Annotated in this window: 339 protein-coding genes, 4 tRNA genes, 1 other RNA gene, 3 pseudogenes and 2 other annotated features; of the genes and pseudogenes, 66 read left to right on the forward strand and 281 right to left on the reverse strand. The window is 35.7% G+C overall.

All coding sequences use genetic code 11. The features are described 5' to 3' along the window. The first annotated feature begins 191 nt into the window (after positions 1–191). From K7I92_RS00005 to K7I92_RS00080, 16 genes are all read left to right on the forward strand, one after another. A tRNA-Arg gene (locus K7I92_RS00005) sits at positions 192–265 on the forward strand. A gap of 48 nt (positions 266–313) precedes the next feature. After that, positions 314–1,003 (forward strand): hypothetical protein, encoded by a 690-nt coding sequence (locus tag K7I92_RS00010; protein ID WP_220281569.1) that lies wholly within the window; start codon positions 314–316, stop codon positions 1,001–1,003. 115 nt (positions 1,004–1,118) lie between these two features. Then, entirely contained in the window at positions 1,119–2,456 is a 1,338-nt protein-coding gene (gene tig / locus K7I92_RS00015) for a trigger factor (RefSeq protein WP_220281570.1), read from the forward strand. A gap of 43 nt (positions 2,457–2,499) precedes the next feature. After that, complete coding sequence (gene lon / locus K7I92_RS00020) at positions 2,500–4,809, forward strand: endopeptidase La (protein ID WP_220281571.1); 2,310 nt, start codon at positions 2,500–2,502, stop codon at positions 4,807–4,809. Position 4,810: 1 nt separating this feature from the next. Further along, positions 4,811–5,398, forward strand: a complete 588-nt coding sequence (gene yihA, locus K7I92_RS00025) for a ribosome biogenesis GTP-binding protein YihA/YsxC (protein WP_220281572.1) — start codon at positions 4,811–4,813, stop codon at positions 5,396–5,398. A 51-nt stretch (positions 5,399–5,449) separates the two neighbouring features. Next, positions 5,450–6,526, forward strand: coding sequence for a glycosyltransferase (locus K7I92_RS00030; RefSeq protein ID WP_220281573.1), 1,077 nt, complete (start codon positions 5,450–5,452; stop codon positions 6,524–6,526). Next, positions 6,513–7,424 carry a UDP-N-acetylmuramate dehydrogenase gene (murB, locus tag K7I92_RS00035; RefSeq protein WP_220281574.1) on the forward strand — a complete coding sequence of 304 codons (912 nt, stop codon included), beginning with the start codon at positions 6,513–6,515 and terminating at the stop codon, positions 7,422–7,424. Before K7I92_RS00030 ends, murB begins: the two co-directional genes overlap by 14 nt. After that, the gene (locus tag K7I92_RS00040; protein WP_220281575.1) at positions 7,403–8,419 is read left to right on the forward strand and encodes a cell division protein FtsQ/DivIB; all 1,017 of its coding nucleotides are present in this window, start codon (positions 7,403–7,405) and stop codon (positions 8,417–8,419) included. Before murB ends, K7I92_RS00040 begins: the two co-directional genes overlap by 22 nt. A gap of 49 nt (positions 8,420–8,468) precedes the next feature. Next, positions 8,469–8,828, forward strand: a complete 360-nt coding sequence (locus tag K7I92_RS00045; protein ID WP_203245703.1) for an Asp23/Gls24 family envelope stress response protein — start codon at positions 8,469–8,471, stop codon at positions 8,826–8,828. Between the two features lie 9 nt (positions 8,829–8,837). Next, a complete protein-coding gene (locus K7I92_RS00050; RefSeq protein ID WP_220281576.1) occupies positions 8,838–10,448 on the forward strand; it encodes a DAK2 domain-containing protein in 1,611 nt (536 codons plus the stop codon). A 43-nt stretch (positions 10,449–10,491) separates the two neighbouring features. Next, positions 10,492–12,495 (forward strand): ATP-dependent DNA helicase RecG, encoded by a 2,004-nt coding sequence (locus K7I92_RS00055; protein ID WP_220281577.1) that lies wholly within the window; start codon positions 10,492–10,494, stop codon positions 12,493–12,495. Then, complete coding sequence (gene rnc / locus K7I92_RS00060) at positions 12,482–13,162, forward strand: ribonuclease III (protein WP_203245700.1); 681 nt, start codon at positions 12,482–12,484, stop codon at positions 13,160–13,162. Before K7I92_RS00055 ends, rnc begins: the two co-directional genes overlap by 14 nt. An 8-nt stretch (positions 13,163–13,170) precedes the next feature. Next, the gene (locus K7I92_RS00065; protein WP_220281578.1) at positions 13,171–14,619 is read left to right on the forward strand and encodes a helicase HerA-like domain-containing protein; all 1,449 of its coding nucleotides are present in this window, start codon (positions 13,171–13,173) and stop codon (positions 14,617–14,619) included. Positions 14,620–14,628: 9 nt separating this feature from the next. Next, entirely contained in the window at positions 14,629–18,957 is a 4,329-nt protein-coding gene (locus K7I92_RS00070; RefSeq protein WP_220281579.1) for a PolC-type DNA polymerase III, read from the forward strand. A 254-nt stretch (positions 18,958–19,211) separates the two neighbouring features. Beyond that, entirely contained in the window at positions 19,212–20,969 is a 1,758-nt protein-coding gene (gene thrS, locus K7I92_RS00075; protein WP_220281580.1) for a threonine--tRNA ligase, read from the forward strand. A 60-nt stretch (positions 20,970–21,029) separates the two neighbouring features. Continuing rightward, positions 21,030–21,506: a hypothetical protein gene (locus tag K7I92_RS00080; RefSeq protein WP_220281581.1), complete on the forward strand. Its 477-nt coding sequence runs from the start codon at positions 21,030–21,032 to the stop codon at positions 21,504–21,506. 70 nt (positions 21,507–21,576) lie between these two features. Here K7I92_RS00080 and K7I92_RS00085 read toward each other — a convergent pair whose 3' ends face one another. Next, a complete protein-coding gene (locus K7I92_RS00085; RefSeq protein ID WP_203245695.1) occupies positions 21,577–23,256 on the reverse strand; it encodes a proline--tRNA ligase in 1,680 nt (559 codons plus the stop codon). 94 nt (positions 23,257–23,350) lie between these two features. Here K7I92_RS00085 and K7I92_RS00090 point away from each other — a divergent pair, with 94 nt between their 5' ends. The 9 genes from K7I92_RS00090 to K7I92_RS00130 all read left to right on the forward strand — a co-directional run bounded on the left by K7I92_RS00090 (position 23,351) and on the right by K7I92_RS00130 (position 33,289). After that, positions 23,351–24,856 (forward strand): IMP dehydrogenase, encoded by a 1,506-nt coding sequence (locus tag K7I92_RS00090; protein ID WP_220281582.1) that lies wholly within the window; start codon positions 23,351–23,353, stop codon positions 24,854–24,856. A 77-nt stretch (positions 24,857–24,933) separates the two neighbouring features. Next, positions 24,934–25,308: a transcription antitermination protein NusB gene (locus K7I92_RS00095; protein WP_203245693.1), complete on the forward strand. Its 375-nt coding sequence runs from the start codon at positions 24,934–24,936 to the stop codon at positions 25,306–25,308. Continuing rightward, entirely contained in the window at positions 25,305–26,702 is a 1,398-nt protein-coding gene (gene xseA / locus K7I92_RS00100) for an exodeoxyribonuclease VII large subunit (protein ID WP_220281583.1), read from the forward strand. Before K7I92_RS00095 ends, xseA begins: the two co-directional genes overlap by 4 nt. Then, positions 26,690–26,893, forward strand: a complete 204-nt coding sequence (xseB, locus tag K7I92_RS00105) for an exodeoxyribonuclease VII small subunit (protein WP_203245691.1) — start codon at positions 26,690–26,692, stop codon at positions 26,891–26,893. Before xseA ends, xseB begins: the two co-directional genes overlap by 13 nt. Beyond that, positions 26,890–27,723: a polyprenyl synthetase family protein gene (locus K7I92_RS00110; RefSeq protein WP_220281584.1), complete on the forward strand. Its 834-nt coding sequence runs from the start codon at positions 26,890–26,892 to the stop codon at positions 27,721–27,723. The genes xseB and K7I92_RS00110 overlap by 4 nt, the downstream gene beginning before the upstream one ends. Positions 27,724–27,733: 10 nt before the next feature. Next, a complete protein-coding gene (gene dxs / locus K7I92_RS00115) occupies positions 27,734–29,593 on the forward strand; it encodes a 1-deoxy-D-xylulose-5-phosphate synthase (protein WP_220281585.1) in 1,860 nt (619 codons plus the stop codon). A gap of 3 nt (positions 29,594–29,596) precedes the next feature. Continuing rightward, positions 29,597–31,222: a DNA repair protein RecN gene (gene recN, locus K7I92_RS00120; RefSeq protein ID WP_220281586.1), complete on the forward strand. Its 1,626-nt coding sequence runs from the start codon at positions 29,597–29,599 to the stop codon at positions 31,220–31,222. After that, on the forward strand, positions 31,215–32,399 hold the full coding sequence (locus tag K7I92_RS00125) for a DNA polymerase IV (protein WP_220281587.1): 1,185 nt from the start codon (positions 31,215–31,217) through the stop codon (positions 32,397–32,399). The genes recN and K7I92_RS00125 overlap by 8 nt, the downstream gene beginning before the upstream one ends. Continuing rightward, on the forward strand, positions 32,396–33,289 hold the full coding sequence (locus tag K7I92_RS00130; protein WP_220281588.1) for a tyrosine-type recombinase/integrase: 894 nt from the start codon (positions 32,396–32,398) through the stop codon (positions 33,287–33,289). The genes K7I92_RS00125 and K7I92_RS00130 overlap by 4 nt, the downstream gene beginning before the upstream one ends. A gap of 128 nt (positions 33,290–33,417) precedes the next feature. Here the strand turns inward: K7I92_RS00130 and K7I92_RS00135 are convergent, their stop codons facing one another. The 45 genes from K7I92_RS00135 to spx form a co-directional block, all read right to left on the reverse strand. Next, a complete protein-coding gene (locus tag K7I92_RS00135; protein WP_220281589.1) occupies positions 33,418–34,080 on the reverse strand; it encodes a hypothetical protein in 663 nt (220 codons plus the stop codon). Next, positions 34,077–34,301: a hypothetical protein gene (locus tag K7I92_RS00140; protein ID WP_203245684.1), complete on the reverse strand. Its 225-nt coding sequence runs from the start codon at positions 34,299–34,301 to the stop codon at positions 34,077–34,079. The genes K7I92_RS00135 and K7I92_RS00140 overlap by 4 nt, the downstream gene beginning before the upstream one ends. A gap of 228 nt (positions 34,302–34,529) precedes the next feature. Further along, the gene (locus K7I92_RS00145) at positions 34,530–35,483 is read right to left on the reverse strand and encodes a serine hydrolase (RefSeq protein WP_220281590.1); all 954 of its coding nucleotides are present in this window, start codon (positions 35,481–35,483) and stop codon (positions 34,530–34,532) included. Between the two features lie 50 nt (positions 35,484–35,533). Continuing rightward, the gene (locus K7I92_RS00150) at positions 35,534–37,246 is read right to left on the reverse strand and encodes a hypothetical protein (RefSeq protein WP_220281591.1); all 1,713 of its coding nucleotides are present in this window, start codon (positions 37,244–37,246) and stop codon (positions 35,534–35,536) included. A gap of 41 nt (positions 37,247–37,287) precedes the next feature. Then, positions 37,288–38,013 carry a B3/4 domain-containing protein gene (locus K7I92_RS00155; protein ID WP_220281592.1) on the reverse strand — a complete coding sequence of 242 codons (726 nt, stop codon included), beginning with the start codon at positions 38,011–38,013 and terminating at the stop codon, positions 37,288–37,290. A 25-nt stretch (positions 38,014–38,038) separates the two neighbouring features. Next, positions 38,039–38,875: a DegV family protein gene (locus K7I92_RS00160; protein ID WP_220281593.1), complete on the reverse strand. Its 837-nt coding sequence runs from the start codon at positions 38,873–38,875 to the stop codon at positions 38,039–38,041. A gap of 56 nt (positions 38,876–38,931) precedes the next feature. Further along, positions 38,932–39,609 (reverse strand): B3/4 domain-containing protein, encoded by a 678-nt coding sequence (locus K7I92_RS00165; protein ID WP_220281594.1) that lies wholly within the window; start codon positions 39,607–39,609, stop codon positions 38,932–38,934. Further along, entirely contained in the window at positions 39,606–40,073 is a 468-nt protein-coding gene (locus K7I92_RS00170) for a pyridoxamine 5'-phosphate oxidase family protein (protein WP_203245678.1), read from the reverse strand. The genes K7I92_RS00165 and K7I92_RS00170 overlap by 4 nt, the downstream gene beginning before the upstream one ends. 33 nt (positions 40,074–40,106) lie before the next feature. After that, the gene (locus K7I92_RS07590) at positions 40,107–42,578 is read right to left on the reverse strand and encodes a glucosaminidase domain-containing protein (protein WP_220281595.1); all 2,472 of its coding nucleotides are present in this window, start codon (positions 42,576–42,578) and stop codon (positions 40,107–40,109) included. 15 nt (positions 42,579–42,593) lie between these two features. Next, positions 42,594–43,187 carry a hypothetical protein gene (locus K7I92_RS00180; RefSeq protein ID WP_220281596.1) on the reverse strand — a complete coding sequence of 198 codons (594 nt, stop codon included), beginning with the start codon at positions 43,185–43,187 and terminating at the stop codon, positions 42,594–42,596. Between the two features lie 49 nt (positions 43,188–43,236). Beyond that, positions 43,237–43,536: a Dabb family protein gene (locus K7I92_RS00185; protein WP_220281597.1), complete on the reverse strand. Its 300-nt coding sequence runs from the start codon at positions 43,534–43,536 to the stop codon at positions 43,237–43,239. Position 43,537: 1 nt separating this feature from the next. After that, complete coding sequence (locus K7I92_RS00190) at positions 43,538–44,092, reverse strand: GNAT family N-acetyltransferase (protein ID WP_203245674.1); 555 nt, start codon at positions 44,090–44,092, stop codon at positions 43,538–43,540. Next, positions 44,089–46,584: a translation factor GTPase family protein gene (locus tag K7I92_RS00195; protein WP_220281598.1), complete on the reverse strand. Its 2,496-nt coding sequence runs from the start codon at positions 46,582–46,584 to the stop codon at positions 44,089–44,091. The genes K7I92_RS00190 and K7I92_RS00195 overlap by 4 nt, the downstream gene beginning before the upstream one ends. A 14-nt stretch (positions 46,585–46,598) precedes the next feature. Continuing rightward, the gene (locus tag K7I92_RS00200; protein ID WP_220281599.1) at positions 46,599–47,906 is read right to left on the reverse strand and encodes a DEAD/DEAH box helicase; all 1,308 of its coding nucleotides are present in this window, start codon (positions 47,904–47,906) and stop codon (positions 46,599–46,601) included. A gap of 92 nt (positions 47,907–47,998) precedes the next feature. After that, the gene (locus K7I92_RS00205) at positions 47,999–49,591 is read right to left on the reverse strand and encodes a putative ABC exporter domain-containing protein (protein WP_203245671.1); all 1,593 of its coding nucleotides are present in this window, start codon (positions 49,589–49,591) and stop codon (positions 47,999–48,001) included. After that, positions 49,575–50,303: an ABC transporter ATP-binding protein gene (locus K7I92_RS00210; protein WP_220281600.1), complete on the reverse strand. Its 729-nt coding sequence runs from the start codon at positions 50,301–50,303 to the stop codon at positions 49,575–49,577. The genes K7I92_RS00205 and K7I92_RS00210 overlap by 17 nt, the downstream gene beginning before the upstream one ends. An 82-nt stretch (positions 50,304–50,385) precedes the next feature. Further along, positions 50,386–51,336 (reverse strand): bifunctional oligoribonuclease/PAP phosphatase NrnA, encoded by a 951-nt coding sequence (locus K7I92_RS00215; protein ID WP_220281601.1) that lies wholly within the window; start codon positions 51,334–51,336, stop codon positions 50,386–50,388. 2 nt (positions 51,337–51,338) lie between these two features. Then, positions 51,339–52,535, reverse strand: coding sequence for an acetate kinase (locus K7I92_RS00220; protein WP_220281602.1), 1,197 nt, complete (start codon positions 52,533–52,535; stop codon positions 51,339–51,341). 13 nt (positions 52,536–52,548) lie between these two features. After that, entirely contained in the window at positions 52,549–52,854 is a 306-nt protein-coding gene (locus tag K7I92_RS00225) for a hypothetical protein (protein ID WP_220281603.1), read from the reverse strand. Then, positions 52,844–53,815: a signal recognition particle-docking protein FtsY gene (ftsY, locus tag K7I92_RS00230; RefSeq protein WP_220281604.1), complete on the reverse strand. Its 972-nt coding sequence runs from the start codon at positions 53,813–53,815 to the stop codon at positions 52,844–52,846. Before ftsY ends, K7I92_RS00225 begins: the two co-directional genes overlap by 11 nt. After that, positions 53,812–56,745, reverse strand: a complete 2,934-nt coding sequence (locus tag K7I92_RS00235) for an AAA family ATPase (protein WP_220281605.1) — start codon at positions 56,743–56,745, stop codon at positions 53,812–53,814. Before K7I92_RS00235 ends, ftsY begins: the two co-directional genes overlap by 4 nt. A 175-nt stretch (positions 56,746–56,920) precedes the next feature. Then, positions 56,921–57,124, reverse strand: coding sequence for a hypothetical protein (locus K7I92_RS00240; protein ID WP_220281606.1), 204 nt, complete (start codon positions 57,122–57,124; stop codon positions 56,921–56,923). Positions 57,125–57,155: 31 nt separating this feature from the next. Beyond that, positions 57,156–57,329, reverse strand: a complete 174-nt coding sequence (locus K7I92_RS00245) for a transposon-encoded TnpW family protein (protein WP_203245663.1) — start codon at positions 57,327–57,329, stop codon at positions 57,156–57,158. A gap of 577 nt (positions 57,330–57,906) precedes the next feature. Next, positions 57,907–59,028 carry a hypothetical protein gene (locus K7I92_RS00250; protein WP_220281607.1) on the reverse strand — a complete coding sequence of 374 codons (1,122 nt, stop codon included), beginning with the start codon at positions 59,026–59,028 and terminating at the stop codon, positions 57,907–57,909. 70 nt (positions 59,029–59,098) lie between these two features. Then, a complete protein-coding gene (locus K7I92_RS00255) occupies positions 59,099–59,989 on the reverse strand; it encodes a hypothetical protein (protein ID WP_220281608.1) in 891 nt (296 codons plus the stop codon). 422 nt (positions 59,990–60,411) lie between these two features. Continuing rightward, on the reverse strand, positions 60,412–61,119 hold the full coding sequence (locus K7I92_RS00260) for a hypothetical protein (RefSeq protein WP_220281609.1): 708 nt from the start codon (positions 61,117–61,119) through the stop codon (positions 60,412–60,414). Further along, entirely contained in the window at positions 61,119–61,343 is a 225-nt protein-coding gene (locus K7I92_RS00265; RefSeq protein ID WP_203245659.1) for a helix-turn-helix transcriptional regulator, read from the reverse strand. The genes K7I92_RS00260 and K7I92_RS00265 overlap by 1 nt, the downstream gene beginning before the upstream one ends. A 105-nt stretch (positions 61,344–61,448) precedes the next feature. Next, complete coding sequence (locus tag K7I92_RS00270; protein ID WP_220281610.1) at positions 61,449–61,718, reverse strand: single-stranded DNA-binding protein; 270 nt, start codon at positions 61,716–61,718, stop codon at positions 61,449–61,451. A gap of 271 nt (positions 61,719–61,989) precedes the next feature. Then, positions 61,990–62,367 (reverse strand): large conductance mechanosensitive channel protein MscL, encoded by a 378-nt coding sequence (gene mscL, locus K7I92_RS00275; RefSeq protein ID WP_203245657.1) that lies wholly within the window; start codon positions 62,365–62,367, stop codon positions 61,990–61,992. Beyond that, the gene (locus K7I92_RS00280; protein WP_220281611.1) at positions 62,342–64,498 is read right to left on the reverse strand and encodes a U32 family peptidase; all 2,157 of its coding nucleotides are present in this window, start codon (positions 64,496–64,498) and stop codon (positions 62,342–62,344) included. Before K7I92_RS00280 ends, mscL begins: the two co-directional genes overlap by 26 nt. Beyond that, the gene (locus K7I92_RS00285) at positions 64,492–65,682 is read right to left on the reverse strand and encodes an L-serine ammonia-lyase, iron-sulfur-dependent, subunit alpha (RefSeq protein ID WP_220281612.1); all 1,191 of its coding nucleotides are present in this window, start codon (positions 65,680–65,682) and stop codon (positions 64,492–64,494) included. The genes K7I92_RS00280 and K7I92_RS00285 overlap by 7 nt, the downstream gene beginning before the upstream one ends. Further along, positions 65,669–66,670: a DNA polymerase III subunit delta gene (gene holA, locus K7I92_RS00290; RefSeq protein WP_220281613.1), complete on the reverse strand. Its 1,002-nt coding sequence runs from the start codon at positions 66,668–66,670 to the stop codon at positions 65,669–65,671. Before holA ends, K7I92_RS00285 begins: the two co-directional genes overlap by 14 nt. Next, positions 66,663–68,306, reverse strand: a complete 1,644-nt coding sequence (locus tag K7I92_RS00295; protein ID WP_220281614.1) for a hypothetical protein — start codon at positions 68,304–68,306, stop codon at positions 66,663–66,665. The genes holA and K7I92_RS00295 overlap by 8 nt, the downstream gene beginning before the upstream one ends. Further along, complete coding sequence (locus tag K7I92_RS00300; RefSeq protein ID WP_220281615.1) at positions 68,275–68,730, reverse strand: ComEA family DNA-binding protein; 456 nt, start codon at positions 68,728–68,730, stop codon at positions 68,275–68,277. Before K7I92_RS00300 ends, K7I92_RS00295 begins: the two co-directional genes overlap by 32 nt. 44 nt (positions 68,731–68,774) lie before the next feature. Further along, a complete protein-coding gene (gene greA / locus K7I92_RS00305) occupies positions 68,775–69,248 on the reverse strand; it encodes a transcription elongation factor GreA (protein ID WP_203245652.1) in 474 nt (157 codons plus the stop codon). A gap of 23 nt (positions 69,249–69,271) precedes the next feature. Then, positions 69,272–69,904 (reverse strand): uridine kinase, encoded by a 633-nt coding sequence (udk, locus tag K7I92_RS00310; protein WP_203245651.1) that lies wholly within the window; start codon positions 69,902–69,904, stop codon positions 69,272–69,274. Then, a complete protein-coding gene (locus K7I92_RS00315) occupies positions 69,901–70,362 on the reverse strand; it encodes an 8-oxo-dGTP diphosphatase (protein WP_220281616.1) in 462 nt (153 codons plus the stop codon). The genes udk and K7I92_RS00315 overlap by 4 nt, the downstream gene beginning before the upstream one ends. Further along, on the reverse strand, positions 70,359–71,426 hold the full coding sequence (gene mltG / locus K7I92_RS00320) for an endolytic transglycosylase MltG (RefSeq protein WP_203245649.1): 1,068 nt from the start codon (positions 71,424–71,426) through the stop codon (positions 70,359–70,361). Before mltG ends, K7I92_RS00315 begins: the two co-directional genes overlap by 4 nt. Next, positions 71,423–71,665 (reverse strand): DUF1292 domain-containing protein, encoded by a 243-nt coding sequence (locus K7I92_RS00325; RefSeq protein WP_203245648.1) that lies wholly within the window; start codon positions 71,663–71,665, stop codon positions 71,423–71,425. The genes mltG and K7I92_RS00325 overlap by 4 nt, the downstream gene beginning before the upstream one ends. Before the next feature lie 2 nt (positions 71,666–71,667). Continuing rightward, the gene (gene ruvX / locus K7I92_RS00330; protein WP_203245647.1) at positions 71,668–72,090 is read right to left on the reverse strand and encodes a Holliday junction resolvase RuvX; all 423 of its coding nucleotides are present in this window, start codon (positions 72,088–72,090) and stop codon (positions 71,668–71,670) included. Next, positions 72,087–72,359 (reverse strand): IreB family regulatory phosphoprotein, encoded by a 273-nt coding sequence (locus K7I92_RS00335; RefSeq protein ID WP_006627435.1) that lies wholly within the window; start codon positions 72,357–72,359, stop codon positions 72,087–72,089. The genes ruvX and K7I92_RS00335 overlap by 4 nt, the downstream gene beginning before the upstream one ends. A gap of 59 nt (positions 72,360–72,418) precedes the next feature. Next, on the reverse strand, positions 72,419–75,046 hold the full coding sequence (gene alaS, locus K7I92_RS00340) for an alanine--tRNA ligase (protein WP_220281617.1): 2,628 nt from the start codon (positions 75,044–75,046) through the stop codon (positions 72,419–72,421). A 241-nt stretch (positions 75,047–75,287) separates the two neighbouring features. After that, entirely contained in the window at positions 75,288–77,471 is a 2,184-nt protein-coding gene (locus tag K7I92_RS00345) for an ATP-dependent RecD-like DNA helicase (protein WP_220281618.1), read from the reverse strand. Then, entirely contained in the window at positions 77,464–78,612 is a 1,149-nt protein-coding gene (mnmA, locus tag K7I92_RS00350) for a tRNA 2-thiouridine(34) synthase MnmA (protein ID WP_220281619.1), read from the reverse strand. Before mnmA ends, K7I92_RS00345 begins: the two co-directional genes overlap by 8 nt. 36 nt (positions 78,613–78,648) lie before the next feature. Next, positions 78,649–79,095 carry a transcriptional regulator Spx gene (spx, locus tag K7I92_RS00355; RefSeq protein WP_203245643.1) on the reverse strand — a complete coding sequence of 149 codons (447 nt, stop codon included), beginning with the start codon at positions 79,093–79,095 and terminating at the stop codon, positions 78,649–78,651. A 94-nt stretch (positions 79,096–79,189) separates the two neighbouring features. On the opposite strand from spx, the gene trpS reads away from it, so the two are divergent. Further along, entirely contained in the window at positions 79,190–80,188 is a 999-nt protein-coding gene (gene trpS / locus K7I92_RS00360) for a tryptophan--tRNA ligase (RefSeq protein WP_220281620.1), read from the forward strand. An 87-nt stretch (positions 80,189–80,275) separates the two neighbouring features. On the opposite strand, the gene K7I92_RS00365 is transcribed toward trpS, so the two are convergent. The 6 genes from K7I92_RS00365 to K7I92_RS00390 all read right to left on the reverse strand — a co-directional run bounded on the left by K7I92_RS00365 (position 80,276) and on the right by K7I92_RS00390 (position 83,713). Next, the gene (locus tag K7I92_RS00365; protein ID WP_220281621.1) at positions 80,276–81,154 is read right to left on the reverse strand and encodes a YitT family protein; all 879 of its coding nucleotides are present in this window, start codon (positions 81,152–81,154) and stop codon (positions 80,276–80,278) included. Positions 81,155–81,195: 41 nt separating this feature from the next. Further along, positions 81,196–81,654 carry a RidA family protein gene (locus K7I92_RS00370; protein ID WP_220281622.1) on the reverse strand — a complete coding sequence of 153 codons (459 nt, stop codon included), beginning with the start codon at positions 81,652–81,654 and terminating at the stop codon, positions 81,196–81,198. A gap of 147 nt (positions 81,655–81,801) precedes the next feature. After that, the gene (locus K7I92_RS00375; protein ID WP_203245639.1) at positions 81,802–82,317 is read right to left on the reverse strand and encodes a tRNA (cytidine(34)-2'-O)-methyltransferase; all 516 of its coding nucleotides are present in this window, start codon (positions 82,315–82,317) and stop codon (positions 81,802–81,804) included. Continuing rightward, positions 82,314–82,997, reverse strand: coding sequence for a TIGR01906 family membrane protein (locus K7I92_RS00380; protein ID WP_203245638.1), 684 nt, complete (start codon positions 82,995–82,997; stop codon positions 82,314–82,316). The genes K7I92_RS00375 and K7I92_RS00380 overlap by 4 nt, the downstream gene beginning before the upstream one ends. Further along, positions 82,984–83,577 carry an RdgB/HAM1 family non-canonical purine NTP pyrophosphatase gene (gene rdgB / locus K7I92_RS00385; protein ID WP_203245637.1) on the reverse strand — a complete coding sequence of 198 codons (594 nt, stop codon included), beginning with the start codon at positions 83,575–83,577 and terminating at the stop codon, positions 82,984–82,986. The genes K7I92_RS00380 and rdgB overlap by 14 nt, the downstream gene beginning before the upstream one ends. Positions 83,578–83,641: 64 nt before the next feature. Continuing rightward, positions 83,642–83,713, reverse strand: a tRNA-Gln gene (locus K7I92_RS00390). Between the two features lie 85 nt (positions 83,714–83,798). Here K7I92_RS00390 and gltX point away from each other — a divergent pair. Then, on the forward strand, positions 83,799–85,250 hold the full coding sequence (gene gltX, locus K7I92_RS00395) for a glutamate--tRNA ligase (RefSeq protein WP_203245636.1): 1,452 nt from the start codon (positions 83,799–83,801) through the stop codon (positions 85,248–85,250). Between the two features lie 87 nt (positions 85,251–85,337). Here the strand turns inward: gltX and K7I92_RS00400 are convergent, their stop codons facing one another. From K7I92_RS00400 to K7I92_RS00485, 18 genes are all read right to left on the reverse strand, one after another. Beyond that, a complete protein-coding gene (locus tag K7I92_RS00400; protein WP_203245635.1) occupies positions 85,338–85,973 on the reverse strand; it encodes a deoxynucleoside kinase in 636 nt (211 codons plus the stop codon). Positions 85,974–86,073: 100 nt separating this feature from the next. Beyond that, positions 86,074–88,326, reverse strand: coding sequence for a C69 family dipeptidase (locus tag K7I92_RS00405; protein ID WP_220281623.1), 2,253 nt, complete (start codon positions 88,324–88,326; stop codon positions 86,074–86,076). Between the two features lie 150 nt (positions 88,327–88,476). Beyond that, positions 88,477–89,748, reverse strand: a complete 1,272-nt coding sequence (locus K7I92_RS00410) for a peptidoglycan bridge formation glycyltransferase FemA/FemB family protein (protein WP_220281624.1) — start codon at positions 89,746–89,748, stop codon at positions 88,477–88,479. After that, on the reverse strand, positions 89,745–90,977 hold the full coding sequence (locus K7I92_RS00415; protein WP_220281625.1) for a peptidoglycan bridge formation glycyltransferase FemA/FemB family protein: 1,233 nt from the start codon (positions 90,975–90,977) through the stop codon (positions 89,745–89,747). Before K7I92_RS00415 ends, K7I92_RS00410 begins: the two co-directional genes overlap by 4 nt. A gap of 88 nt (positions 90,978–91,065) precedes the next feature. Then, a tRNA-Glu gene (locus K7I92_RS00420) sits at positions 91,066–91,139 on the reverse strand. 25 nt (positions 91,140–91,164) lie between these two features. Next, entirely contained in the window at positions 91,165–91,515 is a 351-nt protein-coding gene (gene rplT / locus K7I92_RS00425) for a 50S ribosomal protein L20 (protein WP_203245631.1), read from the reverse strand. A gap of 15 nt (positions 91,516–91,530) precedes the next feature. Further along, the gene (rpmI, locus tag K7I92_RS00430) at positions 91,531–91,752 is read right to left on the reverse strand and encodes a 50S ribosomal protein L35 (protein ID WP_203245630.1); all 222 of its coding nucleotides are present in this window, start codon (positions 91,750–91,752) and stop codon (positions 91,531–91,533) included. Between the two features lie 12 nt (positions 91,753–91,764). Beyond that, positions 91,765–92,319, reverse strand: coding sequence for a translation initiation factor IF-3 (gene infC / locus K7I92_RS00435; RefSeq protein WP_203245629.1), 555 nt, complete (start codon positions 92,317–92,319; stop codon positions 91,765–91,767). A 183-nt stretch (positions 92,320–92,502) separates the two neighbouring features. Beyond that, positions 92,503–92,826: an Asp23/Gls24 family envelope stress response protein gene (locus K7I92_RS00440; RefSeq protein WP_220281626.1), complete on the reverse strand. Its 324-nt coding sequence runs from the start codon at positions 92,824–92,826 to the stop codon at positions 92,503–92,505. Between the two features lie 39 nt (positions 92,827–92,865). Beyond that, on the reverse strand, positions 92,866–94,203 hold the full coding sequence (locus tag K7I92_RS00445) for a hypothetical protein (protein ID WP_220281627.1): 1,338 nt from the start codon (positions 94,201–94,203) through the stop codon (positions 92,866–92,868). A gap of 8 nt (positions 94,204–94,211) precedes the next feature. Next, entirely contained in the window at positions 94,212–95,525 is a 1,314-nt protein-coding gene (locus K7I92_RS00450; protein WP_220281628.1) for an RsmB/NOP family class I SAM-dependent RNA methyltransferase, read from the reverse strand. After that, entirely contained in the window at positions 95,516–96,433 is a 918-nt protein-coding gene (gene ribF, locus K7I92_RS00455; RefSeq protein WP_220281629.1) for a riboflavin biosynthesis protein RibF, read from the reverse strand. The genes K7I92_RS00450 and ribF overlap by 10 nt, the downstream gene beginning before the upstream one ends. Next, positions 96,433–97,275 carry a tRNA pseudouridine(55) synthase TruB gene (gene truB, locus K7I92_RS00460; RefSeq protein ID WP_220281630.1) on the reverse strand — a complete coding sequence of 281 codons (843 nt, stop codon included), beginning with the start codon at positions 97,273–97,275 and terminating at the stop codon, positions 96,433–96,435. Before truB ends, ribF begins: the two co-directional genes overlap by 1 nt. A gap of 16 nt (positions 97,276–97,291) precedes the next feature. Beyond that, a complete protein-coding gene (locus K7I92_RS00465; RefSeq protein ID WP_203245623.1) occupies positions 97,292–97,534 on the reverse strand; it encodes a hypothetical protein in 243 nt (80 codons plus the stop codon). Continuing rightward, positions 97,492–100,068: an FtsK/SpoIIIE domain-containing protein gene (locus tag K7I92_RS00470; protein WP_220281631.1), complete on the reverse strand. Its 2,577-nt coding sequence runs from the start codon at positions 100,066–100,068 to the stop codon at positions 97,492–97,494. The genes K7I92_RS00465 and K7I92_RS00470 overlap by 43 nt, the downstream gene beginning before the upstream one ends. A gap of 41 nt (positions 100,069–100,109) precedes the next feature. Beyond that, entirely contained in the window at positions 100,110–102,083 is a 1,974-nt protein-coding gene (locus K7I92_RS00475; protein ID WP_220281632.1) for a hypothetical protein, read from the reverse strand. After that, positions 102,067–102,363, reverse strand: a complete 297-nt coding sequence (locus K7I92_RS00480; RefSeq protein WP_203245620.1) for a WXG100 family type VII secretion target — start codon at positions 102,361–102,363, stop codon at positions 102,067–102,069. The genes K7I92_RS00475 and K7I92_RS00480 overlap by 17 nt, the downstream gene beginning before the upstream one ends. 9 nt (positions 102,364–102,372) lie before the next feature. Next, positions 102,373–102,666: a WXG100 family type VII secretion target gene (locus K7I92_RS00485; protein ID WP_203245619.1), complete on the reverse strand. Its 294-nt coding sequence runs from the start codon at positions 102,664–102,666 to the stop codon at positions 102,373–102,375. Positions 102,667–102,853: 187 nt separating this feature from the next. Here K7I92_RS00485 and K7I92_RS07595 point away from each other — a divergent pair, with 187 nt between their 5' ends. Next, positions 102,854–103,042: an IS3 family transposase gene (locus K7I92_RS07595; RefSeq protein WP_220281633.1), complete on the forward strand. Its 189-nt coding sequence runs from the start codon at positions 102,854–102,856 to the stop codon at positions 103,040–103,042. A gap of 179 nt (positions 103,043–103,221) precedes the next feature. Here K7I92_RS07595 and K7I92_RS00495 read toward each other — a convergent pair whose 3' ends face one another. From K7I92_RS00495 to fmt, 22 genes are all read right to left on the reverse strand, one after another. Beyond that, positions 103,222–104,928, reverse strand: coding sequence for a Cna B-type domain-containing protein (locus tag K7I92_RS00495; protein ID WP_220281634.1), 1,707 nt, complete (start codon positions 104,926–104,928; stop codon positions 103,222–103,224). A gap of 381 nt (positions 104,929–105,309) precedes the next feature. After that, positions 105,310–105,663: a 30S ribosome-binding factor RbfA gene (gene rbfA, locus K7I92_RS00500; protein WP_220281635.1), complete on the reverse strand. Its 354-nt coding sequence runs from the start codon at positions 105,661–105,663 to the stop codon at positions 105,310–105,312. Between the two features lie 2 nt (positions 105,664–105,665). Next, a complete protein-coding gene (infB, locus tag K7I92_RS00505) occupies positions 105,666–107,516 on the reverse strand; it encodes a translation initiation factor IF-2 (RefSeq protein ID WP_203245615.1) in 1,851 nt (616 codons plus the stop codon). A gap of 29 nt (positions 107,517–107,545) precedes the next feature. Continuing rightward, positions 107,546–107,800: an RNase P modulator RnpM gene (rnpM, locus tag K7I92_RS00510; RefSeq protein WP_203245774.1), complete on the reverse strand. Its 255-nt coding sequence runs from the start codon at positions 107,798–107,800 to the stop codon at positions 107,546–107,548. A gap of 5 nt (positions 107,801–107,805) precedes the next feature. Beyond that, positions 107,806–109,530: a transcription termination factor NusA gene (nusA, locus tag K7I92_RS00515; protein WP_220281637.1), complete on the reverse strand. Its 1,725-nt coding sequence runs from the start codon at positions 109,528–109,530 to the stop codon at positions 107,806–107,808. 9 nt (positions 109,531–109,539) lie between these two features. After that, the gene (rimP, locus tag K7I92_RS00520) at positions 109,540–109,992 is read right to left on the reverse strand and encodes a ribosome maturation factor RimP (RefSeq protein WP_203245613.1); all 453 of its coding nucleotides are present in this window, start codon (positions 109,990–109,992) and stop codon (positions 109,540–109,542) included. A 339-nt stretch (positions 109,993–110,331) separates the two neighbouring features. After that, positions 110,332–110,631: an SPASM domain-containing protein gene (locus K7I92_RS07600; protein WP_220281792.1), complete on the reverse strand. Its 300-nt coding sequence runs from the start codon at positions 110,629–110,631 to the stop codon at positions 110,332–110,334. Between the two features lie 85 nt (positions 110,632–110,716). After that, positions 110,717–111,967 carry a tyrosine--tRNA ligase gene (tyrS, locus tag K7I92_RS00530; protein WP_220281638.1) on the reverse strand — a complete coding sequence of 417 codons (1,251 nt, stop codon included), beginning with the start codon at positions 111,965–111,967 and terminating at the stop codon, positions 110,717–110,719. A 38-nt stretch (positions 111,968–112,005) separates the two neighbouring features. Further along, positions 112,006–112,206, reverse strand: a binding site (T-box leader). A gap of 35 nt (positions 112,207–112,241) precedes the next feature. Then, on the reverse strand, positions 112,242–113,240 hold the full coding sequence (locus K7I92_RS00535; protein WP_203245610.1) for a LacI family DNA-binding transcriptional regulator: 999 nt from the start codon (positions 113,238–113,240) through the stop codon (positions 112,242–112,244). Positions 113,241–113,249: 9 nt separating this feature from the next. Continuing rightward, positions 113,250–113,789, reverse strand: a complete 540-nt coding sequence (locus K7I92_RS00540) for a hypothetical protein (RefSeq protein WP_203245609.1) — start codon at positions 113,787–113,789, stop codon at positions 113,250–113,252. Then, positions 113,779–114,111, reverse strand: coding sequence for a hypothetical protein (locus K7I92_RS00545; protein ID WP_203245608.1), 333 nt, complete (start codon positions 114,109–114,111; stop codon positions 113,779–113,781). Before K7I92_RS00545 ends, K7I92_RS00540 begins: the two co-directional genes overlap by 11 nt. 182 nt (positions 114,112–114,293) lie before the next feature. After that, the gene (locus K7I92_RS00550) at positions 114,294–115,013 is read right to left on the reverse strand and encodes a hypothetical protein (protein ID WP_203245607.1); all 720 of its coding nucleotides are present in this window, start codon (positions 115,011–115,013) and stop codon (positions 114,294–114,296) included. Between the two features lie 66 nt (positions 115,014–115,079). Beyond that, the gene (locus K7I92_RS00555) at positions 115,080–115,709 is read right to left on the reverse strand and encodes a hypothetical protein (protein WP_220281639.1); all 630 of its coding nucleotides are present in this window, start codon (positions 115,707–115,709) and stop codon (positions 115,080–115,082) included. A 4-nt stretch (positions 115,710–115,713) separates the two neighbouring features. Then, on the reverse strand, positions 115,714–116,370 hold the full coding sequence (gene trmB, locus K7I92_RS00560) for a tRNA (guanosine(46)-N7)-methyltransferase TrmB (protein WP_220281640.1): 657 nt from the start codon (positions 116,368–116,370) through the stop codon (positions 115,714–115,716). A gap of 26 nt (positions 116,371–116,396) precedes the next feature. Next, positions 116,397–118,598, reverse strand: coding sequence for a polyribonucleotide nucleotidyltransferase (pnp, locus tag K7I92_RS00565; protein WP_220281641.1), 2,202 nt, complete (start codon positions 118,596–118,598; stop codon positions 116,397–116,399). Positions 118,599–118,693: 95 nt separating this feature from the next. Then, positions 118,694–119,332 carry a GIY-YIG nuclease family protein gene (locus K7I92_RS07405; protein WP_220281642.1) on the reverse strand — a complete coding sequence of 213 codons (639 nt, stop codon included), beginning with the start codon at positions 119,330–119,332 and terminating at the stop codon, positions 118,694–118,696. Further along, complete coding sequence (locus K7I92_RS00580) at positions 119,329–122,745, reverse strand: FtsX-like permease family protein (RefSeq protein ID WP_220281643.1); 3,417 nt, start codon at positions 122,743–122,745, stop codon at positions 119,329–119,331. The genes K7I92_RS07405 and K7I92_RS00580 overlap by 4 nt, the downstream gene beginning before the upstream one ends. Then, positions 122,739–123,440 carry an ABC transporter ATP-binding protein gene (locus K7I92_RS00585; RefSeq protein WP_220281644.1) on the reverse strand — a complete coding sequence of 234 codons (702 nt, stop codon included), beginning with the start codon at positions 123,438–123,440 and terminating at the stop codon, positions 122,739–122,741. Before K7I92_RS00585 ends, K7I92_RS00580 begins: the two co-directional genes overlap by 7 nt. Before the next feature lie 65 nt (positions 123,441–123,505). Next, on the reverse strand, positions 123,506–123,772 hold the full coding sequence (rpsO, locus tag K7I92_RS00590; RefSeq protein ID WP_203245601.1) for a 30S ribosomal protein S15: 267 nt from the start codon (positions 123,770–123,772) through the stop codon (positions 123,506–123,508). Positions 123,773–123,868: 96 nt separating this feature from the next. Continuing rightward, positions 123,869–124,963 carry a radical SAM family heme chaperone HemW gene (gene hemW, locus K7I92_RS00595; protein ID WP_220281645.1) on the reverse strand — a complete coding sequence of 365 codons (1,095 nt, stop codon included), beginning with the start codon at positions 124,961–124,963 and terminating at the stop codon, positions 123,869–123,871. Continuing rightward, positions 124,950–126,755 carry a translation elongation factor 4 gene (lepA, locus tag K7I92_RS00600; protein WP_203245600.1) on the reverse strand — a complete coding sequence of 602 codons (1,806 nt, stop codon included), beginning with the start codon at positions 126,753–126,755 and terminating at the stop codon, positions 124,950–124,952. The genes hemW and lepA overlap by 14 nt, the downstream gene beginning before the upstream one ends. 7 nt (positions 126,756–126,762) lie before the next feature. Beyond that, the gene (fmt, locus tag K7I92_RS00605; protein ID WP_203245599.1) at positions 126,763–127,692 is read right to left on the reverse strand and encodes a methionyl-tRNA formyltransferase; all 930 of its coding nucleotides are present in this window, start codon (positions 127,690–127,692) and stop codon (positions 126,763–126,765) included. A gap of 116 nt (positions 127,693–127,808) precedes the next feature. Here fmt and rpsT point away from each other — a divergent pair, with 116 nt between their 5' ends. Next, positions 127,809–128,069, forward strand: a complete 261-nt coding sequence (gene rpsT / locus K7I92_RS00610; protein ID WP_203245598.1) for a 30S ribosomal protein S20 — start codon at positions 127,809–127,811, stop codon at positions 128,067–128,069. Positions 128,070–128,450: 381 nt separating this feature from the next. On the opposite strand, the gene ppdK is transcribed toward rpsT, so the two are convergent. Continuing rightward, positions 128,451–131,093 (reverse strand): pyruvate, phosphate dikinase, encoded by a 2,643-nt coding sequence (ppdK, locus tag K7I92_RS00615; RefSeq protein ID WP_220281646.1) that lies wholly within the window; start codon positions 131,091–131,093, stop codon positions 128,451–128,453. Positions 131,094–131,223: 130 nt separating this feature from the next. Then, a complete protein-coding gene (locus K7I92_RS00620) occupies positions 131,224–133,839 on the reverse strand; it encodes a valine--tRNA ligase (RefSeq protein ID WP_220281647.1) in 2,616 nt (871 codons plus the stop codon). 34 nt (positions 133,840–133,873) lie between these two features. Next, positions 133,874–134,067 (reverse strand) — a binding site (T-box leader). Positions 134,068–134,359: 292 nt separating this feature from the next. On the opposite strand from K7I92_RS00620, the pseudogene K7I92_RS07410 reads away from it, so the two are divergent. Further along, a pseudogene (locus K7I92_RS07410) lies at positions 134,360–134,591 on the forward strand (IS481 family transposase); the annotation flags it as partial. Positions 134,592–134,686: 95 nt separating this feature from the next. On the opposite strand, the gene K7I92_RS00625 reads toward K7I92_RS07410, so the two are convergent. Further along, the gene (locus K7I92_RS00625) at positions 134,687–136,429 is read right to left on the reverse strand and encodes an ABC transporter ATP-binding protein (protein WP_220281648.1); all 1,743 of its coding nucleotides are present in this window, start codon (positions 136,427–136,429) and stop codon (positions 134,687–134,689) included. 427 nt (positions 136,430–136,856) lie between these two features. Here K7I92_RS00625 and K7I92_RS07415 point away from each other — a divergent pair. Next, a pseudogene (locus K7I92_RS07415) lies at positions 136,857–137,088 on the forward strand (IS481 family transposase); the annotation flags it as partial. A gap of 70 nt (positions 137,089–137,158) precedes the next feature. On the opposite strand, the gene K7I92_RS00630 reads toward K7I92_RS07415, so the two are convergent. The 12 genes from K7I92_RS00630 to K7I92_RS00685 all read right to left on the reverse strand — a co-directional run bounded on the left by K7I92_RS00630 (position 137,159) and on the right by K7I92_RS00685 (position 146,787). Further along, on the reverse strand, positions 137,159–137,425 hold the full coding sequence (locus K7I92_RS00630) for a hypothetical protein (RefSeq protein ID WP_220281649.1): 267 nt from the start codon (positions 137,423–137,425) through the stop codon (positions 137,159–137,161). Next, positions 137,422–138,435 (reverse strand): Holliday junction branch migration DNA helicase RuvB, encoded by a 1,014-nt coding sequence (gene ruvB / locus K7I92_RS00635; RefSeq protein WP_220281650.1) that lies wholly within the window; start codon positions 138,433–138,435, stop codon positions 137,422–137,424. The genes K7I92_RS00630 and ruvB overlap by 4 nt, the downstream gene beginning before the upstream one ends. A gap of 12 nt (positions 138,436–138,447) precedes the next feature. Then, the gene (gene ruvA / locus K7I92_RS00640; protein ID WP_203245591.1) at positions 138,448–139,026 is read right to left on the reverse strand and encodes a Holliday junction branch migration protein RuvA; all 579 of its coding nucleotides are present in this window, start codon (positions 139,024–139,026) and stop codon (positions 138,448–138,450) included. 62 nt (positions 139,027–139,088) lie between these two features. Then, positions 139,089–140,363 carry a GTPase ObgE gene (gene obgE / locus K7I92_RS00645; RefSeq protein ID WP_203245590.1) on the reverse strand — a complete coding sequence of 425 codons (1,275 nt, stop codon included), beginning with the start codon at positions 140,361–140,363 and terminating at the stop codon, positions 139,089–139,091. Between the two features lie 51 nt (positions 140,364–140,414). Continuing rightward, a complete protein-coding gene (gene rpmA / locus K7I92_RS00650) occupies positions 140,415–140,708 on the reverse strand; it encodes a 50S ribosomal protein L27 (protein ID WP_203245589.1) in 294 nt (97 codons plus the stop codon). After that, positions 140,705–141,019, reverse strand: coding sequence for a ribosomal-processing cysteine protease Prp (locus K7I92_RS00655; protein ID WP_203245588.1), 315 nt, complete (start codon positions 141,017–141,019; stop codon positions 140,705–140,707). The genes rpmA and K7I92_RS00655 overlap by 4 nt, the downstream gene beginning before the upstream one ends. Continuing rightward, positions 141,019–141,330 (reverse strand): 50S ribosomal protein L21, encoded by a 312-nt coding sequence (gene rplU, locus K7I92_RS00660; protein ID WP_203245771.1) that lies wholly within the window; start codon positions 141,328–141,330, stop codon positions 141,019–141,021. Before rplU ends, K7I92_RS00655 begins: the two co-directional genes overlap by 1 nt. A gap of 205 nt (positions 141,331–141,535) precedes the next feature. After that, the gene (gene trxB, locus K7I92_RS00665) at positions 141,536–142,444 is read right to left on the reverse strand and encodes a thioredoxin-disulfide reductase (protein WP_220281651.1); all 909 of its coding nucleotides are present in this window, start codon (positions 142,442–142,444) and stop codon (positions 141,536–141,538) included. Positions 142,445–142,523: 79 nt separating this feature from the next. Next, positions 142,524–142,760, reverse strand: a complete 237-nt coding sequence (locus K7I92_RS00670; protein WP_203245586.1) for a hypothetical protein — start codon at positions 142,758–142,760, stop codon at positions 142,524–142,526. Beyond that, positions 142,757–143,944, reverse strand: coding sequence for a tRNA uracil 4-sulfurtransferase ThiI (gene thiI, locus K7I92_RS00675; protein WP_220281652.1), 1,188 nt, complete (start codon positions 143,942–143,944; stop codon positions 142,757–142,759). Before thiI ends, K7I92_RS00670 begins: the two co-directional genes overlap by 4 nt. Then, positions 143,931–145,064, reverse strand: a complete 1,134-nt coding sequence (locus tag K7I92_RS00680) for a cysteine desulfurase family protein (RefSeq protein WP_203245584.1) — start codon at positions 145,062–145,064, stop codon at positions 143,931–143,933. The genes thiI and K7I92_RS00680 overlap by 14 nt, the downstream gene beginning before the upstream one ends. Beyond that, a complete protein-coding gene (locus K7I92_RS00685; RefSeq protein ID WP_220281653.1) occupies positions 145,057–146,787 on the reverse strand; it encodes a septation ring formation regulator EzrA in 1,731 nt (576 codons plus the stop codon). Before K7I92_RS00685 ends, K7I92_RS00680 begins: the two co-directional genes overlap by 8 nt. A 239-nt stretch (positions 146,788–147,026) precedes the next feature. On the opposite strand from K7I92_RS00685, the gene rpsD reads away from it, so the two are divergent. Beyond that, positions 147,027–147,629 carry a 30S ribosomal protein S4 gene (gene rpsD, locus K7I92_RS00690; protein ID WP_203245582.1) on the forward strand — a complete coding sequence of 201 codons (603 nt, stop codon included), beginning with the start codon at positions 147,027–147,029 and terminating at the stop codon, positions 147,627–147,629. Between the two features lie 204 nt (positions 147,630–147,833). Here the strand turns inward: rpsD and K7I92_RS00695 are convergent, their stop codons facing one another. From K7I92_RS00695 to K7I92_RS00705, 3 genes are all read right to left on the reverse strand, one after another. Beyond that, positions 147,834–149,081, reverse strand: a complete 1,248-nt coding sequence (locus K7I92_RS00695) for a serine dehydratase subunit alpha family protein (protein WP_220281654.1) — start codon at positions 149,079–149,081, stop codon at positions 147,834–147,836. A gap of 118 nt (positions 149,082–149,199) precedes the next feature. Then, positions 149,200–149,760 (reverse strand): guanylate kinase, encoded by a 561-nt coding sequence (gene gmk / locus K7I92_RS00700; RefSeq protein ID WP_203245580.1) that lies wholly within the window; start codon positions 149,758–149,760, stop codon positions 149,200–149,202. A gap of 79 nt (positions 149,761–149,839) precedes the next feature. After that, entirely contained in the window at positions 149,840–153,181 is a 3,342-nt protein-coding gene (locus K7I92_RS00705) for an ATP-binding cassette domain-containing protein (RefSeq protein WP_220281655.1), read from the reverse strand. Positions 153,182–153,302: 121 nt separating this feature from the next. On the opposite strand from K7I92_RS00705, the gene K7I92_RS00710 reads away from it, so the two are divergent. Next, complete coding sequence (locus tag K7I92_RS00710) at positions 153,303–154,943, forward strand: NFACT family protein (RefSeq protein ID WP_220281656.1); 1,641 nt, start codon at positions 153,303–153,305, stop codon at positions 154,941–154,943. Here K7I92_RS00710 and K7I92_RS00715 read toward each other — a convergent pair. From K7I92_RS00715 to pepF, 5 genes are all read right to left on the reverse strand, one after another. After that, complete coding sequence (locus K7I92_RS00715) at positions 154,918–155,643, reverse strand: pseudouridine synthase (protein ID WP_220281657.1); 726 nt, start codon at positions 155,641–155,643, stop codon at positions 154,918–154,920. The two genes, K7I92_RS00710 and K7I92_RS00715, sit on opposite strands and share 26 nt — an antisense overlap. Before the next feature lie 10 nt (positions 155,644–155,653). Next, positions 155,654–155,914, reverse strand: a complete 261-nt coding sequence (locus tag K7I92_RS00720) for a ParB/RepB/Spo0J family partition protein (protein ID WP_203245576.1) — start codon at positions 155,912–155,914, stop codon at positions 155,654–155,656. Positions 155,915–155,950: 36 nt separating this feature from the next. Beyond that, a complete protein-coding gene (locus K7I92_RS00725) occupies positions 155,951–156,493 on the reverse strand; it encodes a glutathione peroxidase (protein ID WP_203245575.1) in 543 nt (180 codons plus the stop codon). Between the two features lie 44 nt (positions 156,494–156,537). Then, positions 156,538–157,611 carry an AI-2E family transporter gene (locus tag K7I92_RS00730; RefSeq protein WP_220281658.1) on the reverse strand — a complete coding sequence of 358 codons (1,074 nt, stop codon included), beginning with the start codon at positions 157,609–157,611 and terminating at the stop codon, positions 156,538–156,540. A gap of 105 nt (positions 157,612–157,716) precedes the next feature. Then, positions 157,717–159,498, reverse strand: a complete 1,782-nt coding sequence (gene pepF / locus K7I92_RS00735) for an oligoendopeptidase F (RefSeq protein ID WP_220281659.1) — start codon at positions 159,496–159,498, stop codon at positions 157,717–157,719. A gap of 94 nt (positions 159,499–159,592) precedes the next feature. On the opposite strand from pepF, the gene K7I92_RS00740 reads away from it, so the two are divergent. Next, the gene (locus K7I92_RS00740) at positions 159,593–161,083 is read left to right on the forward strand and encodes a DUF1846 domain-containing protein (RefSeq protein ID WP_220281660.1); all 1,491 of its coding nucleotides are present in this window, start codon (positions 159,593–159,595) and stop codon (positions 161,081–161,083) included. 85 nt (positions 161,084–161,168) lie between these two features. Here the strand turns inward: K7I92_RS00740 and K7I92_RS00745 are convergent, their stop codons facing one another. The 4 genes from K7I92_RS00745 to K7I92_RS00760 form a co-directional block, all read right to left on the reverse strand. Next, positions 161,169–162,500: an MATE family efflux transporter gene (locus K7I92_RS00745; protein WP_220281661.1), complete on the reverse strand. Its 1,332-nt coding sequence runs from the start codon at positions 162,498–162,500 to the stop codon at positions 161,169–161,171. After that, positions 162,500–163,069: a thymidine kinase gene (locus K7I92_RS00750; protein ID WP_220281662.1), complete on the reverse strand. Its 570-nt coding sequence runs from the start codon at positions 163,067–163,069 to the stop codon at positions 162,500–162,502. The genes K7I92_RS00745 and K7I92_RS00750 overlap by 1 nt, the downstream gene beginning before the upstream one ends. Before the next feature lie 83 nt (positions 163,070–163,152). Then, positions 163,153–164,316, reverse strand: coding sequence for an iron-containing alcohol dehydrogenase (locus K7I92_RS00755; protein WP_220281663.1), 1,164 nt, complete (start codon positions 164,314–164,316; stop codon positions 163,153–163,155). A 19-nt stretch (positions 164,317–164,335) separates the two neighbouring features. Further along, a complete protein-coding gene (locus tag K7I92_RS00760; RefSeq protein WP_220281664.1) occupies positions 164,336–164,869 on the reverse strand; it encodes a DNA-3-methyladenine glycosylase I in 534 nt (177 codons plus the stop codon). 91 nt (positions 164,870–164,960) lie between these two features. Between K7I92_RS00760 and K7I92_RS00765 the strand changes: the two genes are divergently transcribed. Both K7I92_RS00765 and K7I92_RS00770 read left to right on the forward strand, forming a co-directional pair. Beyond that, positions 164,961–165,338, forward strand: a complete 378-nt coding sequence (locus tag K7I92_RS00765; RefSeq protein ID WP_220281665.1) for a class Ib ribonucleoside-diphosphate reductase assembly flavoprotein NrdI — start codon at positions 164,961–164,963, stop codon at positions 165,336–165,338. Positions 165,339–165,458: 120 nt separating this feature from the next. Further along, positions 165,459–166,985, forward strand: coding sequence for an LCP family protein (locus K7I92_RS00770; RefSeq protein WP_220281666.1), 1,527 nt, complete (start codon positions 165,459–165,461; stop codon positions 166,983–166,985). 59 nt (positions 166,986–167,044) lie between these two features. On the opposite strand, the gene K7I92_RS00775 is transcribed toward K7I92_RS00770, so the two are convergent. Genes K7I92_RS00775 through K7I92_RS00785 form a run of 3 tightly spaced genes read right to left on the reverse strand, consistent with a single transcriptional unit; the run spans position 167,045 to position 170,595 of the window. Then, on the reverse strand, positions 167,045–168,163 hold the full coding sequence (locus K7I92_RS00775; RefSeq protein WP_220281667.1) for an acyltransferase: 1,119 nt from the start codon (positions 168,161–168,163) through the stop codon (positions 167,045–167,047). Positions 168,164–168,183: 20 nt separating this feature from the next. Further along, the gene (locus tag K7I92_RS00780; protein ID WP_220281668.1) at positions 168,184–169,509 is read right to left on the reverse strand and encodes a Gfo/Idh/MocA family oxidoreductase; all 1,326 of its coding nucleotides are present in this window, start codon (positions 169,507–169,509) and stop codon (positions 168,184–168,186) included. Positions 169,510–169,521: 12 nt separating this feature from the next. Then, positions 169,522–170,595, reverse strand: a complete 1,074-nt coding sequence (locus K7I92_RS00785; protein WP_220281669.1) for an alanine--glyoxylate aminotransferase family protein — start codon at positions 170,593–170,595, stop codon at positions 169,522–169,524. 373 nt (positions 170,596–170,968) lie between these two features. Between K7I92_RS00785 and K7I92_RS00790 the strand changes: the two genes are divergently transcribed. After that, entirely contained in the window at positions 170,969–171,952 is a 984-nt protein-coding gene (locus K7I92_RS00790) for an acyltransferase family protein (protein ID WP_220281670.1), read from the forward strand. Positions 171,953–171,988: 36 nt separating this feature from the next. Here K7I92_RS00790 and K7I92_RS07605 read toward each other — a convergent pair whose 3' ends face one another. The 16 genes from K7I92_RS07605 to K7I92_RS00870 all read right to left on the reverse strand — a co-directional run bounded on the left by K7I92_RS07605 (position 171,989) and on the right by K7I92_RS00870 (position 188,366). Continuing rightward, on the reverse strand, positions 171,989–173,401 hold the full coding sequence (locus K7I92_RS07605) for an O-antigen ligase family protein (protein WP_220281671.1): 1,413 nt from the start codon (positions 173,399–173,401) through the stop codon (positions 171,989–171,991). A gap of 24 nt (positions 173,402–173,425) precedes the next feature. Then, positions 173,426–174,958 (reverse strand): lipopolysaccharide biosynthesis protein, encoded by a 1,533-nt coding sequence (locus K7I92_RS00800; RefSeq protein ID WP_203245561.1) that lies wholly within the window; start codon positions 174,956–174,958, stop codon positions 173,426–173,428. Between the two features lie 3 nt (positions 174,959–174,961). After that, positions 174,962–175,960, reverse strand: a complete 999-nt coding sequence (locus tag K7I92_RS00805) for a Stealth CR1 domain-containing protein (protein WP_220281672.1) — start codon at positions 175,958–175,960, stop codon at positions 174,962–174,964. Next, on the reverse strand, positions 175,960–176,922 hold the full coding sequence (locus K7I92_RS00810; protein WP_220281673.1) for a phosphorylcholine transferase LicD: 963 nt from the start codon (positions 176,920–176,922) through the stop codon (positions 175,960–175,962). The genes K7I92_RS00805 and K7I92_RS00810 overlap by 1 nt, the downstream gene beginning before the upstream one ends. A 1-nt stretch (position 176,923) precedes the next feature. Then, a complete protein-coding gene (locus tag K7I92_RS00815) occupies positions 176,924–177,802 on the reverse strand; it encodes a phosphorylcholine transferase LicD (protein ID WP_220281674.1) in 879 nt (292 codons plus the stop codon). A 56-nt stretch (positions 177,803–177,858) separates the two neighbouring features. After that, the gene (locus tag K7I92_RS00820; protein WP_203245557.1) at positions 177,859–179,691 is read right to left on the reverse strand and encodes a nucleoside-diphosphate sugar epimerase/dehydratase; all 1,833 of its coding nucleotides are present in this window, start codon (positions 179,689–179,691) and stop codon (positions 177,859–177,861) included. Between the two features lie 63 nt (positions 179,692–179,754). Then, complete coding sequence (locus K7I92_RS00825) at positions 179,755–180,435, reverse strand: sugar transferase (RefSeq protein ID WP_370541416.1); 681 nt, start codon at positions 180,433–180,435, stop codon at positions 179,755–179,757. 20 nt (positions 180,436–180,455) lie between these two features. Further along, positions 180,456–181,688, reverse strand: coding sequence for a DegT/DnrJ/EryC1/StrS aminotransferase family protein (locus tag K7I92_RS00830; RefSeq protein WP_203245555.1), 1,233 nt, complete (start codon positions 181,686–181,688; stop codon positions 180,456–180,458). A gap of 70 nt (positions 181,689–181,758) precedes the next feature. Further along, entirely contained in the window at positions 181,759–182,457 is a 699-nt protein-coding gene (locus K7I92_RS00835) for a PrsW family glutamic-type intramembrane protease (RefSeq protein WP_203245554.1), read from the reverse strand. Positions 182,458–182,577: 120 nt separating this feature from the next. Further along, positions 182,578–182,784 carry an ATP-binding cassette domain-containing protein gene (locus tag K7I92_RS00840; protein WP_203245553.1) on the reverse strand — a complete coding sequence of 69 codons (207 nt, stop codon included), beginning with the start codon at positions 182,782–182,784 and terminating at the stop codon, positions 182,578–182,580. Then, complete coding sequence (locus K7I92_RS00845) at positions 182,744–182,998, reverse strand: SPASM domain-containing protein (protein WP_203245552.1); 255 nt, start codon at positions 182,996–182,998, stop codon at positions 182,744–182,746. Before K7I92_RS00845 ends, K7I92_RS00840 begins: the two co-directional genes overlap by 41 nt. A gap of 41 nt (positions 182,999–183,039) precedes the next feature. Next, positions 183,040–183,669 carry an HAD family hydrolase gene (locus K7I92_RS00850; protein ID WP_203245551.1) on the reverse strand — a complete coding sequence of 210 codons (630 nt, stop codon included), beginning with the start codon at positions 183,667–183,669 and terminating at the stop codon, positions 183,040–183,042. Positions 183,670–183,714: 45 nt separating this feature from the next. Continuing rightward, a complete protein-coding gene (gene murC / locus K7I92_RS00855) occupies positions 183,715–185,094 on the reverse strand; it encodes a UDP-N-acetylmuramate--L-alanine ligase (RefSeq protein ID WP_203245550.1) in 1,380 nt (459 codons plus the stop codon). A gap of 155 nt (positions 185,095–185,249) precedes the next feature. Beyond that, on the reverse strand, positions 185,250–186,137 hold the full coding sequence (locus K7I92_RS00860; RefSeq protein ID WP_203245549.1) for a fructose bisphosphate aldolase: 888 nt from the start codon (positions 186,135–186,137) through the stop codon (positions 185,250–185,252). A 157-nt stretch (positions 186,138–186,294) separates the two neighbouring features. Continuing rightward, on the reverse strand, positions 186,295–187,464 hold the full coding sequence (locus K7I92_RS00865) for an iron-containing alcohol dehydrogenase (protein ID WP_220281675.1): 1,170 nt from the start codon (positions 187,462–187,464) through the stop codon (positions 186,295–186,297). Beyond that, positions 187,461–188,366, reverse strand: a complete 906-nt coding sequence (locus tag K7I92_RS00870; RefSeq protein WP_220281676.1) for a TIGR01212 family radical SAM protein — start codon at positions 188,364–188,366, stop codon at positions 187,461–187,463. Before K7I92_RS00870 ends, K7I92_RS00865 begins: the two co-directional genes overlap by 4 nt. A gap of 51 nt (positions 188,367–188,417) precedes the next feature. Here K7I92_RS00870 and K7I92_RS00875 point away from each other — a divergent pair, with 51 nt between their 5' ends. Next, the gene (locus K7I92_RS00875; protein ID WP_220281677.1) at positions 188,418–188,639 is read left to right on the forward strand and encodes a hypothetical protein; all 222 of its coding nucleotides are present in this window, start codon (positions 188,418–188,420) and stop codon (positions 188,637–188,639) included. A 169-nt stretch (positions 188,640–188,808) separates the two neighbouring features. Here the strand turns inward: K7I92_RS00875 and K7I92_RS00880 are convergent, their stop codons facing one another. After that, a complete protein-coding gene (locus K7I92_RS00880; RefSeq protein WP_220281678.1) occupies positions 188,809–190,542 on the reverse strand; it encodes an ABC transporter ATP-binding protein in 1,734 nt (577 codons plus the stop codon). Beyond that, the gene (locus tag K7I92_RS00885; protein WP_220281679.1) at positions 190,539–192,296 is read right to left on the reverse strand and encodes an ABC transporter ATP-binding protein; all 1,758 of its coding nucleotides are present in this window, start codon (positions 192,294–192,296) and stop codon (positions 190,539–190,541) included. The genes K7I92_RS00880 and K7I92_RS00885 overlap by 4 nt, the downstream gene beginning before the upstream one ends. 865 nt (positions 192,297–193,161) lie before the next feature. On the opposite strand from K7I92_RS00885, the gene K7I92_RS00890 reads away from it, so the two are divergent. Genes K7I92_RS00890 through K7I92_RS00905 form a run of 4 tightly spaced genes read left to right on the forward strand, consistent with a single transcriptional unit; the run spans position 193,162 to position 195,456 of the window. Next, positions 193,162–193,356 (forward strand): hypothetical protein, encoded by a 195-nt coding sequence (locus tag K7I92_RS00890; RefSeq protein WP_220281680.1) that lies wholly within the window; start codon positions 193,162–193,164, stop codon positions 193,354–193,356. 49 nt (positions 193,357–193,405) lie between these two features. Further along, positions 193,406–194,188 carry a hypothetical protein gene (locus K7I92_RS00895; protein ID WP_203245542.1) on the forward strand — a complete coding sequence of 261 codons (783 nt, stop codon included), beginning with the start codon at positions 193,406–193,408 and terminating at the stop codon, positions 194,186–194,188. Then, positions 194,189–194,827, forward strand: a complete 639-nt coding sequence (locus tag K7I92_RS00900; protein ID WP_220281681.1) for a hypothetical protein — start codon at positions 194,189–194,191, stop codon at positions 194,825–194,827. It begins immediately after the preceding gene. Continuing rightward, the gene (locus tag K7I92_RS00905; protein ID WP_203245540.1) at positions 194,824–195,456 is read left to right on the forward strand and encodes an ATP-binding cassette domain-containing protein; all 633 of its coding nucleotides are present in this window, start codon (positions 194,824–194,826) and stop codon (positions 195,454–195,456) included. Before K7I92_RS00900 ends, K7I92_RS00905 begins: the two co-directional genes overlap by 4 nt. A 570-nt stretch (positions 195,457–196,026) precedes the next feature. Here the strand turns inward: K7I92_RS00905 and K7I92_RS00910 are convergent. The 14 genes from K7I92_RS00910 to hrcA form a co-directional block, all read right to left on the reverse strand. Beyond that, positions 196,027–196,611 carry a DUF3267 domain-containing protein gene (locus tag K7I92_RS00910; RefSeq protein WP_203245539.1) on the reverse strand — a complete coding sequence of 195 codons (585 nt, stop codon included), beginning with the start codon at positions 196,609–196,611 and terminating at the stop codon, positions 196,027–196,029. Positions 196,612–197,322: 711 nt separating this feature from the next. Further along, positions 197,323–198,153, reverse strand: coding sequence for a lanthionine synthetase LanC family protein (locus K7I92_RS00915; protein WP_220281682.1), 831 nt, complete (start codon positions 198,151–198,153; stop codon positions 197,323–197,325). Positions 198,154–198,446: 293 nt separating this feature from the next. Beyond that, a complete protein-coding gene (locus K7I92_RS00920; protein ID WP_220281683.1) occupies positions 198,447–199,727 on the reverse strand; it encodes a uracil-xanthine permease family protein in 1,281 nt (426 codons plus the stop codon). 151 nt (positions 199,728–199,878) lie between these two features. Continuing rightward, positions 199,879–201,807, reverse strand: coding sequence for an NAD(+) synthase (locus K7I92_RS00925; protein WP_220281684.1), 1,929 nt, complete (start codon positions 201,805–201,807; stop codon positions 199,879–199,881). Continuing rightward, positions 201,804–202,409, reverse strand: a complete 606-nt coding sequence (locus tag K7I92_RS00930; protein WP_220281685.1) for a hypothetical protein — start codon at positions 202,407–202,409, stop codon at positions 201,804–201,806. Before K7I92_RS00930 ends, K7I92_RS00925 begins: the two co-directional genes overlap by 4 nt. Further along, complete coding sequence (locus K7I92_RS00935; protein ID WP_203245529.1) at positions 202,406–203,926, reverse strand: nicotinate phosphoribosyltransferase; 1,521 nt, start codon at positions 203,924–203,926, stop codon at positions 202,406–202,408. The genes K7I92_RS00930 and K7I92_RS00935 overlap by 4 nt, the downstream gene beginning before the upstream one ends. Continuing rightward, complete coding sequence (locus K7I92_RS00940) at positions 203,923–204,450, reverse strand: cysteine hydrolase family protein (protein ID WP_220281686.1); 528 nt, start codon at positions 204,448–204,450, stop codon at positions 203,923–203,925. Before K7I92_RS00940 ends, K7I92_RS00935 begins: the two co-directional genes overlap by 4 nt. Further along, positions 204,447–205,298, reverse strand: a complete 852-nt coding sequence (locus K7I92_RS00945; protein ID WP_220281687.1) for an NUDIX hydrolase — start codon at positions 205,296–205,298, stop codon at positions 204,447–204,449. Before K7I92_RS00945 ends, K7I92_RS00940 begins: the two co-directional genes overlap by 4 nt. A gap of 77 nt (positions 205,299–205,375) precedes the next feature. Next, the gene (locus tag K7I92_RS00950; RefSeq protein ID WP_203245526.1) at positions 205,376–205,873 is read right to left on the reverse strand and encodes a DUF5673 domain-containing protein; all 498 of its coding nucleotides are present in this window, start codon (positions 205,871–205,873) and stop codon (positions 205,376–205,378) included. Between the two features lie 57 nt (positions 205,874–205,930). Then, on the reverse strand, positions 205,931–208,480 hold the full coding sequence (locus K7I92_RS00955) for an ATP-dependent Clp protease ATP-binding subunit (RefSeq protein ID WP_203245525.1): 2,550 nt from the start codon (positions 208,478–208,480) through the stop codon (positions 205,931–205,933). A 12-nt stretch (positions 208,481–208,492) separates the two neighbouring features. After that, entirely contained in the window at positions 208,493–209,629 is a 1,137-nt protein-coding gene (gene dnaJ, locus K7I92_RS00960; RefSeq protein WP_203245524.1) for a molecular chaperone DnaJ, read from the reverse strand. A 48-nt stretch (positions 209,630–209,677) separates the two neighbouring features. Then, positions 209,678–211,498, reverse strand: a complete 1,821-nt coding sequence (dnaK, locus tag K7I92_RS00965; protein ID WP_203245523.1) for a molecular chaperone DnaK — start codon at positions 211,496–211,498, stop codon at positions 209,678–209,680. A gap of 13 nt (positions 211,499–211,511) precedes the next feature. After that, on the reverse strand, positions 211,512–212,051 hold the full coding sequence (gene grpE, locus K7I92_RS00970) for a nucleotide exchange factor GrpE (protein WP_220281689.1): 540 nt from the start codon (positions 212,049–212,051) through the stop codon (positions 211,512–211,514). Continuing rightward, entirely contained in the window at positions 212,044–213,069 is a 1,026-nt protein-coding gene (hrcA, locus tag K7I92_RS00975; protein ID WP_220281690.1) for a heat-inducible transcriptional repressor HrcA, read from the reverse strand. The genes grpE and hrcA overlap by 8 nt, the downstream gene beginning before the upstream one ends. 163 nt (positions 213,070–213,232) lie before the next feature. Between hrcA and K7I92_RS00980 the strand changes: the two genes are divergently transcribed. Further along, positions 213,233–213,883: an HAD family phosphatase gene (locus tag K7I92_RS00980; protein ID WP_203245520.1), complete on the forward strand. Its 651-nt coding sequence runs from the start codon at positions 213,233–213,235 to the stop codon at positions 213,881–213,883. A gap of 75 nt (positions 213,884–213,958) precedes the next feature. Here the strand turns inward: K7I92_RS00980 and K7I92_RS07610 are convergent. The 8 genes and pseudogenes from K7I92_RS07610 to K7I92_RS01015 all read right to left on the reverse strand — a co-directional run. After that, a pseudogene (locus K7I92_RS07610) lies at positions 213,959–214,277 on the reverse strand (IS30 family transposase); the annotation flags it as partial. Between the two features lie 215 nt (positions 214,278–214,492). Next, positions 214,493–215,395 (reverse strand): ATP-binding cassette domain-containing protein, encoded by a 903-nt coding sequence (locus K7I92_RS00985; RefSeq protein WP_220281691.1) that lies wholly within the window; start codon positions 215,393–215,395, stop codon positions 214,493–214,495. Between the two features lie 67 nt (positions 215,396–215,462). After that, entirely contained in the window at positions 215,463–216,230 is a 768-nt protein-coding gene (locus K7I92_RS00990) for an ABC-2 family transporter protein (protein WP_220281692.1), read from the reverse strand. A gap of 2 nt (positions 216,231–216,232) precedes the next feature. After that, positions 216,233–216,967, reverse strand: coding sequence for a hypothetical protein (locus tag K7I92_RS00995; protein WP_220281693.1), 735 nt, complete (start codon positions 216,965–216,967; stop codon positions 216,233–216,235). Positions 216,968–217,475: 508 nt separating this feature from the next. Continuing rightward, complete coding sequence (locus K7I92_RS01000; protein WP_220281694.1) at positions 217,476–218,438, reverse strand: Gfo/Idh/MocA family protein; 963 nt, start codon at positions 218,436–218,438, stop codon at positions 217,476–217,478. Continuing rightward, positions 218,438–218,941, reverse strand: coding sequence for a pantetheine-phosphate adenylyltransferase (gene coaD / locus K7I92_RS01005; RefSeq protein WP_220281695.1), 504 nt, complete (start codon positions 218,939–218,941; stop codon positions 218,438–218,440). The genes K7I92_RS01000 and coaD overlap by 1 nt, the downstream gene beginning before the upstream one ends. After that, positions 218,938–219,486, reverse strand: coding sequence for a 16S rRNA (guanine(966)-N(2))-methyltransferase RsmD (gene rsmD, locus K7I92_RS01010; RefSeq protein ID WP_220281697.1), 549 nt, complete (start codon positions 219,484–219,486; stop codon positions 218,938–218,940). Before rsmD ends, coaD begins: the two co-directional genes overlap by 4 nt. Continuing rightward, positions 219,483–220,679 carry an FtsW/RodA/SpoVE family cell cycle protein gene (locus K7I92_RS01015; RefSeq protein ID WP_220281699.1) on the reverse strand — a complete coding sequence of 399 codons (1,197 nt, stop codon included), beginning with the start codon at positions 220,677–220,679 and terminating at the stop codon, positions 219,483–219,485. The genes rsmD and K7I92_RS01015 overlap by 4 nt, the downstream gene beginning before the upstream one ends. A gap of 82 nt (positions 220,680–220,761) precedes the next feature. Here K7I92_RS01015 and def point away from each other — a divergent pair, with 82 nt between their 5' ends. Then, on the forward strand, positions 220,762–221,328 hold the full coding sequence (gene def, locus K7I92_RS01020; protein WP_220281701.1) for a peptide deformylase: 567 nt from the start codon (positions 220,762–220,764) through the stop codon (positions 221,326–221,328). Between the two features lie 15 nt (positions 221,329–221,343). Next, positions 221,344–223,176 (forward strand): ribonuclease J1, encoded by a 1,833-nt coding sequence (rnjA, locus tag K7I92_RS01025; RefSeq protein WP_203245509.1) that lies wholly within the window; start codon positions 221,344–221,346, stop codon positions 223,174–223,176. Between the two features lie 247 nt (positions 223,177–223,423). On the opposite strand, the gene K7I92_RS01030 is transcribed toward rnjA, so the two are convergent. The 3 genes from K7I92_RS01030 to K7I92_RS01040 are packed head-to-tail and all read right to left on the reverse strand — an operon-like array spanning position 223,424 to position 226,296. Further along, positions 223,424–225,859, reverse strand: coding sequence for a ferrous iron transporter B (locus tag K7I92_RS01030; RefSeq protein ID WP_220281703.1), 2,436 nt, complete (start codon positions 225,857–225,859; stop codon positions 223,424–223,426). After that, positions 225,856–226,077 carry a ferrous iron transport protein A gene (locus K7I92_RS01035; RefSeq protein WP_203245507.1) on the reverse strand — a complete coding sequence of 74 codons (222 nt, stop codon included), beginning with the start codon at positions 226,075–226,077 and terminating at the stop codon, positions 225,856–225,858. Before K7I92_RS01035 ends, K7I92_RS01030 begins: the two co-directional genes overlap by 4 nt. Positions 226,078–226,086: 9 nt before the next feature. Then, positions 226,087–226,296: a FeoA family protein gene (locus K7I92_RS01040; protein ID WP_220281704.1), complete on the reverse strand. Its 210-nt coding sequence runs from the start codon at positions 226,294–226,296 to the stop codon at positions 226,087–226,089. Between the two features lie 148 nt (positions 226,297–226,444). On the opposite strand from K7I92_RS01040, the gene K7I92_RS01045 reads away from it, so the two are divergent. Next, complete coding sequence (locus K7I92_RS01045; RefSeq protein ID WP_220281706.1) at positions 226,445–227,329, forward strand: DegV family protein; 885 nt, start codon at positions 226,445–226,447, stop codon at positions 227,327–227,329. A gap of 12 nt (positions 227,330–227,341) precedes the next feature. On the opposite strand, the gene K7I92_RS01050 is transcribed toward K7I92_RS01045, so the two are convergent. The 20 genes from K7I92_RS01050 to K7I92_RS01145 all read right to left on the reverse strand — a co-directional run bounded on the left by K7I92_RS01050 (position 227,342) and on the right by K7I92_RS01145 (position 255,224). After that, complete coding sequence (locus K7I92_RS01050; protein ID WP_220281707.1) at positions 227,342–229,072, reverse strand: glycerophosphodiester phosphodiesterase; 1,731 nt, start codon at positions 229,070–229,072, stop codon at positions 227,342–227,344. Between the two features lie 152 nt (positions 229,073–229,224). Then, entirely contained in the window at positions 229,225–231,126 is a 1,902-nt protein-coding gene (locus K7I92_RS01055) for a glycoside hydrolase family 13 protein (protein WP_220281709.1), read from the reverse strand. Between the two features lie 5 nt (positions 231,127–231,131). Next, positions 231,132–232,673: a glycogen synthase GlgA gene (glgA, locus tag K7I92_RS01060; RefSeq protein WP_255594266.1), complete on the reverse strand. Its 1,542-nt coding sequence runs from the start codon at positions 232,671–232,673 to the stop codon at positions 231,132–231,134. A gap of 5 nt (positions 232,674–232,678) precedes the next feature. Then, on the reverse strand, positions 232,679–233,773 hold the full coding sequence (gene glgD / locus K7I92_RS01065) for a glucose-1-phosphate adenylyltransferase subunit GlgD (protein ID WP_203245503.1): 1,095 nt from the start codon (positions 233,771–233,773) through the stop codon (positions 232,679–232,681). 11 nt (positions 233,774–233,784) lie between these two features. Further along, a complete protein-coding gene (locus K7I92_RS01070; RefSeq protein WP_203245502.1) occupies positions 233,785–234,918 on the reverse strand; it encodes a glucose-1-phosphate adenylyltransferase in 1,134 nt (377 codons plus the stop codon). Positions 234,919–234,943: 25 nt separating this feature from the next. Beyond that, positions 234,944–237,340: a glycogen/starch/alpha-glucan phosphorylase gene (locus K7I92_RS01075; RefSeq protein WP_220281710.1), complete on the reverse strand. Its 2,397-nt coding sequence runs from the start codon at positions 237,338–237,340 to the stop codon at positions 234,944–234,946. Between the two features lie 20 nt (positions 237,341–237,360). Continuing rightward, positions 237,361–239,271: a 1,4-alpha-glucan branching protein GlgB gene (gene glgB / locus K7I92_RS01080; protein ID WP_220281711.1), complete on the reverse strand. Its 1,911-nt coding sequence runs from the start codon at positions 239,269–239,271 to the stop codon at positions 237,361–237,363. A 272-nt stretch (positions 239,272–239,543) separates the two neighbouring features. Then, positions 239,544–239,753 carry a circular bacteriocin, circularin A/uberolysin family gene (locus K7I92_RS01085; protein WP_220281712.1) on the reverse strand — a complete coding sequence of 70 codons (210 nt, stop codon included), beginning with the start codon at positions 239,751–239,753 and terminating at the stop codon, positions 239,544–239,546. An 11-nt stretch (positions 239,754–239,764) separates the two neighbouring features. Continuing rightward, positions 239,765–239,962 (reverse strand): hypothetical protein, encoded by a 198-nt coding sequence (locus K7I92_RS01090; RefSeq protein ID WP_220281713.1) that lies wholly within the window; start codon positions 239,960–239,962, stop codon positions 239,765–239,767. 7 nt (positions 239,963–239,969) lie between these two features. After that, on the reverse strand, positions 239,970–241,046 hold the full coding sequence (locus K7I92_RS01095) for a hypothetical protein (protein WP_220281714.1): 1,077 nt from the start codon (positions 241,044–241,046) through the stop codon (positions 239,970–239,972). Positions 241,047–241,305: 259 nt separating this feature from the next. Then, positions 241,306–243,288: an AlwI family type II restriction endonuclease gene (locus K7I92_RS01100; RefSeq protein ID WP_220281715.1), complete on the reverse strand. Its 1,983-nt coding sequence runs from the start codon at positions 243,286–243,288 to the stop codon at positions 241,306–241,308. Next, positions 243,289–245,457: a Dam family site-specific DNA-(adenine-N6)-methyltransferase gene (locus K7I92_RS01105; protein ID WP_220281716.1), complete on the reverse strand. Its 2,169-nt coding sequence runs from the start codon at positions 245,455–245,457 to the stop codon at positions 243,289–243,291. Positions 245,458–245,804: 347 nt separating this feature from the next. After that, entirely contained in the window at positions 245,805–247,298 is a 1,494-nt protein-coding gene (locus tag K7I92_RS01110) for a carboxypeptidase M32 (RefSeq protein WP_203245491.1), read from the reverse strand. Further along, a complete protein-coding gene (locus K7I92_RS01115; RefSeq protein WP_220281717.1) occupies positions 247,291–248,568 on the reverse strand; it encodes a metallopeptidase TldD-related protein in 1,278 nt (425 codons plus the stop codon). Before K7I92_RS01115 ends, K7I92_RS01110 begins: the two co-directional genes overlap by 8 nt. Further along, positions 248,568–250,001: a TldD/PmbA family protein gene (locus tag K7I92_RS01120; protein WP_220281718.1), complete on the reverse strand. Its 1,434-nt coding sequence runs from the start codon at positions 249,999–250,001 to the stop codon at positions 248,568–248,570. Before K7I92_RS01120 ends, K7I92_RS01115 begins: the two co-directional genes overlap by 1 nt. 72 nt (positions 250,002–250,073) lie before the next feature. Continuing rightward, on the reverse strand, positions 250,074–250,280 hold the full coding sequence (locus K7I92_RS01125; RefSeq protein WP_220281719.1) for a manganese efflux pump: 207 nt from the start codon (positions 250,278–250,280) through the stop codon (positions 250,074–250,076). 59 nt (positions 250,281–250,339) lie between these two features. Further along, complete coding sequence (locus tag K7I92_RS01130; protein ID WP_203245487.1) at positions 250,340–251,281, reverse strand: ABC transporter permease; 942 nt, start codon at positions 251,279–251,281, stop codon at positions 250,340–250,342. Then, on the reverse strand, positions 251,278–252,393 hold the full coding sequence (locus tag K7I92_RS01135; RefSeq protein ID WP_203245486.1) for an ABC transporter permease: 1,116 nt from the start codon (positions 252,391–252,393) through the stop codon (positions 251,278–251,280). Before K7I92_RS01135 ends, K7I92_RS01130 begins: the two co-directional genes overlap by 4 nt. Beyond that, on the reverse strand, positions 252,383–253,906 hold the full coding sequence (locus K7I92_RS01140) for an ABC transporter ATP-binding protein (protein ID WP_203245766.1): 1,524 nt from the start codon (positions 253,904–253,906) through the stop codon (positions 252,383–252,385). Before K7I92_RS01140 ends, K7I92_RS01135 begins: the two co-directional genes overlap by 11 nt. A gap of 118 nt (positions 253,907–254,024) precedes the next feature. Further along, positions 254,025–255,224, reverse strand: a complete 1,200-nt coding sequence (locus K7I92_RS01145; RefSeq protein WP_220281720.1) for a BMP family protein — start codon at positions 255,222–255,224, stop codon at positions 254,025–254,027. Positions 255,225–255,366: 142 nt separating this feature from the next. On the opposite strand from K7I92_RS01145, the gene rlmD reads away from it, so the two are divergent. Beyond that, positions 255,367–256,683, forward strand: coding sequence for a 23S rRNA (uracil(1939)-C(5))-methyltransferase RlmD (rlmD, locus tag K7I92_RS01150; RefSeq protein ID WP_220281721.1), 1,317 nt, complete (start codon positions 255,367–255,369; stop codon positions 256,681–256,683). A gap of 211 nt (positions 256,684–256,894) precedes the next feature. Next, entirely contained in the window at positions 256,895–257,248 is a 354-nt protein-coding gene (locus tag K7I92_RS01155) for a MerR family transcriptional regulator (RefSeq protein ID WP_203245483.1), read from the forward strand. Positions 257,249–257,404: 156 nt separating this feature from the next. On the opposite strand, the gene K7I92_RS01160 is transcribed toward K7I92_RS01155, so the two are convergent. Together K7I92_RS01160 and K7I92_RS01165 are read right to left on the reverse strand one after the other, a co-directional pair. Continuing rightward, positions 257,405–258,058 (reverse strand): VOC family protein, encoded by a 654-nt coding sequence (locus K7I92_RS01160; RefSeq protein ID WP_203245482.1) that lies wholly within the window; start codon positions 258,056–258,058, stop codon positions 257,405–257,407. Positions 258,059–258,125: 67 nt separating this feature from the next. Further along, the gene (locus tag K7I92_RS01165) at positions 258,126–258,275 is read right to left on the reverse strand and encodes a hypothetical protein (RefSeq protein WP_203245481.1); all 150 of its coding nucleotides are present in this window, start codon (positions 258,273–258,275) and stop codon (positions 258,126–258,128) included. 206 nt (positions 258,276–258,481) lie between these two features. Here K7I92_RS01165 and K7I92_RS01170 point away from each other — a divergent pair, with 206 nt between their 5' ends. Further along, on the forward strand, positions 258,482–258,643 hold the full coding sequence (locus tag K7I92_RS01170) for a hypothetical protein (RefSeq protein WP_203244948.1): 162 nt from the start codon (positions 258,482–258,484) through the stop codon (positions 258,641–258,643). 173 nt (positions 258,644–258,816) lie between these two features. Here the strand turns inward: K7I92_RS01170 and K7I92_RS01175 are convergent, their stop codons facing one another. The 6 genes from K7I92_RS01175 to K7I92_RS01200 form a co-directional block, all read right to left on the reverse strand. Further along, positions 258,817–262,515, reverse strand: coding sequence for a family 20 glycosylhydrolase (locus K7I92_RS01175; protein WP_220281722.1), 3,699 nt, complete (start codon positions 262,513–262,515; stop codon positions 258,817–258,819). Between the two features lie 279 nt (positions 262,516–262,794). Continuing rightward, positions 262,795–263,580, reverse strand: a complete 786-nt coding sequence (locus K7I92_RS01180) for a dimethylarginine dimethylaminohydrolase family protein (protein WP_203245479.1) — start codon at positions 263,578–263,580, stop codon at positions 262,795–262,797. Then, on the reverse strand, positions 263,574–264,668 hold the full coding sequence (locus tag K7I92_RS01185; protein ID WP_220281724.1) for an alanine racemase: 1,095 nt from the start codon (positions 264,666–264,668) through the stop codon (positions 263,574–263,576). The genes K7I92_RS01180 and K7I92_RS01185 overlap by 7 nt, the downstream gene beginning before the upstream one ends. Positions 264,669–264,685: 17 nt before the next feature. Next, complete coding sequence (locus K7I92_RS01190; protein WP_220281725.1) at positions 264,686–266,125, reverse strand: amino acid permease; 1,440 nt, start codon at positions 266,123–266,125, stop codon at positions 264,686–264,688. 75 nt (positions 266,126–266,200) lie between these two features. Beyond that, positions 266,201–266,983 carry a dimethylarginine dimethylaminohydrolase family protein gene (locus K7I92_RS01195; RefSeq protein ID WP_220281726.1) on the reverse strand — a complete coding sequence of 261 codons (783 nt, stop codon included), beginning with the start codon at positions 266,981–266,983 and terminating at the stop codon, positions 266,201–266,203. Positions 266,984–267,139: 156 nt separating this feature from the next. After that, positions 267,140–267,454 (reverse strand): hypothetical protein, encoded by a 315-nt coding sequence (locus K7I92_RS01200; RefSeq protein WP_203245475.1) that lies wholly within the window; start codon positions 267,452–267,454, stop codon positions 267,140–267,142. Positions 267,455–267,531: 77 nt separating this feature from the next. Between K7I92_RS01200 and K7I92_RS01205 the strand changes: the two genes are divergently transcribed. Next, positions 267,532–268,305 carry a putative RNA methyltransferase gene (locus K7I92_RS01205; RefSeq protein WP_203245474.1) on the forward strand — a complete coding sequence of 258 codons (774 nt, stop codon included), beginning with the start codon at positions 267,532–267,534 and terminating at the stop codon, positions 268,303–268,305. On the opposite strand, the gene K7I92_RS01210 is transcribed toward K7I92_RS01205, so the two are convergent. Continuing rightward, positions 268,302–268,736, reverse strand: coding sequence for a helix-turn-helix domain-containing protein (locus K7I92_RS01210; protein ID WP_203245473.1), 435 nt, complete (start codon positions 268,734–268,736; stop codon positions 268,302–268,304). The genes K7I92_RS01205 and K7I92_RS01210 overlap by 4 nt on opposite strands. A gap of 144 nt (positions 268,737–268,880) precedes the next feature. Here K7I92_RS01210 and htpG point away from each other — a divergent pair, with 144 nt between their 5' ends. Next, on the forward strand, positions 268,881–270,758 hold the full coding sequence (gene htpG / locus K7I92_RS01215; protein ID WP_203245472.1) for a molecular chaperone HtpG: 1,878 nt from the start codon (positions 268,881–268,883) through the stop codon (positions 270,756–270,758). A gap of 123 nt (positions 270,759–270,881) precedes the next feature. Here htpG and K7I92_RS01220 read toward each other — a convergent pair whose 3' ends face one another. Further along, entirely contained in the window at positions 270,882–271,334 is a 453-nt protein-coding gene (locus K7I92_RS01220; RefSeq protein WP_220281727.1) for a hypothetical protein, read from the reverse strand. A gap of 85 nt (positions 271,335–271,419) precedes the next feature. Between K7I92_RS01220 and K7I92_RS01225 the strand changes: the two genes are divergently transcribed. Continuing rightward, on the forward strand, positions 271,420–272,397 hold the full coding sequence (locus K7I92_RS01225) for a YafY family protein (RefSeq protein WP_220281728.1): 978 nt from the start codon (positions 271,420–271,422) through the stop codon (positions 272,395–272,397). A gap of 5 nt (positions 272,398–272,402) precedes the next feature. Here K7I92_RS01225 and K7I92_RS01230 read toward each other — a convergent pair whose 3' ends face one another. After that, positions 272,403–273,020: a YitT family protein gene (locus K7I92_RS01230; RefSeq protein ID WP_203245469.1), complete on the reverse strand. Its 618-nt coding sequence runs from the start codon at positions 273,018–273,020 to the stop codon at positions 272,403–272,405. Between the two features lie 135 nt (positions 273,021–273,155). On the opposite strand from K7I92_RS01230, the gene K7I92_RS01235 reads away from it, so the two are divergent. Beyond that, positions 273,156–273,243 (forward strand) — tRNA-Ser (locus tag K7I92_RS01235). A gap of 176 nt (positions 273,244–273,419) precedes the next feature. Here the strand turns inward: K7I92_RS01235 and pyk are convergent. From pyk to pyrH, 18 genes are all read right to left on the reverse strand, one after another. Then, the gene (gene pyk / locus K7I92_RS01240; RefSeq protein WP_222150633.1) at positions 273,420–274,856 is read right to left on the reverse strand and encodes a pyruvate kinase; all 1,437 of its coding nucleotides are present in this window, start codon (positions 274,854–274,856) and stop codon (positions 273,420–273,422) included. 11 nt (positions 274,857–274,867) lie between these two features. After that, positions 274,868–275,830 carry a 6-phosphofructokinase gene (pfkA, locus tag K7I92_RS01245; RefSeq protein ID WP_203245467.1) on the reverse strand — a complete coding sequence of 321 codons (963 nt, stop codon included), beginning with the start codon at positions 275,828–275,830 and terminating at the stop codon, positions 274,868–274,870. A gap of 38 nt (positions 275,831–275,868) precedes the next feature. After that, positions 275,869–276,786 carry an ATP-binding protein gene (locus K7I92_RS01250; RefSeq protein WP_220281730.1) on the reverse strand — a complete coding sequence of 306 codons (918 nt, stop codon included), beginning with the start codon at positions 276,784–276,786 and terminating at the stop codon, positions 275,869–275,871. Next, a complete protein-coding gene (locus tag K7I92_RS01255) occupies positions 276,786–277,913 on the reverse strand; it encodes a hypothetical protein (protein ID WP_203245465.1) in 1,128 nt (375 codons plus the stop codon). Before K7I92_RS01255 ends, K7I92_RS01250 begins: the two co-directional genes overlap by 1 nt. After that, complete coding sequence (gene coaE / locus K7I92_RS01260; RefSeq protein WP_220281731.1) at positions 277,885–278,502, reverse strand: dephospho-CoA kinase; 618 nt, start codon at positions 278,500–278,502, stop codon at positions 277,885–277,887. Before coaE ends, K7I92_RS01255 begins: the two co-directional genes overlap by 29 nt. Next, a complete protein-coding gene (mutM, locus tag K7I92_RS01265) occupies positions 278,499–279,305 on the reverse strand; it encodes a bifunctional DNA-formamidopyrimidine glycosylase/DNA-(apurinic or apyrimidinic site) lyase (protein ID WP_220281732.1) in 807 nt (268 codons plus the stop codon). The genes coaE and mutM overlap by 4 nt, the downstream gene beginning before the upstream one ends. Next, positions 279,305–281,893, reverse strand: coding sequence for a DNA polymerase I (polA, locus tag K7I92_RS01270; protein WP_220281733.1), 2,589 nt, complete (start codon positions 281,891–281,893; stop codon positions 279,305–279,307). The genes mutM and polA overlap by 1 nt, the downstream gene beginning before the upstream one ends. Before the next feature lie 7 nt (positions 281,894–281,900). Continuing rightward, positions 281,901–282,896 carry a metal ABC transporter solute-binding protein, Zn/Mn family gene (locus K7I92_RS01275; protein WP_203245461.1) on the reverse strand — a complete coding sequence of 332 codons (996 nt, stop codon included), beginning with the start codon at positions 282,894–282,896 and terminating at the stop codon, positions 281,901–281,903. A gap of 1 nt (position 282,897) precedes the next feature. Further along, positions 282,898–283,977, reverse strand: coding sequence for an AI-2E family transporter (locus K7I92_RS01280; RefSeq protein ID WP_203245460.1), 1,080 nt, complete (start codon positions 283,975–283,977; stop codon positions 282,898–282,900). 21 nt (positions 283,978–283,998) lie between these two features. Next, positions 283,999–284,670, reverse strand: coding sequence for a DNA repair protein RadC (radC, locus tag K7I92_RS01285; protein WP_203245459.1), 672 nt, complete (start codon positions 284,668–284,670; stop codon positions 283,999–284,001). A 39-nt stretch (positions 284,671–284,709) separates the two neighbouring features. After that, a complete protein-coding gene (gene pepI, locus K7I92_RS01290; RefSeq protein WP_220281734.1) occupies positions 284,710–285,579 on the reverse strand; it encodes a proline iminopeptidase in 870 nt (289 codons plus the stop codon). Between the two features lie 316 nt (positions 285,580–285,895). Next, complete coding sequence (locus K7I92_RS01295) at positions 285,896–286,306, reverse strand: PTS sugar transporter subunit IIA (protein WP_203245456.1); 411 nt, start codon at positions 286,304–286,306, stop codon at positions 285,896–285,898. A gap of 12 nt (positions 286,307–286,318) precedes the next feature. Further along, the gene (rseP, locus tag K7I92_RS01300; protein WP_220281735.1) at positions 286,319–287,374 is read right to left on the reverse strand and encodes an RIP metalloprotease RseP; all 1,056 of its coding nucleotides are present in this window, start codon (positions 287,372–287,374) and stop codon (positions 286,319–286,321) included. Then, positions 287,374–288,522, reverse strand: a complete 1,149-nt coding sequence (dxr, locus tag K7I92_RS01305; RefSeq protein WP_220281736.1) for a 1-deoxy-D-xylulose-5-phosphate reductoisomerase — start codon at positions 288,520–288,522, stop codon at positions 287,374–287,376. Before dxr ends, rseP begins: the two co-directional genes overlap by 1 nt. Further along, the gene (locus K7I92_RS01310) at positions 288,522–289,313 is read right to left on the reverse strand and encodes a phosphatidate cytidylyltransferase (protein WP_203245453.1); all 792 of its coding nucleotides are present in this window, start codon (positions 289,311–289,313) and stop codon (positions 288,522–288,524) included. The genes dxr and K7I92_RS01310 overlap by 1 nt, the downstream gene beginning before the upstream one ends. Then, positions 289,310–290,008, reverse strand: a complete 699-nt coding sequence (gene uppS / locus K7I92_RS01315) for a polyprenyl diphosphate synthase (RefSeq protein ID WP_220281737.1) — start codon at positions 290,006–290,008, stop codon at positions 289,310–289,312. Before uppS ends, K7I92_RS01310 begins: the two co-directional genes overlap by 4 nt. Positions 290,009–290,124: 116 nt before the next feature. Continuing rightward, positions 290,125–290,673 carry a ribosome recycling factor gene (gene frr, locus K7I92_RS01320; protein ID WP_203245451.1) on the reverse strand — a complete coding sequence of 183 codons (549 nt, stop codon included), beginning with the start codon at positions 290,671–290,673 and terminating at the stop codon, positions 290,125–290,127. Beyond that, the gene (pyrH, locus tag K7I92_RS01325; protein WP_203245765.1) at positions 290,673–291,386 is read right to left on the reverse strand and encodes a UMP kinase; all 714 of its coding nucleotides are present in this window, start codon (positions 291,384–291,386) and stop codon (positions 290,673–290,675) included. Before pyrH ends, frr begins: the two co-directional genes overlap by 1 nt. Before the next feature lie 83 nt (positions 291,387–291,469). Here pyrH and K7I92_RS01330 point away from each other — a divergent pair, with 83 nt between their 5' ends. Beyond that, entirely contained in the window at positions 291,470–292,321 is an 852-nt protein-coding gene (locus K7I92_RS01330) for a hypothetical protein (RefSeq protein ID WP_220281739.1), read from the forward strand. Between the two features lie 65 nt (positions 292,322–292,386). Here K7I92_RS01330 and tsf read toward each other — a convergent pair whose 3' ends face one another. From tsf to K7I92_RS01410, 16 genes are all read right to left on the reverse strand, one after another. Continuing rightward, positions 292,387–293,277: a translation elongation factor Ts gene (tsf, locus tag K7I92_RS01335; protein ID WP_220281741.1), complete on the reverse strand. Its 891-nt coding sequence runs from the start codon at positions 293,275–293,277 to the stop codon at positions 292,387–292,389. A gap of 2 nt (positions 293,278–293,279) precedes the next feature. Then, the gene (rpsB, locus tag K7I92_RS01340; protein WP_203245448.1) at positions 293,280–294,206 is read right to left on the reverse strand and encodes a 30S ribosomal protein S2; all 927 of its coding nucleotides are present in this window, start codon (positions 294,204–294,206) and stop codon (positions 293,280–293,282) included. Positions 294,207–294,398: 192 nt separating this feature from the next. Beyond that, positions 294,399–294,902, reverse strand: a complete 504-nt coding sequence (locus K7I92_RS01345; RefSeq protein WP_203245447.1) for a TetR/AcrR family transcriptional regulator — start codon at positions 294,900–294,902, stop codon at positions 294,399–294,401. Between the two features lie 106 nt (positions 294,903–295,008). Then, positions 295,009–295,767, reverse strand: coding sequence for a nucleoside phosphorylase (locus K7I92_RS01350; RefSeq protein ID WP_220281742.1), 759 nt, complete (start codon positions 295,765–295,767; stop codon positions 295,009–295,011). Continuing rightward, positions 295,764–295,973 (reverse strand): hypothetical protein, encoded by a 210-nt coding sequence (locus K7I92_RS01355; protein ID WP_203245445.1) that lies wholly within the window; start codon positions 295,971–295,973, stop codon positions 295,764–295,766. Before K7I92_RS01355 ends, K7I92_RS01350 begins: the two co-directional genes overlap by 4 nt. Next, the gene (locus K7I92_RS01360; RefSeq protein WP_203245444.1) at positions 295,970–296,419 is read right to left on the reverse strand and encodes a hypothetical protein; all 450 of its coding nucleotides are present in this window, start codon (positions 296,417–296,419) and stop codon (positions 295,970–295,972) included. Before K7I92_RS01360 ends, K7I92_RS01355 begins: the two co-directional genes overlap by 4 nt. Before the next feature lie 12 nt (positions 296,420–296,431). After that, the gene (xerA, locus tag K7I92_RS01365) at positions 296,432–297,325 is read right to left on the reverse strand and encodes a site-specific tyrosine recombinase/integron integrase (protein ID WP_220281743.1); all 894 of its coding nucleotides are present in this window, start codon (positions 297,323–297,325) and stop codon (positions 296,432–296,434) included. Beyond that, positions 297,315–298,613: a methylenetetrahydrofolate--tRNA-(uracil(54)-C(5))-methyltransferase (FADH(2)-oxidizing) TrmFO gene (gene trmFO / locus K7I92_RS01370; RefSeq protein ID WP_220281744.1), complete on the reverse strand. Its 1,299-nt coding sequence runs from the start codon at positions 298,611–298,613 to the stop codon at positions 297,315–297,317. Before trmFO ends, xerA begins: the two co-directional genes overlap by 11 nt. Next, positions 298,610–300,640, reverse strand: coding sequence for a type I DNA topoisomerase (gene topA, locus K7I92_RS01375; protein WP_220281745.1), 2,031 nt, complete (start codon positions 300,638–300,640; stop codon positions 298,610–298,612). The genes trmFO and topA overlap by 4 nt, the downstream gene beginning before the upstream one ends. An 11-nt stretch (positions 300,641–300,651) precedes the next feature. Beyond that, positions 300,652–301,377 (reverse strand): DNA-processing protein DprA, encoded by a 726-nt coding sequence (gene dprA / locus K7I92_RS01380; RefSeq protein WP_220281746.1) that lies wholly within the window; start codon positions 301,375–301,377, stop codon positions 300,652–300,654. Between the two features lie 35 nt (positions 301,378–301,412). Further along, complete coding sequence (locus tag K7I92_RS01385) at positions 301,413–302,015, reverse strand: ribonuclease HII (protein ID WP_220281747.1); 603 nt, start codon at positions 302,013–302,015, stop codon at positions 301,413–301,415. Beyond that, the gene (ylqF, locus tag K7I92_RS01390; protein WP_220281748.1) at positions 302,002–302,859 is read right to left on the reverse strand and encodes a ribosome biogenesis GTPase YlqF; all 858 of its coding nucleotides are present in this window, start codon (positions 302,857–302,859) and stop codon (positions 302,002–302,004) included. The genes K7I92_RS01385 and ylqF overlap by 14 nt, the downstream gene beginning before the upstream one ends. Continuing rightward, positions 302,853–303,410: a signal peptidase I gene (lepB, locus tag K7I92_RS01395; RefSeq protein WP_203245437.1), complete on the reverse strand. Its 558-nt coding sequence runs from the start codon at positions 303,408–303,410 to the stop codon at positions 302,853–302,855. The genes ylqF and lepB overlap by 7 nt, the downstream gene beginning before the upstream one ends. 67 nt (positions 303,411–303,477) lie before the next feature. Next, positions 303,478–303,828 carry a 50S ribosomal protein L19 gene (gene rplS / locus K7I92_RS01400; protein WP_220281749.1) on the reverse strand — a complete coding sequence of 117 codons (351 nt, stop codon included), beginning with the start codon at positions 303,826–303,828 and terminating at the stop codon, positions 303,478–303,480. Between the two features lie 114 nt (positions 303,829–303,942). After that, positions 303,943–304,722 (reverse strand): HAD-IIB family hydrolase, encoded by a 780-nt coding sequence (locus K7I92_RS01405; protein ID WP_220281750.1) that lies wholly within the window; start codon positions 304,720–304,722, stop codon positions 303,943–303,945. Continuing rightward, positions 304,719–305,417 (reverse strand): 2-phosphosulfolactate phosphatase, encoded by a 699-nt coding sequence (locus K7I92_RS01410; RefSeq protein WP_220281751.1) that lies wholly within the window; start codon positions 305,415–305,417, stop codon positions 304,719–304,721. Before K7I92_RS01410 ends, K7I92_RS01405 begins: the two co-directional genes overlap by 4 nt. Before the next feature lie 74 nt (positions 305,418–305,491). Between K7I92_RS01410 and K7I92_RS01415 the strand changes: the two genes are divergently transcribed. Then, on the forward strand, positions 305,492–305,959 hold the full coding sequence (locus K7I92_RS01415; protein WP_203245434.1) for a hypothetical protein: 468 nt from the start codon (positions 305,492–305,494) through the stop codon (positions 305,957–305,959). 5 nt (positions 305,960–305,964) lie between these two features. Here the strand turns inward: K7I92_RS01415 and K7I92_RS01420 are convergent, their stop codons facing one another. Both K7I92_RS01420 and K7I92_RS01425 read right to left on the reverse strand, forming a co-directional pair. Next, positions 305,965–306,234 (reverse strand): GNAT family N-acetyltransferase, encoded by a 270-nt coding sequence (locus K7I92_RS01420; protein ID WP_220281752.1) that lies wholly within the window; start codon positions 306,232–306,234, stop codon positions 305,965–305,967. Between the two features lie 7 nt (positions 306,235–306,241). Beyond that, entirely contained in the window at positions 306,242–306,895 is a 654-nt protein-coding gene (locus K7I92_RS01425; protein WP_203245432.1) for a hemolysin III family protein, read from the reverse strand. 101 nt (positions 306,896–306,996) lie between these two features. On the opposite strand from K7I92_RS01425, the gene K7I92_RS01430 reads away from it, so the two are divergent. Continuing rightward, complete coding sequence (locus K7I92_RS01430; protein ID WP_203245431.1) at positions 306,997–307,440, forward strand: DUF1836 domain-containing protein; 444 nt, start codon at positions 306,997–306,999, stop codon at positions 307,438–307,440. Here K7I92_RS01430 and trmD read toward each other — a convergent pair. The 17 genes from trmD to K7I92_RS01515 all read right to left on the reverse strand — a co-directional run bounded on the left by trmD (position 307,437) and on the right by K7I92_RS01515 (position 322,914). Further along, positions 307,437–308,120 (reverse strand): tRNA (guanosine(37)-N1)-methyltransferase TrmD, encoded by a 684-nt coding sequence (gene trmD, locus K7I92_RS01435; protein WP_203245430.1) that lies wholly within the window; start codon positions 308,118–308,120, stop codon positions 307,437–307,439. The two genes, K7I92_RS01430 and trmD, sit on opposite strands and share 4 nt — an antisense overlap. Then, positions 308,117–308,614, reverse strand: a complete 498-nt coding sequence (gene rimM / locus K7I92_RS01440) for a ribosome maturation factor RimM (RefSeq protein ID WP_203245429.1) — start codon at positions 308,612–308,614, stop codon at positions 308,117–308,119. The genes trmD and rimM overlap by 4 nt, the downstream gene beginning before the upstream one ends. 36 nt (positions 308,615–308,650) lie before the next feature. Further along, a complete protein-coding gene (locus tag K7I92_RS01445; protein WP_203245428.1) occupies positions 308,651–308,899 on the reverse strand; it encodes a KH domain-containing protein in 249 nt (82 codons plus the stop codon). 2 nt (positions 308,900–308,901) lie between these two features. Further along, positions 308,902–309,186 carry a 30S ribosomal protein S16 gene (gene rpsP, locus K7I92_RS01450; RefSeq protein ID WP_203245427.1) on the reverse strand — a complete coding sequence of 95 codons (285 nt, stop codon included), beginning with the start codon at positions 309,184–309,186 and terminating at the stop codon, positions 308,902–308,904. 74 nt (positions 309,187–309,260) lie between these two features. Further along, positions 309,261–310,661, reverse strand: coding sequence for a signal recognition particle protein (ffh, locus tag K7I92_RS01455; protein WP_220281753.1), 1,401 nt, complete (start codon positions 310,659–310,661; stop codon positions 309,261–309,263). Positions 310,662–310,696: 35 nt separating this feature from the next. Beyond that, positions 310,697–310,975: a hypothetical protein gene (locus K7I92_RS01460; RefSeq protein ID WP_203245425.1), complete on the reverse strand. Its 279-nt coding sequence runs from the start codon at positions 310,973–310,975 to the stop codon at positions 310,697–310,699. Between the two features lie 61 nt (positions 310,976–311,036). Continuing rightward, positions 311,037–311,246, reverse strand: coding sequence for a hypothetical protein (locus K7I92_RS01465; RefSeq protein WP_220281754.1), 210 nt, complete (start codon positions 311,244–311,246; stop codon positions 311,037–311,039). 96 nt (positions 311,247–311,342) lie between these two features. After that, positions 311,343–313,697, reverse strand: coding sequence for a DNA translocase FtsK (locus K7I92_RS07615; protein WP_220281755.1), 2,355 nt, complete (start codon positions 313,695–313,697; stop codon positions 311,343–311,345). 8 nt (positions 313,698–313,705) lie between these two features. Then, on the reverse strand, positions 313,706–315,379 hold the full coding sequence (locus K7I92_RS01475) for a ribonuclease J (protein WP_203245422.1): 1,674 nt from the start codon (positions 315,377–315,379) through the stop codon (positions 313,706–313,708). 48 nt (positions 315,380–315,427) lie between these two features. After that, a complete protein-coding gene (gene miaB / locus K7I92_RS01480; protein WP_220281756.1) occupies positions 315,428–316,870 on the reverse strand; it encodes a tRNA (N6-isopentenyl adenosine(37)-C2)-methylthiotransferase MiaB in 1,443 nt (480 codons plus the stop codon). 34 nt (positions 316,871–316,904) lie between these two features. Next, positions 316,905–318,500 carry a ribonuclease Y gene (rny, locus tag K7I92_RS01485; RefSeq protein WP_203245420.1) on the reverse strand — a complete coding sequence of 532 codons (1,596 nt, stop codon included), beginning with the start codon at positions 318,498–318,500 and terminating at the stop codon, positions 316,905–316,907. Between the two features lie 52 nt (positions 318,501–318,552). Beyond that, a complete protein-coding gene (locus K7I92_RS01490) occupies positions 318,553–318,990 on the reverse strand; it encodes a phosphatase PAP2 family protein (protein ID WP_220281757.1) in 438 nt (145 codons plus the stop codon). After that, positions 318,983–320,458, reverse strand: a complete 1,476-nt coding sequence (locus tag K7I92_RS01495; protein ID WP_220281758.1) for a UDP-N-acetylmuramoyl-L-alanyl-D-glutamate--2,6-diaminopimelate ligase — start codon at positions 320,456–320,458, stop codon at positions 318,983–318,985. The genes K7I92_RS01490 and K7I92_RS01495 overlap by 8 nt, the downstream gene beginning before the upstream one ends. A gap of 30 nt (positions 320,459–320,488) precedes the next feature. Further along, entirely contained in the window at positions 320,489–321,529 is a 1,041-nt protein-coding gene (gene recA, locus K7I92_RS01500; protein WP_203245417.1) for a recombinase RecA, read from the reverse strand. A 45-nt stretch (positions 321,530–321,574) separates the two neighbouring features. After that, positions 321,575–322,168, reverse strand: a complete 594-nt coding sequence (gene pgsA / locus K7I92_RS01505) for a CDP-diacylglycerol--glycerol-3-phosphate 3-phosphatidyltransferase (RefSeq protein WP_203245416.1) — start codon at positions 322,166–322,168, stop codon at positions 321,575–321,577. Positions 322,169–322,242: 74 nt separating this feature from the next. Continuing rightward, positions 322,243–322,577, reverse strand: an RNA gene (gene rnpB / locus K7I92_RS01510) — RNase P RNA component class B. A 10-nt stretch (positions 322,578–322,587) separates the two neighbouring features. Beyond that, positions 322,588–322,914 carry a DivIVA domain-containing protein gene (locus tag K7I92_RS01515; RefSeq protein ID WP_203245415.1) on the reverse strand — a complete coding sequence of 109 codons (327 nt, stop codon included), beginning with the start codon at positions 322,912–322,914 and terminating at the stop codon, positions 322,588–322,590. Between the two features lie 88 nt (positions 322,915–323,002). On the opposite strand from K7I92_RS01515, the gene recU reads away from it, so the two are divergent. From recU to K7I92_RS01530, 3 genes are all read left to right on the forward strand, one after another. Beyond that, positions 323,003–323,584: a Holliday junction resolvase RecU gene (gene recU, locus K7I92_RS01520; protein WP_304502891.1), complete on the forward strand. Its 582-nt coding sequence runs from the start codon at positions 323,003–323,005 to the stop codon at positions 323,582–323,584. Positions 323,585–323,589: 5 nt separating this feature from the next. Further along, the gene (locus K7I92_RS01525) at positions 323,590–326,265 is read left to right on the forward strand and encodes a transglycosylase domain-containing protein (RefSeq protein WP_220281760.1); all 2,676 of its coding nucleotides are present in this window, start codon (positions 323,590–323,592) and stop codon (positions 326,263–326,265) included. A gap of 113 nt (positions 326,266–326,378) precedes the next feature. Continuing rightward, entirely contained in the window at positions 326,379–326,516 is a 138-nt protein-coding gene (locus tag K7I92_RS01530; protein ID WP_203245412.1) for a hypothetical protein, read from the forward strand. Positions 326,517–326,602: 86 nt separating this feature from the next. On the opposite strand, the gene K7I92_RS01535 is transcribed toward K7I92_RS01530, so the two are convergent. The 10 genes from K7I92_RS01535 to parE are packed head-to-tail and all read right to left on the reverse strand — an operon-like array spanning position 326,603 to position 335,821. Then, positions 326,603–326,779 (reverse strand): hypothetical protein, encoded by a 177-nt coding sequence (locus tag K7I92_RS01535; protein ID WP_203245411.1) that lies wholly within the window; start codon positions 326,777–326,779, stop codon positions 326,603–326,605. Positions 326,780–326,838: 59 nt separating this feature from the next. Then, entirely contained in the window at positions 326,839–327,732 is an 894-nt protein-coding gene (locus tag K7I92_RS01540) for a DegV family protein (RefSeq protein WP_203245410.1), read from the reverse strand. Between the two features lie 56 nt (positions 327,733–327,788). Then, positions 327,789–328,430, reverse strand: coding sequence for an endonuclease III (nth, locus tag K7I92_RS01545; RefSeq protein ID WP_220281761.1), 642 nt, complete (start codon positions 328,428–328,430; stop codon positions 327,789–327,791). Further along, positions 328,427–328,957: a DnaD domain protein gene (locus K7I92_RS01550; protein WP_203245408.1), complete on the reverse strand. Its 531-nt coding sequence runs from the start codon at positions 328,955–328,957 to the stop codon at positions 328,427–328,429. The genes nth and K7I92_RS01550 overlap by 4 nt, the downstream gene beginning before the upstream one ends. 12 nt (positions 328,958–328,969) lie before the next feature. After that, entirely contained in the window at positions 328,970–329,314 is a 345-nt protein-coding gene (gene rsfS, locus K7I92_RS01555) for a ribosome silencing factor (RefSeq protein ID WP_203245407.1), read from the reverse strand. Beyond that, on the reverse strand, positions 329,265–330,083 hold the full coding sequence (gene yqeK / locus K7I92_RS01560; protein ID WP_220281762.1) for a bis(5'-nucleosyl)-tetraphosphatase (symmetrical) YqeK: 819 nt from the start codon (positions 330,081–330,083) through the stop codon (positions 329,265–329,267). The genes rsfS and yqeK overlap by 50 nt, the downstream gene beginning before the upstream one ends. Next, positions 330,080–330,373 carry a YhbY family RNA-binding protein gene (locus K7I92_RS01565; protein WP_203245405.1) on the reverse strand — a complete coding sequence of 98 codons (294 nt, stop codon included), beginning with the start codon at positions 330,371–330,373 and terminating at the stop codon, positions 330,080–330,082. Before K7I92_RS01565 ends, yqeK begins: the two co-directional genes overlap by 4 nt. Further along, the gene (locus K7I92_RS01570) at positions 330,370–331,416 is read right to left on the reverse strand and encodes a GTPase (protein ID WP_203245404.1); all 1,047 of its coding nucleotides are present in this window, start codon (positions 331,414–331,416) and stop codon (positions 330,370–330,372) included. The genes K7I92_RS01565 and K7I92_RS01570 overlap by 4 nt, the downstream gene beginning before the upstream one ends. Further along, complete coding sequence (parC, locus tag K7I92_RS01575; protein WP_220281763.1) at positions 331,413–333,905, reverse strand: DNA topoisomerase IV subunit A; 2,493 nt, start codon at positions 333,903–333,905, stop codon at positions 331,413–331,415. Before parC ends, K7I92_RS01570 begins: the two co-directional genes overlap by 4 nt. Continuing rightward, positions 333,905–335,821, reverse strand: coding sequence for a DNA topoisomerase IV subunit B (gene parE, locus K7I92_RS01580; RefSeq protein ID WP_203245402.1), 1,917 nt, complete (start codon positions 335,819–335,821; stop codon positions 333,905–333,907). The genes parC and parE overlap by 1 nt, the downstream gene beginning before the upstream one ends. Positions 335,822–335,922: 101 nt before the next feature. Here parE and plsY point away from each other — a divergent pair, with 101 nt between their 5' ends. Further along, complete coding sequence (gene plsY, locus K7I92_RS01585; RefSeq protein ID WP_220281764.1) at positions 335,923–336,528, forward strand: glycerol-3-phosphate 1-O-acyltransferase PlsY; 606 nt, start codon at positions 335,923–335,925, stop codon at positions 336,526–336,528. Between the two features lie 105 nt (positions 336,529–336,633). Beyond that, complete coding sequence (locus K7I92_RS01590; RefSeq protein ID WP_220281765.1) at positions 336,634–337,665, forward strand: NERD domain-containing protein; 1,032 nt, start codon at positions 336,634–336,636, stop codon at positions 337,663–337,665. Between the two features lie 16 nt (positions 337,666–337,681). On the opposite strand, the gene K7I92_RS01595 is transcribed toward K7I92_RS01590, so the two are convergent. The 6 genes from K7I92_RS01595 to uxuA form a co-directional block, all read right to left on the reverse strand. After that, the gene (locus K7I92_RS01595) at positions 337,682–338,212 is read right to left on the reverse strand and encodes a Gx transporter family protein (protein ID WP_220281766.1); all 531 of its coding nucleotides are present in this window, start codon (positions 338,210–338,212) and stop codon (positions 337,682–337,684) included. Then, positions 338,185–338,637: a NusG domain II-containing protein gene (locus K7I92_RS01600; protein ID WP_220281767.1), complete on the reverse strand. Its 453-nt coding sequence runs from the start codon at positions 338,635–338,637 to the stop codon at positions 338,185–338,187. Before K7I92_RS01600 ends, K7I92_RS01595 begins: the two co-directional genes overlap by 28 nt. A gap of 76 nt (positions 338,638–338,713) precedes the next feature. Next, a complete protein-coding gene (uxaC, locus tag K7I92_RS01605) occupies positions 338,714–340,108 on the reverse strand; it encodes a glucuronate isomerase (protein WP_220281768.1) in 1,395 nt (464 codons plus the stop codon). Next, complete coding sequence (locus K7I92_RS01610) at positions 340,105–340,308, reverse strand: hypothetical protein (RefSeq protein WP_220281770.1); 204 nt, start codon at positions 340,306–340,308, stop codon at positions 340,105–340,107. Before K7I92_RS01610 ends, uxaC begins: the two co-directional genes overlap by 4 nt. Beyond that, on the reverse strand, positions 340,292–341,911 hold the full coding sequence (locus K7I92_RS01615) for a mannitol dehydrogenase family protein (protein WP_220281771.1): 1,620 nt from the start codon (positions 341,909–341,911) through the stop codon (positions 340,292–340,294). The genes K7I92_RS01610 and K7I92_RS01615 overlap by 17 nt, the downstream gene beginning before the upstream one ends. Before the next feature lie 2 nt (positions 341,912–341,913). Further along, positions 341,914–342,981, reverse strand: a complete 1,068-nt coding sequence (gene uxuA / locus K7I92_RS01620) for a mannonate dehydratase (protein WP_220281772.1) — start codon at positions 342,979–342,981, stop codon at positions 341,914–341,916. Between the two features lie 109 nt (positions 342,982–343,090). Between uxuA and K7I92_RS01625 the strand changes: the two genes are divergently transcribed. Further along, positions 343,091–343,987 (forward strand): AraC family transcriptional regulator, encoded by an 897-nt coding sequence (locus tag K7I92_RS01625; RefSeq protein WP_203245394.1) that lies wholly within the window; start codon positions 343,091–343,093, stop codon positions 343,985–343,987. Between the two features lie 36 nt (positions 343,988–344,023). Here the strand turns inward: K7I92_RS01625 and uidA are convergent, their stop codons facing one another. From uidA to K7I92_RS01665, 8 genes are all read right to left on the reverse strand, one after another. Then, positions 344,024–345,814 carry a beta-glucuronidase gene (gene uidA, locus K7I92_RS01630; RefSeq protein WP_220281773.1) on the reverse strand — a complete coding sequence of 597 codons (1,791 nt, stop codon included), beginning with the start codon at positions 345,812–345,814 and terminating at the stop codon, positions 344,024–344,026. A 48-nt stretch (positions 345,815–345,862) separates the two neighbouring features. Beyond that, complete coding sequence (locus tag K7I92_RS01635; protein ID WP_220281774.1) at positions 345,863–347,149, reverse strand: PTS sugar transporter subunit IIC; 1,287 nt, start codon at positions 347,147–347,149, stop codon at positions 345,863–345,865. 228 nt (positions 347,150–347,377) lie between these two features. Further along, a complete protein-coding gene (locus tag K7I92_RS01640) occupies positions 347,378–349,525 on the reverse strand; it encodes an FAD-binding protein (protein ID WP_220281775.1) in 2,148 nt (715 codons plus the stop codon). 167 nt (positions 349,526–349,692) lie between these two features. Further along, entirely contained in the window at positions 349,693–352,848 is a 3,156-nt protein-coding gene (locus K7I92_RS01645) for a collagen binding domain-containing protein (protein ID WP_220281777.1), read from the reverse strand. Positions 352,849–352,913: 65 nt separating this feature from the next. Continuing rightward, complete coding sequence (locus K7I92_RS01650) at positions 352,914–354,176, reverse strand: histidine phosphatase family protein (protein ID WP_220281779.1); 1,263 nt, start codon at positions 354,174–354,176, stop codon at positions 352,914–352,916. A 46-nt stretch (positions 354,177–354,222) separates the two neighbouring features. After that, entirely contained in the window at positions 354,223–355,587 is a 1,365-nt protein-coding gene (locus K7I92_RS01655) for an aminopeptidase (RefSeq protein ID WP_203245389.1), read from the reverse strand. Next, on the reverse strand, positions 355,584–356,828 hold the full coding sequence (gene hflX / locus K7I92_RS01660; protein WP_220281781.1) for a GTPase HflX: 1,245 nt from the start codon (positions 356,826–356,828) through the stop codon (positions 355,584–355,586). Before hflX ends, K7I92_RS01655 begins: the two co-directional genes overlap by 4 nt. Beyond that, a complete protein-coding gene (locus tag K7I92_RS01665) occupies positions 356,825–357,667 on the reverse strand; it encodes a hypothetical protein (RefSeq protein ID WP_220281782.1) in 843 nt (280 codons plus the stop codon). Before K7I92_RS01665 ends, hflX begins: the two co-directional genes overlap by 4 nt. Before the next feature lie 83 nt (positions 357,668–357,750). Here K7I92_RS01665 and K7I92_RS01670 point away from each other — a divergent pair, with 83 nt between their 5' ends. Continuing rightward, positions 357,751–358,227 carry a nucleoside 2-deoxyribosyltransferase gene (locus tag K7I92_RS01670; RefSeq protein ID WP_220281783.1) on the forward strand — a complete coding sequence of 159 codons (477 nt, stop codon included), beginning with the start codon at positions 357,751–357,753 and terminating at the stop codon, positions 358,225–358,227. Here the strand turns inward: K7I92_RS01670 and K7I92_RS01675 are convergent. Genes K7I92_RS01675 through K7I92_RS01685 form a run of 3 tightly spaced genes read right to left on the reverse strand, consistent with a single transcriptional unit; the run spans position 358,217 to position 360,335 of the window. Continuing rightward, a complete protein-coding gene (locus tag K7I92_RS01675; RefSeq protein WP_220281784.1) occupies positions 358,217–358,888 on the reverse strand; it encodes a YitT family protein in 672 nt (223 codons plus the stop codon). The genes K7I92_RS01670 and K7I92_RS01675 overlap by 11 nt on opposite strands. Further along, positions 358,873–359,553 carry a hypothetical protein gene (locus tag K7I92_RS01680; RefSeq protein ID WP_220281785.1) on the reverse strand — a complete coding sequence of 227 codons (681 nt, stop codon included), beginning with the start codon at positions 359,551–359,553 and terminating at the stop codon, positions 358,873–358,875. Before K7I92_RS01680 ends, K7I92_RS01675 begins: the two co-directional genes overlap by 16 nt. A 2-nt stretch (positions 359,554–359,555) precedes the next feature. Then, positions 359,556–360,335, reverse strand: coding sequence for an enhanced serine sensitivity protein SseB C-terminal domain-containing protein (locus tag K7I92_RS01685; protein WP_203245383.1), 780 nt, complete (start codon positions 360,333–360,335; stop codon positions 359,556–359,558). Positions 360,336–360,480: 145 nt separating this feature from the next. Between K7I92_RS01685 and K7I92_RS01690 the strand changes: the two genes are divergently transcribed. The 3 genes from K7I92_RS01690 (at position 360,481) to K7I92_RS01700 (ending at position 364,413) form a co-directional block, all read left to right on the forward strand. Then, positions 360,481–361,680: a S1C family serine protease gene (locus tag K7I92_RS01690; RefSeq protein ID WP_203245381.1), complete on the forward strand. Its 1,200-nt coding sequence runs from the start codon at positions 360,481–360,483 to the stop codon at positions 361,678–361,680. A gap of 77 nt (positions 361,681–361,757) precedes the next feature. After that, a complete protein-coding gene (locus tag K7I92_RS01695) occupies positions 361,758–363,110 on the forward strand; it encodes an FtsW/RodA/SpoVE family cell cycle protein (RefSeq protein ID WP_220281788.1) in 1,353 nt (450 codons plus the stop codon). Continuing rightward, on the forward strand, positions 363,088–364,413 hold the full coding sequence (locus tag K7I92_RS01700) for a penicillin-binding transpeptidase domain-containing protein (RefSeq protein ID WP_220281789.1): 1,326 nt from the start codon (positions 363,088–363,090) through the stop codon (positions 364,411–364,413). The genes K7I92_RS01695 and K7I92_RS01700 overlap by 23 nt, the downstream gene beginning before the upstream one ends. Before the next feature lie 87 nt (positions 364,414–364,500). Here K7I92_RS01700 and K7I92_RS01705 read toward each other — a convergent pair whose 3' ends face one another. Genes K7I92_RS01705 through arcA form a run of 5 tightly spaced genes read right to left on the reverse strand, consistent with a single transcriptional unit; the run spans position 364,501 to position 370,543 of the window. Further along, complete coding sequence (locus K7I92_RS01705) at positions 364,501–365,781, reverse strand: AraC family transcriptional regulator (protein ID WP_220281790.1); 1,281 nt, start codon at positions 365,779–365,781, stop codon at positions 364,501–364,503. 60 nt (positions 365,782–365,841) lie between these two features. Next, on the reverse strand, positions 365,842–367,299 hold the full coding sequence (locus K7I92_RS01710) for a YfcC family protein (protein WP_203245377.1): 1,458 nt from the start codon (positions 367,297–367,299) through the stop codon (positions 365,842–365,844). Positions 367,300–367,339: 40 nt separating this feature from the next. Continuing rightward, a complete protein-coding gene (arcC, locus tag K7I92_RS01715) occupies positions 367,340–368,281 on the reverse strand; it encodes a carbamate kinase (RefSeq protein WP_203245376.1) in 942 nt (313 codons plus the stop codon). Position 368,282: 1 nt separating this feature from the next. Next, positions 368,283–369,275, reverse strand: a complete 993-nt coding sequence (gene argF, locus K7I92_RS01720) for an ornithine carbamoyltransferase (RefSeq protein WP_203245375.1) — start codon at positions 369,273–369,275, stop codon at positions 368,283–368,285. Between the two features lie 38 nt (positions 369,276–369,313). After that, positions 369,314–370,543 (reverse strand): arginine deiminase, encoded by a 1,230-nt coding sequence (arcA, locus tag K7I92_RS01725; RefSeq protein ID WP_220281791.1) that lies wholly within the window; start codon positions 370,541–370,543, stop codon positions 369,314–369,316. Positions 370,544–370,940: the final 397 nt, after the last annotated feature.

Consider the following 370,940-nt stretch of genomic DNA (forward strand, 5'->3'; position numbering starts at 1 on the left):
GTGTGTTTAAAAGTAGGATAAGCGTTTTAAAATAGCGTTAAAATCAGTTATTTATGAAAAAAGTTAGTTGAAAAATCGACTAACCAATTTTATAAAAATTTTTTCGCATTAAATCTTGACATTCTCACAATCCTACTTTTATAAAAATAGTTATTGAAAAGAGTTTTATCCTTTAGTATAATTACTATGCTGTCCTCGTAGCTCAGCTGGATAGAGCTCACGCCTTCTAAGCGTGTGGTCAAGAGTTCGAATCTCTTCGAGGACGTACTTAACCGCCGATATGTTAATCGACGGTTTCTTTTTTGGAGGAAAAATGAACTATTACGATGAAGTTTTAGAACAAATCCAAGAGGCAATTCATAAACAGGAATACGAAGAAGCCCAATTCTTAATCAGAAAAGAATTGAATATGCCTTATATTCCAATGGATGTCGAAAAAAAATTAGTAGTCTTAGAAAAAGAGGTAAAATCCCATCTTCATCAAGAAGATATTGAAATAAGTTTAGAGCGCTTATTAACTATGTTAAAAGGGAAGGCTGATTTTCAGATGCAAGCAGTCAATCAATTATTAAGTCGTAATCTACGTGATTTAATACCGGAATTAAAAAGCTTTTTAAAAAATAGTCCCAATGTAGAAGCGGCTTCATTATTAATCGAAGGATTAGCCAAGCAAGGTATTCGAGAAGAATTTCATTATGTTAAAGAAGGAGTTGAATATGTATTTTGGCCAGAAGAAATCATTCCCGTTTCTTTGAGTGCGGGTTTTCTGGAAGCAAGAAAATATCTAAAAATATGGCTAGAAAATAATCATCCTGATTTCTTAGAGCTATGTATGCATCAATTAATTCACGATTGTTACGTGTTTTTACCATTGCATTATAACCAAGAAGAAGGAAAGATTTTAGCCCTAAATACTTTAGAAACAATTTCCTCTTACATGGATGATGGAAAGCTTTATCAAGAAGTTCTCATTTTGGAAGAAAAAAATAGGCTCATGTCTTGACAGATACTGCACTTTTTAATAATCTATTAGCAGATTTCATAAAAGAGTGCTAAATCTACTCAAGTGCTTAAAAATTTGTTATACTGGACTAGCGAAAATGAAATAAGGAGAAATTATGACAAACTGGATATTAAAAGAAAAATCCACAGGGGATTTAAGTGTTGTGGTTGAAGGAGAAGTTTGGCAGAAAGCTATTAAGAAAGCTTTCAACAAATTAGTCAGCAATATTACCTTACCCGGCTTCCGTAAAGGACAAGCGCCTAAGGTCATGTTGGAAAAGAAAATTTCTGAAAATGAACGCTATTTAGAAGCCGTTCAATCCAATGCGAATGAATGGTTAAAAAAAGCTTTGGAAGAAACAAAATTAACACCAATTAGTCAACCACAATTGGATATCAAGTCAATGGATAGTGAAAAGGCTGAAGTGGTTTATACATTCGCTGTTCAACCGGAAGCAAAAGTTAAGTCTTACAAAGGCTTAGATTATCCATTAGAGGAAGTTAGCGTTTCGGAAAAGGAAATCAAAGCTGAATTAGATCGTATGCGTGAACAATACGCTGAACTGGAGATTAAAAAAGGTAAGGCCACGAAAGGTAATACTGTAAACATTGATTATGAAGGATTCAAGGATGGGCTTGCTTTTGAAGGTGGTAAGGCTGATAGCTATGATTTGGTTTTAGGTTCAGGTTCTTTCATTCCCGGCTTTGAAGATCAATTGATTGGCATGAAAGCCGGTGAAGAAAAGGATGTTGAACTAAGCTTCCCTGAAGATTATCATGTAGCGGATTTAGCCGGTGCTCCAGTTGTCTTCAAAGTAAAAGTTAATGAAGTGAAAGTCAAGAAGCTACCCGAAGTAAATGATGATTTTGCACAAGATATCAACGCCCCCGGAGTTGAAAATGTTGAACAATTGCATAAAATGATTGAAGATCGTCTAACAAGCTCAAAGAAGAGTGCGGCAGATGAAAAGGCTGAAACGGCTTTGATGGACGCTTTAATTTCAAATACAGAAGTTGAACTACCGGATATCATGGTGGATGATGAGGTTCAGAATCAAGTAAACCAGCTTACTCAACAAATTCAACAATATGGTATGTCTTTGACTTCTTATTTACAAATGATGGGTCAAACATCAGAGTCATTAAAAGAAGGTTATCGTGCAAATGCAACAAAGACGGTTACTTTACGTTTGGCTTTAGAAGCCGTCGCTAAAGCGGAAAACTTGACTCCAAGTGATGAAGAAATTGAAAAAGAATATGCAAGCATCGCTAGTCAATACAACATGGAAGTTGACCAAGTTAAAGCTATGATTTCAAAGGAAATGTTGAGTCGTGATGTTGTGAATAAGAAAGCGTATGATTTTGTGAAAGAAAATGCTAAGAAAGTTGCTCCTAAAACTAAAAAAGCAAGTTCAAAAGTAAAAAGCACAAAGAAGAGCGTAGAGAAGGAATAAGGTGCAACTAAGCGCCTTATTTTTCTAAGAAGAAGGAGGTTTTATGAAAAAATCTTTGATTCATGTTCCAGCGGTTTTTACTCGTGGTATTGTCTTATTTCCCCACAATAAAGTGGATATTGAAGTAGGTCGTGCCTTATCCATAAAATCCGTTGAAATAGCTAATGAGAAATTTGAAGGATTAATCTTTTTGGTGTGTCAAAAAGACATTATGATTGATGAACCAAGCCAAGAAGATGTTTATACAATGGGAACTTTAGCTAAAGTGACATCTGTTCGTCAAAAAGAGGGCTTTTTAAGAGTGACTTTCCAAGGTCTGGATCGAGCCGGCTTAACAGAGGTAAAGATGATGGATGGTTACCAAATGGCAGCCATTGAAATTCAACCTCTCGCTGCGAGTAGTGATGATGAAGAAGAAGTTCTTGTCCATAAACTTATGGATACAATCGGTCAATTACCACAATTGAGTGATTTATTTCCTGTATCTGCGATTGAACAAGTCAACACCGGCATTGCGGCAGATGAATTTACGGATTTATGTGGACAATTCTTTTTGTTTAAACCAGAATCTCGTCAATATTTATTGGAATTAGGTCATATTAACGATCGTCTATACTATTTATTAGAAGAAGTAAATAAGGCTTTAAAATATGGTGAAGTCGAACAATTTGTTAATGAGAAGGTGAAAGATCGCATTGATGACAATCAACGTGAATTTTATTTACGAGAAAAACTTAAAGCCATTCGTGAGGAATTGGGCGATGTTCCCAGTTCGGAAGATGATTCGGATAACTTTAGAGAAATGATTAATTCAAGACCATATCCCTCTTCAATTAAGAAGAAAGCCTTGGAAGAATTGCGACGTTATGAAATGATGCCGGCGGGGAGTGGGGAAACTTCTGTATCGCGAAACTACATTGAATGGCTTTTGAATGTACCTTGGTGGCAAGAAACAGAGGATTTAGAAGATTTGAAAGAAGTTCGTGCTTCCTTGGATGCCCGTCATTATGGTCTGGGAAAAGTTAAAGATCGAGTGATGGAATATTTAGCTGTCAAGAAGATGACGAACTCTTTGAAAGCACCAATTCTTTGTTTGGTTGGACCACCGGGAGTTGGTAAGACCTCTTTAGCCAAAAGTATTGCGGACGCCATGCATCGCAAGTTTGTTAAAATGTCGGTGGGTGGGGTGAAAGATGAAGCGGAAATTCGCGGTCATCGTCGTACTTATTTAGGTGCCATGCCAGGTCGTATTATTCAAGGTATGCGTAAAGCGGAATTCATCAATCCACTTTTCCTAATTGATGAAATTGATAAGCTAGGCGCTGATTACAAAGGTGATCCAAGTGATGCTTTACTGGAAGTCTTAGATCCTGAACAAAATGCTCAATTCTCTGATCATTATCTGGAAGAAGCTTATGATTTATCCAAAGTTATGTTCATTGCGACCGCTAATTATTTGGAAAACATTCCGGCTCCTTTAAGAGATCGTTTGGAAATCATTGAATTGCCATCGTATACCGAGGTGGATAAGGTGGAGATTGCTCGTCAACATTTAATTCCTTTACAGGTTAAAACGAATGGTTTAAAACCATCGCAATTTAAGCTCAAAGATAAAGAAATCTTATATCTCATTCGTCATTACACACGTGAAGCCGGTGTTCGTCAATTAGAGCGTTTGATAGGTAGCCTTTGTCGCAAAACAGTCTTGGAAATTTTAAATGAAAATAAGAAATCTTTAACCATGACGAAATCTAAAATTGAAATATGGCTTGGTAAACCAATCTTTGATTATGGTTCTAAAGAAAAGAAAAATGAAGTTGGTGTGGTAACCGGTCTGGCTTATACTCAATTTGGTGGCGATGTTTTACAAATTGAAGTTAACTTTTTTGCGGGTAAAGGTGGTTTAATCATTACTGGGCAATTAGGTGATGTTATGAAAGAGTCCGCCCATATCGCTTTAGACTATGTGAAAGCTCATGCAGATGAATTTAAGATCGATCCAAAGTTTTTTGAACAACACGATATTCATATTCATGTACCAGAAGGAGCTGTTCCAAAAGATGGACCAAGTGCCGGGATAACTTTAACAACCGCCTTAGTATCTGCCATTACAAATCGACCAGTGCGCAAAGATATTGCGATGACCGGGGAAGTGACTTTGCGGGGAAATGTTTTAGCGATTGGCGGTTTAAGAGAAAAATCTTTAGCGGCTCATCGAGTTGGTATTCATACTATTTTAATTCCGGAAAAGAATTTACGTGATTTAGAAGAAGTACCAGAACTGGTGAAGAAAGATATTACTTTTATTCCGGTGAAACAAGTGCATGATGTCTTAAAGGAAACTTTGGTGTAATATGCAGTATTTTGAAGCAAAGTGGCTAGCGAGCGCTGCGCACCAAGATCAATGGCCAGAGCATGATTTACCAGAAATTGTATTTGTTGGCAGGTCAAATGCCGGTAAAAGTTCATTAATCAATGCTTTAGTGAATCGTAATAGGCTAGCTTACACAGGGAAAACACCCGGTAAGACACGTTTGTTGAATTTCTTTGTTGTCAACAATCAATTTGTTTTTACAGATGCGCCGGGGTATGGCTATGCGGTTGGAAGTCGTCATTCTTTGATTGAATTTGGGATTTTAATGGAGCCTTATTTTGCAAAACGGGAGAATTTAAAGGCTGTGGTTTTGGTCTTGGATGCAAGAAGGAAGCCAAGCGAAGAAGATATTTCCATGGTTGAGTATGCAAAAACTAATCATTTAGCTATCTTAGTGGTTTGTACAAAGAAAGATAAGCTATCCTATGGTCAATTAAAGAACCAGCAGTTTGCGATTGCTAAAGAATTAAAATTAAACGCCAACTCTTTCTTAGCAGTGGATTCTCTTAAAAAACAAGGTATGGATGAAGTTTGGGATAAAATCAACGAAACATTATCTTTGAAATAGACAGGAAGCTGTCTATTTTTTTATGGTAGAATAATAGTTGAGGTGATTGTTATGAAATGGATGATTGTTGCGGGTGGAACCGCCGGTCACATTAATCCTGCTTTAGCTTTAGCGAAAGTAGCCAGGGAAAACAATCCTGATTTAGAGATTGTCTTTATGGGAAGTAAAGACCGTTTGGAAGCCAAGATGATTCCAGAGGCTAACTTTCCTTTTATACCTTTACATATTTCAAGCACATCGGGGAATATCGTTCATAAAATCAAAGGTTTAGCTTCTGTCTTTTTATCCATTCCCAAATGTAAAAAAATTCTGAAAAAAGAAAAACCGGATATTTGTTTAGGATTTGGGAACTACATTTCCGTTCCTGTTCTAATGGCGGCTCATCAGTCAGGTATTCCAATTTTTCTTCATGAACAAAACTCTTTTCCCGGTAAGGCTAATTTGTTCCTGGCTAAAAAAGCAACGATGATTGCGACTTGCTTTGAAGAAAATCAATTTCCAAAAGAAAAAACACGTTTATTAGGTAATCCTCAAGCTAGTCTATTAAAAGACTTTCAAGTGAATAAAAAGAAAGCTTTTGAAGCTTTTGGTTTGAAAGAAAGCTTACCACTTGTGACCATTATGCTAGGAAGTTTGGGTTCGTCTTCGGTTTCAAAAATTATTGATGAAGCGATTTCTTTCTTTCACGATGGCTACCAGGTTTTAATTAGCACTGGACAATCTAATGATTATGTATACAAACATTTAAGTAGTGAAAGGGTGAAGATTGTACCTTATTTTGATGGTAAAACTTATTTATCTTTATCAGATTTAGCCATTACAAGAGCGGGTGCTACAACACTTTCAGAATTAGAAGCTTTAGCGATTCCAAGTCTATTGATACCAAGTCCTTATGTGCCAAATAATCATCAAGAAATCAATGCGATGCGTTTGGTTCATCAAGGGGCCGCTATTTTATTACGAGAACCGGAATTAACTGCTGAGAAATTAGCGAAACAAATCAATCAATGTATGGAAGATAAGCAATTACTAAAGAACTTAAAAGATAAGGCATTGCTTGGACAAACAAAAGATTCGGCAGAAGAAATCATTGCTTGGATTAAGGAGGTTACACATGATAGACATTAAAGAACGGTTACAAACATACGCGAAAGTAGAGGTGGGAAAATGTTTTTCGGACTTAACGACGCTTCATATTGGTGGACCGGTTCAATATGTGATTTATCCGGATAACCTAATTGCTTTAGATGGTGTTTTACGTATCCTTAAACAATATGAAATACCTTATAAAATGGTTGGTAAAGGATCGAATCTATTAGCTTCTGATGAAGAATTTAAGGGGGCTGTTATTCGCTTTGACCGCTATTTTAATGAGTATTACATTGAAGGAAATGAAGTGGTTGCTTTGGCCGGCTGCTCAACAATTGCTTTAAGCAATGCTTGTATGAAAGCCGGTTTAAGTGGCTTGGAATTTTCCGGTGGTATTCCCGGCACGGTTGGGGGTAATGTATTCATGAATGCGGGAGCCTATAAAGAAAATGTGGCCGATGTTTTAAAAGAAGTACTTGTCTATGTGCATGGAGAATTTAGATGGCTAACAAAAGAAGAATGTGATTTATCTTACCGTCATTCTATTTTCAAAGATCATCGGGATTGGATTATCTTAGCTGCTCGTTATGTTCTTAAAAAGAAAGATGTAGAAGAAATTTCCAGTTTGATGAGTCAACGCAAAGAGCGTCGTCTATCCACTCAACCACTACAATATCCAAGTTGTGGATCTATTTTTAAAAATCCCGAAGGGTATTATTCTTGGCAACTTATCGATAACATTGGTTATCGAGGCAAGCGTGTAGGCGATGCCATGGTTTCTGAGAAACATTCTAACTTTATTATCAATATCGGACATGCTAAGGCAAATGATTATTTAGCGTTAATTCAAGATATACAACAAAAGGTGAAAAAGTCGTATCAAATTGACTTTATTCCGGAAGTGGAGATATTCAATTGGCAAGAAAAGAAAAAATAAACGTAGTCGAAAGCGTTCTAATCAGCAAGCGTAGAGCGAATAATCGTTTAAATTATCGTCGTAGTCAAAAAAAATTGATGAAATGGGCTATGGTATTCGGAGTATTATTTCTCTTATTGATTTATTTAGCTCTACCTTTTTCAAAAACACAAGGAGTTGAAGTGAAAGGAAATTACGCTTATAGCCGTGAAGAAATTCAAAATAAGGCAGGGGTACATCAAGGTAATATCTTTTATAGCAACTTACCATTTCTTGTGGAATATCGCTTGAAATCCAATCCTTGGATTGAACAAGCCAAGGTTTCTTTACAAGCCAATCAAACGGTTTCCATAATCATTCAAGAAAAGAAAAAGATAGCGTATTACAAGCAAAAGAAAGATACCTATGTTTTATTGGCAAGTGGGAAAAGTCAAAAACTAAAGAAAGAAGATCAGTCCATTTTAAAAACGATTCCTTATTTATCCGGCTTTGAAACGGATGAACAAAGAGGTCTGTTAGCTCGTTCTTTAAAAGGATTAAGCAACGATCAATTGGATGGTATCTCAGAAATTCATCAATATAGCCTAACCTATGATCCGGAGGGGATTAAATTTGTGATGCGCAATGGTGGCTATATGATTACCGGCTATGCAAGTGCCACTTTGGTGAAAGATTTTAACGCCATTTATCATCAGACCAAAAATAAAGCTCTCTGTATTTTTGCGATTGGTAAAGAAAATACGGCTTACTCTTCACTTTGTCCTTGGAAGAAGGAGAATCCTTCTTTGCAATATTGGAAGAATGATAAGGGTGAAACTTTAATTAATGCGAGCGGAGATAAAGTTATTCAACATTATTACAGTGAAGCCGGTAGTGGTAAACAAGCTAAGGCGGATAATGGACAAGCCATTAAAATTCCGGTGAATGAGCATGGTTATGAGATACCGGATAAAAGTTTTGACCGTCATTATGAAGCAGGTTACTACAAATCCGGTACCTTGAATATAAAGAAATAGTTTTGAAAGACATATTAAATTTTGATAGAATGGACGAGAGGTGAACAAGATGTCTGTTGAAAAGAACACAAATTATGGTAATATTTCCATTTCCGCTGAAGCAATTAGCTCTTTGGCCGGATCAGTCATTATGGAATCCTATGGTATTATCGGCATGGCTTCGCGTAAATTATTACGTGATGGTTGGGCGGAATTACTGCAAAAAGAAAATTATTCAAAAGGCGTGATTGTCAAACGGGAAGAAGGTGGTTTAGTCATTGATTTATATGTGATTATTGGCTATAACGTTCGTATCGCTTCAGTTGTACAAGAAGCGCAAAAGAAAGTGAAATACGAATTAGAAAAAGCCCTTAACGAAGAAATTGCATCTGTCAACGTCTTTGTGCAAGGGGTACACGTAATTGCTTAAGGAGATTTTATGAAGAACTTAAATGGTGAACAATTTCGAGTGTTACTCGAATCGGGGGCTAATGCCCTTTACAACCGTAAGGCTGAAGTCGACGCTATGAACGTATTCCCTGTGCCGGATGGAGATACAGGAACGAATATGTCTTTAACCATTCAAAACGGGATTGAAGAAGTAGATAAGAGTGGATCAACCGATTTATTCACAATTTCAAAGGTATTCTCACGTGGATTATTGATGGGCGCGCGTGGTAATTCAGGGGTTATTCTTTCCCAAATCTTTCGTGGTTTATCAAAATATGTAAAAGATAATGCTCTAACCACTTTATCCGCTAATGATTTTACCGAAGCTTTAATGGCTGGGGCTCGTTTAGCGTATAAGGCAGTGATGAAGCCGACAGAAGGTACAATTTTAACTGTTTTAAGAGAAAGTGCTGAATATGGTCAAATTTATATGGCTGAACATCCCAATGCAAGCGTGGAAGAGCTTATCGCTTATGTGGATGAAGAAGCACAAGCCTCTTTGCAAAGGACGCCGGAATTGTTGTCGGTATTAAAAGAAGCTGGTTGTATTGATTCAGGTGGTTTTGGGTACACCATTATTTTGGATGGTTTCGTAGCGGCCTTAAAAGGTGAACCGGTCGCTCGTCAAGATAAGCCAAGTCTAACCAACCAAGAAGAAATCTTATCCGGTTATCGTGTAGAAGTGATTTTGCCAATCAACGAAGAGGGTAAAGCCAAATATGATGAAGTACGTCTTCGTAAACAATTGTCCCAATTTGGTTCGGATATTGGGGTTTTTGATGGTGGTGATGAAATTTGTGTTTCTTTACGAACTATTGCTCCGGGGGAAGTTGTTTCCTTGATACAACGTTATGGTGAATTTAAGAAGGTGCAAGTCGAAGCCTTGAAAGAAGGATTAAAAGTTTCTTTGGTGGATGAATTCAATCAAGGTTCACAAGAAGAAAAGGAATACGGTATTATCTCGGTAGCGGCGGGCAGTGGTTTAGTGAAGTTATTCAAAGACTATCAAGTTGACTATGTGATTTCTGGTGGTCAAACGATGAACCCGGCAACCGAAGATTTCATCCATGCTATCAAAAAAGTGAATGCCCATAAGATTTTCATCTTGCCAAATAACTCCAATATTATCTTAGCCGCCAAGCAGGCTGCAGATGTAATAAAGGATAAGAAAGTGGTTGTGCTTGAAAGTAAGTCAATCTTGCAGGGTATTAGTGCTTGTCTAATCTTTAATCCAAATGAAAGTTTAAATGAAAATCAAAAAGCGATGCAAGAGGCGATTGCGAATGTCAAGAGTGGTTCCATTACCTATGCGGTAAAAGATACCAGTATGGATGGTAAAGAAATTCATGCTGGTGATTACATGGGTATCCATGATAAAGAAATTGTGTCTATTTCAAAAAATCGTTTAGAAAGTGTTTTAGGCTTATTAAAGAGCTTAATTGATGAGAAAAGTGAAATCGTAACCATTATCTGTGGAGAAGACGCAAATGAAGAAGAAACGAACCAAATCAAAGCTTTCTTAGATGAAAACTATGAAGTAGATGTGGATATTCAACAAGGTAATCAACCTGTCTATACATACTTAATTGGTATTGAGTAAGAAGCCCATCGGGTTTCTTGCTTTTTCGTTTATAATAATAGAGATGAAAGATTTAAATGAGATTAAATTAACCACAACACAACGTAAAATCAAAGAAGCTTTTAACTTTGAAAGTGTGGAAGATGTTCTAACAAACTATCCCATTCGATATGATTGCTATGAAGCTTTGCCATATAGCGAATGGAAAATTGGTGAAACCCTTCGCTTTGAAGCAATAACATTAGGAAAATCCCGTTCTTTTGGCTATGGAAAAAAAACAATTGTCCATTTTGAAGTCATGGTTGAGGGGCAAGTCATCGATGTTATTATTTTTAATCGTCCATGGGCTAAGACGTTGCCCGGTCAACATGTCATTACCATCTTTGGTAAATACAATGGTCATAATAAATTCACAGCTATAAACTATGATTTAAAGGCAATGAAAGACCATAAGCCGTTTGAACCAATTTATCGCAATAAAGCCGATTTTCAACAACGCTCTATTCATGCCTTTATGGAAAAGGTATTAAGTGAATGCTTGTTAGAACAAGAAGATACCATGCCGGCTACATTCATTGATAAATATCGCTTACTATCGCGTACACAAGCCTTACAATCCATTCATATGCCACCGAATAAGAGGGCTTTAAATCAAGCCATTCGTCGCTTAAAATACGAAGAATTCTTACGCTTTTTTGCCCATCTATATTTAAAAAATGAAGATACATATTGCGAGGAAAAACAGAAAAAAAATATCAAAAATGATTATATCCAATCTTTAATCCACCAAATCCCATTTGTTTTAACAAAAGATCAAGGGAAAGTTCTAAAAGAAATGATTCAAGATATGAAATCCACTAAGAAAATGAACCGTTTAATCCAAGGAGATGTTGGATCCGGTAAAACCGTAGTGGCTGGAATAAGTTTATTCGCTTGTGTTTCTTCCGGTTATCAAGCCGCTTTATTAGCCCCCACCGAAATTCTAGCGCGTCAACACTTTGAAAGCTTACAAGCTTTATTTCCAAAAGAAAAGAAAAAAATGACGCTTTTGTATAGTGGTTTAAATGCGAGTAAAAAAGAAAATATCCTAAATGATTTAAAAGAAGGAAACATTCAAATTGTCATCGGGACACATTCCTTATTACAATCAGGAGTTCACTTTCAAAACTTAGGTTTAGTGATTGTGGATGAACAACAGCGCTTTGGTGTCCAACAAAGAGAATTTTTAAAAGCTCAATCCGACGGTGTAGACTTCGCAGTTATGAGTGCCACTCCAATTCCTAGAACCTTAGCTTCCAGTTTATTGGGAGGAATGGATGTCTCGACTATTCAATCTATGCCTAAAGGAAGAAAAGCACCTATTACCAAACGAATTGAAGAAAACAGTTTTCGTTCTGTTTTAAAGGATATTCAATCTTTATTAGATAAGGGACATCAATTGTATGTGATTTGTGCCGCCGTGAATAAAAATGAGAATGGTTTTAAAGTACGCAATGTTTATGATACCCAGAAAAACCTTGCGAAGCTATTTCCAAACTATCAAGTGGGAATGATTCATGGGCAAATGAAATCCCAAGAAAAAGAGAAAGTCATGCAAGAATTTTATGATAATCAAACGCAAATCTTAGTTTCAACAACGGTGGTGGAAGTGGGCATGAATTGCGTCAATGCGACAGGCATGATTATCTATGATAGTGACCGTTTTGGTTTAAGCACCTTACATCAATTAAGAGGGCGTATTCAAAGAGGAAATAATCAAGGTTATTGTTGGCTATTGAGTGATAGCCAGGATGAATTAACGATTGAGCGTTTAGAAGTTTTAGTGAAGAGCTACGATGGCTTTTATATCTCCGAGGAGGATTTACGATTAAGAGGACCCGGTGATATACTTGGATTAAGACAATCGGGTTTACCAAGTTTTATCTTAGGTAATCTAATTGAAGATACAGCTTTTATTGATCAAGCAAAATTAGATGCCAAATCAATATTAGACCATCCTGAAACACAGGAGAATCAAACTTTTATCAATAGTCTTTTAAAAGAAAGGTTGAAACATGGATATTCATAATTTTTTAAAATCACAAGGGATTAACATTGAACGCTTCGAGCTTATTGAGCAAGCCTTAACTCATAGTTCTTACGCCAATGAACACGGTTTAAAAGACGATAATGAACGCTTAGAATTCATGGGAGATGCAGTCTTACAACTATGGTCATCGGCACAGATTTATCCTTTGAATTTAAGTGAAGGTCAAATGACACGTCTAAGAGCACAATTGGTATGTGAACCGGCCTTAGCAAACTATTCACGGCAACTTGGTTTAAACCAATACATTCGTCTAGGAAAAGGGGAAGAACGCTCTGGAGGTCGAGAAAAAGATGCTATTATTGCGGATGCCATGGAAGCTTTTTTAGGGGCTTTATTCTTAGATCAAGGAATGATGGCGGTGGATGTGATTTTAAGACAAGTTATCACACCACATTTAAAACAAGCTAAAGAAATTGTCCAAGCAGTACAACTGGATTATAAAACTCGTTTACAAGAAGTTATCCAAGCTGATTCAAGACGCTCTTTAGTGTATAATTTAGTCTCTGAAACAGGGCCAAGCAATGCTCCGACTTTTGTTATGAATGCGGTGGTCGACGGTTTGGTTTTAGGTACGGGTAGTGGTAATTCCAAAAAAGCGGCGGAACAGGCCGCCGCTAAAAATGCGTTTGAAAAATTAGCTAAATAGGAGGGTATATGGCACAAATTATTTTAGGAAAAGCGAATGGACAAGAGGTGGTTTTAGAAACCAAACGAATGAATCGCCATGGTTTGATTGCCGGAGCTAGTGGTTCCGGTAAAACCGTTACTGTAAAACATTTATTAGAAGAATGTTCACAACTAGGGATTCCAAGTATTGTTACAGATATTAAAGGGGATGTTTCCGGTTTAGCTAAAGCTGGTAATTTAGAAAAAGTAGCGAGCCGTATTCAAGAACTTGACCTAGAAAATTTTGAAGCCAAAGCCTATCCGGTGGAATTCATTGATGCTAATCGTGAATTAGGGATTCCTTTTCGCTTTGTTTTGGAAGATGTAGATCCATTATTATTAGCTAAGATTTTAGGTTTAAATGAAACTCAAGAAGGCATTTTGACCATTCTTTACTCGATTGCTCATGGGGAACAATTGGACTTAATTGATTTAGAAGATTTGAAGGCGATGTTGCAATATGTCTTAAATAATACGAAAGAATTCAGTATGAAATATGGTTTAATCACAAGCCAATCCATCTCCTCCATTCAGCGAAAAGTGCTTGCTTTTGAGAAACAGGGAGGTCAAAAGCTTTTTGGTTTACCGGATTTTGATGTACAAGATTTGTTGCAAACAAGAGATGGAAAAGGCTTAATTTCTATTCTTTCTTGTCAAAATTTATTTCTGAAACCAACTACCTATGCGACTTTAATGTGGATTTTATTAGACCGTTTATTCCAAAGTATGTCCGAGGTTGGTGATTTAGAGCAACCAAAATTAGTGGTTGTTATCGATGAAGCTCATCTATTATTCCAAGAAGCGAGTTCTTCTTTCTTGATGAAATTTGAACAGATGATTAAGTTAATTCGTTCCAAGGGAATTGGAGTTTATTTATGCTCACAATCCCCAAGTGATATTCCAAATGAAGTCTTAGGTCAACTTTCTAATCGTATTCAGCATACTTTAAGAGCTTATACACCCGTTGAAATTAAGAAGTTAAAGGGGGTTGCGGATTCTTTCCGTGCCAATCCTGATTTTGATAGCGAAGAAGTCTTACAACAATTAGCGATTGGGGAAGCTTTGGTTTCTTGTTTGCAAGAAGATGGCATACCTGCTATGGTGCAAAGAACATTAATTTATCCAATCCATAGTTCTTTAGATGGTATAGCTAAAGAAAGCATTCAAGAAAAAGTCCATTTGTCCCCTTGGCAAGAAAAATATGGTAGTGATTTAGATCCCGAAAGTGCTAATGAAAAGATTGCTGAGATATTACAAGCTCAACAAGATGAAAAACAGCAGTTACAAGAAGAAAAAGAAAGAGAAAAAGAAGCAAGAAGACAACCAACCGATTGGCAATCTCGTTTGATGCGCAAAGCGAGAAATCGTACTGAAAACGAACTCGTGAATGTAGCGATTCGTTCAGCTAAAAAACTATTGTCCGGCTTCTTTAAGTAAGAGGCTTTCATGAAGTTAATTGAATTACTTGATAAATTAAACTGTACATCCACTTCCACTTTGGAAAAAGTGGATGTTTTGTCTGTTCGTTTCTATAAACAAGACCAAAAGATTGAAATTGAATTAAAAGGGGAAGAACCTTGCAACTATGATTGTTTTCAAGAATTAGAAACAGAATTTTTACAACAAGTTGGCTTGCAACCAAATTTCTTTTTCCATTGGGAAAAGAATGAAATGAATGTTCTTCAGTTTGAAAGTTATGTTCGTCCTTTCTTTCAAAGAGAAAGTGACTTATTTGTATTTAATTCAGCTGAAATACAAATTTTCTCACAACAAAAATCCATTCAGTTTTCCTTTTTAAATCCACAATTGATTAAAAAAGGGGAAGAAGCGATTTCTTCCTTGTGTTCCATCCTAAATCAAATTGGTTTAGAAGATTATGGTATTTCCATTGTCCAACAAGAAGCTCCAACCGTTCTAACTGAAAAAACGGTTATTTTAGATCGCCCTATCCTAAAAGAAGAAAAGCTTGTCCCAGTGAAAAAAGTAATGTATAAATCTAAGAAAAGTAATGCCGAACTCATTCGTTTGGATGAAGACGTAAGTGAAACAGGGCAAATCTATTTTGAAGCTGAAGTCTTCCAAAGTGAAATCAAAGAATTAAGGGGTGGAAAACAACTTCAAACCTTATCAGTTTACGATGGTCATGGTGCTATTCATGTGAAACGCTTTAGTTCTGATCGTTTAAGCCTTGAACAGATGGAAGAAATCCATGTTGGCTCATATGTTCGTGTACAAGGAAGAATTAGTTATGATACTTTTGCGAAAGAAAATAGCTGTATAGCTAATTCCATTGAAATCATTGATCAACCAAAACAAATAGTTGATACAGCTGAAAAGAAAAGAATTGAATTTCATTCCCACACCAATTTTTCGGAAATGGATGGTGTTTGTTCACCTAAGGAAATGATTCAATACGCTTGGAATTTAGGTCATGAGGGAATTGTTTTAAGCGATCATGCGAATGTTCAATCCTTTGTGAAAGCCAAGCATTGTGTAGAAGATTTACATAAAAAAGATCCAAAGCGTTCTTTTAATGTTGGTTTTGGTTGCGAATTGAATTTAGTTGAAGATGATTTGTGCATTGTGCGAAATGCCAATGATGAAAAACTAGATGAAGCGACCTATGTGGTTTTTGACTTAGAAACCACCGGATTAAGTGCTAAGTATGACCACATGATTGAATTTGGGGCAGTTCGTATTAAAAATGGACTTCGTTTAGATTCTAAACAACTTTTTATTAAGCCTCCTATTTCCATTCCATCTTTTATTGAAAGAAAAACCAATATCTCTAATGAGATGGTAGAAAACGAAAAAAAATTCTCGGAAGTGGTGGATGAATTATTGGCTTATATTGGTGATGCGGTATTAGTAGCCCATAACGCTAGTTTTGACTATCCATTTTTTAATGAAGAGTTAAGACGATTGGGCAGGAAAGCATTAAATAATCCGGTGATTGATACTTTAGACTTAGCTCGTGCAATTTTGCCTGATCGTTCTCGTTTTGCTCTGGAATATATTTCCAATCACTATAAGCTAAATTATTCAAGAAGCGATGCGCACCGTGCCGATTACGATGCGAATATTTTAGCCGATGCTTTTGAACATTTGATTGTGGACGCAAAGCGCCAATTCCAAGTAGAAACGATTTGTGATTTACAAGAAAAAGTACATACAAAAAGTGATTTCAAACGTATGTTTTCTAAGCATGCGGTTGTGATTGCTAAAAATCAAGCCGGTTTAAAAGCCTTGTATGATTTAATTAGTATTTCTAATACGGAAACTTTAGCCGTTAAAACCAAAAATGAAGGATCAAATGCGATTGGTGAACCTCGTATCAAACGTTCAACTCTTCAAAAGTATCGGGAGAATTTATTGATTGGTTCAGCTTGTTTAAATGGCGAAGTTTTTGAGATGGCTTGTAATGGTGATGATAATCGTTTAAAAAAGACGATGGCTTTCTATGATTACATTGAACTACAACCATTAGCGAATTATTCTACTTCTTTAGAATTAGGTTCGATCATTAACTTAGCTCGTTTAAAAGACGTTCAAAGACGTATTATCTCTTGTGCAAAGGAATTAAATTTACCAATAATAGCAACATCGGATTGCCATTATTGTAAAAAAGAAGAAAAGATTTTTAGAGATATTTATATTACTGCCAAGGCTGTTGGCGGTGGTACGCATCCTTTATACATTCGTAACGAACAAATTCGTCGTCATCATTCAAATCCTGATCAACATCTTCGTTTAACCAATGAAATGATAGAAGAATTCTCTTGGTTGGAAGATGAACAATTGGTTCATGAAATGGTCGTTGATACACCAAAGAAATTATTTAAACAAATTGAAGAAATAGAGCCGGTTCCGAAAGGAACCTATCCCCCAATTATTGAAGGTTCTGATGATAAATTAAGAGAATTGTGTCAAAAAACAGTGATGGAACAATATGGCTTTGAAGGCAAAATTCCTGACCTTGTTCAACAACGCTTAGATAATGAGTTAGATAATATTATTCGCAATGGTTTTGGTGTGCATTATTACATCGCTTCCTTGTTAGTTATGAAGACCAATGAGGATGGCTATGTGGTTGGCTCTCGTGGTTCGGTTGGCTCTTCCTTTGCGGCAACAATGTCACATATCACCGAAGTCAATCCTTTACCACCACATTATTTATGCCCCAATTGTCATTACTCTGAATTTTTCCTAGATGGTAAAGTACTATCTGGCTTTGATTTAGAAGATCAAGTCTGTCCGCATTGTCATACAATCATGCGCGGTAATGGTCATAATATTCCATTCCAAACCTTCTTAGGCTTTAATGCGGATAAAACACCAGATATTGATTTAAACTTTTCGGATTTATACCAAGCCAAAGCCCATAACTTTATCAAAGATTATTTTGGTGAAGAACATGCTTTCCGTGCCGGTACGATTGGTACCGTTGCCGAAAAGACAGCCTTTGGTTATGTGAAGGGCTATGAAGAGGAGATGAATGTGCAATTTAGCTCTCCAATGAAAGAATATCTAGCCATGCATTGCCAAGATGTTAAGCGTACCACCGGTCAACATCCTGGTGGAATTGTGATTGTACCAAAAGACCATGTGGTTGAAGATTTCACACCAATCCAATACCCATCCAATCAACCGGGGCCATGGAAGACAACCCACTTTGAATACCATGATTATGGTGACCAAATCCTTAAGTTTGATATTTTAGGCCATGTTGATCCGACCTCCATGCGCTTACTGCAAGAAATTGCGACGGTGAAACCAATGGATATTCCAATGAATGATGCTGAAACATTATCATTATTCTATGAAGACAAAGCCTTGAAAGCCGATCCAAGAATTTATCATCAAGAAACCGGTGCTGTCGGTTTACCGGAATTTGGTACAGCTAACACCAGACGTGTTTTACAAGAAACAAAACCTCATACTTTCTCAGATTTAACCATTCTATCCGGTTTAACCCATGGAACAGACGTTTGGGCAGGAAATGCTGAAGAACGAGTGAAACAAGGGTTCCTTCTAAAAGATGTGATTGGCTGTCGTGATGATATTATGACTTACTTACTGGATAAGAAATTAGAACCATTAGATGCCTTTAAGATTATGGAAGGGGTTCGTAAAGGAAAGGGTTTAACCGAAGCGCAAGAAAAAACCATGCGTGAACATCAAGTGCCGGATTGGTACATTGATTCCTGTAAAAAGATTAAATATATGTTTCCAAAAGCACATGCGGTTGCTTATGTTATGATGGCGGTTCGTATTGCTTGGTATAAAGTGCATGAACCAATTAACTTTTATATTCAATATTTAACTTTGCGTTGTGATGCCTATGATATTGCCATTATGAGTAAAGGTTTAACGGCAGTAAGAATGGAAATGGAACGAATTAAGAAGTTAATGGATACTCGTGATCCCAGCTTATCTAATAAAGATAAGGCCTTATTTAACACACTTGAAATTTGTGAAGAAATGTATGCTCGTGGCTATTCGATTGAAAATGTCAATTTGTATGAATCATTAGCCACTCGTTTCAAGCAATCACCAAGCAATCCAAATGCAGTGATTCCACCATTTGTGGTCATAGATTCCTTAGGTGAATCAGTGGCAGAGAATATTGTTCAAGCTAGACAAGAAGGAGAATTCCTTTCTAAAGAAGATTTATTAGCAAGAACACATTTATCTAAGACCTTATTACAACGTTTTGAAAAGATGGGTATTATTCAAGATTTAAACGATACCAACCAATTATCCTTGTTTGATTGACAACGATTGGAAAGTTGTTACAATATAGGCAGTTGCAATGATCAAGACACGATTTGATGGTGAGGCTTGTAGAGAGTATCCTGGTTGCTGAAAAGGATAAGAAATCCCATGAAATTACTACTTGTGAGCAATCTATGAAAATAGATCGTTGGCTGCGTTAAAGCATTTGAGTGTTAGATTGTTATCTAACAATAAAGGTGGTACCGCGCTAGGCGTCCTTTAGGGATGCCTTTTTATTTGGAAAAGGAGAGAAGATGATAAATTTTAAAGAAAATCCAGAATTAGAAGTACTCAATCATTCTTGTGCACATTTATTAGCTCAAGCCGTGAAGCACTTGTACCCTCATGCTAAATTTTGGGTAGGACCAGTTGTAGAAGAGGGCTTCTACTATGACATTGATTTGGGCGATGATGTGATTCGTGATGAAGATATTGCTAAGATTGAAAAGGAAATGAAGAAATGTGCTAAGGAGAATAAACGCATTGTCCGTCATGAAATTAGTCGTGAAGAAGCTTTAGAACAATTCAAGGATGATCCCTATAAAGTAGACTTAATCAATCATATGCCGGAAGGTACCAATATTTCTATGTATAGTCAAGGCGACTTTACAGATTTGTGTCGTGGTCCACACGTTGAAAGCACAAAGCTACTAAAGAATTTTAAGCTATTAAAGCATTCCGGTGCTTATTGGAAAGGGGAGAAAAATAATAAGGTTTTACAGCGTATTTATGGAGTTTGTTTCCCAAATGCTGAAGAATTAGAAGCCTATTTACAAGTCTTAGAGGAAGCGAAAGAAAGAGATCATCGTAAGTTGGGAAAAGATTTAAAGATGTTCTTATTCTCAGAAACAGTTGGATCCGGTTTGCCAATGTGGCTGCCAAATGGTTTTACAGTAAGACGTTTACTGTCGGATTACATCATGAAAAAAGAGATTTCTTTAGGCTATGATCATGTTTTAACACCCTCAGTTGCTAGTACGAAGCTTTATGAAATATCCGGTCATTTGGCTCACTATAAAGAAGATATGTTCCCAATTATGGAAAGAGATGGTGATAGTTATGTGTTAAGACCAATGAACTGTCCTGAACATATGATTATTTATAAATCTAGCTTGCATTCTTATCGTGATTTACCTGTTCGTATTGCTGAGATTGCGCATGACTTCCGTTTGGAAGCCTCGGGTGCTTTAACGGGAATTGAGCGTTCTCGTTCTTTTACGCAAAATGATGCGCATATTTTCTTACGTTCGGATCAAATTGCTGATGAAATTAAAAATATTACGAAGTTAGTCTTAGATGTTTATAAGGACTTTGGTTTTAAAGACTACGCTTTCCGTTTGTCTTTGCGTGATCCAAGTAATACGGATAAGTATTTTGGTAATGATGAGTTATGGACCCGTTCAGAAAATGAATTAAGAGAAGTTTTAAAAGAAATGGCTGTTCCTTATTATGAAGCGGAAGGAGAAGCGGCTTTCTATGGTCCTAAGATTGATGTTCAAGTAAAATCGGCTTTAGGTCATGATGTAACCCTTAGTACCATTCAATTGGATTACCAATTACCCGAACGTTTTGAATTGGAATATGTAAATAAAGAGAACCAAAAGCTAAGACCCGTGGTTATTCATCGTGCTATCTTAGGCTCTTTAGACCGCTTTATTGCTTTCTTATTAGAAGAAACCAAAGGAGTTCTTCCTTTATGGCTTGCTCCATTGCAAGTGGTGGTTATCCCGGTGAATTCTGAAGCTCATGGTGACTATGCGGCTAGTGTTAACCAAGCTTTAAAAATACGTGGTATTCGTTCACATTTGGATGATCGTAATGAGAAGTTAGGTTATCGTATTCGTGAAGCACAAATGAATAAGATACCCGTTCAAATTGTTGTTGGTAATCGTGATATTGAAAATAAGAGTGTTACGGTTCGCAGCTATGGCTCCAAGGATGAAATAACGTATCCATTGGAAGCCTATTTGAACCAATTGATTGAACAAATTAAGCAAAAATCCAGAAATTAAATATTGACTAATAACCTAGATAATTTACAATTAAAGAAGTTGAAATTAAGGAGAAAGAAAATGAAGAAAATTATGAAATTAGTAGCTATTGTGGCTTTGTCAGTACTAGTAGCTGCTTGCGCTAATAACAATTCTAAAAAAGCCCCTGCAACAGAAAACGCAATGAAAGAATTTGCTAAAAACATGCAAGCTGAAGGGGCTACTGTTAAGATGGTTTATTGGCCAGTCAACGCAAAAGATTCTGTTCGTGTTACGTTGGATTCTAACAAGGACAAGGAATTCATTAAAAACATTGCAAAGGTAGTGGATGCTTTAGAAACAAAGACTGTTACTGAAAAACCGGTATTACCTCAAACCAGTGTTGTTGTCAGCTTTGAAGCGGATGTTAAGGATGTCACATACAATGTGTCTTTCTACAAAGAAGGCTATGCAACTTATAAGAATTTCAAAACAGGTGAGAAACAAATTCTTCAAGTATCAAATGATGTGATTACTTCAATGGATAAATTAGCGAAGGCTTATACACCAGCTAAGTAACATTAAAAAAAGCGGGAATGAAACTGCCCCATTGAAAATGGACAGTTCAAATTTCCGCTTTTTATTTGTTTTAATCTTTGAAGTAATCTAAAACAGAAGAAATAGCGATAAGTTGTTTTTCACAACCACGTTCTTTCATTTCTACTTGACCATCCACAATCGCTTTACCAACGGTAATTTGCGTTGGGATACCAATTAAATCCATATCCTTAAACTTAACCCCGGGTCTTTCATCACGATCATCTAATAAGACATCGATGCCGGCTTTTCGCAATGTTTCATATAGTTCATTCGCTACTTGGACTTGCCGGGTACTCTTCATTGAAATAATGGTGATGGAACAACGGTATGGAGCTAAATTCTTAGGCCAATTAATTCCATTTTCATCGAGGTTTTGTTCAGCAAGGGCAGCCATCACTCTTGCCGGACCGATTCCATAACAACCCATCCATACATAGTCCAATTGATTATTCGCATTCAAATATTGCAAATCCATTGCCTTGGAATACTTTGTACCAAGCTTAAAGGTATTACCGACTTCAATTCCTTTTTCAAAGTGAATGTTTCCTTGACCCATAGGACAAGCATCACCTTCTTGAAGTTGACGAAAATCACCATATTTACTGACTTCAAAATCACTTGGATTGACATGGATATAATGATACCCATCTTCGTTAGCTCCAAGCACAAAGTTTCTCAATAATTCAACTTCCTGATCTGCCAATATCTTAGCTTTTAAACCAATAGGACCTAAAGAACCGACAGGGCAGTGGAATAGTTGTTTGACCTTGTCTTCTGGTGCAAGCTCTAAAGATAGACAACCTAAAGCCATTTGTACCTTTGTTTCATTGACTTCACGATCCCCCCGAACTAAAACCACCACCAATTCACCATCAGCTTCATAGCATAACGTTTTCACTGTTCTTTTGGCATCTATTTTTAAGAAATGAACAACTTCTTCAATACTATGTTGCCCAAGTGTTTCTACTTTTTCAATGCTCTTCTTTTCTTCAGAAGAATTAAAGTCTTCCGGCAAACAAGCAGCAACTTCTAAATTGGCTGCATAAGATCCATCTTCATTTAAAGCTAAAATATCTTCCCCAATTGGACTAAGTGCTTGGAATTCTTCTGATAATAAACCACCCATAACACCTGTATTAGCTTTCACAATCACATAATTCAATCCCAAACGATTAAAGATATTCTTATACGCTTGAAATTGCTTGTTATAACTGATGTCCATACTAGCTTCATCCACATCAAAAGAGTAAGCATCTTTCATTTGGAATTCACGCACACGAATTAAACCATATCGAGGTCTAGGCTCATCACGGAATTTTGTTTGGATTTGATAAATAGAAAAGGGCATATCTTTATATGAACGAATTTTTAATTTCGCCGCATGCGCAAACAATTCTTCATGTGTTGGTCCTAAAACATAATTTTGCTTTTTACGATCCTTCAAAGAAAACATCGAGGAACCAAAGCCATCTCTTCTTCCCGAAGCAATATAAACCTCTTCTGGAATTAAAGCCGGCATCAATAATTCTTGACAACCAATGGCTGCCATTTCTTCTCGAATAATCTCTTTGATTTTATTAAAGACCTTTAAACCCATTGGTAAAATCATATAAACTCCAGTTGAGCTCTTCCTAATCATACCGGCTCGTACTAATAAATTGGAACTTTGGGAATCTTCGTCTTTCGCATTTTCTCTTAATGTAAAAAAGTAACTATTTTTTAAGCGCATATTTCACCTCTAATAGCCCATATTATAACAATAAAATAAGCATTGAAAAAGGCTTTAGAATGGGATATAATCGTTTTAATTTAAGGAGGCTCTCATGGCTAAATATTACACGGAACCATCCCACACCTTTAGTGAATATTTATTGATTCCAGGTTATACGGGAAAGGAGAATATTCCTAACAATGTCAGTCTTAAAACACCTTTAGTGCGTTATAAAAAAGGAGAAGAATGTTCATTGAATTTGAACATTCCAATGGTTTCAGCAGTCATGCAGTCGGTCAGTGATGATTGTTTAGCGATTGCCCTTGCTAAAGAAGGTGGTATTTCCTTCATTTTTGGTTCCCAATCCATCGCTTCCCAAGTGGCTATGGTTGAACGGGTTAAGAATTATAAAGCCGGTTTTGTGGTATCCGATGCGAATTTAACACCAAAGTCCACATTAAAGGAATTGTTGGTGCTTTTAGAAGAAACAGGTCATAGTACAATGCCGGTTACAGAAGATGGTACAAGCCATGGTAAACTCGTTGGTTTAGTGACTAGTCGTGATTATCGTTTATCTAGGATGGATGGATCAACACGCGTTGAAAACTTTATGACACCATTTGATAAGTTGGTGGTAGCGAAGAAGAATACAACTTTGTCCGAAGCTAATGATATTATTTGGGATCATAAATTAAATACCTTACCAATTGTCGATGAAAATCAATGCTTGTGTTATTTAGTCTTTCGGAAAGACTATGATTCTCATAAAGAAAATCCAGAAGAATTATTGGATGAAGAAAAGCGCTTATTAGTTGGAGCCGGTATTAATTCTCGTGATTATCAAGAAAGAGTACCTGCCTTAGTAAAAGCAGGGGTAGATGTATTAGTGATTGATTCTTCGGAAGGTTATTCTATCTGGCAAAGTGAAACGATTGCATGGATTAAGAAGGAATATGGTCATCAAGTCTATGTTGGAGCCGGTAATGTGGTTGATGGAGAAGGTTTCCGTTATTTAGCTGATGCTGGTGCTGACTTTGTGAAAATTGGCATTGGCGGTGGATCGATTTGTATCACACGTGAAACCAAAGGCATTGGTCGTGGTCAAGCGACAGCGGTTATTGAGGTAGCGAAAGCACGTGATGCTTACTTTGAAGAAAAAGGAATTTACGTACCAATTTGTTCGGATGGTGGTATTGTCTATGATTACCATATGACTTTAGCCCTAGCGATGGGGGCTGACTTTGTCATGCTAGGTCGTTACTTCTCCCGCTTTGAAGAAGCACCCGGACAAAAACTTGTTGTGAATGGGAACACAGTAAAAGAGTATTGGGGAGAAGGTTCTGCTCGTGCGCGTAACTGGGGGCGTTATGATTTAGGACAAGGAAAGAAGCTATCCTTTGAAGAAGGAGTGGATTCTTATGTACCATACGCCGGCTTATTAAAAGATAACGTAAACATGACAACGTTGAAAATAAAATCAACCATGTGTAATTGTGGCGCCTTAACCATTCCAGAATTACAAGAAAAAGCTAAAATTACCTTAGTTTCTTCCACTTCGATTGTTGAAGGAGGTGCCCACGATGTGCAGGTTAAAAATAGTGATAATTCTTATAAGTGAAAAGACTAGCCGGCTAGTCTTTTTAATTAGAGTGAATCCGTTTCTTATGATAAAATAGTAACAGGAGTTTTATAAATATGAGCCGTAGTGAACAAAGAGAAAAAGCTGTTTTATCCTTGTATGCGTATTTAAGTTTATCAAGAGATATTCATGGCATTATGGAAGATACGTTTGGTTCTTTGGATAAGGTAGATCCTTATTTTATTCGTGTTGTTGAAAATGCCCAGACGCATATGGAGGAGTATAAAATCTATCTTAATCGTGTTTTAAAAAAGTGGAGCTATGATCGTTTAGGTACCATTGAGAAAGCAATATTATTAGTCGGATGTGCTGAATTTGCCTTAAAAGAAGTGGCGGCAGCCATCATTATCGATGAGGCGGTTGAGCTGGCGAAAACCTATGGAGAAGCCGATAGTTATCGTCTGGTGAATAACGTATTAGATGTGATATGAGTGAGAATATTCATTCCGTCAGTGCGGTTTCCAAACGAATTAAAGCTCTTTTGGAAAGGGATGTTGCCTTACATAACTTTTTGATGGAAGGGGAAATATCCAATTTTCGGGCTTCAAAACATTGGTACTTTAGTTTAAAAGATGAACAGGCTTCTATCAATTGTGCTATTTGGAATTCAACGATTAGCCATATTAACTTTGTTCCTAAAAATGGTGATAAAGTGGTAGTAAAATGTAGCCTTGGAGTTTATGTGCCAAGTACTTCTATTACATTAACGATTACCGCCATGCGCAAACAAGGCATTGGTGATTTGATGCTGCAGCTAGAAGCTTTAAAAAAGAAATTAAGTGGGGAAGGCTTATTCAATCCGGAACATAAAAAACCACTTCCGAAATACCCCTTGGAAATTGGTATTATCACCGGAAAAGATACCGCCGGAAAAGCGGATATGGTTCGTACTTTAAATCTTCGTTGGTCAATGGCAAAACAGTTTTTTTATGAATGTCCCGTACAAAGTCAAAGTTCAATTCCTTTGATAGTAGAAGCCATTAAAAAGGCAGATCAGTCTAAGCATGATGTTCTAATTCTAGCAAGAGGAGGTGGTTCCTTTGAAGATTTATTTATCTTTAATGATGAACAACTAGTGCGTACTGTTTATGAAACGAAGACAGCGATTGTGACAGGTATTGGTCATGAAACCGATACAACCTTAGTGGATTATGTGGCCGACCTTAGAGCCAATACACCGACTGGGGCGGCGGAAGCGGTTACCCCCAATCAAGCTGAGATACACCAATCCTTAAGACATGTTTCTATGCGTTTGATACAAAGAATGCTAGCGTGTTTATCACTTATCCAAGAGAATTTAAACCATTTGAACAAGAATACCTATTTTCAAAATCCGGAGCTTTTAACAAGAGATAAAAGCTATCAATTGGATCAATACCTATTGCGCTTATCGAAACAAAAGGAAACCTTATTGGAAATAAGAAATCAATACAAACAATTGACACATCGCTTTGAGGCCTCTTTATTGCAACAATCTCGTTTCTATCAAAATCAAATTCAAGATTACCAAAATCGCATAAAACAAAATATTCAAGAACAAAGTTTGGAAAATAACCACAATCTAAAACAAAGAAAAGAAGAACTTAACAAAGCGATAAATCACTATTCTGCAATTCAAAATAAAGAGTATAGTCATCTCATTCAGCTATTAGATGCTTATTCACCCTTAAAGATTTTAGACCGTGGTTATTCAGTTGCCTTGAAAGAAGAAAGGGTAGTGCGTTCCATCCATGCTATAGAAGTTGGTGATAAGATTAAATTACGCTTTAGTGATGGTTTTATACAAACGCAGGTACAAACAAAGGAGAAAACATGGAAGAATTAAAATTTGAAGACGCAATGAAGCGCTTGGAAAAAATTGTAAAACAACTGGAGAGCAATGAAGCCCCATTGGAAGAAACAATTTCTTTATTTGAAGAAGGATTGAGTTTAGCCAAACAATGTGATCAACAATTGAAGAAGTTTGAAAAAAAAGTAACTGATATTGTAAAAGAAAATAAGGTGGACAGCGAATGAACTTCGAAAACTATCTTAAGGAAAGTTTGACTTTGTATGAAGATAGTCGATTAAAGGAAGCGATGGAATACGCATTGTTGGCAGGTGGAAAACGCATTCGTCCACAACTTATCTTTCATACTTTAAAAGCTTTTAATCGAAAAGAGGAGCTTGGTTGTGCTTATGCTTGTGCTTTGGAATACATTCATACCTATTCTTTAATTCATGATGATTTACCGGCTATGGATAACGATGTCTTAAGAAGAGGGAAAGCAACCGTTCATGTGGTCTATGGCGAAGATATAGCCATTTTAGCAGGGGATGCTTTACTAACCGAAGCTTTCTTTCAGTTAACAAGAAATTCTTTATCGGATAAACAAAATTTAAAAGCATTAGAAATCTTAAGCACACACGCCGGAGCGAACGGTATGGTTTTAGGGCAAGTCATGGATATGCGACCCGATCAATTGAATAATCGAGTCAATATTGAAACTATGTTGGAAAAAAAGACTGGTCGTTTATTAGAGGCCGCTTTGGCATTAGGAGCCATTGCTGCTAACCAATTCGAAAATCTAAAGATTTTTCAAGAGGCAGGTAAATGGATTGGTTTAGCTTTCCAAATTCAGGATGATCTATTCGATATTGAAAAAACAGCGGAAGAATTAGGTAAATCCAATTCAGATGAAGAAAATGATAAGCAAACTTTATTAAAATTGATTGGTCCAGCTTCAGCAAAAGAACTGGAAAAAACATATTACTATCGGGGGATAGAATGTTTGAAGTCCATTCCTAACTTGAATTCATCCATCTTAATGGAATATATTCAATCCATTCAAAAGCGCCAGTACTAGGAGAAATGTTATGAAGTTAGAGGGTATTAAAGATCCGTCATTCTTAAAAGATGCATCCATATCAGAATTAAACGAATTATCCAGTGATATTCGTCATTTTCTCGTGGATTCTCTTTCTAAAACAGGGGGTCATTTAGCGAGTAATTTAGGTGTAGTAGAGTTAAGCGTTGCTTTGCACAAAGTCTTTGATAGCCCTAAAGATAAAATTATATTTGATGTCGGTCATCAATCTTATGTTCACAAAATCTTAACCGGCAGAGGCAAAGATTTTTTAAGTCTCCGAAAGCACAAAGGTCTATCGGGCTTTCCAAAAAGAAAAGAGTCTATTCATGATGTTTGGGAATCCGGTCATTCTTCTACTTCCTTAAGCGCCGCTTTAGGTATGGCAATCGCAAGAGATATGAATCATGATGATTACCAGGTTATTGCTGTGATTGGTGACGCTGCGATTTCCTCGGGCATGGCTTTAGAAGCTTTGAATGAAATTGGTGAAGAGAAGCGGAAAATGATTGTTATCTTAAATGATAATGAAATGTCCATCTCAAAGAATGTAGGTGCTGTGAATTCTTCTCTAGCAAAGATGCGTACCTCAAAAGCCTATGGTGTTTTAAAATCTTCTATTAAAAATTCCATTCCCAAGAATAAAATTGGTAAATCACTTTATCATTCTTTAGCAGAAATCAAAAATAAAGTTCGTACCGGTTTAACAGATGGGGGTATTTTTGAAGAATTTGGTATTGATTACTTAGGTCCTGTTAATGGTCATCGCTATCGCGACTTATTACCAGCCTTAGAAATGGCAAAGAATCATCATGGTCCAATTGTCATCCATGTGCTAACGAAAAAAGGAAAGGGATACGAACCATGTGAAAATGATGAATCAGGGGCTTGGCATGGTGTAGGACCTTTTAATGCGCAAACAGGGGATTTTTTAAATAAAACAACCAAGGGTACTATTTCTAATGCTAACGTAGTTACGAATGCTTTAATTGAACTAGCAGAAAGAGATAAGGATATTGTTTGTATCTCACCCGCCATGGTGCATGGTTCATCCTTAGGATCTTTTTATGCAAAGTATCCAAAACGTTCGTTTGATACGGGGATTGCTGAAGAACATGCTGCTACTTTTGCGGCCGGTTTAGCTCTGAGTGGTAAAAAGCCATTCTTATGTATTTATTCTTCTTTCTTACAAAGAGCTTATGATCAAGTTCATCATGACATCGCAAGACAGGATGCTCGTGTGGTCATTGGTGTGGATCATGCCGGTTTGGTTGGTGGAGATGGTGAAACCCATCAAGGTATTTATGATGTGGCTTTCTTAAGAACCATTCCCAATATAATGATTACCCATGGAAAAGATGCCATTGAAACAAGGAATTTACTGTATACTGCTTTTCATCAGAACCATCCGTTTGTGATAAGATATCCAAAATCTTTGCAGTCAGATGAAGTGGAAGATATGAAAGCGATTGAAATCGGTTCTTGGGAAGTGATTTATGAACCAAAAAAAGTGATTGGAACCATCATTACTTATGGTGACGATGTCTATCGCTTTAAAGAAACCATCATCGCTAATCTTTTACCATATCGTTTGATCAATGCTCGTTTTCTTAATCCAATTGACATAAAAAAGATGGATCAACTGATTCAAGAACAATTACCTATTTATAGCTATGAATCGGATGTGAAAGAAGGGGGACTTAGTTCGGCAATTTTATCGTATTTAAATGAAAAAAATTCCAAACAAATATTGAGGAGATTTGGTCTTCCTAGTGAATATATAGAGCAGGGGGATCCCCAACAAATCAAGCGTGAATTAGGATTGGATATTCCTAGTGTTATTGAAACTATTTTAAAAGGAAATAGGTAGCCTATGTTAGAACATCTCTATATTCAAAACTTTATTTTAATTGACCGATTGGAGCTGGATTTTCCAATGGGTTTTTCAGCCATCACAGGTGAAACAGGAGCGGGTAAATCTATTTTCTTGGATGCATTGTCTTTATTACAAGGGCAAAAAGCTTCAAGCACTATGGTTTCCAAAGATAAAGCCATTATTGAAGCAAGCTTCTCCTTAGATTCAAAGAGTCCTATCGCTTCTTTTTTACAGGAAAATGGTTTTGATATAGAAGAAGATAGCTTCACCATTACCCGCGAAATAGCGGCGAGTGGGAAATCAAGTGCTAGGGTGAACCATCGTGTTGTCCCTTTGTCTTTTTTGCATACTCTTGTTGAAAGCCAACTGGACATTCATGGGCAAAAAGATTCAGCTTATCTTTTGCAAAAAACAAGACATCTTTATTTATTAGATGAATATGGTCGCCTTCACGCACAAAAAAAAGCCGTTAAAGAAGCCTATGAAAACTATAAGCAAGCCTTAAAAGAAAAAGAAGACTTTTTAAATACAAAACTGGGGGAAGAAGAATTAGACTTTTATCAATTCCAACTTCAAGAACTAGAAGAAGCGAATTTACAACAAGGGGAGGAAGAGAAACTAAAACAGCTTGAGAAACAAGCTAAAGAAATGAAGAAATCTGCTCAAGATTATCTTTCTCTATTTGAATATTATGATTCAGAAAGCTCCAATTCCCTTTATCAAACGATGAAACTGGTGGATGTATTAAAAGGGGTGGATGAAAGTCAAGAAAAGATTCATGAAGCTTATGAAACCCTAGTGGATGGTTTGGAAGAAATTCGTGATCAATTAAATCCTGACTTTTTCGATGAGGAAGAAATGAATCAAATAGAAGAACGCTTATTCTTAATTCAGCGTTTTAAGAGAAAGTATGGACCTCGCTTGGAAGATGTGCTTCATTATCAAAAAGACTTGGCTGAAAAATTAGCTAATTATAGTGAGCAAGAATTCCATTTAAAGAAATTGGATGAAAAGATAAATTTTTATTTTAAAGAATATTCTTCTAAAGCGAATCATCTTAGTGAAAAACGTCACCAAATAGCGAAATCCCTAGAGAAAGAAGTGCTTCAACAATTAAAAGATTTGGAGTTACCTTATGCTCAATTTGAAGTGTTATTTAAGGATATGGAAGGCAATTCAACCGGCATTGATGATGTAGAATTTTACGTGTCAATGAATAAGGGGGAAAAGTTATCGTCATTAACGAAAGTCGCAAGTGGTGGAGAATTATCGCGTTTTATGTTAGCACTAAAAATTATCTTTACTAAGTTACAAGGTATTCAAACGATTGTTTTTGATGAAATTGATACAGGGGTATCGGGACATGTCGCAACAGCGATTGGCGAAAAGATGGCTTTATTGTCGAAAGATTGTCAGGTATTTTCTGTTACTCATTTAGCTCAAGTGGCTTCTTTAGCTCATCATCAATTTTTAGTTTCCAAATCCGTTCATCAAGAAAAGACCACAACGAAGGTTCATCTTTTAAATCAAGAAGAAAGAGCGAGTGAACTAGCTTATCTATTCTCTGGTAATCGTAGTGAAAAAGCCATCGAAGCTGCTAAGGAACTATTAGAACATGTCTAGAGTATATTTTCATGTGGATTTAAATGCTTTCTTTGCGAGTGCGGAAGTTCTTCGAGATCCTAGTTTAAAGGGTAAGCCAATCGTTGTATCGGGTCAAACAAAACGTTCGGTTGTAACAACAGCTTCTTATGAAGCAAGAGTCTATGGCGTTCATTCTGCAATGCCCATTGTTTTAGCGAAGAAACTTTGTCCGGAATTAGAAATTGTGGAAGGGCATTATTCGTATTATCGTAATCTATCTAATGAGTTTATGGATATTGTTCATTCCTTTTCTCCTTATGTAGAGAAAGCTTCAATTGATGAATGTTACGTGGACATGACGGAAGCTATTCAAAAATATGAACATCCTTTAGATTTAGCGATTTTATTACAAAAAATGATTTATCAGAAAACCGGGCTAGGTTGTTCGATTGGTATCGGTCCAAATCTTTTTCTAGCGAAGATGGCAAGTGATATGAAAAAACCGATGGGAATAACGGTTTTGCGTATTCGTGATGTAAAGGAAAAGTTGTGGCCTTTAGATGTCAAGGAAATGCGTGGTATTGGCAGAAAGACTTTACCAAAGGTAACAGCATTAGGTATTCAAACTATCGGGGATTTGGCGAATTATAAGCCAATTGAAGACTTAGAAAAAATCTTTAAGAACGGAATACATTCGTTATTAGATAGATGTCATGGCATTGATCACACTGCTTTAGAACCGGATTGGCAAAGAAAATCCCTAGGTGTATCGGAAACCTTGCTGGAAGATGTAACGGATTATGAAGAATTAAGGGGTTTATTACGTTCTTTATCAAAAAAATTACACCATAACTTAGAAAAAGAGAAAAAGGTTGGTAAAGCACTTTCCATTCGTATCACTTATTATAACTTCCGTACAGTTTCCAGATCGTTACCGGTGAAACAGGGGATTTATTTGGAAACAGATATTTTTGAACATGCTTTACGCTTGTTTGATCAGTATTGGGAATATGAAGAACCGGTTCGTCTTTTAGGTATTACAATCACTGATTTTATGGATAAACAACAGTCCACTAAACAACTGAATTTATTTGAAATGGAAAAGAAAGATACTACCCAACAGATGATTGATGAAATCAATCGTCTTACATCTGTTCCTTTATTAAAAAGAGCTGATCAAGCTAAGAAAAAAGAAAAGGGGAAGGAAATGGTATGAAACTAGAACAAGCTTTCAAACAATTTCATCTTCACTTGGAAATTAACCAAGGGAAAAGTCCTAAGACCATTCAATCGTATGAAAATGATTTAAGACAATATATGGCTTATTTAAAAGAAAATCATATTCAAGATAGCAAGCAAGTAACACTTCAACTGGTACAAAGTTTCTTAACGAAACAATCAGCGATAAAATCTCCAAATTCGGTTGTTCATATGGCAACGAGTATTCGTAATTTTCATGAAGATATCGAATTTTCAACGGGAGAAGAAAATCCGGTTTCTCTAATTCAAGCTCATAAAGATGAGCAATATTTACCATCCTTTTTAAGTGTTGAGGAGGTAGAACGCTTACTAAATAGTTTTATGAGATCTGATCCTAGGCAGGATCTTAATCGAACTATCTTAGAGCTAATTTACGCTTGTGGATTACGCATTTCAGAATTATGTTCTTTAACAATAGCGCAAGTGCAATTGGAAACCGGAGTACTTCGTGTACTTGGTAAAGGGAATAAGGAAAGAATTATACCTATTCCTAGTCAAGTAGTGGCTGATTTAGATCATTATTTAAACACAATTCGACCTCTTTGGAACAAGAATAAAACCAATACATTCTTTATCAATCGTCTTGGTAATAAAATCACGCCAAGAAGCATGCAACTTCTTTTAAAGAGAAAAACAGTAGAATGCGGGTTTCAACAGGAAATTACACCACATAGTTTAAGGCATACTTATGCGACACACTTACTACAAGGTGGTGCTGATTTACGTATCATTCAAGAACTTCTGGGTCATTCAAACATCAAGACAACAGAGATTTATACACATGTTCAAAATAAACAATTATTTGATGCTTATCAAAACTTTCATCCTTTATCTAAGAAAAAGTAATCACTAATAAAATCGCATAACATACATTATGCGAAGTTCTGTTAATCTGAAACTTTGACAGTGCTTCGCATATTTAAGTAACTTAAAAACCGGAAAGTACATGACTCCCTGGTTTTATTTTTGAAATTCTAGGATTGGAATGCAACAGTTCTATGTTCATAAAAATAAGAATAATGGTTAGAAGAAACGGATTTACTAATTCCTCCTCTTATTTTAACTAATTTATGTAAACCAAACTCTCCTGAAGCGGAAGCACTAGTAGTTTGTGTAGCGTTCTCATAGAAATCACCATTTATCACATATTCAATTTGATAAGGACTTCTGAGCCACGCTCTTATATCGCCCGAAAATTGTTTCGATGTCCCTTTATAAGATCTTACTAACGTGACATAATACATAGACTTAATACCCCAATATTTTCCCCATTCGCTTGTATAGCAGTAAAAAGCCATGTGAGGATGATATACACCTTTTTTAACGGTCAAACCAACCGTCAATTCTCTAGTTGTATCAGAAGTAGTACTACTTTTTACTATCTGATTAATTTTATAGGCTTCTGGATATAAAGTTATAAATGCTTTTTCATAACTAATTCTTTTTTCACTAGAGAGTTTCCTAGCAGCCTCTTCTTTGGTCATTGGCTCACTTATTGATATGATAATATCATTATTATCGTCAAAATTTTTAGCCTTCTGTTCTTTCGGTTCTAATGCATTAACTTTCAAAAAACCTGAAATAACAAAGGACACAGTAATAAATGTCGAAATTATGTACAAAAAAACACGTTTCATTTTTTCTCCTCCCAAAAGTAAATTAATAATCCTTTAATAAAAATTAAAATTCCTACAATGACTATACAAATAGATAAAATTACGGGTGATACATAATTATTGATATCAATAAAATATATCACAGATAATAAATTAAGAAAATAACGAGTTATCCATAAAATTACTGGTAAAAATAGAATCAATACAATACCAACAATTGAATAAATTGTTGATTTCTTCATAAAAATCTCCTCCCTATAAACAATTAAAGTGTGTTTAAGTAGTTACTTAAACACCGTTCTTATACCGTGAAGGATTGTAAGTAAGCATAATTCCTTCCTCCTTACTAGTGATAAAATGACAACTTTGTTTATCTTATCTATATATTTAAAAAAACTACTATTTTCAATTATAGTCTAACACTTATAATTTATATTACAACTATTATAATTCAATTTTCATTATTTTCTTTATTTTGGTATTTTATTCATCAACTGCTTTATATCTAAGTATCTTTCCATATCACTCTCAGCATCTAAACCAATAATAAGATATTCTTTTTGTTTCTTTTTCAATAGAGTAATCATATTAAAATGATTACCTAACGAACCTGTTTTCATCCCCTTTACTCTTTTATCATAGAATTCTGAATTTGGATTTAAGAAAAGATTGGTGCTAAACCAGACTTGTTCTAACTTGTTTTTATGAGTGACGCTATAAGATTGACTAGATACAATGCTACGAATCCAATCCTTCTTTAATAGCTTTTCACTAACTTTTACTAAATCTTGAATATTCGTCCTAGCATTATAATCATAACCACTAGGATCAGATAAAGAAGTACTTAGAAATTGATTTTTCTTTAAATAATCTTGAAATCCTTTGCGAAAAGCTTCCATTCTTTGATAAATATTCTTGGCATTAGGGTTTAATTTCGCTCCTATTGCGTCTGCCAGTACATAAGAAGCATCATTACCGGATGGTACTAACATACCAGCCACAAGGTCTTGAAAACGGTAGTTCCTTAGTTTCAATTTAGCGATGGATGAACCTCGTTTAACCATTTTCAAAGCCTCTTTACGAACCTGGATAGCATCATTTATTTGAAAGAATTCTTGTGCATAATCTACTACAAATAGCTTAGCTAGACTAGCTGGAACATAGGATTTATAGCTATTTTTACTTATTATTTTCTTACCATCGGTTAAATCCATGACTAAGTAAGACGCAAAGCTACCATTGTTTTCAATGGTATTATTTTCTACAGTAGTGCTTGTAAGTCTTTCAAATAGACTTTGACTATGATAAAGAATAGCCTCCTTTTCACTAATGAAAAATAAACTCCCTGCTACTAGTACTAATAGTAACAATAATTTAAATACTCTTTTTTTATTTACTTTTCTCTTTTTCTTTGCCTTCTTCATACATAAAATCTAACAAAAAAATCCCTAAAAATCGACTGATTTTAGGGAAATTAAGAATTTCTTAAGACTGTCGCTTGTACAAAGGCAACAAGAGCTTTCGCCGCTTCATCAATACCATGGTCTCCTTTGTTTTCTAAACCAAGACAAGTGTAGATTTCACCAACTGGAATATTTTCTTCAAATAGTTTATCAAACATCTTATCAATCAATCGTCTCGTTTCCGTTTGTCTTTGCATTGGTCCAAAAGGATTAGCAAAGAATGTTGTTGATAAGCCTTTTTCTTGTGTTGTTCCTAGAGCAAAGCGTTTGCCTTCAATAAAGACTGTCTCGGCTTCTTCACGTGTTTTAAATAAGCGCATACCTCTTTCATCACTATAATTATTAGCATACAAGAAAACATCAATTGGATGGTCTTGCACAATCACTTCATAAGAAGATGCCGGAATAACAACTCTCGCATTCGCTTTTTCAGGATTAAAGAAAATCGAGCGTTCCATATCTTTATAAGCTGTTCCTTTATCCAAATCATCCAAACGGACAAAAGCACCAATTTCTGTACCTTGTCCATAGGGATGACCATCCTCACCAATATGAATAGTACCCATATCATCAAAGACAATCTCCTGATAATCAATTAAATCCGATGCCATTGTATTCAAAGCTTCCAATGTTTCCGACTTACCGGCCCCAGAATCACCCATAATCATAAGCCCTTTCTTTGTGCCGTCTTTTAGATAAAGATTAACCATAGCCCCATGTATTGGCAAGCTACCACGTGTTATCATCACTAAATTATGCAGTGTCAACATGGATTTCTTCGTATAGCCAAAGTAATCTATCACTAAATCATTAGAACACTTGCCAACCCAAATATCATTTTCTTGATCATGATAGAAAGTAGTATCTTTCTTGCCATCTGGATTACCGAATAAAAGAATAGCGTCCGGCTTTTTGGTCATTGTTTCTTGAGCATTCGCTAGCTCAAATAAGTTTGCACAAGCCACCGCAGAGCCTATAAAATCACGATGAAAATACGCATACACTAGAATTGTTCCAATCTTTGCAGGATAACATAACCATTCCTCGTCTCCTTTGATAAAATCTTTCATCGGATTGACAAATGTTTCTGTAAATACATTCGTTCTTTTATTGTGCTTTGGATGCAATATTAAAGGTGTACGAAGTAAGATTTGTGAGATAAAAGGAATACCTTGTAAAGCCTCATAGCCCTTTATGTTTTGCCAAGGATAATAGCTTAGTAACATGGAGGCATTCGTGCCAGCATGCAATTGCCGATAGACTTTATTCTTTGTTCCTTGGACTTTTTGTTGAATCTCCCGATAGAAATTTAAAACCAGCTTACTTTCTTTTTCATCAGCTTCAATAAAATTCTGAATTTGGAAACCTTCTTCATGATGAGTGTATAAAATTGAATAACGTTCTAAAGAACGCCAAAAGTGATAGCCCTCTTCAATTAAGTCTAATAATAATTTAGGCCGGTGAACGTATTCATCCTGTATTTCATCGACTTCACAAATCAATAATTGCTTTAAAGTTGATTTAATATGTGCCTTGATTAAAGAATGATTGGCTTTACCAAGATAAGCGTATAAATCCATGTGATGTTTCTGAAGATAGGATAAATAGTGATCTAAGAAACAATCAAAAGCCTCGGTTTCAAGCACTTCATGTTTATTTGTAATGTATTTCTTAGAATAATTAAGAATGATTGTATCTTTATGGTAGTAATAAGATTCTTTCATATAGAAACCTCCTGAAGAATTTTATAAAAAAGACTAGAAAGCTAGTCTTTTATGAACATTTCCGGATGTTCTTTATCAATAATGGCTTTATACATTGTTTCAGCACCAACATAGTATTGTAATAACTTTTCTAATTCATTCACCGCTTCTTCTAACTGGTGATAACGCTCCGGTTCAATGCATTCCATAGCAATGAATTCGGTTGTTGTATCATCTGTTACTTCTGTTCGTTGACCATCACGCCAATTCCAACAGCGACAAATCACCCCGGCTTCATCATAATAAGCAATCTCATTTTCTAAAGGTGGTTCTTGCTTATCGGAACCAATTGGTAAGAAGGATTCACCACCTTTCATTCTTCCAACATGAATATCACCAACCACTTTATCTATATCTTCCGCCCCGATTGGCAACGCATATTTTAATGAAATCGCGTTCGTAATATCTACCGTTGGAGCAATCGTACCAACTGGATTATCATGAAGAACACGCTTCAGTAAAGCCTCAATTGAACAGCGGGCTCCTTTTTTCGTTGGAAACTTAGAATAAGCTTCACGCCATACATGCACCACTGGATTTTCAGAAATCACATCACTTGGTAGATATTTCTTTGCCTCTCTATTGGCATGATCCAATAATTCTTTAATTTCTGTGGCGCTTTTTTCATCCAGTTGAATGCTTTCTTTAACATTTTTTACCGCCAATACCGCAATTTTAGCTTCTGGGAAAACTTCCCAAAAATTTGTGTCCGCAATAAACTTCTTCATAATCTTATTCTCCTTTATTAATTCTTTAATTTTTATCTTCGTAAGCAACCATTAAGCCCTGATCGGAAACATAGTAGGAACAAAGTATAGCGGTTGGATGAATCATCACTTCTGCCTTATCACTCACCTTTTCAATCAATTCTTTTAATTCCAAAGCTGCTTCTTCATTATTTGCGTGAGCAATATACACTTTACCGCCCGCAAAGCCAGCGTTAACCATTTCTTCTACAATCTTAAGTATGGAACGCTTTAAGCCTCTTAGTTTGTGTAATAGCTCTAAAGTACCTGTTTCAGAAGCTCGTCCAACAATGCGGACACCTAATAAGCCAGCTAACTTCGCGACAGTTGCTGAAACACGACCATTCCTTGCAAGATTATTTAAATCTTGAATATAGAATAATAAATGCGTATGCTTCATATATGTATTGATATGGTTACAAATTTCCGCAAAAGATAAGTTTTTTAAAATTAACTCTTTTAATTTATCAGCAATTAATATTAATTCAGGACCGGCCGATAAGGAATCAATGACCAGAATATTGGCTTCCGGATGTTCCTCTAGGTACATCTCTTTGGCTTGAATGCAAGCATTATGGCTGCCTGATAAAGCCCCCGTCATCGTAATCGCAAAGATACAATCTGCTCCATCAAAACAAGAAATCCATTCAAAAGTATTCGGACAAGAAGTACTTGTTTTTCCTTTCGTTGTTTTCATAACTTCACGAAAACGATTTAAATTCGCTTTTTCTGTATCAGCGAATTCCCCCTCCGCTGTGATGACCTTCAAGGGGACAGTTTGGTAATCCACACCATCCAAATGAAATAAATTTGAAGATGAATCCGAAACAATCCTATACATCATTATGATTCCTCCAATATCTATTATACGCACATTTGTTTTTAAAATAAAGAAAGGCGTTACTTCGCTTCAATGATGTCGATGGTAAACTCTAAGTCAGGCATACAAGAGCGAAGATCCTCTTCTAAGTTCTTTAATGCTTGTACTCTAGTTTCAACATCCGGAACACCATTACCTTGGACAATGAATAGCGCATTTTTGGTGTTATCATCAAATTTATAGTTTTCGCCATCTCGAACACCCATCCAAGCTAAAATACCCTTTGCATCTTTGTAGACATAATCTGTTTCCGCAACATGCTTTGGAGTGGATGAAATCGGATAGAACTCATCTTCTTTTTGACTTACTGTGAAAACCAATGGCTCTTGAATTTTATCCAAATCATGCCCGCCAATCGCAATAAAAGAATGAAGACTTTCAACATTATAAATATCAACGATGGTATTCACATGAGGCATTGTGCCACGGTGTTGAATATTGCGTACAAAGCTAGGAATAGTCGGGGGATTTTTCTTAATACTACGACCTGCCTTTTGCATCAAAGCAATGTAGCCTTGCACATTTGGATGATTAATAACATCATTGATATCCACTTCTAATGCCCATTTTTCAATTTTTTCTTCTTTCTCAAGAAAGGCTCTTGAAAATGGTGCATTTGGATTAACATTCTTCGCATAAGCAACCACAACAGCGGATACGCCTAACTCTTTCATACTTTGATCAACAATGATGTTCATTTTCTTCTTTTACCTGAAATCCTTTCAATCTCGATGGAATAGACAACTGTTGCCATCTCAGAGCGTTTTGCATAGGCTTGTCCGCTTTCTAAAAAATCAGGGGCATATTTACGCACCAAAGCCATCAATCCTATCATTTTTTCTTCTTTGTTTTCACAAAGCGTTGCCTTGCCGGAAACAATCACTGATTCATATTCGGTCGTGAATTTTTCACCAATGACTTTTGTATGACCAACAACGCATAAACTCACCAAATTATGAAAAGTTAAATTACTAATTTTATGACCGGTTCTCGCCCCATGAATCCAAATTCGATTATTTTCATAAGCATAACTGACCGGAACACCATAGGGATAGCCATCCTCACCAATTGTTGACAGAACAGCGTATTCTCCCTCATTTAATAATGAATAAGCCTCTTCTTTTGAAATTTCTCGATCTTTTCGACGCATTTTTTCAAACATAATTTCATCGAACCTTTCTGATTTTAAGCATTTTTAGTTTTTTGATTTTTGTAGCACACCATCTTTACCCAAATTGTATTTCTTCCCGTTGTACGTAAACCAACCGGTATCCATCTTACCATCTTTACCAAAATGATAGATTTTACCATTGATTTCAGCCCAGCCGGTTTCCATTCTTCCATCTGGGAAGAACCAATATAAATAATTGCCTAACTTCAACCAACCCGTCTCTGCTCTTCCGTCAGTATTGAACCAATAACGGTTGTCATCTATCGTCTTCCAACCAGGTTCTACTTTACCTTCTTTATTCAACCAATAGTTTTCACCATTCACCTTATTCCAACCATTTTTAAGAAGAACACCACTTGATTCAAAATAATACGTCTTTTTATCAATTTGGACATAACCAGTCACAACACGACCTTTTTCATCTAAATAATACTGATACCCATTGTATTGAAGCCAACCTATATCCATCTTACCGTCTTTTGCGAAATGGTATTTATGACCTGAAATTAAAGCCCAGCCGGTTTCCATTCTTCCATCTGGGAAGAACCAATATAAATGAGTACCAATCTTTCGCCATCCTGTTTCGGCATGTCCGTCTGGATTTAACCAATATTTACTGCCTTGAATGGTATTCCAACCATCCTTTTTCATAAAACCGTTTTCGTCAAAATAATAAATTTTATTTTCAATACGATGGAGACCTTTGACTCTATTACCACTCTTATCGAGGTAATATTTCTTACCATCCTTTTCAAACCAACCTGTGTCTAGCTTACCATCTGGTGCAAAGTGGTATTTTTCACCGGCAATAACAGCCCAGCCGGTTTCCATTCTTCCATCTGGGAAGAACCAATAGCGATAGCCATCAATCACTCGCCAGCCTGTTTCAGCTCTTCCATCTTCATTGAACCAATAACGGTTACCATAAAGATTTTTCCAACCACGATTATTGGATATTAAAGTTAAATCTGTTCTTTTCACATAAGCAACCATTTTATTCCAATCGTAGGCACGATCGCTATGATTGTTACGAGAAGTAATAACTTTAGAGCCATCGTGGTAATCGGTGGATTGGATTTTATAATAATCACCGCTGACACCCAATACAGTTACGACATGGTTATTGTAATAAGGACTACGATTATCCATACCATAGCCTGCTTTGTATAGAACATTCGCTTTCGCTTTAGGTTGATGGTACATATTCACATTCTTATTCTTTAACACAGCAAATTGACCATTATTATAATCTACTAAACCGGCATACTTATCAAAAGCATAAGCGACCGAAGCAATCGTTAAACCGTAGGTCGTACTTGAAGCATACTTCATTGTAATACCGGAGCCTTTATTACCAAAGTGTTCACCATGGTACACTGGTTCATTGGTACTAACATAATCTCTTATATTGTCACGGAAGGCCTGATTAATACTTTGTTCAACACTTCTATAGCCACTGGCGTTATTGGGATTAGAATCATAGGCTTTCCAACCAAAAAGGTTATTTTTCTTTCTAGCTATATAGCTAGTTCCATATCCCGATTCCACGCAAGCTTGCGCAAAGATCATCAGAGCATTCAAGCCAAAATGTTCTTGAGCACTCACAAAAGTTTTGCCCATATCCCATAATTTAGAAGACTTATTATAGCCTTGTTTCCCTAAGAAATCATTGTATTTAGAAGCAGGAATTTTAGATTTTGTACGTAAAGGTAAAAATTGATAATAATTATAATAAGTACCCGCTTTTTTCGTTAATTTCGTATCGTAATAATAATCAATATCATTGGCAGAATAGTATCTTATTCCCTCTTTCATCCAAGATGGAGCCAAACCAAAAGGCGCCCAAAAATATTGTTTCCCAACTTGATCAAAAGCCGTAAAATAAATTTCTTTACGACCATTGGTGCTACGAGCACTAAAATAAGGCGTTGTCTTATGAGTGGTTTTTCCATTCACATAAGATAGCGAGCCATTATCCATCCATGCCATGGGTACAAATTCTAAATAATGAATATCTGTGGTTCCTTTAAAACCGCTCATGGTTAAAAGAACATCCCCTCTACCTTTGTTGTAATTCAAGGTATCATGATAAAAAGCCATACGATTGGTACGAGCATAAGTGATGTTTCTGCCATTTTCCGCCATATATAAAGGCACAACAGTGCTACTATCGACATCGGTATACACAAGTCCTGAATTCATCGCCATAATCTTATTACCGGAATCCATACTGGCATGCCTTATCACCGCCTTATCCTTGTCGAGAGTTTTCATTTTCTTTTTTGCGACAACGAAGGACACATGACAACTAAGCTTTTCAAAATAACTTTTTTTATTGGCATCGACTTGTGCTAAAGCAACTTCAAATTCTGAACCGGAACAGTTCATTGGATAAGAAATCCCTACCGCATGAACCTGACTCACATGAATTGGTAATACACCAATAGCACAAAGAATAGCCAAAGAAATACAACTAATTTTTCTTTTAAATCTCACTCTTACTTCCTTTCTTTAAAACTCAACATTTAGTGTCAAAACTTCTTGATTGCTCAAAGTCAAGGAAAGTTGCCCCTTCCCCTTTTTCAAGGTACGTCCCGGATCTAAAGTGATAAAAAATAGAAATCCTTTATGAGCTTTACTTAAATCTTGCCCAACAATATTAGCAATCGTCTTCGTGTTCACATCCGCTCCTTCAGCCATATATTTTTCCTTATCAACGGTTGTCAAAGTCGCAGATACAATCTTTAATTTTGCTTCCTTCACTTCCTTCGCTTTTACTTCCAGTACAAAAACTCTAGCTGTTGAAGGTAGCTTCGCATCACTTCCATCTGCCAATACAGTATCCTTATCAATCTCCTTTAAGCCATGGACTTGAATACGATTTTCTTTCTTGTCTTGCACTTCTTGATTAGGTTTATCCTTATTCTCTTCTTCTTTTGGTTTTGAAGAATCCTCATAATCCGGCTTTGGTACAGCCGGCTTTTGAACTTCTTGAGACTCTGCTTTCTTCTGTTCCGGCTTATTCTTTTCCTTAAAGTAGAAAAGTGCCATTAGAATAGCCGCAAGTGCCACAATCACGATAATGAAAATATAAGATTTTTTCATGTTCGATTCCTCCCATTTAGCTTATTATACAGTATCCATCTAAAAACGGCTAATCAGCACTTAGTTCATAGTCAATACACGCTCGCTTATCTATGTATTCCATCAAAGACTCCTTTAAAGCCATATGTTCCGGATGAACTTGATATTGATTTAATTCATCCATCGATTGAAACACAAAATTAAGACATAAATCATAATTACTTGGATTGGCTTCGGGACTATTTAAATAAACATCTCCTTCATAAATCAAATCCAAATACAATAACTGCTGAGCCTTTATACGAGCCTCTTGAATTCTTTCTTGACTAGTTTCTTCTTTAAATTTAAACAGCACGATATGTTTTAACATTTTAACCTCCTTTTCTATTAATTAGTATATTCACTTCGTCTTTTTCAATCGTTGCGAATTTGGTCTTAAATTCACCAAAAGAATAATGCTTAAAACCACATTTTTCTTGAACACGACCAGATTGGATATTAGAAATAAAATGACCACAGAGAATAAATTCCACTTGACATTCTTTAAATAAATACCGAATTACTTCCTTTAAAGCCTCCGGCATCAATCCCTGTCCCCAATAGGTTTTTGATAGTACAAAACCAAGCTCACAGCCTATTCTATCCATAAATTCAGGAAAACGTTTCTCATCATACTCTTCAATTCCGATAGAACCAATGACTTTATTCTCATATTCTAAGGCAAAAGTCTTTTTATGGGCAATAAACCTTTCCAAAATACGTTGGCTTTCCTCTTTGTTTTTATGAGGCAACCATCCTGCCATTTGACCTACCCCATCCACGGAAGCATACGCATAGAAATCATCTAAATCTTCTTTTCGCCATGCTCGTAATTTTAAACGTTTTGTTTTTAATACCACCTTTGATATGTCCATAGGTACATTCATCGTTTCACCTCCAATTCCTCTTGTATTTGATGATGGATAAAATCAATTCGATTTTCTAATTCCCTTGCTGAAAGACGTTTTGCCCCACTTGCAAAAACTGAATTTTGAATCAAGGCATCAGAACTAGCAACCTCAAAATCAAATTCATGTTGATGTTCATACACGTATTTTTCGATATAAGCATCGGCACTTTGTGATTCCGCTGTATAAATAACACTCATTTTTCCTTTTTGGTACTGATTGCCAAGATTATTCTTAACCCGATAACCATCAAAAACTAAAAATAAAAGTTCTTTTGTATAAGCTTGGTAACTAGAAAGAATTTCAATGAGCTCTTCTCTTTTTAGCATGAAATCATCTTCATTTTGAAATCTTTGCCAAGCAAACAACATATTATATCCATCCACCATCAATACTTTTGGTCGATGTTCAATTTGTTTTGACTTTTCCTTCTTTTCTTGAATTTTTTTAGCCATCACTTTATGTTCATTACGGTTATTGGAATTTGTACGTGCCAAGATACGCTTTAAATCCTCTTCATGAATACAACTTTGTTTATGAACATAAGAAGATAGTGAGCTCTCCTTTTCAAGCTGAATATCCATCTTATCATCCGCTTCATTCCATTCTACGGTATAGCTTGTTCCATGTGCACAGAAAAGCGAAGAACTTGGATTTCTTAAATCAAGATTAGGCTTGTATTTTCTTTCTTGAATGACTTCTTCACTATTATGACAAATAGCATATCCGACCAAGACAAACTCATAGCGACCCAATCCCTTTGTGCTGGATAAAATATCCACTTGATAGTCTGCCATCGTTGAAACCGGTGCTTTCCCACAAACTCGCATCCATTCTTCATTTAAGCTTTCCACCTCTACTTTTGCAAAACGATTTTCTAAATCAAATAATACTTTGGATAAAAAGTTAGAAGGAATGCGAATTTCAAATTGCAAATAAGGTTCTAATAAAACACTCTCTGTTTTCATTAAGGCTTGACGAACAGCTCTTCTCGTTGCTTGACGAAAGTCACCACCCGTTGTGTGCTTTAAAGAACCTTTTCCAGCTAATAAAGTGATTTTCACATCCGTTAAAAGAGAATTCGTTAGTACACCATAAAAGTTCTTTTTTTCTAGTACACTTAGAATGGACTTTTGAAATTGAAGCGATAAAGTATCGGCTGGAATTTTATTCTCAATTTCAATTCCCGAACCTTTCTTTAAAGGGCTTAGTTCCAAATGAACTTCGGCATAATGACGCAAGGGTTCAAAATGGGAAGCCCCTTTTATGGACTTAGAAATGGTTTCTAAATAGACAATTCTACCTTGATCAAAGGATACTTCCACTTGGCATAATTCATCAATTCGCTTGGCTAACACTTCTTTTTGAAGCTTACCCATTAAATGAATTTGGATGTCCTTATTCTCTTCATCCATTTCGATATTTAAACTTGGATCTTCCAAAGACAAACGGTTTAAAGATTCTTTTAAGGCTAATAAATTCGTTCCTTTTGGATACAATAAACGATACGTCATACAAGCTTGTAGACTTGTCAAGCTTTGTTCCATTTCATAACCTAAACCCATACCAACATGGATATTTTCTAAACCCTTTAAAGTCACAAGCATACCAGCTTTCGCACACTCTATAGCGTCATACAAAGCCCCTTGATAAAGCCGAATTTGGTCAATCTTACCATAAGGCTCTAACTTTTCTTTCACATGGACTTCACCACCGGTTATCTTAACATGAGCTAAAAGACGACCATGAGTATCACTTGTTACCTTATAGACAATAGCCCCCAATGTCTCAGGATAGTTTTTCTCAATTGAAAGCTGCGCCAATAAATCCAATAATTCAAGAACACCGTCACCTTTCAAAGCTGAGCCAAACAGAGCCGGAAAAAAAGAACGATTTTGAAATTCTTCTTGGATGATTATTTCATCTAAAGAACCTTGTTTCTCATACGCATTTAAAAGTGCGTCACTGGCTAGGATAAGTTCCTCTTCTTTTTGACTAGATTTCCAATCCAAACAAGACGGACTTAACTCTTTTTGAATAGAAGTGTATATTTCTTCTTTTTTCAGATAAGAAATATCCATTTTATTCACAAAAAGAATGGTTGGAATATGGTGTTTCTTTAAGATATTCCAAATTGTTTTGCTGTGTGGTTGAACACCGTCTTGACCATTGATTAAAACAATCGCCATGTCCAATACCGATAAAGAACGTTCCATTTCACTAGCAAAATCTGTATGCCCCGGGGTATCCATTAAATAGAATGTACAGTCTCGATATGTAAAATACGCTTCTTTACTATAGATTGTAATGCCCCTTTCTCTTTCTTGATGGTCATAATCCAAGAAGGAATTTTTATAATCGACACGTCCTAATTTTTGAATGGTTTTCGTTTGAAAAAGTAAATTTTCAACTAAAGTTGTCTTACCAGCATCCACATGGGCTACTATTCCTAAAACTGTCTTTTTTCGCATAAGTTCATTATAAATCATTCACTTTCAAATTTAAAACGGTAAATCTTTTTTGCCTTTTTAGAAACTTCCTTTTGTGGAATTAAGTCTTCATGAAAACTCTTTTTCTTTTTATGATTCATTTTCATACTAGAAGGTTTCTTCGTTTCTGTATTTCTTTTTGCCTTTTTATTCAGATTTAGGCTTCTCTTCTTTTTTCTTTCCAGTGGTAGCGAATAAGAACTTTGTTTTAAAGGAATTTGGAATTGAATGTAGTCCTCAATGCTCGCTAATAAATTCAGCTCTTCTTTGCACACCAAAGAAATCGATACACCCTCTTTGTTAGCCCGACCCGTTCGACCAATGCGATGCACATAGTTTTCAATATCCTCCGGTAAATCAAAGTTAATCACATGTGTTATATCTTTAATATCAATTCCTCGCGCCGCCACATCGGTTGCTAAAAGAACTTTTACTTGATTGGTACGAAATCTTTGTAAAGCATTTAATCGTTGTCCTTGTGTTTTATTACCATGAATAGCCAAACAAGGAATCTCTTTTTCTTTTAAGTATTTTTCTAAACGGTCAGCACCTATTTTCGTTCTTGTAAAAACAATAACCTTCTTAGATAAAGCAGAACCCAGCAAATCTACTAAAACTTTTTTCTTACTTGCTTTTTCAGTGTAAATTAAATATTGGTCAATGGTTTCAGCAGTGAATTTTTCCGTTTCAATACGAACCTCTTTTGGATGATTTAAAATGTCCTTAGCTAAAACTTGAATTTCTTTTGGCATAGTGGCTGAAAATAAAGCCGTGGTTCTTTCCTTTGGAATTTGCTTCACGATTTTTCTGATATCAGTGATGAATCCCATATCCAACATTCGATCCGCTTCATCGAGAACAAAGAATTCCACTTGCTTTAAAGAAAATTTACCATGCTCTAAATAATCTAATAAACGACCGGGTGTCGCAATTAAGATATCACAACCACTGCGAAGTGCTTTCAATTGTGGACCAGATGGTACTCCTCCATATATGCAACAAGCTCTGAACCGCATATAGCGACCAAACTTTTTGATATTATCGAATATTTGTGAAGCTAGTTCTCTGGTTGGTGTTAAAATCAAAGCTCGAATCGTATGTTCTTTTTCTTCTGGTAAAGATTGTAAAATAGGTAGTGCAAAGGTTGCGGTTTTTCCTGTTCCAGTTTGTGCACAAGCAATTAAATCATAGCCTTCTAATAGAACTGGAATGGCTTTTTCTTGGATGGGACTAGGTTGTTCATAGTTAGCCTTTTTTAGTGAATCTAATAATGGTTGAATTAGATTTAATTCATTAAATGTCATTTATTACCTCAATTTTCTAACCTGTTAAGCATACTCTATTTATGCCAAAATAGATACTCTAAAGTCTCGCAAAAGAAAATTTCCCGTCTTTTTTATTCTTCCACATACTCCATATGATGAAAGGACAATGAAGAAAGATACATCATTATCAAGGTAAAAATAACAATCATCCCAAAGAAAATCATAAATAAAACATAAGCTGAAAAGATTGAACTTAGCTTATAGGTAATCCAGATAGGAATTGCATACATAATTCCTAATACAATCCATTCTATGTATCCTAGTAAAAAACCAATTGTTCCCAAACGATTCTTAAAAATAGTCGTCACCATTGTTGATACATACATACGATTGCCATTAATTAATAATCCAAAAATCACAATCATGAATAGGTAAGAAAAAGACAAATCTAAAATCCAAAGGCAAGGTATTGATAGCAATAATGCATCCACTGCCATTTTTAAATGATCCATTTTAGTCGCTTCCCACAACTTTTGAAAAGACCTAGCCGGTATGAGATACGTATAAGGATAGCGTAATTCTTGAATCCATTTCGATTGACCGTTAAAACCAAACGTCGATGAATAAATCAAAATTGCCGGAATCACAAACCAACGATATGGGAGTACATTCTTAACAAATTTCGGATCTTGGCGAAGATAAAAAATCAAAGCTGCTATTGCTAGATATAACAAGCTTCGGAAACTAAAGATAAAGAATTTTTTCTTTTTATATTCTAAAAGATGGCGATAAAAGATAGCCTTAGCTCCTTGTCCTTTGTATTGAACACCAGCTTTCTTTAAATTTTTTCCTTTCGTTACCAAGGGGAAACCGTCTTTTTGTTTCGCTTGTTGAACCTTTTTAGCTACTTCAGAAGCGTATTGTTCTGCCTTTTCATAATATTGGTCACTACATTTCATACGAATAGCTATCACGGTCAAGACGATAGCGGATAATACAAACAAAATAGCGGACATAATATTCGCAGTATTCACTTCCACGAAGATGAATTGAACAAAACCGAACTCCCACCCTATCAAAGGAATCCATTTCAACCAAGGACTTTGAATGACAGTATAAAAAGAAGCAAAACTAAAGCCCAAACGTTGGGTATATAAAAGGACCATTACTAAGCTCAAGACCAAAGCCACATACGTAGCTTTAGAAATCTTCTTTAAGTCTTCCTCTTTTAAGCGCTCATTTCCAAAACAAAGAATGATTAGTGATACATTGATCAAGGCAGAAAGGAAGAAATCACAAATTAAATACACTAAAAAACGAAGCCATTGTTCGGGATAAAGAAACATGCCCCCTATACCAATCACTAAAATTGTTAAATACCCCTGTAAAAAGGCTATCAAACCGTTCACAATCAAAATATCTTTTGGTCGAAATGGTCCTTGAAAAACAAATTGTGCATCTGCTTTGGAAAAAATCACCCCTTGTTTCTTTAGATAGGAAAGAACCGTTGGAACTGTTAAATAAAACCCCATCAACGAAACCATCAACATATAACGACTAGAACTGGTTAAACGCATCATTTTCACAAAGTTATTCATTCCATATAACCAAAAACCAAAGATAACAAGCATAAGGATGGTTAAAATAATATTACTTGGTTTAGAAAATGATTTCTTAAGGCGATTGATGAATAAACGAAATTTCAAATCAAAAAGTATTCTCATCGCTAGTCTCCTTTATTTCTGTACTTTCTTCAATAATTGAGAAGAATAAATTTTCAATATCCGAATCACTTTGAGCGTCTTTTTCAAACTCATGAATTACTTTCCCACGGTTCATGATGATTAACACATCCCAAATTTCTCTAATCATTTCCAACATATGGGTACTCAAAAGTATCGTTGCTCCTTGTTCTTTTAATTCTAAAATTACTTTTTTCAGTTCTTTGATGGCATGCGGATCTAACCCCACCATTGGCTCATCCAATAAAATCACCTTTGGTTGAATACATAAAGCACAAAGAATACTTGTTTTTTGCATCATACCTTTGGATAATTCCGAAGATAGTTTATCCAATTTATCACTCATTTCAAAACGTTCAACATAAGCGTTAATCTGTTCATCACTAATTGAGCTATGATAGGCATGACGAATGAAATCTAAATGTTCACGAACCGTTAATAATTCATATAAGTTTGGCATTTCCGGAACATACGCAAATAACTTCTTCGCCTCTAAACTTTTGGCAGGATGATTTTCAATAAAAATTTGACCATCATAATTAATTAAGCCGGCAATCGCCTTGATGGTTGTGGATTTACCAGCCCCATTTGGTCCTAATAAAACCGCCACTTTTCCACTAGAGACTTGAAAGGATACCTGGTCCACAGCAATTGTTTTTTTATAAGCTTTTCTTAAATTCTTTATCTCTAGCATAGAAATCTCCTTTTCTTAATGAATTTATTAGTATTATACCTGTTTTCTTCAAGAAACAAAAAAGCATTCACCATGGAATGCTCTAAAATAATTCTTGTAAATCACTTAATACACGAGAAATATCTTCTTTTGAAAGATTTTTAACACCACAAGCATTCTTATGACCACCACCTTGGTACTTATTCACAACCTCATTGATGGCTACTTGTTTGGAACGTAAAGACCCCGCGTATAAGCCGGTTTCTTTGTCATAAGTAAATAAAGCCCATATCCAAAATTCTTGAATGCCGGAAAAAGTATTCACTTTCGATCTAGCTTCACTTGCGGAAATATTCCATTCATCCAAATCCGCTTGTTCCAAAACCACGTAAGCAATATGATTTTTATACACTTCCATCTTAGATAACAAGAAGGATTTAAACTTCAAAGTCATTAAATCTTGATCAAATAAGCGTTGACTAATCTTAGCTGGTTCTAAATCTTGTTCCAACAAATAGCTGGCAGCTAATAAAGTATCCGCATCCGTGTAATTCGCTGTAAAGTTTAAACTGTCCGTTAGAATCCCCGTGTATAAATAAGTCGCTATTTCTTTGGTTAAAGGATATTCCTTAAGAGTATGGAATAATAGTGTTAATATCTGACAAGTGGCGGCACAGCCTTCTAAGATAATTTTCGTATTTCCATAATCATCAAGAATTAAATGATGGTCAATTTTTAAGATTTCTTTGGCTTTTAAAAAGCGTTGATCATCCACCCTTTCTTGGTTAGCCGTATCCACCACAATCGCTAAGGATTGTTCAATAACTTCATCCTCCACCACATCCAAAGCTGGAAAATCGAATTGGGTGCTGGTTTCAAAACCTAAAGCATACACTTTCTTTTCGGGAAAATAGGTTTTTAACCAAGTATATAAACCAAATTGAGAACCTAAGGCATCACAATCAGGATGCACATGACGAAAGATGCAAATAGAATTGTAGCTTTCAATCTTTTTGACTAAAACAAGTGAGTTTTTAAGATAAAATTCTTTCATAGCTATAAGCCCAATAAACGAACCGTATCTTTAGCAATGACTAATTCTTCATTCGTTGGCACAACATATACTTGCACTTTTGAATCCGGTTTTGAAATCAAACATTCTTTACCATGAATTTGACTATTCAATTCATAATCAATGGATAAGCCCATCCCTTCTTCTAAGCCTTTCAGAATTCTTTCACGGGTGTTGGCATCGTTTTCACCTAAACCGGCAGTGAATGCTATCGCATCCACATGACCTAGTTGCATATAATAACCGCCAATCACATTCACAGCGCGATTGGTATAAATATCCACCGTTAATTGCGCACGAGGATTCCCTTTTTCCACCGCCGCTTGAATATCACGGGCATCGGAGCTAATACCAGATACACCTAACATGCCTGACTTCTTATTTAAATACACATCCATTTCTTCCGGTGTGCAATTTAATTTCTTAGCCATATAGAAAACAACAGAAGGATCAAGATCCCCGGAACGAGTTCCCATCATAATACCACCAAGTGGTGTTAAACCCATAGAGGTATTCACACACTTACCATTTTTAATAGCTGTAATGGAAGCCCCATTACCTAAATGACAAGTAATCATATTCAATTGGTGCACATCTTCTCTCATTAATTCAGCTGTTCTCTGATTGACATATTGATGGGAAGTACCATGTGCTCCATAACGGCGAATTGCATACTTTTCATACCATTCGTATGGTGTCGCAAACATATACGATTCCGGTGTCATTGTTTGATGGAAAGCTGTATCAAAGACAAATACATGACCAATCTTTGGTAAAGCTTCTTTAAACGCCCTATAACAAACCAAGTGAGCCGGATTATGTAAAGGGGCTAAAACGCTTAGTTCATCTACCTTTTGTACCACATCTTCATCGACTACAGCTGATTGATTAAAGTAAGCACCACCTTGGACAATACGATGACCTGCTCCTTTGATTTCATCTAAGCTTGAAACAATCTTCTTTTCCACTAAAGCATTTAATAAAATGTCTACGGCTGCCTTATGATTTGGTAAAGCTAGCTCAAAGGCATCCTTTTGACCATTAAATTGAATGGCGAAAGCTCCCATTTTTTGTCCAATTCTTTCGGCTTGACCGGAAGCCAATACCTTTTCACTTGGCATGTCAATCAATTGGAACTTTAATGATGATGAGCCTGAATTTACTGAAATTACTTTTGTCATATATCCTCCTGTTTCAGTCTTCTAATTGTGCTAATTTTTCCCAAATTTTCGGATTGATTTGTTTTTTTATTTCTTGAAGGACTTGGTTTCTTTTCTCTTTTTTACGATACAAGCCCAAGACTTCTTCTAAACGATCTAGTTCTAAACGAATTCTTTTCAAACGATCATAAATAGCTGAACGAGAAACATCTTCTAATTCACTGATTTCTTGTAGTGATAGATCTTGACGATAATAGTATTGAACCATTTCTTGCTGGCTATCGCTTAAGAGTTCTTCATAGAAATCCAGCAATTGATTGTAGTATAACTTATCGGGCATCTTCTAGTCCTTTGGAAATACTGTATAGATACGACTGTAAATCAAATGGTCGTAAATCTTCTTGTTTCTCACCTAAGCCTAAATAAAGAACCGGTATATGCAATTGATGCTTAATGGCTAAGACAATACCACCCTTAGCAGTACCATCCATTTTTGTTAAAATAATACCGGTTAACTTTGTGCTTTCCGCAAAAATCTTAGCTTGAGATAAACCATTTTGACCGGTTGTCGCATCTAAGACTAGCCAAGTATTATGTGGCGCTCCCTCAATCTCATGACCGGCCACTTTATTCATTTTACTAAGCTCAGCCATTAAGTTTACTTTATTTTGTAGACGACCGGCCGTATCACATAAAAGAATATCCATCTGATTTTCCTTTGCATATCGACAACCATCCACAATCGTTGCACTTGGATCACCGTTTTCTTTGCCGGCAATCACTGGTATGGATAAACGATTTCCCCATTCCTGAAGCTGTTCAATTGCCCCCGCACGGAAAGTATCCGCTGCTGTAAAGGCTACTTTCTTACTTTGTTTCAGAAAAGAATAGCCTAGCTTAGCTGTTGTGGTTGTTTTACCAGAACCATTTACTCCTTCTAATAAGAAAACCGTTGGTCCATTTTCATTGAATTGAATTGGCTTATCTTCCACTTCTTCATAACACTCTTGCATCGTTTCAATTAAGAAATTCATCGCCCAATGAAATGTAATGGATGGGTATTCTTTACACTTAATCTTTAGTTGTTCACAAATGTAATCAGCGGTATGAATACCAACATCGGCTTCTAATAAAATAATCGTTAATTGTTCTAAAAAGGCATCATCTACCCCTTTGAAATGGTACTGCATTTCACCTAGCTTATTGCCAAAACTTTGATTGGATTTTTTAAAACCGGATAAATAAGTAGCTTGATCATCTTTCTTACGAAAAGTAGCTTTTAAACTATCTAAGAAACTCATTGTTCATCTCCTTTTGCGTTATCATCGCTAAAGTGCATCGCATCCACTAGGTTAACCTTTAATAAAGAAGAAACACCTTGTGCTTGCATTGTGACACCATATAGAATATCTGCCTTTTCCATAGTACCTGGACGATGTGTTACCACTAAGAATTGGCTCTTATCAACATAATGTGTTAAGTATTGAGCAAAACGAGATACGTTTGCGGGATCTAAAGCCGCTTCCACTTCATCTAAGATAACCAATGGAATGGGTTTTACCTTTAAAATCGCAAATAATACCGATAAAGCAATCAAACTCTTTTCACCCCCCGAAAATAACATATTATTATGCACTGTCTTTCCTGGTGGCTGAGCAAAGATTTCAATGCCTGTTCCTAATAAGTCATTGGGATCTTGTAGGCGCAAGAAAGCTTTACCACCACCATAGATAGCACTGAAGGTTTCACCAAAGGCTTCATTCACCTGTTCAAAGGTTTCTTGAAATTGTGACTTCATCACATCATCCATTTCATCTACTGCCTTTAACAATTGCGAAATAGAAGTTTCAATCTCTTGAATATGTTTTTCAAGGGTTTCATAACGCTCGTTTACTTCAGCATATTGCTCCGGAGCATCCATATTGATGTTACCAAGGGCTTCAATTTCTTGACAAAGTTGTTGCACTTCAGCTTCTTCTTGTTTGAAGTCTTGTACATCCACTTTCTTTTTTGCAAACTGGTAGGTCATCTTATATTCCGATGATAAGCGCTGTAAGTTGCTTTCTAATTTCGTCTCTTGTTTGGACTTTTCAATTTCTAAACGATGACTATCTTGTTGAACATCATTTAGTTCAGAACGCTTTTGACGTAGCTTCGCTTCTTTTCTTTCCAGTTGGTTTTCTGCTTGATAACGTTGTTCACGAAGAGCTTGAATCTTTTTCGTTACTTCATCACGAACTTGATAGGCTTTATTTAAATCAAAGATAAAGGAAGGTCCTTCTTCACTTTGCTTTTCTTGCTTACCTAAGCGTTCTAAATCTGCCCAGTATTTATCCATTCTCGCTTTCTTAGCTTCTACCACCGGCACTAAGGAAGCTAATGCTAGACGATTTTCTTCTAAAGTAGAAGCCGCTTTTCTTCGATTAGCTTCAGCTTTTTCATAGTTTCTTCGGGCAATTTCTTTCTTCGCTAATAAAGCATCTAGATTTGCTTGTAGAGTATTAAATTCTTTTTTGATGGTCATTAGATTTGTTTCTTGCTTCAAACGACCACCCGTCATTGAACCACCACGATGAATCACTTCACCATCTAAGGTCACAATCTTGTATTGGCGATGCACCAACGCCGAGATTTCATTTCCTTTTTCAAGATTCTCAACAACAAGAACATTCTGTAATAAAGCATCAATAACCGCTTGGTATTTTGAATCAATTGTCGCATAATCACTGGCTAAACCTAAGTAGCCCTCTTGGCTTTGAAGGATAGTTAAAGCTTCTTTCGATACATAACGTGCTTGACAAACGTTTAATGGTAAAAAAGTACAACGACCTGCTTGATTACGCTTTAAGAAATCAATCGCATGACGAGCAGATACCTCATTATTCGTTAAAACCTGATTAATAGCACCACCTAAGGCTGTTGAGATTGCTTCTTCATAATTTGGTATAACTTGGAGTAATTGCCCAATAACACCAATAATACCATCTAAGGAAGCTTGATGTTCAACTATCGTTTTTAAACCAGCATTATGGTTAAAAGGATTCTTTTGAAGTTGTTCTAAAACTTGTAAATGATTTTCTAATTTTTGGCAACGGAAAGAAGAAATGTCCAATTCATTTTTATAATCCAATAATTCCGTTGAAATGGAAGCTAATTGGCTTTGACTCAATTGAATAGCTTGTTCATACGCTCTTTGGCGACTTAAACGATCTTCATATTCTAATTTAGCATTTTGGTAAAGATGTTGTAGTTCTTGTTGCTGTTGTTCTAAATTACCAACTTCTAAAATATACTTACTCTTTTCTTCCCACTCACTCTTTCTTGCCTCTAGGGAAACGATAGAATTATTAGCGTTCATCAACCGGTCCTGCAACTGTTGAACACGGTGGTCCATTTCATGAATTTCTTTACGCCAAACTTGAATTTGACTTTCACCTACTTCAATATCGGTTTGGCAGACAGTTTTTTTGGTATTGCTATCAAAGAGTTGTTGATCCAAAGCTTCTAAATTTTCGTATAACTGACGAATAGAATTCACTAATACGGCTATCTCAATCTTTTGTAGACGTTCTTTTTTCTGGCGATAGAGTTCAGCTTTCTTGGCTTGGCGCTTCAATGGATTGACTTGTTTCTCAAGTTCCGCAAGAATGAAACGATTTTGTTCTAAATTTTGTTCACCGCGTTCTAAACGAGATAAGGTTTCTAGCTTTCTTTTCTTATATTTCGCAACTCCAGCCGCTTCTTCGAAAATACTTCTTCTTTCAAGGGGCTTACTTTCCGCAAAAGATAACACATTACCTTGCGAAATGATGGATAAAGAATCTTTTCCTAAACCTGTATCTAGGAACAAATCTACAATGTCCTTTAAACGCACTGGTCGACGATTGATTAAATAATTGGCTTCCCCACTTTCTCGATATAAACGACGAGTGACTTCCACCTCATTTTCTTGACGATTTAAAATATGATTTCGATTATCAAATACCAAAGTAACTTCAGCCAAATTAACCCTACGACGATTCGCAGAACCCGCAAATATAACATCATTCATCTTATCGCCACGCATACTTTTAGCACTTTGCTCACCTAAAACCCAACGAATCGCATCCGTGATATTCGATTTTCCACAACCATTCGGTCCAACAATTCCCGTAATAGAGTGGTCAAATTCAATAATGGTTTTATCCGCAAAAGATTTAAAGCCTTGCATCTCTACTCTTTTTAAGAACATGTAACTCTCCTACAATCTAAGTTATTATACCAAAATTCCTATATCTATGCTGAAGATATTGCGAATTTAAATGGTAAGTCTTCATTATTGGTAGGAATAAAAAGGAGGACTTCTATACTTTGGTATAAATAGTCCTTTGATGACAACAAGGAAAATCTTCCTTGTTGTATGGTCTTTATTTAATTTTTAATCTTGGTTGCTTAAAAATCTCCTGCTGTTTTCTTTTTCTAATACCCAACAGAACAAGTAAACTTCCTGAAACAAACATCAACCAAGCGTATAAGAACAGATTGGTTCTATCTTCTGTTTTTGGTACGGTTTTATTTGGTGGTGTTGGTGGAGCTTCTTTCTCGTTAGTGATGGTGAAACCGTCTTTCATGCTTCCTCTGTAACAACTTGTCAAGGACTTTCTAATCATTTTTATCGCCTTTTTGATGTTTTTCTCTCTCCATTTCTCTAAGCATTATGCGTTTTAATTTGTCTTGCATGGTTTCAGTAGCACTTTCATTAAAGTGAACGACAACCTCATAAGTTACTTTCCCAATCTTCTTTATCGTCTTTGTTCCTGTATTATTTTTTTGCATATCATCATTCCTTTCATTGCAATAAAAAAGCGATTAAAAAAAAGCGATTAAAATTTCTATTTCTTAATCGCCTTGTATCTTCAATATTTAATTTTATTCAGCTCGACAAACTGGGATTTGCATTAATCTGCTAATCAAGCCATATACTGTACAAGCTAATTACTTGCTGAAAATCTCACACTAAAAATATCCAGAAAGAAAATAACATGCATAAACATATTTCATTTATATCCCAGACTTTTGCAGCCACTTCTCAAGTTGTTCTATGGATATATCAGAGGATAGAATCAAGGTATCTTCATGATTTTTATCACCACATAGGAGAATACCTTTTTCTCTCTTAAAGAACATGCTCAACCACATAATAAAGTTAGCATAATCATAAATTCTGTTATTGAAATTAAAATATTCTATGGCAAAGGTAGTTCGCTTTCTATCCATTCTCAAGGTAAATCGATAGTGAGCTGAATAATTTTCCCAACAAATATCATAAGAAAATAACTTATTATTGCTTATTTCATTTCTTCTTTTTTAAGTAACGTTCAACTTCTGATACAACCACAATCAGAAATGCATATTATTGTTCCGATGTCAAAGTTACCTTTTTAACTCCTTCCCAATAGTTATATTTTTCAAAGCGAACCCTTATATTTTTGTATGAAACACCTTTCGTTCGTTCTTCGCTATTTTTCGGTGGAGAGATTTTAAGTGCCTTATATGGATCAATCCACTCTCTTCGTTTATCAAACTCAAGTTCAATCGAAGTACTACCAATAGATATTGTTTTTGAACCTGTTATATCAGCTTTTACTATTATTGCGTCGTATAGAGAACAAGGGGAACTTGTTAAGTTTTTTGCCTGCAACTTTATATTTACATCATGATAATTGTCTGTACTTTCAAAAGTATAAATATCGCTCATTTCTCCCGGTTTTAAAATGATTTTTTTAAGTTTTTTTGCATCGAAATCTTTAGGCTTTAACCCTTTATAAAGACAATCTTCAAATGTATCCCCTCCTAAAGAAAATGCACGCCCTGTACTTGCTTTAAAAACAAGACCTTTTGAACTTTGGCTTTGAGTTTTTATTTTAGAAGCAAGCTCATTATAAATTTCCTCATAAGACTTTATGGTTAATTTTCTATTTTTTGCTTTACAAATATCAAAATATTTAGTTTCGGATTCAACATCTCCCTTTAACGTGATTCCGCTAACGTTCAGCCTTATATCAAGCAAGCCGGTATCAACGATGATAGGATATTTTGCAGAAATAAAATCAATAAATTTTACCAATTTATCATAGGATATTTTTAATTCTTTAAGAGAGCTTACTTTTGTGCTATATATAAACTCCGGATCTAAATATTCAAGTTTATCTGTGCCTAAATCCTTTGATGCTTTGAATTTCTTGATTGCGTGTTCGCTAAAAACTTCATTAAAATCGCTCCATATATAGGGCGATGTAAAGGGTTGATGTGATACGGTCACCGTAAATTCAAGCTTCGGATATTGCTTGAGTTTCACAAGATAGTGATGTTTATGTTTAAAATCTTTTTGAATGGTGTAAGACTCTTTTCCATATACCTCATTAAGAAATTGCATGATTTTATTTTCATCTTCTTTTGTATGTGAACAGCCGGTTAACATCATCACAATAATTCCAATAATAACTAAACCAAAAGCTAAAATATATTTTTTCATCAATAATCACCTTAAAAATTGTTTTACAGATTCTAATTTATACCTCGTCTTTTCCAAACGCCTAATTCATCTATGAAAATGTTGCAATGATTCTTAAAATTTCAATATTCCCATTTTCATCGGTTTGAATATTTACATTTTGATGCGACCAAAATCCGGTTTTTGGCTTGCCATTGTAACTCAAGTTGTATTCACCAACCTTACTGTCTACGGTTGGATTTGCAGGCAAAATTGAAGCTCCTCCATTTAATAAAGAATCTAGCCATTTCTGAGATACTGATTCTAAGAGATTGATTTCATCGAATTTCATTACTAAATTCTCATCTTTTATGTTTTTGAAATGATCTTTGTCAATATAGATTTCTTTTACGGGTGACTTATTTGTCACTTTCCCACTCTTTGCAACGAAAGCCATTCTCATTATTTTATGATTACCTCTTGTATAAATATCGTAAAATTTTTCTTCTTTGACTCCATTGAGATATGGATTTTCTACATATTTAAGAATCAAACCGCTATCTTCTATTTCCTGATAACTTGTATGTCCTGCTGTAATTGTAGTATTGCCTATCTGTAACTTTGGAGATTTTGGTGGAAACCCAATAAGCATATAAGTAAATAATGAACCGAGCCATAAGGTAAAGATTAACAGGATTATGAAAATATCATGCTCCGGCTTTTTACGAATTTTTACTAAAGCAACCAGTGGCGGAGCTACTATCATGCGTGCCCATATTGGACCGATATCTACTTTTATCACGAAAATTAAACATAGAATAAAAACTAATAAGTATAACAGTTGTATAATTTTCGGTGCGGGTCTATCACTATACGAATCATATGCTGCAACATTAACACGCTTTAGATACGCAGCCTTAATCCAGCGATAGGATACAAATAGAATTGCTGTGAAGACAAGCCACATTCCTATTATTAAATACAGAAATACCCAATTAATCATATTAATCCCACACTCCTTTAAAAATTGAAATATAATATTTTTTTGTATTTTTTAACTTATCTTCCAACCTATCATTCCTTTTGATTTTTCTAAATAGAATACTAGTGTCTTTTCCATTTTTTCTTTCCATAATCGAAATGTACCCCTTACCATTATTTCTTCTTCATTGAATACAATGTACTTCTATATGTTTTATCTCACTTAGCGGAATGTTTCTTTTCCCAAAAAACAAGGCATTTTCTCTTAAATCTGTATTTAATATATTTATACTGAATAGAATTTCGAATGTCTGATTTTATCATAACCCTACTTCCTGCCTTTATTTCTTCTCATATTCTTTTAAACAGGCATAGCCTGTTAGTAATGTTATGGCAAACTAAATCACAAATAAATATGCTTTCTTCATTATCAAATTCCTTATTTTATAAATGAATTGCATTTGAAGGATTTTTCTTATACGCTGTGTCATGGAATAAATATGCTCCATACAGCTTATTTTGATGTTTAACCATGACTAACGGAAATACCGATGACTTTATTGCATATAGAATAGCCCAAACAATCAAAGCCTCAAGTTTTATGCTATTCAAATGATTAAACCAAAGTTCATAAAATATGAGTCCGTTCAGAATAACATTAAAAATAGTAGCTAAAGTAGCCGATACAATATTCGTTTTTAGGTAGGGATTATAAAATTTTGCTGCATATAATGCTAAAACAGAAATATTGTAAATACAAATCGGTTTATATTGCTTTCTATAAATAACAAGTGTTTTACGATGGTATAAATGTAAATTACCTATCGAACCACTAGCTTCATTAAGCCAAATATGACTGACTGCAACAATATCTTCCCAAGGCACAAGTAAATCTATTTTTCTTAAATAAATTCCTGTTTTACAGATATAAAATTTCCACTTTACAAATGAAAATATACCGATAATGATAACAGAAACTCCAACTACAATATATTTTAACCATTCTCTCTCTATAACTAAGAAGCCGTTAAAGAAATTGATATTGCCACCCATAGCATCTGATATTGCATATAATGTCATTATAGAAAATGAAAACAAAAATAATATATATCTATAATAAATACTGTGAAATTTTATTTTACCTTCATTCATTACACCTCTTCCTTTTCAACACATTCATCATCAAAAGAGAATACATCGTTAGGTGTACAGTCAAGTGCTTTGCATATTCTCTCTAAATTTTTAAGTGTTATCGGCTTATTTTTTCCCATCTGTGCCATAACATTAGTTGTTAAATTCGCCATTGCTATAACATCTGTTTTCTTTAAGCCTTTCTTTGCAAGTTGTATCCATAATGGTTTATAGTTTAGTGCCATATCAACCCTCTTTTCTTTACAAATACTATCGGCAATATTATACCATAATCATTGAGTACAATCAATATTTCATTGCTTGAAGTCTTAGTTTTAGATTTAGGATTGTCATTCCGTCCTTATCTTGCCATAAGCGCTTGATTCCTTGGCTCTTTCCTTGAAGTAGTCAAACACATGGATAAAATCGCCTTTCTTAAAGTCCCTTGCCATCTCACTTTTTTCACCATACACCGAGCATTTGGTGTATTCCTTACCACCTCCGTACTTCTTCACCAAAGTGAAGTTTGCTACTTGAACACTTTCTCCATCTTTTTCAAATTCTGAAAATTCAGCTTCCCTGACTAAATTTGCATTAATATTTATCATTTCTCTATCCATTAATTTCTTCTCCTTAATCTTTAAATTTCTAATAAAAAAGCAACTGAACTTTTAATTCAATCGCTAAATATCTTATATATTAAATTGTTTTGAGTGGGACTTCTTATCCTTACCATCTTTACCTCCCAATCGTTAGAATTTTGGTCTAACTTTTGGGGGTCACCTCAATAATTAGCTTCTTTTATTCGGATATTTTTGAAGGGAGGTTTACAGTATATTTTGCCCTTCCAATATCCACAATTAACTGTTTATGTGGTAGTTTTTATTCAATTTATTGTTTCTTTAATTGATTTAAGATTTCTTCCAATAATTGAGCCTCATCTGATTTCACAGCTGCACTTTCTTCTTCCTCAACTGGTTTCTTTAACTTATTAATAGCTTTTACCATCACAAATAAGACTAAAGCTAATAACACAAAGTTAATCACGGCTGATAAAAAAGCACCAATTCCTAAGTTGACAGGTCCCATTTGAATCACAACCTTGCCAAAATCGGCTTGGAATAAAATACCAATGATTGGATTAATAATGTTTTCAATAAATGACTTAATAATGGTTTGAAATGCGCCACCGATAATAACACCAATAGCCAAATCCATTACATTTCCTTTTAAGGCAAAATCTTTAAATTCGTTCATAAAGTTCTTCATACGCATCCTCCAAAATTTTATTTGCGTTATCTAGTTTCTCATTCATAATCAAATAACTGCCCTGCGCATATTGATTTGAAGCGTGGAAATTCTTAGGCTCATGAATGATTACCTGCTCATTAGTATAAGACAAATCATAAATATTGTCCTGCAAATCACTTAATTGTTTTATATTTTTTTCTTCAAAGCCATGCTTAATAATCATTAAGTCTCTTTTACCAAACACAAATTGATAGGTAAATGCTGTAAAGCCATAACGGTTTTCAAAATTTTGAATCATATCTCGAATTTGTAGTGGATTTAATTCACTTGATAAAATCAAGGCATCCACTCCCTTCAAGGATAAGAAATACGCCATCGCATAACTATTGCTAATATTAAGAGGCATTCCTGCAAGACAGTGTTTATTTTGACCATAGAAATCACCCGGTTCATTTAACACTTGGTTTTCATGGTCACTAGGTTCAAGTAAATATTCATCCACCACCGCTGTATAATCCTTTTTTTGTAAATAACGGGCTTTTACAGAAGAAACTGCACCACGAACCAATAAGCGTTCTCCTTGGTAATGCGGGTTATCCGGTTTGAATTGATAATTTTGTTTCCCAATGCGCTTATGAAAGGTGGAACGAATTTCATCTAACTTTTGAATCATCCTCCTTCTAAGCTCATTGATTTCTTTCATTGGTAAAAAGATTTTTTCTAACTCACAAGAAAAGTTGTCTAAGCGATAAGCAGAATTGGTTAATTGTCCGAATGCTTCTTTTAAACGTTCTTGACTTAGAGGTTGCTTTAAAGCTTTTTGGCACTTCATTTTTGTTGCTAATTGAAATTTATGAGTACCATCTTTCACTTGCATACACAAAAACTGATTCACCTTCGCCACTAAATGAATGGACAAAGAAACACGTCTTTCATGTTTCTCAATTAGGGAAGAAACTTCTTTCAATAAATACGAATTGCTTGTCAAGCGAACTTCATCATTTATCTTTGGCCAGCCTTCCGGACAATACACTTGAACAACTTCCCCTTTTTTAGCCTTATTGGTTAATAAATGTTTCTTATTCTCCATCTTATTGACCACAAAGCCAATGTCTTCTGGATACGATAAAATACGAATTCCATCTCCTTGATTTAAGTCTTCTTGCAAAATAATTTCAATAAAGTGACCATGAATAGCTTTCACTTTACCTAGTGGAATTCCTTGATGATTTGCTCGAACATGAGACATCCTTTCAAACGTTGAAGAATGGGCTAGATGCCCTCTTGAAAAACCACGGTTGAAGAGTTCTAATAGCTCTTTTTCTTTTGTCCTGGATAAATGATAACTTTGGTGATTGTAGTGAGCATCAATTGCTTCTCGAAAGGCTTTAGTAACTGTATAAACGTATTCCGCTTTCTTCATACGTCCTTCAATCTTCAAACTAGCAACACCCATTTCAATTAAATCGGGAACCAATTCAAGCGCATTTAAATCCTTGGGACTTAAAGCATACTCTCCTTCTTTGGAAAAGGATCCATCTTCTTTGTACTTCAAACGACAATTTTGGGCGCAAGCTCCTCGATTAGCAGAACGATTTTTCATTACTGAAGACATCAAACATTGTCCACTATACGCAATACAAATGGCACCATACACAAAAACTTCAATTTCAATATCTTCTTGGCACATCTTTTGAATGGTTTCTAAAGAGCTCTCACGCGCTGCCACAATACGCGAAGCACCTTGTTCCTTCATAAAGCGAACCCCGGCCACATTATGAACGTGCATTTGCGTGGAACAATGCAAATCTAAATCCGGATAAACTTCATGAATATAATGGTATAAACCTAAATCTTGTACCAAGATACCATCCACATCCGCATGGTATAACACATCTACTGCCTTTTGAACGCCTTTTAGTTCCGATTCATAAATAAGCGTATTCATCGTTACATACACCCGTACACTACGAATATGACAATACGCAATCACTTCGGCAATATTATCCAATGAAAAGTTTGGGGCAAAGGCTCTTGCGGAATAAGAAGACAAGCCAAGATACACCGCATCACAACCGCCTTCAATTGCTGCTATTAAACTTTCCATACTACCTGCCGGAGCCAATAATTCTATCTTCTTTTTTAACATTGCGAATCCTTATAAAATTTTGCCAGACCACCCTTTGATGTTTCCCGAAGTTGAATGTCCATAACACGTCCTGTTTCCTTCATTGTTTCAACAATCGTGTCAAAATTAATACGACCTTTCTTAATTTTTCTTAAAGTGGAAGCTAAGTGAACCGAATCCAAAACACGCAATATCCCTTGACTATTTCTTTCAATACAAGGAATCATCACATAGCCTTGCACCGGATCACAGGTCAAACCAAGGTGATGTTCCATACCAATTTCCGCCGCTGATTCAATCACTTCTAAATTTTCTTTACGAATCCAAGCCAACATAGCACAAGCCATGGATACGGCTGAACCAACTTCGGCTTGACATCCACCCATCGCCCCGGAAATTGTTGCGTTTTGTTTAATGACATTACCAAACACACCACCGACTGCTAAAGCTTTCGCTACCTCGGAAACAGTATAGCCTTTATCCACCACCAAATAGTAGGATAAAGCCGCAATAATTCCACAAGCACCCAAGGTCGGTGCTGTAACAACCGTTCTCATAGATGCATTTTCTTCATTGGCCGCATAAGCATAAGACATAATTTGCAGTCGCTCATCCCCTTTAGCTAATTCAAATAAATCCTTAGCACAACGAGCTAATTTTAGATTTCCAGGCAAAATCCCTTCGCTTTTTAAACCATTTGAAACACTATTCATCTCGGCTAAAATAACCTCTTCTAAATAACTTAGAATATCTGGTTCATACGATAAAACATAGTCCAACAAATCCCATTGTTTCTTCTCTAAAACAACTTTGATTTCATTAAAGTTGTTTTCTACATAAACTTCATCATTAAAATCAAAGTCTTTTTCTAAGACCTGAATACTTCCTCCACCCAGCGAAAAAACAGTCCATATATGTTCCAGCTCTTTTTTCTCATTAAAAGCCTTTAAATAAAAGCCATTTGGGAAATCCTCTTTCCATTCCAGCTTCCATTTAATTTCCACTTTACCTGGCAAAGTTTCTTGGATGATTAAATCCGTATTGTGTCCCTTTCCTGTTAAAGACAAAGAACCATATAATTCCACCTCATAGTAAGGATGCTCACCAAATTCTTGCACAAATAAACGACAAGCTCTTTCGGGAGCTAAGGTGTGTGATGAACTTGGTCCTCTTCCTATCTTATATAACTCTCTAATTGCTTGCATAGGTCCTTCCATTTCTAAGGATGAAATACTCAAATCCTTGTTTTGCGTCAATTTTTCCAATTTTGATTTCCTGATCTAAATCCGCTAATTCTTTTAAAAATTTTAAAAGTGACAAGGCCGAACAAGAAGAACAAGCTTCTAAGCCTTTTTGAATGGCATAGGGTTTTACTCGCAAGCGCGTAGCAATGGTCATTTCATCGTAACCAAGTTCTCTTAATTCCTTCATGTCATATAAATGACGCAATCTTGAAGCCAATAAAGCAATTTGAGCTTGCGTGTCTACGCCGGCTGCTTGAAATCGTTTTAAAATTTTCCAGGTTTTTTTGAAATCCCCCTCTAAAAAAACATTACCTAATGCATAAACATCCACTTCCGGTGAATAACTAACTAGTTCTTCAATATCCTTTAAATCATAACAATCTTTAGGAATAAGTTTTAGTTTTTCAACTGCTCTTTGTAAAAGAAGACTATCATTTTGAACTCGAAGAATGAGTTCATCAAAAGCTGCTTGATTAAGCGAAAGTTTTTCCTGTTGCAATCGTTGCTTTGCATAAGTTGGAAATTCCCATGGCTTTAAAGCGGTGAATGTTTTTTGTTCGATATTTTCTTTCTTCAGAAATTTCACTAATTTCTTTCGCGCATCCAAATTAACTTCATCCATATAGATAACAAGCACAATTTGTTCATTAGGATCTTTTAGGTACAAGACCATTTCTTTTTGAAAATAGTCTAAATCTTTCTCATTCCCTTTGGTTGTAGAAGTGGATAAAAAATAGGCATCTTTTAAAATGACCATTCTTTTTCCCATATCAAATAAACTTTGGCTAGCCAAGCTATGAAAGAAAAGTGGCATGGAAAAATTCTTGACTTTAGAAGCATCAAAAATCTCAATTTCACTTGTTTCAATTTCCTTTGTTTGCTTTAAAAAGGAAAGGTATTCTTCCTTTCGGTAACGATCATCGCCACTAATTAAGTACACACTATTCATCAGCACTCATTATAGCAAAATTCCCTTTTCCTGTTTGGATTTGTATACCAAATTTCCAAAAAAGAACACGCAGTCCTTTTTCTTCTTGCAAACTAAAATAAAGTTTATGATTTTCTTTTAAAAATTGTTCCTGACTAATTTTTAAAGATTTTGATAAAATAAGAATTTTCGCTTCGCTTCGATCCATTTTTTCTATAAAATTCTTCGCATTATCCAGAATCAAATACTTGGCTTTATATTTGGGTGTTTGATCGGAAAAGTTCCAAAGAAAATCCCCCATTTGAATCAGTTTCTTTCGACCATCTATCAAAACATAGTCTCTAAAAGGATACTTTTTTTGATAGTTTTCTAAAAAGTTATCTAAGCATTGACCGGCATGAACAATCTTTAGATGTTGACCATTTTGAAGCAAAAATAGTGGTAATCCTTGCCGGCTTACTAAAATAACTTGTCGGCTGAAATAAGGACTAATAAGGATAAAAATAGAACATAGAATTAAGAACATTGTTTTTCTTTTCAAGAAGAAAAATACCCCAATCAAAACCCACCACAAACAAGAAAAAGAATAGCCAATGCGCAGGTTATCTAAAAAGGTAAATGGGTGAAACAGAATTTGAATGCTATTAAAAAGAAAGGCTTGTTTTGTATATACATAAAACAAACAAATTAAATACAAAAAAGCCTGTATCTTTCGAAAGAATGAATAGCCAATGGTCATTAGAATTTGAAACGAGCCAAACACATACATGGAACATAAAAAACGAAGAAAAAAGGCATCTCTTTTCTTTAATCGCCATAAGAATTCACTTTGATAAAAAAGTGCTACTAAAATTCCCAATGAAAAGAACTCTTTTTGAAATAGAAGTAAACTACTATACAGCAATAAACCATATTGATTCGCTTTATCCCAATTCAGAAATGAAATGAAATGACATAAGATATGCAAAACAAGAATAGTTTGATAACTTAGGAAGATAAGAATTAGTGTATACAAAATGATTTCTAAGTATTTTCTTTGCGTACGGTCTAAATGATAACGAAAAAGAAATGAAATCATCTTCACCAAACCAATCCAAGCAAAGCCATGGAAAAAACCTTTTTGGTAATAACCCAATAAAATAGATTGTAAGAAATCCTTTTGTTTGAATGAAACCTCTTCTATTTTCTTTTCAATTTGAGCTAAATACCCCTTTCCTTGTCGAAGAAGACGGATTTCTTTTGGTTTTAAGCTATCTCTTTGTGTTAGCAAAGGTAAAGTCAATAAATCTTGATGATTACTTTTTTCAACCTTTCCTTCTATGGCATAAAGGCTACCCAACGGTTCTTGCAATGTTCTCTTAAGGATGATTTTTTGACCAAAACTATCCACCATCACTGATGAAGCTTCCCTTTTTTCAATCAATGTTAAATGATTTAACTGAATGGATACCTTTAAGAAACATGGTATTACTAGTAAAGGAAATATAAGAAAATAGTACCATTTTTTATACTTGAATAATAAATATAAAAGCGAAGACAAAAGCGCATAAATGCGATATTTCTCTGCACAAATATGGATTAAGATAGAAAATATAGCCACTTCTAAAAGACAGTCTTGAATAGCTTTATAAAGTAATTTGGCTTTGGAGTTCTTCATACTTTTTCTTACCAATTCCTTTGACTTTTTGTAAGTCATCCAGCTTTTGAAAAAGTCCATTTTCTTTCCGATAATCCAAAATTCTTTGTGCCATCTTTTTGCCTATGCCTTTTATTTTCATGAAATCGTTAAGACTGGCTGTATTTAAAGATACCTTAGTACTTTCTTTTGCATCTAAAAATAATACATCCCCTTCATGAAGGACTTGTTTAGGATTGTAATGGTGCTTTTGAAAATCAATCGGAACAAGCTTTACGATATCTTCAATAGTACTATTTGCTTGGATAACAAGTTCTTTCCGTTCCTGCTTTTCTGTCATAATTGTAATGCGAATATTTGTTTGATCAATTTCTTGAACATCTAAATAAGACTTTGGCCGGCATGAAGAAAGAAAACATAAAAAAACAATAAGCAGTCGTCTCATAGGAAACACCCCTCTTATCGTTTTACCAATCAATTTTAAAATCCTTACTTAACTGAAATAATAATTACCTTGTATGGCTTTGCGACATTCACTGAAACGGTATCACCCACCTTATGATCCAAGATAGCTTGGGCTAAAGGTGTTTCGTTAGATAGCTTACCATTTAAAGGATCCGCTTCTGTCGAACCGACAATCATATATTCATTCACTTCTTTGGTATCTAAAAATTCCAATTGAACCGTTGCCCCAATACGAACCGTTGTGGAATCTTTTGTTTTTGTGGTATCAATTAAGACATAGTTTTGTAAATTATTTTCTAATTCCGCAATACGAGATTCCACTTGCGCTTGCATTTCACGAGCTGCATCATAATCAGCGTTTTCACTTAAGTCCCCTTGCGCACGGGCTTCAGCTAATTCGGTTTTTACTTGTTCGCGAACAACGTGGACAAGATTATCATATTCATCTTGTAACTTTTTAAGACCTTCTTGAGTAACATAAATTTTATTTTCTGACATAAAATACTCCTTAATCCGTTAAATTATACCATCATTATATTGAGGATACTATCAATTTTTGTTGTAATCAAATCAATCGCAACCGTATTGCGACCACCCTCCGGAATAATCACATCCGCATAACGCTTACTTGGCTCCACAAATAAATTGTGCATTGAGCGAACGGTTGTCATGTATTGCGTCACGATGGAATCCAAAGAACGTCCTCTTTCTTTCACATCACGCACCAAGCGACGAATAAAGCGTACATCAGCATCCGTTTCAACAAAAATTTTAATGTCACAAAGTGAACGAAGTTTCTCTTCTTCTAAAACATACAATCCTTCTAAGACAATCACATCACAAGCCACAACCACTTCCGTTACCGAACTACGCGTATGATTCACGAAATCATAGGTAGGCTTTTCAATTGGTTTATGGTTTAATAATTCCTTCAATTGTTGAATCAAAAGCCCATTATCAAAAGCAAAGGGATGATCATAGTTCGTTTTCACTCTTTCTTCCATCGTTAAATGCGATTGGTCCTTATAATAATCATCTTGACGAATGGTTATAACTGATGTTCTTTCCTTAAAACGTTCTTGGATGGTTCTCGATATCGTTGTTTTTCCTGAGGCACTACCCCCCGCAATTCCAATAATGATCGGCTTACTCATACTAACTCCTTTACATCCGCCAATACGTCTTGTTCATCATACTTCATTACATAATGAAAGTAGGGACAATCATTTTCTACTATCTTAGGCAAGAAATAACGATCACCTGACCAAAGATTTAAAGCATCCATTTTTGAAATATCAATCCAATGCAGTTCACCCTCTAAACATTCTTTTTCAATACCATCAAATTCTTGACAAAGAAAAACATGAATTCTTTCTACATCCAAATATGGATACACAAAATCCAGGATTCCCATTGCTTTTAAAGAGCGAATTCGATAGCCTGTTTCTTCATAAACCTCTCGCATCGCACATTCTTCTATCGTTTCATAGACTTCCTTCTTACCACCAACACCAAGCCATTTACCGGCATTGAGATCTTTTTCTTTTTTATTTCTTAGTAACATCAAAATTTGTTTCTTAGATACCAAGTAAGTTACTGCACTTTCCCTCATGACTTTAGATTTAAATGTTCCTTCACATTCTTTTGGTGTTCTTCATAAGTCTTTGCATAATACACTTTACCTGTTTTCACATCATGCATAAAGAACAAATAATCTGTTTCTTGTGGATTTAAAGCTGCTTGAATCGCTACTTCTCCAGGATTATTGATTGGTCCTGGCGGTAGACCTCTATTTTTATAAGTATTATAAGGAGAATCCACATTGGAATTGACCTCACAAGCTTTCCAATCTCCCTTCGCTCTTTCCACATTCATGGCATAACATACACTAGAGGAAGAACCCAAAGGCATCTTTGCCTTCAAACGATTCAGAAAAATACCTGCAATCACTCTGCCTTCTTCTAATTTAGAGCCGGATTCATACTGAATAATCGAAGCTAAGGTATAAACTTCTGAAACCGATAGTGAGGATTTCTTAAATTCAGATTCATATTTCTGATAAATCTTCAAACTTTGATTTAATAAAGTTTTCGTTACCTTTTCAGCACTTGTGTTATGGTCAAACGAATAAGTCGCCGGGGATAAATAGCCTTCTAAAGAATAACGAATAGAAGCTTTGAAAATATCCTCGGTTAAAAAAGGATAGTCTCTTTGAATGGATTGAATCCAAACTTTATTCTTCCAAAGTTTCAATAAATCTTCTTCTTTTACATTGGTTTTCACTGCCACGGCTTTTGCAATATCCTTTGCCCAATAACCATCAATCACCGACACTTTACTTAAGCCGGATTGGGCTTTTTTAATATCGGATAAAGTGGTAATTAATGTTTTCAAATCCCAAGCTTTATCTACCTCAAATTGCCCTGCCTTAAAATTACCGATCTTATTGATTTTTGCATACAATTGCGCAAAATTTGCGTTGTGAATTAAACCTTGTTTCTCAAGATTTTGGAAAATGGTTTTTGAACGTGTGTTTGCTTCAATGATAAAAACTTGTTTGCTGGAAGCGGCACTCATTGGCTTTTGAACCATCCAAAAGCCATAACCACCATAAAGCCCGGCACCTAATATAAGTACAAGAACTAAAAAGGACAAAAATCGGAGAATTTTTTTCATTCTTCGTATTCCTCCTCACTAAAGGCTTGAATCACTTCTTCCATCATTTCCATATCCTCATCCGAAAGTGCAACTAATTCATTGTTTTCATCATAAAGATAGGCATAAACGGTACCATCTTGGTTATCCAAATCTTCAAATACCACATAGTCTTTCCCATCTTTTTGAACCGTAAATAAAATGTGAACTTCTTTTTCTCTTCCATCGTCTAGCTGTATCAGCATGCGATCTTCTTGCATGATTACCTCTTTCCATAGCGATCCAAATAATATTGAAGAATTTGTACCGCCGCTAACTGATCAATCTTCTTTTTTCTCTTCTTACGCGAAACATCGGCTTGTAAAAGAATTTCTTCGGCTTCAACCGTGGTAAAACGTTCATCCATTAAATGCACAGGTAAACCACATTCTGCCTCTAAAACTTCCTTAAACTCTTCTGACAACTTCGCTCTAGGACCTACATCCCCATTTAAAAGCAAGGGATAGCCCAATACAATTTCATCAGGCTTTTCTCTTTCAATTACCGCTAACACTTTATCCATGGCTTCATTATAATCTTCACTCTTAAAACGAATGGTTTCAACAGTATGGGCAATAAAACCGGTTTCTGAAGCACTAACACCACATGTAACACTGCCTAGATCTAATCCTAGGTATTTACTCACTTATTTTGTCCCTCTAAATAATAACGAACCAATTCCTCAATAATCTCATGACGCTCAATCGATTGAATGATGTTGCGAGCATTATTATGCGAAGAAATATAAGCAGGATCATTTGAAATTAAGAAACCGGCCATTTGGTTAATCGCATTATATCCTCTTTCTGTCAACGCTTTTTCAACGTGCTGAAGAACTTCCTTAATATTCTCACGACGCAACTCTTCCGCATTGAAACTAACAGTTTCTGTCAATTCACGATTTTTCTCATTCATAATGTACCCCTCCTATTCCCTTTTCATTCTATAACAATTTTATTTGATTTAAAAATAAATTATAGTGATTCACGGATACTTTTTAAAGCTAAATTCACTTTATCCACTTCTTTCCCACCGGCTTGGGCTAAATCCGGCTTACCGCCACCATTACCACCCGTCAATTGCGCCACTTTTTTCACAACATCACCAGCACAAACCCCTTTCGCAATTGCTGCCGGACTAGCCGCCGCCACAAAGACTACCTTATCATCCGTTGTATTCGCAATTAACACAAAACCATTCTCTAATTTATTTCTTAATAATACCGCATAATCTTTTAGTCCGGAATTATCTTGCCCCTGTAGCTCTAAGATTAAGACATTCAAGCCATGAATTTCTTCTTTTTTACTAAGAAGAGCTTCGCTTTCTACCTTCATCTTTTCTACTTTTAATTCTTTGATTTGACTTTGTAAGCTTGCGTTTTCTTCTAATAAGATATGAATGCGATCTTGTAAAGTATTCCATTTCTTTAATTTCAATAAAGAAGCACTTTCTTTCAAATAAGTTTCCATTTCTTTAAAATGATCGAAAGCTGCCTTTTTAGTTGTGGATGTAATGCGACGTACACCCGATCCGATACTTTCTTCACTTTCAATATGAAATAAACCTAATTCAGAAGTATTTTGAACATGCGTTCCACCACAAAATTCTTTCGAGAAATCCCCCATCGATACAACTCGCACAAAGTCACCATATTTCTCATCAAATAAAGCAGTCGCACCGGACTTCTTCGCATCCTCAATGGCTAAAACTTCCGTTGTAACTGGAATATTAGCCATGATTTGATCATTCACTAAATCTTCCACTTCTTTTAGTTGTTCCTCACTCATTTTTTCAAAATGGTTAAAGTCGAAACGAGCATAGCTTGGGCAATTATATGAACCAGCTTGCGCTACATGGTCCCCAAGTACCTTTTTTAAAGCCGCTTGTAATAAGTGTAAGGAAGAATGGTTTGCACGAGTTAATTCACGATTTTCATAATCATATTGACCATGAATTTTAAAACCTTCTTTTAATTCAACAGCTGTGTTCACATGATGTAAAAATTGACCATTAGGAGCCTTCTGTACATCCGTAACTTGAATATCTTGCCCATCATAAGACAAGATACCCGTATCAGCACATTGACCGCCACTTTCTGCATAGAAGACTGTTTCTTTAAGAACAACATCCCCTTCACCAAGTAAAGAAGAAACCCGTTCTCCATCCTTAAATAAAGCGATAATAGAGCTGTTCATCTCCTTTTGATCATAACCAACAAAATTACTTTCAGCTTCAAAGTTCAGTAAGTCTTCTGATTGACCATGCATAGATTGTTGCTCACCACGAGCTTTACGAGCACGTTCTTTTTGTGCTTTCATTTGTGCTTTAAATCCTTCTTCATCGACTACATAACCAGCTTCAGAAGAAATTTCCTTCGTTAATTCAAAAGGGAAACCGTAGGTATCGTACAATTGGAACACCACATCCCCTGGTAGTTTCTTTTCACTTTGGTGCTGGTTCATGGCGGATTGAAGAAGGTTTTCACCCATAGATAAAGTACGGTGGAAGGCTTCTTCTTCCATTTTCACAAGCTTTGAAATTAAATCAATCTTTTCAACAACATAAGGATAATAAGCTTCCATATTCTTTGCGACCACTTCAACCAATTGGTACATGAATGCACCTTCAATGCCAAGCTTCAAACCAAAACGAACAGCTCTTCTTAAAACTCTTCTTAAAATATATCCACGACCCTCATTAGAAAACATGGCTCCATCCGCAATCGCAAAGGTTACAGTACGGATATGGTCAGCTATTACACGATAAGCCATCTTCGCTTTTTCATCACTATAAGAAAACTTCGACAGCTTTTCAGTTGCCTGGATGATTGGTAAAAATAAATCCGTATCGAAGTTAGTTTCACCCTCTTGAATTAAAGCCACTAAACGTTCTAATCCCATACCCGTATCAATATTTTTTTGCGGTAGTTCAGGGTATTCACTTCTTGGCATTTCACCGGGATGGCAATCGTATTGTGAAAAGACAATATTCCAAACTTCAATATAACGGTCATTTTCTAAATCTTTAAAGAACAATTCTTCGCCTTTTCCCTCCGGATCGTACTTTTCTCCACGGTCATAGTATAATTCTGTATCGGGTCCACCAGGTCCACGACCAATTTCCCAGAAGTTATCATCGGTTTTACGAATATGGCTTGGTATCATGCCCACTTTAACCCAAGTATCGATTGCTTCTTGATCATCCGGATAAACCGTTACGTATAAACGTTCTGGTTCAAAGCCGATATAATCTTTGGATGTTAAAAATTGCCAAGCCCATGAGATTGCTTCTACCTTGAAATAATCACCAATTGAGAAATTACCTAACATTTCAAAGAAAGTATGATGACGAGCAGTCTTACCAACATTTTCAATGTCGTTTGTACGAATGGATTTTTGAGCATTGCAAATACGATGACTGGCCGGCTTCTTGCGACCATCAAAATAAGGCTTTAAAGCGGCGACACCGGCATTAATCCAAAGCAATGTTGGATCATCATGTGGCACTAAAGAAGCCCCCGGTTCAATCATACAACCCTTCGATGCGAAAAAATCTAAGAACAATTGACGTACTTCATTACCGGTTAGTTTTTTCTTTGACATATCTTTTCCTCCATAAAAAAAGTTCCCTATGACAGGAACGTCCAGCGCGGTACCATCCTGATTTACCACTTCTTAAAAAAGAAATAAGTACACTCTATAAGATCAATAACGCGATCAGCGGTATGTTTTCATACTCTAAGAGGTAGCTTTCCTAAGCCAATAGCGATGGGTTTCCAGCCTTTCCCACTCTCTATACGCCATTCTCTTCGTACTTATCCTCTATCTTTGATTTAGGATTATTCTACCATAAAAAAGAATTTTGTTGGGTTAATCTTTGCACTAAAGTTGTTTTTCGCACATTTTTTTCTTCTAAATAACTTCCTCTTTCAAATTCTTCACGAGAACCGAAGATATATAAATATTTTGAACTACGGGTGACGGCGGTATACAACAATCTCTTTCGTAGCATAATACGATGTTGAGCACAAATCGGCACAATAACCATCGGGTACTCTGAACCTTGGGATTTATGAATGGAGATACAATACGCTAAACTTAATTTATCTAAATTTTGATGAGAATATTCCACCACATGATCACCAAATAAGACAAATATTAAGGCTTGTTCCGGATGCTTTGGATCATCTATTTGAATTTCCTCAATAAAGCCAATATCACCATTATACACATCATCATCCGGCTGATTTTTTAATTGCATAACCTTATCTCCTTCACGGAATAAACGTTGCCCTTGTTGGACTTCTTTTTTATTCTCTTTGGCTGGATTAAATAGGTCTTGTAAAGACATATTTAAAGCATCAATGCCAGCGGTACCATGATACATTGGTGCAATCACTTGAATATCCTCTAAAGTCAAACCCTTTTCTAAAGCAGCTTGAATAACCGCTTGTATCTTAGGTCGTATTTCATGAATAGCACATTCTTCGAATTGCACATCTTGATGAAATTTTGTTAAGTCTAAGCTTTCTTGGCGAATAGCTAAGGCCAATTGAATGACTTCTGATCCTTCTTTTTGGCGATAAATATGGGTTAATTGACGATAACCAAACTGTTTAGAAACAATTAAATCTCTTAATAAAGAACCAGGGGCTACACTAGGTAACTGGTCTTCATCCCCAATCACACAAATCTTTTTCACCAATCCACAAGCCAACAAAATATGATAGAACAACCATTGATCCACCATAGAAAACTCATCAATAATCAATAAATCCGCTTGAATGGGATCTTCTTCATCCTTTTGAAATAAATTGGCTTCTAAATTCCATTGCAATAAAGAATGAATGGTCGTTGCCTTAACATCGCAAACTTCCGACAAATGTTTCGCCGCTCTTCCCGTTGGCGCACAACAAGCCACAACTTTAGCTGGATAAAGGCGTTTAAACAAATGCACAAAAGCACGAACTAAAGTTGTTTTACCTGTTCCTGGTCCACCTGTTAAAATCACAAAATCTTCTTGAAAGAAATGATGAATAGCTTGAATTTGCGTTTCATCGTAGATAATACCCAGCTCTTTTTGTAAAGCATGAATTTCTTTCTCCAAACGTTGCTTATCATAATCTTCTAAGCTTCCTACTGGAAATTGACTTAAAGCGTTCGCAATTCCGACCTCCGCTTCATATTGAGCTAAAGGATAAATTCGATTTTCTTCTTGAATCAATGAACCACGAAATAGAATTTGATTTAAAACCGATGAAAAAATTGTTTCATCCAAATGACTTAGATTCATAAAGTTGGCTAGTAATTCTTCATAGCTAACAAAGCTATTTCCACTATTCATCGTCATTTTATCAACCAAAGAAAGAATGTAAGCGTAAATCCTTCTCTCGTCTTTTTTATCAATATTTAGGTATTGACCAATTTTGTCTGCCATTTTAAAGCCAATGCCTTGAATATCTTCAACTAAACGATATGGATTTTCCATCACTTGATTAAAAGCCTCTTTACCATAGAAACGATGAATACTCAATAAATTAGCATGCCCAATGCCGGCAATGCTTAACAAAGGAATTAATTTTTCAAAACCCTCTTCTTCTTGTTGCAGGTTTTCAATAATAGAATTTTTCTGTTTCAATGTAAGCGATGGGACAAGATCTAAACAACTTTTATCTTCTTTAATCTTAGCGATGCAATCTAAACCCAAGGTTTCCACAATTCGCTTCGCTGTTTTTTTACCAATATAACGAAAATTTCCACCACTAAAGTAATGAATATAACTTTCTTCATCTTTTGGTGCTATTTTCTTAGCCTCTAGGCAAGCAAACTGTAGACCATATTTAGGATGATCTAAGTAAGTTCCTTTTAATGCATAAGACACTTCCTCATCAATCGAAGAAAAGTAGCCGGTAATTGTTAAAGTATCGTTTTCAATCTCATCATGAAACTTAGCAACGGTATAAAAATTCTCTTCGTTACGGAAGAGAATGTATTTGAATTTACCTTGCAACATCACATAATCACTCATGTCGGTATTGCTTTCCTTCTTGATTAACCTTAGCCATTAAATCTTGCCCATTTTGATAAACAATATCAATCTGTCCACCAGCAATCATAACATCCCCATCATAAAGCACAGCCTCTTGACCCGGGGTAACGGCTTCAACCCCTTGTGGATACTTTAATAAAACGCTTTGTTCATCTATTTTTTCAATCGTAACCGCTTGGTCTTGTTGACGATAACGGAATTTAGCGCTTCCCCGCAAAGGAAATTGACGATTCGCTAACCAATTCATCTTCGTTACCAAACAAGAATCGGATGTTAACCAATGACGATGTTCTTGGTCAACCACATAAAGTATGTTGGTTTCCACATTTTTACCGACTACAAAGAAGGGACCAATTCCACCAATATCCAAACCTTTTCTTTGCCCAATGGTGTAATAAAGAACACCTTTATGTTCACCCACCACTTTCTTTTCCACAATATTGACAATCTTACCGGACTTCATTGGTAAATAATTGCTTAAGAAAGCACGGAAATCCCTTTCACCAATAAAACAGATACCCGTACTATCTTTCTTTTTAGCAATGGATAAATCCAATTCAGTCGCAATGCGACGCACCTCTGTTTTTTCAACTTCAGCTAAAGGAAATAGCACATGATCCAACACTTCTCGATTGACTTCAGCCAAAAAATAGGATTGATCTTTATTACGATCATCTGCTTTTATTAAGACTCCATGACCATTTTCATGTCCTAATTTCACATAATGCCCTGTCGCGACTGTTTCAAATCCTTCTTGACGAGCAAATTTCATAAATTTCGCAAACTTGATATAACGATTACAAAGTATATCTGGATTGGGGGTTCTTCCTTTTTGGTATTCGCTGAGAAAAGTTTGGAAAACATCATCCCAATACTCTTTAATAAAATCAACACGCAATAAAGGTAATCCTAATTTATCCGCCACCGCTTTCGCATCCGCATAATCGGATTCTTGTGAACATACTGAATCATTTAAAGTGGGATTTCCGGCAAAATCACCATTCGCAACACTATCCCAATTACGCATAAAAGCACAAGTTACATCATGTCCTTGTTTCTGCAATAAATAAGCGGCGATGGCGGAATCCACCCCACCTGATAAACCAACCAATATTTTCATACGTCACCATTATAGCATTAAAAAACAAGCAAAACTTTAATTTGCTTGTTTGCGTAAATCTTCAAAACCATTTTGACAAAGCTTGTAGTTAGGACAATTTGGTCCGCAAGCTTCATTCGCAAATTCTCTGAGTTCTCTTGGCACAAAGACACCCATTTCTTCTTCATCATAACCTACTTGAAAACTATTTTCCGAGATGATAATCGGACGTTTTAAAACAGAAGGATTTTTCTTTATAAAGTGAACTAGTTCATCCACTGTCATCGCATCCAAATCCAAATTCATTTCTTGAATGACTTTAGAACGCTTAGAAATAATATCATCTGAGCCATTTTCAGAGCGCATTAATAAATGTTTAATTTCATTATCATTCAATAATGTTTTGAAAATATTTTTTTCTATAAAAGGTAAGTGATGTTCGTTCAGCCAAGATTTCACTTTTCGACAACTAGCACAGCCCGGCGATGTATAGACAACAATCATAATTTACCTCCTCGCGAAAAATATTATAGCATTATTTACCTCATTGAGAAATATCTTTCCTTGTGGCAAAATAGAGAAGAAATTGAGGTATTTTATGAAAAAAATGTTAAGTGGAATTAAGCCTACGGGACAATTACACCTAGGTAACTACATTGGTGCTCTGAAGAACTTTGTTCAGCTACAAGATGACTACGAAATGTTTGTGTTTATTGCGAATTTGCATTGCATCACCGTGCCCCAAGATCCAAAGATTTTAAAAAAGAATTTAAAAGATTGTATCTTATTATACTTGGCTTGTGGTCTTGACCCTAAAAAATCAACTATCTTCTTACAAACTGATGTGCCTGCCCACGCTCAACTTGGTTTTATTATGACCAGTAACACCTACCTTGGTGAATTAAATCGAATGACACAATTCAAGGATAAACAAGCCAAAGGAGAAACTTCTTTAACTGGTGGTATTTATACCTATCCCTCTTTAATGGCGGCGGATATCTTACTTTATGGAGCCGATTATGTACCAGTTGGTGAAGACCAAAAGCAACACGTCGAATTAACTCGTGATTTAGCGGAGAGAATGAATAATAAGTATGGTTGTGATTTCCAAATTCCCGAACCGGTTGTGCCGAAAACGGGTGCTCGGATTATGTCCTTACAAAATCCTAAGAAAAAGATGTCGAAATCAGATGATAGTGAAAAAGGCATTGTTTATTTGTTAGATAATCCAAAAGTGGCCCGCAAAAAGATTATGGCGGCCGTTACGGATATGGTAGCTAAAGTTCATTATGATCCAGAGAATCAACCCGGTATCTCTAACTTAATGCAAATATATTCTGCTTTAAACCATAATAAATCCATGGCTGATATTGAAAAGGAATTTGAAGGTAAAGGTTATAGCGATTTCAAGAAAGTCGTTGCTGACAGTGTTGTTTGTGAGTTGGAAAAAATTCAATCTAATTACAAACGTTTCGAAGCTGCGGGTCATGTGAATGAGATTTTAAAGGAAGGGGCTGAAAGAGCCAACCCTATTGCCAATAAGACCTTATGGAAGGTACAAAAAAGGATGGGTATGACCATCCAATTCAAAAAGTAGAACGACTTCCTATATATTATCCATAAAGTAGGTTTCTAAAATAGAAATCTACATTTCTTTTTATTAGCTTTCAATTCTAACTGCATATTATTCCACTGGTTGCTGGTAGAAATTACCAATGACTCTTTCCACTTCATAAACTGTCACAAAAGCCATAGGATCCACCTTTTTCACCGCCTGCACAATATTCGCCACTTGACTCTGATTCACCGTTAACATCAATAAATTATGTGTGCGTTTCTTATACACTCCCAAGACTTGAATTTGCGTAATACCATGGCGATAGAGCTTAAAAATTCTTTGGCTTACATCTTCGGGATAGTCAGTAATGATTTCCATTCGTGATAATTTATAACGAGAATACATCGTATTCACCACTTGTGTTGAAACAAATTGAAAGATAATCGAATATAAAGCTAAACTCCAGCCACTACGAATACCGGCAATCGCTAATACTAAGGCATTGATGATTAAAATATAATTCCAAGTAGGGCGATTTAAACGGGCACTTAAATCAATCGCAATGAAATCCGTCCCCCCACTTGACGCATTCGCATTCAATGCTATTCCGACTGAAAAACCATTGAGAATACCACCAAATACTGCAATCAATAATTGATCATTCGTAATGACATTGAAGTTTAAAAAGGTGGTGAAGAAAGAAGCTAATGAATACCATAAGAACGAAAAAAGAATAAACTTATGACCAATCCGTTTCCAAACTAAGATTGTCACAAGAATATTTAAACCAAAATAAACGAGTGCAAAGGGAATTTCAATTCCTATCCTATCGTAAATAATTTGGATAGCCAAACGAGCAATTCCGGCAAAGCCACTTGGGTATAAGTTCCCCCATTTCACAAAAGTTTGTAAGCCATAGGCATACAAGAATGCGGACACAATAATCATCAACACATTCCGAATATCTTTTTTCACAAAGTGAACTTTTAATGCTTTTAATTTCATGACAAATAAATTCTAACACAAATTAAAAAGCGGTAAACCGCTTAATGGATATTCCGAACAACTTCACAAACTGATTCCGAACATTCCGAGCAATCTTCATGGCTCATTAGGATTTCAATCGCCCTTGTATCCATCGCAAAGGCTTCTATTTGTACCAAAGCACCACATGGTAACGCCGAAACACCAAGCACCGTACGAGCCGGATATGGTTCTTTAAAATATCCTGCCATTTTTTTATCGACGACGTATAAATCTTCCATATTTACTAAATACACCCTTGTCGTTAAAATATAACGAGCCCCTAATCCCGCTTCTTTTAAAATCATATCCATGTTCTTAAGACATTGTTCCACTTGACTTTCAATATCTTTGGCTATCAAGCGGCCATTTTCATCCATTGGCAGCTGAGCAGCAATATAAATCGAATCCCCACTCTTAATAGCGGAAGAAGAGTTTTTACAAGCACATATTTTTTTCGGTTGAATACTTTCTTGAATCATAGTTACTCCTGTTCTCTTTTGCTTAACCAAAAGCAATGATGGATATTCTCTTATTCTTACCTTATTAGAATAACTAAATATAGAATAAAATGCGAAGAATATGATTATAAAAGGATTATCCCATTTTTGAAGAGGATAATCTTTCTACTATTTAAATTGGTTTAAAAAATCCGGTCCTTTAATCACTTCGGTATGACTTAAACCCGGGTAGCCTAATTGACGATTCACTTCATAGGCACATAAAGCCACGCAATTGCTTAGGTTCAGAGAACGTGCTTCTTGAACCATGGGAATGCGAATACAATACTCTTCATGACTGGCTAGAATTTCCTTTGGTATACCCGTACTCTCTTTGCCGAAGATTAAATAAATATCTTGTTCTTTTGGATAGAGGAAGGAATCTGGTGTGCGCTTACCATAGCGTGTCACATAATAGAATAAACCTTTACCCTCGTGTTCCTTCAAAAAAGCATCCCAATTCATGTATTTAACATAATCCACATTTTCGCTATAATCCATCCCTGCTCGTTTTAGATGTTTCTCATCCAGACGAAAACCAAGAGGTTCTATGAGACATAATTTCATATTCCAAGCTGCACAAGTGCGCATAATATTTCCGGTATTACCGGGAATTTCAGGTTCAAATAAAACAATATAAATCATATAAGCTTTCTCCTTAAGCGGTAAAAAGAATAGTACAACATTCCCCCAAACAATAAACTCAATAGCCCGAAGATTAAGATAATCCGCATTACCATGCTATAAAAGAAGCTCTCTGGAAACATATTAATCATTAAAGAAACATTGGGATCTAAAAGAAATAAATCATTATCAAAGAATAAATAATGAAAATTCATCCAAAAGTTATAAAAATCCGTGATGGCGTATAACACTATCACCACGATTAAGCTACCAAAACAAAGCCCTCCATAGCAAAAACTTTCCCATAAAAATGAACGTATTCCATCCTTATGTTTAAGAAACTCATAAAGAAATAGTCCCAACAAAAAGATAATACTCCCATGACGCACTAACATTGCTTTTTCATAAAGCTTCTTCACATCTAACATATGTTTGCTTTCTCTTTCATCAAAAACTTCTCTTTCTTGACCATTGACTTTCGCTTTAATAAGAATATTTTCCCGTTTGCCCTTGATATAATCCAATAAAACATGGGAAGCTTTCAGCAAATCTTCTTCACTCATTCCCATTACTTCCATGGTGTTTTCTTTACGATACGAAGAACGGAACAAGTTTTCATCAAAAGCAACGAAATCAATTACTGTTAGTAACAAAGCCAAAAAAAAGAAAAAACCCATTAAACTTGTTTTAAGCCATCTCATATTCAAACCATTCTTTAAGCTGACGAACCGCAATTCCTCTATGCGAAATCGCCGCTTTTTCTTCATCGCTCATTTCTGCTAAAGTTTTACCACTTTCTTTATCTAGCATAATTGGATCATAACCAAAGCCATGTTCCCCCTTTGCCTCAAAAGCTACTTCCACTTCGCATTCACCACGAAAGAAAATTGTTTCTTGATTTGGTCTAGCCAACGCCAAAACACAAACGTAACGAGCTAAACGGTTCTCTTCATTTCTCATTCTATCTAAAATTACTTGGTTTTTATAACGATAAGGCGTTAGTTCCCCCAACCAACGCGCTGAATAGACACCGGGTTGACCATCAAAGGCATCAATTTCTAAACCGGAGTCATCACTAATTACCATACAACCCAATAACTTAGAAGCGGTTTCTGCTTTAATACGAGCATTATCTTCAAAAGTAAAGCCATCTTCTTCAATTTCAGGAAAATCTTTGTAATCCAGTAAGCTTTTAACCAGGTAGCCCATTGGTTCTAACATTTGTTTGAATTCGTGGACTTTATTTTGGTTTTTCGTTGCAATAATAATTTCACTTTTCATATAAAAATCCTACCACATATTTAAGTAATTCAAAAAAGAAAATAAAAAGCGCCCTTTAGCGCAGCTGGGGTAGAGAGATTCGAACTCACGCATGACTGGTTCAGAGCCAGTTGCCTTACCGCTTGGCTATACCCCAATAACTGCTTTAAATTATAAAGTTTTTCTAGAAAAATACAACTATAAGGCTATAATAATAAAGATACAGTAATAAGGAGAAATACATGAGAAGAACAAGATTTGCGCCTAGTCCAACTGGCTATATGCATATTGGTAACTTAAGAACGGCGTTATATACCTACTTAATTGCTAAAAAAGATCCGGAGGGTGTCTTTATTCTTCGTATTGAAGATACAGACCAAGGTCGTTTAGTGGAAAAAGCGACGGACATCATTTACCAAACCCTTGAACAATGTCACTTGGAATACGATGAAGGACCAGATAAAGAAGGAAACTTTGGTCCTTATGTTCAATCAGAAAGAATGCGTTCTGGAATTTACCAAAAATATGCGAAAGAATTAATCCAACGTGGTGGAGCACATTATTGTTTCTGCGATGAAGAGATGATCAATACGCAAAAGGAGCTTCAAACAGCCCGTGGTGAAAGCTTTAAATACGATGATCCATGTAAATTATTATCCACAGAGGAATGTGAAAAGAGAATTGAAAATGGGGAGGCTTATGTGATTCGCCAAACCATTCCGACAACAGGTACAACTTCTTTTGATGATGAAGTCTTTGGTCATATTACTGTGGAGAATGAAACCTTAGATGAATCTATTTTATTAAAGTCCGATGGTTTCCCTACCTATAATTTTGCGAATATCATTGATGATCATACAATGAACATTACCCACGTGGTGCGTGGTATGGAATACTTAAGCTCAACTCCAAAATACAACCTCATCTACCAAGCCTTTGATTGGCATATTCCAAGCTATGTGCATTGTCCACCTGTTATGAAGGATGAAAAAACAAAGTTATCCAAACGTAATGGTGATGCCTCTTTCCAAGACTTAATGGAAAAAGGCTATTTACCAGAAGCAGTCTTAAATTACATTGCCTTGTTAGGTTGGGCTCCTGAAACGGATCAAGAGATTTATACATTAGACGAATTAGTAGAAGCCTTTAATGTAAAACATATTGGTACATCTGGGGCTATCTTTGATATCAATAAATTAACTTGGGTAAATGCACAATGGTTAAGAAATATGGATTTGGATCAATATAGCCAACTCATAGAACCATATATTGCACAAAGTGTTAAAGGAAACTTTGATTTCCATAAGATTGCTAAGATTTTACAAAACCGTGCAGAAACACTAGTTCAAATTCCTGAAATGGTGGATTTCTTTGACCAATTCCCTACTTATGAAAATGATTTATATACCAATAAAAAGATGAAAACCAATCCGGAAATAGCTCTTATTTCCTTAAAGGCCGCTTTACCAGTCTTAGAGGCTCAAAAGGATTGGAATGAACAAACTCTTCATGATAAACTCATGGAATTACCAGCTCAATTAGAAATGAAAAATGGGCAAGTTCTCTTCCCTCTTCGTTTGGCTATCTCCGGTAAACAATTTACACCAGGCGGTGCCATTGAGATTGCTGACATCTTAGGCAAAGAGGAAACGCTAAGAAGATTGCGTTTATCCATTGCTCAATTAGAAAACTAAAGCTATCACTTGATAGCTTTTTTAAATGAAGGAATTAAGCCAATGTTCCTATGATTAAGATGAAAAATAGAATTTTTCATTTCTATTTTATTTCGTCGTTGGTAAGTGATTGGTAATAGTATTCAAAACTTCTTGCCAATCTTTTTCATTTTCTAAAATATCGTATTGATCCACTTCAATCGCTATCTTAGCGGATTTATTGTAAGCTTTATACCAATCTTCGTAATGGGAAATTAAGTCTTTGTAGTAATCTTCTAAGCCATTTTCTTTGGTTGGTTGTTCATAATCCCTACCTCTTTTACGAATATTTTCAAAGATATATGCTGGTTTTGCACTTAGATACACCAATAAATCTGGAGCTTTCTTTGGTAGACTATCCAATTCTTCCATCATATTGTCCACTAAATCGCAATAAAGTTCATATTCTTCTTTGGTGATATTTCCTCTTTCATAATTGATAAAGGTAAACAAGCCATCTTCATAGATACTACGGTCTAAGACATTATTATCTTCATAAAAGGCTTCCTTAATCAATTTAAAGCGCTTATTTAAGAAAAAGATTTGTAGCGCAAAAGCGTAGCGTTTTAAATCCCGATAATATAGAGGCAATATTGGGTTATCTTCCACCGGTTCTTCAAATAAAGTCGTCCCTAAACTTTCAGCTAATTTTTGGGCATAAGTTGTCTTACCTACACCAATCATTCCAGCTAATACAATCATCATGTAACTCTCCTTATGTCTCCTACTTATACCATAATTCACTTGACTTAGGGACTGTTATGCCCATAAAAAAACCCCAATCTAAGATTGAGATTTCCACTTCTTAGTGAGAAGTACTATAACGTTCTTTTAGTGCGTAAGCTAATAAAGCCATGGCAGCTAAACCAACAACACCAAATTCAAATACTTTACTCTTATCCGCTGTTTCAGCTGATTGAGAAGCCTTCTTCTTATCACTTGGTTTAGGTGTTACCTGCGTTGTTTTCTTAACGAAATAATATGGTGAGAAATCATTGTGTTCAAATACAATTTCTTTTCCCTTCGTTGAATGGATGGTCTTCACTTCTTCAAGACTATTGTCTTGTTTACGGTGAAGAATATACACATCTTTCGCATTAAATTTTTCAAGTTTCAAATGAGCCTTTCTCATCTTACCATCTTTCGCTACTTTACCATCTGCACTAACGAAAGAAATATCATAAGCTTCATATTCTTCAGACTTATGGTTTTCTAACTTCGAATCAATCTTCCTAACAACCACCTCATACTTAGGTTCTTCCGGTTTTGGATTTTCTTTTTTATGAACCTTAATCGTTGCCTTAGAAGTCTTTGTTGTATAAGTCAAGCTACGGTTAATGACCTTTACAACTTGTTTGCTAGTGCCGTCATTGATTTCATATTCTTTGCCATCTTGGAATTGTCTTGAAGTTGCTTTTACTTCAACCGGCTTCTTTAAATCCTTAACTGGATTTCCATAATAATCTGTTAATGTTACTACATCACCCTTCTTATTAAGATGACCATCCACACGAACCTTCGCTGTACCGGCTGGAGCTTTTACTTGAACCACAGCACCTGTACGCTTATTGTAAGTTGTACTAGTGGTTTCTTTTGTGCTTAAGTATTTTTCATATTCAGCTTTAATCTCAGCATGAATTCTTTGTACAGCAACTAAGCCGTCTTTAGCATCACTTATATTTTCCTTCGTTGCCTGTTCAGCTGATTTAGGAGTTAAATCTGTCAATTCTAATAAGAATTGTTCAACAGCTTTAATTTCCGCATCAGCAATCTTAGAGAAATGGCTTAAGTCTGTTTCAGCCATATGCATAGCATCCGTTGCTAACCAATAAATAGAATTTTCATTGAATTCATTGTATTCAGTACTAGCTTGGGCAAGACCCTCTGTTTGATTTGGATGATAAGGAATATATGGAGAAAAACGAGGGCTACCTAAAGCTAACCACATGACCGAACGAAGAACATCATTCTTATTGTGATCCACTTGGAAAATATGACTTTCCATCGTGTTACGGTTACCAATTGGATAGTAAGCACCCTTTTGATCATTCGCTACTTTACCAATGTTTTCCAAACGATTTCTCGTTAAAGCCATAACATCCCTTAAATCAATGGACTTCTTATCAGCTGATTGTAAGAAATCATAAACCTTATCATTTTCTTTTACCATTGATTTAGGATTTAATGCTTTGATACCGGAGTAAACACGATAACGATTTCCATTAGAATATTCGCTTGGTCCATAAGACTTGGCCGCATCAATGATATTCTTTTCTTTATCACCAACGAATGTACCGGCCTTTTCAGCTGTACTAAACAAACCTTTTGAATAAATATAGTTACCCGTCTTATCGGTAATATAATTTTCTTTTTCTTCCCCCTTTTCAAGCTTAACTTTATTAATCCAGAAAGTATTAGGGAATACCGAATACTTATCACGAGGATACTTCATAGCCAAAAATTGATGACCGGAATAAACTTCCATGTACCAAAGTTCATCTTTGTCCGCAATAACAAAGGCATTGCCTTCAGCGGCACCATATTTGGCAACAATGTCAGCCATACGTTGAATACCATCTTTAGCACTATCCGCTTCCGCTAAAGTAACAGTCGTAATCAAAGCTTCAGTAATACCATTATCGACATAATTATCAACACTTAAAATCTTATCATTGGCACTTGCTGATACTGTCATATCAGCAATAACCCCTTTTTCGTTATAACCTGCTTCGTCGAATTCACCATATTCAGGTGTGGTATCACTTACAGATGTATACTGATACGAATCATGCGAGAATGTATGCTTGTAACCGGCTTGACAATCGGTGCCACAATCAATCTTAGTGCTGCCTTTCTTGTAAGTGCCAGCTTTATGTACCTTATAGGCTTTATTATGATCCACCTCTAAGTCTTCTGTACGACCAAAGATTGTCGTACCATCTTTTGTTAAGTCGCCGCCAACAATCACACCTGTACATGCGTTAGCAGTTAAAGCCGAAGGGAATGCTAACAAAATGGCGAGCGCAAAAGATCCCAATTTAAGAAATTTCTTTTTCATAATTTCCTCCCATGTATCAACTATATAGAATTAATGCCATGATCGCTATCCAAAAAAAGAAAAATAATTGTATTTTAGCATTAAAAATGATAATTTATTCACTCATTGCGAAAATTGTGAAAACTTTTCAATGAAAAAGATAGATACCGTCTACTTTTTATAACGCATGATAAAACGGGCATATCGTCGACGAAGCCCTCTTAAAACTCGATCATAAGCCTGCCAAAAACGATATTTTTTTGTCTGGAAAACGCAATCAAATTCCCCCACAAACTCTAAGAAATCTCCACCAAAACTCTTCTTGAAATTTTGTTGACCATACATAGGATCATTTGGATTACTGGTGCCTACAACCCCTTCAAAATCATAGCTTTTCGCTCCTTGATCATAGGCATCCTTCATGGCTGCCATATGCAAGGCAAAAGCCGCTCGAAAGTTCATCAGTGTTTTATTGGTGTACATGTACACATTCCATACTTTTTCAGCTTGTTGGATAATAAATTTAGCCCCTAAATAAACATCTTGATTGATATCTAATCCCGCTTCAACAATCTCTTGGATTTCATTTTCCAGGGCTTGAATGTGTTTGTTTTCGATTTCCACTTTATGCAAATCTTTAATTTCTAATATATGCTGGCGCGCTTCTTGTAACTGAGTCTCCAAAGAGAGTTTTGCTTGATGATAATTGGTTTTCACCACATAAAAACGAGCATACTCTTCATAAATATCCCAAAAACGTTCAAAATAAACTTCTTTTTTCGGTAAAAAGCCAAGCTTTTTCGCTAATTCTTGTTGGGCTTGTACCAAAATCCACAAGTCTTGTTTACTTCCTTTTCTTACTTCCACCAATCGTTCAGCATTTTTAGCTGTATAATTGGCTTGACGCTTGATGCTTTTTAAACAAGCTTTCCACTCCATATCCAAATCTTTGACATAGGTAAAACGAGACATCCAGTTTCCAGCATAGCCATAGTTATACCCCAAATGATGAAAGCCTTGCTCAATTAAAAATTGAGTGAACCATTCTTGATTAAAGCCCCCTTCTTTTAGGCGACCATCTTTTTCATGTTCCAAACGACAAACGTTGGGATCGATACGCAAGAAGCAAGAACCTTTTTTCTTAGCAAACTCTTTTAAATGTTCCAATAAAAAATAAAGTACATCCTTCTTTTCTAAATCCACATTAAAACCATATTGGCAATAAGAATATTGAATTGGTAAAGCTTTATATTTCTTATGCACCATCACCGCTGTCGCTAGTATATTTCCCTGATTGTCGCTCACCGCCAGTAAATCTCCATCTGTATACCCATTAAGCTTCGCTAAATCTATGAAATTTGATGTTTTCGAATAATGATTCAAGTTAGAATGAATCGCAAATTCATCAAATATTTTTCTATCCAAGGATTCTAAAAACTTCATTTGACTTGCCCTCTTCTTTTCGCTACCCATTGTCTAAATTTTGGATAAAGATGATCAAAAGCATAGTAAAGAACTGGGTTTAAAACCAAATTAAACTCCCCAATCAATTCTTCCACTTCCATGCCCCAATTGGATTTAAATATAGTTAAGCCATCGTCTAAACTTCCCTCAATACCACCAAAGGAGCAATACGGAATCTTTAAAACCAGACAATGCTGTAAAGCGGCGTTATATAAGGCATAGGAAGCGTAATACTTTAGATAATCCGGATGATTACCCATGTAAAACAATTCCATCACACCTTGATTATAAGCTCCTAATAAACCACAGATGACTACTTCATCTTTTCCTTCTTGCTGAAATCTTTCTCGTAAAGAAGAAATCGTTCTTTGTGTCTTATCCAATTCCGTTTGCAAGTTGTTTTTTTGCTTAAGACTTAGACCTTTTTCTGCCAGCTTATTTTTCAAATCGTTTTCTTTCTGTTCTAAACGAGTAATCTGGCGAGGGAAATGAATCGTCGCAATCATGCTGATAGAGCGATACCCATATACCTCCAGCATATGCCTAAAATACTCTTCATTTCGTAAGGCAATTTGTTTGCGTTTTTCCGTGTAATGCATACTTTGAGCTAATTCTTGGCTGAATTGAAGACCTTCATGAATTTCAACCCCTTTTTCTTGAGCTTGGCGGATGCATTTTCTTGTTTTGTAATTGAGTTTTTCGAAATAATTTTCACTCATGTGCTTGCAAGCATTAAACCGAGGTTGCGTGGTTTCTTCCATAAGAGTAGTATAGCCTTTATGTTGAATGCCTAACTTCTTTAGTAGAGCAATATAGTCTTCCAGTTGTCTTTCCGGTTTTTGTTCTCTTTGTTCATAAGGATAAGACCTTGAAATCAAATATGGATCAAAACGGATAGCGATGGCTTTTTTAATTTTCGCAAATTTCTTTAATTCTTGAAAATAGAAAGTCACTTGTTTTTCATTATGAACATCCAGAATAGGACCTCTAGGTAAATAAAATAATTGATAAGATCCAAATAAATGACGCATCAAAACTAAGCCCGTTCCAACTAATTTACCATCTTCATAAATCCCTGTAAAAAAAGGAATCCAGTTATTTTTAACATCCGCCCAACTGCTTTCTTGAAATAAATTATTTTGTGAAGAACGATGCACAAAGTCATCAAACTCTTGTTTATTAATATCACTACAAAACTGATAAGACATGAAACCTCTCCTTTTATAATCCTCTTTTATTATAATCTCTCAAGCTCTATATGTCATATAGAAAAAGACTCCCTGTGGAGCCTTGCAGTAGTGAGTACGGGATTCGAACCCGCACATCCCGCCTTGAGAGGGCGGTGTGTTAAACCATTTCACCAACTCACCATGGAAAAGAAGGAATTTCCTTCTCTTATAAAGCCTTCTTAGCCGCTTCAACTAACTTAGTAAAACCAGCTTCATCATGAATGGCAATTTCTGATAACATCTTTCTGTTAATCGAAATATTGGCAAGCTTTAAGCCGTGCATAAACTTAGAATATGATAAATCAAATGGACGAACAGCCGCATTGATACGAGCAATCCATAATTTACGCATTTCACGTTTAATTTGTTTACGATGGTTATAAGCATAGCGCAATGAACGCATGACTTGTTCATTAGCTGTTCTATAAAGCGCATGTTTACTACCAAAGTAACCTTTGGCTAACTTTAAGACTTTCTTTCTTCTATTTCTTGTTGGTGTTGATCCTTTTACTCTCATCGTTTAGCCCCCCTATTAACCTTGTAATAATTGCGATACGCGCTTAACATCTGATGCTGAAACAGTGGTATCCTTCGATAAATGTTTCTTTTGTTTATGCGTCTTATTAGCCGCAAAGTGACTAACGTAATTGTGTTGAACAGAAATCTTACCGGAACCAGTTACTTTCGAACGCTTAGCGAAAGTCTTTTTGGTTTTCATTTTGATTTTCTTTGGTTTTCTTGCTTTTGCTTTCATATTCTTTCTCCTTTACTTGCCCTTTTTATTTTTAGGCGAATACACAACGGATAATGTATTACCCTCTAATTTAGCTGGTTTTGATACATCCGCAATGTCAGAAATTTGCTGTGTAAATCGTTCAATAACTTCCCGACCAATTTCTTGGCGTGTAATCATACGACCACGGAAACGCATATCAATACGCACCTTCAGTCCATCTTCCAACCATTCACGAGATTTCTTTAATTTCGTTTCAAAGTCGTGTTGATCAATGACCGGTGATAGGCGCAAAGGCTTCACCTCCGTAACTGATTGATTTCGTTTGGCCTCACGCTTCTTCTTTAAATCTTCAAAATGGTAACGACCATAATCTAAGATTCGGGCAACAGGTGGATTCGCATTAGCCGATACTAGCAACAAGTCCAAATCTTGATCATACGCCACTTGCAAAGCGTCCCTTCTTGATAGAACTCCCATTTGTTCTCCATGCTGTCCAATGACCAAAAGTTCTTTATCTTTGATATCTTCATTTACAATATCATTGACTTCCGGTCTTCTATTTTTGTTATTCTTGATTTTTCCCAAGCAAACCTCCTATTCGATAATTAAAAAGCAGGTATCGAAGAAGTACCTGCTCTCATTTCAATAATCCAGTTATCTCATGACGGCATACCTACCCAAGTCCTAAGGACATCAGGTGAGAAGCGGCGCTCCTTCTTTCCGTTTCAATTACCTAATCATTTAACTAAATTTATAGCGTTTTGTCAACTAATTTTCAAAATTAGCCACTGTAATCATAATCTCTTTTGGTTTCAAACCCGTCATAAATTGAATATTTTCATAAGCTTTGTTTTGAACCAGCTCACAAGTCGCATTCACATTGGCACCAAACTTTAAGTTCATTTCAATAAAGACAGATAAAGCACCCTTTTCCACCTTAATCGTAATTGGTCTTTTCAAACGTGTACTAGGAATTACAACCGCATTTTCCACTTCTTGAATGGATAATTCCACAATGGACGCAATCACCGACTTATTGATTGCAATACGACCTAACTCATTATTCTTTTCTACCACAATATATTCAGCCATCTCAATTACCTCTTTAACTCTCTCTTATTCTATCATTTTTTAAATCTGCTGTGCAATTTCTTTCCTTAATTGCCTATCAAACCACAATAAGTCCCTCTTTTCTTGTATCATCATTTCTAATATATCTTGAAAAATACGACTAATCTTTAATAAATTTTCTTCGTAGTAACAACGAATATCATCAATTTCACACATAGCTTTCCCTAAAGAATGACGGATGCTTTGATTGATTTCTTCCGCTGTTTCACCATAAACACTAATCAGTTTTTCTTTTAACCATTGATCCTGCAATAATAAACGTTCAATCATCCGAATAGTTTCCACAAAGCAAGCAGTACTCTCCTCTTTTTGAATCGCAAATACCATTCGAAAGAATACATGCCAACGAAAATTCACATTCATTTCCTTAAATAAATACGGCACCATTTCTACCAAGAAACCATCTTCTAAATTCTTTGGTTCTTTCAATAAGAAAGCCTTCTTAAAATCAATATCACTCTGTTTCAATTCATCCAATCGTTCTAAATAATCCAACATTAAGAATTCCTTCTGTTCGCGTTGAATAAATTCCTGAATGAAAATCATTTGTGCAATCGTACTCGATGGCTTTTGAAAATCAGTACTAAAACCAAGCCCTTTTTCCATATTCTTTTTCACCAATTCATTTAATGACTTTGCCAAGAACAGTTTAAAATGGAGCTCATCCAGACCAAGTGAAGATACTTTCCCATGGAAAATCTCTGAATAAATCAATTCCAACTGATGATCCATGACCTCCAGATTATCTCTTATTGCCGCTAACATATTGCGATTAAATTGATCATGAACAATATAATCTGAATTCTTATAAATGACTTCATGCTCAATATCCGACCAAAACTGATGCACCATCGCTTTAATCTGAATTTCAAAACGAACCATCTCATCTTGGAGACGATAGTATCCATCAATCCGATAAATCGGACAACCATTCTTTTGCGATTGTGGTTGCGCTGTATCCAAATTTAAATAAATATTTCCACAATCTTTGGCTTGATAAAGACCATTATCACAAGGCAGAAATAAATGGAATAAATTCTCGAAAACCGAAACTTCATGACGAATAAAGCGAACCTGAATGGTTAAGCCAACCAAATCCGATACCTGTGATAAAGCCTCTTGACTACTTTCAAACTTTGAAAAGAATTCTTGACGAATCAATTTTTCTTTTAAACTCTCTTCTGACTTTAAGCGAGATGGGTAAGAAACTACCCCGTCACCTAAATCCACTTGTTCAAAGAAATCTTCCAAATGTTCTTTTATTTCAACATAAAGATTTCTTTTTTGTTTGTACAGAGCTAACACATCATCCACATACTGAAATAAAGCTAAATCCATTTTTCCTCCTAACGAGTTCGCCATGCTTTTGGATAAAGATTTTTTAACTGTTGCCCATCACTGCGACAACCACCAACAACTAAGCCCCTATAACATACTCCATAATAGCCCTTTGGCTTTAAAATAGCCAATGTGTCCCCATGAATATAATGCTGATATTGTTCCTCATTGATATCTATTTTTCTTTCTTTCTTTAAAGATGATGCCATAAAGAAATGATGATCAAAGATAAGTCGTTTATTTCTTATTTCTCCCACACAAACCATTTGACGAACAATTCTTAAGGATTGGCTATCTAAAAATAGCTCATTACCGGCATATAACTTCCCTTGAAATTCATGGAAATATCGATATGGTTGATGGAGAAGCTTGTTTACTTCTTCTTGATAAAAATGTTCGTTCTTGGTTGGAATGGTTTTCCAAATCCTTCTTGTTTCCATTCCTTTTTTATGTAATAAAGCCATAAAATGACCAGAACCTCCATCCATTGGAAATATCCTTCCGGTTTGTGGAAATGGTGAAAAACCAGGGCGACCAAAATTCACTTCAATAGGAATCAATTCCATATCCTCATGTTTCTTCAAAAAAGCTGCGATTTGATCCTCATTTTCTTCTTTCGCAAAAGTACAGGTGCTATACAATAAATTCCCACCTTTTCTTAAACAGATATAAGCGTTCTCCAGGATTTCTGCTTGTCGTTTTGCACAAAGAGAAATATTATCCAAAGACCATTCTTGCACACTACTTTCTTGTTTTAAGAATAAACCTTCACCTGAACAAGGCGCATCCACTAATATTTTATCAAAGCCGGAAGGAAATTCTTGCGCTAACAGCTTGGTATCACAATTTAAAACAATCGCATTTTGAAGTCCATGGCGAATGATATTTTCCAATAAAATCATAGCTCGTTTTGAAACATACTCATTACTCACTAATAATCCTTCTTGTTTTAAATATTCACCAATTTGTGTTGACTTTGAACCTGGAGCGGCACACATATCCAACACATACTCCCCTTTTTGAATATTCAATAAAGCAACCACCGATGAAGCCGAGGCTTCTTGCATATAAAAACCGCCATTTCTATAGCTTGCGATTTGAATAGGTTGAATACCCTCCTTCAAATACGCTCCATTTAAACAAAAAGGACTTCTCTTCAAAAGCCAATCTTGTACATCCAAAGGAAAATCATCCACCTTTAAAGAATTAAAACGAGCATGGCGATGATAAGGTTTCTGATATGCCTCTTTAAAAGCATCATATTCCTTACCCAGCATAGCTTGCATCCGTTTTAAGAATTCCTGTGGTAAATCTAGCCCCATTTTCTTATCACCTCAATTTGATCTTTCATTAATTGGTCCATCAGTTCTTCTGGTGAAGAAAAGTATTTTTCATCGCGTATAAAGCCAAGCCAATATACCCGTAGTTTTTGCCCATATAAATCCTCATCAAAGTCTAAAATATGAACCTCAAGAGATAAACGATTTTGGTATTGAATACTAGGATTATGACCTAAGTTCATCATACAGAGTTTCTTTTCACCATGAATAAAAACATAGCCTCCATACACCCCTTTTTTTGCTAGAATCAGTTCATCAGAATAAGCAATATTAGCAGTTGGGAAGTTTAATTGATGTCCCTTACGCAAACCATGAATTACTTTTCCTTGGCAACTATAGTCTCTTCCTAATAAACGATTGGCTTCTTCCATCTGACCATTCATAATAGCTTGACTAATACGGGTAGAACTAATTTTCCCTTTTTCATCCTCTATCTTGTCAATTTGAAAGATTGGATAAGAACAATGTTTCTGTAAAAAGGAATAATCTCCTTTACCTTGTTTTCCAAAATGAAAATCAAAGCCACATACCAAGCCTTTTAAATGGAGTTTCCCGAGAACTTGTTCAATAAATACCTCCGGTTCTAAAGATGCCATTTCTTTTGTGAAATCTAATAAAATAAATCTTTCAATTCCTAATTCTTCTACTAAGGACATGCGGTCTTCCATCGTTGTAATATGCTTTATTTCTTTCATGTCTTTAATGACTAGCCAAGGATCCGGTTCAAAAGAAATCATCGTTGGAATCGCTTTTTCTTTTTTGGCAAGTTCTATGGTTTTTTGAATTAAGGCTTGATGACCGACATGAATGCCATCAAAGTAGCCAATACAAGCGACCAATTTTTCTTCTATGTTTGTTTCTTTTGCAAGTGTTAAAAAATCTTTCTTCATTAAAACAAGCCTCTTAAACAATGATACCTACCCGATGCTTCTTTTTCATAGGCGGCTAATACTTCCTTCTGATAACACAATAAGACAATTTCTTCCTCACGATCCAATTCTATTTTCTTACCTTGTAAAATAGGCACCGGATTCTCCACCTCAATAAAAGGATAGGCTGGATTAGCGCAATCAAATAAAGAAATAGCCTTAGCATTTTCATCAAAATCCTCTAAAGGAATACTTTGGTCAAGGGATAAATGTTCAATGCCAATTCTTTGTAAAGAAGTCATAATCGCTAACTCACCTAACTTTTTCGCAAAGTCCACAATCAAAGTACGAATGTAAGTACCCGAAGATACAAGCGCATCCATTTCATACATATCATCCTTTAAATAACGAACAGAAAGCTGATTGATTTCTACTTTCACCGCTTCTCGTTCAATATCTTTTCCCACACGAGCGTATTCATAAAATTTTTTACCATGCAACTTTTTGGCTGAATACATCGGTGGTGTTTGAAAATAAGTTCCTTGCATACGAGTCGCTATTTCTTGTAGCTTAATATCACTGTATTTCTTCGCTTTTCTTTCTTCCATAATCGTTCCAAAAGCATCCTCTGTATCACTAGCTTTTCCTAATTCAAATTGAGCAATGTAGTGCTTATGATTTTTCACACAATAAGGAATACACTTTGTACACTTACCCGTTAAAACAATTAAAAGGCCACTGGCTTCTGGATCCAGTGTACCTGTATGACCAATTTTTTTCATCTGCAAAACCTTACGCATCTTCGTTATTACATCAAAGGAAGTCATGCCTTTCGGTTTGTTGATTAAATAGATGGCATCCATGAGGACATTATAGCATTTATTCAATTGACTGAAAGACTTCTAAATAAGGAAGCCGATTTCCCTTACAAAGTGTTTCTATCTTTTCATCTTCATCAATCCATTCCCCTTCTAACAAATCATAAAATAAATGATAGCTAGGGAACACTTCCTTTAAAGAACAATGACTTTGAACTTCAAACCAATGGTCTTCTAGTTTGATTTTTAAAATAATTCTTCTTAAAACAATAGGATTTTCTGAATTTTTTCTTGATATAGACATAGCGCCTCTGCTTTTCTTAAAGAATGAATGCGTTTCATTTGTTGGAAGTATTGACTTATTCGATCAAGAGTTAATGGTCCTTTATACAAAATAAAATGATTGTCTAATTCCGTTTGACTCATTTTTTCATGAATAGAACGAGCTTGAAATTTTCCTTTTCCAATTCGCTTTTCTAAGGTGAATATATCCTCTTGATTCGCATATAAAAATAGAATTGGTTTCTTTATTTCTTCTAATAAAATAGGTGTATAACGAGCCTGCTCATAATCATCTATGATTCCTAACATGGAAGAAGTTAGTAAATTAGAACTTGGTGGTTTTAACCAAATAGAGCGAAGATGATTTTCTTCTTTTTTCTTTTCAATTTCTTCCAATAAATATTCGCGCAAGCGCAATTGATTTTTACTCTTTGTTGGAATGGCTTGTAGCTGAAGGTCCAATTCCACTTTCTTTTCTTCTGGAGTAATAAAATCTTCTAAATAAGGACAATGACCTTGCTGATATTCTTCATCATAGTGAGCAATAAAATCTCCCGCTAGTTTTAGATCCTTTCTTCGATCTTCATGCAAAGTATCTAAACAATCTTGTTTATCGGTTACCTTCATACATATTCTCAAGCGCACATTTGCCCATATTTGTTCAGAAATAATACCGCTGGCCTTTTGGGTAATTAAAATAAAATGGATACCTAGGCTTCTACCAATTCTTGCTAATGTAATAAAAGGATTTAATTTATCCGGAAAGCGTTGTTTAAATTGAGCAAATTCATCAAAAACTAAGATGATTTCCGGCAAACATTCCCAATCTTCTTTTTGTAACGTTTGGTATTGACTTAAACTAGTGATTGGCTTTTGTAAGGAAACGCTCGCTTTTTGAAAAAGAGTCTCTCGATACCGACATTCTTGTTCTAAACCATATAAAGCTCTATCGAATTCATCTATATCTAAGTCACTAATGCTGGCATTAATATAGGGAATAGGCTTGCCCTTGTTCATAAGCGATTGCTTTAAACTTTCTCCTTTAAAATCAAACAAGAGGATTTGAAGCTGTTCTGGCGTGTTTTGACAAGCCATCTTTAATAACCAATACAAGACAAACTCACTTTTCCCGCTTCCCGTTGTACCTGTAATGATGGCATGAGGTCCCATCCCTGTTTCACTTAAGTCTAGGCAAACATTCTCACCCATGTCACAAGATAAGCCTTGTTTGGATAGACTTTGTTTTAAATCATGAACTTGGTAATCATTGGCTCTATATTCCTGTTTATTTTCTTCTATGAGATAATAGCTTCTTTTCTTAATTTCATCTTCAATCTGTATTTCTTGTTGGTTATACAGCAATCTTTTTTCATAAGGATAATGGAGCGATTGTGTGCTCAAAACAAAGTAAGTAGCTTGTTTGAAAGTGGTTAAAGGAATCATTGAAAAAAGAATGGATCCTGACTCTATTTCAAAATCATCATTTGTATAAAAATGTCGTTTCCCATGGTGGTAAAAAAGTGGAAGTTGCTGTAATTCTAAATGTTTCTCAAACCAATCCTTTGAAGCAATTAAATAAGCCGGTATATCCTTGGCTAGATATAAAGCATCCCATTTTTTTATCCATTGGATAAACATTTCTTCACTAGCCGAAAATAACACTTTCTGATTGGTGAAGTTTTCTATTTTTAAAGTTTCAATTTCCTTTTGAAAAGGACAATCCATGTTTTCATGATTGCTACCTAATCCTATCCAAAGAGATGGTGGATGTCTTAAACAAATAGAAGAAGTAAAGAAAGATTGGCTAATTCTTTCTTTATAAGTCTGAAATTGTTTAAAAAAAGATAGCCAACTTTCCTGAACACTTTTTTGATAGTCTAACATTTGCGTTTCTTTATTCTTCTTTTCTTGCTTATTTTCAGCGTAGCGATTCAATGGTTGCCATAAAATAATACTCACAAACATCATGACAGGCATTAAAAACACAAATAAAATTTCTTCTTGTGATTTTCCCTGTTCATACAAACGAAATGATTGTACGGATGCATTCATTAAAGTCGCAAAAGTCATCGTTAAACTAGGTCCCATTTGAAGTAATAAAGACCTCTTTGGGTAAGCAACAATGGCTGGCATAGGAATATGCTTTGGTTGTTCCAACTTCTCTAACTTAGGAAAATAAACTTCTCTTCTTATTCTTGTTTCCAGTTGAACCTTCTTTTCCGAAAGACTGGTATTCACCAACCAACCAAACGCATGCCATTCAAGATGATAGTGGTAATAATCCAAGCAATCCCCTTTTTTCCATATCTTATCCAATGACTCAATACTTCCATCAGCTTTTAATTCTAGGCTTGGAATACCTTTGGGAAGATCCTTTTCTAGTTTTAAGTCACAGGGCAGAATATAGCTATACGTTGATTCTTGTTCAATCCAAAGACTATATCGCTTATGACGGTATCTGAAATGAATCCATTGTTTTAACGGTAAAGCTTGTTTATCTAAATAAAAACCATCCTGATACACAATCTTTAGTTTATCCACGAAACATTCATTCAACACTATCCTTCTAACTCTTTTTTGATAACAAAGTAGTATTCTCATGAAACAACCATAATCGAAATATAGACGGTATGCTCTTGGTCTTTGGTTTGTATACGAATAGAGCTTGCCCCTTCTTGTAAGCCTTTAAAAAGCAAAAAATTATTTTCAATAATTTCAGGATGAACCACTTTTACCTCAACGTCTTTTAAAGAATAGCCACTCGGTAAATCAAGAAGTTCAACGGATACTACTTGTCCTTTTTTAACGGTATAGCTTAAACTTTCCAAGGCGAATCCATCTCGATAATGAATCGCTTCTTTATCTCTTGGTGGATTTAAGCGACAAGCCTCCAGACCATTCCCCTTTGCTTTAAAAATGGTGGCTTGTTTCTCATTTAGTAAAGGGAAATTCGCTTTCATACCCAATCGATTTAAAAAACTATTTTCTTGATTGAAGAAAACCTCCAACAGCCAATTCGCTGAATAATCTTTACAATAACGAATGCCTTCTTTTTGTTGAATTTGCTCGTCAAAAGGTCCTTCTAGCTCTTGCCCCTTGCGATAGCTATCGTAAAAAACAATTTTATCCTTCAAACGTCCTTGAATACCTGCTTTTAAACCTACATTTGCTAAGTCATAATGGGCTAAACGCAAAGCCAAGCTCACATTCGCAAGCACAGAAGCAGACGCATTGGATTGCAGATAATTTTGTTGACTGGAATTTGAAATCCAACGGATATGAGAATTACGAATTTGAAACCCCAAGAGGTTCATTTGTTGTAAAGAGAAGTGAAGATAACCCTGCATATCCAATTCTGCCACGAGAGATAAATGCACATTCAAACTAGGAAATTGAGGAATGGGGACTTGAATAGAACATAAAGGAATTCTGGCTTTCACAAAGTGCTCTTTTGGAATGAGATAGGATTGAATATCCCTTAAATTTAGATTGGGATTGAGCTGATAGCTTTTTTTATTTTCCTTTTCAATACCGGCTTTTTGATTGGATTGAAAGCGAAAACGAACATAAGCATCCGGTATCCTTAAGCCTCGAGAATGCCAATCGTATTTTAACGATAAACCACTAACATCCATTTGTACAAAAGCCTTTGCTTTTTTAGGAAGTTGTTTTTCAGCTCGTACATAAACACCTGATGAATCTAACCTTAGTTCCCCTTGATAACCAAAGATTTGAATGGGCTTAACATAAGAAGAGGACTTCAGTGCCATTGGCTGAAGTACCTCTGAAATCGGTTGAACACTTGCTTTTGACCAATCCACCTTCATTTCGCCTGAAAGGTCTATCTTTTCCGTGAATTCTAAAGGATTGATACTTTCTAAAAAGGCTTTTTTATCCGCTATTCTTTTAATACGATAATAGTTTTCTTTGTGTTTTAAAATCGTCCCTTTTTTGATAGAAGATTTTTGTCCTAGGTGGAATGACTTTTCTTTTTCATTGAATTGTGAGGAATTGATTTCTTGTACATCCATACCTTCTTTCCACTCCACTTTTCCTTGATTTGACTTCACTTCTTTATCATCTAAATAACGAACGACTTTCTTCAAAATTTCAATCGCTTTCTTTTTTTCTAAGACTTCTTGAGGATGAAATAGTTGATGCTTATCTACGTCCACAATCCCTAAAGAAACTGCTTTTTCAATGTGCTTTGGAAACTGAGATTTATCCTTATCTTTAATGCTTGGACTGGATAGCTCTTTCTTAGGTTCCCACAAGTTTACAAGGGTATACGCCAGCCATTCTTTCGTTAAGGATTTTTCTAAATCAAAATGGATTCCTTCTTCCACAATCTTCCAATCTACCGCAGTTTGAACTATCTCAAACTGCGGATGATTTTTTTGGATGTGAAGAAAATATGGTTTTTTTGTTTTAGTTGCTTCAATATGGGCTTCTTGTTGTAAGGCTTTTAACCAATTTCCTAATGAAATCGTATCTTTCGTTTCTTTTTTACAAGCAAATAGAGAAAGAGATAACAAGGCACATAAGACAATCTTTTTACACTTGCATACCATTCGCATTTCCTTTTAGACTAGCATCTAAACTCTCATAAGAACTCGTCGTCATTTCTAAGAATTGAATATAGGATTGAATTGTATCCCGCATTTCTAAAAAACGTTTTGAAAATAGTCGAAAGCGATTTTGAAATTCATCTGAAGCTTCGGATTCAAAACTATGCTGGACTAGAATCATTTTCTGTTTGATGGCTTCTAGGGTATCCATCATTTGTTGAGATTGTTGTTTGAGATGATCACAAGATTCACGAACATTCGCAATTGATATTTGTATAGCCATAAAACCCTCCTATCCTTTTAATCCTTGGACTTGTGATACTAAATCCTCTTGGACTTGACGATAGCTATGCGTGCTTTGTTTTAAAAATTGAATGTAGTCATTGAGGATAAGACCAATCTGTTGGATATCTTTGTGGTATTCCAATAAACGATTGGTAAAAGCCTCATTGTCTTTTCCTTGCCAAATATCCTTTAGATTTAATACCGTGTTCATCAATTGACCACTTTGATTTTGGTATTGTTCTAAAGCTTGTTGCAACTGATTGGCTTGCAATTCTAATTCTTCCGGTTCAACTTTAATCATAAAAACTCCTTTCTCTTTCTTATTCCCAAAAGAATCGAAACTCCATAAAAAAGAGGAATTTATTATACACTCTGTTTAGATAAGTAATTTTATTTATATCAAGGTAATGACTTTTTCCATTACCTTTGTGTTGTGATGGATTTATTTTCAAGGAAAATCATAGACTTGAGTATTTCTAAGCGCCATAATGGTAGCATTCTTTGGAAGATTGAAAAATGAGATGTATTATAGCTTTGAGAAAGACTATTCTTCCTTCTCAGAATTCTCAAAGGCTATTGATGAATATATAGATTATTATAATAACAAAAGAATTCAGGTAAAAACAAAATGGATGCCAGCTGTACAATACAGGACAGCATCCATGTGTTCCGCCTAGTTTATAAATATGTGTCCGGGATTCCGGGTACATATCAATGTACATATTCTGATTCGGTTTGTTGAGAATAAAAAAGGAGGACTTCTACACTCTGACATAAGAAGTCCTCTTGATATAACAGAAAAAACTTTCTATTATATGTTCTTTATTTAGTTTTTAAAGTTATCAAATAAATAAAATTATTTGTTTTCTTCTTTTCTATTCTTTTTTCTTAAAAGTCCAAGTAACAACCATGCAATTCCTGATAAACCTAAAAGACTTGCGTATAGAGTAAGATTAGAAGCATCGCCTGTCTTCGGTAATGGTTTATTCGGTTTATTAGGTTTTTTCGACGGGGTATTCGGAACTCTAATGTTAGTAACAACATATCCATTCTTACCACTTTTTGTAATCAAACTCTTGTATCCATTGCCGACAGGCTCTTCTTTTACAGTGTATTTTATCTTCTTTCCTGCCTTGTATTCATCAAGGTTTGTGAAAGTTCCTGTCCAGTTATCTGCCTTTGTCAAGGTTAATGTCCTAGCTGTTTCTTTGCCGTCTGCCAATAACTTGACAGTTATGCTGTCTGGTCTTACTCCGTCTTGGTCATTCTTATCTTCCCAAGCTTTTGTTACCTGAATGCTTGTCTTTCCGGGTGTATATGAGTTTGTAATATCATAACCATTAATCTTGACTGAATAACCTTCTACCACTTCCTCTGATACTGTATATGTAATCTTCTTTTTGTTTTCATATTCAGGCAGATTTTCCCAGGACCACTTCCAATTACCTTCGCTATCCTTTTCTATTATTTTACTGTCAGCCTTAACAACTTCACCGTCTCCAACTTTCTTCATTAAGTTGATAGTTATTTTTTCAGGTCTTTTGCCATCTTGGTTATTATTGTCATTCCAAGTTTTTGAACCTTCAACTTTTATACGATTATTGTTATAGATGTTGGTAAAGGTAAATCCATCAGTTACAGTTCCTTTAACATCAAAACTCCAATTACTGTTTGCATTCCATGGATTATCATCTTTATCCACTTCAGCTACTACATACTTTATTTCATTACCTCGGTCATCATACTTAGGCACCGTCCAAGTTACTTCATTTACACCTTCTACTTTTTGTTTATCTCCAACATTCTCATAGTTTCCATTAGTGTTTTTTCTGAGTTGGAAGTAGAGGTCTTTTCTATCACCGCCAAAGCCGTTGTCGACCCACACCTTCTTTGCATTTATAGTTGTCGTTTCCGCCTTTTTTAACATCATTGCAAGCCTTAACCATATCTTCATATTCTGAGACATATTTGGCGACTCAAATATAAAATAAAGATGGTAAGTCATAGCATATCGACTGCCGGGATTAAGTTTTACCTCATTGTCAGAAGCAAGAATTTCTCCAATATATGCAGGTTTTCCTCCGAGATTGATTTTTTTTGCCCCGGACTGATTTTTAATTTCTACTTTTTCAATGTTCTTTGTATTATCAGGAAAATCAAATCCTAATTTCAAATCCCTTCCATATATTTGGTTATAGTCATTATTTGTAAAATCGTCCTTATATACCATTGAAAATGTTTCAATGTTTTTTTGAACATAGTAAGGAACCTTAGTATCATTTACGATTTCCAATTTGCAAATTACATGATCTCCCGGCACAAGACCCGGTGCCATTTCTTGCCACATCTTTTCCGCCACATCATAATCGGCAACCCAATTGCCTGTTTCACTATCAAAATTTTTGTTATCTTTTATGATGTCGCTTACTTTCATAGTTATAGTTCCCGCATCATTTACTTCATCAGAAGCAAATACAGGTTTAACAGATATAAATAAGCCGAATAACATTATAAAAACTAATAAAAATGAAGTTAGTTTTTGTGTTTTTCCATCTTTTTTCATATATTATCTATCTCCTTCTTTGTTTATTGCTTCAACTTTTAGAAATGAACTCAGACTTTAAATATCAATAATGTTAGACTTTTATTTACAGGTAAAATCATATAAGTTAATTATAATCTGCTATCTGTCAAATAACTCTTTTGTTTATTGTACCATGAAGTTGTGATATTTTCATTAAGAAGAATTTTGGATCATTGTACAATTCTTTTTCTGAAGTTCTTTTGTCCAATACCATCCGGATTATCAATCCACTGACCGAATCGATACATTTCTACGGCATTTAGTTTAAAAGCATAATCATATTTCATACAAAAACCCCTTTCACTGGATTTGTCCGGTAAAAGGGGTACATATCATCTTGTCCAACTTTTGGGGTTCACTTCATTGTTCCCCTTCATGAATTTTCTTGATAATTTCATCGATATGGCGACCTTGTTCCTCTACTTTATCAATCGCAAAGATGAGTTCTGGGGTTCGACGAATATCTAAACGTTGACTCAATTCCGTACGAATAAAACCCTTCGCTCTATTCAATGCCTTTAAGCCCGCTTCTGCTCTTTCTTTTTTACCCAAGAAAGCCACATAAACGTAAGCGTAACTATGGTCATTAGAAACCGTAACATCGGTAATTGTCACAAAGCCAACATCCGGATCTTTTAGACTGAATTGAATGATATCCGAGATATTCTTATGGATAATTCCTTCCAATCGTTTCTGTTTGATACTAGTAGCCATAATTAAACCGTCACCTCAACTTCTTGGTCTTGATAGGCTTCAATCGTATCACCAACTTTAATATCATTATAATTTTCAATCGTAATACCACAATCAAATCCCGTCGCCACTTCTTTTACATCATCCTTAAAGCGCTTCAAAGAAGCTAATTGTCCTGTATAAATCACAATACCATCACGAATTAAACGTACTTTACAAGCCGATACTAGCTTACCATCGGTTACCATACATCCACCAATTGTACCCACTTTTGAAGCCTTATAGGTTTCACGAACTTCGGCTTGACCAATTACCACTTCTTCATAAACCGGTTCTAACATACCCTTCATCGCTAAGGTCATTTCTTCAGTTGCTTTATAGATAATATCATGCAAACGAATGGAAACACCGGACTCTTCCGCTTTCTTACGCACATTCGCATCTGGACGAACCGCAAAACCGATAATCATCGCATTCGACGCATTCGCTAACATAACATCCGATTCTGTAATCGAACCGGCGGTTGCACGAATCACATTGACCTTAACACCTTCCACTTCTAACTTTTCTAAGGAAGACTTCACAGCTTCAGCCGAACCTTGTACATCCGCCTTGACGATAACCGATATTTCTTTAATTTCACCAGCTTCAATTTGTTCTGAAAGATCTTCTAAACTCATAGCTGAAGTCTTACGACGATCGCTTTCTTGCTTACGACGCATACGACGTTCTGCCATCGCTCTCGCTTCTTTTTCATTTTCATAACTGCGGAAAATATCTCCTGCCTCCGGAACCGCATTTAAACCAATGATCTCAACCGGTCTGGATGGACCGGCTTTCTTTAAGACATGACCATCTTCATCCATCATACGACGTACTTTACCAAAGGCAGTACCAACTACAATTGGGTCTCCTTGATATAAGGTACCATTTTGAACCAGCAGGGTTGCTACAGATCCACGTCCCTTATCTAGTTTCGCTTCCACAACCGTACCTGTCGCAATGCGATTTGGATTAGCTTTTAATTCTAAGACATCCGCTACCGTTAAGATAGTTTCTAATAATTCTTCAATACCATCCCCCTTACGGGCTGAAGTATTTACGAAAATGGTATCACCACCCCATTCTTCCGGCATAATACCTAGTTCTGATAATTCATTCTTGACACGGTCTGGATTAGCGTCCGGTTTATCCATCTTATTCACCGCAATAATCATTGGCACATTCGCCGCTTTTGCATGGTCAATCGCTTCTCTTGTTTGAGGCATGACACCATCATCTGCCGCAACCACAATAACTGCCACATCGGTAATACCGGCTCCGCGCGCACGCATAGCTGTAAAAGCTTCATGACCTGGTGTATCTAAGAAAGTCAAAGGACGATTATTAACTTTAACTTGATAAGCACCAATCGCTTGGGTAATTCCACCAGCTTCTTTATCCGCTACCTTGGTTCGACGAATGGCGTCTAATAAAGTTGTTTTACCATGGTCAACATGACCCATAATGGTGATTACAGGTGGACGTGATTTCAAACTATCTGTGTCATCCTCTTCTTCATCCTCTAAACTAAATTCATCTTTTTCTTTCACTTTGGTCGCATCAATATCATAGCCAATACAAACCATTTGAACCATTTCATCATCCAAGGTAGAGTTAATCATAACCATCTTACCTTCTAAAAATAATGCCTTGATGATATCAGAAGCTTGTTTGCCAATCTTATCGGCTAATTCACCAACTGTAATTCCATCGGAGTAAGTGATTTCATGAACTTCTTCTTTCTTAGCGATTGGTTTTTCAGCACGATAATTCCTATTTTTCTTATTGTTGTGATGATTCTTCTTTGTGTTATTTCTCTTATTGACTGGCATAAACCCTCTCTTTCTATTTCACTATTTGATTATTGAACGGCTCTTAAAATCTCCTCATAAACATTTTCATCTATTTTCATTTTAAACGCTCTTTCTAATGCTTTATTTTTTTTGGCAAGCTCCACAATAGAAACTTCCTTTTTCAAATAAGCACCATGTCCATTTGCTCGACCGCTAAGATCCACATGGATTTCTCCCGTTGGTGTCCTTACAATTCTCAATAGCTCTTTTTTGGGGAATTGCTCCCCGGTAACTACGCATTTGCGTAAGGGAATTTTCTTCATCATGACTAGTTGTCATCCTCCTCGTCATAGTAATCTTCATATTCATCGTAATCGAAATCGTATTCTCTTTCTTCTTCAGCTCGTTGCTGAGCTTCGATTTCCGCCAATTCTTCTTCTGTGTAGATAGGAAGATTGTTTTGGGAAGCCAACTTCTTTTTAATTTGTTCTTCAAGTTCTTTATTGTTGATCTTGATTTCTTCTTCCTCGTTCTTCTTTTTCTTCCATTTCTTCTTCACTTCTTGCCTAGGAGCCTTATTGTCCACTAATTTTTCAAATACCGACACATAGGTTGCTTTATTCGCCAATTCTTCCAAGTTAGCGTGTTTGGCGGATTTCTTTTCTTCTTTCTTCACTTCAACCGGTTTTTCTTCCGCAATAGCCTTCTCTTCTACAACAACTTCTTCAATCTTTTCTTCTTCCTTGACTTCTGGACTTGTTTCTTCAACATGATCAACTTCTTCAACTAAGCCATCGTCCATCACTTCTTGCATTTCCTCCGGGAAAAATTCTTGTTCTAATTCTTCTGAATTTTCAGCCCTTAATTTTTCTAATGTTTCAAGACGCTTACTTTCTGCCAACTTAGCCGCTTCTAATTCTGCTTTGCGGATTTTTTCTAAGGCTTCTAACTGAATCTTTTCTTTACGTTCTTTAGCCTTTTCCATTAAAGCCTCATAGTTCACTCCATTCGCCTCTAATTCAGCACGTGTCTTAATATCAATCTTACGGTTGGTTAATTTAACTGCCAAACGAGCATTCTTACCACGCTTACCAATCGCTAAACTTAATTGATCTTCTGCTACGATAACAATCAAAGAACCATCTTCATTTGGAATAACCGCTTCAATTTCTGCTGGTGATAAAACGTTTTGAACTAAGGAAGTAATATCTTCACTCCATTCAAAGATATCCACTTTTTCACCCTTTAATTCCTTAATAATTTCTTGCACACGAGCTCCGCGAGGACCAATACAAGCCCCAATTGGATCGACTTCTGGATTATGGCTTAAGACAGCCATCTTCGTACGTTCACCAGCTTCTCGAGCAATGGCTTTAATTTCTACAATCCCTTGGAAAATTTCTGGAACTTCGGCTTCAAATAAGCGACGCACTAACATCGCATCTCCTCTCGAAACAAGCACTTGAGCACCTTTACTTTCCTTGTTGACTTCTGTAATAACCACCTTAATGCGTTGGTTTTCTTTTAGCCTCTCCCCCGGGATTTGTTCACCGGTTAACATCAAAGCAGTTGTCTTACCTAAATTCACCAAAGTGAACTTATCTTTAATACTTTCAATCGTACCAAAAACCATTTCATGTAATTGACCAATGTATTCGTTATAAACTGCTTCCTTTTCAGCTTCACGAATCTTTTGACGCATCACATTCTTCGCTAAAGTAGCTGCTGCACGAGACATGGTTTCTATTTCAACAGGACGACGAACCGTATCGCCAATTTGTGCATTTTTATCCAAAGTGCGTGCTTCCTCTACGCTCATTTCCAGCTCATCATCTTCCACATCTGTTACAACAACGTAGTTTTGAAACAAATCAATCGATTTCTTCTTTTCATTGATTTCCGCTACAACATCAATATCCGGCAATTCTTCATTCTTCTTATAAGCTTTCGCCATTGCTTCTTTTAAAGCATCTAAGATGACAGTTTGAGGAATATTTCTTTCCTCTTCCACATCCGTTAAAGCAATGAGTAATTTTTTATAATCTAATTTCATTTTATTCTCCTAAACCTTTACTGCATGGCGTATAAACGCAATATTTTTTTCATCTAATACAATTTTCTTTAAAACCGCTTTTTCACGATATTGAAGCATATATCCCTTTTCTGTTACGGATAAATAACCCTCAAGACTTTGGTGCTGATTAACCGCCTCTTTAAAATCCACATGAACATAGGTTTCTTTTTGAATGAGATGAATATCTTTGATTTCTCTTTCTGCACCCGGAGAACAAACCTCTAAGTTATACTCTTCAGGTATTGGATCTTTTTCATCTAAGATTTCTGAAATCCATTCGTTTGCTTTAGCACAAGCATCTAAATCCGTTTCACCTTGTAAGTTGTTGACACTAATTTGTAATGTCTTTTCATCGGAAATCCATTTTACTTCTTCCACTTCAAAGCCATGTTTTTGCAGAGCTGAGGATAGTAAAGCTTCGATTTCACTAATTTGTTTCATAAGCCTCCATACACAATAGAAGGAGTGCCGAAGCACTCCTTTTCTTTCTATGACTATAGTCTACCTGTTTTATTCCAAAATAGCAAGCCCTCTAATGGTCTGTTTCACCATAAACTCCAGTATTGTCAAACATATGTGACAAAAAACTATCTAATACTTAAGTAGCCTTATTAAAATAATTTTCAATCATTTCATTTGACGTCTTAAATCCAATACTATTCTTGCTATATCTTTGAAACAATTTGTATATTCCTTTTTTGCTTTTGAATCTTCTTCTACTGTAAAACAACTCATGTCGCATTTATAATAAAACTTACCCAATTAATTCCACCCATAAAATTAGCTCATCCTTTGATTACTATTAGATTTTGGGCAAAAGGGATCTATTGAATAATAATTTCCAGATATAACTTTTGCCCTAACATAACAAATCCCTTTTCCATATACGCATTCTTTAAATTTTTCACACGAATAGCACTCTGTATTTTTAAATAGTTCTCTATTTGGCTCAATTATATTCTTTAGATTAATTGAGTCCCAAATATCAAACAAACTGGATTTATATATGTTTCCGACTTTTAAGTCATTTCTAATAAGCCTTTCACAAATTCCAACAGTACCATCTGTAAAAACTACAATACCACTCTTCCCCCACTACAAGTTTGAATATCAGTGTAACGTTTGGATTGATTGAAAGAAATGGGTTTGAAATCAATTGGAGAATCTATTTAAATTCCACAATATAGTAGTTCTTCTTACCTTTTTTTAAAATCATAAATTCCTGATCAATCGCTTCCTCTTTGACCAAAATGCCATCAATCGCTTGAATTTTAATACCATTAATCGAAATAGAACCCTGTTGAATTAGTTGACGAGCATTCGATTTCGACTTACAAATTTCCGCTGCTACTAAAGCATCTAAGATACCAATACCACTATCCACTAATACCTTCTTAGCATCACTTAATCCCTCTTTTAATTCCGCCGAACTTAAAGTCATAAAATCACCTGAGAATAAAGTTTCTGAAATACGCAAAGCTTTCTCAAGACCTTCTTGTCCATGAACATAAGTTGTTAGTTCACTTGCTAAGGCTTTTTGTGCTTCTCTTCTTTCCGGTTCTGTTTCAACCAAGTGTGTCAAATGTTCAATTTCTTCTGGCGACTTTAGGCTTAATCGTTTCAGATAATCTACAATTGCATCATCTGGAGTATTCAGCCAGAATTGATAGAATTCATACGCATTCGTACGGCTTGGATCTAACCAAATATTCTTTCCTTCACTCTTACCAAACTTAGAACCATCACTTTTCGTGATTAGTGGTGAAGTAATTCCAAAGACCTCTGTATCATTGCCCTCTAGCTTCTTAATCAAATCCATGCCGGAAGTTAAATTACCCCATTGATCCGATCCACCAATTTGCACACGACAATTGTATTCCTTAAATAAATGATAGAAGTCAATGGCTTGTAAAATAGTGTAAGAAAATTCTAAGTAAGATAAGCCGGTGTTTACTCTTTTTTTAATTGTGTCTTTTTGTAACATATAAGCGATATTGAATTGCTTGCCAAAATCACGTAAAAAATCCAAGGTTGTCATCTTTTCCAACCAATCATTATTGTTTACCATCACGGCAGCGTTATCACCCTTAAAGTCAATAAACATTGCCAATTGGTGTTTAATACATTCCACATTGTGTAAAACATCCTCATGTCGCAATAATTTTCTTTCCGTTGTTGGACGTGGATCACCAATCATGCCAGTAAATCCCCCTGCTAAGGCTAGAACATGATGACCGGCCTTTTGGTAACGACGTAATAGCATAATCTGCTGTAAATGACCCACATGTAAAGAATCGGCTGTTGGATCAAAACCACAATAAACCGCTGTCGGCTTTTCTAATTGTTTCCGCAAAGCTTCTAAATCTGTGTAATCTTTAACTAATCCTCGCCATTGTAATTCTTCTAAAAAATTCATATTTTCTCCTTCTAGGGCATATAAAAAGCGCCCTTCATTCTAAGGACGCTATTGCGCGGTACCACCTTAGTTCATAGATTTATCTATGCCCTTAACTACCTTTAACGCAGGCTAACGATTTACCTTTTGAGATAAATAGCTCCAAGATGTATTCCCAATTCTTCCAAACAAGCTTTTTCACCGAACAAGCTCTCTCTACAATTCTTCCAAATGGTACTTCTTCTCTTCAACGCTTTTGGAGTATTTTAACAAAACCAAACAAGGTTTTCAATCTTTATTCTTTGGTTGATTGACGTGATGTAAATAAATAACTCAATTCAATCGAATCTTCACGATCTTCATTTTCATTTCTTTGTAGCATCTTGGTCATCATGCGCATAGATACAGCCCCTAAATCATAAGACGGAATCGAGAATGAGGATACCTGTGGACGCATAATAGTGTTGTATTTTGTATCTAAGATACAAACCACTTCCATATCCTCTGGGACTGAAATATTATTTTCTCTTGCAGCATTGATAATCGCCATAGCTTGTGAATCGCGATAGCCAATCATCAAATCATAACGATGATTCTTTAACCAATCCTTTAAAAAGCCATACGAAGTGCGGGTTCCGGCCGGTAAATTCAACTGACCATTAAATTCCTTACCCTTAGAAACAAAAGCCTTCTTTGCTCCTTGTAAGATATGCTGATATTGTTGTGGATTTTTGCGATCTTCTAAAATTGCAATATTCTCCTTACCTTCTTCAAGATACTTCATCACCAGTTCATAAATAGCTTTTTCAATATTTACATAAACTGAACATACATCTTTCGCTTCAATTTTGTTGCCAATCACAACGACAGGAATATTATAGCGATTTAAAGCAACCATATCACCGGCTCTTAATTTATCATTGAAAATAATCACCCCATCTACATGGGATTTAATAATATCTTCCACCACTGAATTCAAATCCGTAATACCATCTGTAATCGTATGCAACATAATGTTGTAATTGTAAATCTTAGCGACATCGATTAAACCGTTGATAATTTGACCAGTATACGTGAAAGAAGCTTCTGGAACAACCAAACCAATTGTTGTTGTTTTCTGTAGAGCTAAGCCTTGCGCAATCGCATTTGGCTTATAACCTAGCTTTTCAACCGCATTTTCAACCCTTTCACGCGTTGGTGCTTTCACCACATTTGAACCATTGATAACACGAGATACCGTTGCTAAGGACACATTCGCTTCACGAGCGACATCATAAATTGTTACACGTTTCATATTCAAACCCTATTTCTTATCATTTATTTCATCTTGGATTTTATGCCAAATTGTTTCGCCAACTTCTTTAACCTTTGTAAAAGTATCTTGAACAAAATCACTTTGGATGACTTCTCTTGATTTATCAAAAATGATTTTAGCGCCTTCTTCCACTTTAGGCAGAACCTTTTTTCCAAATTGTTCTTTACCCTCTTTTGCCTTAGCTGATAAAGTTTTCCATTGTTCACTCGATTGAACGTCATCCCAAGTATTCGATAATTTTTGACGACTTTTACGCGCATGTTCTTTGATGTAAGCTAGCGTCTTTTGGAATTGTTCATTGTCGGCTATCTTTTTTTCTAAGTCTTCGACTTTTTGAAACGTTTCTTCCTTTAATTCCTTTGTGTTTTGTTTCATTTCTTCAAACAAATTCACTTCCCTTGGAACATCATCTTCCTCGAAAGATTCTGCTTTTTCTTCCTCTAACTGCTGTAACTTCTTTTTTAGGTCTTCAACCGTTTTTTCGATGTTTTCAAAAGAATCATCATAGTTTTCATTCTTATTTGTCATTTAAATCTCCCTCCTCTTTTTTCTTTTTCAAATTGTCACTAACCGCTTTACTTGCTTTTGATACAGCTGAAGATACCTTATCATGAATAGAATCTAAGCTCTTAGAATACTTAACAGTTGTGTCCAAAGGAGCTTGTACTTTTTCAAGACTTTCATCCACCAACTTCATTGTCGGTTCTAATTGGTTCACTGTTTTATTGATGGATTCTAATAAGGTAATCAACCGCTTTAAAACCATACAGATAAATACCAAAACCACTACCCCTAAAACAGGTAGTAATTTTGCACATACTAGTTGTAAATCATTCAATAATGCATCCATATAGTCTACCTCTATTTAATATTATAAAGATATTTGTAAACACTTTCAATTAAATGTAATGAAAATCATTAAAACATTTTCAAAGATTCAATTAAAAAAGAGGATACTCTGAACTGAACCCCAAAAGTTGACCATCAAACTAACTTTTGGAGCTGTACTTCATCTCATCCTCTTTAAATACCTTAATGCTTCATCGTTTTTTTAATAACCGTTGTGGAATCTTCTGCATCTTCCAGCTCATCATCAAATAAATTTAATTGCGGAAAAACACCACTTTCACTATCATACATTGTATCCCCTGCCGATACTTTGCCATAAACCTTATCACGCTCATTTAAAATATCATCCAAGGAGAACTCAGGAATTTCATCATCGATTTGGGAATCATTTAATAACACACTCGAAGGTGTTTCCTTCACTTCTTCTTTAACATTGTGAATAGGATTATTTCCTTCACTACCCCACATTGGTGAAAGAATCGTTGTCACATTCTCCATATGCTTCTTCTTTTCTTTCTCATTTAGTTTTGAAGCAGTTGATTTCAAGGCATCAACATCCTTTTCATTTGCACCAAAAATAGGACTAATGACAGGTTGAAATTTGTAATCAAAAGATTTTGTTTCACTCACCTTACGACTTTCTTTTTTCATACGTTTTGCCGGTGCACTAGCTTTCTTATCATCAATTGTGATGTTAGGAAAAGATGGCTTTGGTGTTTCAACAATTTTTTCTTCTTCTACCGGAACAACCGGTGTTACCACTTTCTTTTCTTGAACTGGTGCGATTGGTTCCGCTATCTTTTCCACAACACTTGCTTTTTCTTCTTCCTTCTCAACCGTCTCATTTTCTAATTCTTCCGGTATTTCATCTTCAAATAATAAATTTTGTATCTTCTTAATCATAGAATTTTCAGCCCTTCCTATGTACTTTACTATTTTAGTCTATATTTAAAAAGTTGTAAAAGAAAATCAATCACCTTTATGCTCAACCATCTTCTTTTCACTTTCCTCTAAGTTATTGCTAAATAAATCTTCAATACGCCCTTCTTTTGCGACTTTCTTTTCAAAAAAAGGAATCGCATCGGCTATGTATTTTTTACGGTCAATCTTTACAAACTGTTCTTGCAAGGTCTTTTTATCCACCTGTAAACTTTGTGAAATCTGCACCATCGTCCTTACAATGGCAGCCATTTCAACCTTTTCACAAATACTTGTACCAATAAAAGCCGGGCTTTCATAAATCAAATAATACTTTTGATTTTCAAGCTTTTCATAAGAAACCAAATACATTTGTTTGTCCTGATGAACATCTATATATTCCCCTTTAAACTGCGGCTTCTTCAAGAATGGTTCTTTATAATCAAATAACACTGTTGAAAGATTAAAGGTCATTTGAAACTTTGTACCCTGATAATCCAGAACATAACTGTCCCCATTGCTTTCAAAACGTCCTATTGAACTTGGTATATAAAAGTGGTAGCTCTTTTGGAATACGTTACTGTTGGAACTTGTTAAAACCGGTATTTTTTGTTGCCGATGAATGTTTGAAGAACAGCCAAGCAAAACACAGGTCAGTAAAAATAAGAGTAGCTTTTTCATACTCTTATTCTAACTTATTTTTCTGCACAATACAGTGATAAATCGGCTGTCCTAAATCCATAAAACGTTGTTCGTATTCTGTAATCGCATCTTCTGGATGTTGATTTCTTCGATAGTCTACCGATACTTCTTTTAAAAGAAAGCCAGATTCATTGAAATACACCAAGCTGTCCTCAAATAAACCTTTATTATCCGTTTTCATAATGATTTCACCATCATCTTCCAAGATAACTTGGTAACGTTCTAAGAATTTTTGTGAGCTTAATCTTCTTTTATGTGTGTATTTTTTAGGCCAAGGATCCGAAAAATTTAAGTGTAAACTATGAATTTCCTTTGCTTCAAACCAATTTAGTACTTGATCCGCATCGCCTAGCACAAAAACTTTATTATTAAAAGAATTTGGATTTTCTTCATAACTATAACGAGCAGCCATCGCAATCGCCGCCACTTCTTTTTCAATTCCTACCCAAGCATCATTGGGGTATAAAGTTGCCATTTGATTTAAATAGGCGCCTTTTCCTGATCCTATTTCTAAATGTAGTTTTTGACTATGTAGTTTTTCTTTCCATTTTCCCTTTAAAGGGCTAGGATCTTGAAAAATTAAATCACCATGTTCTTCAATCCAAGGCATTGCCCATTTTTTTGTTCGCATTCTTGCCATAAATTCCCTCTTGATAAAAGAGAAGGTTAAACCTTCTCTTCTTCTTTCTTCTTTCTAAAGACGCGTGTTTCACCTTCTGATTTTTGTGATTTAAATGGCTTACGTTGTGGCTCAACATAACCATCTGGTTTTTCTAAAAGTTCCTTCGCTGAAACCTTCACTTTGCCAGCATCGTCTACTTGAATGACCTTGACTTGAATATGATCACCAACATGCACTTTATCTTTGATATTTTCAACCCGTTCCCAAGCTAATTGTGATACATGCAATAAAGCATCCACATTACCAAATAAGTTCACAAATGCAAAGCTTTCACGAACATCTGTAACCGTTGCTTCATAAACTTCACCAACTTTCGCTTCCTTGATTAAGTTTTCAATCATTTCTTTCGCTTTATTAATCATTTCACGGTTCATGTGGTAAATGACGCAAGATCCATCATCTTCAATATCAATCTTAACATCGTTACAAGTTGCGATAATCTTATCAATCATTTCGCCACCTTTACCAATAACGATACGAATCTTATCCTCAGGAATGATTAGACGATCCATCTTAGGCGCCCACTTCGATACATCCGCTCTTGGCTCACTAATACACGCTTCCATGTTGTCCAATATCTGCATACGACCTTTATAAGCTTGGGCTAAAGCTTCTCTTAAAATATCTTGTGAAATACCGGTTACTTTAATATCCATTTGTAATGCCGTGATTCCATCACGCGTACCAGCTACCTTAAAATCCATATCACCATAATGGTCTTCCATGCCTTGAATATCGGTTAATACTGAATACGTATCACCTACGGTGATAAGTCCCATCGCAACCCCGGCTACCATGGCTTTAATTGGTACACCAGCAGCCATTAAAGACATCGTACCCGCACAAATCGAAGCTTGTGAGGAAGAACCATTGGATTCCAATACCTCGGCTGATGTACGAATCGCATAAGGAAATTCTTCTTCGCTTGGTAAAACTTGAGCTAAGGCTCTTTCCCCTAAAGCACCATGACCAATTTCACGACGCCCCGGAGAACCCATACGACCAACTTCCCCAACTGAGAAGGGTGGGAAATTATATTGGTGCATAAATCTCTTTTCTTCTTCAATACCTAAATCATCCATCATTTGTGCATCACTTAAAGGTCCTAAAGTTGTAACCGAAAGAACTTGTGTTTCCCCACGGGTAAATAAAGCTGAACCATGGACTCTAGGCAATAAATCCACCTGACTGTCTAAAGGACGTAATTCATCTAAGGCACGACCATCAGGGCGCACTTTATCTTCGGAAATCAAGCGACGAACTTCATTAGCTTCAATCTCCACGCCATATTCATGGGCTTGTTTCATTGCTTTATTCTTATCCATCTCTGTTTCATAATCCCATTCAGAAACGGCTTGAACCATTTCTTCAATTAAGGAATCAATCGTTGAATAGCGTTCTAATTTTCCTTTGATTGAAACAGCTTCTTGAATATGCTTAGCACCATGTTCATCTATATAAGCTTTAATCTTTTGATCAATCTCATATAGAGTTACTTCCATCTTTTCCTTTGCACAAGCTGCGATAACTTCTTCTTGAATTTCACAAAGAATCTTAATTGCATCATGACCTGCTTGTAGGGCTGCTAACATTGTTTCTTCTGAAACTTCCTTTGCTCCTGCTTCAACCATATTGATGGCTTGTTTTGTACCGGCAACGGTTAGATGTAAATCCCCTTTCGCATTTTCTTCCATGCTTGGATTGATTAAAAATTCACCATTAACACGAACCACTTGCACACCTGCCACCGGTCCATTAAAAGGAATATCAGATACACATAAAGCTAAAGAAGAACCAAATAAGGATGCCATTTCACTACTTGCATCTGGATCATTGGATAAAACAGTATTAACAACTTGTACTTCATTACGGAAACCTTCCGCAAATAAAGGACGAATGGGACGGTCAATCAAACGTGCTGTTAAGGTCGCATGTTCACTTGGACGTCCTTCCCTTCTTAAGAAACCACCTGGTATCTTACCTGCCGCATACATTTTTTCTTGATATAAAACCGTTAGCGGAAAGAAATCTGTATCTTTCGCTTGCGAACTAGCGGTTGCGGTGGAAAGAATTGTCGTGTCATTATATCGAACAATGACAGCTCCACCAGCTTGTTTTGCGATTTCACCATTTTCTACGGTAATTGTCTTTCCAAAAAAAGACCAACTTTTCTTAAACTTTTCCATCTTTTCTCCACTTTTCAATTATAGTAATAGTACCACAAACCATAGCTGTTTTTTCATTCTTTCCATAAAAAATGTGTGCCGAAGCACACATTCTCTTATAAACTCTCTTTCCAAAGACCATGTAAATTGCAATACTCGTATACCGCTACCGGTTTTTCTTCACTATCAAATTCAACTTCCGGATTAGCACCAACGCCCAAATGAAATACTCTAAATCCATTCACAAATTCAACAACAATAGATTCAATCAAATGTTCCTCAGTCATAACGTGAGCTACTTCACCAACCTGAACTTTGTAGTGATTCCCATTCACTGTAACAACAGGCTGGTGTTTTTCAACTGCTCCCGATTGGCTGGCGGTGGTTAGTTCTACCATTCCGGCTGGGCAAGCACTTGCTTCAGAATTTAATTGAACCATCACCTTTCCACAATTTTCACATTTGTAAAACTTTAAATTTGACATACTTTTCCTCCTCTTTTCGTTTGTCCTTTGATACGATTGCACCAATTCTTCTTTTGCTTGGTGACTTAATCGTTTGATGTGCCATTCCCTGGACATTGCGTCTTGTTTGCTGGACAGTATTTCGCAATACACAATTCTTTTTGGTGGATGGCTTCGAGTGTATTTTGCACCTTTTCCTAAACAATGGGAAGTAAAACGCTTCTCAATATCCCTTGTCCATCCGGTATAAAAGCTACCATCCTCACATTCTAAGATATAAACATAATTCATTCTAAACTCTTTAAACTTTCTACCATATCAATACGATGAATATATTTACGCATCCATCTGGTTACCGCAAGACCAAACAAAGCGGTCCATAAGAACGCATACACAAAGCTTAACCAATGAATTTGAATTGGAAAGGTAATATTTTCTACCTGTATGGTTGTCATAATAGCTCGATGCAATAAGATACCAATTGGTAAACCAACCAATGAAGCCAGTGCAGTTAATAAAATATTTTCTTGGAAGACATAACGTTCTATCTCCCGCTTTCTAAAACCCAGTACTTTTAAGGTAGCAATTTCTCTTATTCTTTCAGAAATATTTAAACTAATTAGATTTTGTAAGACCACAAACGCCAGTAACATCGACGATGCAATCAACACCCAAACTATCGCATCCAATCCTAAAATCATTTGGTTAAAGTTTTCAATTTGCGGACGAAAGAATTCAATCTTTTTTACATCCATTCTTTGCAAGAGCTTCTTCTCCAAATCCGCTACTGAAACATTCTTTTTCACTTTCACAAAGGCACTATTTTCAACTACTTTTTCGTGGAAAATCTTTTCATAAGTAGCTGGATTCATCCAAATACCATGTTGCACATAATAAACCACAATCTTACGAATGGGTACTTCAAACTTTTTCCCAACCGCATTTTCAATAGTAACAACATCCCCTTCACGAGCTCCAAGCTGTTGAGCTACTTTTTCACTGATAATCAAGCCATCTTCTTGAAAAGATATTTTCTGCCTATGCAAATCTTCTAATTGATACAGTGTTTCTAAGTGTAATCCTGAATAAAGACTAGCACTTTTTTCTTTTCCTTTATAACTAATACTTGTATTAAAAGACAAACCTTCTTTTACGTATGCAATATCCGAATCTTTTTCTAAGTCTAACTTTAAAGTATTTACGTCATCCTTGGCCTCAACCACACCATCATAATGAAGAATTTTTTTGAATTGAAGATTCACTAAAGAAGTAATGGAATCACGAATACCAAAACCCATCACCATTAAAGCAGAACAGCCGGCAATACCAATAATGGACATAAAGAAGCGTTTCTTATAGCGAATGAGATTACGAAAGGTAACTTTATGTAAGAAACTAAGGCGTTTCCACAAACATGGAATTCTTTCTAATAAGATAGTTTTACCAATTTTTGGCGCTTTTGGTCGCATCAATGAGGCCGGCATTTCTTTCGTATCACGCTGTACCGCAAACCAAGTAGTTCCATACATCACCACAAAGAAACCGACAACGGTCCGAGTGATAAATAACCATGAAATTTCCATTTGTATCTTTGGAAGAATAAACATCATTTTCCAAGCTTCATAGATGATAAATGGGAAACTGGCCATACCAATTAAAACGCCCAAGATTAAGCCCAATCCGGTTGCCGATAATGAATAACAAGCATATTTTTGGAATAAACGTTTACGCTGATAGCCTAAAGCACGGAAAGTTCCTAATTCACTACGGTCTTCTTCCACTAGACGTGTCATAGTGGTTAAACACACTAGCATTGCTATAAGAATGAAAAACACCGGAAAAATACGCGCAATAGCTTTCATTTGGTCAACCGTATTTCTAAAAGTAATGGAAGCGTAATGACGGCAACGATCCACATAGATCCATTCTCCATCTTCCAAACGATTGATTTCTTTTTTGGCATCCACTAATTTATACTTCGCTTCTTTTAATTTTCTTTCTCCATCGACTAATTTTTCTTGGCTTTCTTTCCGGACTTCTTGGTATTTCTTCTTAGCTGATTGTAATTTCACATGCCCATCCTTCCACTGTACCTCTTTTTGCCGGAGGGTCTTTTTAGCTTGATTTAATTTCTTTCGAGCCAAATTGAATTGACTAGTGCCTTTTATTTTCTCTGCTTGGATGGTTTTAAAAGCTTGTTCTAACGTCTGTAAGCCGGTTTGTATTTTTTGGCTACCCTCTTTAATTTGTTCTAAACCAGACTCGATTTGTTTTAAGCCTTGTTCGATTTGACTTAATTTCTGCTTTAAATCCGCCTTTTTTTCACTAACTTTATTCCCGTTTAAAAACTTTAATTCATTTAAAATACGTTGCTTTTGTTGTAAAAGTTGTGCCAAATAAGCCTTTAAAGATGCCACATTTTGTTGAGTATCAAAACCATATTGGTCACTATGAATAGTCGGAATCGTCGCTACAATTGTTTCATCCGGATAGCTGGACCAAATAGCTTGTTCACTGGAAATAAGATGAATCAATTGTTCTAAGCCTTCCAATTGATTTAGGATTGGTTTTACTTGTTCTACTTGTCCTTTTTGTTTAATTAGCTCTTCATTTTGTTTGAGCAATGTTTCTTTTTGTTTGCATAAAGATTGAAGTTGTTTGCTTGAAAAAAATTTTTTAGCTTGAAGCTTTTGATAGGAAATTTGAATTTTTTCTTTCGTTTCTTTTTCCTTCTGTTTCAATGTCTCTTCTTGTTTTATTAAGTCATGTTTGGCATTATCCAATTGAACTTTGCCTTGATTAATCTCTTTTTCACTCTTCTCTAACTTTTCTTTCGCTTCATTAAGTTTTTGATTGACGGCTTGTTTCTTATCCTTGAATTTCATTTTTTCTTTTTGATAAGTATCTAAACCGGATTGATAGTCTTTTAAAGCACTCTCTTTAACACGGTTTCCTTCCTCTTTACCTAATTTCATTAGTTTTGGTTTTAAAGTTTCTTGAATTTTATCCAATTGGTTTTGGTAATCCTTAGAGAATTCATTCGTATCAAAATTCCCTTTAAAAATCAAATTTACTTCGCGATAACGGTCACTCTTAAACCCGTCTTCTTGTAGATAAAGATAAGTGGAGATTTCTTGATTTTGTAAAGTAGAATTTTCTTTCATTTGATTGAGGTATAAAGGTGTTTTCACCAAACCAACTACTTTGAATTGTTTCACCTTGAGAATAGTATCTTTCTTTTCAAGTCTTAAAGCATCCCCTAGTTTAAAACCGGGCATAATACTAGAACCCTTTTCAGCAAGTACCTCCTGATTATTTTCTGGCATACGACCTTCGACTAGTTCAAATTGATTGATACTCTTTTTAGGATTGTAGGAATGAATACGGGTAATTCTTGTTTCATGATTACTTAGTACTTGGGCATCCTCGAAATAAGAAGCTTCACTTTGCTTGATTTCTGCCTGTTTCGCTATTTTATCGACATCTTCTTGTTCAAAGCCATAATTCGAATAAATGGTCGCTTGTTTTAGCTTGTATCTTTGATTATAAGAAGAAACAGAATGTGCCATAATTCCTGCCGAAGAAGAAACTCCCACGAAAAAAGCCACCCCTATCGCCACAATCGCAACGAGGTTGATGTAGCGCCCTTTTGTTTTGAGAATTAAGCGACCTAATGATTTCCAAAAGGTTTTGGCTTTTACCATTCAATTTCCTCCACCGCTAATGGATGTTTATTTTCTGTATAAGATTGAATTAAACCATCTTTCACACGAATGACGACATCCGCCATTGGACAAATAGCTTGATTATGAGTAATGATAATCACTGTTTTATGAAATTGTCGGGACATGTCTTGAAGCAATTGAAGAATTTGTTTACCTGTTTTATCATCTAAGGCTCCCGTTGGTTCATCGCATAACAATAAATCGGGATTTTTAACAATCGCTCTGGCAATCGCAACACGTTGTTGTTCACCACCAGATAATTGAGCAGGAAAATGGGCTTTGCGATCTTTTAAACCAACCAAATCTAAGATTTCTTCCGGCTTTAAAGGATGATTGGATATTTCCGAAGCTAATTCAATGTTTTCTAAAGCGGTTAAATTTCCCACCAGATTATAAAACTGGAAAACAAAACCAACTTGTAAACGACGATAATTGGTTAAATCTTTTTCATTCATCTTGTGAATGGCTTGTCCACGAATATACACTTCCCCTGATGTGACGTAATCCATACCACCTAAAATATTCAATATGGTTGACTTACCAGCACCGCTATTACCAACAATAGCGGCCACTTGTCCTTCATCAATTGAGAAGTCAACACCAGCCAAGGCTGGTATCTGAACTTCACCCATAGTATAAGTTTTTTTAACCCCTTTTAACTCAATCATCTTCATACTCTCATTATAGGCTATTCATGAGCACAAAAAAACCGTAAAACACTTGTTTACGGTCCTTTACATTACTTTCTTAAACCTAACGCCTTAACTAAATCGCGGTAACGATTAATATCCTTCTTCTTTAAGTATTCCAACATATTCTTACGACGACCAACCATCTTCAATAGACCACGGTTTGAAGAATAGTCCTTCTTATTCACTTTCATGTGTTCTGTTAAAGAGTTGATTTGGTTTGTCAGCAAAGCCACTTGAACTTCAACAGAACCTGTATCGCCTTCTTTATGTCCGAATTCTTTTGTGATTTCAGCAATCTTTTCTTTGGATAACATTGTATGTTCCTCTTTCTTTCTTTTCCTTCTAAACCGAGTTTATCGTTGAGGAATCAGTAAACCCAGTCCAAAAGCTCATTCATAATAGCTTAAAGACTAAAGAAAATCAACTAATATTGACTGCAAAACAGGAAATCCTTGCTTGGTACAATGAATAAAAGCCTCTTCCATGATAAGATTACCATTATCGACATGTTTTTTAACAGCTTCCTTATAATACTCTAGTAGATTTTCCTTATAACAATCTTGCCAATGACGTAGATGAATTCCTTTTCTTAAACGCAAGCCCATCATAATTGATTCAAACATTTCATCTTCCTTGGATAAAGGAATACTTTTTTTGGCTAATGGATTTTTTAGATACGCTTTCAAGCTCCTTGGTTTATCATAGCGTTCATGATTTTCTTTTCCACTTGCTCCACAAGATAAGCCGATAAAATCTTCATATCGCCAATAGACTTGATTGTGTTTTGAGGGAAAGCCTTTCTTCGCGAAGCTCGCAATTTCATATTGTTCGTAGCCTTTGCTTGGTAAATAAGCGCATAGCCATTCATACATATCCGCTTCTAATTCTGCCTCAGCCGGTTTCAAACCTTTTCGAGCAAAAACTGTATTTGGCTCAATCGTCAAGGAGTAAAGAGATAAATGTGTCGGTTTTAAAGCAAGCGCGTCTTGAACGGATTGTTGCAACAATTCCATACTTTGATTTGGTAAAGAATACATTAAATCCAAAGAGAAATTCGTTATCCCAACTTCTTTTAGAAAAGCAATCGTTTCTTGCACTTTTGCATAATTGTGTTTTCGTCCCATCAATTTTAATAAAACTTCATTGGAGCTTTGAAAACCAATTGAAGCCCGATTCACTCCATGCTTAGCACATATTTTAGCTTTTTCTAAAGTCATCACTTCAGGGTTGATTTCAATCGTGTATTCTTCAACCCCTTGGCAATAGGGATCCAATAAAGTTAATAACTTTTTTAATTCCTCTTCCCTTAGACTAACCGGTGTTCCCCCACCTAGATAAAGCGTCTTTAAATCTTTAGGAATTGTCCTTGAAGCTATTTCTGTTTGTAGGGCTTCTAACCATTGATTAACGAGAGAAGATTGGTAACCAACATGAGCAAAATCACAATAAGCACAGATATGCGCACAAAACGGCACATGAATATATAGAGCTTTACTTGTCATCATCCATGGATAAGACAGCCATAAAAGCTTCTTGTGGTATTTCAACTGATCCCACTGCCTTCATTCTCTTTTTCCCTTCTTTTTGTTTCTCAAGAAGTTTCTTCTTACGAGAAATATCCCCACCATAACATTTCGCCAAGACATTCTTACGTAAGGCCTTAATATTAGTTCGAGCAATGACTTTCCCACCTATTGCTGCTTGAATTGGTATTTCAAATTGTTGTTGAGGAAGTAATTTCTTTAATTTGATTGCAATCGCATTTCCACGATTAAAGGCTGAATGACGATGAACAATCACCGATAAAGCATCCACAGCTTCATGATTTAATAAAATATCCATTTTCACTAAGTCTTCCGCACGATAACCAATGATTTCATAATCCAAAGAAGCGTAGCCTTTTGAACAAGATTTTAAACGATCAAAGAAATCGAAGATAATTTCTGATAGTGGTAATTCGTAATGAATTTCATTTCTACCGGTATCAATGATTTCCATGGTTTTATAAATACCTCGTTTATTTTGGCATAGTTCCATGACCACCCCAATATAAGTATCTGGAACCATAATCTTCGCTAAAACATAGGGTTCTTCAATGCGACTAATCCTAGATGGTTCAGGCATATGGGCTGGATTATCCACCACTACCATGGTGCCATCGGTTTGATAAACCTGATAAATAACCGAGGGAGAAGTCACAATTAAATCCAAATTGTATTCTCTTTCTAAGCGTTCTTGGACAACATCCATGTGAAGTAATCCTAAGAAACCACAACGGAAACCAAAACCTAACGCTTGAGAAGTTTCCGGCTCATACCGAAGTGAAGCATCATTGAGTTGTAATTTATCTAAAGCATCTTGTAAGTCACCATAGCGATCCGCATCGCTTGGATAAAGTCCACAATACACCATTGGATTCATCACTCGATAACCACTTAAAGCCATTTCAGCCGGTTGATTAATATGCGTAATCGTATCCCCCACATGAACATGTTGAATCGATTTAATAGAAGCTGTAATCCAACCGACATCACCACATTCCAACTTGTTGACCTTTACTTCTCTTGGGGTACGGATACCACATTCTAAGACTTCATATTCCGCCCCGGTTGCCATAAAGCGAATTTTATCGCCCACTTTAATTGACCCCTCTCGCACGCGAACTAAGGGGATAACACCTCGATAGGCATCATAGAAAGAATCAAACACTAGAGCTTGTAGTGGTTTATTCTTTTCTCCTTTGGGACTTGGAATATGTTCAACAATTTGTTCTAAAACTTGGTCAACATTCAAACCGGAACGTGCTGAAATTAAAGGAGCATTAGAACAATCTAAACCAATGATATCTTCAATTTCTTTCTTTGTTTTATCAGGGTCAGCGTTATTCATATCAACTTTATTGATGACAGGAAGAATCTCTAAATCATTATCTAAAGCTAGATAAGTGTTTGCCAGGGTTTGGGCTTGAACACCTTGAGTGCTATCCACAACCAAAACAGCCCCTTCACAAGCCGCTAGGGAGCGAGATACTTCATAACTAAAATCAACATGACCCGGGGTATCAATTAAGTTAAAGATATAATCTTCCCCATTTTTAGCTTCATATTTCAATTGGACAGCGTTTAGCTTAATGGTGATGCCTCTTTCTCTTTCCAACTCCATATCATCTAGTAGCCGGGATTTCATATCTCTTTGGGAAACGGTATCCGTCATTTCTAAGATACGATCAGCTAAAGTACTTTTCCCATGATCAATATGGGCAATAATACAAAAATTTCGAATTTTATTTTGATCCATATAACTCCTATTCAAAACAATGACCAATTAAAGAACGACCAAAACCATTCATAAATGATTTTGCGTCCATTGTTTTCTTTCCTTCCGGTTGTAATTCATAGACAACAAGATAGCCTCCTTGGCAAGCTATCTTTAGCCCTTTTCCTTCTAAGCCAACGACTTCACCGATTGTTTTTGTATGTTCACAAACTTCTTTTCGACAAGTGATAAATTTAATGCGTTTACCATCAATTAAGCCATAGGCAATTGGCCAATCGTATAAGGCACGGATGTGATTATACAGTTGATGAATGGCTTCTGTTTGAAAGTGAACCATCTCTTCTTCTTTCGTTAGATTAAGACCTAAGCTGACTTTATCTTCCTCTTGAACAATAGCTTTTAATTTTCCTTCAAAATACAAAGGTAAGTCTTCACGAATGATAACTTTTGCGATAGAAATTAAGCGTTGGTTTAATTCATAGAATCGTTCATCTTCGCCTACTTCAATCACACGTTGGGCATAAATATCCCCTGCATCCATTTTCTTAACCATCTTCATTAAGGAAACAGCCGTTTCTTTTTCCCCATTCATAATAGCGTGGTGAATTGGTGCTCCCCCACGATATTTTGGTAGTTGGGATGGATGGATATTTAAGCAACTGTATTTTGGATAATCGAGGATAGCCTGGGGAATAAATTGTCCATAAGCACAGGTTAAAATAAAATCAGGTTGATAGGATAGAACTTCTTCTACTGCCTCTTTTAATTTTTCGGGTTGTAAACAGGGGATATTATGTTCTAAAGCAAACTGATGCGTTGGGGTTGGTGTTAAAACTTTTTTACGACCAAGAAAATGATCGGGCTGGGAAACAATGGCTACAATATTATATTTTTCTTGATAGAGCGTTTCTAACATTTCTTTTGCGAATTCAGGTGTACCAAAAAATAGGATATTCATTAACAATCTCCCTTCTCAATGGCTCTATTCTATCATAGTTTTTAGGAGATAAATATTTGCAATTTAGTTATGCTTTTGGTATTATAGAACAGCTTATAAAGACAGGAGGTGTCATCGTGGCAAATATCAAATCGCAAAAGAAACGTGCTTTAACCAACCTTAAAAAACAACATGCTTTAGCTGGTGAAAAGACAGAATTAAAGACAGCTATTAAGAAAGTTTTAGTGGCTGTTGAAGCTAAGGATAAAGCAACAGCAACTGAAGCTTATAACATGGCGAATAAGTCTTTGGACAAAGCTCTTGTTTCTCATATTAAGAAGAAGAACTATGTTGCTCGTCAAAAGTCTCGTTTAGCTAAATTAGTTAATAGTCTTTAATTAGGAAAGCGATTCATCGCTTTTTTTATTTTTTCTCTGTTCAAAAATAAAATAATAAAAAATCCAGCTGCACCATCGCAGCTAGACTTCTTTATTTTTATGCTTTGTTATTTTACCGGCTCCCGTTAAGATACTGTACATGATGCTTGTGGAAATATATCATATCGACAGTTTCCCCCAAAAAAATTACACGGCGAGTTCAAATAAAAGTTTGCTGAAATCGTTGGTTTAGACCAACTGCACATCGTGTGCTATTAGACTTCAATGTGAAGTCTTTTTTTATGTTCTTTTATTTATTGATACTCATCTGTGTATTTTATGATAAACACTGATTAAATAAAAGAAGGGAAAGTTGAAAACAACTCCCCCTATCTTAATTATTTATTTCTTTTCAAGAATAGCGGCTTGTGCGGCGGCTAAACGAGCAATTGGGACACGATATGGTGAACAAGACACATAGGTTAAGCCAACTTTTTGGAAGAACTTAATGCTTGCCGGGTCACCACCATGTTCTCCACAAACACCTAAGTGAATATCCGGGCGAGTCGAACGACCTTTATCACAAGCCATTTGGATTAATTGACCAACACCCGTTTGATCCACGTGGGCAAATGGATCAAAGTCATAGACATGCTTATCGTAGTAATCATTCAAGAACTTACCGGCATCATCTCTTGAGAAACCAAAGGTCATCTGTGTTAAGTCATTCGTTCCAAAAGAGAAGAATTCCGCTGTTTTAGCTAATTGATCGGCTGTTAGAGCGGCACGAGGAATTTCAATCATTGTACCAACCTTATACTCTTGACTAACACCAGCTTCTTTAATCACTTCATCAAATGTACTACGAATAATATTCGCAACATAATCTAATTCCTTCTTTTCACCAACCAAAGGAATCATGACTTCCGGAACCAAATGGTATTCCGGATGACGTTTATTCACTGCTAAGGTAGCTTTCATAATAGCACGTGCCTGCATGCGACCAATTTCCGGATAAGTCACATCCAAACGACAACCACGGTGACCCATCATTGGATTAAATTCATGCAAGTTTGCGGAAGCCATAACAATTTCATCCACGGTAACGCCCAAGTCTTTAGCAACCTGTTCCGCTTCTTGTGCTGTCTTAGGCAAGAATTCATGAAGAGGTGGATCCAATAGACGAATCGTTACACTTCTTCCTTCCATAGCTTCGTAAATACCTTCAAAGTCAGCCTGTTGCATAGGTTCTAATAAAGCCAACGCTTTTTCTCTTTGTTCGTTATTAGTTGAAATACATAGTTCACGAATCGCATTAATTCTTTCTTGTGAGTTAAAGAACATATGTTCCGTACGAACTAAACCAACACCTTCAGCACCAAATTCAAGGGCTTTACGAGCATCTTCTGGCGTATCCGCATTGGTACGAACCTTCATTGTACGAGTTTCATCTGCCCAAGTCATAAATGTCTTAAAGTCACCTGAAATTGTTGCAGGAACGGTTTCAATACGACCACGATATACATTACCTGTAGAGCCATCCAATGAGATAACATCCCCTGTCTTATAAGTTTCACCACCAACAATGAAGGTTTCAGCTTCTTCATTAACTTGAATAGAACCGGCACCCGATACACAACAAGTACCCATACCACGAGCTACTACCGCAGCATGTGATGTCATACCACCACGTACCGTTAAAATCCCTTGTGATACATGCATGCCTTCAATATCTTCCGGGCTTGTTTCCAAACGAACCAAGATAACCTTACGACCTAAAGAAGCCTTATTCTTCGCATCTTCAGCCGTGAAAACCACTTCACCGCAAGCGGCTCCGGGAGAAGCCGCTAAGCCTTTCGCAATAATATCTCCAGACTTAGCCTGCAAAGTCTTTTGATCGAATTGAGGATGTAATAAATCATCCAATTGCTTTGGCTCAACCATTAGAAGTGCTTGCTCTTTTGTTACAAGACCTTCTGTTTCCATATCCACAGCCACCTTTAAAGCCGCCGCGGCTGTGCGCTTTGCGTTACGTGTTTGTAACATAAATAACTTACCATGTTCAATTGTAAATTCCATATCTTGCATATCATGGTAATGTTTCTCTAAACGACCGCAAATTTCAATGAAATCATTATAAGCATTCGGAATTGTCTTCGCCAATTCTTCGATTGGTTGAGGAGTACGAATACCAGCAACTACATCTTCTCCTTGGGCATTCATTAAAAATTCACCAAATAGCTTCTTTTCGCCGGTTGCCGGGTTTCTAGTAAAGGCAACCCCGGTACCACAATCGTTACCCATATTACCAAACACCATTTCCATCACATTGACAGCCGTACCCCAACTAGATGGAATATCATTCATACGACGATAATAAATCGCACGTTCATTATTCCAAGAACGGAAAACCGCTTCGACCGATCTTTCTAATTGAACATGCGGATTTTGAGGGAAGGTTTCATGTAAGTTTTCTTCATAGAAAACCTTGAAACGAGTTGTTAATTCCTTCATATCTTCGCCCGTTAAATCAATATCCAATTCAACACCGCGTTCTTCTTTCACTTCATCAATGATTTTTTCAAACTTCGACTTATCTAAGCCCATCACCACATCCGAGAACATTTGAATAAAACGACGATAAGAATCGTAAGCAAAACGTGTATTGCCTGATTTTTCTTCAATGACCTTCACCACTTCATCGTTAATCCCTAAATTTAAGATTGTATCCATCATCCCCGGCATTGAAGCACGAGCACCTGAACGAACCGAAACTAAAAGTGGATTTTCTTTGCTTCCTAATTTCTTACCCGTAACTTCTTCTAACCAAACAACGTTTCTCTTAATTTCATCTAAGATGGATTCATTAATTCTCTTCCCATCTTCATAATAAGCTGTACAAGCTTCTGTGGTAACCGTAAATCCTTCCGGCACCGGCATACCAAGGTTTCTCATTTCTGCTAGGTTAGCACCTTTGCCCCCTAACAAAGCACGCATGGAACCATTTCCTTCTTGGAATTGGTAGACGTATTTTTGATTTGTCATACAAGACCTCCAACTAACTAATAGAAATTTTATTATAACCGCTTACAATTCGCAATATTTAAACTTGAACTATCTTCATATTTACCAAAAAAACACCGGTTTCTTCCTAAAAGAGAGAATCACTCTCGCCTTACGCAACACTATTTTTCAACTCTTGTAAACGGGCTAAAACCACTTCGTATTGTTTTAAATACGTTTCCTGTTTTTGTTGCTCTATTTCTACCTTTTTCTTTGGTGCTTTTTGAACAAAGTTTGGATTCGATAACATAGCTTTACTACGCTTGATTTCCGCTTCTAAGCGTATCTTTTCCTTTTCTAGCTTCTCTCTTTCTTCTTTTGGATCACTTAATTCCTTCATTGCTAAAACCAATCTGCCTTCACGAAGGGTTTCAATGGATTGTTCATCATCAATTTCATCCACCCATTCACACTTTGTCATCGTTTGAATCATCGTCACAAAAGCAGCATTCTTTTCAACCTTTTTCCCGTCCAAATCCTTTAAACAGAAATGAAGAACTGTGCTTGGTTTCAAATCATGAATTGACTTCACTTCTCTTAAACGAGAAATTGTACTTAACACTCTTTCCATCGCTTCCATATCAAATTCAGGTACTGAAAGTACGACTGGCCAAGTTTCTAATTGAATGGATTCTAAATGCTTGGGAAGATTTAAATAAAGTTCTTCTGTCACAAATGGCATGTATGGGTGTAATAAACAAACAATCGCCTTTAACACATAAGCCAAAGTAGCTTCCGTCGCTAACTTAACCGCCTTATCTTCACTTCTTAAATTCGCCTTCGCTAATTCCAAATACCAGGAACAGAAATCACTCCAAACAAAACCATAAAGTTCATTACCGGCTAAACCAAATTCATATTTGTCCATATTCATGGTCACTTGTTCAATCGTCTTATTTAGCTTTGTTAAAATCCAAGTGTCAATAGAACTCAAAATCTTATTTTGTAAGCTTAAATCCTGACCTTCTTCTAAATTCATTAAAACAAAACGGGACGCATTCCAAATCTTATTGATAAAATTCCAAGCCGCTTCAACTTTTTCTGGAATATAACGCAAATCTTGTCCGGGGGTGGAATTCGTAGTTAAGAAATACCGAAGAGAATCAACACCATATTGATCAATAACTTCCATTGGATCAATTCCATTTCCTAAAGACTTCGACATCTTACGACCTTTGGCATCACGGATTAAACCATGTAACACAACATCTTTAAATGGTACTTGACCAGTGAAATGACGAGCTTGGAAAGCCATACGCGCTACCCAGAAGAAAATAATGTCATAACCAGTTCCCATCATACTAGTTGGATAATAGCGCTTAAAATCCTCTGTTTCTTCCGGCCAACCTAATGTGCCAAATGGCCACAAAGCACTTGAAAACCATGTGTCTAAGACATCTTCATCCTGAATCCAATTTTCAATGTCACTAGGTGCTTCTTCATTAACATAAAGTTCACCGGTTTCTTTATGATACCAAGCTGGAATACGATGTCCCCACCATAATTGACGTGAAATACACCAGTCCTCAATATTTTCCAACCAAGCATTAAAGGTCTTTTCAAAACGCGCTGGGTAGAAAGCCATCTTTTTTTCTCCATTAGCTTGTGTATCCAATACATCTTTAGCCAATGGTTTCATCTTGACAAACCACTGTTCACTCAAATAAGGTTCCACCACCGCATTGGTTCTTTCTGAATGACCGACCGCATGCACAAATTCCTCAATCTTGACCAAGTGACCGGTCTTTTCAATATCCGCTACCAACTGTTCCCGACATTCATAGCGATCCATACCAGCGTATTTACCTGCTTTTTCATTCATGGTTCCATCTGGATTCATGACTAAAATAGATTCTAAATGATGACGCTTACCAATCTCAAAGTCATTCGGATCATGAGCCGGTGTGCATTTCATTGCCCCCGTTCCAAATTCAATATCCACATATTCATCACCAATCACCGTAATAACATCTTGGTTAGCTGGATTGATACACTTTTTACCAATTAAATGTTGGTAGCGCTCATCCTTTGGATTCACCACCACACAAACATCACCAAACATGGTTTCCGGTCGTGTCGTTGCTACGGTGAAGCTTTCCTCACTATCAACCACATCATAAGAGAAATAATACATCTTCCCTATATCATCTTGGTAAACGACTTCGATATTACTTAGCGCTGTTTTCGCTTCTGGATCCCAGTTGATAATGCGCTTACCACGGTAAATCAAGCCTTCGTTATAAAGCTGTACAAAAACACGACGAACAGCCATATTTAAGCCTTCATCCATGGTAAATCTTTCTCTTGTATAATCTAAAGATAAGCCTAATTTAGCCCATTGGTCACGAATGGTAGCGGCGTATTCTTCCTTCCAAGCCCAGGCATATTCTAGGAATTTCTCACGACCGATATCATAGCGACTAACACCTTGGTTCTTTAAACGAGCATCTACTTTTGCTTGGGTTGCAATACCGGCATGATCCATACCCGGCAGATATAAAACATCATAGCCTTGCATACGTTTATAACGAGCAATCATATCTTGAATGGTATTATCAAAAGCATGACCAATGTGTAAAATACCTGTCACATTTGGGGGTGGAATAACAATCACAAAAGGATCTTTACTCTTATCTCCGGCCGTAAAATAACCTTTTTCCAACCATTGATTGTAACGACCATCTTCTACTTGATGATGATTGTATTTTGTATTTAATTGATTTTTCATACTTAGTCCTTTCCAAAATAAAAACGTCCTTTGCACAAAGGACGTCAAAAACAAACGTGGTACCACCTTATTTACTTCTTTTCTTCGATAACGGATTGCACCGATTTTTCTTACTAAGAGTTCAGAAAAATAGCTCAAGGACGACGACGCAAAGACTTGTGTCTTTTTCCAGCAATCAAAGACTCTCTATAACAAGCACCTTTCCTTATTTCCTATCACAGCCTTAAAAGTATTATAAGTAACTTTTGTTATGAATTCAATCATCTTTGGTTTAAATCATAGTTTAGCCTATAGCGTTACAACAGATGTGAGACCAAATAAAAGAAAAACAGAGAGATATCCTATATAATTTAATTAACCAAAAATTTAAAAGAAGGAAGGATACTCTCTATGAATACAATTACACCAAAAGCCCAAAGATATTTACCACATACTTTAGATACAAGATATCATGCCGCTAAAACTTATAGAAATGGATATTCCCTGTTCTTTATTTAGAGTATTAAGAAAGCTTGGATATTTTAAAGGTATGGCTACTAATTATTTTGGATATCAGCCCGAAATCATATAAATAGATAACGGATTTGAATTTACTCATTTTAAGGAATGATAATGAAAGATTTTATAAATGTTTATCTTTCTATAGTTACGATAATCTAAAACTTCAAATAAAAAGATATTTGTATAAATCTAATAGGCTTCCAATGCAGACTTTAAATTGGCTTAGTCCTATTGAAAAGCGAAATCTATGATTGGAGACTAGCCTCCAATCATAGATTAACATATGGGATATTTTTTTGTTTTTGGTATCACATCATTTACAAATGTACATATATAGCACATCTTTTTATTGATATCTTTTTGATTGTACACTATACATTTGGTAATATTTTCCTTTTTTATTTATCAGTTCTTGATGTTTTCCACTTTCAACAATTTTCCCATTTTCCATCACGAAAATCTTATCTAAATTTTTTATTGCCGATAGTCTATGAGCTATAATAATTGTCGTTGTTGAGATATTTTCTATCAGACTAATCATTTTTTCTTCTTTTATTGGATCCAATGCCGAGCTTGGTTCATCAAGTAAAAGAAGACCATAATTCTTCTTTAAAACTCTAGCTAATGCTAATATTTGCTTATTTCCCTCTGATAATACAATGCCATCTTCTTCAAATTCTTTAGTCAATATTTTTTCTGTTCTTTCTTTAAAGCAGAAAAAATCTAATAGTTGATTTACATTATTTTCTTCATCTCCATTTATATCTATATAGTCTTTAATACTTATTGCGTATATCATCGGTTTTTGTGATACATATCCGATAGACTTTCTAATTGTTTGAGTAGAATATTCTTTTATATTTTTATTGTTTATATATACATATCCAGCATTTAAATCATATAGTCGTAATAAAAGTTTGATTAATGTTGACTTTCCTGCGCCATTATCTCCTACTATCGCTACCTTTTCACCTTTATTCACTTCAAACTTATCAATATTAACTTTAAAATCACTTCCCGGATATTTAAAACTGATTTTCTCCATTTGAACTTCTATACTGCCTTCTATTAATTGATATCCTTCATTATTATTTTCAATGCTTGAGTCGTATTCAAAAAAGTTCTTTACTTGTTGTGCATAGCTAATTTCTTGAGAAATTTTTGCACTCCACCACCCAAATTCATTTAATGTAGATTTTAACGCATCTGATGATATTAATAATGTTGAAAAAATTGAAATATTAAACAGTTCTTTATTTATAATATTCTGAGCTATATATAGAGGAATTATAAAATTTATTCCAATTTTTGAAATTACAATAAGAGAATCTATTCCAAAAACGCTTTTTGCATATTTTTTATGTATTTTAATAGTATTTTTATATCCATCATTAAATATGCTTTCTAATTTACTATATATTCTGGATATTTTTATATCTTCAACTACTTCAGGATCAAAAAATAACCTTCTAATATAATCAATCTTTCTTCTGTGACGTACTCCATCAATATTTTTCTTTGCGGAAACTTTACTCCATACTATTTGTGCTGATGTGGCAAATAATGAAAATAGAATTACCAAAAAAATAATATAGGTTCCTTTTAAGGTTATGACAGCACCAAATAAAAATATTCTTATTATGCTACTTATACATTTAAATACATTTTCAAAGGCTTCTACAGATTTTTTAGAAAACTCTTCAGTGGTTAATTTATATGCATCTAAATAATTGGGATTATTAAAATTAGATTGATCTATTTGTAATACATTATTAAAGATATCTCTTTCAATTTTTTCAATAACCGCATTACTTTTCCAATCAAAATAAAAATCATGAATTCCTCTATTACATAAACTTAATGTTAACGATAATAATGCATATTTTATTGCTATTATAAATATTTCCATAAAAGTACTTTCAGTTTCTAAAGCTGCTAATACTTTTTCTGGAATTATGACTGCAAAATATTCTGATAAAGGCAAACAAATACATGTTCCAAAAAAACATAAAATAATTAATTTTTTTGCATACTTATACCAAGGATTTATCAGAATATTAAATAATTTAATTTTTTCTTTTAAATTCATCTTGATAAATATCCTTTTAGATTAGCAATTAGGTGCTTTCTTGCAATTTTTTCACATACATTATTCGTATAAATATTATCTTCAATCCCTTTTTTAAAACAACCATTTGTTTCCTCCTTTCTTGCCTAAAGAACTATTAATTTAAGTGTAACAAAAATTTCCCGAATTTCAATAACGAATTGAACATTATCACCTGTGTAGCGTTACAACAGATGTGAGACCAAATAAAAGAAAAACAGAGAGATATCCTATATAATTTAATTAACCAAAAATTTAAAAGAAGGAAGGATACTCTCTATGAATACAATTACACCAAAAGCCCAAAGATATTTACCACATACTTTAGATACAAGATATCATGCCGCTAAAACTTATAGAAATGGATATTCCCTGTTCTTTATTTAGAGTATTAAGAAAGCTTGGATATTTTAAAGGTATGGCTACTAATTATTTTGGATATCAGCCCGAAATCATATAAATAGATAACGGATTTGAATTTACTCATTTTAAGGAATGATAATGAAAGATTTTATAAATGTTTATCTTTCTATAGTTACGATAATCTAAAACTTCAAATAAAAAGATATTTGTATAAATCTAATAGGCTTCCAATGCAGACTTTAAATTGGCTTAGTCCTATTGAAAAGCGAAATCTATGATTGGAGGCTAGTCTCCAATCATAGATTAACATATATGGGATATTTTTTTTCGTTTTTGGTATCACATCATTTACAAATGTACATTTTGGTTTAAATCATAGTTTAGCCAGTTTTTAATCATTGGAATTCTTAAAATTCTCGGACAAAGATAAGCACTTAATATTAACCCAAAAACAGCTAAGAAAAGATTAAGCCATGGGCCAAAAGAAATAAACAATTCAAGAAACCAAATCAATAATGCAAATAGTGAGAAGGCAAGCACAAAGCTAAAGAAACTCGCAAATAAATAGCGTAGTTTCATCGACAACAAATACCACTTTTCTTCTTTTTTACTCATAAATCAAACAAGCTCCCTTGTTGACGAATATGTAAATGTTTATAAGCTTTTTCGGTAACCATACGACCTCTGGAAGTTCGATTTACAAAACCAATTTGAATTAAATAAGGTTCATACACATCTTCAAGAGTGGTGGTTTCCTCACTAATAGCATTAGCCAAGGCGTCTAAACCAACAGGACCACCATGGAAACGTTCGATAATGCCCTTTAAATAACGAATATCCACTTCATCTAAGCCCAAATCATCCACATGAAGGCGTTGTAAAGCATCCCTAGCGACTTCATAACTTAAATAGCCATGATTTAAGACTTGAGCAAAATCACGAATTCTTCTTAAAAGACGATTTGCAATACGAGGAGTTCCCCGTGAGCGTTTTGCGATTTCGATAACCGCTTGATCTTCAATTGAGGTATCCAACACTCTAGCTGTACGCGCCACAATCTTAGCTAATTGGTCCTGGCTGTAATATTCCAGCTTAGAAGTAATACCAAAACGGTCACGCAATGGTGAACTTAAATCTCCTGCCCGTGTGGTTGCTCCAACCAATGTGAACGGTGGTAAATCCAAGCGTAAACTGCGGGCTGAACCACTATCTCCACCAATCGTTACATCCAATACAAAATCTTCCATAGCGGGATAAAGGACTTCTTCCACCACTTTTGGTAAACGATGTATTTCATCAATAAATAAGACATCCCCCGGCTTTAAAACCGATAGAATAGAAGCCAAATCACCCGCCTTTGCAATACTAGGACCACTAGTCACTTTAATTTTAGAATGCATTTCATTGGCTAAGATATGAGCCAAGGTTGTTTTACCCAAACCTGGTGGACCATACAAAAGCACATGATCTAAAGATTCTTCTCTTTCCAAGGCGGCTTGAATATAGATTCGTAAATTTTCTTTTAAGCGATCTTGACCAATGTAATCATTAAGGCTGGTTGGACGAAGACTTTCTTCTTCCTGCTCCATAGCCAAACGCTCTGCTGTTACTAAGCGATCTTCCATCCTTTTCCCCTTCTAATGCGACGCAAAGAACTTCAATCCAAAACGAATGTATTCTTCCGTTGTCATGGATGCTTGTTCTAACATCTTATTCCCTACCAAATTTAAATCTCCACCTTTATAACCAAAATTCTTTAACGCTTCTAAAGCCTCTTGAATTTCTAATGGATAATTCATAGCTTTGGTGGAAGCAGTATCAACTGCTATTAATTTTCCTTGTAAATCAAGCACAATCTGACTAGCACTCTTAGCGCCAATGCCGGGTAGCTTCTTAAGTGCCGCAACATCACCCTTTGAAATGGCGGCGGTGATTAAATCATAGCCTGACTTTTGTAATAAAGTCATTGCCGTCTTTGGTCCTAGTCCCTTCACCGATATTAAGTTTAAAAATAATGATTTTTCTTCAGCTGTCGAAAAGCCATACAAACGCATATCATTTTCCGAAACAGACATGTATGTAAAAACCTGAACTTCTTCCCCCTGATGAACTTCTAAGCAATGTGGATAATAGATTAACCATCCTATCCCTTGACGATTGATGACAATATAATCATCACCTATTTCCGTAATCACACCCTGTATAAAAGCAATCATGTCACACCTCACAAGCTCGTATCTATCATACCACAAAAAGAAAATAGCACTGTATCTCCGTGCTATTCACTATATTCCATAATGTAGGTTCCAACAATGACGGAATCACCCTGTTTCGCACCAGCTTCTTTTAAAGCTTTATCCACACCCATTTTTTGCAAAGTAAGCGCAAATTGATAAACCTCTTCCGGCTTTTCAAAGTCAACACTATCCAATAAATGATCGACTTTCGCTGAATCCAAACGGAATTTACCATTGCCCATATTCACAATCGTAAAATCAGGTTTCTTAGGTTCAAAGCGATAAACCACTTCACCCTCAGCCGTTGGTGTTTCTTTCACATCCTCTAACTTACTTTCTTCAATCAAGTGCATCACTTCATATAAAACCGCTTCTAAACCCATATGGGTAATGGTGGATACTTCATACACTTTTAAATCTGGATAAGCTTTTTTAAATTCTTCTAAATGAAGACCAGCGTATTCATCATCCATCTTATTCGCAATCACAAGCTGTGGACGTTTCTTCAATCCCTCATCGTATTGGAATAATTCTTCGTTAATAATACGATAATCATCAATTGGATTACGTAATTCACCTGACATATCCACCACATGAATTAACACTCGACAGCGTTGAATATGGCGTAGGAATTCATGACCTAAACCTTTCCCGTCTTTTGCGCCTTCAATTAAGCCCGGCATATCCGCCAGAACAAAGCCGCGACCATCCGGCAAGGAGACAACACCAATATTTGGTTCAATGGTTGTAAATGGATAGTCGGCAATATCTGGTTGCGCATTGGTGACGACACTTAAGAAAGTACTCTTACCAACCGATGGATAACCAATTAAACCAGCGTCTGCCAATAAACGAAGCTCGGCCACAATTGTAAGGCTTTCACCAATTTCACCGGGTTGTGCAAATTCCGGAGCATCATTACGCGAAGTCGCAAAGTGCCTATTACCAAGACCGCCACGACCACCTTTTGCGATTAAAACTTTTTCCCCCGGTTCGGTTAAATCAGCCAACAAATCATGACTGGTCGCATTCCGAATCATCGTTCCTAAAGGAACTGATACAATCACATCATCGGCACTTTTACCATGCATCTTTTTCGTTAAACCAGGCATACCATTGCCTGCCTTAATAGACTTGGTGAAGCGAAGCTTCGTTAAGGTGGTTTCATTGGTGTCAACTTGGAAATAAATATCGCCCCCTTTACCACCATCACCACCAAATGGACCACCATTTGGATAATACTTTTCATGTCGCCAAGCAACCGCACCTTTACCACCATCACCGGCTTTCAAAGCTATTTTTACAACATCAATCATGCCAGCCTCCTTTCTTTAAAAAAGCCCCTGTTTTCAGGAGCCATAGTTTCATCAAGCAACTTGTGGATACACAGATACTTGCTTTTTATCACGACCTAGACGTTCGTATTTAACAATACCGGAGCAAGTGGCGAATAAAGTATCATCCCCACCACGCATAACATTCTTGCCCGGGTAAATTTTTGTACCACGTTGACGATAAATAATCGAACCGGCTGTAGCGAATTGTCCATCAGCCTTCTTAGCACCTAAACGACGACCGGCTGAGTCACGACCATTCTTTGTGGAAGATACCCCTTTCTTACTAGCAAAGAACTGAATATCTAATGTAAACTTAAGTTTCATTTGACTTTCTCCTTCTTAATTTGAATAAATCCTTGATTTTGATTACGAACTGTCTCACATTGAATATAAGCTGTTCGTAATATTGTATCTGTCACCATATCAGCATCTAAAATCTCAATATCAATTGCATTGTTACTAAGCGATAGCTTTTGTTGAGGTTTCATTTCTTCTAAAGCGTTTAATATTCCAAAAGCGATGCTGCTAATGGCGGCACAGACAAGATCCTTTCCCGGTTCATTACTATAAGCATGACCGGAGAAGTGTAAGCCGATGATATGACCATCAACTTCTTGAATCCGAATCTGAATCATTAGGCTTCAATGGATTCAACTAATAACTTTGTATAAGGTTGACGGTGACCTTGTTTACGACGAGTTGAGCCTTTCTTAGCCTTGTACTTGAAGATAATGACCTTCTTTTCTTTTCCTTGCTTTTCAATTGTGCAAGAAACCTTAGCCCCATTCACATAAGGAGAACCAATCTTTGTATCAGCATCAGAAACTAAAACAACCTTGTCTAAGACAACCTTGTCCCCGGCTTCACCAGCTAACTTTTCAACAAAGATAGATTGACCAACTTCAGCCTTGATTTGCTTTCCGCCTGTTTCGATAATTGCGTACAATTTACATACCTCCATTTCTTATCTTAAGACGCGCCATTAAGGGAGCTTACGCATTTGTTATAACCCTTTTCTGTGCGGTTACCGACTACTGTAGAGGCGATAACGTAAACATAATACAGAAAATAGTGCTTCTAGTCAACCGATTCCCACTAGTCAAAAGCCCCCTTTAAGTAAAAAGAACACACTTTCATGCGTTCTTTCGACATTATTTCAAGCTTAATAAATAATGATAAGCACTGGTTGCCGCATTCGCTCCATCACTGGCGGCTGTCGTTAATTGACGAAGACTTTTCACACGACAATCCCCTGCCGCAAAGATACCGGCATGGTTGGTATTACCAAACTCATCGGCTTGAATATAACCGGCCTCATCTAAGTCCACCACATTCTTAAACACTTCATTCAAAGGAATTTGACCGATCGCAATAAATAAAGCCGACACATCCAATTGACGAATACGACCTTCCTTATCCGTTACTTCAATGGATTGTAAATAATCTTCACCGTTTAGCTTTGTAACAGTAGAATTATAGACAAATTCAACATTCTTCTTTTCCATGATACGCTTGATTTCCGCCTGTTCAGCACGGAATTCATTACGACGATGGATTAAATAGACCTTCTCACACAAATCCGCTAAGTATTGAGCGTCTTCCAAAGCCACATTACCACCACCATTGACAGCTACGACTTTATTACGGAAGAAAGCTCCATCGCAAGTGGCACAATAGCTAATTCCTTTTCCGGTTAGTTTATCTTCATTCTTAATACCAATATGACGACGCACCAAGCCCGTTGCTAAAATAAGCGCTTTTGTTTTGTACTCATTCTTCGCTGTTTTTACAACCTTAATTTCACCTTCATCAATGACTTCCAATACTTTCTCATATTGTACCTTAGCGCCTAAATCCAAAGCCTGTTGATAAAGACCTGTCGCAAAATCAAAGCCGCTGATATGAGCAATCCCTGGATAATTTTCAATATCAGGCGTGTTCACGATTTGACCGCCATAGGTATTTCCTTCTAACACTAGGGCATTTAAACCGGCTCTTTGAGCGTAAATAGCGGCCGATAGACCAGCTGTCCCAGCTCCTACTATAATCATATCCTTCATACTTACTTCCTCTTTCCTTTCAAAATGTACCATTGTTCTTAGTATTCAACCAGTCAGATGCTCAAAAAAAAGCCTAAGATTACAATAATCTTAGAACTTTCTTATACGTTCTTTTTCTTGTGCTTGGTTCACAATTGCTTAACGTACTTAATCCAGCATAGATTTTAAGCTTTAAGTTTGTGGAATAAAAATCACACTTTTCCACTTTAATGGTTGTCTTATTGATTTCTTCTAAGAGTTTCTCTTCACTAAAGTCCTTACAGCCTTCTAAGTTAATACGAAATTCTTCTTTGATATCTTGCGTTTTACGACTCATAAGAAATCCTCCTTTTCTTCATCAGGATACACAATAGAACTAGAAGTCTTTTGCATAGCTTCTTCTAACAATTCTTGCCATGGAAATTTGTTTTCAAAGAATACTGACTTCTTAATCGTTGGTTTCGTTACTGGATTTTTGGGATTGAAAATTGTACAACAATCTTCATAAGGTAAAATAGATGTTTCATAAGTACCTAATTCACGTGCCAGCTTAATAATTTCCACTTTATCCATCGATACCAATGGTCTTAAAACCGGCATATGCACCACATCATTGATTGTTGCCATAGATTCTAAAGTTTGACTAGCCACTTGACCCAAACTTTCCCCTGTTCCAATCGCCAAACAATTATTTTCCTTTGCTAATCTTTCAGCCATGCGAAACATCATTCGACGCATCAATGTAATTGCATAGGGATCCTTAGCAGTTTTATAAATATCCAATTGTAAGTCCGTAAAAGGAACCACATGAACCTTCATTCCTCCTTGGTATTCTGAAACCATGGAAGCTAACTTTAATACTTTATTCTTAGCTGCTTCAGAGGTATATGGTGGCGAAGCAAAATGAATCGCTTCAATCTTTAAACCACGTTTGATTAATTGATAAGCCGCCACTGGCGAATCAATTCCTCCTGATAACATCATCATCACCTTACCATTGATACCGGCAGGATAGCCGCCAATACCGGCAATCTTATCATAGGTAATATATGTTTTTCCTTCATGAATTTCAACTTGAATGGCTAATTCAGGATGATGCACATCCACCTTTAAATCCGTTTCTTCTAAAATTTTAGCCGCCACTTTACGATTGATGGTATCGGAATGCTCAGGAAAATTCTTATCATGACGTTTGGTCATCATCTTAAAGCTTTTTTTATCACTTTCTTTAGCAAGTCTTAAACAAGTCGATGTAATATCTTCCATCGTTGAAGGAATTGCTTCAGTAAAAGAAAAGGATGAAATCCCAAATACCTTTTTTAATTGTGCCTTTACATATTCATGGTCAGCCCCATTTAAAGTGATATAAATGCGATCATAAGTCTTACGATAGTCTAATTGCGGAACTTTACGAAGCACATAAAGAATATTTTGGTACAAACGATTAATAAAATCCTTACGATTTTTTCCTTTGGTTGTTAATTCACCAAAACGAATTAAGACGGTATCATAATGAACCATATTGTTGAATAACCTCCTTATAGACCTTTAAAAATGTGTCTACCTCTTCTAGTGTATTATCACTATGAAAGGAAACACGAATAGAAGATAAAGCTATTTCCCTTCCCAAGCCCATAGCCATTAAAACATCGGATGGCTCTGTTGACTTAGAATCACAAGTACTCTTAGCGGAAACCATAAAACCTTTTTGGTTTAGAGCATTTTGCATCACTTCACTTGGTATTTTAGGATAAGAAAAATTCACAATATTCGCAATGGAATTAACTGGACTATTAATATAAACACCCGTCAATGCTTCTAACCCATGCACCATTCTTTCTTTTAAAGCTTGGATATGACCAAGGTTTTTCTTTTGGTCTTCTAAGTACAAACGGAGTGTTTTAGCGAGAACTAAATCGGCTAAAGCATTTGCTGTTCCCCCTCTTAAACCAAATTCCTGCTCACCGCCATTAATCAATGGTACAAAAGGAACATGTCTCTTTTTCACTAAAAGACCCGAGCCTTTTAAGCCATTCATCTTATGGGCTGACATTGAAGCTAAATCAATATATTTCATATTCAAATCAATCTTACCAATCGCTTGTGTTAAGTCCACATGAAAATAGGCATGGGAATGTTTCTTAACGAACTCACCCACTTCTTGAATGGGTTGAATAGAACCTACTTCATTGTTTACTGCCATGACAGAAACAATCGCTGTATCTTCTCTTAATGCTTTCTTCACATCTTCCAGTAAAATCACCGATTCTTTATTGACCGGTAAATAGGTCACTTCATAGCCGAAAACATCAGCCATTTGTTTCACAGCATTACGAATAGAAGAGTGCTCAATAGAAGTGGTTAAAATGTGTTTCTTTTCCTTTCCGGCAAAACACACTCCCTTAATGGCGGCACTATTGGCTTCGGAAGCACCAGAGGTAAAGATAATCTCTTGCGTTTCCACTTGCAATAAAGAAGCGATGACCGCTCTTGCTTTTTCAAGCTTCAAGTGCATCGCTACTCCCTCATCGTAAAGAGCTTCACTATTCACATAGTTTTTTTCTAATAAACTTATATAGGTTTTTAGCACTTCCGTATTTAAATTAGTGGTGCTGGCACTATCAAAATCCACCCTACGCATCTAAAGCACGACTCTTCTTCATCATTGATTCATAGCTACCCGGCACAATCTTTTCCATGGTTGAAATTGCTTTATGCAAAGCGGCTGTATATTCTCCATTACGATAATCCAACTCTTCACAGCTTAAGTCAGAATCAATATCCGCATAAGTGGAGCGGTAACGGTTTCCATAAACAATAGTATCTTCAACCATTTGTGCCGTTCCTAAGACATTACTTAATTCTCTAAATAATTTGTAAACAAAAGGAACAGCTTCTTGAAGGGTTGAATTGATTAAATCCAACTTCAATGGTTTTTCTGCTAATAAATCATTCATGCGATGGAAGTAATCGTAAGCAAGATTCACATCTTCTTCATACTTTTCAGAAATTACAGGCAACTTCGCTTTTCTTAGCTTGAGTTGCACGATGGACATCGTGACTTGTAACTTCATAAGTTGCTCTCTAGCACGAGCTTCATCACCGGTTGCGGCTTCTAAATCTTCCTTCATCACTTTAAAAGACATATAAGATTCATTTAAATCATCCATTAATTTACGCAAACTATTCAAAACATCCGTCGCTGGTGTTTGTTGGTTTTTAACGGTATCAATTACGGATGGCATGGTTTCAACAAGCTTCGTAAACTTCTCATTTTCAGTATCTAACTTAGACTTCATTTCTTCCATTCCAAAGCGATCTGATACTTTTTCATATTGATCGAATACAAAGGCTGAAGTCTTTTCCACTTCATCACGCAAAGACAAAGAATCCTTCGTCAATAAATTCACTTCTTCAAAGGCTTTCCCTTCTTTTTTAACCGCTGTATCCATTTGTTTAATACGCGTCATCATGTCATCCAAATGTTCACGAACCCCATCCACTGAACCACTCTTCAATAAACGCAAGTTTTCTTTTAAAGATTCCGTCATCGCTTTTAAATTCGTTTCAATTTCTAAATGTTTTAAGTACACCCCGCGATTGCGTTGATGAAGGTAATCTTTTTGTAGTGTTTCAGCCAACTTAGGAATGGTGCCTTGTCCATCATGCACTAAGCTTGGCATTTGTTCTAAGCTACGGTCTAAATCTTGCATACTGATTTTAATACGAAATAACTCTTTGTTCGCTTTATCGAAATCCGCATTAAACATCCATTCTTCAAATGTACTGAACATTTTTTCTGTATCGGATAATTTCTGTTCAACCATTGGCCAGGCAAATGACAAGCGATTAGCGATTTCCATAGCCTGAGCTTTCATGGCTCTAAAGCGATTTTTAAGTGCCGTAACTTCTTGACGTTGAGCCGTTTCTTTGGCTAAGAAACCATCTAAGCTATGTTCCACTTCTTTGATGTCTACTTCTAGTGTTTGTAGTTCATCACGCAAAGTCGCAATGGATTTCTTCATACCATTTAGATGATTGGTTTGGATATTTTCATCCATGATTTTCAAATTTTCTTCAAAATTATTAATAGCACTTGTTACTTTATTGAAGCGTTCACCAGCTTCTTCCACTTGTGGTTTAATTTCTTCATTCGCATTTGCGACATTGATGACTTTATTCATCTTCAAAGAGATTGGTATCATACGAACGGATTCAAAGCGTACTTTTAGTTCATTTAATTCTCTTTGAAAATGACGACCACGAATTGCCGCCCAGATTAACCACACAAAAGCAAGTACCACTACAACGGCGACGGCTATAATAAATCGGATATCCGAAATAAAACTTGTAATTTGATTCATAAAGGACCACCCTCCTAATGCCATTTTATTTTAGCATAATTTCTTTAATTGACGAGATAGACTTTGAATGCTATTATTCCTAGGTAAAACTTTGCAGCAGATAGAGTTTTTTAGTGTGCGTTTGAAGTTATTATTCCCTTAGTAACCGGCTGCTTGTGTGAAAAGGCTTATTCAAACACCCCTAGGATTGATCTATCCCTATGGCGAGTTTTCAGCCAAACAATAGGAGGAAAAATAGTATGGCACGTTACACAGGTCCTGTATGGAAGAAAGCTAGACGTTTAAGCTTTTCAATTTTAGAAACAGGGGAAGAATTAAAGAAGAGAACGTATGCTCCGGGACAACATGGTCCTACAAAGCGTATCAAATTATCTGGTTATGGAACACAGTTACGTGAGAAACAAAGAATTAGAAATATGTACGGTTTAAACGAACGTCAATTCCATAACTTATTTGTAAAAGCATCTAAGATGGATGGCATGGCTGGTGTAAACTTCTTAGTATTACTTGAAAGCCGTTTAGACAACGTTGTTTATCGTATGGGCTTTGCTCGCACGCGTAAAGCAGCTCGTCAATTAGTCAACCATGGTCATATCTTAGTAGATGGCAAAAAGTTAAATATCCCTTCTGCTTTAGTCAAACCTGGTCAAGAGATTTCCTTGAAGGAAAAGAGCTTAAACTTAGTTGTTATTAAAGAAGCTCTTGAATCTCAAATCAACCCACCGGCTTTCGTGGAAGTAGATAAAGACAATAAAAAAGGTAAGTTCGTTCGTCTTCCGGATCGCAATGAATTAAGCCAAGAAATCAACGAAGCATTAGTTGTCGAATACTACAACCGTTAATCAACATCTTAAGAAGTCACTTTGGTGACTTCTTTTTAGGTGTATAAGCACTTAAAAATACCACATAAACAAGCTTCAAAACTTCCAATAAAAATAATCGGTATGCAAACTAACCTGAATAAAAAGACAGGAAAGTAACGCTTAATCTTTAGCGTTTAATTTAACCCGTCTTTTCATAATCTTAAGAATTCTTAAGATGAATTTCTATTCCAACATCATCTTTAAAATTTCTAAATCGGTTTGCTTCATACCAACTTTACCTAGATGACCAATGGCTTGAATGGTTTGTTCCACATTCTCTTTCATAAGACCTTCGCCAACTTTAAAATTTTTTTGACGTAGAGCCATTTGAAAACCTGTATAACCAGCATCAACAGCAGACGCAATCTTAGCTGCACAAGATGGCTTCGCTCCATCACATACCATTCCCGAAACAATCATCAAAGAATTTGATATTGTATCCGAAACCAATTGTTCATCTTGGCTCTCTAAGAAAGCCAAGGCGGCTCCTGCCGCCACCCCCGCCGAAGTAACACCACAAAAAGCAGATAAACGACCAATATAGCGCTTGATATGAAGAGCAACCAAATTAGATATCAATAAAGAACGAACCAATAATTCATGCGATTTATTCTTTTCTTCGGCATAAATAATCACTGGTAAAGAGCAAGTGATACCTTGATTCCCCGAACCGGCGTTAATCACCACCGGTAAAGGGCAACCGCTCATACGAGCATCTGAACCGGCTGCCGCATAGGCTTTTACTTTTGCTCGAAGACCTTCTCCCTCATTTAAAAGTAATTTACCTACCTCAACGCCCCAATTTCCTTTTAAGCCTTCTTTTGAGATTTCTTGATTTAAAGCAATCTGTTTATCAATCATCTCTTGGACTTCTTCAAAGGGAACTGTTTTTGCGTATTGAACAATCGAATGAATAGATAATTCTTCCAAACATTGATCCTGTTTGTCTTCCACTAATTTTCCTTGATAAAGAAATTGACCATTTTTCATAATACGGAAGAAATTGCTGTGTTTATTTTGAATTTCAACCAAACAATCATTCCCTTGATGATCCTTAAGCCATATTTCAATGTCTAAATTTTCAGCACCTTCTTTCAGTTCTACTTTGATTTTCTTAGCCTTTAAAATTTCTTTCGCTTTTTCAATGTCCTTATCGTTTACTTTCGATAAAACCTCTAAGTTCTTACTAGCATCACCGGCAATCAAGCCAATTGCTGTCGCAGCTTCCACTCCTTTTAAACCATCGGTATTTGGAACGGTTACCCCTTTTACATTTTTTATAATATTTCCCGAACAGCGAATGATTGTTTCCGATGGATAACAACCTAAGACCTTTCGTGCTTTAGCACTAGCTAAGGCTATTGCGATTGGTTCCGTACAACCTAAAGCACAAACCAATTCCTTTTTTAATAATTGCGTAAATGGATTCATACATCACCTATCATTTCTTTTCAGATTAACTATAGCAAACATCCCGCAGCTCTTCTAAACAAAATCATAATTTAATGTTGTATGAATTAACATTTTAAAAAGAGGATTTCTCCTCTTTTTACATATGCCTTTTAATAATCATACGGATAATATCAGCCGCCAACTGTGGATCATCGTTACAAACCACATACTTGTACATACCAATCAAATCCATTTCACGAGATGCTTTCGCTAAGCGTTCTTGAACAATTTCTTCAGGTTCTGTATTACGACCACGAATTCTCTTTTCAAGATCTTCCATGCTAGGCGGTACGATAAAAATCGTTAATGCATCTTCTACCTTCTTTTGAACCTGTTGACAACCTTGAACCTCGATTTCCAAGATGACATTTTTCCCTTCATTTCGTAACTTTTCAACTTGTGCCAATGAAGTACCATAATAATTACCAACAAATTCAGCTGACTCTAGTAATTCGCCCGCTTTTTGTGCCCTTTCAAAATCAGCCCGTGATACAAAGTGATAATTCACTCCATCCACTTCGCCGGGTCTTTGTTTCCGCGTTGTCAAAGAAACCGAATAGGATAAGTTCAACTCGGCATCATGAATAAACTCTTTAAGAACAGTTCCCTTACCAACACCGGAAGGACCAGATAAAACAATCAATAAACCCTTGGCCATAAATACATCTCCCTTTTTAATAACTGTATTACAAAATAAGGTGTTCTGCAATCCGTTTTATTAGAATTTATCGCTATTTTTATTCCGAACGAAGCGCCGTTACCGGATCTGACTTAGCAGCTTTTCTAGCTGGGAATAAACCACTTAAAATCGTCAAGAAAACCGATAAAGCAATTAAGATAACCATGGCTTTAACCGGTAAAGAAGCATTAATATTCGTTCCGCCAGACAAATAATGAATGAGTTGATTAATTGGAATTTGAAGCAATAAAGCTACGCCTACCCCAATCAAGCCGGCCAATAAACCGGTAATAAAAGTTTCCGCATTAAATACTTGTGAAATATTATGCTTTGAAGAACCGATTGCTCTTAAAATACCAATTTCCTTCTTTCGTTCAAGAACAGAAATAAAAGTGATTACCCCAATCATAATCGAAGACACGATTAAAGATATTGCCACAAACGCAATCAACACATAAGAAATCACATCCACAATGTTTGTAACGGAACTCATTAAAGTACCCACCAAATCGGTATACGTAATGACTTTACTTTCTTGTTTATTTGCCCTTTGATCAAAATTATAGCGATTGATGATAGACTTAATCTCATTCTTAGCGTTAAAATCCTTTGGATAAAGAACGATTTCATTGGGATCATTTTCATCCGCATAACCAAGTTTCCTTAAGTTATCTTCATAGCTTGAATTTTTTTGATTCAACATCGTCGCAAACATACTCTTTAATTGCTCAGGATTACTATTGATTTGAAACGCTTGGGAAAAAGCCTTTGGATTAAAACGGAAAGCTGACTTCATTTGACTAGTCAATTGGCGCATCACCTTAGCCATAATTTGACCAGTATTTTTACTCATTTCCTGACCAACAGCTTGACCAATTTGACTTTGTAAGTCTTGAAGATTAACTTGCTTAGAAAGCTCAATCATTAATTTAGCTTGTCCTTTTGAACCACTTAGATACTTTTCTAAATTCTTTGTGATTAAAGCAATATCTTTCTTATGATTTATTTGAATATAGGATTGATAATTTGTTCCAAGGGCTTTTAATAAATCTTGGATTTGAGCATCGGATAATTGGAAAGAAGCCATCGCTTCTTTTAAGCTTTGATTGATGCGATCTTGACCATGATTTTGAACATACTTCATAAACCCTTGCATCATTTCCGCCTGATTGGCTGGAAGATGATTGTGCAAGGAAGTGATATATTCTTGCAACAATGTGTTATACAAACCAGTCATTTTTGTTTGAACCGCTTTTAAAGCCGAACTATCTTGATATTGTTTCTGAAGATACTTTTGAATGGTCTGTCTTGCTTCTAAGGAAGTTAAATAAGCTTGTAAATCCGTTAAGGCTGTCTGACTATCCGGATATTGCTTGAAATAATCTTCCATAATATTTTTTGATAAAGAAACTAAATCCACCTTCGATGTATCCAAGTGAATTTTGGAAAGAATAGCTTGTACATCCATTTTTGAAACATTCATATCCGACAAATTCAAGCCATCTAGCTTCATTGCACTTGGATTAACTTGAAAAGCCGATTGTAGCTTTTCCGGGTTTAGCTTAAATAAAGACTTCATATCAAACGAAGGTTTATTCTCTTCACCAAAAGCCTTACCGGTAAAAATATTCGTTCTCTTATCCGCCAACTGCGCTTGAACCACCTTCGATTGCTTAGCTTCTTGTATTAATTCACTCACTAAACTAGCCGGATAATTTAAGCCTTGTGATAAAACTGTGGTATCTTCATTTTTCTTGGGTTGAACAACCCCAACCACCTTTAAATCCTTTGCTTGACTTAAAAGCTTTTTTAAATAACCCTTATCATCCGAATGATCCGACCAAGACTTTAAAGTTTCATCGAAAGTATACACAGAACTTGGTGCCACTACTTTTAGCTTCTTATGCAAAACCTTCTCATAAGAATAGAAAAAGTTTCCTTCATTTATTTTTACTTCTTCACCTCGAGTAAACTTTTTAAACATCTCATTCAGTTCTGCATAGTCTTTTAATCCTAAAGAATAACTCGTTAAATCCGTCATTGTACCATTTGCGCTTAAAACAAGCACTAATTCATGTGAATTCGTCGGCCATTTACCAGCCTTTAATTCGTAAGCATCCTTGTACAATTTTTCATTTTCTGGTAGTGAGTGAAAGGAATTATTAGACATAGAGGATGGCACAAAGGTAGACGCATACGGATTTTGATTTGAAAAACCGGAGGGATTCACTCGCTGACCATTTTCTTGATAGATATAAGGTGTCACATTAAAGTGGTATTCAATCGCATTTGTATAATCAGATAAATGATTTGGATTGGTTTCTAAATATGATTTAAAAGATTTCAAATCATTTGCGGCAACCTTCGCGAACATATTCGAAATTGTTTTGCTTTCTTTCACCCCTTCTTGTTTCGTGGCAGGACTTTTAGAAGAGTTTGATTCGCTTATAAAAGAAGATAAATTAATTCCCTGTTTTGTGATTTCAAGTGGGTATTGAGATAAGGTTTTTTCTTCGGTATCTTTGATGTATTGGTTGACGCCATTCGAAATAGCCATAATTAAAGCAATGCCAATAATACCAATCGAACCCGCAAAAGCAACTAAAATCGTTCTTGCTTTTTTGGTTAGTAAATTATGAAAACTAAGGGATAAAGCGGTCAAAAAGGACATCGAGGCTTTTCCTAAGTTTTTATGCACAGTTGGCTGATCCGATGCACTTGGCGTATAAGGATTGGTATCGGAAAGAATAATCCCATCCTTTAAATTCACAATACGAGTGGCGTATTTCTGCGCTAACTCTGGATTATGTGTCACCATAACAACCAAACGATCCTTTGCGACCTCTTTTAATAAGTCCATAACTTGAAAAGAAGTTTCAGAATCTAAGGCTCCAGTTGGTTCATCGGCTAATAAAATGGCTGGATCATTCACCAAAGCACGCGCTATCGCTACTCTTTGCATCTGCCCACCAGACATTTGGTTTGGTTTCTTATGCGCTTGGGCTTCTAAACCAACTTTCTTTAAAGCATCTAAAGCTCTTTGTTTACGTTCAGCTCCAGAAATGCCGGAAATAGTTAAGGCAATTTCAACATTGGCTAAAACTGATTGATGAGGAATTAAGTTATAAGCTTGAAAAACAAAGCCGATGGTATGGTTACGATAACTATCCCAATCTCGATCTTTGTATTTTTTAGTGGAAATGCCATTGATAATTAAATCTCCTGTATCATAACTATCCAAACCACCAACAATATTTAAAAGTGTGGTCTTACCTGAACCGGAAGGACCGAGGATTGCCACAAATTCATTATCTCTTAAATTTAAGGACACTTGATTCAACGCATTTTGAACCAAATCACCTGTCTTATATTGTTTGGATATATCTTTTATCTGTAACATAAAACACCCTCTTTTTTTAATGCTACAAGTGTAACATGATTTAAACGAAGTCAAAAGCTAGATACATCCTTCTCAACAAGAAATTCCCTTGTGTTAAAATAGTAATCAGTGAGGTTTTCTTATGGCAGTTGATGGCATCTTATTACACAAAATGATTCCCCTTTTAGAAGCGAATTTACCCCTTCGTATTCAAAAAATTTGGAATCTGTCTAATACCGAACTATTGTTTCAAGTACATGGAAAGAATGCTAAGAAACAATTGCTCATTAGCACTCATTCTTCATACAATCGCATTCAATTCACCAATAGGAAATTCTCTACTCCGGAAGAACCAATTTCTTTTGTGATGTTATTGCGAAAATACATAGAAGGTAGCACCATTGAAAGCATTGAACAAGTCGGATTAGACCGTTGGTTAATTATGAACATTCGGGCTAATAATCATTTAGGAGATATTGTTCATTACCAATTTGTGATTGAACTCATGGGCAAATACGCTAACTGTATCCTCGTTTCTCCAGAAGGAAAAATTCTAGATGCCTTAAAACGTATCCCGCCTTTCGCTAATCAAGTTCGAACAATTCAACCAGGTGCTTGGTTTATTCCTTGTGAAGCTCAGAAAAAAAAGAATCCTTTTCAAGATTTTCAATTTGATGCAGATAAGAATTTAACCACTCAATTTGCCGGTTTTTCCCCTCTTTTAAGCAAAGAAATCGAATACCGCCTGGACCATGGACAACATTTTTCTGCCATTATGCAAGAAATTGAAATGTCCAACTCTCTTTATTTTTCAAACGATCATAACCCCAACCATTTTCATACCATTGCTTTAAACCATCTTGGCACCAACAAAGAGCTTTCTTTGGAAGAAGGCTTGGATTATCTTTACAAAGACCTTGAAGAACAAGATCGCATCAAACAATTGGTTGGTGATGTCATGAAGTTTATTCAAAAAGAAAGAAAACATCAAGAAAGAAAATTACCTCGTTTACAAGAAGAATACCAAGAAGCCTTGGATTGTAATCGTTATCGCATCTATGGAGATTTACTCTACGCTCATCAAGAAGAGGTTGAAAAAGGGCTAAATTCCATTTCTTTACGAAGCTATGAAAACAATGAAATAATTACCATTCCTTTAGATCCCGAACTTGATTGTAAGAGTAATGCTCGTAAGATGTTCCGGCTTTATAACAAACGTAAAAAAGGTCAATCTTATCTTCAAGAACAAATTCAAAAAACCATCTTAGAACGTGATTATTTCTTATCCCTTGAAGAACAATTGTCTTATGCAAATGTGGAATCCGCTCGTCAAATTCAAGAACAACTCATTAAACAAGGCTATTTAAAACGTAAAAATAGGAAAAACCAAAAGAAAAAGAAAGACCGAAAGCTAGCCATTCATAGCCTTGTTTCAAAAACCGGACTAGGCATTCGATTTGGTAAGAATAGCTTTCAAAATGAAGAAGTTACTTGGCATAGTCCCAAATCATTCACTTGGCTTCATGCCCAAGATTACCATGGCGCTCATGTGGTGATTGAAAGTGAATCTCCGGATGAAGAAACACTTCGTTTGGCAGCGAATATTGCTGCGTATTTCTCTTCCGGTCGCTATTCCTCTTCTGTTCCTGTCAGTTATTGTTTGATTAAAGAACTTAAAAAAATACCTGGCGCCAAACCGGGTATGGTACAACTAGGCTCTTATAAAACCATTTATATTGATCCAAACGAAGAAGAACTTAACGCTTACAAGCTGCTAAATTAAGCAGCTTTTTTACTTCAAAGCTCTTTAGACGACGATATTCTCCTTGTCTTAAATTCCCCAAATCCAAGAAAGAATAAGCAATTCTTTTTAAGGTATGAATATCCAAGCCAAAGTAAGCCATCATTCTTCTAATTTCGCGATTACGACCTTCCTGAATCGTTAAATGAATGCGTGTCTTATTCGTTTTACGACTTCGGGAAAGAACTTCTACTTTAGCTGGTAAGGTAATACCATCTTCTAATGGAACACCGGCCTTTAATTTCGCTAACATACTATCCTCTAAATAACCATCTACGAAAACTTCATAGGTTTTCTCCATCTGATTTCTAGGATGCATCATTGCATTCGCAAATTCACCATCATTTGTTACTAATAATAAACCCGTTGTTTCATAATCCAAACGACCGACCGGAAAAATACGTTGTTTCACATTTGGAAAACAATCCATAATCGTCGCTCTTTTCAAATCATCATGAACCGTACTAATCATTTTCTTCGGTTTATTCAAAAGAAAATAAACCCTTTCTTCTTTTTGAATACTTTGTCCATTAACGATAATTTCATCCTCAGCAGAAACTTGAAGCCCCATTTCCCGAACAACTTTACCATTTACTTTCACTTTTCCTTGAGCAATTAATTCTTCCGCTTTTCTTCTTGATGCGATGCCGGCTTGAGCAATGACTTTCTGTAATCGTTGCATATTCCTCCTTTTAGTGATGATTTTGTGTATGACCCCAAAATCCACTTCCTGCTTTCTTAAAGTTATTTTCAATACAAACCATCGCTTCTTTTTTTCCTAATTCTTGTAAACAAGTTAAGCGTTGATGCCCATCTAAACAAAGATAACCCTCATCCACTTCCTTCACTCGAACCGGAATTGCCATTCCTCTTTGTTCAATCGACTTCTTCAATATTTCATTTGGTTTATCTTGAAATACAATCTCTTTTAATAAGACTTTCTTCGTTATCATACTATAAGTATAAAAGAAAAAATCCTCCTTGGAGGATTAAAGTAAAGTTTCGATAGCTTGGGATACTTTTTTCATACTCGTAGTTGGCTCAAAACGTTCTACCACACGACCATCTCGGTCTACTAAAAACTTCGTAAAATTCCATTTAATATCCGTTGTTTCTTTGTAGTCAGGATGAAGTTTCTTTAACATCGTTGCCATAGCTAAAGCCTTAGGACCTTTACCAAAACCGGCAAAGCCCTTTTGACTCTTTAAATAAGTAAATAAGGGTAACTCATCTTCACCATTCACATCGGACTTGTGAAATTGATCAAAGCTTGTGTTGTATTTTAGAGTACAGAATTCATGCACTTCATCATCATTGCCCGGTGTTTGACCTGCAAATTGATTGCAAGGCACATCAATAATTTCTAAACCTCTCTCATGAAAAGACGTATACATTTCCTGCAAATCCTTGTATTGAGGGGTAAAACCGCAACCGGTTGCTGTATTTACAATCAACAACACCTTGCCTTTATATTGTTCAAGAGAAACCTGTTCTCCTTGACGATTTTCTAATGTGTAATCATAAATGCTCATAGCAAATTCCTCCATCTATTTATATTGTATACAATATTATTTGATTATTCAAGCTTTTCTTTCTTCAATTCTTCCTGTAAAACCTGATATGCAGTAGAAGCTAGTGGTATTCCTACTAACATACCCATAATGCCGAATAAAGATCCCATAATAACCACGGTTGTAAATACCCAAATGGCCGGTAAACCAATCCTAGCTCCCACAACCTTTGGATAAATAAAGTTACTTTCAATCTGCTGTAGTATCAACAAGTAAATAATAAAGAAAAGCGCCAGAATTGGTTTGACAGTAAAAACCATAAATACCCCAATAGCACCACCAATATAAGCACCAATGATTGGAATAATATTGATAAAACCAACAAGAATACCAACCGACAAAGCGTATGGAAAACGGAATAAAAGCATACCTAAGGCACATAAAGTTGAAAGAATAAAGGCTTCCATCAACTGACCAACGATGAAATTACGGCAATTTCGGTGCAATATACCATACGCATACTTTAACTTTGAAATCCAATCCGGTTTTAAGAAATGGTGCACAATCTTGGCTATTTCACTCTTCAAATAATCCTTATTCACCAATAAATAAATCGAGAAAATCAAAGCAATCAAACCATCCGATAAAATCGTCACCAAGGAATTCACAACGCTTAAAGTGCCACTCGCTAAATTCAAAACATTGGTTTGCACAAACTTTACAATATTTTCTATATAGTTTTGCCAATTTACCTTTTGAATTTGTTCAACAACCAAAGGGGCGTATTTTTTTAACTGTTCATTTTCACCAAGGCTTTGAATCGCACTTGGTAAGTTCTTCACTAAAGCACCAATAGAGTTATATAATTCCGGAATCATCACAAATAAAAGAGCGACCATGACGAGTAGGATTAGCACATAAGCTAATCCTAAAGCCAATCCTTTTCCGATTTTCTTCTTTCTTAAAAAGCTATAAACAATATTCACCAAATACGCTAATACTGCCCCTATTAGTAAGGAGTGAAACGCTGATAGAAAATGCACAAGTGATTGAAAAATCCAATCCATCTTTAATAAGAGGATGGCTAATATAAAAATTAAGAGAATACTTTGGTTAACTGGATTGTTTTTTAATTTCATAATTTCTTCTTTCTTTTCTTAAAAAATAGACTGAATTTAAACGAAAGTCAAACCAATTCCCATTAAAAAATACCTTAATGTTTCCATTAAGGTATCTCCAAAACACTAAAGCTTTTCAACAATTTTCTCCGCTTCTTCAACGATGCTCTTAAACTTCTCTAAAGCCAAACGAATCGGTTCTCTTGTGTTTAAATCAACACCACCAATCTTGAGGGCTTCTAAAGGATACACCGAGGAGCCAACGCTTAAGAAATGACGATAATTATCCCTATCTTCTTGACTACCTAAACGAAGCTTTTCAGAAATCGCAATGGCTGAGCTATAGCCTGTCGCATATACATAGACATAGAAAGGACGATAGAAATGAGGAATACGTGACCATTCATACTTCACTTCTGGATCCATCACCAATTCATCACCGAAGTATTCCTTCACTAATCCTTCATATAAATCATTGAGGTATTCAGTCGTTAAAGCTTGACCTTGTTCACGGTGAGCATGCGCTTCTTTTTCAAATTCCGCAAACATTGTTTGACGATAAATCGTTCCCTTAAATCCTTCTAAGTATTGGTTTAATAAATGAAGACGCTTTTTTAAATCCGTTTCTTTGTCCAAAAGCTGTTCAATCAATAAGTTCTCATTTACCGTTGAAGCCACTTCCGCAATAAACAAGGAATAATTCGCATAAGGTTGTTCTTGCGTATGACTTGTGAAATACGTGTGCATAGAATGACCCATTTCATGTGCAATCGTACTAACCGAATCCAAAGTCTTCGAGAAGTTGGTTAGAATAAATGGATTGGAAGTTCTTGTTCCACTCGAGAAAGCCCCGGAATGTTTACCATCGTTTGGATATGCATCCATCCAGCGATCCTTAAAAGCTTGACGAACAATATCTTGATAATCCTTACCCAATGGCAAAACCGCTTCCACCACCATTTCTTTGGCTTGGTTTAAATCATATTGCATTTCCAACTCACTAAGCGGTGTGTATAAATCATAGTAATGCAATTCATCTAAGCCCAAAATTTTCTTACGTAAAGCCACATAGCGATACATCACCGGCATATATTCATGAATAGTCTCAATCAATTGGTCATACACCGTTTGAGGAATCGCATCATTGTATAAAGAAGCCTTTAAAGAGCTATCAAAATGACGTAATTTTGCGACCCCTGTTGCACTAGTCACACAAGTACTATATGTTTGCGCTAAGGTGTTATTAAATTGTTTGAACGACTTATAGAAAGAGCGGAAAGAATTCTCTCTTAACACACGGTCTGGGCTGGTTTGATAAAGAATATAATTAGATGCATTCAGTTCATGTAGATTTCCATCTTTATCTAAAATTGAATCAAACTTCATATCCGCATCCATCAATTTAGAACTGATTTGAGAAGAAGCACTTAATACCTCTTGTAAAGAAGCTAAAATACTTTCTTCCTTTTCACTTAACGTATGGGCTTTTTCACGAGCCATCTTCTCTAAAATAAAGTGGTATTTCTTTAAATCTTCATCCTTCATTAAGCTCTCCAATTCAGATTCACTTAACGATAACAATTCCGGTTGTACATAAGAAACCAAGCTAACCAGTTCCACATAAGCACCATAAGCACGTGCATACATATCGCTAGCTTTGGCTTGACGTGTATCTTCACTTTCTCTTAAAGAAGCGTAGGTAAAGACATTGTCCAACTTACCCTCTACTTCATAATATAAATCAAAATATTCTTTTAAAGAAGCCACTTCGTTTAAATGACCGGCGTATTTTCCTAAGCTCTTCATTTCTTTTTGGACTTCTTTTAAGGCAATTTCAAAGTCTTCATCACTGTTGAATAAAGTACTTAAATCCCATTTATCTTCTAAAGCTATCTCTTTTCGATCCATTGTTTTTTAAACATCCCTTCATTTTTAGATTATTCTACCATTTTTCCTTATTTTCATAAAGGGTAGTGCTATTATAAATGCTGGAGGATTTTTTATGTTTAAAAAGGCATTTGATTCAAAACAATACTTGCAGATACAAAAAGATAAGATTTTAGAACGCATTTCCACTTTTGATGGAAAATTGTACTTGGAGTTTGGAGGTAAAATGTTTGAAGATTTCCATGCTTCCAGGGTCTTACCTGGTTATGATCCCAATAATAAAATTCATTTATTAACTGAATTAAAAGACCAAGTGGAAATCATTATTGCCGTCAACGCAAACAATATTGCGAACAGTAAAGAAAGACAGGATTTGGGTATTCCTTATGATCAAGAGGTGTTTCGTTTGATCGATGCTTTCCGCTCCTTAGATTTATACCTAGGCTCTGTAGTCATCACTCGTTACCAAAATCAACCGGCAGCGGATGCCTTTCGTCATGCTTTGACTAGACATGGTATTCCTTCTTATTTACACCATCCCATCGATGGTTATCCAATGGAAGTCGAAAAGATTGTATCCAAAGAAGGTTTAGGTAAAAATGATTACATTCAAACCAGTCGTAATTTAATTGTCGTAACGGCTCCCGGTCCCGGTTCCGGCAAAATGGCAACCTGTATCTCACAGCTATACCACGATCACATGCATCATATTAAATCCGGTTATGCGAAATTTGAAACCTTCCCTGTTTGGAATTTACCTTTAGTTCACCCTGTCAATCGTGCTTATGAGGCTGCAACAGCTGACCTAGACGATGTTAATATGTTGGATCCCTATCACCTGGAAAGCTATGGTAAACAAGCTGTCAATTATAATCGTGATATTGAAATCTTTCCTGTTTTAAAACAATTATTTGTTAAAATACAAGGTTCTTGTCCCTATCAATCTCCTACGGATATGGGGGTCAATATGGTTGGTTTCTGTATTAGTGATGATGAGGCAGTAAAAGAAGCTTCAAAACAAGAAATCCTTCGTCGTTATTTCCAAATCTTAGTTGCGAAAGCACAAGGAAAAGTGTCCACCAATGCGGTTAATAAATTAGAATTACTTCTCAATCATATTGAAGCTCGTCCTGAGGATCGTATTGTTGTGGGGAAAGCTAGAGAAAAGGCAATTGAAACAGGTGCACCAGCCATGGCTTTGGAATTAAATGATGGGCGTATTGTCCTCGGGAAAACTTCTTCCTTATTTGGACCAAGTGCAGCCTTGATTATCAATGCTTTAAAATCTTTAGCGAAGATTGATGATGAAACACTTTTAATTCAACCTGAGTTTATTAAGCCAATTCAAAAATTAAAAACGGAGTATCTAGGTAACCATAATCCTCGTTTACACTCGGATGAATTATTGATGGCTCTCGTGATTATTTCCAAAGATAATAAAACCATCACCGAAGCTCTTGAACAATTAAGTCATCTAAAAGGATGCCAAGCGCATAGTACCGTTATCTTACCGGATGAAGATAATAATGTTTTTCGTAAATTAGGTGTTGATGTGACCTTTGATCCACAATACACACAAAAGAAGCTATATCACGGAAAAAAATAAAAGTGAGTTCAAGTTGAATTCACTTTTTAATTTTTGTTTCACATACAATTAGAACAATTAAATAAACGATACTCATAGAGACGGTTTAAATCCTTCCCTTTTTCCAAATACCACTGATATAAAAGAGAATAAAGAAAGAAGCAGTCAAACACCAAGAGATTGGATACACCAATAAAGTATCCAAAATTGAATGTCCCGGATAGAAAAGAATCCAAAGAATACGCACGCCAACAACACCAATCAACGATATAATCATTGGCACAAAAATCACATTCATCGCTCTTAAAGAAGCCGAATAGATTTCCAAGAAAGCCACCGCATTCCAGAATGGACCAACTAGCCACAATATCTGCATACCTACCTTTACCACCTCTGAATCTTGAGTAAATAAGCGATAAAATTGTTCACCAAATAAAATAGATACTATCGTAATATTAATCGAACCAAGTAGGAACATTCCTAAAGCAATACGAATTCCTTTTTTCACCCGTTCAAATTGTTTTGCGCCAAAGTTTTGACCAACAAAGGTCAAACAAGAAGCTCCCATGGCACCGGAAAAATTCCAAAAGAACATATCAATCTTACCAAAGGCTGTAAAAGAAGCGACAGAAACTGTCCCATAACTATTCACACTAGATTGAATGAATAAATTCGCAAAGGAATAAAGTGAGCCTTGAATAGCGGTTGGCAAACCAATACTAATAATGCGTTTAAACAGAACATAATCAAACTTCATCTGTTTTAAATCCAAGTAATACACCTCATCTTTATCGTGAAAGATGTACAGCGTTAAAGCACAGGTGACCGCTTGTGAAACAACCGTCGCTATCGCTGCTCCAGCTACACCAAGATGCACATAAATAACCAGAAAAATATCTAAAACAATATTTGTGATAGATGCCACCATCAAGAAATATAAAGGTCTTTTCGCATCACCAACCGCTCTTAAAATGCCTGCACCAGCGTTATAAATCATGGTGGGAATCAAGCCTAATAAATAAATACGTAGATAAATAAGAGCATCTTGCATCATTTCTTCTGGAACAGACAATAATTTCAGCATATCTTCTGAAAAAATGAGTCCTAATACCATGAGCACAATTCCTAACACAATATTCATAAGCATCGTCGTTGAAACTGTTAAATGCACCTTATCTTTCTCATTAGCACCAATAAATTGAGCGATAATGACTGTTGCTCCAGTACTTAAACCAACCACAAAACCAATGATTAAATTAATAATCATTGAAGTTGAGCCGCCAACGGCTCCTAAAGCAATCGTTCCAACAAAGTTACCCACTACCATTGCATCCACTGTGTTATACAGTTGTTGAAATAAATAACCTAGTAAAATTGGAAAGAAAAAAATTAAAATTTCTTTCCAAATGGAACCCTTTAACATGTTATGAGAACGCATTATTCGTCCTCTTTATGTAGCTTTCCTGCTAAGAAATGCTTACGGCATAAAGCAATATAATCATCATTTGCCCCTAATAGAACCTGTGAGCCTTCTCGCACAATACCATGTGCATTATAACGAGCATTGCAGGTTGCTTTATGACCACACCAACAAACCGTCTTGACCTCACTAATCGTATCCGCAAGCGCCATTAAACGAGCACTTCCTTCAAATAAATTCAATTGAAAATCCGTGCGCAAACCATAACACAACACCGGTACATTCAAATCATCCACCACATGTACTAAGAAATCAATTTCTTCCACACTCGCAAATTGAATTTCATCGACAATAATGGCATCATACTCCTTCAATTCTTCATTCATCTTACAAACTTCTGTCAGTAAAACACATTCTTTTTCTAAACCCATACGACTCTTAATCGTATGCTTACCATCACGAGTATCGATATTGGTTTTTGCTAACAATGCCTTTTGACCACGTTCACGATAATTGTATTCAGCCATTAACGCATTCGCTGTTTTCGAAGAACCCATCGCTCCATAATAAAAATATAACTTTGCCATAAAAACCTACTTTCTACTCATCAAAAGATAGCTTTATTGTACTGTTTTTAAAACGGGAAAAAAAGGAGAAAATTCTCCTTTCCTTAAAGACACATCTTAAAGATACATACCACATCTTCTTCACTTAAGCCAACAAAGCCGTCAAACCATGGATGTGTACAAGATTTCGCCATTTCTTCAAAATGTGTTTCATCAATACCTAACTCGCTTAAATGCATTGGAATTCCAACCGAAACAAAGAAATCATACAAGGCTTGAATACCTGCTTTCGCTAATTCTGTTTCATCTTTATTCTCTAAGCCCCAAACATTTTTCGCAAACTTCACCAGTCTTGGCGTAATACTTGAATCTTTTTCTAAGATATAACTTAACCAGCGCGGTGTTAAAATGGCTAAACCAACACCATGGGTAATATCGTAGAAAGCCGATAATTCATGCTCCATCGCATGACATGGCCAACCCGAAGATACTTTCCCATATTCTGGTATTCCCGAACAAGCAATCGATGAATTCCAAAATAAATTCGCTCTTGCTTCATAATTTGTCGGATCTTGTAAGACAATTGGTAAATTATGAATAACCGATTTTAAAATACCTTCTTCAATGGCTTCTGATAAGTCTGCATTCATTGTACGAGAAAAATAGCCTTCCATAATATGCGACATCATATCCGCCCCACCGGCAGCGCTTTGCTTGGCTGGCAAGGTAAATGTATAACATGGATCACAAATTGATACAGCTGGAAAAGTAAAAGTACGACCAATCTTTTTATGGATAGCCATATTACTAATGACTCCACCACTATCAAATTCCGAGCCGGTCGCCGCCATCGTCATAATAGCAACCAACGGTAAGGCTTTTTGACTACCATTTGACGCTAAGACCATTTGCCAATAATCATCACCATTGAAATAGGCTCCAACCGCAATAGCTTTGGAACAGTCTAAAACGCTACCACCACCCACAGATAAAATCACATCAATCTTTTCTTTCTTACAAATATCCGCTCCGCGAGCAACCGATTCCACACGTGGATTAGGCTCAATACCAGCGCATTCAAACACTTCAAAGCCGGCTTTAGTTAAAATTTCCAGAACTTCATCATATAGACCAACTCTTTTAATAGAACCACCACCATAAGTTAAAAGAACTCGTTTACCGAATGACTTTAAAGACTCTTCCAAATGCGAAATCATACCCTTACCAAAGTACAACTTTGTTGGTATATCGTGTACAAAGTTTTCCATATTTCCACCCCTTTCAATTTTATTTTAGCACACAGTCTTCTTCATGGTTATTGATGATACCGCCAGCTGATAAAAAAGAATAAATGGTTGTCGATCCGCAAAATTGAAAACCTCTTTCTTTTAAAGATTGGCTGACTAAATCACTAAGTTCATCATGACCAATAGAACCTTTATTATGATAAATACGTGGTTTTCCTTGGACAAAAGACCAGCAATACTGCACAAAATTCGCTTCCCCCATTTTTTTAATTAAAGTCGCATTATGAATAATTGCTCTTATTTTTCTTTCATAATGAATGACAAAGTTATCGTTTAATAAGCGCTTAACATCATTTTCACTATAAGAAGCTACTTTTTCAATATGAAAGTCATCAAAGGCCCTACGAATTCCTTCTCTTCTTTTTAAAATAGTTGACCGGCTTAAACCGGCTTGGAAAATTTCTAATGAAAGTATTTCAAATAATGAATCCGCTTGGAAACATGGTCTTCCCCATTCTTCATCATGATATTGTTTCATTAAATCACTTTCATTGGCCCATAAACATCGTTTCATAGACCTATTTTATCATTTTGAGCATATCTTTTGTTCCAAGAACTTTTCTTCTCTATAATAAAGTCACAAAATGTTAAAGGAGAAAAATAATATGTTACTAGTGTATGCAAGCCGTCAAGGCAAAACAGAAGCTTTAGTCAATGCTTTAAATGTTCCATCGACTCTTAAATTAGCGGATGGAAGTGAAACGGTAAATGAACCTTATGTATTGGTTACCTACTCTGATAAAGTGGGCGAAGTGCCTGCTGTTGTTGAAAAATTCTTATCCACAAATCATCGTTTATTAAAGGCTATTATTGCAACCGGTTCTATTGAACGTCATTATGAAACATTTGGTTATGCTGGGCTTAAGATTTCACAAGAGTACCATGTTCCTTTATTAGCGATAGTAAATGGTCGTGGAAGTGATGCAGATGAAATCAAGATTAAAGAAATGTTGACAACTTTAGAAACAAAACTAAGTCAATAAAATGATGGGGAGAAACGGTTGTTTCTCTTTTTTTAAAAATATGGAATTATCTTAATGAAAAATTAAATTCCAGCATTTTCTCATCTATGGTAGTATTAAGAGGATAAAAAGGAGTTTTATATGGTGAAAAAGAAAAATCACATTGATTTTCGAAGAGCAACTTGGATTTTATTATTGTTATGTTCCATTGTAGCTCTTATAGTATTAAAATTTTCCCCTTTCGTGCCATTTAGATGGTGGGTTATAGCTGTATTAATCGTTGCAATTCTCTTACTGTATCGCTTATTACTATCCACCACTAAAAAGCGCTATTGGTTTTCTAAAATTACGATTGGTTTAAACCTTATCTTCTCCGCTTGTTTGATTGTGGTATCGATTTTCTTACCATATATCAAAGGGAATATCGAAGGTATCTTCAAACGTGTTACTGAACAGAGCACCATGATTAATGTCTACGCCCTAACAAGCGAGTATAAATCTGCTCACAAAGATGTCTTTAAGGATACCAATTTCTACGACGATATATTAAATTATAAAGATAAAACTTTCTTATCTCAGACCAGCAGTTCTCTTGAGGACACAAAGGCCGGCTTAGAAGCTGTCCAGAAAAAAATTGGTACTATTAAATTGCTTGAAAAATCCTCTCCGGAAGAAGCGGCTGCGGCTTTATATAGTAACCAAGGTCAAGCCTTAGTGCTTTCAGAAAATGTTGCCAATCTTTTAGCAAGCAATGAGAAATACAAAACTTTCTTAAAAGACACAAAAGTTGTGTATAGCTTTAAAAAGACGGAAAAGCTTCCTGAAGTGAAACGTCGAACTTTACAAGATGGTACCTTCTCTCTCTATGTAGCAGGTAGTGATACCCGTAGTGGTAAGTTATCCTTAAAAGATCGTTTTGATGTCAACATGATTGTGACGGTTAATCCAAAGACACACCAAATCCTAATTACATCTATTCCCCGTGACTCTTTAGTGCCTAACCTTGCTTTAGGTGGTGGAAAGGATAAATTAACGCATCTAGGCGTTCAAGGTGTACAAAATACAACGAAATCTTTAAATCGTTGGTTAAATATGGAAATTGATAATTATGCGATTGTCAATTTCGTTACTTTCTCAAAAATTATTGATGCTTTAGGTGGTATTGATGTCGATAATCCATACAAGTTCGTAGCAACGAATGCGGGCGGCTATACTTATCCTAAGGGTAAGATTCATTTGAATGGTGCAGAAGCACTTGGTTATGTTCGTGAGCGTTATTCTTTAAAAGATGGTGACTTTGGTCGTGGAATGCACCAAACTTTGGTACTAAATGCGATTATCCGTAAGGTAAGTTCTCCATCTGCTATTACGAAGTTTCCTGCTCTTATGAACTCTTTATCCGGTTCTTTATTAACTGATGCTGATATTAATTATTTCTATCAATTAGGTTCTGAAACATTGGCGGCTGATAAAGCTTGGGATATTATCAACTATCGTATCACTGGCAGTGTTGGTATGTTTAAGACAGCTTCGATGCCTAGCACACCATTATCTTGTGTCTTTCCAAATTCAGAGCAAGTAGCCAAATTGAGGCAAATGATTCAAGATATGGAAAATAACAAAGTCATTCAAAATCCAGCTAAGAAAAATACATCTGTGAAACAATAGATAGAAAAGAAACTAATCTTGAGATTAGTTTCTTTTCTTATATTTTAGTATTTTTATCTTTATAACATTACCAGGTATTTCTTAGTCCAGGCTAATAAACTCAACAAACGAATGACCACAAGACTAACAAAAATAGGCACAAAGTGATAAATCAATAAATTGATATAGGCAAATGGAGTGATATCACCTAATTGAAAATGAATGGCTTCCATAACGATGATATGAATGAAATAAATTGCAAAAGATACCTTTGAAATATAAGCAATCATTTCCCATTGCTGTGCTGGATATTTGCTTTCAAGTCTACTGCCCCATCGACGTATAATTTCAAAGGAAAAGAGCGCTAAAAGCATAATATCGGAATCATAGTAGCCAAAATTATAATGCGAATCAACTTTTTCATAGCTAAACGTCAAAAAAATCGCTATAATCCAGAAAAAAATAGTCAGAAAATATAGCCAAAATCTTTTTAGTCGTTTCAAGAAACCCTTATAAATTAAATAACCAAATACTAGGTATGGAAAATAAATGGATAAAATATTACTGGTATCCATACCAATGCCCAGACCGGTTTCAAATCCTAACACTAAAAATACATGATTTACGTTTGGTAATAGATACCCATATAACAACAGCAAAGATATTGGTAAAAACATTGCCTTTACGGAAAATTTATGAATAAATATAGCCACCAAAGGAATGATTGTATAAATAGATAAAATCACTGGAATATACCAAATATTACCATAGGTATAAGTTGAATCAAATAATAATGTTCTTACCATCCAAATAAGCTGACTGGAAAATTTAGAAATTGGTTCATATCCTGGTACTTTAAATAGCACAATAATCCAGTACATAATCAAAATCCATAGCTCTGAAGTGATAAAAATCTTTAATAGATTGTGTTTATAAAAATAAAGCACATCTTCCCATGTTTCAAATTTTTTACTTAGTGTTAATGCTCCAGTAATCATTAGAAAAATAGGAACACCCAAACGACTTAAAACATATAAGACAACTCTAAAAATAGCCTCCAAACTAAAATTACCTAATAGAAAGCTTATAATTGAATTACTTATATGTAAAGTTCGATCAATCGAATGATTTAAGATAATGGAAAATATGGCGAAGCATCTCGCCATATCAAGCCATAAAATTCTTTTCTTACTCAACATAGAATTCATTTTATTTCTTTTTATTCTTGATAAAAATCATCTATCACACGCACAATCTCTTTACTAACAGGGAAATCAATAAAGCGATTTTGGGTTTTGGAAGAAATGGCTTTAATAAACGCTGAAAGTTCATAACGAATTCCCTCTCCATCCAGTTGATAGAAATAACGTTTATTCTTTTCTTGATCTTCATAACGAACTTCAAAGTAATCTGTCTTCCACCACGGTGCCGGCACATAGACATAACCCTTTGTTCCGGAAACAACCAATTCGCCTTCTGATTTAGCCCCAACCCCAACTTTAATATTCGCAACCGCCTTTGGATAATCAAAACTAATTCTTGTGAAAGAATCAAACTTCTTCTCTCGGTCGAAATAAAGGGATTTCCTATTTTTCTTTTCATAGTTAGTGCCTAATAGTTGGAAAACCGGTAATAAAGCCGTTGGTCCCCAAGCGCAAATACTATTCCAATTTTTTGCGACATAATCCTCTTTATTTTCAAACTTTGATAAGCTTGTACAAGTCGCATCTACCGATACAACATCACCAATTCTACCGGACTTCACAATCAACAAAAGACGATTGTAAGCTGTCGCATAGGCTGTCTTAATAGCATCCATGAGAATTAGTTTTTTCTCTTTAGCAAGAGCTTCTAATTCTTCTATTTCTTCCATACGCAAAGCCATCGGTGCTTCACATAAAACATGCTTACCAGCCAATAAAGCCTTCTTAACATGCTCATAATGTAACTCGGGTTTAGAAACAATATATAAAGCATCACAGCTATTTAATAGGCTGTCATAGTCATCAAACATTTGGACCGGTTCATCCCTCAATGTCTCTAAAGTCTGCCCCATGTTATAAATACCAGCCACCTCAGCTCCATTGACTACTAAGCTTTCTGTATAATACTTATGCAAAATATTGTGCGCACTACCACCCACAAAACCAAGGCGTACATTTCTATCCTTTTGGCGAATTTCCGTACTAGAAATACCTTTGGTACGATCCAAATAAACCACTTCACAATATTCTTTTAAATAATCAAAGTAGCCTACCCAATCTGACCCGACGGTAAATACATCAATTCCGAGGCGACGAATATCATCAATTTTTTGACCCTCGTATTCTTCAACAATGATTTCATCCGCTATACCAGTGGCTTTAACCGCTTCAATTCTTTCCATTAAAGACTGTTGCACATTTATCTTCCCACGAATTTTATCGAAACCATCTGAAGTAACGCCGACAACTAAATAATCGCCTAGTTCCTTCGCTCTTTCCAAAAGGCGAATATGACCAAAATGCAATAAATCATAAGTTCCATAAGTGATTACTTTTTTCATAATTCTCTCCGTTTAAATTAGATTTCGCCTTTGCATATCTGCTAAAGCGTTAATTAAAGTTGTATTATCTTCCTTTGTTAAAGCACCAATGTGACCAACACGGAACACAAGCTCTTTTAAAAGACCACCATTTGGACAAACCCATATTTGGTACTCATCTTTTAAGATTCTAAAAATATCACTAGCGTTAGCGGTGGTTGGTTTTAAGGCGGTTACCGCATTTGGTAAAGACTTTGATACAATTTCAAATGGGAAAGCCTTAATTTTTTCACGGAAATCTTCTGCCAAAGCGTGAATACGAGCAATTTCAGCTTCTACACCACCTGCCGCTTTGATGTCTTTTAAACGTTGATTTATTTGCAATAAAGTTCCAACCGCTGGTGTGAACGGTGTTTGACCACGTTCCCCATTGGATAAAGCCAGCTTTAAATCAAAGTATAAACTCTTGACTTCATTGACTTGAATTCTTTCAATTGCCTTTGGTGAACATACAATAACCGAAACACCGGGGGGACAAGCTAAAGCTTTTTGTGAACCGGTAATCAAACAATCCACCTCGTATTCCTGCATATTTAATGGATCACATAAGAATGAGCTGATGGAATCCACTATCAAAAATAAATGATTTCTCTTACAAAAATCAGAAATAAGTTTAATATCATACAACACCCCTGTCGATGTTTCATCAATGTTGACAAGAAAGGCTGTATAATCTTTGCCTTCATACTTATTCAAGTCTTCTTTTTGGATTCCAAGCCACTCAGTTGGAACAATTTCTGTGTAAGGAATTTCATGAATTTTACAAATATCCACAAATCGTTGACCAAAACTGCCGCCGTTAACGACCAATACTTTGTCCTTTTTCGTCAACATATTCATGACCGAAGCTTCCATGGAGGCTGTACCGGAGCCGGTTATGAATAACACACGAGCTTGGTCACCGGATTGCGTAAATTCTTTGACTAAAGCTTCATTTTCTAACATAACCTCTGAGAACTCAGGCGTCCTAAAGTAAGGAACATTTTGCGCTCCAATTGCACGAACCGCTTCACTTGATTGAACAGGTCCAACAGTAAAATTTAACATAATACTCTCCATTTCTTTTTATTAAACGGCTAATAGCAAAGTTTTAAGACCATTCAGGATAGTTTGTTATTAACGCTAAAATTATACCATATCTAAAAAATGGTCAATGTATATCTGTGATTTTTTTCAAATATTGGTTTGTAAAAATGACCATCGAATTTCACAATAAAAAAATATCTCCAGTATCATTCAATATCAAAAAAATCCTTGTTCTACCTGTTGTCTACCAACTAATTTTCCATTGGAATACACTCAAATAAATTAAAAATTCCTCGTCAAATCACCCCATAAAAAGTAGAATTCTAAGATATTTTCATTTAAATTATTTTAAGTAAGATGGTATAGTATATGAGTGTTTTATTGAGGTCAATTTATGGAAAAAAGAATTACTTTTTGGGATAATCTAAAATTCCTTTTAATTATATTTATGGTCATTGGTCATTTAGCCTATGAATTTACCGATATATCAAAAACAGCTCGTTTTCTTTACCTAAGTATCTATTCCTTTCATATGCCCCTATTTATATTTATATCGGGCTTATTTCATAAAAGTGATAAATTCAAACAGCATATTTTATTCTATATCAGTATTGGCTTTAGTCAAAAAATGTTCAATGTCCTTTTAGCCTTTCTTTTTCACGAAAGCATCCATTTTAAATTATTGAGTGATGGTGGTATTCCATGGTTTATGTTTGTCTTAGCTATTTATACCCTATTAGCCGAATTACTAAAAGATCAGAATCATACTTATCTCATTCTTGCTTTTGTCTGCTTAGCCTGTTTCATTACTTATGATTCTTCTATCAATGATTACTTATATTTATCAAGAACTATTGTTTTCTTTCCATTCTATTTACTTGGTGTTATTTGTCAGCCGGAGAAATGTTTAGTGATAAAACAAAAATTTTTCTTGCAAGGGAAAATCCTGACCTCTATTTTCTTGACCGTTATTTTATTCCTATTCTATTTCAAATTAAATAGCTTTTATCCATTCCGCTATCTATTTACCGGACGAGCTATTTCCCCTGAACAATTTAATGATTACAATCCTTTACACCGATTATTCTGTTATGGATTAACAATTTGTATGTCTTTATCCATCATGGCTCTTGTACCAATAAAACATCTTACCGGAATTAGTCATTGGGGTAGAAAAACCATTAACGTCCTTTTCTATCACTGGCCTTTAATTAAAATAATTGGTCATTTTATTTCCTTCAAACAACTATATCAACACCCTATTGGTATGGTTTCCTATTACCTAATAGCCATTTTAATTAGTATCCTTTTATCACAAAAAATCTTTGATTATCCAATCCTTTGGATTAGAAAACAAATCTTCACAACAAAAAAGTGATTTCCAACTGAAAATCACTTTTTAAAAGGATGCTTCTTAAACACTTTTCTTTGCGTTAACTAATTCTGGAATAAAACCATTCATAATCAAGCCGGCAAACATCCAAAAGAAGAAAGCTGGTGTATTTTCCATGAAGAAAATCCCTTGATCAAATATAGCTGAAATAAGTCCCGAGATAACGATCAAGAAAGAAAACACATACAAATCTTGCACATGCGTAATCCTTTTCACATATAAGAAGTTATCTTTGAAACTCAATAATAAAAAGGCAAGTAAAGAAAGAATGCCTATATAACCCGTACTAACAAATACCTTTAAATAGCCATTATGTGTATGATAAATCGCCCCTGCCGCAAACTTCTCAGGAAAATTCGTTTTTACATATTGAACAATGTATAAATTTGGTTGGTTTTTAGCTATGTATTTCATATAGTTACCGGGAGATAGACCAATCACGCCAAATTCTCGATAATTGTCTAAATAATCCTTCCAAATAGCCAAACGGTTATTAGAAAAATTGTCCTTTAAATCTTCATTCCGATCTAAAACATCCTTATCCGAAGGTTTGCTGTTATTCGTATTTAATAGCGAAGAAATCGTCGATAAACCATTCGAATATACCCTTATAGAATAATACACTCCTACCATAAAACAAGCACTCAAAACTAAGGCAATCACTGTCCTTTTGAAGTTTACTTTCTTAAAATGGCTTCGATACAATAAGAAAAAACCAATAAATGAACAAATCAACAATGAAAACTTGGCGCTTCTTGAACCGGATAAAATAATATGCACCACAAAAAGAACAGCCGGAATACTATACAACCATTTAAACTTTCTCTTCTTACGGAATTCATAGAGGGTTAAAATAAACAACATTAAAGAAATATAAGCCGCATGATTGATTGGATCAAAAATGCCAAATAAGCGATTTTGTAAGAAACCCTGTCTAGCAATAGAAACATCCTCTGCTAAAGGATTAATCACATAGGTATAACCAATATCCATAAAGAATTGAGCAATGGAAACCAAACAAGCAATACTCCAAATCAAAAACAATAGGTGTATATACATATCCATCGTTTTAATAAATTCTTCCTTCTCAATCCTTGCCGAAATCGAATAAAACAAAGAAAAACTAATCGTTGCCCAAGCAATAGAAAATAAATTATCTTTAATACCAAACTCTCTTGTCCGAACTGTCGCAATTAGAGCAATAAAAGAAATCAAATAGAGCAAATACACGTACTTGGCTTTAAAAACAGTTCTCTGAAGAAGAACATCCACAGCCAAAAGAAGTGCCCCAAATATACCTAGGTAACTTTGAAGATGATAGAAAGGTGTTTTTGTCAAAAAAGATAATACCGGTGAAATAATCATCAATGTAAAAACAACAATGGTTATCCAAATATAATGTAAAACAATTTTATCAAAGAATTCTTTTCTCACCTTTACCATCCCCCTCAAAGAAACCTACTTTTTTCTACTTAATGTTCGTAAAACAATACTCAACAAATGCTTGAACTCATTCGTTTTATAACTAAACCCAACCCAAATAATACCATAAATCACGATAGCTATCACGAAACGAAGTAAAATAGCCACCAAACCATAGTTTTTAACAAAGACTTCCGCTAATCCATAAGCGGCTGAACAAGCCACAATCGCTAACATAACATACAAGCCAATCTTCTTTAAATATCCCTTTAAGCCAAAGCTAAATTGGAAACCAAACAAAGCCCAAGCTTCCCAAGGAAAATAAACAAAGATAAACACAAAGATAGTTGGCCATAGAACCCCTGAAATATCATGGGTAATGGAAATCCAAAGAATACTACCAATTAAATTGATAACCAAGCCAACATATGGCTTTAACCAATCCTTTGTCCATAAACCGGCCGCATCACGATAGGTTAGCTGCATAATTCGAAACATCCAAGAAAAGAAATAAACAACAATCAAAATCATCAAATCATTTCTTAACAGATAATCTTTACCAACCCATAATACAATAAATGGTTGATACATACATAACATACAAGCAGCCGCCGCTCCAACAATCCCTAGCCAACCATAGCTTAGAGTAATAAATGTTTTATAGTTAGCTTCTTCACTGTCGGTGATTAACTTATTGCCAATACCGGCAATACTACCGTTGGTCACAATTTCAATTAAAGCATTCACTGCTGTTAAAATGTAGTAATAATTACTATATTTTGATAAAGTCGCTAAACCTAGGAAAGAAGAAATTAAGATACTATCAATACTTACCAAAACCGTACTTCCTACTTTGTGACCAAATAAAGTTAGAACTCGCTTTTTAATGACCCTCTTTGTTTCATCATCCACTTCCCCACGACAACTAATTTCAGGGAATTCTTTTCGTGCCATCCATAATATCGCTACATTATTGGGAATGACCATCATCAAATAAATACCCATATAAATGTAGTAATTTGGAATTAAAAATAAGAATAAAACCTGCAAAACATACATCACAATCGACTTAATCGAAGAAATCTTTAGGAAAATATCCTCTCTTTGATAGGCGGAGAAAATTGCTGTATTGTAGGAAAACATCAAGTAACCAAGAGAAGTCTCCAATAAATAAATAACAAATAAAACCTCTAGGTTCATACTCGATGGATAATCACCACTCACTAAATTCTTGACAAATGGAACCAGTGCTAAACCGGAAAATAAGATGACTAAACCCACATACTTATACACTTTCTTAAAATAGTTCAACAAGGCACAGAAGGTATCCATATCATCATTTACAACCGCTCGATACATCATAAATACCAAAGAAGAACTAAATCCCATATTAGCTAAGTTCAAAACACTTAGAATGGATGTAAACAAACTTCCTAAGCCATTGTATTCAGAACCTAGCCGGTAAATGATAATTGTCTTGACAACAAAGGATCCCAATATTGTTACAAGACGGTAAATCATCCCCCAAGATGCATTTCTTACTGTATTTTTTGCTCGATTTAATTTCATAGTTTACCTAATTTCAAATGAAGATGGATTTGGATAACGCTTTTGAAAAGCTCCATCAATGAACTTCTGTTCCAAGTCCATATCAAAATCACCCGGATCATCGTTAACACAAATCACTCTTTTACGTGGCTTTAAGATTGCCTCTTGGATGGTACCTGAATTTTGGTGACCAATCGTAAAATAATCAGAACTTGGCTTCATTGGTGAAAATTCTCCTGAAACCAATTGCCAATAACGGAATAAATATTGATTCACATCGGCTTTATTTCTAAATCTATGTTCACAGGTTTGTTTTAAATCCTCCGAATAAGTCTGCCACACTTCTTCAAATGTTTTCTTATTATAAGAAATAACAGAATGAAAATTACGGAAACCTGTAAAACAACTAAATGGAAGTAAATACAAATTATTTAATAATAAGTGACCATATTTAAAGTTCAACCACTTAGAACGATGCTTTGAAATCACTTCCTTTTTAGCAAATTTTTCATTTATCAAGGCCATCATGTTCAACATAATATATGGCATGAAATTTTCTCTAAGATTATTTTTTATCACGCCGAGAACCGCCGCATCCTTTGGTAAGCCATTATCGAAAAAGTCTTTCGGTTGACAAGGTAAATTCAAATACACATCATCGTTAAAATAGATAAAATGGTCAGCCAAATCAGGAATATGATGAAGATTTAACTCAATTACATGCGAACTAAAAGTTGGCAAGTATTCCTTTGGAATGAAATCTTCGTGTTTCACTAAATGAATTTTTTCATGATGAATATTTAACCATTGGGGATAATGACCAAAAGTTAAGAAATGAATTTTTCGGACCCATGGCGCATTTTCTTCAATAGCACGAAACCAATAACGAAAAGTATCCCATGCTCGATAGCGTGAAACATGATTATCGGATAACTTATCAGATGTATACTGATTGTGCACTTGAATCCAATTAGGATCACTTCCATCCACCCAAGGAATCACAATATCAATTGGACTATTCATTATAAGTCTCCTTTATAATAAATATCGTTATGTTCTTCCAAGTCCTTCTTTAAATCCATACTAAAGCCAACAGAATAGTGTTTCTCACGATCTGCCTCCGGTGGAATGGTCATATAATCGTTGTATTGATTTTTAAGATACGTATCATAATCATGAGGAATATTGATTTGCATATCCTCAAAAGTTGCTTTCACTGGTGGATAATATACTTCTTTTGGCATAATATGACCGAAATAATGCCCCATATCCGTCGGTACAGCCCATAAATTTGATGGTTTATGCCATTGAACATAACGATCAAAGGCATCCCCCCATTTCTTATACGAACGAAAAGAGAATAAAAAACCAATCACACAACGAATACGATAGTTGATTTTTCCTCCGCTTGTTTGGTAGAAAAATTGTTTCTTTTCCGGACTGCGATAATGATAGAACAAAGTGGATACTGCAATGTATTGCAAAAACATAGCAGAATAGCCCTTAAAGAAACGTGCTACTTTATTCATTGGTACAGCTTCAATCGGAAAAATATCAATGTGAACACCTTTTGGGAATGGTGTATTGTAGTCAAAGAAGCTTGCTTTTAAAGTGTTTTTCTTATAAATAGCAGAAATCATGCTTTCTAAATAATACTTGGAATTGGGAGAAGTCATCTCGTACTTATCCCCCATCTCTTCATCAAAAATTTCAATAAAGCGTTTCAAATCTTCATGGGGCATTAGAATATCCACATCATCATCCCAAGGAATAAAACCTTTATGACGAATGGCTCCTAAACAGGTTCCTCCTGCCGCCATATAACAAATACCATGTTTCTCACATACACGGTCAATATCTTTTAAAATTTCTAAAAAACAAGCTTGAAGTTGTTTCAATTCTTGTTCATTCACTTCATGCACGATGTCCACCGGTGGTGTACTTTGCATCGCTTTTCTGGTAGACAATGCATCTCTAATTCCCATGTCACTTCACCTCTTCTTTTTCAACACAATATTGTATACCCTTATACATCTTATAACTATTTTTCATATCATAGAACTTAATATTATGTCTCAATATTCGATCTTCTTCTTTTGGTGGTGTCATATAATCCCCATAAGAAACTTCCAGCCACTTCTTATAATCCTTCGGTACAGGCATCTGCACTCCTTCAAATAAAAGATGATCCGGATGCTCAAACCATTCCTTTGGAAAGCGTTGACGCATAATGGTTAAGCCCTCCACAAAAGAGGCGACTTGACCATTGCTCTTTTTACCAAGTGCCAACATTCTCTTTTCACATTTCTTCCAAATTCGATAACGATAATCAAAGGATTTCACCATAGACAAAGCCAACTTTGTCATGTTATACATAAACTTACTCTTATGAGCTGGTAAGCGTTGGAAATTGAAACACGCAAACATCATGGCATAAGGAATTTGTAAAAAGCGTTTAATTGGATTCGCCGCCACATCGTCCACTGGAATGACATCAATCATAATACCTTGGTGAATATCATTGTTTTCATTATGGTAATTGATAAAGGTTGTATTATTATCTTTAATTTCAATAACCGCATGATGAATATTCATTTTATCATTGGAACGAACGCATGAAAAACGATCCTTATCCGCATACTTTTCCCATAAAGATTCTAATTTTTCATAATCCTCTCTTAGCATGAACACATCCACATCATCATCCCAAGGTATCATTCCTTGATGGCGTACTGCTCCTAACAAAGTGCCACCTGCTAAGACAAACTTCAAACCGCGCTCTTCACAAAATTCTTTGAAATACATTAAAATACCAATTAACTTTTCTTGTATTTCTCTGATACCATATTCATTTTTTGTGTCCATCGCTCTTTCCTCCTCAAAAAAGAAATTTAAGCTTAAAACCAAGCTTAAACTTTCTTTTATTTCAATGGTGTAATCAAATCAATAATTGACTGATTTGTAAACTGATTTGTTTCTAATAAATTTTCTAACTTCGAAAGTTTATCGCTTACTAAATCCATGGATATATCCTCCGGTTGTGTGATAAAGATTAAATTGTTGTTCGTTTTCTTACATTTTTTCGGATCTAACAGTAATTCTTCATACAACTTTTCTCCCGGTCTTAAGCCGGTGAACACAATTTCTATATCCTCACCCGGCACATAGCCAGCCAATTCAATTAAATTCTTCGCTAAATCTAAAATCTTAACCGGTTTACCCATATCCAAGATAAAGATTTCACCTGTATTCGCAAAAGCACCCGCTTGTAGCACCAATTGAGCCGCCTCCGGTATTGTCATAAAATAACGGATGATATTTGGATCGGTAACGGTTACCGGACCACCATTTTCAATTTGTTTCTCAAATAAAGGAATAACGGAACCATTGGAACCTAATACATTACCAAAACGAACCGCGCATAACTTCGTAACACCATTGTCTTTATAACCTTGCACCAATAATTCGCACATACGTTTCGTTGCCCCCATGACATTGGTGGTACGAACTGCTTTATCCGTTGAAATCAAAACAAACTTTTCCACATTAGCCTTAATGGAAGCTTCAATTACATTCTTTGTTCCAAAGACATTGTTCTTAATGGCTTCTAATGGCGAATCTTCCACTAATGGTACATGTTTATGCGCCGCCGCATGAAATACAACATCCGGATGAACCTCTTGAAAGATTTCATCCATTCTCTTTTGATCACGAACGGAACCAATCAAACAAGTTAGTTTTGATTTATCAGGGTGGTATTTCATATTCAATTCCATTTGTAAATCATACATATTATTTTCATAAATATCGATTAACACTAAACGTTTTGGATTAAAAGTGAAGATTTGGCGCACCAACTCAGAACCAATTGAACCACCTGCACCAGTTACCACAACAATCTTCCCGGTTAAAAAAGTACCAATCGTTTCATTATTCAAATTTAATTCTCCACGCCCCAATAAATCATCCATCTTAATGTTACGAATAGAAGCTGTTTCCTTCTTTGCACCATCTTGGAAGGTAAAACCGACAATGCGTGTTCGTAATTTCAATTCATGGCACTTTTCAATCAATTTTTTCAAGTCTTCTTTTGTAATATTCTTAATCGCAATATAAGCCGTATCCACATTGTAATCAGAAATAATAGCTGGTAAATCATCATCGGTACCAAGCACCGATACGCCATTTAGAATCTGTTTCTTTTTCAAAGGATTGCGATCCACAAAGCCAACCACGCGAGAGTCATACCGATTTGAACTCATAATTTCTCGTAAAGCCATAACACCTGCTTGACCTGCCCCAAGGATCAAAGCACGATGATTTCTCTTTTGTAGACGAGCTGTGCGACGATACAAACGATACGCCATACGAACTCCAACCATTAAAAGAACTTGTAAAATAAGGGCAATCAATGGCAATGAGCGGAAATAGTCTTCAAAATTGATCGTAATGACAACTAAAAACCAACATATATTCCCGAATAAAGAAGCCATACCAACACGAATGACTTCGTCTAAAGAAATGTATTGCCATAAAGAACGATTTAGATGGAATATAAAGAAGGAAATCACATTTAAAATAACCGGAATAAGCATGAATTGCCATAATAAATCAAAAGCTGCTTGATAGCTTAAGCGACCCAAATCAGTACGAATAAAATAAGCCAATCCATAAGCCATAATTACTAAAACTGTATCAATAATCACTAAAGACACTTCTCTATATTTTTTTATCCAGTTTGTAATTTTGCTCATACGACACTTCCTTCTAATAAATCACTCTAATTATAAAGTTTTATTGATACAATGACAAATTCTTCACTTTATAACAGCCACAATCGTTTTTAATACTAATTGCAAATCTTTTAAGACGTGAAATTCTTTCAAATATTGAAGATTATACTTCATTTTCTTAGGTAGAATTTGTTTCACATAAGTTTCGTTTACATCAGTGCTATTTGCCAATAAAGTATCTTCATCCTTATAGGTAATACTTGCTTCACTAGTTACCCCGGCCGGCAACAACAACGTCGCTAACATTTCTGTTTCATATTGTTTCACATAGCGAGCCACTTCTGGTCTAGTTCCTACAAAAGACATATCGCCTAAGAAAATATCAATTAATTGTGGAATTTCATCCAAACGAAGTCCTCTTAATTTTGAACCTACTTTTGTGATTCGGCTATCATATAAGGTTGTGACCTGAACGTTGCCCTTATCTGCATCGGATACCATTGTCCGAAACTTGTGAATACGAAAGATACGACCATATTGTGTCACTCTTTCTTGACGAAATAGAATGGGACCTTTGGAATCCAATTTAATCCAAATGGAAAGAATTAGGAAAAGTGGTGATAACAATACTAACAAGACCAGTGAAAAAAGAATATCAAACAAACGCTTTAATATAAGACTAAATTGTTTCTGACATAAATATTCATAATAAGGTTTAATTTCTTCTTTTTGAAACTCAACCGGTAAATTGTCCCACTTTTTCAAAATCCCTAACATAATTCCCCTTATTTCAAATATTCGCTAACAATCTTTTTAACCCAATAAATGACATAGTCCTCATCTTCTTCGCTCATCAACGTATGATTTGGTAATGTGATTAGGTTGTGATAATAGTTATAGGCATTTGGATAATCTTTCATATCAAAACCCATATTCTTATACGCTGTCATCATTGGTAATGGCTTATAATGCACATTACAAGCAATTCCTTGTTCTCCTAAGCGTTCAATGATTTCTCTTCTTTCTGCATCATCAATACCTGGTATGCGAATGAGGTATAAATGACCGGTGGATGTGTATTCTTCACTATAATGCGGTACGACTTGAATCCCTAACGGTTTAAAAGCCGAATCATACTTTTCATTAGTAGCTCTTCTTTTTTTTAATAAATCGGGATAACGATCAAATTGTGCTAAGCCGACAGCCGCCAACAAATCCGTCATATTGCACTTAAACCAAGGACCAATAATATCGTATTCCCAAGAGCCTAGCTTACTCTTAGACAAAGCATCTTTATTTTGTCCATGCAAGGAAAGTAGTTGTAAACGCTTATAGATTTCTTCGTTGGAAACCCCTGGAATATCCTTCCAAGTTAAAGCCCCACCTTCAGCAGTAGTAAAGTTTTTAACCGCATGGAAAGAAAAAGCACTAAAGTCAGCGATGGAGCCAACCATCCTACCATGATAGCTTGAACCAAACGCATGCGCTGTATCCGCACAAATAGCGATACGACCAATCGCCTTTTGCAAATCATTCTTTGCTTGAAATAAATCTTTCTTACTTTCAACAATCTTAAACAAACGATCGTAATTACAAGGAACACCACATAAATCCACTGGAATAATGGCTTTCGTTTTGGTTGTGATGGATTTTTCCAAGGCATCGTAATCTATTAAATTACTATCTTTTTGACAATCCACTAACACAATCTTAGCACCCACATGATCAATAATAGAAGCAGATGCTGTATAGGTATAAGCACAAGTAATCACTTCATCTCCTTCACCAATACCTAAAAGACGTAAAGCCATTTCAGCACAAGCTGTCTGACTATTCAAACAAACCGCTTTTTCAACGCCAATCCATTCCGCAATTTTCTTTTCTAATAATTTCGTGCGAGGACCAGTTGTAATCCAACCGGACTTTAAAGCCGCAACCACTTCTTCCACTTCTTTATCACTAATGTCTGGTGGACTAAAAAGAATTTTTCTTGCTTCTAATGTTGCGTTATTTTCCATACCAGCCTCCAATTTTAAAATTTTTCTTCTTAATTATAATCTTTTTCTTATTTTTTTCTATTGCATACCATTAAATCCGTTTATCCATACGACTTCCTATTTGGATTAATAAGGAAGACGCACAATATAACACAATGATAAAAAGGTAAAACATATTCTTATAATAACGACTTCTCATCATTAAAGTACCATCGTATAAACCATGATAAATCACTGGCACAACAAGGGCTAAAATAAGATAAATATACTTGCGAACCATATAGCCCTTTTTCTCCATTATCTTAGCGTGACTATACATTAAACCCATTCCTATACCAAAACATAAATGCCCCGGTATTGAAAACAAGGCTCTTTCAAACGCTACCCTTAAACCCAATTGATAAACATATAAAACATTCTCGAAAGCCGCAAAACCTAACGAAACTGCCACTGCATACACAATTCCATCAAAACGATAATTAAAGTTTGAATCTCGCCAAGAGAATATCATCAAAAAGAGAAGCTTCATTCCTTCTTCAACCAAAGCAACCGCAAAAAATGCATAGTAAAAAGGATAATATAGATTTCTTTGTCTAACGAATAAAGATAGGATTACTTTTGGCCATTTACCCATATAAATAACCACCAAACCAGCTAATACTCCGGCAACTAATAATTTAAAAATAAGTTTCTTTGGTTCAGATTCTATTTTATCTATCCGATATACATAATTTAATAAGAGAAAGGCAGGAGCCAAAGCTGCTACCAACATAAAAATTCCACTATTCATACATCCATTCCTTTCCACTGCTAAGTATATTTACTATTCTCAGCTTGCATTCTTAAAAATACATCTTTATCAATGATAACCTCATAACTGCTTTCAACATAGTACTTTGTTGCAATTCCATTATTGGCTGCTCTTTTCTTTGATGACAGTTACCTGTCCCGTATCCGGTAAGATTAAGCCCATCATCATTTTTAATAGTATGCTTTTTCCACTACCATTCTCTCCACTAATGCAATATCCACCTGTAAAAAAAGAATAGGAAATTTCTTTTAAAACCGGCTGTTTATCAAACCTCTTGGAACAACGTTCTAATTTCAAATATTCCATTCGACAAGTTCCCCTTTTTTTCCAAATAGTTTCCCATCGCTAAAATCAATCTATCCATAGCAACGCTCAAATACTCTTTATTACATTCCTTTTTAGTGCCTTGGATAAAAGCATTATAGGCACAACCTCCATTGCATAAAAATAAATACGGACAATTTTCACATTCCATATCCACATCCTTTTCACACCATTGGCTTTGCATTAAGGTATCCATATATGGCTTTTTCCAAAAAAATCTTTGTTTAGTAGTACATTTCAAAACCACTCCAATAGACTATTTAAAACACGAGCGCCTGTTTTTTCTAAAACCGAAAAGGATTGGTGTCCTTGAGCAATTAAATAAATATTTTCAACGCCAATGGCTTTTGCGACTTCATAATCGTGGTCGGTATCTCCTAGATAGGTACAATTCTTAGGATTGATTTGTTGGCTTTGCATCCAATCCATAGCTCGTTGAACTTTGGAATTGGCTAAATGGTCTTGAATACCAATCACATCATCAAAAAAACCATCAATCTTCAAATTTTTAACTTGTTTATCAAGTTCATTTTGTTGGGTAGCGGACAGGATGACCTGACGGTAGCCTTGACGTTGAAACTCTTTCGCTCTTTCTTGAAAGCCTAGGCATAAATCAATGGTTTGATAACCTTCATCAAAGCGCTTTTGGAATTCATGTGTAATTTGTTCGTAAGAAACCTTCGTCAAATCATAACCCATCTTTTGATAGTAATGAATCACGGGAAAACAAAAGTTTTCTTGGTATAGTTCTTTCGTTATATATGGTACTTGTAAGTTCCAATCCTTTGCCATTTGATTTTCAATATCAATGCATAATTGAACATCATCAATGATGGTGCCATTAAAATCCCATATCATGATTTTCATGTGTTTATTGTACTAAAAAGAAAAAAGAAAGTGAATGTTCACTTTCTAATTCTCTTGGACTAATTCTTCACCAATTTCGTAGACATTACCTGCCCCAAGCGTTAAACAAAGATCTCCCTTTTTTAAATTCTTTTTTAAATAATCTTTAATTTCTGTAAAGCTTCCTAAGCTTAAGGCATTACCACCTAAATCATGAATTCTTTTTGCTAATAAATCAGATGACATACTACCGTCATTAACTTCTCTTGCCGCATAGATAGGAGCTAGTAGTACTTGATCCACCTGACTTAAAACTTGAGCAAATTCTTCAAATAAGAACTTTGTACGACTATAAGTATGCGGTTGAAATACTATCACCAAATGGTCATGTGGATAATCTTTTGCCATATCTAAGGCCGCCTTGATTTCTTGCGGATGATGAGCATAATCATCAATGATTTCAATATCTTTATAAAAGCCTTTTTTTTCAAAACGACGGTCTGCACCATGAAAATTCTTCAACCCTTCTTTAATAGCTTCAAAACGGATGTCAAAGGAAAGCGCCACCGCTATGGCAGCTAACGCATTGGTGATATTGTGTTGACCACCAACTGATAGTTCAATTGAACCTAAATACTCTTCTTGCAAATAAACATCAAACTTATTTCCACCATGATTTAAATGTTGAATATTCTTCGTGTACAAATCGCCTTTGTACAAACCGAATTGAAGTACTTTACCCGGATAATCTTGAACAATTTCTTCTACGTTATCAATCGCGGAATGGATAACTACGACGCCATCCTTGGATGTTTTTAAAACAAACTGATGGAAAGAATTGCGAATATCTTGAATGTCCTTAAAAAAGTCTAAGTGGTCTTCTTCAATGTTTAAAATAATAGAAGCTAATGGTTTTAAAGCCAAAAAAGAATTGGTGTATTCACAGGCTTCTGCTAAAAAAACTTCACTATGCCCAATACGCACATTACCCTGTATCTTTTTAAAGTTAGCACCAATAGAAATAGTTGGATCCAATTCAGCCGCTAAGAAGATATAACTTAACATAGCCGTCGTAGTTGTTTTCCCATGAGTTCCCGCAACCGCAACTGAGTTATGATAGTGAGCCATAACCTCTGCTAATAAATCCTTTCGATTTAATAAAGGAATACCCAGTTTCATTGCTTGTTGATATTCTGGATTATCACTGTGAATAGCAGCTGTATAGACAACCACTTTATATTTATTTGTGATATTCTCCGCTTTTTGACCAATAAAAATAGTCGCACCCTCTTTTTCTAAGTGCTCTGTGTTCATGGAACCATGGGCATCCGAACCGGCAACTTCAAAGCCGCGGTCTATCAAAATATGAGCTAAACCGGACATAGATACCCCACCAATACCAATGAAATAAACCGATGTTGGTCGATCAAACTGAATCGTCTTCATAAGAAACCCTCTTTTTCCTTACTAGTTTAGCACAATCAATTCGTTTTATTTTTGAAATTCAAACACTTGTTTCAACATGTCTACCCTAGCTTTTGTATTGATTTTAGTTTGTTTATTATAAAAAGTCTCCACGATAGTGAAGACTTTCTTAGTTCTTATTTAATAGAAGCTTGATAGATTGAATTAGCGGATTGAGCTAATAAAGCATCAAACTCTTCATCCGTTTGTTGAGCAGATAAGCCTTCTACTAAAGCTCTTGAGAAAGAAGCAATTAAACCATGATTACGAGCCAATTTTTCATTCGCTACTTCACGCGAGTAACCACCTGATAAAGCAACCACACGAACCACATGCTTATCTTTCATAAGTTCTTCATAATAATTATCCACATCTGGAATAGTGAGTTTAAACATCACTTTCACATCAGCTTCTAATTGACTAAGTTCAGCCAATAAAGCTTTCTTTAAGTACTCCTCCGCCTTTGTCTTTTCCGGACAATGAATATCCACTTCCGGTTCAATGATTGGCACCAAGCCATACGAAGCCACTTTCTTAGCCACCTCAAATTGTTGAGAAACAACATCCTGAATACCCTTTTCATTCGCTTCCTTAATAACCGAGCGTTCTTTGGTACCAAAGATATGATATTTGACCGCTTTTTCTAACAATTCATCCAATGTCGGCATTGGTTTCATCAACTGAACGCCATTTTCTAACTCAGCTAAACCTTTATCAATCTTTAAAAAAGGAACAACCCCTTTATCTTCCCATAGATAATCAGCGGTGTATTTATGATTCACTTTTCTTTCCATGGTCATTTCAAATAAGATAGCACCAATCATTTTTTCACTGGTAAATGAAGCCGATGTAACAATTCTTGTTCGCATTTGGTGTACCAAATCAAACATTTCTTCTTCATTTTTCCAAGCATCTTCACTAAGTCCATACGCCTTCAATGCTTTTGGTGTGCTTCCTCCACTTTGATCCAAAGCAGCGATAAAGCCTAACCCGGACGACATTCTCTCTAACATTTCTGTATTCATAAATCCCTTTCAGAGTAACAATCTCTTACTACCTTTCTACTTTAGTTATATACCACTAACCCAAAATTTCAAGAAGATTGTTCATCAATCCAACAAATCCAGTTGATTAAGGGCATAGGCGATACTAAAATACCATCTATATCAAAGAATAAATACTTCATTTTCTTTCTCCTTGAATGGTATAAAGAACATCTTCAAAATCTTTTATTGTCCAAATCACCGGTACTGGATAGGTTGGATTGGTCTCCTTTTCCGCCCCTTTAGCTAAGAAAGGAATATCTTTCGTTTGAATTTCAGCTAAATGATTTGGAATATCCATCTTTTCATTCATGGAAGAAATCCAAGGAATAACCTCTTCCTTCTTTAAACCAATAGCAGAACCGATTTCTTGTAAAGAAGTTTGAATACCAGCCCCATATTTTTCTAGCACAATTGGTAAACAAACCGCATTGATATAACCATGTGGTAAATGGTATTTAGCCCCTATACCATGAGAAAGCGCATGAACAGAACCTACATAATTATTCGTAAAAGCAATCCCGGCTTTATAAGAGGCTTCCAGCATTTTCTCTCTTGCTTCTAAATCTTCTCCATTTCGATAAGAACGATATAAATAACGATGAATAAGAGCAATCGCTTCTAAGGCATAAGCTTTAGTTTTTTTATTATTGAAATAATTCATATAAGCTTCTATTGCATGGGTTAAAGCATCCATTCCACTATATGCCGTTAAAGAAGCTGGTAAAGATAGCAATAAAGCAGGATCTAAAACCACCACCTTAGGAATTAAGAAAAAATGATTTAAAGAACGTTTGCGCCCCATCTTTTCGTCTATAATGACAGCTCCAGCTGAAACCTCCGAACCACTACCCGCCGTCGTTGGTACGCAATACAATGGATCTAAATGGTACTTCAATTTTCCTTTCATCACATCCGTATACGATATTTCCGGATTTGAAACCTTCGCCAAAGCTACTTTAGAACAATCCATCACCGAGCCACCCCCAATAGCGATTAAAGCTTCCGCATGAATTTGTTTATAAAACTCCACTAATCCTTTCACATCTTCAAGACTAGGATCTGGATGCGTTTTATCATAAACCGCATATACAATTCCACAATTCTTTAAAGCCATCAAGAATGGTTCCAAGGTTTTTCGTTTGATAAAACCAGAAGTGGTGACCACCATTATCTTTTTCACTTTTAGCTTTGAGGCGAATCGAACTAACGTATTTTTTCCTTGGTATAGCTTCGGTAAGAACTTTAATTGCGTCTTTTGAATGGGACTAATAAGTGCTTGTTTCAAACGTATAAGATTTGTATTCATCGACTTGCCTTTCGTATCTCTTGTTGAATATAGTTTAACACATGCCTTTTATTCGCTGACCATTTCGGCTCGATTAAGTTTTTCTTATCCCCATCTCCGGTCATACGATGGATGACACAAGTTTCCGGTAGGATTTTCAAGCATTGAATTAAAACCGCTGTGTATTCTTCTAAACTAAAGATATGAAAAGGATGTTCTTCATATTCCAATGCCATTTGTGTTCCCTTTAAAAGATGAAGCCCATGGATTTTAATACCATCCAAACCAGGTTTTAAATCAGAAAGATAACGCATACTAGCATACATCATTTCTTCTGTTTCAAAAGGAAGTCCTACAATCATATGAACAATAACCGTCATTCCTATTTTCTTTAAATCCACATAGGCTTTTTCAAAAACATCTAAGGAATAACCACGATGAAACGCCTTTGCACTTTCCTCATGGATGGTCTGTAAACCAAGTTCTATCCAAACGGGTTTTATCTTATTTAAAGCTTCTAAACCTTCTAACATATCTTCTTGTAAGCAATCCGGTCTTGTTCCAATAGCCAAACAAACAATTTCTTCTTTTTCGATGGCTTCTTGAAATAAAGATAATAAACGTTTCGTATCCCCATAGGTATTCGTAAAAGATTGAAAGTAAGCTATATATTTCCATTTTTCTCTAGCAATGGATTTTGGAAATTTAGCTTCCACTTTCTTTTTAGCTTCTACGATTTGACTTGAAATATCTTTAGGACGGCTCGCAAATTCACCTGCTCCTCTTTCTGAACAAAAAGTACAACCACCATAGCCAATAAGTCCATCCCGATTGGGACAAGTACAACCGGTGCTTAAGGATAAACGATAGACTTTCGTACCAAACAATTCTTGACAATAATCCGACATTGTTTTCATTTTCATATTCCTATTATTCCTTAAAAGTCAGAAAAAGAGAATGCTATAATAGGGCAGATGGAAAAAAGTATTCGCTTTCAAGATAAGCTTAAAGACCAAATGATTAAAATTGCCATGATTAGTCTTGTTTTATTAGTACTGGTCTTTTATTGTTCGGCTTATATTTTTAACCAACACTCTAGCCATCAACGATTAAAAAATAATAATGATAAAATTGAAGAAAATTTTCGTCAGCTCTTTTTGACAATGGATTATTATCAGCTAAAATTTCTATCTTGAATTTACACTCTAAATGCAACAATTAAATAATGACTCATAGCCTTGGTATTACTTTACCAATCCTTCTTATCTTAAAAATAAGTGCAGATATCAGAGTTAATTACTCTCTAACAACTACACTTTTATAGTACTAAAATTGACTAAGAGTATTGCCTCTTAATCACTTAAATTATAATTTCCAACTAGCCGCTTGACTTCTTTCCTGAATAAAGCGTTGATAAATCCCCTCTTCGTTCATCAGAGATTTATGATTCCCATCTTGAACAACATGACCATGATCTAAAACAAGAATACGATCGGCTTGACGAACGGTTTTTAAACGATGTGCAATCATAATAATCGTTTTGTTTTTCGTTAACTCATGGATAGCTTGTACCAGAGATTTCTCGTTTTCCGGATCCACATTGGCGGTTGCTTCATCCAAAATAATGATTGGTGCATTCTTTAAAATAGCTCTTGCAATCGAAATACGTTGTTTCTCACCACCCGATAAAGAAGAACCACCTTCACCAATAATTGTATCGTAACCATTTGGTAAAGCCATAATAAACTCATGACAACAAGCACTCTTTGCGGCTTCAATCACCTTATCCATGGATACATCCGGCTGACCAAAACGAATATTATTCGCGATCGTATCATTGAACAAATACACATTTTGAAAAACAAAGCTAAAATTTTTCATTAAACTATCCAAACTATAGTCTTTGATATTTCGACCACCTAATAAAATTTCACCCTCTTGTACATCCCAGAAACGAGCTATTAAATGACATAAAGTTGTCTTGCCGGAACCGGATGGACCAACAATTGCTGTCGTTGTTTTCTCTTGAATTTTCAAATTCATATCTTGAATTAAATTTTCATCTTGATATGAAAAAGTAACGTGTTTTAATTCAATGGAATGATTTTCCGGCTCTATCTCTTCACCATCAATATCCATTCTCGGCATTGTTAAAATTTCACCGGCTTGATGAACACAATTTTCAATCACGCGCAATAAAGCCGAATAATTACCGGCCGTATCCAAATGTTCATAAATCATAAAAGACGCTACCAACATCAATAAAGTCATTGCTAAATCCATGGAACCGCTCAAATAAAACCAAATAGAAACCATACTTAGCACAACACCAATCCACTTAATCCAAAGGCTTTGAACCGCCATGAATGGAATAAAAGAATATTCCATTTTTGTATTCACTTGCACATTTTCAGCAATCAGTCGGTGCAACTCTTTCGCTTGCTTGCCGACCAACTGAAACTGTTTAACCTCTGCCATTCCTTGAACCTGTTCCAAAACCTTACTAACTAATTCTGAAGTATTATCCACTTTAGCTTTAGAGATTGCCTTTGAACTATTATTCATCCAATAATTCAAAAGAATATACAAACCAAAGCCGGTCACCAGAATCAATCCTATACGCCAATCAAAAACAAATATCGCAACTGTAATCCATGCCGTATTCAATAAACCACTTGAAACCAACATCACCGCTCTTGTCGCAACTTCTCCTAAATTTTCCATGGTATTGGTTGTGACTGAAGTGATTTCTCCTAAACTCTTTTTATTAAAGAAACCCATTGGAAAGTAACGCAAATGTTCCGCAATTTCAATACGCTTATCACAAGCAACACCATAACCGCCCTGTGTTTGCAGCACAGTGCTTTTGGCACGAACAAGAATCGCTCCAATCGTACCAACAACTAGAATAAGTACTACTTTTAAAATTAAAGTCATATCAATGGTATTCTGCACAATTCCTTGTAAAGAAAGTGAAATAGCACCAATCTTAAAAGATTCAAAAAAAGCCACCAGAACACTTAATAAAATTGAAGTATGGAATTTCTTGCGATTCTTTTCATCGCTAAAAGCGAAGAATTTACGAATAATAGAAATCATTTCACCACCTCCATTCCTTCATCTTTAACCGAAATATGCGCTTGCCACATAGATTGATATAAAGGACAAGAGTTCAGTAAATCTTCATGTTTTCCTTGTGCAATCACCTTTCCTTTTTCAATCATACAAATTTGATCCGCATCTTGAATTGTAGATAAACGATGGGCAATCACAATCAAAGTTTTATCTTTTACCAACCGGGCTACAGACTGTTGAATAATAGCCTCATTTTCCGGATCGGTATAGGCTGTTGCCTCATCTAAAATCACAATTGGTGTATTGGCTATCATCGTTCGAGCAATCGCAATTCTTTGTCTTTCACCACCAGATAAATGACCACCTGCCTCCCCTACAATCGTATCGTATCCATTTGGTAAAGCCATAATGAACTCATGGCAACCACTTTCTTTTGCTATTTTCTCTACTTCTTCATCACTCGCATCCGGTTTGCCCATACGAATATTTTCGCGGATACTTTGATTGAATAAATAATTATCTTGGGACACAAAGCTAACCAAGCGGTAATAATCCTTTAAAGGAATCTCTTGTCCATTCACCGAGCCAATCGAAATAGAGCCTTCTTTCACATCCCATAAAGCCGCAATCAATTTCGCAATAGTGGATTTCCCGGACCCGCTTGGACCAACGAAAGCAGTCAATTTCCCTTCCGGAATTTCTAAATCAATCCCATGTAGCACTTCCTTTTCTTGATAGGAAAAATGCACATTCTTTAAACTAATATGGTAATTATCCACACTTTGATTTAAAGATTCGGCATGGTTTTGAATTGGATTTTCTAAAATACCAACCACTTCACCTACAATCGTACGAATACGAGCCATGTCATCAGAATAAGACATCATTGTAATTAATGGTGTTAATAAACCCATCGATAAAAGAATAATAACAATGAAATGATAAGTGCTTAAAGAACCATTCATCACAAACCATAAACCAAACGGCAGCACAAATAATAAAGTGTTTGGTGCAACCGTTAAAGCTGTGCTTTGTTTATAACGATGTTTATTCATCCAATCCACATAACAAGAAGCTCCTTCTTTCGCTGCTACAACGAATTTCTCATAAGAGGTTTTGGATTTACCAAAGGCTTTAATCACCTCAATACCTTGAATATATTCCACCGCTGTATCGTTTAAAATCTTAGTTTTATCAATGGTATTCTTATAGTCCTCTTCATAACCATTCATCATCAACATATATGCAGTTATACCAATTGGTAATGGAATTAAAGCAATCAAAGCCATACGCCAATCCAAAAAAAACAAATACACAAAAATAAGAATTGGAATAACCATATTCCCACTCACTTCGGGAACAATATGAGCCAATGTTGTTTCAATGGAATCAATGCGCTCGACCATAATATTCTTTAATGTGCCTGAAGAATAGCTCTGCACTCTTCCCAATTCCATCTTGGATAAATGAAGGCTTACTGCTTCACGCATATTTCCTAAAACTTGAAAGGTTGCCCTATGAGAAAAAGTTGTGGATACTTTCTTTGCTAAAACACTAAGCAACCAAAGTAATGCTAAAACGAAACCCTCATGAAGATAGACTAACCAATCCATTTGTTTGGATAATAGTTGTTGTATCATTTGGGCAATCAATAAATATGGAATAATAGCTAAGGCAACGCCAAGTAGTGATAACACAATAGAAATCACATACGAAGATTGATATTCACCGGCAAACTCGTAAATCCAAGTTGCTGTGGATTTCTTTTTCTTTTTCATACTCCCTCCTTAAAGTTTGTTATAACTAACTAAATAGATTATATACCCTATTTTATTTTTGAACAAAAAAAGACGGGTCTTTGATACATTAAAATTATCATAGATGGATTTAAGCCATATATACAAAGGCTTTTTTTAGTATTTGATTTTCTTCCACAAGCTAAGCCATGCGTTTCTAAAGTTCTTTGACTTGTTTGGCTGTAAGAACTTCTCCACTGTCTGTTTCAACGAGGGTTCGTTTGAAATCCTCGTCGTAACGATTTCTTGTGAACATAAAGATACCTTCTTGTAGTGTATAAAATAACTGTATATCTATTCAGTTAATGTGTCTACTTTAATAAGTATAGTGCAATTTAAGTATAGAACAGACTATGAAATCATAACTGGAAAGACTTTAAAATCCATTATTAAAGAAAGCTAATAATATATACGCCTATTAGCTACAAAATCAAAAAGTTACCGAAACCCTTTGAATAAAGGACTTCCGTAACTTTTTACTTTCTTGAAAGTGTTAAAAATAAGGTTTTAGCATGTATTGTTCAAGATTTAAAGATAGGAGTAATCAAGTTCAGTTGTAGGTAAGTTTATGTTGATTTAATATGTATTTTTTGTGTAATATTATTGAGGGTGAAAGGCATTCAATATGGAGGGTGTTTGAATATGAAGATATTAAATAAAACTAAAAAAATATTTATGGCTAGTCTATGTGCTATTTTTTTTATTTGCAAGCAACGTTGAGGCAAAAACTATTGGGGCGTTTTCTAATTTTAGAATTACATATTTTGGTCAAAAGACAGGATATTTAAAAAAACAAAATAAAAGTTATTATGTTTTAAACTTGAAGCCGTGTGAAGATCTTGCACCGATGAGGGTTAAGCATGTTCTTTTGAATTCGAATGGTTCTGAAAGAAGTGGACAAAGTACATTAAGATGTGGTCAAAGAGCTACTTACAGCAACTGGGCTTCACCAGGATACATATATTCTTTGAAAATGGCTAGAGAAAATTGGTGGGACGGTTCAGCGGCTATCACAGGAAGTTGGTCTCCTGATTCTTATTAATTAATAAATTTTGCCTTTTATCTTCTTTTCTATTCAAATAAAAAAAACAATGAAATTATTAAGTAAAAAAAAGTTTATATTAATAGTGGTGCTTGTGTTTTTGTTTTTAATTTTTAAAGATACTATACATACAGCATTGTTTTTTGATATAAATAGTCCAGATTTGTTGAATTCTGATGGTGCTCAGATAAAACTTTACCTTTTAAAAGACAGCATTTCACTAGTAAATCTTAGATTTAATTTTATGTCATATGTATCATTCTTAATACCAATTCTGTTGATTATTCTTGGATATGATTATAAAGAAATTAAGAATAATCTTTTGAAGTATAATATTGGTAAGAATAAGGCATATAATAAGAAATTATTTTTCGGCAAAATGAAATTTGCTGTTTTTGCTTCATTAATAGTGTTATTTGCTTTTTCATTTGTAATGAGTGTGTCTATTTTTTTTAATGGATCTACCACCAATGTAGTAGATGAATTTGTATTTGACAACTCTAGTGTATTAAGTAAAATTTTTAATTCTGATTATGGTTTTTTACTATTTACTGTTTTGTCAGTTATGTTTTCAATTATTATTAATGGGTTTTTTTATTATATATTGATTGACTATATTGATTTTATAAAAGGAACATTACTTTTTATTAGTTTTATTTGGATAGGTTCGATGATATTATATAGGTTTTTACCTTTTTATTTAGTGCCTATGTCTTCGATAATGATAACTTCGTACGGAAACATATCAATTCCAAAAATGTTGTCTCCTTATATTTTTCATATCATGATTTTAGTATATATTCTTTCTTCCAGAAAATATGAGGTTAAGTAAATGAAAGTATTAAAAAGTATTACACTAATAATTTTTAAAATTTTAATTGTTTATCTTTTAGTTGACACTTTGGCTTTTAATGTTCAAGTTGATAGTTGGAATAATTTTGATATGGAACGATGGTTGAATCAGGCAATAAAAAGTATCTATGTTTATCCGCAAAATAGTGAAAAAATATTTGATATTATTAAGTTTCTTACAACAATTTCTATTTATTTTATAGTGGAAATGGATTCAATTATTAATATTTCCAATCTTACTTTAGGATTTAAAGAAGTTATTAAATACCATTCTGTTAGCAAGCTTGATTACATAAAAAAAGTAATAAAAATTCTTTTTAGCTTAAATTGGTGTGACTTATTATACTGGGGTGCTGTTTTTTTGATCCCTATTTATTCATTTGGAAAAGGTGTATTGGACACTAGTGCCATACTGAGTGTATTGTCTTTTATAGTTATAAACTATTTATTTAATAATTTTATAGCGTTATTAAGTAAGAATCCATTAATATGCATAATTCTATTTATAATAAAGCATTTAGTATACTCATTGTTTATAGGATATGAATATATTTTGATTGTATTGATTATAGTAATAATCGTTATAACATTTAATATAGAGGGAGGGGAATATATATGAATTTAGTTGTTCAAGATGCAAAAAAGAGTTTTGGTGATTTGCTTGTATTTAAGAATATTAATTTAACTTTTGAAACAGGTAAATTTTACTTAATAAAGGGGAGAAATGGTTCAGGAAAGACTGTCTTTTTAAAAACACTTTGTGGATATTATTCTTTAGATGATGGCAGCATTTATCAAGATGGAGTTCGTATTAGAGATAAAATCAACTACATAGAAAATGCAGGAATAGTTATTGAAAATCCTAAGTTTCTATCTCATTTAACATTAATTGAGAATTTAAGATTGTTAAAGACTATGTCCGATAAAGTAGATGAGCAAGCAATAAAAAAATGGATTGATTTTTATGATTTGACAGATTATAAGAATACAAAATATAAACACTGTTCTTTAGGGACAAAGCAAAAAATGTCTTTAATTCAAGCTTTTATTCATAACCCAAAGGTTTTAATATTGGACGAACCCTTTAATGCATTAGATACGCACAGTATAGAAAAAACACAAAAATATTTTAACGATATAAAACAAGATACAATCACAATTCTTAGTACTCATATTGATGATAATTTACGGTATATTTCAGATTATGAATTTATTTTTGATGATGAATTTCTTCTACAGACAACTTAATTTTGGTTTAACGACTATAATTAATTCAGGTATAAGATGTAATTTTAAGGCAAATCAGCAATGTTTTGAATAAATACCAAGGTGTATACATATATTGGTTCTGGTATTTATTTAAAGTCTATCTAATTAAGCTGGGTGCTATAGAAATTTAGAAGTGAATAGTTTGAAATAATTAAACGCATAGAGCAAGCAAGAAGTAAATAAAATTATAAAAGGTTAGACGATAGTTTTATATAGCTATTTGAATTAAGGACTTCCGTAACTTTTTACTTTCTTGAAAGTGTTAAAGACAGGGTCATATTCCAGATATAAAAAGCCGATGTAGTCCTAAGACCACACTGACCAAATATTTATCTCTCAACTTCTTTTGATACTTCTTAATTACATCAATGACCGATTCTTTTTTCTCATTCGTTTTATTCATACCAAGGTAGCTATCCATATTAGTTTTCAGATGCTCCAATTCCTCATACTGTGCCGATAATGAACTATGTTTCTTGGCAATCTCCTCTTACGAAACTTCATGGAGACTAAATTCCACTTCCCATCTCTGATGTGGAATTTACCTTCTCACTTCAGACCAGAGTTATTGACATAGAAGATTCCTTTACTAAAGCAAAAATAAGCATTACTGTTATATTTCAAAATTGAAATTAGCATTGTAATATCTGAATATGAACCAGCAACTACCAGTATGAACAAAAATGATATTATACTTGAAATCTTATATTTCAAAAACAAAGGTAAAATCAAGCTTAGAAATACAACAGGAAGGGTTATAACCACATTTGGTAATAATAATATTTTCACCACTTGCTTTTTACTAACCTTCTCTGTGCAATACGTCAATAATGAAGTTTGATAAACATAAATGCACTTTTCTTCTTCATTAGAATATGAAATACAGTGCAAGAGTTCATGACAATAAAACAAAGGAATTAAAATAAATAAACCGATGACATCAAAAATTATAGTTTCATATAAACTGAATTTTGCACTGTGTAACATACTATAAAAATTCAAAACACATGGTATGACAATTACGATAAGCGAGATAATTTTTTCTTTTAAATTAATTGATACTTTTGAATAATTTGTAGTATCTGTTTCTTTTAATTCATTATATGACTTAAGCCATCCACAAAATTTAATCATACAATCAACCCCTTTTAAAATTTTATGATAAAGTGAAAAAAAATTTAATTAGACAATGTACATTAAGAGCCAAGAAATCAGTTAAATATATTACGTTCAATTCTAGCGATACTTCTATTTATAATCAGTGAAATTCCTAATAAATCGCAATCAAAACTTATTTTATACAGTAAGATTATATTTCTCTGTATTTTTGTCTATTGCGTATCACATTAAAGTACTTCTTATCTTCAACTATATTCTAATTCATTACTTCTATTTGTCCATAGCCATTTAAGAATTATTATAAAGTGGTAGGTAAAAGAATATTGCAAACCTTGAAATGTTTCCTTGAGGATGAGCACAAGCAAGAATATAACGCAGGTTCATTCAGATAGAGAACAGCACAGATGCTTCATATCATAAATTATGAGAAGCACTTATCGACAGCAAGAAGAGTAACAAAAATGTTTATTTCTATATGATTCGAAAGAAGTTTACTTAAAGGGGGTAAAACGGATTTTGCCCAAGAAATTTCCGCATGCGAAGCTAAAAGTATGACAGGGGCATAGCCGCTGTACGAAAATTATCGCCGACACTCTGCATATTGCGAAATGTTAAAGAAAGAGATGTCACAGCGGTCGCTTTTGGATTCATCGGACGCGGATATTTTGACTGTTACCTATATGAGGAATCAATTATTCAATTTATGCTAACAATGAATTTGCGCCGTTATCCAGAAACTGTGGATGACAGTACTTCACTATTATCAAATGCTTCAATGCAATTAACATCCAATAGAAGAACGGATGGAAAATTATTATATTTTTTTGATAAGCACGCATAAATATATCCGGATTCTCCTAACATAAAAGATATGTCGCAACGGAAATTATAATTATCCCAGTTGATTACGTTCGGAGACAAAAGCGATGGTGTATGATAATTCACTTGCTTTAGTGACTGTTTGACTAGCTTATTATTTGCACAATCAATAACAGAGGCGATTCCATGACACAAGGTATAATTTTCCATTTTCTTTAAAGAATTACTGATTTCATTTAATACATGCTCATAATTTTGCTCGATTTTTCTTGAACCAATCAATAAAGAGATAACACAAAATAATCCAAATTGACCCGAACACCATTTATTATTATCTTTATTTAAATTAGAAGTAATTAAGGCAAGTTCTTTTTTTGCTTTTATCCTTACAGTTGCATTTTTCGATATAGATAAAACTTCTAATAATATTCCCAATTCACCATGTAATAATCCATATTCTGATTTCATAGTTCCTTCATCATTTAAATATTGTGATTCTAATTTATTCTCTAATTTATTCTTTATTTTCACAAGTTCTTCAGACAATTTACAATTATTCAAAAATCGAATAACACCCGAAAGACCCGAAAAATATGTTAAATCAACTATATCCTTTTTTTCTATAGAATTAAAAATATCAGTAATTATTTCTGAAAACCTATGGTAATGCATTATATTACCAGATATGACATATGCGTTGTATTCCAAATAAGCCAGTCCACCTATCCCTGTAAACATTCCAAAATCTTTTATATTACTATCAAATCTGTTTTAGTCATATTTTTATCTATCAGTAGTTTCCATAGTTTATTATAGCTAATCGCCATGTCGTCACCTTTATTTTTATAAAGATAATCTTTATAAAAATATACCGCATTCTTTCATGTTTTCCCAGAGAAAGAGCAAAAAATAATAACCATCCGTAAAACGAGTGATTTGTACTGAGGCTATACGCCTCTTTTTCTTTACCTGTGTGCTCAACAGGGCTCGTTACCTATAAAAAAGAGCATTTCATAAAGCCCTAAAACTTCTTATTTTCTCGCTAAAATAAAGTTTAATATAATACCCACAACCGCGGATAAAGCTGTTCCGCTCAAAGTCACAAAACTACCAATTGGCAAGATGGCTCCACCGATACCAATCACTAACATCGCCGAAGCAATAATTAAGTTTCTTTGTTCACTAAAATCAACTTGATGATCAATTAAAACACGTAAACCATTGGAAGCAATGACTCCATATAAAAGAATGGACATACCACCCAATACCGCATTTGGAATGGTTTGAATAACCGCCGATACCAATGGGAACATCGATAACACCATTGCTATACAAGCCGCTCCAACTGTCACATAAATCGAAGCTACCTTAGTCATACCGATAACCCCTGTGTTTTCACCATAAGTTGTATTGGCTGGTCCACCTAATAAAGCCGATACTGAAGTCGCAATACCATCCCCCATTAATGTTCGATCCAAACCGGGATCTTTCAAGAAATTTTTACCAACTATCTTAGAAAGAACGGTATGGTCACCAATGTGTTCAGAAATTGTCACTAAAACAACCGGTAAAACTGCAATCGTTTCTGGTCCAAAGTAGAAGTGCCATTGGTGAAAATGACCTAGTTGAAATGGCAATAAGAATTCCGGAAGAGCAACTAAACGCCCTGATTGAATCACTTGCTTAATAGGCGTAAAATCCACAATTCCAAAAGTAATCGCTACTACATAACCAATCACAATTCCACATAAGAAAGGAATAATTTTAAAGAAACCCTTTGCTTTTGTCGAAATCAAAGCCGTTATCACAAAAGTGATAAACGCAACCACCATCGCTCTAGGATTACCACCCTGTACCAAGCCGGCATTACGAATTGCCGAAGATGCTAAGCCTAATCCAATCACCGCAATCATTGGTCCAATCACAATTGGTGGTAATAATTTATCCACCCAATCTTTACCCACAAACTTAACAATCAAACCAACAACCACATAGATTAAACCGACTAAAAATAAGCCGGAAAGAGCCGCATCCTTAGCACCGCCCATGGCTTTAACTGCAATTTGTACAGCCGCAATATATGCAAAACTACTACCTAAGTAAACCGGTACCTTAAATTGTGTAATAATCGCATATAATACCGTACCTAACCCCGACGCAAATAAAGCTACAGAAACCGGAAAGCCCGTTAAAATAGGCACTAAAATCGTGGCTCCAAACATCGCAAAGACATGTTGAAAACTTAAGAAAAACCATTTTGATGCTTCCGGCTTATTCTTAACGTCCAAAATCATTCCATTACTTTCTTTCATTTATCCTCCTTTGGTCCTAAAAAAAGTGACCTTATCAGGCCACTATAAATGACATATTTCCATTTTCCTTACTGACCTCTCGTGTCAATTTAAAGGACCTTACCAGTACTTTAGCAGATTTCACTTCTTTTGACTAGATAGAAAGAAAAATTTATAAACAATTTAATTCCTTCAACCAAACTTCCCCACTTGCATCACTTGGCATGCGCCAATCCCCTCTTGGTGATAAGGAAATCGTGCCCACTTTTGGTCCGTCCGGTAAACAAGAACGCTTAAATTGTTGACTAAAGAAACGCTTTAAGAAACGCTCTAAAGCTAGCTTAATCTCCTTTTTACTTTGCGAAGGATAGGCTACCATCGCTAACGTAACTAACTTCTTTACACTACTTCCAAAACGAATCATGTGATATAAGAAGAAATCATTCAAATCATACTTACCAATTACTTCTTCTGTCTTTTGCACAATTTCACCATTTTGATTTGGGGTTAATTCTGGTGATATTGGTATATTCACAATCCTATGCAAGACATCCGATAAAGCTTTATTTTCCGTTTCTAAAGCATAGGATTCACATATGTACTTCACTAAAGTCTTGGGGATGGAACTATTTACCCCATACATCGACATATGGTCACCATTATACGTACACCAGCCTAAAGCCAGTTCTGAAAGATCACCGGTACCAATCACCAAGCCCTTCTCTTGATTGGCAATATCCATCAATAGATACGTACGCATTCTCGCTTGAGCATTTTCATAGGTTGTATCTCCTTCCCCTTGGTAACTAGTTGGATGACCAATGGCTTTTAAATGTTCCTGAACCATTTCTTGAATGGGAATTTCTCTTACTTCAATGTTTAAAGCTTCCATTAAATCTAAGGCATTTTGATAAGTATAATTAGTTGTATTACCATATGAAGGCATCGTTACACCAATCATTCTTAAGTCTGGATAAAGCTTCCTTGTTTCATGAAGAACCAAAAGAGCTAACGTGCTATCCAAACCACCTGAAACACCTATGACTGCTGTCTTTAAGCCGGTTGCTTTATAGCGTTGAAATAAAGCCCTTGACTGCATTTGCAAAACAGCACGACTTCTTTCTAAACGTTCCTTCTTTTCCCTTGGCACAAAGGGGAATGGATTCACATCATAGTGATTTTCATGCAAGAAAGAAACCATCTCCTCAACACTTTCTTCTACTTGTCCTAAATCCACTTCAATAGAAGGAAATAATAAACCATTTCCAAAGGTATTTAGACTACGACGACTTGCGATAATCTTATCCATGTCCACAATAGCTTCTAAGATAGTTCTTTTTAATGGCCAAATCATTTCTTTTAATAAATGACCTTCACCGGCAATCATACAATGACCAGAAAACACAAGGTCTGTACTGCTTTCTCCTAATCCACTTGAAGCATAAATATAAGCACAATGACCAATTGCACTTTGTTGAAGGACAAGATGACGGCGATACTTCGCTTTACCAATCATTTCATTGGAGGCGGATAAATTCACAATCACATTTGCGCCATTTTCGACCAAGGCATTAGATGGACGATTTACTACCCAAAGATCTTCACAAATTTCACAACCAATCTTAATTTCACCATCCTTTAACAAGTAATGTTTACCAAAGGCAACTTCTTCCTTTCCAATCATGATGAAATCACAATCCACATCCATTCCACTCGCAAACCAACGTAGTTCATAAAATTCATGATAATTCGGCAAAAAAGTTTTTGGAACTACTAATTTATATTCACCATCTTGAATAAAAACAGCTGTATTGTACAAACGATTCTCTTTCATTAAAGGAGCTCCCACCACCATGAGTTGTTGCGGATAACTTTGACTAAATACTCTTAATTCCTCTAAGCCGAAAATCACTTCTTTTAATAAACCATCTTGATGAAATAAATCTCCTAGACTATACCCCGTTAAACTAAGCTCGGGAAAGACCACCAGCTTCGCATCGGTTTCTTGTAAGGATTGCTTGATTTGACGAACATTCTCCATCACATTTCCTAAAGCTGTTTCCAAAGAAACACTCGCCATTTTTATAAAAGGATTTTTCATAACACCTCCTGTAATACCGCTAAGGAAAAAGGCAACACTTCTTCCAATTCTTTTCTGTGTTGATGTTGGTCTTGAAGCCAAAGACGCACCCGGCTGGAAGAAATAGTTTTTGACCAATTGGGACTTTTAATGATTGTTACATAAGGCATTAAAGCCATCAAGAAAGAAGAATTTTTCATTTCTTCTAAAACATTTTTTTCTCTTTCCAAGCAAACAATCCCAAATTCTTTGGCAATCTTATCGACATTCAACCAAGTACTTTCCATTTTTAAAAATTGATCGTCTCCCAATAGTAAAGCACAATCATAGCCTTTTTGTTTTAAGGCTTTAAGACTTTGATAAGTACGAGGTTGTTCTTCTTGTTCTAAATCATAGGTGGATATTTTCATCCATGGATGATTTTCTTGGCACTTTCTTAATAAAGCCAAACGTTGATTGGCACTTAAGGCATAATCTTTTCGTTGATCTTGTTCAATGTAATGACTTTGACTGGGTAAAAAGATAACACAGTCTCTTTTGGTTTGTTCTAAAGATAGTTTGGCTAACTCAATATGAGCTTTTGTGACTGGATTAAAGGCTCCGGCAAATAAGAGAGCTTTCATTTTCCTGCTTCCTTGTATAATTTTTCGTACAAATCAGCACGTAATTTAGCTAATTTAGGACTTAAATCCACATAATGGCGATGCGGTAACTCAGTTCTTAATTCTGATTCCCAAACACGATATTGAAGTTGTTCACGAATGTATTCTTTTTTAGCACGAATATCCGGTAAATCCAAGACTATTTCCCCTTGAATCATATGTGGAACTAAAATTCTTTCAATGTGAAATGGAGTGATACGAATGATCGGTTCTAATGCATCCGGATCTAAATTCACCACTTCAATTTCTTGACCATTCTCAAAAACTTCATCGTCTAAAGCAATGATGTCACATTGTCCCTTCCCCTCTTCATCAAATACTCGCCAAGCCATTAGTTTACCCGGAATAATGGCTTTTGAAGCTGAATCAGAGAATTTCATCTTTGGTGTGTAAGTTCCATCTTCATTCTTGATAGCAACCAACTTATAAACCCCACCAAAAACCGGATCTGTAGCAGAGGTAATCAACTTTTCACCAACCCCATAGGCATCAAACTTCGCTCCTTCATACAATTCCATATTTGACATTTTCTTTTCATCCAAAGAATTGGAAGCCACTAATTTAATATAGCTCTTACCAACCCCATCCAAAGCTTTTCTTAATTTCTTATAGCCACGGGCTAAATCGCCAGAATCAATACGTGCTGCTTTGACACGCTTATTTGGATCATTTGGATACTTCGCAATCATGGCATCATCCAACTTAATTAAGTTTGGCAGACCGGAATTAAAGATACTATAAGTATCCAGCAATAAGGACACATTATCTGGGTAAGTTTCAGCATAAGCCTCAAAGGCCTCGTATTCACTTGGAAAGAATTCCACATAAGAGTGAGCAATCGTTCCTACTGCCGGTACATCAGGACCATACTTCATTTCCGCCAAACAATTTGCTGTACCAATACAACCACCTAAGATAGAGGCATAAGCTCCATCATTACCGGCTGAAGCTCCTTGGGCACGTCTCGTACCAAATTCCATAACATTGCGTTCATGATTGGTGCTTAAACCTGTAATCTTAGTGGCTTTAGTGGTGATTAAACTATGAAAGTTCATGGTTTGAAGTAAATACGTTTCAATCAAAATAGCTCCCACCATATCGCATTCAATCCGTACCATTGGTACTTGTGGATAGCACACCGTTCCTTCTCGTAACATATACACATCGCCTTTCCAACGATATGTTTTTAAATAGTCACAGAATTCAGCACTCATTCCCTTGTAAAGTAGCCATTGAATATCTTGATTGTTGAAATGATAATTTTTTAAAAAGCGTAATAACTTATGTTGACCGGCTGAAATAGAATAGCCTAAGTCATCAGGATTTTCTCGGAAGAACATATCAAAGACCATAACAGTATCTTTATAGCCATGTAGGAACAATGAATTTGCCATTGAGAATTCATAAAAGTCAGTGACCATCGCTGGATTATCATAATCTTCATCCGGAATATATGCGTTTACTTGAATATTTGTCATAATGGGAACTCCTTTATTTCCACTTGATTTATTTTTAAGACCTCTAAACTTTTTTCTTTCAATAAGGGACTTGTGGCACTTGTCGCATTTTCATAAACAGAAATCGTACTTTCAGGCAAAGCGGTTTTCACTAAAATAGCGTTACTTAAAACACAAATATCGGTACAAATACCTATAAAATCCACTTCATCCGGTTGGCTTTTCTTTAACGCTTCTACCAATTCAAAACTACCAAATTGCCTTTTTTCAATTTTTATAAAAGACTTCTTATTTAATTCTTCAGCAATTGAAGCTTCTAATTGCCAACCGGGACTATCTTTTACGCAATGAAATACCGGTAAATGACGACCTTCATTACTGGATAAATACTGATTATCATGCGTATCCATTGTCACATAAATTTCATCATAAGGCTCTTGAATAATTCTTTTAGCAACCTTTAGAATTGCAACTGCTTCTTTTGTGCCCAAATTCCCTGTCACAAAATCCACTTGCATATCGACCACAACCAAACATCGTTTCATTTCAAGTTCCTCCCCCATTTCGTTAATGGATTGTATTGATATAATTTAACTCTTCTTCCTTTCTGGATTGCAAAACGTTGAATATCGGTCACATACTTACGTATATCTCGCCGGAAATTTGGTGTATCCACTTTCTTATGTAAAACAGCTTCATAAGCTAATTGGGCTGCTTTCAAACTGAAATTCTTTGGTAACAAGTGAAATAAAAGTCCATCACTCATCACCCGATCTTGTAAATAATCCATAGCTCGATTGATGGCTTTATAATGATCCCCTGCTAATTTAGTCTTGCTTAATAATGTAGAACTTGTTTGAATGTAATTTTCCTTTACCGTATCGCATATTTGGTAACGAATGGAAATATCTTCATATTCCAACATCAAGGTTGAAATTCTCTTTTCATCATCCACACTTTCCACTTTTTTTCTAATTTCAAACCAAGTCGTATTTAAGGCATCATCTGCCGCCATAGCTAAAGGGATAGAAGATGGTGGTACCATCGTTAAATATACGGTTGTAATAATTCGTGTTCGTGGATCCCGGTCTACTTTAGAAAAGGTATAAAGCTGTTCAAAGTAAATATTCTCTGACAAAGAGGTTTCTTCCTTGAGTTCCCTTAAAGCCGCCCCATCTAAATCTTCATTCATATCTAGAAAGCCGCCGGGCATTGCCCAATCATGAATAAAAGGATGGTTTCTTCGTTGAATTAAAAGGACTTTCAACTTTCCTTCATCCACGGTAAAAACAAGACAATCAGCTGTCTGACTGGCTTTTTCATAGTGCGAACTATCATAACGTTGGAGAAATTCTTCTAAGCTTTCTCCTTTCTCATTCAATATCTTTTTCATAGTCATTTTGACTATTTAATAATAGCCTATTCCCGAAAATAGTCAAGCACCAAAAAAGCTACTTTAGAAAGTAGCTCCTATTGTTTCTTTAGACGACGATATTTTTTCCCTATTTTCTCTTTTAATAATTGTTCTACTGCTTTCTGATTCTTTAAATCAAAGTTTACTTCACGTGTCAATTCTTCAAATTTACGCTTGCGATTTTCCTCTTGGATAATAAAGATAACCGTAAAACGCTTAGCTTGTTTATACACATCATAAGCCTTCACATCCTGATATGGATAGAAATAAGAGCCGGAAACGAAACCCTCATTCCCAACACCATCATGGCTGAAAAAGAAAATTAAGCAGGCAACTAAAGTAACTATATAACGAATAAGCAATAAGACAGAAAAACCGGCAAAAAATTCCAAACTGCTTAAAAGTGCAATTACCAATACTAAGGTACGAATGATGGTCCATTGTCTATCCTTTATTTTAACTTTAGAGGCACAACGAAAATTCAAATAACCCATATACACAGCCAAAAAACCGAAGACCGATACCATTGCCCATTGAAATGTATCATTATTCATAAGAAACCTCTTTCTAACTTCTGTTACTAATGTACCAAAAAAGAGTAGTTTTTGAAACTACCCTTGCAAATGAATTTGATAACCGGACACATCCGCATCTACGATAATTTTCTTTCCTTGTACATCTATATTCTCTAAAAGAACACGAGCCACTCTGGTTTCAATTTCTTTTTGAATATGACGCTTCATAGGTCTAGCTCCATATTCTTGATCCGTTCCTACCGCCACAATTCTTTCTTTTGCGGCATCCGTTACTTCTAATTGCACATCCTTATCCGCTAGACGAGCTTGTAGTTGGGATAAGAACTTCATCGCAATCTTCTTGGATACTTCTTGATCTAAAGAATGGAAAATAATGATGTCATCAATACGATTAATAAACTCTGGTTTAAAATGAGTTTGTATTTCACGACGATAATTTTCCTCTTGGTTTCCTTCTTGGAAAGCGTATTGACTGCCCAGATTGGAAGTCATGATAATGATGGTGTTTTTAAAATCAACTGTAACTCCTTTGGAATCCGTGATGCGACCATCGTCTAAAACTTGCAGCAGAATATTGAAAACATCTGGATGAGCCTTTTCAATTTCGTCTAGTAAGACAATGGAATAAGGATTACGACGAACCGCTTCACTTAATTGACCACCTTCTTCATAACCAACATAGCCGGGAGGCGCCCCAATCAAACGTGAAACAGAGAATTTCTCCATATACTCACTCATATCAATACGAATGATTTTATTTTCATCATCGAATAATTGTTCAGCTAAAGCCTTTGCGACTTCGGTTTTACCAACCCCTGTTGGTCCTAAAAACAAGAAACTACCTAGCGGACGATGTTCATCTTGAATATTCGCTTTTGCTCTTAAGATGGCATCACTGACCAATGCCAAGGCTTCATCTTGCCCCATCACTCTTTGACGCAAATAATCCGCTAAATGAAGCACCTTTTGTCTTTCCGTGCTTAAAAGTTTAGAAACTTCAATATGTGTCCAATTGGATACAATCTTAGCCACCATATCTTCATCTACATCCTGTTGAATTAAAGTGTTATGGTTATTTTCTTCCGCATCTTGAATTTTCTTTTCTAAATTAGGAATAGTTTCATATTTTAATTTAGCGGCTTGCTCGTAATTAGCTTCATTTTGTGCTTGATTTAAAGCCAACTTTTCTTTTTCCAATTGTTCCTTCGCTAGTTTGACCTCATCCGCCTTTGCTTTTTCTTCTTTCCATTGGCTCATTAATGCTGTCTGTTCTTCCGATAAATTAGAGAGGTCTTTTTGTATTTCTTCTAAACGCCCTTTCGCTTTCGCATCACTTTCTTCCTTCAAAGAAGTTTCTTCAATTTGTAAGGTCATGATTTTACGCGATAGTTCATCTAATTCGGCCGGCATGGAATCCATTTCCACACGAATGGTTGCGCAAGCTTCATCAACTAAATCAATGGCTTTATCGGGTAAGAAACGATCCGTAATATAACGATTAGATAAAGTAGCGGCCGCAATAATCGCTTCATCTTTAATACGGACACCATGATGCGATTCAAAACGTTCTTTTAAACCGCGCAGAATAGAAATTGTATCTTCCACCGATGGTTGATTAACCATAATCTTTTGGAAACGACGTTCCAAAGCTCTATCTTTTTCAATGTATAAACGATATTCATCAAAGGTGGTCGCTCCAATGCACTTGAGTTCCCCTCTTGCTAGCATTGGCTTCAATAAGTTCGCCGCATCCATGGATCCCTCTGTTTTACCGGCTCCTACTAAATTATGAATTTCATCAATGAATAAAATAATTTCACCTGCAGCGGCTTTCACTTCTTTCAATACACCCTTTAATCGTTCTTCAAACTCACCACGATATTTTGCTCCGGCAATTAAGGCTCCCATATCGAGTTCAATAAGCTTCTTATTTTGTAAACCTAAAGGGACATCACCATTCATAATACGCCAAGCCAATCCCTCCACAATAGCTGTTTTACCAACCCCCGGTTCTCCAATCAGAACGGGATTATTCTTTGTTTTACGAGATAAAATTTCCATCACACGGCGGATTTCTTCATCACGACCAATGATTGGATCAATTTTTCCATCCTTCACATCTTGAACAATGTCATGACCATATTTCTTTAAAGCTTCTACTTGGCTTTCCGATGTTCTTTCTTCCATTTTAACACCCCCTCTTCTTTTCAATTCTGCCTCTTCAATCTGAGTAGCACTTAATTGATGTTTCTTTAACCAACTTTGAATAAAGTAATCATTTCCTTGAAAAAGCCCGACTAACACTGCTCCTTGACTTAAGTATTGATCACCTTGTTGCTTGGCCCAAGTTTGTCCGGCTTGAAAAGCTTGGTACAAACCTTGAGATAAGCGTGGTTCATAATTTCCTTCTACCGTTGCGACTTTATGCAGAGCATCCGCTATTTCTTGAATAAACCCTCTTTTATCAATGCCCAAATCAGCCCACAAAGAATCAAAGTCATGTTCATCGACTACGCTTTGTAAAAAATGCAAGCATTGAACTTCCGGATGCTTTAGCTTTTGGGCTAAAGCGATAGAAAGAGAAAGAAGCTCTTGAAGAGCTTCTGTCATTTGTTCGATATTCATAGCCATTCCTCCTTAAGAGAACTGTTTCTTGAACTTTTCCCAAAGGGTATCCCCTTTTCCAGAATGTTGGATTTGCGCCAACTGCTGATAAAGCTCTTTCTCTTTTTTGGTTAAGTGTTGATCCACTTGAACCCTAACTGTACAAATTTGATCACCATATTGATCCCGACTGCGCACATCAGGAACACCTTTGGATCGTAAGCGTAACTTCGTGCCATCTTGTGTACCCGCCGGAATTTTCATCTTCACATCACCATGAATGGTTGGCGCCTCAATCTCACAACCCAAAGTCGCATCCACAGCTGAAATTGGAATTTCAAGATGAATGTTACGACCTTCTCTTAAGAATTGTTTATGAGGAAGAACATGGACTTCTAGGTATAAATCACCATTTGGACCACCATTTCTACCTCTTTCACCCTTACCGCTAATACGTAAGGATTGACCTTCATTGATACCAGCCGGGATACTTATATCCACACTTTCTCTTTCATGGGTATAGCCTGCTCCATGACAATGATGACAAGCTTTGCGAATCTTCTTACCCGTACCCGAACATTCCGGACAAACTGTTTCTGTTTGCATCGTACCAAAGATGGTTTGTTGAACACCAATCACTCTTCCTGAACCATGACATCTTGGACAAGTTTCCACATCACTTGGCTTTTCCGCTCCACTTCCATGGCAATGGGTACAGGTTTCATCCACCTCTAAATTCAAGGTCTCTTTCTTACCAAAACAAGCATCCATAAAGGAAAGATTGATGCGCATATAACGGTCTTCCCCCTTCGTTGCTCGATTTCTTTGCCGTGATGAACCGCCAAAATCAGAACCGAAACCAAATCCATTACCGCCAAAGAAGGAACCAAAGATATCACTAAAATCACCAAAGCCGGCACCACTAAAACCACCGGCTTGATTGGGATCAACACCCGCAAAACCAAATTGGTCATAACTTTGTTTCTTGGATGGATCGGAAAGAATTTCATAGGCCTCATTGATTTCCTTGAATTTTTCTTCTGCACCCGGCTCTTTGTTCACATCAGGATGGTATTTCTTCGCCAAGTGGCGATACGCTTTCTTGATTTCATCAGCACTGGCTGATTTAGCGACACCTAGGACTTCATAATAATCTCTTTTATCGGCCATATTGCCTACCTTTCTAAAGGAAAGCGGAAGTCTAACTTCCGCTTCTGCTTATTTCTTTTCTTCGAAGTCAGCGTCTACGACATCATCGTTATTGTGATCCGTGGATTGACTGGCATCTTGTTGCGCTTGGGAAGCCGATTGTTGCTGATACATCGCTTGACTGACCGCATTCATTGCTTGTTCCAATGCTTCTAAGCGTGTCTTTAAAGAATCCATATCATTTTGATCAATAGCTTGTTTCAATTCATCTCTCAGCTTTTGAACTTCTTCTTTTTGTTCAGCTGTTACATTTGGAACATCTTGCTTCAAGGTTTCATCAATTTGGTTAATATACATTTCCGCCTTGTTCTTTAATTCCACATTTTCTTTGAACTTATCATCTTCGGCTTTATGAGCTTCAGCTTCTTGCACCATACGGTTAATTTCATCTTCACTTAAACCGGAAGAATCTTTAATCACGATGGACTGTTCCTTATTCGTAGCCTTATCCTTTGCCGTTACGTGAACAATACCATTGACATCAATATCGAATGTGACTTCAATTTGAGGCATACCGCGACGAGCTGGAGGAATCCCATCCAATTGGAAGTTTCCTAATAACTTATTATCCATTGCTGTTGAGCGTTCCCCTTGTAAAACCTTAATATCCACGGCCGGTTGATTGTCCGCTGCCGTAGAGAATACTTGACTCTTTGAAGTTGGAATCGTTGTATTACGAGGAATTAAGACCGTCATTACACCGCCCAATGTTTCAATACCTAAGCTCAATGGTGTGACATCTAACAATAAGACATCCTTAACATCCCCGGAAATAACGCCGCCTTGAATAGCAGCTCCCAAAGCTACCACCTCATCTGGGTTCACTGACTTATTAGGTTCTTTGCCTAATTCATTCTTAACCGCATCTTGAACAGCCGGAATACGAGTTGAACCACCAACCAATAGAACTTGGTGAATATCATTCTTACTTAATTTTGCATCACTTAAGGCTTGGCGAACCGGAACCATTGTTCTTTCCACTAAATCTTTGGTTAATTCATTGAATTTAGCACGCGTTAAAGTTGCTTCTAAATGCAATGGACCGGAAGGACCGGCCGAAATAAATGGTAAGGAAATTTGTGTTTGTAATGTACCACTTAAATCCTTTTTCGCTTTTTCAGCAGCTTCTTTCAGACGTTGAAGTGCCATCTTATCGTTTCTCAAGTCGATGTTATTATCAGCCTTGAAAGTATCCGCTAACCAATCCATGATGCGATTATCAAAGTCATCACCACCTAATTTTGTATCACCGGCGGTTGAAAGAACTTCAAATGTTCCATCTGCAATTTCCAAAATAGAAACATCGAATGTTCCACCACCTAAGTCATACACCAAAATCTTTTGTTCCATATCATTATCTTTATCCAAACCATAGGCTAAAGCGGAAGCAGTTGGTTCGTTGATAATACGACAAACATCCAAGCCGGCAATCTTACCAGCATCTTTGGTTGCTTGGCGTTGGGCATCGTTAAAGTAAGCTGGTACCGTAATAACTGCCTTTTCTACTTTTTCACCTAAGTAAGCCTCTGCGTAATCTTTTAAGTAACTTAAAATCATTGCTGAAACTTCTTGTGGTGTATATTGTTTGCCTTCTAAAGTTACTTTTTCATTGGTTCCCATTAAACGCTTAATGGAATAAACCGTCTCCTTGTTGGTAATCAATTGACGCTTCGCCGCATCACCAATAATTCTTTCCCCATTCTTAAACGCAACCACCGATGGTGTTGTTCGATTCCCTTCTGGATTAGCGATTACTTTCGCTTCTTTACCTTCCATAACAGCGACACAAGAGTTCGTTGTTCCTAAGTCAATACCAATAATCTTGCTCATATTCTAGTCCTCCTTATTCTGAAACTTTAACCATTGCCGGTCTTAATAATCGATCTTTAATCATATAACCTTTTTGCAATATTTCAATCACTATGTTTGGTTCAACACCTTCCTTAGCTTCACTCATTAAAGCTTGATGGAAGCTACCATCAAATTGATGATTTAAAGCATCAATTTCTTGAACACCTTCTTTCGCTAGAGTGTTTTGAAGTTGACTATAAATCATCTCCACACCTTTGCGATAGGCTTCATCTTGTGTTTCTTGCGCCAAGGCTCTTTCACAGTTATCTAAAATCGGTAATAATTCTTTCGCAAAATTTGCCATTTGGAATTTTGTCCTTTGTTCAAAATCTGTTTGTAAACGTTTCTTCATGTTTTCCGCATCCGCATAGGCTTTTGCATATTCATTTTTCAAGATAGCCACTTGTTCTTCTAAAGTTATGACTTGAGCTTGCAGCTTTTCTTCTGCACTCAATTCAACTTCTTCTTCAACCGGGCTTTCTTCTACTTTCTCTTCTAATTTTTCTTCTACATTTTCATTTTTTTCAGTCATGGTCATCTCCCTTTCGATAGGCCTCTTCAATCATGCGTGCCACATAATCCAGCAGTGGCACAATCCTGTCATATTCCATACGACTAGGACCGACCACCATTAATTCCCCGCTGTCTTCATCATTCAAGTGAAACTTTGAGCGGACAATCGCTAAATCATTCACCCAAGTTAATTGCGAACCGCCCCTTGTTGTAAGAGCAACCGCATTCGCATTTTCATCCATTTGTTTCCAGATGCTTTCATCTTCAAACATACCCATCAATTTTTTCATCTTATTGATGTCTTCAAATTCCGGTTGGAAAAAAACCTTATCTTTCCCAGAGAAGTAAACGGTATCGTTTGCGAAACGAATGAAAGCTCTTAGAAACGCAGTAAATAAAACATCATGCCTTTGCACAACCGCATTTAGCTCTGGCTTAATTTCTTCTAATCTTAAAGCCAATTCCGTTAAAGCGACACCTTTTAAGCGACGATTCAAAATATCGGTTGTGGTTTCTAAGTCTTGAATGGAAACGGATTGCTTGAAATGAAAGTTTCTTGTTTCCGTATGCCCTTGATCAGTAATAAAGACACAAACTGCATTTCTTTCATCTAACGGGAATAATTTAATGTGTTCTAAGTGCTGTTTTGAAGCATCTGGTCCAATTGCTCCAGCCGTCATGTTAGTCATTTCTGAAACAATTTCACAACTTTGACGAATCGCTTCATCTACACTCATAAGTGATGCTTCAAAGGCATCATGAACAGCAACTTCCATGCGCTTATCCAAATTGGACTCATCCAATAAAGTTTCGCAATAGAAACGATAACCCATGGTACTAGGAATACGACCACTACTCGTATGTGTCTTTTCTAAATAACCCATTTCTTCCAATACCTGCATATCATTACGAATAGTTGCACTGGAATAAGTTAGGTGATACCTTTCTTGCAAGGCTTTGGATCCAATCGGTTCGGCGGTTTTGATGAACTCATCCACGATGGCTTTAAAGATTTGAATTCTTCTTGGCGTTAGCATCCAACATCACCTCCTTATTGGCACTCTAATTGAATATCTGCTAGTATCGTATCCCATTCGTTTAGCACTGTCAACTATTAAGTGCTAAATTCTTCCAACTTTTTTTGGGATTGCTTCTTCTATCTCTCTACTTGTATGATAGATGTGTAAACAAGGAGTATTTATGAAATATAATGCAGTGATTTTTGATTTTAATGGAACTTTACTATTTGATACGGATTTACATGTCAAGGCTTGGGATACAATCTCACAAAGCTTAAATTGTGGTCCTATTACATTAGAAACCATTCTAACAAAGTATTGGGGACTAGCGAACATTGATTTATTAAAGGGCTTAACGGGAAATCGCTATAGTGATGAAGAATACACTAATCTTTCAAAGAAAAAAGAAGCTTTATATCGCTCCTATGTTGAAGCTGATTCTTCTTTTCAACTAGTGGATGGTGTGCCTGAATTATTGGATTATTTAAAAGACAAGAATATTCCTTTTACCATTGCTTCAGCTTCCATCAAAGATAATATTGATTTTTACATTCGGCATTTTCACTTAGATCAATGGATGGATCCTAAAAGCATTATTTACGATGATGGTAGCTATGCGAATAAGAAAGAAATGTACCAACAAGCCATGAAAAATTTAAAGGTTAGTGATAAAGTACTTGTTTTTGAAGATTCTATCCATGGCATTAAAGCCGCCTTAGAAATAGGAGCCGATGTGATTGCGATTGATTCCCCTCAATTAAGAAACCTTCATCATCCAAATATCAAGGCTTGTATCCACAATTACCAAAATATCTTTGCCTTATTTGATTAGGGAATGAATATTCTTTAGATAATAAGCTTATGGATAAGGTCTTATCCATAAAAATTTAAAAATTTCCTTGAATTGTCAAATCAATTGCAACTTAACTGAATGATATACCTCATATGGAGTTTCCAATTTAAGCATTTACGAGGTCTAAGATTTATTTCTTTCATTTTTGCCTAATCATTGTATGCTTAGAAAATCCTTTCCCTCTATCTGGGGTTATCGTTTTATTGGTTAATGTGACTAAACATGCTCTACTGGTTTGCCCAATACTGTATCAGCTTCCCAATCCCCCTAGTCGTTCTCGAGTATTTGCTGACTTAGGTCTATCGGTAAGAAAATTACTTATCTGGATTTCAACTCTTTTTTCTTCATGATTCTTTGTATGACGACTTTTTCCGCAATTCTTCTACATTACTACCTATTCTATATTTATTATGTTCATCACCAACACCATCAATACTTATCCTAATTCTTTTTTAAGTGAAATAAGTAATGCTTAAATATTTTCCGTTGTCATATCATTGTTTTTGTTGGCAAAGTCCAAATTATGGCAATATTTGCAATTTAAATTGCATTTTGATGTGATTTCTAATCTTACCGAGGTAAATAAACTCATTGTAAATCTCCTTTATCTATTTTTTTTGTGACCATATCAACAGTTTTATCTTTTAAATCAATTGACAAAACTGTGTCCCAATTTATTTTCTGCAAAAAATTATTTATTCTACCTTGAATTAATATTTTAACCTTATGTGAATTCATTTTATTGATTTCAATATTTTCCGATTCTAAAAGTTCAACTTCTCGATTAAATTCAATCAAAAGTTCGGTGTATTTAACAGATAATACATTCTTCGTTAAATATTCAATGGCAGAACCATCTTCTCTTAAAATCAGTAATCGGTCACACAATTTTGTAATATCTAAAAAATTATGCGATGTAATTACAAAAATACAATCCGGATGGGTTTGTTTATAATCACATAATAATTCAATTATTGTTTCTTTAGTGTGGTAATCCAACCCTATAAACGCTTCATCTAAAAAGATATACTTTGGTTCTCTTATTAAAACCGCTATAATGTCCGCTTGAACTCTTTGCCCATAACTTACCTTCCTTAGCAAATTATTCCAATAATATTTCAAAGTAACTTTTTCACCATAATATTCTAAATTTTCAACCATTTTTTCAGGATTGACATCGTAAATTTTACAAAGTAGTTCTATACTTTGTCTAATGGATAAGTCCCACCAAAGTGAACTTCTCTGTCCCCAAACAACTCCTATTTTACTCATCAATTTCCTTCTGAACTTATAAACACTTTTATCGCCAAAATAGATATCACCTTGCTGTGGTCTTAAAATAGATAACATTAATTTAATCAATGTCGACTTCCCTGTTCCATTATTACCTACAACTCCAATGCTTTCTCCATCTTTAATTATCAAATCTAAATTATTAAATAATCTTTTTTTATCTTTATAGTTGAACACAATTTTTTCTAGTTTTATCATAATTCCTCCATTACAAAATATCTATAGCTCTAAATTTGAATATTTAGTAAATTTGTTTTACATCTTTTTACCTATTATTGCTTTGATATTTTAATAACATATAATTAAACATACATATACCCATTAAATTCACTAATACCATTGTGAAAAATGGGTATATATACCCTAAAAAAACAATATCACTATTTCCAATCAAATCTACTGGCAGATATAGACAAAAATAAATTGGGACGATGAATGTATATATAAATTTAGCTGGATTTTTTAATAATGTAGTTGGATAAAATCCTATATTAGCACTTGAATCAACTAAAATACTAGCTAGCATTGTCCCTTCTGTCGTTATAGTTAATATAGATGCTGCAATTAACATCAACCCGATATAAGTTATCCCCAAAATTAATATCAAATATAATGTAGCTATAATAGATAACTCAAACCCTTGCCTATAGCTTTCTAATATAGATATTATTCCAACAATGATACCCGAAATTCTTCTGATAAATATTTCCGAAATTATAACTTGATATATTATCGATAGTGGTCTTGTAAAATAGATATCTAAATCTCCAGAAAATAATAATTGCTGATAATTATCTAAGCCTCTTGCAAACATTCTAGCAAAATTATAAGCAACCAAAATAGAACCATACATAAAATGTACCAGCATAGATACATTATTATTGCTGGCAACACTTCCTTTCAAAAATAAATTGACAGCAATTAAAGGAATTATTGAATAAATAAACCAAATCACTAATTCCAGAATCATATTTTTTTTGTAACTTATCTGCCCAGTTAGACTTGCACGGTACAACATTAATGTTTTTTTCATTTTCATCCTCCATATATTTCAGTTTTATTAGATAATATCCTAAACAAATAGTATGATATTAGCGCAAGCACACTACACCAAATTAGTTGAAAAATAATAATTTCTTTTTTTTCATATAATAAAACTTGAACTGGTCCATCAACCAAAAATGCAAATGGAGTAAAATAACAAATCTTTATAAATTGCTGTGGCAAATATTTTAAGGGTATGATTCCACCAGATAAAATACCACTAACACCGTTTAATAGTGCTTTGGAAGCAGAGTGATTATTTAACGGTAAAGATAACGAGTAGAAGCATTCGCCCACAAATACACTCAGCAATAAACTCAAAAAAATAGACACCAAAAAAAATGCACATCTTAAAAATGAAATTTGCAAAAATATCATTAACAAAATTAAAAATAATATGTTCTCTGCAAAACCAGCAATACAAGTTGCAATATCTTCAAGTACGATAATTTCCCATATTTCTTTTGGAAAAGTATAATATTTGGATATTTCTCCCTTTTTTAATAAATGTATAAAATTTGGAAGTCTATTTGTAAGCAAGCAATTATTTAAGACATTGGCAATCACCAAATATGACATCAGATTACTCTCTTCATTTTTTAAAAGACCCGTATAAACAGAAAATTCAGCATAAACTATTATGATAATAAAAAAATAATTCAATATTATTTTTTCTTTATATTTAAAACTTCTTTTTAGTTCATTTTTAATAATTTCTAATACCATTTATTTTTTCTACAATTAAGTTTGGACACTAAAATTATTGGCAAAGCCTGATAACAAGCTTTGCCAATAATCATCCTAATTTCTAAAGCTCATAACTCATCTGATTTGTAATTATAATTATATACTACCAAATAGAAAGCTAAAGATTCCAAGAGCCACACTCTTGTGAAATTAGTTTCCCCAAGTAACCAACATTGTATACCTTTCCCTTTATGTGAATATTTTACCATATTACTGGATATTATAAAAGCATTTACGAGGTCTAAGATTAATTTCTTTCATTTTTGCCTTAAAAGAAGTGGTGGATATTCTATTAGATACCTTTAGAATGCTAAGTGGATATGTACTTTCTAAATATTTTTTCATCAGACATGAGTGACCTTTGGAAGAACAAAAATGAGACCAAGAGATAGATTTCTTCTAATCGCATTTTTCAATCTTTTCTCATTTATTTTAAAATTCACTCACGATTCCCCACAAACAAAAACAGACCTCCTTAGAAATCTGTTTACATACGATAAACGGAAGCATCTGGATCGGCTGTGAAAGCATCCTTCACCCTGTCTAATTCATGAGCAATTTGTTGGCTGACTAACCATGGCATACAAGCTTCTTCCCTTAGACCTAGGGCATAAGCTTTTTCAAAAGCTCTTATCTCAGCACTTAAATCATTACCCTCATAAAGGTATTCAAAGACCTTTTCTTCTTTGCCTTTTTTTAAAATGAAATGATTAGGGCGATGGAAATTCGGTATTTCAAGCATTCCTTCATTTCCTTTAAGAATAGCGAAACGAGTGGATGGTTTTTCAAGACTGAGTTCCATTTGAAAGGAAACACCACTCCTTTCAAATATAGCTAACACGTCCACATCCACCTCTTCTTTAAAGCAAGCATCCACTTTCTTTAAGGGAATATTGGTCCCCAATAAATCCACCAAATAATTCAAGACATAACAACCCACATCCAAAAGCACTCCACCTTGAATGGCATCACTTAGATAAGATTTTTTAAAGAAAGAGGTCTCTACTTGTGAACAAAAAGAGACTTGTATGGATTGTAGTTCACCAATAATACCTTGTTTTAAGGCTTTCTTTAATTCTTGATAAGCCGGAAAATAACGAGTTTTCATAGCTTCCATGAGCAAGACATTCTTTTCCTTTGCCTTTAGAATTAGGGATTGCACTTCCCATTCATTTAAAGCCATTGGTTTTTCAATAAGAACGGCTTTCCCTTCATCCATTGCCTCTAAAGCATATTTATAATGAAACCCATGTGGTAAAGCAATATACACCGCATCCACATCACTTTTTATCAGTTCACCATAACTATCATAGACAACAGGAATGGAAAACTCTTTTTGCAAAGATAACGATTTTTCTTTGCTTTGACCAGCTATCGCTACAACTTCATTGACCTTTGCTTTAAGAAAACACTTAGCAATATTCCCTGAGCCTAAAATCCCCCACTTCATCAAAGCTCCTCAACTGGAATATAGAGTTCATCCATCACTTCTTGAATAATCGGGGAAGGAATAAAGCCATAAAGCTTTCCGCCATTCATTGCAATTTCTTTACAAACGGAAGAACTTAAGAAAGAATAGGCTGGTCGAGCAATAAAGAATAATGTTTCAACTTCATCATCCAAGCTTAAATTAGCCGTGGCTTGTTGCAACTCATATTCATAATCCGAAACTGCACGAATACCACGAATAATCGCTCCACAACCTAAACGCCTTGCGTAATTCACCGTTAAACCATAGCCAATTTCTACCCGAACATTTACGGGATGACCTATATCCGCTAAACTCTTTTCAATCATTTCTTTTCGTTTTTCAACACTAAAGGTACATTTCTTACGAGGATTATCCATAATGAGTACCACGAGTTCTTCAAACATCTTACTCGCTCTTTCAATAATGTCTAAATGACCATTCGTAATTGGATCAAAAGTTCCTGGATAACAAGCTTTCATCATTTCTCCTTTCGATAAAACAAGAGTTGACTAACTCCATATTCTTTCTTTTTCCATAATTTCATTTTGCCTATTGTTTCAGCATAAGCATCGTTTCGATCTGCCTCTACCACGATGACACCATCTAAGTTTAATAAGTCTTTTTCTATCAATAATTGAATGACCTGTTCATTTTCTTGCTTGGCATAAGGAGGATCCATATACACCAAATCAAAGCTTTGACCTTTTAAAACATCTAAGGCCCGTTGCACTGACATTTTCAATAAGCTTGTTTTTTCTTGCAAAGATAATGAGACAATATTGGCTTGAATAATTTTTTGCGCATGACGGTCTTTTTCGACAAATACAACCCTTTTAGCTCCTCTTGATAAAGCTTCTAAGCCATTCGCTCCACTTCCGGCATACAAATCCAAAAAAGAAGATTCCGGAACATTGTTCATTATGATAGAAAAAACCGCTTCTCTTACTTTGTCTAACGTTGGTCTGGTTTTCATTCCTTTGGGTGCTTCAATTGGTCTTGAACGAAATTCTCCAGCGATAATTCTCATTGGATTTCTCCTCTATTTACTTGTGAAATAATCGCTTGTGAAATACCAATACAGGTCATAAATGACCATGTACTTGAACCACCTGCGGAAATCATCAATAAAGGAACACCCGTCAAAGGAATTAATCCCGTAGCTCCACCAATATTAAAGACCATATGAACCAATAGATACATCGCTGTACCCACTAAAATCATCTTTCCCGCTTCACTCTTCATACGTATTGCATAGCGGAATAGTTGCAATAGAATAGCCCCATATAATAGCATTAAAAAGCCAAAGCCGATCATCCCGATTTCCTCAACCACAACAGCTAGAATAAAATCAGTATTAACAGCTGGAAAGTCGGTGTATTTACGAATCGATTGACCAATCCCTCTACCCTTTAAACCGCCGGTCGCAAAGGAAACCAAACCATTGATAATCTGATAACCAACCCCATAGGTATCATGGAAGGGATTAAACATAGCTGTAAAACGAGCTTTCTTATATCCCGTTATAACCGAAGAAATGATTCTTTCCCCAAAGCCCGTATACAACAAACCATATCCTGCCACAATACCTAACCAAAACGATATCTTAAAGAAGCGTTGCACTGCTTTTAACTGCGGATGTTTTGGAATCAAGAGAATAACGGAAAAAATGATAAAGATAATCAAAGCCGATCCTAGGTCATTCTCTAGTAATGCCACAATCAAGCAAATCGCTAACACATAGCCAAATGGTCTTAATAACATTTCAAAGGTACTATGGTATCTTTTTCGATTATCTCCTAAAAAGCGAGCCATGATTAAAATCGTTACAATCTTTGCGAATTCCGATGGTTGAAGTGTCACAGGACCCAGACGAATCCAAGCTTTCGCTCCACCCGCCGCACTAAAAGCTAAAGGTACAAACAATAATACTATCGTTGTTATAATCAGTGTGTTGAACGCTTTTGTTTTCAAAAAAGAAAGGCGAAAGTGATTGCCCATAAAACACATAGAAATATAACCAACCATTAAAAACACAATCTGTTTACCGGCAATACCAATTAACTTTTTATTATTACCATTTACCAAGCCCATAGAAGCTGATACAATCGCAATCAAGCCAAAAATCATCAAACCAATCACGCAAAGATGAATGATAAAATCCACCGTTTTTGGAACACGATAAAAATATGGCAACATTCTTCTTTTCTTTTTCATACTCATGTTATAATAGTAGCACGAAAAGAATTACGTTTATTTAATAAAATAAATTAAATGCTACAATGGAATTGAGGTAAAGGTTTTTATGTTGATTAATAATGATACCATCGTCAAAGATAATGATCCTATCATCCGAACGAAATCAAAAAAAGTGAAACTTCCTTTAAGTGAGAAAGATGCTTCTTTATTGCGTGATATGTTGCAATATGTCAAAGATTCAACGGATAAAGAAAAAGCGAAAAAATACAATTTAAGACCGGCGGTTGGCATTAGTGCTATTCAAGTGGGTGTCCCGAAACGTATGATGGCAGTTGTTGTCGATGATGTCGATAAAAATGGTGAGCTTGTGCATTATGAATATATGTTAGTCAACGCTAAGATTGTTAGCGAGAGTGCTCAACCGGCCTATTTAAGTTCTGGAGAAGGTTGCCTATCCGTTGTTAATGATCATCCGGGTTATGTGGTTCGTAAAGCAAGAGTAACGGTAGAAGCCTATGATTTAGCTAGTGATAAGATGATTTCCATTCGTGCAAGAGGCTATTTAGCGATTGTTTTACAACATGAATTGGATCACTTTGATGGTCGTTTATTCTACGATCGTATTGACAAGAAAAATCCTATGAAAAAAGTTGATGGCGCATTAGTCATCTAGAAAGTTAATTAATTTATGTCCGAAACAAAAATGAGATATCCAAGAAGAATAAATACTTATAAAAAAGTAATTCAAAATGAAGACTATTCAAAATCGATCCGTCATGAAACAGATACGATGGTTTATGCGATGGGCGGTTTAGGTGCCATCGGTATGAACATGTATTGTGTGGAACATAACGATGAAATTATTATTATTGACTGTGGCGTTTTATTCCCTCAAAGCGAATTATTAGGTGTGGATTATGTCATCCCTGATTTCTCTTATTTAGTGAAAAACCAATATAAAATTAAGGCTATGGTCATTACTCATGGTCATGAAGATCACATTGGCGGTATTCCTTTCTTCTTAAAAACCATTCGTCTAAAAGAAATCTACGCTCCTCGTTTTGCAAAGCGTTTGATTGAAAAGAAACTAGCAGAACACCGTTTAACTAGAGCTTGTAAAATTATTGAAATTGATTCTGATTCTTCCATCAATACAAAATATTTCAATATTGGTTTTTTTGATACAGTGCACTCTATTCCGGACTCTTTGGGTGTTTTAATCAATACTCCAAATGGTCGTATTGTTGAAACCGGAGACTTTAAATTTGATTACTCCCCTGTTGGCAAACCGTCTGATTTTCAAAAGATGGCTTACATTGGTCAAATTGGTGTGGATTTATTGTTATCGGATTCCACCAATTCCTCGGTACCTGGTTCTTCTATTTCAGAAAGAATGGTCGCTAAAGCTATCCTTTCACAAATGAAGAAAACCCCTGGTCGTCTACTAGTGTCTACGTTTGCTTCAAATGTCTTGCGTGTCAATCAAATTCTGGAAGCGGCGGTTGCTTGTAATCGAAAGATTGCGGTCTTTGGTCGTTCTATGGAAAATGTGGTTGAAATTGGTCGTGAGTTAGGGGTTATTAACATTCCTAAATCAAGTTTTATTTCCGGCAATGAATTGAATACTTTACCGGCTAATCGTATTTGTATTGTATGTACCGGCTCACAAGGTGAACCAATGGCCGCTTTAAGTCGTATTGCGAATGGCTCTCATCGTTTCATTAAGATTCTTCCCGGGGATACTGTCTTATTCTCTTCTTCACCAATTCCCGGCAATGGTCAATCGGTTGGCGAGGTTATCAACCAATTAACCAAAGTTGGTGCTAACGTTGTCACCAATTCACCTTTGACTTCTTTTCATACCACCGGTCATGCTCCGGTTGAGGAACAAAAGTTAATGTTGAATTTGATTAAACCAAAGTGGTTTATGCCAAATCATGGTGAATATAAGATGCTTGTAGAACATTGCCGTACCGCTGTTTTAACCGGTGTTCCTGAAGACCATTGTTTCATTTGTACCAATGGAGATGTGGTTGTTTTAAGAAATCATGAAGCCTTTATTGCCAATGAAAAGGTTCATACCGATGCAATCTATGTGGATGGAAATGATATTTCTGGATTGAGTACTTCCGTTATTAAGGATCGCCAAATTCTAGCTGAGAATGGCTTGGTATCGGTAATTGTGACCATTGACTCTCGTTACAACAAGATTCTATGTCGCCCAAGTATTGTTTCGCGTGGCTTTGTCTACATCAAAGATTCGCACACTTTATTAAAGGAAGCCGAGTTAGTGGTTTATGAAGCCCTTAAAAAGACCATGCAAAATCGAACCACCTTTGGTGAAATCAAATCTTGCATTAAGTCTTCTTTAGAGCCCTTCTTATTCCAAAAAACCAAACGAACACCAATCATCATTCCGGTTATCTTAAATCAAAAAGAAGCGATGAAAGAAGTTCAAGAAAAGATGAAACAACGTAATACAAAGCGTCTTGTTCATAGAAAAGTAGTAGCTGGCAAATGATTGCCGGCTACTACTTTTATGTTACCGAAAACTCCTAAATCGAAGTTTTTCTATTGTTAACAATCCAATAGCAGTAAATTCCCCAAAGACCCTCCATACTGCCTTATTCTTGTTTCATTTCATTTTCCTAAAATTAAAAGGATTAATTCCTATCAAAAATAGAAATCAATCCTTAATTAGAACCATTCAAGCACCTAACTAATAGTCATAAAGATAGTTCAACTATCATTTATTTTTAATTTAGGTTTTATTCAACAACTACGTGTTTCTTCATTGGCTTAAACAACTGATACAACATAGCTGCCGCAATTACTACGGCAACAATGAAACCTGCCATGTTCATCTTCCCTTGAATAGCTAAACCAAATTGGTAAATCATCAAGGCTACTACATAGGCAAAACCACATTGATAAGCAATCGCAAACCAAGTCCAACCAACGTCATTCATTTCACGACGAATCGCTCCGATAGCCGCGAAACATGGGGCACATAATAAGTTGAACACTAAGAAACAGTAACCCGCTAAGGCTGAACCAAAGAAAGCCGCATTCATGGATTGGTAAATCTGCCAACCATTTTCACTGACTTCCCCTGCTCCATAAAGCACACCCATTGTGGATACAACGTTTTCTTTCGCAATCAAACCGGTCACTGTCGCAACAGCGGCGCGCCAATCGCCAAAGCCAAGTGGTGCAAAGATAAACTTCACAGCATTGCCAAACATAGCCAATAGAGAATCCGCTTCTTCGACCATCGCAAATCCTTGGGCTGTATAGCCAACATGAGATGTTAGCCAAATGAAGACGGAAGCTAGGAAGATAATTGTTCCTGCCTTCTTAACAAAAGAAAAACCACGTTCCCACATTGAATGAAGAATATAAGATGGTGTTGGCCAATGATAAGCAGGTAATTCCATTACAAATGGTGCCGGATCACCTGCGAAGCGTTTTGTCTTTTTAAGCATGATACCTGACACAACAATCGCTGCAATACCTAAGAAATAAGAACTTGTTGCAACTAAACCGGATTCCTTAAAGAAAGCACCTGAAATCAAAGCAATAACCGGCAACTTCGCCGAGCATGGCATAAAGGAAGTTGTCATAACTGTCATACGACGATCACGATCACTTTCAATTGTACGCGAAGCCATAATACCTGGAACCGAGCATCCTGTTCCAACTAACATCGGAATAAAACTCTTACCGGATAAACCAAATCTTCTAAATAGGCGGTCCAGCACGAAAGCGATACGCGCCATATATCCACAACCTTCTAAGAAAGCAAGGAAGAAGAATAATGTTAACATCTGTGGTAAGAAACCGAGAACTGAACCAACACCAGCTAAGATACCATCTAAGACTAAGCCTTGTACCCATTCTGATGTATGAATACTCTTTAAGAAATCCCCTAAAATAACCGGTAACCCAACTTGATATGGACCAAAGTCATGGGCATCCGGTTCTTCTTCAGCTGCGTATTTTTCATAAGTCTTGAAGTCAACAGCACGTGTTTCAACCACTTTACCAGATTCATCATGCACTTCTGTCGAAACAGTGAATTTTTCAAGCGCTTTTTGGTCAAGAACTTTAACTTCCTCACCCTCTTTTTTCATCAAACCTTTTTCAATAGCCTCATTTTCAAAAGCTTCTTTCGCCTCTGAATCCATACTGAAGTTAGCACTAGCTTCATCAAATTCAGCACGACCTTTGCCTAACCAGAACCAACCATCACCGAATAAGCCATCGTTTACCCAGTCTGTTGCTTTTGTACCAAATGTTTGAATCGAACAGAAGTAAACAATAAACATAATCAAGGCAAAGATTGGTAAACCTAACCAGCGGTTGGTAACAACCGTATCAATCTTATCAGAAATACTCTTTTCTTCTGAATTATTCTTCTTATAGATACCGGATAATAACTTAGTAATATCGTTATAACGTTCATTGGTGATAATAGATTCACTATCATCTCCCAATTCAGCTTCCAGCTTTTCAATCTCAGTCAATATTTCTTGCTTTTGTTCAGCACTGAAATCAATTGTTTCTAAAACTTTTTCATCTTTTTCAAATAACTTAATCGCATACCAACGTTTTTGTTCCGATGGAATTGAAACCAATTGTTCTTCTAAAGAGGTTAAAAAATTTTCGACTTTATCCGTGAAACGATGAATGGTTGGTAATTCCTTCTTCTTAACTGCTTCTAATACAACTTCCATCGCTTCCGGAACATTAGTTCCCTTTAAAGCTGAAATTGGTACTACCGGGCAACCCAATTGTGCTTGTAGAGAAGCTAGGTCAATCTTATCGCCTTGCTTATCAACCAAATCCATCATATTCACAGCCACAACCACCGGTAAACCAAGTTCCATTAATTGCGAAGTTAAATATAGATTGCGTTCAAGATTTGTTCCATCAATGATATTTAAAATAGCCGATGGTTTTTCCTTCACTAAGTAATTACGTGAAACAACTTCTTCCAATGTATAAGGCGATAAAGAATAAATACCAGGTAAGTCTTCAATAATCACATCATGGTGTTTCTTAAGCTTGCCTTCTTTCTTTTCTACCGTAACTCCCGGCCAGTTACCAATCGTCTGGTTCGCTCCTGTCAACAAATTAAAAAGAGTGGTCTTTCCACTGTTTGGGTTTCCGGCAAGAGCAATCACAACTTTATTTTTACTCATACTTCCACCTCAATCATTTCTGCATCCTTTTTACGAATGGATAATTCATACCCACGCACTGTCAATTCAATGGGGTCTCCCAATGGAGCAACCTTACGAACTGTAACCGCTGTTCCTTTCGTAATGCCCATGTCCATGATACGACGACGCACAGCGCCTTGTCCATGAAGTTTCTTGATGACAACCTTTTCGCCAACCGCTACTTCCTTTAACGTCATTCTATCCTCCTATATCAAAATCTTCGCTGCCATAGAGGCACCCAAAGCAACCCGTGTTTCCTTCACTTTAACAATGAGATTTCCACTGTTCTTCGATATAATTTGAACATTAGTGCCCTGGGTAAATCCTAAATCCTGAAGGTGTTTTCGTGTATGAGCGTCACCACCAATTTTTTTGATTGTGTATATTTGGGCAATATCACCAAAAATTAATGGCATAATCTACATCCTCCTCAGGTTAGTCAGATCTAACAATAGTTAGTCTATACTTACCATCTTTTCTTGTCAATGAAACATTCTGGATGGAGAAAATTTGTTTCTTGCAAAATGAACATGCTAGAATAATAAGAAAGAATCGAGGTTATCTATGAAAGAATTTATGATTGCTACAACTTCAACAGCTGACCTACCTATCGAATATCTAAAAGAACACCAGATTCCATTTATCTCTTATTCATATACACTAAATGATCAAGTTTATGTGGATGATTGTAGTGAAGAGTCGAAAAGTCGTTTATTTAAAGCCATGCGTTCTGGTATACAGCCAAACACATCACAAATTTCTGAATATGCTTATGAAGAATTCTTCCGTGATTTAGCGAAACAAGGAAAAGATATTCTTTTTATGGATATGACAAGGGCTTTATCGAAGTCCATTCATAATGCTGAAAAAGCGATTGAAACAGTCTCCCTTGAATTTCCTAATATTCGCATTCAAATGGTTGAAAGCTATTCCGTCACTTCCGGTTTAGCACTATTGCTTAAATACTTAGTTCATTTAAAAGAAACCGGTTCTTCCTATGAAGAATGTGTGCAATGGGCAAAGGAACACGCTTTAGAATATGTGCATCATTTTATGGTTGAAGACTTAAAGTGGTTAAGAAAAGGGGGGCGCTTATCCAACGCTTCCGCCATAGTTGGCTCATTACTATCCATTAAACCGCTTATTTATTTAGATAAGTTCGGCTCCTTAGTTTCCATGCGCACGGTACGTGGTAGAAAGCGTTGCTTAAAGGAGTTATTAGAATGGGTAGGACAAGACTTTAGCGAAGAAACTTACCAAGAAGAATTGGCTCTCATTCATGCCGATTGTTTAGAAGATGTGCAAAAATTACGTGAAGAATTATTAACCATGTATCCAAGATTAAAACCGGAATTAGTGATTATTATGAGCCTTGGTCCAACCATTGCCAGTCATGTTGGCCCTGATTTTGTTGGTGTTGCTTATAGAGGAAAGAAAAGAGAAGCTTAAAAACTTCTCTTTTTAACTTTTCACTTCCATTAACTGAAGTGCCTTTTTGTAATAATTTTGTTCCATCATTTCTTTAATAATGGTAGAAAGAGTGGAAATATCATCGGTTAAAATACCATCTACCCCCTTGAATAATAATTCTTTCATTTGTTTTTCTTTGTTGATGGTCCAAACAAAAATTTGTTTCTTTTGTTTCTTAGCGGATAGAGCAAACAAATAGTTATAACTAAATTCTTCAACCACATAAAAATCCACAGGATAATCCTCTAAAGATCCTAATTGGAAAGGAATGATATAACCGGTTTGAATGGATGGTATTTCCTTTTTCGCTTCCATTAAAGCAACAAGATTTAATGAAATCAAACGATTTTTTTCTAATGGTTTCAAGGCTTGATATTGCTTGATGAAAGCCTGCATGTACTCATGTACCTTATTTTTCTCTGGCTTTAATTCCAAAAATAAAGCTTGATTTAAGGCATTTGATGTTTCGATGTATTCTTTTAAACTTGGAATACGACTAGTTTGTCCAGCCTCATTGCGAATGGTTAATCTCTGAAGCTGCTCTAATGTTAATTCCGATACTTTTTGATTTAAATTTGCCATGCGCTTTAGTGTTCGATCATGAAAGACCACAAATTGCTTATCCTTGGTCATTAACACATCCATTTCCACAAAGTCAGCTCCCTTTTTACTAGCAGATATTAAAGCCTCTAAACTATTCTCAACATAGCTGGCACTATCGCCTCGATGAGAAATTTTTAAAGCTGTCGGTTGATCTTCTAATAAAAATAATTGAATACACCCTGTCACAAATAAAGAAATAATCCCCGCCACGACTACCCATAAACGAATATTTTGATAAAGTGGTCTCATCTTTCGTTCCGCTGATTTTTCATGGATTTGAACCATCAACATAATTAAAACAAACTTCAAACCCATGTCTACCGCATAATGAGCACCTGTCAAAATAGAAAAGAATAAACTTTCTTTCACTAAAGAAGTTCCCATTGGATCCCATTTGCTAAAAAGAATGGCACAAGAAGCCGAAATCGCAATCAACACAATCGCCGCAACAATAAAATATAAAATAATATAGGCCATATGAAGCAGTGTTTTCCCTTTTGTTTTATGCCATGAATCCACAAGTGATTGTTTCACACCTCTTTTAGTCAAGCTAAACAAAGGTATAAAATACAATAATCTTAAATTGATATAAGCAACTAATACCAAAAGACCACCATAGCCTAACATACCCACTTTACTTTTCATGAATTCATTACCAATGAAATCAGGAATTTTCCATTTTGCCAGAATACTAGAATTCAAACCCAAATTTGCTAAAGGTATCATTAGTGCCAAATATAACAGAAAAAGAAAGATTTCCGGGCTACATAGTTGTTTGCATTTAGACCAAATTCTTTCTCTAAAGAAGGTTTTTAATTGATCCCAATGCAGCTCATCCACCACTGAATAAAGTAATAAAGAAAACTCTGAAAAGATAATGGCACAAGCCACTAGTGCAAAAAACAAGATAGCGATAACCATCACCGGTTGTTTCACAATATGCAATAGATTTTCTTTATTTAAAACATAATAGCCGGAATGGCGAATGATTTGGCGAAAGAAATAGGTCAAAACATTTTTTAGAAAAAGTGTGTAAACCGGATATAAAGCAATACTCATACTTAAAAAACGAAAGAAAGCTTTCATCCATGTATTTGTGTCCGCTAACCATTTTTTCATAGGACTACTATACCATTTTTACCTTAAAACATAAAAACTCATCACTACAAGGAAGGATAAGTCTTCGATTTATCGTTCCCATTTTCAGAGTCTTTTTAACAACAATATGAAAATCCTTTGATTAGTGAAAATTTAAATAATTTTAAAACTTTTTATTCATCATTTGAAAAAGAAATCAACCTTGCTTGCATTGACCATAACTGTCCCTTCAGCTTATTATTTTCACAGATGAAGCTATCTCCATTTAATAAATCCACCCCATGCAAAGACTTAGCCTCAATTTCAAAAGAATGGGTTTGATAAGAACTACGATTCACCAAAAAAACAAACTTCGTTTTCCTATTCTCACGATAATAGCCAAAAACATCTTCATTCACACTAAAACAAGATAAGCAACCATCTTGAAAAACATCGAAACAATGCCTTAAGGAAATCGCATTTCGATACATCGTTAACACATCTTGGTCTTCATGACCCCAAGGATAACTAGCCCGATTATAAGGATCTTCAAAGCCTTCTAAGCCAGCTTCATCTCCATAATAAATAGATGGCACACCGGGCAAGGTCATTTGCAGTAATAACATCAACCAAATTCGTGACTTAGCTACTTGTCTTTGCTCATAAGAAAGGCGATAATGACCTTTTTCCGTTTCACTTAAATTCATTGTTGCACAGCCAAGCCTTGTCATAGAGCGAACCGAATCATGTGAACTCATCATATTCAGATTAGCTTGTAAAGCCTCTAAAGGATAATTTTCTTGAATAGAGGTAATGATTTCACATAAGTCATAAGCACTTATCTGATTTAAAAGAAAATTTTGAATGCCATCTCGCCATGGATAATTCATCACTCCATCCAACTCATCACCTAAAAGATAATGCCTTAACTCTCCATAACTAATCTTATTCGATGCATCTTCCCAAACTTCACCAATCAAAAGACCATCATCATCGGCTTCTTTAACAGCCTTCTTAATTTCCACTAAGAAATCTTCTTTCAATTCATCCGCTACATCTAAGCGCCAACCTTTAGCACCTTCATTTAACCATTTACGAATGATACTATCTTTATTTCGACAAATAAACTGTCGATAGGCTTCATTATCCTGATGAACGGCCGGTAAATCATCGACACCCCACCAAGAACCATACGTACCATCCTTTTTAAATTGAAACCAATCCCGATACTTTGATTTCTCTGATTGATAAGCACCCACTTCTGCATAATTTCCATAACGATTAAAATATAAAGAATCACAACCGGTATGATTAAATACACCATCTAAAATGATTGAAATACCATATTTCTTCGCTTCTTTGATAAGCGAAGAAAAAGCCTTATCGCCCCCAAGCATTTCATCCACATGACGATAATCCCCTGTATCGTAACGATGATTACTAGCTGCTTCAAAAATAGGATTTAGGTAAAGTACTTGAATACCCAATTCCTTTAGATAAGGAAGCTTTTCTTGAATACCAGAAAGCGTTCCACCATAAAAACTCCAATTCTTAATACGCCCCTGTTCATCTTTGTCGTAGGAAGGAAGCTCATCCCAATCCTTTACTAAATAACGTCCCGGACCTTTTCTTTGCTTACTTAAAGCCTTGTTGCTTAACTCTTGCCAATCCTTACCACGATAAAAACAATCGGGAAAAATTTGGTAGACAACCGCTTTTTTATACCAATCCGGGACTGGATGAGGCTGATAAACCGTTAATTGAAAAGATGGTGGTTCATGCGTATAAATCTGACCAATGCCCCCTCGATACCCTTGCTTTGCTCCATAATAGAGAATAGAATTGTCTTCTAATGTTAATTGAAAGCAATACCAAACAATTGCCTTTTCTGGACAGGGAAAAAGTAGATGAAATCCATTCTCATCTACTTCCATTGGAATCAATCGTTCACCCTGACCATCTACCCAGGTTCTTAATTCACATTTTTTGACGGTGATATCTTTCACCCTTAAAGTTAGTTTCAATTGACTTCCCACTGGTATTGCCCCAAAAGGATCACGAAACTCTAATTGACGTGTGTTATGCAATATTTCCATAAATGTTATTTTCGCTTCTTCAATACAATCTTCTTCTTTGGTCTCTCAACCTTTTTTTCTTTTACAACTTTCTTCTTTACTTCTTCTACTCGGCTTAATTCAGGACACAAACCATAATATATATCAGCATATCGCTTCGCTGATGAGCGCCAAGAATGGTCTTTTTCCATTGCCTGCTTCATAAGCTTTATCCATTCTTCTTTATGATTGTAGTACACATCCACCGCATTTAGGATAGTTCCAAACATTTCTTCTGCATTGAAATTCGCAAAGCTAAAACCATCGCCATCGCCGGTAAATTGATTGTAAGGAACAACCGAATCTTTTAATCCCCCGGTTTCACGAACAATAGGTAAAGTTCCATAAGCCTGAGCAATCATCTGGGTTAGACCACATGGTTCAAATAAAGATGGCAAAAGCATCATATCTGCCCCCGCATAAGCATGATGAGCCAATCCTTCATCAAAACGAATTTGAGCTGAAATTTTACCATTAGATTCTAACGCATAATACTTTAATGTATCCTCATAATCCTTATCCCCTGTGCCCAGAACCAATAATTGAATATCATGTTTCATAAATTCTGATAATTTATTCACCACCAAATCCAAGCCTTTTTGTCTTGTTAAGCGCGAAATAATAGCGACTAACGGTTTATCCGCATTCACTTCTAAGCCCACTTCTTCTTGAAGAGCCTTCTTACATTCCGCCTTAGCCCTCAGGTCTTTTTCATCATAATTCTTTACCAACCAAAAATCCTTTTTTGGATTATAAACCGATGTATCAATACCATTTAAAATACCATGCAAAATCGAATTTCTTCTTTGAAAAATAGCTTCTAAATGTTCCCCATATTCCATGGATTGAATTTCATTAGCATAGCTTGGACTAACCGTTGTTAAAACATCACTATACGATAAAGCCCCTTTCATAAAGTTAATCGAATCTTTATCACTGCGTAATTGACTAGCCGCGGCCGGAATATCCGCTAAGCCAAGCACATCACCTAAAACATAATCTGACATTTGTCCTTGGAATTTTAAATTATGAACAGTAAAGACAGTCTTAATACGATCATACTTTTCAACTCCACGATAAAATTCTCTTAAAAACACCGGCGATAAAGCGGTATGCCAATCATTACAATGAAGCACATCCGGCTCAAAATCTAAATATTGAATGGCTTCAACAACCGCCTTTGCAAAGAAAGCAATACGTTCGCCATCATCAAAATAACCATAAACACCATCACGTTTAAAGTAATATTCATTATCGACAAAGTACCAAGTTAGTCCTTTATACTTTAATTCTTCAATGCCACAATATTGTTGACGCCAGCCTAGTGGCACTTGAAATTCACAAATATGATTCATCTTCTCCACATACTCACTTGGAATAGCAGAAACCTTTGGTAAAATCACACGCACATCACAATTGTTCTCTTTTAAAGCCAATGGTAATGATCCGGCCACATCACCTAAACCGCCAATCTGTAAGAAGGGAGTCGCTTCATACGACGCAAACAAAACACGCACATCTCTTTTCATCGTTTTTAATCTCCTTTTTTAGCTAATACCAATAAATTCTTAGCTGTTCCCTTTAAAACACTATCTTTTGTTACGACATTACGTCGATCAAGAATAGCATACTCTATACTCGCACCCTCTTCAATCACACACGACTGTAGAATAATAGAATTACGAATGACAGCCCCTTTGCCAACTCGTACATTTCTAAATAAAACTGAATTTTCAACCGTTCCCTCAATCACACAGCCGGCTGGTATTAAAGAATTTGAAACTTCCGCATCCTCACTATAACGTGTTGAAGCACGATCACGATCCTTGGTCATAATTGGATTTTCCTTTGAAAATAATTCATGACGAATATCATTCTTCAATAAGTCCATCGTTGCTTGATAGTAGTCGCTAATGGAGGAAATCGAATGTACATAGCCATTAAAGCAATAGCCTTCTATCCGCAAATTCTTAACATTGTTACTCAAGAAATTTAGTAAATCCATATAATCCACATGAGCATACCAATCGAGAACTTTTAAAAGTAGCTTACGACTCATGACAACCGTTGGTATTAACATAGCATCGCCCTTTTCAGCATTACGATCCAAATCCACAATACGGTTCTTCTTAAATTCAATCTTTGTAGATCCCGGCATATTCTTAGAGGCCAGCTTGTACAACAAAGTAACATCCGCCCCTGATTCATTATGCTGGTTAATCATTCCTTGATAATTCATGTTGTAAATCACATCACTGGAAGTGATTAACACAAATTCCGCTTGAGAACGTTTCAAATAGGCTAGATTTCTACGAATATCTCGAAGAACCAAACGAGATTGGTTATTATTAGGTCCATACGCCACTCCAGGCAATATAAATAAACCACCATTACGCTTCGTTAAATTCCAATATTCACCTGAACTAATATGGTCTAATAATGAACGATAGGAATAAGGAGTAATAATACCCACGCTGTTAATACCGGAATTCGTCATATTTGATAAAGTAAAGTCTATCAAACGATAGCGTGAACCATAGGGTAAAGCGGACACTGTGCGATCTTTGGTTAAATCTTCCAATTCGGGTGTACTAAAATTCGCTGAAATAATGCCAATTACGTTATCCATTCCTTTTCCTCCTATTCAATAACTTGAGCATCACCTATAACCGTGATGCGACCTTTCTCAGCCCCAAGGCTAGCCCCTTTTTTCACAACTGAATTTTCTCCCATAATACTACGGGTTACAATAGCGTTTTCCTCAACACGAGCACCCGGTAAAAGAATTGAATCCGTTACCTCAGCTCCTTGCCCAATGTAACAATCGCTACTTAAAATACAATGATGCACCTTACCGAAGATTTCTGTTCCATTACCAATAATACAATTGTGCATATCCGCATCCTTAGAAATATAATGAGCAGGATTGACTTCCTCATTACTGTAAATTGGAAAAGATCGATCGTATAAGTCTAGCTCCGGATGCTTACTTAAAAGATTCATGCTTGTATGGTAATAGCTGGGGATAGTACCGACATCTTTCCAGAAACCGGAGAATTCATACGCAAACAAGCGTCCTTTATTCTTAAGTAAGGTTGGAATGATATTCTTACCAAAATCATGTTCAGAATCTTCTTTTTCATGATCTTCAATTAAAGCTTTTTCTAGGCAATCGGCATTAAAAATATAAATTCCCATGGAAGCTAAATTTGATTCGGGATGTTCTGGTTTTTCCATAAACTTAGTAATACGACCACTCTTATTTGTGGACATAATTCCAAAACGAGAAGCTTCTTCCAGTGGGACAGACTTCACCGCAATGGTTAAATCCGCTTCACTATGAATGTGAAAATCCAGCATCTTTTGGTAATCCATACGATATAAATGATCACCCGATAAAATCACAACATACTTTGGATGATATAAGCGAATATATTCCAAGTTTTGATAAATCGCATCGGCTGTTCCTTCGTACCAAGAACCGCCACTTTCTGTCGCATAAGGAGGTAAAATCGAAACACCGCCATCTTTTGAATCTAAGCCCCAAGCACTTCCACTACCAATATAGCTATTTAATACATAAGGACGATACTGAGTCAAAACACCAACCGTATTAATATTGGAATTCGCACAATTGGATAAAGAAAAATCAATAATTCTAAACTTTCCTCCAAAAGATACAGCCGGTTTTGCGGTTGCTTTTGTTAAAGCTTCTAAACGACTACCTTGACCTCCCGCCAGCAGCATCGCAATACAATCTTTTCCTCTTTTCATAGTCCCCTCCTAATTATTTTATTGATTAAAGTTCCCAGATTTCCTTAACGTATTCCTCAATAGTACGGTCACTTGAGAAATACCCTGAGTAAGCGGTGTTATGAATGGACATCTTCCACCAAGTCTTCTTATCGTCATACACCCGAATTAACTCTTCAAACGCATTCACATAACTTTCAAAATCTTTTAATACAAAGAAGCTATCGTTATCCCTTAGTAAGCTATCGTAGATTAAATCAAAGCCGCCCGATAAATGACTATACGTACCATCAATTAATTGATCTAATACCTTCTTAATGCGATTATTTTCATGGTATAACGTCCAAGCTAAATAGCCGCCTTGACTCTTCATCGTCTCAATTTCATCTGCTTTTAAGCCGAAAATCTTGATATTATCCGGACCAACCAATTGGGAAATTTCCACATTGGCACCATCCAAAGTCCCTAATGTGATTGCCCCATTCATCATGAATTTCATATTCCCGGTTCCCGAAGCTTCCATACCGGCAGTTGAGATTTGTTCGGAAATTTCAGCGGCTGGATAAATCAATTGTGCATTAGAAACCGAGAAATTTGGAATGAAGACAAGCTTCATCATACGATTGACACGATCATCACGATTGATGACATCCGCTATTGAACAAATCAAACGAATCACATCCTTCGCAAAGGCATAACCTTGAGCCGCTTTTCCTGCAAAGATAAATGTGACAGGATGAATATGGAAATTAGGATCTGCCAATAAACGATTATACAAATCCATAATCTTTAACACATTCAATAATTGACGCTTATAAGCATGGAACCGTTTCACTTGAACATCAAAGATAGAATTTGGATGAACATCAATACCGGTTGTTTTCTTGATGTATTTCGCTAAACGAAGCTTATTTTCTTTTTTACTAGCTTCTACCTTTTCTAAGAAAGAAGCTTTTCCTTCATAATCCTTTAATTTTTCTAATTCTTCTGGATGATGAATCCAAGTATTTCCAATCGTTTCGGATAACAACTTTTGGTAACTGGGGTTAGCTTGGGCAAAGAAACGACGGTGACTGATACCATTGGTTTTATTGTTAAACTTCTCCGGTGTTAAGCTATAGAAATCTTTAAGGACAATCTTCTTTAAAATTTCTGTATGCAAGTCCGCCACTCCATTCACATGATGAGAAACAATCACTGAAAGATTAGCCATATGCACTTGACCATCCCATAAGATAGCGGTGTTCTTAAGCTGTTCTTGCCATCCGGGCACATTCTTATCAAGACTATCGCGATAGCGTCGATCGATTTCTTCAATGATATCATACAAGCGTGGCAATAGATTTCTAAACATATCAATTGGCCACTTCTCTAAGGCTTCTGGTAAGATAGTATGATTAGTATAAGAAATACTTTCTGTAGCAATCTTCCAAGACAAATCCCAACCTAAGTCTTCTTGATCCATTAAAACACGCATTAATTCCGGTGCACTAACAGCCGGATGGGTATCGTTGGTATGAATCGCTACTTTTTGACTAAAGAGTTCCCAATGATTGCCATATTGTTTCTTAAAGCTATTTACAATATCCTGAATACCTGCCGCTGTAAACATATATTCCTGTTTTAAGCGTAAAACCCGACCTGATAAAGAATGGTCATTTGGATAAAGAATATCGGTAATAGCTTGTACATCCGCACGATGCTTGTTCGCTTTCGCATAATCACCACGGTTGAAAGCATCCATATCAAAGCCTTCTTCCATTGGTTTAGCTGACCACATGCGCAATGTATTCACTTGTTTACCATCATAACCAACAATCGGAATATCATAAGGAACTGCTAAGATGGTTTCTTCTGGTAGCCATTGATAATGCATTTCACTACCGTCATAGTTCTTTTCAACTCGACCGCCAAACTTCACCGGAACCGCCGCCTCTAGGTGTTTGACTTCCCAAGGATAGTCTTTCTCTAACCAGTTATCCGGGTCTTCGACCTGTTGACCATTTTCAATTCTCTGCTTGAAAAGACCAAAGCGATATCGGATACCAACGCCTTCTGCTTCATAACCTAAGGCGGCTAAAGAATCCATGAAACAAGCAGCCAATCTTCCTAAACCACCATTTCCTAATCCCGGATCCTTTTCAATCTCAAAATACTCCTCTAGGGATTCTCCCATATCCGCTAAGCCTTCAGAAACAACCTTGGTTAAACCTAAGTTCATTAAATAATTTTCTAAAAGTTTACCGATTAGAAACTCCATGGAAAAATAATAGATTTTCTTATGACTAATCTTTTGTGTATGCATTTCACTGACTTGGCTAGAAACTAACTTTGCTAGCGCAAAGTATCTTTCCTCGGTGGAACAATCTTCAAAATCCTTACCAATAATCACCAAGCACGCATTCTCAAATTCTTTCTTAAATTCTTTTTTTGTTCTAAACATAAATCCCCTTTTTAACTTATTTACTTCTTTGCAATTTTTTCTTTCACTTCTTTTGGCCCTACTCTTTCAAAGACCATACCACCAATTGGTGGTGTCTTCACACAAATGGAATAGGGTTGACCATGCATGGCAAGCTTTTCTGCCTTATAATAGCCTTCATTGATACGACCACTACCCCCATATTCCTTTGCGTCGGTATTAAAGACTTCTTTATACCAAGCTTTCTTTGGAACACCAATGCGAAATTCATCATAAACTTCCGGCACAAAATTGATGAGGATAATTTGTTCATCCTTATTCTGCTTGCCTTTGCGACGATAGATAATCGTTGATTGATCTTTATTATCGGCATCCGACCACGCAAAGCCTTCCCAAGAATAATTCTTTTGCCAAAGAGCTTTTGACGATAAGAAGAAATGATTTAAATCACGATTGAAATCTTGTAAGTGTCGATGTGTATCGTATTCCAATAGAAACCACTCCAGTCCTTCGTATTCCCGCCATTCAATAAATTGCGCAAATTCATTCCCCATGAAATTATGCTTGGCACCAGGATGTGTTATTTGATAGAAGGCTAAAGCACGCATTCCCGCAAATTGACGCCACCAATCCCCCGGCATGCGACCAATCAAGGAACATTTACCATGTACCACTTCATCATGGCTTAAGGCCAAGACAAAGTTCTCATTGAAGTTGTACATCATGGAAAAAGTTAGTAAATGATGATTTCCGGGACGATATGGAAAGTCTGTTTGCATATAGTGCAAAGTATCGTGCATCCACCCCATATCCCATTTATAATGGAAACCAAGACCGTTGTCTTTTGGCGGATAGGTCACCAAAGGCCAAGCCGTGCTTTCTTCTGCTATCATCATGACATCCGGCATTTTTTTACCAATGACTGCGTTTAAGTTTTGAATAAATTGAATGGATTCAAAATCTTCTTCCGTTCCTTTTTCATTAAATTTCTTTAACTTTGGATTATCAATACCAAAATTCAAATAAAGCATGCTTGTAACACCATCTACTCGCAATCCATCCACATGAAACTCCTTTAACCAGAACATCGCATTGGATAATAAGAAACTTCTCACTTCTCCTTTTGAAAAATCGAATTTTAGCGTTCCCCATTGTGCGTGTTTTTCTTTTTCGTAGAGTTTTGTACCATCGAACATTGCTAAACCATGGCTATCTTGACAGAAGTGACCGGGCACCCAATCCAAAATCACACCAATACCTGCCTGATGGCAAGCATCAATGAAACCCATAAAATCGCATGGATTACCAAAACGACTTGTTGGTGCATAATAACCTGTAATCTGATAACCCCAAGAACCATCGTATGGATATTCCATCACAGGCATTAATTCCAAATGGGTATAACCCATTTCTTTAACATAGGGAATTAAAGTCTTCTTTAATTGTTCATAGCTATAATACGAGCCATCTTCATTTCGCTTCCAAGAACCAAGTTGTACTTCATAGATATTTAAAGCCTGTTCCATGTGATTGGTCTTATGGCGTTTCGTCAACCATTTTTTATCTTTCCAATGATACTTAGATAAATCAAACAAACGAGAAGCGGTTTCTGGTGGTTGTTGAGCATAATTCGCATAAGGATCAGCCTTATAGAATAATTCACCACCCTCACTTTCAATCACATATTTATAGCATTGCCCTTCTTTCACATCGGCTATAAATAAAGAAAAGATTCCCTGACTTGCGTCGCATTTCATTGGATAATGAAAAGCTTGCCAATCACAGAAATCCCCAGTCACATATACAGCTTTGGCGTGGGGTGCCCACACCGAAAAAACATAGCCTTGTTTATCATTCTTTATTGCCGGTTGGGCTCCAAAACGCAGATAGGCTTCTTGCCAAGTTCCTTCTTTAAATAAATATTGTTCTGATTGAGTCAAATACTTACCCATAGATGATCACCCCAAATTCATTCTTTTGTATAAAGCGAAACCAATTTACACATTCATCATACCAAATTTTTAGGTCTAAAAACCGTTTTCTTGGTATATTCATAAGCTTTTTCCAAGTAAAAAAGTAAGCACTTTCATTTCCAAATAAAAAAGTCTACCGTAGTAAACTGGGAGTTTGACAGTTAAAAGATAAAGAAATCGTGGTAGGCATTGATATGTACCCGGAATCCTGGACACATATCATTTTGGTTTAATTTTTGGGAATCGGTACATCACGCAGCGACACCTTTTTCTGCAACAATTTTCTTAACTGTAGCTACTAAAGTAGACCATCCCACTGTCAAAATAGCATCCACTCCTCCAGACAGCAAAGTAGTGATTGCCAAAATGATAGTGACTACTGTTGAAGCCCCTAATATTATGCTAACGATTGTCGTTGCTACTGTAGTAGTAACTCCCAAAGTTCCTGCTATCTTAAACATACCTATACCTCCTATTCTTTGTTTTTATGAAAATGAGTGTAATTGGAAATAGCTCCATTCAACAAGACACTCTCTTCTATTTCGTCACTAAAAAACTTTACAAACAATTCTAAAGAATCATCATCGACCAGCCAGAATGGTTTTTCGGGAAAGATAATTAGATTTTTCTTATCCCTTTTAAACAAACAATACCTAGTTTTGATTTTCATCGATCTGTTAAACCTCCTTAAAACGATATCCAAAACTTTTTATAATAGATAATATTTTTTCTTCGATTAAAGAATTTCCGATATATTCAACCCAATAATTAGATAATGGTTTAGAATCTTTGACAATCTCTTTAGAAACTAATTTATCACAAAAAGAATTTTGTCCAATAAGCAAAATTGGTTTTCCACAAAATAGTCTCAAGATTAATGATATTCTATAATTACTATATTTATTAGCAATTGATTCTTTTATTGAATTTGCGTGACCAGTTATAGAGTAATTTTTATCACCTATTTCTCTTATCATACCATCGCTCAAAGCATCGGTAAGAAATTTATCAAAATCATATCCAAAATTCATACATATTTTTTTAATATAATTTCTATGAACTGTGTTCCCGCCCCATTCTACTGATTTTACACATTCATTAAATAGTTCTTGATAAACAGGTAAGTATTTTTCTAATGTAATTGAAAAATAGCAACCTCTGAAGTTTATCCAAGCTTTATAATCGTTATATAGCTTCCTATAATTGCCGTATTTAATAATGTTATCTACTAGACTATCTGGATTAAAATCATAATCGTTAATATTAATGTTTTTAATTATAGCAATCAATCTATTAATTAATTCTATTGTTTGAAATTCACTGTTGACCTTTTTTCTATAACGTTGCTTAGTTTTGTTTCTTGACCACGAGTTATTGATTAGCGATGATCTTATGTAATCAGACATTATGTCGACATCGTTGATAATAAATTCTACATACTCATTTAATAAATTAATTGTTATAGGTATCTCAAAGAATTGTTCTTCATTTTCATTTAGTAAAATATTTATATCTGTAAAGCCTTTATCAGAAAGCTTGCAATCTCCACCTGAAATGACTGAATATGCTGAATAAAGCATTCCTTCAACCTCGTCCTTAACATAGTTAAGACTAATTTTATTCCTTTCAGAAATGGATTTAATAGTTTCAGCATTAATATTATTATTATTTTTACACATATCATAAATATCTTTATATATGGCAACTCTTGTTGTATTAATATTATGTAAAACATTGTGACAAATATAATACATTAAATCCTTACCTCTGCTATAAACTAACTCATACCATATAATCTTGATTCGTAAAATTGAATATCTCTATAATTAATTTTAAACCCAAATTACTATCTATTCAATAAGTAGATATTAATTAATCGGAAGTTTGACAGTTAAAAGATAAAGAAATCGTGGTAGGCATTGTGAAATGAACCCCAAAAGTTGGACAAACCAATAAAGGAGGTTCACTTCACATCCTGTGTAATTCATATATTAATTTTTAAATTTCATATTTTTATACCTTATACTCTCCCGTAGCCTCTTTTATCATCCCATCATGCCAATCTATCGTCTCTAATGGCATTTCATGGTATTTATCAAATACTTCATACAGATACTTATACTTAACTTTATTTTCAATTATTTTCTTAAGAGAATCTGTATCCATTGAAATAATCTTCATGCCTGTAATCTTTTCTTCATCTCTGGTGTATGGAATTATCTTTCTATACCTAAAATCTGAAATCACATTTTTATCTAAGTATGTACTAACAAACAAGCTATAATCGAATGGATTATTAAATCTAATCCTATAATCTCCTAAATGTCGTGAAACAGGTTCCATTTCCATTCTTCTTTGATTAGAGCCATCTGCAAGTGTCGCTTCAAGTAGCAATGAATGCTTTGGATAAGAAGTACATGCCTCATATTCATATATAATATCTGCATAGCCTCCGGCTGCATGTGTCTTAGGCAATAAATTGGCTTCTAATGATAATTTCATGAAGTCCAAAATATTTCCCTGTCTTTCGCTTACCTTGTACCATATAATTCCCAAAATATATTCAAAAATAGTAGGTATTGCAGCCTCATCTGTAACAAGTTCTTCAATCCTTTTATCATCACGTTTCTCAAAACAATTTAGTAACTCTATAAGCACACAATCATTAAATTTCTTATCAATCAAAGTATTAAATCTTCTGTATCGTTCATCATTTACATAAGCCTTCGCTTGTTCCGAACTCTTAATTGTAATTCCTAAATCTTTACTTAACACAGCATATACTTTGCTAATATCTAACTTGAATGCTTCTGATATAGTTTCAAGTGGGGCATCAGCTCTGAGATTATTATCTCTACTAAAAGTTTCTGTATACAGAATATCAATAATTTCTTTAAAATAATACTTTGGAATCATATCCAACTTAATCATACGATCTTCAAAAATTAGAGTATCTGTAATATTAAAATATCTTCTATTCAAATCAAAATAATCAGATAAAGTCGCCATGGCTTTAAAAACATGTAAATATTTAAAAAACACTTCTTTTAGTTCTGTTTCATTTTTACAGTTTATAAATGGGCATTGTTTGTGAATTGAAGACTTCCCATTTTTTCTTACACCACCAATATTGGTTGTTTTAAAGAGTAAACTTCTCCACAATGTTCCAGGTTTTTGATTTATATTCTTTGCAGAATTTAATAGTGATTCATAAATGTTTTCGCCATCAAGAAATACCTTCTTTAAATTCTCATACAATTTATAGTACGGCTTGTCATAGCTTCTACTTTTACGATTCATCCCCACTAAACATGTCAGATTTTCATCAACATCAGAGGCTATAAATTCTTCTTGTGCAAGTTTGTAGTTTTCCATTTGCATAAGCCTCTTATGAATTATTTCTTCCGGCAAAATTTTACCTTCTCGATATAATTTAATATCCGATATGATTTGTTTTGCACTTTCGTCATCTCTAATTAGCGGAACAAAATAAGTAAACTCGTCATAACTTAAAAACTCAAGTTCCGTCAGGCACTTTATAACTGCAATAAACGGTCTAACGATACTACCACTTACATCTATACTTGTTTTAAGAAGCTGTTTTAGATAGATAAAGCTATCTCTATTAATATTAAACACATTATTGGTTTCAAAATCCCCACTACTTGTTATTTTAAGGAGTTTCCTTCCTGCAACCGTAATCAATCTATCTTCTGTAATTAAACCAATATCAACCAATCCTGATGTTTTTTCCCTGGCATCTTTGTCTTTTCTTTTTGCTTCTCCTGTTAGGAAAGCTCTATCTTTCATAAAATCATAATATTTTTCTTGCAATTTATTGTTCCAGTTCCAACTTGATTCCTTTATGACCTCATTATAAAACTCATCAAGAAGCAACAACTGTGCCTCGATTTTTAAATTTAGTTTTGCCGTTCTAAAACTTGTCGTTCCTATAACCCAACAAAAACTTTGATATGGAATACTTTTATTAGACATTTACTTATTCCTCCAATTCACAGGATAGTTAGTAATTAAAACTTCTTCAGATATACTGTCTTTATCTTTTCTATGATAGTTACTATTTGAATAACTTTTATTTAAGTAATTGCAATAATATCCTTTGCTTTCAATCCAATTATATAAAATATCATTTCTTTTATTTTTACTTTCCAAAACATTAGACAAAGCAAAACTAAAACCTTTTTCATTGGCTTCGTCCAAAAATTCAAGTAAAGCTTTTTCTTCTATTTCAGTCCACATTCCATTTTCATTATATGTTGCATTTGTAATCAAATAAGGTGGATCACAATAAATAAAAGTCTCCTGAGAAAAATCATCCAAGGAAATTTCCCTAAAATCCTTTTTCATAAACTGGATATCTTTACTTTTTAATTCTTCAGAAAATAGCACAAGCTTACTCCTCATTTTAGAATTAAAATCCCTCTTCCCCACAGGAAGATTAAACAACCCTTTTCGATTAAAACGAATTTGATTATTAAAAGAGAAAACCATCAATACATATAACATGGAGTAATCTGTTTCTTCGGCAAGGACTTTAGCGTTAAAATCATCTCTTAACTTGAGAAATCTTTCTTTATTATATTCGGCTAAGCCTCTACTACTATCACAATCATAATAAGAATATCCATATAGCGATGTATTGGATAAATTATATGCCTCAATAATATTGTCTATTTGTTTTAATAAAGCATCAGTATCAGTGTCTTTGATAAATTTAATTAAATCTATCAGTTTTTCATTTGAGTCATTAAAGATAACTTTTGAAGAAGAGGAGTTTATCCCAACATTTCCTCCCCCGGAAAACAAATCTAAAAATACTTCCTTTTCATCAAACAATGGTTGTAACTGTTCTAATAATTTGAATTTTCCACCAGTATAGTTAAATGGACAAGGAATATTTATTTTTTTCTTTTTTTCACTAAATACTTCACATAAAAATAGTCTTTCTTTATTATCCTTGATATCTGATTTTCCGGTCGAAAAACTCTTGTAGTCTAATTCAAATATAGTAACTTTCCCCTTTTTTCTAAGAATTCTCATAATATCTTCATCTGATATTTTCGCATTTGACCTATCATTTCCCTTGTCAGACATATTATTATATGAAAGTAAGATATACCTTGTATCAGCCATTTCAATAAGTTCTTCAAATGCTTTTGTAGCCGAAATCATGCAGTAATCACTTTTAAGTGAAGTTCTATCCATCTTTCTTGCAACCCCATAAACTTCAGGTTTTTCCCATCTTGCCACATTTTCAAGTAAATGATATGCATCACAATACTGCCTTGAATTATATGGAGGATCCAAGTACAACAAATCACCCCTAATACTTTTAATAAGTTTATTTGCATCTAAGTTATAACAAATATTATTAGAATTTACCGGTTCTTCAGGTAATAAAACATTCAATACTAATTTTTTCTCAAAATCAACATTTTTTCTATATGCATCGTAGTGTCCAACTGTGTTTGCAATCTTATCCATTGCATATAGAAGCGATGTAATCAATATTGCATATTCCTTAAAATTTATTTCTTTATTTTTATACTTTGCTTCTATATCTTCTCTTATATATCCTATCTTGCTACAATCATCAGCAGAAAAGAATGTATCTGCAAAATTTTCTCGCATATAATTATTTTCTTTTGTTTTAACTTGATTATAGTCGTATATAAGCTCAATTATCTTTTTGCTTGAATATTTTTCATATCCAAACCATGCATAATTGGAAATATAATTACTATACAGTAAATCATTTGTGATAAGCATTTTATCCTTAAAAGTATTCGCAACTGCACCGGTTCCACTAAATATGTCAATAACAATATTTACACCTTTACAATTTTCATCAACTGTTTTTCTTATAAAATCGGAAAGAGAATATTTATTTCCTAAATAGCGTCTATTGTTTATGAATGACTGTTTTAATCCTAATTTAGATATTAAAAAATCTGTGTCATCCTTATCCTGTAAACCATCTATATGCAAAAATCTTTTTATAATTTCAACTGCATTTTCATCCCAAAAGTATCTGCCTGTTTCACTTCTCGGAATCGAAATATTTCCTTTATCTATTAATTTATATAAATATGACTTAGAAATGTTTAATTCTTTTATTACATCAGTAACATTAAGCCTTGCCATCTTTATCCCTCCTTGCCACATTTTAATCTATCTAGTAGACGTTATAGCATATTTTACCCATTTTTTCTATATTTTAATTGAAAAATCAGATGCTAATTGCATCAAAAAATAGAAAGTGTTATTTTTATTTATAATACTATTGAAACTATTCTTCAAATTATTATCGAATCCGTTGCACTTGATTTGACAATTGGCGAGTAAAAAAATACTACAAATTCAAATTACTCAAAAATTGGTCAAACGCAGTGATATCAATGTGTTGCCGGTTTTTGGCTCTTTTTAACTGTCAAAGATGGGATATATCCATAAGCTTTTTCCAAATAAAAAAGTCTACCGTAGTAGGCTTCTTATAATTGATATAGTTTCGTGAACTTTGTCTTTAAATAATCAATGTAGTATTGAATATTAAATGGTTCACCTGTGCACTTCATTAGAATTTCTTGGAAACTTAAGGAAGCTCCATATTGATGCACATTTTCTTTTAACCAATCCATGATTATTTCAAAATGTCCTGTTCTTAAGGCTTCATCGACATCAATCTGTTTTTCCATGGTGTGAAAGATTTGCGCCGAAATAGCGGATCCTAAAGCATAAGTTGGGAAATAGCCATAGCCATCCCCGGACCAGTGCACATCCTGTAAAACACCTTCACTAACCTTATCGGCATGAATTCCTAAATATTCTTGGTATTTCGCATTCCAAGCTCTTTCTAAATCATCAACATTCAAACGATTCGCAAAGATTTCTTTTTCCAATTCATAGCGAATGAGAATATGCAATGGATACGTAACTTCATCGGCTTCCGTACGAACCAAACTAGGCTTTACCTTATTGATAGCCCAAATGAACTGCCACAAGTCCACCCCACTTAACTGTTCCGGGAATACTTCTTGAAACTTTGGATATAAATATTGCCAAAAGGCTTCACTTCTTCCCAAATAGTTCTCTAATAAGCGTGATTGGGATTCATGAATTCCCATCTTAATATTTTTCGCCAATATTGTACCATCATACTTTGGATGCACGTTGTGTTCAAAATAAGCATGACCACATTCATGTACCGTCGATAAAATAGAACTAACTGGATTATTAAGCAAATACTTTGTTGTTGTTCTGACATCATTTTCACAAACACCGGTTGTAAACGGATGTTCCGATTCATTCTGATAACCCCAATCGCTTGTGTAATGAATGTAGTCCAAAACTTCTTCCATGAATTCTTTTTGTTTAGCAATCGGGTATTCTTTTTCTAAGAAAGAAGTATCCGGCTGTTTGGCACTTTGAAGCTTTTGAATGAAAGGAAGCAATTCTTTCTTAATCGTATTAAAGAAATCATCATAAAATTCCACCGACACCCCATTTTCATTATCACTTAACAATTGATGATACACATCTTCTGGTTTATTGCGATAAGCAATCAACTTCTTTTGATCTTCAATAATACCTTGAACATGAGGTTTAAAGACTTCAAAATCTTCTTCTTTTTTTGCCTTTAACCAAGCATCATAAGACGCATCATTACGGGCATAATGCGCTACATAGAAATCTTGGGGAACAGATTGGTATTTCTCCGTTTCCTTTAATTCCATTTCCACTTCTTTACGGAAATCTTCATTTAACTCTTCTTTCAAAAGAGCTTCCATCACTTCTTTCATCTTTGGATTATTACTCTTTTCAAATGCAATACCAGCCAAATAAGCCGTTCTTGGATCACGATAAGAAGCACCGCTACTTGGTGCCACGGTTTGTTTATCAATACCAATAATCGTTAATGCCATTTCATAGGCTGAACAAGAAAATTTCCAATCTTGGTAAGTCTTCATTAATTCTTCTTTATTCATGTTCAACTCCTGTTACCATCGCCCCCGGTAATAAGACAAGGGAAGGCACAAGGTTATCGTTATACTGGGTTGATTCTTTTGATAATTTTAAATTTTGAATTTGATTTAACCAATTATCCGATAAAGAACCACCTGTCACCGAAATAATCTTTCCATCTTTATGCAAATATGCCAAACGAATTTCACCACCAAAATCACCATTGATAGGATTCATTTGGAAATCAGAGAATTCAATAACTTCCAAATAATCTCCTTTTCTTAGCTCTTCTTCATCGTAAGTGCCACCTGAAATACAATAATTCTTTGGGATAAAAGTATCCTCTAAGCCTACATAACTAGCGTAACGACGGCTACCAATAAATTTTCTAGGTATATTGTCTTCTAATAAAACACAATCCCCTAAAGCCGAACCATCTTGATCAACGGAAGCGTTATAGGAAGAATTATTTAATTTTGAAAGAGATTGAATAGTCACTTTATCCCCTTTTACATCCTTACAAATTTCTTCACCGCTTTTCCATGAAGAAGCACCGCTCAAAAGCGCTTGGGCGTTCATTTGAACTTTATAGTATTGGAATAAAGTAACCACATTTTCATTTGAAAATAAGATTGGCATCTTTTCTAAAGCCGGGGTTGGAACTGTAGATAAACGATCTTTTCCTTGTTGTAAGACCTTTTGAATATCTTTTTGAAGGAAATCTTTGTCACAAGTACCACTTTTATAATTGCGGTATAGTTCAATTTCATGATTACCTTTGCGAGCATTCAAAATAATTTCTAACATCGAAGATGGATACACATTTTGAACATCCACACCATTGGAATTGATATAATGATCCCTCTTTTCCTCAACAAAGATTTCATAAGAGTTAATATATTTTTCTTCATCTTCCGGAATCGATTGAACGGTTGAAATAAAGTCCTTTGAAATTTGTTTCAAATCGACCTTTTGTACAAAACCTTCGGTCGACTTAGATACTAAAGAATAGGCTTTGTTATGAACATAACCTGCTCTTTCCTTTAATTCTTTTAAAATCGAAAGGATTTCTTCTTCGCTTGAAAATGGTGGTACTTCAGCACCGGCATTACCTAAGCTGCCATCTTCATTTCCCACATAAACCGTCACATCTGTATGTTTGACATCTCTGATACGGTGTTGATCTAAAGCATGCTTAATGAAATAAAATTCCCATGCCTGACTTGTTCTTTCTTGGATTTCCCAAATTGAAATTCCAAGTTCTTTTAAACTTTTTTTAATCAATTCCAACATTAGCCTAATCTCACTTTCGTCTTTAAATAAGGACCACCATCGGTCACTTTCACCCACTCTTTATGACCTTTTCCACAAGCTCCGGCACCGAAAATCAAACGGTCTGGTGAAGTCATAGAAATATTCCCTAATACATCTGGTACATAACCCGTTAAGATTAATGGTGCAACCACTTTACCTGTTAGTTTTCCATCTTTAATTTCACGACCTAAACCAACCATACATTGAATACCCCAATGCTTTGGATCTTCCATGCCAGAAGCCATTTCTTCTAATAAATAGCCATGTTTTATAGAAGCGATCATATCCTCTACACTATCTGTTCCTGAATCAAAAACGGTATTGGTCATACGGGTATACACTTTATGTTCAAAGTTTTCACGCTTACCATTTCCCGTTGCTTGCACACCTAGACGAAGCGCTGATAAAGCATCACAAATGCCCGTTTCTAAGATACCATGGTTGATTTCTAAGGTATCTTGAGCCAGCGTTCCCTCATCATCAAAAGCATAGCTCGTAACATTTTCAGCAATTAAAGCTCCTTCATGCATAGATACTAAATCAGAAGCAACGCGTTTACCAATAAACTCCTTGCCAATCGCACGATCCTTAACAAACATATCCATTTCCACCCCATGACCAAAGGCTTCATGCGCAATTAAGCCGGTGATTTCAGGACTTGTGATAACTTCATATTCTCCCGGCTCAACTCTTTCAGCCGATAATAAATCGTTACCAACCAGGTGCAATTGGTCGATGAGTGGTGCTAATTCATCAATGATTTCTGGTCCTTTTAAACCGGAAGCAGTTTTAACAGCTTGTTTAACCTTACCATTCTTTTGAACCATGGAAACCACATAGGCTTCTGAGTATTCATACGATTGTCTTAAATCACGATTCATGGTTAAAAACATTTTATTCACATGGGTACTATGACTAGCCACCATGTATTCAATCACTTCTTCATGATTGTCGGCAATCTTTTTGCCCAATGTTTCTAACTTTTCAACTAGTGACTTTGTGTCCGCTGTTCCAACCAATTGTTCGGCTTCTTTTTCAACGAATAATTCACATGGTTCATCACTTAATATTGCTGTCTTATAGCTTTGAACATGTAGCTCATTTAATAATTGACTTTGTTCTGAAAGCCTTTCTTCTATTTCTTTTGCCAAAGCACTTGGATTTTTTAAATCATTGGTATTAAACGCATATTCTGCGTATTGACCATCCTGACAAACACGAATGACAATACCTCTTTCACTCGCTAGTGTTTTACTGCTGATTTGTGTCGCACTTTTAAGTACATTCACATCTAATCCATAACTATCGGAAGATAAAATAGACACATAATCATACTTTTTATTTAATTGTTGAATCACTTCCTTTAGACTTGAAGCTTGTTTCTGTAAATATTCTGAAAATGGAACCTTCATATGACCTCCTAAATGTTTTTATTATACCTTTATTTTTGAAAAAAAGAAAAGAACTTCTTTATGGAAATTCCTCTAAAATAACCTGCTTATCCCTATAATGATGAGAACAATTCCTCCTGCTAAAGAAGAATAATTCAATAAACCAATGCTTAACTTTTTACCTACAAAACAAGCCGGTAAACAAAGAAGATAGGTCACTAATCCAATAATGAAAGAAGTGATAAAGGCTCGGATTATTGCATAAGTTACTATCGTAAAGCCTACGCTTAAGGTATCCATGGATGTTGCACTTAACTTGACAATTCAAAACATAAATAAAAGAAGAGATGACTTTTTTGTCATCTCACACTCTTATCGTAAGGAATACCTTCTGCCTTAGGTGCTCTTGAATTCTTGGATGTAAAGGCCAAGACCACTAAGGATACAATATAAGGCATCATGTTATAAACCGTTGAAGGAATCTGTAGAGCCGTTAACCAAGACAAGCCTTGATAAACATTTCCTAAAGCTCTAAAGAAACCGAATAATAAGGCAGCTAAACCAATGTTCAATGGCTTCCATTGACCAAAAATCATAACCGCTAAGGATAAGAAACCGAAACCGGCAACACCTGTTTCAAACTTCCATTCTGAAACACCGGAGGTGATATAGACAAGACCACCTAAACCACCTAAGATACCGGAAATCAATACCCCTGCCCAACGCATCTTATAGACATTGATACCAACTGAATCAGCCGCATGTGGATTTTCTCCACAGGCTCTTAAACGTAAACCAAACTTGGTTCTATACATCAAATAGAAAGCTACAATCAATAAGATAACAGCCAAAATCATAAACCAAGTTAATTCAAAGCCTCCCACATTAATTAAGAAGAATTGTTTCTGTTCAACATATTTTAAAGTAGCTGAAACATTATCCGGATTTTCAGCTTGATTAATTGCCTTAACAATAACTGTCGCCGCAGCTGTCGCAATCATGTTCATAGCTGTACCGACCAAGGTTTGATCCGCACTTAAATTCACTGAGGCAATTCCTAGCAAGCAACTAAATAAGAAACCAAATAATGCGGATGCTAGGATAACAGCAACCAACATACCCAAGGGACCAACACTAAGTGGCACATACTTCATGGCTAAAGCACCACCCAAAGCGCCCATGACCATGATGCCTTCTAATCCTAAGTTAATTACACCGGAATGTTCTGAAAAGGCACCACCTAAAGCCACTAATAGAAGAACGGAAGCGAAAACTAATGTATATTGAATTAATAAAATCATTTTTCTTCTCCCTTCTGTAATTCTTGTTTCTTTTCAAACTTCATTTGTTGGTGACGTTTGTACCAAACTTTCATAAAGAGAACGAAAGCACTGAAGTAAATAATCGTCGCTGAGATTAAATCCGCAATTTGAGATGGATATAAGGACTTATCCAAATACGATCCACCTAATGTGATATGCTCAATGAAATAACTAGAGAAGATAGAACCAATTGGATGTAAACCACCTAAGAATGTGGCCGCAATACCATCAAAACCCATGCTTGGAACGGAAGAAGAAGTCGTTGCCCATTGCTCAAAATCTGTTAAGTACAATAAGGCAGCCGCCAAAGCGGCTAAAGCACCACCAATCATTAAAGTAACGATGATATTCTTCTTTTCTTTCATACCGGCGTAACGCGCCGCTTCTTTGTTGTAGCCGGTGGCTTTTAATTCATAGCCGAACTTGGTTTTATTTAAAACAATCCAAACCAATAGTGCGATTAAGATCGCTAAAGGCACCGCAATGGTTACATATTGGTTACCAAATAATTCATCCAATCCCAATTTTGGTAACACTGAGTTTGTACCCTCTAAGCTAAAGGTATAAGGAGAAGCTGGTTGTTTTACCTTTGCTAATAAGGTGTTGGTGCCATAGAGAATCATCCAGTTCAACATAATACCAGAAATAACTTCATTAACATTTTGATACGCTTTTAAAACGCCAATGATAAAACCGACGAAAGCTCCCATCATTAAAGCCCCAAGCATACAGATATACCAAGGCATATGGAAAGCTAAAGCCAGATAAAGGGAAGTCGCAATACCGGCTGTGTATTGACCGGCCGCTCCAATGTTAAATAAACCAACTTTGTAACAGAAACAAACCGATAACGAACATAGGATTAACGGTGCCGTCTTGACTAAAGTTGTACCAAAATATTTTAAACGCGAGGAACTTCTTGTAAAGGTCATAAAATTTTTAATGATTGTAAAAATACCTTCCGTAGCTCCTTTTGGATTAATCGCCAATAAAACTAAATATCCTATAAACAAACCAATTAAGATACAAATCAAAGAAGAAAGGATGGTTTGCATGGATTCTGATAAACCAGTACTTTTTTTATGCTTCATGAGAAACTCCCTTCTCTTGTCTCTTCGCACCCGACATATATAAACCTAATTCTTCCACCGTTGTTTCTTTTGGATTTAATTCACCAACAATTTCACCTTCATACATCACTAAAATACGATCGGATAAATTCATTACTTCTTCTAATTCCAAAGAAACCAAGAGAACCGCATCACCATTATCACGAGATCGAACCAATTGTTTGTGAATATATTCAATTGCCCCAACATCCAAACCACGTGTTGGTTGTACGGCAACTAATAAATTATGTTTCTTATCCAATTCACGAGCAACGATGGCTTTTTGCTGGTTACCACCCGACATTGAACGGGCAATCGTGGATGACCCTTGACCAGAGCGAACATCAAATTTTTCAATTAAACGGTCAGAATATTGACGAATTTCGCTTTTCTTTAAGAAACCGGCTTTATTAGTGAAAGATTCTTCGTCATACCGTTGCAATATCATGTTGTAATCCAAGGGATAATCCAGCACTAAACCATGTTTCTGGCGATCCTCCGGAATATGACTAATGAATTTAGAACGTTGTTTAATCGTATCCTTACTAATGTCTTTACCATTTAAAAGCACTTCACCAGAACTAATGGCTTCTAAACCCGTAATGCCATAAACCAATTCGCTTTGACCATTACCATCAATTCCGGCAATACAAACAATTTCACCGGAGCGAACATCAAAGCTAACATTCTTAACCGCATTGTTTTTATGCTGTTTAGAAGGAACGGTCATATTCTTTAAAGAAAGCACAACATCCTTTGGCTTAGCTTCCGCCTTTTCTACCACCAACTGAACATCACGACCAACCATCATCTTCGATAATTCTTTTTCACTTGTTCCTTTGACATCAACGGTACCAATGTACTTACCACGACGTAAAACCGATACACGATCCGCTACTTCCATGATTTCATTCAATTTATGTGAAATAAATAAGATACTCTTCCCTTCCCGAGCTAAGTTCTTCATGATTTGCATGAGTTCTTCAATTTCTTGTGGGGTTAAAACCGCCGTTGGTTCATCAAAGATTAAAATATCGTTATCCCGATAGAGCATCTTTAAAATTTCAGTTCTTTGTTGCATACCAACCGTAATTTCTTCAATTAAGGCATTGGGATCCACTTTTAGACCATAACGATTGGATAAATCCAAAACCTTCTTTCTCGCTTCCGTTTTTTCTAAAAAACCATTCTTCGTGGTTTCAACACCCAAAATAATATTATCTAAGACACTAAAACACTGCACCAATTTAAAGTGTTGATGCACCATTCCAATCCCTAAACGATTAGCATCATTTGGATCTTGAATGGTAACCACTTCACCATCTTTCCGAATTTCCCCTTCTTCAGCTTGGTATAAGCCAAAAAGAACAGACATCAATGTTGACTTACCTGCTCCATTTTCTCCCAATAAAGCGTGGATTTCACCTTTTTTCAATTGGAGTGTGATATCATCATTCGCAATAATACCGGGGAAACGTTTCGTAATGTGTAACATCTCAATTGCATATGGAGTTTGCACGTTTGAATCCTCCTTGTTTTTTCTATTATAAAATAATTCACATATAAATTTAAGCGTTTTAAAAAAGGCTACTTTCGTAGCCTTTTAAGTCAAACTACTTGATACTTCCTAGATTTGTTACTTTGACAACTTCAGTCTTAGGAAGTTGTTCTGTGTTCGCATCCGAAGAAATCGTTAATTTCTTTTCATAAATATCTTTCACTAACTTAGCGTAGTCTTCTTTTGTGAAGCCCTTACCAAATTGTGTTGTTGCCGGTAAACCAACATAGTTCTTAGAATCATCAGCAGAAACGACACCTAAGTTATCAATCTTACCAACAATTTCATTCCACTTGCCATCTTTAATTGCTGTTAAAGTATCCTTTGTGGCTGTACCTAAAGCCTTCATAGCTGAAGTAACGGTTAAGCCTTCACCATAAGTTCCATCAATGGTTGCCTTTTGGTCAACGTCAACACCGATAATCTTAGCCTTTGCTTTCTTAGCGGCTTCGGCAACAGATGTGAAGACACCTCCACCACAAGAGAAGACTACTTGCGTCCCACCTTTGTACCATGTATCCATAGCGGCTGTGATATCCGCATCACCTTTGAATTGGTTTGAATAAGCGTACTTAATTTCAACATCCTTAAGACCTAATTCTTTAGCTGCGGCTTCAGCACCTTGAATAAAGCCATAACCATAACGAACAACAGCAGGAACAGCCATACCGCCTAAGAAACCAAGTTTCTTGTAACCTAACTTAACAGCAGCGTAACCGGCCATATAACCAGGAATCTCTTCATGATAAATAGCAGAATAAACATTCTTTGTATTATAATATTTCTTTACGTCCCAATTTTCAGGTTTGAAATCGTATTTTTCACCAGTTTTCTTTGTTCCGGCTTCGATTAAATCACCGGCGGCCACATCAAGAGCAACGAACTTAACGCCTTCCATTTCTTTCTTGCCGGCAACGTCAACAATAGCACCCGCAAATAAGTAACCAGGCATAACGATAACGTTATATCCATCATCCACTGCCTTTTCAATCATGTTAACACGATCAGTTGTATTATCTCCTGCAGGCTTATAATAAGTAAACTTAGCCCCATTAGCTTCGGACCATGCCTTAGCGGCTTCATAGGTTGCTTGGTTGAAAGATTGGTCTGTAATATCACCAGAGTCAGTAATCATTGCCACTTTCATATCCGTCTTTTTGTTGTTGTCGGTTGTTTTACCACTATCTTTATTTCCACAAGCAACTAAGCTTAGGGAAAGAAGACCGGCTAAAGCAACCTTGAATAATTTTTTCATTTTTCCTCCTAAACGCTTTCCGTTCTTACCTCAATGATAAATAGGAAATTTTATAAATTCAACCAAAATGTGAAAATTATGTGAAATAATCAAAATATACTTTTTTTAAAATGAAAGCACTTTCAAAATGTATACTATTTTTATGAAACTAAAAATCAAAAAAATTGGTATCAATGGCGAGGGTATCGCCTATGACCGGAAAAAACCAATCTTTATTCAAGGCGCATTTCCAGATGAAATCATTGATGCCAAAATTACCCAAAATAAAAATCACTATGCTTACGGTGAGATAAATCAACTTTTGAAAAAGGCTGATTACCGTCGGAAAAGCCCTTCCCCTACCGAAGAAAGACTAGGTCATCCATTCTTTGCGATTAACTACGCGAAACAATTGGACTTCAAAATGAATTTATTAACTGAAGCCCTTTGGAAATACGCCAAAGTTAAAAGCCGTTGGGTCCGCAAAATCAACCCGGCTGAACATGAATTTTCTTATCGTAATCAATGCAAACTACCAGTACAAGAAAGAAATGGTAAATTGGTCTGTGGTTTATTCTTACCGAATTCCAATCACTTCCAAGTGGTGCATAATTTCTTAACGCATACTCCGGAGGTTGAAAGAATTCGTAAGAATTTATTGTCTATTTTAAATAAGCACCACTTCCCCGCTTACTCAAAACAAACTAAAAAAGGCTTGCGTTATTTAATCATTCGTTCAATCGAAGGTCAAAGCCAAGCCACTTTAATTACTGGTAAGGATACTCTATCCGATAATCTTATCAATGATCTAAAGGATATTTCTAATCTAAATTCTCTTTATCAATCTATTAACACCGTAAAACAAAGCAAACAATTCTTCGGCCATACAACGAAGCTTCTTTTTGGAGAAAAGTCTTTAACCATTCCTTTTGAAAGCATTCAATTAAAATTATCCCCTGAAGCTTTCTTTCAGTTGAATACCGGACAAGCAAAAGCTCTTTATCGCTATGCCATTTCAAAGGTTGAACCATGTCATACCCTCGTGGAAGCCTATTGTGGTATTGGTGTCATGAGTTTATTAGCAAGTTCAAAAGCAGAGAATGTTTATGGGATTGAATTAAATCCAACAGCCATTCAAGACGCAAAAAGAAATGCGACTTTAAATCATATTGAGAATTGTTACTTTGAATGTGGTGATGCAACAGACGGTTTGTATAAGATTGCTAAAAAACATTCCATTGATACTTTATTAGTGGATCCGCCTCGCAGTGGATTGGATGATGGTATGTTGGATGCTATTTTAAAAATTCAGCCAGAAAGAATGATTTATATTTCCTGTAACCCGGCAACCTTATCTAAAAACCTTTCTGTTTTAAAAGAAGCTTACCAAATTTTAACCATTCAAGCCTTTGATTTATTTCCCCAAACGCCTCATGTTGAAACGGTAGTATTAATGTCAAGAGTTGCACCCACTAAGTAAATAAAATGTAGAAAATAAAGGCTGAGTGGGAACATATCCATAGGCTAGGGTTGACACTAGGGACTGGATAACAGAAAAAATGCACCCCCAATATGTGGATTTGTTGCAGAAGGAAAGGTACAGTACCGTATGCAGGAGAAAAAATATTAATATAAGTCTTGACCTGTCCATTAGGGACTGGATTATCCTTTAATCAAGGAAGTGTAAAACCATGCTTAGAAATAAAATTCAAAAGAAAACAGGTTTGACTAGAAAAACCATCAAGTGTTATGAAGAGAAAGGTTTGATTCAGCCGCTGAAATTAGAAAATGGCTATCGAGATTATCGTGATGAGGATTTAGTTACACCAAATATAATTTCATTATTTAGAAAAGTAGGGCTTAGTATATCTGAGATAGAAAAGTGTTTATCGTCCAATGGTAACTCGCTTTCTTCTTTACTTAGAAAAAAGCAAAATATAATTGATGATAAAATCGCCCTGATTGAAGCAGAGGAAAGTATTTATGAAAAATTAGAAAATGCCTTTCCTGGATATTTTGGACAACTAATATTTTCTGCCTATTAACCATTTTTAAACGAAACGCTTGATACAAAAGGGCAGAGAGCATTTTATCTAGTACTTTTTTGTATTTATAGATGCTTTTATCAAAAATTGAACAACAAAAAACAGCAAACCATTTTGCTTTACTGTCTCTCAAATTATTATATTCAATTAGACAAATTATAGATTTTTCTTTTTCATAAAATCACTCCCCATATCATATTCAACACCAACTATGCCTTTTTCCTTATCGTCAACAATAATTTCCAGTACATCATCTTGTATCAGTTGTTTCAAAATACTTGCGTTTTTTTCGTCAATTTTAAAAACAATTTTCTTTATTTTCCTTATCCCGTTTGGATGTGTAAAATTCACAGGTTTGGGATCAATGCTGAAATAACTCATCAAAAACGGAAAATCCAATCCTTCAGGAAAAAAACACTTGTATTTCAAAACTCTGTCCTTAGTATCAACTCTTTTGAGATTATTAAATAATACTCCTTTAATTCCATTTTTGTTTAAAAAGGCAACTTCTTCATCCAAATTTCCAAAGTCCTTTTCTATACAGAAACCGCACCAACCTTCATCACAATTGTTCCAATAATAAAATCTTTCCATTTTTTTACTTACACCGAATACCTTACTAAAAAAGATTACTATTTTAGGCATTCCAGTATTTTGCAGAAGTTCAATATAGGCTCCTTCACTAAAGTAAATTAGAGCATTGAATGGATTTTTTTTCCTTCCATACTCTACTTCAAAGCCCTTGTTTCTCCATTCTTCAACTGCTGCTTGCAAGTTGTTTACTTTATATATTATATGTCCGCTTCTCATATTTTCCTCCATAAATTCCAATTAATTTTACTTAACATTTATAATTATACCATATTTCAGCCCGATTTTACAGACCTGATTCTTGTTTCTTTACCTGTGTTAGTTCTCTATTTTCTTGTTGTAATTTCTCTATACACCTTCTAACACTTTCAATTTGTTCAACCTCTTCTCGTATATCTATGATTTGAGAATATAGGCTATCTTTTTCTTTTTTCAAATCCGTTACTTCCGACTTCTATTTGGATATAGTTAAGGTCTTGCCTTCGCCTAAATGAGTAATTTGAAATTTTGTAGGGTGATACCCCATCTTTGAAAAAATATAGGGTATTTTAAATTTCCCTTTGAAAATTTGTAGGGTCTAGTTGTATAAAACTCCTTTTTGGAATGAGATTGAATCTTATTCTGAAAGGAGGTTTTTTATTTATGATTAACGATTCAATTAGTTCTATCATCGCTCTTAAAGATGATGAAGTAGAATACTGTAAAGAGGTAATATCTAAAAAGAATAATAAAGATGTACACACCTTCTATGTACGCTTAGTAAACCACGGAGGTAGATGCCCTTATGATACTAAGTTTAGATAACGGGTATACATCCTACTCACCGGATAAACTAACTAACAAGGTTAAGAAATCAAGTAATCACATAAAAAGGAAATGATAAATACTCTATCATTTCCTTAACTTTAGGTAAAACCCTACGTTTTTTCAAAGGGTTTTCCTACAAAATTTCACAATACTATAATATTTTACTTAGACTAATTATATTTTTTCTTTAATGATACTAAAGCTAAGATTGACAATAATCCTAAAGCCCCAAAACCAAATAGATTAGCTTCATCGCCGGTTTTAACATCTGTTTTTTTATTTGTTTTATTAGCCTTTTTGCCAATATTTTTAGAATCAGTCTTAGGTTGAATTGATGGAACACGAGGAGCAGCTTCAACAGCTTTAACTTCAAAACTTGCTGTTGCTTTACCATCTACTGATAAAATTTTAATAGTATGTTTGCCGGTTTTTAAAGTCTTAGTGAATTCTTTTGATAATACAACAACAGTTGAACCGGCATATGCTTTATAGTGAGATGAATCAATCAATTTACCATCAATAACAACACCTTCGAACTTTTTAAAATCAGCTTCAGATTTAAATCTTGCTTCTTGACCAAGTTGTGGGTTTGTACTTTCAAGCATTGCATAATCAAAATCTTTTTTAACTAATCCAGCAATCGCTTCTTCGATTTCTTTAGCTTGTTTATTTACTTCTTCTTGTTTATCAATTGTTAAATCACGAGCTTTAACTTTATTTAATGCTTCTTCTAATTTCTTTAAACTTGCATCAGTATATGCTTCAAGTTTTTTAGGAATTGAATTGATTACTTTATCAACAACATCATAATTTGCCGGTTTGAATTTCAATGCTTTTGTAGCTTTAATAATTTCTTCAGCGAATTTATTTACTTGTTCTTGATCAGTAATTTTTAATCCTTGTTTAACTGCAGCAACTGCATCTTTTACAGCTTTTACAGTTTCTGGAATATATAATTCTTCTAATTTTTCAGGAATTGCTTTTTTAGCATCTTCAACTACTTTATAATCAGCATCTTTATATTCTAATCCGGCAATAGCTTTCTTTAAACCTTCTACTAATCTATCAAGGCGTTCTTGATCCAAAATAGTGAAGTTACGAGCTTCATTTATAGCATCGTATAATTTTTTAAATTCAGCAAATGATTTTTCTGTATATAAATCTTTGTTCTTATTAGCATTCATTATCTTAGAAGATAATGCATCTAATTTACTAAAATCAGCCGGTTTATATTGAAGTGCTTTAATTGCATCATGGATTTCTCTAGCAAAAGCATCTACTTTTGATTGTTCGCTTTCTTTAAGTCCTCTTTTTACTTTTGCAATTGCGTTTTCAACTCTTTGAATTGATTTATCAGTAAATAAATGTTTGTATGGTTTATGATTTTTTTCATAAGCTGCAATTTCATTATCTACACCAGTATAATCAGCATCTTTTTCACTAGGCACTGGAGTAGTACCACTCTTTTTAAATACATCCGGATTTAATTCAGCAAATGTATCAACCCATTTATTAAAATCGCCAGTATTGTACGATAATCTTGGGAAGTCGTACCAAGCACAAATCATTGAACCTACAGTATCTACTTTTTCACCTGGATTGACATCAAATTTCTTTTTCTTCATTCCATCTAATGCCATACCTAACCAATACCACCAAACACCATTTGTACCTTGTTGTTGCCCACTACCAAGTACATAGTACCATTCATCATTAGTATTTAAGATTTCATGATCTTTTGATTTTAAATAAGTAGTTTTAGCAGGACTATAAGGCCACTTATTGTTGTATTTAAATCCTGGTGTCCAATATGCAATTAAGATGTTTGGATCAAATTGCCCATATTGATCTTTATGATCATAATAAATACCATCATTAAATACCATTGGTCTCATATTATGATCTACTGAATATTTAGCTAATTCATTTAAATAATTAACAAATTTACCATATAAACCTAATTTCATTAAATCGGTAAATCCTTGACAGTTAGAATCATGATTACCATATTCATCTGCCCCAATATTAAAGAATTTGGAGCCTTTAGAAGAGAAATAATCCATATACTTTTTAACAAAAGCTTTTGAGAATTCTAATGCCTCGTCATTAGCCATAGAAATTGTAGTTTCTGATGGATTACCTTTTTCGTCATATGAAGAATCTTTACAATCGTATCTAACATCTGTTAATCCGGCTTTTTCGAGTACTGTTAAGATTGCATCCATATGACCGGGTGTATTAATTAATGGAATAATTTCAATTTTCTTTTGTTTTGCAAAATTAATGATATCATTCATTTCTGATTCAGTTAAATACTTATCAGCATTTTGAGTATAAGATGCTCCTTTAGTGGACATATATCTTTTATTACCAGCTGTAATATAAGATTTAATATCATCACTGGCATACGTTTTCCCATTTACTTTAATTTCCATGTTATCTAAGGCAAATCTTAACCCATTGTTACCTAAGATTAATTGTAAGTGTGTATAACCTTTATCACTTGCACGTGTAATAATATCTTTAACTTGTGTTGGAGTAAAATATTTACGCCCTGAATCAATTGAAATAACTTTCATTGTGTCTTTAACAGACATTGTTCTTTTCATTTTAGTTCCCGGTGTAGGTGTAGACGGTTTTGTTTCAAACACATTTTTATTATTTTCAACAAAAATGTCCATATATTTAAATAGCTTACTTTCATCATAAGTCATTTGAGGTTCATCACACCATAAACAAATCATTGACCCAATTGTAGAAATGTTTGTAGTATCATTATTACCATTTCTTACATGATCAAACTTAAATGATTTCATTTTTTCGGTTGAAGCTTGATTTGGATCTTTATTTGGTGCCGGGAATGCATGATAAGCTCCTCCACAATGTGGACTTTCTTTTAATTCACGCCCTAAAACATAATACCATCTTTCATTAGTATTAATTATTTTATGCCCTTTATTTGCAATAGTGCTAGGTGAAGTATATTTAGGACCACCCCAGCTACGTCCACCGCTTGACCAATAGAACACATTAATTCTTGGGTCAATCTTAGCATCAGTACGATCATTATAATACATACCATCATTAAAAACATAAGCTTGCATATCATGATTGATAATTTTTTCAGCCAAGTCGTTAATTAACGATACTAATTTATTGTACTTATTGTTATTTACAACATAACCATAACCACCTTCATTAGTACCAACTGCATCATTACCGATTTCATCAGCACCAAAGTTAAAATCTTTAATCCCTTGTTTTTGGAAATAATCTAAATATTTGTTTAAAAAAGCTTTTAAAAAATCATTAGCTTTTTCATTTTCAAAATCCATAGTTGTTTTAGAAAACGTTTTAGTTCCCCACTTACTTGCAGCGAAACGAACTTCTCCTAAATCTCCCATTTCTTGCATTACAGTAACAATTGTATCCATATGACCAGGCATATTCATACCAGGGATAATTGTAATATTATTATCCTTGGCATGTTTGATAATATCGTTCATTTCAGTTTCTGTTAATACGTTATCTGCATCAGGAATATTGCCTGCATTTTTAGATATCATGTAATTCTTATTACCTTTTTTAATAGCGGCATTAATCTTATCAGTAGTGTATTTTTTTGAACCAATTTGCAAATCAATATTATTTAAAGTAAATCTTAAACCATCATTTCCTAATAATAAGTGTAAATGAGTAAAACCTTTTTTATGCGCATGAGTAATAATATTTTTAATACTATCTGCACTGAAATACTTACGTCCTGCATCAATTGAAATAATTTTGTGTTTCTTACTATAATCAGGTTGATTAGGTGCGGCATTAACTTTTAAAGGACTTGCCATCCCTATAACCATCATAGCAGTCATAAACGAAGAAAAAACAATTTTTTTGAATTTTTTAAATCTATTATTCGACACCATTTTCTTGTATAGACTAATATTTTAGTCTTCTCCTCCTTTAAATTATTTTAACTCTGAATACAATAAGCGAAACGCTTACATTCGCGGATTATATCATGGAAAATAATTGTTTACAATAGCACTTCATATATAATCATTGTACTAATAATCTATTTCAAAATCGGCAATTATCAAATCAAGTGCAACCATTGACGACAATATTTTTTCTTATGATAGATTGTAAAATTACTTTTCGAAACGCAAGGATAAGCAAGTCAAACTACCATCGATTTTCTTAAATTCATCGGTGTTCACTACTTTAACTGGGTAACCTAAGGATTCGATATATTCTTTCGTTTTTGGAAAACCATCAGGAACCATCACCGTTCCATTGATGTATAAGCTGTTGATTGCGTAAAGTTCTTCTTTCGGCACAACAAAACGATTGAATTTTGCGAAAGCTTCTTCGTTATTCATTTTTTCACTTAATAACATATTCCCGTTCTCTAAGTAAATCACAAAATCCTTCAAATGTAAGCCTTCAGTTACAGGAACACTCGTTACATCATAACCATATTTCTGTACAATTTCACGGAATTGTCTTACCCCTTCAAGATTTGTTCTCTCGGAGAGACCTACATAAAAATGACCATCCACAAACATAACATCCCCACCCTCCATTGTTCCTGGTGATTGGATGTCATAAATCTCATCTTCTTTGTAGAATTGACGGATTGCCGGTAAGATTTCGTCTTTTTCTCCATTTCTAGTTTCACGTGGAGAATTCGTAATGACCGCAAAGTCTTTCATGACCACAGCCGGATCTTCCACAAAGCAAGAATCTGGATATTGTTCCAAAGCTTCTAAAACAAGAACAGAAACACCTAATTCTTCAAGTGTTTTGACATAAGACTCATGTTGACGCAAAGCATCTTCATAAATAGGTGATTCTTCGCTAAACATACCTGTAGCAATACCTTCTATCATAGCTTTACAAGGTTTTCTAACGATAGCATTTGTGAATCTTAACATAATATTTCTCCTACAAACTCTTTTTCAACATATGTTGACTGACATAACATCAACAAATTCTCATACATGATGTGGAATTTTACCACATCACCAACTTGGTATTTTTTCTCGCAATTGGTGATATCAAGGATGGTGTGATCACTGCTACCGCCAATAACTTCTAAGTGCGAATCAAGCGGTTGTAAATGATGACAATCGCCTAAATCTTGTCTGCCTACCGCAATTAAAGCGCGTATGTGATTTCCTTTATCGATATAAACTTTTTTATTACCGAATGCATCGACACCGATTTCTCCAATTGGGTGACTAGGTTTTTCACGAACCTCGATGATTTCTGCTTTTAATACAAACGCTTCTTGTTCCGATTCAAACATCTTGTAACCGAAGCATTCGTCTAAATCGCTCACGAATAAACCATCTCCAATACGTAATTGCGTAATGCCTTCAGGCATCAAGCCTTTTGCGACAAGAGGAAAACTGGTGGTTGCTCCTCCGGAGACTACTTCTAACTTACGATGAATAAGTTGATTAATTTTCTCGGCACGTTCACACAACTCTTCCATTTTTTCTCTAGTAGGAATAATGGAGCCATAGCAACCTAAATTGACACCAATACCCAAAAGATAGAGAGAATTACATTCTTCTTCTACCATTTTAGCGGCTTCCAACAAGTCTTCTTCTTTGAAGAATCCTTCGCGCAAGTCACCTAAATCAGTCATTAAGATAACTTTGTGAACTTTCTTTTGGGATGTCGCCTCTTGGTTTAAGGCTCTTAAAACTTCTAACGAAGAATTCAAACTAATATCTGCCCATTGCACTACTTCCCTTAATTCACTCAGCATCGGTATCCGCAATGCGCAAGTTTCAATGCGCGCATCTTTCTCTTTAATTGTTTTTAATTGTGGTAAACGAGAGGAAGATAGCAAGGTATACCCTGCCTTTATCAAAACATCAATAATTTCTTCATTTCCATTGACAGCTTTAACCACGCCCATAATACGGATATTTTTCTCCGTTGCTATTCGCAAGACATTTTTTGCGTTTTGAAAAAGTTTCCGGCGATCAATAACTAACTTTGGATATCCCATATACTTTTCTCTTTTATCTACATAGTAGCTAAGTTGATGGTTCCGTTGAAGATGAGAATCAAACTAACAATCGCTAGCAATACAACAGCAACAGCCAAAACCTTTTCCTTGTTGGATAAGAACTCTTTGTGATTTTCTTTTCTTGCGAAGTAGTAAAGAAGAATACATGGAGCGAATAATAAAGCGGTAATAATGACGTAATTCCAACCTGTAGAGTACATCAAGTAAGACATAGCGATAGTAGAAATAACACCCAATAAAGCATTTAGTTTAAATCCACCATCAGCCTTCATCGCTTCTTTGACCATTGTTAAGCTTACAAAGAAGTAAGGAACCAACATCGTACTGGAAGCGAAGAGAGCCATTACATTATAAATCGATTCATTAACAATAATTGTTACAAAGAAAATTTGTTGAATAACCGTCGAAATCAAGAGCGAATTAATAGGTTGTCCATTTTTATTTTCAACAGCTAAGAATTTCGGCATGATTTCATGTTGAGCGGCAACATCTAAAATCTCACCTGCGAACATACAGCAACCAAACCAACATCCAGCAGCCGATAAAATGATACCTACGCTCATAAGGATTCCGCCCCACTTACCAACGGCAGCTTCCAAAATACTTCCTAAAACAGGAACACCCAAATCAGCCACTTGTTTTTGTGACAAAATGCCAAAGGATAAAACAGTGACTAACAAGTAAATAGCAGCGATAACAATATAAGCAACAACAAGCGCTTTTGCTGCCTCGGATTTATTCTTAGCACGTGCGGAGTAAATCAAAGCTCCTTCAATACCAACATAAACCCAGATCGTGGAAGCCATCGCAACAGAAATTTGTCCACCTACCGAAGAAGGCAACCCTTCTGAAGCGAAAGCGTTTACCCAAAGATTTGTTTGGAATACATCGACTTTAAATGCCAACAATAACGCCACTACGAAGATAACGATAGGAACCATCTTAGCAATCCAAATAATTAAATTTACAAAGGAAGCACTTTCTGCCCCTTTCGAGCAAATGAAGTAGAATACCCACAAAAGGAAAGAAAGCAATAATAGTGAAGGAATATTATTTCCGCCCGCAAAAATCGGAATGAAATATCCCAAAGAACTTACAGCCAATACTCCTAAGGAGATATTACCTACAACGATAGATAACCAATAACCAATACAAGATAAGAAACCAACAAACTTTCCGAAACCTTGTTCTGGGAAAGAAAAGATTCCTGCATCTTGATCCGGATAACGATCACGCAAATACTTCAAACAATAAACGAAAATCGCAAACGCAATACTCGCAATAATTAATGCGACTAAAGCAGGACCGGGAGCGACAGAACGTGATAAATCACGAGGTAAGTTAAAGATACCGGCACCCACAACTGTTGTAACGGTGAGCGCCACTAAACCTAACAAGCTAATGCCTTGTTGTTTTGAATCTGTACTTTTTGACATAAAAATTCTCCAATTATTAATTTTAAAAAAGAACCCAAGGAGAATATCCTTCCCTCTTGGATTCTTACCAATATGCTAGAAGCGCAAAGAGAGACAGGATAATCCGCCATCAATCTTACGATATTCAGAAGTATCAACAAGAATGACTTTGTAACCTAAGTGTTCAACAGCTTCCTTAATCTTTGGATAGCCTGCCGGAACAATAACGGTTCCATTTACCCAAATACAATTTGCCGCATAAGCTTCTTCTTCTGGTACAACAATCTTGTTAAAAGTCGCAAAGAGCGGATTATCGATGAATTCACCAGAAATCAATAAATTATTATCTTCAAGATAGTTAACACCTGTCTTTAAATGTAACATTTCATGAACAGGGACTTGAATGACCGTTTTACCATATTTCTCCAAGATTTCTTTCATTTGGCGGAAGCCTTCGTCATTTGTACGAGCAGTCTTTCCGATGAAGAAAGTATCGCCAACCATCATAATATCACCAGGTTCTACTGTACCGGGAGCTGTAATCTCATGTAAAGTAGTTCCATAGAAGCTAGACAACATCTTACGAAAATCTTCTAATTGTGTTTCATCACGACGCGTATCTGCTCCTGGGCGAGAGATAATTGCGCACTTGTCCGTACAGAGTGCTGTATCTTCCATAAAACAAGAATCCGGGAAATTATTATTTGGAGGTAAAACGTTTACTTTTACCCCGCACTTTGCTAACGCTTCTACATAGTGTTCGTGTTGCACAAGAGCTTTCTCATAGATTGGTTGTCCCAATGATGGATTTGAAGTGATACCGTCACAAATACCGGTTCCAGGAATACGAACGATGACGTTCTTAAAATGTTTCGACATATTATCCTCCTTTTCTTTCCTGTTGGATTTAATCCATGGTTTTATTATAATCAATTTTTTTTATAAATGTAAACGCTTCATTTTTTAAAAAGAACCCGGTAGATAAATAATTTCAAAATCGTCTTTCAGACTCTTTTCCTACAAAAAAGAAGGAAGCTATTTTCCTTCTTTAATGCCTAATTTTTCTTCCAATAATTCCACTAATTTTTCCTTAGTTTGAATTTGGTCTAAAAGAAACGGCTTGTTTTCAAATGGTTTCTTAAGTATTTCTTCTTCATACACACCATGACCAAATTGTTCATAAGCTGTTTTTAAATCTTTTTTGGCTTGATTAATATCACCCTTGAGCTTTAAAATTTCAGTTTGTTGACTCACATAACCACTGACCACTTCAGCTCCTTTTTTAATGCCTGTACTAATTTGGCTAAAAACTTCATTCACTTGGTCTTCCAGTTTTTTATTTTCATCCATGATAAACTCCTCTTTTCCTTATCTTTATCCTACTCTTTCTGCCATTTTTCTTCAAGCTGTCATGTTATACTGGGGCTATGAAATTGTTATGTCCAATTTGTCAAAAAGTCTTATCACACCAAGGAAAAGACTGGTTTTGTGAAAACAATCATCACTTCGATGAAGCGAAAGAAGGCTATCTTCATGTCTTACCGGGGCAAAGAAAAGACCATGGTGATGAAAAAGCCATGGTAAAAGCCCGCACTGCTTTCTTAGAAAAAGATTATTACTCCTTTTTAAGAGATTACTTAGTTCACTTAACAGAGAAATTTCCTCATCAATCTTTAGCTGATTTTGGTTGTGGTGAAGGCTATTACACCGGAGCTTTTATTGCTGATGAAAAAATAGGCATTGATGCAGCAAAAGTGGCGATTAAACACGCCGCTAAAAAGGATAAATCAACCCAATACCTAGTAGCTAGTTTCTTTCAAAATCTATTAGAAGATAAGTCTCAAGATATTGTTATCACCTGTTTTGCTCCTATTGCTAAAGAACAAATCGAACGTATTTTAAAACCAAAAGGTATTTTTGTTGTTGTTAGCCCGGCTAAAAAACATTTGTGGCAACTAAAAGAAATTCTTTACGATATACCCTACGAAAATAGTCTAAAAGACTTGGATTTAAACCTTAAATTAATCCAAGATGAAACGATGGAAGAAAGGATGAATTTAAATCAAGAAGAACTCCAAGTCCTCTTTCAAATGACACCCTACTATCATCATACCGCTATAGAAGGAAGAAAACGTCTTAGTCAACAAAAAAAGCTAGTCGTTCTAGCTTCTTTCCAAATTCGTATTTATCAAAAGGATTAATCTTGTGGAAGATAATCCTCTTCTTTTTCATGTACCAAATGAGCTTCCTTTTTAAAACTAGGTTGCTTATAAATTTTATTACCAAATAATATTAATTGAATGGCTTGTTGAATAGAAAGTGGTGACTTACGATAGGCAGAAAGTAATTCCATTTCTAAAGCCGTTGGTTTCTCTTTCAATTCAGGACTAAACTCTCTTAAAAAATAAGCCATTGGAATTTGAAAATATTCCATATAACGAAATAGAACTTCAATATCCGGTCTTACCGTTCCATTTTCATAAGCCGATACCGATTGGGCAGACACATTTAGAATTTCTCCCATTTCTTTCTGCGTCAGTCCATTCTCAATACGAACTCGCCTTAATTGACGTAAGAGAGTCTGAATTGCGTTTTCAATCGTTGTACTCATAGATAGTTTTAATATAAACATTTCTTCCTATGGTCGCTAGGAAATAACAGGAATAATAGAGTGAATATAAAATTATTCCATTTATACTAGAGCTATGAATTGAAACATCGGCTTCTTAGTGATACCATATCTAGCAGTTAGACTAATAGAGTGCTAGGAGGTTATATGAAACAATTTAAAACAGAGTCAAAAAGAATTTTGGATTTGATGATTCATTCTATCTATACCAATAAGGAAGTCTTTTTAAGAGAATTGATTAGTAATGCATCGGATGCAATGGATAAACGCTACTATCAATCCCTTACTGAGAAAAATGAATCCTTAAATCCAAGTGATTTAAAAATTCAATTATTCCCTAACAAAGAAGAAAGAACCTTAATTGTTGAAGACCAAGGTTTAGGGATGAGCGCTGATGAATTAGATAAAAACCTGGGAACCATTGCGAAAAGCGGCTCTTTGGATTTCAAGCAAGAAATGGAAGAACCAAATGATACTATTGATATTATTGGACAGTTTGGAGTTGGCTTTTATTCTGCCTTTATTGTCAGTCAAGATGTACAGGTAATTTCTAAAAAAGTTGGTGAAGAAATGGCTCATCGTTGGCACAGTAAAGGAGAAAGTGGTTACTCTATTGAAGAAAGCTCTTTAGACCATTTTGGAACAAAGATTATCTTAAAACTCAAAGACAATACAGAAGAAGAAAATTACGATGAATTCTTAGAAGAATACACACTTGAAAACCTTGTCAAGAAATATTCTGATTACGTTCGTTATCCAATTCAAATGGAAAAAATACATTCTATCCCTGATCCAACGGATAAAGAAAAGACTATTTCTACCAAAGAATGGGAAACGCTTAACTCCCAAATCCCATTATGGAAAAAGAACAAAAAAGAAATCAGCGAAGAAGAATACGCTTCTTTCTATCAATCTAAATTCAATGATTTCAATAAACCCGCTAGGGTGATTCATTATCAAGTAGAAGGGGCTATTTCTTATTCTGCTCTACTTTTTATTCCTTCCAAAGCACCTTATAACTATTATTACCAAGAATACCAACCTGGTTTACAGTTGTATGCCAAGTCTGTCTTTATCTTAGATAAAGCGAAAGATTTACTTCCAGAAAGCTATCGTTTTGTGCAAGGTATCATTGATTGCGATGATTTAAGCTTGAATATCTCTCGTGAGATTCTACAACAAGACCATCAAGTAAGAGCCCTTTCCAAGTCCATTGAAAAGAAAATTCATTCTGCCTTAGAAGACTTTATGAAGGAAGAGCGCTCCGGTTATGAAAAATTCTTTGATGACTTTGGTTTAACCCTAAAATTTGGTATTTTACAAAACTACGGTATGAAGAAAAATGAGCTTCAAGATCTACTTCTTTTCAAAACCAGTCAACAATCCTATTCATCTCTACAAGAATATGTGAGTCGTATGAAAGAAGACCAAAAAGCCATTTATTACGCAGCCGGTAAATCAGAGGAAGAAATTCAAACTCTTCCAGTTATGAAAAAATTAGAAGAAAAAGGTTTAGAAGTCATTTATCTATTGGATGAACGTGATGAGTTTGTCTTGAACTTCATTCATAGCTATGCCGATAAGGAATTTATATCCATCACCAAAGCAGACTTAGATTTGGATAGCGAAGAAGAGAAGAAAGAAAAGGAAAAAATCAGTCAAGACAACAAAGACCTTCTTTCTAAGATGAAAGATTGTCTAAACGATAAGGTCAAAGAAGTGCGTATTTCTTCTCGCTTGGTGGATCAACCGGTTTGTTTAGTAGCAGAAGATGGTGTTTCATTAGAAATGGAACAATATTTAGCTAAGGATCCATTGGTCAAAGATATGAATCCTAAAGCCACCAAAATTCTTGAAATCAATCCAAAGCACCCAATCTTCAAACAACTTCAGTCCTTACCGGAAGAAAGTCTATCTACCTACACTTCTCTTCTTTATCATCAAGCTTTATTATTACAAGGCTTACCGATTGATAATCCAGCTCAATTTAGTGAAGAATTATCAAAATTAATGCTTCAAAAGTAGGACGCTTTTTGGTAACATCCATATTCTTCATTCTTTAAACCCTTTCAATCAAATCATAACCACCTATTTTACAGGTGGTTTCTTATTTTATCCATAAAACATTGAATGGCTATGAAAGAAATGCTAGAAAGTCATCGTTAATGGCTTTTGTGTCTTTCCTTTTAATATAGATTTACGAACACTTGAAATTAGTAAACCCGGTAAGAAGAACAAATGAATCCATGCCATAGTTCCATCCATTCCTTTAAAGATTAGTGCTAATAGCACAAAGCCTATATAGAATGGAAAATAGAAGTAGAAATCTTCTCTTTGGTAACTTTCTAGCCATGCACTATGTAAAACTATCCAAATCCAGAAAATCGGGCTAAGCGATAATCTCAAATAAATCATTAAAAAGGATAAAGAACATAGACATACCATTCTTGCAATGGAGAAATGTTCATTCATTTTTTCTATGGTTTGAAAGAATAAATAAGTTAAACATAATCCAAAGAGAAATAACTCCCCATTTAAATAAAATGTGGCACTCATCCAAAATATAACTTGATCCAAACGATATTGATTTTTTGTATTCATCCTTCTATCTCCTTCTGTACTTTTATAGTAGACAGAATTTTCTTAATCACTAGGAAAATATTTTCCTCTTGCTTATAATTATGGTATGAAGAATTCATTACAGTATAGTCAATTATCATTTGCGTTATTAGAGATTTTTCAACAAGAAGCGAATTGTTCTAATCATAAGTTATCCATGGTTGAAATCATCTCTATCTTGAATTTAAAAGGCTATCCCGAAATTAGTGATAAAACCATTCGTAAATACTTAAATATCTTAAAGGAACAAGGATATCAAATCATTTATGATAAAAAAGGAGAAAAACAAGGTTATTATCTAAAACCTTTCTTACACCCTGGGGAAACTTTCTTATTGGTTCATTCCCTTAGACAATCCAATATGTTCGTGGATAAACGGCGTGAAAGAATAGAGGACTTCTTATTTCAACAAAGTTCTATTCAATTTCTACCTTTTATTTCTAATTCAAGGCAAAGAACACAAGTGGCGAATCTGTTGGATACTTGCTTAAACGCTATCCAATCACAACAACAGCTACAATTTCATTACTTTGATTACGATATTTATCACCATGTTATTACTCGTCATAATGGGCAACTATATCGACTTAGCCCCTATGCCTTGCATATTCAAAATAATCATTATTATTTGATTGGCTATTATGAACCGGAAAAAGAAATTCGTAATTATCGTTTGGATAAAGTGCTTCATTTACAGGTCTTAGAAAAAGAAGCCATTTTAAAACCGTTCTTTTTAGAAGAATATCTGGAAAGTAATTTTAATATGTACAAAGGATTGAAACAGACTCTTCAATTGGAATTAAAGATAAAAGAAGCCAATCCCTTTATCACCGATTTATATGAACGTTTTGAGAAAATAACTATCTTAAAAAGTCCTCGTCCGGAGATATATCGAATTGCTGTTAAAACAGCGATTAGTCCTCCTTTGATTGCTTGGCTAATGCAACAAAGCTCTTATTTGAAGGTAATTTCTCCTTTGGAAGTTATTGAAATCATTCAATCCAGAGTTAAGGAATTATTATCTCTATATATAGAAAAAGATTAGCGGAATTAAGCACCAATCTTTTTTTGAAAACTTTGGAATCGGTGGACAAGGAAAGAAATCATACTACTAGTTAAAAGAGAAGCAACAATCGTCCCTAAACCAACTCGACCACCCAACGCCCAACCGATTAGGAATAAAAGAAAATCCATCATGGTTCGGATAAGTTTATATGGTAAATTGAAATGAAGTGATAATGCTGTGGCAACAGAATCGTAGGGATTCATTCCATTTTCTTCTAGTATGAGTAAACTGGCGGATAAAGCAATAAAGAAAATAGCTAATAAAACAAGTAAGATTTGGACAAAAAGATAATTTGAATTAGGTAATAAATTCATACAAGGTTGAAGCCAATCAATTGCCGGACCAACCAATATGGAAAAAAGAATAGAAGATAGACCTAAATACCTCCTTGCAAATAGATAGGCTAACGTAATGAATACGCAACTATATAAAATAGAAGCCCAACCTACTGATATTCCCAATGTATGATGCAAACCATCTTCAAATACGGTAATACAATCACTACCAATACCTGCTTTTAGATAAAGATTGATGCTTAGCCCACAAAAAATAGCAGACAAAAAAGTTATAATGAGCGTTTTAATGTTAATTTTTATATTCATCTTTACTCCTGTATGATTCGGTATTATTCCTATACGATTTTATCATAACCGCCATAAATTTCTAGGCTAATATAGCAGGAATTCGCTTTATTTTTCTTGCTTTTTTGTTTCGATATAGTAAAATGGAAAGGCATTGCAGGAATACCCAAGTGGTTGAAGGGGCAGGCTTGGAAAGCTTGTAGATCGATAACACGGTGCCAGGGTTCAAATCCCTGTTCCTGCGCTTTAATATTTTTGAAAGTCCTTATTTTAAGGACTTTTTTAATCTATATTTATTTTTTACTGAATATTTTATATATAGCTTTCTTTCCTTATATTTCCAGCAAATGAGAAATACCTTATTTTTGCCAATAAAAAGCTTATTGATAAGCACTTACCAATAAGCAAAATGAATGAAATCTATTTAACAGTAATAATCTTCATCATATTTGCAGAACCCTCGCCCGTCGGATAGCCTGCCGAAATAATGATTTGTTGACCAGGCTTAACCCCAAACTTCTTCGCAAAATCTGATGCTAATTCATCGTCATTTGTTAATTGGTTTTGCACCTTAGATAAGACGGGAATAACACCCCAATACGCTAACAATCTACGTTGTACATCTTCCCTGAAAGTAACAGCAAGAACTGGGACAGCCGGACGGAATTTGGAAATACGACGAGCGGTTGTACCACCTTGAGTAAAGACCACAATCGCCGCAATATTATCCAATGTTAATGTCGCATCCGAAATCGCAATGGATACCGCATCTTGCACTGTCTTTTGTGAAGAATTCTTTAACCATTCCAAACGAGACGCATAGTTGATAACCAGCTCTGCTTCTTCAGCAATTTCCGACATCGTTGTACAAGCTTCAATCGGATAAGCACCGGCTGCTGATTCAGCTGACAACATCACCCCATCCGAACCATCTAAAACCGCATTACATACGTCCGAGGCTTCAGCACGTGTACAGCGAGGATTAGCCGTCATAGAATCCAACATATGCGTTGCTGTAATGGCCGGTTTACCAATCACATTCGCTCTTTCAATGATGTGCTTTTGATAAATAGGCACTAACTTCGTAGAAATTTCAACACCTAAATCACCACGAGCAACCATGACACCATCCGCTACTTCCAGGATAGAATCCACATTATCATAACCTTCCTGGTTCTCAATCTTAGCAATAATATTAATGTTTGGCTTACCTTCTTCCAATAAGATAGCACGAATCGCTTCCACATCTTCCTTGCGGCGAACAAACGATGCGAAGATAAAGTCAACATCCATTTGACAACCAAAACGTAAATCCGCTTCATCCTTTTCTGAAATAAATGGCATCGATAGCTTAACACCAGGCACATTACAACCTTTGTGAGAACTAATTGGACCGGCCACTTCCACACAAGCTTTTATTTCCGAACCATTGTTATCCAAAACAGTTAAACTCATCTTTCCATCATTAATTAAAATCATATTTCCTGCTTTTAAATCTTCAAATAATTCAGGAACCTGAATATGGAAACGATCATGTGTTCCTAACATTTCTTCCTTTACTAAAGTAACAATTTCACCAATTTCATATTGTTCCGAATCATTCGCAAAATTACCTAAACGAATTTCCGGACCTTTTGTATCCAAAGCAATTGCTAAAGTAATACCTGTTTCTTGAGAAACACGACGAACCGCCTCCATACGAGCCTTATGTTCTTCATGTGTACCATGAGAGAAATTCATACGAGCAATATTCATGCCCGCATAAGCCAATCCCTTTAGCTTTTCTTCTGATTCTGATGCCGGACCCATGGTGCAAATCACCTTAGTCTTTTTAAATAAATGCTTGTTTTCCATCATGTCCCCCTTTTTTATACTAAACGATCAAACAAACGATATAATGCTTTGCGACTCTTACGAGGTAGCTCCAAAGCTTTTTCAATTGGTAGTGATGTGATTGCATTATCAATAATACCCACGCAATGACCCCCAATTCCTTGCATAAGTAAATCCACTGCTTTTTCACCCATGCGTGATGCCAACATACGATCCGTTGGACTTGGTGTTCCACCTCTTTGAATATGACCTAAAACCGTAGCACGACCAGAGAAGTCTGTATTTAACGTTACTTTCTTAGCCAAGGCTTCCACATCTGCCACCTTTTCCGAAATAATCACAATCGCATGGTTCTTATGAACAGCCGATCCTAAATAACGCAAACGTTCTAAAATTTCTGTTTCATCAAATCCTGTTTCAGGACTAATCACAATCTCAGCTCCACAAGCAAGTGCCGTATATAAAGCCAAATCACCACAATGATTACCCATCACTTCTACCAAGGAACAACGATGATGAGAAGAAGAAGTATCCCTTAACTTATCCACGTTTTCAACGCAGGTCTGTAAAGCCGTATCAAAGCCAATCGTAAAATCCGTACCAGAAATGTCATTATCAATCGTTCCCGGTAAGCCAATGCAATTAATTCCTTTCTTCGTTAAAGCTAAAGCCCCACGATAAGAACCATCCCCACCGACAACGACCAAGGCATCAATACCTTGTTTCTTAAGATTAGCAACACACTTATCTTGAATCTCTTCATCTTTAAACTCTGGCAAACGAGCCGAGCCTAAAGTCGTTCCCCCACGATTCAAGATGTCTGACACATCCGTTCTGGCTAGAGGACGGAATTGTTCATTTAATAAGCCATAATATCCATTCGAGATACCGACCACCTCTACTCCTTTGTTCAAGGATAAGCGAGTGACAGCACGAATGGCAGCGTTCATTCCAGGTGCATCTCCCCCGGAAGTTAAAACACCGATTTTTCTAACCATATTTTATCCCCCTGAAAACTTTTCCATTTTAACACACTTTAGCCTTTAATACGTCTATCTTTTCCTGATAATAGAATAGATTGCGCTAAAGCTTTCATTCTTTCCACAATTCTTGCCCCAGCCATCTTATCTTCCAGAGCAAAAGTCTGTGAATATTTCTTTTCTAATTCTTCAAAATCTAAATTGGAGGTAAACCAAGTGCATAAATGGTGATCATATCGATACATTAAGATTGGTAATAGAATCGTATCTCGACCCCAGGCGTTGATTGCTTCTGCACCAATATCATCTAAAACTAAAAATTCAACCTTCTTCACTCGATTTAAATAAAGATTAAATTCACCATCCTTCATCAAAGACATCATCTTTTGCATAAAGCTTGGCATATGCACAAAACTGACATATTCCTTTTTCTGAGCATGCGAATTACAAGCACAAGCAGCTAAGTAAGTCTTGCCCGAACCTAAACTACCTTCTATAAATAAACCCTCATTTTCATAAGAAGACCGCATGACTTGACTAACAACACGTAAATATGTTTTCGCTTCCTTTTCCATATCAATTGCATGGAAAGAAGCCTTTTGAAATTCAGGAGCCAATTCACTGTATGTATAATAAGATAAATGAGATTTTTCTTCCCTTTCTTTTCGTTTATAAGTGCAAGCTTCTAATATCGTCTCAAAATGTTCATTTACTTGAATCCCTTCATAAAAACCACATTTCTTTTGCCCACAAGCTTGCAAACCAGAACAATGGACACAAGGTTCATAATTCTTACGCCATCTTGCAAGACGGAAAGGATATTGATCAATGCAAGACAAGGGAATTTGTTTGGATTGAAGGTATTGTATTAAAACATAATCTTGTTTTAAAGAATTCGCTAACTTCTTCGCTTCTTTTTCATAGTTTTCCTGACTTTTTTTATCCTTTTCCAAGGCTAAGAAATCATAATTCATTAAAACTTCCCCCTTTCCAATTGTTTCTTAAGTGTTTCAATATCAAAATTGGTATCTTCTTCTACTTTTTCCTCTTTTAAGTGTTTCGCTTGGAAAACAACCTTTTCTGGGCGCTTTGGAATAGGCTTTTCTTTCTTCTGATTTAAATAAGCTAGAATATCCTCTCTTTTTTCTAAATGACGATTTAAGGCAGAAGTACCCACTTTCAATAAATACTTTAGATTTAAGTCCTGAATTTGTCCGATAACCCACTCGATAATCGTATTCATCACTTCATTGGATGCCTGCATTTCTTTCACAAATTGAATAATAACATCCTTTTCAACAGAATTTGGTTGGCGTCGTTGCAGTTCACGATAAAAAGCAACTGGTGCTAATTCATAAAGATGATTGTAAGTCTTTTTCGGCGCATCGAAATGATTAGCAGATTGATACAAATGACGGATTATCTTATCTTCTTCATCATAACGATGGGTTGCCTGATTCACTAATTTATCCAATTCTTTATAGTTAAATTGAAAACCATTTTGAATAACGGATAATGCTTCTAATACTTTTTTTGTCCGCCATTGGATAGGAAAAATCAATGGTTTAACCCGATTCATATACGCCGCTATATTTTTTGGAATAAGAGGGTTTTCTTTCTTCACCGCTTCTTTCTCAAGCTGAAATGGATGAGAAGAAATACGCGTGATTTCTTGATAGCCATCTAAAGAAATAGTTTGATAAGGAACACTGACCATCAATTCTTGATATTTATCTTCTGCTAAATGCCACTTCAGATCATCCACGAACACTTTTTCTTTCAAAAATTCACTTGGATACAAAGGTCTCAATAATTCCAATAAATACGATCCGTCCTTAGATTCATAAATACGCAACAAAGAATACTGTTCTAATTTCGCTAAGGTCTTGTCCATAGCATAGACATCCACCTTTGAAAAAGCCATTAAAAAGCCAAAGGAAAATAATGGTTTATTCAATAGCTTAAACGCATATAAAGTTTCATAAAGCGCTAAGGAATTTTCCAATAAAGGACCATAGAAAAAACGCAAAGAAAAGTCATCTGATTCACTTTTTTCAAAATCAACTTTTAATTTAAAATTTTGTTGGTGTTGAATCTCCATAACTTTCCTTTCTAAGCTTTCTTAAAACCTTATTCACTTGATGAACCAAGTCCTCTTTACGACCATTATTTTGAATATAAATCGTTGTTTCATTCTTAGGAAAAGCTTGTTTCTGAAGAAGATAACGCTGATTCGCTTCTTCCTTTGTATAATGACGCTCTTGTATCATACGTTTGATGACTTCCTCTTTTGAAGCATCCACAATCATGACATAATCAAAGCAATCTTGCCATCCCGCTTGGTACAATAATGGCACTTCCGCAAAGAGTAAATCTTTCTCTTGATTTCTAGTAAAGAATTTCAACATTCCTTCTTTCACAAAAGGATGAATGATTGCTTCTACCTCTTTTTTTAATATGTCATCTTTAAAAATCTTCTGTGCCACTTTTTGTTTATTAATTTGTTTAAAAGCATCAAAAACGTCTTCCCCCAAAACCCTTAAAAGATTTTCATAAACTTCACTTTTCGGAAGATATACCAAGTGGGCATATTGATCCGCATTAAAAACCGGAAATCCTTTTAACCTTAATATTTTAGCAACCGTACTTTTTCCAGCCGCAATTGTGCCTGTTATTCCTACTTTTTTCATGACTTCTGACAATGTGGACAATAATAGCTTGAGCGTCCACCAACTCGTACCGCTTTAATTTCAGCTTGACACTTTGGACATATCTTTTGCATATGAACTGCACATTCAGTTTGGAAAAGACCTGTTACACCTAAAGAAGAAGTATAGGAACGAATGGTTGTACCACCTAGTTCAATGGCTCCGGAAAGTATTTCTTGAATGGCCATCACCAATTCAGCACATTTCTTTTTTGATAAACGACAAGCCCTCATTTTTGGTCGTACACCAATCTTAGCTAAAACTTCATCAGCATAGATATTACCAATACCAGCCACAAAGCTTTGGTCTAATAATACTGACTTGATAGCTGCTTTTTTCTTTTTTAAAAAGGAATACACATAGTCTCCATTAAATTCATCAGCGAATGGTTCTGGACCTAAACCATGGAAACTTCTTAAGTCAAAATCTTTGGGTAATATTTCCATGCGTCCAAATTTACGAGTATCCATGTAGCGCAATTCCATACCGTTATCTAAAGAAAAGACCACATGAATGTGACGATTTAAAGGGACACTTGGATCTTGAATATAGAACTTTCCCTCCATCCGCAAATGAACCACCAACGTGTTTTTATCCATTCCAAGTAAGAGATACTTTCCTCTTCTTGAAAAGGAACAAAAGTGTTGCCCTGTAAAAGTATCAATGAAGCTTTTAGGATGACCGACAACCTTATCATAATACACCTGAATAGCCTCTATTCTGCGCCGGGCGATTTGTTGGTCAAGAGTGCGAATAACCGTTTCAACTTCTGGTAATTCCGGCATTACTTCGCCTCATACCAAGTTTGACCAATAGAGATTTCTGAAGTTAATGGCACATCCAAGTGCATCGCTTCTTCCATTCCCTTTTGGATAATCTTTTTCATTTCTTCTATTTCTTGCCTTGGTACATTGAAGATTAATTCATCGTGTACTTGTAAAATCATCTTTGATTTTAATTGTTTTTCATCCATCATCTTACACAGCTGAATCATCGCTAATTTAATTAAATCAGCTGCTGTTCCTTGAATGGGTGCATTCATCGCCGCCCTTTCACCAAAAGCTTGAATTTGTTTGTTTTTATCATGGATTTCCGGGATTTCTCTTCGTCTATGGCACAGTGTTTCCACATAGCCCTTTTCCTTGCAAAAATGAATGAGTCCATCCATATATGATTTAATTTCCGGATAAACACGGTAATACTTTTCAATGAAATCCCTTGCCTCAAAACGACTGACACCTAGTTGAGTAGCTAAACCAAAGTCACTAATACCATAAACAATCCCAAAGTTTACTGTCTTAGCTTGTCGACGTTGAATTGGTGTCACTTCTTCTAAGGCACAATCAAATAAATCCATGGCAGTTTGTGAGTGAATATCAATGTTGTTTTGGAAAGCTTTGATTAAATTTGGTACTTTAGCCATATGAGCTAAAATTCTCAATTCTACTTGGTGATAATCAGAAGAAATTAAAACACAATTTTCTTGAGCTAAGAAAGCTTTGCGAATTTCTTTGCCTTCTTCATCACGGATGGAAATATTTTGTAAGTTTGGTTCCGATGAAGATAAACGCCCTGTTTGTGTAGCCGCTTGATTATACACAGTATGAATTTTACCATCAGCTTGGATATACTTCTTTAAACCCTCAGCGTAAGTACTATATAATTTAGAATATTTTCGATAAGCTAAAATATCATCAATCACTGGGTATAGACCCTGTACTTTTTCCAATTCACCAGCTGCTGTTGACCGTTTCTTTCCTCTTAAAATAGCCAATTCGTCGTATAGAACAACCGCCAATTGCTTTGGCGAATTCAGATTGAATGCATGACCGGCTATTTCATAAATAGATTTCTCTAACTCTTGTATTTTTGCCAAGGTATCTTCAGCAATGCGATTTAAGACCTCTTCATCACAACGAATTCCTTCTTGTTCCATATTTTTTAAGATAAGTGCTAAAGGTAATTCTATCTTTCGATACAAATCATTTAAGTTCATTTCTTCTAGCTTTGGGTAAAAGTCTTGATCAATGCGAATGAAATTTTGTAGAAGAGAAGCGCAGTAAGCAGCCTGTTCTTTTTCAATCAATTTTTCCTTCTTATAAACATCTTCATAACGAAGCGTTTCTTGCCAATCTGTCTTTTCTTTTAACTTCTTAAAACTAGTAATCGTTGACTCTACTAAGGAGGCATAAATCATGACATCATCACTAAAGTTTAAATGAATACCATTTCTCTCTAATAAATGGGAATTTCGTTTAATGTCATACGTGGTTCGACGATAATTTGTTTCATTCCATACTTTTGGATAGGAAGCATCCTTTAAATAATCCTTCAGACTAATATATAGACATTCTTGTTGATTCGCAAAGGCCAAGCCATACACCTTAGCATCATTAAAGATAGCCTGATCTTCATCGACTACCAACCATAAGTCTTGCCGGAAGAAGCCTAGTGGTAACTGATGAACAACCTTAACACTCATTTCTTCTTTTCCTATAATGCTTTCATTATCCATTATTGAACTATAATGGCGTACTAATTGGCGCATTTCTAATGTTTCTAAGAATTGAACTAATTTATGGTAAGTTGGCTTAAAGTTTAAATCAGAAATAACGTATGGCAATTCCACATCGGTTTTTATCGTCGCTAATTTCTTAGATAAAAGAGCAGAAGCTTCTCCTTCTATGACTTTCTTTTGCAAGGCTCCTTTTAATTCGTTACGATGAGCCAAGACTTCTTCAACACTTCCATACTTCTCTAATAGCTTCACCGCCGTCTTTTGACCAACTCCAGCAATGCCGGGGATATTATCAGAACTATCTCCCATTAATCCCTTTAAATCAATAATTTGACTTGGTGTAACACCCATAATCTCTTTCACCGAATCAGGTGTCATTTCTTCCATTTCAGTAATACCTTTTTTCATCAACATGACCGTTGTTTGATCATCCACAAGTTGTAATAAGTCCTTATCAGAAGATAGAATAACACTCTTAAAAAGATTATTTTGTTTGGCTGTAGAACCAAGCAAATCATCGGCTTCAATATCCATCATTTCCACCCATTGAATTCCAAAAGCATCTAAATAATCACGCACCATTTGGAATTGTGGTACTAAATCCTCCGGCGTCTGTTTTCGACCACCTTTGTAGTCGGGATAAAGTTCGTGGCGAAAGGTATGTTTACCGGCGTCAAAAGCTACTAATACCGCATTCGGTTGAATTTGTTCCATAGCTTTTTGTAGCATGGTCGCAAACGCAAAAACCGCATTGGTTGGCAAACCGGAGCTAGTGCTCATGGATTGACCATAAATGGTCGCATAATAACCCCTAAACAGCATAGAATTACCATCAACTAACAATAATGTCTTCATACAATACCTACTTACTTTCCACTATATTTACTAAATGACTGTAATTTTCATACATAACAGAAATATAGTCCTTTTGTTTCTTTTTATCAGCAGATGGTTTTGAAGAAAGATTCGATAAAGAAACTTCCTTTAAATCCAAATCTTCCTTCACCCTCTGATATAAAATTTCCATTTCTTTACTCAGATTCTCCTCATGGACAATATAATGTACCTTATTTTCTTTAATCTTCTTCTCCATGAAAGCCAATTGCTCTTCATTTGGAAGTACCCCATACTTGCTTAAAACTAAAGGATAAACCTCAAAACCATAGGCTTTTTGCCAAGCCCCAAAACTACTCGTAACACTCACAAACGCAATGCGCTTATTTTCTTTGACTAGTTGATTAGCTAAATCTTGGTACTTGGCATCTAAATTAATAAGCTCATATTCCAAGGAAGCTAAATGTTGGTCATATAGTTTTTTATTCTCGGGATAGAGTTCCTCTAAGTTTTGATGAATGGTTTTTGCCATGGATAACATAGTAATCGGAACTAGCCAAAGATTTAAATCCCGTTTATTCGTATCGACTAATTGAAAAGAAGAATCATCATAATAGCTTTCTACCTGTGTTACTTCTTTCCCATTTTTTAGCTCTGTTCGATAGCGACCAAACTCATAGACCGCATTCCCATTACTTAAATCAATCTTCTTCAAATGGCTTTGCGACTCTAATTCTTCTTTTAAAACAGCCCCATAAGGTTCTAAAGAACCAATATGAAAATAAATGCCCACTTGACTTAAAATAGTATTTGTATCGTTTGAACGTGTACTGGATTGCACATTTAAAGCCTTCTCTTTCTGAATAGAAACCATGTCTAAATGTTCCTGTCCTAACATTTTTAACAGATATTCAACCGGGTAAATGGTATAAGCAATCTTTTTCTTTTTTGCTTGGCAAGCACTCAGCGTTAAAGAAACACACAAAACCAGTACTAAAGTCATATTTCTAAACTTTTTCCACATATCAACTATCCTTTCTATACTTCAGCAATTCCAAATACTTATGGATAGCAAGATAAACGGGAATAGCCATAATAACACCAATGATACCAAACAATGTATTCCCAACCATAATAGAGAATAAGACCCATAGTGGTGTTATCGCTGTATTCCGTGCATGAACCAATGGCGATATAACATAATCATCCACATTCGCTAAAATCAATATGACAATAATTAAAAAAGTAAAGCGACTTGTGGGCATTCCCACGGCTGTTAGAATAGCTAAACCATACACCAACATTGGACCAAGATATGGTACAAGTAAAGCCAAGCCTGTTAAAATACAAAGAATAAACCAATCCGGATGACCAAATAGAGAATACACTATCGCATACTCAATGATCTTAATAATCATTAACACCAATAAAGAGTGAATATAGGTTTGCACTTCATTTGCAATCGCAAAGGTCACCTCCGGTCCTGTTGAACTAATCTTTCGGCTATATTTTGCGAAAGTTCCTTGAATGGAATTCCATTGAAATGACATAAAAATACTAATCACAAGCGAGAAAATAAAAGTAATCGCACCGGAAATCGTTTTATTAAAAACCGATGGTAATTCTGATGTCACACCCGGCACTACGTTTTGTAGACTAGATAATTGACGAATAACTGTTCGTACCACTGCCGCTAATGTATCATTATCATTCTTCAGATAGTGACTATAGCGCATATATAGCTCATTCACTGCCGAAATAATTGAATTAATCATAGCCGATAAACGAACGGTTAAAACCGGAATTAAATTGGCAATCAAAAGGAATAAAGCCAAAAGAACGATTCCATACACCAAAAAAATGGCTATATTTTTCGGTACCTTTTTCTTTTCTAACCAGTGAATTGGATGAACAAAGATAAAGGAAATCGAAAAGCCATACACAAAAGGTTTTAAGATAGCCCATACACTTCTCACAAGACTTAACCAAATGGTCTTGGTAGAATTAAACAGCCATACAATCAATAACACTAATACAACAATGACTAGTTTTCGAATACTACCTTCACTACCAAACCATTCTTTAATTTTATTCCATTGTTTCATAGGTTTATTTTAACACATCACCTACTCAATTCCTTCTTGAACAAAAGAAAAATAATTACTTTGTGTCACAATAATATGATCCAACACTTTTACCCCCATGAGTTGTCCCGCCTCTTTAATTCTTCGTGTTAAAGAAATATCTTCTTGAGATGGTTTTAAATTACCACTTGGATGATTATGCACAAGAATAATGTTTGGACTATTTAACAATAAAGCTTCTTTAAATATCTCCCGTGGAAAGACCATGGCAGCATTAATTGTCCCCACAAAAAGTATTTTATAGTTCAATACTCTTTGATCACTCGCTAAAAAAACCACTAGAAATTTTTCTTGTAAACTGGTTCCAATTTCTTGCTTTAACCAATCAAACAGAATAGAAGGATGTTGAATTCTCGGTAAGCTTGGCAAATTAGCGACGCTGGATCGACGCACAATCTCAAAGATGGAAAGTAACTCTAAAGCTTTGATTTGGGAAATGCCTGGGATTTGAATTAATTCTTGTCTGGATAAACGAGGTAATCCACTAATCCCATTGGCTCTAGCTAGGATTTCATCCGCCACTTCTAAGGCAGAATGATGGCGATAGCCTGTTCGTAACTGTAATGCAAGCAATTCTCGGTTACTGAGGGAAGAAAGACCATATTGAAGTGCTTTTTCTCTTGGTTGTTCCATCACCGGTATATTTTTTAACATAGTACCTCCAAGCTTTATTCCCAAAAGAAAAGGCAATCCTTAAAATTGTCTTAACCAGTTCTTCATAATTTTTTGATATTGTTCCCATTGATCCATAAAGACCATATGTCTGGCATCTGGTACTAACTCCCATTTTGCGTTAGAAATTTGATCGAACATTGTTTTAGCAACGAGTGGTGAACATAAATCTTCTGTGCCGGAAATAATGAGTGTTGGCATTTGGATTTTTTGTAATTCATCACTAACTTCAAAATGAGATAAAGTTCCTGTTGGGCAATATTCATTTTCACCCCATGCCACAAGATAGCTTTCTGTACCACTTTTCTTCTCTCTTTGCAGACAAGACCAAGGGGAATTAGCTGTATCGCCACAATGGGCTTTCATAAAATGTTCATTGGCTTTTTGATAGTCCAGCGATGAAAAATCACCACTTTCTTCTGCTTCTTGAATTGCTTTTTGATCATCCATAGATAAATAACGAATCCAACGATGTTGTTCACTTGCCCAAAGGGATGCGGAACTTAAGGTACTTGATAAAATAAGGGATTTTACCGCTTTTGCTTGATGATGCAGTACATATTCCAATGCTAACATTCCACCCCATGATTGTCCTAATAAATGAAACTCCTCTAAATGAAGATAATCTTTTAAAGCCTTTAATTCCTCTAACCAAGTTTCCATGGTCCATAATTCCGGATGTTGATCAAGATAAGACAAGCCACAACCTAATTGGTCATACATCACTAAACAGTATCCCTCTTCAGCTAAACCGTCGAGTACTTCAAAATAGTTATGTGTGGATCCCGGTCCACCATGTAAAAAAACAATCGTTGGTTTTTTAGGATTTCCCAGCATACGATAATAGGTTTTATAGTCTTTAAATGGCATATAGCCCTCTTTTATTTCCATGGTTTCGCTCCTATTTTTATTTATCTAATTTTATACTGTTTAACAATCCCACTGTCAAATAACTAAATGATTCTATCTGCATAGATTATTGGATTTATCCATTTAGTTCTTCAATACATTCATCACTATTGTTTCTTGTATTTTTAACGTTGAATAATCATTTGTGCCGGTTATATCTGAAAGCAATGTATAGAAAAACACCTCAGTATTCTGATGTGACCCCCCAAAGTTAGACCAAAAATCTAACGATTAGAGGTTGGTACAATTTGACCATCGCTTTTAATTGAAACAAATATTTAGATAAGAACTCTATCAATTATTCATCCTTGTTTGTTTCATCATAATCAAAGATTTGTTTATGACCAACATCACTTGCTAGAATGGCTAAATCATGCACATTGGATACATAGCTTCTAGCAGCATTGGCTTGCAAAACCATCCCCAAATTAAAACCTGAAATCACATCAATATTTTTAGAAGTTCTTAATTCCTTCGCTAATTGCGTTGCGGCTTGATAGGGTAAAGCATCCATCATATCCGCTAAAACCAAGATGTTATTTCCGGCTTTTTGAAATAAAACCTCCAAAGAAGTCTTATATTGTTCAAATTCAGTTTCTTTTTCACAATCTAAAGTATGAAAGCCTTCTAGTTCACCACCTAAGAATTTCACCGCCTTCTTCACATCTTTTGCATATGTTCCATGTCCTATAACCACTAAATCAATCATATTTCCTCTCCCCTAATGAAATAATAATCTTGAAATATCATTCCATGTCACAAACAACATAAGTCCAATCAATATGAACCAACATGCCATCATTACCCATAACTTATATTTTTCTTTTAATGGACGATGAATAGCCCCTTCAATTAAAGTTATCACAATTTGCCCACCATCCAAGACCGGCAATGGTAATAAATTAAAAATACCAACATTTAAGCTTAACTGTGCTACTAAGAATAGAAGTGGTATTAAACCCATCGAAGCATAACGACTTGTGACTTGATAGATACCCACTGGACCGGATAAACTCTGTAAACCAATTCCTTGGAATAACTGAATAATCGCCTTTGCCATTAAACCGGACACTTCACCAAAAGTAACAGCTCCATACCACCACATATTCCAAAGCGTTACTTTCTTAACTGGCGCTTGTTTGGCACTAATCCCAATCCAATAACGATTTTGTTTGGCATCGTATTTTGGACGAATAGTGACTTTTTTCACTTCCCCATTTCTTAAAACCGAAATAGTATAAGTCTTATCCGATTCAAACTTCGGCATTTCACTAAACAAATATGGTTTAACATGGTTTCCACTTGGTGACACAATTTCTTGAATCACATCTCCACTTTGTAAACCGGCTTCACCAGCTGCTGAGTTTCCTAAAACCTCACCAATGATTGCTTTTGGTTGTTCCTGATAATGACCTGTGGATACCAAACAGATGGAAAATAATAGCCATGCTAACAAGAAGTTCATTATAACCCCCGCTAACATCACAATCACTCGTTGCCATGTTTTCTTTTCCGATAAATGACGACCTTCCGGCACTTCAACATCCGCATAATTTTCATCGTCCTCTGGAGCTCCGGCCATTGCCACAAAACCACCAATTGGCAATAAACGAAGCGCATAAGTTGTTTCCGTATTTCTTGTTTTTAATAGTTGTGGTCCCATTCCAACAGCGTATTCATAACAATATACGCCAAAGGCTTTCGCCGCTAATAAATGACCAAACTCATGAATGGCAACGATAAACGATAGGACAAGTAAAAAGATAATTAAATTCATTATTTTCTCCATATTTTTTGACAATAAGAAGTGGCTTCTTGATGAATACGAAGCACATCCTCTTTGGTTGAAACGGTTTCAAAAGGGAAATGATTTAGACAATCTTGAATACAGTTTTCAATATCCAAGAAAGATAAATTCCCTTCTCGAAACGCAAGATTAGCAACCTCATTCGCCGCATTGATCAAAATAGGTTGATTTCCCTTTTTCAAACCAGCCTCATAAGCTAATTTCAATAAAGGAAAACGCATGAAATCCAGCTTTTGAAAAGAAAGATTCGTTGCTAGAAATGGATTAAAAGGATGTTCCTCTTCTAAATCCCAACGATTTGGATACGATAAAGCGTATTGAATAGGTAAACGCATATCCGGTGAAGCTAATTGAGCCATAAAGCTATGATCTTTGAATTCCACCATCGAATGAATAATAGATTCAGGATGCAACACCACTTTAATATGATGATATGGTATACCAAATAAATAATGGGCTTCTATGACTTCAAAGCCTTTATTCATCATCGTTGCAGAATCAATTGTAATCTTAGCTCCCATTGTCCAGTTTGGATGACTTAAAGCTTGTTTTACCGTTACATTTTCTAACTCATCTCTTCTTAGATGACGGAAAGAGCCACCCGAAGCGGTTATCCATAAGTTTTCAACCCCCTTTTTATCTTCACCTTGAAGGCATTGAAAGATAGCGGAATGTTCTGAATCAATCGGAAATAACTTTCGCCCTGTTTCTTCTAAGATAGTTTGAATAACTTCGCCACCAACAACTAGTGATTCTTTATTCGCTAAAGCAACATCATGACCGCTTTCCAAAGCATACACACTCGGATAAAAGCCCACAAAACCAACTAAGGCATTGACTAGCACATCATAGTCCATCTCACTCAATGTCTTTAATCCATAATCACCAAAGACAACCTCCAAATGAGGATAATCTTTCTTTAAGGATAAAGCATCCTTCTCTTCTTGTACACAAATTGCCTTTAATTCCGGATGATTTAGGATAGCCTTCTTGAAACAATCCAAACGATGACCAACGGATAAAGCCACCAATTCAAATTCACTAGGGTGCTGTTCTAAAACATCTAAAGTTTGTTCACCAATTGAACCGGAAGCCCCCAATAAAACAAGCCGCTTCATTACACAATCCCCCCTGCAATCAATAAACCATTCATAATCATTAAACAGAAAACAAGTGAATCAATACGGTCTAAAATACCACCATGATATGGAATTAAGTGACTAAAATCCTTAATACCAAAATGACGTTTTACATTAGATAAACTTAAATCACCAATTTGTGCCACGAATGGTAACACAAGAGAAACCAAAATAAGCCACCAACTTTTAACATCTGTTAAAAAGATAAGCGAATAAACATAAGCGAAAGCCACTCCAAATAAATAACCGCCAATCGCTCCTTCCCATGTTTTCTTAGGACTAATTTTCGGAGCTAATTTATGCTTACCAAAGAAGAAACCACAGATATAGGCAAAACTATCACAAGCATAGCAAGCAAAAAATACAAACATCATCATTCTTGGTCCAAAAGTTCCCGAAGATCTGTAAATACTATGTAGACCCTCAATCGCCAAACCCACCAATAAAGACATTGAAAAGCTATAAACTGTTTTTTCAATTGTATAGTTTGAAATGGTTAGCGCAAATAAGAAATATAAGAATAAAAAGCCGCCTATGACCATCATACGAAATAAAGTAGGTGCCATTCCCATCAATATCATAAAGCCAAAATTCACAGCTGTATTTAAAATCAGATAATCTTTATCCCCTAAACAAGCAATCTCATAAGCAGAGGCTAAAGCAATTAGTGTTTCTAAAACAACCACATAATGACCACCCATTAATAATGGGGGCATTACAATTAAAGCAAGCACAATAGCCCACATTGTTTTCTTAATTAAAGTGTTCATTCTTTTACACCTCCAAAACGGCGATCCCGATGTTTATATTTTTCAATACAATTTTTTAATACCTCTTCACTAAATTCCGGCCAACTTTCTTGAACAAACATCAATTCCGCATAAGCCAATTGCCAAGGTAAATAGTTAGAAATCCTTTCTTCACCGCCGGTTCGTATCATTAAATCCACAGGTGGTAAGTTTTTCGTTAATAAAAACTCATGAAAATTATCCATCGTTAGCTCTAATTTTGGATTTTCTTGTAAGGCTTTAGCATAGCGCTTAGCAGCAATCACGGTTTCACTTTGACCACCATAATTCATGCAAATACTTAAGTGAAGCCCTTTATTTTGTTTTGATTCTTCTTCAGCTTCTAATAAAACTTCTTTTGTACTCTTTGGTAATTGTTCCAATTCACCAATGATTTCCATACGAAAACCACGGTCAATAAATTCTTTCATGTATTTTTTAAAGAAAATGGCTGGTAATTTCATAATATAGCTCACTTCCTCTTGACTTCGTTGCCAATTTTCTGTTGAAAAAGCATAAAGTGTTAAGTGTTTTACGCCTAATCGGTTGGCGGCGATAGCGATGGTTCGTACATTTTCAGCACCCACTAGATGACCCGCCGTACGGATTTTACCTTGTGCTTTTGCCCAACGACCATTTCCATCCATGATAATAGCGATATGATTAATTGATTTCATAGAATTCTCCATACTAGTTACTATTCTACCTTGTTCATCTATTAATTGAAATACACGAATTTAAGCAAGTCCGATTTACTAAAAAACCGGGATTGATAAATCCCAGTTCCTATTCATTACAGCTTTAAGACTTCTGCTTCCTTCGCTTTCGCTTGTTCTTCAATCTTTTTGACATACTTATCGGTTAATTTTTGGATTTCATTTTCCATATCCTTTTGTATATCCTCATCCATTTCTTTATCTTTCTTAACCATATTCATAGCATCACGACGGATATTACGAATTTGAATCTTCGCTTCCTCAGCAATTTGACCAACCTTCTTCGTCATTTCCTTACGTGTTTCTCCTGTTAATTGAGGAACGGTTAAACGAATTACCGTTCCATCGTTTTGCGGTGCTATGCCTAAGTTCGCTTCATTACAAGCTCTTTCAATTCCTTTTAATGAAGATGGGTCATAAGGCTTAATCACAATCGTACGCCCCTCTGAAACCGAAATACCGGCAATCTGGTTTAATGGGGTCGGTGTTCCATAGTAGTCTACCTCAACCCGATCCACCAACTTAGCATTCGCCATGCCGGTGCGAACCATATTCAATTCTGATTGAAGATGGTCCATTACTTTATCCATTTTTACACTACAACTATCAATCATTGGGTATGCCATTATTTATCCTCCTTTGTAATACTGGTACCAATTTTTTCACCACTCATTGCTTTTACAAGATTACCCACTTCATTCATATTAAAGACAATCAATTCAATATTATTATCCTTACACATACTAGTCGCTGTTGAATCCATGACCTGTAAGTTCTTGTTCAATAAATCCATATAACTCAAATGGTCAAACATCGTCGCTGACTCATCTTTCTTGGGATCCGCATTATAGACACCATCAACACCATTTTTTGCCATTAAGATGACATCCGCTTTAATTTCCGATGCTCTTAACGCAGCCGTTGTATCCGTTGAGAAGAAAGGTGAACCCGTTCCCCCACCAAAAATGACCACTCTTCCTTTTTCTAAATGACGAATCGCTCTTCTTTGAATGAAAGGTTCGGCTACTTTTTGCATTTCAATAGATGTCATCACACGTGTGTCCACACCAATATCTTCCAAACGAGATTGAATCGCTAAAGCGTTAATCACCGTTGCTAGCATACCCATGTTATCACCTTGAACCCGGTCAAAACCATTCTCTGCAACAACCTTACCACGAATAAAATTACCACCACCTACGACAATCGCAATTTCAATTCCTTTATCATGAGCTTCCTTAACTTCTTTCGCCAACTGACTAAGGACATTCGAATCAAAGTTTCTTTCTGAACCAGCTAAGGCTTCGCCACTTAGCTTTAATAACACCCGTTTGTACATGTTGCCTCCGTTTTTCATAATTATACTATAAATTCCCCTCCGTTTGAGATACCATAGTTAAAGAAATTACCAAAGGAGATACTATGTTGCCAATTGCGATTATTGACTTAGGTTCTAACACCATTGTTTTAGAAGTATATAATGAAAAAAAAGAAATCCTTTATCATGAATCCATACCTGCCCATTTAATTCAATACGTGGATGCCGAGCGTTTTATGAGTCAACAAGGATTAAGCGTTGCCCATGATGCGATGGCTTACTATGATAAGTATATTCGCGGACACAAAATCAAGAATGTGCATATTGTCATTACAGAACCAGCTCGTATTCAAAATCAATCGGCTTTATTAGCAGAATTACTATCTTTCCATTATCCCATTCATGCTTTAAAGGGAGATGAAGAAGCTTATTACGATAGTTTGGCGATTGAAAACAATCATCCAAATTTAAAAGAATGGTTTGCCTTTGATATTGGGGGTGGTTCAACTGAGCTCATTCATCAAGCAGACAAAGAAAAAGAACTGTATTCTGTTCCTTTAGGTTGTGTTCGTTTAGCTAGGGGAAATCAATCCATCTCCCAATTAGTCGATATCCTTAAAAAAACAACGAATCAAAAACCAAATTTATTCTTCCACAAAGTACCTGTTTTAGGAATTGGTGGCACCATTCGTGCAATTGCTAAGGTCTTAAAGCCAAATACAATTTCACCACTTCTAAAAGCAATGGATATGGAAAAATTGTATCAAGACATTTTAAAGAATGATTTAGAAACAAGAACTTTAATTCAACAATATGTCCCGGAAAGTCGCCAGCCTTTAATCCTACCCGGTTTAAAGATGATTTTAGCTTTAATTCATCATTTTCATATCCAAGAAATCCAAGTTAGCCAAGAAGGTGTTCGACAGGGTTTCTTATACCATCTTTTAGAACAATAGATGAAACAATTGAAGCCTATAAAAAGTAGATTTCATTTTTAGAAATCTACTTCATTGAAAACAAATTAGTTTTTAGCCATCGCCGCCACTTCAGCTGCGAAGTCATCTTCCTTCTTTTCGATACCTTCACCAACGGTGTATTTAACCATTTGACTTACTTCAGCATGGTTTTCCTTTAAGAAATCCTTTACCTTTAAGTTTGTATCTAAGAAATATTCTTGGTCGACTAAGCACATATCTTGTAAGGACTTCGATAAACGACCTTCCAAAATACCGGTCTTCACCTTTTCAGGCTTATTTGCTAAGGATTCATCGTTGTTCAATAATTGAACTTGAATTTCACGTTCATGGTCAACGATTTCCTTTGGCATATATTCACGAGAAATATAGCTTGGATTCATAGAAGCTACTTGCATGGCAATATTCTTAGCCACTTGTCCATCTTCTGTACCCTTTAACACAACAACCGATACAATACGACCACCTTGATGCGTATAAGTACCGAACTCTTCATCATCCGCTTTTTCAACAAGTTCAAAACGACGTAATGTAATATTTTCACCAATCGTTGCAACTGCGTTTACGATGGTGTTACCTAAATTACCATCAGCAGTAGCTAAAGCTAAAGCTTCTTCATTTGTTTTAGCATTACTATGCAAGATGGTTGTAGCCACTGTATCCAATAAAGTTAAGAATTGATCATTCTTAGCAACGAAGTCTGTTTCCGAGTTAACTTCAACGGCAACGGCTTTATTGCCCTCAATAACAACCTTTGCTAAACCCTCAGCCGCAATACGACCGGATTTCTTTTGTGCCTTGGCAATACCACGTTCACGCAACCAGTCAATCGCCGCTTGCACATCACCATTGGTTTCTGTTAAAGCATTTTTGCAATCGAGCATTCCTGCTCCCGTTAGTTCACGTAATTCCTTTACTTGAGCTGCTGTAACTGCCATGATTAGTTTTCCTCCTTAGGAGCTTCAGCTTCTACCTTTTTATCAGCTTCAACTGGACGAACGCTATCTCTCTTGAACACACGACGTTCACCATTCTGACGACGGCTAGCCATTTGCGCACGACGTTCTTCCATCTTTTGTCTTCTCTTCTTTTCATATTCAGCGGCTTGACGATCCACTTCAACAATAACATCCTTCATCGTGATGTCTTCTTCTGTTTCATCGTCTTGGTGAGCCACTTCTAGAACACCACCCTTAGCTTCTACCAACGCATCCGCAATAGCTGAAACCATTAACTTAACAGAACGCAAAGCATCATCGTTAGATGGGATGGGATAATCCACCATATCCGGATCCGCATTGGTATCAATTAACGCAAAGACAGGAATACCTAATTTACGAGCTTCCGCAACCGCATTATGTTCTTCTAACGGGTCAACCACGAAAACTGCATCCGGTAATTTCTTCATTTCCTTGATACCACCAAGAAAGTTTTCTAAACGGTCTTTCTTCTTAAGAAGAAGCGCTTGTTCCTTTTTCTTGTAGACATTGATAGCACCGGAAGCTTCCATTTCTTCAATTTCTAATAATTTCTTAATTGATTTTTGAATTGTACGGAAGTTTGTTAAGATACCACCCAACCATCTTTGATTAACATAAAAGCTACCGGAACGTAATGCTTCTTCCAAGATAGTTGCTTGGGCTTGTTTCTTAGTACCAACAAACAATACCTTTCCACCATCTTCCGCAATCTTCTTTAGAGCATTGTAAGCTTCATCTAATTTTTCTTGCGTCTTAACTAAGTCGATGATATATACATGATTCTTAGCTGTGTAGATGAATTGCTTCATTTTTGGATTCCATTTTCTTGTTTGGTGACCAAAATGAACGCCATTCTCTAACATTTTCTTCATTGAAACAACAGTCATTTTTCATTAACCTCGCTTTCCGTTGTTATCCTCCACAGTTTCTAACACTATCAACACTTAAGTGCACGGGATAATGAATCCGCTGTGTGTGAAGTACACCTTAAAAACATAAGATGCCAGTAGAAAGAATAGCATAGAAAAAGCCTCTTGCCAACTATGCTATTCTCCATCCATCCATTCTTTTTAAAAAAGCTATTTTTCCGGGAAGTTGCATTGATCCAAACAAGCCAAAAAATGATTAAGTTGTTCTTGGCTTTCCTTGAAATCATTACGAATCCAATGCTTCATAATTCCAAAGAACATTCCTACCTGCATTTCAAGCAAGTAAGCTCTTTTTTCTGTATCCATCTGTGGTAATAAAGCTTCATACAAATAGTCATACAACAAATCTGTACCATTGGATGATTTTAAAAGCACTAAAATAGGCTTCAATTCTTCCAATAATGGTAAGTAATCCTTTAATCTTTGCAATTCATCTTGATGAAGAAGACACCATTGTTTTGTGACTGCATTCAATTGTTGAATCACAACCTCCTTTTTCGAATCAAAATTACGATAAAAAGAAACACGCCCTACACCGGCTAAATCCGTTATCTCTTTTATCTTGATTTTCTCAAAGTCTTTATTGTGCATCAAACGAAACAAGGCTTCCGTAATGCTTTCTCTAACCACTTGGTTCAATGTTAAATTTGACATAACAATACCCCTTTTAAAGCGGAGATAATTTTATCACTCTTTCAAAAAAATAGATATTTAATGCCCAAAGTCATCTTCTAACGTTTAAAAAAGCAGATGACTCTGCTTACAGCATCTCTTCCACAAATTTCTTCGCTAACAAAGTCATTTTAATACGAATGTCCTTTTCACCTTCATGACCTATAATTCCGGCATCATATTCTATACCAGCTAACGAATCGGCTGTGTAGAAAAAAGGATAATACTTCAAACCATAACTTTGACTAACTGCTTGTAAAGCACTCGCTTCCATATCCACAGCAATACAACCTTGGACAATATGTTCTTGTATTTCTTCTTTGGTTTCACGGTAAAAAGCATCGGTCGTCCAAATTTTTCCTGTTTGATAAGGCAAATTGTGTTTTTCATAAAAAGCTTGCACCAAAGACGAGCCGGTTAAAGTGATAAAATCCGATGGTTCTAAATAATGATAACTCGTTCCCTCATCTCGATACGCTTCTGTTATCAATAATAGATGTCCAGACGGAATTGGTACCAATCCTCCACAAGAACCAAAAACCACCCAATTCTCCACATGAAAGAAAGCACTATTTTCTAGCATGGCAGCATGGGCAACCGGAGCCGCTACCGGGAAAAGACAAATACCTATGGAACTATTTTTAAACAAATAAATTTTACTAATCATGGAAGCATTACAAGCATATTCAACATCAGGAATTTCTTCAATGAGATTTTTAACCAATAAATCTTCTATCAAACGCCATGAAAAAGTAGCTAGACTATTTTTAATTTCAATCCCTTGAAACGTTAAATTAGCTGGTTCAAGCATTGGTTTTGAATTTTTTCGATAAGAACTTGTAATCATAAATATAACCTCTCTTCTAACCTAGCTTTCATCTTGGCATAACCTTTTTCAGAAATTGTTCCTCTTTGTTGCATCTTTTCTAAATCACTATACATTTGTCTCAATTCAATGGTATCCGCAGCATCAATGCGTTCTAACATTTGTTTCTCAAAATTGCTTAGACGACTCTTGAAAAAAACTTCTTTAAATTGACGAAAGAAACTCATTTTGGTTTTACCTCTTGCCAAGAAGACCAAAATTCTTGTTTCGCATTGCCTTCGACAAGAATTTCATAAGTACGACTATAAATCGGCGCAAACTGAATCACACCATTCACTGATTCCGCATTACCTAAATTCCAATTATTTTTACTATCATCTGTCTTGAACAAATACGCTTGAATCGCAAAGCCTTGCATATTCTTCAGCGCCTTTAATTCTTGACGATTAAAATAAAAATACAAAAGTTTTTCCGGATGATTGACATCCACTTCCACCCTCTTTTTCGTCAACATTTGTCCATTTTCCGTCAACACCAACATAACAGAATGTGGTGGATTTTGAACCTTTAAAGATACTTGAACTAAAAATTCATCTTTGCCCACTTTTTTGGAACAAGCAATCAAGCAAATTGCACAGATAAAAGTTAAAATAGCTAAAAAATAACGTTTCATGAGGATACCTTCCTATTGGCGTGATAAAGGATGTGTTTCTTCAATCACTCTTCTTAAAGTGTCTTGCGAAACATGAGTGTATATTTGTGTTGTGCTTAAATTTTCATGACCTAATAAGGATTGAACCACCCTTAAATCAGCCCCATTATCTAATAAGTGTGTTGCGAAACTATGTCGCAACACATGCGGATGAAGTCGGAAAGGCAAATTTAATTCTCGACCTTTCTTTTCTAATAATAACTGAATTGAACGAGTAGAGATAGCCTTTCTTTTTAATCCCATAAAAATCGGCTGGTCTAAATTAGAAAAAGAAGCGGATTCTTTCAAATACTTCGCTAATAAAATAGCCAAATCTTCATAAAAAGGCACCATTCTTTCTTTACTTTCCTTACCCATAATGCGCACATAACGTTCTCGTAAATGAATATCACGAACTTTAATATTGGTACATTCACTAATACGAAGACCACAAGCATACAATAGCTCCACAATGCAACGATTGCGTAAACCCTTTTCATCATTCAAATCAAATGAAGCTAATAAATCTTGTACTTGATTAACCGTTAAATATTCTGGTAAAGGACGGCTTATTTTTACATTCTTAAAAGAAGACATTGGATTATGCCCAATTCCCTCATAAAGATTTAAATAACGAAAAAACGAACGGAGTGAAGATAGATAACGATCATAACTACTATTCGAAAGACAATTTCTTCGACGAAGATTTGTGAAATAAGTCAATAAGAAATTTTTATCCACTTTCTTCCAAGTGTCAATTTTCTCTTCTTCTAAGTAAGAAATAAAAGATTCTATATCCCTTCGATAAGCATCTTCGGTATGTCTGGAACCTGTTTTTGCCAAGCGAATGTAGGCTAAAAAAGATTCTAAAGATTTTCTATAATCCATACTTTTCTTTCAATTCTTTAATATGAGCCACGGATTGTGGTGCGTAAGCTTCCTTCTTTTCTTTCTTTTTAACAATCTTTTCCAAGTTCATGATACCAAAATTCGCATTCATTGGTTGAAAATTACTTTGTGAAGCATGGGATATATAGTGTGCCATAGCACCAATCATCGTCCCTTGACCAAAATGAATTTCTTCTTTACCCTGCAAAATTTGCGCCATATTAACCGCTGCCACAAAGCCGCTGGCACAAGATTCAATATAACCCTCAACACCCGTCATTTGTCCGGCAAAGAATACGTATTTCTCCCTTGAAACACGATAGGTATCTTCTAAATACTTTGGTGAGTTAATATAACTATTTCGATGCATCACACCATAACGAACAATTTCAGCCTTCTCTAATCCTGGGATTAGATGAATTACTTTCTTTTGTTCAGACCATTTCAAGTGTGTTTGAAAGCCAACTATATTGTATAAAGAGGAAGTCGCATTATCTTGTCTTAATTGCACTACTGCATATGGTTTTTCTTTTCCTTCTTGCTTTAAACCAACTGGTTTCATTGGTCCAAACAATAAGGTTTTCATACCTCTTTTTGCCATGACTTCAAAAGGCATACAGCCTTCAAAATAAAGCTCTTTTTCAAAGTCATGTGTTTCGGCTGTTTCGGCTGTTATAACAGCCTGATAAAAAGCCAGAAACTCTTCTTGATTCATCGGGCAATTGATGTAATCATCACTTCCTTTATCATAACGTGACTTTCGATAAGCTTTCGTAAAATCAATGGAATCCACTGTTACAATTGGCGCTACCGCATCATAAAAATAAAAGTCTTTTTCTTGAAAATAGTCTTGAATTGATTTTGAAATGGCTTTTGAGCTTAAAGGTCCGGAAGCCACAATCGTTGGAACAGATGTATCCAACTTTTCTATTTCTTCATAATGAAGGGTGATATTCTTCATTTCTTTTAAACGTTTTGTGACTAGTGAAGAAAATTGTTCACGATCCACCGCTAAAGCCGAACCGGCTGGTATTTTCGTTTCATCTGCCACTTTCATAATGAAAGAATCCATCATTCTTAATTCATTTTTTAACACTCCCACCGCATTGGTTAAGGCATCACTTCTAAAACTATTTGAACAAACCAATTCCGCAAAATTTTCACTACGATGAGCTGGTGAAAATTTCTTTGGTTTCATTTCATATAAATCAACTTCAAAACCTCTTTTAGCTAACTGATAACTTGCTTCACATCCAGCTAATCCAGCTCCTATTACTCGTACCCTCACGCCGGCTTCTTCTTTCCAGAATGCGTTCTCTTTTCCAATTCAATTGGTTCTCCATCCAATGTTTCCATATGACGGCACTTCGGATAATTGGAACAACCCACAAAATAAGTACCAAATCTGGATTTACGCTTAACAAGTTCACCACCACAATCAGGACAAACCTTGCCAATTGGTTCCGGTTTTTCCTTTTCCTTTTCAGCCAAAGGTCTTGTATAACGGCAAGTTGGGAAAGTTGAACAAGAAATAAACTTACCAAAACGACCATTTCGATAAACAAGTTCATTTCCACAAAGAGGGCATTCTTCTCCTACCTTTTCTAATTCCTTAACTTCCATCTTGTCATAAGCGTTCGCCAATAAAGGCTCAAAAGTTTCATAAAACTTACGAAGGGTTTCAATTTCATCCAATTGACCATCCGCAATTTCATCCAATTGACTTTCCAAACCAGCGGTGTATTTCACATTGATGATAGAAGCGAAATATTGATCCAATTGCTCAGCCGTTAATATCCCTTGCTCACTTGGTTTAAAGACCTTTGTTTTAGCACTTTCCGAACTCTTTTCTAAAGATACATAGCCCCGTGCCACAATGGTATCAATGATGGTCGCATAGGTAGATGGACGACCAATTCCATCTTCTTCCATTGCTTTCACCAGCTTAGCTTCTGTATAACGAGAAGGTGGTTCTGTAAAATGTTGGCTCCGAGATAGTTTCTTGGCTTTCATCCTTTCGCCTTCCATCACCTCCGGTAATAAAACATCTTTACTACTATCAAAAGGACCATAGACTTTTAAATAACCATCAAACTTTAAGCTTGATCCGGAAACTGAAAAATCATACTCATTTTGACTTAGAATAATCGTTTTTGAATCATATTGTGCCACTGCCATTAAAGAAGCTAAAGCACGAGAATAAATCAGATGATAAAGCTTGTATTGTTCTGTTGTTAAATAAGACTTAATTGTTTCAGGCGTGTATAACACATTGGTTGGACGGATGGCCTCATGAGCATCTTGGGAATTGGCATCGTTTTTCACATAGTATTTACCAAGATAATTCTTTCCATACTCACTTGCAATCTTCTTCTTTGCCGCATTTTGATAAACATCAGATAAACGGGTACTATCGGTACGCATATAAGTAATCAAACCTTCAGGACCATGACCAATATCAATTCCTTCATACAAACGTTGAGCAATAGACATGGTTCTTTTTGGTGAAAAACCTAATTTTGTGGAAGCTTCTTGCTGGAGAGTAGAAGTAATAAAAGCTGGTTTTGGTTCCCTTTTGCGAACAGAAGATTTAACACTTGTAATGGTAAATTCCCTTTGACAAGCTTCATAAACTTCATTCGCTTGTTCACCATTTCTAATTTTCGCTTTTTTACCATGGATTTTAGCTAAACTAGCTTCAAACTCCATCTTATCTTTTTCAAATAAAGCTTCTAAGGTCCAATATTCTTCTGGCTTAAAAGCTTGAATTTCTTTTTCTCTTTCGACAATGAGCTTTAAAGCAACGGATTGCACACGACCAGCTGACTTGGAACGAATTTTCTTTTGTAATAATTTGGATAGTTTAAAACCGATAATACGGTCTAAGATACGACGAGCTTCTTGCGAATGTACCAAATCCATATCAATCGTTCTTGGTTGTTCAAAAGCCTTTTGGATAGCATCTTTCGTGATTTCATGGAAAGTAACACGGTCTACATCCTTTTCATCTAAGCCTAATTCTTGCGCCAAATGCCAAGAAATCGCTTCACCCTCACGGTCTGGGTCGGTTGCGAGATAGACTTTTTTGGCTCTTGAAAATTCTCTCTTTAATTCTTCAACTATTTCTTTTTTATCTTTAGAAATTACATACGTGGCCGCAAAATTATTTTCTACATCCACGCCCAAACCATCTTTTCCACGAGTAGCCAAATCACGAATGTGTCCTTTACTCGATACCACGGTATAGTCTTTACCTAAATACTTCCCGATGGTTTTCGACTTCGATGGGGATTCCACAATGACTAAATTTTTCATTTCACTCTCTCCTATTCAAAAACATCCTCTATGTATAAAGAAGCTCCTTCTTGGATTAATTGATTACATCCACTACCCTCCACTTCATTAAGGGGGTAAGGTAAACAATACACATCTTTTCCTAATTGTAAAGCCTCTTGGACGGTAATCATCGTACCGGATTTATATTTTGCTTGCGTTACAATAATCTTTTCCCCTAAAGCGGCTAGTAAACGATTACGCCAAGGAAAATGAAATTTTTGTACCCTCACATAGCCTGGCCATTCACTTAAAATCAAGTGATTTTGACTTAATTCTTGATAGAGCTTTTCATTACAAACCGGATAATGTGTTTCTAATCCGGAACCAATAATGGCAATGGTCTGCCCATCTTGTAGACAGCTTTCATGCACCAGTGCATCCACACCCTTCGCTAATCCGGAAATTAACACAAAGTCCTTTCTTAATTTAGCACAAACCTGTCTTGTATAGTATTTTCCTCTTGCACTAATTTCTCTGGAACCAATGATTGTTATCTTTCTTTTCTTTAAAAGATGAATATTTCCACGATAAAATAATACCCAAGGTGGATAGTCTAATTGACGAAACTCTTCCGGATATTCCGGATCCAAATAAGTAATGTATGGTTCATACACTTTATAACAAGGGTTTTCTTCTTCCTTAAGAATAGCTTGTTCGATAGCTTTCCAATTTCCGGCATAACGATAACTATATTGAGCAATATCTTCTCTTTTCATCCACCACCTCTAAGGTGATATTCCCGAAAAGAAGATTATTCCCCTGCTATTTTCTTTACAGGTCCATAACTTCTTCGGTGAATTTCAGTAACACCCAATGTTTTTAAAGCATTTAAATGTTCCTTGGTTGGATAGCCTTTATTCCCGGCTAATCCATAACCTTGAAATTTTTGGTCTAATGCAAGCATCACATGGTCACGACTAACTTTTGCTAGAATACTAGCCGCCGCAATGGAAATGGATTTTTGGTCACCCTTAATTAAAGAATGCACTTCTTTCGTCATATCTAATGGCATCGCATCCGTTAAGACAATATCACAAGCTGCCATTTGAGCGATTTCCAACATAGCATCTTTCGTTGCCTGATAAATATTTTTTTCATCAATCACTTCAATTGGTACTTCGACAATCTTAAACCAATTAGCATCTTGTTGAATTTGTTGAAATAATCGCTCCCTTTTCTTTTCCGAAATGGCTTTGGAATCATAGATTTCTTCATTCATATAACCAATCGGAAAAATAACCCCCGCCACAAAAAGTGGACCAGCCAAAGGTCCTCTTCCCGCTTCATCGATGCCAACTACACTTTTCAAAGAAGCCCATGCTTCTTTTTCATATTTATTACTACATACCTTCATGAACACTCTCCAAACTAATACCACCAAACTTAGCTTTACGCAAATCGTAAATAAACGATTGCGCAGCCCGTTTAGTATCAAGCACATCTCCTTCTAGCTTAAAGCCTCTTTTTTCCGCTATTGCTTTTAAAACTTGATTGGGATTCATGTCTTCTTGAATAGCGTAGGCTTGAGTAAAAAAATGAGGGTAGCCTTCTTGGATAGAACGAATGGCATCCATCGCAATAAATTTTGGATCTAAAATATCTTCATTGATTGAACCCAATACCGCTAATAAAGAAGCCACCTTTTGATCTTCAAACTTTGGCCATAAAACACCTGGTGTATCCAAAAGATCTAATTCCCTATCTGCATGAAGCCAAGTCAAAGAACGAGTTATACCTGGTCGATTGGCGGCTTCTAAACGATTTTTACCGGAAATTCGATTGATTAATGTACTTTTTCCAACATTTGGAATACCACAAACCATCGCTCGAATAGCTCTCGGTTCAATACCACGACTTCTTTGTTTATCACGCCTTTTTCTATTTAACTCTAAACACGCCACAATGATTTCTTTTTGGAAACCCTGACCTTTTTTTAGATTTACCGTAATCGCTTTTTGGTTTTCTTGATTAAAGTAAGAAATCCATTCCTTTGTTTTCATGGAATCTGCTAAATCGGTTTTCGTTAATAAAATTAGCCGCGGCTTTTGCCCGACCAATTGATCAATCAAAGGATTTTTGGAAGCCAATGGGATGCGTGCATCACGGCATTCAATCACCATGTCAACCACTTTCATTTTTTCACTCATCTCACGACGGGCTTTTTCCATATGACCTGGATACCATTGAATATTTACCATGATTTCACCCCAAAATTAGAGAATGGATAAAGAATAAAAGCACCCTTAGACACAATTTGTGATTTCGCAAATGATCCATACACACGTGAATCGGAAGAGTTTGGTCGATTATCTCCTAAACAAAAATAATGATTGTCAGGAATGGTTTGTTCTGGAACATCCGAGGTGAATAGTTCACCATATTGCTTACGGTAGGAATGATTCAAGAAAGATTCCTCTACTTCTTTTCCATTGATTAGTAATTTGGAATTTTTATATTCAATGATTTCACCAGGTAAACCAACAATGCGTTTCACAATATATTCTTTTCTTTCTGGTAAGTACAAAATTACCACATCAAAGCGTTTTAAACGACCAAAATGTAAGCCGATGGTATTGGAAAAACCATAGGCTCCATCCTCTAAAGTTGGATACATAGATCGACCCTTAACTTGAATTGGTCGAAACACAAAATGCATCAATGCCATTACTACGGTAAAAGAGATAATCACATCTCGAAAAAATAAGACAACTTCTTTTTTTAATTTTCTTCTTTTTTTATTTTCACTCATAGACTAACTCCTCTACTACTCTATCACAAAAAAAGAGAAAGTAAGCTCTTTCTCTTTCCTAAGTTTCTTAACGACGACGTTCTTTGATACGAGCGTTCTTAGCTGATCTACCCTTAAGATAAGTTAACTTAGCACGACGCACCTTACCCAAACGAATAACTTCAATCTTTTCAATGATTGGAGAATGTACAGGGAATGTACGTTGTACACCAACACCATTGGAAATCTTACGAACAGTGAAAGTAGCCCCAATTCCACCATTGGAACGATCCACTACAACACCTTCAAAAATCTGAATACGAGATTTTTCACCTTCACGAATACGAACATGAACTTTAACTGAATCACCGGAACGGAATTCAGGAACATCAACGCGCATTTGCGACTTTGTAATCTTGTCAACTAAATTTAAATTCATCTTTTTCTCCTTTTCCGACAAATATCTATATTGGTTCATGACCTTTTGTCAGCGGAACCTAGACGCACACAGTGCCTAATCAGGTTAGCACAAAAGTAAACCTTTGCCAAGGGATTATTTTTCAAACCAACCAAAGTGCTCGCAAGCTTTATAAATACCATCGTCATAGGAATTATCCGTTACATAATCCGCCATATCTTTTAATGATGGCTCACCATTACCCATTGCCACTTTAAAGTATTCCGGTTCAAACATCGCCTTATCATTATTACCATCCCCAAAGACAACGACTTGATTCAAATCAGCTTGAATGATCGCTAATAACTTACGAATACCTTCATTCTTCTTATCGTATTGAACAACGATATAATCCTTTGTCATCCGCAAATGACCTAAGCTTTCAATCCATGGATATTTCTTCTCATTTTCTTGTCGAACAGCTAGATAAATTTTATAGGTATCTTTTAAATTAGAAACATCTAGTCTTGGTCGATAGTGGTAAGTCGTTAGTTCTTTACGAAAACCGGCCTGTTCTAAAAAGCGAAAATCTTTCATCTCCACACTATCATTATCTTCTCTTAATAAAAGATAACCCATTTGATTGGTATCCGCTTGTTTTAAATACGCTTGAACTAGTTCATCATTTAACCTTTCATCGCATTGAATTTCATCGTTTAAAACAAGACAACCACCTCCTCCACAAACAAAATGATGAATTCCTAGCTCCCTAGCAATATCCACTGTTTTATAGTGCATACGACCTGTCGCAATCGCCACAAAATGACCAACTTCTTGTAAGTATTGAATAGCTACTTTGGCACTGGGAACCACTTGATGTGTTCGCTCATCCGTCAAAGTGCCATCTATATCAAAGAAAAATACTTTTTGTTTCATGACATTTTCTCCCATACCATTTGGTATTGATTATCTTTCCATATAGCTTTATTAACCCCTTGGAAATAATTGACATTCGTGCATAACGCAAAATCTTCTTGGGGAAATTGTGGCATTGTTGAATCAAAGAATTTTTTTCCTTCACTTTGTTTTAGAGCTTGAATTTCTTCTTCTAAACTAGGATAGTCTTCTCCTTTTAAAAGCGCCAACAGATAATTCGCACATAAATTATCCTCTTCACTCATTCTTTCCCCATTCCAACCCATTGGCACAATGGAAACATGTCGATGATTTTTCTGTTGAATATAGGAAACCGTAGCCTTAGCATTGACTAATGCTCCAGTCACAATTTCATCCGCCTTTTTTGCATTTATTAATCCTTGTACACCGGCACTTGTAGTATGAATGATGATTTTATCTCTTAAATCTTGATAAATAAGCTCACTTGGTGAATTGCTATAATCAAAACCAGCTACTTTAATTCCGTTTCTTTCACCAACTAAAATAGCTTCTGGATATCTTTTCTTTAACCCAAACGCATCTTCAATTTTTTGCACCGGAAAAATAACTTTAGCTCCCTTGTCTTGCATATAAGCTTCTAGTGAAAAAGCTCGAAAAACATCAATGATAACCGCTAATCCAGTTGCTTCTTTAGCCCCTTGCAACAAGGGTAGTATCTGTACTTCCACAATCATTTCCCCTTCTTGAATATACCATTTTCGCTTGAAAAAGACACGTATTAAAGCTATGATAAGATTAAGGTAATCATATGAGTCAAAATAGTTATACAAACTTTCAATTCCGTCACCATGCGGTTTCCACTGTTGCCATCTATGGAACGAATAGTCCAACTTTAGTTTCCGGCAGATTGATTTTAAGGCACTATTATAAAGACGCCTCTTGTAAGGATGTCGATATTCCAAGAACCAATCGTTCTATTTTGGATACCATCTTCTTTGAAACGAATAAATTGATTCGTATTCCTCTGGAAGATAATTACAACGGAAGAAGAGTGCTGGTATCCACCCCAATTCCTGCTTTTGGACCACAATACATTATTGCTTATAACGTAGCCGAAATTCCAAGTGAGCGTTATGATGACCAACTCGCTATCTTAGCCCCAGTTGATAAAGATGCCCATGGAGTCGCCATTATTCTTAAGAAAAATAAAGATGGTCTATTAGAATGGCTAGATCGAAAAGAAGCCAAGGACATTATTGAAAAACTGAAGGGTTAGCTAGGCTAACCCTTTAATACATCCTGTAAGCTTTCGTGCTTTTCAAATTGATGAATTGCATATGAACAAACAGGTACAATCCTTTTACCCTGTTTACGAGCTTCTTCAACCACCTTTAGAAAAACTTTTTTAGCCAATCCTTGTCCTTGATAGGCTTCTTCAACAACCGTATGGTCAATCTTCCATACATCCCCTTCTTCTACATAAGAACAATAACCAACTACTTTTTTATCATCGAGTAAAATAGCTCGATCTTTTCTCATTTCTAATTTCATACCCTCATTATGCCACAAAATAGAACATAAGTAGGTAATGGCACAACGATCCTAGCATCACTAAAACATGAAAGATTTCATGATTGCCAAATTCTTTGGTGCCAAGGGGCTTTTTTAAAGCGTATAAATAAGCTCCAATACTATAAAAGATACCACCTAGTAACAACCAAAAGAATGCCATCCTACCAAATTGATTTCGTATCATTGGAATGAGTAGAACCGAAATCCAGCCCATTCCCAAATACAAAATAGATGATACCCACTTTGGGCAAGTTACCCAAAACATTTTAAAAACTGTTCCAACAATCGCTAAAAGCCAAATGCTGATTCCTAAATGCCTCGTTTCAGGATAAAAAACACCTAGGCATAATGGTGTATAAGAGCCGGCGATTAAATAGAAAATGGAAATATGGTCAATTCTTTTTAAAATTAGTTCTTTTTTTCTTTCTAAATGAAAAGAATGATACGTAGTACTTGCACCATAGAGTAAAACCATCGTTGCCATGAAGATAGCTAAAGTCACTAATATTCGCATACTAACTTGATGACTTGCGGCACGAATCAATAAAATAGGAGTCGCAATTAAAGATAAAAGAAAGCCAATCAAATGTGTAAGAGCTGAATACTTATCTTTTACTTTGAAAAAGTTCATTTCATTCATATCAGGACCTCCTAAAAGTTATACTATCGGTTATTTAAAATCTTGTCAACGATTATTATTAAACTGTTTGAATAATTTTATAAAACCCTTATAATCAAGGTATGAACAAGTCATTATTTTTACCGGAATACAATCAAATACCAAACGTTGGTCTTTACTTAGAACAAATAGCGAAGCTTATCAATTCCTCTTTTGAAAATTATCCTAGTCTATTGATAACGCCTTCTATGATTTCCAATTACGCCAAGAAAAAACTGATTGAAAGAGCCACTAAGAAGCAATACACGCAAGATCAAATTGCGACTTTATATTTCATTGCCCTATGTAAGAATGTGATTTCAATTGAAAATATCGCTCAATTCTTAAAAGAGAATCGTTTAGATACAAAAGAACTCTATGAAAACTTTCGTACTTCCCTTCTCTTCCATCTATCTCAATCCATTCCTAGCTCAAAAAAAACAAGCGATACTTTAGACCATTTGGCTTTAGCTGTTACTTATCATATTGTTTTATTAAATGACTTCCAAAAAGAAAAGAAGGATTAATTTTCCTTCTTTTGATAAGCTTCGTACAAATCCGGTCTCATTTTTTTTGTTCTTAAAAGCGCCTGTTCTTTCCGATAGATATCAATTTTTGCATGGTTCCCGCTTCGCAATACTTCCGGAACTTCTTTTTCTTCGAAGATAGCCGGTTGTGTGTATTGTGGATATTCTAATAAACCATTCTCAAACGATTCTTCTTTCGTACTGCCCTCACTAATCACTCCTGGTAATAAACGTACTATTGCATCCGTAATGACCATTGCGGCTAATTCTCCTCCACTTAGCACATAGTCACCAATTGAAAAAACACCATCACAATATTCTTCAAGGCGATAATCAAAGCCCTCATAATGTCCACATACAAGAATAATATGCGAACAAGAAGCCATTTCATGAGCTTTTTTTTGATTAAAAAGGCAACCACTAGGTGCCAATAAATAAATTTTACTATCTTCTTTTTGAACACAACGAATGGCTTTTAAAACCGGTTCACACTGAATAAGCTGTCCCTTACCACCACCAAAAGGACGATCATCAACTGAGCGATGCACGCCTTTACCAAAATCTCTTAGTTGAATATACTCTATTTCCACAAAACCTTTTTCTTGGGCTCTTCCTAAAATAGAACAATCGAAATAAGTAGAGAATACTTCTGGAAATAAAGAAATAATACTAATTTTCATTGAAATTGCTCCCAGTGATTTAGATACACTTTCTTTTCTTCTAAACTAACATGATCAATAAAGTTTGGAATAAAAGGATATAAAACTTCTTTATTATTTGTTTTAATACGTAAATTATTTTGTGCACCAAGAGTTTCTTCAATGGCTGTAATCGTACCAATGATATCTCCTTTTTCAGAAATAGCCTTTAATCCAACCAATTCCGAGCGATAAAACTCTCCTTTTTTTAATGGAACTTGATTACTTTCATCAATGAAGAGATTTCTACCCTTCCAGTCTTGTACTAAATTAATATCCTCATAACCAACAAATTGAATTAAATAAAGTTCTTTTTGAAGACGACTAGAAGCGATTTCTAATTCTTTTTGACCATTTAAATAAAGTTTTTTTCCTTTTTTAAAATGAACCTTTGGAAAATCTGTTTCCGGTCGAATTTTTAACTCTCCTTTAATACCATGGGTATTTTGAATATATCCAACTTGAATTTTTTTCATAAGCCTCCTTAGAAAAAAGAATGCAAGTCGCATTCTTCAATCTTGTTCAAACTTGATAACAATGTGACGGTGATCACTATGAGAAGAGATAGACATCACTTGTCTAAGAGAGCTAGCCATCGCTCCTTTACGACCAATCAAACGAGCAATATCCGAACGATTAGCATAAACCTTTAAAACGACCTCTTTACGATTTTCATCGCTCTCTTGTTCAATGCGCAAAGCTTCTGGTTGATCCATCATTGGTTCAATCAAGCCTCTTAGGACTTGCTTTAAATCCGTCATGATTAAGCCTTCTTCTTAGCAGCTACTTTTTCATCATGGAACTTCTTCATGATCCCCTTATCAGAAAGAAGACTACGAACTGTATCCGATGGTTGGGCACCATTTCTTAACCACTTTAGAGCTTTTTCTTCATTCACAACCAATTCCTTAGGTTGCGCTGTAGGGTTGTAATGACCGATGGTTTCAATATCTCTTCCATCGCGAGCAAAGTGCGAATCCGCCGCCACAATTCTGTAACGAGGTGCCTTCTTAGCACCCATTCTCTTCAATCTTAATTTAACCGACATAATTTCCTCCTAATTAAAATCCTCTAGTATCCTACCAAAGATAAAAAAGACTGTCAAGTTTAAAACCTTGACAGCTAAAATTTATACTTTTTTTTCTTCATCGCATTATTCATACCACCCATACGAGTATCGAACATCTTTTCTAAACTATCTTCGTTTAAATTACCACTCCGCGATAAACCACTCATGGCGTCCATCAATTTCTTCATCTTATTGAATTGATTGATTAGCTTATTCACTTCATCAACAGAACGACCAGAACCTTGGGCAATACGCTTCTTCATACTACCCCGCATCTTATCTGGAAAGGCTCTTTCATAAGGTGTCATAGATTGAATGATTGCTTTCATATGCACCATGGATTTGTCCGCTTTCGCCTCATCCAACATACCGGCGTATCGGTTCATACCTGGAATCATCTTCATAATGCCACCAAGCGGTCCCATCTTTTGAATTTGTTCAAACTGTTTCAACATATCACCCATGGTAAATTGCCCATTCATCATCTTTTCTGCCAAACGAGCATTTTCTTCCATATCTAATTTTTCTTGTGCCTTTTCAACCAAACTGACCACATCACCCATACCAAGAATACGGTCTGCCATACGATCAGGATGGAAAACATCCATGTCTTCCACCTTTTCACCTTCACCAACAAACTTAATTGGTACACCAGTGATTTTACGAACAGAAAGAACACCACCACCACGGGAATCACCATCAAATTTCGTAACAACTAAACCGGTTAAAGTCAAAGCTTCCTTAAAAGCATTCGCCACATTCACAATATCTTGACCTGTCATGGCGTCCACCGTCAGCAATATTTCATCCGGCTTAACCAATTGGCTAATGTCTTGCAGTTCCTTCATTAACGCTTCATCAATGTGCAAACGACCTGCCGTGTCAATAAAGACCGTATCATAGTCCTTTTCTTTCGCATAGACCATACCCTTTTCAACTGTTTCCAAAGCCGAAACACTTGCGCCCATGCTAAAGACTTCGGCATTGATTTCTTGACCTAATGTCTTTAACTGATCTATCGCCGCCGGACGAATAACATCCGCCGCAATTAAAAGCGCTTTTCGTTTTTGTTTCAATTGAACTTGATTAGCTACTTTCGCAATCGAAGTTGTTTTACCGGTACCCTGTAAACCAACCATCATAATTGTTGTGATACCATTTGGTTTCCATTGGATTAAAGCATCTTCGCTACCCAACAAAGCCAAGATTTCATCATGAATAATCTTAACCAACTGTTGTCCAGGTTCAACGGACTTTAAAACTTCTTCCCCACGGGCTTTTTCCCGAATGGTGTCTAAAAATTCTTTAACAATGCCATAGTTTACATCGGCTTCAAGTAAGGCAACACGTACCTCCTTGAGCATTTCTTCCATATTATTATCACTCAACGTACCTTTACCACTTAGATTACGGAATGCTTTATTTAGTCTTTCACTTAATGAATCAAATGCCATAATTTCACCTCAGCTACTATTCTAGCATAATATATCTAATTCATTGGAAAGTAAGCTAACTTTTCTGCTATCAAAGAAATAACACCATGTTCATTTGTTTCAAGACGACCTTTGGCGGCGATAAATTGATTTTCCGAAACGATGGATAAACACTCTCTTTCAATTCCTTTCCAAAGCTTGATAACAAAATGGTCTTCCTTACATTCCCCTTGTTCATCCAAGAATGCTTTTCGACCACGAATTTTTAACGATACCTCTTTTGGACTTTTCTGAATCTTTTCAATTTGACCTATCAACATAAATTGATTTAACATAGTTTTTCTCCTGTACTCCCTTATTACCAAAATAATCAAAAATCCACAAAAAAAGACCTTCTTAGGTCAAATGGAAGAAAGCTTTAATTTTATTGATACGAGAAATGTGACGACGTGCTTTCGCTACATCACCAACCCATTTACAGTGTCCCTTACAAGCACCATTGCAATCACCACTGCAAGAATCCACACCATTTTTTACCACATAGCGAATATTCCAAGCCACTAAAGCCCCAATCACTAGAATCACAATGCCGTCACTTGCGCTCATACAACCCTCTTTCCAGTTTGTTTTAACCAATTATTTTATACCAAAAAGACAAAAGACCATCAAGTCAAACACTTCCAAAAGAAAAAAGAAATCCGCTTATTCACGGATTCCTCCCGTTTCAGTCCGATTTGTTTCAGCTTCCTTTTTACGCAAGACCTCTCTTGGTTTAGAACCACGAGATGGACCAATAATGCCATGATCTTCTAAGACATCAATCATTCTCGCCGCTCGATTATAGCCAATTCCAAATCTTCTTTGCAATAAAGAAGTAGACGCCTTTTGTGCATCAATGACGTAGTCCGTTACTTCTTTGAATAAGGGATCTTCCTCCATTTTCATCAAAGTACCATCACTACCATTTTCAACCATATCCAAACGCAAGAAAGCATCGTTATACATTGGTACAGCTTGGTTAGAACAGGCTTTTGTAATGCGCTGAACTTCTTCATCCGTCACATAAATACCTTGTACACGACGAATCGCATTAGAGCCATTGGCTAGATACAACATATCTCCATTTCCAAGTAACCTTTCTGCTCCTTGATGATCAAGAATCGTCCTTGAATCAATCGCACTAGAAACTGAGAACGCAATACGACTAGGAATATTCGCTTTAATCACTCCCGTAATAACATCTACCGATGGACGTTGGGTGGCGACAATCATATGAATACCGGCCGCACGACCTAATTGGGTAATACGCATAATGGAAGATTCCACATCCTTACCAGCCACCGTCATTAAATCTGCTAATTCATCCACAATCACAACAACGTATGGTAAAGGATTTAAGGCTGGCGTTCCATCTGGATTAGGAAGTCCACTCTGTTTCTTCACTAAGGCATTGTAGTCTTCCAGCTTACGAACACCCAAATTCGCAAAAATGTTATACCGTTGATCCATTTCTTCCACCATAACCTTTAAAGCATTGGCAGCTTTGGTTGGATCATTAATGACCGGTCCTATCAAATGGGGAATTTCTTGATATGGTGTAAATTCAACCTTCTTTGGATCAATCAAAAGTAGCTTCACTTCATCCGGTCTTGTTCTTAGTAAATAAGAAGTAATAATGGTATTCATACAAACTGACTTTCCTGATCCCGTTGCCCCGGCAATCAACAAGTGAGGCATCTTCGCTAAGTTACAATAAACTGAATTACCTAATAAATCCTTACCCAAGAAAAAGATCAACGGTTTATTTCCTTCTGGTTGATCACGAAGTAACTCTTTCATCTTAACGACTGTACTTTTCACATTAGGAATTTCAACCCCAACCGCATTACGACCGGGAATTGGAGCTTCAATACGAATATCTTTCGCCGCCATCTGCATCTTCAAATTATCCGCCAAACCTAAAATCTTAGATACCTTCACATTTGGATCGGGACGTATTTCAAATTGCGTTACCGCCGGACCAATATGGGTATCCAATAATTGTGCGTCTATATCAAAGTTTCTTAGAATAGCCATTAGAGCTTGCGCTTTTTCTTTCGCGGCACGAATGTTTTCAAAATTCTTATCTTTTCCCCCTATTGCGTCCAATAAAGATTGACTTGGTAATTTATAATGATCCAGATTTTGATTGGCAATAGGCTTCTTTAAAGCCATATCCTCAAATTCTATTTCCTCTTGAACTGGTTCCGGAACAAAATTTTCTTCTTCATAAACCTCATCATAGATCGGTTCTAATTCTTCCGTATCATCCATGGTGATGCCAAAGCCGGTTTTATTAGGGTAGTCCGTTAAAATATCCATATCTTGTGTGATTTCCGGATCTTCATCCACACGAATATCTTTCATCTTTGCACTCTTATGTTCATCAATCATCTTCCAAAGATTAACTGGTTCTTTTGGTTCAACTTCAATTTCTTCCTCTTCTTCTTTCTCTGGTAATTCAAAGAAGTGATAAATGGTCTTTAAAGCCCGTTTGTATACATCCGTTCCGGTCCATACCAAGATTGAAATCGCAACAAGTAAGAAAAATATCAACAAAGAACCTAATCTTGCAAATAAAGTGGATAAAACACCATATAAGAAATAACCAATAAGACCACCACCAACTTTCATTAATGGGAAATCACTAAAGAAGCTCTTGCTTAGTGATAGGTATTGCTTGAAAACGGAAAAACCAATCAGCTTATCATTTGTTACTAGATAAGTGGCTAGTAAAGAAGTCGCCAGCATCAACAGTATTAACGGAAAGATTCGTTTTGGCTGAATGGAACCTTTACGAATTAAAATGGACAAGATGAAATAAAGAATACCTAAAAGTAAAGTCATCCAATACCATGTCCCAAAAAGATATATTAGTAAATGATTTAAATAAAGACCAACTAATCCTAACTTCATAATGGACACAGTTAAAAGAACCACTAATACAAGAACTAAAACGACCTTGGTGATTTGTTCATTAAATTCTTTTTCTTGTTGAGCTTTTGATTTTCTTGCCACAATAACTCCTATTCTTGAATATTTATTTCAACGATAGCTGGTAAAATCATTGGTCTCTTACCAGTTTCTTTCAACAAATAACGAGCAATCTTTTCTCTTGCTTCCGAACGCGCTTCAAGATTATCATAACGCTTTTCTTTCACCATGGTATTGATGGTGGTTTCTAGGATATTTCCCACTTCTTTTACAATGTAATCCGCATCTTTTAAATAAATCACACCACGACTTTGGACATCTGGTCCACCAATGATTTCTTTATTATGGTGATTCATCACAACTCCCACCACAATAACACCATCAGTACTTAAAATATCACGATCCTTTAAGACCATACCACTAGCGTCCAGGCTATCTTTTCCATCCACCATGACATCACCGGCTTTTACGCTATCGTATTTCTGATCTAAAACACCATCTCTAAAAGTTGCTACTTGACCATTGGCTAAAACCACAATCTTATCCGCTTGATAGCCCATGCCTAAAGCAATATTCGCATTCGCAATCAATTGACGATATTCACCCTTAACGGGTACATAGTATTTCGGACTCATCAAATAAATCATCATCTTTAAATCTTCCATAGAAGCATGCATGGAATAGTTGCGTTTGGCATCAACGGTTAAAACACGATTGGCTTCTTTGTATAAATCATTTTCCATCGAAGCTTCAAGACGTTCGGTACCAGGCACAGCCGGAGAAGCAATCACAACGGTATCACTCTTCTTTAATTCAATCACAGAATCTTCTTTATTCGCAATGCGATGTACCTTTTGAAAAATAGAATCGCCTGTTCCACCAACTAAAACAATCATATTTTCTTCTTCGTTATGGAATTTGGATGGCACTACTTCTAAGCCGGCTGGAATATGATAGTAACCAAGTTTAGCCATATCAGCCATAATAGCCTTCAATCCTTCATCGTATAGGAATACACGACGATTGTATTTATTCGCTAACTCTATGATTTCAATAATGCGGTAGAGATTTTGATTAAAGACAGTAATTAAAATACGTCCTTCGCTTTCTTCAATAATTGGTTCTAAGACATTACTTAAACGATGGTGGGGAGTAGAATTTCCTTCCCGCGTTGCAGCAACGGATTCACAAAGTAGAGCTAAAACACCTTCTTTCGCCAAATCCGTCACATTTGTAATATCGAACACAAAGCTTGGCATATGGGTATCATAGTCAACAATAAATTCAGAGCTATACACCACATAGCCTTCTGCCGTTTGAATGGCTAAACCGAAGCCATCAGCGATGGATTGCATGGTTCCAAAAGTACGGATATTCGTATTACCAACTTTGAATTTCGCATTACGACGAATGCGATGCAGATTGATTTTACCTATGCCTTCTTCCTTTAGTTTTCTTTCAATCATTAAAGCCGTTAAAGGAGCGGTATAGATAGGAGCATCCGGTATTTGTTTCAAAAGGTAAAGTAAACCGCCCATCACATCATCATGACCATGGGTTAAGAAAACCCCTTTCACTCGATCTTTATTTTCAACCAGATAACTTACATCGGGAACAATCATTTCAATACCTAAGCTATCCCCATTCAAGGGAAAGCGTAGACCACACTCAATCACAAAAATATCATTATTATTTTCTACAACATAGAGATTCTTGCCGTCTTCATCAAGACCTCCAAGTGCAAATAAACGCACTATATTATTCATATTTTCCTCCAAAAAATCTTCTCCTTTTTTATTATAAAGTAGCTAACCTTATTTTTCCAACACTCTTCCATTCAAGGTATAAGAATGTGTTTCTGTAATCTCAACATCCACAATTTCATCCAGACAATTCCAAGAACAAGAAAAATTCACTAATTTATTATCTTCTGTATACCCGGCATACATTTCATTATTTTTCTTAGAAGCACCTTCACATAAGACTTTTACCACTTTGTGCAAATAAGTCTTATTCTTTTCCGCCGCTATATCACGCAAACGTTGATTTAGTCGTTGTAAGCGTTCTTTTTTAACTTCTTTTGAAATGAAATCCGGCATAGAAGCCGCCGGTGTTCCCAGCCTAGCTGAATATAAGAAAGTATAAGCCATATCGTATTGACAATGTTCCACAAGGCTCATGGTCTTTTCAAAATCCGCTTCACTTTCTCCCGGGAAACCAACAATAATATCGGTGGTAAAAGTGATATTAGGAACCTTTTGAATCATTTCATCGTATAAAGAAATATAATGTTCAACTGTATATCCACGTGCCATTCTTCTTAAGACATCGTTAGAACCAGATTGAACAGGGAAATGTAGAAAAGGCATAATATTCTTTCTTTCCGCCATTAAATCAATTAAAGAAGAACGATAATCTCTAGGATGAGAAGTATAAAAACGAATGCGCTCAATTCCTGTATCAGAGACAGCTCTTAGTAAATCTGTAAAGCCATCTTCCATGTGTAAATCTTTGCCATAGGCGTTCACATTTTGTCCTAAAAGAACCACTTCTTTTCGCCCACTTTGTTTCAAATCTAAAACTTCATCCAAGATATCTTTCATGCGACGGGAACGTTCTTTCCCTCTAGTATAAGGCACAATGCAATAGGTACAAAATTTATCACAGCCATACATAATATTTACAAAACCCTTTGCTGACATGGATCTTTTCACCGGTAAAGCTTCCACTACTTCTCCTTCTTGAGAATACACCTCTACCTTTTGGATTTTCTTAAGCATTACTTCTTGTAAAAGGGAAGGAAAGCGATACAGGTTATGGGTACCAAATATCAAATCTATTTGCGGATGCTTCTGAAGCAATTCTTCCACCACATCTTTTTCTTGAGCCATACAACCGCAAAGAGCAAAAATGGTATCCGGTTTTTCTCTTTTTAGATACTTTAAATTACCAATTTCCGCTATTACTTTTTCTTCTGCGGCGCGACGAATAGCACAGGTATTAAAGAGGATGACATCCGCTTTTTCCGGTACTTCGGCATACGTAAATCCCATCATTTCTAGCATTCCCGAAAGTGATTCACCATCTCGCACATTGGCTTGGCAACCATAGGTTTTCACAAAATATTTTTTATCTTGTCCTAAGCGATTGGCTTCTAAACTCATTTGAAAATCACGATAGTTGGTCTCATTATCTTTTTTCAAACTTCTTTTCTTTTCCAACTTTAAATCCGGCATCAAATAATCTTTATTTTTCATAGACTACCATTATAACAAAAAATAGGGGCGAGCCCTATTTCGCTAATTCTTGTGCACGAACTTCACGAATCAAGGTCACTTTAATTTGACCTGGATAAGTTAATTCTTTTTCAATTTGATCCTTGATATCATGAGCCACTTTCACCATCGCAACATCATCCACCACTTCCGGTTGAACCATCACTCTTAATTCACGACCGGCTTGAATCGCATACGCTTTTTCAACACCTTTATAACTGGTCGCAATCTTTTCAAGATTTTCCAAGCGAGTAATATAACCTTCTACCGATTCATACCGAGCCCCCGGACGAGCTGCACTAATCGTATCAGCGGCAGCAACCAACACAGAAATAATATCGGTTGGTGCCACATCTCCATGGTGTGATTCAATCGCATTCACAACAATTTCATGTTCACCATATTTACGAGCTACTTTCGCTCCTAATTCGACATGACTTCCCTCTTGTTCAAAGTCTAAAGCCTTACCAATATCGTGCAATAGACCTGCTCTTTTCGCTAACACTTGGTTTAAGCCTAATTCAGCCGCCATCATACCGGCAAAACGTGCCACTTCTTCGGAATGCTGCAAACCATTTTGACCATAGCTATAACGATACCGCAAACGACCAACCAACTTAATCAACTCACGATTCATCTTACCAATACCAAGACGATAAACGGCTTCATTACCAATCTTGAAGATACTATTTTCCATTTCACTTTGGACTTTTTCAACCACTTCTTCAATACGCCCCGGTTGAATACGCCCATCCTTCAATAAGATTTCCATAGCTTGACGAGCCACTTCACGACGAATTGGATTGTAACAAGACAAAGTAATCACATCTGGTGTATCATCAATAATCAAATCAACACCTGTTGCCTGTTCAATCGCACGGATATTACGACCTTCACGACCAATGATGCGTCCTTTCATCTCTTCATTTGGTAGCGTAACAGTACTAACTGTTCTTTCCATTACTTCTTCTTGTGAATAGCGATGAATAGCATTAGCGATAATGTTACGAGCTTGCGCTTGTGCATTATCCTCTGCCTCTTCTAATTTATCACGCAAATAAGCACCAATTTCTTTTTCACTTTGGCTTTCAACCTTTGCCATCAATTCCGCTTTTGCGTCAGCTTGGCTCATTTGTGCCATCTTCTCTAATAAAGAAGATTGTTCCTGTATTTTTTGATTTAATGTTTCTTGTTTCACTTGAAGAGATTGCTGTTGTTTCTGTAAAGACTCTTCCATTTTGTGAAGATTAGCCATTTTATCATCGATTGAACGATTCTTATCTTCCCATTTTCTTTGGTTGGATTGAACTTCATTCTCCTTAAAACGCAACGCATCCTCTTTTCTTAACAATTTATTCTCTTGTTGAATCAATTGTTCTTGTCTACGTTGAGCTTCCTTCTCCGCTGTTAATTGTACTTCGTATGCTTTTTCTTTTGCTTCTAAAGTCGCCTCTTTTAAAACACTATCTGCTTTGTTTTGAGCATCTTTTACGATTTGTTCAGCTTCGGCTTTCGATTTAGAAAGACCTGCTGAATTCATGATTAACATAACGACGATTCCGATTGCTAAACCGACTAATCCCACAAAGAAATACACCATTTCTGGATTCATATGTTCTCCTTCTTTGTTGGACGTTATTCTTCTCGTCTTTTCTATTATACGGTTAAAATAGTTTTTGAACAATATAAGCAACAAGGATACCACTGATTATGCCTAAGCTCATGCCGGATAAAATATCCCGATAATCATGCACTTTGGATTTTACTCTTAAAATAGCTAAAGAAATAGCCGGGAAAAACAAAAAAACACTTAACCAAGTTGGAAACATAAACCAAGAAGAAAAGATGACATAAAAAGCTGAGTAGCTATGCCTAGAAGGCCAAGCTTCCCCTTGCTTCTGCTTATCTAGCAAATTTTTCTCCGGTCGCTTCTTATTCACTACTTTACGAATCAAGGTCACAATACCTAAATTTATAACGGATAATAAAACATATACAATTAGCTTTTTAAAGCTTTGTTGACTGAATAGATATAGCAACCAACCTGCCAACAACACAAAGAAAGCTGTTAGAAGATAATTAATGACTTTAAGTTTATTCATGTGCCTTTTTTTCCAAAGCTTCTTTTACAAATTGCACTTCATTAAATGGAATTCTTTCTCGCTTGATAAGTTGATAAGGTTCATGTCCCTTCCCCGCAAAGAAAAGAATATCACCCCTTTTGGCTAAGGATACCACTTGATCAATGGCTTCATGACGGTCCACCAAAAATTCATAATTCTTCTTATCTGAGCCCTTGACCATTTCATTCATAATCTTCATTGGATTTTCATCACGAGGATTTTCTGAAGTAAACACAACATAATCACTATGTTCTAAAGCAATTCGACCTAAATCTTGACGAATAGAGTTATCACGATTACCACCATCATGACCAATCATCGTAATAATCCTTGTGTGTTCAATTTCTTTCAAAGCAGTCATGGCTTTTTCTAGTCCATCTGGTGTATGGGCAAAGTCGACAATTGCATGAATACCTAAGCTATTTTCAACTCGTTGCATACGACCTTCTACACCCTTAAAGCTCTTTAAAGCTTCAATCGCTAATTCTAAGTTTCTATGAACTGCATAATACGTCGCTAAAGCCGCTAAAACATTCTGTACATTAAATTCACCAATTAAGCCAGACTGAATAAGATATTCACGACCTTGGAATACCAATATAAACGAAGTGCTTGTTGCCGAATACTGAATATCCTTTGCATAAAATTCAGCACTAGAATCTTTCGTACTATAATACCAAATCATCGCATTACAACGATTTGCTATTTCCTTTGCGTAAGCATCATCTTTATTCAAAATAGCGACTTTTTTATCATTTCCCGAACCCAATTGAGCAAACAATAGACTTTTTGCCATACAATATTCACTCATCGTATGATGTGTTTCTAAGTGTTCATGAGTTAAATTCGTAAACACAGCTACTTTAAAATCCACATGTTGAACACGACCCATCACCAAAGCATGTGAAGATACCTCGGCGGTACAAAACGATACCCCGGCCTTCTTCATCTTGGCTAAACTCTTTTGTAAAGTAAGAGCATCAGGAGTTGTATTAGGGCTATAAATGTGTTCTTGTTGATACCAAATACCATTGGTACCAATCATCCCACAGACTTGTTTATTCTTTTCAAACAAATGACGGATGATATGCGTTGTCGTGGTTTTACCATTGGTGCCTGTTACCCCAATCAATGTTATTTCTTTACTTGGATTATGGTAAAAACGCATGGCTAAAAAAGCCATCGTTCGAACAACATCTTCGACATAAATAATCGGAATTTGTACATCCACCGGTTTAGAAGCAATCAAACAAACCGCTCCCTTTTCCTCTGCTATTTTTGCGAACTGATGCCCATCAAAAGATGCTCCCGGTACACAAAAGAACAAAGTATTCTTTTGTATATCACGTGAATCTTGCGATAGATATTCAATATTTATATCTTGAATAGAACCTTTGATTGTACGGTATAACTGATAATTCAAATCCAATAAATCCACCAACTTCATAAAAGCCCCTTTCTGAATAAAAAGCAGAAGTTATTCTTCTGCTTGTGTTTCTTTATACTCGCTTGGGAATAATTTTTCCTTCACTTGTTCACTAATTTTCGTATCTAATTCCGGATGAGATTTCAAGAAATCACGCACCGCATGAAAGCCTTGACCAATCTTTTCTCCCTCATACGAGAACCAAGCCCCTGCTTTATCAATAATATCGTATTCAACCGCTAAATTAATGACTTCATCTATATGTGAAATACCTTCCCCAAAAATCATATTGACAATTGCCATTTTAAATGGTGGAGCTACTTTATTCTTAACCACTTTAATTTTCGTTGCTGAACCAACCACATCGGTACCACTCTTTAAAGCCTCCCCTTTGCGAACATCTAAACGAACGGAAGCGTAGAACTTAAGTGCACGCCCACCCGGAGTCGTTTCCGGGCTACCAAATAGAACACCCACTTTTTCACGCAATTGGTTGATAAAGATAGCTGTTGTATTTGAACGGTTCATTGCACCGGCTAGCTTACGCATTGCTTTGGACATCAAACGAGCTTGTAAACCAACCGAGGCATCCCCCATTTCACCATCCAATTCAGCTTGTGGAACTAAAGCGGCTACTGAGTCAATCACAACCAAATCAATACCGCCTGACTTAATTAAAATTTCGGTGATTTCCAAGGCCTGTTCACCAGAGTCCGGTTGTGATAGAATCAGTTTTTCAATATCAACCCCCAGTTTAGCCGCATATTGCGGATCAATCGCATTTTCAGCATCAATAAAGGCGCAACAACCACCTTGTTTCTGACATTCCGCAATCGCATGCAGAGCCAATGTCGTCTTACCGGAAGATTCAGGACCATAAATCTCAATAATTCTCCCTTTTGGATAACCACCGATTCCTAAGGCCTTATCCAAAGCAAGCGAGCCCGATGGCAGTGCATCAATCGAAACATCTGCCCGATCACCCAAACGCATGATGGAACCTTTACCATATTCTTTTTCAATTGTTTTTAAAGCCTCTTGAAGAAGTGCATCTTTTTTATTATCAGTCATTACTGCTTTCTTTTCCGCCATAATAGCCTCCTAGTTTTTATATTACCGAAAGGATTGAATTTCCTTTTAAATTGTTTCAAAAATATCGTCTTTCAATTGATTTAAGTATTGAATACCGGATAAAATAGACACAAAGGCAGAAAACCATAATAAAACAATACTAACCGGTAAATGAAAGACTTCAAATGGTAAGTTATTCAAAAGAATCAAAGCTACAGTTATCATTTGTAATACAGTCTTTAACTTACCCATCGTGCCAGCCGCCACTACTTTACCATTACTGGACGCAATCATTCTTGCACCATCCACAACCGTATCGCGAGCCATCATTAAAATCACTGGAATAACAGGAATAATTCCCCTCGAAACAAACAATAAGAACATAGTTGTGGTTAATAACTTATCCGCAATGGGATCCGCAAATTTACCAAAAGTTGTAATCATATGATGTTTGCGAGCATAATTACCATCCAAGGCATCCGTTATAGCCGCCATCACATACACAATTAAACAAATGATATTAATTAAACTAATCGAGACATCTGCCACCATGTAAGATGGAACTTCAATACCAAACTTGGCATAAGGAAATAAATAAATCAAAACAATTACAGGAATTAAAATAATTCGAAATATAGTTAAACGATTTGGTAAATTCATAAAACTCCTTTTCCTTGCTCATTATACCATAATCCCCAAACAAAAAGAGGAGGCAACTCCTCTTTTCTGTATACATGCATAAGCCATGTTCTGTCCTGTTGCCAGTGCAGCCATTTATCTGTATTTCTACCTTCCTTCTTTTTCAATTCAAAGTTGAAAATTCCCCTACCAAATTTGGGTTTCTCGCTTGTGGGGTTTATCTCGTTCCACTTCTTTTCTTTCAAAAAGAACTACGTCACTGTGACACCTTAAGGGCTCAAGTCATAGATAAATCCTTAGACTATATTGCTCCGCCGTTATCCGAAGATACCTGACCTTATTGATTCGATCAGCACAAACACTACCATCATCGCAGATGGTGCGAGCATGGACTTTCCTCTACCTAAAAAGGCAGCGACTGCCTTCTGTATACACAATCTTTATTTACGGAATACCTCTTTTTCCAAGCGGGACAAACGCTTCAAAACATCAACATTTGTCATGCCGGTTGGTAAATTTTCTTCCGAAGCTTCCTGAACCTTTAAGCGACCTTCTAAGTCAATTAACTTTGCCCTTAAAGAAGCATTGGTTCTTTCCAAATCCTGAAGCCGTTCATTCGCTTGTTGTAAAAGACGCTCATAGGTTTGGTAATCTTTAATCACTAAATCAAAGAAGCCATCGACTTGATAAGCGTTATAGCCTTTGAAGTCAATATCAAAGCGCTTTTCAACAATAGCGATTGGATCTAAATGAAATGGTTTTGCCATAAAAACCTCCCCTAATGTCTCTATATTATAAGGTTGTCTACTATGAAATTCAATCACGAAGAAAAATTTAGTATAATATCTTTACATGATGATTAAATATCCAAATGGCAAAAAAATAAGTGGTGCTTTAGAAACAAGCCCTCATTCCACCTCCAATCGTGGTATGGAATTAGAAAGTGAAATCAACCGTTCCAACGAATATTACTTAAGTTCTAAAATGGCGGTAATTCATAAAAAACCAACGCCAATTCAGATTGTGAAAGTGGATTATCCAAAACGAAGTGCTGTCAAAATCACCGAAGCTTATTTTCGTCAAGCTTCCACAACGGACTACAATGGTGTCTATCGTGGTCGGTACATTGATTTTGAAGCCAAAGAAAGTAAAAACAAAACTTGCTTTCCTTTAAAATTAGTGCATCCTCACCAAATTCGTCACTTAAAAGAAGTTTTATATCATGGTGGTATTGGCTTCTTCATTATTCGCTGGACCAGTCTGGAAGAAACCTATTTAGTCCCTGCCGAAAAAATGATACACTTTTACCGGATAGCGATGCGTTCTTCCATACCATATCAATGGTTTATAGAAAATGCTCAGCTAATCCAAGGAAATTATGTGAACCCTGTCGATTATTTAAAAGTCGTTGATCAGTTATATTTTGAAAAGAGGTAAATATTGTGAAAGAAAAACAACCCAAAGGAAAACCTCATGGTAAGCGCCGTTACCATGGTCTAAAGATTGCAAACACTTTAATGGCCATCATCTTAGGAATTGAACTGGTCATTGGTCTAGTTGGTGTCACGATGGTGAATTCTACCCTTCATCGTACCCCTTCCTTCAAGTTAGAAAAATTTAGTACCAGTCAAAGTACTTTGATTTATGACCGAGAAGGAAAACAGATTGCTGACGTTGGAAATCAGTTGCGTGAAAATGTTACGTATGATCAACTACCAACTTCTTTAGTCGATGCCTTCTTATCGGTCGAAGACTCTCGTTTCTTCGTCCATAACGGTTTCGATGCACCTCGTTTCACCAAGTCTATTATTGAAACCATTCTTCGTGGCAATATGCAAGGTGGCTCTACGTTCACGATGCAGTTAGTCAAGCTAAGCTACTTTGTTAACGATGAAACAGGGAAAACCTACACCCAAAGTATTGATTACAAAATTCAACAAATTGCTCTAGCTTTAAAATTAGAAAATAATTCTAGTAAAAAGGACATTTTCACGATGTATGTGAATAAGATGAACTTTGGTGGTATTGGTAATATCCGTGGTGTGCAAAAGGCATCCCGTCAATATTTCGGTAAAAATGTTAGTGAATTAAATACTTCTGAATCCGCCTTATTGGCTGGTATTGTCAACTCACCCTATAGTTATGATCCTCATAACTACTTAGATCGAGCGACGAAACGTCGCAATACTGTCTTAGATTTAATGGCTTACCATGGTTATATTTCTAAAAAAGAATGTCAATTAGCAAAGAGTATTAAGGTTGAGGATTTATTGATTGATGCGAAAAAGACTTTACCAACCGGTAATGCGAATCAAGCTTATATTGATGCGGCCTTAAAGGAAGCTCAAGAAGTGACGGGGCAAGATCCATTAAGTACGGCCATGGAAATTCATACCTCTTTAGACCAAAAGACACAAGCCTTATACGAACGCATTCAAGCAAACAAAGAATCGGGTATTCGCTTACATGATCGTCTGGAAGTCTGTGGTATTTCTATCAATAACCAAAACGGTGAAATCGTAGCAATTGGTGGTGGTCGTAACTGGAGTAAAGGTGGTTCTCAATTGTTAAATCGAGCCACCCAACAATACAATCAACCGGGTTCTGCGGTAAAGCCGTTCTTGGATTATGCATTAGCTTTTGAAGATTTAGGTTGGTCCACCGGTCATGAACTCATGGATAAGCCTGTTAAATATGGAAACTGGACCTATCGTAATGCGAATGGTAAGTACTTTGGTCGTGTTAACTTGAAGAAAGCGTTGAACTGGTCTTTAAATACGCCAGCCATCCAAGCTTTCCAAGCGGTGCAAGATAAGAGTGGATTGAAGCGTATTCAAAATTACTTAGTTGATCAATTGCATTTTAAAGGTTTCAACAAAGATGAGGTTGGTATCAGTTATGCGATTGGTGGTGGATCAATGCGTGTTACTGCCGAACAATTGGCTGCCGCACATGCCATTATGATGAATGGCGGTAATTACATTAAGCCCCATACCATCACAAGCATCCATTTCCGTAATGGTGATAAAGCGGATTACAAAGCTAACTTCCAAAAAGAACAAGTGATTTCTTCAGCCGCCGCCTATATGACAGCTTACTTAATGGAAACTAATGTTTCCAAATCAGATGTATACAACTACATGCAGATATTGAAGCGTTCTTATCCTGTTTATGCGAAGACAGGGACAACCGACTGGGGCAGCGATGGTTTGCAATATGGTATTCCAAAGCTGGCTCAGAAAGATAAATGGATGGTTGCTGAAACAAGCCAATATACCTCAGCTGTTTGGATTGGTTTCAATTCAGCTGAAAAGGGTAAGCTATCGTATGTGACAAGTTCCATTGTCAATCAAAACATACCCGGTCGTATCAATTCCAAGCTATTGGATGTCTTACACCGTGATAAGAAACCATCCGGTGTCAAAAGATCAAGGGATGTTTCAACCGTTAAGTTTGTGCGCGGTATCTTCCCTTACGTTGCCCCAAGTAGTCATTTACCAAGTGAGTTAATCACAACTGGTTATATTCGTAAAGAATTTGAAAAATTAAAGACTGCCGAAGAGATGATTGGTCATCTACAAAATATCGCCGGCTTCAATGTTACATACAATCCCGACCATACGATGAGCTTTAATTGGGCTTCTTATCCAGATGCGAAAGCTTTAAATGAGGTTGGTAATGATAGCTTAGATATTCGCTCCTTAACTGGTCCGGTTGTCTATAAAGCACGGATCGTTCAAAATGGTAAGACCATCCAAGAAATTCAATCCTCTAAGGAAACATTGCAACAGAAGATTAGTGGCTTGGCAGCGAATACGGATACTCAAGTCTGTGGATATTATGGCTATAAGAAGATTAATATCAATTCAAATGAAGCTTGTGCTATCTTTAAAACACCAAGAGACTTAACCTTAGTACCATCCTCTTCTAAAGCAACGGATTATACCGCTTGGGCAAAGGCGAATAATATTCGTCTTGAAACAAGAAGCACTAAAACATCAGATGCTTCCCAATGGGGATTGGTTGAAAAAATCGTCGATACAAGTGGACAAAATATTGCAGGCACGCAAATTGATAAGGGATCATCCGTCATTCTTTATGTCTATGGATTAAATTAGGATACTTGAAGTATCCTTTTTTGAGCATTCCTATTGCATTCTAAAAAGAAGTCATTATACTTAATAAAGCGAACGTTTTATTTTTATTAAAAATAGTAGAAAGGAGCATTAAGATGTTTTTAGTGCGTTATCAAGAAACAAAAATTCAAAGTATTGTAACCGAATATACCGATAAAAAAGGTTTACAAGCACTTCAAAGAAAAGAAAAGGACGGTGCCATTACCATCCTAAATAACTCTAAAATTCGATAGGCTAAGGCCTATCTTTTTTAAACCAACATCCCATACAAAACCATGCCCGTGTCCCAAATAAGGGTACTAATAAAGCAACTAAAATTTTAGAAGTTATATCCACCTGCATTTAAAAACTTTTCATAGGCTTCCTTAACTTCTGGCTCTATATCTTCCAATAAACCTCTAATTTCCCCTTCTCGTTGATATTTCACTGCGTATTTTAGAAACCATTTTGCTTGTTCTAAATGACTATATTCTTGCCAATTCTCTGGTAATTTCATAATTCCCCTTTTCCAATAGTATAACTTTCATTCATTTTCATGAAAAACAACTAGAATACCTAGTTGTTAAAATCCAATTCAACCTCACGACGATCCTTCCCCATAAAGAAGAACGCTACCGTACCCGGTCCAGTATGTGAACCAATGGTTGTTCCAATATCAAAATGATGAATTTGAACACTCGGATATGCTTCTTCTAACATTCCTGCAAGCATTTTCGCATCTTCTAAGCAATCCGCATTAGAAATAAAAATTGTTTTTTGTTCAGCATCACCATACTTTTGTACCATCTCTAAAGAAGCTGCTAAAGTCTTCTTCTTGCCCCGAATCTTTTTACGAACTTTCAATTTACCATCGGCTCCAACACTCATCAATGGCTCAATGTGTAACATATTTCCAATAGTTCCGGCGGTCTTAGAAATACGACCACCACGAATAAAATACGTTAAATCACCGGAGAAGAACCATAATTCAACCAAATAACGTGTCTTTAAAGCATACTCGTTTAACACTTCTATCGAACAACCGGCATCTCTTTCATTCGCCATCTGATCAACCAATAAACCAATTCCACTTGAAGCACATAAACTATCAATAACGAAAAGCTTACGGTCAGGAAATTCTTCTCTTAGCTGTTCCGCCACCATACAAGCCCCATTGTAAGTACCCGATAAGCCCGATGATAAACAAACATGAATGACATCCAATCCTTTTTCTAAAAACGAACGGAAATAAGCCTCGTATTCCCCATTTGGAATTTGTGAAGTGCGTGTCATTTCTCCTTGACGCATGGCCTCATAAAAATCCCTAATGCTTAAAGTTTCGCCAAAATCATCTGTATATAACTTATCAGCCAAACTGTAATGAAAAGAAAGACTTGATATATTTCTACTTTCCAAATATTCTCGACTAACATCAGCCGCTGTTTCCATGCTCAATACATAGCTTTCCATCTTCTACCTCCATTTTTAACTATTCTAACTGGTTTATATGAAAAATAAAAATATTTCTAAGCAATTAAATTCTTATTCTTCTCATGACAATGTTCCACAAAGGGGCAGCGATAACACCGGGGCTTTTTCGCTTGACATAAATAACGACCAAAGAAAATCATTTGATGATGAGCTTTTGTCCATTTTTCTTTAGGTAGTTTCTTTTTTAACTTCCGTTCAATGACCGCAACTGAATCCTTTTGATAAGCCAAACCCAAACGCTTCGCAATTCGAGATACATGCGTATCCACCGCCAAGGATGGTAAATGAAAGCATTCTCCTTGAATCACATTGGCACACTTTCTTCCCACACCCGGTAATGAAGTCAAATCTTCCATAGAAGAAGGAATCACACCATCAAATCGTTCTATCACCACTTGTGCAAAACCAATGATATTTTTCGCTTTTGCTCGATACAAACCCAAACGGGCAATATAGCTTTCCACATCGTTGAGCTCTGCTTTCGCTAAAGATTCTAATGTTGGATAAGCTTCAAATAAAGCTGGTGTTACCTGATTGACGGAAACATCGGTACTTTGAGCAGAAAGGATAACCGCTACACAAAGCTCATAGGTATTCCGTGAATTCAATTCCCCTTTCGCTTCTGGAAATAGCTTTTCCAACTCCTCGATAATCTTTAAGGCCGGTAGGTTCTTCATCGCTTTCCCTCAATGATTTCTCTTAACTTAACCGCATCGTTATAAGCCGATAAGATACAAGTTTCAATATAAGGAAAAGAAACTTTCTCATTAATCAAAGCCTCTCTTAAAGCCCAAAGAACAACCTTTGGATCATAGGTTTTTTGCCAATCAGAAAGCTTTTGAAGCTCCGTTGTGGATAAAGGACGATTAAAATTTTGATCAAAAATTGAAAACAAATCACTCTTAATTTCTTCCTTTTGTTGGTCAAATAAGAACAGCCCTTTTAAATCAAAGACCGGTCCTGCTTTTGAACTACCTATTTCCAAATAACCTTTTTCCATTAAGGAGCTTAATTGTTGCTCAACTTCACTTTCCGTTTCATTCAGTTTCTTACCTAACTGAGCTAAGCTAATAAATTGATCATGTTCATTCAAAAAATCCAAGATTAAAACAAGTAAACTTTCTTTCTCATTTAAATTTAGTTCTTCTAAATGACTCAATATCCAATCGCGATGCTGGAAATAAGGTTGTTCATACCACTCCATAGCTAACTCCTTCTACTTCACTAACATTTCTTCCATACGATATTGTGGCTGATCTGCCCAAAGGGCTTCCAAGCGATATTGGCGACGGCTTTCTTCCAAAAAGAAATGAATCATAAAGTCTTTCGCATCTAATAATAACCAAGAACTACCATTTTCCCCTTCCCGATGATAGCCTTGTCCCAATCGATCCAATTCCTTTTCACAATCGTTTAATAGAGACAATAAATGACGTGGATTCTTCGCTGTCACAATCACAAAATAATCGGTATATGAACAGACACCACGCATATCAATAACTTGTATCTGTTCAGCTGGTTTGGTTTCTAAAAAAGTTAAAATCGCTTTTAATGTGTCCATCCTGGTTCCTTTCTAAAAATAATTTCTGCTTGCATAAAATCAATTTTACAGTTTTCTTTAAATCTTGTTTCGCCAGTTGTTCTTCTTCACTAGTGTCATAATTTCTCAAAGGTTCAATCTTATCAGCAATATATAAGATATGGTCATAAGCTGTTTTACCTAGTTCCCCTTGAGCATGACGTTGAATGGCTCTTAAAATATCTTTATCTTGAATACCTAAATTTTCCTTTAGCCACTTAGCTCCTAAATAACCATGAATGGTCCAACTTGGTACTTGTTTATAGGGATAATAATAAGCCATTTTTTCTTCTTGATGCTCTTCATCCTTACAAATATCATGCCACAAACCCATTAAATACGCTTTCTTTTCATCCAAATGATGTTGATGCGCTAAAGCTTGGCACACTTTCGCAACAGAATAAGAATGCGCGACTCGTTTGGGCTTTAAATGAGCTAGCAATATTTCTTTAGCAAAGGCATTTTGTTCAATCAGATTTTTGCGAATACAAGCCGGTACTAAATAAAATTTGCCACTTTGAATAGCTTGTTCATCTTGGCAATTGTATTTTATTGGCTGTTGAAGTTTATCCACGATTTCTATCTTTTTAACAGCCTGAAAGACCATTCTTAATAATTCCAAACGATACGCAAAAGATAGCTTACCTTCTTGGAAACAAGATAGAACTAACCTTTCTTTTTTTGCCATCTTTCTAAGCTTTAAAAAGTCTTTTAAAGAAATAGGATCAAAGCTAGCGATGAGTTCTTTCATTTTGGTAATCCGATTCTAGGTGTTTTCATTGGCTTATATAGCACAATCTGACGACCAATAATTTGAACCACTTCTGATTTTGTATAGCGGGCAATATCAAAAGCTAATTCTTTTAAATCCACTTCTAATCCTTTCAGAACATGAATTTTTAATAATTCACGCGTATGAAACGCATTTTGAATTAATTCAATAAACGTATTGGATAAACCATCTTTTCCACATTGAAATTTCGCTTTATCTGTTTGTGCTAAAGAACGCAAATACGCTTTTTGTTTAGGAGTTAATATCATAAAATTGCCTTTCTAGTATATACTTCAATCCCTTTTGGTAAGTGAAGTTTAATCTGTTGAAAATAACCTGATAGACAAATCCAACCAAGACCCGGCAAGACAATGTCCAACTTTTCTTTTCCTTTTAGGATAATCTTTTCTTCACTTAAATCTTTATTGAAACAAGGCTTTAAATCCTTACCTTTTTGACGCTGATATAAATCATCTGCTTGTTCTAGTTTTGTTCGATGAATGATTAATTGCTCATGAAAATAGAAAGCTAGAGAAGCTTTATCGCTCGTCTTTAAATCAATCCGAAACAAAGCCCCAATAAAATAGCTCTGATTACTATATAGTTGATAATTACGAGCCACTAGGGTCTTGCTTGGAAGTAACTTTTTCAAATCTAACTCATTGACTTCCATGAGATAAGAAGCCTTTACTTCCATCCCTGGTGTATCAATAAAGGTATAGCCATCTTTTTCTAATTTTAAAAATTCCAACGTTGTTCCAGGATAACGAGAAGCGGTTAAAGCTTCTGTTTCTAACAATTGATTTAATAGAGAACTCTTACCCGCATTGGCTAAACCCATAAAAATAAAATTTGTTCCTGGAGGGTACTGATGTAAATACACCAACAGTTCCTCTTTCCCTAAATCCACCTTCGCTGAGTGGAAGAATAGCTTTTTTATAGGAAGATGTTTTTGATGAATTTTTTCAATCATCATTTTCGCTATTTTTTCTTCATTGATTTCAGCCGGCAATACATCTCTCTTACTAAGAATAAGAATGATTTCTCGATCTTGAAGCTGTTGAACAAAGTCCTGTTCCAAGCTTTCTTCCATAGAAAAACAATCCACAACCCAAATCAAAATACCTTCTTGTTTCTGAATTTGTTGAAAGACAAGCCTTGAATCAATACCAAAGCGTTTGGAATAGACAGGATCATCATAGTGCCTTAAACGAAAACATCTTTGGCAATACAAAACTTCTTTTTTTGGACTATAACCGACCTCATTTGGACACTCATCTTGCAACTTAGCCCCACAGCCTATGCACTTCATTCTTCCACCTCAAACAAACCTAATTGTTGAAAAGAAACTTGGTCTTTTTGCACTTCCGGTTCATCCTCAATGAGCGCTTCTTGAATGCCCAACTTTAGATAATAATCTTTATCTAATGATAAAGCACTAAAACCCACTTCTTTTTCTTTAAATGGAATATCGGTAGTCGATAATACTTGTTTCAATGGTCCACCAAATTCTAAGTCCTGACTCGCTTTCACCGCTAAGACATATAACAAGCAAGATGGATTGGACTTGTTCTTTTTACAAATCCTTTCTCCCATATTCTTCGCTCTTCCACTTAAGCGTAATTCTTCTAAATGAATGCGTTTCGCTTGTAAGGCATTGGTCATGAATAATAGATTTTCACCAACATGGACGCTTGTCGCATAAACCACTTCATCCTCTTCAGCCACTTTCATAGCTTGCACACCCTTAGAAGTTTTTACTTCGGGAATTTGGTCTTGTGGCATACGCAAAGCATACCCATCCTTCGTCAACACAACCACTTCTTGATTTTGATAGGTCATAAAAGCCGCACAAACTTCATCATTCGCTTCTAAATTAATAGCTTTAAATAAACGTGAAGTTCTTTCCACTTTCCAATCGCATAATCTGGTCTTTTTAATCTTATTGCCTTTGGTAACTAAAGTAATCCAAGCATAAGAATCAAAGCTTTTCACAACAATCGCAGATACAATCTTTTCTTCCGAATTAACCCGCACAAATTTATTTAAATGACTACCAATATCCTTCCATTTTTCATCATCAATTTGCCAGATTGGTAACATCGCATAGTTACCAAGTGATGTCAATAATAAGACTGTATCTAACGTATTCACTTCTTTTTGACCAATCAATTGATCGCCTGTTTTTAAGCCGGTTTCTTGATCACGAACCGCATTGAAGGAACGCAAAGACACACGTTTTAAATAACCGTCTTTCGACACTGTCAACATCACTTGTTCACTTGCAATCATCGCTTCTTTACTAATATTAATTTCATCAATTTCAGCTTCTATCTTCGTACGACGTGCATCCCCATACTCTTCTTTCACTTTGCGTAATTCTTGAATCATCAAATGGTTCAACACGGCTTCATTTTCCAAAATAGATTTTGTTTCTTCGATTTGGTTCACCAATTGCGCAAATTCATTTCTCAAAGACACAATGTCAGTATTGCTTAAACGATATAAACGCAAAGACACAATTGCTTCGGCTTGTATTTCATCAAAACCGAAGTTTGCTATTAAGTTACGCTTAGAATCGGCTTTATCTTTGGAAGCACGAATCATCGCAATCACCTCATCCAAGATAGAAACAGCTTTGATTAAGCCCTCAATGATATGCACTCTAGCTTCCATTTTATTTAACTCAAAGCGTGCTCTTCGTAAAACCACTTCTTTACGGAATACAATAAATGCATCTAAAAGCTTCAATAACCCCACTTGAACTGGAGTTTCTTTAATAATCGCTACATTATTGTAGTTGTAGCAGACTTGCAAATCCGTATTTTTAAAGAAATATTGCAAGATTAAATTTGCATCGGCATCCTTACGAACATCCACCACAATACGCAAACCATTTCGATCCGATTCATCCCGCACATCCATTAAGCCATCGACTTCTTTTGATACGCGAATTTCATCCATCTTTTTCACTAAATTAGCTTTAACAACTTCATAAGGTATTTCAGTGATGATGATTTGTTGAAAATTCCTTTCTTGGATGATTTCTGTTTTAGCCCGTACAACAATACGCCCTTTACCGCTTGTAAAAGCTGCGCGAATTCCTTCTTCTCCTTGGACAATTCCACCAGTTGGAAAATCTGGTCCGGGAATAATATCCATGACATCCTTTAGTTCACAATCAGGATTTTGGATACGATAAATCGTCGCATCCACCACTTCATTAATGTTATGTGGAGGCATATTCGTTGCATAGCCTGCCGCAATTCCCGTTGCCCCATTCACGAGCATCACCGGAAAAGCAACCGGTAAAACCGTTGGTTCAACATCGGTATCATCAAAGTTCGGACTCATTTCAACCGTATTTTTATCCAAATCTTCTTCCATGACTTGGCTTACTTTCGCTAAACGAGCCTCGGTATAACGCATCGCCGCGGCCGGATCATCATCAATAGAACCATTATTCCCGTGCATATCAATAAAAGGCATTCGTACTTTCCAATCTTGTGACATACGAACCATCGCATCATAGACGGAAGTGTCTCCATGGGGATGATAATTACCAATAACTAAACCAACTGTCTTAGCCGACTTACGATAAGGCTTATCATAGGTATTTCCATCGTTATACATAGCGTATAAAATTCTCCTCTGCACTGGTTTTAAACCATCCCGTGCATCTGGTAACGCTCTTTCTTGGATGATGTATTTCGCATAACGACCAAAACCAGCGCCCATAATATCTTCTAAGCGTTGGTTTAAATAACGGGTGTGATCCATCCATTCTTTTTTCCTGGTCATTACATCTCTCCCTTAAAGTTATCTTCTAATGTGAATTGAATATTCTCTTCAATCCAATGACGACGTGATTCCGGCTTATTTCCCATCAACATTGATACTCTCTTTTCTGCCATCAATAAATCATCAATATTGACTTGAATCAATGTACGATGGGCCGGATCCATGGTTGTATCCCAAAGTTGCGTCGCATTCATTTCCCCTAAACCTTTATAGCGTTGGATTTCCACCTTACCAAGTTTGGACTTTAATTCTTCTAATTCTTCATCACTATAACAGTATTGAATTTCTTTTCCTTTACTAACCTTGTACAAAGGTGGTAAGGCAATGTATACCATACCCTTTTCCACAAGAGGTCGCATATAACGGAAGAAGAAGGTCAATAAAAGAATTTGAATATGAGATCCATCATCATCCGCATCGGTCATAATGATAACTTTGCCATAATTCGCATCTTCCACTGTGAATTCTTTACCAACACCGGCACCAAGGGTGTAAATCAATGTATTTAGCTCTTCATTCTTTTCAATTTCAGCTAATGATACATGTTCGGTATTCAAAACCTTACCACGCAAAGGCAAAATAGCTTGGTAATGAGAATCACGACCTTGTTTTGCTGAACCACCGGCTGAATCTCCTTCGACCAAAAAGAGTTCTTTGATTTTAGAATCTTTGGTTTGGGCCGGGGCTAATTTTCCCGATAAAACCTTTTCTCCTTTTCCTAAGCTCTTTCCTTTGCGAACATTTTCTTTCGCTTTACGAGCCGCTTCACGCGCTTGTTGAGCACGAATTATCTTCTTAACCAAATCATCGGCTGCACTGCGATGCTCTTCAAGCCAGAAACTAAGTTTCTCAGAAACCACACTTTCAACCGCTGTCTTAACTAATGGAGTGGTTAATTTACTTTTTACTTGGTCTTGAAATTCCAAATAATCTTCTGGAACACGAACCGAAATAACCGTCGTTAATCCTTCTCGAACATCCAAACCATCTAAATTTTTATCCTTTGTTTTAAGCAAACCATATTTACGGGCATATTCATTCATGGCTTTTGTGAAAGCCCCTTTAAAGCCAATCTCATGGCTTCCCCCGTCCCTTGTGTGCACTAGGTTAGCGTAGCTATACGTATTTTCTTGGTAATCATCGGTGTATTGAAAGATACAGGATACATCGATCCCTTGATATTTTCCTTCAAACTTCACCGGTTCCATCATTACCCGACGATCTTCATGTAAATATTCTAAGAAAGCAACCAAGCCATCTTCATAAGAAAAAACTTCCCGTGCCTCTTTACCTTCTCGTTTATCTTCTACAACCATTGAAATACCGGATAATAAGAAAGCTTCTTCACGCGCTCTTTCCGCCACTTGTTCAAAATGGAAATTTATTACATGAAAAATAGTTGGATCTGGTTTAAAACGAACAATCGTTCCCGTCTTATTGGTCTTGCCTATCTTCTCCAATTCAGAAGCGACTTTTCCTCTATTAAAAGTCATCCGAACATGTTCACCATCATGGAAAGAATCCACCGTTAACCATTCGCTTAAAGCATTCACAACCGAAGCCCCAACTCCATGCAAACCACCGGCTGTCTTATAACCACCTTGACTAGTGAATTTACCACCGGCATGAAGAATGGTAAAGATTACTTGAATGGTCGGTATTCCTGAAACGTGCATACCCGTAGGCATACCACGACCATGGTCTTCCACACTCACTGAGCCATCTTTTTCTAAAGTGATTTGAATTTCCTTACCAAAACCATTGAGTGCTTCATCAATCGCATTATCGACAATTTCCCAAATCAAATGGTGCAAACCACGAGAATCGGTAGAACCACTGTACATACCCGGTCTTTTACGAACTGCCTCTAAACCTTCTAAAACTTGTATACTATCATCAGTGTATTTATTCGCCATTTGTTCTCCTAACAGTCTTTTTATTATACTAATTTTCACACTTTTTTTGAAGTGATAGAACACATGGTATATACTAAAAACACATTCACAGGAGATGGACTATGTTCAATAATATGATTGTTTGTATAGTAGCGTATTTATTAGGCTCTATTCCCTGGGCCTTAGTCATCGGAAAAGTGTTCTATCACACCGATATTCGTAACCAAGGTTCGGGTAATCTGGGGGGCACTAATGCCGGGCGTGTTTTAGGAAAAAAAGCTGGTGTTACCGTTATTGTTTTAGATGCCTTAAAGGCTATTCCGGCTATGTTACTGAGTTATTATTTCGCCCCTGAAGTTCTTATTCTCTCTGGTCTTGCTTGTTGTTTAGGACATTGTTTCCCAATCTTTGCCCGGTTTAAAGGGGGTAAGGCGGTAGCGACCGGCTTTGGTTTCTTACTTGGCATTTGTTTGTTTCATAAGGGTGAATATTTAGGCTTATTCGCTACACCATTGGCTATCTTTTTAATCACTCTCTATCTATCCAAGATGGTTTCTCTTTCTTCTTTAGTAGCTTTATTCTCGGCTGGTGTCATGAGCATTCTCTTAAAAGAACCTATTTCCATTCAACTTCCCTTATTTGTGCTTTGGTTATTCGTTGCTTATCGTCATAAGGAAAATATTAAGCGTATTAGAAATAGAACCGAATCGGAAATTAGTTGGTTATAAAAATAAAATTTGGTTTTAACAAGAAAATACAAAATATATTATCCATGACTTCAAATAATGCGTAGCGTTTCATTGTATAATAATTTAGTTAAGGAAACAGATACTATGGCACTTCTTGATAATATTGTTCGTTCAATAACGAACACTTTTCGATTTAAAGAGACAATTTTTTGTAAAGAAAATAGTGATTTGCAAGATCGATACGATGCTTTGCAAAAATTAAATAATGAATATCCAAACAATGAAGATTTATTAAGTGAATTATTTATTATTAAGCAAGGTTTGAATGGTGAAAATGAAGTGGCTTATCAATTAAAAAAAGCCAACATTGGGATGTATGTTCTACGGGATATCAAAGTTCAACACGAAGATTTAAGCGCTCAAATTGATTATGTCATTATCACTCCTATATTCACCTATTATGTCGAATGCAAAAATTTAGTAGGCAATATCACTGTCAATGATAAGGGCGATTTTATTCGTGAGTTAAATATCAAAGGTAAAAGAATCAAAAAAGGTATGTATTCTCCTTTAAGACAAGTTGAAGCTCAAAGAGCAGTGCTTCGGAAAATCTGGGAAAAGAACGCATCTTCTCTCAAAAAAATATTTACCTCCCAATGTTTTGAATACTATCGTCGGGTATTGGTGGTCGCAACAAATCAAGAAACCATCTTAAACACTTCTAAAGCCCCAAAAGAAATGAAATATAAAATTTTAAGAGCTGATGCTCTCGTTCGACAACTAGAGTATGACCTCCGGCATAAGAAAAGTGATGATTTATTTAATACTCAAAAGTCTATGGAACGAAGAGCCCAAGCTTATCTTCGATTTACCAGCTCTGAAACAGTGGATTATTATAAATTTTATCAAGATAAGTATGACCTATGCCATACACTAAGTACAGAAGAATTAAAAAACATCTTGTTGGAATTTAGAAAAAAACGTTCCAATGATCTCCATGTGCCTGCTTATTACATTTTCACCAATGATGAATTGGATAGGATACTAGAGGTTAAACCTACGACAATGAAAGAACTTCAACAAGCCCATATTTTAAGTCCCATCCGAGTGAAAAGGCATGGTGAAATCATTATTCAATGTTTGAATAATGCAACAAAGTCTTATCGTGAGAAGTAAAAAGCTTAGGTTGAACCTAAGCACGCATTGGTTTCACTCTTTGGATAGCTAACTTAGAGATATAACCGGTCAATAATCCAGTAGGAATAGATAATAATAAGAAATAAGGCAAAATAACTAGAATCAGCCGTTGATCATAAAAAAACATAACGATCATCACTTGCCCGACAGAATGCGCTATTGCACTTAAAACAGAAGTAAATAATAAGCTGGATTGCATATAATCACACACAATCAAGATGATACTTGAGGAAAGAACACCCCCAAAACTAATCCAGAAATTGGAACCTAAGAAAGTACCACTCATTAAAGTTCCTATGAAAACACGCATCGTATTCACAATTAGCATTTCTTTAATACCCAGTATCTTCATCGCTACTAAAGCAATAATATTCGCTAAACCAATACGAAATACCCCTGCAATTGGTGGAATCATCGCTGTTTCCAACAAATTTACGGTAATAGCCATAGCAGCCAATAAAGCTAACACTGTAAAATGCCTTGTTTGATTAGGACGATTCATGAATTCACATAACTTTCTATCCATTCACTTGTTCCAACATAAATACCATTCGGAATACAAGAAATTGGATACAATGAGCCACCATCATCCCAACCCATCTTTTCACAAAGATGATTTGGACAATCCACTTCATGCGCATGCCATTTTCCATTTTTCACTTCCACACCAAACTTACCATAATCTCCTTTAACAACATAGCTTCCATCAATCCCTGAATCAAACCATTGGATGACCTTACGGCGATGAACAATACCAACCCATTTTCCTTTGGCTTTCGTTGTTGGCTTCGTTAAGCCCATATCTTGTTTTGATTTATTTTCTTTTGGTTGGGTTGCAGTTGTTGTTTCATTTTTTTTAATCACTGAATGCTCTCTAAATTTCATAAATCCAAGTAAACCAAGAGCGAATAAAGCCAGTATGGCAATGATATAAATCTCTTTCTTTTTCATATTCAAGATTATATCATAAACTCTTACTTTCCTTTCGCTTTGACCATATGAAAAACAGGCAACGCCTGTTTTATCATTAAAATCCGAAATATCGTTTTACATTATTGTAAGAAATATCTTTAATCAATTGACTTAAAGCTTCCTCATCATTTGGAAACTCACCCAATTCCACAACTTCACCAATGTACTTACATAAAACTCTTCGAAAATATTCATGGCGTGCATAGGATAAGAAACTCCTCGAATCCGTCAACATTCCCACAAAATTTCCCAGCAATCCATTCGCTGCCAACTCTTTCATTTGCTTGGTCATTCCATTCAAAGAATCATTAAACCACCAAGCGGCACCATGTTGCAGATAACTGGCCACTCCTTCTTGTTGGAAAGAAGCTAATATTGTATCAATGATGGTATTATCATTTGGATTTAAAGAATAGACGATTAGCCTAGGAAGACAATCTTCTTCCACCAAAGAATTGATGAACTTAGATAACTGATCCAAAGGCACCTTAGCACCAATGTGATCACCTCCAACATCAGCACCGGCCCTTTCAAATAAACGGTGATTATTATTACGACTTACGCCGAAGTGTAGTTGCATCACCCAGTTTCTTCGTTTATATTCCTTTGATAAGAATTTCAATAAAGCAACATAGAAAGTGTGTACCTCTTGACTATCCAAAACTTCATTGAATTTCTTCTTAAAGAATATGGAATAAGCTTTATCATCTGCATTTTCCACATAAGGAACATAATCCAAGCCATGATCTGATACATGACAACCATGTGCTTCAAAATAATCCAAACGCAAAGATAAGGCTTTCTTTAAGTCCTCAAACGTATCAATTGACATTCCAGAAGCTTCACTTAATTGATTCATATAATCCAAGTAATCCGGTTTTTCAATAGCCATTGCTCGATCAGGACGCCAAGCAGGTAAAACTCGTGTCTGAAAGGAAGTGTCTGCTTTCAATTTTTCATGCCACCCTAGGGAATCCACCGGATCATCCGTCGTACACAAAACCTCCACTTTAGAATCCAAAATCAATCGGCGAGCTGACATACACTTAATTTTTTCGTTACATAATTGCCAAACTTCCTCAGCTGTCTTTGCATTCAATATACCCTCATAACCAAAGTATCGTTTCAATTCCAAATGCGACCACGAATACAATGGATTACCAATCGCTTTTTCCAAAGTAGAAGCCCAATAAAGAAACTTCTGGTGCGCATCACCATTTCCTGATACAAACTGCTCAGGAACACCATTCGCTCTCATTAAACGCCATTTATAATGGTCACTGCCAAGCCATACTTCACTAATATTTTCAAACTTTTTATCTTCATAAATTTCTTGGGAGCTTAAATGACAATGATAATCAATAATCGGTTCTTGTTTGGCTACTTCATGAAATAGACGTCTTGCTGTTTCAGTTGTTAATAAAAAATTTTTACCTAAAAAACAATTCATCGTTGAACCCTTCCATTTCCATTCATTAAAGCTTTCCTACCATTATGGCTAGCACTTATACTTTCAAGCAAAGTCACTTCTGCACAAGGTAAACCACCATTTAAAAGTGCTCTAGTCAAAGGACGAAGCTCTTCCAGGTCATCAATGACCACAGCTGGAACAATACCGACTTTTTCAAACGTATCAACAATTGATTTCATTTCTTAATTCCTCCATTGTTTTATGTAATACAGAACGAACATGACCTTTTTCTTGCATATCGATAAAATAAGAAATAATACGATTTGATAAGCCGGCTTTCACTAAATCCACTCCGAATAAAGATTGATCTTTTAAAATCGGTTCTAAAACGGAAGATACATTATCTTTATTTAATACACTTAGCTTCTCTTGCATTATCTTTAGTAAAGGATCATCGCTTAATTCCATTGGATTACCTTCATCATCTCTCGCTAGTAGATAGCGTAACCAACCGGCAATCACTAAAGAAATACCAAATAATAAAGAAGTATCTTTACCTTGGGATAGATACGTTTTAATAGTCTGACCAAAGCGAATCGCTAATTTTTGTGAAGTATCTGTTGCAATGCGTTGTGGGGTATCAGGCATAAATACATTGGGAAGGCGAATATCAATAACCGTGTCAATAAACTCTTTTGGATCTAAAACACCGGGATGAACAACTACCGGTAAGCCCTCTACATAGCCGATTCTCTTAATCAATTCTAACAAATCTCCATCTTTCACTTCATCGCTAATTTTATGGAAACCAAGCAGGCATCCATAAACGGCTAAAGCAGTATGTAAAGGATTTAAACAAGTACAAACCTTCATTTGTTCAACCTTTTCCACCGTTTCGCGATTGGTATACACCACACCAACTTGTTCTAAAGGTAATTTACCATTTGGGAAACGATCTTCAATCACCAAATACTCTGTCTCTTCTGCATTCACAAATGGTGCCACATAGGAGCCCTTTGATGTGATGACTGGGGCTAAATTCAAACCATCTTCTTTCAATATCTTTTCCACACTTGCATCAGGTCTTGGAGTAATCTTATCAATCATTGTCCAAGGGAAGCTAACTTTGGAGTTATCTTCAATATAAGCCAAAAATCCCTCTTCCACAATGTGATTAGAAACCCACTCTTTTGCGAATGTATGGACAGCCTTATATAATTTATCGCCATTATGTGCACAATTATCCATCGATACCATTGCAATAGGCTTTTGATTAGCTTGATATCTAGTAAATAATAAAGCCGTTACTTTTCCAATATAGCTTCTTGCTTGAAATGGATGTTGTTTAAAATCCGCTAAGACATTTGGAATATAGTGACCATCACCATTAACTAAGCTATACCCCTTTTCTGTAATGGTAAAAGAAGCCATCTTTAAGCTATCCTTAGAAAACATTCTCTTTAAATTTTCAATTTCTACTTTATTTGAAAAATCCAAGATAGCTGTATTAGCAATCGAGGCAATCACTGTTTTTTCTACTTTTCCATCTGCTTTTAAAGTAACTAAAACCGATAAATTATCATGGGGATGATATTGTTTTGAAATGATTTCATAATCAAAACCATCGACTGCCACCAAGCCTGTTTTTACAAGACCTTTGTTCAATAATTTTTGCATTAAATTGGCTTGAAAAGCACGAAAAATATTTCCTGCACCAAAATGAATCCATTCCGGATTTTCTTTTGTTTCGGATATGACTTCTTCTAAATTAAATTGAGGAAGCTCATAGCCTCTATCTAGCCAAAAAGATTTCTCTTTTAAAGATTGACGATTTAATTCCATTACTATTCTCCCTTTTCACTTTTTTCAATTGCTTCCCATAAACCATTGATATAGGTAGCACCCAAAGCACGATCATACAAACCATAGCCGGGCATTGCTTTCTCATTCCAAATCATGCGACCATGATCCGGACGAATTGGTCCACTAAATCCCGTTTCATAAAGAGCTTTCACGATTTCATACATATCAAAAGTACCATCACTCGATAAGTGAGCCGCTTCCTCAAAATCATCTTGTGAATGAAATCTTAAATTACGGATGTGAGCAAAGTGTATTCTTCCTTTCAAAGAGTGAATCATCGCCGGCAAATTATTCTTTAGACTAGTTCCTAAAGAACCTGTACAGAAAGTCACCCCGTTGTGTACATCATCTACCGTCTTCATTAAGCGCAACAAATTATCTTGATTGATGATAATTCTTGGTAAATCAAAGACCGACCAAGCCGGATCATCTGGATGAATGGCCATCTTAATATCGTATTCATTGCATACTGGCATAATTGCTTTTAAGAAATACACTAAATTTTCAAATAACGTCTCGTTATCCATATTTCTATAAAGGGCAAATAATTCTTTCACTTTTGCCATGCGTTCAGGTTCCCAACCGGGCATAACCGTACCGTTCATATCATCCACAATAGACGCAAACATTTTTTCTGGCACAAGATCATCCACTGCTTTCTGCGTATAGGCTAAAACCGTTGAGCCATCTTCCCTTTTACGAGCCAGCTCCGTTCTCGTCCAATCAAAAACCGGCATAAAGTTATAACAAACCATGTGAATATTTTCTTTTCCTAAATTACGAAGAGTTTCGATGTAAGTTTCAATATCGTGTTCCCGTTCAGCACTAGCAGTTTTAATTGCATCACTAACATTGACACTTTCAATACCGGAAATTTTCAATCCTGAAGCCTCTACCTCTTCTCTTAAAGCATGGATTTCTTCCTGAGTCCAAAGCTCTCCCGGCTGTTTATTATATAAAGTTGTAATAACGCTTTTTACCCCCGGAATTTGGCGTATTTCTTGTAAAGTAACGGTATCGTAAGCACTACCATACCAACGTAATGTCATTTCCACGTAAAGTCCCTCTTTTCTTTGAATTTATTATAAATTTCATGCTTTTTTATTCCGATTGAAGTCATTGTTATTCATATTGTAAAAATTGCGATAAAATGAATGTATGAAGAAGAAATTTAGATCTAGCTTTACCTATCGCCAGTTTATGGTTAATCAAGATTTTGAGCTTTACTATTATTCAGATGAAAAATTTGAGCCGGTGGAGTTACATCGTCATAGTTATTATGAAATTTACCTCCCTTTAGAAGGTGATATTTATTTAGATATTGATGGTGTTGTTCTTCCCTTAACAAAGACTGATGTTGTGGTTGTTCCGGCCGGTCAAAAGCATCGTATCGTGAACGTTAATCCAGACTTACCTTATCGACGTTTTATTTTTTGGTTAAATCCTAGTTTTATGGAAAAATATGAAAAGATTTTTCCTGAAATTGACTTCCTTCCTCGCTACTTAAAAGAAACCAATCGTTTTAGTTTTCATTTTAGCAATTCTGATATTTCCTTAATTCATACGAAATTTTTACGTTGTTTAGAAGAAATTCATTCTCATCGCTTTGCGGAAGAAGGAATGTTGGCGCTTGGGGTTTTTGACCTATTACTAACTTTATCGCGCTTAGCGTATGAAACTGTTAATCCTTCCATTCTGAATGAAAGTGATGATTTATTTCAAAATATCATTTCCTATATTGAACAAAATTTAGAAGATAATTTAAGTCTGGATGAGTTAGCCAATCATTTCTTTGTGTCTAAGTATTATATTTCTCATTTTTTCAAGGAAACTGTTGGCATTTCCATTCATCAATACATCTTAAAAAAGCGCTTAGAAAAAGCTAAATCTTTAATGATTTCCGGTGCTTCAATTAAAGAAGCTTTCAAAGAAAGTGGATTTAGTGATTACTCCAGCTTCTTTAGAGCTTTCCGAAAAGAATACCACTTATCCCCCAAAGAATTCCAAAAAGTATACATTCAAGATCCTATTCGTTTAGAGAAAAAATCGCACTGAAAAGTGCCTTACAATTTTTAAGTAAAGCACTTTTTTCTATTTCTCTTCCCAGCGTTTTTTAAGAATGAAAGCAACTTCTTTCGGCTGACGATTGCGGGTAAACACACCTTTCTTGTTACCATTCACACGGAAAACTCCTTCTCCTGTTTGGAAGTCCGCGAAATTCCAAGTTAATTCTCCCTGCACAAATTCATAATCATCAAAAACTTGAAAGTTCATTTGGTAATACTCGTTTTGGTATTCTTGACTCCACATTACCGATGGTAACTTATGTTCAGAACCAAGTGTATCTGTACCAAATTCGGTAAAGACAAATGGTTTATTTAACTTTTTAGCTTGCCAACGATTCATTTCATCTCTAAATTTTAACTCCGCATCTTCCATTTCAGCACCACCGGAAATATACCAACCGTAATAACGATTTAAACAAATAAAATCACATAGCTCATGACAATAATCCAATTCCGGAGCAGAGTTCTTTTCAAAAGCACCTGTTAAAGGTCTGGTTTTATCCAAACTTCTAGCAAATTCAAAAACTTTCTTAAAATACTCATATGATTCTTTCGTTGTAGTTTCCGGTTCATTGAATAAACTATACGCAATAACGGAGGGATGATTTTTATCTCTTTGTATCATTTCTTCAACAGCCATTAAATGATTTTTTAATAAAGCCGGCACCGTATCGGTTTGAAAGAAATGTGTTACTTTTCCAGATCCGGCATCGACAGCATTTCTAGTTGAACGCATCATACCAACAGCCGGAACTTCATCCATGATTAAAAACCCTTCTTGATCTGCAAAATCATACCATTCTTCTGCATAAGGATAATGTGATGTACGAAAGCTATTCGCATTAGACCACTTCATCAATTCAAAATCTCTTTTGATTATTGGATAATTGAAACCACGACCAAAGACTTCCGCATCTTCATGCTTACCAAAGCCTTTTAGATAAATCTTCTTGCCATTTAGAAGGATTGTTTCACCTTTAATTTCAATGCTACGAATTCCTAATGGACGACTATATTCATCTATTATGGTATCCTCTTTTACTAATTGTATTTGTAAGGTATATAAATACGCATTTCGAAGTTGCCAAAGTATTGGTTGGTCAACAATCAACTCGCTTTTTTCTCCTTTTGCTTTAGAAACTTCTTTTCCACCAGCATCAAATAAAGTCACAAGGACATCACAATCACTATTTTGTCTTACTGAATAATGCACGATTGCTTTTTCATTTTCTAAAGTAAAGCTTGTTTCATAGTCTTGAATTGCTTGATTAGGAACTTCGACAAAGTCAACATTTCTATGAATACCAGCATAATTAAAGAAATCAAAATAAGGTGTAACTAGTGGTCGACCATTTTTCAAATACTTAACAGCACCACATGGAAGACTGGCTTCTGATAATGAATTATTTACTTTTACAACAATTGTATTATTCGCATTTGGCTTTAAAGCCTTCTTAACATGAACAACAACCGGTAAGAAACCACCCTCATGTTCACCAACTTTTTCTCCATTCACGAAAATTTCACAGCGATGTGTTACCGAACCAAAACGTAAGAACGCATCTAAATCACTTTGGTGGTAGAAGATGCTTGTTTCATACCAAAAATCTCCTACATAATCACGGATTTTTTTATCGGTGTATAAATCATTGAAACTAGCCGGTACAGGAATATAGTCATATTCCTTTAAACCATTCTTCCATTTTTCTTCATCACCTATTGAATTTGGATCCAAAGAAAATTTCCAAAGACCATTTAAAGATTGTTTATACCGTGCTTGATTTTGTACGGGATATAATTCTGAAAATTGTAACATCGTGTACCCTCCTAAAAAATGGTCATACAAAGATGACCAATGAAATAATTACTTAGCTGCCTCCGCCTCAGTGGCTTGTTCTTGTTTAAGTGCTTCTCTTTCAGCCTTCTTAAACCAAGGATACCACTCAATTGGTGAAAGTACTAACTGAATGAATAATTGTAAGATGATAATGGATAAACTGCCTCCTACCATTGCGTGAAATCCTAAAGGTAAACCAAAGATAGGTTGAATACCTGCACACCTAGCAACGATTCCCATCTTCGTTAAGAAGTAAGCTAACGTTAAATTGATTGAGTTGTTTAAAACAAATGGGAAGAAGAAATTGAAATTAAATACTAATGGTGTACCGAAGATAACCGGTTCTGTGATACCAAATAAAGCAGGAACCAAAGCAATCTTACCTAATTCACGATATTGTTTACTCTTGGATTTTAACATCCAGAAAATTAAACCTAAAGCCGAACCACCCCAACATACAATGGAGAAGAACGCATTGCCAACGATATTTGGCAAGGCTGTACCAGCTGCTAAAGCAGCCGTGTTTTGAGCATCTAGTGCCAAACGAACCGGCTGAACAATAGGATTGATAACATTGGTACCATGAATACCGAAGAACCATAATAATTGCATTAAAAAGCTTGTTAAAATCGTCGCCGGTAAAGAAGCACCAATACCTTGTAATGGAGCTTGGATAATACCATAAATAAAGGCATGCATATTACCATAGCTTGTCGCTTGGAAACATAAACGAATCACAACAAATATAGCCGCAATAATGAAGGCTGGAAATAAAGAGTCGAACGCTTTCGATACATTTGGAGGAACAGAAGCAGGCATCTTGATTGTCCATCCTTTTTCTTGGAATAAAACATAAATACGACCTATAACTGCACCAATAATCATAGCAGAGAACACTCCCGCAGCACCTAACCATTGAGTAGGTAAAACTGTCGCCTTATTCATAGTAGCTAATGGCGTAATGATTAAGAATGCCATTAAGGATAAGGCACCTGCCATAGCACCATCATCACTTGCTAGCTTAAATGTAACTAAATTCTTTGCCATTAAAAAGGAAACATAAAGTGCCAACGCACCAATTGTGACTGAATTGATAGCTAAGAAAATTGGTGTTAAACCAACATTCGCAAAGAATGTCTTTACAGAAACGACCGGAAAAGCCGCAAACAATACAGCCACAGAACCAACCATAACCGGACCTAACGTACCCATCATTGTGTTGGAAATGGTCTTTAGGTAAACATTTTGTCCGACTTTACCAAAAATTTCGCCGACTTTACCAAAAAATTCCATAACTTTATCTTTAAAACTCATGATAAGAATCCCCTTTCATTTCTTACAGTTATATTTATATCAAAGAAGACTTGTTAAAACATTGTCAAAAAAACTTTAGACTTTGTAAAAATTGCACAATCATTCTTTTTGAAAAAATAAAACGATTTCGTTTTTTCAAAACAAAGAGGGAATGAAAACTGAAGTACACCTCCAAAAATTAGTTTGTGTCTAACTTTTGGGGTGCACTTCAAACACCCCCTCCTTTTCTTACTTCGCTAATTTAGCTGCTTGTTCACCGGCAATTTTACCAGAAACAAAAGTCCAAGATTGAGCTTGACCACCCCATGGTGTATAAGCTTCACCATCTTTATTAGCAACTCCTTCTGAATCCTGACCAACCGCAAATAAGTTGACAATTGGACTACCATCTTTCCTCAAGACATTCATATTCTTATTCACATCCAAACCACCAACTGTACCATAAGAATACGCAACACTTTCAAATAAGTAATAGTTCTTATCCTTATCACCTAAAGACTTGACCAACTCTTCTTCTTTCATATTCAACTTCTTCGCCAATTCAGAAGCTGTTCCTTTCCAAGCATTATTGGTATTCATAGCAACTTCGATAATTTTATCAATGTCTTTAATTGGTGTATTAGCCATAGGAACTTTACCGCCTTGACCTAAACCGAAGATTGAAACCTTAGCTGTCTTTTCACTCAATCCCTTTGTCTTAATTGCATCAATTTCTTCTTGGCTATAAACATTATAGAAATGGAAACCGGGTGTATAAACAATACCCACTGTCAATTCACTGTTTTCTGTACCTGACTTATCCGCCTTTCCCAGTACCTTACCTGTCTCATCTATTTGTTTACCATCTAATGTTGTAGCGATAGCTGATAAAATAGCTTTTTGATCCGCCGTTAAAGAATTATCACGAATAATATTTGGAACTTGAGATACATGAACCATCGGTAATGTCTTCATTGCATAAGTAGCACCACCTACCGATTGACCCATCTTAATGCCGGATCCTTTATTCACAGTGTCACCAATTGGACGAATACTAGAACCATATATCTCCTTTAACATTTCTTCATTTCCTAAGAAACCACCCGTTGCCAGAATGACTGATTTACCATAGATTTCATAAGTTGTGCCATCATAAGAAACAGCCTTAACTCCCGTCACATTTCCCTTATTATCCTTCAATAATTCTTTTGCGCTTAATTCTAACTTGTAATCATTCTTTTCATTCTTCGCCTTTGCTTTTTCTAAAGCATGCGTGAATTGGAATGTGTGATCAGGTCCAAATGTATACCACTTTTTATTGGCTTTATCAGCGGTATAAACAGTCCATAATTTTGTCCATGTTGGAACAACGAAGGAACCGACCAATCCACCCATACCATCAAAAGAAAAGTCATATTTATCCATGTAATAATCCAAAGCTGTTCCCGATTGTTCAACTGCTTCTTTGATGACATCGGCTTTTTTATCTGTACCGACATACTTCAACCAAGTTTGATAAACTTCATCGGTTGAAATATAGTCTTTACCACCATTGTATTTTTTCGCTAAGTTCTTAGAATTTAAAGCCATTGGTCCATACACGGAAGCTGAATTACCCCCAATTTGTGCTGCTGCATCAAAACCAAACACCTTAGCACCATTATCCGCCGCACTAGCGTAAGATAGAATACCAGATCCACCTAAACCAACAACAACTACATCATAACCTTCTAGCTTCACTGTATCTTTTTTCTTTTCAACTGGTGTATACCATTCATCGCTCTTACCACCAGCCTGTTCAATAGCAGAAGATACAATACTACGAATAGCACCGGAGGAAGTCGTTGCTCCGGTAACGGAATCTGTCGCTAAGGATTGGTTTTCTAATAAACGAGGAATGAACTTTGTTTCAGCTTGTTCAAACCATTGTCCTGTAGTACTATCACTTTCTTCACTAATTTTCACATCTTTAATTCTACCATTCGCAATTGTTACTTCACCCTTCATTTGTCCTGTGACGGAAAATGAATTCGCAATAGCTTTATAAACACCATCCTTAACACTTGCCTGATTGATGCTTGCTTTTAAAGCTCTTCTAACCGCATCACTTGTTTCAGTCGCACCCGTTACACCATCAAATTCACCACTTTGTTTGGATAGAATATTCTTAACCAGTTGCTCAACCGCAGCTTGACCAATAGAAGCTGTTTCTCCACTTGCGTCAACTGTTACTTTTTCAATCTTATTCTTTGAAAATTCAGCTGTTACTTTTACCTCACTACTATGTCCTTTTGAAGTAGCACTGTATGTTCCGGGCTTATATTTTGAATAACTCGAACAAGCAACAAGAGATACAGCTATACCGACCGCCAAAAGTCCATTAACAACTTTCTTCATTCTTTTTCTCCTTCTTTTTGAAATATCACATTCACTATTAAAACACTTTCAAAAACTTGAAACAAGATATTAAGTTTATTTTTTACCTATCTTCCGGCAAAGGATAGGTAATATCCAAGCTCTTTGTTATCAAAGGAGTACAAATCAATACTAATTTTCAAAGTACATCAAGTCAGTCTTTTCAATTGCAAAGTGAAAATTATACCTAATAAAAATACCGATAAAATAAAATACCACCAATAACCAGGCTTATCCCCTGTTTTCACTAAAGTCTTTTTCTTATCCTCCACCCTTAAAGAGATTACTTGTTTTTGATTAAATGAATAATCCTTTTCAATATGAACTGGGATTGGGTTCACATCCACTTCATAACCCTTTGGTGCTTTCAATTCCCTAATGAAATACCCATCTTTTGCATAAGGAACCTCCCTCTCTGCTTTTCCTTGCTCATTACTAATCAAATCCACAAAAGCACCTGTTTCATCCTTTAATGCTTTTCCATTCTTATGAAAAACACGATAATGCGCGTTTGCCAGTAAATGATGTTGACTACCTTTCTCTCTTTTTTCCAATTGAAGACGTACTTTCTTCGTTTGATTTAAAAAAGAAATACGAATTGGTTTCGCATATTTTGAAATATGGATTAGTTGATCTTCTTGACTATGATAACCAAATGGTGTTTCCACTTCATGAATCCAATAACGACCATCTGCCTTTAAAAGTGAGGACACATTCCAATCTTTACCATCCGAAACCCATTCCTTTAACACCTTCTCTCTCTTTTCATCTAAAAGTTGTAACTTAGCACCTGTAACACCATGACCAAATTCATCCGCTTTTTGAATACGAACATCCAAATGACCATCCACCATCCGAACTTTCGTAATAGAACCATCCTCTTTTAATCTAAAAGAACTATTTTTAGCAAAGGAATATCCCTTTGGCGCAACTCTTTCTTCTAAAATGTAAGTTCTTCCTTTTTCTAAACCTTGAATGCAATGTGCCTCTTTTTTAGAATACCAACTTGAAATCTCAGCCCCATTTTCATCCTTTAAAACCAATTCAGCGCCTTGTACCTCTTTTCCATTTTCATCCACCTTAGAAAATTCAATTCTCGTAAACGAATTCTTCATTTGGAAAAAATAAGGTTTTTCACTTAATTCAATTGTTCTCGTTTGCTGGTCCAGTTCTACACCCTTCGCAACTTGAACCTCCTTTAATTCATACTTACCACAATGCAAATAATTTAAATCCACTTTTCCCTTTTTATCTAAAAAGAAAGAGCCTACCTCTTGACCAAAAATATTCTTCGCTAAATCTCCTTTCTTCATAACTCTAGTCCCATCACTATTCGCATAAATATCTTCTTTCGCTCTTAATTCAAATTGAATCTTTGGGAAATCCTTTTCAGCAAAGTTATCCTCATTTACTCTTTCATCCCACTTTTTCTGCAAGTGAAAAGAAGCGTACTTTCCCTTATTTTCAATTGGAATTAGTACTGTATTTTTTCCCTTTTCCTCAACCGTATTCTGATTCAATACAACAATTTTTTTAAATCCTTTTTCATAACCTTTTGGACTTTCCACTTCTTCTATTTCATATTTGCCCGCCGGTAAAGCTAAAGGTAAAATCAATTCTCCGTAGGAATTCTTTGCATCTTGCCAACTAGTTTGAAGTAAGCCTTTTGAATTTGTTGAAAATAAAGAATATAGTTTCGAGCCGATTCTTTGTGTGATCACTTCTCTTACTGCTTGTCCTTTTTCATTTTCTATACGAGTAATGCGAAAGGTAGCTGAACTTTTCTGAATGCTTTGTTTCGTGTCTTTATCCAATTTTAAAATGCGCAAATAATAGTTCTTACTCACATTTTTCAAAACAAAAGATTGGTGTTGGTGATCTTCTTGAACTGTGAAAAAGAAAGGACTTTGGTATTGTTCAATTTCTTCATTCATGGCTTTGGTTTGTCTAATTTCATAACTTCCATAAGCCAATTCAGAACTTTTTGCATAGCCTTTTTCATCCGTTGTTAAAATAGCGTATTCTTTCGGATTGAATTTGTTTAAATGCTTTCTTGCTTGTGCAAAGCCTCCATACTTTTGAATATGTTTCGAGAGAATGGCGATAAATTCTGCCTTTTCCTCCGGAGGTAAAAAAGCACTTTCTTCTGAATTAGACAGATATTTTTGTATAGAAAAAGTACCTGTTTTCACTTGGTCTTGAACAACAATAGTTTTTGTGTTTTCTTTTAAAGAAGACAATTCAGCACTTTTTACAATAACAGGAATTTTATCTTGGTGCAGACGCATTCCCATTGGTGCAACAATCTCTTTTAAATAGTAGGTTTCATCCGGCAATAAGTTATCAATATAGTTAGACTTCCCATTTTGAAGTATAAATGTTCCTAATAGCTTTCCTTCCTTATTTAAAAGCTGGTACTTTGTTCCATTAAAATTAGAAACATCTCCTTGTGGATGCTTGGTTTCAACATCTTCTTTGCGGATACCTAGACGATACCCCTTTGCCATAATTTCAACATCGAAACCTTCCACCTCTTCACCATCATAAATCATTAAATTCTGCAAGGATTTACCAATTAGCGCAAAGTTTTTCTTCTTAGTAGACTGACTTTGCAATGATAGCTTTTTACTTTTCTTTGTAAAGCTGGCATCAACGGTGAACACAAATTGATTTTTAACAATTGTGCCTTGAATATCACCCTCTACTTTTTTCAATTGAAAATCTTTTAATTTTCGTGTGACTTGATAGCGATGACCTAATATAGCATTTGTAAAACGTAAGTGCTTCCCTTGAACTTTCATAACTACTTGTTTTGTGGTTAAGTCTTTTAATTCAATTTCACTCTTCTCTAAATTTTGAACTTTCTTTTGAATTTCTTGTATTCGCTTTTGAACTTCTTGGTGACTATGAGGACCCTTTTGAATGCTTGGTTGGTAACCGACTAAAGCCCAAGCGTACATTTGCGCTGCCGCATAATTAATATCCCCATCACCAACACCATTTTCAAAGGCATAAGCCATAAAATGATTTAAACGTTCCGTATTAGAACCCATAATTTCTTTTAAACTTTTTTTGTGATAATCATTGCCAAAGTGCATATCTCTTTTTGGATCTATGCAAATGGCCGGGCGACCTTGATAGGTCACATAACTAATATATTCTCTTGCTCGATTTTTTATAGGACCTGGTGTAGCGGTATATTCCATGCGACGAACAACCGTTAATTGTTCTGCATAAACTGGTAAAACCAAACTCACCATAATGCTAAATATCCAAATCCATATTGCTTGTTTCTTTTTTCTCATATACACCTCTTTCTATGTACTTCTTTTTTCCCGAAAGATGAGTAATTCCTTCCATAAAAAAAGACTTATTCGTGTAAATAAGTCTTTGGATCTTGCATGAGTTGAACTAAATGAATGCCGTCTTTATTCAATTGGAAACGAGCAATTCCACCATTATAGGAATACTGCTGACCACGTTGTTTACAATAGGCTTCTAAACCAAGACGGTCCGTCTTTAATAAATAAGCGACCATAATCGCATACATGGTACCATGCCCTATAAATAAGACTTGATCACCATCTTGATTTTCAAAATACACTTTTTCTAAAATCGATTGCCAGCGTGTTTTTACAGCTCCTAAGTTTTCGCCTTGATGATTTAAAAAATTCTCTTGATTTTGATGACAAGCATACAGTTCTTTTAAGATAGCTTCATCAACTAATCTTCCTTCCAAATCACCAAAATTCATTTCTTGTAGGTTTTTTTCAATAGAAATTTCGGTATCATGACCAGCCAACACAATCTTAGCCGTATCTACAGCTCTTTTTGCATAAGACACATAAGCTTTTGAAAACTGTTTATTCTTTAAGGCTTGTTGGGCTTGAATGGCTTGTTCGATACCTAAGTCCGTTAAAGGCGCATCACTTCGACCTTGTACTTGATGTCTTAGGTTAAATAGTGTTTGTCCATGTCGAACATAGAAAATATCAATCGTTTTATCTTTCTTTGGTAAACATAAGTCCTTCGCTTCACATGGCTTTTGAATTAAGCTTACTTTTCCATGATCCTCTTGGAAGATTAGAATGCCGGCATTTGGCATAAACACCCTGCCTTCATCTAAACAAGCTTGCCGATACGCTAACATATCTAACTTCAAAATGTAAGACATAAATGCCATGGACATAATCCCATGGGAAACAATTAAAATTCGATCATTCTTTTTCGTTTGGGAGAGAATTTCTTGAAAGACCTTTTCTGTTCTTAAACGAAGTTCTTCTTTACCCTCTCCACCAGCTTGTTCAAAATCCAAGCTACCAAAACATTTTTGCATTAAGTCTTGATCTTCTACTTGACGACCTTCCATTATGCCGAAGTTTGGCTCTTGTAAATCTTCTAAATATGTCAATTTAACTTGACGGTTCTTCAATAAAATATCCGCTGTTTCACGCACTCTTCCAGCCGGAGAAGCAAAGGCACAATCAAAAAATTGACCTGATAATACCTTGGCACTTTTTTCGGCTTGTTGAATTCCCAATGGTGTCAAAGGGGAATCACAACGACCTTGTAGCTGTAAACGTAAATTAAAATACGTTTGACCATGACGAACAAAATAAAATAAACGACTCATACCCCATCCTTTTTGCAAAAAGCCTTGCTTGAAAGCAAGACCTATCTTATTGCATGTCCTTTAAAAACACAAAGTAAGCCCGATAAGCCTCGTAAACATCCACCTTAGAAACCACTTCATCTGGAGCATGCATATTTTGTACCGCAATGCCGGCATCAATCACATCCATATTCTTTTGCGCTAAGATATAGGCAATTGTATTTCCACCGCCCACATCAACAGCTCCTAATTCAGCTGTCTGGAAAACAACTTCATTTTCATCCATAACTTTGCGAATTTTTGCCAGAAATTCTGCACTAGCATCATTCGCACCGGATTTACCACTAGCCCCTGTATATTTATTAAAACAAACACCTTTACCTAAATAAGCCGAGTTTCTCGCCTCGAAGGCATCCGCATAGTTGGAATCATAGCCGGCTGATACATCGATGGACAACATATAGCTACTCTCGTACAAATCATACAAATCTGTTATCTTGTTGAAACCCTTTTTCTCAAGAATGCGAACCATCACATGTTCAAAGAAATCTGAATGAGCACCCGTTGCCCCAACTGAGCCAATTTCTTCCTTATCCGTTAAGATTAAAACTGAAGTTCTCTTTGGTATTTTGATTTCATTGATGGCACGAATAGAGGTATAAGCACAAACCTTATCATCATGACCATAGCCCAAAATCATCGAACGATCCAAACCATAATCACGTGCTTCACCTGCCGGTACTACTTCAATTTCAGCACTTAAGAAATCCTCTTCATCAATGCCATATTGCTCTTGAAGTAAGTCTAGCAAGAAGGCTTTAACCGGTTCTTCCTCTACCTCTTTCTTTGGACGACTGGCAATAGTTAAATCTAACTTTTCTCCTTCAATGACGGTAGCTCCTGTTTTTTGCAGTTGTTTCTGAGCTAAGTGAATCAATAAATCTGATATACCAACCACCGGATCACCTGGTTTATCTCCAATATTAATATCGATTACTGTACCATCTTTCTTAGCCACAACACCCACTAAAGCAAGTGGACGGGCCACCCATTGGTACTTCTTAATCCCACCATAATAATGCGTATCGAAGAAGGCAATACCATCTTTTTCATATAGTGGCTTTTGTTTTAAATCCATACGTGGTGAATCGATGTGGGCTCCTAAAATGTTAACACCCTTATTCATTGCTTCCTCACCTATAACAAGCATCATAATGTTCTTTTTACGATTAATCACATAAACCCGATCGCCAGCTTTTAATTCTTGAAAAGAATCAAGTGGCTTAAAGCCATTTTCCAAAGCAAAAGCTTCTGTGTTTGTCACAAAGGTTCTTTCTGTTTTCGATTTAGTTAAAAACTGACGATAATCTTCATTAAAGGCCATCACAGCTTTTACATCTGTTTCTTCTAATTTATCCCAAACCGTTTTCATTTTGCGGCATCCTTTCTTTTTATTTCGTAATGTCTTAATGGTTTTAAATAGTCCCCATCCCCCGCAACATCGATTACCAATCCTTCCTCTTCTTGACTGATAATTTGCAAATGAACTAAGGACGATAACTGATCGAATAAGGTCATTTTATCATAGGGTAATAAACAAGTAAATTGAACATTCTTCGGATATAAAAGACGAATTAATTGATCTAATAATTCCTTGATTCCTGCTTGCGTATGAGAAGAAACCCATAAGCCCTCTTCTTGCTGTGCCATTAAATCTTTTTTGGTACGAACTAGTAAATGATGCTTGGGATGAGCTCCTATTTTCTTTAAAGACAATTTCGTCGCTTCTTCTTTGACAAAAGCCAACGGATCACTACCATCCACCACATGAATTAATATATCTGCCTGCTTGGCTGATTCTAGGGTGCTATAAAAGGCATCTACCAATGGTTTTGGTAAGTCAGACACAAAACCAACAGTATCGTACAAATAAAACACAAAACCTTTGTATTCAACAACACGAACCGAAGTGTCCAATGTTTCAAAAACACGATCACGCACAACAACGGGTTTTCCATTTTGTTTGGTATAAGTCAATATTGCATTTAATAAAGAACTCTTACCGGCATTGGTATAGCCCACTAAAGCCACTCTGGGATACAGTGTCTTCGCTCTTCTTTTTTCATCTTGTTGGCGTTGTTTCTCCACCAGCTTTAATTCTTCTTGTAGAACATGCTTACGATGCGCATACTTACGAACAATCATTTCTGATCGCTGTTCTCCAGAACCACGAGTAATCACTCCCCCACCCCTTTGTCGGTCACTTTCTTGTTCTAAAGAAGCTAGTTCTTTTGGTAAGGCATAGGATAAGCGGGCTAACTCAGTTTGAATTTTCGCTTGTTTACTACGTGCTCTTTGGGCAAAAATATCCAAAATAACAGCGGTTCTATCTAAAACTTCTACTTCTAATTCTTCACTAAGACGCTTAGAAGCGGATACCGATATTTCATGGTAAAACACAATGGTAACAATTTCATCAGCTTGTATCAGTTTTTTTAATTCCATTATTTTTCCTGAACGGAACACCGTCTTAGAATCTCGTGATTGTAATTTTTGAATAAAGGTTTGAACCACCTCATAATTACATGCCTCACACAAAGAAACACATTCTTGAATGATTTCCTGATCATTGTTCCCTTTTCTTTCCACCCCTACTACATAGCAACGTTTCATTTTCGGTACACCACTTTCCCGGCTTTAATCGTACATAAGACTTCTTTCTTTTTGTTAATAAGCATACAATCTGCGACATCTCCAACCCGAACATTCTTCTCCACTTCTTTTTGTTGAAATGGTTCTATGGTGATATTTAATTCTTTAAATGATCGGCTTTGTTTAGAAGATAAATCGTAGTTTGAAATGACCTTTGTTCCTAAAGGGTTATTCTCATACAAGCTTCCTTTTAATACTTCTAAAGCCAAATCCACCTGATTTTCTAAATAAATATGAATCGGCATATTGTAGCGATTAGACACTTTGCAATATTCCAACAATTCTTCTTTTACGCTCTTTTCATCCACCACTAATTTCAAAGCAGAAATATGAAAGGAAGCTAAGGATTCTCCAAAGCTATGACCATTTTCTAAAAATCGTTCATACTCTTTCAACTCTTGTATATGAACATCCTCATACACATCCAAACTTAATTTTCTTTCATAAGCCAAATTCATCAACATTCTAAAAACTTGCTCATAATTTTCTTTAAAGTCAAAGAAATCATCACTAATAACGGAAGTAATTCCTTTTTCATAGGCTAATTCTTGACCTTTTAGTAGCCATTGCCTTATTTCATCAAAGCTTCCTTTTTCTTGACTAACTTTACCCGAATGAAGATAACCTATTTTTGCAAGAGAAAAGAATTGTTTTTGTTTGGATTGGTAGATAAAAGCTTCCTTTCCGTCATACACTTCTTCCCCTTTTAAATCTTTCCCTATTTCTTTAATAAAACCATCTTTGAAAGCAATATCTACTTTTTTTTCATTACTGATTACATTTTTTATAATTTGATACATAAAAGCTCCTTGCTTTTATTGTACTCTAGTTTTGACAGAAAGCCTTATTCTTGTTAGTTTGATTTGGAAAGGAATAATAACTTATGAAAATTTATTTTGCGTCCCCTTTATTTTCCGAAATGGAACAGTTGTATAATGCCCAACTTGCTCAACAAATTCGTCAAAAATATCCTGATATTGAAATGTACGTCCCTCAAGAACAAGCAGATATCAATGATAAAAAAGCTTATGCCGACTCAAAAGCAATCGCAATGACAGATACAAAGCATTTATTAGAAAGCCAATTGGTTATTGCTATTTTAGATGGAGCTATTATTGATGTTGGCGTCGCAACGGAAATTGGTGTTGCCTATCAAGCAGGTATCCCTATTCTTGCTTTATATTCTGATTCACGTCAACAAGGTGCTACCAATCCACAAAAATTAGTCGCTTTGCAAGAAATTGCAGAATCACAATTTAGCTACATCAATTTATACACCGTCGGCTTGATTAAGCTAAATGGTGAAGTGGTGAATACTTCCAAGAAATTGGTGGAAAGAATTGCTCACTTCATTCATTAGCTGTATTTTGCTCATAAATCCATTTATGTAAAATTGGCTTTAAATACTTCACACCATAATCCACCAAAGGACTAAACAAGAACATCAATATAACAGTCCCTTCTCGCAAAGAAAGTGGAATGTGGAAGAAATACCAAATCACAAAAACCGAAGAAAAAAAGAATACATCCACCACAAAACGAACAGAAGAAAAGCGAAGATGATATTTCTTGGCAATAACCATACATGTGGATTCCATCGCTAAACTAATCATTCCTGAAGCAACCACTAATGAAATCCCAAAAATATCTGCCAGCACAAAGAAGATAAACCATACCAATTTCAAGGCATAAACATCTGGCACAATCTGGTCAAAGATATGGTAATAGAAAAGATTAACCACAACACCAATCACAATCGATACGAATATCTGTAACAAATACAATGGCTTATATTTTCTTCCCAACAGAAGCATTTGAATAAGAACACAAATCAAATTGATAATAGTCGCTATCGTTCCTACTTCAATATGGCTTAAGAGACTAATTGACATTGAAAAAGCATCGTAAGCTGAGTTACCTAAGCCTGCTTTCATAATACCTGCCCCACCAATGCTTAAAATAATAACACCGACGGTTTCGACCAAAAGGTGTTTCCAAAAATGTTTTATTTGGATTTCCATACAATCCTCGACGAAAAATATTGTTCCCGAAAGGCAATGTCTTTTAAAATTTCTTCTTTCTGAATGACTTCACCAATACGACCAACCACTAAGGTTGCCACATCACTACGTTCATGATAAATAACTGCCACAACAACACCAAAAAAAGTATCTTTGTCTTCTTTATTACCAATCACATAGGCATCGATTGGCTCTTCCATACTTTGTGCATCATAGATATAGCCCATTGGTACTCGATAAATCGTATCTTCCAAATAAGGATGTACCATTCCTGCCGGTTGATCAATTTGAACTGTTACTTGTTTACCCAACCAGGTATTCGCCAAAGGGTATTCTAAAAAATCATATTCATCTTCATCTTGAACACTTTCAAAACCAAAGTCGATGTAGAATTGTTTCTCATCATCAAGGGCTCTCTTGATAAGCTTGCCATGACCTTTTTTAGCTTCATAATCAACCAGTGCTTGCAATAAAGATTTCTTATCTGCTCCTTCTAACAAAGCAATTTCACCATTCCGGCTTAAAGCAGCCATTCCTTTTTGATTATCAAAAGAAAGCCATTCAAACTCATCAAAGTTTTCTAATAAGCGATTTCGAACCATTTCAAAAGAAATATATTCTTCTAAATACGGTTTTAATTCATTCACTGTTAAAATCTTCTTCATGCTTAAAAACCTAAAGAGCGATCAAAGAAAGGAACACTTTCTTGAATGATTTCATCTTTTAATTGTTGGTTAAAGAATACAGCCTCACATGGTATCTTCTTGGAAAATTCAAAAGCTTTTACACAGAATTCTTTTAATAAATCTTCTTTTTGTTCATTAACATCTAGGATGAAATAAAAGGAAACTTGATTATTCTCTAATTTTTGTTTCAACCAGACACGCTGAATGGTTTTTCTTTGGTTCGACCAATCATACATTTGGTTGACCAATTGAGTTGGATAAATAGTTGGCTCCACAATTTGAACAGAGCTAGCCGTTGGCTCAACAGGGTGAATTAATTGATGAATTAAGGCTGCTGGAGCCACCATGTTGTCCACCCCCGGATTGATAATAATGCCAATTGCTTTTGTGTTTGAATCTGATAATAAAGCATCGTATTGCTTTAATGTCTGAACCACCATTTTTGGTAGTGGCTCATTGGTTTGAGTCAATTGAAACTGACCGGCTCTTTCTAAATCAGTAAAAGCCGGAAAAAAAGTCTTACCATCATTGGTGTTAATTAAATAAAAATTAATGAGGTCTGACTTTACGCTTGGAATATGGTTCTTTGTTAAAGCAACTTCAAATTTTGTTGGTGCTAATAATTGTGCTTTTTCCAAGGCTTGTATGAATTGTAGCTGTCTTTCTGGGCTGGAACCTAATTTTAATTCCTCCATTGCCTTGCGTAATTCAGGATTTTTAACTGGTTTCAAGTTTGGATTTTTAATTGATTTTTTAGACATAAATCCCTCTTTTCTCACTATTAAGTGTATTGAAAATAAGCCCTTTTAACAAGCATTAAATTTTCTAAAAACTCAGGCAAATTTCACTTAAACTTCACAAATTGGTACTAGTATAATAGACATAGAAACAATAAGGAGGTCTTATATGTCCGAATTTCATTCTGAAGAAAATAAAGTAGAAGATGTTTCTACGATTGAAAATCATTCAAAACCAGAGAAGAAACCTGGTTTCGTCTTAAAAATCAATAAAACATTTTTAACCCTAGTTTTATCCGCTGTTGTTGGTGGAACGAGCGGTTATGTGTTTAGTCAAGGTTCAAGAAAATCGGCAATTGTCTACCAATCCGCTTCCGAATCTCCATCCAAAACAACTTCAGTTCAAAGTGGTCAAGGCTTGACGATTAGTCAAGCCAGTAAGAAAGCCGCCGCTTCCGTAGTTGAAATTGTAACGCAATCAAAAGGAAAGACCTATGGTTTCTTAGGTGGAAACTACACGTCCAATTCGGCCGGATCAGGCGTTATCATTTCTAAGGATGGTTATATTTTAACCAATTACCATGTGATTAAAAACGCGACTTCCATCCGTATCAAAACTAGCGATGGCAAGCATTATAACGCTAAAGTCATTGGTGCTGATGCGAAGAGTGATATTGCGGTTTTAAAAGTTGACGCAAAAAACTTAACTCCAGCCACTTTGGGTGATTCCTCTAAAATTAGTATTGGTGATACCGCTATTGTCATTGGTAATCCCCTTGGAACTCTTGGTGGTACAGTTACCGATGGTATTATTTCTGCCACTTCACGTGAGATGGTCATCAATAATGAAGCCATGGATTTAATCCAGACAAACGCATCGATTAACTCCGGTAACTCTGGTGGCGGCTTATTTGATGGTAATGGCAATTTAATTGGTATCGTAAATGCAAAAGATTCGGGAACAACTAGCTCTGGTGCAACGATTGAGGGCTTAGGTTTCGCTATCCCTATCAATAAAGCTATGGAAGTCGCCAATGAATTGATTAAGAATGGTAAAATTACCACCCGAGCAACGATTGGTGTTTATCTTCAAGACCTAAGCACAAGTGAAAACAATGGTGCTCCTAGTATCTATGTTAGTCAAGTCATAAATGGTTCAGGTGCTGAAAAAGCAGGTATTCAAAGAGGTGACCGTTTGGTGAAAGCAGACGGAGTTCAACTTAGTAAATATTCCGACTTAGCAAAAATCATGAAAAATAAAAAAGTTGGTGAAAAAATCAAGCTTACCATTGAGCGCAATGGTGAACAAAAAGAAATCGATGTGACTTTAACCCAAGTCATTGACACAAATCAATCGCAACATAAATAGGAGAAATGATTTCTCCTATTTTCATTCTTGACCAATCATTAAAAAACATAGAATGGATTTCGTGCTATAGTACATATATGAAAGAAAATTCCTATCGTTATATTATTTTGGCCATGTTACTAGAGATTGCGATGGCTATTCTTCTTTGGTTTAAAGATAGTGGGGTTGCCTTACAATTCTTTTGGCAATTACTTCCTATCTTTCTCATCACTTTATTTCTAGGAACATTTATTTATAATCGCTTAGGTGATTTAAAACTCTTTTTAGCCATTTGTGTTCTATCTACCATTGGGCTAGCCTTTCAGATGTATGCAGATAAAGTATATCCAATTGTCGGTCATTACTCGCTTTGGAAATTTTGGCTTGGGATTGTGGTTGGTGTTTTCTTTACCTTACTATATAAGTACATTTATAAGATTAGCTATTGGAAATATTCCCCTTATCTTTTTTTCTTATTCTCAATGACCTTCTATGTAATACTTCGATTTAAAGGTTTTGATCCAAATGGTTATGGAACAACGGCTTGGTTAAAAGTAGGTGTTCTAACGCTTCAGTTAACCGATGGTATTAAAATCCTTTCACTTTTCTTTTATAGCTCTTTATTGGTTGAAAAATGGAATCGTTCCAACAAAGTTATCTTAATTATTTCAAGCACCTATCTAGGTATGAATTTAATTGGCTCTATGATGATTCATGAACTAGGTTCTTTCTATATTTTGGTTTTCTTACATTTAGCTTGCTTGTTTATTTATTTACCACATGATTCTTACAAGCGAAAATATTTATTTACTTTAGTAGGAATTTTAGCTTTATCCATTCTTCTTTTCTTAGGTTTATATCAAGTTCTAAAACCAATAACTACACAAGGTCAACTAAATTCCATCACGAAAATACTTTGGCCAATTGCTAAGAAAATTCATTCTCGTTTCTCAATTGCGACAAACTTGCAAAGTGATCCTTATGGGGCTGGTTATCAATTGTTCCAAGGTCAAAAAGCATTACTTATGGCTGGCTGGTTTGGCAATACCATTGGTTTTAATCAAATTCCAGTCGTTGAAAGCGATATGGCTTTTGTGGGTTTAGTGAATTGCTTTGGGTATAGTGTTGGCTTGCTTGTTCTTTTATTATTTGGTTTTATTCTTCGTCGAGGATTGCGCATATCTCAGCGCTTATTGTCGATATCCATTCAAAAATCCATCTTTTCTTATGGATTAACGATGTTAGTATTCTTGCAAGCATTCCTAACGATTTTAGGGTCTTGTAATATTATTCCCTTGGCTGGATTACCGATTCCTTTCTTATCAAGAGGCGGTACTTACCAAATGATTGTCTTTTCTTTAATGGGTGTTTTATTACTACATTCTTTATATGGTGTGGAAGATATGGAAGAAGAAAGTGAGGTAGAAAATGATGAACTCGAAAGCGAATAAAAGAATTGGCATTACGATGATTATACTTCTTTTGGCGCTTGTTATCTTAATTATTCACTTTTCTTATTCCTTCTTGTATCTGCCAAGTCACAACGCTCAAAAGATACGAGAAAAAAGAATGTATAGTTTTCAATCCCTCCCCGAATCTGCACAAGAAGGCAATTATTACGATACCAATGGGCATCTTCTTATGGAGCATGGAAAAGCTAATTCATCAGAAGCTTATAGTATGGCTTGGTTATTGGGCTATTATGCTAGTGATAACAACCATGAATACAAAATGGGTTTAAGAGGCAATTTAGTCGATTATAGTTACCTGCATTTAAACAAACAAAAAGTAGGTGCTTCTACTTTCTTAACCATTGATTCTAATCTTCAAAACCTAGCTTATAAATTATTACATAATCAAGAAGGAAGTATTACCGTATTAGATGCTAAAACAGGAGCGATTCGAGCCCTAGCTTCTCATTCTACCTTTGATTTTAATATCAATGATTTATCTACTTTAACCAAACAAACAGCTGAAAATTCTCAATTTACCAGAGGGCTTTTTGAAAAAGATCCACCTGGTTCTACTTTTAAAATTATTACCTCTATTTCCGCTTTGGAACAAGAAAACATTCCTAATCTAAATTTTAAAGATACCGGCTCTTATCTTTCTAAGGATAGGGGCGCAAAGATTATCAATTTTGAGAATAAGGCTTATGGAAATGTCGGTTTGGAAAAGGCTTTAAATCATTCCATCAATACTTATTTTGCTCATCTTGGGGAAGAATTAGGTCCTACTGCTTTAGAAAAAACAGCCAAAAAATTTCTAATCGGTCAAGATATTCCAATTCCCTATTTAAGTACACTTCATTCTAAATTGGATGTTCAAGGAGCTAATGAGTTAGCTGCTACAGCTTATGGTCAAGGGAAAACACAAATCACTCCTGTTCATTTAGCCCTAATTGCTCAAAGCTTAGCGAATAAGGGGATTATGAAAGAAGCGTATATTGTTGAAAGTATTCAAAGTGATCAAAATATTCTCTACAAACATCAAGAAAAAGATTTATCAAAAGTAACGGAAAGTGCCGTGATTGAAAAGTTAAATCCTTACCTAAGAAGTACAGCTAAGTTATATGGTTTAAAAGGAGAGGTTTATGCGAAAACAGGAACAGCGGAATTGCCAGATAAAACGACACATATTTACCTATTAGCTTATACAAAAGATTATGGAATATGTTTATCTCTTAATCATAAAAACCAAAGCAATCGCTTAATCCCTTTAGCTAATCGTTTACTTCAATATTTACAAAAATAAGAAGCCTGCATTCTGTACCGACCAAAAAAAGTTAGACCAAAATTCTAACGATTGGAGGTCACCTCATTCTACAAGCTCTTTTTCTGTTCAGTTCTGTGATTTAAGTTCTTTTCCATCTCTTAGCTGTAAACAAATAGTCTTTCGATAAACCGATGGTGACATACCAATGATTTCATTGAAGTGAATGTTAAAGGTTTTTACATTGGAATAACCAACATCTAAAGCGACATCAAGGATAGTTTCTTCATCCATTAAGATGAGTTCACAAGCCTTGTGAATGCGAACTTTATGCAATAATTGGTCTAACTTATTTTCAACAAAGAAAGTCATTGCAGTATTCAGTTGCTTTTCGGAAACCCCAAATTTAGAAGCCATGCGACTAATCGTTAGGCTAGGATCATTATAGTGATTATAAATATACTCTGCCACTTGAAAAGCTAATTCCTGATTGGATTGCGACTCTCCTTTAGACAGGCTTTGGTATTGTTTACGAAAGGCAATTGGATTGATTCCCATCGTTTGAACAAAATGCTTAGAAACATGAGAAGCATCCACATAGCCCATCAAATGAGCAATCTCATCCAAGTTCATATCCGTATACAACAAAATTGATTTTAACTTATCCATTTGAATACGCTCAATCAATTCCCCAAAAGTTAAACCCGTTAAATCATGAATCGTTTTAATAATCTTACTCTCTGATAAATAGAAAATTGTTGAAAGCTTCTCCAAGGTTAATTTATCAAAGGAATGGGCATACATATAACTTAGAATATGTTGTGTATCTTTCACATTTCGATTTTGTCTTGTATTTCCTACATCAGAGCTATACCGCCGATATAAAACAACCAATTCAATTAATTTATTCAAAATATAAATTTGACGCAATGGTTTTTCTTGATTGCTTAATACCTCATAACTTGATGTTAATTCGACACGTAAAATTCCATAAACGGATTGAATAGCGGATAATTCAATATCATTTAATATAACCACCGGGTTTTGATGAATATGAGTTAATAAATCGGCTTTATCTTGATTTGAACCGCTCAATCCTTTAATTGTTTGCGATAGTCGCCGGTAATCATAAGATATGATTTCCATGGATAACGGTTCATTCACTTCAACAATATCCGTGATACTGTAGGGCGATATAGCAATTAAGCATGGTGCCTTGAGTGGAAAACCTTGACCATCCACAAGAATAGTCCCTTCTCCTTTTTCAATCAATAAAAATCTAGCTCTTTGGTGCATAATTGCCCTAGTTGGCTTTTCAATAAAGTCTGTAAAAAATTCAGCTAATGGTAAAACAGGATTTCGAATTTGGCTTTCATCCTGCAAAACAGCCATTCCAGTTGTTGATTTCATCACCGTTATTGTAGCATAAAAAAAGAAGGATTTCCTATGAAATCCTTCTCGAAAGGGGGCTTATAAGAGCAACATTGCGGCAGTAATAACAACACCACTGACAACTGCAATTACGACAACTGTCTTCCAAGACCACTTAACCCAAGTAGCGTATGGAACACTAGCTAATGCCAAACCACCCATAATTGCTCCAGAAGTAGGAGTAATTAAGTTAATAACACCATTCGCTGCAACTTCAGCCATGATAGTCGCTTCAACGGAGAAGCCCATTGCTTTCGCAATTGGAGGTACGATTGGTGAAGAAATACCCGCCATACCAGAGCTGGATGGAACTAAGAATGATAATCCTAAGTGTAATAGATAATCTAACGAACCAAAGATACCACCACTAACCTTAGCTGCTTGCATAGCTTTAACAGAAGCTTGTACTAAGTAAGGACCAACACCTGTCTTGCTCATGATAACAGAAGAAGCACGAGCTAGTGCAATAACCAAGTTAACGGAAATCATATCACCTACACCTGATAAGAAGATAGAAGATAATTTACTACGATCTTCAATACCGATGAAACCAATAATGAAGCCCATTAATGTAAACCAAACAGCGGCATCCTTGAAATACCAGGCACCTAATTGCTCACCTGTTAAGAACTTTGACCATTCCATTGCTTTGTAAACAGAATCATTTAAGTCACCCCAAGGGATAAAACCGAAAATCATAACAACGAATGTAAGAGCAAATACCCATAAAACAGCCTTTTGACGACCTGTTAATCTTTCATCACTAGTTTCTTTACCGGCGTTGTACTTAGCTTCAAATTCTGCTAATTCTTCACCGGTGAAAATAGATTTACCTTTATCTGCTTTAACTTTATTAGCATACTTGATAACTGTAAATGTAGCGATTAAGTAAGTAACGATAACAAGAACTAGACCAATCATGATAATCTTGGACATATCCGCTTCAGCACCAGCCGCTTTAGCAGCGTCAACCGCTACTGTAACAGCGAATGGGTTGACAGTTGAACCTAAGCAACCAACACCTGCACCTAATAAGACTGTCGCAACACCGACCATTGGATCCATTCCGGCAGCTAACATTGTCGAAGCTAATAATACGTAGAAACCAACCGTTTCTTCACACATACCATAAGTTGTACCACCTAATGCAAACACAGCCATTAAGATAGCAATCATGACATTTTCCTTACCATGTAACTTACGAACTAAAGCACGAATACCTGTTTCCAAAGCGCCGGTTGCTGTAACTAAAGCTAAGAATCCACCTAAGCAGAATACGAAACCGATGACTTCACCAGCATCTAAGAAACCTTCAATTGGTGCTTTTACTAATTGACCAACTGTAGCGTGTTGAACCACCATTTCAACAGTTTTACCAGCTTCACCTTGACCTACATAAGGTTTTCCGTTAAAAATCCAAGAAATCGCATACACGAATAATAATACGATTAACAAAATACTAAACGTACCTAATGAACGTTTTTTCTTTGTACTCATAATTTTTTCTCCTATAAAAATATTTTAAACTTATGATAATTTATTTTTTGATAATTGTTCCCGTTTCACCACGTAAAGCTTCTTTCGCTTTTTCTAGGGAAGTGATTAAGGCTGTTCCACCAAAAACATTGTCCTTTACATAACCCATGCAAGCTTCAACCTTTGGCAGCATAGAACCCTTAGCAAATTGACCATCTGCGATATGCTTTTCAGCTTCTTCTAAAGTCAATTCAGATAAAGCTTCTTGATTTGGTTTATTAAAGTTAATGCATACCTTTTCAACAGCTGTCAAGATAACTAAAGAATCAGCCCCTAAATCTAAAGCTAATTTGGCACTGGAACGGTCCTTATCAATAACTGCCGCAACACCTTCGTAACCAACTTCCTTCTTGATAACAGGAATACCGCCACCACCACAAGCAATAACGATATGACCTTGTTCCACTAAAGATTTAATGACATCCAATTCAACGATTTTAACCGGAATTGGTGAAGGAACAACGCGACGGTAGCCACGTCCAGCATCTTCTACAAATGTATAACCCTTTTCAGCCACAATCTTATCAGCTTCTTCCTTTGAATAGAAACTACCGATTGGCTTTGTCGGATTCTTAAATCCGGAATCATTCTTATCCACTTCAACTTGGGTAACGACAGTCGCTACCTTTTGAACCATCTTGCGGCTTTCCAGTTCACCTTCAATGGCTTGTTGTAAGTGATAACCAATGTATCCTTGTGACATAGCACCACATTCAGGGAATGGCATACTAGGTGTACCAGCACCATTGTTTGCGGAATATTCCATCGCTAAGTTAATAACCCCAACTTGAGGTCCATTACCATGCGCAACAATGACTTGATAACCATCTGCAACTAAATCAACAATGGATTTAGCCGTATTCTTCACAAGCCCTAATTGTTCTTCAGGGGTGTTGCCGAGGGCGTTTCCGCCCAAGGCAATAACAATCTTTTTGCCACCCATATTACTTCAATGTAGCATACATAACTGCTTTAATTGTATGCATTCTATTTTCCGCTTCATCAAATTGACGAGCTTGTGTACCTAAGAATACGTCATCTGTTACTTCCATAGCTTCTAAGCCAAACTTTTGGTAAATATCTTCACCAACCGTTGTGTTTCTATCATGGAAAGAAGGTAAGCAATGTAAGAAGATAGAAGTTTTCTTAGCCACTTCCATAACATCTTTATTCACTTGGTAAGGAAGTAATAATTCAATTCTCTTAGCCCAAAGTTCAGCCGGTTCACCCATGGATACCCAGATATCTGTATAAAGCACATCAGCGTCTTTAGCACCTTCTTTAACATCTTGTGTGAATTGTAATTCAGCACCTGTTTCTTTAGCAATTTCTTGGCACTTAGCAATCAATTCATCACTAGGCATTAATTCCTTAGGTCCACAAGCACAGAACTTCATACCCAACTTGGCACAAACAATCATTAAAGAGTTCGCTACGTTGTTACGAGCATCACCAAAGAATGTTAACTTACGACCCCGAACATCACCAAATTCTTCTTTTACTGTTAAGATATCAGCTAACATTTGGGTTGGGTGATAAAGGTCTGTTAAACCATTCCATACAGGAACACCAGCATACTTAGCTAAATCTTCAACTACTTCTTGCTTAAATCCACGGTATTCAATACCATCAAACATACGACCTAAAACCTTAGCGGTATCTTCTAAAGATTCTTTCTTACCCATTTGCGAAGAACCGGAATCTAAGAAGGTTACACCCATACCTAAGTCACGAGCACCTACTTCAAAGGCACAACGAGTTCTTGTCGATGTCTTTTCGAATAATAGAACAATTTGCTTGTCACTTAAGAGCTTGTGTTCAACGCCATTTGCTTTCATTCTCTTGAATTCAGCAGACAAGTTCAATAAATAGTTAATTTCTTCCGGAGTGTAATCCAAAAGTGTTAGAAAGCTTCTTCCTCTTACGTTAATTCCCATAAATCTTTAAAATCCCTCTTTCTTTATTTTTGACTTAATTAGTCTTCACGAACTAATGGCATGGACATACATCTTGGTCCACCACGGCCTACACACAAGTTCGATGCTTCTAATTCTAACACATCGAATCCATTTTTCTTCAAGTATTCGTTTGTTACGTAGTTTCTCTTATAAACAACAATCTTACCCGGAGCGATTGTTAATGTGTTGGAACCGTCATTCCATTGTTCACGTTCAGCAGCTAATAAATCGCCACCGCCACAAGGGAATAAACGAACCTTTTCTAAGCCCATGAACTTAGCTAAGATTTCTTCTAACTTACCAGTATGTTCTTCAATATGAACATCGTGATTTTCACGGTCAGCTGTAATAGCAAACACTTGTAATGTTCCCATGATACCTGGGTGAATTGTAAAGGCATCCTTGTCGATTTGTGTAAACACAGTGTCTAAGTGCATGAATGCACGACTTACTGGAATGTTGAAAGCCAAAATTGTTTCAATTGTGTTGCCTTCATTTTCGTAGAACATCTTCATTGCTAATTGTTGAATAGCATCTGGTTGGGTTCTTTGAGACATACCAATGAATAATAATTTTTCATTAACATTTAAGACGTCACCACCTTCAATGTGGAATGGGTTCTTACGACCATATAAGTCGGGAACATTTCCAGCATATTCTGGATGGAAACGGAAGATATAGTCCGCATAAATTGTTTCACGGTTACGTGTAACAGAGTACATTCTGTTAATAACAGCACCATTACCTACAGAAGCGAATGGATCACGTGTAAAGTAAAGGTTAGGCATTGGATTGACTAATAAGTAAGAATCCGAAGAAATACGGTCTACTAAGTAATTAGTCTTAATGTCACCTAATTCATCAAAACGAACACCAGACATTGTCTTCAATACTAAGTCTTTATTATTTGTAAACTTACCATAGAAATCTTTTAAAATCTTGTGGTATGCAGGTGTATGAATACCTGCTTCTTCGATAAATTGCTCCAAGAATTGTTCTTTGATTTCCGGATGTGCATCTAATGTTTCTGCCATCAAATCTTCAAGATAAACAACCTCTACGCCGTTATCTCTTAAGATGTTCGCAAAGCGATCATGTTCTACTTGAGCTTCCTTTAAATCAGGAATATCATCGAACAACAACTCGCCCAATGTATCAGGAGTAAGATTTAATAATTCCTCTCCTGGCCGGTGCAAAAGCACTGTTTTTAATGGAGCAATTTCGCTCCTAACTCTAATACCTTTCATTTTTTCCTCCTTGCTGATTTAATCAGAAATGTAATCGGTATCATTTCTACTTATCATTATCTATCATTAAAAAAATAAAGTAGGAAAAAAAGTTATTTCATTTTTGTATATTCTAATAAAAAGGCTATATTCGGGAATTTGACAGTTTTGAATTTAATATTTTCTTAAAAAGCTAGTAAATACTAGCTTTTTTGCTGTTTTCATGTCAAATTCAGGGATTTTCATTTGTAATAATATGTAATATCTGATATAATATTAGTGGAGGTGTATCTATGTTTATCACTAAATCGAAATCTAAAAACTCGACCTTTTATTATCTTGCCTATTCTAAAAGAACCGGTAAAAAAGTTTCTACCCATATCTTTGAAGCCCTTGGAAGTGCTGATGATATTCGTAA

This window comes from Bulleidia sp. zg-1013 (assembly GCF_019798045.1).
GTDB lineage: Bacteria > Bacillota_I > Bacilli_A > Erysipelotrichales > Erysipelotrichaceae > Bulleidia.

Coding starts and splice junctions, on each gene's coding strand:
- K7I92_RS00010 (WP_220281569.1), top strand. CDS start 314: ATGAACTATTACGATGAAGTTTTAGAACAAATCCAAGAGGCAATTCAT.
- tig (WP_220281570.1), top strand. CDS start 1,119: ATGACAAACTGGATATTAAAAGAAAAATCCACAGGGGATTTAAGTGTT.
- lon (WP_220281571.1), top strand. CDS start 2,500: ATGAAAAAATCTTTGATTCATGTTCCAGCGGTTTTTACTCGTGGTATT.
- yihA (WP_220281572.1), top strand. CDS start 4,811: ATGCAGTATTTTGAAGCAAAGTGGCTAGCGAGCGCTGCGCACCAAGAT.
- K7I92_RS00030 (WP_220281573.1), top strand. CDS start 5,450: ATGAAATGGATGATTGTTGCGGGTGGAACCGCCGGTCACATTAATCCT.
- murB (WP_220281574.1), top strand. CDS start 6,513: ATGATAGACATTAAAGAACGGTTACAAACATACGCGAAAGTAGAGGTG.
- K7I92_RS00045 (WP_203245703.1), top strand. CDS start 8,469: ATGTCTGTTGAAAAGAACACAAATTATGGTAATATTTCCATTTCCGCT.
- K7I92_RS00050 (WP_220281576.1), top strand. CDS start 8,838: ATGAAGAACTTAAATGGTGAACAATTTCGAGTGTTACTCGAATCGGGG.
- K7I92_RS00055 (WP_220281577.1), top strand. CDS start 10,492: ATGAAAGATTTAAATGAGATTAAATTAACCACAACACAACGTAAAATC.
- rnc (WP_203245700.1), top strand. CDS start 12,482: ATGGATATTCATAATTTTTTAAAATCACAAGGGATTAACATTGAACGC.
- K7I92_RS00065 (WP_220281578.1), top strand. CDS start 13,171: ATGGCACAAATTATTTTAGGAAAAGCGAATGGACAAGAGGTGGTTTTA.
- K7I92_RS00070 (WP_220281579.1), top strand. CDS start 14,629: ATGAAGTTAATTGAATTACTTGATAAATTAAACTGTACATCCACTTCC.
- thrS (WP_220281580.1), top strand. CDS start 19,212: ATGATAAATTTTAAAGAAAATCCAGAATTAGAAGTACTCAATCATTCT.
- K7I92_RS00080 (WP_220281581.1), top strand. CDS start 21,030: ATGAAGAAAATTATGAAATTAGTAGCTATTGTGGCTTTGTCAGTACTA.
- K7I92_RS00085 (WP_203245695.1), bottom strand. CDS start 23,256: ATGCGCTTAAAAAATAGTTACTTTTTTACATTAAGAGAAAATGCGAAA.
- K7I92_RS00090 (WP_220281582.1), top strand. CDS start 23,351: ATGGCTAAATATTACACGGAACCATCCCACACCTTTAGTGAATATTTA.
- K7I92_RS00095 (WP_203245693.1), top strand. CDS start 24,934: ATGAGCCGTAGTGAACAAAGAGAAAAAGCTGTTTTATCCTTGTATGCG.
- xseA (WP_220281583.1), top strand. CDS start 25,305: ATGAGTGAGAATATTCATTCCGTCAGTGCGGTTTCCAAACGAATTAAA.
- xseB (WP_203245691.1), top strand. CDS start 26,690: ATGGAAGAATTAAAATTTGAAGACGCAATGAAGCGCTTGGAAAAAATT.
- K7I92_RS00110 (WP_220281584.1), top strand. CDS start 26,890: ATGAACTTCGAAAACTATCTTAAGGAAAGTTTGACTTTGTATGAAGAT.
- dxs (WP_220281585.1), top strand. CDS start 27,734: ATGAAGTTAGAGGGTATTAAAGATCCGTCATTCTTAAAAGATGCATCC.
- recN (WP_220281586.1), top strand. CDS start 29,597: ATGTTAGAACATCTCTATATTCAAAACTTTATTTTAATTGACCGATTG.
- K7I92_RS00125 (WP_220281587.1), top strand. CDS start 31,215: ATGTCTAGAGTATATTTTCATGTGGATTTAAATGCTTTCTTTGCGAGT.
- K7I92_RS00130 (WP_220281588.1), top strand. CDS start 32,396: ATGAAACTAGAACAAGCTTTCAAACAATTTCATCTTCACTTGGAAATT.
- K7I92_RS00135 (WP_220281589.1), bottom strand. CDS start 34,080: ATGAAACGTGTTTTTTTGTACATAATTTCGACATTTATTACTGTGTCC.
- K7I92_RS00140 (WP_203245684.1), bottom strand. CDS start 34,301: ATGAAGAAATCAACAATTTATTCAATTGTTGGTATTGTATTGATTCTA.
- K7I92_RS00145 (WP_220281590.1), bottom strand. CDS start 35,483: ATGAAGAAGGCAAAGAAAAAGAGAAAAGTAAATAAAAAAAGAGTATTT.
- K7I92_RS00150 (WP_220281591.1), bottom strand. CDS start 37,246: ATGAAAGAATCTTATTACTACCATAAAGATACAATCATTCTTAATTAT.
- K7I92_RS00155 (WP_220281592.1), bottom strand. CDS start 38,013: ATGAAGAAGTTTATTGCGGACACAAATTTTTGGGAAGTTTTCCCAGAA.
- K7I92_RS00160 (WP_220281593.1), bottom strand. CDS start 38,875: ATGATGTATAGGATTGTTTCGGATTCATCTTCAAATTTATTTCATTTG.
- K7I92_RS00165 (WP_220281594.1), bottom strand. CDS start 39,609: ATGAACATCATTGTTGATCAAAGTATGAAAGAGTTAGGCGTATCCGCT.
- K7I92_RS00170 (WP_203245678.1), bottom strand. CDS start 40,073: ATGTTTGAAAAAATGCGTCGAAAAGATCGAGAAATTTCAAAAGAAGAG.
- K7I92_RS00180 (WP_220281596.1), bottom strand. CDS start 43,187: ATGAAAAAATCTTATATTTTCATTATCGTGATTGTGGCACTTGCGGCT.
- K7I92_RS00185 (WP_220281597.1), bottom strand. CDS start 43,536: ATGTTAAAACATATCGTGCTGTTTAAATTTAAAGAAGAAACTAGTCAA.
- K7I92_RS00190 (WP_203245674.1), bottom strand. CDS start 44,092: ATGAATGTACCTATGGACATATCAAAGGTGGTATTAAAAACAAAACGT.
- K7I92_RS00195 (WP_220281598.1), bottom strand. CDS start 46,584: ATGCGAAAAAAGACAGTTTTAGGAATAGTAGCCCATGTGGATGCTGGT.
- K7I92_RS00200 (WP_220281599.1), bottom strand. CDS start 47,906: ATGACATTTAATGAATTAAATCTAATTCAACCATTATTAGATTCACTA.
- K7I92_RS00205 (WP_203245671.1), bottom strand. CDS start 49,591: ATGAGAATACTTTTTGATTTGAAATTTCGTTTATTCATCAATCGCCTT.
- K7I92_RS00210 (WP_220281600.1), bottom strand. CDS start 50,303: ATGCTAGAGATAAAGAATTTAAGAAAAGCTTATAAAAAAACAATTGCT.
- K7I92_RS00215 (WP_220281601.1), bottom strand. CDS start 51,336: ATGAAAGAATTTTATCTTAAAAACTCACTTGTTTTAGTCAAAAAGATT.
- K7I92_RS00220 (WP_220281602.1), bottom strand. CDS start 52,535: ATGACAAAAGTAATTTCAGTAAATTCAGGCTCATCATCATTAAAGTTC.
- K7I92_RS00225 (WP_220281603.1), bottom strand. CDS start 52,854: ATGCCCGATAAGTTATACTACAATCAATTGCTGGATTTCTATGAAGAA.
- ftsY (WP_220281604.1), bottom strand. CDS start 53,815: ATGAGTTTCTTAGATAGTTTAAAAGCTACTTTTCGTAAGAAAGATGAT.
- K7I92_RS00235 (WP_220281605.1), bottom strand. CDS start 56,745: ATGTTCTTAAAAAGAGTAGAGATGCAAGGCTTTAAATCTTTTGCGGAT.
- K7I92_RS00240 (WP_220281606.1), bottom strand. CDS start 57,124: ATGAAAGACGGTTTCACCATCACTAACGAGAAAGAAGCTCCACCAACA.
- K7I92_RS00245 (WP_203245663.1), bottom strand. CDS start 57,329: ATGCAAAAAAATAATACAGGAACAAAGACGATAAAGAAGATTGGGAAA.
- K7I92_RS00250 (WP_220281607.1), bottom strand. CDS start 59,028: ATGAAAAAATATATTTTAGCTTTTGGTTTAGTTATTATTGGAATTATT.
- K7I92_RS00255 (WP_220281608.1), bottom strand. CDS start 59,989: ATGATTAATTGGGTATTTCTGTATTTAATAATAGGAATGTGGCTTGTC.
- K7I92_RS00260 (WP_220281609.1), bottom strand. CDS start 61,119: ATGAATGAAGGTAAAATAAAATTTCACAGTATTTATTATAGATATATA.
- K7I92_RS00265 (WP_203245659.1), bottom strand. CDS start 61,343: ATGGCACTAAACTATAAACCATTATGGATACAACTTGCAAAGAAAGGC.
- K7I92_RS00270 (WP_220281610.1), bottom strand. CDS start 61,718: ATGGATAGAGAAATGATAAATATTAATGCAAATTTAGTCAGGGAAGCT.
- mscL (WP_203245657.1), bottom strand. CDS start 62,367: ATGAAGAACTTTATGAACGAATTTAAAGATTTTGCCTTAAAAGGAAAT.
- K7I92_RS00280 (WP_220281611.1), bottom strand. CDS start 64,498: ATGTTAAAAAAGAAGATAGAATTATTGGCTCCGGCAGGTAGTATGGAA.
- K7I92_RS00285 (WP_220281612.1), bottom strand. CDS start 65,682: ATGCAAGCAATTAGAGAGTTATATAAGATAGGAAGAGGACCAAGTTCA.
- holA (WP_220281613.1), bottom strand. CDS start 66,670: ATGAATAGTGTGTACTTAATTAGTGGCGATGATCGTTACCGAAAGGAA.
- K7I92_RS00295 (WP_220281614.1), bottom strand. CDS start 68,306: ATGAAGAACTCCAAAGCCAAATTACTTTATAAAGCTATTCAAGACTGT.
- K7I92_RS00300 (WP_220281615.1), bottom strand. CDS start 68,730: ATGAGACGACTGCTTATTGTTTTTTTATGTTTTCTTTCTTCATGCCGG.
- greA (WP_203245652.1), bottom strand. CDS start 69,248: ATGTCAGAAAATAAAATTTATGTTACTCAAGAAGGTCTTAAAAAGTTA.
- udk (WP_203245651.1), bottom strand. CDS start 69,904: ATGAGTAAGCCGATCATTATTGGAATTGCGGGGGGTAGTGCCTCAGGA.
- K7I92_RS00315 (WP_220281616.1), bottom strand. CDS start 70,362: ATGAGGGAAAGTGCAGTAACTTACTTGGTATCTAAGAAACAAATTTTG.
- mltG (WP_203245649.1), bottom strand. CDS start 71,426: ATGAAAAAAATTCTCCGATTTTTGTCCTTTTTAGTTCTTGTACTTATA.
- K7I92_RS00325 (WP_203245648.1), bottom strand. CDS start 71,665: ATGCAAGAAGATCGCATGCTGATACAGCTAGACGATGGAAGAGAAAAA.
- K7I92_RS00335 (WP_006627435.1), bottom strand. CDS start 72,359: ATGAATGAGAAAAATCGTGAATTGACAGAAACTGTTAGTTTCAATGCG.
- alaS (WP_220281617.1), bottom strand. CDS start 75,046: ATGTCAAAGAAAAAACTAACCGGTAATGAAGTACGTCAATTGTTCTTA.
- K7I92_RS00345 (WP_220281618.1), bottom strand. CDS start 77,471: ATGAGTGATTATGTGATGTTGCAAGGTAAATTCAAATACATTCTCTTC.
- mnmA (WP_220281619.1), bottom strand. CDS start 78,612: ATGAAAATATTGGTTGGTTTATCAGGTGGGGTGGATTCCGCCATCGCC.
- spx (WP_203245643.1), bottom strand. CDS start 79,095: ATGATTGTTGTCTATACATCGCCGGGCTGTGCTAGTTGTCGAAAAGTG.
- trpS (WP_220281620.1), top strand. CDS start 79,190: ATGAAAAAAATGTTAAGTGGAATTAAGCCTACGGGACAATTACACCTA.
- K7I92_RS00365 (WP_220281621.1), bottom strand. CDS start 81,154: ATGAAATTAAAAGCATTAAAAGTTCACTTTGTGAAAAAAGATATTCGG.
- K7I92_RS00370 (WP_220281622.1), bottom strand. CDS start 81,654: ATGATTCAAGAAAGTATTCAACCGAAAAAAATATGTGCTTGTAAAAAC.
- K7I92_RS00375 (WP_203245639.1), bottom strand. CDS start 82,317: ATGATTTATATTGTTTTATTTGAACCTGAAATTCCCGGTAATACCGGA.
- K7I92_RS00380 (WP_203245638.1), bottom strand. CDS start 82,997: ATGAGATGGCTTAAAACAAGTTTAATGGGTTTTTTCTTTTTTTTGGCT.
- rdgB (WP_203245637.1), bottom strand. CDS start 83,577: ATGAAAAGTGAAATTATTATTGCAACGAAAAACCAAAATAAAGTCCAC.
- gltX (WP_203245636.1), top strand. CDS start 83,799: ATGAGAAGAACAAGATTTGCGCCTAGTCCAACTGGCTATATGCATATT.
- K7I92_RS00400 (WP_203245635.1), bottom strand. CDS start 85,973: ATGATGATTGTATTAGCTGGAATGATTGGTGTAGGTAAGACAACTTAT.
- K7I92_RS00405 (WP_220281623.1), bottom strand. CDS start 88,326: ATGAAAAAGAAATTTCTTAAATTGGGATCTTTTGCGCTCGCCATTTTG.
- K7I92_RS00410 (WP_220281624.1), bottom strand. CDS start 89,748: ATGAAGTTTTTAGAATCCTTGGATAGAAAAATATTTGATGAATTTGCG.
- K7I92_RS00415 (WP_220281625.1), bottom strand. CDS start 90,977: ATGTCTTATCAGTTTTGTAGTGATATTAATAAACAAGAGTTTGATGAC.
- rplT (WP_203245631.1), bottom strand. CDS start 91,515: ATGAGAGTAAAAGGATCAACACCAACAAGAAATAGAAGAAAGAAAGTC.
- rpmI (WP_203245630.1), bottom strand. CDS start 91,752: ATGAAAGCAAAAGCAAGAAAACCAAAGAAAATCAAAATGAAAACCAAA.
- K7I92_RS00440 (WP_220281626.1), bottom strand. CDS start 92,826: ATGGCTGAATATATTGTGGTAGAAAAGAATAATGAGTTAGGTCGTATT.
- K7I92_RS00445 (WP_220281627.1), bottom strand. CDS start 94,203: ATGGATTTAGCTTTATTTCAGTATGTGGATGATGTGTTAGCTCTGTAC.
- K7I92_RS00450 (WP_220281628.1), bottom strand. CDS start 95,525: ATGGGGCTAGATTTACCACAGGAATTCTTAAAACGGATGCAAGCTATG.
- ribF (WP_220281629.1), bottom strand. CDS start 96,433: ATGAAGAAAGATTTTTTAACACTTGCAAAAGAAACAAACATAGAAGAA.
- truB (WP_220281630.1), bottom strand. CDS start 97,275: ATGGATGCCATCTATTTAATCAACAAACCGAAAGGCATGACTTCCTTT.
- K7I92_RS00465 (WP_203245623.1), bottom strand. CDS start 97,534: ATGTCTATATCAAGAAAAAATTCAGAAAATCCTATTGTTTTAAGAAGA.
- K7I92_RS00475 (WP_220281632.1), bottom strand. CDS start 102,083: ATGGTATGCAAGTGTAAAAAGATTGTCTTATGTGCCTTGTTATCTCTT.
- K7I92_RS00480 (WP_203245620.1), bottom strand. CDS start 102,363: ATGGCTATACAAATATCAATTGCGAATGTTCGTGAATCTTGTGATCAT.
- K7I92_RS00485 (WP_203245619.1), bottom strand. CDS start 102,666: ATGATTAAAGTTGAACCGGAAGAATTAGAATTGCAAGCCAATCAGTTG.
- K7I92_RS07595 (WP_220281633.1), top strand. CDS start 102,854: ATGGTAGCATTCTTTGGAAGATTGAAAAATGAGATGTATTATAGCTTT.
- K7I92_RS00495 (WP_220281634.1), bottom strand. CDS start 104,928: ATGAAAAAAGATGGAAAAACACAAAAACTAACTTCATTTTTATTAGTT.
- rbfA (WP_220281635.1), bottom strand. CDS start 105,663: ATGGCTACTAGTATCAAACAGAAACGATTGGAAGGAATTATCCATAAG.
- infB (WP_203245615.1), bottom strand. CDS start 107,516: ATGCCAGTCAATAAGAGAAATAACACAAAGAAGAATCATCACAACAAT.
- rnpM (WP_203245774.1), bottom strand. CDS start 107,800: ATGAAGAAAATTCCCTTACGCAAATGCGTAGTTACCGGGGAGCAATTC.
- nusA (WP_220281637.1), bottom strand. CDS start 109,530: ATGAAATTAGATTATAAAAAATTACTCATTGCTTTAACGGATGTGGAA.
- rimP (WP_203245613.1), bottom strand. CDS start 109,992: ATGAAACAAATTAGTGAAATCGAAGCTTTACTATCCTCAGCTCTGCAA.
- tyrS (WP_220281638.1), bottom strand. CDS start 111,967: ATGAATTTTTTAGAAGAATTACAATGGCGAGGATTAGTTAAAGATTAC.
- K7I92_RS00535 (WP_203245610.1), bottom strand. CDS start 113,240: ATGAAACGTGTAACAATTTATGATGTCGCTCGTGAAGCGAATGTGTCC.
- K7I92_RS00540 (WP_203245609.1), bottom strand. CDS start 113,789: ATGACAAATAAGAATGAAAACTATGATGATTCTTTTGAAAACATCGAA.
- K7I92_RS00545 (WP_203245608.1), bottom strand. CDS start 114,111: ATGGATGCATTATTGAATGATTTACAACTAGTATGTGCAAAATTACTA.
- K7I92_RS00550 (WP_203245607.1), bottom strand. CDS start 115,013: ATGATTAAGAAGATACAAAATTTATTATTTGAAGATGAAATACCGGAA.
- K7I92_RS00555 (WP_220281639.1), bottom strand. CDS start 115,709: ATGAAAAAGCTACTCTTATTTTTACTGACCTGTGTTTTGCTTGGCTGT.
- trmB (WP_220281640.1), bottom strand. CDS start 116,370: ATGGCAAGAATGCGAACAAAAAAATGGGCAATGCCTTGGATTGAAGAA.
- pnp (WP_220281641.1), bottom strand. CDS start 118,598: ATGGAAAAGTTTAAGAAAAGTTGGTCTTTTTTTGGAAAGACAATTACC.
- K7I92_RS07405 (WP_220281642.1), bottom strand. CDS start 119,332: ATGAATTATGTTTATATCTTAGAATGTGAGGATGGTAGCTTTTATACC.
- K7I92_RS00580 (WP_220281643.1), bottom strand. CDS start 122,745: ATGGTAAAAGCCAAAACCTTTTGGAAATCATTAGGTCGCTTAATTCTC.
- K7I92_RS00585 (WP_220281644.1), bottom strand. CDS start 123,440: ATGAAGATGATTGAGTTAAAAGGGGTTAAAAAAACTTATACTATGGGT.
- rpsO (WP_203245601.1), bottom strand. CDS start 123,772: ATGTTATCCAAAGAAAAGATTGCTGAAATCACAAAAGAATTCGGACAT.
- hemW (WP_220281645.1), bottom strand. CDS start 124,963: ATGATGACAAGTAAAGCTCTATATATTCATGTGCCGTTTTGTGCGCAT.
- lepA (WP_203245600.1), bottom strand. CDS start 126,755: ATGGATCAAAATAAAATTCGAAATTTTTGTATTATTGCCCATATTGAT.
- fmt (WP_203245599.1), bottom strand. CDS start 127,692: ATGAATATCCTATTTTTTGGTACACCTGAATTCGCAAAAGAAATGTTA.
- ppdK (WP_220281646.1), bottom strand. CDS start 131,093: ATGACAAATCAAAAATACGTCTACCAATTCCAAGAAGGAAATGGTTCC.
- K7I92_RS00620 (WP_220281647.1), bottom strand. CDS start 133,839: ATGAAAAATCAATTAAATACAAAATACAATCATCATCAAGTAGAAGAT.
- K7I92_RS00625 (WP_220281648.1), bottom strand. CDS start 136,429: ATGAATTTAAAAGAAAAAATTAAATTATTTAATATTCTGATAAATCCT.
- K7I92_RS00630 (WP_220281649.1), bottom strand. CDS start 137,425: ATGAGTAAAAAAGAAGAAAAGTGGTATTTGTTGTCGATGAAACTACGC.
- ruvB (WP_220281650.1), bottom strand. CDS start 138,435: ATGGAAGATCGCTTAGTAACAGCAGAGCGTTTGGCTATGGAGCAGGAA.
- ruvA (WP_203245591.1), bottom strand. CDS start 139,026: ATGATTGCTTTTATACAGGGTGTGATTACGGAAATAGGTGATGATTAT.
- obgE (WP_203245590.1), bottom strand. CDS start 140,363: ATGATTGATGTTGTAAAAATAGCTTTGAAAGCCGGTGATGGTGGTAAA.
- rpmA (WP_203245589.1), bottom strand. CDS start 140,708: ATGAAACTTAAGTTTACATTAGATATTCAGTTCTTTGCTAGTAAGAAA.
- K7I92_RS00655 (WP_203245588.1), bottom strand. CDS start 141,019: ATGATTCAGATTCGGATTCAAGAAGTTGATGGTCATATCATCGGCTTA.
- trxB (WP_220281651.1), bottom strand. CDS start 142,444: ATGAAGGATATGATTATAGTAGGAGCTGGGACAGCTGGTCTATCGGCC.
- K7I92_RS00670 (WP_203245586.1), bottom strand. CDS start 142,760: ATGAGTCGTAAAACGCAAGATATCAAAGAAGAATTTCGTATTAACTTA.
- thiI (WP_220281652.1), bottom strand. CDS start 143,944: ATGGTTCATTATGATACCGTCTTAATTCGTTTTGGTGAATTAACAACC.
- K7I92_RS00680 (WP_203245584.1), bottom strand. CDS start 145,064: ATGCGTAGGGTGGATTTTGATAGTGCCAGCACCACTAATTTAAATACG.
- K7I92_RS00685 (WP_220281653.1), bottom strand. CDS start 146,787: ATGAATCAAATTACAAGTTTTATTTCGGATATCCGATTTATTATAGCC.
- rpsD (WP_203245582.1), top strand. CDS start 147,027: ATGGCACGTTACACAGGTCCTGTATGGAAGAAAGCTAGACGTTTAAGC.
- K7I92_RS00695 (WP_220281654.1), bottom strand. CDS start 149,081: ATGAATCCATTTACGCAATTATTAAAAAAGGAATTGGTTTGTGCTTTA.
- gmk (WP_203245580.1), bottom strand. CDS start 149,760: ATGGCCAAGGGTTTATTGATTGTTTTATCTGGTCCTTCCGGTGTTGGT.
- K7I92_RS00705 (WP_220281655.1), bottom strand. CDS start 153,181: ATGTTACAGATAAAAGATATATCCAAACAATATAAGACAGGTGATTTG.
- K7I92_RS00710 (WP_220281656.1), top strand. CDS start 153,303: ATGGCAGTTGATGGCATCTTATTACACAAAATGATTCCCCTTTTAGAA.
- K7I92_RS00715 (WP_220281657.1), bottom strand. CDS start 155,643: ATGCAACGATTACAGAAAGTCATTGCTCAAGCCGGCATCGCATCAAGA.
- K7I92_RS00720 (WP_203245576.1), bottom strand. CDS start 155,914: ATGATAACGAAGAAAGTCTTATTAAAAGAGATTGTATTTCAAGATAAA.
- K7I92_RS00725 (WP_203245575.1), bottom strand. CDS start 156,493: ATGAGCATTTATGATTACACATTAGAAAATCGTCAAGGAGAACAGGTT.
- K7I92_RS00730 (WP_220281658.1), bottom strand. CDS start 157,611: ATGAAATTAAAAAACAATCCAGTTAACCAAAGTATTCTCTTAATTTTT.
- pepF (WP_220281659.1), bottom strand. CDS start 159,498: ATGGATCGAAAAGAGATAGCTTTAGAAGATAAATGGGATTTAAGTACT.
- K7I92_RS00740 (WP_220281660.1), top strand. CDS start 159,593: ATGTTTAAAAAGGCATTTGATTCAAAACAATACTTGCAGATACAAAAA.
- K7I92_RS00745 (WP_220281661.1), bottom strand. CDS start 162,500: ATGCGTTCTCATAACATGTTAAAGGGTTCCATTTGGAAAGAAATTTTA.
- K7I92_RS00750 (WP_220281662.1), bottom strand. CDS start 163,069: ATGGCAAAGTTATATTTTTATTATGGAGCGATGGGTTCTTCGAAAACA.
- K7I92_RS00755 (WP_220281663.1), bottom strand. CDS start 164,316: ATGGAAAACTTTGTACACGATATACCAACAAAGTTGTACTTTGGTAAG.
- K7I92_RS00760 (WP_220281664.1), bottom strand. CDS start 164,869: ATGAAACGATGTTTATGGGCCAATGAAAGTGATTTAATGAAACAATAT.
- K7I92_RS00765 (WP_220281665.1), top strand. CDS start 164,961: ATGTTACTAGTGTATGCAAGCCGTCAAGGCAAAACAGAAGCTTTAGTC.
- K7I92_RS00770 (WP_220281666.1), top strand. CDS start 165,459: ATGGTGAAAAAGAAAAATCACATTGATTTTCGAAGAGCAACTTGGATT.
- K7I92_RS00775 (WP_220281667.1), bottom strand. CDS start 168,163: ATGTTGAGTAAGAAAAGAATTTTATGGCTTGATATGGCGAGATGCTTC.
- K7I92_RS00780 (WP_220281668.1), bottom strand. CDS start 169,509: ATGAAAAAAGTAATCACTTATGGAACTTATGATTTATTGCATTTTGGT.
- K7I92_RS00785 (WP_220281669.1), bottom strand. CDS start 170,595: ATGTTAAATTTTACTGTTGGACCTGTTCAATCAAGTGAAGCGGTTCGT.
- K7I92_RS00790 (WP_220281670.1), top strand. CDS start 170,969: ATGGAAAAAAGAATTACTTTTTGGGATAATCTAAAATTCCTTTTAATT.
- K7I92_RS00800 (WP_203245561.1), bottom strand. CDS start 174,958: ATGAAATTAAATCGAGCAAAAAATACAGTAAGAAATGCATCTTGGGGG.
- K7I92_RS00805 (WP_220281672.1), bottom strand. CDS start 175,960: ATGAATAGTCCAATTGATATTGTGATTCCTTGGGTGGATGGAAGTGAT.
- K7I92_RS00810 (WP_220281673.1), bottom strand. CDS start 176,922: ATGGGAATTAGAGATGCATTGTCTACCAGAAAAGCGATGCAAAGTACA.
- K7I92_RS00815 (WP_220281674.1), bottom strand. CDS start 177,802: ATGGACACAAAAAATGAATATGGTATCAGAGAAATACAAGAAAAGTTA.
- K7I92_RS00820 (WP_203245557.1), bottom strand. CDS start 179,691: ATGAGCAAAATTACAAACTGGATAAAAAAATATAGAGAAGTGTCTTTA.
- K7I92_RS00830 (WP_203245555.1), bottom strand. CDS start 181,688: ATGGAAAATAACGCAACATTAGAAGCAAGAAAAATTCTTTTTAGTCCA.
- K7I92_RS00835 (WP_203245554.1), bottom strand. CDS start 182,457: ATGAATAGTGGAATTTTTATGTTGGTAGCAGCTTTGGCTCCTGCCTTT.
- K7I92_RS00840 (WP_203245553.1), bottom strand. CDS start 182,784: ATGGAATATTTGAAATTAGAACGTTGTTCCAAGAGGTTTGATAAACAG.
- K7I92_RS00845 (WP_203245552.1), bottom strand. CDS start 182,998: ATGGATACCTTAATGCAAAGCCAATGGTGTGAAAAGGATGTGGATATG.
- K7I92_RS00850 (WP_203245551.1), bottom strand. CDS start 183,669: ATGAAAATCATGATATGGGATTTTAATGGCACCATCATTGATGATGTT.
- murC (WP_203245550.1), bottom strand. CDS start 185,094: ATGAAGACGATTCAGTTTGATCGACCAACATCGGTTTATTTCATTGGT.
- K7I92_RS00860 (WP_203245549.1), bottom strand. CDS start 186,137: ATGAATACAGAAATGTTAGAGAGAATGTCGTCCGGGTTAGGCTTTATC.
- K7I92_RS00865 (WP_220281675.1), bottom strand. CDS start 187,464: ATGAATACAAATCTTATACGTTTGAAACAAGCACTTATTAGTCCCATT.
- K7I92_RS00870 (WP_220281676.1), bottom strand. CDS start 188,366: ATGAAAATGAAAACAATGTCGGATTATTGTCAAGAATTGTTTGGTACG.
- K7I92_RS00875 (WP_220281677.1), top strand. CDS start 188,418: ATGGAAAAAAGTATTCGCTTTCAAGATAAGCTTAAAGACCAAATGATT.
- K7I92_RS00880 (WP_220281678.1), bottom strand. CDS start 190,542: ATGATTTCTATTATTCGTAAATTCTTCGCTTTTAGCGATGAAAAGAAT.
- K7I92_RS00885 (WP_220281679.1), bottom strand. CDS start 192,296: ATGAAAAAGAAAAAGAAATCCACAGCAACTTGGATTTACGAGTTTGCC.
- K7I92_RS00890 (WP_220281680.1), top strand. CDS start 193,162: ATGAGGGTTAAGCATGTTCTTTTGAATTCGAATGGTTCTGAAAGAAGT.
- K7I92_RS00895 (WP_203245542.1), top strand. CDS start 193,406: ATGAAATTATTAAGTAAAAAAAAGTTTATATTAATAGTGGTGCTTGTG.
- K7I92_RS00900 (WP_220281681.1), top strand. CDS start 194,189: ATGAAAGTATTAAAAAGTATTACACTAATAATTTTTAAAATTTTAATT.
- K7I92_RS00905 (WP_203245540.1), top strand. CDS start 194,824: ATGAATTTAGTTGTTCAAGATGCAAAAAAGAGTTTTGGTGATTTGCTT.
- K7I92_RS00910 (WP_203245539.1), bottom strand. CDS start 196,611: ATGATTAAATTTTGTGGATGGCTTAAGTCATATAATGAATTAAAAGAA.
- K7I92_RS00915 (WP_220281682.1), bottom strand. CDS start 198,153: ATGTTTACAGGGATAGGTGGACTGGCTTATTTGGAATACAACGCATAT.
- K7I92_RS00920 (WP_220281683.1), bottom strand. CDS start 199,727: ATGAAAGAAAGTAATGGAATGATTTTGGACGTTAAGAATAAGCCGGAA.
- K7I92_RS00925 (WP_220281684.1), bottom strand. CDS start 201,807: ATGAAAAATCCTTTTATAAAAATGGCGAGTGTTTCTTTGGAAACAGCT.
- K7I92_RS00930 (WP_220281685.1), bottom strand. CDS start 202,409: ATGAAAGCTCTCTTATTTGCCGGAGCCTTTAATCCAGTCACAAAAGCT.
- K7I92_RS00935 (WP_203245529.1), bottom strand. CDS start 203,926: ATGACAAATATTCAAGTAAACGCATATATTCCGGATGAAGATTATGAT.
- K7I92_RS00940 (WP_220281686.1), bottom strand. CDS start 204,450: ATGAAACGATGTTTGGTTGTGGTCGATATGCAAGTGGATTTTGTGACA.
- K7I92_RS00945 (WP_220281687.1), bottom strand. CDS start 205,298: ATGAAAAAGATATTGAATGAGAAAGGAGAAAGCTTAGAAGAATTTCTC.
- K7I92_RS00950 (WP_203245526.1), bottom strand. CDS start 205,873: ATGAATAATGATACATTTCAATGGGCAATGGTATCGGTCTTCGGTTTT.
- K7I92_RS00955 (WP_203245525.1), bottom strand. CDS start 208,480: ATGAATATCGAACAAATGACAGAAGCTCTTCAAGAGCTTCTTTCTCTT.
- dnaJ (WP_203245524.1), bottom strand. CDS start 209,629: ATGGCCGATAAAAGAGATTATTATGAAGTCCTAGGTGTCGCTAAATCA.
- dnaK (WP_203245523.1), bottom strand. CDS start 211,498: ATGAGCAAGATTATTGGTATTGACTTAGGAACAACGAACTCTTGTGTC.
- grpE (WP_220281689.1), bottom strand. CDS start 212,051: ATGACTGAAAAAAATGAAAATGTAGAAGAAAAATTAGAAGAGAAAGTA.
- hrcA (WP_220281690.1), bottom strand. CDS start 213,069: ATGCTAACGCCAAGAAGAATTCAAATCTTTAAAGCCATCGTGGATGAG.
- K7I92_RS00980 (WP_203245520.1), top strand. CDS start 213,233: ATGAAATATAATGCAGTGATTTTTGATTTTAATGGAACTTTACTATTT.
- K7I92_RS00985 (WP_220281691.1), bottom strand. CDS start 215,395: ATGATAAAACTAGAAAAAATTGTGTTCAACTATAAAGATAAAAAAAGA.
- K7I92_RS00990 (WP_220281692.1), bottom strand. CDS start 216,230: ATGAAAAAAACATTAATGTTGTACCGTGCAAGTCTAACTGGGCAGATA.
- K7I92_RS00995 (WP_220281693.1), bottom strand. CDS start 216,967: ATGGTATTAGAAATTATTAAAAATGAACTAAAAAGAAGTTTTAAATAT.
- K7I92_RS01000 (WP_220281694.1), bottom strand. CDS start 218,438: ATGAAGTGGGGGATTTTAGGCTCAGGGAATATTGCTAAGTGTTTTCTT.
- coaD (WP_220281695.1), bottom strand. CDS start 218,941: ATGATGAAAGCTTGTTATCCAGGAACTTTTGATCCAATTACGAATGGT.
- rsmD (WP_220281697.1), bottom strand. CDS start 219,486: ATGAGAATTATCGCTGGAGAATTTCGTTCAAGACCAATTGAAGCACCC.
- K7I92_RS01015 (WP_220281699.1), bottom strand. CDS start 220,679: ATGAGTATGAAAAAGAAAAGAAGAATGTTGCCATATTTTTATCGTGTT.
- def (WP_220281701.1), top strand. CDS start 220,762: ATGTTGATTAATAATGATACCATCGTCAAAGATAATGATCCTATCATC.
- rnjA (WP_203245509.1), top strand. CDS start 221,344: ATGTCCGAAACAAAAATGAGATATCCAAGAAGAATAAATACTTATAAA.
- K7I92_RS01030 (WP_220281703.1), bottom strand. CDS start 225,859: ATGAGTAAAAATAAAGTTGTGATTGCTCTTGCCGGAAACCCAAACAGT.
- K7I92_RS01035 (WP_203245507.1), bottom strand. CDS start 226,077: ATGACGTTAAAGGAAGTAGCGGTTGGCGAAAAGGTTGTCATCAAGAAA.
- K7I92_RS01040 (WP_220281704.1), bottom strand. CDS start 226,296: ATGCCATTAATTTTTGGTGATATTGCCCAAATATACACAATCAAAAAA.
- K7I92_RS01045 (WP_220281706.1), top strand. CDS start 226,445: ATGAAAGAATTTATGATTGCTACAACTTCAACAGCTGACCTACCTATC.
- K7I92_RS01050 (WP_220281707.1), bottom strand. CDS start 229,072: ATGAAAAAATGGTTAGCGGACACAAATACATGGATGAAAGCTTTCTTT.
- K7I92_RS01055 (WP_220281709.1), bottom strand. CDS start 231,126: ATGGAAATATTGCATAACACACGTCAATTAGAGTTTCGTGATCCTTTT.
- glgA (WP_255594266.1), bottom strand. CDS start 232,673: ATGAAAAGAGATGTGCGTGTTTTGTTTGCGTCGTATGAAGCGACTCCC.
- glgD (WP_203245503.1), bottom strand. CDS start 233,773: ATGGATAACGTAATTGGCATTATTTCAGCGAATTTTAGTACACCCGAA.
- K7I92_RS01070 (WP_203245502.1), bottom strand. CDS start 234,918: ATGAAAAGAGGAAAAGATTGTATTGCGATGCTGCTGGCGGGAGGTCAA.
- K7I92_RS01075 (WP_220281710.1), bottom strand. CDS start 237,340: ATGTTTAGAACAAAAAAAGAATTTAAGAAAGAATTTGAGAATGCGTGC.
- glgB (WP_220281711.1), bottom strand. CDS start 239,271: ATGGGTAAGTATTTGACTCAATCAGAACAATATTTATTTAAAGAAGGA.
- K7I92_RS01085 (WP_220281712.1), bottom strand. CDS start 239,753: ATGTTTAAGATAGCAGGAACTTTGGGAGTTACTACTACAGTAGCAACG.
- K7I92_RS01090 (WP_220281713.1), bottom strand. CDS start 239,962: ATGAAAATCAAAACTAGGTATTGTTTGTTTAAAAGGGATAAGAAAAAT.
- K7I92_RS01095 (WP_220281714.1), bottom strand. CDS start 241,046: ATGTATTATATTTGTCACAATGTTTTACATAATATTAATACAACAAGA.
- K7I92_RS01100 (WP_220281715.1), bottom strand. CDS start 243,288: ATGTCTAATAAAAGTATTCCATATCAAAGTTTTTGTTGGGTTATAGGA.
- K7I92_RS01105 (WP_220281716.1), bottom strand. CDS start 245,457: ATGGCAAGGCTTAATGTTACTGATGTAATAAAAGAATTAAACATTTCT.
- K7I92_RS01110 (WP_203245491.1), bottom strand. CDS start 247,298: ATGAATAAAGAAGAATTAATGAAGACTTACCAAGATTGGAAATTTTCT.
- K7I92_RS01115 (WP_220281717.1), bottom strand. CDS start 248,568: ATGTTGGAATTGATTAAAAAAAGTTTAAAAGAACTTGGAATTTCAATT.
- K7I92_RS01120 (WP_220281718.1), bottom strand. CDS start 250,001: ATGAAGGTTCCATTTTCAGAATATTTACAGAAACAAGCTTCAAGTCTA.
- K7I92_RS01125 (WP_220281719.1), bottom strand. CDS start 250,280: ATGGATACCTTAAGCGTAGGCTTTACGATAGTAACTTATGCAATAATC.
- K7I92_RS01130 (WP_203245487.1), bottom strand. CDS start 251,281: ATGATTTTATTAATTCAATATACATTAGTTTTCGCTTCCGTTCTTCTA.
- K7I92_RS01135 (WP_203245486.1), bottom strand. CDS start 252,393: ATGAAGCATAAAAAAAGTACTGGTTTATCAGAATCCATGCAAACCATC.
- K7I92_RS01140 (WP_203245766.1), bottom strand. CDS start 253,906: ATGTTACACATTACGAAACGTTTCCCCGGTATTATTGCGAATGATGAT.
- K7I92_RS01145 (WP_220281720.1), bottom strand. CDS start 255,224: ATGAAAAAATTATTCAAGGTTGCTTTAGCCGGTCTTCTTTCCCTAAGC.
- rlmD (WP_220281721.1), top strand. CDS start 255,367: ATGAAACTAAAAATCAAAAAAATTGGTATCAATGGCGAGGGTATCGCC.
- K7I92_RS01155 (WP_203245483.1), top strand. CDS start 256,895: ATGCTTAGAAATAAAATTCAAAAGAAAACAGGTTTGACTAGAAAAACC.
- K7I92_RS01160 (WP_203245482.1), bottom strand. CDS start 258,058: ATGAGAAGCGGACATATAATATATAAAGTAAACAACTTGCAAGCAGCA.
- K7I92_RS01170 (WP_203244948.1), top strand. CDS start 258,482: ATGATTAACGATTCAATTAGTTCTATCATCGCTCTTAAAGATGATGAA.
- K7I92_RS01175 (WP_220281722.1), bottom strand. CDS start 262,515: ATGACTGCTATGATGGTTATAGGGATGGCAAGTCCTTTAAAAGTTAAT.
- K7I92_RS01180 (WP_203245479.1), bottom strand. CDS start 263,580: ATGTTAAGATTCACAAATGCTATCGTTAGAAAACCTTGTAAAGCTATG.
- K7I92_RS01185 (WP_220281724.1), bottom strand. CDS start 264,668: ATGGGATATCCAAAGTTAGTTATTGATCGCCGGAAACTTTTTCAAAAC.
- K7I92_RS01190 (WP_220281725.1), bottom strand. CDS start 266,125: ATGTCAAAAAGTACAGATTCAAAACAACAAGGCATTAGCTTGTTAGGT.
- K7I92_RS01195 (WP_220281726.1), bottom strand. CDS start 266,983: ATGTCGAAACATTTTAAGAACGTCATCGTTCGTATTCCTGGAACCGGT.
- K7I92_RS01200 (WP_203245475.1), bottom strand. CDS start 267,454: ATGGATGAAAATAAAAAACTGGAAGACCAAGTGAATGAAGTTTTTAGC.
- K7I92_RS01205 (WP_203245474.1), top strand. CDS start 267,532: ATGAAATTGTTATGTCCAATTTGTCAAAAAGTCTTATCACACCAAGGA.
- K7I92_RS01210 (WP_203245473.1), bottom strand. CDS start 268,736: ATGTTTATATTAAAACTATCTATGAGTACAACGATTGAAAACGCAATT.
- htpG (WP_203245472.1), top strand. CDS start 268,881: ATGAAACAATTTAAAACAGAGTCAAAAAGAATTTTGGATTTGATGATT.
- K7I92_RS01220 (WP_220281727.1), bottom strand. CDS start 271,334: ATGAATACAAAAAATCAATATCGTTTGGATCAAGTTATATTTTGGATG.
- K7I92_RS01225 (WP_220281728.1), top strand. CDS start 271,420: ATGAAGAATTCATTACAGTATAGTCAATTATCATTTGCGTTATTAGAG.
- K7I92_RS01230 (WP_203245469.1), bottom strand. CDS start 273,020: ATGAATATAAAAATTAACATTAAAACGCTCATTATAACTTTTTTGTCT.
- pyk (WP_222150633.1), bottom strand. CDS start 274,856: ATGATGGAAAACAAGCATTTATTTAAAAAGACTAAGGTGATTTGCACC.
- pfkA (WP_203245467.1), bottom strand. CDS start 275,830: ATGGTTAGAAAAATCGGTGTTTTAACTTCCGGGGGAGATGCACCTGGA.
- K7I92_RS01250 (WP_220281730.1), bottom strand. CDS start 276,786: ATGAATTATGATTTCTTAGCCTTGGAAAAGGATAAAAAAAGTCAGGAA.
- K7I92_RS01255 (WP_203245465.1), bottom strand. CDS start 277,913: ATGGAGATTCAACACCAACAAAATTTTAAATTAAAAGTTGATTTTGAA.
- coaE (WP_220281731.1), bottom strand. CDS start 278,502: ATGAAAAAAGTAGGAATAACAGGCACAATTGCGGCTGGAAAAAGTACG.
- mutM (WP_220281732.1), bottom strand. CDS start 279,305: ATGCCGGAATTACCAGAAGTTGAAACGGTTATTCGCACTCTTGACCAA.
- polA (WP_220281733.1), bottom strand. CDS start 281,893: ATGAAGACATTATTGTTAGTTGATGGTAATTCTATGCTGTTTAGGGGT.
- K7I92_RS01275 (WP_203245461.1), bottom strand. CDS start 282,896: ATGTGGAAAAAGTTTAGAAATATGACTTTAGTACTGGTTTTGTGTGTT.
- K7I92_RS01280 (WP_203245460.1), bottom strand. CDS start 283,977: ATGAAACAATGGAATAAAATTAAAGAATGGTTTGGTAGTGAAGGTAGT.
- radC (WP_203245459.1), bottom strand. CDS start 284,670: ATGTTAAAAAATATACCGGTGATGGAACAACCAAGAGAAAAAGCACTT.
- pepI (WP_220281734.1), bottom strand. CDS start 285,579: ATGGAAATAAAAGAGGGCTATATGCCATTTAAAGACTATAAAACCTAT.
- K7I92_RS01295 (WP_203245456.1), bottom strand. CDS start 286,306: ATGATTGATTTAGTGGTTATAGGACATGGAACATATGCAAAAGATGTG.
- rseP (WP_220281735.1), bottom strand. CDS start 287,374: ATGAATTTAATTATCTTTTTACTTGTCCTATCGTTTATCGTTGCCATT.
- dxr (WP_220281736.1), bottom strand. CDS start 288,522: ATGAAGCGGCTTGTTTTATTGGGGGCTTCCGGTTCAATTGGTGAACAA.
- K7I92_RS01310 (WP_203245453.1), bottom strand. CDS start 289,313: ATGAACACTTTAATTAAGAAAACAATGTGGGCTATTGTGCTTGCTTTA.
- uppS (WP_220281737.1), bottom strand. CDS start 290,008: ATGAAATCAATTAATCATATCGCTATTATCATGGATGGAAATGGTCGT.
- frr (WP_203245451.1), bottom strand. CDS start 290,673: ATGGCATACCCAATGATTGATAGTTGTAGTGTAAAAATGGATAAAGTA.
- pyrH (WP_203245765.1), bottom strand. CDS start 291,386: ATGTACAAACGGGTGTTATTAAAGCTAAGTGGCGAAGCCTTAGCTGGT.
- K7I92_RS01330 (WP_220281739.1), top strand. CDS start 291,470: ATGTTGCCAATTGCGATTATTGACTTAGGTTCTAACACCATTGTTTTA.
- tsf (WP_220281741.1), bottom strand. CDS start 293,277: ATGGCAGTTACAGCAGCTCAAGTAAAGGAATTACGTGAACTAACGGGA.
- rpsB (WP_203245448.1), bottom strand. CDS start 294,206: ATGACTGTTGTTTCAATGAAGAAAATGTTAGAGAATGGCGTTCATTTT.
- K7I92_RS01345 (WP_203245447.1), bottom strand. CDS start 294,902: ATGTCAAATTTAACATTGAACCAAGTGGTTAGAGAAAGCATTACGGAA.
- K7I92_RS01350 (WP_220281742.1), bottom strand. CDS start 295,767: ATGATTACAAGTTCTTATCGAAAAAATTCAAAACCAATGCTTGAACCA.
- K7I92_RS01355 (WP_203245445.1), bottom strand. CDS start 295,973: ATGAGTTTCTTTCGTCAATTTAAAGAAGTTTTTTTCAAGAGTCGTCTA.
- K7I92_RS01360 (WP_203245444.1), bottom strand. CDS start 296,419: ATGAAACGTTATTTTTTAGCTATTTTAACTTTTATCTGTGCAATTTGC.
- xerA (WP_220281743.1), bottom strand. CDS start 297,325: ATGGATTATAGAAAATCTTTAGAATCTTTTTTAGCCTACATTCGCTTG.
- topA (WP_220281745.1), bottom strand. CDS start 300,640: ATGAAAAATTTAGTCATTGTGGAATCCCCATCGAAGTCGAAAACCATC.
- dprA (WP_220281746.1), bottom strand. CDS start 301,377: ATGAAAAGAGAAGATATTGCTCAATATAGTTATCGTTATGCCGGAAAT.
- K7I92_RS01385 (WP_220281747.1), bottom strand. CDS start 302,015: ATGAAGGTATGTAGTAATAAATATGAAAAAGAAGCATGGGCTTCTTTG.
- ylqF (WP_220281748.1), bottom strand. CDS start 302,859: ATGGTAAATATTCAATGGTATCCAGGTCATATGGAAAAAGCCCGTCGT.
- lepB (WP_203245437.1), bottom strand. CDS start 303,410: ATGAGTGAAAATAAAAAAAGAAGAAAATTAAAAAAAGAAGTTGTCTTA.
- rplS (WP_220281749.1), bottom strand. CDS start 303,828: ATGAATTTAAATTTAGTTGACAAGATTACAAAGTCGCAAATGCGCGTT.
- K7I92_RS01405 (WP_220281750.1), bottom strand. CDS start 304,722: ATGAAACAAAAAGTATTTTTCTTTGATATAGATGGCACTTTGACGGAT.
- K7I92_RS01410 (WP_220281751.1), bottom strand. CDS start 305,417: ATGATTGTGGAAGTACAGATACTACCCTTGTTGCAAGGGGCTAAAGAA.
- K7I92_RS01415 (WP_203245434.1), top strand. CDS start 305,492: ATGAGTCAAAATAGTTATACAAACTTTCAATTCCGTCACCATGCGGTT.
- K7I92_RS01420 (WP_220281752.1), bottom strand. CDS start 306,234: ATGAAATTAGAAATGAGAAAAGATCGAGCTATTTTACTCGATGATAAA.
- K7I92_RS01425 (WP_203245432.1), bottom strand. CDS start 306,895: ATGAATGAAATGAACTTTTTCAAAGTAAAAGATAAGTATTCAGCTCTT.
- K7I92_RS01430 (WP_203245431.1), top strand. CDS start 306,997: ATGAACAAGTCATTATTTTTACCGGAATACAATCAAATACCAAACGTT.
- trmD (WP_203245430.1), bottom strand. CDS start 308,120: ATGAAAATTAGTATTATTTCTTTATTTCCAGAAGTATTCTCTACTTAT.
- rimM (WP_203245429.1), bottom strand. CDS start 308,614: ATGAAAAAAATTCAAGTTGGATATATTCAAAATACCCATGGTATTAAA.
- K7I92_RS01445 (WP_203245428.1), bottom strand. CDS start 308,899: ATGACGGATTTAAAGCAAGTCCTAAGAGGCTTGATTGAACCAATGATG.
- rpsP (WP_203245427.1), bottom strand. CDS start 309,186: ATGTCGGTTAAATTAAGATTGAAGAGAATGGGTGCTAAGAAGGCACCT.
- ffh (WP_220281753.1), bottom strand. CDS start 310,661: ATGGCATTTGATTCATTAAGTGAAAGACTAAATAAAGCATTCCGTAAT.
- K7I92_RS01460 (WP_203245425.1), bottom strand. CDS start 310,975: ATGTTAAATCAATTTATGTTGATAGGTCAAATTGAAAAGATTCAGAAA.
- K7I92_RS01465 (WP_220281754.1), bottom strand. CDS start 311,246: ATGAGCGCAAGTGACGGCATTGTGATTCTAGTGATTGGGGCTTTAGTG.
- K7I92_RS01475 (WP_203245422.1), bottom strand. CDS start 315,379: ATGAATAATATAGTGCGTTTATTTGCACTTGGAGGTCTTGATGAAGAC.
- miaB (WP_220281756.1), bottom strand. CDS start 316,870: ATGAAAAATAAAGATTATTTGATGCCGGATTTAAAGTTGGAAAAGAAA.
- rny (WP_203245420.1), bottom strand. CDS start 318,500: ATGAATCCAGAAATGGTGTATTTCTTTGTGGGATTAGTCGGTTTAGCA.
- K7I92_RS01490 (WP_220281757.1), bottom strand. CDS start 318,990: ATGAATAAACTTAAAGTCATTAATTATCTTCTAACAGCTTTCTTTGTG.
- K7I92_RS01495 (WP_220281758.1), bottom strand. CDS start 320,458: ATGAAGTTGGTGGATTTATTGGATTTGAATTATCAGTTATACCGTACA.
- recA (WP_203245417.1), bottom strand. CDS start 321,529: ATGGCGGAAAAGAAAGCAGTAATGACTGATAATAAAAAAGATGCACTT.
- pgsA (WP_203245416.1), bottom strand. CDS start 322,168: ATGAATTTACCAAATCGTTTAACTATATTTCGAATTATTTTAATTCCT.
- K7I92_RS01515 (WP_203245415.1), bottom strand. CDS start 322,914: ATGGCAAAACCATTTCATTTAGATCCAATCGCTATTGTTGAAAAGCGC.
- recU (WP_304502891.1), top strand. CDS start 323,003: ATGATTAAATATCCAAATGGCAAAAAAATAAGTGGTGCTTTAGAAACA.
- K7I92_RS01530 (WP_203245412.1), top strand. CDS start 326,379: ATGTTTTTAGTGCGTTATCAAGAAACAAAAATTCAAAGTATTGTAACC.
- K7I92_RS01535 (WP_203245411.1), bottom strand. CDS start 326,779: ATGAAATTACCAGAGAATTGGCAAGAATATAGTCATTTAGAACAAGCA.
- K7I92_RS01540 (WP_203245410.1), bottom strand. CDS start 327,732: ATGGAAAGCTATGTATTGAGCATGGAAACAGCGGCTGATGTTAGTCGA.
- nth (WP_220281761.1), bottom strand. CDS start 328,430: ATGAAGAACCTACCGGCCTTAAAGATTATCGAGGAGTTGGAAAAGCTA.
- K7I92_RS01550 (WP_203245408.1), bottom strand. CDS start 328,957: ATGGAGTGGTATGAACAACCTTATTTCCAGCATCGCGATTGGATATTG.
- rsfS (WP_203245407.1), bottom strand. CDS start 329,314: ATGGACACATTAAAAGCGATTTTAACTTTTTTAGAAACCAAACCAGCT.
- yqeK (WP_220281762.1), bottom strand. CDS start 330,083: ATGAAAGAACTCATCGCTAGCTTTGATCCTATTTCTTTAAAAGACTTT.
- K7I92_RS01565 (WP_203245405.1), bottom strand. CDS start 330,373: ATGATATTAACTCCTAAACAAAAAGCGTATTTGCGTTCTTTAGCACAA.
- K7I92_RS01570 (WP_203245404.1), bottom strand. CDS start 331,416: ATGAAGTGCATAGGCTGTGGGGCTAAGTTGCAAGATGAGTGTCCAAAT.
- parC (WP_220281763.1), bottom strand. CDS start 333,905: ATGACCAGGAAAAAAGAATGGATGGATCACACCCGTTATTTAAACCAA.
- parE (WP_203245402.1), bottom strand. CDS start 335,821: ATGGCGAATAAATACACTGATGATAGTATACAAGTTTTAGAAGGTTTA.
- plsY (WP_220281764.1), top strand. CDS start 335,923: ATGTTCAATAATATGATTGTTTGTATAGTAGCGTATTTATTAGGCTCT.
- K7I92_RS01590 (WP_220281765.1), top strand. CDS start 336,634: ATGGCACTTCTTGATAATATTGTTCGTTCAATAACGAACACTTTTCGA.
- K7I92_RS01595 (WP_220281766.1), bottom strand. CDS start 338,212: ATGGATAGAAAGTTATGTGAATTCATGAATCGTCCTAATCAAACAAGG.
- K7I92_RS01600 (WP_220281767.1), bottom strand. CDS start 338,637: ATGAAAAAGAAAGAGATTTATATCATTGCCATACTGGCTTTATTCGCT.
- uxaC (WP_220281768.1), bottom strand. CDS start 340,108: ATGAATTGTTTTTTAGGTAAAAATTTTTTATTAACAACTGAAACAGCA.
- K7I92_RS01610 (WP_220281770.1), bottom strand. CDS start 340,308: ATGAAATCAATTGTTGATACGTTTGAAAAAGTCGGTATTGTTCCAGCT.
- K7I92_RS01615 (WP_220281771.1), bottom strand. CDS start 341,911: ATGGAATTAAATCGTCAATCTTTAAAAGAGAAATCTTTTTGGCTAGAT.
- uxuA (WP_220281772.1), bottom strand. CDS start 342,981: ATGACATTACGTTGGTATGGTAGTGCTTACGATACCGTTACTTTACAA.
- K7I92_RS01625 (WP_203245394.1), top strand. CDS start 343,091: ATGAAGAAGAAATTTAGATCTAGCTTTACCTATCGCCAGTTTATGGTT.
- uidA (WP_220281773.1), bottom strand. CDS start 345,814: ATGTTACAATTTTCAGAATTATATCCCGTACAAAATCAAGCACGGTAT.
- K7I92_RS01635 (WP_220281774.1), bottom strand. CDS start 347,149: ATGAGTTTTAAAGATAAAGTTATGGAATTTTTTGGTAAAGTCGGCGAA.
- K7I92_RS01640 (WP_220281775.1), bottom strand. CDS start 349,525: ATGAAGAAAGTTGTTAATGGACTTTTGGCGGTCGGTATAGCTGTATCT.
- K7I92_RS01645 (WP_220281777.1), bottom strand. CDS start 352,848: ATGAGAAAAAAGAAACAAGCAATATGGATTTGGATATTTAGCATTATG.
- K7I92_RS01650 (WP_220281779.1), bottom strand. CDS start 354,176: ATGAGTCGTTTATTTTATTTTGTTCGTCATGGTCAAACGTATTTTAAT.
- K7I92_RS01655 (WP_203245389.1), bottom strand. CDS start 355,587: ATGAAAACGGTTTGGGATAAATTAGAAGAAACAGATGTAAAAGCTGTG.
- hflX (WP_220281781.1), bottom strand. CDS start 356,828: ATGAAACGTTGCTATGTAGTAGGGGTGGAAAGAAAAGGGAACAATGAT.
- K7I92_RS01665 (WP_220281782.1), bottom strand. CDS start 357,667: ATGTATCAAATTATAAAAAATGTAATCAGTAATGAAAAAAAAGTAGAT.
- K7I92_RS01670 (WP_220281783.1), top strand. CDS start 357,751: ATGAAAATTTATTTTGCGTCCCCTTTATTTTCCGAAATGGAACAGTTG.
- K7I92_RS01675 (WP_220281784.1), bottom strand. CDS start 358,888: ATGGAAATCCAAATAAAACATTTTTGGAAACACCTTTTGGTCGAAACC.
- K7I92_RS01680 (WP_220281785.1), bottom strand. CDS start 359,553: ATGAAGAAGATTTTAACAGTGAATGAATTAAAACCGTATTTAGAAGAA.
- K7I92_RS01685 (WP_203245383.1), bottom strand. CDS start 360,335: ATGTCTAAAAAATCAATTAAAAATCCAAACTTGAAACCAGTTAAAAAT.
- K7I92_RS01690 (WP_203245381.1), top strand. CDS start 360,481: ATGTCCGAATTTCATTCTGAAGAAAATAAAGTAGAAGATGTTTCTACG.
- K7I92_RS01695 (WP_220281788.1), top strand. CDS start 361,758: ATGAAAGAAAATTCCTATCGTTATATTATTTTGGCCATGTTACTAGAG.
- K7I92_RS01700 (WP_220281789.1), top strand. CDS start 363,088: ATGATGAACTCGAAAGCGAATAAAAGAATTGGCATTACGATGATTATA.
- K7I92_RS01705 (WP_220281790.1), bottom strand. CDS start 365,781: ATGAAATCAACAACTGGAATGGCTGTTTTGCAGGATGAAAGCCAAATT.
- K7I92_RS01710 (WP_203245377.1), bottom strand. CDS start 367,299: ATGAGTACAAAGAAAAAACGTTCATTAGGTACGTTTAGTATTTTGTTA.
- arcC (WP_203245376.1), bottom strand. CDS start 368,281: ATGGGTGGCAAAAAGATTGTTATTGCCTTGGGCGGAAACGCCCTCGGC.
- argF (WP_203245375.1), bottom strand. CDS start 369,275: ATGGGAATTAACGTAAGAGGAAGAAGCTTTCTAACACTTTTGGATTAC.
- arcA (WP_220281791.1), bottom strand. CDS start 370,543: ATGAAAGGTATTAGAGTTAGGAGCGAAATTGCTCCATTAAAAACAGTG.